The organism is Pleomorphomonas sp. NRK KF1 (assembly GCF_023721755.1).
Taxonomy (GTDB): Bacteria; Pseudomonadota; Alphaproteobacteria; order Rhizobiales; family Pleomorphomonadaceae; genus Pleomorphomonas.
Map to the genome: position 1 here is coordinate 399,468 of NZ_JAMDLH010000002.1, position 461,373 is coordinate 860,840.

Consider the following 461,373-nt stretch of genomic DNA (forward strand, 5'->3'; position numbering starts at 1 on the left):
GTCAGCGTGATTGACGTGCCGAAGCCCTTGGGAATGAAGAAGGCGCCGAAGGCGGCAATGGCCGAGGTGAAGCCGGTGATGGCCGCGGCCTCCTTCTCGGCCTGACGGCGGCGTGTTTCGGGGTCGGCATCCGGCATCAGCCTCGCCATCTCACGCGCCGAGATGGCCGGAATCATCTGGAAGGTCGAGGCGTTGCCGACGCCGGTCGCAAAGAACAATACCAGGAACGAGACGAAGAAGCCCCAGAACGCCCCCGGCTGATCCTTGATGCCAATGAACCAGAGGACGCCGGCCGTTCCTGCCATCATCAGCGCGAACACCCAGACCGTGACGCGGGCGCCCCCCTGCCGGTCGGCCAGCCAGCCGGTTCCAGAACGAGCGAGCGCGCCGACGAGCGGGCCGAGGAAGGCGTAGGCCAGCGCGTTGACGTCGGGGAACAGCATCTTGGAGAGCAGCGGAAAGCCGGCGGAATAGCCGATGAACGAGCCGAAGGTGCCGGTGTAGAGCCAGCACATGATCCAGTTGTGCCGGCGCTCGAAGATCACCGCCTGTTCGGAGAAGGATGCCTTGGCCGAGGCGATGTCGTTCATCCCGAACCAGGACGCGAAGGCCGAGAGGACAATGAAGGGCACGAAGAAGAAGCCGGCGTTCTGCAACCAGAGCGGGGCCTGGCCGGACGGGGCAGTCACCATGATCGGCTCGCCGCCAAGCTTGCCGAACACCCCCATGGTGATGACCAGCGGAACGACGAACTGGACGACGGAAACGCCTAGGTTGCCGAGGCCGGCGTTGAGCGCCAGCGCGTTGCCCTTCTCCGCCTTCGGGAAGAAGAAGGAGATATTGGCCATGGATGACGCGAAGTTGCCGCCGCCGAAGCCGCAGCACAGCGCGAGGAGCAGCATCACCGCATAGGGCGTGTCCGGATTCTGTACCGCATAGCCGATACCCACCGCCGGGATGACCAGCGACCAGGTGGTCAGCGTCGTCCAGAGACGACCGCCGAAGATCGGCACCATGAACGAATAGAAGATGCGCAGGGTCGCGCCTGACAGGCCGGGCAGCGCCGCCAGCCAGAACAGTTGGTCGGTGGTGAGGTTGAAGCCGACGAGCGGCAGCTTGCTGACCACCACCGACCAAACCTGCCAGATGGCGAAGCTGAGCAACAGCGACGGAATCGACAGCCAGAGATTTCGCTGGGCGATGCGGCGACCGGTCGCGCTCCAGAAGGTCTTGTCCTCCGGTCGCCAATCGGTGAGCACGGCCTTGCCGGGCGCTACAGCCGCGACGGGCTTGGGCATGTCCAGCATTTCGGGGAATGGCGGCAGCGCGGCGAGCGCCGGACCGGCGGCGGCTCGCTCCATCTGGCGGATCGCGAAGTGCATCCAGGTGAGCGACACCGCGACGATGACGAACAGCGCCATGAAGCAGGATGTCCAGAGGCCGGTGAGATCGAGCAGAACGCCGAACAGGATCGGCAATACGAAGCCTCCGAGGCCGCCGATCATGCCGACGAGGCCGCCGACCGCACCGACGTGATCGGGATAGTAGACGGGGATGTGCTTGTAGACCGCCGCCTTGCCGAGGGCCATGAAGAAGCCCAGGACGAACACGGTCACCGTGAAGCCGACGAGGCCCATGCCCAGGTGAAACCGGATGTCGCCATGGGCGCCTTGGACCACATAATCGGCGGCTGGATAGGACAGGATGAAGGTGGCGACGATCGAAACCAGAAAGGTCCAATAGAGGACGCGGCGGGCACCATAGGTGTCGGACAGATGGCCGCCGTAGGCTCGGAACAGGCTGGCTGGTATCGAGAAGCAGGCGGCGATCACGCCGGCCGTCTCGATATCGAGGCCGTAGACGCGCACCAGATATTGCGGCAGCCATAGTGACAGGGCGACGAAGGCGCCGAAGACGAAGAAGTAGTAGAGCGAGAAACGCCAGACCTGCACGTTACGCAGCGGCGCAAGCTCAAGAAACGCGCTCTTCGGCCGCTCGCCGGTCAGCCGACGCTGCCGAATAACGGGGTCGTCCTTGGTCGTTACCCAGAACAGAACGGCCATCACGGCCAGTGCCGCCGCCCATACCTCGGCCACGGCCTGCCAGCCGAAGGCGACGAGCACGAGAGGTGCCAGGAGCTTGGTGACTGCGGCGCCGACGTTGCCAGCTCCGAATATGCCAAGGGCGATGCCCTGCCGCTCGGGCGGGAAGAAGCGGGAAACGTAGGCCACGCCGACCGAAAAGGAACCACCGGCGATGCCGACGCCAAGGGCGGCGAGGAGAAGCGTCGGATAGGTTGTCGCGTAGGTGAGCAGGTAGGTGGCCGCCGCGGCCGCCAGCATGTTGAGCGTGAACACCAGACGACCGCCGTAGAGGTCGGTCCAAATGCCCAGCACGATGCGGATCAGCGATCCCGTGAGGATCGGGGTGCCCACCAGAAGCCCGAACTGGGCCTCGGACAGCTGCAACTCCTCTCGGAGCCGTATGCCGATGATGGCGAAGATTGTCCAAACGGCGAAGCACACCGTGAACGCGACGGTGCTCATGCCAAGCGCGCGCGCAGCACCTTCCTGCCCTGCGACCTTCATCATAGTCCTCCGACGACCTAGGCGCTAATAAGGTAACGGGCGGGTTGTCCTGCCCGTCGTCACCCTGGCCGAAATGGTCGCCCTGAACATTGATGTAGAACAACCATGGACGTGATATACATCACATACAGTCGCGATGGCCGTCAACCTTTAGGACTAGAGGACCGGAATGGATAGTTCGTCGCCTGCCGTCATGACACCCGAGGAACTGCCCATCCTGCGGGGCCTGACCGACAGCCATCGCAGCCAGATCATGGAAAACACCATGCTCCATACGGTACCGGCCGGCACCATGCTGTTCGAGCAGGGCGACATGCCGAATTTTCAGATCGTGGTGATGTCGGGTTCGGCGCAGCTTTTCGGACGCTCGACCAGCGGGCGCGAGGTGCTGGTCGAGGTCGTCTCACCACCCGATCTGATCATTCCGGCCGCCGTGGTCACCGGTGCGCCCTACTTGATGCGCGCCCGGGTGCCAGAGCCTTCGACCTTCCTGCTCATTCAGGCGCGCACCTTCCGCGATCTGGTCGCGTCCGATTTGGCACTGGCAAACTCGGTGATCGGCAGCTTGTCCACCCAGTTTCGCCGCATGGTAAGGCAGATCAAGAACCTCAAGCTGCGCTCGGCCGTCCAGCGTATCGGCTGCTACCTGCTGACATTGTCGAAACGGCAGGGAACGCCGGAAAAGGCCATCCTCCCCTATGAGAAGAACCTCATCGCCTCGGAGCTCGGCATCACCCGCGAGTCCTTCTCGCGCGGTCTTGCGAGCCTCGAGATGCATGGTGTCCGCATCGACGGCCAGACTATCTGGATCGACGATGCGGAGCGATTAGCGAAAGAGTGTGTCCCCGACCCGCTGATCGATGATCGCGAACTCGGATTTGGACAGAGGGAGTAAGCGGCCCTCGCATAGGAAGGACTTTGATAGAAACTGGGGTTTGCGGCCATGAACAAACGCCAGCGGCACCGACTATCGTAGATTCAAAGCGGCGATGATTGCGGGGACTCATAGTTCGTTTTTGGTTGTTCGGGTGTGCGCTGCTCGCAACTTGCGACACACCGATCTGTTGCTTGCGGTGAGGGATCTGGATTGTCTTTCTCTTTGTTTGGATGACGAGCAGAACATCGAACCTGCATTTCACCAAGGAGAGCTGCGAGACAATTTCGGCAACGCTCATCCTTGCCCGCAGCGGGCCAGCGACACAGCCGCGCCGTCGAGGATCAGGTCGAGCTTGCGGTGCCACCAGGTCCTCGGCGAGCCGGTCAGGGCACCGGCCATCAGGCTGCCGAACTCGGCCCAATCGGCGTGGGCGGCGAACTCCGATTCCAGCGCATGCCGCATCCTGTCGGCCACCACGGGGCCATCAGGCGTCGGTGCCGTCAGGCGGCGCCAGCCGACGGCGGAATCGACGGTCATATCCATGACGCTGTCAACCGCCAGCACGGCGTCGGAAGCGGAAAAGCCGGCCGTGCGCAGCTCGCCGCAGATGGCTACGAAGGCGCGGATGACCGACGGTGGCATGGCATCCAGCGTGCGGATCGTCTCGGCTACGCCCGGATTGGCCTCGTAGACATCCCAGACCGCCTCGGCGACGCGGGTAAGGTAGGCTCGCCAGTCCTCCCCCTCGTTGCAACGCCAGGAAATGCCGGCGAGCGCCTCGTCGACGGCCGCCGTCATCAGATCGTCGCGGCTGCGGACGTGTCGATAGAGCGAGGAGTGATCGACACCGAGCTCCCGGCCGATCAGCACCAGCGTCGCCTTGTCGAGGCCGATGCGCAGCGCGGCCTCGGCGATGGTCGCCCGGCTGACGCGGGGCGGGCGTCCGGCGCCGCGCCGGCCGGAGGGGCTGTTGTCCGACATGGGCTCCCCGAGCGGATGATGAACGACAGCACCGTTCGGCCACCGGGCGCGCTTCGTCAAGCGATCACTTGATGCGCCAGCCCGCCGCACGGCTGCGCGTCTGCCAGAGCCGGTGGTAGAGCCCCTCGCCTTCGAGCAGTTGATCATGGCTGCCTCGCTCGACGATGCGACCGCCGTCGAGCACCAGGATCTGGTCGGCGGCGCGGATGGTCGAAAGCTTGTGGGCGACGACCACCAACGTCTTCTCGGCGACGAGGCGGGCCAGCGCCTTCTGGATGGCCAGTTCGTTCGTCGGGTCGATCGCCGCCGTCGCCTCGTCGAGCAACACGATCGGCGCGTCCTTCAGGATGGCCCGGGCAATGGAGATCCGCTGGCGTTCGCCGCCGGACAGCGTCGCGCCACCCTCGCCGACGCGCGTCTCGTAGCCGTCCGGCAGGGCGGCGATGAACTCGTGCGCCTGGGCGGCGCGGGCAGCGGCCTCGACCTCGGCGCGCGATGCGCCGGAGCGGCCGAAAGCGATGTTGTCGAAGATGGTGCCGGCAAACAGGTAGACATCCTGGAACACCACGGTGATCAGCGAGGCCAGCCTCTCTTCCGATATGGTCCGGATGTCGGCGCCGCCGATGGAGATCGACCCGCCCGACACGTCCCAGAAGCGGGCGACCAGGTTGAGGATGGTGCTCTTGCCCGAACCGGAGGGGCCGACGATCGCCGTCATCGATCGTTCGGGAACCTCGAAGCCGACGGACGACAGCACCGGCCGGTCCGCCCGATAGGAGAAGTCGACGGCGTCGAACCTGAGGGCGAAGCCCTGCGGTTCCGCCGGCCGGGCCGCCACCGGCAACGGCCTGGCGGTCAGGATGCGGTCCATGCGCGTCAGCGAGGCGTCGGCCATGCGGACCAGCTCCATCACCTGGCTGAGCCCCAGCAGCGGCGAGTAGACGGCGAACACCAGCACCAGCGCGGCGATCAGCGTCGCCATGTCGATGGCGCCCGCGCCATGCCGGAGGCCGGAGACCACCAGCACGATGGGAACGCCGGCCATGACGGTGGCGCCGAACAGCGCCATCGGCACGGACAGGCGCGCCACCATGCGGATGGAGAGATCGCGGAACGCCTCCAGCGCGGCGCGGAAACTCTCCTCGCCCTTGGCGAGGCGGTTGAAGGCGCGGATGGTGGCGATGCCCTGCACGAACTCGATCATGCGGGCGCCGGCCGCCGCTTGCAGATCCTGCCGAACGACGCCGAGGCGGGCGAGCCGGCGGCTCGACCACATGAACACCGGCAGCGCCGCCGCCATCGACGCCAGCATGGCCAGCCCGACCGCCCAGTCGCGGCTGAGGAACCAGAGGACGGCGACGATCGGCAGAGCGAAGGCCTGGGCGATGCGCCCGAGCGCGTCGGACAGGAAGGTCTCCAGCATCTGCATGTCGGAGGTGAGCGCCGTCACCGTGTCGCCGCGATGGCGCGACAGGTGGAAACCCATCGGCAGCCGGCGCAGGTGGTCGAGGATGGAGAGGCGGAGATCGCCGGCCAGCTCGAAGCTGGCAAGCCAGCTGTCGCGCGCGGCGAGATAGCCGAACAGCAGTTGCCCGCAGAGCGAGGCCGCCATCAGGGCGGTCAGTTGCCAAGCCCAGCCGACATCCATCGTCCGACCCTCGGCAAGGCCGGTCACCGTCCAGACGACGCCGCCGAAGGCGAGGCCGAGACAGATCGATTGCAGGAAGCGGAAGGCGACGCCGCGCGCCACCTTGCCGCGCAACGGGCCGGCCAGCCGCCAGACGCGCAGGAGGCTGGCAAGGTCGGAATGAACGTCGGCATCGGCGGCCTCGCCGACCGGAACGAGAGGATCGATGGCGGTCATGACGGGCGCTCCTCGCTGGCGATCTGACCGGAGACGCCGGCCGGTTTGAGAACGACGTCGCGCGCTTCGGTGTAGTCGCGCCACAGCCGGGCATAGAGGCTGCCCTTCGCCACGAGGTCGTCGTGGCGGCCGGCTTCGGCGATGCGTCCGCCGTCGACGACCAGGATCTGGTCGGCGGACATGATGGTGTGGAGGCGATGGGCGACGACCAGCAGCGTCCGTCCCGCCGTAAGTTCGCCGATGGCCTCCTGGATGGCGGCCTCGTTGTCCGGGTCGGCGAAGGCGGTCGCCTCGTCCAGCACGATGACCGGGGCGTCCTTCAGGATGGCCCGGGCAATGGCGATGCGCTGGCGCTCGCCGCCGGAGAGCAGTTGCCCCCGGTCGCCGAGGCGGGTGGCGTAGCCGTCGGGAAAGGCCATGATGAAGTCGTGCGCCCTGGCGGCGCGGGCCGCCGCCTCCACCTCGGCGTCGCTGGCCTTGGGATTGCCGAAGCGGATGTTGGCGGCGATGGTGTCGGAAAACAGGAAGCTGTCCTGGAAGACGAAGGCCACCATGTCCATTAGCTGCGACAGGCCGATTTCCCGCAGATCGACGCCGCCGAGCGTGACGCGACCCGAGCGCGGATCCCAGAAGCGGGCAACGAGGCTCGCCACCGTGCTCTTGCCGGCGCCGGACGGGCCGACCAGCGCGGTGACCGAACCGGCCGGTGCAGTGAAGCTGACTCGGTGCAGCACCTCTTCCTTGCCGTAGCCGAAGGACACCTCGTCGAAGACGACATCGTGCGAGGCCAGCGCCACCGTGCGGCCGCTGTCGGCCTGCGGCTCGGCGGCCAGCGCCTCGGCGATGCGCGTCGAGCCCATGGAAATGTGGGCCAGCGTGTGGAACTGGTTGAACAGCTTCATCAGCGGCTGGCTGTAGTTGGCGCCCAGGATGACGAACAGGACGAGCGTCGCGAGGTCGAGCGAGCCCGCGGCCATCAGGAAGGCGCCGACAGGCAGGATAACCACCACGTTGGTGAGCACCAGCGCGTAGAAGGTGCCGCCGAGCGGCAGGTAGTCTTCGGCCCAGGCCGTTTCCACCTCCGCGTAGGCCCGCACGGCGCGGGCAGTCTCGGCGAAGCTCTCGCCGGTCCGGTTGAAGATCTTGACCACGGCCATGCCGGCCAGGAACTCGACGACCGAGGCGTTCATGCGGGCACCGGCGCGCTGGTAGTCGGCCGCCCGGCGGGCGCCGCGCGCCATGCCGGTGGAGATCAGCACGAAGGCCACCGGCGTCACCGCCACCGTGGCCAGCGCCATGCGCCAGTCGACGAGGAACAGCCAGACCGACACCGCGACCCATGTGGCGAGCGCGCTGACCCCTTCGGGGATGCCATGGGCGAAGATGAGCTCCATGCTCTCGGGTTCGTCGATGATCAGCTTCTTGGCGTCGCCGCTCTTGCGGTCGGCGAACCAACCGATCGGCAACCGCGCCAGATGGCGGGCCAAGGCGAGGCGCAGGCGGCAGAGCACGTCGAAGGCGACGACATGCGACAGGCCAACCGCCAGCCCCATCAGCCCGTAGCCGACGACCACCGCGAGAAGGGCGAGACCGGCCGCACCCGCGAGATAGGCCGGGCCGAGCGTGCCGGACAGCGCCGCCGTGACCACCTTGTAGACCACGACGACCGGCGCCAGCTCGCAGGCGACGGCGGCGGTGGCGAGAAGAATCGCGCCGCCCATGGCGAGCCTCGACCCCGGCAGGAAGCGGCCGAGCAGCTTCAGGCTGGCAAGATAGTCGGGGCCGCCGGTCTCTGTCCTTTTGCCCTCGCCCGCGCCGTCCAGCTCCGTCCCCTCGACGGATATGTCCGCCATGTCGACATCCTCCAGCATCGACCGCCAGACAGGCGGTCACGGGGCGACGCTATTCGGTGTGACAATCATTAGCAACACTATGTTGCTAATTGCGTATTCATACGGTCGGCCCGCCCCGCCCCAACCTCGGTCGACTGGAAAGAGTGGGTCATGGGTCGTGAGGGCATGTTCCGTCACGCCCCTTGGACCTGGCTTCCGTGGTGACCCGCGATCAGCGCGCCAGTCCCTGCCGCCGCCGGTGCGTCATCAGCCCGATGAAGAACAGGCCACCAACAACACCTGTGACGATGCCGATCGGCATGTCCTCGGGGGCGGCGACGATGCGGGCGAAGGCGTCGGCCAGCACTAGGAAGATGGCGCCGATCATCGCCGCCACCGGCACCAGGCGACGGACGCTGCCGCCCACCAGCATGCGCCCCACGTGCGGCACCATAAGCCCGACGAAACCTATGCAGCCGGAGAAGGCCACCATGGTGCCGGTGATCAGGGCCGACACAACGAAGATCTCGACGCGAAAGCGCTCGACGGCGATGCCGAGCGAGGCGGCGGTTTCGTCGCCGACGGTGAGCGCCGTCAGTTCCGCTCCACGGCCAAGCAACCAGACGCCACCGGCGGCAAGAACCCCGAGCGGGTAGACGAGATGGCGCCACTCGGCGAGGCCCAGCCCGCCGAGCATCCAGAAGATGACCGTGTGGCTCGCCCTGGGGTCGCCAAGGAAGATCAGGAGGTTGGCGGCTGCCATCACCACGAAGGATACCGACACGCCCGACAGCACCATCCGGTCGGCCCCGCCCGCGCCGGCAACCCGCGTCACCACGATCACCAGGGCCGTCGCCGCCATGGCGCCGACGAAGGCGAACAGCGGCAGCGTCAAGAGGCCGAAGATCAGCCCGACATGCAGCAGCGCCAGAATGGCACCGAAACTGGCCCCCGAGGAGACGCCGAGAAGATGCGGATCGGCGAGCGGATTGCGCGTCACGGCCTGCAGCGCCGTACCGACGAGGGCGAGTCCGGCGCCGACCATGGCGGCCAGCATCACGCGGGGAAAGCGGATGTCCCAGACGATCGAGGCCCGGCCAGGACTCCAGTCGGCCGCGACCGCACCCGGCCAGAGGTGATCGAGGGCGACGCCGGCCACCACGTTGAGCGGAATCGGCGTCGAGCCGACGCTGACCGCCCAGCAGACGGCCAGCGCCAACAGCGGCAGGCCGATGCCGAGGCTGGCCGGCATGGCCAGCCGGCCGAGCCAGCCGGCCCGCACCGGCGCTGTCGCGATGGGAGGATCGAGCGTCGTCATGATAAACCTTTCTGCCACACGGCGGCGGTCACTGGGACCTTCCGCCGAACGGCAGTCACTTGGCGGCCGGGTGGAAGGCGGCGGCCAGCTTGGCCACGGCCTCGATGTTGCGCGGCCCGGGGGTCGCCTCGACATATTCCAGCACGACGAAGCGGTCGTTCTTCACGGCGGACATGTTGCGGAACGCCGCGTTGTCGAGCATGAACCGCCGCTTCTGCTCGGCGGTAACGTCGCCGTAGTTGACGATGACGATCACCTCGGGGTCGCGGTCGACAACGGCCTCCCAGCCGACGGTGGTCCAGCTCGAGGAAACGTCGTCCATGACGTTCTTGCCGCCGGCCGCCTCGATCAGTGCCGTCGGCATGGCATAGCCGCCGGCCGTAAACAGCTTGCCGGTACCACTGTCGTAGACGAAAACGCGCGGCTTCTCCGCCTTCGGATCGATACCCGCCTCGATCTCTGCAAGACGCGCCTCGTAGCCGGCGATCAGTTTGTCGGCGCGGTCGGACACGCCGAAGATCTTGCCGAGGTTTTCGATGTCGTTGAAGAAGTCGGCGAAGGAGGACTTGTCCTTCTTCATGATGTGGATGCAGCTCTCTGTCAGCTCGTAGACCTTGATGCCGAGCGGCGCCAGCGTCTCCGGCGTCACCTCGCCGCCCACCTTCATGCCGTAGTTCCAGCCGGCGAAGTAGAAGTCGGCGTCGGCGCCGACCAGCACCTCCTTGGAGGGATACTTGGTGGAGAGCTCCGGCAGCTCGCCGATGCCCTCGCGTAGCGTGGCGTCGAGCGTCTTCCAGCCGGAGACGCCGGTATAGCCGACCATGCGGTCCTGCAGCTTGAGGGCCAGCATCATCTCGGTGAGATTGACGTCGTTGGAGACCGCCCGCTGCGGCGGCGCATCGAAGGTGACGTCGCGATCGCAGCTCCTGACGGCGACACCGGCCATCGCCGGCAGCGAGGCGAGAGCGAACAGGGCGAAAAGGGAAGCGGTCTTCAGCATGGGGGCTCTCCAGACAGGGAATGGATGGCCTTGGCGGGCAAGGCGAAGGAAAAGCGGGGAACGTCGCCGACGGCCGAAATCTCCGCCTCGACATCGAAGGCGGCGCGGATCAGTTCGGGGGTCAGGGCATCGGGGCGGAGGTGGGCGGCAAGACGGCCGGCCGACAGAACCAGCATTTCGTCGCCGAAGGCGGCGGCGAGATCGAGATCGTGCATGGTGGCGATGATGGTGATCGGCAGGGCACGCAGCAGCTCGACCAGTTCCAGGCGATGGCGGATATCCAGGTGATTGGTCGGCTCGTCGAGGATCAGGAGGTCGGGCTCCTGAACCAGCGCCCGGGCCAGCATCACCCGCTGCTTCTCGCCACCCGACAGCGTGGCAAAGGCGCGGTGTGCGAGATGGTCGACATCGAGGCGCGCCATGGTCCCGCCGACGATTTCGCCATCGGCAGCCTCCGAGGCGAACGCGGATCTGCGATGCGGCAGGCGGCCCAGTTCGACGATCTCGCGGGCCGTGAGGCCGAAGTCGACCGGCATCTCCTGCAGGACCGTCGCCACCTTGCAGGCAAAGGCGCGGCCGGACATCTGCCAGATGTCTGCGCCGTCGAGAAGGACGCGGCCGGCAGTCGGCCGATTGACGCGGTAGAGGCAGCGCAGAAGGCTCGACTTGCCGGCGCCGTTGCGCCCGACGATGACGAGGCGGCCGCCGCGCGACAGGCTAAAGCCGATGCCGTCGAGGATGGAGACGCCTCTCGCCGCCCAGGCAAGGTCGTGCACGGCCAAAATTGGCGTGGAATGGGTCATGGACATGGAGATCCGGCGCGCGCAGAGCGTCGCGTGAGGGAGAGATCTGGTGAGATCAGGCAGAGGGCCGGCCGGTCCGAAGATCGAGCGGCAAAGAGAGCGAGAAACCGGAGCGGCTCCGCAAAACGGGCGTGATCATCAACCAACCTCCACCGGCCCGCCGCCGGCTGGTGTTTCAGGGATGGACGGCAGGTCTCCTGGCTCGCGGTTCATCGCCCGCGCCGCCTTCCCGGTCGTTGAGACCAGTGGCCGATGGCGCAAGCTCGCCGCTCACAGTTGCGGGGGCAGCCGCGGCCTCGGCTCGTCGAGCCGTTCCGCGTTCCCTTTTCACCTTCGTCTCCGAAGGACCGTCACGGGATCAGGTTTGGCACCCGCCTTGAGTCGGGTCAATGGCCGGACGGCGCATTCGCCGTCCGACCCAGAGCATTTCCGATGTAGCCCGGACTCACTTACTGATGCCGGCCACAACCTGGTCGACGTTGTATTTGAACAGCTTGAGGTAATCCGAAGCCGGGCCGTCCTTGGCCGACAGAGCCTCGACGTAGAGTTCGCCCCCCGGCTCCGCACCGGTGGCTTCGGCGATCTGACGAACGAGGCGCGGATCGTTCGAGCTCTCGAAGAAGTAGACCTTGATACCCTCCTTCTTGATCTGGTCGATCAGCTTGGCGACGTCGCCGGCCGACGCCTCGGCCTCGGTCGAAATGCCGACGGGAGACAGGAAGGTGAGGCCGTAGTCGCGGCCGAAGTAGCCGAAGGCGTCGTGACTGATCAGCACCTTCCGCTTTTCCGCCGGGACGGCGTCGATCGCCTTGTGCGCGTAGGCGTCGAGGTCGGCCACCGCCTTGCCATAGCGCTCGGCATTGGCCTCAATCGCACTGGCGTCCTCCGGATCCGCCTTCACCAGCGCCTTCTCGATATTCTGGACCCACACGCCGACATTGGCGGCGGAGTTCCAGACGTGCGGATCGCTAGCGGTCTCCTCGTCGGCGTGATCATGATCGGCGTCGGCATGCTCATGCTGATCGGCGCTGCCGCCGTCATGATCGTGACCATCCTCGTCATGGTCATGATGGTGGTGATGATGGCCGCCGACGATCTCGCGCGGCTTTATGCCGTCGGAGACGACGACAAGGTCGCCCTTGTAGCCGGAGGCCGAAACGAGACGGTCGAGCCATCCTTCAAAGCCGAAGCCGCTGACGAACACCACGTCGGCGGAGGCCAGCTTCTTGGCATCGGCCGGCGACGGCTCGAACTCGTGTGGATCGCCGCCAGTGGGGACGAGGCTCGTCACTTCGACGTTGTCGCCACCGACATTCTTCACGACATCAGCGAGAATGTCGAAGCTGGCAACGACCTTGAGCGTCTTGGCCTCGGCAAGGCTTACCATGCCGAACAGGGTCGTGGCCGCAAGAAGGCCACAGGCAAGAGTCTTGATCATTCTAGATCGTCCTTTCGGGTTCAGCCCGCCAGATGCGGGCGCTTGACAAACCGCTTCAGGGCGCCGGACGGACCGACGATCAGCGAGGCGGCATAGATGAGGGTCGCCACCAGCACGATGGTCGGACCCGAGGCAAAGCCGAGGTGATAGGAAGCAAGAAGGCCGACGACGCTGGAGGCAGCCGCGGTCAGCACCGACAGAGTCATCATCGCCGGCAGCGTCCGCGTCCACAGTTGCGCCACGGCCGCCGGCAGCATCATCATGCCGACAGCCATCAGCGTGCCAAGCGCCTGGAAGGCGGCGACGAGGTTGACGACAATGAGGAGCAGGAACAGGATGTGATAGAGGCCACCGCGCCCGCCGACCGAACGCAGGAAGCCCGGATCGAAACACTCGGCCACCAGCGGTCGATAGATCAGCGCCAGCGTCACCAGGCTGAAGCTGGCGATGGCGGCGATCAGAAGGAGAGCCGGCGGATCGATGGCGAGAATACTGCCGAACAGCACGTGCAGCAGATCGCGGTTCGACCCGGCCAGCGACACGATCAGCACGCCGAGAGCCAGCGAAGCCAGGTAGAAAGTGGCAAAACTCGCATCCTCGCGCAGAACCGTCGTACGGGTGACGAGGCCCGACAGCAGCGATACCATCAGGCCGGCAACGAGCCCGCCGAGTCCCATGGCAAGAAGCGAGTAACCGCCGGCCGCCAGAAATCCGATCGCCGCACCCGGCAGGACCGCGTGGCTCATGGCATCGCCGACCAGACTCATCCGACGGAGCATCAGGAGCACGCCCACCGGTCCCGATCCGACACCCAACAACAGGCAGGCGACCAGGGCGCGACGCATGAAGCCATAGTCGGCGAACGGGGTGATCAGCAGGTCCTGGAGGGTCATGCCGCGTCCTCCGCCCGGAGATCGCAAACCGGCGCGTCTTCATGCCAACGCTCGGCAAGAGCATTGGCCGCCGAAAGGTTGGCCGGCGACAGCGCCTCGACGCTCGCTCCCCAACTCACGCAGGAACGGGCTAGAAGCAACGTGCGGGGGAAGTGACGGCGGATCTGCTCATGGTCGTGCAACACGGCGATCACGGTGTGTCCCTCGCCGTGCCAGCGGCCGACGAGCGCAAGAAGATCCGCAGTGGTGCGGGCGTCCACGGCGGTGAAGGGCTCGTCGAGCAGGATGACCGCGGCGTCCTGCAGAAGCAGGCGGGCGAACAGCACGCGCTGGAACTGGCCGCTCGACAGCTGTCCGACAGGTCGAGCGGCAAAGCCATCGAGGCGCACGGCAGAAAGCGCCTCCTCCCCTGCCCGCCTCAAGGCGCGCGACACGCAGCCGAAGGCGCCGGTGCGCCGCCAGGCACCGAGCAGCACGGTGTCGAGCACGCTGATCGGGAAGCGCCGCTCGATCTCGGCGGCTTGCGGCAGATAGCCGATCTCGCGCCGGTCGAGATGCTCGAAGAGGATCGAACCGCCGGCCGGCTTGAGGTCGCCAACGATTGCCTTGACCAACGTCGACTTGCCGGCGCCGTTGGCGCCCGCGATGGCGGTCAAGCTTCCCGGTTCGAAGCTGCCCGTCAGATGATGAACGGCGGGGTGGCCATCATAGGCAACGGTAAGGTCCTTGAGGTGAATGGTCGGGCCGGTCATGGCAGGATCACCGCCCAGGCCACCAGCAGCCAGAGCAGCGCGAGCAGGGCGGACACGCCCAGCACGCGATGGCCGGCGCCGGCCGACAGCCAGCTCAATGGCGATGACGGAGCAGCCGGCGCGACACTGGCCACCTCAATCGGTGTAGGCGAGGATTTCACGCTTCAACTCTCCATCTGGGAACCGGATCGGCCGCCGGCGACGGCGGCGCGGATGTCGTCGGCGGAGACATCCGCCGCCGGCTTGGCAAACCGCAGGACGCGCAGATCGCCGGCCGTGACGTCGATCAGCACAAGCGTTTCGGCGCCTTCACAATCGGAGTGTCGGCAAGCCACCTCGGAGACGGCGATGGAAACGTCGTCATCGAAGCCGACGGTGTCCCGCACCAGGACCTTGAGCTGCCCGCTCGCGCTGGCGGCGGCGCGCGGCCGCCGGGGGGCGAAAGGGTTGAGGAAACTCAATGGACACCGAGCCTGACGACGGTGCGCTCGAAGCCGGCTCGCAACACGTCCATCGGCAGGTCGCGGCCGATGAAGACGAGGCGCGATCGCCGTGGCTCGCCGGGCTTCCACCTGCGGCCGTGGTCGCCCTCGATCAGCATGTGAACGCTCTGGATGGTGTAGCGATCGGGGTCGTCGGCGAAGGCGATGATGCCTTTCATGCGGAGGATGTCGCCGCCGAGCTTCTGGGCCGTGTCGCCAATCCAGGGAAGGAAAAGGGCCGGATCGATCGGGTCGTCGGAGACCAGCGACAGGCTCGACACCGCCGTGTCGTGATCATGCTCGTGATCGCCATCCAGGAACTCCGGCTCGATTTCAAGAATGCGATCGAGATTGAAGGCGTCGCGGCCGAGAACCCGATCGAGTGGGATGTCGCAGCGAGCCGTCTCCTCGATCGTCGCCGTCGGATTGAGGCCGCGCAGTTGCCGGCGCAGGGCGGCGAGCTCGTCGCTCGACACAAGATCCGTTTTGTTGATCAGGAGTATGTCGGCGAAGGCGGCCTGCTCCGCCGCTTCGGGCGTATCGCGGCTGGCACCGGGAAAATGGCGCGCATCGACGACGGTGACGATGGCGTCGAGACGGGTGTCTCGTCGCACGTCCGGATCCATGAAGAAAGTCTGCGCTACAGGCGCCGGATCGGCGAGACCGGTGGTTTCGATCAGGATGCCGTCGAACTGCCCCTTGCGCTTCATCAGGCCGTCGATGATGCGGATGAGATCGCCGCGCACGGTGCAGCAGATGCAGCCGTTGTTCATCTCGAACACTTCCTCGTCACTGTCGACGACGAGGTCGTTGTCGATTCCGACTTCGCCGAACTCGTTGACGATGACGGCATAGCGCTTGCCGTGCGGCTCGCTGAGGATACGGTTGAGCAGCGTCGTCTTGCCGGCGCCGAGAAAGCCGGCGAGCACCGTTACGGGAATCGCAGTCATATGGTCATCTCTTCCGTTGTTGGCGAAGGTCGGGCTTCGGCGGTTCGGCGGCTGGCCGGCAGTCCTCACAAAACCCGTGCAACTCAAGGGAAAGCGATCGAACGTCGAAGTCGTTGACCTCGTGCGCCATCGCCCGGGTCAGGCCGGTATCCCAAAATGGTTCAACCGCACCACAGCGATCGCAGATGGCAACCCCCAGGGTCTTCTCCGCCCGCTCGGCGACGCCGGGGACGAAGGGAACGGCGATGAAGGCGTTGAGACTTTCGACGCGATGCACCATGCCGACCGCCTGCAGACGGTCGAGGGCACGATAGACCGTCATGGCGGCATTGACCCCGTGTGGGCGCAGGGTGGCGAGCATCTCGTAAGCCTTGAGCGGCCGACCGGCCCTCTGGAGGCAGTCCAGCACCAAACCTGCGATCCGTTCACCACTCTGCCGCGCCATTTCTCATCTCGCCCCACGACCGATACCGCCGGACAAAGTTAGGTAACGTTATAACATAACATTTGCAAGCCATTTTGAGTGTGCGAGTGCGTAGTGTCGCCAATCCCACCGGTGCAGGGGTGGCAGCACGCGACTGCAGTTGGTGAAAAAACCTCCCCTCGGGTTGCCATCGCTCGGCTGTCCATATATGCAACGTTATAACATAACACTTGTCATCCGAGATCCCGGCAGTCGCAAACGCCGTGCTCTTGGAATTCAGGCTGTTGACCATCAGGCGATTGCGACGCGGCCATCGAGCTATGCGCGTCAAACACGGGAGCCCAGTCATGCACACGTCGAAAACGCTCCTGGCCACGCTGATCTTCTCGACGCTCCTTCCGGGCATGACGCCTTCCTCGGCAACGGGGACGCTGGAGGTCGTTGCGAGCTTTTCCATCATCGGCGATTTCGCACGCGAGGTCGGTGGCGACAGGATCAACCTGCGAACCGTGGTCGGGCCGAATGGCGACGCGCATGTTCACAACCCGAAACCATCCGATGCGATCGCCATGGCCGGCGCGGATGTCATCCTGGTCAACGGGCTTCAGTTCGAAGGGTTTCTCACGCGCCTGATCGAGGCCAGCGGGACGTCGGCTCCAGTCATGGAGCTCACGCAAGGCGCGGAGATCATCCGGGACCCGGCGGGTGGACACTACCACTACTATAACGGCAAAGCCGTCTTTCACGAGGCGGCTTTCGATCCACACGCCTGGCAATCGGTCGCGAACGCGAAAATCTACGTGACGAACATCGCAGCGGCTTTCTGCGATGCCGACAGCGCCGGTTGCGACGCGTACCGATCCAACGCCGCCGATTACCTCGATCGGCTCTCGAAGCTCGACGACGAGATCAGAGCGCGGATCGCTGCCATCCCGCGACATCGCCGCACGGTCGTCGTGGCTCACAACGCCTTTCGATACTTCGAGCGCGAATATGGCCTGACCTTCCTGTCACCGGTGGGCGTTTCAACCGAATCCGAAGCCTCCGCCGCCGATGTCGCCGGCATCGTGCAGGAAATGCGGGACAGGCGCGCGGCGGCGGTCTTTGCCGAGAACATCGCCGATGCGCGCCTCGTGGAACAGATCGCCGCCGAAGCCGGCCTTGAGCTTGGCGGCGTCCTCTACTCCGACGCGCTCTCCGACAGCGCCGGGCCGGCCCCGACCTATGTCGAAATGATGCGGCACAACGCCAGGACCATCAGCCAGACGGTTGTCGGTCCCTGATCGGCGCCGCGCTGCGAATGACCTCATCTTTAGCAACCTGAAAAGGATATCACCATGAGATTACATTTGTTTTCGGCCTCCGTGGCAGCGGTTGCGCTGGGATTGGCAGGCAGCGCCCTTGCCGATGACGACGTGACGGCGTGGCGACTTTTCGTCTCGGATCACGAAAAGCCCATGGTCACCGTCATCGATGCGCTTGATGGCGACACACTCGACACGTTCACGCTCAAGGGGCCGGCCACGCTCTATCGGAGCGAGACTGGCGAGACGGTTTTTGCCGTTCAGGGGAGCGCTGGCGAAGTCTCGGCCATCTTCACGGGCATTGCCTTCCACGATCACGGAGATCATGGCGATATCGACATTGATGATCCGAAGCTGCTCGACTTTTCCCTTTCGGGCGGGAAACCGGGACATTTCGTCGAACGTCAGGGCAAAGTGGCCCAATGGTTCGATGGTGAAGACACGGTCCGGCTGTTCGACGAAAAGGCGGTTCTCGGCGGACAGTCGAGCTTTCGCGCCGTCAACGTGACAGCCCCTCACCACGGCGTCGCCGTCCCCTATGACGACCATGCCGTCGTGACGATCCCTAATCCGGAAGATGCATCCAAGCGGCCCATCGGCGCGCGCATCGTCGAAGGCGACGGCCAGCAGGTCGGCGAGGATATCCCCTGCCCTGGCCTTCACGGCTCGGCCGGCTCCGGCAACATCCATGCGTTGGCCTGCGACACGGGCCTGCTCCTGATCACGCAGGCCGGCAATACCCCGGAGATCAGGCACCTGCCCTACTCGCCATCGCTGCCGGAGGGCAGCGCGTCCACGCTCATCGGGGGCAAGGGACTGCAATACTTCGTCGGCAACTACGGTGCCGATCGCATCATTCTCGTCGATCCCTCGGCAACGGAAGCCTTCCGTCTGGTGCAGCTCCCGACGCGTCGAGTCCACTTCGCCGTCGATCCGATCCGTGCGCGGTTTGCTTATGTCTTCACCGAGGACGGTCAGCTGCACCAGGTTGATATTCTGAAGGGCGAGATTACCAAATCCATGCGGATTACCGATCCCTATTCGATGGACGGCCACTGGAGCGATCCTCGACCGCGCATCACGGTTGCCGACGACAAGATCGTCGTCACCGACCCGTTGAGCAGCACGCTTCATCTGATCGATGCCGTGCAGTTCACCCAGGCGGGCGAAATCCCTCTCGAAGGCAAGCCGTTCAACATCGTCGCCGTTGGCGGTTCCGGCAAGATGCACGGCCATGGCGATGATCACGGTCACCATCATGCCCACGATCACGGGGACTCCCAAATTTCCAAGGGTTATTTCGAGGACAGCCAGGTCCAGGCGCGGGCGTTATCGGACTGGGCCGGAGACTGGCAATCGGTCTATCCCTATCTGCAGGACGGGACGCTCGATCAGGTCATGGCCCACAAGGCCGAAAGCGGCGACAAGAGCGCCGAGGACTACAAGGCCTATTATGAGATCGGCTACAAGACCGATGTCGAGCGCATCACGATTGAGGGGGACACGGTTACGTTCTTCCGCAGCGGCAAGCCGATAGAAGCCCGCTATGCTGACGACGGCCTCGAAATCCTGACTTACGCCAAGGGTAATCGCGGCGTGCGCTTCATCTTCAAGAAAATCGAAGGCGACGCCGACGCTCCGCAGTTCATCCAGTTCAGCGATCACAGGATCGCGCCCGCTTCAGCCGACCACTATCACCTCTATTGGGGCAACGATCGCGCAGCGCTGCTGAAGGAAGTGACGAACTGGCCGACCTACTATCCATCCTCGCTGGATTCGAAGGAGATCGCGGAGGAGATGATGGCACACTAACAGTCACTATCCGACCGGAGTGAAGCGAAGACTGGCAGGATGATCCATCGGAAACAATCACATAGGTGACGATCTCATTCAAAGAGATCGGATAGCGCCCAAACCTCGGTCTTCCTCCGCTTCATAATAATAGCTGACTGAACGCGTGTCCGTCGGCTTTCGGTCAATGCAGCGAGCTTTCGGACAAGAGGCGCCCGATCAGACGACAGGTGCTTTCACGCCGCATGATGGTTGCGGGCTACTAGCCCCCCCCCCGCTTTGAACAAGCGACACTAACTACTTGTTTTCTTAGGGCAGGATAAACCTGCAAAAACAAAGACCTCAGCAAATCATTGATTTTGCTGAGGTCTTTGGTTCGTTTTGGTTGCGGGGGCAGGATTTGAACCTGCGGCCTTCAGGTTATGAGCCTGACGAGCTACCGGGCTGCTCCACCCCGCGTCAAGCGCCGTGTTTGCGGCGACGGCCGGTATATAGCGACTTGCCGACGAAAGGGAAACCCCCGTCAGGCATTTTTTCGACTAAATAGACAAGCTCGGTCAAAAAAGCCAAATCAACCGCCAAAAAATCGCGGAATTCCGGGAATCTTTCAACGTTCCCATTCGCTTCCGCGACCAGTGGAAAGCGGGCTGAAGCCCACTTTTCCTGCCGTTGCGTCGGTAGGGGCCACCCAGCATGGGATGAAGGGGCTGTCAGTCCGTGGCAAGCACGCCAGTATCGCCCGCCTCGTTGCCGGGTATCGGGCTGGGGACGGGACGGCCTGTGGCAAGAACGCTGCGCAGGGCAACGGCAATCTCGTCTGCGAACGAGCCCGGACCGGCAATCCGACCGGCCTCGCCATGCATCCAGACAGCGAGTGCCGCCGATTCGAAGGCCGGGCGGCCGGCCGCAAGCAGGCCTCCGATGATGCCGGCCAGTACGTCGCCCGACCCGGCCGTGGCGAGCGCAGCCGTGCCGTTCTCGTTGATGACGGCGCGGCCGTCGGGATGGGCAACCACAGTATCCGGCCCCTTGAGCAGAACGACCGCGCCGGAGCGCGCCGCCGCCGCACGAGCACGGTCGAGCTTCGAGCCGCCAATATCCGGAAATAGACGCCCGAACTCCCCTTCGTGCGGCGTGAGCACTACCCCGCCTTCACGCGCCTTGATAAGCGCGAAGGTTTCGTCCGGACGGCGCGAAGCCTGAGTGATGGCGTCGGCGTCGAGCACCAGCGCCATGTTGCCCTCAAGCGCCCCGCGGACGGCCTGCCAGACGTCGTCCCCGAGGCCCAGCCCCGGTCCCAGTACAGCGGCCCGAAGCCGCGGCTCGCCGAGGAGCGTCGCTAGCGCCGCCATGTCGGCGGCCGGCTTGACGACGAAGGCCGCACGCCACGCGGCAACGGTGGCCACGGCATCCGGAGGTGTTGCCACCGTGACGATGCCCGCGCCGGACCTGAGCGCCGCCTCGGCGGCGAGACGGGCCGCGCCGCAGGACGGGAGCGGCCCCGACGCCACCAGCGCCGCGCCTCGGCTGTACTTGTGGCTGTCGATGGCCGCCTCCGGCCAGCAATCGGACCAGAGCGAGGGGCCGTTCGCGGCAGTCTGCGGCGCAATCTCGGCCAGCACCTCCGAGCCGATGCCGATCTGGGCCAGGCGAACGCGGCCGCAGTGCGTGCGCCCGGGGAGAAGCAGGTGCCCGGGCTTACGGCGGAAGAAGGTGACCGTCTCGTCGGCCAGGACCGCTGTTCCCCGGACCTCACCTGTGCTGCCGTCGATGCCGCTCGGGAGATCGACGGCATAAACCCGCGCGCCCTCGGCGTGGGCGACGTTGACGGCGGCGATCAGTTCGGCGTCGCGTCCGGATATGTCACGGCTGAGGCCGGCCCCATAGAGCGCGTCGACAATGACCGTTGCACCATCGAAAAGCTCAGGTGTTGCCGGCAAGGTCTCGCCGCGCCAGGCTCTCTCGGCGCCGGCGGCGTCGCCCTTGAGGTCGCGAGCGGTCATCCCCTCGGATAGGGCAAGAGCCACGCGCACGACGAGGCCGCGCTGTTTGAGAACACGGGCAACGACGAAGCCGTCGCCACCGTTGTTACCCATGCCACAAAGCACGATGGCCCGGGCGCCCTGACTGAAGCGGGCACAGATGACATCGGCAACGGCATAGCCGGCATTTTCCATCAAACGCTCGCCGGGAATGCCCGCCGCGATGGTCAGCGCGTCGGCGCGGCTCATCTCCGCTGGAGTCAGCAACAACTCGCCCTGCATTCGGTTCACTCCCTCGGTTTAGTGCGCGCGCCATCCACCCAACACGCGGGCGCTCCTCTTCTACGCCCTTGGAGTGAAAGCAACAAATGTCGCAAACACGCAGCTCGACGTGTTGCATCCGGACATGTTTGCACTGGCAAACAATCCACTAACGAAGCCGAAGTCTGCTCAATAGAGTCCCATATGCACAACAATTAGGCCGTCTCATTGGGCAAAGTTCGATATACGTCCCCACTCGTGACTGCCAGCCGCCTCATTTTTCGCCAGGAACCGGCTTGCCCCCGAACTGGCACGTCGAATGCTTGAGAGGGTGCGTCTCGGTCGGCGCAGGGCGAAAAATCGTCTCGCGCGGGCGCCTGGAGCAACGGAGACAAGGGGTCGATGAAAAAAATCGAGGCTATCATTAAGCCCTTCAAGCTGGACGAGGTGAAGGAAGCGCTGCAGGAAGTGGGGCTTCAGGGCATCACCGTCACCGAGGCCAAGGGCTTCGGCCGGCAGAAGGGCCATACGGAGCTTTATCGGGGCGCCGAATATGTCGTCGACTTCCTGCCGAAGGTGAAGATCGAAGTCGTCATGACGGACGACATGGTCGCCAAGGCCGTCGATGCGATCCGCAATGCGGCGCAGACGGGCCGCATCGGCGACGGCAAGATCTTCGTGTCGCCCGTGGAGGACGCCATTCGCATCCGTACCGGCGAGTCCGGCAACGACGCAATCTGACCTCACGCCTGACGGCCCGCAAATGCGCGGCCGGGCGGCACATGAGGACAACCCAGGGAAATTGGAGCATTCCGGTCGGCCAGGCATTTGGCCGGGAAGCGCTCCAGCAAGACCAGAAACCCGAAAGGAAGGGCAAATGACCACTGGTGCTGACGTTTTGAAAATGATCAAGGACAACGACGTCAAGTTCGTCGACCTGCGCTTCACCGACCCGAAAGGCAAGTGGCAGCACGTGACCTTCGATATCGGCCTCGTCGACGAGGACATGTTCGAGAACGGCACCGCCTTCGACGGCTCGTCAATCGCCGGTTGGAAGGCTATCAACGAATCCGACATGACGCTGATCCTCGATCCGGAATCGGCCTTCATCGATCCGTTCTTCGCCCAGACCACGCTGGTCATCGTCTGCGATATCGTCGATCCCTCGTCGGGCCAGTCCTACAGCCGCGACCCGCGCTCGATCGCCAAGAAGGCCGAAGCCTACGTTGCCACGCTCGGCATCGGCGACAGCGTCTTCTTCGGTCCGGAAGCCGAGTTCTTCGTGTTCGACGACGTCCGCTTCTCGGCGACGCCCTACAACACGGGCTTCAAGCTCGACATGGTCGAGCTGCCGACCAACGGCGACACCGAGTACGAGTCGGGCAACCTCGGCCACCGCGTCCGCACCAAGGGCGGCTATTTCCCGGTGCCGCCGATCGACAGCCTGCAAGACATGCGCTCGGAGATGCTGTCGGCCATGGCCGAGATGGGCGTCGTCGTCGAGAAGCACCACCACGAGGTGGCCTCTGCCCAGCATGAGCTCGGCATGAAGTTCTCGAGCCTGACCCGCATGGCCGACCACCTGCAGATCTACAAGTATGCGATCCATCAGGTTGCCCACGCCTACGGCAAGACGGCCACGTTCATGCCGAAGCCGGTGTTCGGCGACAACGGTTCGGGCATGCACGTCCACCAGTCGATCTGGAAGGACGGCAAGCCGGTGTTCGCTGGCAACCAGTACAACGACCTCAGCGAGACCTGCCTCTACTACATCGGCGGCATCCTGAAGCACGCCAAGGCCATCAACGCCTTCTCCAACCCGTCGACCAACAGCTACAAGCGTCTGGTTCCGGGCTACGAGGCGCCGGTGCTGCTGGCCTATTCGGCCCGCAACCGTTCGGCTTCCTGCCGCATCCCCTATACGACCAACCCCAAGGCCAAGCGCGTCGAGACCCGCTTCCCGGATCCGGCCGCCAACCCGTACCTCTGCTTCACGGCCCTGCTGATGGCCGGCCTCGATGGCATCAAGAACAAGATCCATCCGGGCGACGCCATGGACAAGAACCTCTACGACCTGCCGCCGGAAGAGCTGAAGTCCATCCCGACGGTTGCCGGCTCGCTGCGTGAGGCCCTGGCCTCGCTCGACGCGGACCGCGACTTCCTCAAGGCCGGCGGCGTCATGGACGACGACTTCATCGACAGCTGGATCGAGCTGAAGATGGAAGAGAACATGCGCTACGAGATGACCCCGCATCCGGTCGAGTTCGACATGTACTACTCGGTCTGAGGCAGACCTTCAGAACCATGCCGGACGCCACCGAGGCGTCCGGTTCCGACGAGCCGCCCGCCGCAAGGTCGGGCGGCTTTTCGTTGCACGGGGGATAGCCGGCCGGCCGCGGCTTCCCGTCGGGCCGACGCGCGCCTATGCTCGTCGGAGTTTGCAACGGAGATCGAAACATGCCCGACAAGCCCGCCATCGGTCCGTCGACACAACTGTGCATGTCGCTGGCCGGCCGACCGGGGAAGTTCGGCTCGCGCTTTCACAACCGGCTCTACGAGCTCACCGGCCTCGACTACGTCTACAAAGCCTTCACCACCCGGGACCTCCCGGCCGCCATCGGCGGCATCCGGGCGCTCGGCATTCGCGGGTGCGCCATTTCCATGCCGTTCAAGGAAGCCGTCATCCCGCTGCTCGACCACATCGAGGGATCGGCGGCGGCCATCGACAGCGTCAATACCATCGTCAACGACGACGGTTGGCTCACCGGCTACAACACCGACTATAGCGCGGTGCTCGATCTGCTCGACCATGCGGAAATCGCGCCCTCGACGCCCTTCCTTCTCGCCGGCTCAGGCGGCATGGCGAAGGCGGTGGCAGCGGCCTTGCGCAATCGGGGCCATCGCTCCGGCGCGATCGTCGCCCGCAACGGGACGACCGGCCGGGCGCTGGCCGATCTCTACGGGTTCGACTGGGCGGAAACTACCGAAGGACTGACGGCGCCGCTGATCATCAATGCCACGCCCGTCGGCATGGCAGGCGGCGTCGAGGCTGGCGCACTTGCCTTTCCCCCTGAAGCGATCGAAGCGGCGGAGACGGTGTTCGACGTGGTTGCCCTCCCCGTCGAGACGCCCCTCATGCAGGCGGCGGCGAAGGCCGGCCGCAAGCGGATATCCGGCGCCGACGTGGCGGTTCTCCAGGCCCTTGAGCAGTTCGCGCTCTATACCGGCGTCCACCCCACCGAAGAGCAGGTGAAGGACGCCGCCATCTTCGCGAGAGGCGCCTGACGATCAGGTCGCAAAGGTCTCGGGCGGCTCCATCTCGATCAGGTCGAACGTCGCGGCGGAGAAATCAGTCATGGCAGGCGCGCTCCACCCGTCCGATCGCTCTTGACGATCCCTTCAGGGAGAAGGTCGCAGCCGGCAGAATGCCGGTCGCGTCGGTCACCGTCATCGGCCCCGACGCCTTCAGAACGCTGACAAGCTCGCTGTCGCGACGCGGTGTCGCCGTCATCGCTCCGTCCATCGCCTCATATCGGAGGGTAACCTTGGCGCTCAGGGTTTCGCTGGCAAAGACGAACTTGGACTCGTGGTTCATATCGCCGCCGGGTGGATATTCGTCGCCCGTCATCGGCAGAAAACGCAGACCCAACTTGTTCTCGCCGCCGCAAGTGATCAGCAGAAGGTCGTCCGGTCGGTCGGCGGCACAGATCGACGCGGTCATCGCCGGCCCGCCCTCGTCCTGCTCGATGCCGGCCTTCCAGGCGTCGCAATCGTCGGCCAGCGCCGGCGTTGCCAGAACGATTGCGATCATTGCGGTGCAGCCGGTTCTCATGGGCGCCCCCCTAGCCATGAAGCCGACGCATCTGATGCCGAACCCACGGCCTCTTCAAGCTGGGCTTTCGGTGTCAGCCATAGCGTCTCGCCGCCTCGACGGCGAGCCCGGTGCCCACCGAACCGAACACGTTGCCGGTGACGACACGCGCCTCCGGCATCACAGCGAGAATTGCCGAGCGCACGTGTTCGAGCCGCGTGGAACCGCCGGTCAGGAATATGGCGTCGATGTCCGAGGCGGCCACGCCAGCCGTTGCAAGGCAGGCATCGACGCGAGCACCGATGCGGCTGGCAAGCTCACCGGTGTTGTGGACGAGGTCCGCGTGATCGATATGGGCGGAAAGGCCATGCTCCAGCCAATCGAAGGGCACGGTGACAGAGCCGTTCTCCGCGACGGCGATCTTGGCCGCCTCCACGTCGATGGCCAGGGTATGGCCACGTTCGTCGTCGACCACCCGCATCAGGCGATGGATGAGCTCCGGTTTGGCAGAGCGCTTTTCGAGATCCACGAGTTCGCGATGAACGCGCGGCTCGTAGAGGCGGTTGATCGCCGACCAAGTGGCGAGGTCATGGTAATAGACAGAGGGCACGTCGAGCTCGCCACGGGCGAGCTTGGACCGAAAACCGAGAAGCGGCATCACCGTGCCGAGACTGAGATGACGATCGAAGTCGGTGCCGCCGATGCGGACGCCGTCGTTCGCCAGCACGTCGGAGGCCCGCTCGGCCTTCTTTGCCCGCTCCGGCCCGAGGCGGACGATGGAGAAGTCGGAGGTGCCACCGCCGATGTCGGCGATCAGCGCCAGCTCTTCTCCTGAAAGCTGCTGCTCGTAATCGAGGCTGGCCGCTATGGGCTCGTACTGGAAGGACACTTCCTCAAAGCCGAGATCGCGGGCAATGGAAAGCAGCGTCGCCTCCGCCAGACGATCGGCCTCGGGATTGCCGTCGACGAAATGCACCGGCCGACCGTGAACAAGATGAGTGAGCGGCGCATCCGCCGCCGCCTCGCCGCGCCTCTTCACTTCCGCGAGGTAACGCTTCAGCACGTCGCGGAATTTGACGCGACTCTTGCCGACCAGCGTCGTCTCGTCCATCAGCGCCGAGCCGAGGACGGACTTCAACGCACGCATCAGGCGACCGTGCTCGCCACCGACATAGGCGGCAATGGCGGCGCGGCCAACCGAGATGGATCCGTCCTGATGGTAGAAGGTGGCGCTTGGCAGCGTCTCCTCGTCACCCTCGAGGCGCACCATATCCGCCCGACCGCCCGTGACGACTCCAAGGGTAGTGTTGGACGTGCCGAAATCGAGGCCTGCCGCCGCCATGACCGCTCTCCGAATAAATGGGGGGCGGTTTCCCTAGCGCCTCAGAGCGACGATTGCCAGCTCAAATCAGGCGAGCAGAAGGATAAGCGCCGTCAGCGAGAGCAGCACCAGCACGGCCGGCAGCGCGAAGACGCCGCTCGTGAACGGTGGTTCTGCCGCCACCTCCTGAAGATGGCGCCGCATGCCGCCGAGGCGATGGCCGGCGACGAAGGCGCGGGTGTGGACGGCTCCGAGTTCCCGGAGCACGGCATCTTGATACTGGTTTCGACGCATGACAAACCACCAATGAACGTTCCGGAGTTTGGCGCCGTCACAGTTAAGAACGCCTCAACGGCGTTGACGGTACCCGGATCGTCGGTGTACGAGCCGGAACACATATAGAACGAGATTGGCGCCTCCTCCGTTGGCGTGGCAAACTCTGGGGCGCGCGAATCAGCGTTGCCCGGCGACAGGCGGAATGGCTGGCACAGCCGGCTCATGGACGAAGACGGAACGCATGGAAAAGGACGACCTGTTCGGAACACTCCCCCCGCCGGCAAGCACGGCGGCTCAGGCGGCGGCGGTGTCCGTTCGCGCGCCCAAATCAACGCGTTCGCGCGTCGAGCCCCCCGCACCGGCAGAAGCCGTTTACGACGCGTCGGCCATCGAGGTTCTGGAGGGGCTGGAGCCGGTGCGCCGGCGGCCGGGCATGTATATCGGCGGTACCGACGACAAGGCCATGCATCACCTCTTCGCCGAGGTGATCGACAACTCGATGGACGAGGCGGTCGCCGGCCATGCCTCGTGGATCGAGGTGCGGATTGATGCCGACGGGTTCCTGACCGTCAACGACAACGGCCGCGGTATCCCTGTCGATCCGCATCCCAAGTTTCCCGGCAAGTCGGCGCTGGAAGTGATCCTGTGCACCCTGCATGCCGGCGGCAAGTTCGACAGCAAGGTTTACGAGACGTCCGGTGGTCTGCACGGCGTCGGCGTCTCGGTGGTCAACGCCCTGTCCGAATGGCTCGACGTCGAGGTGGCGCGCGGTCGCCAGCTCTACAAGCAAAGCTTCTCGCGCGGCGTGCCTCAGGGCGGCCTGCAGCGGCTCGGCGAAACCATGAACCGGCGCGGCACCAAGACGCGCTTCAAGCCGGACCCTCAGATCTTCGGAGAAGACGCGCGGTTCGAACCGGCGCGCATCTTCAAGATGGCCCGATCCAAGGCCTATCTGTTTGGTGGCATCGAAATCCGCTGGTCCTGCGATCCATCGCTGGTCGAAGGTTCGAAGACGCCGGCCGAGGCGGTGTTCAAGTTTCCCGGCGGCCTCAAGGACTTCCTGGTCGAAGCGCTCGACGGCGAGAAGCGCGTCACTGACGACCTGTTTGCCGGCCGTGTCGGCACCGGCGGCCATGGTACCGTCGAATGGGCCGTTTCTTGGTTTGCCGGCGATGGCTTCGTCAACTCCTACTGCAACACCATCCCGACCCCGGATGGCGGCACCCACGAACAGGGCCTTCGCCTCGCCCTCACCCGCTCGCTCAAGGCCTATGGCGAGATGGCCGGCAACAAGCGCGTCGCTCAGGTGATGCCTGAGGACGTGATGACCTCGGCTGGCGCCATGCTGTCAGTCTTCGTGCGCGAGCCCGAGTTCGTCGGCCAGACCAAGGACAAGCTGTCCACCGCCGAAGCCGCCCGCATCGTCGAGACGGCGGTGAAGGATGCCTTCGACCATTGGCTGACCGCTTCGCCGCAGCAGTCCGGTCGCCTCCTCGACTGGATCGTCGAGCGCGCCGACGAGCGCCTGCGCCGCCGCCAGGAAAAGGACGTTCTTCGAAAGAGCGCCGTGCGCAAGCTGCGTCTGCCGGGCAAGCTCGCCGACTGCACGCAGAACGCGGCGCAGGGGTCCGAACTGTTCATCGTCGAGGGCGACTCGGCCGGTGGTTCGGCCAAGCAGGCGCGCGACCGCGCCAGCCAGGCGGTGATGCCGCTTCGCGGCAAGATCCTCAACGTGGCGAGCGCCGGCCGCGACAAGGTGACGGCCAATCAGCTGCTGTCCGACCTGTTGCAAGCCCTCGGCTGCGGCACCCGCTCGCACTATCGGGAAGACGATCTCCGCTATGACAAGGTGATCGTGATGACCGACGCCGACGTTGACGGCGCCCACATCGCCTCATTGCTGATCACGTTCTTCTATCGCGAGATGCCCCAGCTCATCCGTGGCGGCCACCTCTATCTCGCGGTGCCGCCGCTCTACCGCCTGACCCACGGCGGCAAGACCATCTACGCCCGCGACGACGCCCATCGCGAAGAGCTGCTGCGCACGACCTTCAAGAACAAGAAGCCGGAGATCGGTCGCTTCAAAGGCCTGGGCGAGATGATGCCGTCGCAGCTCAAGGAAACCACCATGGACAAGAAGACGCGCACGCTCCTGCGCGTCGTGCTGGTGGAGGACGAAGCGGAACAGACGGCGGACTCGGTCGAGCGCCTGATGGGCAACAAGCCGGAAGGCCGTTTCCAGTTCATCCAGGAGAATGCCGAGTTCGCCGAGGATTTGGATATCTAGAGCCGGTGCGGCGGGCTCTGACTCGCCGGCAGGCCGTTCATTTCACGCAACCGCCAGGATCATTCTTCTCACCACTTGGAAGTTGCGAACCCAGCGTGGGCGGCGCACTATGTCGGCAATAGGCTTTCCGAGAGAACCTTCGGCAATGACATATTTTCGCTTAGCCGTGTTGGGCGTCATAGCCTTGATCTTCTTGGCCATTCTGAACAGTGGCTGGTTCACGATTCAAGAGACCGAGCGCGGCGTTCTTTTGAGAAACGGCGCCTTTGTGGCGACCGTCGAACCCGGACTGCATTTCAAGCTTCCGGTCTTCGAGAGCGTCGTGAGGATCGACGTGACCCAACGCGCCTTGCGGTGGGCGAACGACACCAGTCTTGAGGCCTATAGCCAGGACCAACAGCCGGCCAGCCTGTCCGTTTCGGTGGTCTACCACGTGCCACCGGCCGATGTGGACAAGGTCTACCGGCAATTCTCCGGCGTCGAGGGTCTCGAGTCCCGCTTGATTGCCCGCAAACTGCCGCAGGACCTCAAGACGGTGTTCGGACGCTACACCGCCGCATCGGTCATCCAAAACCGGGGCAAGTTCGCCGCCGATGTCGAAAGCGCCGTTCGGGCGGGCATTGTCGGTCCCCTGGTGATAGATCAGGTCAATATCGAAGACATCATCTTCTCCGACGCCTATGAGAACTCCGTCGAGCAGCGCATGCTTGCCGAAATCGAAGTGATGAAGCTGCGCCAGAACGCCGAACGCGAGAAGGTCCAGGCGGAGATTACCGTGACGCAAGCCAAGGCCAGCGCCGACAGCCAGCTCGCCACGGCCACGGCCGCCGCGCAAGCCACCGAGATCCAGGCCAGAGCCGACGCCGAACGCATCCGCTTGCGCGGTGAAGCCGACGCCGCGGCAATCCGTGCCCGGGCGGAGGCGCTCGGCGTCAACGGCGATGTGATCATCCGTCTGAACAATTCCGAGAAATGGAATGGACAGTTGCCGACAACCATGCTGCCGGGAACGACCCTTCCGTTCGTTGAAGTCAAGTGAGCCGGCGCGGGAGGCTTCGCCGACCAAACTGAAAACTGGTTGTCCAGCCAAGGCTCCAGGTCATCTGCGGGAGCAGCCGCTTTTCGATCGGGTTGGTTCAGCCTGATCAGCGGGTGCTCAGGCCGCATGAGGACAGGATGCGTAGATTTGCGTTGGCTTCAAGAAGATCGACCGATGAAATACGGGTACCGGTGGGATCCCCGCGTTCATCTCAATGGCAGCATCATGCAAACCATGCCTCAAAAGGCTCCGAAATCGCTTCCATGACCTCGGAAGTAACAATAAACGCTCAATTCGGCAGGAATTGATTGACATGCGGGCGATTCCACCTATGGTCTCCCACCATATCCGGATCGTTCCAAGTTGATCTGGAAGCGCGTGGATTCGCCTGCCCACAGTGTTCGAATCCCCCTATCCAAGAGACCGCACACCACATGAATTTTTCTGATCTCGGACTGAGCGCCAGCGTAATGGCGGCCGTTGAAGCGGCCGGCTATACGACTCCGACGCCGATCCAGGCCGAAGCCATTCCGCATGCCGTTGCCGGCCGAGACGTGATCGGCATTGCCCAGACGGGCACAGGCAAGACCGCTGCTTTCGTGCTGCCGATGCTGACGCTCCTAGAGAACGGCCGCGCACGTGCACGGATGCCGCGAACCCTGATCCTCGAACCGACGCGCGAGCTCGCAGCGCAGGTCGAGGAGAACTTCGTCAAGTACTCGATCAACAACAACCTCAACATCGCGCTGCTGATCGGCGGCGTGTCGTTCGACGACCAGAACCGCAAGCTCGATCGCGGCGCCGACGTGCTGATCGCCACGCCCGGCCGGCTGCTCGACCATTTCGAGCGCGGCCGTCTGCTGTTGACCGGCGTCGAGATCCTCGTCATCGACGAGGCCGATCGAATGCTCGACATGGGGTTCATCCCCGACATCGAACGCATCTGCAAGCTGGTCACCAAGAATCACCAGACGCTGTTCTTCTCGGCAACCATGCCGCCGGAGATTCAGGCGCTGACCGAGAACTTCCTCAACAACCCCGTGCAGGTCGAGGTTTCGAAGCCGGCGAGCGCCGCGACGACGGTTGCTCAGCGCCTCGTTGTTTCCGGCACCGAGGATTACGAGAAGCGCGAGACGCTGCGCGCCCAGATCGCCGCCGCCGAAGACCTCAAGAACGCCATCGTGTTCTGCAACCGCAAGCGCGATGTGGCCGTGGTGTTCCGCAGCCTCGTCCGTCACGGTTTCAATGTCGGCGCCCTGCATGGCGACATGGACCAGCGCGCCCGCATGGCAACGCTCGACGCCTTCAAGAAGGGCACTCTGACCCTGCTCGTCGCATCCGACGTTGCCGCCCGTGGTCTCGACATTCCCGATGTCAGCCACGTCTTCAATTATGACGTGCCGATCCACGCGGAGGACTACGTTCACCGCATCGGTCGCACCGGCCGAGCCGGCCGCTCGGGCACGGCGGTGATGATCATCACTCAGGACGACGAGAAGCATCTGTCGGCGATCGAGAAGCTGATCACCACCGACATCGAGTGGATCGGCGATCCGATCGTGTTCGATCCGGAGGCGCGCAAACGGTCTCGCGGTCGCAAGAGCGCCGAGGGCAAGGAACCGCGCCGGTCGCGCCCCAAGTCGTCGGATGGTGACGAAGCCCGCGCGCCGTCGCGTTCGCGCCGCACCCGGCAGGACGCTACGTCGTCGGAAACGTCCGAGGCTACCGCCGAGAGTTATCCACGTCCGAGCCGGAGCCGCGGAGCCCGCCCCGAACGCGAGGCGAACCCAGAACGCGAAGCCAGGCAAGACCGCGAGCCGAAGACCGAGCGGTCAGCGTCTCGGCAACCGGTTCGCGCCGGAGAGCGTCCGCGTCCCCTGCCCCGCCGCGACACCGATGACGGTCCGGCCGTGGTCGGACTTGGCGACCATGTGCCGGCTTTCCTGCTGAGGCCGGTGCGCATCGCCAAGTCGGCGAACTGACCCGCGCACAGCGTTTCAATCTTCTTGCGGCGGCCTTGCAGGCCGCCGCTTTCATTTCGCGGTGTGGCATTTCGCATTTGTCGGTCGGAAAAAATCGCCGCGGGGTGACGGGTCCCAGGCGGAAAGCTCAAGCTTTAGCGATTGCGTCCACCTTTGCTTAACGCTCAATTCATGCCTGCCGTTTATCAAAATGACAGGGCACGCGAAGAGCGATGGGCGGAGACCATGACGCACCGGGAAGAATTCCTGCGGACGATTGGCTATGGTGAGGCCGCCGTGGCACAACTGCGGCGCAACGAGAATGCCGCATACCCGAGGAACTATGAGCTCTGGTACAATTACTGCGCGGGGTTCAATCATGCCCTGAATCGGGCGGTGAATGACATTCTTCGCAGCAAAGGCCGCGTCGACACGGCGGAGCTGCATGCCATCTACAACCAGTTCATCTCGCCCTCGCGACTGTCCGATCGCATCGAGGATGTCGGCGGCCGCATTTCCGGCGAGATCGATGGCGTCATGGCCGCGATGAACAAGACGATCGCGGCCAACACCAACTACGCCGGAACCTTATCCGAAGCGTCGACGGAGCTCAGCGCCGGGCCCGACCTTTCGCGCCTTCGCGGCATTGTCGGTGACCTTCTGGTTGCCACGCAAGAGACGGAGAAGGTCAACCGCGAACTCGAAGGACAACTCGCCGACAGTCAACGGCAGATCTCCGAACTCAAGGAAAGCCTGGAGTCCCTTCGCTTCGAGACGTTGACGGACGAGTTGACGACGCTTGCCAACCGCAAGCATTTCGACCAGTCCCTCGAGCGGGCGGTCGCCAATGCCGCCGAGACGGACGGCATTCTCTCCCTGCTCATTACCGACATCGACAACTTCAAGTCGTTCAACGACAGCTTCGGCCACCAAACCGGCGACCAGGTGCTGCGTCTGGTGGCCCTGTCGGTCAAGCAGGCGATCAAGGGGCACCACCTGGCATGTCGGTACGGTGGCGAGGAGTTCGCCATCATCCTTCCGAAAGCCAGCCTTTCGCGGGCCGAAGCGCTGGCCGAGCGCATCCGGGAAAGCGTCAAGGAGAAAGAGCTGAAGAAGCGATCGACCGGCGAAACGCTTGGCTTCGTCACCGTTTCCGTGGGAGTGGCGACCTACCGCACCGGCGATACGGCCATTTCGTTGATCGAACGCGCCGACACGGCGCTCTATCTTGCCAAACGGGCCGGTCGCAACCGCGTCTGCACCGAAGCGATGCTCGCCACCGCGGCGGACGAGGAGACATAGCGTCAGCGTGCCGGTGCAAGCCATGGCCGGTACGGGCTGCCGAGCACGCGACCGGTCTCCTCGATACGCAGACCGCCGTCGCCGTCCATCCGGATGTCGTAGGTCACTGTTCCGGTCGAAGCGAGCCGACGCCCGTCGATGAGCAGGCCGGACGGGCGACACCACCGCGGCGCCTCCAGGCCGGACACCACGAAGGCGGCGGTCGCGCAATCGTCACCGAAAGCGACCGGTCGACTGACGACAGACACTGCCGGGCGTCCCTCCCCGGCGCTCAGGAAACATGCCTCGGCGTCGCAGGCCGTGTCGCCGTCCAGCGAGGGCAGCCGTGCCGGATCGATACCCAAGGCCGCCATCCACACATCGAGCGTGAAACCACCCTTCTGGCCAATCTTGTGCCAGGCACCGCTTTCTTCCCTGACAAGGGCCAGTGATCCGTCTCCTGCGACGATCAGATCGGGCGGCGCACTGACGGCAACGAAGGCGAAGCCGACGAGGATCGTTGCGAGACCCAGCCAACGTTTTCGGCCGCGCCAGAGACAGATCCAGAGCCCGCCCGCCGCGACGGCCAGCATGGTCCACCCCATGGGGCGGCCATACAGACCGCCGCCGGGGGTCCAGTCGGCGACGGTGCGCGCGACGGCGATCATGCCTTCGATCCCGGACCCCATGATGGCAAGCGGCACCCCCTCGAGACCGAGCGGCATCACCAGCGCGGCAACGAGCGCCGCCGGCATGATCAAGAACGACACCAGCGGCTCGGTCACCAGGTTGGCGATCATGCTCAGCGGCGCCAGGCGGCCGAAATGATAAAGCGCCATCGGCAGCGTCGCGAAGCCAGCCAGTACCGTCGCAGCCAAGGCGGCCATACCCCAGAGCGCGAGTCGTCTCACCGTGCGGACGAGCAAACTGATATCGCCGGAGTCTCCCGGTTCGCCTCGTCTGGAGCGCCAGGCCTCAAGCCCGGCCATCAGCGCCACGACGGCGGCAAACGACATTTGAGCGCCCGGCTCCATCACCGCCTCCGGCGAGAAGGCCAGGGTGATCAGGGCGGCAACGGCTACCACCCTCAGTGACAGGGCGCGGCGGTCGATCAGGACGGCAATCAGCGACACCGCCACAACGATCATCGAGCGCTCCGCCGGCACGTCCATACCCGAGATGACAAAATAGGCGCCGGTGCCCAGCATAGACAGGGCGGCCGCGATCTTCTTGATCGGCAGATTGAGCGCCAGTGGCGGAATCAACGCCAGGACGAGGCGGATCCCGCCGAACAGGAAGGCCGCGACCAAGCTCATGTGCATGCCGGAGATCGACAGCACGTGCGATATGCCGGCGATGCGCATGGCCTCATTGGTCGGGGCGGATATGCCGGCACGGTCACCGACGATCAGGGCGGCCGCGATGGCTCCGGCATCGCCGGGGAGAGCTTGCCGAATGCGCTTCGCCGCGGACGTGCGCAAGGTCTCGATGCCGCTGAGGATGGCGAACTTCAAGCCGGGTGGAGGGGCCTCCGGCCACGATTTGACGCTCCCATAAGAGAAACCGCTGGCTCCGATGCCCGCGAACCATGCGACGCGCGCGAAATCGTAGCCACCGGGAAGAGGCGGCGGCATCGGTGGTGCGAGGCGCGCGAGCATCGTCACGGCCTCGCCAGGCATCGGTGCCGCGCCGCGCGTCGTCACGCGAACGAGCGGCGGCATGCCTCCCCGAGGCGCGGGCTCGATCTCCGCTGGCACGACGACGAGGCGCGCCGCGCCTTTTCCCCTGTCCTCGACGGCCACGACATGCCCGCGGAGCGTCACCGTCCGCTCGAAGGGAAACACGGGATGGGCGGCAAGCCGGGTCATCAGGGCCGCGTGCAGGAACCCGGCGCAGGCGAGGCAGACGAGGATCGGCAGCAGTGGCACGGACGGCGACAGGCGGACGATCACCACGAGCATAGCCGTCAGGCCAAGTCCGGCGAACGCGAACTCGACGGTGGAAGGCTCGCTTATCGGGGCGAAGTACATGGCCGCGCCGACGGCGGCGGCGACTGGCCACCAGAGAAAACCGCGCCCATCGTCGAGATCGCGAGCAAAGGATTTCCGAAGGGCCGAGGCCGCGCGACGCCATTGCGCGCCGATGGGCAACCAACCATGGGCGGGGCGCTCGATACTCGTCTCCGTCCGGACCGTCACAGTCGCCGCCTATTTCGTTGTTCACGCAGCCGAAGCCGCGATCTTATTTTGCGAAACGCGCGGCTTTCCTGTAAGACGCCGTCCACGCCATGTCCGGCCGACGACGATCCGCCGTCCTTTCCGGGCCAACCCTGGTATTTTCGGAACTATTGTCGATGTCCACGCCCGTCGTCACGCGTTTTGCGCCGTCCCCCACCGGTTTTCTGCACATTGGAGGCGCGCGGACGGCGCTCTTCAACTGGCTCTACGCCAAGCGGCACGGTGGCAAGATGCTGCTTCGCATCGAGGATACCGATCGCGAACGGTCGACGCAGGCTGCGGTCGACGCCATCATCGACGGGCTGACCTGGCTGGGTCTCACCTGGGAGGGCGAGCCGATCTCCCAGTTCAAGCGTGCCGATCGTCACGCCGAGGTGGCGCGCGAACTGGTCGCGGCCGGCAAGGCCTATTATTGCTATTGCACGCCCGACGAGCTCAACGAGATGCGCGAGACCGCCAAGGCGAACGGTCTTCCGCCACGCTACGACGGGCGCTGGCGGGATCGCGATGCTTCCGAGGCTCCTGAGGGCGTCAAGCCGTCGGTGCGCATCAAGGCGCCGCTGGATGGCGAGACGGTGATCGAGGATGCGGTTCAGGGCACCGTTACCTTCCCCAACAAGGATCTCGACGATTTCATCATTCTGCGTTCCGACGGCACGCCCACCTACATGCATGCGGTGGTCGTCGACGATCATGACATGGGCGTCACCCAGATCATTCGTGGCGACGACCACCTGACCAACACGGCGCGCCAGAAGATCATTTACGATGCCCTCGGCTGGGACATGCCGAAGGTGGCGCACATTCCGCTGATCCACGGACCGGACGGTGCCAAGCTCTCCAAGCGTCACGGCGCGTTGGGCGTCGAGGCTTATCGCGCCATGGGCTACCTGCCTGTCGCGCTTCGCAATTATCTCGTTCGGCTGGGCTGGGCGCATGGCGATGCCGAGATTCTCTCCCCCGACGAAATGGTCGCCCTGTTCGACCTCGAGGGGATCGGCCGTTCGCCGTCACGCTTCGACTTCGGCAAGCTTGAGAACCTCAACGGCCACTATATCCGCCAGACGCCGGATGACGAGCTGGTGCGCCATATCGTCGCCCTGCTTGACCACATTCCCGGCGGCGCGGAGCTGAAGGCGAAGCTCGACGACGGCAAGAAGGCGCAGCTGACCGCCGCCATGCCCGGTCTCAAGGAGCGCGCCAAGACGCTCCTCGAACTGATCGACAACGCCGGCTACCTGTTCGCCAGCCGGCCGTTGGTCCCCGACGAGAAGGCCGCCGCACTGCTTGACGCTTCCGGAAAGGCCGCGCTCGGCGATCTGCTGCCGCGCCTCAAGGCGCTGCCGGACTGGACCGCCGCCGCCACCGAGGAGGTCGTCCGCGCCTACGCGACGGAAACCGGCCTCAAGCTCGGCAAAGTGGCCCAGCCACTTCGGGCCGCTGCCACGGGGCGCACGACTTCGCCGCCGATCTTCGACGTGCTCGCGGTGCTTGGTCGAGACGAGGCGCTCGGCCGCATCGGCGATGTGCTGGCCGATTGATCGATCCGGAAGCCTGCAAATCATCAGCCCCGCCCGGCTCGGCCGCGGCGGGGCTTTCACTTCCTTGCGAGGTGAAACGACAGAAGGTGGAAAGCTTCCTGCTCCACTCAGCAAGGCGACAAGCATCACGGAGTGAAAAAGCTCACCGAAACAATAACTCCCCCGGCAACGGCCCGGTTCCGCACCTCAGCCGAAATGGCAAGTCTGACCACCAATTCGACGGCTTGCCGGAGTAGGGATTTTCCGCTACGTGAAGATCGACATGCGACTGGGAGGTTGGTCGGCAGTTTACGTAAGCGTAAGCGCTTTATCCTTCCCCTCATTGGCCTGGTCCACCCGATCACCTCTGCTGGAGATCCGACCGAATGACCACGAAGAACGCGACCGTCACCATCGATGACAAGACCTATGAGTTCCCGCTCAAGGACGCGAGCATCGGCCCGAGCGTGATGGACATCTCCACCTTCTATGGCAAAACCGGCCACTTCACTTACGATCCGGGCTATACGTCGACCGGCGCCTGCGAATCCAAGATCACCTATATCGACGGCGACAAGGGCGTGCTGCTCTATCGCGGCTACCCGATCGAACAGTTGACGCTCAAGGGCGACTATCTCGAAACCTGCTACCTCCTGCTCTACGGCGAACTGCCGACCCATGCGCAGAAGGAGCAATTCGATCGCCACATCACCCGCCACACCATGATCCACGAGCAGATGACCCGCTTCTTCCAGGGTTATCGTCGTGACGCCCACCCGATGGCGGTGATGGTCGGTACGGTCGGTGCGTTGTCGGCCTTCTATCACGACTCGATCGACATTTCCGATCCGCACCAGCGGATGATCGCCTCGCATCGAATGATCGCCAAGATGCCGACGATCGCCGCCATGGCTTACAAGTATTCGATCGGCCAGCCGTTCATTCACCCGAAGAACGACCTCGATTACGCGGCGAACTTCCTGCACATGTGCTTCGCCGTTCCGGCCGAAGAGTACAAGGTCAACCCCATTCTCGCCCAGGCCATGGATCGCATCTTCACGCTCCATGCCGATCACGAGCAGAATGCCTCGACCTCGACGGTGCGTCTTGCCGGTTCGTCGGGCGCCAACCCGTTCGCCTGCATCGCCGCCGGCATCGCCTGTCTTTGGGGACCGGCCCATGGCGGGGCCAACGAGGCGGCGCTCAACATGCTGGCCGAGATCGGGTCGGTTGATCGAATCCCCGAGTATATCGCTCGCGCCAAGGACAAGAACGACCCGTTCCGCCTGATGGGCTTCGGTCATCGCGTCTACAAGAACTACGATCCGCGCGCCAAGATCATGCAGCAGACCTGCCATGAGGTGCTTGAGACGCTCGGCATCAAGGATGACCCGCTGCTCGACGTGGCCGTCGAGCTGGAGCGGATCGCGCTCAGCGACGAGTATTTCATCGAGAAGAAGCTCTACCCGAACATCGACTTCTATTCGGGCATCACCCTGAAGGCGATGGGCTTCCCGACCTCGATGTTCACCGTGCTGTTCGCCGTCGCCCGTACCGTCGGCTGGATCGCCCAGTGGAAGGAAATGGTCGAGGATCCGAGCCAGAAGATCGGCCGTCCGCGCCAGCTCTACATCGGCGCGCCGCAGCGCGACTATGTGGAGTACGACAAGCGCGACTGAGGCTCAGCGCTGTTCGCGCAAGACAATCAATCGCCCCCGGCAGCAATGCCGGGGGTTTTTGCTTGGAGCGTAAAGCGTCTTCAGCGCGTGGCGAGCCGAAGCACCACGTCCGCCGCCGTGTCGGCCGCCGGTCTTCCATCCGGCAAGGCCATCATGTCGCGCAGGCGCGCAAAGGCGGCAAGCTGCTCGGCACGGGCTGTCGTCTCGGACAGAAGCGGCGCCAGCGCATCGGCAAGCCGCTCGGGCGCAAGATCGGGGTCGAGAAACTCCGGGCTCGCCTTCTCCCCGAGAATGATGTTGGCGAGACCGAACATGCTGATGTTGACCAGCCCCGGAATGCGACGGGCAACTTCGGACACCAGACGGAAGAGCGGATCGCGCGCATAGGCGATCACGCTCGGCACACCGGCGAGCGCCAGTTCCAGCGTCACCGTGCCGGAGGTCGCAAGCGCCGCGTGAGCCGATCGGAAGGCAGCCCACTTGGTTGCCTCGCCGGTGACGACCTGCGGGCGCACTGCCCATCCGGACGTTTCTTCCTCGATGCGCGCCCTGAGGCGTTCAACGGCCGGCAGCACGGGACGAAAGACGACACCGCGAGCCGACAACACATCCAGAACCCGTCCGTATAGCGCCAGCATCCGGTCGATCTCGCCGGAGCGGCTGCCCGGAAGCACCAGCAGCGTCGGCGGCGCACCGTCTGCCAGCGGAGGGCGTTCCCCAGGAGCGGCGGTGAGCAGTTCCGGCCTATCGATCAACGGGTGACCGACGTAGGTCGCCTCAGGACCCTTCAGACGTTCCAGGGCGGCCGGTTCGAACGGAAGGAGCGCCAGCACATGATCGACGTAAGACGCCATCCTGCGGGCTCTGTTCGGCCGCCAAGCCCATACGGAAGGGCATACATAGTCGACGATGGGCAAGTTCGGCAGTGCGGCCCGAACATCGTGCGCCACGCGGTGGGTGAAATCCGGGCTGTCGATGATCACCAACACGTCCGGCCGGCCTGCAATGACGGCGCCGGCCGTCTCGGCGGTACGAAGCTGAATGAGCGGCAGCCTTTTGACGACCGGGCCAAAGCCCATGACCGCAATGTCGTGCAGGGAGAACAGGCTCGGCATACCATCGGCGGCCATCCGGTCGCCGCCGACACCGAAGAACTCGACCGGGCGCATCGACAGCCGCTTCAACGCCGCCATCAACCGCGCGCCGAGCTGATCGCCGGACTCCTCGCCGACGACGATGGCGACGCGGAGCGGCGAACCTTCAGTCATGACGCACCGTCCGGAAAAGATCGAACCTGCAGGAACAAGCGGGCCGCATCCGCCGCGGCGACTGTGGCAGGCCGATCGACGATCATGACCCGGCCGGACTCCACGACGATGCCCGCCAGCCCCGCGGCCACCGCCATCTCGACCGTCCTGGGACCGATGGTCGGCAGGTCGACGCGCAGATCCTGCTGCGGTTTGGCCGCTTTCACCAACACGCCGGAACGGTGTGCCGCCTTGAGGCGGCCGCGCTTCCTGAGGTCGGCCACGCGCTGCAGGAGTTCGTCCGTGCCCTCGATGCCTTCGACCGCGATGACCCGGCCCGAAATCGCCACGACGGCCTGCCCGATATCCAGACGACCGAGCGATAACGACGCCTCGATGCCCTTGACGATATCCGCCTCGGCATCGTCGCTGGGCTTGATGCGCCCCAGATTGCCGCTACCGCCAACCAGTTCGTGTGCGACCTGATGGGCGCCGACAACGCGGTAGCCGCGATCCTCAAGAAAGCGAACGACGTTCTTCAGCACGGTGTCGTCGCCGCCGACCATCAGCGACAGAATCTTCGGCAGGCTCAGGACGGCGCCGAGATCAACTCTAATCGCCGAGAAATCCGGCCGGTTGACGGCGCCACAGATCACGACTTCGCCGACGCGCTCACGCGCCATGAGATCGAAGAGACGGCCGATTTCGCCCCAGCGCAGCCAATGGTGATGAAAGGCTTCGATGTCGAGGTCGGCCTCGCCGACGATACCGAACAAGACGACTGGTCTTCCAGCCGCCTCGGCCGCCCGCGCCACGACGACGGGAACGCCGCCGCCGCCAGCTATGATGCCCAGGGTCGGGCGGTCGGAAGCGGTCGCCCGGCTCATTCGCCCTCGCCGTCCCGGCTTCTCGGCGTACAGATGGCGCGATCGCCACCCGCCCGAATGAACTCGACCATGCGATCGACCAACTGGCTGCCGCCATGGGTCTCCACGACACGGTCGAGGCGCACGGACAGTGGGTCATCACCTTCGAACAGCAGCTTGTAGGCGTTGCGCAACGCATGGATGTCGTCGCGGGGGTAATTGGCGCGCCTTAGACCGACGAGGTTCAGGCCGCCAAGACGGGCACGGTTGCCGGTGACGATGCCGAAGGGAATGATGTCGTTCTCGACGCCGGTCATTCCGCCGACCATCACGCCCTCGCCTATGCGAACCCACTGGTGCACGGCGCTGAGACCACCCAGAATGGCGTTGTCGCCGATGTGGACATGGCCGCCGAGCGTGGCACAGTTGACCAGAATGACGTTGTTGCCAACCACGCAATCGTGGGCGACATGGGCGTTGGCCATAAGAAGGCAGCCGGAGCCGACGCGCGTCAGCATGCCGCCCCCCTCGGTCCCGAGATGCAGCGTCACGCACTCGCGAATGACTGTCCGCTCGCCGACCTCAAGACGGCTCGGCTCGCCCCGGTACTTGAGGTCCTGCGGCACCATGCCCACCGTAGCGTGCGGGAACACGGTGACGCCGTCGCCCAGCGTCGTGCGGCCATCCACCACCGTGTGCGCGTGCAACACGACGCCTTCGCCCAGCCGCACGTTGGGCCCGACCACGCTGAAAGGGCCGATGCTGACGTCGTTTCCGATCTCGGCGGCCGGATCGACCACAGCGGTGGGATGGATGGTGGGCATGCAGGTGATCCTCGGTGGCAAAGCGACAGCAAGCCGCTCGCTTCCCTATAGCTTCCGTTGCCTGGGGAAAGGCTGCAATTAATGTTTCAGCGTATTACGACGCGGCAACGTGGCGGCAGTCTGTCAGGCGTTCACCAGCATGGCGCTGAGTTCGGCCTCGGCGACTTTGGTGCCACCGACGATGGCGGTCGCCTCGAACCACCACATGTTGGCGCGCTTTTTCATCTTGCGAACGTGATATTCCACCACGTCGCCAGGGCCGACCGGCTTCCTGAACTTCACCTTGTCGATGGTCATGAAGTAGACCAGCTTCGGCGCCATTCCCTCGGTGGCGTTGACGCAGATGGCACCGGCGGTCTGGGCCATGCCCTCGATCATCAGCACGCCGGGCATGACCGGCGCGTCGGGGAAATGTCCCTGGAACTGCGGTTCGTTGATGGTGACGTTCTTGATGCCGATGGCCGAGTTGTCGCCGTCGATCTCGATGATCCGGTCGATCATCATGAAGGGATAGCGGTGCGGCAAAGCCTTCAGGAGCGCCTGGATGTCCATGACTCCCAGGGTGCCCTTGGTTGGCGTTCCGGCTTCGGCCGGTGCCGTTGCGGTGTCGGTTTCGCTCACGTTTCGTCCCTTCCCGTCGCCTGCTTCACGGCCCTCTTCAGGGCCATCTGTTCCTTGGTCCACTCCCGAATCGGCTTCGCCGGGTTGCCGACGTAGCGCGTCCCCGCGGGAATGCTGTCCTTCACCATGGCGCCGCCCGAAATCTGGGCGCCCATTCCAATGCGAATGTGACCGGCAAGCCCCGTATGACCGCCGATCGCCACGAAATCCTCGAGCTGCGTCGAGCCGGAGATGCCAACCTGAGCCACCAGCACGCAATGCCGGCCGACCTCGACGTTGTGTCCGATCTGAACGCCGTTATCGATCTTGGTGCCCTCGCCGATCACCGTGTCCCGATTGGAGCCGCGATCGATGGTCACGTTGGCGCCGATCTCGACGTCGTCCTGAATCACGACCCGGCCGATCTGGGGCACCTTGAGGTGACCGCGCGGCCCCATCGCAAAACCAAAGCCGTCCTGGCCGATGCGCGAGCCGGGGTGAATGATGACCCGATTGCCGACAAGTGCGTATTGAAGCGTCACACCGGCCCCGATGTATCCATCGCGACCGAAACGGACGCCCCGACCGACAACGGCATTGGCCGACACCACGCTCCCTGCGCCGATCTCCGCGCCCGCGCCGATCACGGCGCCCGGCTCGATGGTGACCCCCTCTTCGAGACGCGCCGTGGGATGCACGTTCGCTGCCGACGAGATCCCCGCTTCGCCGAACGGCCCTTTCAGACGGAAGGCGTCGGGGAACAGCGCCTGCATGATCATCGCCATCGCCCGATAGGGCTGCTGAGCCACAACGACGGCCGCGCCCTCAGGGGCATCGGCGACGTGGGCGGCCGAGCAGATGACGACGGAGGCCTTCGTCTCGCGGAAGGACGCGACGTAATGGGGGTTGTCGAGGAAGGAAAGATCGCCTGGGCCAGCCTGATCGAGCGGCGCCACGCGGCCGATGGCGATCTCGACGTCGCCCCGCGCAACTTCTCCACCCGCAATGCGCGCCACCTCGGCCAGTTTGAGCGGGCCGGACGGCACGAAGAACACTGGATCGGTCATGACAACACTCGCTCGTCCCTGCCGGTCACGAACCGCGCTGGACGCACGCCTTCCTTCTTCGTTTCGGCTGACACACCACTGGCTCTGCGGCCGCCCGGCTCGCCGTTGCGGCCGGCTGCGATGTCACCGGAACGGAAGGCATTAGCCATTGCTTCGAGGCGGTGTCAACCGATGGGACGCCCAGAATCCTCAATGAAAGCCGGGTGTGTGAAGATCAGACTGCATCCTTGCCCGTCATTCGAGGCGCCACAATCGCCCGGAAGCCGATGCAGAGCTAACGCAGGCCCTGGCCAAAACGAAACCGCCGCGCTTGTGGCGCGGCGGCTGACGATTTGCGATGAAACGAGGTCAGAACTTGGTGCCGCCCGAGAAGCGGAACACCTGGGTCCTGTCCGTATCTTCCTTCATGACCGGATAGGCGAAGTCGGCACGCAGCAAGCCGAACGGCGACTGCCAAACCAGACCAGCACCGACCGAAGCGCGCAAGGCAAGGTCGTTGTCGGCACTGGCCGTCGTCTTGTCGGACGACCAGAGCGTTCCGGCGTCGGCGAACAGCGACCCCCAGAAGCCATATTCCTGCGGAACGAACGGAACCGGGAAGATGGTCTCGGCACTCGCCGCAAAGAAATACCGACCGCCGAGCGCGTAACCAGAGGTGTCGCGGGGTCCGATACCATTGGCCTCAAAGCCGCGGATGATGGAACCGCCCACCTGGAATTGGTCGATGTAATCGAGATCCCCGTCCATACCGAACATGGCACCGCCCTTGGCACCGAGATGTCCGATGAGATCCCAGTCTTCCACCAGCTCCTTGTAGTACTCGGCGCGGCCGGTTGTCCGCAGGAAGGTCGCGTCGCCACCAACGCCGGCGAACTCCTGCTTGATCTGAGCATAGATGCCGTTGCGCGGGAAGGCATAGTCGTCGACCGTGTTGTAGGTCAGGCTCGCGCCGACGATCGAGATGAAGCGATCACCAGGCGTGACGAACGAGCTGTAGGCCGACTGAACGTCGCTGATCTCCTGCTGGTATCCCTCGTAGAAGAGACCCAAGGACGTGTCGTCGTTGAGCGGCACACCAAAGCGAATCTTGCCGCCGGTGTTCGTCTCGTCATAGGGATGCACGCCATCGTCACCGTCGCTGTAGTTGCGGCGGTAGACGTCGAAGCCACCCTCGAGACGACGATCGAACAGATAGGGCTCGGTGAACGACAGCTCGTAGGACGAGTCGCCGCTCTTGCCGTCGGTCGTGATGCCCTTCGACACCGAAGCGCGCACATACTGACCGCGACCAAGGAAGTTCTTCTCGGTCAACGACAGCTCGGCGAGGATGCCGTTCGACGTGGAGTAACCGGCGCCGATGCTCACCTCACCGGTCGGCTTGTCGTCGACCTGAACGTTGACGATCACCTTGTCAACCGAGGACCCCTGCTCCGACCAGATGCGAACATTCTGGAAGTAACCCAGATTCTTCAGCCGGCGCTCGGCCTTCTCGATCAGAACCTGATTATAGGCGTCACCCTCGCCGATATCGAACTCACGGCGGATCACGTAATCACGGGTGCGGTCGTTGCCGATGATATTGATGCGCTCGATGTAGGCGCGAGCACCTTCATCGACGAAATAGGTCACGGCAATGGTGCGATTGGCGTAGTCACGATCGCCGCGTGGCCGCACCTGCACAAAGGCATAGCCCTTGGCTGCGACGGCCGTGGTGATTGCCTCGAGAGACTTGTCAACCTCGGCGGCAGAGTAGGTGTCTCCCGAACGCGTCAGGGTCAGTGCCCTGAGATCGTCCGCGTTGAGATCCGGCAACGTCGTCTCGACCTTGACGTCGCCGTACTTGTAGCGCTCTCCCTCATCGACCGTGAAGGTCAGGAAAAACGAGTTCTGCTGACGATCGAAATCGGCGGTGGCCGAGACCACGCGGAAGTCCGCATAACCATGATTGTAGTAGAAGCGACGCAACGCTTCCTGATCGGCGCTCAGCTTCTCGGGCGTATAGGTGTCGGACGTCTTGATCCAGCCGAAAAGGCCGGATTCCTTGGTGGAGATGATGCTCGACAGACGGTAGTCGGAGTAGGCCTTGTTGCCGACAAACGTGATCTGGCTGACCTCGGTACGCGGCCCCTCGTTGATCTGGAAAATGAGATCCACGCGCCCCTTGCCGAGATCGACCTGCTTGGGCTCGACCGTCGCATCGTAGCGGCCGGTGCGACGATAGAGTTCAAGAATGCGCTGGGTATCGGACTCGACCTTGCCCTGCGTCAGCACCGAACGTGGCTGCAGTTCGATGGCGCCCTTCAGCATTTCGTCGGACTGGACGTCGTTACCCTCAAAGGCAACGCGGGCGATCACCGGGTTCTCGACGACCTTTACGGTGACCCGACCGCCGGACTGGCTGATCTGCACATCGGAGAACATGCCGGTCGCAAACAACGCCTTGATCGATTCGTCGACCTGAGCCGGGCTCAGCGGGCGTCCGGGCGTCCCCTTGATGTAAGCCGCGATCGTCTCAGGTTCGACGCGCGTGTTGCCGACGACGGTCACCCGCCCCGCAGTTGCAGCCTCAGCTACTGAAATTGCGCCCAACTCCGGCACAAATCCGCCCCACAAAGGTGCCGCGACGAGCAAGGCAGCGGAGGCGGCGACGACTTTCGTCCATTCTTTGAATGAGCGCATTTAATCACGTACCCGAGTTTCTGCGGCCAGAGCCGATTGGGAACCCTTGTTACAGATTCCGATCAAGAGGTTTTTACAGTCTTTGCCACGATGCGCAAGCGACCTTGCCATGAGTGGTGCCGTTTTCCATGTCGTGCGTGACCCGAAGGTCACGAGCGAGGCCTAACCCGATGCGATCTTGGCTATATCGTTGAGTACGCCAAAGGCCATCAGCCCCAAGACGATAGCGAAGCCGATGCCGAAGCCGATCTCTTGGGCTCGCTCCGGCAGCGGACGTCCGCGCAGCGCTTCGATCGCGTAGAACGCCAGATGTCCACCGTCCAGCATGGGAATTGGGAAGAGGTTAATGAGACCGATCGAAATCGACAGAATAGCAGCAAGGTTAATGAGTGGTATCAGACCCAGCGCCGCCACCTGACCGCTGACGCGGGCGATGCCGATCGGACCGCTGATCTGTGTCGTGGAGGTTCGTCCCGAGAACATGCCCGCGACGGACGACAAGGTACTGTCAACGATCGACCACGTTTCGCGAGCGGCTTCGCGAACCGCACCGACCGGTCCGAAGCTTCGCAACTCTACAGTGGGATTGGTCTGCCTCAAGCCGAGCACCGGCACGATCTGCTTCTCGCCAAAGCCGTCGACAATCTCTCGCGAGCGCGGCGTGGCGTGCAATGTCAGGCGAGTGCCGGAGCGATCGATGTCGATGGCCAACTCGACCCCGTTTTGCAGCATGACCACGCGCTGGATGTCGGCGAAGCTCTCGACGGGACCACCGTCGATGGCGAGGATGCGGTCCCCCGGCAGAAAACCGGCCTCCGCCGCTGGGCTGCCCGGTTCGACGGCGCCGGCGATCGGAGCGATCATCGGCTTGCCGAAAGCGTAGAAAAGGACGGCAAGCACGGCGATCGCGAACAGAAAGTTGGCGGCCGGCCCGGCGGCCACCACGGCGGCGCGGGCGGCTAGCCCCTTCGACTGGAATGCCCCCGGGTCGGACGACTTTTCGCCCGGCTGGCTGGCGACGTTGGCGTCATCGATGAAGCGCACATAGCCACCGAGCGGAATCGCCGAGAGCTTCCAGCGCGTCCCCTTGCGATCGGTTCGCCCCAGAAGCTCAGGACCGAAACCGATCGAGAAAACGCTAACGGCGACGCCAGCCCGACGCGCCACCCAGAAATGCCCAAGCTCGTGAACGAAGACCACCACGGTCAGCACGACCAGGAAGGGAATCACCGTTCCGATCAGGGTGCCACCGGTTGCCGCGAGAAAACTCAATGCTTCATCCTCTCGTGATCCTGCCCGCCTCGGTCGACGACGGCCTAAAGCAGCCCCTCATCCGCCCCCACTATAGGCAGGCCAGGGCGATCTTGCGAGCCCAACCGTCGAGCTCGGTCGCTGCAAGCAAGGACGAGGGCTCGGACAGTCCGCCCTTCGCGTCAATCCCGGCAAGAGCCGCCTCGACGACGCGCGCGATATCCAGGAAACCGATTCGGCCGGCGAGGAAAGCCTCGACGGCAACCTCATTGGCGGCATTGAGCACGCAAGGAGCGCCGTCCCCGCGCCGCATCGCCGCCTCGGCCAGAGGCAAACAGGGAAACCGATCGCGATCGGGCGCTTCGAAGGTCAGCGTCCCCACCGTCGCGAGGTCGAGCGGCTTGACCGTCGTCGGCCGGCGCTCCGGCCAGGCAAGGCAGTAACCGATCGGCGTACGCATGTCGGGAACACCGAGTTCGGCAAGCAGCGAGCCGTCCTTGTAGCGAACGAGGCCATGCACGACCGACTGAGGATGCACCAGCACCGAGAGCTGATCAACCGAAACGGGGTAGAGCCGGTAAGCCTCGATCAGCTCCAGCCCCTTGTTCATCAGGGTCGCTGAATCGATCGTGATCTTCGGCCCCATGCTCCACTTGGGGTGCTTGAGCGCCATGTCGCGCGTAACAGCGGCAAGCTCCGGTTTCGGCGTCCGCAGAAAGGGTCCACCGGACGCGGTGATGATCACCTCGGACACGTTCGGGGCATTGTCGGTCTCGAAGACCTGGAAGATGGCGTTGTGTTCGCTGTCCACCGGCAGAATGCGTGTGCCGGCACGCTCTGCCGTCGCCAGGAACAGCGGGCCGGCGGAGACCAGCGTCTCTTTGTTGGCCAGCGCGAGCGTCCGCGTGGCGCCGAGCGCGGCAAGGCTGGGCGCGAGACCGGCAAAGCCGACGATCGCCGATACGAGGATGTCGGTCGGTCGGGCAGCTGCGGAAGCGATGGCCTCTGCGCCAGCTGCCGCTTCGATGCCGGTGCCGGCGAGGCGGTCGCGAAGCTCCGCATAGGAGGAGGGATCGGCAACCACGGCAATCCGAGCGGAAAAACGAATGGCAAGCTCGGCAAGTTCACGCGCGTTTCGACCGGCGGTCAGCGCCTCGATCTCGAAGCGGCCGGGCTCGGTGGCTACCAGGTCCAGAACGTTGAGACCGATCGATCCGGTGGTGCCGAGAATGGACAACCGACGCGGTGCCTGCCCCCACGCAGCTTCGCCTCTGCCCCCCGCCTCCATAGTCGATGTCATTGCCATCACCAGATGAGAAGGCCGGCGGCGATGCCACCGCCCGAAAGCCAATCTCGCCCAAGGCCGATCGCAGCCGCGACGGCGAGCGCGGCAACGAGGCCGTCGACGCGATCCATGATGCCGCCGTGCCCGGGAATCAGGACGCCCGAATCCTTTACGCCGAAGTGTCGCTTCATGGCGGACTCGGCAAGGTCTCCCACCTGCCCCACGGCCGACAGGAGCAGCGCGATCAGTACCAGCACGACGCTCACGCTCACACCGGCCGCCACAACCACCAGACACCCGACGACAACTCCGGCAAACGCCCCACCGAGAGCGCCCGACCAGGTTTTCTTCGGCGAGAAGCGCGGCGCCAGCTTGGGGCCGCCGATCAGCCGGCCGGCAAAGTACGCGGCCGTATCGGTGGACCAGACGACGGCAAAGACGAAAATCACCGCGACCGCTCCGGTCGAGGCGAAGGTGAACATGTCCTCCCCCCGCAGCGCGACGGCAGCCACCGCCGGCGCGCCGGCATAGAGGATTCCAAGCGACAACCAAGCCACGCGCGGCTCAGTGACGCGCGCCAGAAGCAACGCGGCCGCCACGAGCGCGGTGAAGCCGAGAGACTGCAACGGTTCGTCGCGCCCCGTCATCACGGTGACGGCGACGAAAGCCATCAAGGCCCAAGGCGCCGCCCGGAAGGAGAACGGCCCGCTCATGGCCATCCATTCACGTAGGATCAGCACGGCGGCGACAGCGGCGAGCGCGGCGAAAACCCAACCACCGGCCCAGAGCGCGGCGATGGTCGCCACCGCGAGCACGACGGCCGACAGCAGACGCAGGGCGAGCTCGGAGTTGGTTTTGCCGTGCTCGGGGGTCGGCGCGTTCATCGGGCCTCGTCTTTCTGGGACAATCCGCCGAAGCGGCGTTCGCGGCCGAGATACTCGGTGATCGCCCGGTCGAACGCGGCGCCATCGAAATCCGGCCAATAGTCGGGAACGAAAACGAACTCGGCGTACGCGGCCTGCCACAGCAGGAAGTTGGAAAGCCGCTGTTCGCCACTTGTGCGGATAATGAGATCCGGGTCGGGCATGCCGGCAGTGTCGAGTTTCGCCGCAACGAGATCGGCGGTGATCTCATCGGCGTCGAGGCGACCTGAAGCCACCTCGCGGGCAAGAGCCTTCGTCGCCCGTGCGATCTCGTCACGACTGCCATAGTTGAAGGCAATGACGAGATTGAGACCGGTGTTGCCCGCCGTCTTCTGCTCTGCCTCGATCAGCAGGGCGGCTATGTCGCCGGACAGATTGTCGCGGCCGCCGATCACGCGCACACGGACGTTGCCGCGCGTCAACTCGGCGAGATCGCGGCGGATGAACAGTTTCAGGAGCCCCATCAGCTCGCTGACCTCTTCAGCCGGCCGAGACCAGTTTTCCGAGGAGAAGCCGAAGACGGTCAGCCACTCGAGACCGATCGACCTGGCGTGTCCAACGACGTCGCGGATCGACTGCACGCCGCGCCTGTGCCCTTCGGCACGCGGCAGTCCGCGCTGGCGGGCCCACCGTCCGTTGCCGTCCATGATGATGGCGACATGGCGCGGCAGGCCCGCCTTCGCAGCGTTTTCCGCCGGCGCCGTTCCGAGCCCCATCATGTCCGACCTGCCCCTCCCCGAGACCACAACGCCATCAGCCCGTCCTTGCGGATCAGACCTGCATGATCTCCTGCTCCTTGGCGGCCAGCATCCTGTCCGCCTCGGCGATCGACTCGTCCGTGATCTTCTGCACGCGATCCGAATAGACGCGAAGCGAGTCCTCGGAGATGAGGCCTTCCTTCTCGAGATCCTTCAGCTCATCAAGGCCATCGCGGCGCACGTGGCGAATGGCCACCTTGGTCGCCTCGACATACTTGTGTGCGATCTTCACCAGTTCCTTGCGGCGCTCGGTATTGAGCTCGGGAATCGGCAGACGCAGGAGCGTTCCCTCGATGATCGGATTGAGGCCGAGGTTCGATTCGCGGATCGCCTTGTCGACGGCGTGCACCATGCCCTTGTCCCATACCTGGACCGAGAGCATGCGCGGCTCGGGAACGGACACGGTGGCCACCTGATTGAGCGGCATGGTGCTGCCGTAAGCCGCCACGACGATGGGATCGAGAAGGCTCGCGCTGGCGCGACCGGTACGGAGGCCGGCGAGGTCGTTCTTGAACACGCTGAGCGCGCCCTGCATGCGGCGCTTCAGGTCGTTGATGTCGTAGTCTTCATCGGCCATCTTGCCAACCTTCCAGAACTGATCGGCGCCGTGCCAACCTTTCGCCACTCACGGGCAGCGGCGGGCCGCCGGCGCTCGCTGTTGTTACCCGTCGATGACGGTGCAAAGACCCTTGCCCTTCAGAACATTGACGAATGCGCCATGCTCATGGACCGAGAACACCACTACCGGAATCTTGTTGTCGCGGGCAAGCGCAATCGCCGCAGCGTCCATGACCTGCAGATTTCTAGAAAGCACTTCCTGGTGCGTCAGGCGCTCGTAACGGCGCGCGGTCGGATCCTTCTTGGGATCGGCGGTGTAGACTCCATCGACCTGCGTTCCCTTGAGAAGAGCGTCGCAATCCATCTCGGCGGCGCGCAAGGCGGCACCCGAGTCGGTGGTGAAGAAGGGATTGCCGGTACCGGCAGCGAAGACGATCACCTTGTTGGCGGCGAAATGGCGCAAAGCCTCGCGCTGGGTGAAGGTCTCGCAAAGGGCGGGGATAGCAATGGCCGACAGCACCACGGCCGGCGCCCCGAGTCGTTCGATGGCCGAGCGCATGGCGAGCGCGTTCATCACCGTACCGAGCATACCCAGGTAGTCGCCGGTCGTCCGATCGCCGCCATCGGCAGCCACGGACACGCCACGGAAGATATTGCCACCGCCGACAACCACGCCGACCTGGATGCCCAGCCGATGCGCCTCGACGATTTCACCGGCCAGACGGTCGACCACCTTGGGATCGATGCCGAAGCCGCGATCGCCCATCAGGGCTTCGCCCGACAGCTTGAGCAGGACACGGCGATACTTGAGCTCGGTCATGGGCAAAACTCCAAATTTTTCGAGAAAAGGCGATTCCGAGAAAGGGAAGGTTCTAAAGCGTTCCAACTACCCCGCATCGACGGCGATGGAAACCCCCACGAGCAATATACTCAAGACAGCTGCCATGCGAAGGAGGCAGACATGACAAGGGCGCCGAACCAGTCGGCGCCCTCATCGTGGTCAGTTGGAATACCGCTCAGCCCTGACCGGCGGCGGCGGCCACTTCGGCGGCGAAGTCGCTCTCGCCCTTGTCGATGCCTTCACCGAGGGCGAAGCGCACGAAGCCGGTGACCTTGATCGGCGCACCGACCGTCGCCTCGGCAGCCTTGACGGCGGCTTCGACGGTAAGGTCGGGATTGATCACGAAGGCCTGCTTCAGAAGCGTCGACTCTTCGAAGAACTTGCGAATGCGGCCTTCGACCATCTTCTCGATAACGGCGGCCGGCTTGCCGGACTCCTTGGCCTGCTCGATGAAGATGGCGCGCTCGCGCTCGACGACCTCGGCCGAGATATCCTCGGCGGACAGCGCCAGCGGCGAGGTGGCGGCAACGTGCATGGCGATCTGCCGACCGAGCTTGACGAGCTCGTCGACGTTGCCGGTCGACTCGAGGGCGACGAGCACACCGATCTTGCCGAGACCGTCGGCGATCGCCGAATGGATGTAGGTAGCAACGGCACCGGCCGACACCTTGAGGGAGGCGGCACGGCGGAAGCCCATGTTCTCGCCGATGGTGGCGATCAGTTCCTTGACCTCGGCCTCGACCGAATGCGCCTTGCCCGGATAGGTCGCGGCGGCAATGGCGGCGGCGTCGCCACCCTTGTCCACGGCAACGGTCGCCACGGCACGCACCAGCCCCTGGAAGGCCTCGTTGCGGGCGACGAAATCGGTCTCGGAATTCACTTCGACGACGGCGGCGGTCTTGTCGCCGGTGGCGACGCCGACCAGACCCTCGGCGGCAACGCGCCCGGCCTTCTTGGCGGCCTTGGAAAGCCCCTTGGCGCGCAGCCAGTCGATGGCGGCTTCGATGTCGCCATTGTTCTCGGCCAAGGCGTGCTTGCAGTCCATCATGCCGGCGCCGGTCTTCTCGCGGAGATCCTTCACCTGTGCAGCGGAAATGTTCATGTGACCCTCGTCTTTTCTCGTGAAACCTCAAAACGCCCGCAGCCGGATTGGTAACGGCCCGTCCTGACGGGCCGATGAACGGATGCCGAACACCCTCTCGGGCAGCTCGACGCCGGCAGGCATCTCCGGTTCAAGCGCCCACCGGCCGGTGGGCTTCCTAACAGCTCGGGCGGACCCTCGGAGGACCCGCCCGAAAAGCGTTGCCAAGATCACGCCGAAGCGTGGATCAGGCGTTGGCCTCGGCGGCGGCCGCGTCGTCGGCGAGCGCCGGCTCTTCCATCGGCTGCTCAGCGGCTCCGATGTCTTCACCCATGGCGCCCATGGCGCGCGACAGGCCGTCGATGGCTGCGCGCGAGATCAGGTCGCAATAGAGCGAAATGGCGCGGCCGGCGTCGTCGTTGCCCGGAACCGGGAAGGTGATGCCATCCGGGTCGCTGTTGGAGTCGAGGATGGCGGCAACCGGAATGCCGAGGCGACGGGCTTCGTCGATGGCATTCTTTTCCTTGTTGGTGTCGATGACGACGATCAGGTCGGGCGTGCCGCCCATGTCCTTGATACCGCCCAGAGCACGCTCAAGCTTGTCGCGCTCGCGGGTCATCACCAGACGTTCCTTCTTGGTGAGGCGGGCGGACAGCTCGGAGTTGAGCGTCTCGTCGAGCTTGCGCAGGCGCTGGATCGAGCCGGAGATGGTCTTCCAGTTGGTCAGCATGCCACCCAGCCAGCGGCTGTTGACGTAGTACTGAGCCGAACGATGAGCCGCCTCGGCGATCTCTTCCTGGGCCTGACGCTTGGTGCCGACCAGCAGAACACGACCACCGCGGGCGACGGTGTCGGACACGGCCTTGAGGGCCTGGTGCATCAGGGGAACGGTCTGCGCGAGGTCGAGAATGTGGACGTTGGCGCGCGAGCCGAAGATGTAGGACTTCATCTTCGGGTTCCAGCGGTGCGTCTGGTGGCCGAAGTGAACGCCAGCCTCGAGAAGCTGGCGCATGGTGAACTCGGGAAGAGCCATGGATGTAGTACCTTTTTCCGGTTTGGCCTCCGCGGGAGGAATCAGCCAGGGCAACCTGCCCGAACCGACCGGAGGGAACGCCAAGGCGCACCCGCGGCTCCCGCGTGTGGAATGGCGCGGGATATAGGGGAAACGGCCGCTGATGGCAAGTGCCAACGGTTACCGGTTACCGCCGAAATAGCCATTGAGTGCTCGCCCCGCCCCCTTGCGCTCACCACTATTTTACCTAGCTCACCATGTTAGCTATTATCATAAGCATGCTTATTATCTATAGGTTATGCATGAGCAACTGGACACCCACCATCGGCAGCTTGGTCCATGAGATCGACCGCCTCGTAAAGAAGCGATTCGACCGGTTTGCCGAGACGACCGGCATGTCGCGCGCCCAGTGGCAGGTCCTTGCCCGCGTTGCCAAGCGGCAAGGCGTGAACCAGGCAACTCTGGCCGATCTCGTTGGCGTCGAGCCGATCAGCATTTGCCGCATGGTCGACCGTCTTGAGGCGATGAACCTCGTGGAACGACGACCAGACCCGGGCGACCGCCGTGCCCGTCTGATTCATATAACCGAGAACGCCCGCCCGGGACTCGAACGCATGCGGGCGACGGCCCAAGCTCTGTTCAAGGAAGCCCTTATGGGCATTACCCCCGAGGAAGAGGAAGTTCTCACCAACTTGCTCGGCCGTGTCCACGCCAATCTTGTCGCCATGACCGGCGAGGATTTGCCCTCCCCCATTCCGGCCAACACCGCCAATTCCCTCCGGCCCCAGCCGGACCAGAAAGACTGACGAGAAATGTCCGATACCCAAGACTCAACGCCTGCCTCGACCACCCCCGCAAAGCAGGCACAGGCCGCCCCTTCCCGAAAGTCACGCCGGAGCGGGCTCCGCTACCTGCTGATTGCGGCGTTTCCCCTGGCGCTTGTCGCGGCCGGCGGCTGGTATTGGGTGATCGGTGGCCGGTGGGCCTCGACCGACAACGCTTATGTGCAGCAGAACAAGGTGTTGGTCGCTCCCGAAGTGGAAGGACGCATTGCCGAAGTACTGGTCGGGCAAAACCAGACGGTGAAACCCGGCGACGTTTTGTTCCGGATCGACGACGCCGCGTATCGAATCGCCCTTGAGAAGGCCGACGGGGCCGTAGCGCTCGCCCGCCTGCAGGTGAAAGAGCTTCGTACCCGCCTGAAGGATGCCGAACTGAAGGCCGAAACGGCGCGCAATACCCTCGCCTTCCAGGAGGTGCAGTTCAGCCGCCAGGAGAAGCTCCGGCAGACCGGCAACGCAACCGAAGCGCAATATGACAGCGCCCGCCACGAGCTCGACCTTGCCAGGCAAGCCGTGGCGGAGGCAGAGCAAGGCGTGACCGATACGCTGGTCGCACTCGGCGGGGATGCCGACATAGCGACCGACAAACACCCATCGGTGCTCGGTGCCCTCGCGGCGCAGGACAGCGCCCGGCTCGACCTGAAACGTTCCGTCGTGCGTGCGCCGACCACCGGCACCGTCAGCCAGGTGGGCAATCTGCAAGTCGGCCAATACATCGGCAGCGGCAGCCCGGTCATGGCGATCATCGATACCACCAGCACCTGGGTGGAGGCCAACTTCAAGGAGACCGATCTCGGCCACATGCGCCCCGGACAACCGGCCGAGTTGACGTTCGACGCCTATCCCGACGTCACGATCAGGGGACACATCGACAGCTTCGGCGGCGGCACCGGTGCCATCTTCTCGCTGCTGCCGGCGCAGAACGCCACCGGCAACTGGGTGAAGGTCGTGCAGCGCGTACCCGTTCGGATCGCACTCGACGAGCCAACATCGTTGCCGTTGAAGGCCGGCCTCAGCGTCGGGGTCTATGTCGACACCGGCTTCGTCCGGCCGCTGCCCGCCTTCCTGCGGACCGCGCTCGACACGCTGGGATTCGCACCGGAAGCACAGAAGCTCGCCGCCAGATGACAGCCCCCGCCGACCTGACGAAGGTGCCGCACCGCGGCCTGCTGTCGCTCGCCACCATGCTGGCGGTGATCATGCAGGTGCTCGACACGACGATCGCCAACGTCGCCCTTCCCTCGATGCAAGGCAGCCTCGGGGCGGCTCAGGATACGATCAACTGGGTGCTGACCTCCTACATCGTCGCGTCGGCAATCGTAATGCCGCTGACGGGCTGGATCGCAGACGCCATCGGCCGCAATCGCCTGTTCCTCATCTCGGTGGCAGGCTTCACATTGGCTTCCTGCCTCTGCGGCATGGCCGGCAGCCTGACCGAGATGGTGCTGTTCCGCGTGCTTCAGGGCGTGTTCGGCGCATCGCTCGCACCACTGTCACAGGCCGTGCTGCTCGACATCAATCCGCGCGAACGACACGGACAGGCCATGGCCCTTTGGGGCGCCGGCATCATGGTGGCGCCGGTTCTCGGACCGACACTGGGAGGATGGCTGACCGACAGCTTCGATTGGCGCTGGGTCTTCTACATCAACGTTCCGGTCGGCCTCCTCGCCTTCCTCGGCATCGCCTTCACCATGCCAGCTTCGCCACGCCACAGCCGCTCGTTCGACTTCGTCGGCTTTGCCTTCCTTGGCCTGTTCGTCGGCGCGCTTCAACTGATGCTCGACCGCGGAGAGCAGCTCGACTGGTTTTCCTCGCCGGAAATCGTCATCGAAGCCGCGCTCGCCGCCGCCGCGCTCTGGTGCTTCGTCGTTCATTCGGCAACAGCCGAGCACCCCTTCATTCACCCGCAAATCTTCCGTGATCGCAACTATGTGGCCGCCAGCATCTTCAGCTTTGCCATCTCTGTGGTGCTGCTCGCCACCACCGCGCTGCTGCCGCCTCTCCTGCAACGCATCATGGGGTTTCCCACGGTAACCACTGGGCTCGTGCTGGCGCCGCGCGGCATCGGCACCATGGTGGCCATGCTGTTGGTCGGCCGTCTGCTGCGCTTCATCGATCCGAGACTCATCATCGTCGTCGGTCTCGGATTTACGGTCTGTGGTCTCTGGGGAATGACCGGCTTTACGGCCGACATGGACTCATGGCCGGTTATTTACACCGGTGTCTCCATGGGGTTCGGGCTGGGTCTCGTTTTTGTGCCGATGTCGACTGTGGGATTTGCCACACTGCCGACCGAACTCCGAACCGAAAGCGCCGCGTTGTTCAGCCTGGTGCGCAACATCGGCTCGTCGATCGGTATTTCCATGGTTTCGGTCGTCTTGACCCGCAATATCCAGGTCAACCACGCCGAACTCGCCGAACGGGTGACAGCGTTCTCGCCAAGCGTCGACGCGGCCGCACGCGCCGTCGGCATGAATGCCGATTCCAGCCCGTTCGCAGCGGTGCTCGATCAGATCACCACACTCCAAGCCACGATGCTCGCCTACATCGATGACTTCAAGCTGATGATGTATGTGTCGATCGCGGCGCTGCCGCTCGTGCTCCTGCTGCGCCGACCAAAGTCCCAGCCGCAGGGACCTATCATGCCCGATGCCGAGTGATGGGGAGCATCAGGCACCGGCTTCGGTCCGGTCGCCGGCCGCCAGTGCCGTGGCCTGGGCGACCCAGTCCTCGCGCTCGATCCGCCCGGGGAAAGCCAGGTAGGCACCGACCCAGCGCACTTCCACCGGTTTCCAGGCGGCAATCTGATCGAAATGATAGATGCCGAGCGCGTTGAGGCGCGTCGCGTTCTGCGGACCGATTCCCTTGATGCGCCGGAGATCGTCGGCACCGCCCGCGCGTGGTCCCGGCAGTGCCGGCGGCCGCTCGCCGACGCGATCGGCGGCGGCAATGCGATCGAGCCCGGCCGAGACCTCGGCCGCAGGGCCGGTCAATACGTCCGGAGCGATCGGCTCCACGGGCTCTGCCGACACGATCTCGGCTGGAACGGCCGGTTCAGCCTGCGGCCTTGTTGGAGTGGGAGTTGGGGGCGCTTCGGTCTCGACAGCGGCCGCATCCGCCTCGGCCGCTTCGGCGGCGGCCATAACCTCGGTCAATCGCTCGCTTCCGACCGTGCGACGGCCAAACCATTGCTTGACGAGGATGCCGACCAGCACACCGGCACCAACTGCGATCGCCGTCAGGAAGAAGGCTTCGATGATCAGGATGGCCATGATGAACTCCGGTGGGAGAAAGGCGGCCGAATGGCAGAGGTCATGCTTCGATGCGGTCTGAACCAAACCAACCGATGACAAGGCCGGCAGCGAATGCGATGAGGAGATAGGGCCAGAGCATGATTGCAAGGTAGAGCATCATCGTCTCCCGATCAGGGCGCCGCCAAGGTGATGGAAAGCCCGTCGACACCTCCGGCCACTCCGCTGGTCGCGAGCCGGCTGGGATCTACCCCAATCTCGGCGAAGGCGCCTGCGACACTCCGCGCGCGCGCCTCACCGAGCGATTGGGCCTGTTCGGCATCGAGCCCCGACACGGTGGCAATCAACGCGAAGCGCGCGGTCGGGCATCGGAGCGCCAGCCCACCGAGCCGATCGACCACTCCCCAACTGTTGGCGGCAATGGCGGCCGAACCCTCGTCAAACCGTATGGGATTGCGGTCGAGTACCTTCCCGATTGCCTCGCCGCAGGCGGCCGCCTCAAGTGGCGGTTCGGCCGGCAGTGCCGTAACGGCGACCTCAAGCGCGTATCCGGACGGCACCGCAGCCGAAAGCTCGGAGGGAAGGCGCGCGGAACCGGCAGCCGTGAAGGCGCTGCCCGTAACCCTGATCGCGGAACCTTCAACGCTGACGTTGCCCTTGGCAAGAAGCGACGCGGCGCGGATCGCGAACAATGCCGCCTCGCGAGCGTTCACCGGTACCGTTTCGGACAGGACGGAAGAATCGAGGATGTCGGCTCGACCAAAGGCCCTGTCGGCAGCGGTCCGGACTGCCTGGCGCATGGCCTCGTCGGCAAGATCGCCGTCGAGAGTCACCGTGTCGAAACCGCGTTCGACAAAGAACCGAAAGGCGACAGGAGCCGACACGTCGACGCTGCCCTTGACAACACCGGCCGGCAGGTCATCGAACTCCTCGGCAACAGACGCCTTGCCGTCGCCTGTTGATGCCTTGCCGGTCACCGACAGCGCATTGGCAACAAAGCGCACCTCTCCGGTGTCGAGCTGTTCCAGAATGGCGGCTGCCTTGCGCGCCACCGAAACGAGATCGATGGCTGGATCAAGTCCGGCGCCAAGGCCGGACCTGTCGATGAGGCCAAGGTCTTTGGACGTGCCGTCGACAACGGCGCGTATGGCGGAACGCATCGCCTCCGACGGGGCGGAGCCGCCAATTGTGAGCTGCTCGGCATCCTTGGTCAGCGACCAGACATAGGGCGCGACCACCGGTGGCGTGACGCCGTTGCTGACATCATAGCCTTGGGGAGGATTGGCAATTGCAGCCTCCAGTTCGACAAGGTCACCGGATGTCGAAGCGGCGCCGGAAAGCGTCAGATGCGTGCCCGACAGCAGCGCCGTTCCCTCGTCGAGCTTGGCAAGAAGGCCGACCGCGAACTCGGCGGCGGCATCGAAATCGTCCGGAGCGCCATCGGCCAGCGTCGTTTCGACCACCGGCTCGCTCTCCCCGGCAATGGCTTTCGCCGCGGCCGCCAAACTGCCTCGTACGCCGTCCGTCGGCACGAAGCCGGAGACCGTCACACGGCCGCGACTTTTCGAAACCGTCAGCGTAAACGGTTCGACGATCGGTAGCGCGATGGACTTCTGGAGAAGGAAACCGGGCGGATTCCAGGTCTCCAGATAGGCATTGAGCGTACGATAGGCCTCGGGGCTGGCGGCACGTCCGGATATGGTCAGCATCCTGTCGCTGAGCGAGATATGTGCCGACGCCAGGAGATCGATATAGTCCGTCGCCGCCTCGGCGACATCGGCGAATCCAGCCGGTGCTCCCGACGCATAGTCGAGGTTGTCGAACACGTTGCGCGGACCGACCGCCTGTCGCACCACATCGAGCAGGCTGGTGCGCGTCGCCGGGTCAGGAACGACACCCGACACCGTGACGCCACTGTCGTCTCGATCGACGGACCAGACGAAGGGCGAGGCCAACGGCCGCGCCACGTTCACCGTTTCCAGGTTGTAACCTTCCGGCAACGTCGGCGCAAAAGAGGTCAGGCGATCATAGGCCGCGTTGCTGACGGCCTCGCCGTCGACGGTCACCGTCCGGTCGGCCAGGGTCACCTGTCCTCGCGACAGCAAGGCCGGCAAACCATAAAGCATTCTGAGAACGTCGAAATAGCGATCATCGGCCTTGCCACGCGCCAACAGACTGTGATCGACCACGGCGAGCCCCGGAGCCGCCGCCGCCATGCCGCCCAGGATGCGCGCCCTGTCCGGCAGCGAAGGCACGGCGCCGGATAGCGACACCGTGTCGCCACTTCGCTCGAACCTGGTGACGTAGGGATGGACTTCGGGCAGCAGCCCGGCCGCCGAGGCGTCAACCGCGCGAATGCCATAGAGGCGGCTCAACCGCTCGACCGCCAACTGACGATACTCTTCGGACGGTGCGTCACCTCGAAGGAACACATCGCGACCGCGAACATCGACCGACGCCCAGCTGGTCGCTTCGCCGGCCAACACCTGCCCGGCACGTGTTCCGAGATCGACGGCAATGTCAGCCGTGCGGCTGATGAGCGCAGCCGCGGTCACGGCAACCGCCGCCGTCACGCCAAGTATCGCCGAGATCTGCCAGCGAACCATCTCCCGCCTCCGCACACCCGGACATCATCCACCTGATTGCTAGGCTGAGAATACGAAACGGCATTTGCGAAAAGCAATTACCCAGGGAGCACACTCGTCAAACAAATGATGGGCAAGGCAAAAATGTCGTCACCTGCGAGCTTTGTCACGGGCGCCAAAAAGAAAAGGCCCGGACGAACCGGGCCTTTCCCTCAAACCCCAGAGGGATCTATATTACCAGTTGCGGGTCAGCTTGAGCATGGCCGCCCAGGTATCGTCCGTCACAGAAGGAGCCGTGCCGTCGGTGAAGACGTTGTCGCTGGTATAGTTCACTTCGGCGGTCAGGATGAGGTCCGGGGTGAACGCGTAATCAGCACCGACCTGAGCGATGACCTGATCCTCGGCCTTATCCCAGAACTTCGAACCGATACCGGCGTAAACAGCCAGAGCGTCCGTCGCCTGGTACTTCAGAGCGCCAGCGGCGCCGAAGTAGTTGTCGGCGTCGTAATCGACATAGGTGCCGACGAGACGAGCGCTCAGCTTGTCGACCAGCTTGAGGTCGGCAGTGGCCTTGAGGCCCCACATGTCGTTGTTGCCGAGGTCATGGGCCTCGTAAATGGCCGACAAGTCAACAGCACCCCAAGACTGGCCGGTGATACCGACGCGACCGGTGTACATGATGTCGGCGCTGCGGCCGGTCGTCCAGATGGTCGGCTGCCACTTGCTGCTGTTGTCCAGACCCTGGAAACCAGCACCGACGTAGAAGCCACCGCCGAGGTTGTCGACCATGATCTGGGCGCCAACGCCACTCTTGTCGAACTCGCCATAGATGGCGCCGGTGTCGCCGTAGAACACATCGCCGTAGGCGTTGCCGAACTTACCAACGGTCAGGTAACCAACCTGAATGAAGGCATCGTCAGCCGTGATCGTGCCAGCAGCGCTGTCGAGCTGCAGGACGAAGAACGAGCGAACGGTGCCGAGATCCGAAGCCGTACGAGCGTCGAACTTGACCTGAGCGTCAGCCTTAAAGTTCACCTTATCGCCAACAACCAAGGAGTTCGACGCAGAGTCGATATCCGTGTTGTTGGTGTAAACGACACGAGCGCGGACGCGGCCGGAGATGTCCAGGCAGGTCTCGGTGCCGGGGATGTAGAAGAAGCCGGCGCCGTAGGCGTCGCAAACCTTCACGTAGTCAACAGCAACCGGAGCGGCTTCGCCCGGCAGGTCGGCGGCGTAAGCACCGGTGGCGACCATCAGGCCGGCGGCGGTGCCGAGCAGCGTCTTCATGTTCATTTCCTGACCTCCAAAGTCATCTAGAGAAGGAACCCTTCCCTGCCTGACAACAAACGGCCTGACCGTTATCATCGATGGCTTGGAACCGGTTCCGGTTCTTTGCCGCCTTGCTCCGCCGCCTAACCACCCCAGGCAGATCGACTTCACTTGGCGGTGAGTTCCGTCTCCCGAAATCTCACGGTGATAGTGATGGCCGATCCTGAGCCGGTCTTCAACGGGAAAGACGCCGGCAATCCGCCCGGTGCGGCTAATCGAAAATCCATGTTGCAGTTTTGTCACGCACCCTCCCACCCCCCTCGGCAGGAGAATTAACGAGAGGTTAAGGCCCTGCTTCAAAAGGAAATTGTCGATTTCCAACCCATTAGCATCCGTGGCTTTTCCACAGACCTCAGGGAACATACTCATAACCAAACGGCTAGCGTTGGCGTCCTCTTTCAACAGGCCAAGCCGCAGGTGGCCAATCCAACGACGGCGAATCTCTCCGGGGAGAGTCGGAGCGCCCAGGTGGGAGGGGAGTACGTGCCGGCGTCGGATGCCCGTCAAGGAACTCGGCCGTCAAACGATCTCTCGGCGAACCGGTTCACTCTCGAGTGGGCTTGATGCTCCGCTGCCTTTCGGATTGGATGACGTCGCCTCTTCCTCTCTCACCGGAACTGACAGATGTCCTCCCGCCCCTCTCCGCAGGCCGTCGCCGCGGGCCTCATCGCCGCCTTCGTCGGATTCGGCGGCGCCTTCACTGTCGTCGTGCGCGGCCTTTCCGCGGCCGGCGCGTCTCCGGCCGAGGTGGCCTCGGGCCTGATGGCTGTCACTATAGTTATGGGGCTCTCGGGCATATTGCTCAGCCTTCGGTTCCGGATGCCGATTTCGGTGGCGTGGTCAACGCCGGGCGCGGCGCTGCTCGCCTCCTCAGGCGCGGTGGCCGGCGGATACTCCTATGCCGTCGGCGCCTTCCTTATAACGGGCGCGCTGTTGATGCTGTCAGGCGTCATCAAGCCGCTCGGCCGCGCGGTCGCCGCCATACCGACGCCGATCGCCTCGGCGATGCTGGCCGGCGTGCTCCTGACGCTCTGCCTCGCGCCGGTCAAGGCGGTGGCGATTTCACCACTTGCCGGCCTCGCGGTCGTGGTGACATGGCTCGGTGTCGGTCTCTGGCGAAAGGTGCTCGCCGTGCCGGCTGCGGTGATCGTCGCCGCGATCATCATCGCCATGACGACGCCGATCCCCCCGGCGGTCACCCAAGGGCTCGTGCCGGCACCGCTCCTCATCATGCCGCATTTCAGTTTTGCCGCGTTGATCGGTACGGCGCTTCCTCTTTACGTGGTGACCATGGCGGCGCAGAACATTCCCGGCATGGCCGTCCTGAACGCCAATGACTACCGCCCGGAGTTCGGCCCCATCCTCAGGAACACCGGCGCCTTCACCCTTCTCGCAGCACCGTTCGGTGGCCATGCGGTCAACCTCGCGGCGATCACCGCCGCCCTTTGCGCCGGCCCCGATGCCGATCCCGACAAGGACAACCGGTATTGGGCGGCCGTCGTCTGCGGCGTCGCCTACGTGATCGTCGGCCTGATCTCGGGTGCCGCGACGGCCTTCATCGCAGCCGCTCCGCCCGTTCTCATCGAGGCGGTGGCCGGCCTCGCGCTGCTCGGGGCGTTCGGCGCCTCCACCTCGACCGCCCTGTCGTCGCCCGATACGCGGGAAGCGGCCGTCGTCACCTTCCTCGTCACGGCGTCCGGCGTCGGCTTCTTCGGCATCCCTGGCGCCTTCTGGGGCCTGATCGCCGGCATCGCCGTCCATCTCATCAACCGCTTCAGGATGACCGCCTGACGATCCAACGGACTCACCACATGCTTTACCTCGTAAGACACGGACAAACGCTCTGGAACACCGAGGCGCGCTTCCAGGGGCAGTTCGATTCGCCGCTCACCAATCTCGGCCGCGATCAGGCAAGCCGTGTCGGCCGGGCTCTCGCCGCGGAAATCGGCGTGCGCTCTGAACCGATCCGCGCCTATGTCAGCCCACTCGGGCGCACCCGTGCGACGGCTGGATTGATCGGTCAGTCGCTGCCGATGCGCATCATCGAAGAGACACGGTTGATGGAGGTCCATTTCGGCGAGTGGGAAGGGTTGACTCGCGACGACATCCTGTCCCGTTTCGGCAAGGATCAATCCATCCGGCCGCTCGACTGGCAGTTCCAGGCACCGGGCGGCGAGACGCTCGATGTCGTGCTGGCCCGCGTCGCCGCATGGTATGAAGACGCGGAAACGCCGGCCGTCGTCATCACCCACGGGGTCATCAGCAGGCTGGTGCGCGGCCTCCATGCGGGGCTCTCGCACGAGGAGATGCTGACGCTCCCGGTGTCGCAGGACGGCTATTTCCGGCTTGATGGCGGACGCATCGAGTTCGTGCCGGCACCATGAGGAGCTTGACCAGGTCTCGTTGACCGAACCGGTCAAATCCTGGTGTGAATGGCGTGATCGGCTGCCTCCGGGCTCGCCAGGGTAGCGATTTTGCCTTATGGTCCATAATCATGACCTTCTGGCAGCAATTCTCCGCCGTCATCTCCCGCATTCCCGATGCGGTCACCTGCGTCTTTCAGTGCGTGGTCGACGTGCTGCGAGATACCTTGTCGCCGGAAGCGCGGCGCGAGGTCGCCTTTACCTCCGCCATGATTGCGCTTTCCGCCAAGATGGCCAAGGCCGACGGCGTCGTCACGGCCGACGAGATCGCCGTGGTGGAGCGCCTTTTTCAGGTGCCGCCGGAAGAAAAGCGCCACGTCGCCCGCCTCTTCAATCTCGCCAAGCAGGATACTGCCGGCTACGAGTATTATGCGGAGCGCATCCATGCGCTCTATGAGACGGACATGGAAACGCTCGAGGATATCCTCGACGGCCTGTTCGTCATCGCCACTGCCGATGGCAGCCTGCACGACGACGAGCTTGCCTTCCTGGAAACGGTGGCGACCATCTTCCGCGTCCCGCAGGCCGCTTTCCATCGGCTTTTCGCCCGTCATGTCGGTGAAGACGCCCGTTGCCCCTATGCGGTGCTCGGCCTTCCGCCGGGAGCCGACGACGCGGCGGTGAAGCAGGCGTGGCGGCGTCTCGTCGCCGAGCATCACCCGGACCGTCTGCAGGCGCGAGGCCTGCCGGCCGATTTCATTCGGGTGGCAACCGAGAGGATGGCCACCATCAACGCTGCCTACAGCGCGATCACCCGGCAGGCCGCCTGAGACCTGTCGCCGGCGCCGCGGTTCACCTGCGATTTGGCGTTCAGGTCTCTTCCGGCACTCTCCGGCTTCCGCTAAGACAGAAGCCATGACCGACGCAACCTTCCTCCCCGACGGCTATCATGCCCTCGCACCCGGCAAACTCGCAAACGTCGTCACCTTCGTGGAGATGACAGAGGCGCCCGACCGTCCTCGTCAGCCTGCACCAGCCGGCTACACGCTCGAGCCCATCGAACGGTGGGACACGGACGCCTTTCTCGACCTCTACAGGGAAATCGGTTGGGAATGGCTGTGGAGCTCGCGCCTGTTGATGCCGCGCGAGAAGCTCGAAGCCAAGCTCGCCGCGCCACACATGCGCTCCTGGTGCCCGGTGAAGGACGGCCGGCGGATGGGAATCGTCGAGATGGACCTCTCCAAGCCGGGCGAGACCGAGATCTCCTTCTTCGGTCTTGTGCCCGATGCGGTCGGCGGCGGCATCGGCGGCTGGATGATGCGGGAGGCCATCGCCCTTGCCTTCGGGAGACCGGGCGTGAAACGCCTCTGGCTGCATACCTGCCATTTCGACAGCCCGCAGGCCCTACCCTTCTACATGCACATGGGCTTCGTGCCCTATGCCCGCGCGGTGGAAGTGCACGATGACGTCCGCCTCCTTGGAGAACTCGGAGAAAGCGCCGGCTCGCATATCCCGATGATCCGGAATGGTCGCGCGCCGGATCTCGAGCAGGCTTGAGGCGCCGGCGGAGGTCCGGCGAACAAACGGGACTGGCTTCGCCGTCATCTTGTGGTATTGACCTTGCGGTACCAGCCCGAGGGTGAGCAACCCACAGGGCACGTACCGCAAGAGACCGACATGATCGCATCCGAGCGCCCGGCTCCCGTTTTCGTTGACAGCCCTCCCCGCCTGCCCATGACGAGTTTCCGCGACGCGGAAGCTGCCGTCGACCGTCTGGTCGAGATCTACGCCCGCAACACCGCCTTTCTTCGCTCGTCCTTCGAGGCGGTCGTGCAGGGGGCCGTTCCCGAAGGTCGCATCCGCGCCTATTACCCGCTGATCCGGGTGTCCACGGACACGCACGGCCGCGCCGACTCGCGCCTGTCCTACGGTCAGTTCAGCGGCCCCGGCGTCTACGAGACCACCGTCTCCCGGCCCGAACTGTTCCGCACCTATCTGGTCGATCAGTTGTCGGTAATCATCCGCAACTACGACACGCCGGTGGAGATCGGCGAAAGCTCGCTGCCGATCCCCCTGCACTTCGCCTTTTACGAAGGGGCCTATGTCGAAGGCGCCCTGATGGACACCTTGCCTCGCCCCTTGCGCGACATGTTCGACGTGCCCGACCTCGCCGTCACCGACGATGCCATCGTCAATGGCACGCTCGACCCGAAGATGGGCGATCCTCTGCCACTGGCGCCGTTCACCGCCCCGCGAGTCGACTATTCGCTGCACCGCCTCCAGCACTACACGGCGACCTCGCCGCGGTACTTCCAGAACTTCGTTCTGTTCACCAACTACCAGTTCTACGTCGACGAGTTCGCCGCCCGCGCTCGTGAGATGATGGCATCCGGCCAGAGCGACTACACGGCCTTCATCGAACCCGGAAACCAGATCACGCCGCTCGGCGAGGCGGCGCCGGTCGAGGGTGAAGAGCTCCAACGCCTGCCACAGATGCCGGCCTATCACCTCGTTCGCGACGACCATTCCGGGATCACCCTGGTCAACATCGGCGTCGGTCCCTCGAACGCCAAGACGATCACTGACCACGTCGCCGTTCTTCGCCCGCATGCCTGGGTGATGCTCGGCCACTGTGCCGGCCTCAGAAGCAGCCAGGCGCTTGGTGACTACGTTCTGGCCCACGGCTATGTGCGCGACGATCACGTACTCGACGCCGACCTGCCGCTGTGGATTCCCATTCCGCCGCTGGCGGAAATCCAGGTGGCGCTGGAAGGTTCGGTGGCAGAGGTCACAGGCCTCAAGGATCTCGAGCTCAAGCGCATCATGCGCACCGGCACCGTTGCCACCATCGACAACCGCAACTGGGAACTGCGCGACCAGCGCGAGCCGGTGCAGCGGTTCTCTCAATCCCGCGCCATCGGCCTCGACATGGAATCGGCGACGATCGCCGCCAACGGCTTCCGTTTCCGCGTGCCTTACGGAACGCTGCTCTGCGTCTCCGACAAGCCGCTGCACGGCGAACTCAAACTGCCGGGAATGGCCAGCGCCTTCTACCGGCGCCAAGTCAGCCAGCACCTGACCATCGGCATGCGCGCCATGGAAAAGCTGCGCGAAATGGCACCGGAACGGCTGCATTCGCGCAAGCTTCGCTCCTTCATGGAAACGGCCTTCCAGTAGGCGCGCCGCTTCCACCCTGACCCATCGAAACCGGATTGTCTCATGCTCACCATTTTCGACTGTGACGGCGTACTCATCGATTCCGAGATCATTTCCTCGACGGTTACCGCGGAAGTGCTCAACGAGGAGGGCTTCGCCATCACCGCCGACGAAGTGACGTCCCGGTTTGCGGGCCTCGCCAGCGGCGAAATGGAGGCCATTCTCTCCGAGGAGACCGGGCTACCGGTCAGCGGTCGCATCAAGGATCGCATCCAGGCGGAGTTCGACCGTCGTATCGTGCACGTGAAGGCGGTGCCCGGCATCGCCGAACTGCTGGATGCGCTCGACGGCCCGCGCTGCGTCGGCTCCAATGCCCACTCGGCCTATCTCAAGAAGGCGCTGACCAGCGCCGGACTCTACGATCGCTTCAAACCCTACGTGTTCTCGGCCGGCGAGGTCGGAACCTGCCAGGGCAAGCCCGACCCCAACGTCTTCCTCCACGCAGCCCGCGAGTTCGGCGTCGATCCAGCCGAGGCGATCGTCGTCGAGGACTCATTTGCCGGCGTCACCGCCGCCGTTCGGGCCGGCATGCGGGCGATCGGTTTCACCGGTGGCGCCCATTCGTGGCCGGGACACGCCGAAGCGCTGATGGAAGCCGGTGCGGAAACGGTGGTCCGTCGTCACGCGGACATTCTTGCGGTGGTCGAGGCCTTCCGGAGCTGGGACGGCCGGGGCGTGTGACAATCCGCCGTGTTCGGCAAGCGATGATGCCCGACGGCGGTCACGCCTTTTTCGCTGCCCGCAACACGGCGGCGATCACCGACGCCACCGCCTTGTAGAGGTCGACGGGAATCGTCTCGTCGAGCTTCAGCGTCGACAGCGCATCGGCAAGCGCCGGATTCTCCTCGATAGGCACGCCGGCGTCCCGCGCCTTGTCGATGATCGCCTCGGCTACGGCTCCCTTGCCCGTCGCAACCACTTTCGGCGCGTCCGGCGCGGCGTATTGCAGGGCGACCGCCTTGCGAATGTCCTTGTCGCTCATAGCTGAAGATCCAGGCGATGGCTGGCTGCGACCGTCATGTCCTCGCGCCCCTCGGGCGGGTGGCCGCGGTGCAAATCGAGGCCGGCCACCACCATGCCCTCCTGTTCGAGACCAAGCACGATGTTCTCCCGCTCCGCTTCCATGCGGACGAAGCCGTCGTCGCTTTCGCACCAGACGCCGACCGCCACCCTGCGCCCGTCCATCAGGCCGATACGCACAGCAACCGGCCCCAGGGGCACGATGTCGAAGGCGATATCGACCTGGAACACCTTGCGCGGCTTTGCCCCTGGCTCAGGTGGGGGGTGATCGTCGCGCTCGATACGAAGCTGGGCGATCGAGGTCCCGTTCGGCCCGGCGATGGGGATCTCGAACATCAGGGCCTGCGTCGGCTGCGCGCCTTTGGCATCCCGGCTCTCGGATGTCGCCGCCTGATGCAGGAAGACACGCGACAACGAACGCTCCGCTTCGCCGAGCGCGCGACCGGCTAGCGCCTCCGTCGTTCCCGCCTCGGCCTGATCGCCGTCGACAACCCGCATAGCCGGCTGGCCACGCACCGGTCCACCCTTGCGGGGCGGCGGCGGTCGGTTGATGCTTGTGACACCGTCGTCGCCAGCCATGCTCGCCATCACGTCGGCATTGCGGCCAAGCCATGCCACCAGTTCGCGCCGCAGTATCCCCAACGCTCCCTTGAGATCGACACCCACCATTGTCGGAGCTGCTGCTGCGTTCGGCGATGCTATGGACGCGGAGGAAGCAAACCGTCTCTCGGAATTCACAACAGGTTCCGCGGCGAGCGCGGATACCGGGCGGATCGCTTGCGGAGGTTGCTGTGACGAGCCGATGCTTCCAGGCCCGGTCGAGATGCCGGCTTCCGAGCCTGACGGAGACGACGCGGCCGCCGCCGTTTGGCCGGCGCTCAGTTGAGCTGGCGTACCGGGCGCGGTGGGGGGAGCGGCAGTCGGCCCAGCCGTTACACGCGGCAACGCCGCAGGCGCAGCGTTCGGCAGACTATCCACCGTGGATGGGACAAAGAGAGCCTTATCGCCGACCTGGCGGCGAGGAGTGGCCTCTGCGCCTTGAGGCAGAGCGGAAGGGGGAGACACTGGGTGATCTGCGGCTGGTGTCAACCCAGCCGATACCACCGTGGCAGCCGCTGCGGGCAGTGGGTTCAATGGACGCCCCGGTGTCCATGGCGCAAAGGCGCGCGTCGACGTCGCAGCGGTGCTGGGGGCGCTCTGCGATGCCACTGACGGAGACGATGGCCCGCTCGTGTCGGGCTCGGGCACCGGCGCCTGGGTCGGTGACGACTGGACGATGGTGCCTGATGTCGGTTGCGTAGCGGCAGGTTGGCCGGATGTTGCTCCAGCGGGTGCAGTCAGGGTGGGTGAGATCGATGATGGCGGAGTGCTTGTTCCACCGGTGGACTGAGGTGCCGGAACACCTCCATCAGCGTCGACCGAGGATATCTGCGGTGTTGGCAGTGGTGGCGAACCATCGCGAGCAATCGGAGCGGCTGGCACCGATGGAGCCCCAGGGGGTGGCGTTGGTGTGGCATTCACGACGCTCGTCGCAGCGGAACCCGCCGACGGCATTTCTACCCTTGTCGCCGCTTGGGGAGACGCCAAGGCGCTGCCCGGCGGCGCAGACGCACCGGTCGCAGAGGAAGCTGGACCGGCAGTTGGAGCACTGGTGCTGGAACCGGTCGACACCCCAGGAGAGACTCCGGCCTGACCGGACGCGCCAGCGGTTGAAGACGGCGACACGCCGACCGGAGACGCGGCCGCCGTGGTGACCGGCGAAGAGCCGCCTTGGGCCTGAGGCGCTCCCGTGTTCGGAGACGGCCCTCCCGCAGCCGCCGGCGGCGGGCCTGAGGTCGCAACCGGCCGCGCGACAGCGGAAGGGTTGGCGAGCGAAGAAACCGACATCGCGGGGCGCGGGACGGCCTGACGTTTTTCTTCCGGCAAACCGCCGAGTGCCTGGCGAACCGCAGGCGGCAGAACAGCCGCCATCCGACCGGCCGCCACCGCCTCGTGAAAAAGGCCCGACGATCGGATCGCCTCGGCGACCCGCTCTGCCGTCACGTTGCCGTCGCCAAGACGAAATGCCAGCACCTGGTTGATCGCCGCCTTCACCGCATCGGGCAGATCGGGAGCGTCGGCAAGTTCGGCTAGCGTGGCGTAGAGCGGCGCCAATCCACCCTGGCGGCCAAGAGCCTCTGCGACCGCTTTCTCGATCAGAGTGGTCTCGGGAACAATGGCAACGGTCGGCTCGGCCGCCGCCGCCTGAACGTCGAGCAGCGAGCCGGCTGGTATCTGTTGCGCAAGCGTCTTGCCCGGTTGACCGGAGTTCGCCTGAATTTCGTTGGTCACCGGCGGCAGCGAGCCGATCGCCATGGGCGTGCTCCCGGAGAAGGGGGTCTCCGGAAGGGTGCTTCGAAACGGCCCGTCTGGCAAGCGATCACATTGGATCGGCGTTACCGAGAGCAAAACGGCGGCCGATGCCGCCGCCCTGTCGCTTACCCTTGATGGACCAGTTTCGGCTGGCGGGCCGCAAGCGTCTCGTCGACGCGGCGTCGTGGCGCCAGGCGTGGTGCAGCCTTGAACGCGTCCACGTCGCCCGACCTCGCCTTGTCCGCGAGATGGCGCAATGTGTCGACGAACTGGTCGAGGCTGGCCTTGGATTCGGACTCCGTCGGCTCGATCAGCATGGCACCGTGAACGACCAGCGGGAAATACATGGTCATCGGATGGTAGCCCTCGTCGATCATCGCCTTGGCGAAATCGAGCGTGGTGACGCCGGTGCCTTCAAGGAAGCGGTCGTCGAACAGCACCTCGTGCATGGCAGGACGTTCGGGGAAGGCGACGGTCATCAAGTCCTGGAGGCGTGCCTTGACGTAGTTGGCGGCGAGAACAGCGTCTTCCGATGCCTGCCGGAGGCCATCGGCGCCGTGGCTCATCATGTAGGCGAGCGCGCGGACGAACATGCCCATCTGGCCATGGAAGGCGGTGATGCGGCCGAAGGGCTTCAGCCCCCGCTCGCCGGCCGCCTTGCGCGTCTCGACGAACTCGGCGGCGCCCTCCCCGTCAAAACGAACGAAGGGAACCGGCGCATAGGGCGCCAGACGGTCGGACAGCACCACCGGACCGGCACCCGGACCGCCGCCACCATGCGGCGTCGAGAAGGTCTTGTGCAGGTTGATGTGCATGGCATCGACGCCAAGATCGCCGGGTCGGACCTTGCCGACAATGGCGTTGAAGTTGGCGCCATCGGCATAGAAGTAGGCGCCCGCCGCGTGCACGGCCTCGGCGATCTCGACGATGTCGCGCTCGAAGAGACCGCAGGTGTTGGGGTTGGTCAGCATGATCGCCGCGACCTCCGGGCCGAGACGCTTTCTGACCTCCTCCGGATCGACCGTGCCATCGGCACGCGCCGGAACGGACACCACGCGGAACCCGAGCTGGGCGGCGGTGGCCGGGTTGGTGCCGTGCGCCGACTCCGGCACGAGCACCACGTCGCGCGTCTCGCCACGATCGACGATTGCCGCCTTGATCGCCGCCATTCCGCACATCTCGCCGTGCGCGCCGGCCTTCGGGCTCATGGCAACCGATGCCATGCCCGTCAGTTCCAGGAGCCAGCGGCCGAGTTCGGCCACCAGTTCGACGGCGCCGGACACCGTCGACAACGGTTGCAGCGGATGAACGTCGCCAAAGCCCGGCAGCCGCGCCATCGCCTCGTTGAGACGCGGGTTGTGCTTCATGGTGCAGGAGCCGAGCGGATAGAGGCCGAGATCGATGGCATAGTTCTGCCGGCTGAGGCGAACGTAGTGACGCATCGTCTCCGGCTCGGTCAGGCCGGGGAGATCGATAGGCGCCGTGCGGGCAAGTCCGCCAAGACGCGGCTCGAACGCATCGACATCCTCAATGTCGACGCCGGTAACATCAAGACGACCGACCTCGAACAGCAGGGGTTCCTCGATGGCGAGCCCCTGATTGCCGGTGAATGTGGATGCGGCAACGACGGCATCTGTGGCGACGGGCGCGGTCGGGCGGCCCACGTTATTCATGATCATCGATCACCTCCGAAGGTGAACAGCGTCGAAAGCAGGAAGCTGCGATAGCGGCTCGGCGTCCTCACCGGGCTGTCGCTGAAAAAGCGGCGCTGGGAAGCGGAGGACTTTTCTTGTCCCCAGGATTCGGCGCCATCCGACGAGCGGTTGTCGGTCATGCCAGCGCCTCCCGCAGGGCGCTCGCGAAGGCAGCCCTGTCCTCGTCGGTGTTGACCTCGGTGGCGGCCACCACCAGCACGTTCGAAAGTTCGGGCCGGTTCGGCTCGAGCCGGCTGGCCGGGACGCCCGCCAGAACACCCTTCTCGGCCAGCGTCTCGATGACGGCAGCGGCGCCTTTCGGCAAGCGGAGGGTGAACTCGTTGAAGAAGGCCCGGTTGAGCAACTCGACGCCGGAGATACCGGCCAGCTCATCGGCTAGCCGAACCGCATTGGCGTGATTGGCCCGAGCGAGCTTCGTCAGCCCCGCGCCGCCCAGCAGCGTCAGGTGGATCGAGAACGCCAGGGCGCAAAGGCCGGCGTTGGTGCAGATGTTGGAGGTGGCCTTCTCGCGGCGGATATGCTGCTCGCGGGTTGAGAGCGTCAGCACGAAGGAACGCTTGCCGTCGGCATCGACCGTTTCGCCGCAGAGGCGGCCGGGCATCTGGCGGACGTATTTCTGGCGCGTGGCGAAGAGGCCGACATAAGGACCGCCGAAGCTCAGCGGGTTCCCGAGAGACTGTCCCTCGCCCACCACAATGTCGGCACCCTGACTGCCTGGAGGCTCGATCGCCCCAAGGGAGACGACTTCGGTGAAGACGGCGATCAGCAGGGCGCCCATGGCGTGCGCCTTCTCGGCGATCGGCTTCAGGTCGTAGAGATGGCCGTAGAAGGACGGCGACTGCACCACGACGCAGGAGGTCGTGTCATCGATGGCCGCGAGGATATCCTCGGTGCCCAAGAGATCCGGTGGCAGGCTCTCTACCACGTGTCCGGGAAAGCGCGTCACGGTCTCGACCACGCCACGATAATGGGGATGGACGCCCCCCGACAGCACCGCCCGGTCGCGCTTCGTGATCCTGTGGGCCATCAGAACGGCTTCGGCCAGGGCGGTCGAGCCGTCGTACATCGAGGCATTGGCCACATCCATGCCGGTGAGGCGAGCGACCTGCGTCTGGAACTCGAACAGAACCTGCAGGGTGCCCTGGGCGATTTCCGGCTGATAGGGGGTGTAGCTGGTGAGAAATTCGGAACGCTGGATCAGGTGATCGACGGTGGCCGGGACGTGATGCCGATAGGCACCGGCGCCAACGAAGAAGGGCACCGAGCCAGCCGCCGTGTTCTTCGCCGCCATGGTGCCAAGCCGGCGGGCGACTGCTTGTTCGCCGGCATGCGGCGGCAGCTTCGGTAGCGCCGCGAGACGCTTTGCCTTGGGAAGATCGGCGAAAAGATCATCGACAGAGGCAACGCCAATGGCGGCCAGCATGTTGCTCCGATCGACATCGGACAGTGGAAGATAGCGCATGGGATAGGCTCCAGGGAGGCCTTGGAAGATGGAACGGCCTTTCTTGGCAGGTCGGGTCCACCCCTCTCTCCAACTCTCCCCCACAAGGGGGGAGAGGGTGCCGCTAGGATCCGGCCAGAACTTCACGGTCGAATAGTTCGTGCCATTCAGCTCAACGAACCCTCTCCCCCTTGTGGGGGAGAGTTGGAGAGAGGGGTAGAAGCACTCCAAAACTCGTTGAGGCCTTTACAGCCCCTCGACGAAGGCCTTGTAGGCGGCCTCGTCCATCAGGACTTCCAGTTCGGCGGGATCGGACATTTCGATCCGGCAGAACCAACCGGCGCCTTCTGGATCCTCGTTGACGGTGATCGGACTGTTGGCCAGCGGATCGTTGGCTGCGACAACCGTGCCGGTAACCGGCGAATAGACCTCGCTGGCCGCCTTGACGCTTTCAACGACGGCGGTTTCCTCGCCCTTCTTCACCTTGCGGCCGACGGTTGGCACTTCGACGAACACGACGTCGCCGAGCTGGGCCTGGGCATAGTCGGTAATGCCGAGGGTCGCGACCTTGCCCTCGACGGCGATCCACTCGTGCTCTTCGGTGTAGTACTTGGTCATGGTTTTGTTCCGTTGTCTCTGGAGGTCTTATTTGGGCGCGCGATGAAAGCGCGCCGGAACGAAAGGAAGGGAAACGATTTCAGCCGGCAGCGCCTTGCCGCGCACTACCAGACCGACCCGCGTACCGGGGCGAGCGTGAACGGCGGCGACGTAGCCCATCGCCACAGGGCCGCCAACTGTCGGACCGAAGCCACCGGATGTGACGGTGCCGATGGCGACGCCGTTCTCGTCGACGATCTCGGTACCATCGCGGGCCGGCGCTCGGCCGTCCGGCTTGATGCCCACGCGCTTGCGGGCAACGCCCTCGGCGATCTGGGAACGAACGATATCGGCGCCGGGAAAACCGCCTTCCTCGCGGCGGCGCTTCTGGATCGACCAGAGCAAGCCAGCCTCGACGGGTGTCGTCGTCTCGTCGATGTCGTGGCCATAAAGACAGAGCCCACCTTCAAGGCGAAGCGAATCGCGGGCGCCAAGCCCGATCGGCTTGACGCGGGGATCGCGAAGGAGAACCTGCCAAAGGCCCACGACGGTATCGGCGTGAACCGAGATCTCGAAGCCGTCCTCGCCGGTGTAACCGGACCGGGACAGGAAAACCGGAATGCCGGCAAGGCTCGCCGGGCCGACCTGCATGAAGTCCCAACCGGCAACATCTGCGCCGAGTGAAACCAGGACGTTCACCGCCTCAGGTCCCTGCAGGGCAAGCAACGCCCGCTCCTCGTGGATTTCGAGCAGTACGTCGCCCGGAAGGCGGGCCGCGATATGGGCGTAGTCCGCCACCTTGCAGGCGGCGTTGACCACGAGCCCGAGAGTACCGTCTGCACCCGGTGCGCGATGCACCATCAGGTCGTCGAGGATCCCACCACGTTCGTTGAGAAGCTGGGAATAGCGCTGTCGGCCGGGCTCGAGACCGAGGACGTCGGCCGGCACCAGTTTTTCGAGAGCACCGGCGACCGTCGCATGGTCGGCTCCGCGCAGGGTCGCCTGTCCCATGTGCGACACGTCGAACAACCCAGCCGCTGCGCGGCAGTGGGCATGTTCGGCGAGAATGCCCTCGTATTGCACCGGCATGTAGTAGCCGGCGAACGGCACCATGCGGGCGCCGAGCGCCACGTGGGCGTCGTAAAGCGGCGTCTTGAGCGGCGCTGCGGAATGATGCGGGTCATGGTCGCCATGGACGGGTGTCGTCATGCGTCAGCTCCGGATAGAGGTGGGCGAACGACGGGATCCGTCTGTCCGCGCCCCCTCTGTCACGTAACCTGAGAGATTTCCCTGGGGCACCTTGCCCAGGTTACTCCTTCGGTGAGTCGAGGCTCACGCCTCGCCTGCTTTCCAGAGCGTCGCCCGCTGCGAGCGGTCCTTTTGCCTGAGAGTTTCCGGGGCGGTTGCTCCTTCGGCGCCGACGGTAACCACCGTCGGTCTCTCCCGCGCAGCGTCTCGGAGCCTTGCAGCCCCGTGTCCGGGCACGACCTTCCCGAACGGCCGACAGCATGACCTGTCGGCGGCACATTTTCAAGCGGCCTACTTCTTCCCGCTCTCGTCGAAGCCGACATAAATGATGAAGTTGCCCTGGCTCTTGTCGCCCGTCACGACCAGATCCGGCGCCACGAAGTCCCAATCGGCGGCGGCCGTCCCTGGTGCGATGGTGACATTCACCGGATAGAGCTTGGAGTAGAGCACCTCGTCGCCGTTTCGGACCATCACGACCCGCACCGGCAAGGTCGAGGCGCCGGTCGCGCCCTTTGGCCCGGCCAGAAGGCGACCGGCCACGCCGACCTTGATGGTCGTCGTCCCCGACGCGTCCGTGCGGCACTCGCGGGCAAACTTGCGGATGGTGCCCTGGAAGCGGATGGCGCCATAGTCGCCCTCCTTGCCCTTCTCGAACACGGCCAGCATCTGCGTACCGTCGCGCACCTGCACCTCGGGGCAAACCGCCACCACGGCGAATCGCTCCAGCGCTTCCTGCTCGGCCTTGGGGTCCGGACCACCGGAGACCAGCGACCGCGGGGAGAGGCCACTATCCGAAGAACAGGCCGAAAGCGTCACAGCGAGCGCCAACGCCGACAAAATCTTACCGCTGAAACCGACAGACATCATGAGAGCGTCACCTCCGCTTCGCCGCTTCCATAGCATGCACTCCCAGCCTTGGCGACTCGTTCGATGCGGCTCATCAACGATGCCAGTCCCCGGCATGTCGGGAGGTAACCAACACGAAGAAAGGACTTCTGCCGACATCCGAACCCCACGGGATGACGGCCTTCCCTTGACAGTGCGGAGGCAAACACTTCTATTCCGCTTCTCCAGCAAGAGGTGCCACGGTTGACGCTGCCGAAGCTCAAGATCCTGCTCTGCGCGCCGCGCGGCTTCTGCGCCGGCGTCGACCGGGCGATCCAGATCGTCGATCTGGCGCTCGCCCGCTATGGCGCGCCGGTCTACGTGCGGCATGAGATCGTTCACAACAAATACGTGGTCGAGGAGCTGCGGGCCAAGGGTGCCGTGTTCGTCGAGGAACTCGACGAGATTCCCGATACCGAACAACCTGTAATCTTCTCGGCGCACGGCGTTCCGCGCTCGGTTCCGGCGGCGGCGGCGGCCCGCAACCTCTTCCAGCTCGACGCGACCTGTCCGCTGGTCACCAAGGTGCATCGCGAGGCGGAGATCCACCACAAGAAGGGTCGTCACGTCATCCTGATCGGGCACGCCGGCCATCCGGAAGTGATCGGCACCATGGGCCAGCTGCCCGAGGGTTCGGTGACGCTGATCGAAACCGTGGACGACGTCGAGAAGCTCGATTTTCCGACTGGCACGGTGCTTTCCTACACGTCGCAGACCACGCTGTCCGTCGATGACACGCGGATGATCGTCGAGGCGCTTTCGCGCCGCTATCCGGACATCGTGCCCCCCCACAAGAGCGACATCTGCTATGCCACGACCAACCGGCAGGCGGCGGTGCGCGAAGTGGCCCCGAAGGTCGACGCCATGCTGGTCGTCGGCGCTCCCAACTCCTCGAACTCTCAACGCCTGCGCGAGGTCGCGGCCCGCGAGGGCTGCGAGCGGGCCTTTCTGATCCAGCGCGCCTCCGATCTCGACTGGAACGCACTCGACGGCATCGGCACGCTCGGCATCACGGCCGGCGCGTCGGCGCCGGAAGTGCTCGTCGAAGAGATCATCGACGCGTTCGCCGCTCGTTACGATGTGGCGGTGGAGACGGTGCGGACCGCCGAGGAGACCATAGCCTTTACCCTTCCGCGTCCTTTGCGCGACATCACCGACCACGCGGCCGACAAGGGCGGCTCGGAGCTCTGATATGGCCGTCTACACGGATGTTTCCGACGAGGAACTTTCCGACTTCCTGACCCGTTACGACATCGGCGCGCTGGTCTCCTGCAAGGGGATCGCCGAAGGCGTCGAGAATTCCAACTATCTGCTCGGCACCGAGACGGGACGCTTCATCCTGACGCTCTACGAGAAACGGGTGAACGAGGCCGACCTGCCGTTCTTCCTCGGGCTGATGGATCACCTTGCCGGCCGGGGCATCAACTGTCCGCAGCCGGTGCGTGACCGCGAAGGCCAGGCTCTGGGTCGCCTTGCCGGGCGGCCAGCCACGATCGTCAGCTTTCTCGACGGTATGTGGGTGAAGCGGCCGGAGGTGAGCCACTGCGGCCAGGTAGGCGAGGCGCTGGCCCGCCTGCACAAGGCCGGCGAAGGGTTCTCCATCCGCCGCCGCAACGGTCTCGGGCCGGACGGCTGGCCGCCGCTTTACGCAGGCAGTGCTGACCGCGCCGACGAAGTTCTCCCCGGCCTCGGCAGCGAGATCGAGGCCGAACTGGCCTTCATCGCGGCAAACTGGCCGAGGGATCTGCCGGAAGGCGTCATCCACGCCGACCTTTTCCCGGACAATGTCTTCTTCCTGAAGGGGCAGTTGTCCGGCCTCATCGATTTCTATTTCGCCTGCAACGACTTTCTCGCCTACGACCTCGCGGTCTGCCTCAATGCCTGGTGCTTCGAGCCGGACGGCTCGTTCAATATCACGAAGGGCCGGGCTATGCTCGCCGGCTACACCGGTGGGCGGCCGCTGACGGATGCGGAGATCGGCTCGCTGCCAGTACTCTGCCGGGGCGCGGCGCTGCGCTTCCTGCTGACGCGTCTCTACGACTGGCTGATGACGCCGCCCGGTGCGCTCGTTCGCAAGAAGGACCCGCTCGAGTACTACAAGAAGCTGCGCTTCCACCGCACGGCATCGACGGCGAACGCCTATGGCCTCGAACTTGCCGGGACCGGCGCATGAGCGAGGGAAAGCGCGTCACCGTCTATACCGACGGCGCCTGCTCGGGAAATCCCGGCCCTGGCGGCTGGGGGGCGATCCTCGTCTATGGCGACAAGAGCAAGGAGCTCTGTGGCGGCGAGCAACTGACCACCAATAACCGCATGGAGCTGACAGCCGCTTGCGCGGCGCTCGAAGCGCTGACGCGGTCATGCGCGGTCGATCTCTATACCGACAGCCAGTATGTGAAGGGCGGCATCACCGGCTGGATCTTTGGCTGGAAGAAGAACGGTTGGAAGACAGCAGACAAGAAGCCGGTGAAGAATGCCGACCTCTGGCAGCGGCTCGAAGCGGCCCGCGAGCGCCACAGCGTCGACTGGCACTGGGTGAAGGGCCATGCCGGCCACGACATGAACGAGCGGGCCGACGAGCTTGCCCGCCAGGGCATGGCGCCGTTCAAACCCGGCTACATGCCGCCTGACGGAGGGGGAGAAAATGCCGCATGAAGCAGCTCCGATCCTCGTCGTGGCCAACCCGGTGGCCGGAAACTTCAACTACCGTCACCTGATGCGACTGGCCGAGCGCCTGGATCGGCTCGGTCTCAAGTCCGATATATGGCTGACCCGCTACTCCGGCGAACTTTCGGATATTGCCGCCGAGCTGTCGTCCTCGGTGCGTACGCTGGTGGTCGGCGGCGGCGATGGTTCGATCAACGAGGCGATCACCGGCATCGTCCGTCGCGGCGGCGATGGCCCTGCCCTGTCGATCCTGCCATTCGGCACCGCCAACGTGCTGGCGCACGAACTCGGGCTACCCTCCTCACCGGAGAAGATCGCCGAGCGCATTGCGGCGGGACGCAAGACCCCGCTTCACCTCGGCATGGTGGGCGAGCGCCCTTTTGCGCTGATGGTGTCGGCCGGCTTCGACGCCGATATCGTCCACGCCGTCGACGCTCCCTTCAAGCGGCGCTGGGGAAAGCTCGCCTATGGCTGGCGTGGCCTGACTTTAGCGCTTGCCCAAAAAGGGCGAGACGTGACGGTCATCGCCGACGGCGAGACGATCAAGTGCCGGATCGCCGTGGTGACGACGGCGCGCTTTTATGGCGGTCCGCTGACGATCACGCGCCACACCAAGGCGACCGAGCCGGGCCTGCGCCTGGTGACGCTCGCCGACGACCGGCCGGCAACGCTGCTTCGCGCCGCCACCGCTCTGGCGCTCGGCCGCTTGGAGACGTTGGCTTCGGTTCAGGACCGGCCAGTCACGGAGATCCACTTCTCCGGCGAAGGCATCCGCATGCAGATCGACGGCGACCGGATGGACACGACAGACGCCCTGGTGCGATCCGGCCGCGTCATCGACGTGGTGGCCTGAACTCGTCTCAGAGTTTTTCGAGAATGCTTGGCGCCGCCGAACAGGTGGCCTCGCTGGATTTCTCTTCCACCTGCAATTCCTTCACGACGCCGTCTTCGACGATCGCCGCGTAGCGCTTGGAGCGAATGCCCATGCTGGGCGAAGGATCGAGATCGAGCCCAACGCTCTTGGCAAAGGCCGCAGCCCCGTCGGCAAGGAAGACAATCTTGCCGCCGGCGCCGAGCGCATCGCGCCACGCGCCCAACACATAGGCGTCATTGACCGCGGTCACTGCGATGGTGTCGACGCCCTTGGCCCTGATCTCTTCGAACTTCCGAATGAAGCCGGGAACGTGATTCTTGGAACAAGTCGGCGTGAAGGCGCCGGGCACAGCCACCAGAACCACTTTCTTGCCGGCAAACACGTCGTCGGTCGTGATCTCCGTCCGGCCGCCATCGGCGGTCGGCGTCAAGAAAGTGAACACTGGCAGCTTGTCTCCAACCTTGATCATGACCTCTCCCTTCTCAAAGGCTAGACCCAAGGGAATATACCTATTCGGTCACAGCGTCGAGGCGACGGACGATCTCGTAGGCCCGGTCTTTCTCGGCCAGCACGAAACTCAGTTCGAGACCTTCCACGCCAGTCGCTTTCGACGGCCCTTCCAGCGCAACGGTGAAATGGCGGCGGCCATCCTCCGCACCAAGGGGTTCGGGGGGCGCGGCATACCATTTGGCCGGAGCGGTAACGAACAGGTCGACGAGGCGGCCGTCATCGGCCACAGACACCTCGACGCTCCCGCGGGCCGTCTTGGTATCGAAGGCGAGGCGATCGACCACAAGTCGACCGTCGTCGGATCTGATGGGAATGCGCGCTTCGGAAGCTGCTATGGCAGCCGAGGCCTTAGGATCGGCGGCGCCATCGGGATCGAGGCGGATGGTCGCATCGGCTTCCGCCGGCACGCAGATCTCCGCACAAAGACCGTAGAGCACGTGGACGGCGAGCGTTACCGGCTTGTTCGGCCGTTCCGGCATTGCCCGGATCGGCAGCAGAAGTCGACCTTCATAGATCATCGATGTCCCGGTAGCGTCGGTATGGCGGACCGGTACCGGATAGCCGACACTGAAATCCCTGAGATTGGTGCTCTTGGCGACATCGAAGATCGGCGGAATGCCGGCATCGCCCGGATTGCGCCAATAGGTATGCCAGCCCTTGGGCAGGTCGAGTTCCAGCGCGGTCCGGTAGGCGCCGTCCTCCAGTCCACCAGCCGCGACCAGGCGAGCCTCCACGGTCGGCACGTCAAAGGCCGAAGCCGGGGTGGCGAGGAAACTGGACAGGGGCAACAGACAAGCAATTCGCAGCAGGACCGATATTTTCAACGCAGTCTTCTCGGAGTTGGGAAACGTTCGCGACTAAATAGCATCGCATGGGGCCTTCGGCCCCACGAAAAAGCGACGGGCCCATGGGTCGCACATCACTATATCGTATCCATACGCATTTTCACGACCATAAGTAACATCGTCATAATCGGCAATGTTTTCTGTTTCTTAAGGCGCAAAGGGCTTGATGCCTACACCTTTCGTATGAGCTCTGAGGATAGTATGCGCCTGTCGATACAGAAATCGATAATCCTGCTCGTCTCGACGTTGAGCCTGGCCCTTCTAGCCCTGACCGGCAACGGCGTCTGGACCGCCTATCGAGCGTGGTCGACGGCGGAAACGTTGCGAGGCCTTGCAGAGGTCGAACGCAGCCTGTTCGACGCAATGTCTGCATTTCGCATCGAACGAGGCGATACGCCGTCCGCGCTGGCGATGCCGAAAGAGCAGAGCGGCGACGCCGTCAAGGCGATCGTCGAGCGCCGGGCAGCAACCTCGACCGGGCTCGATGCCACGATCGCAGGTCTCGAGTTGATCGGTGGCGACACTCTGAAGTCGGCAACCGACGATCTCAAAGTCCGTCGGGACACGTTGCAGACGTTGCGGGCTGCCGCCGACGCCGAACTCGCCAAACCGCTTGCGGAGCGGAACAAGAAGATCGGCAAGACCTACCTTGCCGACGGGGGAGACATCCTCGCCGCGATGGACACGGCAACCGGCGCCATCGAGGCCCACATCCAGTCCATGGCGCCCGAACTCGCCGCGCTGGTGAACGTCCGGGCGCTGGCCTGGAACGCCCGCAGCTATGCCGGCACCGCCGTAATCGGAATGCTGCCCGCGATTACCGAAAAGAGGCCTTTCCGCGATGGCGAGGCCGCGCCGATCAACGCCGCGCTCAAGCAGGCTCAGTCGCTGTGGGAGCTGGTACATGACATGGTCGCCTCACCCGGCATCCCCGAGACGATCAGGCAGGCCTTCAGCGAGGGAGACGATGCCTTCTTTACTGGCGAATTCCGCAAGCTTTACGAGGGGCAGATCAAGAAAATGACCTCCTGGCAACCGCCAAGCGTCAAGCTTGACGACTGGAGGCAGGCCGGAGCCAAGGCGACCTCGACGGTCGGCAACGTCGCCGGAACGGCGATCGAAGCTCTCAGAGCCAAGGCGGACGACTACTCGGCCGAAGCTACGCGACAACTTGCCATCAACGCCATCATGCTCGCCGCCACCGTACTGCTGTCGATCGCCGCCGCCGTCATCACCCGCGTCCGCCTCGGTCGTCCCATGGCCTTGATGACCGCTGCCATGAGCCGGCTCGCCGCCAACGACACGACGGTGGAAATTCCGGGACTTGGCCGCAAGGATGAGATCGGCGCGATGGCCGCCGCCGTCGAAGTGTTCAGAAACAACGCCATTCGCGTTGGCGAAATGGCTCGCGAAGCCGCCGAGCGCGACGCAAGCGACGTCGCCGAACGCCAGCGGCTGCGCGACGAGACCGCCGCCGCCTTCGAGACCACCGTCGGTGGCGTCCTGCAGCGGGTCATCGCCGCCATCGACCTGCTGCACAGCTCCGCCGAGACCTTGACCGGAAACGCCGAGGAGACGGCAATGCAGGCCGCCTCGGCCGCCGCCGCCGCCAATCAGGCGACAGCCAACGTTCAGACCGTCGCCGGGGCCACTGAGGAACTGTCGTCCTCGATCAACGAGATCGGCACCCGCGTCGCCGCAGCCGGCTCAGTCACAACGGAAGCGCGGGAGACGGCCGCCACCACACGAGAGAACATCGCCAGCCTACAGACCGCAGCCGACCAGATCGGCACCATCGTCGAGCTGATCGACAGCATCGCCGGGCAGACCAACCTCCTCGCTCTGAACGCCACCATCGAGGCAGCGCGGGCCGGTGAAGCGGGCAAGGGCTTTGCGGTCGTCGCCGCCGAGGTGAAGCAGCTCGCCGACCAGACGTCGAAGGCTACGTCCCAGATCGGCCGCCAGATCGGCGGCATCCAGTCGTCGACCGGCACATCGGCGACCTCGATCGGCGCGATCGCCGAGATCATCAACCGCCTCAACGATATCTCCGGGGCAATTGCCACGGCCGTGGAGCAGCAGTCCGGCGCGGCGAGCGAAATAGCCCATAATGTCAGCGAAGCGGCACGTGGTACCGCTGCCGTGTCGGAGAATGTCGAGGGCATACGAAAGGCTTCGGAGCACACGAGCGTCGTGTCGACCACCGTGCTGTCGGCGGCGGACGACCTCGCGGCGCAGGCTGGCGAACTACGGCGAGCGATGGATGATTTTCTGGTGACGCTGCGGGCGGCGTGATACCCGGCAATCCGGCGCTTTTTGCGAAGGGAGGTTGCAGACGCCACCTCCCTTCGCCGCTTTCATGCCTTGAATAATCGTCATGGCGGTTCATATTGGTCACTCGGAGCCCCACGAACCCCCGGATGCGCCATGGCCGACAAGGCAGCCTATCTCGACGGTAAGTTCCTGATCGCGATGCCGGCGCTCGACGACGGTGAGTTCGCGCGCTCCGTGATCTACATGTGCGCCCACTCGGCCGAGGGGGCGATGGGGCTTGTGATCAACAAGCCGCTCGATCATCTGTCTTTCCCCGACCTCCTGGTCCAGCTGGAAATCATTCCCGACGAGAAACGCATCCGCCTGCCCTCCGAGGCACGCTCGATGCGAGTGCACCAGGGCGGCCCGGTCGACACCGGCCGAGGCTTCGTGCTGCACACGTCGGATTTTCATCTCGATGCGTCGACGCTGCCGATCTCCGAAGAGCTGTCGTTGACGGCGACGGTGGAGATCCTGAAAGCGATCGCCGAAGGGCGCGGGCCCGAGCATTCGCTGTTGACGCTCGGTTATGCGGGCTGGGCGCCGGGCCAGCTCGAGAGCGAGATTCAGGCCAACGGCTGGCTCATCACCGACTCCGATCCCGACATCATCTTTTCGGCCGCAGACGGCGAACGCTATCGCCGTGCGCTCGCCACGCTGGGCGTCGACCTCGCCGCGTTGTCACCGGTCAGCGGCCGGGCGTGATCAGCCGCCGGTCTTTTCCCGCGCCACGGCGCGCCAGCCGATGTCGCGGCGGCAGAAGCCATCCGGCCAGCGGACGCGATCAACGGCATCGTAGGCCTTGGCCTGGGCCTCGGAAACGCTGTCGCCAAGCGCCGTAATGGCAAGAACGCGACCGCCGTTGGAGACGATCGCGCCATCCCTTGCAGCGGTACCGGCGTGAAACACCGACACGTCCGGCAGCGCGGCGGCCTCGTCTAGGCCTTCGATGCGGCTGCCCTTGCGATAGCTGCCGGGATATCCCTCGGCAGCCATGACCACGGTCAGCGCCGTGCGCTCATCGAAGTTGGCGATATTGCCGGACAGGCGTCCCTCGGCGGAGGCCAGCATCAGCTCCAGTAGATCGGATCGGAGGCGCGGCAGCAGAACCTCCGTCTCCGGATCGCCGAAGCGGACGTTGTATTCGATCAGCTTGGGACCATCCGCTTCGATCATCAGGCCGGCGAACAGCACGCCGACGAAGGGCGTACCGCGCTTGGCGAGGCAGCGCACCGTCGGGACGATGATCTCGTCCATGATGCGCATTTCCATCGCCTCGTCCACCACCGGCGTCGGCGAGTAGGCGCCCATGCCGCCGGTGTTGGGGCCGGTGTCGCCATCCCCAACCCGCTTGTGATCCTGGGCAGCGGCGAGCGGCAGCACGTCGATGCCGTCGGTTATGGCAAAGAAGCTCGCCTCCTCACCGACAAGACAATCCTCGATCACAACCTCGGCGCCGGCCGCGCCGAACGCGCCGGAAAAGCAGGCGTCGACGGCGGCAACCGCTTCCTCGACAGACGAGGCCACGACGACGCCTTTGCCGGCAGCCAGGCCATCGGCCTTGACGACGATCGGAGCGCCACGATCGAGAACATAGGCACGAGCGGCATCGGCATCGGAGAAGCGGCCGTAGGCGGCGGTCGGGATGCCCGCTTCGGTGCAGAGCTCCTTGGTGAAGGCCTTGGACCCTTCGAGACGCGCCGGCTCCTTCCTGGGACCGAAGGCCTTGATGCCGGCGTCGGAAAGATCGTCGACGAGGCCGGCCACCAGCGGCGCTTCAGGTCCGATCACCACGAAATCCACGCCCTCAGCCTTGCAAAAGGCTATGACGGCCGCGTGGTTGGCAGGGTCAATAGCTATGAGGTCGGCGATCTCGGCGATTCCCGCGTTACCAGGCGCGCAGCTCAGACGGGTCAGCTTCGTGGAAGAGCGAAGGGCCGCGGCAATGGCGTGTTCACGCCCGCCAGAACCGATAAGGAGTACGTGCATCTGGGGCCTCCAACGTCGCCGAGCCGATGCCGCGCGCCTTACCATGGCGGGCCGTGGAACAAAAGGCCGGAAGGCGACACGGCCGGCGTTTTCCTTGAGTAAGCTGTCGCGCGCCACCAGGATGGAAGCTAGACTTGCCCCATGAACGCACCTGATTCCGACGATATCGTCATCCCCGACGCCAAGCGCGGCAACTGGGTCGATCGCCTGCTACCGGCCGCCGCCAAGCCCTATGCGCAACTTGCTCGACTGGACCGGCCGATCGGCTGGTGGCTGCTGCTGTTGCCCTGCTGGTGGTCGCTGGCGTTGGCGAGCGGAACGGCCGGGCAAAGCTTTCCGTCGCCCTGGCACGCGCTGCTGTTCTTCATCGGCGCCGTTGCAATGCGCGGTGCGGGTTGCACCTATAACGATATCGTCGATCGCGACATCGACGCCGCCGTGGCGCGGACGCGGACGCGGCCGATCCCGTCGGGCCGCGTCAGCCGCAAAGCCGCCACCGTCTTCCTGGGGCTGCAGGCGCTGCTCGGCCTTGCCGTTTTGCTGCAGTTCGACCGCTTCTCGATCATCGTCGGCCTGTGTTCGCTGGTGCCGGTAGCGATCTATCCGTTCATGAAGCGGATCACCCACTTCCCTCAGATCGTGCTCGGGCTCTCCTTCTCCTGGGGCGCGCTGATGGGCTGGAGCGTGGTGTTCGGGCGGCTCGATCCGCCGGCCTTCCTGATCTATGTCGCGGCCATCCTTTGGACCTTCGCCTACGACACCATCTATGCGCATCAGGATCGCGAAGACGATGCGCTGATCGATCTCGGCTCGACGGCCCGCTATTTCGAGCACTCGACGCCAAAGTTGCTCACCGTCTGCTACGGCGCCGCCGTATTGCTTCTGGGAACGGCCTTCTACCTCGCCGACGCCAAGATCGTCGCCTTCGTTGGCCTCGCGGGTTTCGCCCGCCAACTCGCCTGGCAGGTGGAGAAGTTCGATGCCGACGACGGAGATCTCTGTCTCAGGCTGTTCAAATCCAACCGCGATGCCGGACTGATTCTGACCGCCGGACTGATCGTCGATGGCCTTCTCAAAGGCATGTAGCCGGCCTCCGCTTGGCGAAGGTCGGCTACAGGACAAGTTCCAAGGTGCGATTACTCGTAGCTGATGATCTCGCGCCAGTCACGCAGCACCGGCATTTCGCCCGCCGTGCCCATCTTGCGACGGACCAGGAAACGGGGCCGACGATCGCTCATGGAAGCGTGGCGTCGGCGCGGCGCCGCGTCGCCCACCGGTACCGAGGCCTTCGGGCCGACGCGCTCGACGGTGCCCGATGCCGAAACCAGTAGCATCGGCAGTCCGAGACGGTCGGACCAGCCCTGCCAATCGGCGGCGGCGGCTTCCATGTCACGCGTCACCGTCAGCGGGATGGACAGGGCCGGATCACGGTGGTGCAGCTCGACGTTGGCGACGAGATCGCCGGCCGCATTCGGCTCGATCCTGACCGATACCCCCTCGAAGGCGGCGAACGGCAGGCTCAGCGTCAACGGCAGCCCGGATAACTGACGGCGAACGACAACGCCGTCGTCGTCCATGTAGATGGCGGCCTCCTGGACGGGTCGGCCGACCGGTCCGACGTTGACGCACCACTTGGCCGGCAGATGCCCCGGATCGAGCCTAAGCGCCGTCTTCAGGCCCAGGGGAGTGGCTCCCGTCATGCTCTTCGCCTCACTCGTATTCTTTTGACTATCCCTGTCGGGCCGAACGTCTTTTTTTCGCGCTCAGTCCCGAAACCATGGCGAGCATAGGTCGAACGTCATCCCCGGCGGCTTAAGGGATTGGGTAAACTTTTTCTCGATTTTTGAGAGGGTTAGCGGAATCTGAAGCGCCAAATCGCGGCATAGCGTCAACCCTCGGTCAATCTTCGTTGACAGCGGCGCTCCCTCCCACCCTTCGATGATGGCGGGACTTCCACCCAGAAATCGCTTGCACTTCAAAAGGTTGATCACCAACTTCACCCGACTGATGGCAAGACGTCACGGTGAAGGCCGGCAAGGAGTTGCCGCAATTCTGTACGAGGAAGGCAGCCTCAAGGCTTGTCGACCGACACACCCAGCCCTAAACACGGAACTCCCGGAACCGATCGGATACCCGCATGAGCGATCTCGTCGACCTCGACCAACTGACCCAACAGGCGGCTCGCCTCGTCGAAGCGGCGCGCGCAGCTGGCGCCGACGCCGCCGATGCCGTCGCCGTCCGCTCCGTCAACCAGGTGGCGAGCGTCCTCAAGGGCAAGGTCGAGAAGATCGAGCATGCCGAGAACGACGATTTCGGCCTGAGGGTCTTCGTCGGCGATCGCAACGCGACCATATCCGCGACGCTGGGCTCGGACGTCGAGGCGCTGGCCGCCCGTGCCGTCGCCATGGCCCGCGCGGCGCCCCCGGACCGCTATGCCGGTCTAGCCGACAGCGCGTTGCTGACCACCACTTCGCCCGACATCGACCTCCTCGACGAGACCCCGGTCTCCGCCGCCGACCTCGCCGAGCGCGGTAAGGCCGTCGAGGCGGCCGCCATGTCCGTCGATGGCGTGACCAACACCACGGGCGCCAGTGCCTACTGGGCGCGCGGGGGCATGGCCCTGGTCACCTCCAGCGGGTTCTCCGGCGCCTATGAGTCCTCCGGCCACGGCCATTCCGTCGCAGCCATCGCCGGCAGCGGCACAGGGATGGAGCGCGATTGGGATTCCTCATCGAAAACCCATCTGGCCGATCTTGAGAGCGCCGAAACCGTCGGCGCCCGGGCCGGCGGCCGCGCCGTGCGCCGTCTCAATCCGCGTCAGGTGACGACCCAGACGGCCACGGTGGTCTATGACCCACGCGTCGCCACCAGCCTGATCGGCGCGCTCATCGGCGCCATTTCCGGCGCGTCGATCGCCCGCCGATCGTCTTTCCTGAAGGATCGGCTCGGCCAGCAACTGTTCGGGCCGAAGATCCGGATCACCGATGATCCGCTGCGTCGGCGTGGCCCGGGGTCGCGCCCCTTCGACGGCGAAGGCGTTGGCGCGACGCCGCTCGATCTCGTCAAGGACGGCGTTCTCACGACATGGCTGCTCGATAGCGCGACGGCACGCGAGCTTGGTCTTCAGACGAACGGTCGCGCTGGTCGAGGCACCGGCTCTCCCAGCCCTTCGTCGACAAACGTGCTGCTGCACCCGGGCGAGCAGTCCCCCGCCGAACTGATCGCGGCGGTCGGCACGGGCCTTTACGTCACCGACTTCATCGGGCATGGCGCCAACCTCATCACCGGGGACTACTCGCGAGGGGCCGCCGGCTTCTGGATCGAAAATGGCGAGATCGCCTATCCGGTCGCCGAGATCACGGTGGCCGGCAACCTCATCGACATGTTCCGCGAACTGGTACCGGCGGACGACATCGAGTTCCGCTCGGCCTTCACCGCGCCGACGGTGGCCATCGGGGGACTGACGATTGCCGGCCGCTGACAGCGCACGCATCGACGAGGACACCGCGCTTCTCTCCGACGCGGCACTCGCCGCCGCGAGCATCGGTCTCTCCTTCTTTCGTCGCGACCCGCGCGTCTGGAAAAAGGCCAACGACTCGCCGGTCAGCGAAGCCGACCTCGCCATCGACCGCTTCCTGAAGGAGCGCTTGCTGGCCGCACGCCCCGACTATGGCTGGCTGTCGGAAGAAACCGAGGACGATCCCGCCCGGCTCGGCTGCAAGCGCGTCTTCGTGGTCGACCCGATCGACGGAACGCGCGGCTTCATCGCCGGCTCCGACCAGTGGACCATTTCGCTCGCCGTGGTCGAAGACGGGCGCCCGGTCGCGGCGGCACTGCTCCAGCCGTCGGTTAGCCATCTCTATACGGCCGGTCACCGGCGTGGCGCTTTTCTCGACGGCAATCGCCTGCGCCTGCAGCCGCGTCCGAGTCTCGCCGGCGTGCGCGTGGCCGGTCCGGCCGTTCTGATCTCTCGCCTGTCGCGACCGGTGCCGACGCTGAGGAGCCGGGGGTACGTCGCCTCGCTGGCGCTCAGGATCGCCATGGTCGCCGACGGCACGCTCGACCTTGCCTTCGCGCGCGGCGGCGCTCACGACTGGGACCTTGCCGCCGCCGACCTGATCGTCGCCGAGTCCGGTGGGACACTCGAGACGATCGACGGCGGGCCTATCGTCTACAACCGGCCCGACGCCGATCATGACAGTCTGATCGCCGGCTCGCCCCCCCTGACGCGGGCGGCGGCGGCAGCCATAGGGCCCTATTGAGGAGCGCCCTTGCAAATCGGGCCGGGCTTGACGAAAAGAAGGTGGCAGCCCGAAGGGGGCGCCCACTTGCGGAAGGCGGAAACTGCATGACGACCGAAATCACATCGAAGCAGCTGCTTCATCTGGTCATCGGCGGCGAGATGAAGGCGCTCGACTCGACGGAGTTTGCCGATCTCAACGCCATCGATATCGTTGGCGCCTTCCCCAATTATGCCGCCGCCTATGCCGCCTGGAAGCAGAAGGCGCAGGCAACCGTGGACCAGGCGCAGACACGTTACTTCATCGTCCATCTGCATCGGCTGCTGGATCCATCGACCTGATGCCCGGCAGAACCGGACGCAACGCCGGTTCGTTCTGCTTGCATCGCCTCTTGTCCTCGGAGACACCGTTTGGGACTTGACCGGAAACTCCTCGGCAGCGCGGCGGTCAGCAGCGCGCTGTCGCACTTTCTCGCCTGGTATGTGCTGGGGGTGTTTCGCACCGCCCGGCTGAACATCGTGCCGTCCGACGCCTTCGATGTGGCGCGAGCCGAAGCCCCGGCAATCTTCACCTTCTGGCACGGTCTCGCCATGATGACGCCGCGCGCCGTGCCGCTCGATCTGCCGATCGTGCCGATGATCGCCCGCAACGCCGCGGCCGGTGTCGTGGCCGGTGCCGTTGGAACGCAGGGCATCCGGACCATCCGGGCATCGGGCTCGCAGCGGGCTCGTACCCTGCACAAGAAAGGCGGAGCTGCCGGCTTCCGGCAAGCCTTGCGAGAACTCGAAGCCGGCAACTCCGTATTGATGACTGCCGACGTCCCCAAGATCTCCCAGGTATCCGGCAAGGGTGTCATTCATCTGGCCCGGCTGTCCGGTCGGCCGATCATTCCCATCGCCTACGTGTCGCGCTACGGTCTTCGGTTCAACAACTGGGATCGCATGGTGGTGGACCTTCCCTTCTCGCCGGTCACCCTCCGGCATGGAGCGCCGGTCCGCGTTCCGGCCGATGCCGACAACGATGCCGTCGAAAGGTTGAGGCGCTTCCTTACCGAGGAGCTTGATCGGATCACGCAAGACGCCTACGAACGCACGGGAATCGCTGAAAAGTTCACCCCCGGTCCTCAAAACCAAGACCTTGCCGCCGATGGCTGATCTCGGAGACGCGCTTCTTTCGACGTGGATCGCCCTGACCCGGCTCGCCAGCCCAGTCGGTGGGGCCATCGTCGGCATGCGTCGACGCCACGGCAAGGAAGACCCTGCCCGGTCGTCCGAACGGCTGGGCCATCCTTCGGCACCCCGTCCAGAGGGGACGCTCGTCTGGGTACACGCCGTCAGTGTCGGCGAGGCGATGGCGGCCATGCCGGTGGTCGACCGGTTGATCGCAGAAGGCAAGGGGGTTCTGGTCACAACGGTCACCACGACGTCTGCTGCGCTCGTCGGTCACCGCCTGCGACCGGGCCTGATTCATCAGTTCGCGCCTCTCGATCTTGCCGGTCCGGTCGATCGCTTTCTTGCCCATTGGCGCCCCGATCTGGCGGTATTCGTCGAAAGCGAAATCTGGCCGGTCGCCATAGGTCGCCTCGCCGATCTCGGCATCCCATTGGTCGTCGCCAACGCCAGGCTATCGCCGCGCTCCTTTGCAGGGTGGCGACGGGCGGCACCGGCAGCTCGCGCCGTGTTCCGCCGCATGTCTCTGGTGCTCGCGCAGACCGATGACGACGGAGCCCGCTTTTCCGAGCTCGGAGCCTGCGAAGTCGCCACCTTCGGCAACATCAAGTTCGACGCCGGCCTGCCGGACGTCGGCTCGGCCGATCTAGACGCGCTGAGACAAGGTGTTGGTGACCGACCGGTGGTACTCGCCGCCTCCACGCACCCAGGCGAAGACGAAGTGGTCCTCACGGCGCTCCTGAAGATCAAGGAGAGTCGGCCGGAAGTGATGCTCGTGATCGTGCCGCGCCATCCGGTGCGAGGAAGCGACATAGCGCTGCTCTGCCAATCTGCCGGCCTTGCGACGCGCAGGCGTGGCGCCGGGGAGCTTCCGGATGCCGAGACCGAGGTCTATGTCGCCGACACGCTCGGCGAGCTGGCGACCTTTTTCCGGTTCGCCGACCTGGTCTTGATGGGCGGCACCTTCATCGAGGGTATCGGCGGCCACAATCTCATCGAGCCGGCCCGGCTCGGCGCCGCCGTGGTGAGCGGACCGCATTTTTCCAACTGGCTCGACATCTACCATGCCTTCATAGAGGCCGGCGGCCTCAGGGTTGTTCAGGGGGCTGATGAACTCGCCGAAGCAGTGCTGAGCCTGATCGACGATCCGGACCTCAGACACAGGCAGGCGGCGGCTGGAGAGCGGGTGGTCGCAGGCTCGGCCGGCGCTGTCGGCCGCACCATGGAGGCTATCGCCCCACTGATCGGCCGACCTTCAGGTGGCAGCCCATGCTGACGCCGGCCTTCTGGTGGAAGCGCAAGGGTGTCGCCGCCTTGTTGCTGGCCCCGATCGGCCTTGTCTATGGCGCCATCACGGCGCGCCGCATGCACCGCCCGGGAGGGGCCGAGCCGCCGCTGCCGCTGGTTTGCGTCGGCAACTTCGTGGCCGGTGGCGCCGGCAAGACGCCAACCGCCATCGCGCTCGCCCACTCGGCGCGCTCGGTTGGCCTCGATCCCTGCTTTTTGACCCGCGGACACGGCGGACGCCTCAAGGGACCGATCCTCGTCAACATCGACAAGCATACGGCGAGCGACGTCGGCGACGAAGCCTTGCTGCTCGCTCGCGTGGCGCCGACGGTGGTGGCGCGGCGGCGCACCGATGCATTTCCGCTATTGCGGGCCACCGGCACCGATCTCTGCTTCATGGACGACGGCTTCCAGAACCCATCGGTGAAGAAGACCTTCAGTTTCGTGGTGGTCGACGGCGTGGTCGGCGTCGGCAACGGCCTCCCCCTGCCCGCCGGCCCGCTGCGGGCACCGCTTCGGCGACAAATGCTCCTGGCCGACGCGATCATCATCTACGGCGAGAGCAAGCTGGGCCAGCGCGTCATCCGGACGGCCGCCCGCGCCGGCAAGCCGGTGTTTCGCGCAGCCCTCGTGGCGAATGCGCCGCCGGCCGCCCCGCACAGGCGGCTCTATGCTTTCGCCGGAATCGGACGCCCCGAGAAGTTTTTTCGTTCGCTGGAGGCAGAGGGCTATCGCCTGGCCGTGCGACGGGCCTTTCCGGACCACTACCCATATCGCTTCACAGATCTCACCAGCCTTCTCGACGAGGCCGACATGCTCGATGCCGTGCCGGTCACCACAGAGAAGGATGCCGTGCGACTGCCGCGCGGCATCGTCGGAAGCAACTGGTCGCGCAATCGGGTCGCCGTATTCGGCGTTCACGCCCGCTTTGCGGAGGAACATGCCGTGGGATCGCTGCTTCTCGATATCCGCAGGCGCTGGATGGCGAAGCATTTCAGCTGATACGCCCCGCACCCTGACGGGCTTTACGATACCCGAGAGCTGGACTCAGCGAGCGCCGGTATGGCGACGGTAGGCAGTGAGCGCCGCCTCGGCATCGATATAGGGCTCCTGATGCTCGACGGACCAGTATTTCAGGTCCTGCAGCAGAATCGGGCGACCGGTGATCGCGCAACGGACGTAGTTGCCGTTGCGGAGAATCTGGTAATCGCCGTCGAGGTAGCGAATCTGCGCCTCGCCGCCGCCGAAGGGAGTGTCCATGCTGTTCAACATGAAAGGTGAATAACCTTCACTCGGCCCTCATGCAAGAGGCTCATGCGCTGACGGCAAGGCGGTCGATCGACCGGCCGGCCAGCCACAGGGCCGGCAGACCGAACAGCGCGGCGCCGATGCTCCACCAGAGGATCACCGCGTCGGCACTGCCGTACCAGACTCCAAGCCAGCAGAAAGGCAAAGTGCCGAGTGTCGCCCGCCCCCAGTTGAACAGCGTCGAGTAGGAGGCGAAGCCGAGATTGTTGAAGGCTGCATTGGCCACGAACAACGCGCCAGTGAAAATGAAGGTCGGCGCCGCCCACAGACAGTAGAAGGCAATCATTTCCGCCACCCGGCCGGTAGCCTGAAACGCCCAGTTGATGGCATCGGTCCCAAGGAACAGCACCAACCAGATCGCCGCCACGTAGATCGCCGTGAACAGCGTGCTGTCGGCCAGCGTCTTGCGGACCCGGTCGAAGCGGCGGGCGCCGACATTCTGGCCGAAGATGGCGCCGACCGAACCGGTCAGCGCAAAAATACCGGCAAAGCAAAGGGGATAGATGCGGCCGATGATCGACCAGCCCGCCACGGCCTCGGTTCCGAAGCGGGCGACATAGGCGGTGACCATCATATTGCTGACCGGCGTGGCGAGGTTGGTGAGGATGGCCGGAAAGGCGATGACCAGGAGCGGAGCGACGTCTCGACGGACGTTGCTCACCGTCGGCCGCGCCAACGCATTGAGGCGCGGCACCAGCCCGTACCAGCCGACGGCAAGCGCCACGAAGCGGATCAGCACCGTGACGATGGCCGCGCCGGTGACACCAAGGTCCAGCGCAAAGATGAAGATCGGGTCCAGGATTGCGGTGGCGACGGCGCCGGCCAGGTTGATCCATAGCGTCATGCGTGGCGCACCGAACGCCATCAGCACGCCGCCCATGGCCATGCTGAGGGCCAGCGGCGGCATGCCCAGCATGGTGATCCACAGGAAGTGTTGGGTGACCTCGAACTCGCGGCCGGCGGCGCCGAGCAAAGAAAGGCATGGATCAAGCACGGCGGCGATCGCCAGCGTCACGGCGCTGGTGGCGGCAAAGGAAATGATCAGCCCGGACGTGGCGACGCGACGGGCGCCGCTGCGATCGCCGGCGCCGACCCGCTGGGCGGTCAGCGCCGTCACACCGATCGAAAAACCGATACCGACCGACACCAGCAGAAACAGCACGGCGCCTGCATAACCCATGGCCGCCGTCAGTACTTCGTCGCCCAGAAGCGAGATGTAGAGGAGATTGACGAGATCGACGGTAAAGATCGCCATCAACCCCAACGAACCAAGGGCCGTCAGTGCCACGACGTGGCGGAACACCGATCCTTCCACATAGGCGGCGTCGGCGGGCGCGCCGGCGGCGTGCGGCATCGTGAAACCTCTCAAGAAATCAGAAACAGGCAAACCGACCAAGGTCAAACGGCCTCAGTTCAGAATGTCGCCTGTAGCATCCTGGAGATCCTGAATCTGGCAGCTTTGTTCGCCGGTGATCCCGGTACAGACCTCGACCGAGCCACGGTGGATCATGTCTACGGAGACATAGAGAATGACCAGGAGGCCGATCCAGGCGATCCAGCGGAAGCGGTGCAGCAAACGCGCAATCAGCGTCGCCGCGGCCCCCATCAGGCCAACCGACAGCAAAAGGCCGATCACCAGAATGCCGACGTGATCGCGCGCCGCGCCCGCCACGGCCAACACGTTGTCCAGCGACATGGAAACGTCGGCGAGGATGATCTGGATCAGAGCCTGACGGAACGTCTTGCCGCTCGAAGCCGGCGTTGCGTCGCAAGCAGCGGAATCGAGAGCCTGTTCGGCCGCCTCGACACCCCGCGCCTCCTCGTGACGGCTCGACCAGATCTCCCGGAACATCTTCCAGCAAACCCAGAGCAGCAACACGCCACCGGCCAGCGTTAAGCCGACAATGGCAAGGAGATGCGTCGTGATGATCGCGAACAGGATCCGCAGGGCAACGGCGCCACCGATGCCCCAGAAAATCACCTTGCGCCGAATGGACCGATCGACACCCGCCGCCGCCATTCCGACGACGATCGCGTTGTCACCAGCCAACACGACGTCGATGAAGACGACCTGAGCCAGTGCGGCGAGCTCAACCGACAAGAAATCCATCGAAAACACGGCGTCCGTCCCAACCTTGTTCGGCGAGACGCCGATATCTTCCAGGCAAATTCCCGACCGCCGGTCAGGTAGGATGCACGGGAGGAAATTTCAATGGCCGAAGTGAAATTAGACCCTCGTCATTTATACTGACGAGGGCGAGTCAGAGAAGGCCGAGGGAAACGAGTTCGGCCTCCAGCGCCACCGGTGTGGTGAAGACCGCGCCGAAAAGTCCGGCGGCGCGGGCACCTTCCACGTTTACCGGCATGTCATCGGTAAAGAAGCTTTCCTCCGGCCGGAAGCCCAACCGCCCCAAAGCCCGATGAAAAACCTCCGGATCGGGCTTCAGCGTCGAGAACGAGGAAGACACCAGGAAGCGATCGCCGGCAAGGCGGGCGAGGTCCGGTGCGAGTGTTTCCCGATAGGCGTAGACCAGGGGACCGTTGTTAGTCAGCACCCCGACCGTCGTGCCCGCTGCGAGCAGCCGTTCGATGAGAGCGAGCGTACCCGGAATGGGCCGCATGCCGAGCCGACGCGCCTCGACCCAATCCTTGATCTCCAGCGGATAGCCGAGGCGGTCGCGCCAGGAGGCGATATAGAGTTCCGGCGTCGGAAAGGCCCCACCGTCGGCCGCGGCTTCGAGCCCCTCGCCCCAGATACGCTCGCTGATGAAGACGGGGTCGAGTCCGGTAACGCTGGCAATGTGGGCGATGCGATCGGCGCGCGTGTAGGTGTAGACGACATCGTCCATGTCGAACAAGGCGAGGCGGATGGGACGCATACTGCTTTCTCGTTACGGCTCGGATGGCCACCGGGAACCGGTGCCGGCTGTTCGGCGCCTGAGAGTTCAGGTCGCCGTACCGCCCACGGTGACCTGATCGATCCGGAGCGACGGCTGGCCGACGCCGACCGGCACGCTCTGCCCGGCCTTGCCGCACATGCCGATGCCCCTGTCGATTTCCAGGTCGTTGCCGATCATCGAGACCCGCTTCATTGCCTCGGGTCCATTGCCGATCAGCATGGCGCCCTTGATCGGCTCACCCACCTTGCCGTTCCGCACGCGATAGGCCTCCGTGCAATCGAATACGAACTTGCCGGAGGTGATGTCGACCTGCCCTCCGGAGAAGGAGACGGCGTAGATGCCGTCCTTCACCGAGGCGATGATCTCCTCGCGGCTCTTGTCGCCCGAGAGCATGTAGGTATTGGTCATGCGCGGCATCGGCACATGCGCATAGGATTGCCGACGGCCGTTGCCGGTGGACTCGGCGCCCATCAGGCGGGCGTTCTGACGGTCCTGCATGTAGCCGACGAGACGCCCGTCCTCGATCAGCACCGTCTTCCGGCTCGGCGTGCCCTCGTCGTCGATGGTCAGCGACCCGCGCGCGTCCGGCAAGGTGCCGTCATCGACGATGGTCACGCCCTTCGCCGCCACGTGCTCGCCCATCAGCCCGGCGAAGGCGGAGGTCTTCTTGCGATTGAAATCGCCCTCGAGGCCATGCCCGACCGCTTCGTGCAATAGAACGCCCGTCCATCCGGGCCCTAGAACGACATCGAAGGTTCCAGCCGGCGCCGGTTTCGCTTCGAGATTGACCAGGGCCTGACGGAGCGCCTCGTCGACGGCGTGTTGCCAACGATCGGGCGTGATGAAGCCGTCGAGCGCCAGACGGCCGCCCTCGCCATAAGAGCCGCTCTCCTGGCGGTCGCCGCTGCCGGCGATCAGCGATACGTTGACGCGGACCAGCGGGCGCACGTCCCTGAGATGGACGCCGTCGGCGCGAATGATCTCGACGATCTTGTGGCTGGTGGTGATCGAGGCCGTCACCTGCCGCACGCGCGGGTCGCGGGCTCGCGCCCAGGCGTCAATCTCGGAAAGGAGCGCAACCTTGTCGGAGAACGCCGGCGAGAGCAGCGGATTGACGTCGCCGTAGAGCTTGCGGTTGGTCGGGCGCGGCGGCTCGGCAACCGTGCCGGCATAGCCCATCGAGACGGCCTTCACCGCGTCCGCGGCCCGACGCAGAGCCTTTTCCGAGAGATCGTCGGCGTGAGCATAGCCCACCGCCTCACCAGCGACCGCCCGCAGGCCGAACCCCTGGTTGACGTCGTAGGTGGCGGTCTTGAGGCGCCCATTGTCGAAAGCCAGCGCCTCGCCTTCCGAACGTTCCAGGTAGAGTTCGCCGTCGTCGGCTCCGGCGAGCGCATCGCGAACGAGGCGTTGCGTCGCGTCGGGATCGAGACCGGCGAGGGCGAGAAGATCATGGCGTTCGGTCATCGGCGGCGGCGCCCCATGTTAAGGAGGATCGCTTCCTCCATAAATGCAAACGTCCGGCGGCTCCAGCCTCCGGACGCGCAACATGTCGTGTTTCGGGCAGGCCCACGCAAGTGCGGCACTCACGGCAGGGCGTCGAAACCTTCCTTGAAGCCCTTCAACGAGATCGGAATGCCGATGCCGTCTTCCGGGGAATCGTAGATGATGAACAGCGCCTTGCCGCCCTTCTCGAGCTGGCCGACGAGATCGTCCTGCAAGACCACCTCAGCATAGCAGCCGCGCGCCCGACAGCGGACAAAGCCGACGCGACCGATGTCCTTGTCGTCGATGCGAAGGCCAAGACCGGCCATCAGGTAGACGCCGAGCGGGGCCAGAACGCGCATGATCCTGGCCTTCTTGTCGACCGTCTTCACGATCAGCACGGACAGACCGATATTGTCGCGGTCCTCGGCGGTGACGTTTTGCACCATGGCGCACTGCTTGTCGCGAGCGCCAACAGGCTGGTCGCACCGGATCTGCCAGTCGCCATGCACGGACTCCACCTTGCCATCGACGAACTCCTGCGCCGCCGCCGAGGAGAGCGCCGCCGGCAGCGAGCCCATGGCGAGCAGAACGGAAAGGCAGGCGGAAAGAACGGTCCTCATGACGGTCATGATCCTCTCGTCAACGTCCCAGACCCTAGAGATTGGCGGCGAATCGCCGCCCGGTCCTTATTCCCACACTTGCGGCGGCACGAAAAGAGAGCGTCAGGCGGCCGGCGGGCCGCTGGCCGCTTCGCCAACCGCCACGGTCGAGGCGCCCGGCACTCGCTCCAGCACGCGCAACGGCGCGTCGGGAACGGCGACCGGCGCCACCTTGGCGACCGCCTTCTTCGCCTTCTCCATCAGCTTGCGCACCTCGTCGGCGCTCATCGGCGACCCGAAAAGGTAACCTTCGAGGTAATCGGCGCCAAGGTTGGCGACATCGTCGAGGTCGACGGCGCGGTCGACACCTTCCACCACCAGTTCCAGTTCGAGATCGTGGGCGAGCGAAGCGATGGTCCTCAAAAGAGCCTGCCGATGACGGCCGGAACTCCTCAGCACGTTCTGGTCGACCTTGAGCGTGCCCGGCGGCAACCGCTGCAGATAGCTCAACGAGGAAAAGCCCATGCCGAACTCGTCGACGGCAAAGCCTGCCCCGAGCTCCTTGATCTTCATCAGCATCTGCAGCGAGAACTCCGGACTTTCCATCAGCAAGCCTTCGGAGAACTCGAGGTGCAGCACGTCGCGCGGCAAACCGGTCCGTGACAGGATGGCCTTCACGTCATTGAGCAGTTCGTGGCGAAGCAGTTGCCGGTTCGACAGGTTGACCGACATGGTCAGCGTATCGCCGAAGGGCAGATGGTCACGCCAGTCGGCCAGTTGCCGCGCTGCCCTGTCGAGCAGGAACATGCCGAGCTGCACAACGAGGCCGGAGCGCACGGCGATCGGCATGAACTCGGCCGGCGGAATCGAACCCTTGCGTGGATGGTTCCAGCGCAACAGCGCCTCGAAGCCAGCCACGGAACGGTCGCCGGCCCGGATGACCGGCTGGTAGAGTACCGTCAGCTCGCCCTTGTCGATGGCGCCGCGCAGATCCTGTTCGAGCGACGTGAGATCGGCCGACATGATGCGTAGCGCCGGGCGGAAGGTCTCGATGCGATCGCCACCAAGCTTCTTGGCAAAGGCAAGCGCGATCTCGGCATCCTGCATCAGGGTTCGGGCTTCCTTGTCGTCGGCATCGGGCACGGCGATGCCGATGGAAGCGGTCAGGAACACTTCCTTCTCGCCAACGACGATCGGCGCGCGAACCGCCCGCTTGACGGTATCGGCAAAGGCGGCGAGCCGGTCGGAAGCCTGCTCGGACACCAGCACGATGCCGAAGCGGTCGCCTTCGAGGCGTGACAGGGTGTCGAGCGGCTTGACGAGACGGCCAAGGCGGCGCGCCAACGTCAGCAGGATTGTGTCACCCACCGACAGGCCCAGCGTTTCGTTGACCTGCCGGAAGCGATCGAGGTCGACGAGGAAGACGGCAGGCCGACGCTGGTTGTCCACCTTGGCGCGAACAAGGTCGGAGGACAGCCGATCGATGTAGAGCTCGCGGTTCGGCAACGAGGTGAGGTTGTCGTGGATGGCGTCGGACAGCAGGCGCTCCTGCGCCAGCTTCATGTCGGTGATGTCGAGCAGCGTACCGACGCAGCGGATTACCTCGCCGTCCGAACCGAGGATCGGGCGAGCGCGCAGACGGAACCACTGGTAATGGCCATCCTGGGCCCGCATGCGGAAGGTCTGGCTGAGGCGGCCCTTGCGCGTCTCGACAACGGCGTCGAGCGTCGCCTTGAAGCGCTCCCGGTCCTGCGGGTGCAGATAGTCGAGCCAATCGCGCGCCGGTCCCTCGAGGCGACCGCGCTTGAGCCCGAGACTCTCCTCGGCTTCGGCCGACGTGACGATCTGGTCGGCGAGCACGTCCCAGTCCCAGATCATGTCGCCGGAACCGGTGAGCGCCAGCGCCTTGCGCTCGCTGTCGTCCACCTGCCCCTGCGTGATGGCGCCGCCCGCGAAGGCATGCTGCATGACGGTGAAGCCGAGCAGCAGGACGACCAGCACGAGGCCACCGGCCAGCGCCGGCTGGGCCAGGTCGCTGACAAGGCGCCCAGACACGGCAAGACCGGTTCCGGCCAGCCAGGCGAGGAACACGAGCCAGGTCGGCACCAGCATGATCGCCCGATCGTAGCCTCGCAGAGCCAGCGCCACGATCAGCACGAAACCGACGCCGCCGAGCGCTGCCAGCACCATGCGGGCGATGCCGGCGGTGATCGAGGGATCGTAAAGGGCAAGCGCGAACAGGCCGGTCAACGCCAGAAGCGTGATCAGCATCACGTGGCTATAGCGCACGTGCCACCGATTGAGATTGAGATAGGCGTAGAGGAAGATCACCATGGTGACGGCGATCATCACCTCCGACCCGGCGCGGTAGAGCTGATCGGTTCCCGAGCCGACGGCGAACACCTTGTTCCAGAAACCGAAGTCGATGCAGAGGTAGGCGAGCACCGCCCAAGCCAACGCTGCCGTGGCCGGGAACATCATCGATCCCTTGACCACGAACAGGATGGTCAGGAACAGGGCAAGAAGGCCGGAGATGCCAAGCACGATGCCACGGTAGAGCGTGTAGGCGTTGACGCTATCCTTGTAGGCGTTGGGCTCCCAGAGGCCGATCTGCGGCAGGTCGCGTGTTCTGAGCTCGACAACGAAGGTGACCACGGTGCCGGGGTCGAGCGTCACCAGGAAGACGTCGGAGTCCTGACTGCTCTGCCGCTCCGGGGCGAAGCCGGAACTCGGCGTGATGGCCGCGATGCGCGAAGCGCCGAGGTCGGGCCACATGACGCGCGAGCCGACCAGATGGAAATGCGGGGCGACGATCAACCGGTCGAGCTGCAGATCCGACTGGTTGGAGAGCGAGAACACCACCCAGGACGGGTTGGAATCGATGCCCTTGGCGCGAACCTCGATGCGGCGGACAACCCCATCGGGCCCGGGGGCCGTGGAAACCTGGATGGAGTTGCCGGCATCGCGCCGGTACTCCACGGCATGGGTGAGATCGAGCGCCTTGACGTCGGGTTCGACGAGAATGGGCTCGGCAGCCAGCGCGAGATGAGGGGCCAGGCCGGCGGCAAACACCAGCAGAAACAATGCGACAGCGGCGCGGACGAAGGCCAAGGACACTCTCCAGCTCGACTGGCGAACAGTTCGGTTTCATGGACCGCGCCGGACACGCGGCGGCTCGTATCAGAAGGCGCGGAAGCCGCGACAGCGCCCGCTCCAAATCCTTCGCGCAACAACCTTCGAAAGCGCGTTCGGAGAGATATAGCCGAGGACGGCGGCCATGCAAACCGCCCGTTCGGCGCCCTCGATCAGGCTGTGTCGTCCTCGGTCGCCATGTGCGAGAGCAGCACGTGGTCCTGCCAGCGACCATCGATCATGAGATAGCGTTTCGCATAGCCTTCGCGAACGAATCCGGCTTTTTCGAGAAGACCGAGGGAGCGGTCGTTGCCGGGGATGCAGGCCGCTTCGACGCGATGCAGCCTCAGCTCGTCAAAACAGAACTTAAGGACAAGATCCACAGCCCGCCGCATGTAGCCGCGACCGGCATGACGCGCGCTCATCCAGTAGCCGAGGCAGCAGCTCTGGGAGACGCCACGGCGGATGTTGGATAGCGTGATACCTCCAAGGAGCGCGTCGTCGTCGCGACGGAAGATCAGGAAGGCGAATCCTGTCTGCTCGGCCGCCTCGCGCTGGACCCGGCGAACGCGGCGCTTGAAGGAGGCCCGCGTCAAATCCTCAGCCGACCACGTCGGCTCCCAAGGTTTCAGGAAGGCATGACTCTCGGAGCGCTCGTTGACCCAGGCCGAATAATCGGACACCGCCGGCAACCGAAGGGAAACGACGTCGTCCGTCAGCGTCGGAAGGGTTCCCGAAGCCACGACGCCGAAAAAAGTCATGCTGCGCTCGCCTTGGTCGACACCGCGCTGGCCGCGATCGAGCCAGCCGACGGCACCTTGGCAATCGGACCGATGGCCGCCAGCGTCGGATTGGGCGCGACATTGATCTTCTCGAGGAACTCGCAGATCTTCTGCGGCGTCACGGCATTGATACGCGTCACCAGTTCGTCGAGCGGCAGGATACGCCCGTGGAACATGATGTGACGGGCAATCTGGCCGGCCCGTGCCACAGGGCTTTCCAGAGCCATCAGAAGGCCAGCGCGAAGCTGCGATTGCGCGCGCTTGACCTCGACCTCAGTGACCGCCCTCGACGCGCGGGCGATCTCGTTCATGGTTTCCTCGACCACAGCGCCGGCGTCGCGCTCGCCCGTCGCCGCCGATATGCCGAAAATGCCCGCGTCCTCGAACCCCCAGTGGAAGGCGTAAATGGAGTAACAGAGGCCGCGCTTCTCTCGGATCTCCTGGAAAAGTCGCGACGACATGCCGCCTCCCAGGATGGACGAGGCGATCTGGGCGGTGATGTAGTCCTCATCGCCATAGGCGATGCCGGGGAAACCAAGCACGACCTGCGCTTCCATAAGGTCGCGTTCCTCGCGCGCCTCGCCGCCGACATAGACCGCACGCTCGGGAGCGATCGATTCCGCTTCGCCAAAATGCTGGAACTTGCGGCGGGCCATTCGCACCAGATCGCGGTGCCCGAGCTTGCCGGCAGCGGCGATGACGGTCCTGCCGCCTGTGTAGTGACGCCCGAGATAGCCGCGCAGGGCATCGTCGGAGAAGCCCTTCACCGTCTCGATCGAGCCGAGGATCGGGCGACCGATCGCCTGACCGGGGAAAGCGGCTTGCTGGAACATGTCGAAGACGAAGTCTTCCGGCGCATCGAGCGCGGCGCCGATTTCCTGGCCGATGACATGCTTCTCGCGATCAAGCTCCTCCGGCTCGAACTTCGAGTTCTGAAGGATGTCGGAGAGAATATCCAGGGCGAGCGGCACGTCTCCGGCCAGCACTCGCGCATAGTAGCTGGTGCTTTCGATGGAGGTGGCGGCATTCACTTCGCCGCCGACATTCTCGATCTCCTCGGCAATGTCCTTGGCCGAACGCTTCTTGGTTCCCTTGAAGGCCATATGCTCGAGAAGGTGGGAGATGCCGTTCTCGTCAGCCGCCTCCGATCGCGATCCGGCCGCCACCCAGACGCCCAGCGCCGCCGAAGCCAGATGCGGCATGGAATGGGTGACGACGGTGATGCCGTTATCCAACTTGGTTACTTCGACGGCCATCCGACCATTTCCTCCCTCGTGGTTCGGCCCGACACTTGCACTCGCTCGATACAGGTCTCCCGGCAAATGTCGCCCCCAGGAGAACCCCGAGCAGACCCTTGTTCCGGTGGGGCTTTTGAACTCGGCATTTGTGCCCGTCATGATGTCAGGCAGGATTCAAATGTCAAATTCACTCCACACCAAGGTCAGCTTTTGTTGCGAACTCTGCATGGAACGACGCGCCACTCAACACAAAGTTTCACGTGTCTCTTCACTTTTGACGGCGTAGCCCCTCCCTCCGGCCACGCCGTTCAGGCCAGAACCCGCGCCCGCTGGCGAATGAAGCCCTCGACGGTGGCGAGATCGTTGGAGAGCACCGTCATGCGCTCCGACCTCTGCATCAGATCGCCGAGGAACGCCGGCAAGGCCGGTCGTTCGCCGGTGGCGGCACCCACCGCATCGGGGAACTTGGCCGGATGGGCGGTCGCAAGCGTCACCATCGGCACCACGCCACCGGTGAAGGCCTCGGCCACGACAACGCCGTTGCCGCCGTGGGTATCGATCAGATAGCCGGCCTCGCTTCGCAGTCGCCGGATAAGCTCCGCCGTCGCTTCGACCGATGCCCGCCCGGCGCCGAACTCCTTGCGGATACCGGCATAAGCCGCCTCGGGCAACGTGAAGGCGCCCGACTGGGACAGGGTGTGCATCAGGCGGGTGACGACGCCCGCATCACGACCACAGGCCTCGAAGACGAGACGTTCGAAGTTTGAGGAGACCTCGATGTCCATCGACGGCGAGGTCGACGGCAAGACGCCGGTCGCCTCGTAGCGCCCGGTCTCGAGCGTGCGGGCGAGGATGTCGTTGACATTGGTGGCGATCACCAGCTTCTCGATGGGCAGCCCCATCTTCTTGGCGACATAGCCGGCGAAAATATCGCCGAAGTTGCCCGTCGGCACGGTGAAGGACACCTTGCGGGCCGGTGCGCCGAGCGCCACGGCCGCGACGAAATAGTAGACGACCTGCGCTGCGATACGCCCCCAGTTGATCGAGTTGACGCCCGAGAGGCAGAGTTCGTCGCGGAAGGCAAAGTGATTGAACATGCCCTTCACGAGCCCCTGGGCATCGTCGAACGTGCCTTCCAGGGCGATGCAATGGACATTGCCGTCGGCCACCGTCGTCATCTGTCGCCGCTGTACGTCCGAGACGCGACCATTGGGGAAAAGGATGAAGATGTCGGTGTTGTCGCGCCCGCGGAAGGCCTCGATCGCCGCGCCGCCGGTGTCGCCGGAAGTGGCGCCGACGATGGTGGCTCGCATGCCGCGTTGGCCGAGCACATGATCCATCAGGCGGGCGAGCAGTTGCATCGCCACGTCCTTGAAGGCGAGCGTCGGCCCATGGAACAGCTCAAGCAGGAAATGGTCGGGGGCGATCTGAACCAGCGGCGTCACTGCCGGATGACGGAACGTACCGGTATAGGCGGCGTCGATCATCCGCCGAAGATCGGCATCGGCGATGTCGCCATCCACGAAGCGCGAAATCACCTCGAAGGCGATATCGGCGTAGGGACGGCCGGCGAAGGACGCGATGGTCGCCGCATCGAGCGTCGGCCATGTCTGCGGTACGTAGAGACCGCCGTCGCGGGCGAGACCGGCGAGAACGACGTCGGAAAATCCGAGAACGGGGGCGTTGCCACGGGTGCTGACGTATTTCATGGAACTCTTCCCTGTTCTTACGCGACGGCGGTTCGCCTTCTTCCTGGGAATGCTCTAGCGGCGGCGCAACTCGGCCGCAAGCGCGCCGGCGGCAGTGAAAGATCGTTTTTTGACCGCCGGTCTCGCCAAGGCGTCGTGAAGACGCCATATCGATCCGGCATGCCCATCCGATGACGGAGATAGCAATCATGACCGATGCCGCCCCCCAGCAAACCGTTCCTTCCCTTGGGCTGGCGCTTGGCGGTGGCGGTGCGCGTGGTCTCGCCCACGTGCATGTACTCGCAGCTCTCGACGATCTCGGCATTCGTCCGTCGGCCATCGTCGGCTGTTCGATCGGGGCGCTGATCGGCGCCCCCGCAGCAGCTGGGCTATCGGGCGCAGAGATCGAGGACGAGGTACTCGCCGCGCTTGGCCGACCAGCGGACCTCTGGGGCAAGATATGGAAGCTTCGCCCGCGCAGCCTCGCCGAAGTCGTCGGAGGCTTGCCGCTATTCGACCCGGAAGCGGCAATCCGCGAGTTCCTGCCCGAGCGAGTTCCCGACGACTTTGACGATCTTCCCATCCCCTTCTCGGCCGTCGCCGCCGACTATTACGGGGCCGCCGAAGTGGAGATCGGCGCGGGCTCGTTGCGGCGCGCCGTCGCTGCCTCGATCGCCCTGCCCGCCCTGTTCCGGCCGGTGGAGATCGGCGGCCTGACCTTGATCGACGGTGGCGTGGTCAATCCGCTGCCTTTCGACAAGCTGCCGGAGGACGTCGGGATGATCGTCGCGGTCGACGTGGTGGGCATGCCCGTGCGGTCCGACAAGGGGCGTCCGCCCGGCGCCCGCGAAGCGCTGTTCGGCTCAAGCCAGATCCTGATGCAGTCCCTCATCTCCGAGAAGCTCAAGTCGCGCCAGCCGGATGTGCTGATCCGTCCGCCGATCGACGGTATCGGCGTGCTAGACTTCACCAAGGCCAAGGACATTCTCGCCGCCACCGCCTGCGTCCGCGAGGAGGTCAAGGCGGCCATCGGGCGCCGTCTAGACGCCGCGGCGTGATTATCGCTTGCCCGCGAAGAAGTCCTTGAGGAGCCGTCCGGCCTCGCTTTCACCGATGCCCGAATAGACCTCCGGCGCATGATGACAGCCGGGCGAAGCGAAGAAGCGAACGTTGTGTTCCACCGCGCCGCCCTTCTCGTCGGCCGCCGCGTAGTAGAGACGCCGCAGGCGTGCAAAGGATATGGCTCCGGCGCACATGGCGCAGGGCTCGAGGCTGACATAGAGATCGCAGCCGATCAGCCGCTCCGAACCGATCCTGGCGGCGGCGGCGCGGATCGCCAGAATTTCAGCGTGAGCGGTGGGGTCGGCAAGCTCAAGAGTCCGGTTGCCGGCGGCGGCCAGAACGGCACCGTCGCGCACGATCACCGCGCCGACGGGTACCTCACCTCGGGCAGCCGCCAAGCGCGCCTCTTCGATCGCCATGTCCATGAAGCCGGGCATGCTTTTCCTCTATACTGGCGACACGCGGTATAACCCGGCGATCGCCAGACGAACATAGGCTCGGCGCGAGCACGCCCACCGATCAACAGACCGGCTGCACGTCGCCTGCTTTTCCTGCTAAGAGCGTCGGCATGATCAAGACTCCCTCCCCCGCCCCCAAGGCGAAGAAATCTCCGGCCAAGGCCGACGACGGCGCCGACCGCATCGCCAAGGTGATCGCGCGCGCCGGTCTATGCTCGCGGCGCGAGGCCGAAACGTGGATCGCCGACGGTCGCGTCAAGCTCAACGGCCGCGTGCTCGACACGCCGGCAATCACTGTCAAGCCCGACGACAAGGTCGAGGTCGACGGCCAGCCGCTGCCCGAGCGGGAGAGAACCCGCCTCTGGCTGTTTCACAAGCCGCGCGGCACCGTTACGACCACCTACGACCCCGAAGGACGGCCAACGGTATTCTCGATCCTGCCCGAGGACCTGCCGCGCGTCATGACCATCGGTCGCCTCGACATCAACACCGAGGGGCTGCTGTTGCTGACCAACGACGGCGGTCTCGCCCGCGTGCTGGAGCTTCCGGCCACCGGCTGGCTTCGCCGCTATCGCGTGCGTGCCCATGGCGACATCGATCAGGCCCGGCTCGATGCGCTGAAGGACGGCATCGCCATCGACGGCATTCTCTACGGCTCGGTGGAGGCAACAATCGACCGTCGCCAGGGCGACAACGTCTGGCTGACGGTAGGACTGCGCGAGGGCAAGAACCGCGAGGTGAAAACCATTCTCGCCCATCTCGGCCTCGACGTGAACCGACTGATCCGCGTCTCCTTCGGTCCGTTCCAGTTGGGCGAATTGGCCGACGGCGCCGTCGAGGAGGTACCGCGCCGCGTTCTGCGTGCCCAGCTCGGCGACCGGCTGGCCGGCGAGGCGGGGGCCGATTTCGATCCGCGCGAGGAAGATCGAGCACCGATCCAGTCGGTGCTGGCCAAGGCAGGCAAGACGACGCCCGCTTCGAAAGACAAGCAGCCTGTTGCCAGGGATCGAGCACAGTCTCGACCGAAAGGCGTGTCGGCGGCGGCAAACCGCAAACGCCACGAAGCCGATCTCGATGCCGCGCAAGGCCGGCAGTCGACCGGGCGGAACAGCAGCAAGACAGGCACAGGCAAGCCGCCGGTTCGTGTCGCCAAGGCGGAAAGGCCGCAGCGCGCCACCCTGACGCTCAAGAGCGAGGCGAAAGACGGGCGCCGCGACGGCCGGCTGAGCCGCCGCGCCGAGGCCGAGGACGCACCGCGCGCCTACAAGTCGGGCAAGAGCTTCGAGGTCGATCGCAAACCGCGCGCCCACGGCGACGAGCCGGCGCGCGTTCGCGGCGACCGACCGCAGCGCGGCATCACGCCGAAGGGCAGCCGCATTCAGGACGGAAGTCCGATGAGCGCGCCGGGTGGCAAGGGATCAAAGGGCGGCCGCGGCGGGCCGGGCAAGCCGAGGGGACGCGATGCGGATCGTCGCCGGTAAGCATCGCGGCGCGGCGCTGGCCACCCCGGCGTCCGGCAGCCTCGCCATCCGCCCCACGTCAGACCGCTTGCGCGAGAGCGTCTTCAACATTCTCGAGCATGCCTATGACGGCGTTCTCGAGGATGCTCGCGTCATGGACGTTTTCGCCGGCACCGGCGCCCTCGGATTCGAGGCTATGAGCCGTGGGGCGAAGACCTGCCTTTTCGTCGAAGAGGCGGCGGAGGCGCGTGGCCTGATCCGTCGCAATCAGGAAGCCCTCGGCCTGATGGGGACGACGCGCATCTTTCGCCGCGACGCGACCGCCATGGGCTCGATCGGCCCGGCCGAGCCCTACGGCCTCGTTTTCCTCGATCCGCCATACGGCAAGGAACTCGCCGAAAAGGCGATTGCCTCGCTGCTCGCAGGCGGTTGGCTCGCGGAGGACGCCCTCGTTATCATCGAGGAGGCGGCCAAGGCCGAGGTGACGCTGCCCGACGGCCTTGAGCGGCTCGACCAGCGCACCTATGGCGAAACGCAGGTGGTCTTCGCCCGCCGGAGCTGAGCAAACACTCATACGCGTTCCGCTTGATCCGGACTCATCCGGCTCAAGCGGGTTTCGGCCTGACCGGCCGGCGCCCAGTCGGGCGCTTCCGCTTCTGTCAGGTTCCGCCCGAAAGGTCGAAACCCGACGGAAACGGTATCAGTCAGGGCCGAGTAGAAGGTCCCTCACCTCTCCCGGATGCTCGGCGCGGCGCGAAAAGTGTAGCCGTGTCACGCCGCCGTCCAGGAGATCCGCGCCATCGGGGTCAACCGCCACCAACCGAGCTCCAGCGCTGCTGAAGTTCTTCAAAAGCGCGGCTTCGGCCTCAGCGAACGCCTCAGCCAGAGCCGGCGGCACCAGAAAATCGCTAGCGCCGAGTCGAGCGATCCGACCGAAGCCGGCAACCAGATGAATGCCCTCCATCGCCATGCGATAAATGGAGAAGTCGGTGAATTCGGCGTAGCCCTCAGCCTCCGGATGGCGGTCGACGAAGCGCCAGAAGAGACGATCATGGTCGTCCTGATCGCGCGCAATGCACGTCAGGCGACCGACGATGGTAACACGGGCGCCTGCCAACGGGTCCTCGTCGCCATCGGCCGGCACCTGCATCAGCAACGAAGCCCGGTTGTCGCGTTCGAGGTGGCGTGCGTGGGCGGCGAGGCTCGAGAGAAGAAGAAGCGGTGACCCGTCGAAATCGGTTGCCACCGTCACGAAGGTGACGAATGGCCCGCCGTCGGGTGTGAGCGTACCGAGCGAGGCCGTCGCCGCCGAACGCACGATCCGACGTGTCATATCCCTCGCATCGAAGCGGCTGTCATCCATCTGAGATCTCCCTTCAGCTCCCCGGCAGACGTCCTGTTTGCAACCGAAGCGGAGCGAACTTTTCGGAAAGATAGCCGGCGCTTCATCGCTTTCGATCGGAAATCACTCTCGCCCCGCCGATTGGCGGTGAAAAAGCGAATGAATTCTTGATCTTTCTACAATGTTGCCCAGATTCCGCTCAACTCTGCTACAAAGGTCCGGCTACCGAAACCGACCGAACATGACATGAAGAGCTGAAGCTCGGAACTGACGGGGACCTGGGGCATGCCGACCATCGCGCTCGTGGACGATGACAGAAACATCCTGACCTCCGTCTCGATCGCCCTCGAATCGGAGGGCTATCGGGTGGAGACCTACACCGACGGAGCCTCCGCCCTCGACGGCCTCACCAAGGCTCAGCCCGATCTCGCCATTCTCGACATCAAGATGCCGCGCATGGACGGCATGGAGCTGCTGCGTCGTCTCCGCCAGAAGACCGACATGCCCGTCATCTTCCTGACTTCCAAGGACGACGAGATCGACGAGCTGTTCGGTCTGAAAATGGGCGCCGACGACTTCATCCACAAGCCGTTCTCGCAGCGCCTTCTGGTCGAGCGCGTCAAGGCGGTGTTGCGCCGCGTCGCTCCACGCGACACCTCCGCCGCCCCGAAGCCGACCGATGCCAACCGCAACATCGAACGCGGCAACCTCGTCATGGACCAGGAGCGGCATACCTGCACCTGGAAGGGCCAGAACGTGGTGCTGACGGTCACGGAGTTCCTGATCCTGTTCGCGCTCGCCCAGCGCCCCGGCGTGGTCAAGAGCCGCAACGCGCTGATGGACGCGGCCTACGACGATCAGGTCTATGTCGACGATCGCACTATCGACAGCCACATCAAGCGGCTGCGCAAGAAGTTCAAGGCCATCGACGACGACTTCGAGATGATCGAGACCCTCTACGGCGTCGGTTACCGCTTCAAGGAGATGTGAGGCGGGCTCTCGCGGAGCGATTTGACATTTGCACTCGCGGCCAGCATCTGGCGGAGGCAAATGTCTGAGTCGAACCACTAGCGGGATACAAGGTCGATGAGGGGAAGCCAGGACGCTGATCGGGCCGATGGCGGACGCATCCAGACGATGCGTCGGTTGGCTCCGGTCATTACTCGCCGCGTCAAGCGCTTCGCGGCGACGTCGATTGGAACCTCCCTGAGCCGTCGCATCCTTGTCCTCAATCTCGCCGCGCTGGTGGCGCTCGTCTCGGGCATCCTCTACCTCAACCAGTTTCGCGCCGGACTGATCGACGCACGCGTCGAGAGCCTGCTGACGCAGGGCGAGATCATGGCCGGCGCCATCGCCGCGTCGGCTTCGGCCATATCGAATACCATCACCATCGACCCGGAGCGGTTGCTGCAGATGCAGGCAGGCGGCGAGGTAACCACGCCGTCCGATCCGGAGAGCCTCGACTTCCCGATCAACCCCGAGCGGGTGGCGCCACTCTTGCGCCGGTTGATAACGCCGACGAAGACACGCGCGCGCATTTATGATCGCGACGGCATCCTGATCCTCGATTCTCGATTTCTCTACTCGCGTGGTCAGGTGTTGCGCTTCAACCTGCCGCCGTCGAAGCCACCGCAACCGTCTCTCTTCGAACAGGCGATCAACGCCATCAATTTCCGGCTGAGGCGGATCGATCTTCCAGTCTACCGAGAGCTCGGTGGCGGTAACGGGCGCGGCTATCCCGAGGTGGAGCGGGCTCTCAACGGGTCCCCCGGCACGGTGGTCCGCGTCACCGAGGCGGGCGAGATGATCGTCTCCGTTGCAGTACCGGTGCAGCGCGTTGGCGTGGTCGTCGGTTCCTTGCTGCTGTCCACCGAGGGCGGCGACATCGATGCCATCGTCGCTGCCGAACGTTGGGGCATTTTCCGCGTCTTTCTGGTGGCGGCGGCGGTTACCACAACGCTGTCCTTCCTGCTGGCCGGAACCATTGCCCGTCCGCTGCGCCGCCTTGCCGCCGCAGCCGATCGCATCCGGCGGGGCGTCAAGCAGCGCGAGGAGATCCCCTCCTTCGACCGCGAAGACGAGATCGGCGATCTCGCCCGCGCCTTTCGCGATATGACCAACGCGCTCTACAGCCGCATGGACGCCACCGAGAGCTTCGCCGCCGATGTCGCCCACGAACTCAAGAATCCGCTGACCTCGCTGCGCTCCGCAGTAGAGACCCTGCCGCTTGCCAGGAGCGATACCAGCCGGGAGCGCCTGCTCGAGATCATCCAGCACGACGTCCGCCGCCTCGACCGGCTGATCACCGACATCTCCGACGCCTCGCGCCTCGATGCCGAACTCGCCCGCGAGGACGTGGCGCCACTCGACGTCGGCCGGCTCGTCGAGGGCGTCGTCTCGCTGGCGCGCGAGACGGGGCGCCATCAAGAGGTCGGCATCGATCTCCGGATCGACCGTGGCGAAGGCAACAAGCCCCTGACGGTCCTCGGCCACGACAGCCGGCTCGGGCAGGTGTTCAACAACCTGATCGACAACGCCCGTTCGTTTTCTCCCGAGGGCGGGCAAGTGGAGGTAGTGGTCCGCCGCGACGACGGCATGATCGAGGTCGTCGTCGACGATCATGGGCCGGGCATCCGCGCCGAAAAGCTCGAGCGGGTCTTCGAGCGCTTCTACACCGATCGCCCCGAGGGCGAAGGCTTCGGAAACAACTCCGGCCTCGGCCTGTCGATCTCCAAGCAGATCGTCGAGGCCCATCGCGGCACCATCATGGCGATCAACCGCAAGGACGACCCCGCCACGCCCGATCGTGTCACAGGCGCGCGTTTCGTCGTGTCGTTGCCGGCCGATCTCGCCACATGACCCCGCCCACCGTTCACGCCACCGCCGTCGTCATCGGCGAAGCCGGACTGCTGATCCGCGGGGCCTCGGGAGCAGGCAAGACCTCGCTGGCCTTCGCGCTCGTCGAAGAGGCCCGACGGAAGGGCGTCTATGCCGCCTTTGTCGCCGATGACCGCGTGGCGCTGTCCTGCGTCAATGGCCGGATCGTCGCCCGCTGCCCGGAGACCATTTCCGGCCTTGCCGAGAGACGCGGTCGCGGGGTGGAACGGGTGGACCATGTTCCGGCGGCGGTGATCCGCCTCGTCGCCGACCTTGTAGACCCGGAGGCCGTCGCCCGCCTGCCGGAAATCGCAGAGGAAGAAGCCGAAATCGACGGGGTGAAGCTGCCCCGCCAAGCGATTCCGACCCGGCAAACGGCTGTTTCACTGCCGCTTCTGGACGCGGCGCTCGCGGAAATGAACAAGATTTAACGATCGCCGCCACAATTCCGACAGAAGATAGCCATTTCCCCTAAACTCCCTCCAAGGCCGGGTTTTTCGGGCTGTCGCCCCGTGTCTTTTGTTGAGTTGGCACCCCTTGTCGCGCCTTTCCGGAGCGGAGCGAACCGGTTTCCAGTCCGATTTCCTCTTGAAAGAAATCCCGCTCTGGTGAAGATGTGGCCCGTTCCAGCTTGGAGCGAACCAACATGGCGTGCCGCATGATCTTCGTAATCTATAGGGATCGGACCCCAGCATGATCGGGTTGGTTCTGGTGACGCATGGCCGCCTGGCAGATGAATTCCGGTCGGCACTCGAGCATGTGGTCGGTCCCCAGGCCGATTTCGAGACCATCTGCATCGGCCCTGAAGACGACATGGAACAACGTCGGAGCGACATCATCGCGTCGGTTGGCCGCGTCAATTCCGGCAAGGGCGTCATCCTGCTCACCGACATGTTCGGCGGCACGCCGTCGAATCTCGCCATTTCCGTCATGGACATTGGCGACGTAGAGGTCATTGCCGGCGTCAACCTGCCGATGCTGGTCAAGCTCGCGACGGTGCGCAAGGAGCGGCCGCTCGCCGAGACCGTTACCGAGGCCCGCGACGCCGGTCGCAAGTACATTTCCGTTGCCAGCCAGGTACTCGCCGGATCATGACAGACGACAGAGCCGACGGCGCCATCGTCCGCGAGCTGAAGATACTGAACAAGAAGGGCTTGCACGCCCGTGCCTCGGCGAAGTTCGTCCAGTGCGTCGACCGCTTCGAGGCGGAGGTTCTCGTCCTGAAGGACGGACAGAGCGTGTCGGGAACGTCGATCATGGGGCTGATGATGCTGGCCGCCGGCATCGGCTCATCCATCGAGGTCCAGGCCGCCGGCTCCGATGCGGAGGCCGCCATCGAGGCGATCGCGGCTCTGGTCAACGACCGGTTCGGCGAGGGCGAGTAGTCCCGTGCCCGGGCAGCTTCGCATTGCTCCGGCCACGATCGAGCGCCTTGCTTCGTTGCCGTCCTGGTTTTCCACACCCGAAGCGCTGGCCCAGTGGGGCGGCAGCGGCCTCAGCTTTCCGCTCGATACCGATCAGATCGAGGCGATGCTCGCCGAGACGCGGACTTCCCCGCCGCTTCGCCTTGCGTTCGTCGGTCTCATCGAAGGTGAGACAGTGGCGCATGCCCAGGTGGCGCTCGACTGGACGGACGGCGTTGCCCGCCTCGCTCGCTTCGTCGTCTCCCCGGCTCATCGAGGCCAGGGGCTGGCGCGTCCGTTTCTCGCGGACGTCTTCGCCCGTCTCGACGCGGTCGGCGACTTTCCCCGGCTGGAACTCAACGTCTACACGTTCAACACTTCGGCGATCGCGCTTTATGAGTCCCTTGGCTTCGTACGCGAGGGCATTCGCCGCTCATCGGTGAAAGTAGGCAACGCCCGCTGGGACACCGCCATCTACGCGATCATTCGCGAGCGCTGACGGTCACCGCCGGCCGAACAGCCGCTCGATGTCGCTGAGCTTGAGCTCGACGAAGGTGGGACGGCCGTGATTGCACTGGCCGGAGTTGGGCGTCTCTTCCATCTCGCGCAGCAGCGCGTCCATCTCTTCCACCCGCAAGCGGCGTCCTGCCCTGACCGAGCCATGACAGGCCATGGTCGCAGCAATGGAGTCGAGCTTTTCCTTGAGACGCGTGGCCTGATCCCACTCGGCAAGGTCATCGGCAATATCGCGCAGCAGCGCCGCCGTGTCGGTGCGGCCGAGCAGCGCCGGGATCTCGCGGATGGCAATGGCGCCCGGCCCGAAGGCCTCGACGACGAGACCGAGCTCGGCCAGCTCTTCGGCACGTTCGATGAGGCGATTGACGTCCTCTTCCGGCATGTCGACGATCTCCGGGATCAGCAGCATCTGCGTCTCGACGCCCTTGGCGATCTCCCTCTTCAGCCGTTCGTAGACGAGGCGCTCGTGGGCGGCGTGCTGATCGACGATGACGAGACCCGTCTCGGTCTGGGCAACGATGTAGGTCTCGTGGATCTGGGCGCGCGGCGCGCCGAGCGGTCGCGACAGGCTTTCCACGGGAACCTCGGCAAGACCGGCGCGCGCATCGGCCGACACCGCACCGTCGACCACGGAGAACCGCGCCTGCGGCGGGCCGGCATCGAAGGCCACGTCGTCCTCGGCAAAGGTGCGAAACGCGGGCGCGTCGGCGGGCAACGGTCGGTCGGGCACCGTCCGCCAGTCGAAGGAAACCGGCCGGCTCTGGAAGTCCGATCGCCAAGTCGGCGACGACGTCGGCATCGGCCGCGAGGCGGCGGCGCCAAGCACGTCGAGCGTCGCAGCGCCATGGGTCGAGGCGGCGCGATGTCCGGCGTCGGCGTGCGCCCGGCGAAGCGCGCCGACCAGAAGGCCGCGCACCAGCCCCGGATCGCGGAAGCGGACGTCGGCCTTGGTCGGATGAACGTTCACGTCCACCTCGTGCGGGTCGAGATCGACGAACAGCACGGCGGCCGGGAAACGGTCGCGGGCCATGACGTCGGCATAGCCCGCTCGGATGGCGCCGATCAGCAGCTTGTCGCGCACCGGCCGACCGTTGACGAACAGATACTGGCTCTGGGCGTTGGCCTTCTGCAAGGTGCCGAGACCGGCGAGACCGGTCAGCCGCACACCTTCGCGCAAGGCGTCGATCTCGATCGAGTTCTCGGCGAAATCGGCACCCATCACCTGCAGCGCCCGCCCCCTGAAGTCGCCCTCCGAGAGCACCGGATAGTCGAGCGGCGAGCGATCGGAGCCCGACAGCGAGAAGCGGATCTCGGGATGGGCCAGCGCCAGCCGCTTGACGACGTCGGTGATGGCGCCGGCCTCGGCACGCTCGCTCTTGAGGAACTTGAGGCGGGCCGGGGTCGAAAAGAACAGGTTCCGTACCTCGATACGCGTCCCTTGGCTCAACCCCACGGGCATGATGTCCGACCGGCTGCCACCCGCAACCGTGATTGCCCAACCATTGTCTTCGAACGCGTGACGCGTCTCGATCCGGAGATCGGCCACCGAGCCGATCGACGGCAGCGCCTCGCCGCGAAAGCCCAGCGTGCGGATGTCGAGAAGGTCGTCCTCGATGAGCTTGGAGGTGCAGTGCCGCTCCACGGCCAGAGACAAATCGTCCGCCGTCATGCCGACGCCGTTGTCGGTCACGCGGATGAGCGTCTTGCCTCCACCCGAAGTCACCACCTCGATGCGGTCGGCACCGGCATCGATGGCGTTCTCGACCAGTTCCTTGACCACACTCGCCGGCCGCTCCACCACCTCGCCGGCGGCGATGCGGTTGATGGTAACGGGAGAGAGCTGGATGATGACGGGCATGAGGTGTCGGGGATTCGCTTGCGCCGGGAGGGATCGGAATGACAAGCTTACCCGAAGCGACTTTGCGAGGCGAGATCGCCTCCGGCCACAAAATCGTCAACACCAGTGCTCATCCACGTGTCTATATAGTCGCCGGCATGGATGAAGGGCGATCATGAGAGACATCGAGATTTCGGCGGCGACGTCGATCGTCGTGCTGACGGGAGCCGGCATTTCCCAGGAGTCGGGGCTCGACACCTTTCGCGACGCTGGCGGAATCTGGGCCCGTTACGACATCGACGATGTGGCCACCCCAGAAGGCTTTCGCCGCAACCCGCCGCTGGTGCACGACTTCTACAACGAACAACGTCGGGAAGCGGCCATCGCGCGTCCCAATCCTGCGCATGTCGCGCTGGCGGAACTCGAGAAGGCCTGGCCAGGGCGGTTTCTCCTGGTGACGCAGAACATCGACGGCCTGCACGAGAAGGCCGGCTCCAAAGCCCTGTTCCACATGCACGGCACGCTGGACGGTTTTCTCTGCGAAGCTTGCGGAAAGCGTGGCCCTTGGAAAGGCGACATGTCGAGCGCCTCGATCTGCCCGCTTTGCGGAACGAAGGGCGCGCTCCGGCCGGATATCGTCTGGTTCGGCGAAATGCCCTACCACATGCCGGAGATCTACCGGGCGCTCGGCGAAGCCGACTTGTTTTTGTCCATAGGCACGTCGGGCACGGTGTACCCGGCGGCCGATTTCGTGCGGGAGGCAAGGCAGGCCGGCGCATTGACGGTCGAGCTGAATCTCGAAGCTTCCCGCCGGGGGCATGGTCTCTTCGACATCGAGATCGAGGGCAAGGCGAGCGAATGCGTGCCGGCCTTCGTCCATGATCTGCTCAAGGGGCGGCGTCCCTGATCAGCGGGACCAGGGGCCATCCAACCCCCATTCCTTGCAACGTTCCCTAATGGCAGCAGGTGAGGATAGCCGGATCCTGGGCAGCGATACCCCCTCGTAGGTGTCGGTGTTGCGCTGGCGATTGCGGCGTGTCGTCACGACGATGTGGCGGATCATGTCCCACTTGACGCTGTCGGCGCCCCCCTCAAGTCCACCGATCCGGTTGGACTGCAAAAGAGTCCGCCGGAGGTAGCGGCAAAGGCTGAGCGTCGTCGACGCATCCAGGTAGATGACGCCGGTGGCCCGGCGAAAGCGCTGCGACATGCAAGCCGAGTAGTTGCCATCCATGACCCAACGATCACCGGCGATGGCCTCGTCATGCAGCGCCGTGAAGCCCTCTCTGGGTCGCGGTACCCAGTCGGTTCCTGGCAAATGATAGAGTCGATCGAGATGGACGACGGGAAGGCCGAGCTTCTGGCCGATCGCCAGTGCCAGCGTCGACTTTCCGCTGTTCGAAGGCCCGAGAATGCAGATACGCTCGCCAAGCTCCGATAGCTGCATGTTATCCCTTCCCATCCTGTCCGTCGGCACTGCCTTGACCTTGTCATGTCCGCCCCTTATCGGGATGGCATGCAAGAGATAGACATGATCGCGGGGCTTTCGACCCTCGCCGAGGCCTATGACGGCGTCATCTGCGACGTCTGGGGCGTCCTTCACAACGGCATCTCGCCCTACCCGGCCGCCGCCGAGGCGCTCACCCGCTTTCGCGCGCTCGGCAAGGCCGTCGTGCTGCTCACCAACGCGCCGCGTCCGGCCAAGGCTGTTGAAGACCTTCTCAGCCGACAATACGCCATCGGCCCCGAAAGCTACGACGAGATCGTCACGTCCGGTTCGGTCGCCCGCAAGGTGTTCGAAAACGAACCGCGCCGGCGGCTGTTCCACCTCGGACCGCAGCATAACCTCGGGCTCTTCGAAGGGCTCGACGTCGAGCTGGTCGGCGAGGAGGAGGCCGAGTACGTGGCCCTTACAGGCCTGTTCGACGACGAGACGGAGACTGCCGAGACCTACCGGCCGATGTTCTCCCGCTTCGCCGAGCGCGGTCTCAAGATGTATTGCGCCAATCCCGATGTGGTGGTCGAGCGCGGCGACCGCCTCGTCTATTGCGCCGGGGCCCTTGCCCAGCTCTACATCGAGCTCGGCGGTGACACCACCATCATCGGCAAGCCCTACAAGCCGGTCTATGACGCGGCGCTCGCCGCCATCGACAGGGCTGAGGGCCGTCCGGTGGACAAGCGTCGCGTGCTTGCAATCGGCGACGGTCTGCCGACCGATATCAAGGGCGCCTGGGGCCAGGGGATCGACGTGCTGATGGTGACGGCCGGCATCCACGGCCCCGACTTCGGCGACCTTCTCAGTCCCGATCCCGTACGGCTGGCCAAACGGCTTGAGGCCGAAGGGTTCGGCATCCGGGCCGCCATTCCGCGGCTTGCCTGGTAGGCGGATACGCGAAGAGGCCCGACCGGGCCTCTTTGTCATTGCGATTGCCTGAAAGACGATCAGAAGAAAGCGTCGATATCGTCCTGGCTGACGCCCTCGCCCTTGAACTGCGGGCCGTTCAGCATCAGCTCGCGGGCGCGTTTTTCTGCTTCAGTCTCGTTGCCCGCCGCGTCGGTGATGCGCAGGATCTTCAGCTTCTCGACCAGTGTGGTGATGCGCTTGTCCAGAGCGTTCAGTGTGGAAACGACCTTCGATATGCGCTGTCCGGTGATGTCCTGGAACGAGCAGGCCTGGAAGATGTCGATCACCTTCTCGCCAACAAGCGCCTGATAGGCATCGGTGTCGGCGGCGTCGGCCGCCATGATTTCCTCGGCCGCCGACATGATGGTGTTGGTGGCTTCCTCGGTCGCCTCGACGATGGCGTCGAGCTCGCGCCCGGCGGTGGGAATATGCTCGTCACGCATGTCGCTCAGGCGAAGCAGAGCGAGCTCTTCCTTCATGTTGGCGATCTCGCGCGCCATTTCGCCGAGCTCGGTATAGATGGCGAGGTCCATCGTCTTAAAGAAAGACTGGAAGCTTTCGGCCATCAACTCGGCAAGACGCATGACGTCTTCAAGCGACACGTCCTCCGCCTTGCGACCATTGCGAAGGAAGTCGATGATCTTGGCCACGTGCTCTGAAGACATGTCAGACATCGATAGCTCTCTCTCTGAGGTGCGCGACGGCGTCCGCCCGAACGATACGGCGGTACGGACGTCTTGATCCTGCGTTGAATGCATCGGCAGTGCCGCGCCTCCCCGGGTTCGCGGTTGGCGGTGTCAGCACCGCTCCGCGTATTCCCGGCCCGTTCACGGCGTCAATCGCCGAACACGGCTTCGATCTTGCTCTTCAGCGTCGGCGCATTGAAGGGCTTGACGATGTAGTTGTTCACGCCGGCCTTCTTGGCGGCGATCACGTTCTCGGTCTTGGATTCGGCCGTCACCATGATGAACGGCGTCTTCGAAAGCGAGGAGTCCGAGCGGACCTGCTTCAGAAGTTCGTAGCCGGTCATGGGCTCCATGTTCCAGTCGGAGATCACGAGGCCGTAGCGACGTTCCTTCATCTTGCCGAGGGCTTCGGTGCCGTCCGCAGCCTCATCCACGTCCTCGAAACCGAGCTGCTTCAGGAGGTTCCTGATGATTCGGATCATGGTCTTGTAATCGTCGACCACCAGAACCGGAATCGATGTGTCAAGTGCCATCGTTTACTCCACACTGCCGCGGCGCCACCCGCGCCTCGATGACGAGCTCACATGCACGGGCGGGTGAACGTCCCTGACGGGGCCCGTGCTTGAAGGAAACCATACGACGGGGACCTGAAAAGTCGGTTAATTCTCGCAGCCCCGGCCATTTGGGTCATGGTTGATCAGTGAGACGCTTGATTTACTTTTCATTTTTCAATTGAATCGTTTTTGTGGCGCTGTTCGGCGGTTTTTTGTTCGAGTTATCGTAAATCTCGGCGCGATCGGTTTACGCTTTGCCAACCATGCCGAAGATTCCCCTCGCCATCCGACGTCTCAAAGGCGCCGCCATGACGAGGCCATCGTGGCATTTAGCTGCTTGACCTTGTCTGGAGCAGAAGGCACGGTCACGCCGCGTCGTCGAGCCGATGTTCGGACAGGACGACGTCCCGGCGACAGCAGATTCCAGAGACCCATGCCCCCCTTCCAGTTCGTCGATCGTCATTCCCTCTCCGCGTCCCTCCGAGGGGGCGCAGTCGCCATCGGCAACTTCGATGGCGTGCACCGCGGGCATCAGGCCGTTCTGGAGGCCGCCCGGGCGGTGGCCCGGCAACGGGGCATCCCGGCCGTCGGCGTGACCTTCGAACCGCACCCGCGCGATGTCTTCCGGCCGGAGCATCCGGTGTTTCGTCTGACGCCAGGGCCGATCAAGGCGCGCCTCGTCGAAGCCATCGGGCTCGACGGACTCGTCTCCATCCCCTTCTCGTCCGCCTTCGCCGCGCAGAGCCCGGAGGAGTTCGTCAAGAAGGTCCTGGTTGAAGAGCTCGACATTCGTCATGTCGTGGTCGGCTGGAACTTCCACTTCGGGCAAGGACGGCACGGCACGCCACAGAAGCTGCGCGAACTCGGAGAGCGACATGGCTTCTCCGTGGAGATCATAGAGTCCTTCGAGACAGAAGACGGCTACACCGTTTCTTCCAGCTCGGTGCGCGACCGCCTCGCCGAGGGCGTTCCGGCCGAAGCGGCCGGCCTGCTGGGCTGGCACTGGTTCTTTGAAGGGAAAGTCATCGACGGCGACAAGCGTGGGCGGACCATCGGCTTTCCGACCGCCAATATCCGGCTGCCCGGCCATGTCCGGCTATCGGAGGGCGTCTATGCCGTCTTCGCCGAGATCGATGGCGTTCGTCATGCAGGCGTGGCCAGTTGGGGGCGCCGGCCGACGTTCGACAATGGCGCCCCGGTATTCGAGACCTTCGTGTTCGACTTCTCCGGCGACCTTTATGGCAAGACCATCACGATCATGCCGCTCTCCTACCTTCGGCCCGAGCTGAAGTTCGATGGCGTCGCTCCCTTGATCGAGCAAATGAACAGGGATGCCGAGGAAGGCCGAGCGCTTCTGGCCGCATTCGACGGCTTCACCGCCCTCGACCGTGTGCTCTGGCGCAATTGGACTCCCTGAGCCTGCCCTCGCAGTCTATCACTTGATTCATGCGGACAATTTCTCTCTTTTAACGACGGAAACGCGCGTTTTCTTAAGAAGTTAGCGGCAACATGCTTGTACCTTCCAGGAAGAGCTACGAGCATGCTTGGTAAAATCCGCATCGGACATCAGATTCTGCTTAGTGTTATGATCGCCGGCCTTGGCTTTGTGGTGATCGCGGCAAACCTGTTCTACATGGGCCAAAAGGTAGACACCGCCACAAGTCTAGCCCGCATCGGTCGCGAAGTTGGCATGGACGCGACCCACTTTCAGGAAGTGATGCTGCAAATCCGACGGACTGAGAAGGATTTTCTGCTTCGGTCGGACAAGGCTTATGCCGAGCGAGCGCTGGCGCAGGTTGAAGAAGCGGAGAGAGCGCTCGCCGGGCTGCGCGGCAAAGCGGAACCCCTCGGCAATCCGCACATCGTTGCGGCAATCGCGGATATCGAACAACCGCTCGCCGCCTACAAGGCCGCTTTCGCCAAGATGGCTGAGACACGCAGCGCGATGGGCCTCAAACCCGATGAGGGACTCGAGGGCGATCTGCGTCAGAAGGTGCACAGCCTGGAAAAGGCTTTCGCCGAACTGAATGACAAGGACCAGACGATCCGCATGCTCATGCTGCGTCGCCATGAGAAGGACTTCATGCTGCGGCGGGATAACGGCTCTCTTGAGAAGCATGCGCGCATGATGGCCGAGTTCTCGGGTGCGATAACCGCCTCGTCCCTTGACGATACGCGGAAGGCGCAGCTCGCCGAACTCGCCAATGGCTACAATGCCTCCTTCAAGGCATGGTCGGATTCCGCGCAAAAGGTGCAAGCCGACCAAGCCATTGTTTCCAACGCCTACGCGGCTCTCGAACCGCTGGTGGCCGCCATCGACAAGGAAACAGCCGAACTCAGCAGCGAGCTTGACGCCACGGCCGAGGCGGCGCGCAACACCTCCAATCATCTGGCCTACCTGACGATTGTCCTGGCGATGCTCACCGCCGTGTGTTTCGCCTTGGTCGTCTGGCGCTACGTTTCGAAGTCTCTTGGGCGGATCGAGGGCTGGATGGGGCGCCTCTCCGGGGGCGACTACGACGCTCGCTCGCCCGACATCGAGGCCCGCAACGAGATCGGTTCCATGGCCCGCGCACTCGCGGACTTCGCCGGCAAGCTCGCCGATGCCGAGCGGCTCCGGCGCGAAGCGGCCGAAGCGGAAATCCGCCAGCGACACGAGCGCGCAGAGGAAATGCGGGCCCTGATGGCCGCCTTCGATGCCAACGTTGGCGAGATCGTCGCCACGGTGTCCTCTGCAGCGCACGAGTTGCAGGCGGCGGCAGGCACCCTGACGGAGACCGCAACCAGCACCTCGACCAAATCCACCGGCGTCGCCAAGGCGACGGAGGTGATCGCCGAGCAGGTCCAGGCGGTGGCTGCCGCGTCGGAAGAGCTTTCGGCGTCCATCGGCGAAATCGGCCGTGGCATCAGCCAATCGCATCAGATATCGGCGCAGGCGGTTGGAGAAGCGCGCGAGGCGGCTGCCACCGTCGGCGACCTTGCCACGACCGCCGAGAAGATCGGCGAGGTGATCCAGCTCATCGATAGCATCGCCTCGCAGACCAACCTGCTCGCTCTCAACGCGACTATCGAGGCGGCGCGCGCCGGCGAAGCGGGACGCGGCTTCGCCATCGTTGCCGCCGAGGTGAAGAACCTCGCCGGACAGACCTCCGAGGCCACGTCGCAGATCAGCGATCAGGTCAACCGCATTCAAGCTGCGACCGGCAACACGGTCGAGGCCATCCGACGGGTGTCGGAGATCATCGACAGGGTCAACGAGATCGGCGCCGCCATCGCCTCCGCCATAGAAGAGCAAGCGGCGACAACCCGCGAGATATCGAACCGCATCAACGACGTCGCGACGGAGACGGGACGCACCTCGGCCAGCATCGGAGACGTGCTGATGGCGGCGGAGGAAACCTCCGGCGCGGCGACGCAGGTGCTCGCCTCATCCGGCGACCTGTCGCAGCAAGCGGAGAACCTCTCCCAGCGGGTACGGCATTTCATCTCCAACATTGCCGCCGCCTGACGATCGGCTTCGGCGGCAATCGACTGAAGGAATGGGTCGCCGGCCAGAGAAATCTGCCGGCGAACTCTTTATTTCGTCGCGCTTTGTCGCTAGAGCTTCTCGATGAAATCAAAGGGCTTGGGCCGGCCGCTCCGGTCGGCTTCGACCCCGGTAGGCCATGGCAACATGAGCTGCGCCGTCTTTCAGCATTTTCTGTCGGAACAGCCCATGTGGATCCGAGCCTTCGGCACCTCAGTGTGCCGGATCAGAGAGCGAATTATCGGCCCGGCCCCGATGACACGCCGCTGAGGCGGTGAAATCGAGGGACCGGGAGCCGAACCCTGGCCGATCGCCGTCGTTTGCGGGCCGGCCAGCCCTTAATCCAGCTGCACCGACGAGACACCCCATGACCGACACGCCCGCCCCGACGTCCGAAGCGACGCCGACCCGCGACTATTCGTCAACGCTCAATCTGCCCGCAACGGACTTTCCGATGCGCGCCGGGCTGCCTGAAAAGGAGCCGAAGCTGATCGCGCGCTGGGACGAGATGAAGCTTTACGAGAAGCTGCGCGAGACAGCCAAGGGTCGCGAGCAGTTCGTCCTTCACGACGGACCTCCCTATGCGAACGGCCATCTGCACATCGGCCACGCGCTCAACAAGATCCTGAAGGACATCATCACCCGTTCGCGGCAGATGATGGGCTACGATTCCAACTACGTCCCCGGCTGGGACTGCCACGGCCTGCCGATCGAGTGGAAGGTCGAGGAAGAGTATCGCGCCAAGGGCAAGAACAAGGACGAGGTGCCGATCAACGACTTCCGCGCCGAGTGCCGGGCCTATGCCGAGAACTGGGTCAAGATCCAGAGCGAGGAGTTCCGCCGGCTGGGGGTCGAGGGCGATTTTGCCCACCCCTACACGACGATGGCGCTGGCTTCCGAAGCGGTGATCGCCACCGAGCTGCTTAAGTTCGCAACGAGCGGCCAGCTCTATCGCGGCTCCAAGCCGGTGATGTGGTCGGTGGTCGAGAAGACGGCGTTGGCCGAGGCTGAGGTCGAGTATCAGGACTACCAGTCCGACACCATCTGGGTGAAGTTCCCGGTGGTCGCAGGTGCCCCCGAGCTCGACGGCGCCGCCGTCGTCATCTGGACCACGACGCCCTGGACCATCCCCGGCAACCGCGCCATCAGCTACTCGCCGAAGATCGCCTACGGCCTCTATGAGGTGGCGGAAGCGCCGGAGGGCAACTGGGCCAAGACCGGCGAGAAGTATGTGCTCGCCGACGCTCTGGCCGAAGCCGTGTTCAAGCAGGCCAAGGTGACGGCCTACACGAAGCTCGCGTCGGTGTCCGCCGCCGTGCTCGGCAAGCTCACCTGCGCCCATCCGCTGCGCGGACTGTCCGGCGGCTACACCTTCGACGTGCCCCTGCTCGCCGGCGACCATGTCACCGACGATACGGGCACCGGCTTCGTCCACACCGCCCCCGGCCACGGCCGCGAGGACTTTGAGGTGTGGATGGACTATGGTCGCGAGCTCACCGAGCGCGGCATCTCCACGGCGATCCCCTTCACCGTCGACGACGATGGCTTCCTGACCGACGCAGCGCCCGGCCTCACCGGCCGTCGCGTCATCACCGACAAGGGCGAGAAGGGCGACGCCAACGGCGCCGTCATAGAAGCGCTGGCAGCCGCCGGCATGATGGTGGCGCGGGGACGGCTGAAGCACACCTATCCGCACAGCTGGCGCTCCAAGAAGCCGGTGATCTTCCGCAACACGCCGCAGTGGTTCGTCTACATGGACCGACCCATCGGCGGCGGGGCCTCGGGAAGCAACGCCACGACGCTGCGCGCCCGGGCGCTCGCGGCGATCGACGACACCGCCTTCTACCCGCCGGCCGGCCAGACGCGTCTGCGCTCCATGATCGAGAACCGGCCGGACTGGGTGCTGTCGCGCCAGCGTGCGTGGGGCGTGCCGATCGCCGTGTTCCGCAACGTGGACACCGGCGTGGTGATCCCGGGACCGGAGTTCGCCCACAACGAAGCCTATGCGGCCCGTATCCGCGCGGCGTTCGAGGTCGAGGGCGCCGACGCATGGTTTGCCGAAGGCGCCAAGGAGCGCTTCCTGAAGGGGTTCGTCGACGACTTGGAGCCCTGGGAGCAGGTCACCGACATTCTCGACGTGTGGTTCGATTCCGGCTCGACGCATGAGTTCGTGCTGAAGAGCCGCCCGGACCTCAAGTGGCCGGCCGACGTCTATCTCGAGGGGTCGGACCAGCATCGCGGCTGGTTCCACTCCTCGCTGCTGGAGTCCTGTGGCGTCAACGGCGTCGCCCCCTACAAGACGGTGGTGACGCACGGCTTCACCATGGCCGAGGACGGCCGCAAGATGTCGAAGTCGCTCGGCAACCAGGTGCTGCCGCAGGACGTCATCAAGCAGTCCGGCGCCGATATCCTGCGTCTCTGGGTCGCCTCGACCGACTACTGGGAAGATCAGCGCATCGGCAAGAAGATCCTGGACGCCAACTCCGACGCCTATCGCAAGATCCGCAATACCTTGCGCTGGATGCTGGGAACGCTGGCTCACTACGACGGCGTCGCCGTGGCTTATGCCGATCTGCCGGAGCTCGAAAGGGTGATGCTGCACAAGCTGGCCGAGGTGGGCGCGGAGGTTGAGGAAGGCTATCGGGAATACGACTTCAAGGCCGTGTTCTCGTCGGTGCTCAACTTCATGAACATCGAGCTCAGCGCCTTCTACTTCGACGTCCGCAAGGACGCGCTCTACTGCGACCCCAAGTCGAGCCTCAAGCGCCGCACAGCGCTTCACGTGGTGGCCCTGCTCTACGACCATCTCGTCAAGTGGCTGGCGCCGCTGATCCCGTTCACCGCCGAGGAAGCCTGGCTCGAGCGGCATCCGGGCGACACGTCGTCCGTCCACCTCGAACTGTTCCCGACGGTGCCGGGAGAGTGGACCGACGCGGCGCTCGACGAGAAGTGGGAGAAGGTGAAGAGAGTGCGGCGCGTCGTCACCGGCGCGCTTGAGATCGAGCGGCGGGAGAAACGCATCGGCTCGTCCCTCGAAGCGGCGCCGATGGTCCACGTGGAAGACAAGGATCTCCTCACGGCGCTGGACGAGCTCGACTTTGCCGAGATCTGCATCACCTCGCAGATCGCCGTCACCGACACTCCGGCGCCGGAAGGCGCCTTCCGCCTCGAAGACGGCACGCCGGTCGCCGTCGTTCCGAAACTCGCCGAGGGCCGCAAGTGCGCTCGCTCGTGGAAGATCCTTCCCGAAGTGGGCAGCGATCCCGACTATCCCGACGTGACGCTCCGCGACGCCCAAGCTCTCCGCGAGCTGGCGGCCGAGGCATGACGACGGGGTCGAACGCCCTTCAGATCAGGCGAACGCGGCTTGCCGCGTTCGTCGTCATCCTGCTGACGCTCGCCGCCGATCAGGCGAGCAAGTACTGGGTGCTCAATCACACCAGCCTTCCTGAAGGCGATCGCATTTCGGTGCTGCCGGTGTTCGACTTCGTCCTGACCTGGAACATGGGCATTTCCTATGGCCTGTTCCAACAGCACGAAGCCCTCGGACGCTGGCTGCTGATAAGCCTTACGGCGCTGGCGACGGCGCTGCTTGCCGTTTGGCTGTGGCGCTCGCGCGACCGCCTGATCGCCTGTCTGGCGCTGGCGCTGATTATTGGCGGAGCGCTTGGCAATCTCGTCGACCGCATCGTGTTCGGCGGCGTCGTCGACTTTCTCTATCTGCACTATGGCTCGTTTTCCTGGTATGTTTTCAATCTGGCCGATTGCGCGATCGTTGCAGGGGTGGGCGCACTCCTGTATGAGTCTCTGCGCTTGAGGCCACAGTGATGCCTCAAAAGTCGGCTAGTTGCTGGCCCGAACGAGGGTCGGGCCGTGACTGATCCGACACGAGAGCGAGAGTGACGATATCGATGACCAACCTGCTGACCGGCAAGCGTTACGCTCTTCTCGCTGTCGCCGCCCTTAGCTTGTCCGCCTGCTCCGCCCTTGGCACGTCCGTTGCCGAGGACGATCCGGAAACGGAAGTTCCCAATGTATCGATGGGTCGTGCCGTCATGGAAGGCCTCGGCGCCGTGCCGTCGCGCACCACCGCGATCAACTATACGCCGCGCGCTCCGCTTGTCGTGCCGCCCGACAAGTTGGCTCTGGTCGCGCCCGAGGACCCCAAGCGGCTTGAGGCGAGCGGAACCTGGCCGGAAGACAATGACGTGAAAGCACGCCAGTTGCTGGCGGAAGCCTCGGCGCGCGAAGCTGCACGCGACGAAGATGACCATCAGCTTTCGCCTTCTGAGCTGAGGTCCGTCCGGTTGCCGCAGAATCCCAGCCGCGCCATGACGTCGCCCAACAGCATCGAAGAGGCCTCCAAGCCGCTGCTCCCGAGCCAGCTCGGCGACATGCCGCGCCAGAGCGCCAGCCGGCTCTACGACGCCAGCGGCAAGCCGGTGCGCAAGGCACTGGTCGAGCCGCCGGTCGCTTACCTGGAGCCGGCGCCCGGTGTCCCGGTGACGACCGACGACGGCACGCCGCCCACCTCCAAGAAGTCCTGGTGGAAGTTCTGGTGATCGCGCAAGGCGCTTCGCCGTCGACCAATTAGGCAAAGAAAAAGCCGCGGACGTCGCGGCTTTTTTGTTGTCCGCGCAACGGACGGTGTTCAGCGGCGCGACATTCCTGCCCGTTCGCCGCCAGCCGCCGCCGAACGGGGCGTCGCCGTTGCCTGTGCGGCCCCGAGCACTTCCGGCCTGACCTGGCGGGGGCTGGAGAACAGGTTGCCCTGGCCGAAGGCGAGGCCATAGTCGAGAAGATCGATGACTTGCGCCTCTTGCTCGACCCGATCGACGATCAGGGTCAAGCCCTGACGCTGCAAATGGCCAGCCATGTCTTCGACATGAATGTCGCCGGTCACGAGAGGCGCCCGGCCAAGCAGCCGATCGGCGGCCACCTTGATCGAACGGAAGCCGAGATCGGACCAGCGGCGGAAATCGACGCGCAGGTCGGTGACGTTGTCGATCGAGAAGTGGAAACCGAGATCCGATACCGCCCGGAGGCTTTCGATCTCGAGCGGCCCCATTTCGACAAGCGCTTCCTGGCGAAACTCGAACTGCACGAGATCGGCCATCGCCCTGTTCTGGCTGAGGAAGCCCTGAAATTCACGGAAGAAGGTGGACGAGGCCAGGCTTTCGACCGACAGGTTGATGTAGAGACCGACGTCGCTGTTGCGCTGGGTGAGCCGCTTCAGGATCTGGAATGAGCGGATCACCTGATAGGTATCGAGCTTGGCTATCAGCCGGCTCTTTTCGGCGATGGGAATGAACTCGGCGGCGGGAATCAGGCCGGACGCCCCTTTCAACCGTGTCAGCACCTCGTAGGAGCGGACGAGCCGCTGCGGCAGCGTCACCACCGGCTGCAAGTGCAGCTCTATCTGTTCCTCGCGAATGAGGCGCTCCACCTCGCGGTCGAAGGCCGGATCGGTGTCAGGAACGAACAGCGAGTTCTTCATGCTGGCGGAGACGTCATCGCGCGCGCCACTCTGCCGTCCGTGACGATCTTCGTCGAGATAATCGTCCGATCGGCTTCTGCGCGATCGCCGCCCGGCGTCTTCGGCTTCGCGCATGTGCCGCTCAAGAGCGCCAAAACGCGCGTTGACGCCATCCAGTCGGCCGTCCACCGTCGACTCCAGTTCGGCCAGGGTTTCGGTCACCTGTCGGAGCAGTTCGCCCACCACCTCGACCTCAGCGGCGAGCTCGCCGGTCTGCTCGCGCACCCGTCCGGGCAAAGCCTGCTCAAGGCGATTGAGGCGCGCGGCGATTTTCTCGATCTCGGCTTCGCCATCACCGGCAACGGCAGCGATTTCGGCAAGACGGTTCTCGATCCAGATCCGCTCCCTTCGCCGCTCCATCGGCTGCTGCAGGGTGACCATCACGAGCATCAGGCCAATGCCGACCAGAAGTGCCGAACCCGCCGACAGGCCAAGCTGAAAGAACAGCACCACCGCGGCCGAAGCGGCGATCACGCCCATGGCGATCAAGATCATCGTCGATGACGACCGGTTCATTCGCCTGCCCACTCCAACACGATATCACGCAACGAATCACAAAGCATTGTTGCCGTTTTCCCGCGCGGAAGCGAAGACGGACAATGGTTTTCCAAGGTTTTTCAGTCCATTTTGCCCGCCTTGGGGTGCTTTGGACGCCGATCTGCCCGCCTATCGCCGCCTTGACCGTCGCCGGTCGCCGTCCCATGTTCGACATCGCCTATCGGTAAACGATCGTCAGGCACAGAAACCGGAGACGAAGCATGGTCGAACTCAACGTGAAAGGCATGATGTGTGGCGGTTGCGCCAGCTCGGTCGAGAAGGCAATCAAGCGAGTCGACGCCGATGCCGCGGTGACGGTCGATCTGGCCTCCGGCAAGGTCAGCGTCGAGACCAAGGCTGACGCCAAGGCCCTCAGCGATGCAATCGAGGCTGCCGGTTACGAAGTGGCCGCCTGAGACCGATTCTCGGGAATTCCCTATCCCGTGCCTTCCGACGCGGGTTGGGATCGTCCCTGTCTGCATGGGTCTTCTTGGCGGGAAAGCGGGCTAGGAAGCGGTCCTTGACCTCCTGTTAAGGGTTATCAACCGTTTGTTTACCATGATCGGGGCAGAGTTCCGCCGGTACGCAATGCAATTTGCAACTGTCTGGCAAGGAACGCTTTCCGATGTCGGTTGGCCCGCGCAGCACATCGACGGTACGTCTTCTGATCGTCGATGCCGACGTCTCGTCACGCAGAGCCGTGCGCAAGGCTCTTGAAGCGCGCATCGCCCGCCCGATGCTGATCCTCGAGACCGCCGAACGTGACGCCGCACGCGTGATGGCCGGCAAACAGACGTTCGACATCATCGCCATCGACCTCGAAACCATCGGCGGATCGGCGGCATTCAAGGCCTTCACCGAACAGCTCACGCCCACCACGATCTATGCCATGGGCGACCCTACCGACGTGCAGGCAGCCGTCGCTTGCGTGCGAGCCGGAGCCGCCGACTTCATCGAGAAGCCAGTCGATGGCAACGCCTTTGCCCGCCGCGTCGAGCGTCAGTTCGTCGAAAGCATCGCCAATACGGTCGAAGAGGCAGACGGCCTGATCGGCTCCGCCCCGACGACGCGGGCGCTCACCGAGCAGATCCTGCGCGTGGCGCCGTCGCTTGGCCCGGTGTTCATTTCCGGTGAGGCCGGCAGCGGCAAATCGCTGGTGGCCCGTTCCGTTCACGCGCGCTCGCGCCGCCGCACCGGTCCGTTCGTCACACTGGACTGCGCGCGCACCCCGGTCGATCGTCTGGTAGCCGATCTGTCGGAAGCCGATGGCGCCCTCGCCGCTGCCGACGGCGGCACTCTTTTCCTCGACGAGGTCGGACATCTCCCCGACCCCGCTCAGCTGGCGCTAATGCGCTTTCTCGATACAGGTGAGATCGCGGGCTTCGACGGTGGTCACCGCCTGTCGGTCCGCATCATTGCCTCGTCGCGTCGGCCGCTTGACGACCTCCGGGGACCGGCCGGCTTGCGACAGGATCTTTACTTCCGCCTCAACGTCCTGACCCTGGCCGTACCGCCGTTGAGAGAGCGGAGTGAGGACATCCCGCTCCTTGTCGATACCATGGTGCGGCAGATCAACCGCGACAACGGCTCGCGCTACACGCGGTTCACCGCCGCCGCCGTGCAATGCCTTGCCGGCCGCGCCTGGCCGGGCAACGTCGCCGAACTCAGGTCGGCGCTTGAGAACCTGATGTCACTCTACCCCGGCGATCTTGTTACCGCCGACATGGTGGTGCCGGTCATCGTCGCACCGGCGGCCATTTCGGCCGCCCCCAGGAAGAAACTGCCCGCCGAGGTCAAGCCGCTCTGGGTGGAAGAGGCGAGAGTGATCGAGGAGGCGATAGCGGCTTTCGACGGCAACATTGCCCGGGCCGCGGCGGCACTTGAGATCAGCCCCTCGACCATCTATCGAAAGCGTCGCGACATCGAAGAAGCGATGGCCGCTCGCAGCGCCTGAGTAGTTCTGCGAAGAAGCGGCCGTGACCTTGGAAAACGGCAGCGGATCAGTAAGATAAAGAAGGACCACAAGCGCCTGGGCCGCAAGGCCAGGCAGCCTCGCCAGAGACCAACGGTTTGATGCCTGGGGCGTTTCGTGGAAGGGCAAGAGTATTCGCTTGAGCCGCCGTTTTTCGATCTGGCCAGATTGGTCTGATTGGCGGGTGCTCTGGGGGAAGGACAAGCGGTCATGCACGGGTTGCGTTTTCTTGCTGCTTTTTCCGCCTGCGTGATGGCGGCGTCGACGGCATGGGCAGGGCCGATTCTCGATGAGGCCAAGGCCGCCGAAGCACTGCTTGCGGAAGGCAAGCCCGTCGAGGCGCTGGCCTCGCTCGAAGCGGCCTTCAACGCGGCCTGGGACGCCGCGCCGCTCGGATTCTCGGAGGCGACCTTCGTCACCGGCAAGCCCGCCGGCTTCGGCATTTATTCCACGCGCCCCAACTCCGTCTTCCAACCCGACGAGCAGATGCTCGTCTACGCCGAACCGTTCGGATACGCCTTCGGCAAGGAAGGCGACCTGTTCAGGATCGATTTTTCCGCCGATTTCGAACTGCGCACCCCGCGCGGGCAAATCCTGCACGCTCAAGAAGGATTCGCCTCGCTCGACATGGTGTCTCGGCGGCGAAACAAGGAGTTCCAGGTCTATATCGTCTATAACTTCAAGGGTCTGAAGCCCGGCGATTATGTGTTGGTAACCAAGCTCAGCGACCGCAACTCCGACAAGAAGGGCGAGTTCGAATTGCCGTTCACCATCGCCGAGACGCCGGTCAACTGATTGGCGATGACGAAGGAGCCTTTCATCCGAAACGCCGCCGACGCCGATGGCGACAGTATTGCACGCTTGATCGCCAGCGTTTTCGGCGAATACGAAGGCTGCCCGTTCATCTTCGACGATTTTCCGGAGCTCGCGGCACCGGCCACTCACTATGAAAAGCGAGGTGGCCGGCTTTTCGTCGCCGAGCATGACGGCATCATCGTCGGCTCCTTCGCCGTGTCTTCGCCGGATGGTGACGGCGTCTTCGAGATCAACAAGGTGTATCTCGATCGGGATCAGCGCGGCTCCGGTCTTGCTCAGAGGCTTTACGCAACTGCCCTTGACGAAGTCGCCCGGCGTAGCGGACGGACGTTGAAGCTCTGGAGCGACACCCGCTTTCTTTCCGGCCATCGGTTCTACGAGAAGCTCGGCTTCGCCCGCCAGCCCGTCGTCCGCTTCGTTCCCGACGCCACCGACTGCTGGGAGTTTGCCTATCGGCTGGAACTCGATCGCTGAGCTATCGCCGCGACACACTCGCGGCCATCCGCGTGAGAGTTCCTTTGCCAAGCCGAACAGCCGGCGGCCTTATGCTCGGATTTCTAGCACGAAAGGTCTTTTCGCTGGCGTTCCGGCCTTGCCGCCGACACGGCCGAAGCGTAGAAGCCGCCGTCCGTCGCTCCGGAGACATCATGCAGTCGTCGATGCGCCTATACGCGGCCGGCGCCGCCCTTCTTGCCGTCTTCCTGTTCTCGGGACTTGACGCCCTCGTCAAGGCAACCACCTACGGCACGCCGCTCGCCATGGTCGTTTTCCTGCGCTATGCCGCCGGCCTGATCTTCTCCTCGACATCGGCGGCCTTGCAGGGGCAGCTTCGGCCGAGCTGGGCCACCATCCGGCGCGCCCTCGGGCGTTCGCTGGCAGGCCTTTCTTGCGCCGCCCTGTTTTTCGGCGCCCTCAAGCTGCTGCCACTTGCGCAGACGGTCGCCCTCACCTTTACCTCACCCTTCTTCATGGTGCTGATCTCGGCAGCCATGATCGGCGACCCGGTCACCCGCCGTTCGCTCCTCGCGGCGGCCTTCGGCTTCCTGGGCGTCGTCGTCATGCTGGCAGAGAAGTTCAGCGCGGAGGCGGGAAGCCCGCTCGGCTTCGCCATGGCTCTCGCCTCGGCCGTCGCCTACGCCCTGTCCATGATCATGTCGCGCCGGGACACCGCTCACGACAGCGTCCCACAGATGATCCTGGTCCAGAACTCCATCAGCGCGGTCGTGGCTCTTCCCTTCGCCCTTTACTCGTACCAACCGCTCCCCGGCGAAACGCTGCTGATGTTCCTGGCCATCGGCGCACTCGGCACGGGCGGCAATTACGCCATCACCTGGGCCTACAAGCATGCCCCCGCGACGCTGCTCGGCCCCTTCGAGTTCACGGCGCTGCTCTGGGCCGTCACTTTCGGCGCGGTGTTCTTTGGCGAAATTCCCAGCGCTCACACCCTGATCGGTGCCGGAATCATCATCGGAGCCTGCCTCGTGGTCGTCCAGCCTGCCCCCACACCGGCTCGCCGCGCTTCGGACGATGCTCGTCCGTAAAACACCAGACCGGCTCTTGACAGACAGGCGGCTTGCGCCTATTTCCGGCCCGCTTAGCACTCAACATGAGTGAGTGCTAACAGCAGATATTTTTCGCCGTGGTCTGCGAGGCAAAAGCGCGCACGCCACGGGCATTTCAGAAACGAGGAGCCGAACATGAAGTTCCGTCCCCTGCACGACCGCGTTGTCGTTCGCCGGCTGGAGTCTGAAGAGCGCACCGCTGGTGGCATCATCATCCCGGACACCGCCAAGGAAAAGCCCCAGCAGGGCGAAGTCGTGGCCGTGGGACCGGGTGCCCGCAACGAGAAGGGCGAGCTCGTCGCTCTCGACGTCAAGGCCGGCGACAAGGTGCTGTTCGGCAAGTGGTCCGGCACCGAGGTCAAGATCGACGGTCAGGACCTCCTGATCATGAAGGAATCCGACGTGATGGGCATCATCGGCTGATCCACATCAGCCGCCCAGTCCTCCGTTAACCTCTCATTTCAAGGAAGAATCCCATGGCTGCCAAGGAAGTCAAATTCGGTTCCGACGCCCGCGAGAAGATGCTGCGCGGCGTGGACATCCTCGCCGACGCCGTCAAGGTCACGCTGGGCCCCAAGGGCCGCAACGTCGTGATCGAGAAGTCCTTCGGTGCTCCGCGCATCACCAAGGACGGCGTGTCGGTCGCCAAGGAAATCGAGCTTGCCGACAAGTTCGAGAACATGGGCGCCCAGATGGTCCGCGAAGTCGCTTCGAAGACCAACGACAAGGCTGGCGACGGCACCACCACCGCCACCGTTCTGGCCCAGGCCATCGTCCGTGAGGGTGCCAAGGCGGTTGCCGCCGGCATGAACCCGATGGATCTGAAGCGCGGCATCGACCTTGCCGTCGCCGAGGCCGTCAAGGACCTGAACGCCCGCTCGAAGAAGATCTCCACCTCGGCCGAAGTCGCCCAGGTCGGCACGATCTCCGCCAACGGCGAGACCGAGATCGGCCAGATGATCGCTGACGCGATGCAGAAGGTCGGCAACGAGGGCGTCATCACCGTCGAGGAAGCCAAGACCGCCGAGACCGAACTCGAAGTTGTCGAAGGCATGCAGTTCGACCGCGGCTACCTCAGCCCCTACTTCGTGACCAACGCCGAGAAGATGGTCGCCGAGCTCGACGACCCCTACATCCTCATCCACGAGAAGAAGCTGTCCAACCTGCAGGCCCTCCTGCCGGTGCTCGAGGCTGTCGTCCAGTCGTCGCGCCCGCTGCTGATCGTTGCCGAGGACGTCGAGGGCGAAGCCCTTGCCACGCTCGTCGTCAACAAGCTGCGTGGTGGCCTGAAGATCGCCGCCGTCAAGGCGCCGGGCTTCGGTGACCGTCGCAAGGCCATGCTCGAGGACATCGCCATCCTGACCGGTGGCCAGGTGATCTCGGAAGACCTCGGCATCAAGCTTGAGAACGTCACGCTCGCCATGCTCGGCCATGCCAAGCGCGTGTCGATCTCCAAGGAGAACACCACGATCGTCGACGGCGCTGGCGCCAAGGCCGACATCGAGGCTCGCGTTGCCCAGATCAAGGCGCAGATCGAGGAGACCACCTCGGACTACGACCGCGAGAAGCTGCAGGAGCGTCTGGCCAAGCTCGCCGGTGGCGTTGCCGTCATCCGCGTCGGCGGTTCGACCGAAGTCGAAGTCAAGGAGAAGAAGGATCGCGTCGACGACGCGCTCAACGCCACCCGCGCTGCCGTCGAAGCCGGCATCGTCCCGGGCGGTGGTACCGCTCTCCTGCGCGCCAAGGCAGCCGTTGCCAAGCTCTCGTCCGACAACCTGGACATCGAGCGCGGCATCAAGATCGTTCTCGCCGCCCTTGAGGCCCCGATCCGCCAGATCGCCGTCAACGCCGGCGTCGAAGGTTCGGTCGTCGTGTCGAAGGTGCTCGAGAAGGGCGAAACCTTCGGCTTCGACGCCCAGAACGAGACCTATGTTGACATGATCCAGGCCGGCATCATCGACCCGACCAAGGTCGTGCGCACTGCCCTGCAGGACGCCGCTTCGGTCGCCGGTCTGCTGGTCACCACCGAGGCCATGGTCGCCGAGCTTCCGAAGAAGGACGCCGCGCCTGCCATGCCCGGCGGCGGCATGGGCGGCATGGACTTCTGATCCAAGGGATCTGAACGTCCATAAAAGCCGCCCACCACTAAAGGTGGTTCAAGTCGGCAACAGCCGACTTGAACAGGCGGCATGGACTTCTGATCCAAGGGATCTGAACGTCCATAAAGGACAAAGCAAATTGGGCGTCGCGAAAGCGGCGCCCTTTCTTTTTGGAGTTATCGCTCGCCTTACGAAAGCTTCATCCGCACCGCCGCAATGTTGCCGCGATCGGGCCGTGCTGTCACATCCGAAAAATCTGCCGAACTCACTGCCGTGGCATCGAATTTGATTGTCACCGCGTTGAGATTCTGCGTCAGTTCGTCGACTATCCGCCGTTCCGGGGACACCACATGAAAGCACTCTTTGCGACGCTCGCGCTGGCTTGGCGCCTCGCCGTGCCCTATTTCAAGGAGAAGCGACAGGGCGAGCTGGTCTTCCGCTGGTTCAAGATTCGGATGCAGGAGCGCTGGATCGGCCTCGGCTTTCTGGGATTGATCCTCGCCCTCAACGTCGCGCAGGTCTATCTCAACGTTCAGTTCAACAGTTGGTACAATCGCTTCTACACGGCGATGCAGGATCGCAACGGCGGCGCCTTCTCGGCCGAGCTCATCATGTGGTGCGTGATCGTCGCGCCGCTCATCGCCTCGCTTGTCGTCGAGATCTACCTGACCAACTGGCTGCGCATCCGCTGGCGGGACTGGATGACGGATCACTTCGTCAATCGTTGGATGAGTAACGCCAACTATTACCGTCTGTCACAAGTCGCCACCGGCACCGACAACCCGGACCAACGTATCGCCGAGGATATCCGCGATTTCATCAGCTACACGCTGACCATCTTCGTCCAGCTCTTCAACACGGTGCTGACGCTCTACGCCTTTACCATGGTGTTATGGGCCATTTCGGCGCAGTTTCCCTATTCGATCGGCGGCTTCGATCTTGCCCTCATTCCTGGCTATCTCGTCTGGGCAGCGGTGATTTACTCGGTCATCGGCACCTATTTCACCCACATGACGGGTCGCAAGCTCATCACACTGCGCTTCCGCCAGCAGCACGTCGAAGCCGACTTCCGCTTTGCCATGATGCGTCTGCGCGAGAATGCCGAAGAGGTCGCTCTTCTGAAGGGTGAAGAGCCTGAAAAGCGCGTCTTTAAGGGGGCTTTCGAGCGATTGAAGGCGAACTTCTATGAAATCATGGACGTGACGCGCAATCTCAACATCGTCACCGGGTTCTACGGCAATCTCTCCGTCATCTTTCCGCTGCTGCTGCTGGCGCCTGCTTATTTCGCCGCCGGTTCGGTCATGCAGCTCGGCGTGCTGATGCAGACCTCGCAGGCCTTCGACAAGGTGCAGGGTAACTTCTCCGTCTTCGTCTCCTTGTACGACACCATCGCCAACTGGAAGGCGGTTCTCGACCGTCTCACCACCTTCGAGCGGGCGATGTCGATCGTCGAAGCCGATTCCGCCAAGCCGGGGCTGGCATTGAAGCCAAAATCGGGCGGCGCGATCAGCGCCGATGGCGCTGTCGTTTCCCTGCCCGGTGGCCGGCCATTGGTTCGCCTGGACAACGCCACTTTCGAAAGAGGCAAGGCCGTGCTGATCTCCGGTCCCTCCGGTGCCGGCAAGACATCGGTGTTCCGGGCCCTCGCCGGTATCTGGCCGTTCGGCGATGGGGAGCTTGGTATCCCCGAGAATGCGCACGTCATGGTGCTCCCGCAGACCGCCTACTTGCCGCTCGGTACGTTGCGCGAGGCGCTGGCCTACCCGAATCCGGTGGAGTCTCACGACGACGCCAAGGTGCGCGACGTGCTCGCCGCCGTCGGACTCGGCGCTTTCGCCGACCGGCTGGACGATCTTTCGGAGGGACCGAACCTTGCCTCCCGCCTTTCCGGCGGCGAACAGCAACGGGTGGCCATCGCACGGGCGATCCTCGCCGAGCCCGACTTCCTGTTGCTCGACGAAGCCACAGCGTCGCTGGATGAGGCATCCGAGGCGGCCCTCTATCGCCTGCTTCGGGAGCGCCTGCCGAAAGCGTCGATCGTCTCCATCGGTCATCGTTCCTCGTTGAAGACGCTGCACGACGAACTCATCGAGTTGCGGAAGCCCGAGACAGGCGGCCCGTTCGTGCTCGGCGCGGCGAACCCCATTCCCGCCGCCTGACGACAACCTGAACGCTCCCCGCGCGCAGCGCCGTCGTATGCGACGTATTGTTTCCTTGACGGGAACAATGCGTCGCTTTTTTCATGGCTATGCCTGAAGCGTATGCGTAGCTATACGGACGACAACGGCGTCTGGCGATGCCGCTCTCTCTCGAACGCGGAGTTTCCGACATGGACAGCATCAAGGCCCCGGCTCTGCTCGCCGGACGTATTCTTCTTTCAATCATCTTCATCACCTCCGGCTGGGGCAAGATCACCGGCTATGCAGGAACCGCCGGCTACATGGAAGCCATGGGCGTGCCGTCCCTCCTGCTGCCGCTGGTCATCCTGACCGAGCTCGGCGGCGGTCTTGCCGTTCTCGTCGGCTTCCAGACGCGGATCGCCGCCTTCCTGCTGGCCGGCTTCTGTGTCGTCTCCGGCTATCTCTTCCACTACAAGGCGATTTCCGGCGCCGCAGGTCAGGAAATGATGGACATGATGAACTGGCTGGCCTTCATGAAGAACGTCACCATCGCCGGTGGCTTCCTCACGCTGCTGGGCGCCGGCGCCGGTGCGCTCTCGGTCGACGCCAAGCTCGGCAAGGCCTGACCTACAACACAGCCCGAAGGGCGGGCGACGGAGGCCGAACGGCCGGTTCGCCTTGCCCTTTCGCCGCTTATCGATTACTTGGAAACCCGCGCGCCCCGCTCGCGGGTTTTCGCTCGTTTTGGCCTGTTACGGCCGCTATTTCAGGGCACAGGACTGATGTCGGATTATCTCAAGGCGCGCCTGCCGCGCGGTCTCGTCGATCGTACCCCCGCCGAACTCAAGGCGACCGAGGCCATGATCGAGACCATCCGACATACCTACGAAATCTACGGCTTCGAGCCGGTGGAGACGCCGCTCATCGAATATACCGACGCGCTCGGCAAGTTCCTGCCCGATCAGGACCGACCGAACGAGGGCGTGTTCTCCTTCCAGGACGACGACGAGCAGTGGCTATCGCTGCGCTACGACCTCACCGCGCCGCTCGCCCGCTTCTATGCCGAAAACCACGAGAAGTTGCCGAAGCCCTATCGCAGCTATCGCAACGGCTGGGTGTTCCGCAACGAGAAGCCCGGCCCGGGCCGCTTCCGCCAGTTCATGCAGTTCGACGCCGATACGGTCGGCGCGCCATCGGTCGCCGCCGACGCCGAGATCTGCATGATGATGGCCGACACGATGGAGGCCCTTGGCCTCAAGGGAAAGTTCGTCGTCCGCGTCAACAACCGCAAGGTGCTTGATGGCGTGATGGAGGTCATCGGTCTTGCCGGCGACGACAAGGCGGGTACGCGTCTCACCGTGCTCCGCGCCATCGACAAGCTCGACAAGATCGGCCCGTCCGGCGTGCGCGACCTTCTGGGCGCCGGCCGATGGGAGAACCCCGAGGAGAAGTCCGGCGACTTCACCAAGGGGGCCGGCCTTCCGCCCGAAGCCGCCGATGTCGTTCTGGCCTTTGTGGCCAGCGGCGCCGACAGTGCGTCGGATACCGTCGCCAATCTCGGCAGACTTGTTGCCGGCAGCACGCGCGGCAGCGAGGGCGTCGAGGAGCTGAAGCTGATCGCCAGCCTCGTCGACGCCGCCGGCTATGCAGAGAAAGTCAAGATCGACCCGTCGGTGGTACGCGGCCTAGAGTATTACACCGGTCCGGTGTTCGAGGCGGAGCTGACCTTCGAGGTGACGGGCGACGACGGTCGACCCGTGCGCTTCGGCTCCGTTGGCGGCGGCGGCCGCTACGACGGGTTGGTCGGACGCTTCCTGAAGGAACCGGTACCGGCCACCGGCTTCTCGATCGGCGTCTCGCGCCTGATGGCGGCGCTCCGGACGCTCGGCAAGATGGGTGTCGACAAAGTGAGCGGTCCGGTGTGCGTTCTCGTCATGGACAAGACCACCGAGGCGCTCGCCGGCTACCAGAAGATGGTGGCGGAGTTGCGCGCCGCCGGCGTCGCCGCCGAGATGTATCTCGGCGCGTCCGGCATGAAGGCGCAGATGAAGTACGCGGATCGGCGCAACGCCCCCTGCGTGATCATCGAAGGGTCCAACGAGCGCGAGGCCGGCATCGTCCAGATCAAGGACCTCGCCCTTGGCAAGGAATTGTCGGCCGGCATCACCGACAATGCCGAGTGGCGTGCGGCTCGTCCTGCCCAGAAGGAGGTCGCTCGCACCGATCTCGTGGCCGAAGTGAAGGCGATCGTCGAGGCGTCGGGGGGCGCGGCATGACCGACGCCATTCAGATCGCACTCGACAGCTTCAAGGCAGCCGGCTTCACCGCCGTCGACGTGCCGGTCCTCCTGCCGATGGAGGACTTCGTTCGCATCTCCGGCGAGGAGTTCCGTCGCCGCATCTTCGTGACGTCGTCGAACAACGGTCACGACTGGTGCCTGCGCCCCGAGTTCACCATTCCCGTGGTACGCACCATGTTGGCCGCCGAACCGACCGGCGGTCGCTTCTGCTACTCCGGCCGCGTCTTTCGGAACGGCCGCCCCGGTGAGGCCGACGAGGTGTGGCAGGTGGGCGGCGAGATCCTGGGCGATCACGACCCGGTCGCCACCGACGCCGCCGCCCTCGCCCATGCCGTCGCGATTACCGCGGCTTGCGGCGCCCCCCGCCAGCGCATCATTGTCGGCGACGTGGCGCTGTTCTCGGCGCTGCTCGCCGCGCTCGACATTCCGCCGGCCTGGCGGGCTCGCCTGACCACCCTGTTCGGCGAGCCGGACAAGATTGCCGACACGCTTGCGCGTCTTGAGCAGCGCCGCTTCGGCTTCCCGAGCTTTGCCGCCCATGCCGAAATCATCGAGGCCCTGTCCGCATTCCCGGCCGAGAAGGTCGGCCAGCTCTTTGCCGACATCCTGTCGATTGCCGGCGTGAAGACGGTTGGTGGGCGCACCACCGGCGAGATCGCCGAGCGCGTCCTCGAGCAGGCGATGCTGGCAGCTTCCGATGGCGTGCCGGCCGAGACCATCGCCGCGATCGCCGACTTCATGTCGATGCAGGATGAGAACGGCGGCGATCTCACCATTGCCGACGGCGTGCTCCGCCTGGAAGAGCTGTCGAGCCGCATCGGCGACCGCGCGCCGTTCAGGGCCGCCGTCGATCGCTTCAAGGCGCGCGTCGCGGCCATCGCCGCCCTCGGGGTCGATCTCACGACGCTGCACTACGCCGCCGGTTTCGGTCGACGCCTCGGCTATTACGATGGTTTCGTGTTCGACATTCACGATGCGACCCAAGTCGAGGTGGGACAGGTCAGCGGCGGTGGCCGCTACGATGGCCTTGTCCGTCACTTCAAGGCCGCCGAGCCGGTCAAGGCGGTCGGCTTCGCCGTCTGGCCCGAGCGCTTCCGGAGGGCGTCATGACCGAACCGTTGATCGTCGCCGTGCCGTCCAAGGGGCGGCTGCAGGAGCAGACGCTTGCCTTCTTCGAGCGCGCCGGACTACCTATCCGACAGGCGCGCGGCGCCCGTGACTATTTCGGCACCATCAATGGGCTGAAGGGCGTCGAGGTGCAGTTCCGCTCGGCCTCCGAGATCGCCCGCGAGATCGGCGCCGGCAACGTGCACTTGGCCGTGACCGGCATCGATCTGTTGCACGAAACGCTCGGCGGTGACGACGGCGCCCGCGTGGTAGCCGAGGAAGCGCCCTTTCCCGCCCACATCGTCACGCGCCTCGGCTTCGGCCGCGCCGATGTCGTCGTGGCCGTCCCGCAAGCCTGGCTCGACGTGCAGACCATGGCCGACCTTGCCGACGTCGCCGCCCGGTTCCGCCTCAAGCACTATCGGCCCATGCGCGTCGCCACCAAATACGTCGCCTTGACGCGCCGCTTTCTGACCGCCCACGGCGTGCACGATTACCTGATCGTCGAGAGCCCGGGCGCCACTGAGGGAGCGCCGGCGGCCGGTACGGCCGAACTGATCGTCGACATCACCTCGACCGGCCAGACGCTGGTCGAGAACGGCCTCAAGATCGTCGACGATGGCGTCATCATGCGTTCCGAGGCCGCGCTTGCGGCTTCGCTTTCCGCCCGCTGGACGGATGCGGCCCGCGCCGCCTGCAGGGGGATGCTCACCCGCATCGCCGCCGACGACCGGGCGCGGTCCGTACGGCGCATCGACGCCGTCATACAGCCCTCTTCGATGCTGCCCGAGGAACTCAGGGCGCGAACCGACCTGACGCTGCTGTCGATGCACGACGAAGGACTCAGCCTTCTGGCGCCGAAGGCTCACGCCCAGGCGGAGGCCGAGGCGCTGATCGCCCGTGGCGCCACGACGGCGGTCGTTTCGTCGGTGGAGTATGTCTTCGAAGCGAAGAACGCGCTCTACGACAAGCTGGAAGCGCGATTGGACTGATCGGCGTCCGGTGCGAGGCCTTGTCTCGCACCTCCGGTCTCCTACTTGGGCCGGACAAAGGCGGCCCGCTCTTTCTCGACGACATCGCGGACGTCACAGCCGTCAAGGTGGTCATTGACCAGCCCCATGGCCTGCATGAAGGCGTACACGGTGGTCGGTCCGACGAAGCTCCAGCCGCGCTTGCGAAGTTCCTTCGAAAGGGCCGTCGACTCCGCCGTCTTCGGCTGGATGTCCTGCATGGTAAAGACGGCTGGCCGGCTCGACGGATCCGGCTCGAAGCGCCAGATGAAGGCGGCCAGCGAACCCGCCTCGGCCTGCAGGTCGAGAGCGCGCCTGGCGTTGTTGATCGTCGAGACGATCTTGCCGTGGTGACGCACGATGCCGGCATCGCCGACCAGTCTTTCAACATCGGCATCGGTGAAGGCGGCGACCGTCGGAATGTCGAAGCCGGCAAAGGCCGCGCGGAAGTTCTCGCGCTTGCGAAGGATGGTTATCCAGGCAAGGCCGGACTGAAAGCCCTCAAGGCAAAGCTTTTCGAAAAGACGAGTGTCGTCGGCAACCGGCCTGCCCCATTCCTCGTCGTGGTAGCGCCGATATAGCGGGTCGGTTCCCGCCCAGAAGCAGCGACTGATACCGTCTTCGCCCGTGATGATGCCGTCCATGCCCGCCGCCCCTCGTTCGGTGTTGGTCGGCCGAAACCTAGCGGCGACGATTGCCACCAACTGGCAGCAGCAAAACGGCGGCCGTTGCCGGTCGCCGCGAAATGGTCGTCTTGAAGCGTGTGGTCAGGCAAACAGCGCGTCGATGTCGTCCTGTGTCGCGCGCTCGGCGGTCGGCAGGGCCGGACCGTTGAGCAGAGCGGCATCGCCGACGCGGCGCAGAGACTCGTCGGCTTCGATCGAGTTGAAGGCCTCCATGCCGCCCCAGATCTCCATCATGCGATTGACGCGGTCTTCGATGAAGCGAAGGACGTTGACCACCTTGGTGATGCGCTGCCCGGTCAGGTCCTGGAAGTTGCAAGCCTCGTAAATGGCCAGCACGCGTTCCTGGATATCGGCCGCCATCGCCTGCTTGTCGCCCTTGAGGTGCGCAACCAGGTTGTTGGCATCGTCGTCGATCTTTTCCACCGCCGCCAGAATGCTCTCGGTGGCGTGCTCAGTGCCCTTCACCACGGCGTCGAGCTCGTCGGTGACGCGGCTCATATCCTCGCCCTTGAAGCCGGAAACGTGAAGGCTGGCGATTTCCTGCTTGGTGCGGGAAATGGCTTCCTGGATCGTCTCCATTTCGCTTTTCAGCTTGTAGGCCTCGGTGAACTGCTTCTGGTAATCGGCGATGATATCCTTGCTGATCTCCTGATGCGGCTTGACCAGTTTCTTGATCTCGTTGAGCTCATGAAGGATCGTGTCAGCACGAAAGTCGTTTGTCGGCTCGGACGCCGCGCCGCCGCCAAGCATAGCTTCAATACGATAAGCCTTGCGAGCCAACGCCATATTCCACTCCTCGCATCGCAATCAGAAAGGCCGCCAATCGGGCGCCATCGCCGAGTGATCGAATTTTAGGGTCAGGCGGTTAACAACGTGTATTCCGGAAACATCGCCCGATAAAATTTCCGGCGGAGTTTCAGATAGTTGGGAACGGCGTCGATACATTTCCTTAACCATGACGACAAATCGATCGACTTGAATGGAAATGGGTTGCATCTCATTCACCATTCCTAGAGCGCGCGCCCCTAGCCTCATCCCCAGCGCATGGCCAGCAGAACCGTCGGCTGCGCCGGATATCCATCAATCGAGGGTTCCACCGATGAGAGCTGCCGCCTTGTTCCTTGCCGGGGTTGCCGCCGTCGTGGTCGCGACGGGTACCGCCGCCGCCCAGGCAGGTCGCTATCTCGCGCCACCGCCGGTCGTCCTGTCCCCCAATCTTACCGACCCCTGGGTGATGCAACTCCAGCCGGGCAATGTGCCGATCTACGCCGCACCTCAGGCGCGCAGCCCGCGCACTTGGTCGACGCCAACGGGCGCGGAGACGAAGACGGCGCGCAAGATGGATCCGCGCAGCTTGCCGCTTGCGCCCGAACTGCTGCCGCAAGAGGTGACTTATGACGGGCCCGGCGTCCCCGGATCCATCGTCATCGACACCGTCAATCGTTTTCTGTACCTCGTCGAAGACGGCGGCACGGCGCGCCGCTATGGCGTCGGGGTCGGCCGGCCGGGATTCACCTGGGCGGGCGAGCACCGGATTACGCGCAAGGCCGAATGGCCCGACTGGCACCCACCGGTCGAGATGCGCCGGCGGCAGCCCGGGCTGCCCGTGATGATGCCGGGCGGGCCGAAGAATCCCCTCGGCGCCCGCGCCATGTATCTCGGCTCGACTCTCTACCGCATCCATGGCACGGCCGAACCGTGGACCATCGGCCAAGCCGTTTCCTCGGGCTGCATCCGAATGCGCAACGAAGACGTCACCGATCTCTACGAGCGGGTGAAGGTTGGAACCCGTGTGATCGTGTTGTAGTCGCCTCACCTCCGGCCTTTTTCGCCCAAGGCCAGGTCACGCGTACCCTTTTGGATGGCGGCGGTCTCGACAACCGAGATCGCCGCCATCTAGTTTCCAGAAACGTCGTGATTCGCGTTTGTTGCGCCGCCAGGCATCCCTTCCTTCAGGTTTTTCAATGATGAAACTGTCCGCCGTTCCGGCGCGTCCACTGATGTTGGCGCTTGCAGCCGGGCTTGTCCTTTCCGCTTGCGTTTCCTCCAAGCCGGTAGAGCCGCCAAAGCCGCCCGTCATCGAGGCCCCCGTCAAGCCGCTGTCGTATCTGCCCGACGACACGGCCGAAGACGCGCGCGACCTCGATCTCGTCGGCGATCAGTTGCCTCCCGAGCCGTTCCGCCGGGCGGAGATCGACTTTCCAACAGAAGAACCGCCGGGAACGGTGATCATCGACACCTCGGAAAAGCATCTCTACCTCGTGGAAGAGGGGGGCAAGGCGCTTCGCTACGGCGTCGGCGTGGGGCGTCAGGGCTTTTCCTGGAAGGGCACCGTGGAGATCGGCAGCCGGCAGAAGTGGCCCCGCTGGTTCCCGCCCAAGGAGATGATTGCCCGCGAGGCAGCTCGCGGCCATAACATTCCCGACATGATGGAAGGCCAGCTCGGCAACCCACTCGGCGCGCGCGCCCTTTATCTCTACGACGGCCCCAAGGATACGCTGTTCCGCATCCACGGGACGTTCGAGCCGAAGAGCATCGGCACCAACGCCTCCTCGGGCTGCATCCGCATGGCCAACGCCGACGTGATGGATCTCTACGAGCGCGTCAAGGTCGGAACGCGCGTGGTGGTCCGCTGAGGCAATCCCTCAGAACTGGGCGATCCGCTTGGTGTAGGCTTCGAGCACGCAACCTCGCGGGTCGCCGGTACGGGCGCATTTGAGCATTTGGGCCCGCCATGCGCGCTGAGAGGCCCGAAGCTCGGGGACCTGGTCGGCGCTGGCGCGGGAAAGCACGCGCGCAAAGTCTCGGGCAAGGCGCAGGTCGAGATCCGCGAGCGCATCGTCGCCGCAGATCATCTTTTCGACTTCCGACCTGGCGCCGTCGCAATCGAAGCTGGGTTGCGCCGCCTTGGCCGGCAGTGCCAGCATCGCCATCAGGACGATGGCAATGATGCCCGAACCTGTCGCCAACCCGCTCATGCCTTCTCCTTTCCGTGCACAACTTCGTCGGATGGAACCAGCAAGCCACCCTGAAAGCACCACGTCTGTTGCGCAAGACTAGCGCATGATCGCGCCGTCCGTCCATGACCGCCTTATGGGGAAGGCGAGCGGATACTGACGCGGAGAGAACCGCCAAAAGGTGACGTTTGTTGGGGTGAAAGCGGGCTTTTGCTGGCCATTTTCGGTTTTCGTCCGGTCAATCGAAGAGGGTGGGCGACAATCGCCGCTCCCCGATTGCGAAGTTCGATCGTTGCGCGTATCACCTTGGCCGCGAAATAAATGAAACGGGAACATCATGACGACGCCGAAACCGCGGGTCGCGCTCTTCGTGACCTGCCTCGTGGACTTCTTCCGCCCGACAGTCGGCTTTTCGGCCGTCAAGCTGCTCGAGGACGCCGGTTGCGACGTATCCGTGCCGGCCGGTCAGACCTGTTGCGGCCAGCCCGCCTACAACTCGGGCGACCGAGCCGGCGCGCGGGCTCTCGCCGAACAGGTGATCGCGCTGTTCGAAGGCTTCGATCATGTGGTGATTCCTTCCGGGTCCTGTGCCGGCATGGTCAAGACGCACTATCCCGACCTGTTCTCCGGCGAGCCCAACTGGCGGCTCCGCGCCGAGGCGCTTGCCGACAAGACCCACGAGCTCACTTCGTTCCTGGTCGACGTGCTCGGCGTCGCTCCATTGCCCGCCACCTGGGAAGGGACGGCGACCTACCACGATTCCTGCTCGGGCCTCAGAGAACTCGGCGTCAAGGATCAGCCGCGTCGGCTGCTGTCGGCCGTGGACGGGCTCGCGATCAAGGAGATGCGCGATCCGGAGGCCTGTTGCGGCTTCGGCGGCGCCTTCTGCGTCAAGTATGACGAGATCTCGAACGCGATCGTCGAACGCAAGGTCGCCGACGTCAGATCCACCGGCGCCGAGCTGTTGCTGGCGGGCGATCTCGGCTGCCTTCTCAACATCGCCGGCAAACTGAGGCGCGAGGGCTCCAGCGTCGAGGTCCGACACGTTGCCGAAGTCTTGGCCGGCATGGCCAACGGACCGGCCATTGGAGAGACGAGAAAATGAGCGGTGGTCTCACTTCCCTGTCCTTTCCAAAGAATGCCCACGCGGCGCTCGCCAATCCACCCCTTCTCAAGGCCATCGCCCATATCGAGGAAACTCTGGTTAGCGGCCGTCGGCGCGCCACCGAGGCATTGCCCGAGTTCGAGGCATTGCGCGATGCCGGACGCGACATCAAGGCGCATACGCTCGCTCATCTCGACCTCTATCTTGAGGCTTTCGAGCGCAAGGTGATGGAGGCCGGCGGTTTCGTTCACTGGGCGGCCGACGCCGCCGACGCCAACCGCATCATTCTCGACATCTGCCAGAAAGCCGGTGCCCGTCGTGTCACCAAGGGCAAGTCGATGATCACCGAAGAGGTCGGCCTCAACGCCTACCTTCAGGCGAACGGCATCGCACCCGTGGAGACCGACCTCGGCGAGTACATCATCCAGCTTCGTGGCGAGACGCCGAGCCACATCATTGCCCCGGCTGTGCACGTCAACAAGGAGCAGGTGGCGGCGGACTTTCGCCGGGTCCACACCGATCTCGACCCCAAGCGCAACCTCGAAGAACCAACCTCTTTGCTCGCCGAGGCAAGGGGTGTGCTGCGCGAGAGCTTCCTGTCGGCGGACGTCGGCATCACCGGGGCCAACTTCCTGGTTGCCGAGACCGGCTCGACGGTGATCGTCACCAACGAGGGCAACGGCGACCTGACGCAGATCCTGCCGAAGACTCACATCGTGCTCGCCTCCATCGAGAAGGTGGTTCCGACGCTCGAAGACGTCGCCACCATCATGCGGCTCCTGGCCCGTTCGGCCACCGGGCAGGAGATGAGCGTCTATACCACCTTCTCCACCGGCCCTCGTCGCCCCGGCGATCCGGACGGCCCCGAGGCCTTCCATGTGGTCCTGCTCGACAACGGTCGTTCGGCCATGCTGGGCAGCGAGTTCGAGGACATGCTGCGCTGCATCCGCTGCGGCGCCTGCATCAACCACTGCCCCGTTTACCGGTCGATCGGCGGTCACGCCTACGGGTCCGTTTATCCCGGCCCGATGGGATCGGTGCTCACGCCATCGCTGCAGGGCCTCGAGAAATCGGCCCATCTCGCCAACGCGTCGACACTGTGCGGCCGCTGCGAAAGCGTCTGTCCGATGCGAATCCCCTTACCGAAGATGTTGCGACACTGGCGGGAAAAGGAGTTCGAGCGGCATTTGACGCCCAAGAAAGCTCGCTTCGGCCTGGCTGCGTGGCGGTTCCTCGCCACTCGGCCGCGCCTCTATGGCCTCGCGACTCGTTTCGGCGCCTGGGGGCTGGCTCGACTTGCCGGTCGGGATGGCGCACTCCGCCAGGTCCCGCTCGCCGGGGGCTGGACGCGGTGGCGCGACCTGCCGGCGCCCGAGGGCGGCACCTTCCGCACCGAATGGGCCAAGCGGGGGAGGAAATGATGTCGAGCCGTGACGCCATTCTGGGGCGCATCCGCCGGTCGCTCGGTGTATCGGATTCCGACGCCACCCGTCCTGCCGCCGTCCGCCACCGGCTTGCAGAGACGCCGGTCAACGTCGTGCCGGCGCGCGGCCAACTGCCCGACGCCGAGCGGATCGACCTGTTCGTCCGCAAGGTCGGAGAAGTGTTCGCCACCGTCGTCCGTCTTGAAGGACGCGACGACATTCCCGCCGCCGTCGCCGCTTACTTGCGCGACCGCAACTTGCCGCAAGCGATCCGGCGCGGCGACGATCCGCGCCTTGCGGACTTGCCATGGGAACGAGAGGCACAGCTCGCGGTGGCGACTGGCCCAAGCGAGGGCCGCGATCTTGTCGGTCTCAGCCACGCCGATGCCGGCGTCGCAGAAACGGGCACGGTTGTCCTGACCTCCGGCCCGGACAACCCGACAACGCTCAACTTCCTGCCCGATCACCACATCGTGGTGGTCGATGCATCGACAGTGGCCGGCGACTATGAAACCGTCTGGGCAGATCTTCGTCGACGCTTCGGCGCCGGGTTGATGCCGCGCACCGTCAACCTCGTGACCGGTCCGTCGCGCTCGGCCGACATAGAGGAAACGCTGCTGCTTGGTGCCCATGGCCCGCGCAGCCTTCACATTCTGGTGGTGGGGTAACCGATGCCGATCCTGACGCTCGTCTTTTACACCGGCGCCCTTGCCGTCGCGGCGGCATCGCCAGGACCTGGCATGACGGCCGTCGTGGCGCGTGCGCTCGGCGGCGGCTTCAGGGCCGGCATGACCTTCATCCTCGGCATCGTCTTCGGCGATTTGTTCTATCTGACGCTCGCCATCTTCGGCCTCGCCTCTCTGGCACAGGAGTTCAACCTGGCCTTCCTGGTCATCCGCTACCTCGGCGCCGCGTACCTGCTCTATCTTGCCTACAAGCTCTGGACCTCGCGCGCCGATCCCGCCGAGGTGGCGGCGAGAGTGCGCTCCGAAAGCGCATGGCGCACGGTGCTGGGCGGCTTCACGCTGACGCTGGGCAACCCGAAGACCATCGTATTCTACATGGCGCTCCTGCCGTCGCTCATGCCGATCGAGAGCATCACCTTGACCGGATACTTCGAACTGATCGGCATCTCGATCATGACGCTGACGGCCGTCGGCGTGGTCTACGCGGCGGCGGCGGCCGGCGCGCGCGAGTTCTTCCGCAGCCCGAAAGCGATGCGTCACCTCAACCGCGCCGCCGGCACCATGATGGCCGGCGCCGCGGCGGCCGTCGTGGCAAGGTAGGCCGACGACATCGGCGGATTACTCCGCCGCGAGATTCAGCACCTGGTCGGCGGCGCCAAGGTTGCCGAGCGAGGTGACGATGTGCTTGGCAAGCGCCTCGTGAATGGGGCTCTTGGCGTGCTCGGCGCGCAAAAGGCCGATCTCCGCCGGCTCAAGCTCCGGGAACCCTTCGCGCAGGCCGAGGATTCGCATGTTGGCCTTGAGGGCGCTTTCCGGCAACACCGACACCGCAAGGCCGGCCAGCACGGCGCCCGAAAGAGCCAACGCCGCGCTTGAAATGTAGGCGACGCGGAAGCGCCGCCCCTCGCGGTCGAGAGCGCGGACGACATTGGCGCGCCAGCAGCAATCGTCTGGGCCAAGGGCCAGCGGCACGGGGTCGAGCTCGTGAACGCTGTGGTCGCGCGAGCCGACCCAGAACAACGGCTCTCGCCGGATCACCTCGCCCCGCATCGAACCATAGTAGCCGTGATTGATGATGCCGAGGTCGAGACGACCTTCCCGGATCATGTCGGAGACGGTCACCGAGCGCTGACACTCCACGGTGATTTCGATCAGCGGATTGATGCGCGAGAAACCGGCCAGCACCGGCGGCAGCAAACGATCGGCGTAATCGTCGGGAATTCCTAGGCGGACCGAACCGGTCAGACCAGGATCCTCGAAGGCGGCCAGCGTCTCGTCATTGAGGCGGATAAGCCGACGCGCGTATTCGAGAAGTCGCCGACCGTCCTCGGTCAGGCGGCTCTGACGGCCATCGCGTGCGAAGATCGGCTTGCCGACTCGATCTTCAAGACGGCGCATCTGCATGGAAACGGCCGACTGCGTCTTGTGAACGACATCAGCGGCTGCCGTGAACGAACCCACCTCAGCGATGGCGACAAAGGTCCTGAGTTGATCAAGATCGAGAACATTCATCTTCAACATTCCTGATGGATGGCCGGTCGGCAGCTTATCCCGGGACCGTCGTCGGTTTTCGGGTGGCTTCCCATCGCCCCGCGTGATCTCATGCAGTCAGACAGTTGATATCAAATTCCGTCATGGAAAGCATCAAAAACATGCGTTGGACTGATTGATAGCCACATGAGATAAATCCACTATCGAAACACCGTAGCGGTCTCCCCACATCAAACACGCAAGGCCGCATTGTTCTGCTCGCAGGGCAGTACAAATCCGCAGGAGCCAAGAGATGACCCTGATCCTCGATCATGCATCCTCGCGCCGCGCTTCCGCCTCTCGCCCCGTGCACGAGGCCCTTCGTCTCGCGGGCGCACTTTTTAGCCGTCTTGGCGCGCTGATTGCCGCGGAAATCGATCGTCGGCAAACCATGCAGCTCCTGGAGTTCGACGCGCGCGCGCTGAAGGACATGGGCATTTCCCATGCCGATGTCGAAGGCGCGCTGCTGACGCCGATCGACCGCAAGCCGAGCTACACGCTGGCTGCCCGCCGTGCGGAAGCTCGCCGGGCCGAACGGGAACAAGCTCTGGAAGCCGCCGCTGCGCTTCGTGATTAACACGTACGTGTTTCATAAGAGATCGACATAAGTTCGACACAAAACATTCATCGAGCTTATGAAATGGTAAACGAAATCTCAACGGGGCTTCCAGGTGAAGCCCCGTTGGCGCCTCAACCCAAACCCCAACCCCTGAACCAACGCAACGCCCAAACCATCCAAGCCCCTTGATGGAGCCGATCATGTCCACGACCCTCGCGTCCCGTACCCACGCCACCGCTTTCGTCACGACGTTCACCACGCTGGTGCGCGCCGCTGCCGAGCGTACCGCGTCCGTCGCGAAGATCATGGTCAATCGCTGGATGGCCAAACAACTCTGCGACTTCACCGATCACGAGCTGGCCGATATTGGCCTCAGCCGATCCGATTTGCGCGTAGCCCTCGACAGTCCGCTTCATACCGACCCGTCGCTCAGGCTCGCGGCCATCGCACGCGGCAATTCGGCGAACATGAGCAGCGTTGTCCTGCGTCGCGCGGAGAGCGTGGATTTCACGCCCTTGGTCAGGGGGAGGGAAGAATGATCGCACCCAGACTGGAAGACTGCGTCAACGATCTCTGCCCCATCACCCGCCGCCCCGTCAGCCCCAACGCCCTGACCTATTACAAGGGCAAGGTGGTCGGTTTTGCTGACCGTCAGGCGCGCGACACCTTCCTCGCCGCGATGCTGGCCTTCGAAACGGCCATTCAGCCGCCGCCGGAGGTTCGGTACTCGATGCCGCTCAAGAAGCAGCTCCAGAAGGAGATGGAAGCGGCCTGAGAAACTCTCCGTGCGCCCCCCACCCCGGTGCGCCCGTCGGGGTCCGGACCCGCCTCCCTTCCGGACCCTTTCCCATCCCGGCCCCCTGCCGGAACAACTGGCGGTGTCGCAAGGCGCCGCCTCTTTTTTTGTTCCTTCGGGACGTGTTATTGGCGTGTCCATGGCCCATTCCGATTTCCGTACGCCGCGCGTCTTTGTGTCAACGCCGCTTGACGGCGCGCCGGTGTCCTTCGACCGCGACCAGAGCAACTATCTTCTCAACGTGCTTCGGCTGAGAGAAGGCAACGACGTGCTGGTCTTCGACGGCGTGAACGGCGAATGGCGAGGGCGGGTCGGCCTTGCCGGCAGGAGATCGGCCGAACTGGTTGATCTCAGGCCGAGTCGCCCCCAGCCCCCCGCTCCGGATCTTCTCTATCTCTTCGCGCCGCTGAAACATGCCCGGCTCGATTACATGGTCCAGAAGGCGGTCGAAATGGGCGTCGGCCGGATCCGTCCCGTGCTGACGCAGCACACCCAGGCAAGCCGGGTGAACATCGATCGAATGCGGGCCAACGCGATCGAGGCGGCGGAACAATGCGGCGTGCTTCACGTGCCCGCCGTCGAGGACGAGGAGAAGCTTGATCGGGTTCTCGGCCACTTCGAACGCGACGAACCACTCCGCCGACTGATCTTCTGCGACGAAGGAGAGGAAACGACCAATCCGCTCGCCGCACTGGCGTCTCTGCCTCGTGGTCCACTCGCCGTGCTGATCGGGCCGGAGGGCGGTTTTTCGGAAGACGAGCGACGGACCCTCAGGGCACTGCCCTTCGTCACCACCATTCCCTTGGGCCCGCGCGTTCTGCGGGCCGACACGGCGGCCGTGGCAGCGCTCACGGTCATCCAGGCGACGCTTGGCGATTGGTAGGTCCAGCCCCTGACACGATCGTGACGGGGCAAGGCGTAAAACGTTTCTCACCGACCGCCGGCGACAATTGAACAAACCTCGCCGGGCGGCTAGGTTGCCGCCCAATCCGAGGGGACCTCTACATGGCGCGCGACACGTCCGACACTACGCCGATCACTTCGGTCGCCGATCTCGTCGAGAGGATCGCCGGCGGCTGCAAGCCCAGGGAACGCTGGCGGATTGGCACCGAGCACGAGAAAGTCGGCTTCCGCAAGTTCAGCCACGCGCCCGTGCCCTATGAGGGGGCCGGCGGCATCCGGCAGTTGCTTGAGGGCATGGAGGGGTTGCTCGGCTGGGAGCCGATATCCGACCGGGGCCGCCCGATCGGCCTGCTCGACCCTACCCATGGCGGCGCCATCAGCCTCGAACCGGGTGGCCAGTTCGAGCTCAGCGGCGCGCCCCTTTCCAACCTGCATCAGACGGCGACCGAACTGCAGGCGCACATGATGCAGGTGCTGGAAATCGCGACGCCCCTCAAAATCGGCTTCCTTGCCCTCGGCGCCAGCCCGGTATGGACGCTGCCCGAGACGCCGGTGATGCCGAAGTCGCGCTACGCCATCATGTCCGACTACATGCCGACGGTCGGCACGCGCGGCCTCGACATGATGTTCCGCACCGCCACCGTGCAAGTGAACCTCGACTTTGCCTCCGAGGCCGACATGCGCCGGAAGATGCAGATGTCGATCGCCCTGCAGCCGATTGCCACCGCGTTGTTCGCCAACTCGCCCTATCTCGACGGACGGGCCACCGGCCGCCTGTCGGAGCGCTCGGAGATCTGGCGCGACACCGACAACGCGCGAGCCGGCATGATTCCCTTCGTGTTCGAGGAAGGCTTCGGCTTCGAGCGCTACGTCGAGTGGGCGCTCGACGTGCCGATGTATTTCATCAAGCGTGGCGATACCTACCACCGCGCCACCGACATCACCTTCCGGCAATTCATGGCCGGCGGCTTCCGCAATCGACTGCCCGGCGTCGAACCGACCATCGGCGACTGGGACAATCACTTGGGCACGCTGTTCCCGGAAGTGCGCATGAAGCGCTATCTCGAAATGCGCGGCGCCGATTCGGGCTCCACCGACCACATCCTGGCGCTGCCGGCCTTCTGGGTCGGTCTTCTTTACGACCAAACCTCGCTCGATGCCGCCTGGGACCTCGTCAAGACCTGGAGCACCGAGGAACGTCAGCGCCTGCGCGACGATGTGCCGACGCTGGCGCTCAGGGCGGAAATCGGTGGACGGACGGTGCGCGACATAGGCCGCGAGGTGGTGGCGCTGTCGCGGGCCGGCCTTGCCCGACGCGCCCACCTCAACCGCTGCGGCCAGGACGAGACGCAGTATCTGAGGCCGCTCGACATCATCCTCGATCGGGGCAAGACGGAAGCCGAAGTGCTGCTCGAGAAGTTCGGCGACAATCTCGACGGCATCTTCTGCGCGCTCGACATGCAGCCGATGGGCGATCTCGGCTGTCTTTGACGACCTCCGGCGGTCGGCGCGTTTGACGCCTCTGCAGCCGACCATCATCATCGCCGGACGCCATCCCGAATCGCCGCATGCGACTCTGATCAAACTGACTGGACAACGATCGGTGACCGATCCCACTTCCAACGCCGCAGAATATACCGTTTCGGAGATCTCCTTTGCGCTCAAGCGGAGCATCGAGGACCAGTTCGGCTTCGTGCGCGTGCGCGGCGAGATTTCCGGCTATCGCGGACCACATTCCTCCGGGCACGCCTACTTCGCGCTGAAGGACGAAGGCGCGCGCATGGAGGCGGTGGTCTGGCGCGGCGTGATGGGCAAGCTGCGCTTCAAGCCGGAAGAAGGCATGGAGGTGATCGCCACCGGGCGCCTCACCACCTACCCCAACTCGTCCAAATACCAGATCGTCATCGACGCACTCGAACCGGCCGGCGCCGGGGCACTGATGGCGCTTCTGGAAGAGCGCAAGCGGAAGCTGGGCGCCGAGGGACTTTTCGACCCGGAACGCAAGCAGCTTCTGCCTTACCTGCCGCGCGTCATAGGCGTCGTCACCTCGCCGACCGGTGCCGTCATCCGCGACATCCTGCATCGCCTCGCCGACCGCTTTCCGGTGCATGTGCTGGTCTGGCCGGTAAAGGTGCAAGGCGAGAGCTGCGGCCCCGAGGTGGCAGCCGGCATCACCGGCTTCAACGCGCTGCCGGACGGCGGCGCCATTCCCCGACCGGATGTCATCATCGTGGCGCGCGGCGGCGGCAGTCTCGAAGACCTCTGGGGTTTCAACGACGAAGTCGTGGTCCGCGCTGCCGCGGCCAGCGATATTCCGCTGGTCTCCGCCGTCGGTCACGAGACCGACTGGACCCTGATCGACCTCGTCGCCGACGTTCGCGCTCCGACCCCAACCGGCGCGGCCGAAATGGTGGTGCCGGTGCGACGCGAGCTTCTGGACCGCGTCGACGATCTCGGCCGCCGCCTTACCGGCGCCAGTTTGCGAGCGATCGACCTCAGACGGACACGGCTCATCGCCGCCGCGCGCGCCCTGCCGCGCGCCTCCGACATCCTCGCCCTGCCCCGCCAGCGCTTCGACACCGCTGCCAATGCCCTGCCCAAGGCGCTTACGGCCAACACCACCCTGCACGCCCGGCGGTTCGAGCGCGTCACAGCACGCCTCACGCCGGCAAGCCTTCTCCGAACCCAGGCGCAACTTGCCGAACGCCTGTCCGTTCTGTCGGCGCGTGGCGGTCGTGCCATCGGCGAACTGATCGCCCGACGACGGGGGCGCCTCGACCAGGTGACCTCGGTGTTCGACGCGGTCAATCACATGGCAACGCTGAGGCGTGGCTATGCGCTGGTGCGCGACGACGAAGGAAAGCCTGTGTTCCGCGCCAGCGGCCTCTTGTCCGGCACCCCGATCGAGATCGAGTTCTCAGACGGTCGGGTACGCGGTCGCATAGGCGACGAACCGCCGCCTCCCGTTACGGAAGCGAAGCCGACGCAGCGTCGGCAGAAGGCGAAACCCGGCCCGGAAGATCAGGGCAACCTTTTCTGACGGGCACGCTCAAACGGATCGCAGCCGCCCCTCAGTCGTGTCGCCGGGCAACCGGGCAACGACGACGCGGTTGCGGCCCGCGCGCTTGGCGGCATAGACGGCCTTGTCGGCCTGCTGCAACATCTGTTCGAAGGACGCAGCGGTGTCGGGATAGGCCGAGATTCCAGCCGAGAAGGATATCTCGGCCACTCCCAGGCTGGTTTTCACCGGTTGAGAGCGGATCACAGCCCGCCATGCCTCGGCGCGGGCGCGCGCTTCCTCGATGTCGGCGTGGGGCATCAGGACCAGGAACTCCTCGCCCCCCATGCGCACGGCCACTTCCCCCGGACGAAGCGAGCGGGTGAGGACTCCCGCCATCGCCACCAGGGCGTCATCGCCCGCCTTGTGACCAAAGGTGTCGTTGAGCCGTTTGAAATGGTCGAGATCGAGAGAAACGGCGACAAGCGACCGCCCGACGGCGTCGGCGTTGTCGATCAGCCGATCGGAGATGCTTTCGAGGATGCGCCGGTTGTTGAGACCGGTGAGGCTGTCGCGATGCGCCATTTCGTGCAGCTGTTCCTGAAGACGCAGGTTGGCTTCGAGCCGCTCTTCCATCAGCCGCGTCGAGACATGAAGGCTCTCCTGGGCGCGGAGATAGGCCGTGACGTCGCGTAGCACGTAGGCGACGCTTTCGGAGTGGCGAACCCCTCCGACGACGACGGTCCGCACCTCGTAGATACGATCGCCCCGCTGCCAGCGCCGAACCAGTTCACCGCCGTCGAACAGGCTGGCCCGATCCGCCGGACCGAAGTTGGTACCGAGACTTGAGAAGGGTTGGCCTATGGACAGGTTGCCATCGAAAATCGAGCGCATCGCGGCGTTGGCTTCGGCGATCAGACCATTTCCCGACACCACCAGGATACCGTCGGGATGGGCAGCCACCACGGCGCTGAGTGCGACGGGCGCCAGCGACAGGAACTGATTGCGGCTGACCAAGAAGCTGTAGATCACCGGAACCACGACATAGGCGAGCGGTGTCGGGTCGAAGCCAAGCACCCTTATCCCGGCGAGGTTGTACGCTGCGTTGGCCGCCCAGGGCACCATGGCCGATATGAGGAGACCGGCGAACTGGGCGCGATGCACCGGTGGCGCATGGATGGCAGCCCAAAGGGTTCGGACTGTCGTCAGCGCCATGAAGAAGTAGATGGCGATCATCGCCGCGAAGAAGACCGAGCCATGTTCGTAATGCAGCTGGTGCGGATAGGCGGGCGTGGGATCGGGCGTCACGGCCACGTAGATGAGGTGATGCAGCTCATTGGTCGTGGCGATGGCCAGCATCGCGAGACCGGCAGCGATCGAGAGCCCGGTATAGAACGAGGCATTGGGCAGATCGCCCCCTCGAACATAGGCGCTCATGAACAGCATCCACGAGATCGGCGTGGTGACGATGCCGTACCAGGCGAGCTCGGAATAGAACAGCTTGAGTTCCGGCGCATCGGAGCTGACGTCGAGAATCGCGCAGATCGCCCACCAGCAACCCGACGCCATCAGCATGAGATAGTCGGTGCGTCCCGGAAAACTGCCTATGCGCAGCGTATGCCAGGTGGTCGCAGCCGTGCCGACTACGACAAGTGCCAAAATGACGGCGGCGGGCTGCACGTGAATGGCTCCGCAGAAATCGATTACAAAAAATGATTCGGGGGCATATATCCTGCAGGGCCTTTCGATTTGGTTTCAATTTTATGCGTTTGCCACCCGCGACCTTGGGCAACACCAAGTTCGGGACTGGACAGAGCCGAGCGCAGCGGCTTTTGTGAGGCACCATATCATGAGGGGTTTTCCGGAGCCCACAGGAAATCAGGATGCCGACATGACCGCCTATCGCACGCTGAACGGCTACAAGATCGCAACGGAGCTTGCCGACTTCATCGAGGGGGAGGCGCTGCCCGGCACTGGCCTCGAAGCCGATCGCTTCTGGGCCTCTCTCGCCGAGATCATCGACCGATTCGGCCCCGAGAATCGTCGCCTCCTCGACCGGCGGGATAGGTTGCAACACCAGATCGACGATTGGCACGAGGCCCATCCCGGCACCGTGGATCCCGTTGCCTACTCTGCCTTCCTCGCCGAGATCGGCTACATCGTTCCCGAGCCGGCGCCCTTCTCCATCGAGACAAGCGACGTCGATCCCGAGATCGCCGAGGTTGCCGGACCGCAGCTCGTCGTTCCGGTAATGAACGCCCGCTATGCCCTCAACGCCGCCAACGCCCGCTGGGGCAGCCTCTATGACGCTCTCTACGGAACCGATGCCCTCGGCACGCCGCCGCCGAAGGGAGGCTTCGACGCCGAGCGGGCAAAGGCGGTGGTGGCGCGGGCCAAGGCGGTGCTCGACGGAGCGGCGCCCCTCGCCTCGCGCAGCCATGCCGATGTCGTCGCCTATGTCATCAGCGACGGCCAGATCAAGGTGCGCTTCGCCGATGGCAACGAAGAAGAGTTCGTCGATCCCGAGGCTTTCGTCGGCTATCGCGGCGATCCAGAGGAGCCGGCCGGCATCATCCTGAAGCGAAACGGCCTTCATATCGACATTCATTTCGATCGCGGGCAACCGACCGGCGCGAGCGATCCGGCCGGAATCGCCGACATACTCGTCGAGAGCGCGCTCACGACCATCATGGACTGCGAGGATTCCGTCGCCGCGGTCGATGCCGAAGACAAGGTTGCCGTTTACCGCAACTGGCTCGGGCTGATGCGGGGCGATCTCGAGGCGAGCTTCGACAAGGGTGGCGTCGTCACGACCCGCCGGCTCGCTGCCGATCGAAGCTACATCCGGCGCGACGAGTCCGACGGCGCCCTCAAAGGGCAAAGCCTGATGCTGGTGCGCAACGTCGGCTCGCTGCTGACGACCGACGCGGTGCTGGACGCCGATGGCAACGAAACGGCCGAATGCCTTCTCGACGCGCTGGTCACGTCCGCCATCGCCCTTCATGACGTCGGCCCGAACGGCCGGCATGCCAACAGCCGCACCGGCGCCGTCTACATCGTCAAGCCGAAGATGCATGGCCCCGAGGAAGTCGCCTTCGCCGATCGCCTGTTCGCAGCGGTCGAGAGCGCGCTGGGGCTCAAGCCGCTGACGCTCAAGATGGGCATCATGGACGAGGAACGCCGCACCTCGGTCAATCTCCGCGCCTCGATCGCCGCGGCGAAGTCGCGCGTGTTCTTCATCAACACGGGCTTTCTCGACCGAACCGGCGACGAGATCCACACCTCCATGCTGGCCGGCCCGATGGTGCGCAAGGGCGACATGAAGTCGGCGGACTGGATCGCCGCCTACGAAGCCGGCAACGTCGACGCCGGTCTTGCCCTCGGATTTGCCGGTCGCGCCCAGATCGGCAAGGGCATGTGGGCGGCACCGGATCGGATGGCCGCCATGCTCGCCGAGAAGGTCGGCCATCCGCGTGCCGGCGCTTCAACGGCCTGGGTGCCGTCGCCGACGGCGGCCACCTTGCATGCCCTGCACTATCTCGACGTCGATGTCGCCGCCCGTCAGGCCGAGCTGGCAAAGCGCGAGCGGGCCTCCCGTGACGCGCTTCTGACGCTGCCGATCGCGCCGGATCGTCCCTGGAGCGCCGCCGAGATCAACGAGGAGCTCGACAACAACGCCCAAGGCCTTCTCGGCTACGTTGTTCGCTGGATCGACCAGGGCGTCGGCTGCTCCAAGGTGCCTGATATCCACGACGTCGGCCTGATGGAAGATCGGGCGACGCTCCGCATTTCCAGTCAGCACATTGCCAACTGGCTGAAGCACGGCGTCGTCAGTCGCGAACAAGTGATGGAAACGCTCGAACGGATGGCGGCGGTCGTCGACCGGCAGAATGCCGGAGATCCAGCCTATCGGCCTATCGGCAACGATTTCGCCGGGTCGCTGGCTTTCCAGGCCGCGGTTGAACTCATCATGACTGGCGACCGTCAGCCGAACGGCTACACGGAACCCGTGCTCACCGCATTCCGGCGTAGGCGAAAGGTGGAGATCGCCATGAGGTGAATTGATCGGCGCCCAGACCTATCTAAGGATTATGGTGCCAGACGGATTTTTGGTCTCGTACAAGGCCTTGCCGCCTGCACCGGGTCAACGGGACCCTGTCTTGAAGTCGCTGAGGAGGCGCTGCCATGACCGTCAGGGACATCTTCACCATCATCGACATCTACAATGAAAAGATGAACGCCTCCACGGCGGCGCTTGAACTCGCTTCGCGACGAAAGGCCCATGTCACGGGTCTGGCCTTGGCGCTCGAGCCGATCGCGCCCGGCTTCCTTGCCTCGCCGGTTCCGGCGGAATATCTCGTCGAAGCGATCACCAATGCGGAGAACTCGGCCAAGGAGGCCGCAGCCGCCTTTGCCGCCGAGGCGACGAAGTATGGCGTCGACGCCGAAGCGCGGACCGCCACGGTCTATTCGGGCGGAACGCCGGCAATCGTACGACAGGCGCAGCTATCCGACCTGATCATCATCGGCCAGGACGATCCTGAGCATGGCGAGCCGATGCGCGCGGCCATCATCGAGACCCTCCTGTTCGAGTCCGGCGTACCCGTTCTGATCGTCCCGTCGAACTGGAACAAGCCGATTACCTCGGAGAAGGTGATGATCGCCTGGGATGGCTCGTCGACGGCGGCCCGCGCCGTCCACGCCGCCCTGCCGGCACTGAGGGTGGCCACGTCGATCGAGGTGGTGATGGTGGCCGGCTCCAAGAACTGGTCCGGCGAGCCGGGCGCCGACGTCGCCGCCTATCTGGCCCGACACGACCACAAGGTCACGGTCACGACGCTGCCGCGCTCGGCATCGGAAGTGTCGGCGGTGCTCAATAACCATGCTGCCGAGAGCGGGGCAACCATGCTGGTCATGGGCGGCTACGGGCATAACCGCTTCCGCCAGTTCGTGCTCGGCGGCGTTACCCGCGACATGCTCGAGAAAATGACCATTCCTACGCTTATGACCCACTGATCGCCCATATCGGAGCGCGTCCGGCGGCCGCGCTCCGAGCCCTCTCGCCGAGCCTTCGCCCGACATGAGCCTTCAGAGCCTCGACCCATTCTTCCGGCCGAAGCGCGTCGTGCTGATCGGCGCGACCGCCCGCCCGAACTCGGTGGGCTCGGTGCTTGCGCGCAATCTCGCAGCCTTCGGTCACGACCGGGTCGCCTTCGTCAATCCCTTCGTCACCGAGATCGACGGCGTGGCGGTTCTCCCCTCCGTCGCCGACGTCGCCACGCCGGCCGATCTCGCGGTCATCGCCGTGCCGCCGGAGGCAATCGTCGGCGTGATGGATGAGGTCGGCGCGGCCGGCATTCGCCATGCGGTCGTCATCACCACCGGTCTCGGCCACGGGGCGGGCAGTCTTCTGGAGGCGATGAAGGCAGCAGCGCGACGACATGACATCCGCGTTCTCGGTCCCAACAGCGCCGGCCTGCAGATTCCGTCCATCGGCCTCAACGCCAGTTTCGCGCAGCGAGCCGCCGTGCCCGGCGATCTCGCGTTCATTTCGCAATCGGGAACGCTCACTCACGCCGCCCTCGATTGGGCGGCACGGCATGGGATCGGCTTTTCTGGCATCGCCGTGCTCGGGGATGCCGTCGATGTCGACTTCGACAAAATGCTCGACCATTTCGCCCTCGACCACCGTACCCGTGCCATTCTGCTCTATCTTGAGAGCATCCGCGACGCCCGCGCCTTCCTGTCGGCGGCGCGTGCGGCCGCCCGCTCCAAACCGGTGGTGGTGATCAAGGCCGGCCGGCATGCCGCCGGCGCCCGCGCCGCCCGATCGCACACCGGTGCGCTTGCGGGCGTCGACGCCGTCTACGACTGCGCCTTCCGCCGGGCCGGCCTGCTCAGGGTCGCCGACCTCGACGAGATGTTCGCCGCCGCCGAGACGCTCAGTCTCGTGCCGCGCATCCAGGGCAAACGCATCGCCATCATTACCAACGGCGGGGGCGCCGGCGTATTGGCGGCCGACCGCGTCGTCGACCTTGGCGGCGAGCTCGCCACACTGTCCGACGACACCATAGCATCGCTCGATCAAGTGTTGCCGGCAGGATGGTCGAGAAGCAACCCGGTGGACCTCATCGGCAACGCCGCCGCCGACCGCTACGGCGCGGCGACGCGCGCCATTCTTGCCGACGGAGGCGTCGACGCCGTGGTGGCGATCAATTGCCCCACCCCCCTCGCCCCCTCCAGGCTCGCGGCCGACGCGGTGGTCGAAGCCGTCGCCGACTATCGCCGGGGCCGCTACGACGGCAAGCCATTGATCGCAGCCTGGCTCGGAGAGGACGACGGCTGGAGCAACACCTTCGCACGAGCGCGCATACCGGCACTCGAAACGCCGCATGGCGCCGTCGAAGGGTTGATGCAACTCGTCCGCCATGCCGAAGCTCAGGCGGCCTTGACGGCGACACCGGCTGACGTTCTGGCCGGCTTCTCTCCGGATCGGGCTCGTGCGGCGGCCGTGATCTCCGCGGCGTTGGCCGACAACCGTCTCTGGCTCAAGGCGAGCGAAGTGGTCGAACTCCTGACCACATACGGCATTCCCATCGTGCCGGCCCTGGCAGCCGCCGACAGCGATGAGGCCAAACGCCTTGCCGCAACGCTTCTTGCCGAGCATCGTTCGCTGGTCGTGAAGATCGCTTCGCCCGACATCGTCCATAAATCCGACGTGGGCGGGGTCGAACTTGAACTGTCGAGCCCGGAAGCGGTCGGCGCCGCGACGGAGGCGGTGATCGCCCGCGCGAAAGCGGCCCGGCCAGGCGCCCGCATCGACGGCGTGACGCTCCATCCGATGATCGTCGCGCCCAAGGCGGTGGAACTGATCGCCGGCGTCACCGATGATCCGGTCTTCGGGCCGGTGATGGTCTTCGGTCGCGGCGGCACCGCTGTCGAGGTGATCAACGATCGCGCGTTGGCTCTTCCACCACTCGACGCAAACCTCGCCCGAGACCTGATCGCCCGGACGCGTGTCGTTCGTCAGCTTCAGGGCTATCGCGATCGCCGCCCCGTCGATGTCGATCGTCTCGCCATCGTCCTGCAGCGGCTTGCCCAACTCGTTGCCGAGCACCCGGCCATCGCCGACATCGATCTCAACCCGCTGATCGCCGAGGCGGATCGCCTGACGGTGGTCGACGCACGCGTCACTCTTGTCGCCGACCCGCCGGCATCCGGCGGCGCCGTGCATCATCCGCGCCTGTCCATCCGCCCCTATCCGACCGAGTGGGAAGAGCACATCGCACTCCCCAACGGCCAGTCGGTTTTCGTTCGGCCGGTCCGACCGGAGGACGAGGGGCGCTACCTGGACTTCTTCTCGAAGATGACCGCCGAGGACATGCGCCTTCGTTTCTTCCAGCGCGTCCACGACCTCGGCCACGCCTTCGTCGCCCGCCTGACGCAGATCGACTACTCGCGCGCCATGGCCTTCGTCGCGCTCGACCCGGAAAGCGGCGAGATGCTTGGCGGCGTCAGGCTGCATGGCGATCCCGGCGGCGGCGATGGGGAGTATGCCGTGTCGGTGCGTTCCGACCTGAAGGGCCACGGTCTCGGGAGGGCGCTGATGATGCAGATCATCCGTTACGCTCGCCGCGAGCGCTACGGGCGCATCCATGGCGAAGTGCTCGTCGAGAATCGGCAGATGCTCCGGATGTGCGAACGTCTGGGCTTTGCGCTGACGCCGGACCCTGACAGTCCGGAAATCATCAAGGTTGCCCTGGACCTCCGTTCAACTGCGGACTGAACTAAAGTCTAGACCGTACACGCAGCGGATGTATTCTCCATTTCATATCCATGAAAGTCCGTGGACTGCTTGCTTTTTTCGCCGTTTTCAACCGTCGATGGAGCAATCCTGATCACACCGATGACGGCCGAGATTCGCATTCGCGGCAAACGATTGCGAAGCCGACAATTTTTCGCGTAATTCGCGTATTCCATCCACATTTTCTTTACCGGACCGCAGCACATTTCACGGATACGCACGTGAAGCATGCGCGCCGTCTCGTGGCGGGCGCCAATCCGGGGGGAGAAGATGTCGCTCACGGCCTTCCTGTCGAACCGTTCGATTTCGATGAAAATCGGCGGCGGTCTGGTCTCTCTCGCGGTACTGGCCGCCATCGTCGGAGGAGCCGGATTCCTGGGGCTCAACCGCTTGGGCCTTGCCGTGGACATGACGTCGAAGTCGGCTTCGGTGCTGGCGACGGTCAACGATGCCGGCAATGCGGTAACGACCTTCATCCAGAACAGAGACAACGGTGCCGCGGCTGAGGCCAGCCATCTGCTTGAGCAGGTCAACGCCAGCCTCGACGAGCTCGGTGGCAAGTCGGATCCCGCGCTCGCCCCGGCCTATGCGGCTGTCGACCAGTTCCGCGCCTCCATCGGCGTGCTGTCGGCATCCTCGGATGCGGTCGCGGCCAGCGCGGCCTCAACCATGGAACTGCTCTCCAACATGCAGAGCCGGGCCAGCCAGATCGAGGCCGACGCTGCCACCAAGGCCAAGGATTTCCAGACCAAGGCCAGCGAATCCGCGCTTGCCACCAACTCCGCCGCAAATCTCGCGGTCACCGCCTACAAGATCGAGATCTCGGCCCTGAAGGCCAACGAACTGTTGGCCAAGTTCGCCGCGACCGGCGACAGCGCAAACGTCGACGCGGCGCTGAAGGCGGTGATGTCGGTACGGGCGATCGTCAATCAGATCAGGGCCTTGGGGGCCGATGACGAAATCAAGGCCCAAGCCGGCACGATCGAGCAGGTAGCCAAGGATCTCGTCCCGCTGCTGGACGAGATGCGAAACAGCTCCAATCCGTTCGCGGTCGAACAAAAGCGCATCTTCGCCCTCGACGGCCTCGGCAAGCTCAGCAACGGCACGGAAGAGATCATCCGTCTCGCAGGCCAGCAGCGCGATCTCGCCAGCTACAACATGCAGTCTCTGCTCGACGATGCCACCAAGGCGCGCCAGCTCTCCGACCTCGCGACCGTTTTCGGCAGCGAGATCGACCAGTTGGCGCAGCAGACGACGACTTACCGCTACGATCCCGACGCCGTCAGCACCAAGGCGACTCTGAAGGCCGCCGACGCTGCCAAGGAAACCGGCCAGAAGATCGTGGCCGCCGGAGGCGTCGACCCGTCCAAGGATATCGACCGCTTCAAGGAAGCGTTCGCCAAGATGGTCGATGCGTCCAAGGCCTTCAAGGGCGCGCGGGAAGAGTCGCGCAGCCAGTCGGTCGCAGCCATTTCCTCCATAAAGGCGGTGGTCGACGATCGCGCCGCCGCAGCCAGCCGCAATCGTGCATCGAGCACCTTCACCATGTCCGGCACGCTCGGCGCGGCACTGGTGTTCGCGCTGATCATCGGAGTCGTGCTGTCCAGGCTGATCACTCGTCCGATCACCAACCTGACCGCCGCCATGCGACGCCTGGCCACCGGCGACACCGACATGGCGCTTGACCTCGCCGGCCGTAAGGACGAGATCGGCGGCATGTTCGGAGCCGTGCGCGTCTTCCGCGACAACGCCATCGAACGTCGCCGTCTTGCCGACCAGACCGAGGCGGAGCAGCGGGCACGGGCGCTGCGTCAGGAAACCATCGAGGGCGTCATCAACGACTTCCGGCTGGAGATCGAACAGCTTGTCGGAACCGTCGCGGGCAATGCCGACCAGATGGAGGCGACCGCCCGGGCACTGGCCGCCATCGCCGAGGAAGCGCGCGAGCGTGCCGGCACCGCGGCTTCGGCGTCCGAACTCGCGTCGGACGGCGTTCAGACGGTTGCCGCAGCGGCGGAGGAACTGTCGGCGTCCATCGGCGAAATCTCGCGCCAGACGGATACGGCAACCGCCGTCGCCCAGCGCGCCACGGGCGAAGCCAAGAAGACCGACGCCACCATCTCCGGTCTTTCCGACGCGGCGACGCGCATCGGCAACGTCATCACGCTGATCAAGGCAATCGCCGAACAGACCAACCTTCTCGCCCTCAATGCCACCATCGAGGCGGCGCGCGCCGGCGAAGCGGGCAAGGGCTTTGCCGTGGTCGCTTCCGAGGTGAAGAACCTCGCCGGACAGACGGCCAAGGCCACCGAGGAGATCGCCTCGCAAATCGCCCAGATTCAGGCCTCGACCGATGAAGCCGTTTCGGCCATCCGCGCCATTTCCGACATCATGGGCGAGGTCGATCGCACGACCAACGTCATCGCCACGGCCGTCGGCGAGCAGGGCCACGCCACCGCCGAGATCTCGCTGAACGCCCAGAAGGCGGCCGGCGGCACCAAGTCGGTCGCCGACGAGACGCTGGCACTGACCCGCGTCGTCGGCGAGACGTCGCAATCGGCAAGCCAGGTGCTCGCGGTGTCCAACGACATGAACGATCAGGCGACCCGCCTTCGCGCTGTCGTCGAGAGCTTCATCAACCGAGTGATGGCGGCCTGACAGGTTTTCGGGGGGGGGGAGAGGGAAGCGGGCGGGCTCCAAAAGGGCCCGCCCGTTCCATTTGTAGATTCAAAATGCAATTAATTTCTTTTTATGCGTTTCTTGCATTTTGATGGTCGAAGGACCATAGTTTGTGAGGACGGAGAGCGGCTGTGACATCAGCGAATGCGCGGCCGGATATGGAGTTGAGGACATGGCTTCCAAGCTGGATCAATTGCGCGAGATGACCGTGGTGGTCGCCGACACGGGCGACATCGACGCCATCAAGAAGTTCAAGCCGGTCGACTGCACGACCAACCCGACGCTGGTGCTGAAGGCCATCGGCCTGCCGGCCTACGAGCCGATCCTCGCCGACGCCGTTGCCTGGGGCAAGAAGCAGGCCGGCACGCAGGAAGCGGCAGTGAAGGCCATCGGCGACCGCCTCGCCGTCGCCGTCGGCACCGAGCTCACCAAACTGGTCGAGGGCCGCGTATCCACCGAGGTCGATGCCGACCTTTCCTTCGACACCGCCGCCACCGTCGAGAAGGCACGCGCCATCATCGCGGCCTACAAGGCCAATGGTGTCGAGCGCGAGCGCATCCTGATCAAGGTTGCCGGCACCTGGGAAGGCATCCGCGCCTCGGAGATCCTTCAGAAGGAAGGCATCGACACCAACATGACGCTGATCTTCGACATCGCCCAGGCCATCGCCTGCGCCGATGCGAAGGCCTTCCTGATCTCGCCGTTCGTCGGCCGCATCCTTGACTGGTATGTCAAGGCCGAGGGTCGGACCTTCACGCCGGACGAGGATCCGGGCGTCGTCTCCGTGCGCGGCATCTACGACTACTACAAGGCCCATGGCATCCCGACCGTGGTGATGGGCGCCTCCTTCCGCTCGCAGGGCGAAGTCGAAGCCCTGGCCGGTTGCGACCGCCTGACCATCTCCCCGGCCCTTCTCGATTCCCTGGCGGCCGACAACGGCACGCTTCAGCGCGCCCTGTCGCCGAACAAGCCCGGCCCGAAGCCCGCCGTGGTCAACCTCGACGAGAAGGCCTTCCGTTGGGCCATGAACCAGAACCCGATGGCCACCGAAAAGCTGGCCGAGGGCATCCGCCTGTTCGCCAAGGACCTCGGCGAGCTGCGCAATATCGTCGCCAAGCGCTTCGTCGCCTGACGACGCGAGGTCGGGGCATTTTCAAGCCGATGCCCCGACCCTCTCCCCGGGCCGGCACGTCGACGACGGACGACGTGCCGGACGCCGGTGACTGGCGATCCCATTCCCATCCAAGGCGCGTATCATGCCCCGGCCCCGTCGCAGCGAAGACATGATCGTCGAGATCGCCCGCCTCCGCTACGAGCAGCGCCTGCCGCAGACCGAGATCGCCCGTCTCCTCGAAATTTCCGAGGCGACCGTCAGCCGGGCTCTGAAATCGGCGCTGGACCTCGGCTACATCGAGTTTCAGGTCACTCCCAAGGCCTTTCGCGACAGCGCCGCCGAACAACGCCTCAAGGCCCACCTCGGTCTACGCCTCGCGGTCGTCGTCGAAAGCAAGGCCGGCGCCCATGCCGACACGCTGGGCAAGGCGGTCGCCCGCGTCATCGAGGACACGCTGAAGAGCGGCGACGTGCTGGGCGTCTCCGACGGGGCCACGGCGGCAGCCATCGCAGCGGCGACGCGTCGCTCGCCAGCGCGAGACCTCAATGTCGTCGCCCTGGTCGGCGGTGTGGGAGCGCCGGAACACTATACCCACTCCTCCGAAGTCTGCCGGCGGTTCGCCGCCGGTCTCGGCGCCCAAGCCTGGCAACTTCCGGTGCCGGCCATTGTCGACGATGCCGACGCGGCCCGCCTGCTGCGGGAGACCGGTACCGTGCGCGGCGTCTTTTCCATGATGGACCATCTTGCCGTTGCAGTAGTGGGAGTCGGCGCCATTTCGGCCACGGCCATGGTGTTCCGTGAGGGCTTCATTGCCCCCGGAAAGCTGGAGGAAATCCGAGCGCATGGCGCCGTCGGCACCATCTGCGGCCGCTTCTTCGGCGAGGACGGCCGTCCCGTCGGCACCGAGTTCGACGACCGTACCCTCTCCATCTCGCTCGAGCGCCTCGCGCGCGTGCCGCTCTGCATCGCCGCCGCGTTGTCGCCGCTGAAAGCCGAGGCGATCCGCGCCGCCGTCGCCGGTGGCCTCGTCAACGCCGTCGCCACCGATATCGAGACCGCCGAGGCGCTGATGGCGCTTCCCGCCTCCCGCTACTGACATTCGCGGACACTGTCTCGACCTAATCTGCCCCGGAGAGTTTGGGGGAGATTGCCATGACCATCGCCGACGACATTATCGCACTGGAGAAAGCAGCGCTCGACCGCTGGTGCACCGGCGATCCCGATGCCTTTCTCGACCTGTCGGCCGAGGACGTCACCTATTTCGATCCGTTCCGCGAGACACGGGTCGACGGCAAGGCCGCGCTCGCGGTCCTTTATGCCGACCTGCGAGGCAGGATCTCAGCGCCGCGCCATGAAATGCTCGAACCGAAGGTTCAGGTGGTGGGCGATGCCGCCGTGCTGACCTTCCGCTTCGTGTCCTGGAACGGCAGCGAGGGCAACCGCGTCGCCTGGAACTGCACGGAAGTCTACCGGCGCGATCCAGGGGGATGGCGCATCATACAGACGCACTGGTCGTTCACCGGCGTTGGCCCCGCCACCTGACTAGCAAGTGCACAAGGGCATGGCGCCCCTTCCGCCGGCCCACTCGGCTTCTTGCGTTTGCCGGAGGAAGGCATCGCCCGGCACACCACCGCCCGTTTTGCTTGAGGAAGCCTGATTTGCTCGAAAATGTCCTATTGGGTTTTCCGCTTAGGGATTGCTATGCTCGGTGGCAGTTGCAACAGCAAGCGGATGAAATCATGGCGGATGTCAGGGCGATCTGCGCGATCGGTCAGCGAGGCCAGATAGGGCTCAATGGGGAGCTGCCTTGGGAGGGCAATCCCGACAGAGAGTTCGTCGCCGACGTCGAACGCTTTTACGAGGTGACGCGCGGTCACGTCATGCTGGCTGGTCCGCACACCATTTCCACCCTGCCCGGCTTCATGAAGTTCGACCGCACGCTTTGCCCCGTCCGTTCGAGCGACCGCCCCGAGGATGTGCTCGCCCGCTTCCCGGACCGGGTCGTCTACGTTGCCGGAGGGCCGGCGGTGTGGGAGGCTTACGCGCGCTTCATTCGTCACTGGGACATCAACCGCCTTCCGTATGACGGTCCGGCCGACCGCTGGTTCAAGCCTGAGTGGTTGGTGGCGGCCCGCTGACGAGCGAACGACACGAAAAAAGGCGCCCGAGCAATGCCCCGGCGCCTTTCTTGTTTCCATAGTCCGGAAAAGCGTTTCTGAAACCTCTTTGCAGGACCGTTTGTTTCTGTCTCAAAGGCTATTCAGCCATTCCATACGCTTGCCGAGGTCGGGCGTATCGAACACCAACTTGCCGGCCACGATCGCCTGGGCACCCGCCTTGCGCAGGACCGGCACGGTATCCTCGCGGATGGCGCCGTCGGCCACCAACACGATGCGGTGACCACTGGGAACACCAGCGATATACTTACGCGCCTCTTCGAGGCGTTGCGTGGCCGACTGGCTGATGCCCTCGCGCTCGCCAATGCCTGCGCCGAACAGGGTCACAAGCTGCACGCGCGGCAGGTGGCGGATAAGCTTGGCGACCGGGGTGTCCACCTTCAACACAACACCGGCGACGAGACCGAGCTCGTTGATCCGGGCGATGCCGCTGTCGGTGAGCAGCGTGTTCTCGGCATGGATGGAAATGGCGTCGGCACCGGCAGCCGCGAACTGGTTGATCTGGTTGATCAGCGCCGGTTCGCCAACCATCAGGTGAACGTGGATGGGCTTGTCGGTGATCGAACGGATGCGGGCAACGATCTCGGGAAACATCAGCAGCGTGTCCGCGAAGACGCCATCGGAAGCGTCGATATGGATCACGTTGGCATAGGGGTCGATGCGAGCCACTTCGTCGGCGATGCGCAGGAGGTCCGACGACCACATCGAAAACTCGGTGATCAGGTGGTCGGTCGGGAGGCGGTCGATCCATCCGGCGGCGGGGCGGTTCATCAGGCGGTTCTCCGGGGGTCAGAACATGAAAGGCGCCCCACCGGACGACGGCCCTCGCCGGCCCGCTGGCGCGCCATGTTCAAGATTGCGCACAAGCATTTGGATATCACTAGTGCTTTCGTAGCGAAGAGTGCTTTTTTCGCGCGGCCGTCATGCACGGCACATCCTTCCCCCGGAAACGCAGAACGGCGGAGCCCTGCCCCGCCGCCCAGTGTGCGCAATCGATGGTTGCTCAAGCGACCAGATCGAACAGATAGCTGGTGCTGCTCGACGAGGTCGAGGAGCCGTCGGAGCCATAGGCGGTCTGATTGCTCTCGGCGAGCGCCGCCTGCAACTCCTCCAGAATGTCGGCGATGGTCGTGCCGGATGAAGAGGAGCTGCCATCGGCGCTCTCGGTCGTCTCCTCACCTCCGGGCGGCGGCCCCGGCGGTGGTCCGCCGGCTCCACCCGGCCCGCCGGCGCCTTGCGGGCCCTGCGAGAAGGTTTCGTCGAAGACCTTGGCAAGCTCGTCGGCCTGATCGGAGGTCAGCGTGCCGGCGTCGACCTGCTGCTGGATCAGATCGGCGATCTTCTCCTTCATCTCGTCGGGCGACGGCGGCTTGCTGCCGGAGGTCTGGCTCGACCGGTTGCTCGATAGGGTCTCGTCGATGCTTTCGAGTGCGGTTTCAAGAGCGGATTGGCTGGTCGACTGGATGCTGCCGGCGCTGATATCGGACTGGAGCGTCGACTGCAGCCGAGCAAGCGGCGACTGATAGGCGTTTGTTGAGGAAATCGAGGTCATTTCTACCCTCGGGCTAGAGTCTTACGCATTACATTCGGAAAACCAAGCGCCGCGTCCGTTAACGAGCGGTAACCAGTTGGCTGGCGCGGTAACAAGGCGTTTCGGCAGTCACGAAAGGAAACATCTAGATACAAAATAACTGTCGTGGCCTAACGCCTGAATGCTAAAGCTCGGCCGTTGAATGGAGATGGCCTTTCTTCATGCAGAACCACATCCTGCTCGTAGAAGACGATAACGACATCAATACGCTGGTCTCGCGTTACCTCAAGGCGAACGACTGCCGCGTATCTGTAGCCCGCGACGGCCGCGAGATGGACCGCATCCTGACGACCTCGCGCGTCGATATTGTCCTGCTCGACATCATGCTGCCCGGTGAGGATGGACTGAGCATCTGTCGTCGCCTGCGCAACAGTTCCACCATGCCGATTATCATCCTGTCCGCACGCGGCGAAGAGATCGACCGCGTTGTAGGGCTGGAGATCGGGGCGGACGACTATATCGCCAAGCCCTTCAGCGCGCGCGAGCTTCTGGCGCGCATCCGCGCCATTCTGAGACGAAGCAGTCTGCCTGCCGCCAAGACGACGCGATCGGAGGCCCGGCGCCTCAGCTTTGCCGGTTGGGTGATCGACACGCGAGAGCGCAGCCTGACGACGCCATCCGGCGCCAAGGCAACGCTGACCGGGGCCGAGTTCGATCTTCTGGTCGCCTTCGCCGAACGCGCCGGCATCACGCTCAGCCGCGACCAACTTCTGGAACTGACCCAAGGCCGCCTTGCAGCGCCGTTCGAGCGATCCATCGATATCCTGGTCAGTCGCCTCAGGCGCAAGCTTTCGCCCGATGACGACAAGTCGGAGTTCATTCGCACCATCCGGTCGGAAGGCTATCTGTTTACGCCCGAAGTCACGGCCTCATGATCGGCCGGTTCCTGCGTCTGGTATTCGATTCCGTAGCCGGCCAGGTCATCGTCCTGCTGGTGTTGTCGATCGCCGCGATGCACGGGGGCCTGACCGCCTATTTTTTCCTGTCCAATCCCCGCACGGTCTTCAGCGCCTCGCCGGGCGAGAAGGCTGGCGAGATCGGCGCCGCCGCGCATATGCTCGCAAGCGCCAGCCCGACGGAGCGTCCCCGGCTCGTCGAGCTGATGCAGGCGACGCTGCCATCCCTCGCGACCTGTTCCGACCCGATCCCAGCAGAAGCATCCGAAATCCGGTTCGGTCCGCTCGCATCCCGTCTCGGAGGAGCGGCGACCGCCCGAAAAGTCTTCGATGGCCGACCGACTCCCGGGGACGAACTGGTCGGACCGCTTTTCATCGAGCTGTCCGACGGCGCCTGCTATCGTCTGGAACTGCCGGAAGCGGATGCGCCGCATTTCTTCGGTCCGGGCACGACTCTGCTCGGCTTCCTCCTCATCACCACGATCGTGCTCGTGAGTTGGGCCATGGTGGTGATCATCGGCCCTCTCAGGCGCTTCGAGGCCGCTGTCGAGCGGTTGCGCGACATGCGTTCGGACGGTTCGGTGCCGGAGATCGGGCCGCGCGAGCTGCGATCGGCCATCTCCGCCTTCAATCGCATGCGCGCCCGCATCGGCAAGCTCATGGCAGAGAAGACGACCATGCTCGCGGCCGTGAGCCACGACCTCCGGACGCCGATCACCCGCCTGAGACTGCGCGCCGAGTTCATCGATGACGAGACGATCCGCGAGCCGATGCTGGCCGACCTCGACCACATGGCCGCACTGGCGCACGTGGCTCTCGTCCACCTCTCCGGCACCGACAGTCCCGAACCCTTCGACCAGACCGACCTGCCCAGTCTCTTGCAAACCATTGCCGACCAGTTCGCCGATCTCGGCCATACGATATCCTACGAGGGGCCGAGCCGTCTCAGTGCTTGCGTAAGGCGTCGCGATATCATGCGGGCGGTCACCAATCTCGCCGACAATGCCGTGCGCTATGGCGACAAGGTGGTGATATCCCTGCGGACGCTGCAAGAGCATCGCCTGGCGATTTCGGTTGCCGACAACGGTCCCGGCATAGCTCCCGGCGAACGAGAGCATCTGCTCGCGCCTTTCGTGCGCGGCGACAGCGCCCGCGGCTCCATGCCGAACTCCGGTTTCGGGCTGGGGCTCACCATCGCCCGAGACGTTGCGGAAGCGCATGGCGGGCGCATCGCCCTTGGCGACAACGCGCCGCACGGCTTGTTGGCCACCCTGGAAATCGAAGGATAACGCGAGAAGAAGCAAGACGGCCGGCGAGTTTCCTAGCCGGCCGCAGGTTTCATTCCATCTCAGCCGTGGCTTGGGTCAGCCGTCCTTGGCAAGGCTTGCCACCGTCCAGCTGAACATCTCGGTATGGATGGTGTTGACCTTGAACTCGTAACCGGCGGCCTTCTCGTTGATGGCCTTGGCGGCGTCGGCCGCCTTGGGGTCGATCGCCTCGGCGACGATGCGGATCCAGCCCTTGCCGGCCTCATCCGTCGCAGGGACGGCCGTAGCCGTGACCGCCAGCCCGTCGGTCGTCTCGTAGCGAAGACGCATGGTATTGGCGATCGAAGCAGGCGTTTCCTTCCGGACGTCGGTAAAGTCGAAGCCCTGGAGGAAGGCCGTGACGCGATTGGCCTTGCCTTCGTCCGGGGCCTTGCCGTCGGGCAGCGTCGCCGGCAGCAGCTTGTCGCCGGTCCGCAGGAAATCGACGGTGGCGCCGCCGGCGTCGGTCAGCGTCACCTTCGACAAGGTCGCCGGCTTGATGTCGGTCAGGCGGGCGTCGAACCAGTCGGCGCGGGCGGTCGGCACGTCGAGGGAGCCGCGCACCAGATAGGACTGCGGGTTTCCGTCGAGGCGCACATACTGGCCACCCCGGCTGCCCCCAACAGTGTAGTCCTTGCTGCCGGCGTAGACGGCGGCAAGCGGCTTGCCCTCTTTGTCGAGCAGCGCCACCTTGGTGGCCGCCCCTTCGGCCGATGCGGGATCGGCAAGGCCGAGATCGACATAGCGATCGGGCTTGTCGGTCTTGTCTTCGTCGATAGTCAGCGTCGCCAGGGACGAGACGAGCTTGCGCACCGTGTCGATCTTGGCCGGATAGCCGGACGCATCGACGAAGCGGTCTCCCTCGCGCGTCAGCGTGGTGGTGTCCTTGCCGACGGTTACGGCGAGGCTTTCCACCGAAGCCGAGGTCTTCACGAGGTCCGGCAGAAGCGCCCGGCCACGATCGGCGACGGCGCTGTCGGCGGCAGTCCCGCCAGCGACCACCACGGCCGCGACGACGGCGGCGGCGGTGACGACGGCAAGACCGATGAGCGATTTCGGCGTCATATCAGGTAACTCCTCGCTGGACTCAGGCTTTGCGGACCGGTACCGGCCGACGGGGCCGGCGCAGGGCGAAGACGAGGGCGACAAGCGCCACCGCCGCCGGCACGACACCGATGATCAGCACCATGATCCAGTTCTTGAGGCTCGCGACGTCGGCGCGCAGTTGGTACTGCACCTCCCGCAGTTCGGCGCGGGCCGACAGGAGATCGGACTTGAAGGTTTCGATCGTCTTGGCCTGCTCGGCGGACACCAGTTCGCCATCCTTGGCCTCGCCGGTGGTCGAGGCGTCCTTCAGCTTCTTCTCGGTATCGGCGATGCGCTGTGTCAGTTCCTGCTGCTTGGCGAGGAAGCGTTCCTCGGCGGCGCGCTCCAGCGCGTCGATGCGCGTGAACGGACGCCAGGAGACCGTACGGCTGCGCAGATCGGCCAACGCCACGCCGCCGGCCATCTGCTCGACGGCGTTGAGCAGGAAGTCGCCGTTGTTGGCGAAGGCCTGCGCCACCTGCCGGCCGAGCACGTTCTGCTTCTGCAGCCAGTTGCGGTCGGAAAGCATGTCGGCGTCACCGACAAGGATGACGTTGGGAGCCGAGGCACTTTCCTTGATCGGTGTACCCTCGGCGGCCGAATCCTTCGGCTTGCCATCCGGGAAGGCGGTGTGAAGCTTGCCTTCGAGACGGGCGGCCACCACCGGACGACCACCGCTCTTCTCGATCTTGGCGAGAAGAGCGCGCGGATCGCCGTAGGGGTCGGCTGCTTCGCCAGCCGGCAGCAAACCCGCGTCGGCCGAGGCATACATCAGCGGCTTCAGCGTCGTGTCCTTGCCGGTAGCAGTGAAGCTGCCGGCCGTCGTCATCACCACGGCATTGAGTTTGGAGGTGACGGCGTCGCCCCGGTCGAAGCCATCGTCATGGATGGCGAACCAGGGATAGTTGGCAACCTCCGCCTGACGACCACCGATGTTGCGCACGGTGCGGATCGCCCAGTCGGGATCGCCGATCGCCTTCTTGGCGTCGAAGCCGACGCCCCAGGCGTCGAACATCTTCTGGAAGTCGGTGGCGTTGTTCTCCACCGGCATGCCGGGCTGAGGTCCGACCTGGGTCTCGGCGAAGGGATCGGCGAACACCAATGTGGCGCCGCCCGAAAGTACCCACTGATCGAGGGTGTAGAGCGTACGATCGCTGAGCTTCTGCGGCTGCACCACCAACACGACACGGGTGTTGTCGGGCAGCTTGTCGATGTCTCCGCCGATGGTCTCGACGCTGTAGGTCTCCTTCAGCATCGTGAGGATCTGGGTCGGCTCCTGCCCGGCCATCGGATTGCCGGCCATGCCGAGCCCATCGAGAAGCGCAACGACCGGCTTCTTCGGCTGCCCCAGCTCGGCGACGAGGCGCGTCAGGTCATATTCCAGGAAGGCCTCGCGATCCGGCGTGAACACCGGGATGTTGGCCGAACCGTTGGTGGAGTTGGTGGCGGCAAGGCCGAAATAGATCGGATCGGAACTGCCATCGAGGCTGATGCGGTTGATGCCAAGTCCGACGGCGCGGTCCTCTTCCTCCGAGTAGGGCTCGGGATCGATCACCTCGAGAGTGATCTTGCCGTGCGACAGGCTCTCGTAGGTGTCGAGCATGGCGCGGACGCGCGAAGCGTAGGCGGACAGCGCCGGCGCCGCCTGGTGCAGGCCGGCCGACATGAACAGGCGCATGTGAATCGGCTCGTCGAGCTTGTCCAGCATGGCCACGGTGCCGTGGGAGAGCGAGTAAAGGCCGCCGTCCGTGAGGTCGATACGGCTTGAGCGGAACAGCGTCGACGACAGCGAGTTCACGGCGAGGTAGAGGATGATCGCCAGGACGGCGCCGACGGCGACGAGACGGGACTTGGGAATCCGATTGAGTTTCGACATCGTGGAACCTCAGGCCGCTTTCTTGGCGTCGACGACCTGGACGTTGATCCAGAGCGCGAGCACGATGGTCGACAGGAACAAGATGACGGCCGGCGCCTCGAGGACACCGCGCGTCAACCGGTCGAAGTTGGTGATGAAGGAGAGCGACTGCACCAGATCGACCACGAAGGCCGGCGCCCAGCCGCGAAGAGCCGCGAGCACAAGATTGGTGCCGGACATCACCAAGAGGAAGGACACGATGGCGGCGAGGATGAAGGCGATGACCTGGTTCTTGGTCATTGCCGAGATGCAGGCGGAAATCGCCAGGAAGGCACCAGCCATCAGGAAGGACCCGATATAGCTCGCAACGACGATGCCGTTGTCGGGAGACCCAAGGTAGAGCGTTACCAGCCAGAAGCTCATGGTGAGCACCAGCGCCACCGCCGTGAAGGCCCAGCCAGCCAGGAACTTGCCGATCACCACCTCATGGGCGCGGACGGGCAACGTCATCAAAAGCTCGATGACGCCGGATCGGCGCTCGTCGGCCCAGAGCCGCATGCCGATGGCTGGCATCAGGATGAGGAAAAGCCAGGGGTGCCAAGCGAAGAACGGGCCAAGGTCGGCCTGCCCTCGCTCGAAGAAGCCGCCGGCGAAGAAGGCCAGGCCGGCTGAGAGAGCGAGGAACACCAGGAGGAAGACGGCGGCCAGCGGCGTCGCGAAATAGGCGCGGAACTCGCGGCCGAACACCAGTGCGATGGTGCGGAAAGAGGTTTTCATCTCGGATTGTCTCCGGAAGATAAGCGGCGTCAGGCGGCCTTGCTGCCGGTGATGGAGCGGAAGACGGTTTCGAGCGTCGGTCGCTGGCCATCGACGGCGGCGGCGTCGAGAAGCGCGGCCGGCGTCGCATCGGCGACCACCTTGCCCTCGGCAATGATGACGACTCGGCTGCAGATCGCCTCGACCTCCTCAAGGATATGGGTCGAGATGACGATCGCCTTGCCCGGCGCGATGGCCGAGATCAGCTCGCGCATGTCGTGCTTCTGGTTGGGATCGAGGCCATCGGTCGGCTCGTCGAGGATCAGAACCTCGGGGTCGTGGATCAGTGCCTGGGCAATGCCGACACGGCGCTTGAACCCCTTGGACAGCGCGTCGATCGGTCGGTTCCAGACAGCGGCGAGATTGACCCGTTCGACCATTTCGGCAAGGCGTTCGCCGAGCACGGCATTTGACAGACCGCGCATGCGGCCGACGAAGGCCAGGAAATCGGCAACCGTCATGTCGCCATAAGCCGGCGCGCCTTCGGGAAGATAACCGAGGTGACGGCGGGCGGCGATGGGGTCGGCGAAGACGTCATGACCGGCGATCGAGGCGGTGCCGGCGTCGGGTTCGAGAAAGCCGGTCAGCATCTTCATGGTCGTCGACTTGCCGGCGCCGTTGGGGCCAAGGAAGCCCACAACCTCGCCACGGCTCACCTCAAGGCTGACGCCATCCACGGCGCGCAGTCTCGAAAAGGTCTTCACCAGGCCGCTGGCCTGAACGAGTTGCATGCCTTTTCCTCCAGCGTTCGAAATCGTCCATCTGGGCGCCCATCGGCACCGAGCCGGTCCGGCCGGAGCTACCACGGGCGGGCAAGCAGGGATATCGGATTCTTGGCGAAATCGTGTTCAAAAACAGACCTTACCGATTGTTCATCAAAGTCGCCCCGATGCGTCAGTATCGTCCCCCATGTGACTTCGGCCGAGGCGAGGCCTGCTCAACAAAACGTCTTGGCCAATCCTTGGGCGATGATAGACTGACGGGCATGTCCAGCTACGCCATCCTGCTCGGCCGCCAGCGCCACGTCTTCGACGATCTCAAGACCCTCATGGCCGCCGCTTCGCCGGAAAAATCCGGCGACCGGCTGGCCGGCATCGCCGCCGACACCAACGAGCGCCGCGTCGCCGCGCGCTATCTGCTGGCCGACATTCCGCTCCGTACGTTTCTCGAAGAGCCGTTGATCCCCTACGAGATCGACGAAGTCACCCGGCTGATCCTGGATGGCCACGACGCCGCCGCCTTTTCACCGGTCGCCCACATGACGGTCGGCCAATTTCGCGACTGGCTGCTGTCCTACGAGTGCACAACCGACGCGCTTTCCGCGCTCGCCCCCGGCCTGACACCCGAGATGGTCGCCGCCGTCTCCAAGATCATGCGCAACCATGACCTGATCGTCGCCGCCGCCAAGACCAGCGTCGTCACCGGTTTCCGGACGACCATTGGCCTCAAGGGGCGCCTGTCCAGCCGCCTGCAACCCAATCATCCGACCGACGATCCCGAAGGCGTTGCCGGTTCGACGCTCGACGGCCTCACCTTTGGCATCGGCGACGCGGTAATCGGCATCAACCCGGCCGGCGACAACCTCGAAGCCTGCGTGCGGCTGATGGAACTGTTCGACCGGCTCCGCCAACGCTTCGACATTCCCATGCAGTCCTGCGTGCTGACCCACGTGACGACGTCGATCAAGGCCGTCGAGGCCGGTGCGCCGCTCGACCTGGTGTTCCAGTCGATCGCCGGCACGGAAGCCGCCAACCGCGGCTTCGGCGTCGATCTCAACGTCCTTCGCGAGGGGCGCGAGGCCGCGCTCAGCCTGAAGCGCGGCACCGTCGGCGACAATGTGATGTATCTGGAAACCGGCCAGGGGTCGGCGCTGAGCGCCGACGCCCATCACGGTGTCGACGAACAGACCATCGAGGCGCGCGCCTATGCCGTCGCCCGCCACCTGAAGCCGCTGATCGTCAACACCGTCGTCGGGTTCATCGGTCCCGAATATCTCTATGACGCCAAGCAGATCATCCGAGCCGGTCTTGAGGACCATTTCTGCGGCAAGCTGCTGGGCGTGCCGATGGGCGTCGACGTCTGCTACACCAACCACGCCGAAGCCGACCAGGACGACATGGACAACCTGATGTTCCTGCTCGCCTCGGCCGGCGTCAACTTCCTGATCGCCGTGCCCGGCGCCGACGACGTGATGCTGAACTACCAGTCGCTCAGCTACCACGACATCGTCAGCCTCCGGCATTCCTTCGGGCGGCCGCCGGCGCCCGAGTTCGAGGCCTGGCTCCAGCGAATGGGGCTCTTCGACCGCGAGGGGCGTTTGGCGCCGCTGGCCAGTTCCGACGCCCGCCGGCTCATCGACTATAGGGCGTCGGCATGAGCAATCCCATCGACCTCGACCCGTTCGCCCGCTTCAGGGCCGTCACCCGCGCCCGCATCGGCCTCGGACGGGCCGGCGACTCGTTGCCGATCCGCGCCGTGCTCGATTTCCAGCTGGCGCACGCCCGCGCACGCGACGCCGTGCATGGCCACGTCGATTTCGCCGCAATGGCGGAGCGGATCGGCGCTACACAGCCGGTGATCCGCCTCAAGTCGCGCGCCGCTGACCGGCCGACCTATCTCGCCCGCCCCGACCTCGGCAGGCGCGTCGACCCTACCGCTGTGGCCGGCGTTGAAAGGGGCGACTGGGACGTTGCCTTCGTCATCGCCGACGGCCTGTCGGCCGCTGCCGTGGAAGCGCATGCGGAAATCGTGTTGTCCGCTTGCCTGCGCCGGCTTGGTGACCTGAAGGTCGCGCCGATCGTGCTGGGCGAACAAGCCCGCGTCGCCTTTGGCGACGAGGTCGGTGACGCGCTTGGCGCCCGCATCGTCGTCGTGCTGATCGGCGAGCGGCCCGGCCTGTCGGTCCCCGACAGTCTCGGCGCCTATCTGACCTTTGCCCCCAAGGTCGGCCGGCGCGACAGCGAACGCAACTGCCTCTCCAACATTCACGCCGATGGGCTGATGCATGAGCTCGCGGCCGACAAGATTGCCTGGCTGATCCGGCAGGCCTTGCGGCTTGGGCTCACCGGTGTCGACCTCAAGGAGGACATGGCGGGCACGGCAGCGCTGCCTGTCGCACCTTGATCCGAAATTTTCTCAACAACCCGCGTCTTGCGCGACCCTTCGCCAATACCGTCACGCCCATTGCCGCACTAGCATTCCTGATGGAGTGGAGTGAGTCGGAGGGGTAAGGGCGATGCGCTTCTGCGCGATTGTTGGGGTTGCGATGCTGATCGGCACGACGGCTGCCGCGATATCGGCCGAGGTGCTGACGATCGCCGCCGTCGACAATGCCGACATGATCCGCATGCAGGAGCTCACCGACGACTTCGTTGCGAGCAATCCGGGCATCCACATCAACTGGGTGATCCTGGAAGAAAGCGTCCTGCGGCAGAAGATCGCCACCGACATCGAGACGCACGGTGGCCAGTTCGACATCGTCACAATCGGTAACTACGAAGTCCCTATCTGGGCGCGACAAGGCTGGCTTCAGCCGCTCGACGATCTGGGTGAGAGTTATGAAGCGGACGACCTCCTGCCGGCGATCCGCAAGGCGGTTTCCTACCGTGGCAAGCTCTACGCCTCGCCGTTCTACGGCGAAAGCGCCATGCTGATGTACCGCACCGACCTGTTCCGGCAGGCGGGCTTGGAGATGCCGCCTTCGCCGACCTGGGCTTTCGTCCGCGACGCAGCCGTCGAGCTGACCAACAAGGCACGCGGGCGCTACGGCATTTGCCTGCGCGGAAAGGCCGGGTGGGGCGAGAACGTTGCCCTGCTCACCGCCACCGCCAACTCCTTCGGCGCCCGATGGTTCGGCTTCGATTGGCGTCCGGAGTTCGTCTCGCCCGAGTGGGAGCGAACACTCAACTTCTACGTCGACCTGCTTCAGACGGCTGGGCCGCCAGGAGCGGCCTTTCTCGGCTACGATGAAAATCTCGACATGTTCCGCACCGGCAAATGCGCCATGTGGGTCGATTCCACCGTCGCAGCTTCCACGCTGAACGACCCGAAGACCTCGGATATCGTCGGCCGCGTCGGCTACACGCCATTTCCGAGCCATGGGACCCTCGGCAATCATGGCAACTGGCTTTGGACGTGGAATCTCGCCATCCCCTCGAGCTCCTCCAAGGCAGCTCCGGCCCAGCGCTTCATTGCCTGGGCGACCGGCCGCGATTACGCCGAGCTCGTCGCCGCTCATGAGGGCTGGCCCTATGCACCGCCCGGCACGCGCATGTCGCTCTACAACAATCCAGGCTATCGGTCTGCAGCGCCTTTCTCCGGCTATACGCTGACCGCCATCGACACAGCCAATCCCGACCAGCCAACCGTCAAGCCGGCGCCTTACACCGGCAGCCAGTTCGTGGCCATTCCCGAGTTCCAGCGGATTGGCGACGCTGTCGGGCAGATCTTCGCCGCCGCCGTCGTCGGTCAGATGAGCGTGAAGCAGGCGCTTGCCTCGGCGAACGAACTGGCACTGAGGGAAATGACGCGAGCGGGTTACATCGACTCGCCGTGAAATCGCCTGCAAATTTGTGCCCGCGCAACGTCTCCGGTCGAGCGTCCTTCTAGGTTGCCCTCCATTCCGCCGGCCACGCCGGCAAGAAGGGCCGAAGGCCCCCGAGGATGGAGACGGACAGATGTTTTGCTACCAGTGTGAACAGACCGCCCGGGGAACCGGATGCGTGACGCGCGGCGTCTGCGGCAAGTCGCCTGAGGCTTCGGACCTGCAGGACGTGCTCGTTCACGCCGCCAAGCGCCTTGCGACCCGCTACGCCAACGTGCCCGCCACCGAGCGGCCGGCGAGCCTCGCCCCGATGCTCGAAGACGCCCTGTTCGTCACCGTAACCAACGTCAACTTCGACACCGCCTCGATCCTCGACAAGATCCGTGAAGTGGTCGCCGCCGCCGGCGCCCCCGCCGCCGGCGTTGCCGTCGAGGCTCCGGAAGACACGCTGCTCGCCTGGGCGCGCGAGTCGATGATCGCCCCCCGCAAGGAGAGCCTCGGCGACGACATCACCGGCCTGCAGGAGCTGTTGCTCTACGGGCTCAAGGGCATGGCCGCCTACGCCCACCACGCCCGCCAGATGAACCGTGCCGATCCGGTGGTCGACGCCTTCATGGTGGAGGCCCTCGCCAAGCTCGATGCCGGCGTCGCCACGGTCGACGAACTGCTCGCCCTCAACCTCAAGTGCGGCGAGGTGACCATCAATGTGCTGGCGCTGCTCGACGCCGCCCATTGCGACACCTATGGCAAGCCGACGCCGACCCCGGTGCTGATGGGCCATGTGCCCGGCAAGGCGATCCTTGTTTCCGGCCATGACATGGTCGACCTCAAGGCGCTGCTCGAGCAGACCGAGGGCAAGGGCATCAACATCTACACCCACGGTGAAATGCTGCCGGCCCACGGCTATCCCGAGCTCAAGAAGTTCAAGCACCTCGTCGGCCATTTCGGCGGCGCCTGGATGCTGCAGCAGCGGGAGTTCCCGAACTTCCCCGGCGCCATCCTGATGACCACCAACTGCCTGATGCAGCCTTTCGAGGATTACGAAGGCCGCCTGTTCACCCGCAATCTCGTTGCCTGGCCGGGCATCGCCCACATCGAGGATCGCGACTTCTCGGCGGTGATCGAAGCGGCACTGGCCGCCCCCGGCTTCACCGACAGCGTGAAAACTGGCGAGCATATGGTCGGCTTCGGCCATGACGCGGTGCTGGGCGCGGCCGACAAGATCATCGGCGCCGTCAAGGCCGGTGAAATCAAGCACTTCGCGGTCATCGGCGGTTGCGATGGCTCGGAGGGCGAGCGCTCGTACTATACCGACCTTGGCACGACCATCCCGAACGACTGGGTGATCCTGACGCTCGGCTGCGGCAAGTATCGCCTGCTCGGCCACGACTACGGCACCGTTGCCGGCCTGCCGCGTCTCCTCGACATGGGTCAGTGCAACGACAGCTTCTCCGCCGTCAAGGTGGCGCTGGCGCTGGCCGACGCCTTCGGCTGCACGGTCAACGACCTGCCGCTCTCCATCGTTCTGTCGTGGTTCGAACAGAAGGCGGTTTGCGTGCTGCTCGCCCTGCTGCACCTCAACGTCAAGAACATCCGCATCGGGCCGCGTCTGCCAGCCTTCCTGACGCCCGCCGTCCTCAAGGTTCTGGTCGACACGTTCGGTCTGAAGCCGGTCGGCGAGGTCGAGACCGACCTCAAGGCCATGGCCAATGCCGCCTGATCATCCCCCGCGAGGAGGGAGAAACGGACCGGCCGGGCATCGCTGCCCGGCCGGCGATTTCCACCAAGGATGCTTAGCGCGTATCAAATGCCGACGGCGATGGCCTGAAGGCCGAACAACACCGTCAGAAATGCCGCTGCAACGGCGAGCCTCAGACAGAAACCAGCGGACGGACACGTCAGCGCCCGCCCAACTCCCTTGACCATGGTGACAATCACGGCCGCCTCCCTGTTGCGTTCGCAGGTCAACCATGAACCATGAAGTCCGGCAAGTTCCTCCCAAGCCGTACTGCACGTGTATAGTAACTAAAATCGAATCTGCTCAAGAGTCATCCAAAACGTTTCGCCTAAGTATTCGGAGGGATGGGTGGCGCCTGTTACCAACAGGCTGTTCGGGCTATAACTTTCACAACAAATATAAGTTTTCGGACAATCAATGAGCTCAGCCCCTGCCCGCATGGAAGAGGTCCCCGTCGGGGACGCTTTCGACCGCTCGACCGTCAAGGCGCTGTTCGGTCTGCCGCGCGAGGCTCTGTTCGCCCGCGCCGACGCCGTGCGCAAGGCCAACATGGGCGATGAGGTGTTCCTGCGCGGCATCGTCGAGTTTTCCAACGTTTGCGCCAATGACTGCCTCTATTGCGGCATCCGCAAGTCCAACCACGACGTGCGCCGCTACCGCATTGAGGAGGAGGAAATCCTCGAAGTGGCGCGCCGGATGGAAGGCTGGCAGCAGACCACCATTGTGCTGCAGTCGGGCGAAGTGGCCGCCGACAAGGAAGACGAGCGCATCGAACGCATCATCCGGCGGATCAAAACGGAGACGAGGCTCGCCGTAACGATGAGCGCCGGCAACCGGCCGCGCGACACCTATGCCCGCTGGCGTGCCGCCGGCATGGACCGCTACCTTCTGCGCTTCGAGACCTCCAGCCCCGAGCTCTTCGCCTACCTGCACCCGGACTGCGACCTCGACGAGCGCATCCGCTGCCTCAAGGATCTGCGCAGCCTGGGTGTCCAGGTCGGCTCCGGCTTCATGATCGGCGTGCCGGGCGAAACGCTCGACATCCTGGCCGACAACATCCTGCTCTGTCGCGACCTCGACTTGGACATGATCGGCATCGGGCCTTTCATCGCCCATCCGGATACTCCGCTCGCCGGCCAGCCGAACGCCTACGCCGACGACCACGACATGTTCTTCGCCGCCGTATCGGCGCTCCGCATCGTCAATCCGAAGGCGCACATCCCGGCGACCACAGCCTTCGACGCCATCTTCCCGCATGCCGGCCGCGACCTTGTCCTGCAGCGCGGCGCCAACGTGTTCATGCCCAACGCCACGCCTGGCCGCTTCCGCAAGAACTACATGCTCTATCCGGACAAGCCCTGCGTGGATGAAGACGACCATCAATGTTCGGGCTGCGCCGCCGCCCGGGTCTGGTCGATCGGCCGAGTGATCGGCCAAGGACCAGGGCATTCGATCAAGGCCAGGTGATTCCGAGAAGGTTCGCTGACGAGCCGTAGTGGAATGCGCAGCTGTTTTCGGTCGGACTGCTTCGGCCCGATCGCGGACGCTCGTCCATTGGGGAACCTTTCCTGTCGGTCGGCTGTTGTTGGCCTATCAACCAACAGGAGTCCGAGATGAAAAAGCTCCTTTCAGCTTCGCTTATCGCCGGCGTGCTCACCATCGTTCCGAGCGCCTTTGCGCAGGAGGGCACAGTATCCGGTGCGGCCGGTGGTGCCGCCACCGGTGCTGTCGTGGGTGGCCCGGTAGGAGCCGTCGTCGGCGGCGTTGCCGGCGCCGCGATTGGCACCATTCTGGATCCGCCACCGCCGGAGGTCCGCACCGTCGTCATCGAACAGACGACGCCGTCGATCGTGTACGAACAGCCGATCGTCGTGGGGCAGGCACTACCGACGAGTGTCGTGCTCCATCCGGTACCCGGCTACGAGACCTACTATTACACCGTCGTCAACAATGAGCGCGTCATCGTCGATCCGCAGACTCGCGTGGTGTTGCAGGTCGTCGACTGACGACGATGATGTTGAATGGCGGGGCTTCGGCCCCGCTGTTTCATTGGGCGGCGCTCGCCCGTTCGAAGGCGATGCGCGCCGAGGGAAACGGGCCGAGCGAACGATGAAGAACGCCCTGCACGCGGCTGATGGCAACACCATAATTGGTGATCGGCACGCCCTGTCGCTCCGCCTGCCGGATGCGCAGCAGCACCTGCTTGCGGTTGACGGTACAGGCGCCGCACTGGACAACGAGCGCGTAGGGGCTGAGGTCCTCTGGGAAGGCCCGGCCGGCCATCGTTTCGAACTCGATATCGCCACCGGCATACTGCCGGAACCAACGAGGTATCTTAACCCGGCCGATGTCGTCGGCCATGGAATGGTGGGTGCAGGCCTCGGCGATCAACACCCGATCCCCCGGCTTTAGCTGGTCGATACGAGCCGCCCCCTCCGCAAGCCGGACCAAGTCGCCCTTGAAACGCGCCATCAGGATCGAAAAGGTGGTGAGCGGCACGTCGTCTGGCGTATCGGCGGCCGCCTTCAGCACGATCTGGCTGTCGCAGACGACGAGATCGGGCTTCTTGCCGAGCATCTTCAACGTCGATGCCAGCTCGCGCTCCTTGACCACCGTACAGCTCGCGTCGGCGTCCAGAATATCGCGGATAGCCATCACCTGCGGCAGGATCAACCGCCCCTTGGGCGCCGACAGATCGATGGGCACCACAAGAACGACATGGCCACCAGCCGGCACCAGATCCGCCAGGAGATGCGGCACCTCGAAGGAGCTTTCCGGAGCCGCCTGCAGGATCACCTCGCGCACGCGCACGGCATCGGCCTTCGAGGCGGTCGAGATGATCGCGAACGGGACATCCCGCGACCTGATTGCCGCCAGTGCCTCGGCCGGTGGCGCACCGAGATCGGCCTTGGTGAAGACGATGCAATAGGGAGTCTCGCGCTCGGCCAGCGCGTCCATCAGCTTGACTTCGTCGTCGCCTATGGGACCGTCGGTGACGATGATGCCGAGATCGGTGTGATCGAGCGCCTTGAGGGTCTTCTCGATGCGCATTTCACCGAGATCGCCGACATCGTCGATGCCGGCGGTATCGACGAACAGCACAGGGCCGATCGGCAGCAGTTCCATCGCCTTTTCGACCGGGTCGGTGGTGGTGCCGGCCACGTCGGAAACGATCGATACTTCCTGTCCGATCAGGAGGTTGACCAGCGACGACTTGCCGACATTGCGCCGGCCATAAACGCCGATGTGCAGGCGAAGACCCTTGGGCGTGGCGAGCATGATCTGGTCCTTGTTTACTTGGTGCCGAGGGCGGTCATGGCGTTGGCGGACAGCAGGCGTTCGAGATCGGCGGGTTCGATGAGCTTGCGTTCGAGGACGATCTCGATCACCGAGCGTCCGGCCTCGCGCGCTGCGATCGCCACCTCGGTTGCCACTTCGTAGCCAAGTCGGGGAAGAAGCGCGGTGACGACGGCCCTGCTCTCGGCAACTTGGCGGCGGCAAGCCGCCTCGTCGACCGAGAGACCCTCGACGCAGCGGGTCCGGAAAATGGTGGCGGCAGCCTCCAACAGGCTGATACTGTCGAGCAACGCGTCGGCCAGGAGCGGCAGGAAAGCGTTGAGTTCGAGCTGACCGTTCTGGGCGGCGAGCGTCACCATCTGGTCGTTGCCCATCACCCGCATGGCCGCCTGCCCCACCGCTTCCGGGATCACCGGATTGACCTTGCCGGGCATGATCGACGAACCCGCCTGCACCGCCGGCAGGAGAATCTCGCCGAAGCCCGCCTGCGGGCCTGAGGACAGCAATCTCAGATCGGACGAGATCTTGAACAGGTTGACGGCATTGGCCTTCAGGATGCCGGACACCTCGACGAAGGCGTCGGCGTTCTGGGTGGCGTCGACGAGGTTTTCGGCCCGGGCAAGTCCGAGGCCGGTCACCTCGCGCAACACCTCGGTGACCATGAAGACGTAATCGCGCGGCGCGGCGATGGCGGTACCGACTGCGGTGCCGCCGAGGTTGACGACGCGTAGCCGCTCCTCGCACTTGAAGACGCGCCAGCGATCGCGCGACAGCGCCTCGGCCCAGGCCGAGAAGACTGCGCCGTAAGCGATGGGACAGGCATCCTGCAGCTCGGTGCGGGCGATCTTGACGACGCCGGACCACGTCCGCTCCTTCTCCTGGAAGGCGACCTGAAGATCGGCAATGGCCTTCTCCAATCGGTGCAGCAGACGGATGGCGGCGATCTTCAGCGCCGTGGGAAAGGTGTCGTTGGTCGACTGGTTGAGGTTGACGTGATCGTTGGGGTGGACGCGGGCATGCTGCCCGCGCCGGCCACCGAGCAGTTCCTCGGCCCGGTTGGCGATCACCTCGTTGACGTTCATGTTGAGCGAGGTGCCGGCACCGCCCTGCAGGGCATCGACGACGATCTCGGGGAGCAGAGTGCCGTCTTCGATCTCGCGGGCGGCGCGCACGGTCGCATCCACCACATCATCGCCGAGGAAGCCGAGGCGATGGTTGGTCTTGGCCGCCGCGATCTTCACGGCGGCGTAGGCCTTGATCAGTTCGGGATGGCACGGCCGGCCGGTGAGCGGAAAGTTCTCGCGCGCCCGCGCCGTGTGGATGCCTGTGAAGGCATCCTCCGCAATGTCACGCTCGCCGATCAGATCGGCCTCGCGCCGCGTCGCCATCGCCTGCCTCCAGGCCACGCTACCTCAGCGGTAGACGTCGCGCTTGCCCTCGCGCACCTTGCGCATCATCGTCTGGGAATAGCGGGCGATCTTGGGCTCCATGGTGTCTACCTCGGCCGCCACGGCCTTCTCGCCGGCGGCGCAGGTTTCCTCAGAGCCATAGTCGAGCATGTATTCCATGAAGGACGACAGGGCGTTCGGCCCGCACATTTCGCGAATGAGGCCGGGTTTGGCAAGGTCCATGAAGTCGGCGCCGGTACGACCCATGCGATAGCAGGCGGTGCAGAACGACGGTACGCAGCCGCTGGCCGCGATGTCGCGCACCACTTCGTCGAGCGGCCGGTGATCGCCACGAGTGAACTGCGCGGCCTGTTCCTCGACCGGCGTCGCGTAACCGCCGGGGTTGGTGCGGCTGCCGCCGGAGATCTGCGATACGCCGAGACGGAAGGCCTCGCGGCGCATCTCCGGGTTCTCGCGCGTCGACAGGATGATGCCGGTGTAAGGCACGGCGAGGCGCAGGATGGCGATGATCTTCTTGAAATCGTCGTCGGAGACCATGTGCGGCGGCGCCATGGACACGTCCGACCCGACGGCCGGCTCCATGCGCGGAACCGAGATGGTGTGCGGCCCGACGCCAAAAGCATCCTCCAGATGGGCGATGTGCTGCATGGTCGCCAGCACCTCGAAGCGCCAGTCGTGCAGACCGAACAGCGGGCCGATGCCGACGTCGTCGATACCGGCGGCCATGGCGCGATCCATCACCGACACGCGCCAGTCGAAATCGGCCTTGGCGCCCGAAGGGTGCATCGCCTCGTAGACCTTGCGGTTGTAGGTTTCCTGGAACAGCTGGTAGGTCCCGATGCCGGTTTCCTTCAGGCGGCGGAACTCGTCGGTCTCGAGCGGCGCGACATTCACGTTGATGCGGCGGATCTCGCCACGGCCGCGCTTCACCGAATAGATGCGCTCGATGGCATCGATGAGATACTGGAAGCCGGTCTTCGGGAAAGCCTCGCCGCCGATCAGCAGCAGACGCTTGTGGCCCTGATCGATCAGCGCCGCCGTCTCGGCCTCGATTTCCTCCATGGTCAGGATCTTGCGATCGAGCTCCTTGTTGGACCGACGGAAGGCGCAGTAGACGCATTCGTTGAGGCAGATGTTGGAGAAGTAGAGCGGCGCGAACAGCACGATGCGCGGACCGTAGATCTCCGTCTTCACCTTCTCGGCCGTGTGGAACAGTTCGGCCGTCAGATCGGGATCGGTGACGGTGCAGAGAACGGCGACATCATCCTCGGAAAGGCCGCCAAGCGTTGCCGCCTTTTCCAGGATCTCTCGGACACGCTGTTTGTCGGCACCGGCGGAGGTCGCGGCGATCTCCGTCTCGATACGGGTTTCATCGAGCCAGGTGATCCGTTCGGTCTTTGTCATCTTCGCAGCCTTTCACCGGCCCGTCCGCCGGAGCTTTCCGAAAGCGACACTGCCCGATATCGACCGAGGGTGAATTGCGCGAGATCAATCCTAACTCGGTTAAACTGGAATAGTGGGGTGATAAAAGCCGGAAAGCCCGGTTAGGCGCGTTTACCTTGCTCATTGGCGCTGTTTGGGTGTTGGCGTTCCCTGTCAGCACAAAAGCGGATAGGGTCGGAGCAAACCAGCGAGGATTGTCGAATGAGGGAAAAGGACAACGAGGCCTTGTCCAGCGGTCCGGCCAGTCAGGAGTCCGGCCCCCGCAACCGTGCTCGCCTCAGGAACGTTTCCCGCTCGCTGCCGGTCGCCCTTCTCAGGACGCGAGAAGCGGTGATGCGGCAGTTTCGCCCGGTGCTGAGGTCGGTCGACCTCACCGAGCAGCAATGGCGCGTGCTGCGAGCGCTCGACTCGGTGCCGGAGATCGACGCAACCGGCCTTGCCATGGCGACATTCCTGCTTCCTCCCTCATTGTCGCGTATCCTGCGCGACCTGGAGAAGAGGCACCTCATCAGCCGACGCCCCGACCCCGCCGATCTCAGGGCCTGGCTAATCTCGTTGACGCCGGAGGGCAAGCGCGTGATCGACACGGCCGGAACCCAAGCCGAAACGATCTACGCGGCGATAACGGACCGGATCGGTCAGGAACGGCTCGACACGCTGATGCAGCTCCTCAGGGACATCGAGCAGGATCTCAACGCGCCGCTGACCGATGACGACGCGGCCGCCGAGCGTGGGGAATGAGTGGAGGAATCATGCTGAAGACAGGGTTCGGCGGCGGTGCTTGGGTCAACGAGCCCTCCCGCTGGAGCATCGATGGTGATCGCCTGACGCTGGTCACCGAGAACGAAACGGACTTCTGGCGCGAGACCTATTACGGCTTCGTGCATGACAACGGTCATGCCTATCTGCTGCCGGCCGACGACGGCTTCACCGCCCTCTTGCGCATTCGCGCCGATTACACCGCCAACTTCGACCAAGCCGGCCTGATGCTGTACCTCGACGACAGGCATTGGCTGAAATGCGGCGTCGAGCTGACGGATGACGATCGCTTCCTGTCCGTGGTGGTCACCAACGGCCGCTCGGACTGGTCGGTGTGCCAGCCATTCCGCGAGTTCGATGACTTCCGCCTGCGCATGACGGTCAAGGCCGGTTCGGTACTGGTTCACGCCTCTCGCGACGGCCAGGCCTGGTCTATGCTGCGGGTGGCGTCCTTCGCGCCGGCGCCGCGCTATCAGGTCGGTCCCATGGCCTGCTCGCCATCGCGGGCCGGACTGGAAGTCACCTTCTCCGACTTTTCCATCGGCCCGGCCTCCACCGAGCCTCTGCACGCCGAGATGTGAGGCGAAGGAGCTTCCGCATGACCGAGATACCCGCGATCCGGCTGGCCGGTGTCGACAAGCTGTTCTCGACGGAAGCCGGCGGGACGGTAACGGCCCTCGATGATGTCGACCTCGATGTGGCGGCGGGAGAGTTCGTCGCGCTGATCGGCCCGTCCGGTTGCGGCAAGAGCACCATCTTGCGGCTGGTCGCCGGCCTCGACCGGCCAAGCAGTGGAGCCGTGACCGTTCATGGCGGCGAACCGGGTGCACTCAGCCGTGCCCACAAGCTGGGCTTCGCCTTTCAGGACGCGGCGCTGCTGCCGTGGCTCGACGTTCGCGACAACATCGCCATGCCCTTCCGCCTCGCCGGCGCCGAAACGAACATGGACCGCGTCGCTATGCTCGTCGATCTCGTGGGGCTCGCCGGTTTTGAGCGGGCCAGACCGGACGAGCTGTCCGGCGGCATGCGCCAGCGCGTCGCCATTGCCAGGGCGCTGGTGCTCGAACCCGAGGTGCTTCTGCTGGACGAGCCGTTCGGCGCGCTGGACGCGGTGACGCGGCGTCAAATGAACCTCGAACTGCAGCGCATCTGGAGCGCCACGCAGACGACGACCCTTCTGGTGACCCATGCCGTCGACGAGGCCCTGTTCCTCGCCGACCGCGTGCTGGTGATGAGCCCACGCCCCGGTCGTGTCGTCGAGACTGTGCCGGTGCCCTTCGGCCGGCCGCGTGCGTCGGCGCTCCTGCGCGATCCCGCCTTCCATGCCCTGGAGGATCGGCTGACCGAGGCTCTTATCCCGAATGTCTACGGCGAAACGGGACGCATCCAGCCTATTGCGTAGCCGCTTCCGAAACGCTAGGTAATCCCTCACGTTTCGGTCGCGGGGCATAGCGCAGTCTGGTAGCGCACCTGCTTTGGGAGCAGGGGGTCGCAAGTTCGAATCTTGCTGCCCCGACCAAACGGCGGCCCTCGATCGCGGTCCCGCGGCCGGCGGGCCGGGACGGCGACAGAGGAGAAGGGCCAAGATGACGGCGCGAATCTACAAGCCTGCCAAGACCGCCATGCAGTCCGGACGGGGCCGCACGGAGCGTTGGTTGCTGGAGTTCGAGCCCGAGAAGCCCAAGAGCATCGAGCCGCTGATGGGCTATACCTCGTCGCGCGACATGAAGCAGCAGGTGCGCCTTTCCTTCGACACGCGCGAGGATGCGATCGCCTACGCCGTCCGCGAGGGCCTTGCCTACCAGGTGATGGAGCCCAAGGAGCGGACGCCGAAGAAGCTCTCCTATTCCGACAATTTCAAGTATTCCAAGGCCGAGACCTGGACGCATTGAAGCGTTCGGCCCCCGGCACGCCCGTTGGCAGTCGGCATAACGGCTCCATAGCTCAGCTGGATAGAGCAGCCGCCTTCTAAGCGGCAGGTCGCAGGTTCGAGCCCTGCTGGAGTCGCCAAATATTTCCAATAGGTTACACCACGGCAACTACCCGTTTCGGATCTGGAAAATCAGCGATAGGTACGGCATAGGTGCGCCGAAGCCAGCGTTGTGCATCGGAGTCGAAGAGATGACGAGAGATCGCCGGACCGTGTGCGTTGAATCGATCAATGCCTGTCTCTGCCACAAACCGTACGTGAACTTGCAAGGGGCAACGCGTGAAGCGAAAGCTCTTAAGCATCTAGCCCCAACACCTGATCAGAAGGCGGCTTTGGATCATCTGGTCGACGTTCTCACTCGCATCGTCGACGACAAGGGCGACGAGTTGACGCGAGACAATTTGTCAGACTACTGGCGCGATATCTGGTCGGCAAAAGAGGCTGTAGTAGATCTGTACATTGGCGAGACGGGCAGCCTTCTTCCGTGGATAAAATGATGGAAGCCGCCCACATGGGGAGCGGCGAAGGTCGATAAGATTGCTTGAGAGTCCGCTATTTTGCAGGACTGGCCGGCACACTACCGAGGCACTGATATTTGATCGTGGCTAGCCACTGACTGCAGCCGTAGTTGGTTGCGACTTGGCACATTCGGGACTCGCCGCCAAACGGCGCTGCATCCTTATAACCCCAAGCTTGACAGCGCTCGCGAGCCGTGGCGATACCCTTGGCCGGATCGATCTTGACGTTCTCGATACTGGCTTGCTCATAGCTCAGATCAACAGTTCCGTCTGCCCGGCTTCCCCCTGTAGCAACGAGTTCCTTGTTCACGTTCACGCATCCAGCCGCAGCGATGCATAGCGCCACAACAGCGAACTTTCTCATGATGTCCCCCCTGGACTGAGAAGGGCAATCAAGCACCGCGCGGAATGGTTGTCGAGTAAGCGTTTAGGCGACGTTCTTCGCCACCTCGGCAGTGGGATTCCCATATGGCCGGGGTGAGGTTGAGACCCTTTAGCACTCCAGCGCCGCCTGACCAACCATTGCTGAAGCAACAGATCCGTCAATGCGAGCCACAGCCAACAGTTTTGCCGCCGCCGGAGCCGATCGGTCTTCGGCGCGCTTTTTGCCGGCCATCATGCCTGTTGCCTTGTCGACGCCTTCTTTACCGGCGACACGGCAAAATGCGTAGACGCATAAGGATGGCAGGAGCGAAGAAATGAGACTGGAACACATCGGACGCAAGTTGTTCCAGATGGCGGGCATTCTCTCACTTGCCGTGATCGCGGTGCTGTCCGTTTTGCCCGGTGCCGACCGTCCTCACGTCTTCGGCTCGGGCAACGTCGAGCATCTGCTTGCCTATGCTGGCGCTGCCTTCTTTGCCTCGACACTGCCAGCCTTGCGAGGGTGGCGAATCGTGCTGTTGCTCTCGGCCACCTCTCTGCTGTTCGAGGGCATCCAGGCATTCATACCCGGCCGAGGCCCCGGTCTCGACAACTGGATCGCCTCGACGCTTGGCGCCATCGTCGGGCTGGCCCTTGGCCGCGCCTTCGTCACCGTGGCGCGCACGGCTCTGGCAATCGCGTCTCGCTGAATCTCAGTTCGCCGCCACAAGCTCCACGCCCGACTGCCGAAGCGCCGCGGTCAGCTTTTCCGGCGGAGCCGCATCGGTGACGAGCGCATCGACATCTCGCCAGGGGGCGTAGCGCGAGGGAAAGATGGCGTCGAACTTGGAATGGTCGGCGACCACCACACATTTGGCGGACCGCGCCACCATCGCCGTATAGACCGCGCCGCACTCGAGCAGCGCCTCCGACGGACCATCGGCCGCGAGGCCCGACGCACCGGTGATGGCATAATCGGCGTAGAAGTTGCCGAGGAACGAAACGGTGTGCACGCCGACGGTGGCGCCCTCGCTGGCGTGATAGTCGCCGGGCAGCATCAGCACCTTGATGGTCGGGTTGAAGGCCAGCACCGTCGCCACGCCGAAGGAATGGGTGATGACGGTGATGTTCTTCATCTCCACGGCGATGCGGCGGGCAACATGGACCGTGGTGGCGCCCGAGCCGATCATCAGGACATTGCCATCACCGATGACCTTCAGAGCGGCGCGCGCGATGCGCTGGCGCTCGTCGACGAACAGGCGGTGACGCTCGGTAACCGACGGTTCGCTGGAAAGCGGCCGCACGGCGCCGCCATAAGTCCGGTTGAGCAATCCCTGCGTCGTCAGTTCGTCGAGGTCGCGACGGATGGTCTCGGTGGAAACATCGAGCCGGCGGGCGAGCTCGGCGACGCGAAGCGACGGACTTGAATCGAGCTCCGCCAGAATCTGCGTCTGCCGCGATGATTTGGTCCGCTTCATGCTGCGCGCCATGACTCTATCCGACCGACCGGCTCGACGCCGATTCGGCCATCCTCTTGGTTTATGAGGTTTTCAGGTCGGGGGGACCATGGTCAAGGTATGTTGTTGCCCACCTTGGTCGCCGGTGCCTCGGTTTACGCTCGGTGCGGCAATGCCGAAATACGGAACCGAGCCTATCGATCACCGTTCCCTTGCCCTCAGTTCGGCCCGCCGGCGGAGAAGGAAGCGGACGAGGCCGCCGCCCAGGAGAAGCGCCGCCGCCGTCAGCGTGCTCATGGTCCCGAGCGCAGGCACCATGGGCGTGTAGCCCGCCACCATCTTGGAGTAGAGCCATTTCGGGATCGTCGAGTCGGCGCCGGCCGTATAGAGCGACAGTGGGAAGTTGCCCCAGGACAACAAAAAAGCGAACAGCGCGCCTGACCAGATGCCCGGCCAGAGGATGGGCAGCGTCACCGTGCGAAGGGTGAAGAGGCGCGAGGCGCCGAGGTCGCTCGCCGCTTCCTCCAGCACGGGATCGAAGCTGAACACCTGTATGGCGATGACCAGTGTCACCACCGGCACGATCCAGACCAGATGGGCGACGACCGCCGTCTTCCAGGTCGGGCTGATGCCGAGCGCGTTGAACCAGAGCAGCAAGGCAAGGCCGAGAACCGGCTGCGGAAAGAAGATCGGCAGCAACAGGAGGCGCTGGAAAGCGCGGCGACCTTTCCACGGGTATCGAGCGAAGGCCAACGCCCCGAAGAAGGCAAAGAGAACGCTGAGCACGGTGACGATCAGCGCGATCAGAACCGAGTTCTGCACGAGAACATGGATTTCGAAGGAGTCCCAGGTCTTGCCCCACCACTCGGTGGAGAAGATCCGGATGGGGAAGGCGAAGTAGCGCCCCTTGGAAAGACCGGCCAGCGCGCCGCAGGCGATCGGCAGGTAGATCGCCAGAACGACGAAGGTGGTCCAGGCACGGATCAGAAAATGGGTCCGGGTACGTCCGACGGTCTGCATGGCTCAGCGCTTTCCGAGGATCTTGTCGAGGTCGAGCCGCGCCATGGCGGAAAGCGCGAGACCGGAGACAATGAGAACGAGGATGAGAGCAAGCGCCGATCCCATCGGCCAGTTCTGGGCGTAGGTGAAAGCCACCTCGATATCCTGAGTGATGGTGATCACCGACTGTCCGCCGAGGATCTTGGCCTCGGCCACCGCACCGGCGGCCAGCACAAAGGTGAGCAGCGCGCCGATCAGGATGCCGGGCATGGCCAGCGGCAGCTCGACCTCACGCCAGATCATGAATCGTCCTGCCCCCAAATCGCTAGCGGCGTCCACGAGATCGCGCGGGATCATGGCGATGCCGAGCGTCATCGGAAACAGCATGAACGGCAGGTAGACGTAGACCATGCCGAACAGCGTGATGCCCGGCGTGTAAAGAAGGTCGGGGCCGCCGGGAAAGCCGAGCCATTTCAGCGCTCCATCGAGCACGCCATTCTTGATGAAGAACAACACCCAGCCATAGAGACGGACGTTTTCCGAGACAAACAGCGGGAAGACGAACAGCACCGACACGAGGCCGGACCACTTGCCGAACACCTTGTTGAGCCCAAAGGCGATGGGGTAGCAAACGACGAGAAGGATGGCCACGCAGGCGAAGGCCAGCGCCAGAGCCCAGACGAACGACGTCCAGACCGTGTTGTTGGTATCGAAAATCGCCGCGAAGTTCTGAAGCGTGAAGGAGCGGAAGACATCAAAGCTCTTTGGCGTCGCAAAAGCGTAGGCGGCGACGGTGACCAGCGGCGCGAGAAAACCGGCGACGAGCAGGACCAGCACCGGCAAGGAGGCGCGGAGACCGGGCGAGAGTTTCGGTGCCGGCGCGGACAGGGAGTTGTCGGCCATGTCAGCCTCCCACCACAATGGCGTTGCCGGCATCCCAGCCGATCGTCACCTCTCCATCGCCCTTCCAGGCCGCGGCGCGCGGCACCTCGATCAGGAAGGTGCGTCCGGTGCGGCTCCTCACCTGATACTGCAGGCGCGAGCCGAGCGAATACTCGTTGAAGATGGTGCCGGTAAGGGTGTTGTCGGCGCCGGCCTCTTCGGTCACGAAGCGCATGTATTCGGGGCGAATCACGACGCTGGCCTCGTCACCGACTATGTCCAGGTCGGGCGCCACCGCCACCGGCTTGCCGTCGCGGCGCAGCCAGCCGCCATCGGCGCGACGGATCGGGACGATGTTCACCTCGCCGAAGAACTCGGCGACGAAGCGGTCGGCCGGCGTCGAGTAGATCTGCTCGGGCGTGCCGATCTGCACCACCTTGCCGGCGCGCATGACGCCGATGCGGTCGGACATCACCATCGCCTCTTCGAGCGAGTGGGTGATGTAGACGAAGGTTTTGCCGCTTTCGCGATGCAGGTCCTTGAGCTCCTTTTCCAGGAGCTTCTTGAGCTTGTAGTCCAGCGCGGACAGCGGTTCGTCGAAGAACAGAACGTCGGGGTCGTAGGCGAAGGCGCGCGCCAGCGCCACGCGCTGCTTCTCGCCGCCCGAACAGAGCATGACATTCTTGGAGTAATAGTCCTCGGGCAGGCGCACCTTGGCCATCAGTTCGAGAGCCCGCTTGCGCCGCTCTTCGGGCGCCATCTTGCGGACGCGAAGCGGGAACTCGATGTTGTCGCCGACCGTCATGTGAGGAAAGAGCGCCAGGGACTGGAAGACCAGGCAGGTCGGCCGCCGATTGGACGGCACGTCGTTGATCAGCTCGCCGCGTAGCGTGATGTATCCCTCGCTTGGGCTTTCGAGGCCGGCCAGCATCCTGAGCAGCGTCGTCTTGCCGGAGCCCGACGGCCCCACGATGGTGACGAACTCACCCTCCTCGATATCGAGGCTGATGCCGTCGACAGCGGCAAAGCCGTCGAACACCTTGCGGACATCGACGAGTTGCAGCACCGGCCGCGGCGTTCTCGAGGCGGCAGGGGAATCGGACTGGGCGGAAGCGGCAACTGACGACATGTGCAAGCGATCCTGAAATCAAACCGGGGGAGCCGTCCGCCCACCGGGCGGACGGTTTTACGCAGAGGCGATCAGCCGCGCTGGCGCTTGGCGCCGAGCATGATCTCCAACGCCTTGTCGTAGTCGGGCACGATGTCGTACTCGGCCGAACGCGCCATTTCCTCTTCGACGCTGTCCCACTGGATAGCGTCGAGTTCGTCCTTGGTGAACAGATCGAAGCAGGCCTTGTTGCCCATCTGCGCCACCGGGTTGAAGGTGCCCTCGGCGAAGGCCACGGTGTGCGCCACTTCCGGATCCTGAACGTATTCGAGGAACTGGGTGGCAAGCGGCGACAGCTGCGGATTGTTGACCGTCGAGGTGATCTCGATCCAGGCCACGCCGCCCTTGCCGTCGATCGGTCCCTTTAGCGGCGTGATGGCGCGAAGGTTCGGGTAGCCGTCGGCGCGGGCCGGCGACACGGAATAGGTGCCGCCGGTGAAATGCAGGTCGATCTCGCCGGAGATCAGCGCCTGGTTCATGGTGGCGATGTCGCCGATCATCTTGGCGCCCTTGAAGATGCGGACGGCAGTCTCCTCGAACGCCTTGAAGTCGGCATCCGTGTGCTTGACGAAGGGGTTGATGCCGGCGGTCAGGAAGATGTCGAAGACGTTCCAGTCGTCGGATTCGAGAATGCCGTACTTGCCGGCCAGCGACGGGTCGTTGAAGAGGTTCCAGCCCTGCTCCTCGGCCGTGGCCCGGCTGATCTTGTCGGTGTTGACGACGAAGGAGTAAGGCCCGAAGCGCTGGGCCATGCCCAGGAGATCCTTGCCGTCGTCACTCATCGCCCAGCGGTAGGGCGCCTTGAACTCGGGCAGCATCTTGTCGAAGTAGGGCTCGAAGGTTTCGCGCGGAAGTGGCTTGATCAGGCCGGCTGGCGCCATGACCTTGCGCGCCCAGGGATTGTTGACGTTGATCAGATCCCAGACGGCGGTCTCACCAGCCCGGAGGCGGTTGATCATCGTCGGATCGTTGGTGAGGCTCTCGGCCTTCACCGTGGCGCTCTTGGCGGCCCGGAACGGGTCGAGCACCTGCGCCGAGTTGTAGCCCTCCCAGCAGAGAATGTTGAGTTCACCTTCGCGAGCGGCGAAGGCCCGGCTCGCGGAGAGCAGCGGGCCGGCGAAGGCCGCCGCCCCCATCATCTGCAGCATGTTGCGCCTGGACATCGGACCCATCGGAAAATCCTTTCCTGCTGACGGTTGGTCTGTTCCCATTCGTTATGTTGGAAGTCTGTCGCAAAAATGTGTTGTTTACAACATCAATTTCGTTGGGCATGTTGACCTCATCGAAGAGCAGCCGTGCGGTTAGCGGATGGCTCGCGCGGTTGCAGGAGCAGAATGATTACCCGTCAGAATCCTTTGTTTTTCGGGTAAAACGCCATGTCCACCGCATGGCGCATCTTTTTTGACCTCCAACTGCCGCAGCCATGATCGATATGCCGGATTTTTGTTCAAACAACGAGAGAAGGTGGAACTAAATGTTGCAGTCGCTACAAGGAAGGACAGTGATCGTCACCGGCGGGAGCCGGGGCATCGGCAAGGGAATTGCCCTTCGCTTTGGCGAAGCCGGGCTCAATGTGCTGGTGGTATCCCGCAGCGAATCCGACGCCTCGGCGGTCGCCAAGACGATTGGGTCGAACGCCAGCGGTCTTGGCGCCGACGTATCGACGCCGGAAGGGTGCCAGGCGATGGCAAAGGCCGCCATCGATCGCTACGGCGCCATCGACGTCTTGTGTGCCAACGCGGGCATCTTTCCCGCGGCCAAGCTATCGGAGATGACGCCAGCCGACTTCGACCACGTCATCTCTACCAACCTCCGCTCCACCTTCCTCAGCGTTTCGGCGGTACTCCCGGCCATGACGGCCGCGGGACGCGGCCGCATCGTGCTCACCTCTTCGATCACCGGCCCGGTGACCGGCTATCCGGGCTGGTCGCACTACGGCGCCAGCAAGGCCGGCCAGCTCGGCTTCATGCGCACGGCGGCGATCGAACTGGCGCCGAAGGGCATCACTGTCAACGCCGTGCTGCCCGGCAACATTTTCACGGAGGGGCTTGAGGGGATGGGACCGGACTACATTGCCAAGATGGAAGCTTCGATCCCGCTGAAGCGGCTGGGCACTGTCGCCGACATCGCCAACGCCGCCCTGTTCTTTGCCTCCGAGGAAGCCGCCTACATCACCGGTCAGACCATCACCGTCGATGGCGGCCAGATCCTGCCGGAAAGCCTAGGGGCGCTTGAAGCGATCGACGGCTGACCAGCCTTGGCCTGCCAAACATCGAAAGGGCGACGCATACGCCGCCCTTTTCTTCTGGTTCTCGTGAAGATCGGTTTGGAGCGAACTTACCGCTCCGCCAGGATGCTCTTCAGGGTATCGACAAAGAAGTCGGCGTTTTCCTTCGCAAAGCAGAGCGGTGGCCTGATCTTCAGCGTGCTGCCCCAGAGGCCGGCAGCGCCAATCAGGATGCCATGCTCTTTCATGGCGTTGATAACGAAGGTGGCAAGTCCCTGATCGGGCCGACCTTCAGCATCCACGAAATCCAGCCCGATGAAGAGCCCGGCTCCACGCACCGCACCGATATCGCGGCGGTTGCCCATGACAGTCGAAAGGCCGGCTTTGAAATAGGCGCCCACATCGCGGGCGTTGTCGATCAACCCCTCACTGTCGATGACGTCGAGCACCGCCGAACCGGCGGCGGCGGCCACCGGGTTGCCGCCGAACGTGTTGAAATAGCCGGTCTCCTCGCAGAACAGCGACAGAAGGTCAGGTCGGGTGACGACGCCGGCCATCGGAAAGCCGTTGCCCATCGGTTTGCCCATGGTAACGACATCAGGAACGATGCCGTGCCGGGAGAAACCCCAGAGACCGCCGCCGGTACGGCCGAAACCGGGCTGCACTTCGTCGGCGATAAAGAGACCGCCCGTCTTGTGCGCCACATCGACCGCCGCCCGCAGGAAGCCCGGCGGATCGGCAAAGATGCCATCGGATGAGAAGATGGTGTCGACGATGACGGCGGCGAAGCCGACACCCGCAGCCTCAAGGTCGTCGATCGCGGCTCGAAGATTGCCGGCAAAGAAGGCGGCGACATCCCCTCCGGGAGCAAGCGCGGGATCCGGCTCGGGAATGACGCGCACGAAGTCGGGGACCGGCTTCGACTTCATCGACGACGGCGAGATGGCGGTCACGTGCTGGGTATTGCCGTGGTAGGCGGCGCGCGTGACGACGAACCCGCGCTTGCCTGTCGCCGCCTCGGCGATCCGCATCGCGAGGTCGTTACTCTCCGAGCCGGTACAGGTCATGGTGAGATTGGAGAGCGGCGCCGGAAACTTCGACAACAGCTTCTCGGCATAAGCCTCGACCGGCCGGGTCAGGTAGCGAGTGTGGATGTTGAGAACGGCGATCTGCTTGGCCACCGCCTCGGCAACAGCCGGATGGGAATGACCGATCGATGGCACGTTGTTGTAGACGTCGAGATAGCGTCGCCCCTCCGCGTCGTACATAAAGACGCCCTCCGCCCGCACCATCTCGATCGGCTCCTTGTAGAAGAGCACCGATGACGCCCCGAAGGTGGCCTGTCGCTTGGCGACCCGCTCTGCCAGTTCCGGCGCCAGCGCCGTTCCCTCCGAAGCCTCGAAGCGGTTGAGGGCGAGGATCTGCTTGGTCGGGCTCATGCCACACCCTTCAGAAAGTCGGCTGCGAGATAGCGGTCGGCGAGATCGATGGTGCCGGCGGTGTAAGCCGTCCCCATCGCCTGCGCTGTCGGCGTTTCGGAGTGCGAGGCAATCCAGGCGGTCAGCTGCATGCGGCGCAGCATCACAAGCATGGGCAGCGCCGCCGCCTGCTCGGGATCGAGCGGTGCGAGGCGCGCATAGCCGTCGAGCCAGGCCGCCATCAGATCGGGGATGAAGGGTTCGGTTTCCATGAAGGAGATCGAAGCGGCAAAGTCATAGGCAAACCAGGAGAAGCCGCAATCGTCGAAATCGATGACGCCGAGCCGATCGTCGTCGACCAGGAGATTGGCGGCGCGCATGTCGGCATGGATCAGACCGAAACGGTCCGGCGAGGTGCCGTAGCCTGCCGTCTCCCTGTGAAGCCGAGCCGCCACCTTTTCGAGGACTGCCCGCCCGGCGGCGTCAAGACCAAGCGCGGCGCGCCAGTCGCCCCAGTAGGCGTTCGGACCAATGATGGTGTCGAACGTCCAGGTCTTGCGGGCGAAACCCGGCGGAGGGGACCACGCCCGGCTGTGCGCGTGGAGACGAGCGGAGATCTCACCGAGATGGCGGTACCATCGCGTGAGATCGCCGGCCTCGCCTGGAGCCTTGCCGCTCATGAACTCGAACGCCACGACGTTGCGATGCGTTTCGCCGTCAAAGAAGGTAGCGAGCAGCCGTCCATCCTTGGCGTGAATCGGCGCCGGTGTGGCGATGATGCCCTCCGTTCGCAGTGCCTCAATCCACTGGAGTTCGGAGGCAACCTCCTGATCGCTGTGGTAGGCCGGACGATGGACACGCAGGATCAGCCGACGACCACCTCGCGCATCGTCCACCAGGAAAGTGGCGTTTTCGGAAATGGTGAGCAGGGACAGCTTCGCCATTTCGTCGATATTCCAAGTCGGTAGCGCCGAACGCAGACCGTCTTCGAGGCGGGCGAGAAAGGCGTCGTCGTAAAGCATGCTGGCCGGATCCGTGAAGAATTATGTTTGCAGATGCAACAACATTAATGTTGGAATTGCAACACCAAAAACCGTTCACTCCCAAGCAGGAGCCTGTGCGGCCCTGTTTCGCAGAAAACTTCAACCCGGAGTGTTCGACAATCAAGCCGGTTCAACCTGATCGCCACACCCTGGCGGATTCTCATGACATGCCAATCGTAGTAGGCTTGCGCGAGGTCGCAGATGCCCCCGACGCCTCATGCCTCGACTGGAGAACGATCATGACGAAGCGTCTTTATGCCGACCTTTCGGAGTGGTGGCCGCTGATGTCCCCGCCGGCCGACTACGCCAAAGAAGCGGACGAGATTGATCATCTGATCAGCGAGGCTGTTCCCGACGCCCGCCGCATTCTGGAACTCGGTTCCGGAGGTGGGCATCTGGCAGCCAATCTCAAGGCTCGTTTCGACATGACGCTGGTCGACCTGTCGCCCGCCATGCTCGCCGTCAGCAAGCGCCTCAACCCGGACTGCCGACACCTGACGGGCGACATGCGGACCTTCAGGCTCGATGAGAGCTTCGACATCGTCCTGATCCATGATGCCATCATGCACATGACGTCGGCCGACGATCTCGCGGCTGCGCTAGCCACGGCGCGCGCCCATTTGAAACCAGGCGGCATCGGCCTGTTTTGCCCCGATTGCACGCTGGAAAGCTACGAACCAGGGACGTCGTCGGGCGGGAGCGATGGACAGGGACGTGGGATGCGCTTTCTGGAATGGGATCAACCGATCCGTCCAGGCGACAACCGATATCGAGTCGATCTCGTCTATCTTCTGAAGGATGGCGACGCGCCTGTGAGGATCGAGCAGGACGGGGATGACTTTGCCGTCTATGCCCAGTCGCAATGGCTGTCGATGCTGGGCAAAGCGGGCTTCAGCGGCGTGGAACTCCATCTTGTTTCTGGGCGCGAGGTGTTTCTGGCCGGAGCCGCGTGACCCCCCGGCCTTGCCCCAAGCAAAAATCCCCGGGAAGTCTCCTCCCCGGGGATGGGTTTCAGGAAGCAACTTGCTGCCTGCGATCAGCGAGCCGCCGTCCAGCCCTTGTACTCGTTGACGTTCTCGCGCGTCACGAGCTTGGAGGGAAGCAGGGTCACCTGCTGCTCGGGCTTCTTGCCGTTGAGCAGGTCGATGCCGATCTGCGTGGCAAGCTGGGCCATGGCGTAGGGGTCCTGGCTCGACGAAGCGACGACGAGCGACGACGTATCCTTCAGCTCGGCTTCGATGTCCGGCGCACCGTCGACGGCGGTGATGAACAGGTTCGTGCGGTTGGCCTGCTTGGCGGCCAGGCTGGCGCCGATGCCCGTCGGGTCGTTGATGGCGAACACGGCGTCGATCTTCTCGAAGCGGGTCAGCATCGACTGCATGACGTTCAGGCCGCCATCGCGCGAGCCCTTGGCGTCCTGGTCGTCGGACAGCACGTTGATGCCGGAGTTGGCGCCGAACACCTTCTTGCAGCCGACGACGCGGTCGATGACGGCCGATACCTGCGGACCGTTGATGATGACGACGTCACCCTTTCCTTCAAGCTTGTCGACGATGTACTGGCAGGCGATCTCGCCGGCCTGGACGTTGTCGGTGGTCACGGTGGCGTCAGCGCCCTCGGCGGCGGTGTCGACGGCGACGACCGGAATGCCGGCGGCCTGGGCGCGGGCGATGGCGGGCGCCACGGCCTTCGGATCGGCCGGGTTGAGGAGGATCAGGTCGACGCCGGCGGCGATGAAGTTGTCGATCTGAGTGAACTGCTTGTTCATGTCGTAGTCGTAGCCGAGGGCGGTGACTTCGACGTTGGGATTGATCTCCTTGGCCTTGTCCGTCGCGCCGGTGGCGAGGGCCACGAAGAACGGGTTGCCCATCGAACCGAGCGAGATTCCGATCTTGTTGAGGTCCTTGGCCGAGGCGGCGCCGGTGAAAGCGACGGCGGCGGCGGCGGCGAGCAGAATGCTGCGAGACTTCATGACTACGTTCCTCCTTGGGATGCCGGCTGGGCCAGACGGATCTCCTCCCGTCCGACGCGCCTGCTATGTCCGGCCGGCCGCGAGGCGGTCCCGCCGGTGGATTGCAGGGGTGTTGTGGCAGCCGGTTCCTACCGGCGGATACGCCACCCCAGATGCGGAGGCGGGGTCAGCCCGCCGCCGAATTCGGTATTCTCAGGTACGCGCGCCGCCCTGCGAACGGACGCGGTCGAGCGCCACGGCGATGATGATGACGAGGCCCTTGATGATGTACTGCCAGATGTCGGAGACGCCGATCAGCACGAGGCCGTTGGACAGCACGGCGATGATCAGCGCGCCGATCAGCGTTCCCCAGATGGAGCCGACGCCGCCGGTGAACGACGTGCCGCCGAGGATGACCGCCGCGATGGCGTCGAGTTCGTAGGACTGGCCGAGCTGGGTTCCGTTGGCGGCGAACAGACGGGCCGCGCTCATCACGCCGCCGAGGCCGGCCATCAGGCCCGAGAAGCCGTAGACGAACAGGAACACCGCCCAGACCTTGATGCCCGAAAGGCGGGCGGCGCTTTCGTTGCCGCCGGTGGCGTAGATGTGCACGCCGAGCACCGTCCGCCGCAGGATGACCCAGGTGACGATCACCGACAGGAAGGCGATGATTACCAGCCAGGGGATGCCGAACAGATAGCCGTTGCCGATGAAGGCGAAGGGCAGCTGCGAGTTGAAGACGGTGGTGTCGTTGCCGAGCAGGCGGGCGACACCGCGCACGGCGGTGAGCGAGCCGAGCGTCGAGATGAACGGCGGCAGGCCGATGAAGGCGACCAGCGAACCATTGATCAGGCCGAACACCAGGCCGGCGAACAGCGCCAGCGGAATGCCGATCATGCCCATATCGGGCACCAGCGAGCCGATCACCGCCACCATGGCCGAGGCGGCGAGAATGGAGCCGACCGAGAGGTCGATGCCGCCGGTCAGGATCACCGCCGTCATGCCGCAGGCGAGCACGGTGTTGATCGACGCCTGCTGGGTCACGATCGACAGGTTTTGCGGCGAGATGAAGCGGCCGGACATCAGCTGGAAGGCGATGCCGAGCAGGATCAGGATCGGCAGCATGCCGACCGTGCGGATGATCTGCTGGATGAGGACCTGGCGATTGGCGGCGGCCTTCTCACGGGTGAGTTCGGTGGCCGAGGTTTCCTGGGACATGGCGGTTCCCTTGCTTGCGTTTCTTGTGGCGTCAGGCGGCCGGCGCGCTCGGGTGAGCGAGGCCGGCGGCCAGGGCAATGATGTTTTCCTGGGTGATCTCGACACCGGCGGTGCCCCCGACTTCGCCCACGATGTGGCCTTCGCGCATTACCAGCACGCGATCGGCGATGCCGACCACCTCCGGCATCTCCGAGGAGATGACCAGCACGCCGACGCCCGCCTGCACGAGGTCGTCGATGATGCGGTAGATCTCGGACTTGGCGCCGATGTCGACGCCGCGCGTCGGCTCGTCGAGGATCAGCACGCGTGGTCGCGTTTCCAGAAGGCGGGAGAGCAGCACCTTCTGCTGATTGCCGCCCGACAGCGATCCCACCTCGACGATCGGGCCGGCGACACGGATCGACAGCGCCTTGATGGCATCGAGCGCCCGAACTCTCGCCTTCTTGAGATCGAGAAGGCCGCCTTTGGCAGCGTCGCGACCGATCACTTGCAGGTTGATGTTCTCCTGCACCGTCATGTCGAGGAACAGACCCTGCCCTTTGCGGTCCTCGGTGAGGTAGACGATGCCGGCGTCCACCGCCTGGATCGGCCTCGCGATGTCGATCGGCTTGCCATCGAGCGCCACCGTTCCGCTCTTGCGGCTGTCGGCGCCGTAAATCAGACGGGCAAGCTCGGTGCGGCCCGAACCGACAAGGCCGGCAAGGCAGAGAACCTCCCCCTGATGCAAGTCGAACGAACAACCGCGCACGCGGTGGCCGTCGCTCATGTCGCTGACCGACAGGATGATCTCGCCCCGGCTGCCCTTGGCGTCGTGGTCCTTCTTGTAGAACTTGGAGAGGTCGCGGCCGACCATCATCTTGACCAGCTTCTCGGCCGACAGCTCGTCCCGCGTCAGCGTGCCGACGTAGCTGCCGTCCCGCAGCACCGAGCAGCGGTCGGCCAGCTCGTAGACCTCGGCCATGCGGTGCGAAATGTAGATGATGGCGAGGCCATCGGCGCGCAGTGTGCGGATGAGGTCGAACAGCTTGTCGGTTTCACGCGAGGACAGGGCCGTGGTCGGCTCGTCCATGACGAGGATGCGGGCGTTGGCGTGGATGGCGCGGGCGATCTCCACCATCTGCCGCTCGGCGATCGACAGCGTCGAGACGATGGTGGCCGGCCCGAAGGTGGCGCCCAGGCGGTCGAGAACGCCCTGGCAGTCGGCGCGCATGCGGGTCCGGTCGACCTGGCCGCCCGACGACAGCTCGCGGCCGAGATAGATGTTCTCGGCCACCGTCAGGTTGGGCGACAGGCTGAGCTCTTGGTAAATGACGGCGATGCCCTTGGTCTTGGCGCTGAGCGGACCGTCGATATGGATCACCTCGCCATTGATGCGCAGTTCGCCGCCGGGATCGGCCCGGTAGGCGCCGGACAGGATCTTCATCAGCGTCGACTTGCCGGCGCCGTTCTCGCCCATCAGCGCATGCACCTCGCCGGGGTAGACGGTCAGCTCGACGTTGGCGAGCGCCTTCACGCCCGGGAAGGTCTTGGAGATGCCGCGCATCTCGAGGATGGGGGTCGTCTCAGGCGCGGACGGCATAGTCTCTGAACTCCCTGAACATGGGCGCCGTACCGGTCAGGATCGACGAGCGCGGCGAAAAGTTGAAAAAGAGCGGCAGCGTGGCGGCGCCGAGCGCGCCAGCGCGGGCCCGGAACGAGCCGTCGAGCACCTTGGCTACGGGCACGCTTTCCGGCGTGGCCGCATCGAGCGCCTTGGCGAGGCGCTCGACGATGATCTCGACGAGGCCGCAGTCGAGGTCGCCCTCAAGAATGACCTGATCGACGTCGAGCGTCGCCGTGGTGGACAAGATGGCCGGCACGAAGGCGGCGACGGCGTCGTCGATCCACTCGTCAAACGCTGCCGGTCGAGGCTCGCGGCGGAAGAGGTCGCCGATTTCGGCCAGCGTATCCACGACGTGGCCGCGCCAGCGCAAATGGCGGCGGAGCCCGGCCAATGACGTCCGGGTGAGCAGCACGTCGAAGGAACGCTCGGGCCGAGGCGCCGACGGTAGCGTGGACGCCGGCACCGGCATCATGGCGAAGTCACCGGCATTGCCGCGACTGCCGCGCAGGCAATCGCCACCCAGCACGATGCCGCCGCCAACGGCGCCCCCGATGAAAAGGTAGATGAAGTCCGATCGCGTCCGTCCGTGTCCATAGAACAACTCGGCAATGGCAGCGGCATTGCCGTCATTCTCAAGGAAAACGGGGATGCCGGTCGCCGTCTCGAGCGCGGCGCCAAAATCGAACTCGTCCCACAAGCGGAAGGAGTTGGCCGGCAGCTCAAGCTCGCGCAACCAGCTTCCGAGATGATAGGGCTGAGCAAGGCCGATGCCTGCCAGCCGCTCCCAGCGCTCCGACCCGATCTCCTCTTCGATCGACTTGATGTCGCCGGCCACGATCGCCAGCATGTCCTTCGGCGGCGGCAGCAGCGTATCGTGCGACCGGCTGGCAAGAATGCGCCCGCCGAAATCGACGCATATCGTCTCACAGCCGACGCGATCGATGCGAACGCCGATGGAATAGGCGCCCTCGGGCGCCAGCGCCAGCATGGTGGCCGGCTGGCCGCGCTGCCCCTCGCGCTTCTTGCCAAGCTCGACCACGAGGCCGGCGGCGGCGAGATAAGCGGTGATGGCGCCGATGGCATTGTTGGTAAGACCGGCCGCCCGAGCAAGGTCGGTTTTGGACGCCTCGCCGAAACGGCGCAGCGCCTGCAACACGATCCGCTCATTGTAGAGACGAACCTGAGCAGAGTTCGACCCCTGCCCGGTCCGCATCGTGCGGGCCGACATTCTCACTCCCCCGGAGCAGAGCAAAGCAAACGACTTGTCGACTGTTGAAGGTGGCGACGACGGCCTCCCAACCGTCGTCGCCCAGCCGAGGCAAGTTCTCCCGTGCTTCCCTCGATTAATTAATTCACGATGAAGAACCTAGGTCCGATGTGTGAGACCGTCAATTCAGCCAAAAGAATGAAACACATCCGGTTGACGCAACGGACGAATTGCCGCATCGCGCGCAAGCACGGTAGGTAACAATTATGAATTGTTTCAAGCGATAGGACGGTCAGACGAGCCGCGCGAACGTAACGTTTCGGGCCAACCAGCAACCGAGAGTGAGCCCCTCGACGGCACCGCTCGCCGCGCGGCGAACCTGCACCGTCCAGTCACCGGGAGCCGGCGCATCCATGCCGCGTGGCGTCGCCAGCTTCCAGACATCGCCGGCGAACGGTCGTATCTGGTGCATCGGCCCCCGGCCGAGAAAGCCGTCGAACCGGCCCGCAAAGGCCGGACCAACGGCTTCGATCTCCAGCACGGACTCTGTCTCCGCCGACCAGTAGCGACCGGCGATATCCGCCGAGGGAGCGCCGGCAAGCCGCGCTGCCATGCCGCGCAGATTGTCGCCCGGGCGCTCCAGTCGCAGACCGCCGCCCTCGCGGGAAAGGCTCATCCCTACCGAGCGCGCCACGCCGTCCTCCCCGAGAGACAGTACTTCCGGGCCACCGCCCATATTGGCGAGAACGGCATTTCCGTGAGTGGTCACTTCGACCGAGAGACCCGACTCCGGTTCGAGATAGGCGCCCGCCCAGCCCTCGCCGACCGGTGCGCCGCTACGCGGCGACGACGGCCGACCGAGCGCCGCGCGCATCACAAAAAGCGCCGCGGCGTGAGCATCGGCCTCGTGGTTGAACATCACGACAACCGACAGCCGCTCGGCCGCCGCGTAGAGGCGACGGATGCGGAAGCCCCGCAACGCCCCGCCATGACCGGTGATGGCGACGTCGTCGATTCGATCTTGAGCAAGGCCCATGCCGTAGCGGGCTGGACGCCCGTCGGCAAAGGCCGTCGGCGCCGACAGTCGCCCATAGAGACCATTCGCATCGTTGCGGGTGCGATCGATGAAACCTTCCCACGCGAGCATGTCGTCGAGCGTCGCCGCGACGCCGGCGTCACCCGTCCAGAAGATGCGATTCGTCGCCGGGAACCAGCCGAGCGCCGGGCTCCCCTCGTAACCGACAGTCCCGTTGAGCGGCGACGCCGTATCCGAGGCAAGACGGGCATCGTGCATGCCGGCAGGCCCGAAAATGTGGCGGCGATAAAGCTCAGCCAAAGAACGGCCGGAGTGATCTTCCAGGAGATCCGACAGGATTCGGTAGTTGCCGTTGGAGTATGAATACTGACTGCCCGGCTCGAAGTGGGTCGTCTTCATGCGGGCGAACAAAGGCCTCGCGTCCTCGCGACGGAAGGCGCCCTCGTGGTGAGCACCGTGGAGCACGGTGAGCGCCCAGTAATCGCGCAGGCCCGAGCGGTTGTCGCAGAGTTCGCGCACGGTTGGCCGCCGGCCCTGCAGATTTGGCAAGAAGTCGCCGAGTCGGTCATCAAGAGCCGCCGGGTCGCCAACGAGATCGAGCAAGACGCCACAGGTCATCTGCTTGCTGATGGAACAGATCGGCAGAAGGCGGCGCGGTGTCATCGCCAGGCCAGCATCCTGATCGGCGTAGCCCCACGCCTCCCGAACGATGACCTCGCCATCCTTCATCACGCCGACCGTGCCACCCGGCCCCTTGAAGCGCTCCGGCAGCGAAGCCACGGCGGCGGCAAGGGCGGCACGATCTATCGATGACATCTTCACTCTTCCTTCGGATTGACCAAGCGCAGCTAAGGCAGCAAACCCTTGCCGCGCAAGGCCGTTCCAGCCGAAGTTCGTTCCCTCAGTGCGACATTGAGGACCGGTGCGCCCATCCGGTCATGCGCTTTTCCACCCAGGCCATGATCGAGTACATGACGATACCCTCGACGGCGAGCGCCAACAGACCGGCGAATACCAGGGGAACGTTGAACTGGCTCTGTGCTGAACTCATCAGGTTGCCGAGCCCATAGTTCGACGCCACCGTCTCCGAGACCACCGAGCCGACGAAGGCAAGCGTGATCGCGACCTTCAGCGAGCCGAAAAAGTAAGGCATAGAGCGAGGGATGCCGACCTTCAGCATGATGTCGAGCTTCTTGGCGCCAAGTGCCCTCAGCACGTCCTCGGTTTCCGGCTCGATGGTGGCGAGACCGGTGGCGACGTTGACGACGATGGGAAAGAAGGAAATCAGGAAGGCCGTCAGCATGGCCGGCACGGCGCCGATGCCGAACCAGATGACGAGGATGGGCACCACCGCCACCTTGGGCACGGCGTTGAAGCCGATCATCAGCGGATAGAGGCCGGCATAGATCACCTTCGACCAGCCGATGAAAAGACCAAGGGCGAGACCGCCGACCACCGCCATCAGGAAGCCCAGCGTGGTGGTGTAGAGCGTCTGCAGCGAGTTTTTCCAGAGCGGCGACCAATACTGATAGAAGGCGGCGAAGATGCGTGAGGGGGCCGGCAGAATGGTATAGGGCAGATCGAAAACTCGGACCGCCGCCTCCCAGATGGCGAACAGGGCGATGGTATAGAGCCAGGGAGAGGCCCTCACCCAGTCGATGCGGGCGACCAGAGGCTTTGTCCGCTCGGGCTTCTGAATGTCCTCGACAACGGCGCTCATGCGGCCCTCCTCGCGTTGGCGATCTCGCCATGCAGTTCGTGAACGACGTCGTTGAAGGCCTTGTCGTAGGTGATCTCGAGGTCGCGCGGCCGCGCGAAGGGTACGCGGTGCTCGCGCAATACCCGACCGGGACGGGCGCTCATCACCAGGATCTTGTCGGCGAGGAACACCGCTTCGCGCAGGTCGTGCGTGACGAGAATGATCGTGACGTCCTGCTCGGCATGCAGGTCGCGAATGACGCACCAGAGCTCTTCGCGCGTGAAGGCATCGAGAGCGCCGAACGGCTCGTCCAGCATCAGAAGCTGCGGCTCGTGAATCAGGGCCCGGCAGAGGTTGGCGCGCTGCTGCATGCCGCCGGAGAGCTGCCAGGGATACTTCGAACCGAAGCCCTTGAGGCCGACCACTTCGAGCAAATGCTCGGCCTTCTCGACATACTCGGCCTTGTGGGCGCGAAGCCGCTTGCGGTGCTTCTCGACGATCTCGAGCGGTAGCAGGATGTTGTCGAGCGTGGTGCGCCAAGGCAGCATACTGGGGTTCTGGAAGGCCATGCCGACGATGCTCACCGGTTCGGTGACGTGCTGGCCGGCCACGATGACGTTGCCCGCCTGCGGAATGTGCAGCCCGGTGACAAGGCGCATCAGCGTCGACTTGCCGCAACCGGAGGGACCGACGACGGCGGCGAACTCGCCCTTGTCGACCTTGAAGGTGAGATCGGCCACGGCCAGCGTTCCGCTTGCCCCGCCATAGCGCATGTCGACGTTTTCGATGGAGACGAGATGGGTCATGTGTCTCGCGTTTCGGGCTCGCGGTTCAGGGAAAACGCAAGACCGGCCGAGAGAGCTCGGCCGGTCGACGACATCTTGATCAGGGCAGCTTGCGCTCGCCTTCCGGCGGCAGGAAGCTGGCGTCGAAAACCTTGTCGGCGGTCACCGCGCCCTTGAGGCCCATCGAGGTCTTCAACGTCTCGATGGAGGCGGCGAGCCGCTCCGGATCGACGCCCCCCATGCCATGCTCGACGACATAAGGCGTCTTGATGTTCTGGGCGTTGGCCATGGTGAGGCGCTCAAGCTCGATGTCGGGGTTCAGCGTCTCGTTGCGCTTCAGCACGGCGTCGACACCCTCCTGCGGGTTGGCGACGGCGTCGGCAAAGCCCTTGGCGAGCGCCTTGAGCACGCCTTTCACCACTTCGGGGTTGGCGGCGGCAAAGTCGGTGTTCACCGTAACGGTGTTGCCGTAGAGGTTGAGGCCATGCTCGGCCATCAGGATGGGCGTGATATCGTCGGCCGGCACGCCCTGGGCCTTGAGATTCAGGATCACCGAGAACGAGAAGCCGAAGACGGCGTCGACGTCGCCCTTGGCGAGCATCGGTTCGCGCACCGGGAAGCCGACCGACTCGAGCGTGATGTTGCTGTCGTCGATACCGGCGACGGCCTTGAAGGCCTTCCACTGGGCGAAGGCGCCATCCGGCGGCGGCGCGCCGAGCTTCTTGCCTTCGAGCGACTTCGGATCGTCGGTGATGCCAAGCGACTTGCGACCGACGATGGCGAAGGTCGGGCGGTCGTAGACCATGAAAACGCCCTTGATCTTCTGCGACGGATCTTCGTCGAGCAGCTTGATCAGCGAGTTGATGTCGCCGAAACCCATGTCGTAGGTGCCAGTAGCGACGCGCGAGATGGCCTCCACAGAGCCATTGCCGCTGTCGATGGTGACATCCAGCCCTTCGGCCTTGAAGTAACCCTTGTCGAGCGCCAGCAGGAAGCCGGCCGCCGGTCCCTCGAACTTCCAATCGAGCGTGAACTTGACCGGCGTATCGGCGAAGGCGGCCGGTGCGGCCATAAGCGAGGCGACCCCCGCGAGACCGACAAACGCGGCTCTCGCGGCAAGGCTGCGGGCGGATTTCAGCATGACGTTCCCCTTATAGGCTTGTAATGACGCCATTTTGCCGGGGAAGTGGTCAGAAATGCAAGCCAAATTGCTCAATGTCTAAGCAAAATGCAATTTGCCTACACATTAGGCTTTGTTTCGAGCCTCTCTGCCTGCCGCACGTGCACTCGGCTGTGGATAGCGCGGGCAGAGGTTCGCGCCCCTAGCTGGTTCGCCCAAATTTCGCCTCCAACCAGGCGTGCGGCAGGGCCGGCATGAAGTTGTCATCCCGGCCGGTCATGTCGGCGCTCGCGACGAGTGCGTTGAGGATCGCCTCCTCGACGGCCTGGACCGTGGCGTCGAAAAAGGGATCGATATCGGCATCGGGGATCGAGACCAGTGAAGCGAGGCGACCAGAACGACCGGCGGCGGCCTCGGCATTGGCGGTCGAGAAGGCCAGGAAGATGTCGCCCGACGAATTGTAGCCGAGCCCGCCTGTCCAGGCGATGCCGAGGGGCACCCGCCGGGCAATCCGCTTCAGTTGATGCGGCAGAAGCGGCGCGTCGGTGGCGACGATGGCGATGATCGAACTTTTCTCCGCGCGGGGCGTGCGCTCGATCGGACGAGGTTCGGCAAGTTCCGCTCCGGCGCGATAGCCCCGGATCATGAGATTGCTGCGCTTGCCGAAGTTGCTCTGAACGAACACGCCAAGCGTGAAGGTCTCTTCCGCCCAATGGACGAGGCGGGATGCCGTGCCGGAGCCGGCCTTGAACTCGAAGGTGCACATGCCGGTTCCACCGCCGACCGACCCTTCGTCGATCGGCCCGGAGATGGCGCCGTCAAGGGCGGCGAAGACATGCCCCTCCGTCAGATGATGGCCGTTGATGTCGTTGAGAAAGCCATCGTAGGTCTCGCCGGCCACCGGCAAGCCCCAGGCCGAAGCAAGAGCCTCCGGCCTGTTGGCCGCCACCCACTTCAGCGTCGCGTCACGGGCAACACCAAGGGAGTGCGTGTTGGTGATGGTGATCGGCAGGCTGAAGGCGCCAACCTCTTCAACGAGATGGATGCCGGTCAGTTCGCCGTTGCCATTACCCGAGAAGAAGCCGGCATGGCAGGGACAGGCGATATCGGCGTGTGGGCGAGGCAAGATGGCCGTCACACCTGTCCGCACCGGACCATGGCCGACGTTCAGCGGCCCATCCCCCGAAATCAGGGTCGTGTAGCCGACGCTGACGCCCGGCACATCGGTAATGGCGTTGAACCGCCCCGGTTCGCCATCGAAGGGAATGGCGAAGGCCCGAGCCCGCGGCCGGCTTGTTGGCGTCGAGAGATGAAAATCGGTCACGATGGATACGTCTCCGGAGCGGCACGCAAAATCGGAAACGCAGGATAGGCACCGGCCGAACCGGAAAGGCAAGAGTGGTCGATCGATGCCGGGTCAACGAGGAGGCCACTCTCGCCGGCATCGATCGACCGACCCGACAAGACCAGGAGATGCGGCGGACCTGGCTTCACCGGGTTTTAGTTGGAAAGCAATTGTACTCTTTCCAAAATCTCTAGACTATCAACAATATTGTTCTAGCGTTTTAACGAGTTGTTTACAACAACATACGGACACGACACCGCCGTCCAGTAAGTTAATCATAAAAAAGTAACCTTAATTCATGCCTCGACGGCTTTCCGGCGAGAGGCGCTCCGGTCGCCCCAACCGAGCACAGAGCGATATCAAGCCGCTCACGCCGTTGTTTCTCAAAAGGGGTTCGGGCCGAGAAGTCAGCGCCTCCTCGGCTGATACCGTTTCCGTCGGGTTTCGACCTTTCGGGCGGAACCTGACGGAAGCGGAAGCGCCCGACCGGGCGCCGGCCGGTCAGGCCGAAACCCGCTTGAGCCGGATAAGTCCGGATCAAGCGGAACGCGTATGAGGCCTCTAGCTGGCCTGACAAACGATCCGGACGAACTTGCGATCAGGCGGCAGCGAGAACGACGCGGTTCCGCCCTTCCGCCTTGGCGCGATAGAGGGCGTTGTCGGCGCGCTTCAGCAGCGACTCCGGTGTATCGCCGTCATGCAGAATGTAGGCGGCGCCAACGGAAATGGTCACGTCGACGAACTCCGCCCCGCCGTGGATGGCAAAGGGATCGCGGGCGATCTTGGTACGCAGACGTTCGGCGACGATGGACGCGATGCCGTAGTCGGTTTCCGGCATGACGATCACAAACTCCTCGCCGCCGAAGCGGCAGGGCAGATCGAGAGCGCGCAGATTGCGGCGAATGCGGGTGGCGAACTCCCTGAGGATCTCGTCGCCGGCATCATGACCGTGAGTGTCATTGACCTTCTTGAAGTAGTCGATGTCGATGATCAGCAGCGACAGATCGCCCTTCTTCTCGCCGGCGCGCTCGACGAGCGCGGCGAGATGCGAGTCAAGGTAACGACGATTGTAGAGGCCCGTCAGCGCATCGGTGATGGCAAGCTCCATCGTCTGCAGCACGCTGGCGCGCAAGCGATCGGTATAGCGCTTGCGGCGGATCTGGGTCCGGCAACGGGCGATGAGCTCCTGAGCGTCAACCGGCCGGATCAGATAGTCATTGATGCCGAGCTCGAGGCCGCGCGTCAGCCGGCTACCTTCATCCGGGTCGGCGATCAGCAGGATCGGCAGCAAGCGTGTCCTGTCGAGCGATCGCAACTGCGAGCAAAGGCGGAGCGCATCGTAGTCGTCGAGCCCCATGGAGATCATGGCGAGGTCATAATCGCCCTCGGCAGCGCGGAACAACGCCTCCTGCGGGTTGGTCTCGATGTCAACGGCCATCTCGCTGGACAGCGCCTGAGCGATCCGCACGTAAGCCGAGCGGCGGTCCTCGACGAGCAGCACGCGGCCGGGCGCGCGCGCGGTGAGATCGGCGTAGGTCATCGCCCGGTCGAAGGCGACCGAACCCTGGCTGGCCCTGAGATCGAGCTCGTCGGTAAGCTGCTTGAGGCGAACGAGGCTCTTCACGCGGGTAATGAGCTGGGTGTCGGAGACAGGCTTGGTGAGGAAATCGTCGGCGCCTGCCTCAAGGCCGTGGACGCGATCGGCGGGCTGGTCGAGCGCGGTGACCATGATCACCGGCAGTTGGGTCGTTTTCGGATTGGCGCGAATGCGGCGGCAGACTTCGAAACCATCCATCCCCGGCATCATCACATCGAGAAGGACGATGTCGTAGGCGGCGTTGTCGAGCATCGCCAGCGCCTCGGCGCCCGACGTCGCGGTATGAACATCGAAGTATTCGGCGGTGAGGCGAGCCTCCATGAGGCGCACGTTGACCAATATGTCGTCGACAACAAGAATACGCGCTGTCATCACACACTTCCGTTCCGACCGGCGCTTACTGGTCGCCGATATACGTCCGCACCGTCTCGATGAACTTTGAAACCGAAATCGGCTTGGAAATATAAGCCTCGCAGCCGCCCTGGCGAATGCGCTCCTCGTCGCCCTTCATGGCAAAGGCGGTGACCGCGACCACGGGGATGGAGCGCAGCTCGTCATCTTCCTTCAGCCACTTGGTGACCTCCAGCCCCGACACTTCGGGCAGCTGGATGTCCATGAGAATGAGGTCCGGCCGGTGGGTGCGCACCAGATCCAGAGCTTCTATCCCATTGCGTGTTTGAATCGTGCGATAACCATGCGCTTCCAGGAGATCGTGGAAGAGCTTCATGTTGAGCTCGTTGTCCTCGACGATGAGAACTGTCTTGGCCATTCGACTCTCTTTCCGCCTTGCGCACCGGTTTTGCCGGGTGCTTGGCGGTTTTCATTCCGGCACGCTCGGCTCGTACGCAGGAACGACTTCCGGTGGGGATAGGTTGCCGCACTGATTCCAGTATAACAAATATAGTACGGATTCCTTTAGCAATCCCAAACGGTGGATCGAATATGCCCATTGGTAAAAGACTTACCATCGACGCGGCGGAGGAGTTGGCCATTTCCGCCCTCGCCTACCTTGCTGGAAATCCGGATGCGCTTGGTCGCTTCCTGTCACTTTCCGGCATTGGGCCAGCCGATCTTCGGGCGGCGGCGCGCGAACCCGGCTTTCTCGCCGGGGTGCTGGAATTCTTCCTGGCCGACGAGTCGCTGCTGCTCTCCTTCGTCGAGGCGGCCGAGGTGAGGCCGACCATGATCGCAGCGGCACGCCACGCGCTGGCCGGCGACAGCGAGTTCTGATCGACCGGCTGGGAGACGGCGAGCCGCCGGGAGGCGAACATGTCCCAAGCATCGGACGGCTTTTGCAGGGATTGCCTGGCCCCGGTTCCGGGCGAGGGGCGCCGGTGCCCAGCCTGCGGCGGCCCGCGCCTCATCCGCCATCCCGACCTTCATCGCCTGGTCATCGCGCATGTCGATTGCGACGCCTTCTACGCCTCGGTTGAAAAACGGGACGACCCGTCGCTTGCCACCAAGCCGTTGATCATCGGCGGCGGCAAGCGTGGCGTCGTGTCGACGGCCTGCTATATCGCCCGCATCAGCGGCGTGCGCTCGGCAATGCCCATGTTCAAGGCCCTGCAGCTTTGTCCCGAGGCGGTTGTGATCCGGCCCAACATGGAGAAATACGCGCGCGTCGGCCGGGAGATTCGGCGGCGGATGCTCGAACTGACCCCGCTCGTCGAGCCGCTGTCCATCGACGAAGCCTTTCTCGACTTGTCGGGCACCGAGAAGCTGCATCGCGCCAGCCCCGCGCTTGTGCTGGCCCGCTTCGCCCGGGACGTGGAGCGCGAGGTCGGCATCACCGTTTCCGTGGGGCTCGCCGCGAACAAGTTTCTTGCCAAGATCGCCTCCGATCTCGACAAGCCCAGGGGCTTTTCGGTGATCGGACAGTCGGAAGCGGCAGCTTTCCTGGCACCCCGTCCCGTGACCACGATCTGGGGCGTCGGCCGCGCCTTCTCCGAGCGCCTTGCTGCGGACGGCTTCCGGACGGTTGGCGACCTGCAGGCCGCCGACCCCGCCCGGCTCACCAGCCGCTACGGCGCGCTCGGTCTCAGGATCGTGAAGCTGTCGCGCGGCGAGGACAGCCGGCACGTCGTTCCCAACTCGAAACGCAAGAGCGTCGGCTCGGAGGTGACATTCTTCGAAGATCTGGCCGACCTCCGCGATCTCCGGCCGATCCTGCGCGAACAGGCGGAGCGCGTTTCCTTCGGCCTCAAGCATGAGGACATCGCCGGCTCCACGGTGACGCTGAAGCTCAAGACGGCCGATTTCAAGCTGAGAACCCGGGCGCGGCGCCTTGCCGACCCCACTCAGCTCGCCGACCGCATCTTCACGGCGGCCGACGCTCTCCTCGCCGAAGAGGCGCACGGCCAGAAATACCGGCTCCTCGGCGTCTCGGTCTCGGATCTCTGCGAAAGCCGCTTCGCCGATCCGGCCGATCTCGTCGATCAGAAGGCAACGCGCAAGGCAGCCGCCGAGCGCGCCATGGACGAAGTCAGGCAGAAATTCGGCAAGCATGCACTCGAAACCGGCCTGGTTTTCGGCAACCACCGCCGCCACAAGGAGTGATGGCGTGGCTCACCCGTTGTTCAGGCGGGCGCGCGTCGTCCGTGGCGTCGTCAAGAGCAGGCTGGTGTCGGAGCCGGTAATGCCGGGCAAAAGACGGATGCGACGCAATACCGTATCGAAGTCGGTCAGCGTCGCCGCGCCCAGTTCGACGACGAGATCCCAGCGGCCATTGGTCGTGTGAATGGCCGCGACTTCCGGGAAACCACCGAGTTGCCGGATCACCTTGTCCAACACGTGTCCCTCGATCTCGATCATCATGACCGCCCGGACAGGCACTTCGACGGCATCGTTACGCAGGATCACCGTATAGCCGAGAATGTCTCCATCACGTTCCAGCCGTTCCATGCGAGCCCGCACGGTGGCGCGCGAAACGCCAAGCTCAATCGCGAGATCGGATACCGAACGACGGCCGTCGTGACGCAGGAGAGTGACCAATTGCTGATCGAGCCGATCCATATAAATGCCATTTCGCTCAATGAAACTGCCATTTTGATAAGCCAAACCGTGTAATTTGCCAATCCCGCCTGTTCACTTCGCCGGCCGCTCATGGCCAGATGCCCGCGATCCGACAGCGAGGGACAAAGGTATGAAGGTGAGGCTTCTGGGCATTCCGGTTGAGGACGGCGCCGGCCGCATGGGCTGCGAGATGGGACCGAGCGCCTATCGCACCGCCGGCATCGTCGAGGCGATTGCCGAGCTCGGCCACGACGTCGAGGACCTCGGCAACGTCTCCCGTGGCCCGCTATCGGCCGTCACGCCGCCCCATCCCCACCTGCGACGCCTGCCGGAGATCGCCGCCTGGGTCGGCGCCGTGACGGAGGCTGCCTACCGCGCCTCGGACGGCGCCGTGCCGGTGTTTCTCGGCGGCGACCATTCGTTGGCCGCCGGCAGCGTGCCGGGCGTCGCCCGCCGCGCGGCGGAAGACGGCCGCCCCCTGTTCGTTCTGTGGCTCGATGCCCACACCGACTTCCACACGCTCGACACCACCCAGAGCGGCAATCTCCACGGCACGCCGGTGGCCTACTTCACCGGCGCGAACGGCTTTCACGACTGCTATCCGCCACTCTCCCACCCGGTGCCGCCGGGCAATGTGACCATGGTCGGCATCCGTTCGGTGGACCCGGCCGAGCGGCGGGCGCTGGCGGGCTCCGGCGTCACGGTTCACGACATGCGCGCTCTCGACGAGCACGGCGTCGGCGCGCTGGTGTGGCGTTTTCTCGAACGGGTCGCGGCGGCCAATGGTCGCCTGCACGTCAGCCTCGACGTCGACTTCCTCGATCCGGCGATCGCGCCGGGCGTCGGGACCACGGCGCCCGGCGGCGCCACCTTCCGCGAAGCGCACCTCATCATGGAGATGTTGCACGACAGCGGCCTCGTTTCCTCCATCGACCTTGTCGAGCTCAATCCCTTTCTGGACGAGCGCGGCCGCACCGCCACGCTGATGGTCGACCTTCTCGCCAGCCTGATGGGACGCACCGTCATGGATCGCCCGACCCGGAGCTTTGCCGCATGAACACCATATCCCCGCTCGCCATCGTCCCCTTCGTGTCGGTCGACAACATGATGCGGCTGGTGCTCAGTGTTGGCGTCGAGCGCTTCCTGACCGAACTTGCCGACTACATCGAAGAAGACTTCCGTCGCTGGCCGACGTTCGACAAGACGCCGCGCGTCGCCTCCCATTCGGTCGACGGCGTCATCGAGCTGATGCCCACCTCGGACGGGACGCTTTACGGCTTCAAGTACGTCAACGGTCACCCGAAGAACATGCGTGAGGGCAAGCAGACGGTGACGGCCTTCGGCGTGCTGGCCGACGTCGGCTCGGGTTATCCGATGCTGCTCTCGGAGATGACTCTGCTGACGGCGCTCAGGACCGGCGCCACCTCGGCAATGGCGGCGCGACGCCTGGCCCCGCAGGGCGCCAGCACCATGGCCATCATCGGCAACGGAGCGCAATCGGAGTTCCAGGCGCTGGCGTTTGGAGCCATTCTCGGAATCCGCAACCTTCGCCTTTACGACATCGATCCGGCCGCTACCGAGAAGTGCCGGCGCAACCTCGCCCCGCTCGGCTTTTCAATCACCCCCTGTCGCACCGGCCAGGAAGCCGTCGAGGGCGCCGACGTGATCACCACGGTGACCGCCGACAAGCAATACGCCACCATACTGACCGACAACATGGTCGGCTCGGGCGTGCACATCAACGCGGTCGGCGGCGATTGCCCCGGCAAGACGGAACTTCATCGCGACATCCTGAAACGATCGTCGATCTTCGTGGAGTATGCGCCGCAAACGCGCGTTGAAGGCGAAATCCAGCAGCTTCCTGCCGATCATCCCGTCACCGAGTTCTGGGAAGTGCTCGACGGTGCCGTGCCTGGCCGCACGTCGCCGGGCGAAGTGACGCTTTTCGATTCGGTGGGGTTTGCCATCGAAGACTTCTCGGCGCTGCGCTACGTGCGGGACAAGCTCGCCGGTACGTCCTTCTATCAGGAACTCGACCTGCTCGCCGATCCGGACGAGCCGCGTGACCTGTTCGGGATGCTGGTGCGCGCCGAGCCGGCCGCTACTTGAGGTGCTCCTGCAAGGCCTGGAAGCGAACGGCCAGCTCGTTCCTGCCACTGGACTTGCCACCGGACTTGGCGGGTAGCGAATAGCCCGGAACCTCGATGCCCTGCTCCAGCATCTCCTTGACCGTTATGGTCCCGGCATCGACGATCTCGCCGGTGCTGGCATTGGTTATGTAATGCCGGTAAGTGTTGCTGCCGACCTTCCAGTAGGAGTGGGTTTTCTTGGCCTCGAGATCGGCGATGCTTGGCGGAGGGCGAGGACCGGGCTCGGAGGAGGCAACCGGAAACGGTTTGACGTAAACCCAGATCGCCACAAGGATCGAGGCGACCACCAGCGCCAGAAAGCCGGCAATGAGAAACGACCGCGCGTCCTGATGGCCGCCATTGCGGCGGCGTCGAGACGGCGTGCCGCCGGTCTTCCCGCCCTTCTTTCTGGCGGGGCTGCCGATGGACATGTTCTGCGAGGCGACTACCCGTGACTGCATGATCCGCCTCCCTCGGTACGCGGCGCTCTTCCTCCATCCATCGAGCCGGCCTTGCCGCTCGCGGCAGTTCTGCGAGGCTCGATCAACCGACCTCGCCCGCCATGATGAAGCAGATAAGCGCGGAAAACGTTTATTTCCCTTTTTCGACGAGTTCTTGGGTCAAGAAAGAAAAAACAGCGTTAACGTACAGTTAATTCTACTCAACCACCCGCTCTCATCAAACAAGGCTTGGCCGATCCATGACGATGAAAGCCGACCTTCCACCTCCATGTGTCCGAGAAACCTTTCGCGAAACTTGCGGGGCGATCGGATGATCCAAACCACGGTCACCGTTCGGTCTTGCCGAAACAGAACGAAAGCGTCGTAGGTGCCTCCGGGTTGTACGCGATTTCCAGCAAGCGCGCGTTCGTCCATATGGTTATCAGAGATCTCGATCTGGCTTGTTTTCGCAGAAACCACCGATCGAAGAGATCATTCCTACAACTCTCTAAAAAATAGCGAAGCACTGCCGCTTTAAGTCTCGATTCATCATTGCCGGCGCAAACCTGACAATATTCGATTTTACAGAAGATGCGGAAAATGTTTCTTAGTCGACTCAAGTTGTGGAAGGTGATCGGCACAGCCGTTGCGATTTTCATTACCCTGACGGTCTGCCTGCTTCTCTCCGTCGTCTACACCACGCTTTCGGCCGATGCGGCCCGACAAGCGTTGGAAAAGCAGACGATCGCCATCCGCACGGGCGCTCTCCTGATGCAGAAAGACATCGCCGACACGACAATCAGCTGGTCGGGGGATGCCGTCGACCATATCGAGATGCCGGCCATTCCGCCCTTTCCGACCCACGACCTCATCGACAACCTCACGCGTACGGCAAGCGCAGCGGCCACCATCTTTGGCTATGACGCCGCCAAGGACGATTTCACGCGCTTGACGACCTCCATCAAGAAGGCCGACGGGAGCCGCGCGATCGGTACCGACCTTGGCAAGGGCTCACCTGCCTATGCGGCCGTCAAGGCGGGCCGGACCTTCACCGGCGAGGCCGCCATTCTCGGCGTGCCCTACCTCACCATCTACACGCCAATCAAGAACGCGACCGGTCAGGTGATCGGCATATTGTTCGCAGGCATTCCGGAAAGCACGGTCGCCGCCACCAAGGATGGACTGGTGCTGAAGGTCTCGCTTCTTGGATTGCTGCTGGCGGCGCTGATGTCCGTCGGCGCGTCCTGGCTGGTGGCGCGCCTCATCCGCCCGGTGACCCAGCTCTCCGGACTGATGGAGCGCATTTCCCGCGACGATCTCGCCGAGGACATTCCCTACGCCAGCTATGGCAACGAGGTAGGAACCATCGCTCGTGCCGTCGTCATTCTCAAGGATAGCGCCCTCACACGCATCTCGCTGGAGAAGGACAAGACAGCCGAGGCATCCGATCGCGTGGCACGACAGGAACGCATCGAGAAACTGATCGACGACTTCCGCGCCTCCACCCGGACCGCACTCGGCGCAGTGAACAAGACCGTCGAGGATCTTCTTGCCGCGGCCGGCTCTCTGGGCGCCGGTGCCCTGCGTACCGTGCAGGATGCGGGCGCGGCCTCGAATGCTTCGTGCGACGCGACCCAGAACGTGCAAGCCGTCGCATCCGCGACCGAGGAACTTGCAGCGTCGATCGGCGAGATTTCCGCTCAGATCCAGCGCACCGGCGCCATCGTCGCCGAGGCAGCACGCGGAACCCGCGATGCCGACACCAAGATCAATCGTCTCGCCGCCGGCGCGACCAAGATCGGAGAGGTCGTGACGCTGATCAAGGCGATCGCCGAGCAGACCAACCTCCTGGCCCTCAATGCGACCATTGAAGCCGCAAGAGCCGGCGAGGCAGGCAAAGGTTTTGCGGTCGTTGCCGCCGAGGTAAAGAACCTTGCCGGTCAGACCGCCAAGGCAACCGAGGAAATCGCGGCGCAGGTGGACAACATCCAGGAAGCCACCGCCGACGCCGTCGAGGCGATACAGGCCATCAGCACGACCATGCAGGAGGTCGACCGCTACACCGGCGCCATCGCCGCCGCCGTCGAGGAGCAGGGAGCCGCCACCGACGACATCAGTCGTTCGGTCAATGCAGCGGCGACCGGTTCGCAGAAGGTGGCGACCAATGTCGACGCCGTGCTGACCACCGCTCGCGAAACCGAGACCGCCGCACAGAAGCTCGACCGCGACTCGCGCGAAGTGGCCGATGAAGCGGACCAGTTGCGATCGACCATCGACACCTTCCTCGGGGCCGTCGTCGCCGCCTGAGGCGCAACACCCCGCTTTCGCCGGCTCTCTTCCGGCGAAAGCCCTCCGGGCCATAAAAAAGTGGTTGGCGGGGGCTTGCATTGCCGGAACGATCCAACTAGGTTCCGCGCCGTCATGTGCAGCTGTAGCTCAGTTGGCTAGAGCGTCGGATTGTGGCTCCGAAGGTCGCTGGTTCAAGCCCAGCCAGCTGTACCATTTTCTCCCCCTCGAAATGCTCGTCCCGGCCTTTGCGCGGCGATGATGGATGCGCCCTTCTGGGCTGTCGAGCCGCTTGATCGGTGCGGCCGGAATGATCCGGCAATCAACGCCTCGATCGATCGCCTCTTGGCGCGAAGCGTACGCCGTCGGAGTGCCGACCACCGAAGACATCGCACAGAGTGACTCGGAACCCTTTCCTGCCTCCTGATCGTGTGGACGATCGTCTCATCCAGGCCGTCAAACTAGCCCTTGGTCAGCGCCAAGGGGAACCATCCCACACGAAGAACGTATCGACTTCACTGGCCGTGTGGTGAGCGTACCGCGCTCGGGTGAAAAGCCGCCGTTTTGCGAGCAACCGACTGTCCGGCGCCAAACTCAGCACTTCATTTCAAGACCTATCACACGAACGTGAGTGCGGATCGCGCTGATTTGCCCGACGACACACACCAACACACGGCTTCGTGAAAACACTTCACGAAACCAGTCCTGACCTATTGACTTCAGGTACCCTTTTTCCGTGATGAGGCGAGTTCTATATCATACTCATCGAAGCGAGACGAATGACTGGTCTGAAAAAGAAGACCAAAAAACCTCCCGACGCTATCGAATACATGGAGTATGGAAATGAAAACCTTCGCTATCGCCGCCGTTGCTGTCGCCGCCATCGCCCTTCCGAGCCTCGCCTCGGCCGCCGAGGGAACCTATTACGAGCCCGCCGATGACACCTTCGTGAGCGGCACGATGAACGCCCCCGTGGCCGCCGCCACCGAAGATGGCGCCCGCTACACTCAGACGATCACGGTTTACGAGCCGGCCGACGACACCTTCGTGACGACCAAGGTTTCCGGCGCCCCGATCATCGCCACGCACGACGCCGCCAAGGCGACCTCGGTCATTCGGTATTACGAGCCTGCCGATGACACCTTCGTCACGGTGCCGGTTGGCAAGTAATCACAAATCACCATTGTGATTGAGAACGGCGCCGGCATTGTCCGGCGCCGTTTTCGCATCCGGCAATCGCTGACCGCGCCCCCCTTCCCGTGATGGCGGATGGCTTGACCTGCCGCCACGATTTTTCCTTTGCCTTGTCTGCGAACTCGGCTATAGGAACCCTGTTTCGCGTGTCCGCGACGTGGCCATGCACCCGTAGCTCAGCTGGATAGAGTGCTGCCCTCCGAAGGCAGAGGTCACAGGTTCGAATCCTGTCGGGTGCGCCAATTTCCCTGACTGTCTCTAGTTCTTTGCGCAGCAGCGAAGCCTAAACTCCCATGGCCGATTTGGTCGCAAAAGCGACGATGATCAGCGCTATGAGGATGAGGCCTAGCGCGACCGGCAATGGAAACGTCGGCTTGGCCGAACTTGCCCTGTTCACCGCGCCACGCAGTGCCACGGAGGTTACGGTCAAGGCTACACCCAGCGCCGTACCGATCCATTCCAGCGTCGCCAGAAGCATGGACATGGGTTCCGGCGGCACGGGGAAGATCCGGCCGAGATCGAGCAGATAGACGGCGACGTAGGCGAGACCGGCAAGCCCGGCCCAACCATGCCCCTTGCCGCTTCTTGTGACGAAGTAGGCGAGCACGAGGCTTCCGAGACCGAGCACGGTCAGAAACACATTGAAAGCGCCCAGAACCACGGCGGGGTAGGCGCTGAAATCACGCGTTTCGACGAAGCCTCCGGGGACCATGAGCGCCAGGTTCAAAGCGGACGCGACCAGTAGTCCGGCCATGGTAAGGCGTGAGGCTGGCATTCGGCTGGTCCTCAAGATGGTGTTGCAGGCGGTACGGACCCGCAGCTCTCCGTGCCTGGCGCAAGCATCGCGGCAAACACAGTGAAGACTCGATGGTTGAGCGCGAGCACAGTCTGCTGGTCGCGGTCTATAGCGTTCAGAGCAAACCATTGGTCGGCTTCACGCAACGCCGCGAAAGCCATGTTCGTCAGCAAGTCCTGGGGAAGGTCCGCGCGGACGGCACCGAGCCGCTGTCCCGTTTCGATCAGTCGCGCAAGATAGGCGTGGAGCCGCTCAAGCAGATCGACAATGGCGGTCTGCGCCCTTGCTTCCCGATAGACGCCACGCCCGATTTCGGCCAGGCGATCGTTTCGCTGGAGGATGGTCGTCACATTGCCAAAAAGGGCAGCGATCTGTTGCCAGTAGGCGGCGGTGTTCTCGGGTTCGGTCGGGGCGACTTCGAGCAAGCCGACAAACTCGTCGAAAGCACGCTCGATCACGGCACGATAGAGGTCGCCCTTGTCGGCGAAGTAGTAGTAAGCCTGACCCTTGCTGATGGCCGCGCGCGTGAGAATGCGGTTCAGCGACGCGGCCTCGAAGCCGAACGCCATGAACTCTTCTTCCGCGATGTCGAGCCAAGCGGTTCGCTGCGCGTCCGGCAGCTTCCGAAGTCTCTCACGGGCCCGAAGTCGATGGTTCATGTGATGATCCACAAATCTCCCCGTCTGGAGACAGTATAGACCACTGGTCTAAATCTGTCCAGACGGCGTCGATGATCCGAAAAGACTCCAGTCTTGCAGCGGTTCTGAACAGCTTGCGAAGCCGAGAGGAGGAGTCAACGCAGAGAGGAGGATGAAATCTCAAGCGGCGGCCGCGGCGGATCGAATGTCGGCTGCCAGCTCATCCACCCGTTCCGGGTCAGCGTCCCAGGCGAACATGAAGCGGGCGCCGCCGCCGATGAAGGTGTAGAAGCGCCAGCCTCGCTCGCGCAGCCGGTCAAGAACGTTCTCGGGCGCGCTCAGGAACACCGAGTTCGCCTCCACGGGAAAGAGAAAATCGATACCGGGCGCTCCGGCAATCGCCGCCGCCAGGCGCGCCGCGCAGGCATTGCCGTGCCGGGCGTTGCGAAGCCATGCGCCGCTTTCCAGCATGCCGACCCATGGAGCCGACAGGAACCGCATTTTCGACGCGAGCTGCCCGGCCTGCTTGCAGCGATAGTCGAAGTCCTCGGCCAGAGCCTTGTCGAAGAAGATGACGGCTTCGCCGACCGCCATGCCGTTCTTGGTGCCGCCGAAGCAGAGCACGTCGACACCGGCCTTCCAGGAGAGATCGGCCGGCGAACAGCCGAGTGCCGCGCAGGCATGGGCGAAGCGAGCGCCATCCACATGCAGCTTGAGCCCCAGCTCCCGGCAAGTCGCCGCAATGGCCCGCACCTCCTCGATGCCGTAGACGAGGCCGGTCTCGGTCGGTTGGGTGATGGTTACCACCCTGGGCTTGGGGAAGTGGATGTCGGAGCGGCCGGTGGCCATGGCCCTGATGATGGCCGGCGTCAGCCTGTTCGCCGTCGAGGGCGCCACCAGCAGCTTCGATCCGTTGGAGAAGAATTCGGGAGCGCCGCATTCGTCGGTCTCGACATGCGCCGACGCGGCGCAGATGACGCTGTGGTACGACTGGCAGAGGGCCGACAGCGCCAGCGAGTTGGCGGCCGTGCCGTTGAACACGAAGAAGACCTCGCAGTCCTTCTCGAACAGGAGCCTGAAGGCGTCGGCGGCGCGCTGGGTCCACGCGTCGTCACCATAGGCAATGGCCGAACCGGCATTGGCGCGCTCCATTTCGGCCCAGGCCTCGGGGCAAATGCCGGCGTAATTGTCGCTTGCGAACTGCTGGGCGGAAATTGTCACGTCAACGTCCTCTCTTCCCAATGAAGCGGAGCGACGCGTGGCTGGTGTCCCGTTGGTTGCCGGTCGGCCACATCCCCCTCTTGCGAAGGGCACCACCTTGCTCGGGAGCAGGTTGGTGTCGGGCGTCGCCCCGACTCTTGATGCATGTATGGCAAATAGCACCAAGCCCCCGGTACGGCAACCGCCGGCCTTGCTTTGAGCCTCACCATCCCTCCTCCTGACGACACGGCCCGTACGGGAGACAGCGTACGCCGTTGCGTCAGCAAGGGTTCCAGCCTATTCCATTTTGCTTCGCGACGGCAGCTTTCCAGGCTTCAGTGCTTTCTTGGCGCGACAGGACTTGCGGCATGTCATGTCGCCGCTTGCGGAACCGCGTCATTGTGGACCGTGAAAGACATGGTTTACTGCGAACGCCGCACCACCATGGAGCGGATGTGGTTGCACGGAAGCCGGTCGAGGTGATGGACCATCGATCGCCGCACGGACGGAACACGTGGCTCGGCACTGGCGAGAACGCTCGGGCAGCCACCAAGAACGAGCAAGGGGATACAGAACATGGCGCGGTTGGGTTTGGAGCGGAATGTCGTCGATACACAGGTTCTCGACCGGACCATCGCCCGTCTCGGACAGGCGGGCGTTCTGTTGCCCACGCTGGCACAGCTCGCGGACCCCACGACGATTCCCGACGTCGTGCGAAAGCGCCTCGACAGTGTCGACCCGGACGTGGCCGATCCTCTCAATCTCTTCCGCGTACACTGGTTCAACGATGCCACTCGCAACGGGCTGACCGACGTTCCCGACTATGTCGAGCTCCCGAGTGAGCTTACCGGCGTCAAGGCGCGCATCGTGCTGGCGCTCGGCAACCGCTTCCCCATGATCCAGGCCCACAAGGTGCTGGCCGCCTACGGCTGCCTCGTGCCGCGTCTCGTCACCGGACAGTTCGATCCCGGCCACCACAAGGCGGTCTGGCCGTCCACCGGCAACTACTGCCGCGGCGGCGTCGCCATCTCGCGCATCCTCGGCTGCCATGGCGTGGCCGTTCTGCCCGAAAACATGAGCCGCGAGCGCTTCGACTGGCTCGACAAGTGGGTGGTGGACAGCTCCGACGTCATCAAGACCCCTGGCTCGGAGAGCAACGTCAAGGAAATCTACGACGAGTGCGCTCGCCTCGACAGCGACGCCGACAACATCATCTTCAACCAGTTCTGCGAGTTCGGAAACTACCTCGTCCACCGCACCTGCACCGGCGCGGCGCTGGAGACGATATTCGAGGCGATCACCAGGGATCGTCCGGGCTCGAAGCTTGCCGCGTTCGTGTCGGCATCCGGTTCGAGCGGCACGCTGGCGGCCGGCGACCATCTCAAGGAGCGTCACGGCACCAAGATCATCGTGGCAGAAGCCACCGAATGCCCGACGCTGCTGGAGAACGGCTTCGGCGAGCACAACATCCAGGGCATCGGCGACAAGCACGTGCCCTACATCCACAACGTCATGAACACCGACATGGTGGCCGGCGTCAGCGACAGCGACACCGATCGTCTGATCGTTCTGTTCAACACCGAAGTCGGCCGCAACTATCTGATCGAGCGACGTGGCATCGACCCGAAGCTGGTCGCCGACCTCGCCAACCTCGGCCTGTCGTCGCTGTGCAACATGCTGGCTGCGATCAAGACGGCCAAGTATTACGACATGGGACCGGACGACGTCATCGTCACGTTGGCCACCGATGGCGCCGCCATGTACGGCAGCGAGATCGACAAGGTGATCAAGCGCGATTTCGGCAACCGCTTCGATGCCGTGGCGGCGGGCGAAACCTGGGGCCGCTCGCTGGCGGCGGCGTCGACCAGCGATCTCCTCGAAATGACCTATGTCGACCGCAAGCGCGTGTTCAACCTCGGCTACTTCACCTGGGTGGAGCAGCAGGGCGTCTCCATCGAGGAGTTCAAGGCCCGCGCCAAGCAGTCCTATTGGGACGACCTGCTCGACCTCGTGCCCGCCTGGGACGAGATGATCGCCGACGTCAATGCCAAGAGCGGCATCGCCAAGAAGCTGGGCCTCTAGAGCATGGTCGGGTTTCGCTGCCACGGCTGCGGCGCCCAGGTCGACGCAGGCCTTGCTCTGGCGTTCCGCTGCCCGAACGCCGACGGCAATGATGTCGACCATGTGCTCGTGGTCGACAACGAGGCGCCCTCGCCTTCTATCGGCAGCGAGACCGACCCGTTTCTGCGCTACCGCGCATGGCTGTCTCCCTATCGACTGGCGCGGGAGGCGGGGCTGCCCGACACGGCGTGGGCCGATCTCGTCGGCCAGCTCGACAACGCGCTGACAACCGTCGACGGACACGGCTTCCGCGTCACGCCGATGGCCGATCGACCTGCTCTCGCCGAGGCCTTTGGTCTATCGGGAGCGCTCTTCGTCAAGGACGAGACCGGCAACGTGTCGGGCTCCCACAAGGCGCGCCACCTGATGGGCGTGATGCTCTATCTGCGCGTCCTGGAGACGGCGCGGCTGCCGGCAGGTGACAACATCAGGTCTCGGCGTCTCGCGATCGCTTCCTGCGGCAACGCCGCGCTCGCGGCGGCCGTTGTGGCGCGAGCCGCGAACTGGCCGCTCGACGTGTTCATACCGCCCGATGCCGACATGTCGGTAAAGGCAAGGCTCAGGGAGCTCGGCGCACAGATCACCATCTGCGATCGTCGCCCGGGAGAGACCGGCGATCCATGCTACCTGCGCTTCCGCGAAGCGGTCGCTGCCGGCGCCATTCCCTTTGGCGTGCAAGGCACCGACAACGGGCTGGCGATCGAGGGTGGCCGCACGCTGGCCTTCGAGATGGCGGAAGAATTCCATCGCATCGGCACCATACCGGACGCGCTTTTCGTTCAGGTTGGCGGCGGCGCACTGGCCAGTGCGCTGGCGCAAGGGCTGGCGCTCGCCCGTGCGAACGGATTGCTGCCCAAGCTTCCCAAGCTGATCACCGTTCAAACCGCGGGTTGCGCGCCTCTGGCCCGTGCCTGGGAGCGGCTCGACGGCATCGACCTCGCGACAGCGGCGAAGACGCGTTCGAAGTTCATGTGGCCGTGGGAAACGACGCCATCGAGCCTCGCGCACGGCATCCTCGACGACGAGACCTACGACTGGTGGGCAATCGCCGAGGGCATGCGGGCAAGCGGCGGCTCGACCGTCGTGGTAGACGAAGCGCAGGTCGCAGCAGCTCACAGGGCCGGCCGCACACACACCGATATCGTCGCCTCGGCCACCGGCACCGCCGGCCTCGCTGGCGCGATCGCCAAGCCGGAGGCCGGCAAGCAGATCGCCGTTATCTTCTCAGGCGTGGAAAGATAGTCGCACCGCCGCTGGCAAGCCTACCACAATCGATCGCCCGTCTCTGGGAATGTGGCCTCCCATTGCCACGTCGTTCGACAGGCATTCCACGCTTCACAACATAACACCCAGAGCTCGATTATCGTGTTTGTTTGATATATTAGGTTGATATTTTTGTGATTTTGCGTTAGGGACTGTCTCAATCAGGAGAGCAGTCATGCCAGCCTTCAGCCTGGAAAACGGGAAAAATGGCGCGTGTATCCCGATGTCCATCGACCAGAGGATGCGCTCCGGTTGCACGCATGACGCTTCGAGCTTCTCGTTCGATACCACGACGGCGTCGTCCGACTAACTTCTCCAGCGACGGATCCGTCCTGTGCATCACAATGACGACTTCCAGCAAGCGAAAGCATCGGCCGGACCAACCGGACGGCGCAAGGCGCTTCTCGACTATCTGCTGCCGGCAGGTTCCGCCCAGGTCGAAGAACTCGCCGACCATTTCGGTGTCAGCCGGATGACCGTCCATCGGGACCTGCGCCTTCTGGAGGAACAAGGGATCGTCCGTCGCGTCCACGGCGGCGTGACGGTCCGATCCTCCAGCCTTGCCGACAGCACCATTCTGTATCGCGCGCGCCTCGCCGACGCCGAAAAAGACGCTCTCGCCCAGGCCGCGGCGGAACTCGTCGAGCCGGGACAGGCGATCATCCTCGACGATTCGACGACCGTTGGCCATCTGGCCGCCCATCTCGTCGACTGCAAGCCGCTAACGGTGATTACCGGCAGCCTGACGATCATCGATACGCTGAAGGATGCCCCCGGCATCGAAACCATCTGCCTCGGCGGGCACTACAATGCCCGGTTCAACGCATTCTTCGGCTATCTGTGCGAGCAGGCGGTCGGCTCCCTGCGCGCCAACACCCTGTTCATGTCGACATCGACCGTGCTCGGTCTGATCGCCTTCCATCAGCAGGAAGAGGTGGTGAAGTCGAAACGCGCGTTGATGGAGGCCGCAGACCGCAAGATCCTGTTGATCGACAGCAGCAAGTTCGGCAAGACCTCACTGATCAAGCTGGCAACGCTGACCGAGTTCGATCAAGTGATCACCGATGGCGCTCTCTCGCAGGCGGATGCCGACAGCCTTCTCAAGGAGGGCGTCAAGCTCACCATCGTCGAGACTTGATGGCGTTGTCGTGGGGAAAAGTTAGCGACAGGCAATGGCCCCTGGGGACGAACGGCATCGACCATTCCGGGCAAATCCGGGGGCTTCAGGCGCGCGGTTCTATCCGACCGCGACGGCGGAACCGGAGGCGATCCGCGCCATACGCTCTCGGGCCGCCATGGCCTTGGAAATCAATGAGGCGAAGCCAGTCGGCGACCAAGCCGCACGGCCTATGAACAGACCGTCGATCGCCGGTTCGGTGGCGAGCACGGCCGCGTTGTCGGGGTTGACGCTGCCGCCATAAAGCACCGGTACCAACGGGCCACCCAGTTCCCTGAGGGTGGCATGAAGGGCGACATGAACCTCCCGCGCTTCCTCGGCGGTCGCCGGAACGCCATCCTCGCCGATCGCCCATATTGGCTCATAGGCCACGAGACAACGGCCGACCTCACTTCCGGAAAGGCCGGAGAAGGCAAGCCTCACCTGCCGCGTTACAGCCTCCGCCGACGCACCGGCCGCCCGCTCTTCGGCACTGTCGCCGACACAGAGCAGAGGCTTCAGGCCGTGCCGCAAGGCAGCCTTCACCTTCAGGTTGATCGTTTCGTCGGTCTCGCCGAAATACTGACGCCGTTCGGAATGACCGAGTTCGACCAGATCGATATCGAACTCATCGAGCATCGAGGCCGATATCTCGCCAGTATAGGCGCCGGCGTCGGCCCAGTGCATGTTCTGGGCGCCGAGCAGAAGAGGCGTCGTGCCGATCGCCTCCCGCGCGGCGGCCAGAGCGGTGAACGGAGGAATGACGAACAATGCGCAGCCCCCCCCGGTGATGGCTGGCAAACGTGTCTTTAGGTCGGCAATGTAGCGCCGGGTTTCGGCAACCGTCTTGTTCATCTTCCAGCCGGTGCCGATCCAGAATGTGCTCACCTCAGCCTCCGCTTCACGGCGGCGAAGGTCATGAGCCCTCGTGCACCGCTCTTCATGCCGGACCACCGTCGGCCCCTCGCCAACCATCATTACCGTCGTGGCCGCTCACGCGGCAATATAGTCGCGCATTGCTTCAAGGATCAGCGACATCGAGACGGCCCCGGGATCGGGATGCCCCAGCGACCGCTCACCAAGGGTCCTTGCCTTGCCGGTGGTGGCGATCATGTCCTTGGTCGCCTCGACGCCTCCCTTGGCAGCTTTCGTCGCCTCTGTGACGACGTCCACCAGACCGCGCGCGATCGCAGCTTCCGAAGCGGCAGCGGCCGGCGCCAAGGCATCGATCATGGTCTTCTGACCGGGCTGGGCGGCGCCTCGCTTTTCGACGCCTTCAAGCCCCTTCACGAGGAAGCCGGCGAAGCCTTCGGCATCGAGAACCGTGCGCTCGTCAAAAGCCGTACTGCCGGAGCGAAACATGGTTCCGAAAATGGCGCCGGCGGCGCCACCCGTCTTGGCCATGATCGCCGTGCCGGCCGCCTTGAACACGGTCGCCACGGAAACGGGTTCGGTTGCGGCCATGGCCTCTTCGACAGCGGAGAAGCCGCGCCGCATGCCAATGCCATGATCGCCGTCGCCGATCGCCTGATCGACCTGGGTCAGCATGTCCACATTGGCGACGATGTGCCTGGCAACGGCCGATAGCATGTCGCGCGCCTCAGCCGGTGTAAGTGTATCGTGCATGGTCAAGACCTCGAGTAGGCGAAGGAATGAGCCGGCATGTCCAGATAGCGCTTCAGCTCATCGTCGAGCTTCATCAGGGTGATCGACAGACCGGCCATCTCCTGGCAGGTCAGGAATGAGCCAACGTCCGTCCGGTGAACGGAAATTCCACGCTGAGCGAGAACCTGATGCACCTTGCGGGTGACGATCAGCATCTCCATGCAGGTCGTCGCACCGAGGTTGTTCACGAGAACGGCAACCTCATCGCCCGACGAAAATGGCAGGTCGGCGAGAATGCGATCGGTCATTTCCTCGGCGATGGCGTCCGCGTCGGTGATCTTGCGGCGAGCAATACCCGGTTCGCCGTGCGCGCCCATGCCGATCTCGATCTCGTCCTCGGGCAGCTCGAAGGTCCGTTCCCCGGTCTCGGGAATAGAACCGGCCGCAAGGGCAACGCCCATCGAGCGCGTATTGTCGCGCGCTTTCACGGCGACGCGGTACACATCATCTAGGTCTTTCAGCTCGGCTGCAGCGCCACCGGCCACCTTGATGACGAAGAAGTCGCCGGCGATACCACGCCGGTCGGTGATGCGGTCGAGGGGCGCGGCGGCGACATCGTCCCATACGCGCACGGTGCGGGTGACGATGCCCGCTTCTTCGGCAAGTTCGGCGGCAATGTCGAAGTTCATGTTGTCGCCGGCATAGTTGCCATAAACCATCAGCACGCCCCGACCACGGTCCACGGCGGCCAACGTGTCGAGCACGAGATCGGGCGTCGGCGCGGCAAACACTTCGCCACAGGGCGCGCCGTCGGCGAGATTGGGGCCAACGAAGCCCGGGAACATCGGTTCGTGCCCGCTGCCGCCACCGATCAGCAGCGCCACCTTGTCCTCGGCGAGTTTCGTGCGCACAACGGCGTTGCGATCATCAAGGCGGCGCAGATCGCCACCAGAGGCAGCAACCAGCCCATCGATGAGCTCGGTGACGACGTTCACCGGATTATTGAGCAGTTTCTTCGGCTTGCCCATGCCGGACCTCCCATTTTCATTATGCGGCCGGAAAAGCCCGAAGGGCGCCGGTCGGGTTGGGGCAATAGGGCCATTCGAATGGGCATATGTCAATGACAATTTCACGATTCTGTTATTTTGCTACCTGATATGTGTTTATTTTTGCGCTCAATATCATGCAACTCATCACCTAGATCAGCAGGCAATCACCCCCTCACGATGCCAAGCCCCTTTTGAAGAGCTGCGTACTCCCGTTGTTTTTAAAGTATTTTATCGGACTTAACCGGCAAATTTTGCACGGTTCGCCCTGAAACAAGCGGCAGTCAATCGTCGCAGCTGACGGCTTGCTCGTCGCGATCATAAATGTTATCAAATGATCACAGATCATGATGCCTCGTAACGAGCCCTGGAGAGCAAGGCGACCTGGCGGGCACGGATCGGGCCGCACGGCGCGTAGCGCCGCGTATACAAAGGTGGAGGAGAGGAAACATGAAAGCGCTTGTTCTCGAGGAGATCGGCAAGATCCGGCTACGGGACATCGATATGCCGACCACGCCCGGACCGGACGACGTCAAGATCGCCATGAAGAACGTCGGCATCTGTGGCAGCGACGTCCATTTCTACGAGTACGGCAACATCGGTCCGTTCGTTGTCAAGGAGCCGATGGTTCTCGGTCATGAGGGCGCGGGCGTCGTTGTGGCAGTAGGAGCCAACGTCACGTCGTTCAAGGTCGGCGACAAGGTCTGCATGGAGCCGGGCATTCCCGACTGGACATCCAGGGCCTCGCGCATGGGGCTCTACAATCTCGACCCGGCCGTGCGCTTCTGGGCAACGCCGCCGGTTCACGGCTGCCTGGCACCGGAGGTCGTTCATCCGGCCAACCTTACCTTCAAGCTGCCGGACAACGTGAGCCTGGCCGAGGGCGCCATGGTCGAGCCACTGGCCGTGGGCATGCAAGCGGCCACCAAGGCGCGCATCCAGCCGGGCGCGACGGCGGCGGTCATCGGGTCGGGAACGATCGGCATCATGACCGCGCTGTCAGCCGTCGCTGCCGGCTGCTCCGACGTTTTCGTCATCGATATCCAGCAGGAGAAGCTCGACGTCGCCGCCAAGTATCCGGCACTGACGCCGGTCAACCTCTCCAAGGAAGACGCCGTCGCTCGGGTTCGGAACGCTACCGGCGGCTGGGGCGTGGATGCCGTCTTCGAGGCGAGCGGCAGCATGAAGGCCTATGACACGCTGTTCGACTACGCGTGCCCTGGTGGCTGCGCGGTGCTGGTGGGCATGCCGGCGAAGCCGGTGGCTTACGACGTCGTCGCCGGACAGGCCAAGGAACTGCGCGTCGAGCACGTGTTCCGCTACGCCAACATCTACGACCGCGCGATCAACCTGCTCGCCTCGGGCAAGATCGACGTCAAGCCTCTGATCTCGAAGTATTACTCGTTCGAGCAGGCGGTCGAGGCGTTCGAGTTCGCGGCCAAGGCCCCCGCCAACGTCATCAAGACGCAGATCGTCTTCGGTTGAAGCAACGCCGCCGGATCCCTTAAGACCCGGCGGCTCCTCACTGTGGCTGTTGCCCCGTTGCTAGCCGCTGCGCCCGCTGCCGGCGCTTGCTGGTCGCATCGTCAAGGGCAAGGACAGTGTGTGCGTTGGCCGAGCTTGTCGCCAAGGTATTGACGACGCCGGTCCTGAGCGCACCGAGAATTCCCGCCGCCTTGGTATTCTCGCTGGCAATGGCGACGACATTGGGAATTCGCCCGAGCTCGCCGACCGTCAGGCCAATGATGCGTCCCTGCATCGGCGTACGCGACTGATTGCCCTCGATGTCGATGAAATCGTAGCCCATCAGATCGCCGATGGTTCCCGACAAGCGAGCCTCGACGATTTCCTGCGGCGAGAACCATCCCATGCGAACCATGTTGCTGTCCTCGCTGAGATCGCCGACGCCGATCAACGCGATGTCGGCGCGCCGCGCCCGGTCGAGTGTCTGCTTGATGGTGTCGTTCTTGAGCAGGGCTGCACGAATATCCGGGTTGGCGACCAGGGCCGGCGCGTAGAGGGTTTCGCTTTCGCCACCGAAGCGGGAGGCGAGGCGCCGACAGATGTGGTCGGGGTTCATGAACTCCCCGGCCCTCAGAGAACCACCGATCGCCGACACGAAGGTGACTGCCTTCTGTGTCGGGGCGAAGATGTTGTCGGCCACTGCGCCGACATTGCGCCCCATGCCAACAGCCACGATCATGCCGTCGAGCAGCATCTTGTCGAGATAGTTGGCCACCAGATTGGCAAGCGCCGATCTCTGGGCGTCCGGGTCGCGGTTGTCGGCGGCGATCAAGACCCGGTCGACGCCGAAACGCTTCACGAACTCCTGTTCAAGCCTCAGGCTGAGCGATGGATGAGTTCGCACAGCGATCTCGACGATGCCTTCCTCGCGCGCTTGGCGCAGCAGGCGGCCAATCTTGGCGCGCGACATGTGATACTTGCGAGAAAGCGCCTCCTGGGTCTCCTCCTCCAGGTAGTAGGCTGCGGCGATTTCGGTCAGGATGGTCAGATCCGTGTCGTTCATGATCTCCCGCTCGCCCCGTTGCGCCAACGACGGAACCTGCATGCTCCTCTGGCGTCAAGACAACCGAACGGCCGATCGACCATAGGCCGATCGGCTCGCTCGAACAGTGGTTTAGCATATGGGCGAGGTGCGATCAGCCCCGTCGACCGGCGTAGATCGACGACGTCACGCCGCCCGTATCTCCTCGACGAAGCTGCACACTTCCTCCCCGAGCTGGGCAGACTGCCGCTTCAGCTCTTCGGAAACCGTAAGCACATGCCGCGCTGCCGTGTCGGTGAGTTGTGACGATACGCCGACCTTCTCCATGATCGTCGTCACTTGCGAGGCGGCTTCGGCGGCGAGCTGGGTACTGCGGGCAATCTCGGCAGTGGCCGAGCCCTGTTCCTCGACGGCGGACGCAATCGACTGGGACGACAGCTCGATGCTGGCCAGCGTCTCGACGATGCCTGCCATTGCCCGCTCCGCCGTATCGGTCGCCGCCTTGATCTCACCGATCTTGCCGCCGATCTTCTCGGTTGCGCCGGTCGTCTGGTTGGCCAGCTCCTTGACCTCGGCGGCGACGATCGCAAAACCCCGCCCGGCCTCTCCGGCCCTGGCCGCTTCGATGGCGGCGTTGAGGGCCAAGAGGTTGGTCTGCGAGGCGATATCGCTGATCATGCTGACGACCTCGCCGATCTCGTGCACCGCCGTCGACAGTACCCTGACACTGGAGGCGCTACCGCGCGCCTCTTCCGCCGCCCGGCTTGCCGTTACCGATGAACGCTCGACCAGGGACGCGATCTCCTGGATGGAAGCGGCCAGTTCCTCGGCGCTGGCGGCCACGGCATGCACGTTCTGCGAAGCGTGATCGGCGGACGACGAGCCCTCCTGTCCCTGCCGCGCCGTGTCGCCGGCCGTCTCCGTGAGGTTGTTGGCCGAATCCGCCAATGTCATCGACGAAGCACCAAAACCGGACACCATCTCCTGCGTCCGTTCGACGAAGCGCTCGGCAAGCCTTGCGCGCTCGGCAATGACCGCCTGGTGACGCGCGTCGGTTTCCTTTTGGGCAGCGCGCTCGGCCACGCCGGCGGCCAGAGCCCGGCGCAGAGCCTCGAGACTGTCGGCAAGCGCACCCACCTCGTCCTTGCGCCCATCGAGCGGGATGGAAACATCGTAGTTGCCCCCCTCGATTTCGGCCATCATCCCGAGTAGCCGGCGCAGCGGCTTCGATACCGTCTGGCTCATGAAGCCGATCCCGACAGCCATTACGATAATGACCGCGAGAAGCGTCCCTCCGGCGGAAAACCCGATCGAGAGCCAGGAGTAGGCATTGCTAGCCTTTGACTCGGCCCGCACGTCCTTGAGCAAAAGATCGTTGAAACGGACAGCCGTGGCTTGGGTCTTCTCGATGGCCGGCGTGCAAGACTTCAGCATGTCGTCGACCGCCGCGTCGATCTGCTTGCGATCGGACGACATCAGCCTCTCCATGACACTGCCACAAGTCTCCAGGAAAACCTTGTCGAGGTTCGACCGGATGGCCTTCAGCTCCACTGCCTTGGCCGGCAGGGCCTTGGCAGCGGAGTCGATATACTTGTTGAAGTTGGAGCGGCTGGTTGTGCGCAACATCGCAGCTTGCTGGATCTGCTCCGGCGTCGATGCGGCCGCATTCTGATACATGGATGTTACGATGTCGGAGATCGCCCGATTGGCGCGACCGACATAGTCGGCGGCTGCCACCGAGCCGTTGAGCAGGTCCGAATAGCGCTGGTCGACCATCAGCATGTTGACCGACGAGTAACCGCTGCCGAGCAGCGCCATCACGCCCAGCATCCCGACCAACAAGTTGGTCTTGAGCATTAGCGAGGCATTGACGATTCTCATGACTTTCCCCTTCCAGAACCGGTTTTCCCTTCCCGAGATCGGCTCTCCGCCGCCGCCCGCAGTACGGAGCCGCGAGCCGTCGCTCTGCCCTCCTTCCACCAGAACCGGCCCGACGACTTGGCTCTATCCCCTGATGGAACGCGGGAAGCGACACCAGGCAGCATCGGACGTTCCATACCCTCTCGGGCAGAGCGCCTCTCAAACGTCACTTCATTTTCGATAATATGACCACGAGTCTTGATATACTTCTAACGTCAATGCCACATATGCCTATTTCATATCGTCAAATCACCCCCGCGAAGCTCAGCACCGACCCGAACGAAAAAAGGCCCGCATCGCGCTGGCGATGCGGGCAAGACCCTGCTTTCGGCCATGTTGCAAACCGCACACCTCGGCGGCGCGGCCGTTGCCGACTTGACTGCCTGCGGCTTCACCGTCGTCCATTCGGGGGAGCAAATGCCAACGGGGCCGGACGGCCGAAAAGCGGGGCGTCTCGTCCTCGAAGCCTCCGGTCGTGTGGCGATTTTTCGCTCGCACTCGACCGGAGAGCAACGTTGCCGAGTTACTCGGACAGCACGAAGGGCGAGGTCATCTTGTCGACGTTGTCCTTGGTGATCAGGAAGCAGTCGTAGAGCTGCTTCTCGGTGTCGACGCCGGTCTTGCCGGTCTTGATGAAGTTGTCGGCCTGTTCGACTGCCTTCTGGGAGAAGGTCGCCACCGGCTGAAGGACGGTGTACTGCAGCTCGCCCGCCTTGATGGCGGCAACCGCGTCGGGCGATCCGTCGAAACCACCCACCTTCACCTGGTCGAGCTTGCCGGCTTCCTTGAGGGCAGCCACCGCGCCGAGCGCCATCTCGTCGTTGCCAGAGATCACGCCGATGATATCGGGATGAGCCTGCAGCAGCGACTGCATCTTCTTGTAGCCCTGGGCGCGGTCCCAGTTGGCCACTTCGCGGCCGACCTTGATGAGATCGGGATACTGGGTCAGCACGGTCTCGTAGCCGTTCGAGCGCGTGGCGGCGTTGTTGTCGGCCGGGTTGCCGAACAGTTCGACGTAGTTGCCCGACTCGCCGACCATCTGCACCCACTGCTGGGCCCCGACGGCCGCGCCCTGAGCGTTGTTGGAGACCAACTGCGCCTTGGCGAGACCTTCCTGGTTGATCTCGGCGTTCACCAGGAACACGGGAATGTTGGCGGCGACCGCCTTCTTGACGGCCCCCACCGAACCGTCAGCATTGGCCGGATCGAGGATGATGGCCACCGACTTGTTGGTGATCGCGGTATCGATCAGCGTGCTTTCGGTATTGGTGTCACCCTTGTGAGCGGCGACGTTGGCGGTGTAGCCGAGCTTCTCGGCCGTTGCCTTGGCAACCTCACCCTCGGTGAACCAATAAGGATTGGCGGGATCGGTCACGATGATGGAGATAAGGCCGTCGGCATAGGCATAGCCGGCCATCATCGGAGTCACGGCAGCTGCGGCCAGGAGCACGCGGCGGAAGGCGTTAGGCATGTTTCTCTCCCTAGGTTGTTTCTCGCGCCAGACAGGCGACGAAGCTTTCCGCCCAGGCATTTTCCTCCGGCCTGGAGCAGAGAAGAGCGGAAGGACGACGGCTAGAAGCGCTTGCCGCCGTACTGAAGGCTGTTGAGCAACACGGCGAGCACGATGACCGCGCCGGTAAAAACGGTCTGCCAGTAGGCGGAGACGCCGATGATCACCAAGCCGTCGGACAGGAAGCCAATGACGAAGGCGCCCAGCATGGTGCCCCGCACGTTGCCGCGCCCGCCATTAAGCGACGCGCCACCGATCACCACCGCGGCGATGGCGATCATCTCGTAGGTGAAGCCGGCGGTCGGACCGGCCGACGTCAGTTGCGAGGACAGCACCAGCCCGGCGACCGAGGCCAGCATTCCGGAGAGCGCGTAGACGCAGATATGTACGAAGGGGACCGGCACACCCGACAGCTCGGCGGCGCGCTGGTTGCCGCCGGTGGCGTAGATCCAGCGGCCAAAGGCGCTGCGGGCCAGGATGATGCCGAAGACGGCGGCCAGCAAGGCAAGGATGATCACGCTCACCGGGATGCCGAACAGGCGATTGAAGCCCAGCCAGTCGAAACCGGTATTGCCGTAGGTCTCGTTGCCACCGAGGTTGTTGTAGGTGAGGCCGTTGGTAATCAGCAGCGCAATGCCACGAGCGACGTAGAGAATGCCCAGCGTGGCGACGAAGGACGGAACGCGCAGGTAGGCCACGAGGACGCCGGTGATCGAACCGAGGAAGGCACCGAAGGCCAACGTCATCACCGTCACCGCCCATACCGGCGGATAAAGGATGACGCCAAAAGCGTTGATGGTGATGCCCTGCATCAGGAAGCCGGCGATGATGCCGGCAAGACCGAGCACCGAACCGACCGACAGGTCGATGCCGCCGGTCAGGATGACCAGGAGCATGCCGATCGCCAGAATGCCGTAGATCGCAACATGCGACGACATGATGAGAAGGTTGCTGATGGTCAGGTAGTTCGGTGACATCAGCGAGAAGAATATGATGATAACCAGAAGTGCGCCGAAAGCACGTCCTTCGATAAGAAGTCCGGCAATGTTGATCTTCGGTTTGGCTGCGGTCGGGTTCATTTTTGAAACATCTGTGCTAGACATCGACGTTGTCCTGCTCACTGGACTTTGGAGCGCTATTCGATCTGATTGATTCAGATCGGCGCTCTAGGCCTTTGTTTGTGAAGCATCATCTTTTCGATCCTCGCTTCACTCCGGTCGGATGATGCTCTAGTGGACAACGGCTTCACCCGAAGCCGCCATAATTCGTGCCTTGGTCACATCTGAGCCGAACTCGGCAGAGATCTTTCCCTTGTGCATGACGATGATGCGATGAGCGACGCTCAGGCACTCGCCGACTTCAGAGGTCGTGTAGAGAACGGCCAGGCCCTCGCGGGCGCCCTCGGCGAGCAGACGGAAGACCTCCGCCTTGGCGCCGATGTCGATGCCGCGGCTCGGCTCGTCGAGAAGGATCGCCTTGGGATTGGTCGACCACATCTTGCCGATGACGACCTTCTGCTGATTGCCGCCGGACAGCGAGCCGATCAGATGATCGGGCGACCCCGCCTTGACGGTGGTCCGTCGGATGGCGTTGTCGACATGTTCGCGCTCAAGCCGCCTGGACGTGAACAAGCCACGGACGAGGCGAAGCAGGCTCGCCAGCGACAGGTTCTGACCAATGGTCATGGTCTGCACCAAGCCGTCTCGCTGCCTGTCTTCCGGAACCAGAACCAGCCCCTCGGCGATCCGCTCGGCAATGCTGGCGCGCGTAATGTCGCGACCGTTGAGATGCACCTGTCCGTGACGGGCGACGAGCCGGCCGGCCAGACATTCCAGAAGTTCGGTACGCCCGGCCCCCATCAGGCCGTAGATGCAGACGATCTCCCCGGCGCGAACGTCGAGCGACAGCTCGTCGACCAGCTTCTGGTTTCCGGTGGCATCGACCACGGTGACCTCGCCCACCTTGAGCACGATGTCGCCGAACTCGTAGCCGGTGGGCGGTGCCCCGAGATTGAAGTGTTCGCCGACCATGTGGCGGACGATCCATTCGAGATCGATGTCACCGCGCGGAGCGTACGCCGTCATGTTGCCATCCCGGAGGACGACGGCGTGATCTGTGATCTGCAGCGCTTCCTCGAGATGATGGGAAATGTAGACGATCGACACACCTCGACTCTTCAGGTCGCGGATCACCTTGAACAGCACCTCGACCTCTGATGCCGACAGCGCCGACGTCGGCTCGTCCATGATGAGGATCCGGCTGTTGACCGACAGGGCGCGGGCGATCTCGACGATCTGCTGCTGACCTAGGCGCAAGTCCTCCACCTTGGTCTTCGGGTCGATGTTCTCCTCGAGTTCGGCGAGCAACAGACGGCACTGCCGTTCTTCCTCGGCGAAGTCCACGCCTTTCATGGTCCGGATTTCCCGACCCATGAAGATGTTGTCGCGCACCGTCATGTTCGGCGCGAGGCTGAGTTCCTGGTGAATGATGGAAATGCCGTGGTTGCGCGCATCGGTCGACGAGTCGAACTCGATCGGTTCGCCATCGAGGATGATCGTGCCGGATGTCGGCTTGTAGACACCGGACAGGATCTTCATCAGCGTGGACTTGCCAGCGCCGTTCTCTCCGAACAGCGCGGTCACCTGGCCGCGGCGGACGTCGAAGTTCACCCCCTTGAGGGCCTGAATGCTGCCGAATGTCTTGGCGACATTCCGCGCGCTCAGCACGATTTCCGACGTTTCCGGCTCCGAGACGGGGAGGATGGATGTGTCCACTTCACTGGACCTCCAGCCGAACCGGCGTCACCAGCCAGCTTTTCGGATTGATCAGCCGAAAGGCGCCAACCACGGACACCGTCTTGCCAGCCAGGGCGCCGGTGTCGACGGATGCGAGAACCGTCTTCTTCATCTCGTTGTTCAGCGCCGAGCCGGCGTTCTGATACTCGATCTGGTTGGTAAACTGACCGAAGGAAATGGTGCCGGTGGCGTCCCGCAACTCGGTACCGTTGATGGCCGGTCCGGTCTGGATACGGACTTTCACATCCGGCAGATCGGCGACCTTAACCTCGCAGAGCCCCGAAGCCAGCCGTTCGCCTGCGACTCCGACGAACTTCACGGAGAAGACCGGTCCGGAACCACCGGCGACGCCATACTTGGAGATGGCCTCGTCCTTGTTGGCGAGGATGGCCTGCTGCAAGGTGGTCGCCTCGACGGCTCGGGTTTCGATCGCCGCCTTGATCTCGGGAAACGTCTTGGCACCGTAGGCGGCGGCCGAGAACGCGGCTTGTCGCAAATCGTCGGTCGAGCCGATCCGAACCACTTTGGTATCGAGCGCTATCGCCAGAACGACAACCAGCACGCCACCCAGCAATGCAAGACGCCGCTTCCGTCGCCCGGACGACGTGGGCCTCTCCGTCCTCGTCTCAACGATTGCCGCATTCGCCTTGTTGATCATCGCTTGAGAACCCCGACCATTGACGACCACACTGAGGCTGGTTGGGCACGGCACACCTGTTGTCGGCATGTCGCCGACAGCCGAGACACGATTGCCCGGCCACGATGCCCACCGGGCATCGAAAGTGATGTGTCCGTGTATCCTCCCAGTCGACGCGCCTCGGGTTTCTCCTCACCCACCGAGCGTGTGATCTGTTGTTATTTTGATCAAACCATACGGCAACCGTAACACGGATGTCAATGACTTGTGTTTTTTTTATACCACAAACATGTTCTTTTACCTCGTCCAAAGGTCGGAAAACCAGACCGGATTGGCCGGCCCTCCTGCCTTCCCTGAATCCGACCCTGAGATTTTCGCTAGTTTAAACATATAGTTGACTAACATATGACTCCCTCTCCTCCCCCCAGAGGGCGGTGAGTATGCCGGTCCGAGACGACACATCACCAAACGTAACACCGCAACTCTCCCGATCGGAAGTGTCGACCGCACCTCTGGAAGCGAGCGACAATCCTCGCGAGGCACATCTTTTCGAGTGTGGCGCGTCGAGCAGAGGAAAGGCCCCCAAGACGGTCAAGGCGTCGGAGCGCGATCGTCGAAGGCGTCGCAGCCGAGCATTACGGCAGAAAGATCAATGACCCGGCGGCACGCGAGGGCGCCGGCCGGGCCGTTGGTATCGATCCATCCGCGCCTCGGGCGCGCTCGGCAGATGCTGATCGTCAGGGGCATCGCCCGATAGACGGGTGACCAGATCAGACGATGGTGTAACCACCGTCGATCAGCAGATCGGCGCCGGTGATCATGTCGGCGCCGTTCGATGCGAGAAAGACGGCGGCGGCGGCCACCTCTTCCGGAAGCGCAAAGCGGCCGGCCGGAATGCGGGCCTTGAGCGCCTCACCCTTGGGATTGTCCCATGCCTTCCTGCCGAGGTCGGTCAGTACGACGGTGGGGGAGATGGTGTTGACGTTGATGCCATACTTGCCCCATTCGGCGGCCAGAACCTTGCTGAGGCCGATGACGCCGAACTTCGAGGCGCAATAGGAAACGTGCTGATCGATGGCGACGGTGCCGGCTTGCGATGCCATGTTGATGATCTTGCCGCCCCGGCCCGCCCTGATCATCGCCTTGCCCGCCGCCTGCGACATGTAGAAGGTTCCGGACAGATTGACGGCGATCGTGGACTGCCAAAAGTCGCGCGGCAGTTCTTCGGCCGGCGCAAGCTGAACGATACCGGCGCTGTTGACCATGATGTCGATGCGACCGAACGCCTTCTCGGCGGCGGCGATCACGGCCTCGGCTGAATCCGGATTGGAGACGTCGCAGACGAAGGATGTTGCGCCACCGCCGAGCTTCTCGGCCTTGGCCTTGGCGATCGCCTCGTTGATGTCGATCACGCCGACGGTTGCCCCCTTGGCGGCCAGGGCGGAAGCGATGGCGCTGCCGATACCGGAGCCGCCGCCGGTGACGAGCGCGACCTTGCCGGTCAGAGAGAAGCTGAGATCAATGTTGCTGGACTCGGTCATGACTGTCCTCGATTTCCATGGAAGGGGCGGCGATCCGCCCCTCCCTCCATCGGCAAAACCCAAGCTTTGTCGGAAGATTTACTGGCGCGTGGCCAGAAGTGCGTCGACGTTCTCGGCAGTTACCGGCGTCCACGGCACATTGTATTCCTTGTCCTTGCCGTCATTCCACGGCATGTCCTTGCCGTATTTCACCCAGATGTCGGACTCGGGCTTGTAGTCGCCCTTCTTGGCGTAGAAGATCGCAAGGTCCATGGCGCCTTGGGCCTGGGCGGTGGCGTCCTGAAGGATCGATGTCATCTCGCCGGCCTTGGCGGCGCGCAGGCCGTCGGTGATGCCGTCGATGCCGGCGATGGCGAAGGACTTGACGTCATGCCCGCCGGCCTTGATCGCCTCGATGGCGCCGAGGGCCATCTCGTCGTTCTGGCCAATGACGCCCTGGATCTGACCCGGATGGGCGGTCAGCCAGTTCTCCATCAGCTTCTGGGCTTCCGCGCGCGACCAGTTGGCCGTCTGATCCTCGAGAACCTTGACGTCGGGGCACTCGGCGAGCGCCTTCTTGTTGCCTTCGAGACGCTGGATCTGGGCCGACTGGCCGATCGGTCCCTCGATGATCACGACGTTGCCCTTGCAGCCGATCTTGTCGAGAACGATCTTCGCTTCCATGTAGCCGGAAACCGTGTCGTCCGAGCCGACATAGGCCGAGAGAAGATCGGAGTTGACGCGCGTGTTGGACCCGATGACCGGGATGCCGGCATCATGGGCCGTCTGCACGCCCGTCGCGCCGGCATCGATGTCGATCGGCACGAAGATGATGGCGTCGAACTTCTGGGTGACCATCGTCTTGAACTGGTCGTTCTGGACCAGGGCGTCATAGCGGCCGTCGAAGACCGTCAGCTCGACGTCGCCATTCTTGACCGCCGGGTGCTGCTGCAGCGCCGCCGACCAGATCTGCATGAACTCGGCGTTGAGGCCATAGGGCGCCGCGCCGATCTTGAGTTTCTCCTGGGCCGTTGCGGGCACGGCCAGAAGGGCAGTTGCGGCGACGAGAGCAAGCGTTAGTTTTCTCATGACGTTTCCTCCACTTTTATGTTTTGACGCCAGTCGACACACCACTCGACGCACGGCCCAACCCGCCGCCGTCGTCCTCCCGAAAGAGCTAGGCGCCGTAGCTTCTCTTCTGGTCCAACATCACGGCGCCGACGATCAGGGCTCCCTTCAGCACCTGCTGGTAGTAGGATTGGATCCCCATCAGATCGAGGCCGTTGTTCATGACGCCGATGATCAGGGCGCCGATGAGTGTTCCGGTGATGCGGCCGACGCCGCCCGACAGGCTGGTGCCGCCGATGACGACGGCCGCGATGGCATCGAGTTCATAGGCGATACCGGCCTGGGGCAACGCCGACCCTGTGCGGGCGCTGAGCAGCATGCCGGCAAGGCCGGCCAACCCGGCCGAGATGACGTAGACGGCGAAGCGGATGCGGATGACGTCTATGCCCGAGGTCTTGGCTGCGTGGGCGTTGCCGCCGACGGCGTAGATGTAGCGTCCGAAGCGAGTTCGCGCGAGAATCCACCAGGCCAATCCGAAGACCGCCGCCAGAATGACCACAGGCGCCGGAATGCCAAGCACATGGCCGGTCCCGATCCAGCGGAACTCGGGCGTCAGCGCCGGAACGGGGCGACCGCCGCCGTAGATCAGCGTCAGGCCGCGCGCCGCCGACAACATGCCGAGCGTCGTGACGAAGGCCGGGACGGAGAAATAGGACACGATGAGGCCCGACAGGGCGCCGCAGGCGACACCCACCGCGACGCCGACAGCGAGCGGAATGGCCACAGGATATGGTGCGCCGTAAATGGCGGCGGTCGACGAGGTCGTCGCAAAACTGGCGCTGACGATGCCGGCGAGCGCCACCACCGAGCCGACGGAGAGGTCGATACCGCCGGTCAGGATCACGAATGTCATGCCGATGGCCAGGACGCCGTTGATCGACGTCTGGAGCAGCACGTTCGAGATGTTTCCCGGTGTCAGGAAGAACTCGTTGGATACCGACAGGATGGCGGCAAGGATCAGGAAGGCCAGGAAGATTCCGTAGTCCTGGATGAGGGCCCGCCTCCGCTCCGCGGTAAACCAACCGGATCGAGTCTCGTTCTCGCTCATTGACACCACTCTCTCCTCTCCCAGCTTCGGTCCGCACAGACGCTCAGGTCGACAGATTGACGAGCGACTGGGCGCTGGCCTCTCCCCGATCGAAGGTGCCGACGCTTCTGCCGTTCTTCATCACCATGATCCGGTCGGCCATGCCGAGAACCTCGTCGATCTCCGACGACACCATCACCACCGTGCCGCCGGAGTTGGCGAAGTCGCACATGATGCGGTAGATCTCGCGCTTGGCGCCGACGTCGACGCCGCGCGTCGGCTCATCCAGGAGCAAGACCCGGGGATTGCGCAGGAACCACTTGCCGAGCACGACCTTCTGCTGATTGCCGCCCGACAGGCCCGAGACCGGCATGGTGTCGCGGGCTGCCTTGATCTGAAAATCGGCCCGCATGCGTCGGCTGGCGTCGGCCTCGCCGGCACGGTCCATGACGAACAGCGGGCTGAGCTGCGGCAGGCTGGCCATGCAGATGTTGCCGCGAACGGAATCGAGCAGGTTGAGGCCGGTTGATTTGCGATCCTCGGTCACCAGCGCCACACCGAGGGCCATGGCATCGGCCGGCTTGCGGATGGTCACAGGCTCTCCGTCAATGCGGATGGCGCCGACGGATGCCTTCCCAAGGCCGAACAGGCACTCGAAGATCTCGGTGCGCCCCGAGCCCATCAACCCATAGATGCCGAAGATCTCGCCCTTGTGTGCCGAGAAGGAAATCGCATCGAACGCGTCCGGCCGACAGAGACCGTCGACCTCGATCCCGACCACGCCGCTCGGCTGGTTGGTCTTGACATACTCGTCCGACAACTCTCGACCGACGATCATGCGGATCAAATCGTGGCGATTGACCTCGGCAAGCGAACCGCTGCCGACGTAGGCGCCGTCGCGAAAGGCCGTGTAGGTGTCGGCGATCTCGAAAATCTCCGACAGACGATGCGAGACGTAAACGACACCCCGACCGAGCGCCTGCAATCGGCGAATGGCGGAAAACAGACGTTGGGCCTCTCGCTCGCCAATGGCCGAGGTGGGCTCGTCCATAAAGATCACTTCGGCATCGTGGCTGAGCGCCTTGGCGATCTCGACCAGTTGCATCTCGGCGACAGTCAGCTCGTTCATCCGCTGCGTGGGACGGATGTTGAATTCGAGCTCGTCCAAAAGAGCCTTTGCCGCGCGGTTCATCGACGCAAAATCGATACCTCCGAACCGCCGCGACGGTTCGCGCCCCAGATAGATGTTCTCAGCCACGGTCATGTGAGGAATGGGGCTGAGTTCCTGCTCGATGATCGCTATTCCAGCGGCCAGTGCCTCGGCAGGACTGGCGTAGTCGACTTCCACGCCCCTGCGCCGGATGACGCCGCCGTCACGCTTGTAGATGCCCATCAGGATCTTGAGAAAGGTCGACTTGCCGGCGCCGTTGCCGCCGCAAAGGGCATGAACCGATCCGGCGCGCAGCAGGAGCCGTCCATCAGACAAAGCGACAACCCCGCCGAAGGACTTCTTCAGTCCCTCGACCTCAAGAAGAGTATCCACGTGCCTTCCTCCCGACCGCCTCCACTCTTTCCGGCGGAGTACCCGACAATCCGGTTCGCTCGGCTGTGAGACGACCGTCTGTCGGAATGCAACGTTTCGAGATATTGCCCAAGCAACCAAAGAGACGACGCTCGCCGGCCACCGTCGCTCCCGACGCGGCTGCAAACGCTTTTCGACAGTTTCCTTGCGGTCCACACGCCCGGCGCTCTCTCCTTATCGCCGAGCATGTGATCTCTTGTTATTTTCGTCGGCCATTAGAGCAGACGTAACACAGAAGTCAATACTATTGTTTTTATTCTATCAAGTCTATGTGAGGCGACATGCACCCCGCTCGGCCGATCCGGCATAAGGCGGGCCTCTGATCCCTTCACAGAACCCACATTTCAGTCAGATCATGCCCCGCTTCCGAGGAAAGCCGGGAGATCGCCACGCACGGAAAGGAATGGTCATCCGCTCAGGCGATTGACCATTCCAAGCCAAATGTAACAGTGCAAGAGAACACGTCCGTCACGTCCGGGTCTCTTGCCGCTTGGGCGCGACGCCCCAATCAGGCCGGCAACTTGGCGCGCAACAGGTCGCAAAGCGTTTCGGTATCCTTGGCGAACTGCCGGATACCTTCGGCCAACTTCTCGGTGGCCATCGCGTCCTCGTTGAGCTGCCAGCGGAAACTCGTCTCGTCGAGATCGAGGGGACAAATGTCACGTGATGGCGGGCTGGCGCCCAACTGGCGTTCCACCTCCCCCTCGGCCGCACGGAGTTCCTCCAGGAGGTTGGGGCTGATCGTCAGGCGATCACAACCGGCGAGACCGAGAACCTGGTCGGTGTTGCGGAAGGAAGCGCCCATCACCACCGTCTTGTATCCGAAGGCACGGAAGTAGTCGTAGATCTCGCGAACCGAACGAACGCCGGGATCGTCCGAGGCGGAGGTCACGACCGCGCCATGGGCCTTGTACCAATCGGTAATTCGCCCGACGAACGGGGAAATCAGAAACACGCCGGCGGCGCCGCACAGTGCCGCCTGCGCCTTGGCGAAGATCAGCGTCAGATTGCAGGCGACGCCCTTTTCCTTGAGTTCGGCCGCCGCCTTCACGCCTTCCCAGGTTGCGGCGATCTTGATCAGGATGCGCGAGGGATCGACGCCAGCCTCCTTGTAGATGGCGATCAGCCGCTCGGCGCGTTTCACCGTGCGGGCCGAGTCGAACGACAGGCGGGCATCGACTTCGGTCGACACGTAGCCCGGCACGATACGGGCCAGTTCCGATCCGAAGTTGACCGCCAGCTTGTCGAGCGCCAACTCGAGACGAGCACCGGCATCGCGCTCGCGCGCAACCGCATAGGCGATGGCTTCGTCCATCAGAGCGGCATACTCGGGCTTGCTCGCCGCCTTTAGGATGAGGCTCGGGTTGGTGGTGCAGTCCTGAGCCCTTACGGCCTTGATCTGAGCGATGTCACCGCTGTCGGCGACGATCACCGTGTGCCGGGCAAGCCCGGCGAGTTTGTCGGTCATGACGATTGCCTTCCTTCCGGTCCATGGGCGAGCCCGTCGCCCGGCACAGACTCATTCGTTGGAAATGGAATGATCGGAACGTAGCAGGTCGCGGGCTCAAGTCAAGAAAATATAACATATTTTGTGTTTTATGTATCATCTACGTAGTTATTTTCGCTTTCACGGCATCATCTTCGCTGATGACGGCGACCTTCGCCGGAGAACCGTCGCCCAGGGTATGTGACAGGCTAGGTTATTGGACGGAGGCGAAGCGCACCCTGCCAGCGCCCGCCGCGCCTCTCCGGCAATGGGGAGCCGCCTCCCCCGTTCTTCGCCGAAAGCAGTGCGTGATGTGACGACAAGGTGCTACAATTTTCGTCAAATTGTGCTAACACCGGGACAGATTCCCTAGGAGGAACGTTACGACCGTGGATATCGAACATGACCGACGCCGGGGCGTGAAGCCGTCTTCAGGACCGGAGGGACGACGCAAGGCACTTCTCGAGTACCTTCTGCCTGTCGGCTCCGCCCAGGTCGATGAGTTGGCGACGCATTTCGGCGTCAGCCGGATGACCGTTCATCGCGACCTCAAGATCCTTGAGGAACAGGGCATCGTTCGCCGCGTTCACGGTGGCGTCACCGTGCATTCCTCAAGCCTGGTCGAAAGCACCATCCTCTATCGGTCTCGCCTCGCCGATGCGGAGAAGGAAGCCATTGCCCGCGCCGCCATCGAGATGGTCGAGCCCGGACAGGCGATCATTCTCGACGACTCGACCACCGTGTCCCGCATGGCGCCGCTGATCGTCGGCTGCAAGCCATTGACCGTCATCACCAACAGCCTGACCGTGATCGACATGCTGAAGGAGGCGCACGGCATCGAGACCATTTGCCTCGGCGGTCATTACAACTCCCGGTTCAACGCCTTCTTCGGCTATCTCTGCGAGAAGACCGTATCGACGCTCAGGGCCAATACGCTGTTCATGTCGACCTCGACCATTCTCGGCTCGGTGGCCTACCACCAGCAGGAGGACGTCGTGCGCACCAAGCGGGCGCTGATGGAGGCGGTCGACCGCCGCGTGCTGCTGGTGGACAGCTCGAAGTTCGGCATCACGGCCCTCATCCGCCTCGCCGGCCTCACCGAGTTCGACACCGTGATCACGGATTCCGGCATTCCACCGGCCGAAGCCGAGCTGCTGCGAAAGAGCAACGTACAGCTGCGCATCGTGGACGCCGTTCCGTCAGAGTGATCGGCGGGCCGATCGGTCTGACGGCGGGTGGCGCCGACGTTCGAACGAGGACGCCACCATGCAAGCGACGATGGGGCGGCGATGGCCGCCCCAAAATGTCCCCTCTCAGGGGACCAGCATGATCTTGAGAGACTTGTCGCCCTTCTTCATCATCTTGAAGCCGTCGTCGTAATCCTTGAGCGACAGCTTGTGCGTGACCACGCCCTCGGTCGGCAAGCGGCCATCGGCGATGGCATCGATGACGAAGGGATAGACGTAGGGGCTGAGATGGGCGCCGAGGACGTCAAGCTCCTTGCGGTCGGATATGATCGACCAGTCGCAGGTGACGTCATGGCTGAAGACGCTGAACTCGACGAAGCGGCCGAGCTTGCGGATCATCTTGAGGCCCTGAAGCACGCTGGACGGATGACCGGTGGCCTCGATGTAGACATCGCAGCCATATCCGTCGGTCAGATCCTTGACGATCTTGTCGACATCTTCCTTGAACGGATTGAGGACCATGTCGGCACCGAACTTCTTGGCGAGCTCGAGCCGGTCCTCCTTGCCGTCGAGGACGATCAGCTTCTTGGGATTCTTAAGCCGCAGGGCGCCGACCATGCCCAAGCCGAGCGTACCGGCGCCCGACAGTACCACCACGTCGTCGAACTGAACGTTGCCGCGATTGACCGCGTGCGCCGAGCAGGCATAGGGCTCGACCAGGATAGCCTTCTCAAGAGGCAGGTCGTTGGGAACCTTGTGGGTGCGCGATTCCTTGGGGAAGCGCATGTAGGCCGCCATGGCGCCGTTGACGTTGGTCTGGAAGCCATAGACGTCGTGCTTCTCGCACATCCAGTACTCGCCGCGTTGGCAGAACCGGCAATGGCCGCACGGCACAATCTGCTCGGAGATCAGCCGGTCGCCGAGCTTGTACTTGCCCTCGGCGGCGACGTTCTCGCCCAGCTCCACGGCAATGCCGACGAACTCATGACCTGGGATCATCGGCGCCTTGATGTAGGCAGGCTGATCCTTGTCGCCCCAGAAGGACGGCGCGCCATCATAGCTCTTGATGTCGCCGGCACAGATGCCGCAACCCTCGACCTTGATGATGATCTCGTCCGGACCGGCGCGCGGCACATCGACCTGAGTAAAGCGGAAGTCGCCGGGCGCGTAGGCGACGACGGCATCCATCTTCGCCGGCAGTTCGCCAAGCGAGATCGAACGGGGATGCTTTACGAAATTCATGTCTTCCTCCCTGAGGGTTCGGCGGCGTAGCGGCTGGCCGACAGAACGCCGCCAACTTGGTGCAAGCGGCAGCCGGCATGCCCTTTCCCTGACCGTGGCGCCCGGCCACGGCCGATCCTCTGAAAGGGCACCGCCGCCGCTTCGTTCAGTCGAGTTTCGTGGCAACGCTCGCCGCGAGGGTTTCGAGAATGATGCAACACGATGCCGAGCCGGCATCCATCACACCGCGCGAGCGCTCGCCGAGCCGACTGGCTCGGCCGACCTTGGCGATCATCGCAACGGTCGAGTCTCGTCCCTTTCGCGCAGCGTCGACCATGTCGTCGAGCGCCGCCCGATAGGGCTTGCCGGCCGACAAGGCCGCTTCGAAGGCCTCCACCGCCGGCACCAGGGTGTCGAGCAACGTCTTGTCGCCGGGTTTGGCGCCGCCGATGTCGAGCACGCCGTCGAGACCGGCGCGGATCATTCGGCCGAAAGCGGGGGCGTCGAGTTCGGCGACCCCGTCGAGGGACTCGGCCATCTCGTTGAAGAAGGTGCCGTAGAGCGGGCCCATCGAGCCCCCGATTCCGGCCATCAGCGTGTTGCCGAGGATGCCGAGGCTTTCCTTCAGGCCCGGCGTCGGCGTACCGAGCGCCTGGGCACACAGGTTGAAGCCCTTGGCCATGTTGACGCCGTGATCGCCGTCACCAATGGCGCCGTCGATCTCACTCAGATGATCGCGCTCGGCAACGATCGCCTTGACGAGGTCGGTTACCAGAAAGCCGGCCTGACTGACGGGAAGGTTCATGATCCGTCCTTCCTTACTTCACGAGACCAATCGAACGCGCCGGACGGGCAAGCAACCGATCCAGTTCGTCGTCGAGGCGCATGACGGTGAGCGTTGCGCCCATCATTTCGAGAGACGTGAAGTAGTTGCCGACGAAGTTGTGCTTGATCTCGATCTTCTTCTGTCCAAGCATCTCGGCAATGCGATCATAGAGAATGTAGAGTTCCATGATCGGCGTCGCACCGAGGCCCGACAGCAGGACCGCGACCTTGTCGCCTGCTGCGAAGGGCAGGTCAGGCAGCACATAGTCCAGCATCATGTCGGCCATTTCGGCCGCCGGCTTGGTCTTCATCACCGAGACGCCCGGCTCGCCGTGATGACCGATGCCGACCTCCATCTCGCCATCCTTGATCTGGAAGTTGGGATGCCCGACAGCGACGATCGTGCAGGGACTGAGGCCGATACCGATCGAGCGGGTGTTGTCGATCGCCTTCTGGGCGGCGGCGATCACCTCGTCGAGGCTGCCGCCTTCGGCAGCACGCGCCGCGCCGACCTTCCACATCAGGATCTCGCCGGCGACGCCGCGACGCTTGGCAAGCTCATCCTTCGGCGCGGACGCGACGTCGTCGTTGGCGACCACGGTCTTGACGGTGATGCCCTCCTTGGCAGCCATCTTGATGGCCATCTTCACGTTCATGTTGTCGCCGGCATAGTTGCCGTAGAGGCAGGCGACGCCGGCGCCACCGTTGCTGGCCTTGAACGCATCAAGAAAGGCCTGGGCCGTGGGCGAGGAGAAGATCTCTCCGATGGCGACCGCATCGACCATGTCCTCGCCGACGTAGCCGAGGAAGGCCGGTTCATGACCGGAGCCGCCACCAGTCACCACGCCGACCTTGCCGGCCTTCGGCGCGGACTTGACCTTGATCACGCGCGGATTTGTTGTCTCCGATACCAGATCCTGATGCGCCTTGAGATAGCCGCGAACGGCATCCTCGACCATGAGATCGGGATCGTTGAATATTCTATTCATCGGTCGTCTCCACCCTAACCCAGTTATTATTGTCTGTCCGGCCATTCACATGCCGGACATACCTTGCCCGTTACCGCAAACGTCATGAACGAAAGCGGTCACTGTACTTCAAACTTGGCAAGCCGCTCGCCGGCACGTCTAGATGCGTGGACCTGGCGACCAAATTCCTTCCCTAACGCAGTGGTCTTGCTGCGCTTGTTGTTTGATTGGACGCTACGCTCGGCTCGACCGGATGTCAACAGAGATGAGCGTTTGTTCGCGTTCTTACGGGCCAAATTGACATTGAAATTGATACAAACATATCAGATTTGCCGTAAGTGACGCCGATTTGTCCGGCTTCTTGATCACTTCACTCTCGCATCATGACATTCTGCACAGAATCGGCCGGTGAGACCGACTGGAACTTCTGAGCATCCGCTCACCACGCGCCCATTTGTGCAAAACAGTTCCGCCAGGATTTTCGCTGAATGTCCTTCAGTAGCAGAACAAAACCACCATACGCATAGTCTATATCCCCACCCGCCTCCTCACTCCACGTCTACCTCATCATCATATTGGTCCACCACGAAGAGTAGAAGTTCCCGCTCGAGAATTGACAACGGATATACGACCGAATAGCTTCACTAGGTGACCGTATTCATGCGAAAGGCAAAGATTTTCTTGGGAAAGTCGAAGCGGCTGTAAGCGGTGAACGATCACAGATCGGGCGGTCGTCACGCCGCGTTGGATCGCGTGCGCCGCGGTCCAGTTCCGAGGCGCGGCGACAGCCAGCTTTCGTGGGGGATGGGCCGGAGAGCCGACTGGCCAGCGATCAGGTCGCGACCTCAACGGGGAGAAAAGGGAGCCGTGAAGCCCGCCGTACACCCGCGGAGCCCGGCGGCGGAAGAAACGTCTTGAGATACGCCCCGCGGAGCCTCGGTTCGGCGGGCCCGCCCATCTCTCGCGGGACAGGGAGGACCGACGCGGAGACAAGTCGCACGATTGGAGTCGGGAGGCCGCGCAGGCAACGCCCGCTCGGCCTCCCGACCTCAACGCGACATCAGCGCTTGTATTCCGGCAGCACCTGATAGCCGGTATGCAGAAGATCATGGGCCTTGTGGCCGCCGATCTCACCCAGGAACTCGGAATAAAGCTCCTTGATGTAGGGGTTGTGGTGCGAACAACGCCACAGCCCAGCCTGATCTTCCTGATACAGCCCGGCGGCCCGTTTGGTGCGCAACTCGTTGGTGGCGCCATAGGGCTGTCCACCGCCGCCAACGCAGCCGCCGGCACAGGCCATCACCTCGATGAAGTGATAGGGCAGTTCCTCGCCGGCTTCGCGGGCGGCCCTCACCTTTTCCAGCACCTGCTCGACATTGGCGAGGCCGTGCGCCACCGCGACGCGGATCTCCTTGCCGGCAACGTTGAGTTTGCCCTCCTTGACGCCTTCCAGACCGCGCGTCATTTCGAAATCGACACGCGGCGCATCATGACCGGTGACGTAGTAATGGGCCGTGCGAAGCGCCGCCTCCATGACGCCGCCGGTTGCGCCGAAGATGGTGCCGGCACCGGTGTAGGCACCGAGCATGTGATCGGGCTGCTCATCGGGAATGGTCACGAAATCGATGCCCGACTGCTTGATCATGCGCGCGAACTCACGCGTGGTCAGCGACACGTCGACGTCCTGATAGCCCGACGAGCTCATCTCCTTGGAGCGGATGATCTCCGACTTCTTGGCCGTGCAGGGCATGATCGACACGACGAAGATCTTTGCCGGATCGATCCCCATCTTCTCGGCGTAGTAGGTCTTCGAGAGAGCGCCGACCATTTCGTGCGGCGACTTGCAGCTCGAGAAGTGGTCGATCATGTCGCCATGGAACTTCTCCATGAAATCGACCCAGCCGGGGCAGCAACTGGTGATCAACGGCAGAACACCCGTTCCCTCGAGCAGGCGGCTCTTGAACTCGGAAGCCTCCTCCATGATCGTGAGGTCGGCACCGAAGTTGGTGTCGAACACCGCCTTGAACCCCATCCGACGCAGCGAGGCGTAGATCTTGCCGGTGAGGTTGGCGCCGATCGGGAAACCGAAGGCCTCGCCGACCGCGACACGAACGGCGGGCGCAATCTGCACCACGCAGTAGGCTTCCGGATCCTGCAGCTTGTTCCAGACGGCAACGGTCTCGTCATACTCGACGATGGCGCCGGTCGGGCAATGGGCCGAGCACTGGCCGCAGCGCACGCAGGGCGAGTCGGCCAGCGGGATGTCGCCGGCAGCCGCGATCCGAGTCTTGAAGCCACGATTGAGGAAACTCAGCGCCCAGACGTTCTGATGCTGCTGGCAGACGGTGATGCAGCGGCCGCACAAGATGCACTTGCGCGGATCGAGCACGATGCTTTTCGTGGACGTATCGAGCGGCAGATCGGGGACGATGTTCGGCAGATCCGATGTGGTCATGCCGAAATCGGCCGCGAGGGCCTGAAGCTCGCAGTTCTGGTTGCGGAGGCAAGTGAGGCACTCGTTGGGGTGACGCGACAGCGTCAACTCCAGCACGCCGCGCCTCACTTCGACGATCTCCGGCGTCTCCGTCAGAATGTCCATCCCCTCGTCGAGGGGGGTGCAGCAGGAGCGAAGCATCTTGCCGGTGTTCTGCACCTTGACGATGCAAATACCGCAGGCGCCGGTCGCCTCGAGGTCCGGATGCTTGCAGAGCGTCGGAATCTTCACGTGAACCTTGCGCGCCGCATCCAGGATGGTGGTTCCCGGAGCGACCTCCACAGGCACGCCGTTAATCGTTGCGTTGATCATATCTGTCATTTCGACCACTTCTCGATCTCGGGAAATCAGGCTTCCGCGGCCGCGGGCTGCTTGAGGCGCTCGGTGAACTCCGACGGGAAATGCTTGAGCGCCGACAGCACCGGGTTCGGTGCGGTCTGCCCGAGCGCGCAGAGGGAGCCCTTCTGCATGGCTTGGGCGATCATCCTGATGTTCGCGATATCCTCCTCGGTGCCATCGCCGGCGACGATCTTGTCCAGGAGATGCAGCATTTGCGTTCCGCCGATGCGGCAAGGTGCGCACTTGCCGCAGGACTCGTCGACGCAGAAGTCGAGATAGAAGCGGGCGAGTTCGACGACACTGTCATGGTCGTCGATGACGATGAGACCGCCCGATCCCATCATGGAGCCGAGCTGCTGCAGGTGCTCGTAGGAGATCGGCGTATCGAACTGGCTTTCCGGGATCATGCCGCCCGATGGACCGCCGGTTTGCACGCCCTTCACCTTGCGGTCGGTACCGGTGCCGCCACCGATCGTCTCGACGATCTCGCGGATTGTGATGCCCATCGGCACTTCGACGAGACCGTTATGGGCGATCTTGCCGGTCAGCGCGAAGACCTTGGTGCCCTTCGATTTCTCCGTCCCCTTGGCGGCGAACCACTCGGCGCCGTTGAGCAGGATGCGTGGCACGTTGGCGAGCGTTTCGACGTTGTTGACGCAGCTCGGCTTGTCCCAGAGCCCCTTGACGGAGGGGAACGGCGGGCGGGGGCGCGGCGTTCCGCGCTTGCCTTCCACCGAGGCGATGAGAGCCGTCTCCTCGCCGCAAACGAAGGCGCCGGCGCCCAGACGGACGTCGAAATCGAAACTCCAACCGGAGTTCAGGATGTTGCGACCGACGAGGCCGGCCTGGCGCGCCTGTCGAATGGCCTTCTCGATGCGATCGACGGCGAGCGGGTATTCGGCGCGGATGTAGAATACGCCGTTGGTGGCATTCATGGCGCGGGCCGCGATCATCATGCCTTCGAGGACGGCGTGTGGATCCCCCTCAAGCACGGAACGATCCATGAAGGCGCCCGGATCGCCCTCGTCACCGTTGCAGATCACATACTTGACGTCCGACTGCATGCGACGGGCGAAATCCCACTTGAGACCGGTCGGATAGCCGGCGCCGCCGCGGCCGCGCAGACCGGAGGCCAGCACCTCCTGGCAGATCTCCTCGGCCGACATGGTGAGAGCCTTTCGAAGGCCCTGGTAGCCGCCATGCACGAGATAGTCGGCAAGCTTCTCAGGGTCGGCATGCCCGTTGTTGGAGAGCACAACGCGCTCCTGCATGGCGAAAAAGGCGGCGTGCAGATCGACGACATGGGCGCCAAGCGGGCCGACGGGATCATGGATCTCTTCGCCATTGGCAACAGGAGCAACGACCTCATCGACGAGGCGCGTCGCGAGATCTGGCGTCATCTCGCTGAACAGCACATCCTCGTGCCCCTTGCAGGTCATGCGAACCAACGGCCCCTTGCTGCACAGGCCCATGCAGCCCGTGCCGCCAACCTGAACTTTGCCCGCCAGGCCTCTTTCGGTGATATCGGCCTTGATACGCGCGACGATGTCCGCCGCGCCGGATGACTGGCAGCCCGTGCTCGAGCAGCAGACCAGGCGCACGTCCATTGCTTGCTGTTTGGCAAGCTCGGCGGCAGCTTTCACTTCAAGCTCTTCCGGCTTCATAACGGTCCCACTTGTATCTGGAATTGGTAGAACTCGGCGGCTTACTCGGCGTCGTCGGACTCGGCGGCAACGTGCATCGGCTCATCCCGCTTGACGTTCTCGAGCAGTCCATGCGCGTCGGTGACGTCCTGCTTGCCGTAGACCTTGCCATTGACCGAGGCGAGCGGCGCAAGGCCACAGCACCCGAGACAGCGCACACCCTGAAGGTGATACTCGCCATCCGGCGTGCTTTCGCCTTCCTTGATGCCCAGCTCGTTCTCGATGCCGTGCAGGAGTTTCGGCGACCCCTTGATGTGGCAGGCCGTGCCGGTACAAACGGAGATGATGTACTTGCCGGGGCTCTCCAGCTTGAAATAATTGTAGAAGGTCAACACCTCGTAGATGTTGGCAAGCGGAATGCCCATTTCACGGCCAAGCTTCATGGCGGATTCGCGCGGTACATAACCGAGCCGCCCTTGAAGCTCGTGAAGCGCCATGATGAGGCTGCCTCGCTTCTTCTTCCACTTTTGAGCCAGGACGACGATTTCGTCTTCCGGAGCCTCTTCGACTTCAACATCATCCAACGCGGTATCTTCGCTCATTGTCTTTGTCCGTGCAGCCTTTTGTTGTTATCTCAATCGATTTAGAAGGCGTCCGTATCAAATTGGATATTCTGTCTTCCAGCTTTACGAGATTACTCCAATCGACTCGCCTTCCGGTCGCGCCCGAATATTTAGATTTTTGCTTTCATATTTTCGGAGCCACCAAGCATTCGATCCATGTCGTCCGCTTCAACACTCGACGAGGCTTTCACATCATCAGCGCTTCATCAAGAAGTAGAGTTCCCTATACGGCGGCACAAACATTCGATCCGAAACGTTTTCAGGAGAATGCATTCCGTTCATGCTGCGACAAAGCAGATGCGAAGGCGGCTTTTCAGCCACCTCCGCCCCGCCAGATGAAAGGGAATCTCACGTCAGTCGCGCACCAGCCACCCTCAGACAGGGGTACCACCGGCAGGTGCCGCGTACTTCTTGTCGACATCTTCGATAGCTTTTACATTCCCTCCTGATGGCCCATCTGGATCAAACTTTCCGGTCAGACTCAGGAAGGTGTCGGCGATCAGCTTGGCATGTTCGACCCCCACGACACGGGCGCCCATGGTAATGATCTGAGCGTCGTTGGAGAGCGCCGCCCTTTGGGCGGAGTAGACATCGTGGGTCAGCGCGGCGCGAATGCCGCGAACCTTGTTGGCGCTGATGCATACGCCGATGCCCGTTCCGCAAATAAGGATGGCTCGGTCGTAGGTTCCGCCCAAAACGCCCGTTGCGACCCGGTCGGCAAGGTTGGCATAGAAGGGATCGGCGACATTACCGGTACGCGACACTTCGAACACCTCGAAGTGAGACTTGAGATGTTCGGCCAGCACGTGAGCCAGCCCTTCTCCGGCACTGTCACCGGCCACCGCCACCTTGATCATGCTTTCCTCTCCGCATATTGGCGCCCGAGTTCGCTTGCCGGGCCTTATGGCCTCCGCCGCGTGGATGTGAATTCCGCCACCTCGCTTTCCGACGAGGCGATCAAATTCTCATCCCTCTGTGCGTCTCGGGGCTTTCTGAGGCGAAGATAACACCGTAACAGGCGAAATCAACCTAATTGTGTTGGTTTGATAACTTATGTTGATATTTTTGTGATTTTAAGCTAGGAGCTGTCGCAAACGGGAGGATCAGCATGTCGACCACAGCCGAATGGATCAGGGAAAAGGCGACAAACGCGCCGGTAGACTTCCAACTCGCCAACTGCATCCGGGCGCTCGCCATAGATGCGGTCGAGGCCGCCAACTCGGGTCATCCCGGAGCCCCCCTCGGCATGGCGGATGCCGCGACGGTACTGTTCGCCCGTCACCTGAAGTTCGACGCGGCCCACCCCGACTGGCCCGACCGGGACCGCTTCGTGCTTTCGAACGGCCATGCGTCGGCGCTGCTCTACGCGCTGCTTTATCTCACCGGTTATCAGGACATGACGATTGATGAGATCAAGGCCTTCCGCCAGTGGGGATCGAAAGCAGCCGGCCATCCCGAGTATGGCCACGCCAAGGGCATCGAGACGACGACCGGACCACTGGGGCAAGGCATCGCCGGCGCGGTGGGCATGGCGATGGCGGAGCGGCGGCTCGCCGACGAGTTCGGCGCCGATGTCGTGGATCACCACACATATGTCCTCTGTGGTGACGGCTGCCTTGAGGAAGGCATCAGCCAGGAGGCGGCCTCGCTGGCCGGCCATCTCGGCCTCGGCAAGTTGGTCGTTCTCTACGACGACAACGGGATCACCATCGACGGATCCACGACGATCAGCTTCTCCGAAGACATTCCGGCGCGGTTCCGGGCCTGTGGCTGGCACGTCCAGACATGTGACGGCCACAACATCGGCGCTCTCGATCAGGCGATCGCCGCCGCCAAGGCTGCGACAACCCGCCCGTCTCTGATCGCCATGCGCACGGTGATCGGCTTCGGATCTCCCAACAAGGCCGGCAAGGAATCTTCTCATGGTGCGCCGCTTGGCGCCCAGGAAGCCGCTGCAACCAAGGCGGCGCTCGGTTGGACCGCGCCAGCCTTCGAGATTCCCGACGAGCTTCTCACTCGCTGGCGCCAGATCGGAAGTCGCGGCGCGGTGGCGCGTCAGGCCTGGCAGGACCGCCTTGCAGCTCAGCCGGTCGCGCTTCGGGATGAGTTCGCAAGGCGCATCAGCGGCGCCCTCCCCTCTGAATACCCGAACGCCGTCGAGGCGCTGAAGCGCGAGCTGTTCGCCAAGCCTCAGAAGGTGGCCACACGCCGCGCCAGCCAGATTGCCCTCGAAGCGATCACCGCCGCTGCGCCCGAGATGATCGGCGGCTCGGCCGACCTCACCGGCTCCAACCTGACCCGTGTCAAGGCGGTCGACAGCCAGTTCACCCGCTCCCGGTCGGGTCGCTATGTAGGCTATGGCGTGCGCGAGTTCGCCATGGGGGCCATGATGAACGGCATGGTCACCCATGGGGGGCTCATCCCCTACGGCGGCACATTCCTGGTTTTCTCCGACTACGCCCGTGGCGCCATACGCCTGTCGGCGTTGATGGGCATCGGCACCATCTATGTGATGACCCACGATTCGATCGGGCTCGGCGAGGACGGCCCCACGCACCAGCCGGTGGAGCATCTGGCGTCACTTCGCGCCTTGCCACGCCTGCTGGTCTTCCGCCCTGCCGACGTGGTGGAAACGCTCGAATGCTGGGACGTCGCGGTCCGGAGCCGCAATCGCCCCTCGCTGCTGGCGCTGTCGCGGCAGGCGGTGCCGCAGCTACGCGGCAATGACGGAGAAGATCCCACGGAGAATCGCGTCGCTTCGGGCGCCTACGTCATTCGCAGCTTTGGCGGCGACAAGCGTGACGTGACGCTGCTCGCCACCGGCACCGAGGTATCGTTGGCCATAGAGGCAGCGGAAGTGCTTGCACAAGACGGGCTTTCCGTCGCCGTGGTGTCGATGCCGTGCTGGGAGCTTTTCGAGGCGCAACCCAAGACCTATCGCCAGTCCGTCCTCGGCTCGGCGCCACGCATTGCCGTCGAGGCGGCGGGAAAGTTCGGCTGGACGCGCTATGTCGAAAGCGAAGAGGACGTCATCGGCCTCGACGACTTCGGCGCGTCGGCTCCAGCCGAACGGCTCTATGCCGAGTTCGGGATCACCCGTGACGCCATCGTCGCCAAGGCAAAGGCCTTGGCGGGGCGCGCCTGAGCAGGGGTTCCGAACCGCTTGAGTGCTGGCGAAGGGATAGGGCGGCCTCCTCCCGCCCGATCGGAGCCGTGCCGGAATCTCTCCCGTTCAGGTACGGCTCCCAACACTAAACGGCTTCAAGAGGACAGATCCTCGCCTGCCAGAAATAGCGGCCCGCAGAAATGCCGCAAACGCCGCGTATCGACCTTGCTGGAAACCACAAGGTCAAACGATGAACCAGCACGCCCGCGACATCGAGCCGGATCTCGGCCCGCTTCTCGACATGACCGATGATCTTCCGGATCGGGATACGTTCGGAAGCAGCAAGACCGAGCCCCACCTTGATGGCGACACCAAGAGGAAGCCCGGCCTGACGCTTGGGCCGATGGACCGGATCGGCCCGATGAGCGCCCCGCTCTCGGAGCGGTCACCCAAGCGCATATCCAAAGCGGCGACGTCCCCTGCCCCCGGTGTTTGGGGCGGATTCTGGCGGGCCGTCGTCATCGGCATCGTTTCCGGAACCGTCGGCGGCCTCGTCGGCGCCTTCACCCTCGTCTGGCTGACCGGCGAGGGATGGAACGTGTTCGCCAAGCTGCTCGTCGACGCGATCGGACACCTCTGAGTCCTTCGAGCTGATCTCAGGCCTGCAGCCAGCCATCAACGTCGGCCGCCTTCGGAAGGCCACCGGCGTGCACGACCTTGCCATCGACCACAACGCCGGGAGTGGCTGCGATGCCGTAGCCGGCGATGGCCGCGTAATCGGTAACCTTCTCGATCGCGACGGGCACGCCGAGCTTGTCGGCCTCGGTTTTCAAGAGATCGGCGGTGAGCTGGCAGGTTTTGCAGCCGGAGCCAAGGACTTTGATATCTTTCATGATTCCATCCTTCTCATGCGAACAGTAGATTGAACAGATAGCCGACGGCCAGGATGCCGAGCCCGACGACACCAGCAAAGACGGCAATCAGCCGGACGGTCAGAACCTTTCGCAGGATGATCATCTCCGGCAGCGACAAGGCGATCACCGCCATCATGAAGGCCAGCACGGTGCCGAGCGCGGCGCCCTTGCCGATCAGCGCCTCGACGATGGGAATGATTCCGGCGGCGTTGGAGTACATGGGAACGCCAACGACGACGGCGGCCGGAACCGACCACCAGGCATCCTTGCCCATGATCGAGGCGAGAAGATCGGCCGGAGCATAGCCGTGGATCAGCGCGCCGACCGCGATGCCGGCGATCACCCACATCCACACCTTGCCGACGATATCGGCGACCGCATCGAGTCCGGCTTGCAGGCGATCGACGACCGTGAGCTTGCGATCCGGCAGATCGACATTGCCCATGCGCACCTCGCGCACCCAGGGCTGCAGCCAACCGTCGAGATGAAAGCGGCCGATCACAAAGCCGGCGACAATGGCAACACCGAGGCCGAAGCCGAGATAGGTGAGCGCGACCTGCCAGCCGACGAGACCGAACAACAGGCCCAGCGCGACCTCGTTGACCATGGGCGCGGCGATCAGAAAGGAGAAGGTGACGCCAAGCGGCACGCCGGCCGATACGAAGCCGATGAACAGCGGCACTGCGGAGCAGGAGCAGAAGGGCGTGACGATGCCGAGCGATGCGGCGGCGACATTGCCGACGCCCTCGCGCTTGCCGGACAGAAGCCGGCGGGTGTTTTCGGCCGAAAAGAAGCTGCGGACAACGCCCATGGCAAACACCACCAGCGTCAGCAGCATCAGAACCTTGGGCGTGTCGTAGAGGAAGAAGGCAAGAGCGTCGGCGAGGTGACTGGCAGGCGCCACGGGCAGTTGCGCCACCGCCCAGAGGGAGACCGGCTGCAGCAGCTGATAGACGACGAACCAGAGGATGATCGCGGCGATGGTGGCGCTGATCCACAAGGAGGCGCGAGCTTCCCCCTCCGGCTTGGGCAGCGTGGGGAGCGGGCAACAGCTCGTCATGCCGCGATCTCCTCGGCTTTCTCGGTGACCGGCAGGGCCAGCGCCGCGTCGACCACGGCGGCAACGGCCGGGCTGAGAGCTGGATTGCGACGATAGCGAACCCATTGGGCGTCGCGCCGGTCGATGACCAGGCCAGCCACCTTCAGCGTCGCCATGTGGCGAGACATACGCGACTGCGAGGCGCCGAGCTTGCGCATCAACTCGCAGACGCAATGCTCCTCGCCGTCCCACAGCAAGCGAATGGCGCCGAGGCGGGTGGGGTCGGCGAGGGCCGAGAGAATGTCGACGGGGTCTTTCATGTGGCTATCCGCTTATGCGTTTATCCGCAATTACCGCTCGACGCCCCCTTCGACAATCCGGATCTTGCCATATATCGACAGTTCGTCTAGCGTCGATATATGGACAAGCTACAAGCTCTCGATTCCCTCTCCGCCTTGGCGCAACAGACGCGCCTCGATGTTTTTCAGCTGCTGATCCGCTACGAGCCGGAAGGCTTGGCTGCCGGCGACATCGCCGAGCGGCTGGGCGTGCCGCAGAACACACTGTCTAGCCACTTAGCCATCCTGACCCGCGCCGGTCTTGCGACATCGGAACGTCGCAGCCGGCAGATTATCTATCGTGCCGTGGTGCCCGCGGTGCGCAGCCTCGTGCGTTATCTGGTCGACGACTGCTGCGCCGGCCACCCGGAACTCGGACGCCATTTCGACTGCCGTAGCGGGGAAACCTGCGCCACGCCCCTCCCCAAGGAGAACGCTGCCATGCCAGACCGCATCTACAACGTTCTGTTTCTGTGTACCGGCAACTCCGCCCGGTCGATCATTGCCGAGACCATTCTCAACAAGGATGGCGCCGGTCGCTTCCGCGCCTTCTCAGCCGGCAGCCATCCGTCCGGTCAGGTCAATCCGCTGGCCATCGAGGTCCTGACGGAAGAGGGATTCCCGACCGAGGGGCTTCGCTCCAAGAGTTGGGACGAGTTCGCGGTGCCCGGAGCGCCCGAGATGGATTTCGTGTTCACGGTTTGCGACAACGCCGCCGGTGAAGTCTGTCCGGTGTGGCCCGGACAGCCGATGACCGCCCATTGGGGCATTGAGGACCCGGCCCGCGTCGTCGGCACCCACTTTCAGCAGAAGGCGGCCTTCATCACCGCCGCCCGCTACCTCAAGAACCGTATAACCGCCTTCCTGTCGCTGCCGCTGGCGAGCGTCGACCGCATGGCCCTGACCAGCCATTTGCGCGATATCGGCCGGCTCGACGGCGCCACGGCAAAGGCAGGAGAGGCCAAATGACGTCCGTTGCCAGCCGGCTCAGCTTCCTCGATCGCTACCTCACCCTCTGGATCTTCGCCGCCATGGCGCTCGGCATCGCGCTTGGCTACGCCTTTCCGTCGATCGAGGCGCTGATCAACTCGGGAACGGTGGGCACCACCAATATTCCCATCGCCGCCGGCCTGATCCTGATGATGTACCCGCCGTTTGCCAAGGTCCGCTACGAGGACCTGCCGAAGGTGTTCGCCGACCTCAAGGTGCTTGGGCTCTCCCTCGTGCAGAACTGGCTGATCGGGCCGGTGCTGATGTTCGCACTGGCGATCATCTTTCTCCCCGACAAACCCGAATACATGGTGGGCCTGATCCTGATCGGCTTGGCACGCTGCATCGCCATGGTGATCGTCTGGAACGAACTCGCCAAGGGCTCGACGGAATACGCAGCCGGCCTCGTCGCCTTCAACTCGATCTTCCAGGTGCTGTTCTACTCGGTTTTCGCGTGGTTCTTCATCACCGTGCTGCCGCCGGTCTTCGGGTTGACGGGCTCGGAGGTGGACATCTCCATCGGCGAGATCGCCAAGAGCGTCTTCATCTATCTCGGCATACCCGCCATCGCCGGCGTGCTGACGCGGGTGGTGATGCTGCGCTTCGTCTCGAAAGACTGGTATCACGGCCATTTCGTGCCGAAGATCGGACCGATCACCCTCGTCGCGCTACTCTTCACCATCGTCGTCATGTTCTCGCTGAAGGGCGAGCTGATCCTCACCATCCCCGGCGACGTGGTGCGGATCGCGATCCCCTTGCTGATCTATTTCGTGGTGATGTTCGCGCTGAGCTTCATCCTGTCGCTGAAGGCCGGCACCGATTATCCGCGCTGCACGACGCTGTGCTTCACGGCGGCCAGCAACAACTTCGAACTGGCAATCGCCGTAGCGGTGGCCGTCTATGGCATCAACTCCGGCGCCGCCTTCGCCGCCGTCATCGGCCCTCTGGTCGAGGTGCCGGTGATGATCGGCCTCGTCAATGTGGCACTATGGACGCGTCGCTTCTTCCCGGCCGAGAAGGCAGCCTGACATGGATGTCGTGATCTACCACAACCCCGGCTGCGGCACCTCGCGCAACACGCTGGCCCTGATCCGCCATGCCGGCATCGAGCCGCACGTGATCGACTATCAGAAGTGTACGCCAAGCCGGGAATTGTTGCGCCAGCTGATCGGACGCATGGGCATGGCGGTGCGCGACGTGCTGCGAGTGAAGGGCACGCCCTACGAGGAGCTGGGACTGGGCAGTCCGGCGCTCACCGACGAAGAGTTGCTCGACGCCATGATGGCCCACCCGATCCTGATCAACCGGCCGATCGTGGTGAGCCCTCGCGGGGTAAAGCTCTGCCGCCCCTCCGATACGGTTCTGGATCTTTTGCCGGAGGGACCGCTAGCCGATTTCGTCAAGGACGATGGCGAGCTCTGCCTGCGCGATGACGAGACGGCTGACCGGGACGCAGGGCTCGTGGCGGCACTCACGGCGGAAAACCTGCCGACCAGCGACCTCACCGAGCCCGGCCGGCGGTTTTTCATCTATCGCACACTCTCCAGTGAGATCGTCGGATATGCCGGCTACGAGATCTATGGGACGGACGCCTTCCTTCGCTCGCTTGTGGTGCTACCGGCCTGGCGCGGCAAGGGCACCGGCAAGGCCATCGTGTCGCGGCTTGCGCGCCGCGCATTCGACGAGGGTGGACGGGTGGCGTGGCTGATGACCACTTCGGCGGCCGACTACTTCGAGGCAATGGGGTTCAGGCGCGTCGAACGGACAGCCGTACCCGAGGCCATTCTCGGCACGCGGCAGGCCAAGGATCTGTGTCCGTCGTCGGCGGTCATACTGTCGAGGGCAATCAGGCTATAGGCGGCCCGAGGCCGCCCATCACGCGGCGAGCCGGCGCGCAACCAACTGATCGACCTCGTCGTCAGACAGCATGCGTTCGACCAGCTGGACGCCCATGACCTGATCGTTGCACCAGACAACCTTGACGTCCAGCGGGCCAAGTGCCGGATGGATGACCCGACCTTCGGTGCCGGCCTTCATGCCGTCGATTTTCGCCAAGCGCATGCCGGAGCGCGAGGCATCGTGCAGACGAAGCGAGCGCTGAGCGCCATTGGCGAAGTCCACCGTCACCATGACGTCGGCCTGTTTGCGCGGGTGCCGGCGCTGGTCCATCAGATCATGGACCAGCGCGTCGACCTCGTGCTCCAGGCTCTGCACCTGACCGACAAGCGTGCCGCTCATGTCGGCCAGCTTCGCCGCCGCCTGTTCGGTCTGGGAGGCAAGCGTCGGCAGGCAGTTGAGGCTTGCGACCACGTCGTGATTGGCTGCCGTGGACCGGTCCAGGCTCTCGTTGATCTCCGAAGTTGCCGCGCTTTGCTGTTCCACCGCCCCGGCAATGGTCGTGCTCAGCGACGACATGGCTTCGATCGATCCCGTGATCTCGTCGAGTGAAGACGCGACCTCCTGGGCGGCGGCCCGAATATCCTCGACCTGCCGCGTGATCTCGTCGGTGGCGCCCGCCGTCTGATTGGCCAGTTGCTTGACCTCGGAGGCCACCACGGCAAATCCCTTGCCCGCCTCACCGGCGCGCGCCGCCTCGATGGTGGCGTTGAGGGCGAGAAGATTGGTCTGCTGGGCGATGGCCGAGATCAGCGTCGTGACCTGCCCGATCTTCTCCGATGCCTGGGTGAGCTTGCTGCCGAGCGCCCTGGCCGCCTCCGAGTAGGACCTTGCCGTTGCCGCATCCTTGGCCGAGACGGCGGTCTGCTGGGATATCTCGGAGAGGGAAGCCGCGAGTTCGGTGACGGCGGAAACGACGCCGTTCATGTCCTTGTTGGTAAGGTCGAGGCGGCTCAGCGACGCGTCCAACTCACTGCGCGTCGTCGACGCGTTGGTGGCGACGGCATCGATGACCAGGCTAACGTTCTGGGCGAGGCCGTTGATGGCCGTCACAACCGAGTGAACCGAGACGCGAAGACGATCGGCGACGCCGGCCAGCGCGGCCCGTTTGTTCTGCAGGATCTCGCGCTGCCTCTCCTCGGAGTTGGCTTCGTTGAGTTTCTCGATGGTCCGGTCGCGAAAATAGGCGACGGCGCGCGCCAATTGACCGACTTCGTCGGTACGACCGGCCTCCACCAGCTCGGTTGATATGTCGGAGTCGCCAAGTTCCCGAATATGCCCGTCCAGACTGGATATGCTGCGGACGATCGAACGGGACAGGAGTACGGCTGCGGCGATAGCCAGGATGGCGATGCCGAGCGCGAGACCAAGCATGGTGGACATGCGCGCCCAGAAGCCTCCGACGCGCACTTCAAGCAGCTCGTCGAGTTGATCGGCCGATTGCCGCCAGTAGCCATCCGCCGCAACGACAAGCGCCTTGTTGGCCTCGGAAAGCCCTGAGACCTCGGCCTTGGCTCGCGCGGTGTCATTCCGCAGCTCGGCGGCAACCTTGTTGGCAGTTTGCGAGAAGGCTTCGACGTTGCCGACAAAAGCCTTTGTCGGCCCGTCGAGCGCGGCGGCCACGGAACCGGACGCATTGCTCTTCTTGGCAACCTCCACCGACGCCTTGATCGTGCTCATGTCGGTTTCGATCTGCCCGAGAAGCACGATGAAAGCGGCACGGGCCGCATCATCGAGCTCATCCAGCGTCGACTGGTGGCGAGCCAGCATGTCCAGCTCGGCGGCGCGCGTGATCAGGTCGGGCAGACGCACCACCACCGTGTCCATGACGTAGAAGCTGTCGAGGTCGGGGTCGAGAATCAGGTTGCTGTCGTTGCCCGCAGCCGTCGCCAGATCCCGGAACAACGATCCAACCTCGGCCGTGCTCCTGCCGGACAGCGAAAGCCGGCCGGCTGCATCACGGACGGATTCCGGATACTGCGGCGCGGTAAGCGACCTGGCTGCTTCAAGTATTGTCTCACTGTCGCCATCGGGCTTCGACGCCCAGGAAATGACCGATGGCCACATCTGGCGAAGCCAATCGGTTCCAGCCAGTTCGGCATCGGCGAAAGCAATGTCTTTCTTGCTTTGCAGCACGAACAAGCCGGACATCAGTCCGAGAGGCAGAAGCAGCATGACAACGACGATGGCCAGTTTCCCACGAATGGACATTCGACCGCTCCGTCCCGCGTATTCGCCTCCTCATCTTCGTGCTAACAGCCCAATATTTAGGCAACCACGCCTAAAATTGACCAACACAGCCGAAAACCGCCGAATACGACTCAAATTAACCAAGGTATATTTTGGTTCAAAGTCGTTAATGCCGTATTTATTTCTCCTTTTCTGGCCACACCTCAATATATTGAATTCTGCATATCAAAAATCTCGACGCTTGCTTTGAGCGAAGAACGACAACCGGGGGACTCAGGATACGACGAGCTTCGAGCGCCTCCACACCCCTCAACCGAGCAGCGCCAAGCCTACCCCGCCCAAGCCGGACAAGACGACGACCACCCACGGCGGCGCTTTCCACACAACGAGGGCAACAAAGCCGGCGGAGGCCAAGGCGAAGTCTCGCAGGTCGGAGATAGCGCCCGTGAAAACGGGCGCGTACAGGGCCGCGCCAAGGATGCCGACGACGGCGGCATTGGCGCCTCGCATCAGCGATCGAGCGACAGATTTGCTGCGAAACTGATCCCAGAACGGCAGAACGCCGACGAGCACCAGAAAGCCCGGAAGAAAAAGCGCCAGCAGGGCCAAAACCGCGCCCAGAATACCGTGAGGCTCAGGGCCCAAGACCGCGCCGAGATAGGCGGCGAACGTGAAAAGTGGCCCTGGAACGGCTTGCGCGGCGCCGTAACCGGCAAGAAAGGCGTCCGGCGTCACCCAACCGCTTTGCACGACCTCGGCGTCGAGAAGCGGCAATACGACGTGGCCACCGCCGAAGACCAGCGCGCCTGCCCGATAGAAACCGTCAAGAACGGCGAAGGTCTGCGCTTGGCCGGCCAACAACGGCAAGACGACCAACAAAGCGACGAAGATCACCATGGCGCCGCCGGCCGTCCATCTCGACACCGGTACGGCGAGGTGGCCGGCGACAGGCCCGGCCTGTCCGCCGCCGCCCGGAACCAAACCGGCCACTGCCCCCAGGCCGATCGCCGCCAACATGCCGACACTGCCCGGCGCGAACGCCATCAAGACCACCGCAGCGATGGCGATCGTCGCGCGTTCACGGTCAGGGCAGAGGTTTCTTGCCATGCCCCAGACGGCCTGGGCCACGATGGCGACGGCGACGATCTTGAGGCCATGCAGGGCGCCATCGCCCGAGACGCCACCGATCGCAGGCGCTACCAGCGCGAAAGCCGTCAGGATCAGCGCCGACGGCAAGGTAAAGGCAAGAAAGGCGGCGAGCGCTCCGAGCCAGCCTGCCCGCATCATGCCGAGGGCGAAACCCACCTGACTTGAGGCAGGACCGGGCAGAAACTGGCACAGCGCCACGAGATCGGCATAGGCATGATCGTCAAGCCAGCGCCGACGAACCACCAGCTCTTCCCGGAAATAACCCAGATGGGCGATGGGGCCGCCGAAGGAGGTGAGGCCCAGCTTGAGAAAGGCGAAGAAGACTTCCGAGGGCGTCCCGCGCTGCGCGCCTCCACTAGAACCGGCAACTTGCTCCGTCATCGCCCCGCGCCCCCTCATTTCGGCATAGTGTCATGGTGACGGGAGATGACAAGCTCATGACGAGCTCTTCGCATGCGTTCCGTTCGTTGATGAGCGCGCCCCCAAAAAGTGACACATGAGAATACGGCGATCAGCGCCGGTTTGCGCTGATCGCCGCGAGACAGCCATATGAAGGCTACCCCTTGTTCCCTGCCGGGCAGCCGGAAGACTGAAGGTCTCCGCAGCTAGCCGGATCCCGGATCAGGACCTCGTGTTCTTGTCGGCCTCGGGCTTTACCGCCCTCTCGACCGAAGCCTCTAGGGAAGCGGCGAGCAAAGCCTGCGTGGGATCCGCGCCCTTGAAGCCGGCTTGAGCCAGGATTTCGTCCAGGATCGGCTTTTGCGCCGTGAAGCTCAACAACTGACCGGCCAGGTCGTTCATCGAGTTTCCACCCTGTTCGCCCGACCTGCCGCCGAGAGAACCGGGAAGCCCGCCGGTACTGAAGATCCGGATATCGGAGATCTTCTCGATCGGCTTCATGGCCTCGGCGAGTGCCTGCGGCACGATCTCCACGCGCGCCTTCGCCAGCTCGAAATCGATGATGCTGGCGGCGAGCGCGTTGCGCGCCTCGTTCCTGGCCCGTTCGGCCCGCGCCTCGGCCTCACCGAGCTCGATGACACCGGCGGCGCGCACCTTGGCGGCTTCCGCCTCGGCATTCGCCTGAATCTTCAGAGCGGCGGCGAGGTTCTCGGCAGCCTCTCGTTCGGCCTCGGCCTTGACCGTTATGGCCGTCGCGGCCTGCTCGGCTTCTTGACGTGCGGCGATCACGGCGATGCGCTTGGCGCGCTCGGCGATCTCGACCTCGCGGGCCGTTGCCACCTGCTCCTCGGCCGTGATGGCCGCCGCCTTGGCCTCGTCGGCCCTGGCGCGCGCGGCCTGTTCTTCCTCCGTCTTCTGGGCAACGGCGATGGCGGCCTCGATGCGCGCCGTTTCCGTCACCTTGCGGGCCTCGGCCTCACGCTCGGCGATGCCCCGCTCGGCCACGATGCGAGCGGACTCGCGGGCTTGGCGGGCCTCGGCGTCGCGCTCGGCAATGCCCCGCTCGGAATCCAGGCGGGCCGTCTCTTCGGCAAGTCGCGCCAGTTGCTCGGCCTTGGCGGCTTCGGCCCGCGTCTCGGCGGTCTTGTTGGCGATATCGCGCTCCTGCATCAGCTCGGCATCGCGCTGCTCGCGTTCGATCGTCAACCGCCTCAGCGCCGCCTCTCGATCCTTGGTCGCGATCTCGACTTCATTGTCGCGGACGATCTGGTTGCGCTCGCGCTTGCGCTCCTCGGTGATCTTGGTGAGAGCGGTGAGGCCCTCGGCATCGAAGCTGTTGTTCGGGTTGAAGTGCTTGATATCGGTCTGGTCGAGCCGCGTCAGCGACACCGATTCCAGCTCGAGGCCGTTCGACTGAAGGTCATGGGCAACGGCCGCCTGCACCGACTTCACGAACTCGGCGCGCTGCTCTTGCAGGTCGCGCAAGGTCATCGTCGCCGCCACGGAACGCAGGCCGTCGACAAACTTGGCCTCGACCAGTGCCTTCAGAGCGTCGGCATCATTGGTACGATCGCCCAGGGTCTGTGCGGCAAGCGCGATGTTCTCGAAATCCGGCTTCACGCGGACATAGAACTCGGCGGTTATGTCGGCGCGCATACGGTCCTTGGTGATCATCGACTCATTTTCGGCGCGCTTCACCTCAAGACGCAGCGTGCTGAGCGAAACCCAGGAATAGGAGTGGAAGACCGGAAGAATGATGGAACCGCCATCAAGCACGACCTTCTTGCCGCCAAAGCCGGTACGGACATAAGCCTTGTCCCGCGTCGCCCGGATGTAGAGCGACGATATGATGATGCCGATGACGGCAACCGCCATGACGATGATGCTGGCGATGATGCCGAGAGAAATGAACCCCATAGTCAGCCCCTGTTGATATCCACGTCGCTAAGTTCCTTTGGCGCCGGGATGGCCAGAAAGAGCCCGTCCGAACCGTCCACGATAATGACGAGCTCTCCGGTCTCGATGACGTATCCCGGCGCGGCCTGCGCCCGCAGGGTGTGTATGTTGTCGTACGCGTCTTTCACGCGGACGACGCCGGGCTGTCCCTGATCGAGTGGCCCGATGCTGACCGTGCCGATCAAACCGACAAGCCCGGTCTGGCTGACGGCGGATGTTTCGTCGCGGGGCATGATCTTCGCCAAGCCGCGACTGAGCCATCGCGTGGTAGGAAGCGCCAGGACCAGAGCCACAGGACCGGCCGCCAAAGTGGGCAAAGGGGCAACAACGCTGCCGGCGATCGCTTGAAGGGCGAAGCCGAAAATGGCAAAGGCCGAGATCAGGAGGACGGCCAGAACCAGGATCGGCACCCCGCCGGCGTTGAGCCAGGACATCCAGGCGCCAAGCAGCCCGGCGTCATGATCGCCGAGACCATGATAGCCAAGCCCGTCATCCAGCAGCCCGGAAGCCGAGACGCCCAGAAGCAGCGACACGAGCTCAACAAGCCCCAGACCGGCCACAACCAGAAGCGCCACCCAGAAGAGCTCCGTGCCGGGCTGGATGAACGTGTCCATCAACGCTGACCTTCGCGGAAGATCTTGAGACGCGCCTCGATGGCGTCCTCACGCTGCATCTTGCCCAGCTCCTCGACCTCCGCCGCGCCATGGACGGGCTTCGCGGGGACGCCGGTCACCCTCTCCACCGCCGCAAGCGCCGCTGCCAAGCGCTGATCGTTTCGCTGCGAGGGCGTCGCGGCAGGCGCCGTCTTCCTCTCGGCCCGCTCGGCGTCCTCAAGACGCTTCTTGGCGTCGGCGCGGGCTGAGGCAATGCTGCGCAAAGTGGCCTCGGCTTCGGCAATCTCGCTCGCGTTTTCGGCGATCGCTTTTTCGATGGCGTTGCGTTGCGCCTCCAGGTCGATCTGCACGCCCGTCGCCACACGCGCGAGATCCTCCCGCCCCTTGGCGAGGCCGGTCTTGATCTTTTCGTCAAGGTCGCGGATCTCGGCATCCAGATCCTCGGCCTTGGCTTTCAGACGATGACCGGAGGCCATCGCAACGCCCAGAACGGCGCGCGCTTCGTCCGTGATCTTGTCGATCTCCCGCAGGGCCTGCTGGGCGACGGCGATCGGGTTGGAGTTCTCCGCCACGTCGACCGCGTTGTTGACCACCCCGGCGATGACACGCCCGAGGCGGGCCAGAATACCTTCATTGGACATCGTGACCTCTTTCTGGAATTGAGAGCCGGTCTGCACGCCGACGCGAATGGTGATCAGAGACCCGTCGAAACAGAGACGGGCCTCGGCGAAGTCGCTCCAACCATTGCGATAGCCGTTCACCGAATAGGAAACAGTGACCCGTCCGCAGATGGTGGCAACGCTCAAGCTGTCTGGACCTTTCAGCGAGAACAGCTTGCCGTCGAGGGGAATGTCGTCGACGGGCACCTCGGGCGAGCGCCTGCTCCGGTCGCGCAAAGCCAGGGTGACCATGCGTGCCGGCAAGCCGGTCTTGGCCCGGATTTCCTCATAGGCCTCCTCATGAAGCGCAACGAGGTTCGCACCCTTGGTTCCGTCGAGAATCTCCATGGCCCGCCGATAGGCATCGAGCGTTTCGTGAAGCGCCTCACGGCTTTCCAGAGACGGCGACAGCGTGAGAACCATCGCAAATTGCGGCTTGTCGACCATGCAAGATACTATAAGGCACTTCTTTGGTGCTTTCAAGGTTGTGCCGACAAAATTGATTCTGCAAAAGTTGAAATGGTTAGCAGGTTTGGAAAAAGGGTGGAGCGCATCCGTCGCTCCGCCGGCGCAGGAAACACGCCTGCCTCAACGGGATTGGAAGACCCGCATGGCCTCAAGCGTGGCATCGCACAGGACCTGCGCACCGGCGATCACCTGATGCGGCTCGACGAACTCCGTCTCATTGTGGCTGAGACCATCGCGGCAGGGAACGAAGATCATAGCCGCCGGCCCAAGGCGCGCCATGAACAGCGCGTCGTGAAAGGCGCCCGAGAACATGCGTCGGCTGGGGAAGGCGCGCTTTTCCGCCGCGCCTTGGACTATGTCGATCAGCCGATCGTCAAAGCGGGCCGGCGCCACATCCATGCTGCGGCGGATCGACACCCGGCAGCCGCCGCTCGAGGCGATCTCAGTCGCCAGAGCGGCGACTTCGGTCTCCAGCCGGTCGATTTGGTCGCCGTTCGGATGACGGAGATCAATGGAGAACGTCACCTCGCCGGGAATGACGTTGACGGCGCCGGGGGCAAGGGTCAGACGGCCGACAGTGAGGCGCGCGTCGGCATCCGCCGGCATGACGGTTGCCTGCAATCGAGCGATGATGGCGGCCGCCACCGCCATGGCGTCGCGGCGAGCGGCGAGCGGCGTCGTGCCGGCGTGCGCCACCTGCCCCGCGATCGTGACTTCCAGCCAGCGCGTGCCCTGGATGCCCTCGACGACGCCGATCAGTGCACCCTGGCGCTCAAGCAAAGGCCCCTGCTCGATGTGCAGCTCGATATAGCCGGTAACAGGGCGCCCAAGCGGCCTCTCGATTGCTTCGGGTAAAGCGGCCAGCGTCGCGGCCAGCTCATCGGCAAGGCGGATGCCATTGCCGTCCAACGTGTCTTGCCAGCCGCTCGGGAAAGCGCCGGTCGCATGAACCTGCGATCCGAAGGCGCCGGGTGAAAAGCGGCTGCCCTCCTCGTTGGTCCAGGCCACCAGTTCGATCGGGCCGGCGGTGACGATGCCGTTGTCCTCCAGTGTTTCCAAGACTTCCAGCGCGGCGAGCGTTCCGAGCGCGCCATCGAAACGTCCGCCGGTCGGCTGGCTGTCGAGGTGGCTGCCGATCAGGAAAGGCGGGCGGTCGTTGTCGGCGCCGGCCCGTCTCAGGAACAGGTTGGCGGCCGCGTCCTGGAAGACCGAAAAGCCGCGCGCCGCGCCGAGTCCGGCCAATAGCGCCCGCGCCGCCCTGTCTTCGACACTGAGTGCCGGCCTGTTGACGCCGCCGGCCGGCGTGCCACCGATCGCCGCGAACGCATCGAGCCGGGCGAGCAGGCGACCGCCATCGATCACGGGAAAGGTCATGGGCGCAGTCCGGCCATGAAGGCCTTGACGCGATCGGGATCGACCATGTTCCACCAGACCCCGTCATGCTTGAGAGCGGAGGCGACGATGACGCCATCGACGATGCCGAGAATGTCGCGCGCGTTGTCGGGCGTGACGCCACTCCCCACCAGCGTCGGCAGATGCGAAGCCTCCTTGATCAGGCGGATATAACCGAGGTCGGCAGCATGGCCGGTGCGCTGACCTGTGGCGATCACGGCATCGGCGTCGAAGAAGGCGAGATCGCGAACCAGTTCCTCGACCGGCCGGTCGGCGACGATAGCGTGTGCGCCATGCTTGACGTGCGCGTCGGCGAAGATGCGGACGCCCTTCGCCCTGAGGCGGGCACGATAGCGCATGGCGCGCGCCGCCTCGCCCTCGACGAAGCCTTCGTTGGCGACATAGGCGTTGGTCCACTGGTTGACGCGGATGAAACCGGCGCCGGATGCGCTCGCCACGGCCAGCGCCGGCAGGGCGGCGTTGGCCAGCACGTTGATGCCGATGGGACGGCCGAGCTCGCGACGGATGCGATCGGCGACCACGGCCATGTGGGCGGCCGTCTCGGGACCGATATCGTCGGGTTTGGAAAATGGCACGTCGCCGTGGTTCTCGACGATGACGCCATCGCAACCGCCGGCAAGATAGGCGCGGGCGTCAGTGAGGCCGCGCTGATAGATGTCCTCGACGGGTTCACCGTCGTGGCGCGGCGCGCCGGGCAAGGGCGCCAGATGGACGACGCCGATCACGACCTTGGTGCGGCCGAACAGATGCTGCAGGGCGTCGCCGGTCGTCTGGCCAACCGGTTTTGCGGCTTCGGTCATGAAAGATCCCTCGATATCCCTGCAAGCAGAGCATTGATTTCCGAACGGCTCGGGCAGGCGGCGAGCGTTCCGCGCCGGGTCACGGCGATGGATGCCGCCCGAACGCCGACGGTCGTGGCGAAAACGAGCGGCATTCCGCCTGTGAGGCAGCCACTCAGCACGCCGGCGAACACATCGCCCGCCCCGCTGCTGTCGACGGCCGCGACCGCCGGAGCGGCGATGCGATCGACGTCCGTCGCGCCCTGGTCGAGGCAAATAGCCCCACCGGCACCGAGCGTGACGACCACGGACGCAGTGCCGCCCCGCGACAGGCGGCGGGTGGCCTCGACCGGATCGGAGCAACCGGCCAGCGTTTCGGCCTCGCCGGCGTTGATGACAATGACGTCGGCATCCGGCAACGGCCCCTCGCCCAGCGGACTGGGGTTGAGGATGGTAGTGGCACCGCCGTCTTTCGCCCTCTCAAGGCAAGCCCTGGTGACATCGGCCCGAAGGTTGCCCTGCATCAGCAGGTGGTCACCCCGTCCGGGCCACGAAGGCTGCCCAGTCGGATCGAAAGCCATGGCCGAGGCGGCGGCCGTCACGACCACGTTCTCGCCCGTCCGGTCGACCAGAATGGTCGATCTGTCGGTCGGCGTGTCGAGCACGACCAGCCCGTCGAGCGGCAGTTCGGTGCCAAGCGCCGCCCGCAGGAAAGTGGCATCGGCATCATCCCCGAGCGCGGCGCGGAAGACCACCTCGGCGCCGGCGCGTAACGCCGCCACCGCCTGGTTGGCTCCCTTGCCGCCGACGCCACGGGCCGTCGCGACGGCATTCACCGTCTCGCCGGGCCGCGGCAACCGTTCGACATAGAAGGTGTCGTCGACGCAGATGTTGCCGACCACGTGGAGCGCCATCGCTCAGTCCCGTCCGGTCGCCCAGGCCAGCATCTGCTCGAACAGCGTCTTGTAGCCCTTCCAGGCGACGAAATCGGGCGACAGCCAGTGCGGCCCGACGTCGGACGTCCAGGCGACCGTGCGCCCCTTGCCGTAGGCGCCGGTGACGAGCAGCGGCAGGGAGCCGTATTCGGACGATACGGTCGCGAGCACCTCGGCGCCCGGCTTGACCTCGACCTCGTTGAACCCGAGGAGCACCGGCCAATCCTTGCCGATACCCTTGAGGATCGGATGATCGGGCTTGCCGGTGATCTCGGCGGTAAAGCCTTCCGGCACCTCGACGCGGTCGTCATAGGGAAGACAGGCGACCGGCAGCACCTCCTCGACGGCGGTCTTGCGGTAGCGGGCGCCGCCGTTGATGCCCTGGAAGGAATAGTACCCGCCGAACATCAAGAGGCCACCGCCGCTCTGAACGTAATCGCGGATCAGCTTCAGCCGGTTGGGCGTCGTCTGCGACTTGATCCAGGTATCGGGATGCAGCAACAGCGTGTTGGCGCCGATGTCGGAGAGCACCACCGCGTCATAGGCCGATAGCGCGTCCATGGTCTGCGGAAAGTCGCGCTGCGCCTCGTGCGAGGGCATGAAGGTGACATCGAACGGTCCACCTTTCAGCGCCTTCAGGAGCTCGTCGGCGCCGGTGTGATAGGTGACGGTGGCGAACTGGTCGAAGCCCTTGATGTGGGTCGCCGTGGAAACCCAGGATTCGCCGGCCAGCAGGATCTTCTTGGTCATTTTGCTTTCCTTGCCCGTGTGGCTTGAGACCGCCGGTCAGGCGGAGAACACCGATTTGGGATTGTCCGTGAGCATGCGCCGGATCACCGCCTCGTCGAGGCCGTGACGCTTGAGGCGTGGCACGAAATGGCGCAGCACGTGGGCGTAGCCGAAGCCGCCGTAGCGGGTCAGCATCATCTTGAGGAAGACGTCCTGCGACATCAGAACACGGTCGGCATATCCCTTCTCGACCAGCGTCAGGATGCCGCGCGCGTTGTCCTCGTCGGAGGGCGACTGGGCGTCCTGATCGGCGTAGTAGTAGTCCATGCCGATCATGTCATACTCGATGAAGGCGCCACGGGCCGCGAGCGAGGTCTGGTAGGCGGTGTCATTCCAGCTCGGATTCATGTGGCAGAGCACGGTGTGGCCGAGATCGGCGCCCTCCGACTCCACCATGTCGAGAACCTCGTGGGCCAGTCGTTCCCAGCCGGGCAGATGAATGGTCAGCGGCACGCCGGTGCGCGCCGAAGCTCGCGCGGCGCCCCTCAGCGAGCGCCGCTCGGCCTCGGTGAAATCCTTCGAGACCCCAATCTCGCCGATGATACCGGCCATCACCGGCGGCTGCGTTTCGCCGCCGCCGACGTCGTCGATGATGAACTGGGCGATGGCTTCGACATCCATCGCCTTCATCCAGTCGGGATGGCTGAATTCGAGATAGAAGCCGGTCCCCATGACGATCTTGAGGCCGGAAAGCCGGGCGATACGGGCAAGCGCTTCAGGGTTGCGACCGATGCCGATAGTCGTGGCGTCGACGACCGTGTTGCCGCCGAAACGGCGGTAGCGCTCCAGCTCGCGCAGGGCGACATCGGCATCGTCCAGCGAGACGTTGTCGCGGTTGAGATAGGGGTTCATTCTGAGCTCGCCGATGATCTCGATGTTCACCGGCTGCTCGGACACGCGGCGCCCTTCGTCATCGATATCGCACGGGCAGCGCCAAGCCTTTCCGCCGTCGAGCAGGATGTGCTCATGCATCAGCGTGACGCCCATCTCATCGACCGGGATGGGACCGGTGACCGTCATCACCATGCCCGATCGGACGCCGATCGGCGAACGTTCGCCCTTTTTGTCTGCGAACAGGTGGTCCATGGTCAGCGCCCCCTCGATCCGCCCTTGAACAGGCGGAAGTTCAGCCAGATGGCGACGAGGATGATCGAGCCGGTCACGATCGGCGTCAGGAACGGCGACAGGTGGGCGAGGATCAGGCCGTTGGCGATCACCGCCACGGTCAGGGCGCCCAGAATGGTGCCAACCACCGAGCCGCGACCGCCAAACAGCGACGTACCGCCCAGCACGACGGCTGCGATGACGTCGAGTTCGAAGCCCTGGCCGGAGTTGGACGAGCCGGAGCCAAGCCGCGATGCGAGGATGATGCCGGCCAGCGCCGCCGCCGAGCCGGTCAACACATAGACCATGAGCGTGACGAGGCGCGTGTTGACGCCCGCCCGCCGTACCGCCTCGGCGTTGGCGCCGACGCCCGTGACATAGCGGCCGAACCTCGTCTCGTTAAAGACGACATAGGCCAGGGCCAGCATGACGATGGCGATCAGCGCCGGCACCGGCATTCCCATGAACCAGGCGCGGCCGATCATGTTGAAGCCGCTCGCCGGATCGACCGGGATGGAATAGCCGCCGGTAATCAACAGCGCGATACCGCGGATCACCGACAAACCGGCCAGCGTGACGATGAAAGCGGGTATGCCCTCGAAGGCGATGAAAAAGCCCTGCAACGCGCCGACGGCGGCGCCCAGGCACAGGAGTGCCAGCACGACCACCGGCCAGGGAACGCCCCATTGCAGCAGAACGGCGGAAAGCGTCGCGGTCAGAGCCAGGATCGATCCGACCGACAGGTCGATACCGCCCGTGGTGATGACGAAGGTCATCGCCGAAGCCACGATCAGCAGCGGTGCGGACTGGCGCACGATGTTGAGAAGGTTGGGTGCCGTCAGGAAAGCATCGGTCGCGACCGAAAAGATGATGCAGACGGCCACAAAGAACAGGGCGATAGACACGACGCCACCCCGGGCGATCGCCTTCTCGCGCCAGTTCGCCTTGACGAGGCGAGAGGGAGCATCCGTCTTGATTGCGCTGTCGCTCATGCCGGAACTCCCGCGTTGCCGGCCGCCCCGGCCGAACGGGCGGCGAACTTGCGCCCGACGATCAGGTTGACCACTTCCTCGATGCTGGTTTCGGACACGTGACGTTCGGCGACGTTGCGCCCCTCGTACATGACCTGGATGCGGTCGCAGACCAGGAACAAGTCCTGCAGGCGATGGGTGATCAGGATCACCGATACGCCACGGGCGCTGACGGCGCGGATCAGGTCGAGCACGGCCTCCACTTCGGCGACGGCCAATGCCGCCGTCGGCTCGTCCATGATCAGAACGCGCGGATCGAAGGAGGCGGCACGACCGATGGCGATCGACTGCCGCTGTCCACCCGACAGGTTCTCGACCTTGAGGCGGGTGTCGGCAATGACGATGCCGAGACGGTCGAGCATGGCGCGTGCTTCGGCATGCATGCGCGCCTTGTCAAGGAACGACAACCCGGCGATGCGGCGGCGCGGCTCGCGGCCGAGAAACAGATTGCCGGCGACATCCACCGTGTCGCACAGGGAGAGGTCCTGATAGACCATCTCGACGCGGGCGGCGCGCGCATCGGCGGGCGAGGCGAAGGTGACCGGCTCGCCATCAATCTCGATGACACCGGAATCGGGGATGATCGCGCCCGACAGGACCTTGCTGAGCGTCGACTTGCCGGCGCCGTTGTCGCCGACCAGACCAAGCACCTCGCCCGGCTTCAACGTCAGCGACACGTCGTCGAGCACCTGAATGGGATGGTAGCGCTTGGAGATGCCGGTCATCCGCACGCGATAGGGTAAGCTGTCCGTCATGCTGAAATCCAATCGGGAGCGGCCGAGGCACACCCCATGGGCATGGCGTCCCGCCGGCGGGTCGACAAGACGGCCGACGGTACGCAGCGACGCACGGCGACGCCGAGGATCGCCTCGGCGTCCCGACCGTTCACAGAGATCGGCTCACTCGAACATCGACTTGAAGCCGGCCACGTTGTCCTTGGTGACGATGGTCACGGGGACGTTGATGATCGGGTCGATGGTGCCGCCCTTCTTGAGCGTCATCAGCGCCTCGACGGCGGCCTTGCCCTCACCTGCCGGATCCTGCTGGACGACGGCGACGACCCAGCCTTCCTCGATGCCCTGCGCGGCCTGCTTGGTCAGGTCCCAGCCGAACACCTTGACGCTGTCGGTATGGCCCTGGGCGGTAACGGCCGAAACCGCGCCGATCAGTGCCGGCTCGCCGGTGGCATAGAGCGTGCCCATGCCCGGATTGGCGGTCATCAGGTTCTCGGCAGCCGACAGAGCCACATCCTGAACGTTCTGGCCGTCGACCGTGTCGAGGAAGGTCACGTCGGCGCCGCTGGCCGTGACGGCCTTCTTGAAGCCGTCGAGGCGCTGGTTCTGAATGAACGAGTTGAGCGCGCCGACGACGCCAACCGTCGCCTTGCCGCCCATGCTCGCCTTGACGTAGTCGGCGTAGAACTTGCCGATGTCCTCGCCGGCCTTGGTGTTGTCGACGCCGACGAAGGCGACGTTGTCGCCATCCGGAATCTGGGCGTCGATGGCGATGACAGGGATGCCGGCGGCCTTGGCAGCGGTGATGGCCGGCTTCACGCCGTTGACGTCGATGGCCACCAAAATGATGCCGTCGACCTTTTGCGTGATATAGTTCTCGATGGCGTCGTTCTGCGCGGCAGGCACGTTGTTGGCGTTGAAGATGACGAGGTCGACGCCCGCCGCCTTGGCGGCCGCCGTGGCGCCGTCGTTGATCTGGTTGAAGAACAGCGCCTGCTGATTGATGTTGACGAGCGCGAAGGTTTCGGCGGAGGCCGGCGACAAACCGGCAGCTAGAGCGGACGCGAGAAAGCTGCCCGCGAGAATCCTGGAAAGACGCATTCGGAATCCCCTTTGGTTTATGTGCCCCTTTGGGGCTTGTTGGCGTCGGATGACACGGCGCGATGATTCAAGAGTATTGATTTTCTGTCAAGTAACTTGAATGACGATTTCAGCGGCAATTCGGCCATTTCGCAGGCGCCCGCGCGCCAGCCATGTCGGCAGGTACCGACAGCCACCCATTGTTCGGATCGAGTTGACCGGCGAGCGGTCTAGAAAGTCGCGGGCGTGTTGACCCAGAAAATGCTGGCCCGACGATCGCCGGCATTGCGGTAGTGGTGCGGCAGATCGGAGTTGAAGGCGAAAGCGTCGCCCTCGACCAGGTGGAAACTCCGCTCGCCGACGATCAGTTCGACCTCGCCGGCAATGACGTAGCCGACTTCCTCGCCGACATGCTGGATGGGACCGGCGCTCTCACCGCCCACCTCGACGTGGTGGATGTTGCACTGCAGGAGATGGCCGGGCGAGTAGGGAATGATCCGCTCGAGCGCGATGCCCTTGCCACGTCGCAAGGGGTCGAGCGTCAGGACCGGCCGCGTTCCGGCCCGGAAGATCATGCCCTCCTCGCCGTGCGACTCCTCGAAGAACCAGCCGATGTTCTTGTCGAGCACCTTGATGATCCGGTGGAGCATGGGCAGCGAGGGCGAGGCCTTGCCGTTCTCGATCTTCGACAGCAGGCTTTCCGAGCAGTTGGCCGCATCCGCCAGCGCCTTCAGCGTCATGCCGCGCGTCTGACGCGCCAGCTTGAGGCGTGTGCCGAGGCCGGCCGGCATGCCATGACGGATGTCTTCGGGCTGTGCGCCGGCGGCATCAACAACGACCGTGTCGTCCGTCTTCATAAAACACTTTCCTGGACAGGCAGCTCATTCCGCGGAAGCCCGCATGGAGCGAACTCGGGCACGAAGAGCCGGCCCGCGCCTTCAGGCCGCATCCCTCAGGCTAAGACCGTTCAGATTGAGACTCAACTCGTGGCATTCGTCAATCTGGCGGCCTGCCACCATCGAGAGAGACCACCACGGCAACCCATTGGCTCAAGCGTCCTCCGGACGCAAGCGGCTTGACAGGCTTCGACCCCGCCCTCTTAATGTCAGATGTCAGACCAATTTGCTGGATGGGGCTCCGGCAACCAGAACGGCGGGCAGATGGCGGGCGACACTTCCTCCCTTGAGCGTATTCCTCGCGTCGATCGCGTTCGCAGCGTCATGAACGCGCTCGCCGACCACATAGAGCGCGCCGGCATGAAGCCCGGCGACAAGCTGCCGACCGAACGCGAACTGTCGCTGGCGCTTGGTGTCGGCCGGTCGACCGTGCGCGAGGTGATCCGGCAGTTGCAGGCGCTCGGCGTCGCCGAACCGCGCGTTGGCTCCGGCACCTTTCTCATGCGGACGATCACGCCGGGCACGGTCCACATGTCGCTGTCGCTCGATATGTCGCATCTGAGAGATGCGCTGTTGCAGACGCTGGAAGTGCGGCGCGGCATCGAGGTGGAAGCATCGGCGGTCGCCGCCCTCAAGCACACCCTTGAGGACGTTCCGCTGATGGAAGCGACGCTGGTCGAGATGGAACGTGTCCACCTCGACAAGGGTACCGCCGGCCGGGAAGACCTTGCCTTTCACCTGTCGCTCTACGACGCCACCCACAACCCGCTGTTTCCGCGTCTGCTCGAGCAGATGCGCGAGACCTTCGAGAGCTTTTTCGACCAGCCTTTCGACCGGCCGGATTTCGCCCGGCGGTCCTTTCCGTTCCACCGCGAACTGTTCGAGGCGATCGTCGCCCGCAACGTCGCCATGGCGCGCGAGAAGACTTACGCGATCCTCGAAATCGTCGAGGAAGACATCAAGGACATGTCCAGATGAGTGAGGAAGCCGACCCGATCAGGCGCGCCAGCCTGATCGTCGCCCATGATGGGGCGAACGCCTACGACGCCGTTGTTCCGCCGATCGCCCAGACGTCGCTGTTTACCTTCTCGTCCTATGACGAGATGAATGAGACCTACATGGGCAAGAAGGCGCGGCCCACCTACAGCCGCGGCCTCAACCCGACCGTGCGTCATTTCGAGGACATGATCGCGCGGCTCGAAGGCGGCGAGGACGCCATCGGCTTTGCTTCCGGCATGGCGGCGATTTCCTCGACGGTGATGACCTTCGTCCGCCCCGGCGACAAGCTGCTCTGCGTGCGCCACGTCTATCCCGACGCCTATCGCCTGTTCGAAATCCTCTTGAAGCAGTATGGCGTTCATACCGTCTATGTCGACGGGCGCGACGAGGCGGCGGTGGCCCGCGAGTTGCCCGGTGCCGCGCTGTTCTATCTTGAAAGCCCCACCAGTTGGTCGATGGACGCGCTCGATGTCGCGTCCCTCGCCGCTCTCGCTCGCAAGCACGGCGTCGTCACGGCGATCGACAACAGCTGGGCGTCGCCCGTCTTCCAGCAGCCGCTGTCGCTCGGCGTCGATCTCGTGCTTCACTCGGCCTCCAAGTATATCGGCGGCCATTCCGACGTGGTCGCCGGCGTGGTGACCGGATCGAAGGCGCTGATCGGCAAGATCCGCGCGACGACCTATCCCTATCTCGGCGGCAAGCTGTCTCCCTTCGAGGCCTGGCTCTTGATCCGCGGCCTCCGGACACTACCGGCCCGGATGAAGGCGCATGAGGCGGCGGCGCTCTACGTCGCCCGCAAGCTCGCCGCCCATCCGCTGGTCGAGAACGTCCTGCACCCCGGCCTCGGCAACAGCCTGCCGCCTGGGCTCTTCGGCACGTCGGGCCTGTTCTCCTTCACCTTCGCAGAAGACGTCGACATTCCGAAATTCGCCGATGAGCTGAAGCTCTTCAAGCTCGGCGTCAGTTGGGGCGGCCACGAAAGCCTGATCGTTCCGGCGACGGTCGTTCACAACCAGGCCGCCGGGCCGAACTCGGCGGTGGATTTCGGCATCAGCCCTCGCGTCGTGCGCCTGCATGTCGGCCTCGAAGGCGCCGAAGCGCTATGGGGCGACCTTGGCGGGGCCATCGACGCGGCGCGCATTTAGGGAGTAGGCGCCTCAACCATTTCTCCGGCTTGGAGGGGCCGGAAAGGGCTTCGGTGCAAAACAAAAATCAGGGGCACCGACGCCCGATCGGCCGGGAACCGGCCGGACAACAGAGAGACCGCACGGCGGGGCCTCCAGCACCCCGCCCTCATGTGGCAACCAAGGAAAGGGGAACTTTCATGAACAGGATTTTGGCTATTGCGTCGCTGTCGACGCTTCTCATGGCCGGCACCGCGCTCGCCGACACGACGCTGAAGCTCGTCGAGGTGATCACCAGCCCCGAGCGCACCGAAACGCTGAAGGGCATCGTCAAGACCTTCGAGGACGCCAACCCCGGCACCAAGGTGGAGATCATCTCCCTGCCCTGGAACCAGGCCTTCGAGAAGTTCGCCACCATGGTTTCGGCTGGCGAGACGCCCGACGTGGTCGAAATGCCCGACACTTGGCTGGCGCTCTACGCCAACAATGGCGCGCTCGAAAGTCTGGAGCCCTATCTCGAAAAGTGGGAGTACACCTCCGGCCTGACGTCGCGCGCCCTGGAAATGGGCCGGTCCGTGAAGGACACGGCCTACATGCTGCCCTACGGTTTCTACCTCAGGGCCATGTTCTACAACAAGAAACTACTGTCCGAGGCCGGCGTCGCCGAGCCGCCGAAGACGCTGGACGAGTTCCGGGCCGCAGCCGAGAAGGTGTCGAAGCTGCCCGGCAAATCGGGCTACTGCCTGCGTGGCGGTCCGGGCGGCCTCAACGGCTGGGTGATGTTCGGCGCCACCATGGCCGGCGACAACACCTTCTTCAAGGAGGACGGCACCTCGACCTTCGCCGATGAAGGATGGGTCAAGGGCGTCAGCTACGTCATCGATCTCTACAAGTCCGGCCTCGCGCCGAAGGACAGCGTCAACTGGGGCTTCAACGAGATCGTCGGCGGCTTCTATTCTGGCACCTGCGCCTTCCTCGACCAGGATCCGGACGCCCTGATCTCCATCGCCGAGCGCATGAAGCCGGAAGATTACGGCGTCGCCCCCTTCCCGAAGGGGCCAGCTGGCAAGGCATTCCCGACCATCGGCTACGGCGGCTGGTCGATGTTCGCCAACAGCGAGCACAAGGACCTCGCCTGGAACCTGATCGCCACGCTCGAGGCGCCGGAGGGCAACATTGCCTGGAACAAGCGCATCGGAGCGCTGCCCATCCACACGGCAGCCGAGAAGGATCCGTTCTACGCCGGCGAGCAGTTCAAGGGATGGTTCGAGGAGCTGGCCGATCCCAACGTCGTGCCGACGGTGATGCCGACGCATCTCGAGGAGTTCGCGTTCTTCAAGGACTCGCTGGTGATCAACACCAGCCAGAAGGCGCTGCTCGGCGAGATCACGCCCGAGGACCTCGCCAAGCAGTGGGCCGACTATCTGACGGCGGCACAGCAGAAGTTCCTCGCGGCCAAGTAACGAACGGCCTTCGCATCGGCGTTCGGCGGCTTCAGGCGCCGCCGAACGTTGGCTCGCCCGCCAACGCTTCGGATGCGTCGGCGATCGAGCCATCGTGCTCGGTCCATACCATATCTGCGAGTTTCCGTTCGATGACCTCATATCCAGCGGCGGCGCCCCCCGACGGCGACCGCCGGACACCGATGCAGAAGATTGCCACGCGCCTGGAGCCCTGGCTCTACTCGGCTCCCGTGCTGATCCTGATCGTCGCCATCATGCTGGTGCCGCTGGCGCTCGGCGTTTCCTATGCTTTTCGCGACATCCGCCTGCTCAACCCGTTCAGCGGCGCCTTCGTCGGCTTCAAGCATTTCCGCGAACTGGCCGGAGACGGCGCCTTTCGTGGCGCGCTGGTCAACACGCTGTGGTGGACGTTCAGCTCGGTCATCCTGCAGTTCCTCTTCGGTCTGATCCTGGCCTTGCTGCTCAACCGGCCTTTCAAGGGCCGCGCTTTGGCGCAGGCGCTGTGCTTCCTGCCCTGGGCCGTGCCGAGCTTCCTCTCCGGTCTCGACTGGGCGTGGATGTTCAACCCGGTCGTCGGCCCCATTCCGCACTGGCTTTACGCGCTGGGCATCCTGTCGGAGCCAAGCAACATCCTGTCAGATCCGGAAACCGCCATGTGGGGCCCGATCGTCGCCAACGTCTGGTGGGGCATACCCTTCTTCGCCATCACCATGCTGGCGGCGCTTCAGGCCATCCCGAAGGATCTCTACGAGGCGGCGGAGATCGACGGCGCCGGACCGATCGAGCGCTTCCGGTCGATCACCGTGCCTTTCCTGGCGCCGACGATGGCCATCTCCATCCTGCTGCGCACGGTGTGGATCGCCAACTTCGCCGATCTCATCATCGTCATGACCAACGGCGGCCCGGCCGACCGGACCCAGATCGTGGCGAGCTACATCTTCACCCAGGCCTTCCGCCGGCTCGACTTCGGCTACGCCTCGGCGATCGCGCTGGTGCTTCTGGTGCTGCTGCTCGCCTATTCGATGCTGATCGTGGTCCTGCGCCAAACCATGCTGACGAGGCACTGACATGACCAGAAAGCGCATCGTCCTCACCGTGCTGCATCGGCTGGCCGTGCTCGCCTACGTGGCCTTCGCCCTGTTCCCGCTGTTCTGGCTGCTCAAGGTGTCGGTGACGCCGACCAGCCTGCTCTATACCGAGGGCATCCGGCTCTGGCCGTCGCAAGCGAGCCTTGAGCACTACCGGTTCGTCCTGACGCACTCGAGCTTCCCGACCTTCTTCCTCAACTCGACCATCGTCTCTGGCGCGACGGCGGTGATCGTCACCATCGTCGCCTCGCTGGCTGGCTACGCTATGTCGCGCTTCGTCTTCCGCGGCAAATACTGGATCGTCGGCCTGTTGCTGCTGACCCAGATGTTCCCGCTGGTGATGCTGATCGCGCCGATGTTCAAGATGCTTTCGCCGCTCGGCCTCACCAACAGCCTCACCGGCCTCGTCATCGTCTATGTCGCCTTCAACGTGCCGTTCGCCACCTTCCTGATGCAGTCGTTCTTCGACGGCATCCCGAAGGATCTCGAGGACGCGGCGATGATCGACGGCGCCACGCGATTCACAGCGTTCCGACAGATCGTCCTGCCGCTGACGCTGCCCGGCATCGCCGCGACGCTCGGCTTCGTCTTCACGGCGGCATGGAGCGAACTGCTGTTCGCGCTGATGCTGATTTCCGGCAACCAGGCCACCACCTTCCCGGTCGGCCTCCTGTCATTCGTCTCCAAGTTCTCCGTCGACTTCGGGCAGATGATGGCCGCCGGCGTGCTGGCGCTGATCCCGGCCTGCCTGTTCTTCCTTCTGATCCAGCGCTATCTCGTGCAGGGCCTGACGGCCGGCGCGGTGAAGGGCTGAGGAGCGTTCCATGGCTTCCATCACCATTCAGTCGATCACCAAGACATTCGGCACCGTGCCGGTGCTGAACGACATCGACCTCTCCATCGCCGACGGCGAGTTCGTCGTGCTGGTCGGTCCGTCCGGCTGCGGCAAGTCGACGCTGCTCCGGATGATCGCCGGGCTCGAGGACATCACCGCCGGCGAGATCCGCATCGACGACCGCCGCATCAACGAGGTCGCGCCCAAGGATCGCGACATCGCCATGGTGTTCCAGTCCTATGCGCTCTATCCGCACATGACGGTGGCCGACAACATGAGCTACAGCCTGAAGCTCAGAAAGACCGCGCGGGAGAAAATCACTGATGCGATCGGGGCCGCTGCCGGCAAGCTGGGCCTCGATCCGCTCTTGGAGCGGCGGCCGAAGGCACTCTCCGGCGGCCAGCGCCAGCGCGTCGCCATGGGGCGGGCGATCGTTCGCCATCCCAAGGCCTTCCTGTTCGACGAACCGCTGAGCAACCTCGACGCCCGCCTGCGCGAGCAGATGCGCGCCGAGATCAAGCGGCTGCACAAGTCGATCGGCGCCACCTCGGTCTACGTCACCCACGACCAGATCGAGGCGATGACGCTCGCCGACCGCATCGTCGCCATGCACGGCGGCATCATCCAGCAGGTCGGCAATCCGCTCGATCTCTACGACCGCCCGGCCAACCTGTTCGTTGCCGGATTCATCGGCTCGCCAGCCATGAACTTCGTGGAGGGACATTGCCGCGCCGGCGCCATTGAAACCGATGACGGCAGCAAGATCGCCGTTCCCGACGGGGTTCATCTCAAGGATGGACAGGCGGTCACCGTCGGCGTCCGGCCCGAACACGTCCGCATCGTCGCCGGCCCGGAGGCGGGTAGCTACGCGGCGCGCGTCGATCTGGTGGAGCCGACCGGTTTCGGCACCATCGTGCACGTTCGCCTGCTCGGCCAGGACCTCAAGATCTACACGCTGGAACGCGGTGCCGCCGAAGTCGGCCAACCGCTGCATATCGCGCTGGATGGCGCGCGTTTGCACATCTTCGATCGCGAAACGACCAACCGCATCGGTTAAGGGGTGCGAACAGTCGGAACGAAGCTTCGCCCGGGCCGACCGTGAGCGGAGGTGCGCCGTTTACGGCTGCGCAGGTGCGCCTCTGGTCAGCTTCACTTACTATCCGGTGGGACAAGGTCATATATTTAAGTCTATTCAATAACTTAGTGAATTTTGACTCTTTCAGAAAGCACTGCCGACGCGGCAAACCTTCGGCAATACGCTTAACCGGAGTTCGCTTCTCACAAGAGATGCTGTCGTCTCCGGACTCTGCCTGTCGCCCCCCGAACAAGCCCAGGAAGTCGTCGACGAAGCTCCGACGCACGGACACTGAAATCGGCACCATGGATTTGTCGATCCAAAAACGATCATAAAATTATGCTTCTTTTGATTGACATTGATCGATTTGTGAATATTAATGCGGCATACGATCACAAAGGATCACAGCATGAAGGACGACCGCCTGTCGGCGATCCGGCACTACCTCTTTGAAAAGACGTCCGCCTCGATCCACGAGATCGCGGATGCTGTCGGCGCCTCGCTTCCCACCGTTCGGCGCGACCTGCTGACACTCGAAACCGAAGGGGCGATCCACCGCACGCATGGCGGTGCCCGCATTGCGGACTCCGCCGGCATCGAGGCGGCCTTCGAGGTCCGCGAGCAGTCCTGCATCGCCGCCAAACGAGCGATCGGGCTTGCCGCTTATGCCGACCTCAGGCCCGACATGTCGGTGTTTCTCGATGCCGGCACCACCGTGCTGCAGGTCGCTCGCCGCATCCGGATGAATCCGTTGCCGATTTCGGTGTTCACCAACTGCCTGGCGGTGGCGCAGGTGCTGACTGACATCAACGATGTTCAGGTGACGCTGCTCGGCGGACGACTTCGCTCGCGCAACGCCTCGGTGCTCGGCGCGCTGGCCGAAAGCATGCTGGACCGGCTGTGGTTCGACCAGTTGTTCCTCGGTGCCAGCACGGTGGGCGACGACGGCTGCACCTACACGATGGACGAGGACGAGGCGCGGCTCAACGAGAAGATGATTGCTCGGTCGGCGCGCACCACCGTGCTCGCCGATGCCAGCAAGTTCGGACAGCGCGCGACCTATCAGGTGACGCGGCTCGACGAGCGGCTAGATCTCATAACCGACGACAGCCTCACCGCCCAATGGCTCGACAAGCTGGCGCAGGCTGGCTGCCGGACACGCACAGTGAGCCTCGATGCCTATGAGAGCGCCGAACTGGATGGAGACGCAGCATGAACGTGCTCGGCGTTGACAGCGGCGGCACCAAGACCGTTGCCGCCCTGGTGACGCCGGACGCCAGCATCGCATCGCTGTGGCGCCTCCCCAGCCTCGACCCGACCGCTGACGGCGACTGGATCTCCGATATCGCCGTGCTTGCGGACACGGTCGGCGACGCCAACCTCCAGGCCTCGGCATTTGGTCTGCCATTTCACGGCGAGGTGGACGCATTTACCGAGGCGCAGATCGCCGCCGTCGGACTGCACTTTCCTCAGAACCCCATCGTCGAGAACGACGTTCGCATCGCCTTTGACGGGGCCTTCGCCTGCGGCGCCGGCGCCCTCATTCTTGCCGGCACCGGCTCGATGGCCTGGGCAAGCCTCGGCGAGGCCGACAGCCCGCATATCAGGATCGGCGGATGGGGCGACATTTTCGGCGACGAGGGCAGCGCCTATTGGCTTGGCCGCGAAGCGTTGACGCTGTTGTCGCGCCATGTCGACGGCCGCGAAGCGGTGCCGGCCTTCGCCGAGGGGATGTTCACCGCCATGGGCATCCGGCAGGACCAGTTGATGGCTTGGTGCTACGGGCTCGCAAGTCGTCGCTCGGGCATCGCTGGTCTGGCCCGCCACGTGACGTCTTTGGCCTCAGGGGGCGACGAAGTCGCCAGCCGACTCCTCGCACGGGCCGCAGCCGAGCTTTCCGAACAGCTCGCCGTTGCCTGGCGCCGCTGCGGCGGCTCCCCGCCGATCCATTGGAGCTATGCCGGCGGCGTGTTCAACGCCACGACCATTTTGGACCAGATGACGCTGCGCCTCGGCACATCGCCATCATCGCCGCGCCTGCCGCCCGTCGGTGGTGCGGCGCTCAGGGCCGCCCGGCTTGCCGGCTGGGCAGTCGATGACGCCTGGGTCGACCGGTTGGGCACAGCCCTCCAGACGGCCCTGGCCTGAAAGGCAATCTGACCAAGAAGGGGAACGATAATGAAAAGACGTAATTTTCTTGCTTCAGCGCTGACCTTGCCACTCCTCGCCTCGTTCGCCGGCAGCGTACTCGCAGCCGACACGCTTACGGTACTGTTGCCACCCTGGGGCACGTTGCCCAAGGAGATGACCGACCGCTTCGCCAAGGACGCCGGCGTAACCCTGGACGCCCAGACACTCGGTTGGGACGACATCCGCACCAAGATCATCACGTCCATGGTGGCCGGCACGGCTCCCGCCGACGCCACCGAAGTGGACTGGTCGTGGGTCGGTCAGTTTGGTTCTGCCGGCTGGTATGAGCCGCTCGATGGCAAGATCGACAAGGCCGTCATCAGCGACATCCCTACCGCCTCGATCTTCCGCTATGACGGCAAGCTCCTGGCCGTGCCCTACAGCAACGATTTCCGTGTTCTCATCTACAACAAGGCCCATCTCGACAAGGCCGGAGTCATGGCCGCCCCAAAGACTCCCGATGAACTGCTTGCAGCCGCCAAGGCGGTGAAGAGCGCCGGCATCGCCGACTATCCGATCGGCTTGCCGCTGTCGGCGACCGAAGGCACCTCCACCGCCTGGTATCTCCTGACCAAGGCTTTCGGCGGCGACCTGTTCGACAAGGATTTCAAGCCCCTGTTCACCGACAAGGACTCCGGCGGCTACAAGGCACTGGCCTTTGAGATCGGCGCGTTGAAAGACGGATTGATCGATCCGGCCGCGACGGGCCTCAAGGACGTCGAGGTCCAGGAAGTCTTCAAGGCCGGCAAGCTCACCTTCGACGTCGCCGGCTGGGCCGGCAACCTCTCCGTCTACAGCGACCCCGCCAAGTCGCAGGTAGCGAACGACGTTGCAGCAGCGCTGATGCCCTCGACAACCGGCAAGTCCCGCACCTTCGGCCTGCCCGAGGCGGTGGGCATTCCGACCGGCGCTGTCAACGCCAAAGCTGCAGAGGCCTTCATCACCTGGATGGCCATGCCGCAGAACCAGATCGCCGCCTACGAGGCGCTCGGCAATCTGCCGCCGCGCATGTCGGTACTAAGGGCGCTCAACGAGCAGGGCAAACTGAAGCAGGGCGATGTGCTGCTCGAGCAGGCGGCGGTCGTCGAGCCACTGATCGCTCAGGGCACACCGGGCTGGTATCCTCAGTTCTCAACGGCGGTGGCAAGCGCCATCAATCAGGCTGCCAAGGGACAGCTCAGCGTCGATGACGCCATCGCGGCGATCGCCAAGGCGGCCGAAGAGGCACAGGCCAACTGACCGCAGGCTCCGACGGGGGCCGTCCGGGGAGACCGGGCGGCGCCCAAGTCCGACTTTCCTCTGCCATGGCCCCCTTGCCGCCCGGGACGCTGGTCTCGTGCGCCTGACGGCTGCCTGGAGAATGCAGAGTTCCTATGCCCTCCTCCCATCCCAGACGAAACCGAGCGCCGGGTGAGCTCGCCTTGGCCGCCGCCCTCGTCATCCCCATTGTTGTCGTGATGGGGAGCCTAGTGTTCTGGCCGCTCGCCACCTCGGTGATCGACAGCTTCTATCGGATCGACCCGATGAAGCCGGGCACACCCTTCGTGGGTCTTGCCAATTACGGCTCCCTCCTCGCTGACAGCAACGTGCAGACGGCCTGGCTCAACACCTTCGCCTATGTGGCAATCGCGGTTGTGCTCGAAACGATCGGCGGCCTGGGCGCTGCTTTGCTGCTCAACCGGGTGAAGCACGGCCGGCAATGGCTGCTCGCCATCACCGTGCTGCCCTGGTGCCTGCCGCCGGTGGTCAACGCCATCGTCTGGATGTGGATCTTCAACCCGAGTTACGGATTGCTCAACCATGCCCTTTTGTGGCTCGGCGTCATTGACGCCCGCAAGGTGTGGTTCAACGATCAGGCAACGGCTCTATTCCTGATCTCGTTGGTGCACGTCTGGCGCATGATGCCGCTGACGGCGGTGATCCTGCTGGCAGCCCTGCAGAGCATTCCGCGTGATCTCTACGAGGCGGCAAGGCTCGATGGCGCCGGTCCGATCAAGAGCTTCCGTCTGGTAACGCTACCGCTGATCGCAAGCGGCCTTGCCATCGCGCTCAGCCAGTCGACGGTGTTCGCCTTCAACCTATTCGACGAAGCCTGGATCCTGTCCGGCTCCAGCCTCGATACTCGCTCGGTGATCATCCAGGTCTACCTCACCGCCTTCCAGAACCTGCGATTCTCGAGCGGCATGGCGCTGTCGATCCTGGCGATGCTCGCCTCACTCCTGGTGTCGCTGATCTATGTGCTCCGCGTCTATCGCGAAACGAGGTATGACTGAGATGCGCGCCCGTCTTTCAACGCTGCCGGGGCGGATCGGTACCGCCGTTGCCGTGATCTTGCTGGTCGCCTGGTCGCTCGGGCCGATCTACTGGTCGCTCGTCACTTCGCTGACGCCGCCGCTCCATCTGTTGGGCACGCCGTCTCTATGGCCGCAGCAGATCAGCTTCGAGCACTATGCCAAGCTGTTCGGCGCCACCAGCATGTCGCAGGGCAACACCGTGCAATCGGTGTGGCCTCAGTTCTCGGCGGCCCTCACCAACAGCCTGATCACCTCGGGGCTGGCGACGGTAGTGACGGTGGCGATCGCTGCCTTCGGCGCCTACGCCTTCGTGCGGCTGGAGTTTCCCGGCCGTGACCTGTTGTTCGTCGCTGTGGTGGCGACGCTCGCCATTCCCGCCTACACGGTGATGATCCCGCTCTACCGGCTGATGATCTCACTGAAGCTAATCGACACCTATACCGGCATCACGCTGATCTATGTGTCGGCCTTCCTGCCGTTGGCGCTGTGGCTGATGCGTTCGGTCTATCAGGCGATGCCGATCTCGCTCGAAGAAGCGGCCTGGCTCGACGGCGCCGGGCGCGTCTACACGCTCGTTTATATCGTATTGCCGCTGTCGGCGCCTGGACTGATCGCCAGCGCCATTCTCACCTTCCTGAACGCCTGGGGCCAATTCATGGTGCCCCTGGTGTTCTCGCCGACGCTCGCCACCAAGCCGCTGACGGTGCTGATCCCAGAGTTCGTGACCCGGAACTACATCGACTTCGGCCTGATGAATGCCGCCGGCATCCTCGCCATCATCCCCCCCGTTCTGCTCGTGCTGTTCCTCAACCGCTACCTCGTCAGCGGGTTGATGGCCGGCGCGACCAAGTAACCTCCCAGAGACCAGTCAAGGACGACTTCCCATGAACACCACCGAACGCGTCATCGTCGAACAGTTCTCCTTCTGGGAAAAAGCGATCGACATCCTGCTGCCGACCGTCGAGGCGGACACCTATGTCTTTGTCGGCTGCGGCACCTCCTACTATGTCGCGATGAGCCTCGCCGTTGCCTTCAACGAGAACGGCAAGCGCGCCATCGCCGTGGCCGGCTCGGAATGGGCGCTGCGTCACCGCTCCTATCTGCCCGACCTGTCGGGCGCCGTGGTTGTGGGCATCTCGCGCAGCGGTGAATCGACGGAAGTGGTGCAGGCGGTTCGCGAGAGCCACAAGCTCGGCATCCGTACCGTGGCCATCACCTGCGAGAAGGATAGCTCGATGGCCAAGGCGGCGGACATCGTCGCCTTCGCGCCCACCCACCCCGATGAGGGCATCGTCATGTCGTCGTCGGCCAGCCTGATGCTGCTGATGGGTCTGCGCATGGCCGGCGTTAAGGTGGAGCAGGCCGTGGTGGCCGGCGCACGCGCCGCCGTGGCGACCATGGGAGAAAAGGCGCCGGCAGTGGCGACGGGGCGGCACAAGTTCGTGGTGCTCGGCGGCGGCGTCTACTTCGGCATCGCTTCCGAAGGCGCTTTGAAGCTGCAGGAAATGAGCATCTCGGTGTCGCAGCCGTTCCACACCATGGAGTACCGGCACGGCCCGATGAGCCTCGCCGACGAGGACATGGTGGTCGTCATGCTCTACAGCGAGGATCAGCCGAACGAAGAGGCCAAGCTCGTTGCGGAGCTCCGGACGAAGGGCGCCAAGGTCATCGGCCTCGGCGGGCCGGGCGACCTCAGCCTGCCGATCGCCACCAAAGGCTTGCAGCGTTCGCTGGAGATGCTGGCGGCGATGCAGATCCTCGGCGAGCGGATTGCCAACTCCAAGAACATCGACAGCACCCAGCCGCGCCACCTCTCCAAAGTGGTGATGCTCGGTTGAGCCGCGTCCGGGCCGCCGGCGACCGGCGGCCTGCCCCATCCGTTGCAGGAGTTTCTCATGGCTACCGTCGACATTTATCGCCTCGTCAAGCGTTACGGCGCAGAGGAGGTGATCCACGGCATAGACCTCGCGATCCGCGATGGGGAGTTCATCTCGCTGATCGGCGCGTCCGGCTGCGGCAAGTCGACCCTGCTCAGGATGATTGCCGGGCTTGAGGACATCTCCGGCGGCACCATTTCCATCGATGGCCGCGAGGTCAACGACGTGGCGCCGAAGAACCGTGACATCGCCATGGTCTTCCAGAACTACGCGCTTTATCCGCATCTGTCGGTCGCCGATAACATGGGGTTCAGCCTGAAGCTCCGTGACGTGCCGAAGCCGGAGATCTCACGGGCCGTGAAGGAGGCAGCCGATCTCCTCGGCCTCACACCCTATCTCGATCGCATGCCGAAGGCTCTGTCGGGTGGTCAGCGTCAGCGCGTCGCCATGGGACGGGCGATCGTACGCAAGCCGCGCGTCTTCCTGTTCGACGAGCCGCTTTCCAACCTCGATGCCAAGCTCCGCGTGCAGATGCGCGCGGAGATCAAGGCATTGCAGCGACGGCTCGGCACCACGTCGATCTACGTCACGCACGATCAGATCGAGGCGATGACCATGTCCGACCGCATCGTCATCCTGAATGGCGGCCGCGTCGAGCAGGTGGGCGCGCCGCTGGACCTCTATGATCGTCCGGCCAACCTGTTTGTCGCCACCTTCATCGGCTCGCCCGCCATGAACCTGATCGACGCGACCACACGGCGTGACGGTGAGCAACTGTTCGCCGAAACCGACGAAGGCGTTCGGATGCCGCTCGAAAACCACGCCGTGGCCGAGGGAACGGCCGTAACAATCGGTGTTCGCCCCGAGCACCTTGCGCTCGCCGACGTGGCGACGCCCGGTGCGCTTCGGATTGCCATCGATCTGATCGAACCGACGGGACACGAGTCGCACGTCTTCGGCCGCCTTGGCCGACATCCCCTCATCGTCACCCACTCGGGACGAGTCGCCGAGACGACGAGCGCTGGCGTCATTGTTGCGCCCGGCGGCGTTCACGTCTTCGATCGGTCGAGCGGGCGACGCATCGATGCTCCTGCGGCATCTGAAGGAAGCGAAAAGCGATGATGCAGTGCCGAATGCACGAACATTTCATACGGCGCCCGAAATTATTACGCGCGTAAAATTTCTATGTTGACATGCGACAACATTCCATGATGTGTTCGCTTGGCCAAGACGGAGGAGAACCTTCGTCGGGGCGCGTTCGTCAAAGGGCCTGTCACGGCCTTAAAGGGCGGAGTTTCGCCATGCGGAGCTTACTCGCCCAACAGCTCAACACCGGCCGACATGTCTCCTGATCCCGAGGATGGGTCGGAGCGGCGGCCTTGTGGGAGGAACAAGATGACCATTCGTTCGCTTGCTCGCCTGGCTCTCGCCGGCTCCGCCTTCGCCTTCCTCGCCACGTCGGCCATGGCCGACGGCATCGGCGCCTCGCTTCTCACCCAGCAGCATCCGTTCTACATCGAGCTCGCCGACGCCATGAAGGCCGAGGCGACCGCCAAGGACGTCAAGCTCGAAGTGGCGATCGCCAACCAGGACCTCAACAAGCAGCTCGCCGACGTCGAGGACTTCATCGTCAAGGGCGTCGACGTCATCGTGCTGTCGCCGGTCGACAGCAAGGGCGTCAAGGCCGTGATCGAGAAGGCCCAGAAGGCCGGCATCAAGGTGATCACCGTCGACGTGCCGGCCAGCGGCGTCGATGTCACGTCCTACATCGGCACCGACAACTACACCGGCGGCGTCAAGGCCGGCGAGCTGATGGCCAAGGAGCTCGGCGACAAGGGCAAGGTTGCGATCATCGACTATCCGACCGTGCAGTCGGTGGTGAACCGCATCGACGGCTTCAAGAAGGCCATCGGCGAGCACAAGGACATCGAGATCGTCGCTCAGCAGACCGGCATCACCCGCGCCGAGGCGCTGGCCGCCGCACAGAACATGCTGCAGGCCAATCCAGACATCCAGGGCATCTTCGGCTTCGGTGACGACGCCGCGCTGGCCGCCGCCGTGGCGGTGAAGTCGGCCGGTCTTGAGAACCAGGTCAAGGTGATCGGCTTCGACGGCATGGAAGAAGCCCGCAACGCGGTGGACACCAACCCCGTCATGGTCGGCGTCATCCAGCAGTTCCCGGGTGAGATGGGCAAGCAGGCCGTCGACACGGCGATCGACGTCATCGCCGGCAAGGATGTGCCGGCCGAGCAGCCGATCGAGCCGGGCGTCTACACCGGCAAGTGATATAAGCTGAAGGAGCGCGGGGCAGTCTTTGGGCGGTCCCGCGCCTTTTCTCAACGGCCAGTCCGGCGTCAGTCGCGCCGAGGGCACTCGCGTCGGAAAGGAGGCGGGCATGTCGGCCGCGACCAGCGACGTCATTCTCAAGATCAACAACGTATCCAAGCTGTTCGGCCCGGTCGCCGCGCTCAAGAACATGCACCTTGAGGTGCGCGCCGGCCGCGTTCATACGCTGCTCGGCGAGAACGGAGCCGGCAAGTCGACGCTGATGAAGATCCTGGCCGGCGTCTACCACGCCACGACCGGCGAAGTGGATTTCTGTGGCAGCCCCTACAAGCCGGAAAATCCGCAAGAGGCGGCGGCCCGTGGCCTCACCATCGTGTTCCAGGAGCTCAGCCTCTGCAACAACATGACGGTGTCCGAGAACATCCTCGCAACCCGCGAGCCCTCGGTCTACGGGTTCATCAACGATCAGGCCCTTGAACGCCGCGCCGCCGAGATCGTCCGCGACCTCGGCCTGCCGATCGACGTTACCGAGAAGGTCGGCAATCTCTCCATGGCCCAGCGCCAGCTCGTCGAGATCGCCAAGGGGTTGTCGATCCCCAACCCACGCCTCGTCATTCTCGACGAACCGACCTCTTCGCTCACCGATGCCGAGACGGAGATCCTGTTCTCGATCATCGACCGGCTGAAGGCCAAGGGCGTCGCCGTCATCTACATCTCGCACCGCATGGAAGAGATCATGCGGCTCTCGGACGACATCACCGTCATCCGCGACGGCGAGTTCATCGCCACCCGGCAGCGGGAAGACGTCACCATCGACGAACTGATCGCCATGATGGTCGGACGGCAGATGAACGAGATCTACCCGCTGCGCCTCGCCGCCGCGCCGGCGACAAGCGAGGCGCCGATCCTCTCCGTCGAGGGGTTCAGCCGGTCCGGCGAGTTCGAGAATGTTTCCTTCGACGTGCGCAAGGGCGAAATCCTCGGCTTCTTCGGCCTGATCGGCTCCGGTCGCTCGGAGATGATGAACGCGCTGTTCGGCATGAAGTCGGCCACCGGCAGCATTCGCATCGACGGTGAGACGGCAACCATCTCGTCGCCGGTCGACGCCATCGGGCGCCGGATCGCCTTCGTCACCGAGAACCGCAAGGAAGAGGGCCTCGTCCTCGCCCATAGCGTCGAGTGGAACATCTCGATGGCGGCGCTCGGCCGCTTCGCGGCGGCGCTCGGCTTCATGCGCAAGCGCCAGGAGCGCAAGGCGGCAACGGACGAAGTGGGCCGCCTGACCATCAAGACGGCATCCGTCGACACGCCGGTCGGCTCGCTCTCGGGCGGCAACCAGCAGAAGGCGGTCCTCGCCAAGTGGCTGTTGACCCAGCCGCGCATCCTGATCCTCGACGAACCGACGCGCGGCGTCGACGTCGGCGCCAAGTTCGAAATCTACAAGATCATCCGCCAGCTGGCGGCCGAGGGTACGGCGATCCTGCTGGTGTCCTCCGAGCTGCCGGAAGTCCTCGGGATGAGCGATCGGCTCGTCGTCATGCACGAAGGTCGGCTCTGCGCCACGCTGCCCGGCGGCGCGACGCCCGAAACGGTCATGGCCCACGCGACAGGTATCACGTCATGAGCGATGAGAAACACGCAAGCTTCGCCCAGAATCCCTATGCCAAGATGCTCCGTCAGTATGGCGGCATCCTGGCCTCCCTTGTGGTGCTCTGCATCATCTTTTCGGTGATGAACCCGCGCTTCATGACGGTCGCCAACTTCATGAACGTGCTGCAGCAGATCGCCGTGATCGCCATCGCCGCCTTCGGCATGACCTGGGTCATCCTGCTCGGAGAGATCGACCTCTCCATCGGCTCGATCATCGCCGTCGCCGGCATGGCCGCCGCGCAGGCCTTTCTGGCCGGCTTCGGCTTCGTACCGACGCTCGTGCTGACGCTGCTCGCCGGCGCGGCGATGGGGCTCGTCAACGGCGTGCTCACCGCCAAGCTCGGGCTGCCGTCGTTCATCGTGACGGTGGCGACGATGGGTATCTTCCGAGGTCTCGTCAGCCTGCCGACCAACGGCGCGCCGGCCATGATCGAAGATCCCACCTGGATCGCCATCGGCGCCGAAAGCTTCGTCGGCCTGCCGATCATCATCTGGATCGTCGTGGTGCTGTTCGTCTTCAACCACGTGCTCCTGTCGAAGACGACCTTTGGTCGCCGGGCCTATCTCACCGGCGGCAACCGCGAAGCGGCGGTCTATTCGGGCATCAAGGTCGACCGGGTGAAGATCACCATCTTCATGATTTCGGGCATCATGGCGGCGATCTCCGGTATCCTGCTCTCCTCGCGCCTTTACTCGGCGCAGACCAACGCCGGCACCAGCTATGAGCTCGACGCCATCGCGGCGGCCGTCCTCGGCGGCACCAGTCTCGCCGGCGGCGTGGGCACCATGATCGGCACCCTCATCGGCGCGCTGATCATCGGCATCATGAACAACGGCATGAACATGCTGTCCGTTCCTTACTTCTATCAATTGATCGTCAAGGGCCTGGTCATCCTGCTGGCCGTCTGGCTTGACGTTCGCTCCAAGCGGGCCAAGCAATAATGGGTCAGAGCAAGGTTCTCACCATCGGCGAAGTGCTGGTGGAAATCGTCGCGACCGAACGCGGCAACGGCTTTCGCGAACCGGTCAAGCTGATCGGTCCCTTCCCCTCCGGCGCGCCGGCCATCTTCATCGACCAGGTCGGCAAGCTCGGGCAGGCGGCCGCGATCATCTCGCGGGTTGGAGACGACGACTTCGGCCACGTCAACCTTGACCGCCTGAAGCAGGACGGCGTCGACGTCTCGGGCATCGAGGTCGACCCACTCGGAACGACCGGTAGCGCCTTCGTGCGTTACCGCGAGGATGGCGGCCGCAACTTCGTCTTCAATATCCGCCACAGCGCCTGCGGCAGCATCGAGCTGAAGGGCCCAGCCGCCGACCTCGTCGAGACCTGCACCCACATGCATGTCATGGGTTCGTCGCTCTATGCGCCGAGCGTGGTCGAGGCGGTGCTCCAGGCGACACGAAAGATCAAGGCCAAAGGCGGCACCGTGTCGTTCGACCCCAACCTTCGCGCCGAGATCCTGAACAGCCCCGGCATGCGCGAGGCGTTGGCCGTCGTGCTGGCCGAAACCGACCTGTTCCTGCCGAGCGGCGAAGAACTGTTCCTGTTCTCGCCGGCCGACAGCGAGAAGGAAGCCATCGCCAACCTGCTGAGGGGCGGCGTCAAGGCGGTGGTTCTGAAGCGAGGCGCGGCTGGCGCCAGCTATTTCGACGCGACCGGCGAGGTCAGCCTGCCGGGCCTCCGGGTCACGGAAGTCGATCCCACTGGGGCCGGCGACTGCTTCGGCGCCACCTTCGTCACCTTCTGGCTTGCCGGCGCCGATCCCGAGACGGCGCTTCGCTATGCCAACGCCGCCGGCGCCCGCGCGGTTACCCGCTCAGGCCCGATGGAAGGTGCGTCGACGCGCGCCGAACTCGATGCATTGATTGCCGAACAAAGGAGCTGAAGACATGGCTACCAACCCGCTCAGCGACATTTCCACGTGGCGCTTCCGTAGCTCCGGTCTGCGCGGCATTCCGTCGATCTGCTCGGCCCACCCGGTGGTGATCGAGGCGGCCATGCGCCATGCCGCGCGCCTCGGCCTGCCGGTGCTGATCGAGGCGACTTGCAATCAGGTCAACCAGGATGGCGGCTATACCGGCATGACGCCGCGGGATTTCCGCGATTTCGTCGAAGCGATCGCCAAGCGCGTCGGCTTCCCGTTCGACCGCGTCATCCTCGGCGGCGACCATCTCGGACCCAATCCGTGGAAGAAGCTGCCGGCCACTGAGGCCATGGACAAGGCCAAGGTGATGATCGACGCCTTCGCCAGGGCCGGTTTCACCAAGCTCCATCTCGACACCTCGATGGGCTGCGCCGGCGAGCCGGTGGCGCTGGCCGATGCGCTGACCGCCGAACGGGCGGCGGCGCTTGCCACCGTCGCCGAAGCGGCGACCAAGGATGCCGCCGTCAAGCCGGTCTACATCGTCGGCACCGAGGTGCCGATCCCCGGCGGCGCCATGGAAGAGATCGAGGAACTGGAAGTCACCAAACCCGATGCGGCCCGCGAGACGATCCGCGTCCACCGCGAGGCCTTCGCCAAGGCTGGCATCGCCAACGCCTTCGAGCGTGCCGTCGGCGCGGTGGTGCAGCCCGGCGTCGAGTTCGGCAACCACAACGTCGTCGCCTTTGACGTCGACAAGGCGGCCTCGCTCTCGGCCACGCTGTCGGAACTGAAGGGGTTCGTCTTCGAGGCGCATTCCACCGACTATCAGACGCCGGAGGCGCTGAAGGCGCTCGTCGACAACGGGTTCTCCATCCTCAAGGTCGGTCCAGCCCTGACCTTCGCGCTGCGCGAGGCGCTCTACGGCCTCGACCACATCGCCGAGGTTCTCTACGCCGGCCGCCGCAAGGAAACGCTCTCCGCCACCTTCGAGCGGGTGATGCTCGCCCATCCGGACAATTGGGCGAAGTATTACTTCGGCACGCCCGACGAGCAGCGCCTGCAGCGGCACTTCAGCTACTCGGACCGCATCCGCTACTACTGGCCGGAGCCGGAAATAGCCAGGGCGGCCGAGGACCTGCTCGCTCTCTTCGGCAACACGCCGATTCCCGAGACGCTGATCAGCCAGTATCTGCGCGGCGTCTACGAGGGTGTCCGGCGCGGCCGGGTCGAACCCACCGCCCATGGCCTCTCGCTCGCCATGGTCGACCTCGTGCTCGACGACTATTTCAAGGCCTGCCTCTGAGGCGGGCAAACAGGACGCAAGACAAAATGGATGACATCATCTTCACGCTGACCGATACGGCCGGCGGGCTCGAGGTTGCCGACTGGTCGGTCTCCTCCGGCGAGCTCGGACTCAAGGGCGACACGCCTTTCGAGATCGTGAAAAGAACGCTGCACGGCGGCCGGCAGGAGGGCAGCACGCTCGTCACCATTCGGGCCGGACGTCTGGCGGTGACCGTCATCCCGACGCGCGGCATGGGCATCCTGAAGGCGAGCCTCGACGGAGTCGACTTCGGCTGGGCCTCGCCGGTCGACGAGGTCGTGCATCCCTCGTTCATCCGCCTCGGCGAGCGCAACGGGCTCGGCTGGCTGGAAGGCTTCAACGAGCTGATGGTGCGCTGCGGCTACGAGTGGACCGGCCATCCCATGGTCGATGGCGACAAGGTCTATACGCTGCACGGCCGGGCCGGCAACACGCCGGCCTCCAAGGTCGAGGTGCGCATTTCGCGCGAGGCGCCGCATCGCATCACGCTGTGCGGCCTGATCAAGGAGAAGGCGTTCAAGAACGTCGAGTTCGAGACCTGCACGGAGCTGACCGTCGTGCCCGGCGACACGGGATTCTCGATTGACGACCGGCTGGTCAACCGGGCCGACTATGCCCACTCCTATGAGGTGATCTACCACACCAACGTCGGCCGCCCGGTGCTGGAGGAAGGCGCTCGCGTCATCGGGCCATTCGCCCACGTCACCCCGTTCAACGACGCGGCCAAGCCCGACCTCTCGAGCTGGGACCATTACCGTGGCCCGACGCGCGACTTCGATGAAATGCTCTATGCCTGCGAGCTTGCGGCCAGCGCCGACGGCCGTACCGAGGTGGCACTGATCAATGCCAAGGAAACGCTGGGCTTCTCGGTCACCTACCATGTCGAGGAAATGCCGGCCTTCACGCTCTGGAAGAACACCGACACCGACAGGCAGGGATATGTGACCGGACTTGAGCCGGGCTCCAACTACCCGTATCCGCTGCCGGTCGAGCGGGCGGCTGGCCGGCTCAAGACGCTGGAGCCGGGCGCCGAGGCCCGCTTCCGCCTGCGCTTTGATCTTCTCACCGGCTCGTCCGCCGTCGCAGCCTGCGCCGCCCGCATCGACAAACTCAAGGCCGACGTTGGCGTGACCGTGCACAACGAACCAATCCTGCGCAGCCAGACAAAAGCCTGACAAACAAGACCGCTAGCCGCGCACCCTCCCTATGCTCCAGGGCATGGGGAGGGTTCTTTTTGTGCGTAGAAGGAAACCGGTCAGGCCGACGTGCGCAGCATGATTTCGGCGTTGAGCAGCACGCGCTCGTTCGGCCGAGGCTCGACATCCTCGTCGAAGCGAGCGTTGATCTTGTGCAGCAGCAGTTCCACGGCGATGCGGCCGATTTCATTGTAGTTCTGCGCCACCGTGGTCAGCGGCGGGCAGGTGTAGCGCGACAGCGGATGATCGTCGTGCCCGGCGATGCGGAGGTCGCAATCGTCGCCCCGTCCGACCTTGAGGCCGGCCTGATAGGCGGCGGCCAGAACGCCGAAGGCGATGCGGTCGTTGGCGCAGAGTACCGTTCGCGTGGGGAAACCGCCCTCCCCCAGGATACGGGAGGCCTCGGTGAATCCGAACCGCTCGAAATCCCAGGACGTATCCGGCAGTGTTGCCACGTAGCGCGGCTCCAGCTTCAAGGCCTCCATGGCCAGGCGGTAGGCTTCCCGGCGCTCGCCGGCATTGCGGTTGACCGAGGGCATGCCGAAATAGCAGGGCGCATCACCCGAGCGCGACAAATAGTCGACGATGAGACGGAAGCTCTGACGGTTATCGGTGCCGACGAATGCCGAGGCGGCGTCAAGCTGCGAGTCGACGTAGATCAGCGGAATGCTGGCGCCCAGCCTGGACAACTTGTCGAGGTGAGACTGCACGCCGAGCGGTGCAATGACGGCGCCGGCGACGTTCATCGCCTTGAAGGTCTCGATCGCACGTTCTTCGAGCTTCGGCTTGCCATCCGACGAGAGAACGAAGGCGAGATAGCCGGCCTCTTCGGCCAGAACCTCGATGCGCCTCGTCAACGCCATGTAGAAGACGTCGGTCGAGTTGGGGACGATGATGCCGAGAATGTTGGTGCGACGGCGGTTGAGGTTCACCGCGAACAGGTTGGGCCGGAAGCCGGACTCCTTGATCGCCTTTTCGATGGCTTCGCGCGTCTGACGCCGGACGGAGTTGGGATCGTTGAAATAGCGGGAAACGGTTGGGCGAGACAGACCGACATAGTCGGAGAACTCTTCCATCGTTCGGATCGTCGTCGTCACGCTGCCATCCCCGTTCCACCCACAACCGGAGCACCACAGTCATTGTAGATGCTTCCATGGCGGGACGCCAACCATGAGATTGCCGCCCAGAGACCGGCAAGGCCAAGTGCGCCTCCTGTTTTCAAGATTTCGCAGTCTACATATCTTGCGTCAAGTTCAAAATTTCCGCATGTAAAATTCCTGAACACCCTGGACTGGATGGAGTCTCCGTCGCCCCTTGCTTGACAGTCCTCGGAATCGTCCCTACAAAAAGTGAAACCGCTTTCACAGCAATAATGGCGGGGGAACACGGGTGCGTTTCTGGCGGGTCATCGAGCCGCATATCGGCTTTTTGTTACAGGGCTTTGCCCTGACGATCGCCGCTTGCCTGCTCGCCATCGTCGGCGCGGTGCTGCTCGGCGCCCTCACCGCTTCGATGCGATCGTCCGGCAACAGGTGGGTGCGAGGCGCCGCCAACGCCTATGGTGACGTCTTCCGCAACGTTCCCTTCCTCGTCCAGCTGTTCTTCTTCTTCTACGGCCTGCCCGAGCTCGGCATCTACATCGGCGCCTTCGAGACCGGCGTCATCGCCATGTCGATCGCCGGCGGCGCCTTCGTCTCCGACGTCATCCTGTCGGGCATCATGACTGTCGACACCGGCGTGATCGATGCCGCCAAGGTGTCGGGCCTCAACCGGGTCAAGATCTTCACCCGCATCGTGCTGCCGATTGCCCTGCGCGTTTCGGTGCGGCCGATGGGTTCGGTGCTGATCAACCTCGTGCTGACCTCGTCGATCCTGTCGACCATCACCGTCAATGAGCTGACAGGCGCCGCCAAGATCGTCGCCGCCACCACCTTCAAGCCGTTCGAAGTCTATGCGGTGCTCCTGGTGCTCTATGCCTCGCTGACGACGCTGCTGTCCTTTGCCATCTCGGCGACCCACCGTCGTCTCAACCGCTTCATGATGGGGGGCTGATGCGCTACGCCGATTTCACGCCCTACGACATCGTGCTCCTCTTGCAGGGCCTTGGCGTCACGCTGGCCCTGTTCATCGGCACGACGCTGATCGGCCTTGCGATCGGCCTCTTGCTGGCCGTCGTCCACCATTACCGGATACCCGGCTGCCGCCCGGTGATCGTGCTGGTCACCGAAGCGCTTAAGAACTCGCCGGTGCTGGTGCAGCTGTTCCTGGTGTTCTTCGGCATTCCGGCCTTCCTGCATATCCGCATGACGCCGGTCGAAGCGGCGACGCTGACCATCAGCCTCAACACCGCCGCCTTCGCCTTCGTCGTCTTCCGGTCCGGCATCGAATCCATCGACCGCGACCAAATCGAGGCGGCCAAGGTGTTCGGTCTTGATCGATCCCAGATTCTGCGCTTCGTCATCGCGCCGCAGGCCGCCGCCTTCTCGGTTGGTCCGCTCGTCGGCATCCTGGTCAACCAGTTGCAGGTGACTTCGCTGATCTCGGTGATCGGCGTGTTCGATCTCACCAAGATCGGCAACATCCTGAATCTCAGGACGCTGCAACCCTTCATCGTCTGGGCGGTGATCGGGCTCATCTACTATCTCGCGGCGAAGACGCTCGCCCTTGCCGGCAGCCGCGTCGAAGCGGCACTGCGCAAGTCCGTGAAATGGGGAGGCATCTGATGATCGTCGCCGAGAACGTCGAAAAGCGCTTCGGGGACGCCCTCGTGCTGAAGCACGTCAATCTCCGGGTCGAGCCGGGCGAGGTGGTCACCATTCTCGGCGCCTCGGGCTCCGGCAAATCGACGCTGATCCGTTGCATCAACGGCCTTGAGGCACTGTCGGGCGGCAAGATCACCGTCGACGGTCATGACGTCTCGACGAAAGCCGGCCTCGTCGCCGCCCGGCGGGCGTCGGCCACCGTCTTCCAGCTGTTCAACCTCTATCCGCACATGACGGCACTGAGGAATATCACCCTCGCGCCGATCGAGGTCCTGAAACTGCCGAAGGCGGAAGCCGAGGCGCGCGCCCGCGCACTGCTCGAAAAGGTGGGGCTCGGAGCTCATGCCGACGCCTACCCGCAGCAACTGTCAGGTGGCCAGCGCCAGCGCGTCGGAATCTGCCGGGCGCTCGCCATGCAGCCCCGCTATCTGCTGCTAGACGAAGTGACCTCCGCCCTCGATCCGGAGATGACCGGCGACGTGCTGCGCATCCTCGCCGAACTCGCCGCCGACGGCACCACCATGGTGTTCGTCACCCACGAAATCGAGTTCGCCCGCCACATATCGAGCCGCATCGTCTTCCTGGAACAGGGCGAGCTGATCGTCGACCTGCCGACGGCGCAGTTCTTCGCCGAGGACGGCGGTCTCGCCGTTCCGCGCATCCGTCAGTTTCTGTCCAAGATGAAAAAGGACTGAGCCTTGATCCTGCTTGCCAACACCGAGGCCGAGCCCGGTTTTTCCCATGCCGTCGACACCCTTCTCGCCGGGGGCGGCGCCCTTGACGCGCTGGTCGAGGGCATCGGTTACGTCGAGGCGACGCCAAGCGTTCGTTCCGTCGGCTACGGCGGCTGGCCCAACATGGTCGGCGAAATGGAGTGCGACGGTGCCGTCATGGACGGGACGACGCTGTGCGTCGGGTCCGTCGGCGCCGTGCCGCGCACGCTGCACGTGGCGGCGCTGGCGCGCGAGGTGATGCGCCGCCTGCCGCATGTGATGCTGACCGGCGAGGGCGCTCGCCGCTTCGCAAGTGAAATCGGTTTCAGCGAAGACGATATTCTCTTCCCTGACAGCAAGCGGGTTTGGCGCAAGAAGCTCGACGACCTGCTTGACGAGACGGCACGCGCCGCCTTCCCGGATGTGCCGCTGATCCCGCTCTCCAACGCCATCACCGATCCCGAGCGGGTTCGCGACACCACCGTCTTCCTCGGCATCGATTCCGGCGGCAACGCCGCCGTCGTCACCTCTACGTCGGGCTGGGCCTGGAAGTATCCCGGTCGGCTCGGCGACAGCCCGATCCCTGGCGCCGGCTTCTACGCCGACAGCCGCTACGGCGCCGCGGCCTGCACCCACACCGGCGAAATGACCATGCGCTGTGCCACGTCGCACGCCGTGGTGCAGGGATTGAAGTTCGGCCTTTCACTCGATGCGGCGGTAGAGCGCGCCGCCGAGGACCTCCTCGCCCTCAAGGGTGGCTTCATCGGCGAGGTGGTCATTCATGCGCTCGACAATAAAAACAAGCATCGCGTCGTTACGCTCAGGGGCAACAAGCCGGTCTCCTACTGGTTCTGGGAACCCGGCATGCCCGCACCCGAGCGGCGGCAATCGGAACAGCTTTGATCACAGGAGAGACATCATGCATCGGCTTCTGAAGACAACCCTTGCCGCCGCGGCCATGTGCCTTGCGCTGGCGAGCACGGCGAGCGCCGGCTCCAAGCTCCAGGAAATCCTCGACGCCGGCGTCATCCGCATCGGCGTGTCGCTGGGCGGCGAGCCGATCGGCTTCCGCGACGACCAGAACAACCCGGTCGGTTACGACGTCGATGTCGCCACCATGCTGGCGGAAAAGCTCGGCGTGAAGCCCGAGTTCACCGACGTTTCGGGCGACGCCCGCGTGTCCATGTTGGTTGCCAATCAGCTTGACCTCGTGGTTGCCAACACCTCGGCGACGCTCGCCCGCGCCAAGGCGGTCAGCTTCTCGATCCCCTATAACCGCGCTGGCCTTCGCATCATCGCGCAGGCCGATGCCGGCATCACCTCGCTTGAAGGCCTTGCCGGCAAGAAGGTGGTGGTCGGTCGCGGCACCACCGGCGAGACCTTCCTGAAGCGCGCCGTGCCGACGGCCGAGTTGGTCTACACCGACAACTTCTCGCCGGACGGCGTGCTGCTGCTCAAGCAGAAGCGCGTCGACGCCGGCATCGAGGATTCGTCGATGCTCGACTATCTGGCCACCAAGGACGCCTCGCTCGTCACCCTGCCCGGGCTCTACTCCAACGACCCGATCGGCATCGCCATCGCCCAGGGGGACGCCGACTTCCAGCGTTGGGTCGACATGTTCGTGTCGGACTACATCCAGTCGGGCGCCTATGAGGCCAACTACAAGAAGTGGTGGGGCGAGAAGGCCAATCCGCCGACACTGACCCCGCTCTGGTAAGAAGGCGGCGAAAGTTCGCCAGCCAAGGACCGCAGACGCTGCTCGGCGCCGGTGAAAACCGGTGCCGAGTTTTTGTATCAGGCCGACTTTCTCAGCCGGTGCCGCGTGACATGAACCGGGTTGGAATGTCGAGGCCCGATGCCGGAAACTCTTTCGGCTCCTTGAGAAAGGAAAGGATGCCGGCCACCAGCGCCGAATGGTCGAAGCCGACGCTGGAAATGTCGTAGGCGGCAAAGTTGCCTTTCTCGACCGCGTCAAAGCCATAGAGCAGATAATCGGCAGGCGGCTGCCAGCCATTCCTGCGCAAGCCGTCCATTACGCCCATCGCCATCGAGTCTGAGGTGCAGAACACGGCGTCCGGCTTCGCACCAGCGATCGCTTCGGCCGCCTTTATGCCCGCGCCATAGGAATAATCACCGCCCACTTCGGAGAGAAGACGGATGCCGGCGGCGGCGCAAGCCGACCGATAGGCGAGAATGCGGGCCTCCTCGACGAGCGAACTGGCGCGCCCCGTGACCAGAATGGCGCTCTCGACACCCTTCGTGCGGGCGTGGCGCACCAACTCGCCGATGCCGCTCCCCTCGTCGATCTGAATGCGAGCGCTCTCGGCGTCGAAGCGCCCGTTCAGCATCAGCACGTTGTCGCTATGGAAGAGGGCGCGCACCTCGCCTGCATCGGCAAAATCCGAGAACACCAAAGCGGCATGCACGTGGTAGGTCAGCGAGTTGCGCAGGAAGTCGTCGATGCGCTTGGTACGGCCGACGCGGATCAGGATGGCCTGCTTGCCGAGCGACTGGATACCCTCGAGCAATGGGTCGAACAGGTCGAGATCGGAAAGGTCGCTGAGATAGTTGATGATGACGGCAACCAGATCGATCGACTTGGTCGCAAGGCCGCGTGCCAACGGATTCTGATGATAGCCGAGCTCGGCCGCCGCCTTCAGGACCCGCTCCTTCTTTTCGAGCGAAACCGGCCGGCGGCTCGGCGACAGGGCTCGCGAGACGATGGCCGGGGCCACGCCGGCCACGCGCGCCACGTCGGCAATCGTCGGGCGCTTGCCCTCGCGAGGCGGCTTTTCGGTCATGGTCTGCGGGGTCCGTTCCGGAAAGAATGCAGGGGCTTATCGCACGATTGCCGATGGAGTGGAAAGCACCGTTGCATCCCGATCGGCGATCTCGAAACCCCATGCGAACAAACGACTGATGGTGGTGAACCGATATTTCACTCTTTTCTGGAACCATTGGCTCAGGACAGGAGTGGCAGAGTGATTTCAGAAGGCACGTCCCGCCAGCCCGATCTCCGCGCAGTCTCCGATCAGCTCGAGGCCGCCCGTTCGCAGATCGAGGAACGTTTCGTCGAAGGCGGCAAGGCCCTGATGGCCGCCTATGACATCGTCGCCCGCCTTCTCGCGGCAATCGACGGCATAACCGGAGCTCTCGACGACCATGCGTGCGACGAGGCCGCCGCCCGACTTACTGCCACGCTGAAAGGCCTTTCAGACCTCGTGGAGACCGAAACCGCCGCTGGGCAGCGTCTTGCCTCGGTCCTTGAGGATAGCGAGGCGATCACCCCGCGCATCCGCGACATGCAGCGCTCGCTGCGCTATCTCAATACATGCGCCATGGAGACCCGGATCGCCGGGGCCGGCGTTTCCGAGTTCGCCCAGTTCGCCGACGACGTCGACAAATACGTTGGTTCGGCGATCGAGCAGATCGAGATCTTCGCCGACAAGGTGGGGCAACTGAGCGCACAGGTCGCCGCCGCCTGTGTCGGTGGCAAGGGGACCGGCATTGCGAACCAGGTCACAACCGTCTCCTCGACGCTGACCGAAGCGCTTGAGGCGGTTCGGAACCGTCGTGCCGGCCTGAGACGGCTCGCCAACGGTACGGCCGATGTGGCGAAATCCGTCCAGGAGAAGGTCGGCAAGGTGCTGTCCGCATTGCAAGCGGGCGACGTGGCGCGGCAACGCATCGAGCATGTGCAGGCCGGCATTGCCATGCTTCTCGACGAACTGGCCAAGTGTACCTCCGAGCAGCAGGCCGAGGCCCTGTCGCAGGCCGGCATCCGGCTTCTGGCCGCCCAGACGTCGGCGCTGATCAAGGATTTCACCGAACAGACGCGCGTGGTCGTGGCAACGATCGAAGGGTTGGCAGGAGAAGCCTCCCGCGTGTTGACGCTGACCGGCAAGGCCGGCTGCGCCGGTGGCGGGGAAATGCAGACGATCGAGGACGGCGTCGGCCTGACGCGAGGCGTCGTAGGCGACATCGAGCGCTCGGGCGCACTGGCGGCGGCGGCCTATGCCAGCACCAAGCAGGTCGCCACCGAACTGCTCAGCAACATGGGCAACATCGGCAACATACGAAGCGTTCGCGACGACATCCGCTGTCTCGCGATCAACGCCTATCTGCGCAGCAACCGACTGGGACCGAAGGGACGCGCCGTCGGTGTCGTGGCCGCGGAAATGAACACCTATGCGGCAAGGCTGGGCGTCGCCGCCGAAGACATATTGCAACGCCTGTCGACCATGCGCGAGACCTCTGCCGGCATCGATGCCGAGCGCGAAAGTCGTCGCGTCGACATCGTCGGCGAAATCGACGGCGCTGTCGCGACCCTGCGCGAGGCCAACGTTCGCACCAGCCTCCACCTCAAGGAAGCGGAAGAGAGCGGTAACGCCGTCGCCGATCGCATCGCCCACATCGCCCGCCACATCGACTTCAGCAAGGATCTCGGCGAACACCTTCACGCCTGCCACCGCATGTTCGGCAGCAACGACAACCTCGCTCCGGTGGAGAACCCGGGGGATCACGAGGCCTTCTCGAAGCGCCTCTTCGCGGTCTATACGATGGCCGCCGAGCGCGACATCCACCAGACGATCCTTGGCGGAAGCATGCGCGCTCCCCCCGCCGCCCCGGCGACGGAGAGCGAGGATCTGTTCGACGACGTGCTGTTCTGATCTCCCGACGCCTTGAACCATCAGCCATTGGCCGAAGCGCGAACTGACGGGCGTCGCTCGTCCTTCTATACTCCCTCCGAGGAAGTGGCGCCGCAGGCGGATCGCCACTGATGATCGGAGAGGAAAATGAAAAAGCGCCCGCTCGGGAAGACCGGCTTCGATATCGCGCCGCTGGTGTTCGGTGGTAACGTCTTCGGCTGGACCATAGACGAGAAGGCCAGCTTCGACGTGCTGGACGCCTTCGTCGATCATGGCTTTGACGCCATCGACACCGCCGATGTCTATTCCCGCTGGAAGCCCGGCAACCAGGGCGGCGAGTCCGAGACCATCATCGGTCGGTGGCTGAAGGCCCGCCCGGGGCTCCGAGACAAGCTCAAGATCTTCACCAAGGTCGGTTCCGATCTCGGCCAGCCCGGCGAGAAAGGGCTCGGGGAGAAATGGATCCTCCAAGCGGTCGATCGTTCGCTCTCGCGGCTCGGCATCGACCGGATCGATCTCTACTTCTCGCACTGGCCAGACAAGACACCCTACGAGGAGACGCTGGGCGCTTATGACAAGCTGATCCGGGCCGGCAAGGTGCGAGCGATCGGCGCCTCCAACGTCAACGCCGAGCAACTCGGCGAAGCCCTCTCGGTCTCACGGCAGCGGAACCTGCCAGCCTATCAGGTCCTTCAGCCCAACTACAGTCTCGCCGAGCGTTCGCAGTTCGACGGCGCGCTCCGTGACCTGTGCATGCATGAGGACATCGGCGTGGTTTCATACTACAGCCTCGCCTCGGGCTTCCTCACCGGCAAATACAGATCCGCCGGTGATATCAAGGACAGCAGCCGGGCGGGCAGCGTCGAGAAATATATGAACGACCGCGGCTTAGGCATTCTTGCGGCCATCGATCAGGTGGCGGAGGCTCGCCATGCCAAGCCGGCCGAGGTCGCGCTCGCCTGGCTGATGGCGCGGCCGGGTGTGACCGCGCCGATCGCCAGCGCCACCAGGGTGGCGCACGTCGAAAGCTTCGCTCACGCGGCGACGCTTCACCTGAGCCCGTCCGAGGTCGAACTGTTGGACAAGGCGAGCGCCTGACTTGAACTGCCGCGCCGTGACCTTCCTCGGACGGCCACGGCGCATTTCTCGGCTGAAACTCCCTGACTGGCGCTCGTTGCGCTAGCCCTGATCGGAGGGGCTAGAAGTGCGCCTCCCGCATCAGGGCGACGCCACGGCTGGTGCCGATGCGGTTTGCTCCCGCCTCGATCATCGCCATGGCTTCGGCGAAGGACCGGATGCCACCGGATGCCTTCACGCCCATTTCCAGCCCGACGGTGCGACGCATCAATGCCACCGCCTCCACGGTCGCACCTTTCTGGGTGAACGCCGTGGATGTCTTGACGAAGTCGGCGCCCGCTCTCTTCGCGGCAAGCGAGGCGGCCACGATCTCCTCGTCGGTGAGAAGCGAGGTTTCCAAGATCACCTTGAGCGGCGCCGGGCCGCAAATGGTCTTGAGCGCGGCAACCTCGTCGCCGATCGGGCCGGCGCCGACGCCTTTCAAGGTGCCGATGGAGATCACCATGTCGACCTCGTTGGCGCCTCCGGCCAGCACCCATTCCAACTCGCGGCGTTTGAGTTCGGTGGGCATCGCCCCCAGCGGAAAGCCCGCCACCGAGCAGGTTCTGACCACCGAGCCGCGCAAAGCCGCGGCAACGCGCGGGACATGGATCGGATTGACGCAGACGGAGGCGAAGCTCCACTGCAATGCCTCGGCGCAGAATTGTTCAATGTCCGCCTCGGTGGCATCCGGACGCAGGATGGTGTGATCGATGACGGCGGCGAGCGCCGCTGACGAGGTGACGGACATGAGGCCTCCCATCGCACGTTCACTCTTGGCCGCCGCGGTGGAGAGCCGAACCGGCCCACTTCGCCCCATCGCGCGGTCATCCCGCAGTTTGGTAGCATGCTTTCATCCGCCGTCCCAGACGGAGCCGGACAGGTTCAGGCGGCGACGCCGGCATTGGCGAGGATGTAGTCGAGGCAGGGACCGCTTTCGAGCGGTCTTGAGAACAGATAGCCCTGGAAGCGGGCGCAACCGAGATCGATGAACCGGGGAAGCTGCTCGGGCTGCTCGATGCCTTCCACCACGGCGCGGAGACCGAGCGTACGGCTGAGCGTGACGATCGACCGGATGACATGTTCGTTGAGGTCGCCCTGGCTCGTGAAGGTGAGCGAGCGGTCGATCTTCAGCGTATCCAGTGGCAGTTCGCGCAGGTAGTGCAACGAGGTGTGCCCCATGCCGAAGTCGTCGAGTGCAATGCGGACACCGGCCTTCCGCAGGCGGAGCAACGCACCGATCGCTTGAGCGGCGGGCGCAAGCGAGGTCGACTCGGTGATTTCCAGCTCGACGAGATGCGGATCGAGCTTCTCCTCGGCCAGAACGCGCAGGACCCTCCGGTCGAAGGAGGCATCCTGCAACTGGAGGGGTGAGACGTTGACGGAGACAATGAGGTCGCCGGGCACCGACGAGGCCCAGGCGGCGCGCTGCCGACAGGCAAGACGAAGCACATGCTCGCCCAACTGATCGGCGAAATGCATGTCCTCCGCCAGTGCGACGGTCACCGAGGGGGGAATGAGGCCGTAAATCTCATGGTTCCACCTCAGCAGCGCCTCGACACCGAACACCCGGCGCTCTTCGATGCATACCTGTGGCTGATACTGGAGAAAGAGGCGGTCGGACGATCCGAGCGCGTCCACCAGATCCCGGGCAAGAACGCTGGCAAGATGCCCGGCGGTGCCATGCAGGTCGATCAGCCTATGTCCGTGCACCACCTCGGTCGACTCCGAGGCTTCTATCAGCGTTCGCATCGCCTCGGCGTTGGCAGCGACCCTCAGTCGCCGCGCAATCCGGACGAACGGCAGGTAAAGCACCATTCCGACGGCGAGCGACACGAGCTGCAAGACGACGCCAGCCGACGAACCGGTGGCCAGGTAGCCGCTGAAAAGCGTCGGCATCGTCCAGGAAACCGTTTGGTCGGCCACGGGAACGAAGCCGCCAATCGTCGCCGCATAGGCGATCAGCGATTGCACGACCGGGGTCAGGATGAAGGGAACGACGTAGAGCGGATTCAGGATCAACGGCAAACCGAACAGCAGGGGTTCGTTGACGTTGATGAAAGCCGGCAACAGCGACAACCAGGCAAGGCGACGGATGGCCGGCTCCTTGTCGGAATAGAGAAGTGCGAGGATCAGACAGAGTGTGGACCCGGAACCGCCGTAGGCGGAGTAGATGGGAAAGAAGTTCCAGGTGATGGCCGTGGCCGAGCCGGCGGCTCTGGCCCCATCGGCCGCCGTCATCATCTGCTCCAGCACGGGCGCCAACATGTTGCCCCCGTGCCCGCCGAGGAACCAAATGGACTGGCGGACCAGGACGTAGGCTGCCGAAACCAACGCCGACGGCTCTGCCCCGGCGAAAGGCGCCGATATGGCGGTCGACAAGGTCGTGGTCAGATCCGGTCCGCCAAAGCTCACCTGTATCTGGCGGATCGCGGCGAAGACGAACAGCGTGATCATGCCGGCCGGCAGGATGGAAAAAAGATCGCCGACCAACGGATCGCCGCCGAAGCCGCGCAAGCGAAGACGGAACCGCGGACGACGCGCAAGGAAAAGGAACAAGTAGCTGGCGCTGACGGCTACGACCAACGCCGCCGGCAGTCCACGCGATGACGACAGCGCATCCTTCCAGCGCTCGAGCGTTTCCGGCGCAACGACAATGAAGAAGCATGCCAACGCAACCACGGAGGCACTGGCCGGATTCACCGGGTAGCGATCGGCGCGCGTGCTGACAAGAACGGCCAGCGAATGGGAGAAGCCGGCGACGACGACCAGAGCGACAAGGCCGAAGGTGCCTCCCGCGAGGGTGGAACAGAGCGCGCGCAGGGCCGCGATGACTTCGGAAGGAAGCGCCGAGACAAAGGAAAAGGAAAGAAGCGCGTTGACGAAATGGGCGAACGCGCCGACCAGCACCAGCGGCAAGGAGAGCAGCAGGGCGCGTCTGAGGGCTACCAACAGAGGCCAGGCGGCAAAGCGCCCCATTGCCTCCACGAACTTGGACGACAGGCGGCGGACGAAAGAACCTTCACCACGCAAGGCAGCGGGTGCCGGCGGCACGAATCGTGCCGAGTTCTGATCTGCGATCGGCTCATTTGTCATGGCTGTCGCCCGTCCCGTTACATCGTTGTCGCCGCTCTTCACCGGCAGCTGTACGGACAGCATCCTTGACCAAAATCCTTGCTGAAATACTGAATGGGTGGTCGGAGGCCTTTATTGTTCAACGAAAGCGAGTGTTTCGGCACCCGATGTCGGTTCGCGCCCGAGACTTGGACGTCCGTTTCCGCAAGCTCGTCGTTTTCCGGAGAATTCAGCCATTTGAACCGCCACGTCGAACAAAGGAGCGATACCGAGCTCCCATCTTGTTGACGCAAAACGCTGTTCCACCGGCGGGCGCAAGGCATCCGGAAACAATCGGCATTGTGGCAGATTCAGTCAGATCTTGAAGTTAAGGTTATTGAAAAGTTGCCGGCATAGCCTGTCAATCGACTGTGGCGCTCGCATCGACGCCATATTATTAACGTATGGTTGACTGAAGAAGCTGTACGGGCCGCATCTTGTTGTTAGGTCCGGCCCAATCGACCGGGAACAGCGGAACTTGTTTGTCGGTGCCACCGGTCGAGACGACCCTGTATCGGGAAAGTTGGAGACGCGGCATGTCCGGCGGAGCAGATCTGTTCAGAGTCCTGAGCCAAACGGAAAATCTCGGCGCGCTCGTGGCCGATACTCGTCCATCCCTCGTGGTTGACCGAACCGGTACTCGTTTGCTTTGGGCCAACGCGGCCGGCGCCGCCTTTTTCGGCGTGACGACTCTTGAGAACCTAACGGCTCTGCGGTTTGCTTCCGCCTCTCCTTTCGCGCGCCGCATCGCCACGCTGGACGACATACTGGTCAGCAGCCAGGACCGGATCGAGCGATTGCCCCTGCAACGCGGCCTGTTGCCCCGGCCGACGGTCTGCAAGGCCAGCCGCGTGCAGACGAACGATATCAAGGCGATCCTGCTGACCATTGTCGATGGGACGGGCTCTTTCGCCGGCGATCCGATCGCGGCCTTCGCCACCCTCACCGCGTCTGCCCAGCCCGGCCTTCCTGCGCCCATAGCAACGGTTGGCGAGGATGCCGAAGCAGAACCGGCCGAGGAAGCCGCCGCCGAAGCAATCCAGCCGGATGCAACCGAGCAGGCGGAGGCCAATGACGAAGTTGCCGCCACCGAGACTATCCCCGACGAGATTGTACCGGATCTTGTGGCCGACAACACCGAAGCGATCGTAGACGCCCCCCTGCCGGAGCCCCTCCAGCTGGAGCCCATCGTTGTCGGCGACGTCACGACCGAGGCGCCCGTTTCCGACGACGGCGAGGAAGAAGCGCCGCGTGAGCCGGATGCGCCCACAAACGTCGAGGTCAACGCCGAGGAAGCCGACGCCGAGCCCATCGATGCCGCCATGACGGAAGCCGAGCTAGTGGCCTCCACGGACCTTGAGGATGTTGCCGGCGAAGCTTTGCCGGAACCGATCGAATACGCCCAGCCCGTCTCAGAAGAGGCCGTTTCCGAAGTCGCCGAACCCTCGGCCGAAGACGCTTCGGTCGAGCCCGAAGAAGCGTCGCCGGAGACGCTCCCCGCGCCGACCTTCGTGTTTCCGACCCATGGGAGGGCGGTGCGCTTCGTTTTCGAGCTGGACCCCCTGCTGGCCTTCACCTTCGTGTCGGCCGATCTCGCCGCAACGGTCGGTCCCGACATGGCAGACATTCTCAGCCGCACATGGTCCGAAGTCGCCGGCCGTCTGGAGTTCGATCCGGCGGGACGGGTCGCCGAGGCGCTCGGCCATCGCGACACGTTCACCGGCCTCACCGTCGACTGGCCGGTGGAAGGCGAGCATTTGCGCGTTCCGGCCGACCTGGCGGGCATGCCGGTGTTCGGGCGAGAGCGGGCTTTCCGCGGCTATCGGGGCTTCGGCGTGCTGAAGACCGGCGCTGCCTTCGAGGCCCCGATCCCCGCCGAACCGATCGCCGCCTCCGAACCCGATGAGACGGCCCCGCTGCCGCAGACGGACAGCGCTGCCTCGACCGATGTCGCCGGCGAAATGACCGCAGGCGCGACGACTGTCATTGCTGATGACACCACTGGACAGCTTGTTGCCGACGAGATCGAAATCGCCAGCGACTTCCGGGCGGACGAAACATCCGAAGATGTCGCGCCGCCGCAGGACGTGACGACAGAGAACGACACCGACGCCTTGAGCGACGTGGCCCGCGCATTGGAGGCCCTCGACGCGGACATCACGAACGAACCGGTAACCGACGCGACGGAAGAGCCTGCCGAGACTGATCCAGCGTCGGAGGATGCTGACGAGACAGTTACCGAGACCGCAGACGAGCCGATCGAGATCGTTGCCGTCGAGCCGGAGGAGTTGCCCCCCATCGAGACCACGCTTGAGCCGGGTGGCGACGACATCGACGCCGAGATGGACGACGAGCTCGCCGTTGACACGACGGCACCCGAGCCTGAGGACTTGCCGGACGAGCCCGTAGCCGCCGGGGAAGGCGTGGACGAACTGAAGGAACCGCTACCGCTGGTGCCTCCGCCGACGGAAGAAGACGTGTTGGACGCCGTCGACCCAGAGCCTGTCGCGCCGACGGTCTCGGACGTGACGACCTCGCCGACAACCTCCCATCGCACGACCTTCGCCAGCCTGACCGGCGATAAGGCCCGGGCTCTCTCCAAGCCGGAACGCGATGCCTTCGACAAGATCGCCGAGGCCCTGGCCGATGCCTTCGGTCCGCGCATCATGGCCGAGCCGGCGGATCGTCCTCCGGTCCACCCGGTGCCGGTGGTCGCTCCCAAGGTCGAAGCACCGACCGAGTTGGGACCGTCCATCGACGTTGCTCTCCTCGACAAACTACCGGTGGCGTTGGCGATCCTGAGGGGCGGCGACATCATCCACGCCAATCGAGCCTTCCTCGACCTTTGCGGCTACCCGGACGTTGCCTCGATCGATGCCGACGGCGGTTTCGCCCAGGTGTTCGAAGGCGCCGCTCTCAGCCGCGACGCCGCCATTCCCGCCGTTCGCCGACGCGATGGCATCGAGATCCCCGTATCGGCCCGCCTGCATTCGATGCCCATGGAAGGCGGCATCGCCTCGCTTCTGGTGGTGCAGGAAACGGCCGCCGCCACCAGCCGCGACCGCCTCGCCATCGCCGAGCAGCGGGCAGAAGACATGGAAGCAATTCTCGACACCGCCACCGACGGCGTGCTGGTGCTCGACCACAAGGGGCTGGTCATCGGCGCCAACAAGTCGGCCGAAGCGCTGTTCGGCAATGAGCGGTCGCACATGATCGGGATGGCCTTCGTCGACCTTCTGGCGCCGGAAAGCCACCGCTCCGCCCTGGACTATCTCGACGGCCTCGGGCGCAACGCACTCTCCAGCGTGCTCAACGACGGGCGCGAGGTGATCGGTCGCGTGGCGGGCGGCGGCCTTGTGCCGCTGTTCATGACCGTCGGCCGGGTTTCGACGACCAAGTTCTGCGCCGTGCTCCGCGACATCACCCAGTGGAAGCGGGCCGAGGAAGAGCTGACCTCCGCCAAGAAGGCCGCCGAAAACGCCTCGTCCCAGAAATCCGACTTCCTGGCCAAAATGAGCCACGAGATCCGGACGCCGCTCAATGCCATCATCGGCTTCTCGGAAGTGATGATGGAAGAGCGCTTCGGGCCGGTGGGCAACGACCGCTACAAGGAATACCTGCGCGACATCCACGTGTCGGGCACCCACATCATGAGCCTTGTCAACGACCTGCTCGACCTCTCGAAGATCGAGGCAGGAAAGCTCGAACTGACCTTCGAGGCGGTGGGACTCAACGACGTTGTTCGGGAATGCGCGGCGCTGATGCAGCCACAAGCCAACCGCGAGCGGATCATCATCCGCACTTCTCTTTCCTCGAGCCTGCCGCCGGTGGTGGCCGACAACCGCAGCCTCCGGCAGATCATCCTGAACCTCCTGTCCAACGCCGTGAAGTTCAACTCGGCTGGAGGACAGGTCATCATCTCGACCCTCTATGAGGAGTCCGGCGAGGTGGTTCTGAGGGTGCGCGACACCGGTCAGGGTATGAGCGAGGGCGACATCGTCAAGGCCATGGAGCCCTTCCGCCAGCTCTCGACGTCGCGAACCGGTGGCGGCACCGGGCTCGGTCTGCCGCTGACCAAGGCATTGGTCGAAGCCAACCGCGCCTCCTTCCAGATCGACTCGACGCCCGGTCAGGGAACGATGATCCAGATCACCTTTCCCTCGACGCGAGTTCTGGCCGAGTAGCGGCGAACCTGCAAGCTTTAAACATGACACCCGGCGGTCCGTTCCGCCGGGTGTTTTCGTTCGAGCCGTCGGAACAGGAAAGTTGTCGGCAGGCTCGTTTCAGCCCTGCACGCTCCGCCCGGCAGATCTGCACCGCCGAGCGCGGGTTTACACGTGCTTGAAAATGAAGTTGAGAATGATTATCAACAAAGATGCGAAGGCGAAGGGTTCGATACCTAGAGCACCCGCCGATCAGGTTGAATCAACCTGATCGAAAAGCGGCTGCTTCAGCGAATGCTCTAGTACCCGAGCAAGCCACGGAAAGGGCGCTAGGCACGCCCCCGGAGTTCATCGATGATCGTCTGTCATTGCAACGTCCTGACCGTCGAAGACATTCAGGGCGCCGTTGACGAACTGCTGACCGAGATGCCGCTGCGGGTCATCACGCCCGGTCTCGTCTATCGCCGACTGGGAACGCGCGGCCGCTGCTGCGGCTGTTTCCCGCTGGCGATCGACGTCATCAACGCTCATATCGAAAAGCGACTTGCCGCCGACGATCTGGCCGAACGCCGGCAGCAGATCGTCGAACAGCAGCGCGCCTATCGCGAGAACATGCCGACACGTCGCCGGGTCACGACGCCGGCCTGACGTGTCGGATGGTCCGAGCGTCGGGGTCAGTCGACCTTGTCGGTGCTGTCGGCGTTGAGCTGGATGTAGGCGGCTTCGCCGATCTTGTCATAAAGGGCGATCTGCGACTCCAGGAAGTCGATGTGCCCTTCCTCGTCCTTCAGAAGATCGGTGAACAGCTCCATAGATACGTAATCGCCTTCCTCGGCGCACAGCAGGCGCGAGGCGCGATAGGAGTTGCGGGCGTCGATCTCGCCTGCGAGGTCGGCTTCCAGGATTTCCCGAACAGTCTGGCCGATACGAAGCGGCGGAATGGTCTGAAGGTTGGGGTGGCCCTCAAGGAAAATGATGCGGGAGATCAGCCTGTCGGCGTGGTGCATCTCCTCGATCGACTCCTCGCGCTCCTTCTTGGCGAACTTGGTGACGCCCATATCCTCAAGGAGACGATAGTGGAGCCAATACTGGTTGACGGCGCCGAGTTCGAGGAACAACGCCTCGTTCAAACGCTCGATGACCTTCTCATTCCCACGCATGAAAACCTCCTTGGTTAGAATTCTTCTAACTTACGACAAGTCGGAAGAAATGCAAGCTGTCTTCGCGTGGGCGCACCCCCGTCCGGCTCACCCGGAAATCACTGTAGAAGCAAAAGTCTGGCCCGGGCAATTGACCCGAGGTCGGATTTATCCGGCGACGCTCCCAAACGAGGGCATCCAGATCTCGCGGATTTAGGCCGCCCCCGTTCGGGCTCAGCCCGCGAGGAACACGGCACGCTCGGCCTTTTCCTTTTCCACCTGCGAGCGGTGCGACAGCACCGAAGCTGCTATGACGCCGACGGCGATCACCGAGATCAGGATGGTGGAGATAGCGTTGATTTCCGGCGTCACGCCGAGGCGGACCATGGAGTAGATCTTGATTGGCAGCGTAGTGGCGCCGGGGCCCGTATTGAACGAGGCGATGACGAGGTCGTCGAGCGACAGCGTGAAGGCCAGCATCCAGCCGGCAACGACGCCCGGCAGGATCAGCGGCAGGGTGATCAGGAAGAAGGTCTTCACCGGCGGGCAGCCGAGATCGAGGGCCGCTTCCTCCAGGCTGCGATCGAGCGTGACGAGGCGCGATTGCACCACGACGGCGACGAAGCACATGGTGAGCGTCGTATGGGCGATTACCACCGCCCAGAAGCCGCGGTCGAAACCGATGGCGACGAACAGCAGCAGAAGCGACAGGCCGGTGATCACCTCCGGCATGACAAGCGGTGCGTAAACCATGCCCGAGAACAGGGCGCGACCGTGGAACTTCCTGTAACGGTCGAGCACCAGAGCGGCCATCGTTCCGAGCACGGTGGCGAAGGAGGCCGAGATGATGCCGACGCGAATGGTCACCCAGGCGGCGTCGATGATCGCCTGATCATGGACCAGCTCGACATACCACTGCGTCGAAAAGCCGCCCCACACCGTCACCAGCTTGGACGCGTTGAAGGAATAGACCACCAGGATCAGGATGGGCACGTAAAGGAAGGCGAAGCCGAACACCAGCGAAGTGATGTTGAACCAGCTCGTGGACTTGTTCATGGCGCGCTCCTCAAGCCTTCTTCTGCTGATTCTGGAAGATGACGATCGGCACCACCAGGATGATCAGGAGCACCACGGCCACGGCCGACGATACCGGCCAGTCGCGGTTGTTGAAGAACTCGGCCCACAGCGTCTTGCCGATCATCAGCGTCTCGGAGCCGCCAAGCAGATCGGGGATGACGAACTCGCCGACAATCGGAATGAAGCACAGGAAGCAGCCGGCGATGACGCCGGGCAGCGACAGTGGGAAGGTGATCACCCAGAAGGACTTCGTCGGCGGGCAGCCGAGGTCGGCGGCGGCCTCAAGCAGCGTCGCATCCAGCTTTTCGAGGGCCGCGTAGAGCGGCAGCACCATGAAGGGCAGGTAGGAGTAGACGATGCCGATGAACACCGCGATCTCGGTGTTGTAGACGTGAATCTGCTCGTCTGGCCCCAGGATGCCCAGGCTTTGCAGGGCGATGGTGATCAGCCCTTCCGGCTTGAGGATGCCGATCCAGGCGTAGACGCGGATCAGGAAGCTCGTCCAGAACGGCAGGATCACCGCCATGACCAGTGCATTGCGCAGGCTCTTGGGCGCGCGCGCCATGCCATAGGCGATCGGATATCCGACGATGAGCAACAAAATCGTCGACACCAGCGCGATCCGCAGGCTGGACAGGTAAGCCGAGTAATAGAGCGGGTCCTCCGTCAGGAAGACGTAGTTGTCGAAGGTGAAGTCGGAGAGCTTCGCCAAGAAATCGCCGAGACCACCGATCACCGGCACGTAGGGCGGCATGGCGATCGCCGTCTGCGACAGCGAAATCTTGAAGATGATCAGGAACGGCGCAAGGAAGAACAGCAGGCTCCAGAGATAGGGAACCGCCACCAGCGCCCACTTGGCGAGGAAGGGCTTCACGTCTTGCGTCCAGCGCTCCGCCATGGCCCGGTCCTTCACTTCAGCAGGATGACGCCGGCATCGGCCGGCCAGGTCAGGTACACCTTGTCTTCCCAGGTGATCGGCCGTTCGACGATGCGCGTCAGATTAGCGACGGTGGCCTTGACGATGGACCCGCCGGCAAGACGAACGCGATAGACCGAAATGTCGCCGAGATAGCCGATGTCCCACACCTCGCCGGACAGCACATTGGGCGTGCCGACCGGCGGCGCTTCCAGCGAAATCTGCACCTTCTCCGGGCGAATGGCGAAGCCGGCCTCGGCCCCGACGGTGACCTCGCCCGGCCCCGCCTCGGCGACGATCGTGGCGTCGACCCCGGCGCAGTGAAGCGTGACGTTGCCGTCGTCGACGGCGGTGACCGTGCCGTCGATCAGGTTGATGTCACCGACGAAGTCAGCGACGTAACGCGATGCCGGCTGCTCGTAGATCTCGGAGGCAGTGCCGATCTGGGCGATGACGCCATGGTTCATGACGGCGATGCGGTCCGAGACCGTCATCGCCTCTTCCTGGTCGTGTGTGACGATCAGGAAGGTCATGCCGAGCTCCATCTGGATGTCCATGAGCTCGAACTGGGTCTCTTCGCGCAGTTTCTTGTCGAGGGCGCCCAGCGGCTCGTCGAGCAGCAGCACCTTCGGACGTTTGGCGAGCGAACGGGCGAGCGCCACGCGCTGGCGCTGACCGCCGGACAGCTGATGCGGCTTGCGCTTGGCGAACTTCTCGAGCTTGACCAGCTCGAGCATTTCGGCAACGCGCGTGCTGATGTTGGAGGTGTCCATGCCCTCCTGCTTGAGGCCGAAGGCGATGTTGCCCTCCACCGTCATGTGCGGGAACAGCGCGTAGGACTGGAACATCATGTTGACAGGGCGCTTGTAGGGCGGAATGCCCGACAGATCCTTGCCGTCGAGCAGGATGCGCCCCTCGGTCGGCTGTTCGAAGCCGGCAAGCATGCGCATCAGCGTCGTCTTGCCGCAGCCCGACGGCCCCAGAAGGGCAAAGAACTCGCGCTCGTAGATGTCGAGCGTCAGATTGTCGACGGCGGTAAAATCGCCGAAGCGCTTGGTGACGTTCTCAAAGCGGATGAACGGCTTGAGCGTCGGATCGTCCCAGGGAGCAAACTTGCGTTTGATCGGCCCAACCGCCTCGATCATCATCGGAACCCTCGTTTCCACCAGCCTGACGTGCCACCGCCACCCGTCACATGCAAGCACCCGGCCAGATGGCCGGGCGCTTTTCGACAGTTCCTTGAGGCCTGCGTTACATGCCCGTCTTGACCGAGGTCCAGACGCGGGTCAACACACGCTGCGCCTTGGCATCATAGGGTGTGGTCGAGAACAGGTTGGCCAGCGTCTCCTTGTCGGGGTAGATCGCCGTATCCGCCAGGATGGCCGGGTCGACGAACTTCTGGGAGGCAAGGTTGCCGTTGGCGTAGGCGACGTAGTTGGTCGACTTGGCGATGACTTCCGGCCTCATCATGAAGTTCATGAAGGCGTGGGCGGCATCCGGGTTCGGCGCATCCTTGGGGATCGCCATGATGTCGAACCACATGTTGGCGCCTTCCTTGGGGATGACGTAGTTGATGGTGACGCCGTTGTTGGCCTCGGCGGCGCGGTTACGCGCCTGCAGGATGTCGCCCGAGTATCCGACGGCAAGACAGATATCGCCGTTGGCGAGCGCGTTGATATACTCCGACGAGTGGAACTTCTGAACGTAAGGCTTGACCGAGGCGAGCAGCTTGCCGGCCTCTTCCATGTCGGCGGCATCCTTGGAGTCGGGGTTCTTGCCGAGGTACTTGAGAGCGGCCGGAATCAGCTCTTCGGATGCGTCGAGGAACTGCACGCCGCAGTCCTTGAACTTGGAGACGATCTCCGGCTTGAACACCATGTCCCAGCTGTTGACCGGCGCGTCGGGCATGATCGCCTTGATCTTCTCGACGTTGTAGCCGATGCCGGTGGTGCCCCACATGTAGTCGACGCCGTACTCGTTGCCCGGATCATACTCGGCGACGCGGTTGGTCACTTCCGGCCACATGTTGGAGAGATTGGGCAGCTTGGACTTATCGAGCGGCTGATAGACGCCGGCACCGATCTGGCGAGCCAGGAACGGACCGGTAATCACCACCACGTCGTAGCCCGAGCCACCGGCCAGCATCTTGGTCTCGACGATGTCCTGATTGTCGAACACGTCGTAGACCACCTTGATGCCGGTCTCCTTGGTGAACTCCTCCAGCACGGATTCGTCGATATAGTCCGACCAGTTGTAGACGTTGACGACCTTTTCCTGGGCCGCGGCCCCCGTCGCGAGCGCGACCGTCAGCGCGGCGGCACCCAGAAGACGCTGTCTCACCATTTTCGTCATGCTCCCTGTTCCCCTGTCGCGGCCGCCCTTCGTCCCCACGATCGCGAAGACGCCGGGGTTCTCCGGCACTTTCAATCGTAGAACGACGAGAGAATCCGGCGTTCTACGCACATGGCGGTGGGCGCATTTATGCACAGCGACGGGGGCACGACAACTGGTTGCTGCCTATTTTCTGGCGCGTGGCATTTTGTCACCACGTCCGGCTCGGCTCGCGTCGAAATTGCGATTGCGCGAGCCGGAAAATGTCATCACAAATAAGCGGTCTGCATTTTCCGAAACACAAAGGCGTGCGTTCGGACGGGCGGGATGGACGAGGCTCCCGCCTTCGCGCGCCAGCAACGAAAGAAAGCAATCATGAGTTTGACTTCGACCGAACCCAAGGACGCGCCGAGGGTCGGCGAACGCAATCCGGAGCGTGGCGTCGAGACGCTCGCCGAGGCCAAGGTCTGGCTCAAGGAGCGAGGCATCGAAGATATCGAGTGTATCACGCCGGATCTCGCAGGCGTCGCTCGCGGCAAGCTGATGCCGGCCGACAAGTTCTTCTCCTCCACCGTCATGTCGATGCCGTCGTCGGTCTTCACGACGACCGTGACCGGCGAGTATCCCGAGGAAGACGACACCTTCCAGCACGACCCGTCCGACGGCGACGTGTTCCTGAAGCCCGACTTCTCGACGCTGACCGCCGTGCCATGGGCATCGGAGCCGACCGCGCAGATCATCCACGACGCCTTTCATCGCGACGGGCGCCCGTTCGATCTCGGTCCGCGCCAGATCCTGAGAAGAATCATCGGCCTTTACGAGCGCGACGGCCTCAGGGCAGTGGTCGCACCGGAAATCGAGTTCTATCTCGTCAAGCAGAACCTCGACCCGGACTACCCGCTGGAGCCGCCGATCGGCCGTTCCGGTCGCGCCGAGGCGAGCCGCCAATCCTATTCGATCCAGCACGTCAACGAGTTCGACGACCTGTTCGACGACATCTATGAGTTCTCCGAAAAGCAGGGCCTGGAGATCGATACTCTGATCCACGAGGAAGGCGCCGCGCAGATGGAGATCAACCTGCGCCATGGCGAACCGCTCGCCCTCGGCGACCAGGTGTTCAGCTTCAAACGGACGATCCGCGAGGCGGCGCTCCGACACAACATGTACGCCACCTTCATGGCCAAGCCGATGAGCCGCGAGCCGGGATCGGCCATGCACATCCATCAGTCGGTCGTCGACGCGGAGACCGGCCGCAACATCTTCTCCGATGACGAGGGCAACCCCACCGCCGCCTTCTTCTCTTTCATCGCCGGCCTGCAGCGGTATTTGCCGGCGGTGATGTGCATCCTGGCCCCCTACGTCAACTCCTTCCGGAGATTGACGCGCGGCACCGCGGCGCCGATCAACGTTCATTGGGGCTACGACAACCGAACCGTCGGCATCCGCGTTCCCAACTCCGGCCCGGGGTCGCGCCGCGTCGAGAACCGGGTACCCTCCTCCGACGCCAATCCCTATCTCGCCATCGCCGCCTCGCTCGCCTGCGGCCATCTCGGCATGCAGCAACGCCTCGCCCCCGAGGAGCCGATCGCCGGGTCGGCTCGCGAACTGCCCTTCGGCCTGCCGCGCGGGCTGCTGGAGGCGCTGGCATTGTTCGAGGACAACAGCGATCTGCCGGAGGTCTTCGGCCCTCGCTTCATGGCGACCTACCGGGCGATCAAGCAGCAGGAATACGAGACGTTCATGAACGTCATCTCCAGCTGGGAGCGCCAGCACCTACTGCTGGCGGTGTGACCGTTGCCGACGTGTGTAGACAGGACTATATCTCTGTCTACACACGAGGAGGGAGCGATGGGATTGAACATTCGCAGCGAGGAGGTCAACCGCCTCGCCACCGAACTCGCCGAGAAGCGCAAGGTAACCAAGACCGAAGCGGTGCGGCTGGCACTCGTCAACGAGCTGGAACGCAAGGGAGAAGAGAAGTCTCTCTGGGAAAGGCTCGCTCCGATCCGGGCGTCGATCGCAGCGGCACCCGAGACAGGGTTGCCTGCCGACAAGGCTTTTTTCGACGAAATCAACGGTGACTATTAAATGTTCGTCGACGCATCGGCGATGATTGCCATGATGGCTGGGGAGCCCGACGGCGAAGCGCTGGCCGAGCAGCTTCAGTCGGTTTCTCCGGCTGAGCGGATCACATCGGTTATTGCCGTGTGGGAAGCTGTCGCCGGTCTCCACCGCCTCAGCAAACTGCCACTTTCCACCGTAGAGCTCAAAATCCGAGACTTTCTAGCGACCGCATCGGTCGAGGTGATCCCGCTGACGCTCGATCACCTCTCGCTCGCCCTCGATGCCTTCGACCGCTACGGCCGTCACCGCCTACCCGAGAGCGAACGAAACAAGGCGCTCAATCTTGGTGACTGTTTTCACTATGCGGCCGCCCGACGTGCAGGAACCGGCATCCTGCACAAGGATGTCGGTCTTGCCCTTACCGATCTCCCGTCCGCTTAGGCGGCTGCCTTTATTCAGAGGCTTCCATGCTCACTCATAACAAATATCCCACCGAACATTACCGCGCCCTCGACGCGGCGCATCACCTTCACCCCTTCTCGGACACCCGCTCGCTGAATGCCGGCGGCGTGCGTGTCATCGTCAAGGGTGAAGGCATCTGGTTGACCGACAGTGAGGGAAACCGCATCCTCGACGGCATGTCCGGTCTGTGGTGCGTCAACATCGGTCACGGCCGGCCAGAGATCGCCGAAGCCGTCCAGAAGCAGATGGGCGAGATCTCCTACTACAACACCTTCTTCAAGACGACGCATCCGCCGGCCGTCGAGCTCGCCGCGCTGATCGCCGAGGTGACGCCCGAAGGGTTCAACCGCGTGTTCTTCTGCGGCTCGGGGTCGGAAGCCAACGACACCGTGCTCAGGATGGTGCGCACCTATTGGGCGACGCTCGGCAAACCGAGCAAGCAGGTGATCGTCGCCCGGCGCAACGCCTATCACGGCTCGACGGTGGCCGGCGCCTCGCTCGGCGGCATGACGCCGATGCACGCGCAGGGCGGGCTGCCCATTCCCGGCGTCCACCACATCGGCCAACCCTACTGGTTCGACCATGGCGGCGACCTGACGCCGGCCGAGTTCGGCCTCAAGGCGGCGCGTGAACTCGAAGCGGCAATCGACGAGATCGGCGAGGACAAGATGGCCGCCTTCATCGCCGAGCCGATCCAGGGCGCCGGCGGCGTCATCATTCCGCCCGATACCTACTGGCCGGAGGTCGCCCGCATCTGCCGCGAACGCGACATTTTGTTCGTCTCCGACGAGGTGATCTGCGGCTTCGGCAGGTTGGGTAGCTGGTTCGGCGCCGAGCATTTCGGCATGAAGCCCGACCTGATGCCGGTCGCCAAGGGCCTGTCGTCCGGCTACCTGCCGATTGGCGGCGTGCTGGTCTCCGACAAGGTGGCCGGCGTGATCGAGGACACCGGCGAGTTCAACCACGGCTTCACCTATTCAGCCCACCCCGTTTGCGCGGCGGCGGCCATCGCCAACCTGAAGATCCTGCGCGAGGAGAAGCTGGTCGAACGCGTCCGCGACGACATCGGCCCCTATCTTCGCGAGCGCTGGCTGAAGCTCGGCGACCACCCTCTGGTCGGCGAAGCGCGGATGACCGGTCTCATGGGCGCCCTGGAACTCGTGCCCTCCAAACCGTCGCGCAAGCGCTTTGCCGGCGACGGCGCCATCGGTCTCCGCTGTCGCGAGCATTCCTTCCGAAACGGCTTGGTCATGCGGCACGTCCACGACACTATGGTGATCGCGCCACCCTTCGTCCTCAGCCACGAGGAAGCCGACGAGTTGATCCGTCTTGCCACGCTGACGCTCGACATGACGCATGCCGACCTGAAGCGGGACGGCCTGATGGGCTGAAACTGCACATGGCTTGGGCGGCAAACGCCGCCCCTGCCCAACTTTCGGATTCCGTATCGACGTGCGTTTCGGCTAGGGTGCGGCCGACATAACGCGGACGACGCTGATGCGACCGGGAGGACGGCCCCGTGGCGCAGTTTTGGCCGGCCTTCCATCCATGACGAAAGCGCAAAGCTTCCGGCAGACATGACCTTTGAGACGATCCGCATGCTTTCCGCGCCAACCTTCATGCCCGCCGAGGGGCGAGCCCCGCACGTCGCCTCGTGGTATGCCGCCACCGCCGGGGACATTCCGACCTATCCGTCCCTGAAAGGTCACTGCCGGGCCGACATCGCCATCATCGGCGGTGGCTACACGGGCCTTTCGGCGGCTCTCTCGCTGGCGAAGGCCGGCTACAAGGTCGTCCTGTTCGAAGCCAACAAGATCGGCTGGGGCGCTTCGGGTCGCAACGGCGGCCAGATCCACACGGGCCAGCGGCAGGATCCCGACTGGCTGGCGGCACGGATCGGCGAGGAAGCGACGCGCGATCTGCTGCGACTCGCCGACGAAGCGCGCGCCCATCTCGACCGGCTGATCGCCGAGCACGCCATCGATTGCGATTTCCGGCCTGGCCTCATCCACACCGTTCACAAGCCGCGCTGGGTCGAGGCGGAGAAGCGCCACGTCGATCATCTCCGAAAGAAATGGGGCGTTGAACGAGAATTTCTCGATCGCGAGGAGACGGCGCGGCGGATCGGCACGGACATCTACCACGCCGGCAGCTTCGATCCGCAGGGCGGCAAGCTGCATCCTCTGAAGTTCGCTCTCGGCCTCGCCAAGGCGGCGGTCGCCGCCGGTGCCACGCTTTTCGAGGATAGCCGCGTCAAGAAAATCCTGCATGGCACCAAGCCAATCGTCGTCACTGCCGACGGCGAAGCAATGGTCGACACGGTGATCGTGGCCGGCAACGGCTATCTCGGTGGCCTCGACGCCGAAACCGACGCCAGCGTACTGCCGATCAACAACTTCGTCGTTGCCACCGAGCCGCTTGATGACGTGCTGATCCCCGGAGAAGAGGCGGTGAGCGACAGTCGGTTCGTCGTTTACTACTGGCACCAGACGCCCGATCGTCGCCTGGTGTTCGGCGGCGGCGAGACCTACAGTCATGCCTTCCCCGAAGACATCGCCGCCTTCGTCCGCCCCCATCTCGCCCGCGTCTATCCGAAGCTTGCCAATGTGCCGATCAGCCACGCCTGGGGCGGCACGCTCGGCATCACCTTCAACCGCATGCCGTTCATCCGGCGACCAAAGCCCAACGTGTTCATCGCCGCCGGTTACTCCGGTCAGGGCGTCATGCTGGCGCCCTTCGTCGGCCATGTCATCGCCGAGGCGGTGGGTGGCAGCATGGGCCGGTTCGATGCGTTCGCCAAGGTGCCGGTTATGCCCTTCCCCGGCGGCACGCTTCTTCGCTGGCCGACCCTCGTCGCCGCCATGACCTGGTTCAAGCTGCTCGACAGCATCTGACCGGATCCGGCCCGCTTGCCCGAGTGAAATGCGCTGCTTTTTCGTGGCCTTTCAACAAAGCGCCGGCGGCGGGATGTTTTTTCCGCTGCCGCCGCGCTTTTTGAAATGATGACGCAGGCCCTCGGCCGGCCGATCGACTATGTGTCAGTCAGGACTGCTAGCCTCGCGGACACCGGAACGCCAATGCCCGAGATTCTGACCGCCAACCGACTTTACGACGGCGACGTCGTCTATCGCACCGCCATGGGCGATTGGGTCGCCGACGTGGACGCTGCCGAGCTGATCGACGACGCCGAGCGGCTTGCGGAAGCGGAAGCCGCGGCGCAGGCCGACGTCAAGGCTTCCAAAGTCGTCGACGTCGCCAAGATTCCCGTCCTGGTGGCGGATGGCCGTGTCGTGCCGAAGCGCCTTCGCGAGCGCATTCGCGCTTTCGGCCCCACGGTCAAGTCCGACCACCGGCCCGGTGCCGTCTGAGGGAGGAAGTCGCCATGTATCGGTACGACGAGTTCGACGCCACCTTCGTTCGTCAACGTGTCTCTCAGTTCGCCGACCAGGTGGACCGTCGTCTCAAGGGCGAGATCACCGAGGACGAGTTCAAGCCGCTGCGGCTGATGAACGGCGTCTACCTCCAGCTCCACGCCTACATGCTGCGCATCGCCGTACCCTATGGGACGCTCTCGTCCAGGCAGATGCGCCGCCTCGCCCACATCGCCCGCACCTATGACAAGGGCTACGGCCACTTCACCACCCGGCAAAACATCCAGTTCAACTGGCCGGCGCTCAAGGACGTGCCGGCCATTCTGTCCGAGTTGGCCGAAGTGGAGATGCACGCCATCCAGACCTCGGGCAACTGCATCCGCAACGTGACCGCCGACCATTTCGCCGGCGCCGCGTTCGACGAGGCCGACGATCCCCGCCCTTACGCTGAAATCCTGCGCCAGTGGTCGTCGCTGCATCCGGAGTTCTCGTTCCTGCCGCGCAAGTTCAAGATCGCCGTGACCGGCGCCGCTCACGACCGCGCGGCCATTCGCCTGCACGACATCGGCCTGGAAGTGAAACGCGACGCCAACGGCGGCATAGGCTTTGCCGTCTACGTGGGTGGCGGCCAGGGCCGCACGCCGATGCTGGCGCGCGAGATCAACCCCTTCGTGCCGGAGGCCGACCTTCTCGCCTATGTCGACGCGATCCTGCGTGTCTACAACCTGTTCGGCCGGCGCGACAACAAGTTCAAGGCGCGCATCAAGATTCTCGTCCACGAGACCGGCATCGACGAGATCCGGCAGATGGTGGAGGAAGAGTTCCAGCAAATCCGTGGCGGCGTTCTCGGCCTGCCGGCGGAGGAGGTCGAGCGTATCCGCGCCTATTTCGCGCCGCCCGCCTTCGAGGAGCGGCCCGCCATTTCGGCCAGACTGAACGCGGCCCGCACCGCCAATCCGGCGCTCGACCGCTTCGCACGGCAGAACCTCCATCGCCACAAGGCGCCCGGCTACACCTCGCTCACCATCTCCCTGAAGCCGATCGGCGGCATTCCCGGCGACGCATCGGCCGACCAGATGGACGCCGTTGCCGACATTGCCGAGAAGTGGGCCTTCTCGGAAATCCGCGTCAGTCACGAGCAGAATCTCATCCTGCCGCATGTGGCGCTCGACGACGTGCCGGAGGTCTACGACGCACTCGCTGCGACGGGCCTGGGAACGGCCAATGCCGGCGCCATCACCGACATCATCGCCTGCCCCGGCCTCGATTATTGCGCGCTCGCCAACGCCCGCTCCATTCCAATCGCCTCGGAACTGTCCGAGCGCTTCGGCGCGCCGGAACGACAGGACGAGATCGGGCCGCTGTCGATCAAGATTTCCGGCTGCATCAACGCCTGCGGCCATCACCACGTCGGCCACATCGGCATCCTCGGCGTCGACCGCAAGGGCGAGGAATTCTACCAGATCAGCCTCGGCGGCAACCCCGACGAGAGCGCGTCGATCGGCGAGATCATCGGCCCGGGCTTTTCCGCCGAGGGCATCGTCGACGCCGTCGAAACCGTCGTCGATGCTTATCTCAAGCTGCGCACTTCGCCGGAGGAAACCTTCCTCGCGGCCTATCGACGGCTCGGTGAAGCGCCGTTCAAGGAGGCCCTCTATGGTGCTTGACGTGCTCGGCCTGGCCGTCGATCCGGACCAGGGTTTCGCCTCGGAAGCGCGCCTGCTCTCCGCCCGCCATGAAGGCGAGGACGCGGAGGCGATCGTCGCTGCCGCGCTCGATCTTTATGCCGGCAGGATCGCCCTGGTGTCGAGCTTCGGCGCCGACAGCGCCGTGCTGCTCGCCATGGTCGCCGATATCGACCGTTCCCTGCCCGTCGTCTTTCTCGACACGGGCAAGCTCTTCCCGGCGACCATCGCCTATCGCGACAGACTGGTGGAGGCGCTCGGCCTCACCGGGCTCGTCATCCGCCAGCCCGATGCCACCGATCTCGCCGCCGCCGACCCGACCGGCGCGCTGTGGATGGCCGACACCGACGCCTGCTGCGACATCCGCAAGGTAAAACCTCTTGAGGCCGCCCTTGCGCCTTATGACGCCTGGATTTCCGGCCGCAAGCGCTATCAGGCCGAAACGCGGGCGAACCTGCCGCTGTTCGAAGCCGCCAACGGCCGGATCAAGGTCAATCCGCTGCTCGGCTGGGATCGGGCGCGCATCGAAGCCTACCGCGAGGCGCGCCGCCTGCCGCCGCATCCGCTGGTCGCCGAGGGCTATCCGTCGATCGGCTGCCTGCCCTGCACCGACAAGGTGCGGCCGGGCGAAGACGAGCGGGCCGGCCGCTGGCGCGGCAAGTCCAAGACCGAATGCGGCATTCATCTCGGCCAGCCATCGGGCGCCGTCATTCCGGGGATTTGAGTCATGGTCGCCACCGCCATCGTGCCGCAGGGCGCCGCCACCAGCAGTTCGACGCCGGACGTCTTTCGCGCCGGCCATTTCGAGCCCAACGACTTTGCCATCGCAGCGGAAGACACGGGCGGAGATGCGCTGATCCTGCCGCTAGCGATCCTCCGGGCGACGCTCGATGGGAACAGCGCCGGCAATCGCCGGCTAGGACTGCTCTTCTCGCCGGCCGATCGCTTCGAGGAGGTTGCGCCGCTTCTCGGGCGGATCGCCGTCGTTGCCGTGGACTTTCCCAAGTTTGCCGACGGTCGCGGCTTCAGCCATGCTGCCCGTCTGGTCCGAGCTGGCTTCACCGGAGAGATACGGGCGGTCGGCGACGTGTTGATCGACGAGATCCCCCTCATGCGCCGCGTCGGCATCTCGGCGTTCGAAGTCAGGAACCCGACCGCCCGCCGCTATCTTTCCAAGGGGCGAGACCCTTCGCCCAGTCTTCACTACCAGCCGGGCGCCCTTCCCGAGCCCCCAGCCGGCACACGCCCCTGGCTTCGCCGCCGCGAGAGCTGATACCGCCGTTTTTCCTCGCATATCGACGCGGTAGAGCCCATCTGGCCCAGCGTGTTACACTTGCGTACACTTTCGCCGCTTTCGTATCTCAAGTTCTCCGGATTATCCCTTGGGCTACATAGCCGAAACGGAGCCGGACATGGCCTTCTGGAAACAATTGGTACTTGCCCTGCTTCTGGGACTGGCGGGGATCATCGGCTGGGGCGCCCTCGACCCGTCTGCGCGCGCCCGATTGATGGCGGCCGGCGTTCCGGAGGCGCTTCTGCCGGGATGGGTCTTTCTCGCCTCATCCGATGGAGCGGACGCCAAGGTGCGGAAGTCCGAGGGGCCACAACGCAATGGAGCCGGAAGCGCTGGCGCCGGTCGGGCTATCTTGGTCGTCACCGCTCCCGTCCTCATGATCGAGACTGCCGACCGCGTCGGCGCCATCGGCACGGCTGAGGCGGCGCGCACGGTCGCCATATTCCCTCGGGTCACCGGCATGGTGACGGAGGTATCCTTCACGTCCGGAGAGCGGGTCGAGGCCGGCGACACACTGGTTCGTCTCGACGACGACAGCGAAAGGATCGCCCTGGAGCAAGCAAAGGTCGCCCTGGACGATGCCGAGGCCAAGGCGGCTCGCAACGAGAAACTTGCTGAAACGCGGGCCATTTCCGCCGCCGAGCGCGATACCGCCCGTTTCGAGCTCTCCAAGGCCCGACTGGCCCTGCAGGAGGCCGAGCTCAATCTTAGCCGTCGTACCATCGCCGCACCGTTTTCCGGCATCGTCGGCCTGACCTCGGTGGAGGTGGGCGACATGGTGTCGACCTCGACCGAGATCGCGACGCTGGATGACCGATCGGAAATCAAGGTCGAGTTCCGCATCCCCGAGGCCTTCGCCGCCCGTGTCGCCCGTGGGCAGCCGATCGAGGTTGCGACGCCGTCGCAACCGGGCGTCAGCTTCTCCGGCAAGGTCACCGCCGTCGGTAGCCGGATCGAAGCCGACAGCCGCACGCTGGTGACCCAGGCCACGGTGGACAATCCCGACGACGTCCTTCGCCCCGGCATGTCCTTCGCCGTGACGCTCCACTTCCCCGGCATCCAGAAGACAGCCGTGCCGGCGCCATCCGTGCAATGGGACCGGGATGGTTCCTATGTCTGGACCATCGCCGATGGCAAGGCGAAGCGAACTGGCGTCGCCATCATCGAACGAAACGCCGACACGGTGCTGGTCAACGGCGACCTCAAGCCCGGCGACCCGGTGGTGATCGAAGGCATTCAGTCGATGCGGACCGGTTCGCCCGTCCGGATCGCTGACGAACCCGAGCAACTCGCCGGCAAGGCCCAGGAGGCCATGCCATGAGCCGAAGCCACGCCCTCACCGCGCTGTTCGTCCGCCGGCCCGTGCTGGCGCTGGTGGTCAACGCGCTGGTGATCGTCGCCGGCCTCGCCGCCTATCGTGACGTGGAAGTGCGCGAGTTGCCCGACGTCGACCGGCCCGTCGTCACCGTGACCGTCGGCTATGCCGGCGCGGCGCCGGAGACAATCGACACCGACGTCACTGCCCGCATCGAATCCGCCGTATCGCGAGTTGCCGGCGTGACGTCGATATCGGGGCGGTCGAGTTTCGGCCGGTCGCGCGTTACCATCGAGTTCTCGGAGAACACAGACCTCAACGTCGCCGCCAACGACACTCGCGATGTGGTGAGCCGTATCCGCAACCAGTTGCCAGAAGACGTCGACGAGCCGCAGATCGTCAAGGCCGATGCCGACGGCGACGCCATCATCCGCCTCGCCGTCACCTCCGACAGCGTGTCGCTCGAGGAGCTGACCAGCCTCGTCAACGACCGTATCGCCGACGCGCTCGCCGCCGTCGACGGCGTCGCCGACGTGCAGGTGTTCGGAGACCAGGAGCCGGTGTTCCGCGTCGACATCGACCAGACGGCGATGGCAGCGCGCGGCCTCACCGTCGCCGATCTCACCCAGACGCTTTCCACCGTATCGATGGACAGCCCCGCCGGCGCGCTCGCCAACCGCGACCTCAGCCTCGTGGTCCGCGCCGACGCGCGCGTCACCGATGCCGCCGGCATGTCCCGCCTGCTGATCGACGGCACCACGCGCCTCGGCGACGTTGCCACCGTGTCGCTCGCCCCCGACACCGGCACATCGCAGCTCAAGATCAACGGCCGAGCCGGCATCGGCATGGGCATCGTTCGCGCCGCTCGATCCAACTCGATCCAGATCTCCAACGATGTCGCCCGCGTGGTCGCGAACCTCAAGACGACGCTGCCCGATGGGGTCGAGCTCACCGTTACCTCCGACGAGGCACGCTTCATCAACGGCGCCCTGCACGAGGTGATCCTGGCCCTCGGGCTCGGCGTCGCGATCGTCATCGCCGTCATCTATCTTTTTCTTGCCAGCTGGCGGGCGACGCTGATTCCAGCCGTCACCATTCCGGTGTCGCTCATCGGAACGCTGGCGGCGATGTGGCTGACCGGATTCTCAATCAACATCGTCACGCTCCTGGCCCTGGTGCTCGCCACGGGCCTCGTAGTCGACGATGCCATCGTCGTGCTGGAGAACATCGTCCGCCGCCGGCACATGGGCATGAAGCCACGCGCCGCGGCGGTGCTTGGCACCGAGGAGGTCTTCTTCGCCGTCCTTGCCACCACGGCCACCCTCGCTGCCGTGTTCGTGCCGATTTCCTTCCTGCCGGGCACCGCCGGCAGCCTGTTCCGCGAGTTCGGATTCGTGCTGGCGATCGCGGTCACCATCTCAGGCTTTACGGCGCTAACCTTCGCACCGATGCTCGCCGCCACGGTCCTGCCGGCGGAAGACAAGCAGAAGCGCGCCGTCATGCCGCGCCTGCTCGGCTCGATCGGCCGACCGCTCGCTGCCCTCTACGGCCGACTGCTCCACGCCGCCCTGGCCGCCCCTCTCGTGGTGGCCGCTCTGTCGGTCGCTTTCGCCGCCGTCGCCTGGGGCGTCTTCCAGAGTCTGCCGAGCGAACTGACGCCGCGTGAGGATCGTGGTTCGGTGATGCTGCGGGTAACCGCGCCTCCCGGCATCTCCATCGACAACATGGGACGGCAGATGGACAAGGTGGCCGCCGTCGTCCAACCCTATCTCGACAGCGGCGAGGCGACCGCGAGCTTCGCCATCGCCGGGCGTGGCGACACCAACTCCGGTTTCATGATGGTAACGCTCGCCCCCTGGGAAGAGCGGACGCGCAGTCAGGAAGTGATCGCCGCCGAGATCAACGGAAAACTCGCCGCCATTCCGTCCATCCAGGCGCGAGCCTTCAGTTCCAACTCGCTCGGCATACGCGGCGGGGGGCAAGGTTTGCGCCTTTCCCTGGTCGGTCCCGACTTCGACGGACTTGCCAAGGTCGGCGATGCCTTCATCAAGGCACTGGAGACGCGGCCGGAAGTGCGGAGCGCCACCCTCGACTATCAGCCGACGCAGCCGCAGTTGTCCATTCGCATCGATCGCGATCGGGCGCAGGATCTCGGCATTCCCGTTGCCGGGCTGGCCCAGGCGCTGCAAGCGGTTCTCGATGGCCGCGAGGTGGCCGACGTTTCGGTTGGCGACAGGATCATTCCGGTCAAGCTGGTGTCGTCCGCCACGCCGATCGACGACCCGACCGATCTCGGCAATGTCTTCCTGCGAACCGGCGATGGACGGATGGTGCCGATGAGCGCCATTGCAACTCTGGTCGAAGGATCGACGGCACCCGGCCTGTCGCGCGACGGCCAGCAGAGGGCGGTGCCCATCTCCATCGATCCGGCCCCCGGCGTGGCGCTGCGGCAGGCGATGGAGGTGGCCGACGAGGTCGCCGGGTCGGTCCTGCCGGCCGGCTACGACATCAAGCAGACCGGCGAGGCGGCGGCGCTGGCCCAGACGTCGGCGGGTCTTGCCACCACGTTCGGCTTCGCGCTGGTCGTCGTGCTGCTGGTCCTCGCCGCGCAGTTCGAGAGTTTCGTCGCGGCGTTGATCATCATCGCCACCGTGCCCTTCGGCCTTGCCGCCGCGGTATTCGCCATCCGCTTCACCGGCGGAACGCTCAACATCTACAGCCAGATCGGCCTCGTCATGGTGGTCGGCATCATGGCCAAGAACGGCATCCTCATCGTCGAGTTCGCCAACCAGCTGCGCGACGAAGGGCGCAGTGTGCGAGAAGCGATCGAAATGGCGGCGCGGATCCGCCTGAGACCGGTGGTGATGACGATGATCGCCACCATCGTCGGCGCGGTACCGCTGGTTCTGGCCTTCGGGGCCGGCGCCGAGGCGCGCGTCGCGCTCGGTTGGGTGCTGGTGGGCGGTCTCGGCTTTGCGACCGTTTTCACGCTGTTCCTGACGCCGGTCGCCTATCTGGTGCTGGCCGGCTTCGCCAAGCCGCGCGGGCATGTCGAACGCCTGCTGTCCGGTGAGCTCACCGCCGCCGAAGCGCTTGGTCTCACCGAGGGCGAACCGACTGCGCCGACCAAGCCGAAGCTCGCGGCGGAATAGATCAGGGTTATCCGACTCGGAACCGCCGGGCCTCGGCAGGATTGGCGAAGACCTCACGGTCGAGACGCGTCAGCATGTAGGAGATGAGACCGGTCATGATCATGTCGGTCTGCCACGGCAGCGTCTCGATCACCGTCGACCGCCGCAGATCCTCCACCAGCGCCGCCTCGATCGCCGCCTTCAGCCCGCTCTCGAACAGCGGATAGGCGCGAACCGAACCGCCGGTCAGCACGATGCGGCTCGGATTGATCAGCGCCATCAGTCGGGCGAGCCCGTAGCCCAGCGTTTCGCCCGCCCGATGGTAGATCGCCCGCATGGCCTCATCGCCGGCATAGGCGGCTGCCTCGTGGGCAATCAGCTCCCCCTGCGTGGGACGGACACTGAGCGACGGGGCGTCCTCCGGCAGACCGAGTGCCTGGCGATGAATGGCGTAGTCGGCAATGTATGCCTCAAGGCAGCCACGCCGGCCGCACTGGCAAAGGGCGCCATTGGGGATGTGATTCATGTGGCCGAACTCGGCCGCCGAGCCGGCGGCGCCATGATGCAGTCGGTCGCCGACGAACAGACCGGCGCCGACGCCCTGATCGACGAAGATCACCGCGAACGTGCCGCTGTAGATATCGGGATTGGCCTCGTGCAAGGCCTGCGCGATCATGTTGGCGTCGTTGGAGAGAATGCAGTTGCGGCCGGTCAACGCCCGGAGCGGTTCCACGAGGCGCATGTCGCGGACGCTGAAGGCCGGCGACCACATCACCGAGCCCGTGTTGGTGTCGACGAAGCCCTGCGCGCCGATGGCGATCTCGGCCACCTGGCGGAAATCGACGCCGTTGTCGGCGACGATGCGGCCGAGCAGGTCGGCCAGCTTGACGGGAAAGCTTTCGCGCGTCTCCTCATAGGTGGGCACGATGGCGTCCTGGCGATCTATGATGTGTCCGTCGAAGTCGGCCAGTTGCAGCACGACGCTGTCGCGCGAAATCTTGGCCGCCAGCACGTAGCCCGCCGTCGGATCGAGGCGCAACATGACGCGGGGCCGGCCGCGCCGTACCGGTTCGGCCTGAACCTCGCCACTCTCCACCTCGTCGTCACTGGCCTCGACCAAACCCTCGGCAATCAGATCGGCGGTAATGGCGGTAATGGTGGCCGGCGAAAGGTTGGTTTCTGCCCCGAGATCGACACGGGCGATCGGTTCGCGTCGGCGCAACGCCGACAATACCAGGGACCGGTTCTGTCGCCGGACATGATCGCTGTCGGCTTTGCCGACGGAAACGCGCCGCGAGCCATCTCCACGCACGGTCATAATAACGCTCGTCCTCCGCCACCGGCTGGATCATCCCTGTGCCGGCGCCCCATTTCTTGTTTCTACCTAGGCCTTCCCCGACCTGATCGTTCGGGCCAAGATACCCTTGGGCCGAAGCCGTTCTGGATTCCTCCGCCCCTGCCGCGCATCCCAAAGGCAAAACGGCCTCGGGGACCGTCCCGCTTCCCCCAAAGCAGTCGGCCCAGATCGGCACCGGATATTGACATTGCCCTTGGCCCCGGTCCACGCTTTTTTTGGGCTTCAAAGATAATCCTTGGATCGAGCGGGCCGAGCGGCCAGCTTCACAACGGCAGCCATGGAGCGTACTGTCCGCTCGCTTGTGGAACGACATTGGGGGGACGTCGTCAGCATGTGGAAGGTGCTTCCGGTCATCGCCCTCGGGCTGTTCTGCCACGCAGCGGCGGCCGGACCGGTGATCGGCGTGAGCTGGCCGGGCGACACCGCCCATCAATGGAAGCTGGACTCCGAAGCGCTCCGCGATGCGGTATCCGCCGGGTCCGGAGCGGTGATCGAAACCGATGCGCGCCTGTCGGCCGCCAAGCAGATTCTCGACGTCGCAAGTCTGATCGACGCCAAGGTCGACGTGCTGATCGTCGCCGCGGTCGACTCGCGTGCGCTGGAGCCATCGATCCGGGCAGCCATCGCTGCCGGCATGCCGGTGATCGGCTACGACCAGCCGATCGGTCTCGACGGCGTGCTCTCAATCGGCTTCAATCAGTCCGATGTCGGAAGGCTCCAGTCGCTGGCGCTCTACGCGGCGCGACCACGTGGCGACTGGGTGCTGCTGAAAGGCGACTTCGACGATCCGCAGACCGCGCGTCTCTATGCCGGCCAGATCGGCGTTCTCAAGGATTCGATCAGTGCCGGGCTGATCCGCATTGCCGGGGAGGCCTACACGCCGGGGGGGCTGTCGCTGAATGCCCGCCGGGCCTTCGGCAACATCCTCGACGCCACCCGCAACGCCGTTGACGCCGTGCTGACGCCGGACGATGCCAGTGCCGGAGAGGCCATTTCAGTGCTGGAAGAGCGGGGGCTCGTCGACAAGGTTGCCGTCGTCGGCCAGGGCGGAGATCCGGAGACGCTCAATCGCATCGCGCGGGGGCAGCAGACCGCCACCATCTGGGAAGACCATGAGGCGCTGGCCCGAAAGGCGGCCGAAACGGCGCTGCAACTGGCCGATGGCCGCTCGCCGCGGGAGCTCGGGGTGGCAAGACGGCTCGACGACGGACAGGGGACGACCTACGAGCTGCATCTGCAACCCTTCACCATCACCGTCGACGCGCTTGGCCTTGCGCTGTCGGCCGGCTGGATCGACGCCGAGCGCCTTTGCCATCAGGTGCCGGCCGACCGAATCGTCGATTGCCCCTGAGAGGGTCGTGAAAACTCAGGCGAAAAGTTCCGGCCGGCGCCGTCGCAGTGTCTCGACCAAGAGACGCGTCTTGAGATCGAGCACCTCGCCATTGTCGGCGAGATCGGCCAGCACAGGCAGTGGCAGCTCGACAACCTCGATCTCCTCGCTCTCCTCGGCAAGGCCGCCGCCCTTGCCACGCTGCGCCGACGAGTCGATCTCACCGAGATAGAGCCAAACCCGCTCGGTCAGCGAGCCCGGAGAGGCGTAAGGACGGCCCAGGTATTCCAGCTTGCCGACGACGCATCCCGCCTCCTCCCAGGCTTCGCGGCGCACCGCCGTCTCGCCGTCCTCACCGTCGTCGACAATGCCGGCGATCGCCTCGAGCGTCACGCCGCTGCCGTCGGTCAAGAGCGCGGCGGCGCGTACCTGCCGGACCAGGATCGCTGTCCGTTGAACCGAATCGTAAACGAGGACCGCGGCGCCATCTCCATGGTCGTGCACCTCACGCCGCACAAGCCGAGGTTCGCCATGCACCGTGGTTTCGAGGACCGCCACTTCCAGCGTCAACCAGCCATCATAGACGGTTCGACGCTCCTTGACGGACACGGGAGGCAAGCGGTTCTCGGTCAATCGGTCCGCCATGCTGGTGTCTCCCTGTCGTCGACGATCCGGCTCTTGATAACTGCCTGCCACGCCCGCCGCCAGCACCCGAGACTGGCGGGCTGCGCCGAAGCGCCGCGACAGTTCGACGCTGTCGCACGCGGGCAACAGTGACCTCCCGGGCACCGCTTCGTCAGAGCGGCATGGTCTGGCGCTTGACCGACACCCCCCGCCTCGGCCAAATGCTGCAACTGTCGTTTGGGAGCCCACCATGATCGATCCGTCCTGCCTTGCCGTCATCCTTGCGGCCGGAGAAGGCACGCGCATGAAGTCCGACCTGCCCAAAGTGCTGCACGCGGTCGGTGGCCGACCACTCATCGACGCCGTACTGGAAAGCGCCCGGGCCGGCGGGGCGAGCCGTTTCGCCGTGGTGATCGGAGCCGGTGCCGACAAGGTGCGCGCCCATCTCGGCAAGACGGCTCAGAATGCTGAAGTCTTCGAGCAGAGGGAGCGCCTCGGCACGGCCCACGCGACGCTGGCTGCCCGCGAGGCCCTCGTCGACCATGAAGGCCCGGTGCTCGTACTGTTCGGCGATACGCCCCTCGTCCGCCCGGCCACCATTTCCGCCCTGACCGACCGACTCGCCGTCGGGGCCGATATCGCCCTCCTCGGTTTTCAAACCGAGTCCCCGACCGGATATGGCCGGCTGATCATCAAGGACGGGCGGCTCGTCGCCATCGTGGAGGAAAAGGACGCCGACGCGGCGACGAAGGCCATCCGGTTCTGCAACTCCGGTATCATGGCCTTCAGACAAGGCCTGTTGCCCGAGCTGCTCGAAGCGATCGGCAACGCCAACGCCAAGGGCGAGTACTACCTGACCGACGCCATAGCTGTGGCTGCGGCGCGCGGCCTCAGGGCCGAGGCGGTCATTGGCGAAGACGAGAGCGAGTTCGTCGGCATCAACGACCGTGCGCAACTCGCGGCGGCCGAGGCAATCTTCCAACGGCGGATGCGCGCCGAGGCCATGGTCGGCGGCGTGACGCTCGTGGCGCCGGAGACGGTCTTCTTCTCCTTCGACACCAAGCTCGGCCGCGACGTCGTGGTGGAACCCAACGTGGTGTTCGCCCCCGGCGTGGACGTGACGTCGGGCGCGACAATCCGCGCCTTCAGCCATCTTGAAGGCGCCAAAGTGGCCGGCGGAGCCATCGTTGGTCCCTACGCGCGGCTGCGCCCCGGCGCCGATCTTGCGGAAAACGTCCACGTCGGCAACTTCGTCGAGATCAAGAACGCCCGCGTCGACCGGGGTGCCAAGGTCAACCATCTCACCTATATTGGAGATGCCTTGATCGGCGCCCGGACCAATGTCGGCGCCGGTACCATCACCTGCAACTATGACGGCTTCTTCAAGCACAAGACGATTATCGGAGCCGACGTCTTCGTCGGGTCCAACACCGTCATGGTGGCGCCGGTCACGGTGGGCGACAATGCGCTGACGGCAGCCGGTTCAGTGATTACGGCCGACGTACCCGGTGATGCCATGGCCTTCGGGCGCGCACGCCAGGAGGTGAAGGAGGGCATGGGGGCGGCGAAGAAAGCCATGCTTGCCGCCAAGAAGGCTTCTGCCAAGCCAGCCGGTTGAGCGGCGTACCCCTTGCGATGCCCGATGGTGACCATTCTTCGCCATCGGGCGCTGCCCGATGCGAGGGACTCATTCCCTTTTGTCCCAATTTCGATGTCGGAACGAGCGGCCGCATACACGTTACGCGCGCCGCTCTTCTGATTGGGAAGACAATTTTCAGTAGACCAATCCGACAAAATACCACCTCCCCACCGAGGTGAACGGAAGGCCGTGAGACCTCCCAACCGCGATCAACCGGCTCAGATCTCGGCCTCGCCACCCCTTCTCCGACCATCCGCCAACGTTTTCGACACGCCAGCCTGACCGAAACGTTCATCAAAACATGGACGATCCTGTCTAACCCGGTCTCGTAAACGCAACTCACCGAGCCAACCTTCCGTGAGAAAATGACGAGCGCGCTACGACGTTTGAAAGCGGCTTGCTAACAGTTCGACATCCTTAGGTTTTGCCGAATCGACACATTTCCTCTAATGATTGCTTTTTTGTACTTTACCTATAAAAATTTTGTTCGATAATCGAATTTATAATTGAAAGTTCTTTGAAAACCGCTCAGAAATCTCCGAAAGTCGAATTTTCTCTTTTAAATACGGCATCTTGGGTGAGCACCGTATTCCCCATCCGCTAAAATGCAAGGGATTGCACGGATAAAAGCAGGGCTTGCGGAGCCAGGACCGCTTGGCTAAACTATTACATAAAGTCGATCCGGCGCCTGGGAAGAGGACCGGAGATCTCGGCTGATTTGGGGGAAAAATCAGGCATGACAGGAAGTTGCGAGCGCAATGCCTGCGACGGTGCACGGCTTAAGCCCGGTGCTGTCGGATCATTAGCGGCGCACCCTTCCAAAAGACGGCAACTACACGGGTCGCAGCAAGGCATTTCGTCCACGGACAAAGATGTCATGAACAGAGGTACAACGGTGAGGAAGACGGGAGGATTTTCCTCTTCGCTCCCAGCCGAGGGGTCCAATGCCATCGTCCGGGTCGAGATCGCCCGCCTTCCGGCATGCGGCGTCGCGTTAGTCGATGGTCGGTGCCGGCGAGGTCTGGACAGCGGCGCGGTTTCGGTGAAACTGCCGCTGGGAGCGCGGAAGCGCGCCGCCCGCAGGGCAGATTTGGCTGTGCATTTCCGGACCTGTTCCGGATTACACGAATCGTCGCCCCAGCGGGGCGGCGTCGCGGGGATGGTCAACTGACCGTCCTGCGCACAAGGAGGTCCCTCCCCTCATCCGGCGCCCGCCGGTGCGGAGGGAGGCGCGGATCCGGTGGCAACCCGTCACCGGGCCCCAAAAGGGAATAAGGCGGGAACATCCCGCTTTATGAGGACGTCAGGGGCGACAAGCGCCTGACGAAACTGGTCACCAACTCACACGGAGTTCCCGAAGAGGCATGGCAGATCGCCGACTCTCGCGGGATTGAAGGGGGAGAGAATGAAGCTTACCAAGATTCTGGCTGCCACGCTCGTGATCGGCGTTTCCGCCATGGCCACCGCGTCCTATGCCGCCGAGAAGGGCAAGGTCGGCATCGCCATGCCGACGCAGTCCTCGTCGCGCTGGATTTCCGACGGCCATAGCATGGTCGAGCAGTTCCAGGCTGCCGGCTTCGAGACCGACCTTCAGTACGCTGAAGACGACATCCCGAACCAGCTGAACCAGATCGAGAACATGGTGACCAAGGGCGTCAACGTCCTCGTTGTCGCCTCGATCGACGGCACGACCCTGACGGACATTCTGGCCAAGGCCCACGAGGCCGGCGTCAAGGTGTTCGCCTACGATCGCCTGATCCGCAACTCGCCGAACGTCGACTACTACTCGACCTTCGACAACTTCCAGGTCGGCGTTCTCCAGGCCTCGTCGCTCGAGACCCCGCTCGGCCTCAAGGACGGCAAGGGCCCGTTCAACATCGAGCTGTTCGCCGGTTCGCCCGACGACAACAACGCCACCTTCTTCTTCAATGGCGCCATGAGCGTCCTGAAGCCCTACATCGACAGCGGCAAGCTGGTCGTTCAGTCGGGCCAGACGGACTTCGCCCAGGTCGCCACGATGCGTTGGGATGGCGCCACCGCCCAGGCCCGCATGGATAACATCCTGTCGGCCAACTACACCGACAAGCATGTCGACGCTGTGCTGTCGCCCTATGACGGCATCTCGATCGGCATCATCTCGTCGCTGAAGGGCGTCGGCTACGGCACCGAAGGCACGCCGATGCCGTACGTGTCCGGCCAGGACGCCGAGCTGCCGTCCGTCAAGGCGATCATCGCCGGCGAGCAGTATTCGACGATCTTCAAGGACACCCGCGAGCTCGCCAAGCAGACCGTGAAGATGGTCTCGCAGGCCCTCGAGGGCAAGGAAGTGGAAGTCAACGACACCACGACCTACGACAACGGCGTGAAGGTCGTTCCGTCCTTCCTGCTGAAGCCGGTCCTGGTCACCAAGGACAACTACAAGGAGATCGTCATCGACTCCGGCTACTACAAGGAATCGGACCTCTGATCAGGTCTTGACTTCCCGACTATCCGCGCGGGGTTTTCCCCGCGCGGTCTTCGAAATCTGCCCGCTGCGCGGATCGGTGCGCCCCCCTGGGTGCCCTTGCGGCAATACACCAACAACAAGAACGTCCTGCCTGTCGCCCATCGGAGATCGGCGGACAAAGGAGCCTCGCGTGAGCACGAACGTGATCCTCGAGATGCGCAACATCACCAAGACGTTTCCGGGCGTCAAGGCGTTGAGCGACGTCAGCTTTTCGGTAGAGGAAGGCGAAATCCACGCGCTCTGCGGCGAGAACGGCGCCGGCAAGTCGACGCTGATGAAGGTGCTGAGCGGCGTCTATCCCTACGGCACCTACGACGGCGAGATCTACTACAACGGCCAACTCAAGAAGTTCGGCTCGATCAAGGATACCGAGGAAGAAGGTATCATCATCATTCACCAGGAACTCGCGCTGATCCCGATGCTGTCGATCGCCGAGAACATCTTCCTGGGCAACGAGGTCGCCAAGGGTGGCGTCATCAACTGGGCCGAGGCGACGCGCCGCACCACCGAGCTTCTGGCCAAGGTCGGCCTCAGGGAGAATCCCTCGACGCTGATTACCAACATCGGCGTCGGCAAGCAGCAGCTGGTTGAGATCGCCAAGGCGCTGTCCAAGAAGGTGAAGCTGCTCATCCTCGACGAGCCCACCGCCTCGCTCAACGAGAGTGACTCCAACGCGCTGCTCGACCTGCTGCTCGAGTTCAAGAAGCAGGGCCTCACCTCGATCATCATCTCGCACAAGCTCAACGAGATCTCCCGCGTCGCCGACAAGATCACCGTGTTGCGCGACGGCGCCACGGTCGAGACGCTCGACTGCCACGCCGAGAAGATTTCCGAGGCACGCATCATTCAGGGCATGGTCGGCCGCGAGCTCTCCGACCGCTTTCCCAAGCGTACATCGAAGGTCGGCGAGACCATCTTCGAGGTCCGCAACTGGACAGCCTATCATCCGATCCATTCCGATCGGAAGATCTCCAACGGCATCAATCTCAACGTCAAGCGCGGCGAAGTCGTAGGCATCGCCGGCCTGATGGGCGCCGGCCGCACCGAATTCGCCATGAGCGTGTTCGGCCGCTCCTATGGACAGAAGATCTCCGGCGAAGTGCTGATCAACGGCAAGCCCGCCGATGTCTCCACCGTCGAGCGGGCGATTAAGTCGGGCCTTGCCTATGTCACCGAGGACCGCAAGCAGCTCGGTCTGGTGCTGATCAACAACGTGATGCACAACAACACGCTGGCCAACCACAGGGGCATCTCGAAGAACTTTGTCATCGACGAGTATGCCGAGCGCAAGGCGGCCAACGAATACAGGCAGAAGCTGCGCATCCGTACGCCGAGCATCTACCAGGACGTCGTCAACCTCTCCGGCGGCAACCAGCAGAAGGTCGTCCTGGCCAAGTGGCTGTTCGCCAATCCGGACGTGCTCATTCTCGACGAGCCGACGCGCGGCATCGACGTCGGCGCCAAATACGAGATCTACACCATCGTCAACGACCTCGTCGCCGCCGGCAAGGCGGTCATCTTCATCTCCTCGGAAATGCCGGAGCTGCTCGGCACCTGCGACCGCATCTACGTCATGAACGAAGGCGCGATCGTGGCCGAAATGCCCGTTGCCGAGGCCAGCCAGGAAAACATCATGGGCGCCATCATGCGCTCGGGGGAGAAGGTTTGATGAATACGCCCAACGAAGCCACCCAGACGGCCGCTCCGTCGCTTGCCGTCTTCCTCCGGCAGAACATGCGCGAGTACGGCATTCTGATCGCGCTCGTCGTGATCATGGTCTTCTTCCAGATCATCACCGGCGGCGTTCTGTTCCGCCCGGTCAACCTGACCAACCTCGTGCTGCAGAACTCGTTCGTCGTCATCATGGCGTTGGGCATGCTGCTGGTCATCGTCGCCGGCCACATCGACCTCTCCGTCGGCTCGATCGTCGCCATCATCGGCGCCGTGGCCGCGGTCATGATGGTGAACTACAAGATCGACCCATGGACGACATCGCTCGTCTGCCTCATCCTCGGCGGTGTCATCGGCGCGGCGCAGGGCTACTGGATCGCCTATCACCATATCCCGGCGTTCATCGTGACGCTGGCCGGCATGCTGGTGTTCCGCGGCATGACGCTGTGGCTCCTCGGGGGCATGAACATCGGTCCGTTCCCGGCCGAGTTCCAGAAGCTTTCCACCGGCTTCCTGCCCGATCTGGTTTCCCTGCCCGAGCTGCCGCTGCTGGGCGCCTTGCACTCGACCTCGATCATCCTGACCCTCGCCATTCCGGCTCTCCTGGTCTACCTGTCCTGGCGCAGCCGCAAGCTCAACGAGTCGCATGGCATCGAGGTCGAGCCCTTCGCCTTCTTCGTAACGCAGAACGCCGTGCTCGTCGCCGTCATGGTGTTCCTCGGCTACCAGCTCTCGACCTACAAGGGCTTCCCGAACATCCTGGTGATCATGGGCGTGCTGATCGCCTTCTACACCTTCGTGACGACGCGCACGACCATCGGTCGTCGCATCTACGCGCTCGGCGGCAACGAGAAGGCGACAAGACTCTCGGGCATCAACACCGATCGCCTCAGCTTCTATACCTTCATCAACATGGGCGTTCTCGCCGGTTTCGCCGGCCTGATCGTCGCCGCCCGCCTGAATTCCTCGACCCCGAAGGCCGGTAACGGTTTCGAGCTCGACGTCATCGCGGCCTGCTTCATCGGCGGCGCCTCGACGACCGGCGGCGTCGGCAAGATCACCGGCGCGGTGGTCGGCGCCTTCATCATGGGCGTGCTCAACAACGGCATGTCGATCATGGGTCTCGGCATCGACTTCCAGCAGATGGTCAAGGGCCTGGTGCTGCTCGCCGCCGTGGTGTTCGACCTCTACAACAAGCAGAAGAGCTGAGGCTCCCCCTCCTTCCAACCTCACAACCGGGGCCGAAAGGCCCCGGTTTCTTTTTGTGCGCGCATGAAAAAGGCCGCGTCATACCGGCGCGGCCCGTTTCGTCCTGAGGCGCCCCGGCTGGTGTCGCGGGGCACCTCCATTTCCCGTCGGCTCAGAAGCCGGAGAAGCGCCACTCGATGCGATGGCGATAGGTTTCGCCCGGACGCAGCACGGAGCTCGGATAGCTCGGCTCGTTCGGCGCGTTGGGGAAGGTCTGCGGCTCAAGCGCGAAGCCGGCATTCTTGAGTTGCTCAGAGAAGGGCGCTTTGATTGCCGGCGTGAAGTGTTCGCCGGTGTAGAGCTGGATAGCCGGCTCGGTCGTCCAGACCTCGAGCGTGCGGCCGGTGACCGGCTCGATCGCACGCGCGCCGAGATGCAACTCGCCACGGCCGGCATCAAGCACGAAGTTCTGGTCATAAGGACCGGCAATCGGGCGCTTCTCGCGGAAATCGAAGCGCGTCCCGACCACATCGGCCAACGGCCCCAAGGGAATGAGATCGGCGTCGACCGGCGTGTAGCGGCTCGCCGGGATCTGCATCAAATGGCCGAGGATGTCACCCTTGCCGAGCAGGTTCCAGTAGACGTGATTGGTGAGATTGACCACCGTCGGCTTGGTCGTGGTGGCTGTCATCTCCAGGTAAAGCGTCTGTCCCTTGAGGCCGTAGGCCGCCTTGACGGCCAGCGCGCCCGGAAAACCCATGTCTCCATCGGGCGAATCCAGCCGGAACACCACTTCACCGCTGGCTCTCTCAACCTCCCAGTTCAGGTGACCGAAGCCGTTGGCGCCACCGTGCAACTGCTTGGAACCCTCGTTGGCCGGCAAGCGATAAGTGGTGCCGTCGAGCGTGAAGCTCGCGCCGGCGATGCGGTTGGCAAAACGACCGCAGATGGTGCCGGCCCAGCCGTCGCCATCGGGGGCGTTGAGACGACCGGGCGAACCGATCACCGTCTGGACCGGCCCGCCCGAGCTCGTCGGAACGTAAAACGCCACGAGCTGCGCGCCGGCCGGACTGAAAACGGCCTTGAGGCCGTTGTCGCCGTCAAGCGTGATGAAGTCTTCAACCGGATGTGTCATGTCTGTCTCCCCGCGCTCTTTTGGAGCGGTCCTCAGATATCCGTCAATGTCGCTCAAGTTCGCGAAAAACAAAAGGTTTTTTCGACCTTGGCCTTTCGGCTTGCTCCCAAGTCCCTAAGGTTGTGGCATAGTCGCACCAGCTTCCCGCTCTCGGCCGTAGCGGCGTGATTCGGGGAGCGCGCCGGGCGGTTTGTGGGGAGATTCATGACACGACGGACGGTTCAAAAGCGCTCGCGGCAGGATGAGATCGTGCGCGAACTGGCCCACGAGATTGTCAGCGGTCGCCGGCCGGAAGGCAGCCTGTTGCCGTCCGACGCCGAGTTGATGGCGCGCTTCGGCGTGTCGCGGACGGTTTTGCGGGAATCGCTGAAAACCATGGCCGCCAAAGGCCTGATCCAGCCCAAGACGCGGGTTGGCACGCGCGTCGTCGAGCGGACGAATTGGAACCTGTTCGACCCTGACATGCTGCGCTGGCACCTCGACTGCGGCATCGGCCTCGAACTGCTCGCCCATCTTTCCGAGGTTCGACTGGCCCTCGAGCCGGTGGCCGCCTCGCTCGCGGCCCAAAGGCGGAGCGAAACGGACGTCGCCGTGCTCAACGCCATCGTCGACCGCATGGAAGCGCCCGATGCCTCGCCAGAGTTTTTCGCGGCCGCCGACCTCGATTTTCACCTCACCATCGCCCGCATCAGCGGCAATCCGTTTTTCCGCACGGCCTCGGCCCTGATCGAAGTGGCGCTTGCCGCGACCTTCGCCATCACCACGCCGGTGAACGACCCGGCAGCGAAGGTCGCCTCCTGCGCGGCGCACCGGCGTGTCGTGACGGCGATCGGCGACGGCGACAACGAGGCCGCGGCGACGGCCATCGTCGAGACGATCCGCTCCGGCGCGGCTCGCGTGGCGGCAGCCGCCAAGCGCTGACGGCCAACCAGAACTCAGTGGCTGTCGCGCGGATCCGTTTCGGCGACCCTCTGGTACTTCACCGCCATTTCCATGACGGCACCGTCGGCGAGCTGGCCGACCGTCGATCGGTAGAGCTCCTGCCAGGGCGTCTGGCTGGCCGGATAGACGGGTTGGAACGAAGCGCGCCTCTGCTCCCACTCCTCGGCATCGACCAGCGCGTCGGCGGTTCCGCGGTTGAGGTCGATACGGACGCGGTCACCGGTCCTGAGCAGGCCGAGCCCACCGCCAACGGCGGCCTCTGGCGACGCATTGAGGATCGAGGGCGAGCCGGACGTTCCCGATTGCCGTCCATCGCCCATGCAAGGCAAGGCGCCGATGCCACGCTCGATCAGGGCGGCGGGAGGCTGCATGTTGACCACCTCGGCCGAGCCGGGCCAGCCGACCGGGCCGGCATAGCGGATGACCAGAATAGTCTCCTCGGTAATGCCGAGCGCCAGATCCTCAATGCGGTGATGGTAGTCCTCGGAGCCATCGAAGACCACGACCGGCCCCTCGAAGACGTTTTCCGCTCCCGGGCGTGACAGGTAGCGAGCGCGAAACTCGTCGGAGATCACCGACGTCTTCATGATGGCAGCGTCGAACAGGTTGCCCTTCAGCACGATGAAGCCGGCTTTGTCCTTCATCGGGGCGTCGTAGGGCTTGATGACCTCGCCGTCGGGCGCCGGGAACGGCGCGAGATTCTCCGCGACCGAGCGACCGGATACGGTGAGCGCATCGCCGTGAAGACGACCGTTGTCGAGGAGCGCCTTCATCACCACCGGCAGGCCGCCGGCCCTGTGGAACCCCTCCGAAAGGTAGCTGCCGGCCGGCTGCATGTTGACCATCAAGGGCACGTCGTAGCCAACCGTCTGCCAGTCCATCGGCTCGATCGGAACGCCGGCGTGGCGGGCGACGGCCACGATATGCGGCTGTGCATTGGTGGAGCCACCGATGGCCGAGTTGACGACGATGGCATTCTCGATCGCCTGCCGGGTCAGGATCTTCGAGGGGCGCAGGTCCTCCTCGACCATGGCGACGATGCGTTCGCCGGTACGGTAGGCCATCTGCCCGCGCTCGCGGTAAGGCGCGGGAATGCTGGCATTGCCAGGCAGACACATGCCGAGCGCCTCGGCCAGGCAGTTCATGGTGGAGGCGGTACCCATGGTGTTGCAGTAGCCGTCCGATGGAGCCGAGGCTGCCGCCGCCTCGATGAACTGTTCGTAGTCGATCTCGCCCGTGGCGAGTTGCAGCCGCTTCTCCCAGATGATCGTGCCGGAACCTGCCAGCTTGCCCTCGTACCAGCCGTCGAGCATCGGGCCGCCACTCAGCACGATGGCCGGCAGATCGACGGTGGCCGCCGCCATGATCAGGGCCGGAGTCGTCTTGTCGCAGCCTGTGGTCAGAACCACGCCGTCGAGCGGGTAACCGTGCAGGATCTCGACGAGGCCGAGATAGGCGAGATTGCGATCGAGCGCCGCCGTCGGCCGCCGGCCGGTTTCCTGGATCGGGTGCACCGGAAACTCGAAGGCGATGCCGCCAGCGGCCCGGATGCCTTCACGCACTCTTTCCGCCAGGCGCAAATGGACGCGGTTGCAGGGCGACAGGTCGGAGCCGGTCTGGGCGATGCCGACGATCGGCCGATCGGACCTCAGCTCCTCGATGGTCAGGCCATAATTGAGGTAGCGCTCAAGATAGAGCGCCGTCATCGAGGGATTTTCGGGATTGTCGAACCAGAGCTTGTGGCGGCGGGGGCGCGACATCGGTCGGTCTCCTCTATCCAGATGCGACGATCAGCCGACGAGAACGGCCGGTGGGGGCACCCCACGGAACGGACCGTCGACAACATAGGTCAAGCCGGCCTCCGGCTCGGCGGCGCGCTTCTCCGCGTCGTAACCTTCAAACGCTGACGTAACGAGCAAACGGTCGAGCTTGGGGCCGACGAAGGCCGGGCAGCTCACCTGCCGGGCAGGCAGAGCGATGCTATCGACGAGACGACCATCGGGATCATAAGCATCGACGGCGTAGCCGCCCCAACGGGCGTTCCACAGCACGCCCTCGGCGTCCACCGTGGCGCCGTCGGGTCCACCGCCGCTGACGCGGCTGAAGATCTGCCGATCACCGGAAGGCAGGCCCGTCACCGGGTCGGTCGAAATCCGGTAGATGACGTGCTCGGTCGTATCGGAGAAATAGGCAGTGCGACCGTCCGGGGAAAAGGCGATCGAGTTCGGGATGGTCAACCCGTCGACGATCAGCCTGAGCTCGCCAGCGCGATACCACCAGATCCGTCCGAAGCCCGGCTCGAAGCGCCAGCTCATGGTGGAGATCCAGAGCGCGCCAGCCGGATGCACGGCGCCATCGTTGCTCCGTGTGCCAGGGCGCTCGTCCCAGAAAGATCGGAGCTCGTTCAACTCGCCGCCATCGATCGACCGGAGGTGCAGGCCGGCATCGCTGGCGATCAGATGCCGATCATCGTCGACGCGAGCGGCGACGGTCGCATGGAACGGGAGAGCGTGGATCTGGGGCGCCGCGTCGTCGAGCCCCATCTCCAGCAGCTTGCGATCGAGGATATCGAACCAGAACGCCTTGGCTCGTCCCGGGTGCCAGCTCGGCCCTTCGCCAAGGTGGCATGCGTGGCTGGACAGGACAGAAACTGACGGCATCACCCCTCCTCGTCGGTGGGCGCCTCCGCCTCTCACCGAATACGACAGTAGCTTTCCCACTCAGACTTTGCCAGCCGGAGCGGGTATAAGTCATACTAATTGATCGCTTCCCGCATCTACTCGTGCGGCCACGCCCGGAAGAGCTCAGTCTTTTCGGCGGCGGCCGTCAGCGCGGCCAGACGGGGATAGTCGGCCAGCGACACCACATCCGGAACCAGGGCGGCAATGAAGGTTCCCGCCACGACCAGCGTGATGCCGGCCTCGCTCGGTGGGGGACCCAAGAGCCAGCCGGCTCCGCCGATTTCCGCCTCAATGGCCGAGAGGGCTGCCCTGAGCTGACCGGCAACGCGATCCAACCATGGCTGGTGTCGTTTCTCGACTGGACGGAGCTGGCGCTCGTAGACGATCTGCACCGCCTTTTCACAGGCAGCGAGGCCAAGCCCGGTCAACCGGACGTCAAGAACGGCGAACCCTGGGTCGACCGGCCCGAGCGCCTTGCCCCCGGCTAGCGCCTTCAGGGCGTAGTCGATGATCAGGGTGGAATCGAGCAACACGACGCCGTCGTCGGTGACCGCCGTGGGCGCCTTGACCACCGGGTTGATGGCGGCAAAGGCATCGTAGTGACGAAAGACGGAAAGCGGCTCGTGGACGAAGGGAATGTCGAGAGCGGCAAGCGTCAGCGCGGTGCGGCGGACGTAGGGCGAATCGAGCATGCCAATGAGGCGCACGGCAAACCTCCGATGGAAGCGGAATCGCGTTCAGCGCGAGAAAGCGCCGTTACCGTAAGCCAAAAGCAAGGTGGAGCGAAATGGCTTGCTTCCGATCCGTCCGACAAATGTCCGGCAAGATCGCCGGATTCCGTCAACTCAGCCGCCGATGGCGCGTCGCTCCCTCGCCAGCGATGCCGGCGAGGCGACCACGTCCGGAAGGGCAGCGGGCCGGCCGAAGTAGTACCCCTGGAAGCGTTGGCATCCGGCCGCCTTCATCAGGAGGTACTGCTCCTCGGTCTCGACGCCCTCGGCGAGAACGCGCGTTCCAAGCGCGCGCGCAAGTTCGGTGATCGTCGTGACAAAGGTCATGTCGACGTCGCTCGACCCGGCGGCGTGAACATAGCTTTTGTCGATCTTCAGGCAGTCGAAGTGGAACTTCCTCAGATACTGCAGGGAGGCGAAGCCGGAGCCGAAATCGTCAAGGACGATCATCACGCCGGCCTCCCTCAGGCCGTCGAGGTTCGCCCTCTCGACCGAGCCGAAATCGAGGAACACGGTTTCGGTGATCTCCAGGACGAGACGGCTGGCCGGCAACCCGGCCGCTGCGAGTTCGCCGGCAACGAAGGCGGCAAAGCCGGGCTGCTTCAGCTGGACGGCGGAAACGTTGATCCCGAACTGGTACTCGCCGTAGCGAACCGCGTCGCGGATGACGCGACGGATCACCCATTCGCCGACCTCTTCGATCAGCGTCGACTGCTCGGCAACGGAAATGAACTCCGCCGGAGGAATGGTGCCACGAAGCGGATGATGCCAACGGATCAGGGCTTCGAAGGCCGTCTGTTCCTCACCATCCGCCGCCACGATCGGCTGATAGTGCATGTCCAGCTGGTTGAGATAGATGGCGGCGCGCAGTTCGCGGGTCAACAGCCGAGTGTAGCGGTCGTCGACCAGCATGCGAGCATTGTAGGAAAGAACCGTGCCCCGTGCCTGCTTGGCCTTGTAGAGCGCCAGGTCGGCGAGATTGACGAGCTCGAGCGCGATATGCGTGTCGTCGGGCGCCATGGCGATGCCGGCCGTCGCCGACAGGCGCATGGTGCGGCCGTTGATCTGCACCGGCTGCCGCAGTCGGTCGAGCAGGGCCTTCACGGCCTGCACCACCTCGCCGCGCGACGAGCAATCGGTGAGAAGCAATGCGAACTCGTCGCCACCAAGCCGCCCGATGACGGCCCCGGGCAGCTCCTCGCGGCAGATACGGACCAGTTGGGCCAGCGCTTCGTCGCCAGCGGGATGACCGAAGGTGTCATTGAGGGCCTTGAGGTGGTCGAGATCGACCATCACGTAGGCATGCCGGCGATCGCCGGAGGTCTGCACGCGACGCCTGAGTTCATCGAGGAAGTCGCCGCGCGTCAATGCCAGGGTGACGGGGTCGACCCGGGCGGTGCTTTCGGCCGTTTCTTCGCCCTGCATCAAGGCGAGACTCTTGCGCATCAGCAAGAAGCCGATGGCAACGATCAGCAGAAGAAGAAGCGTCTCCGAAACGAGGCCCGCCAGCAGCCCTGGCTGCCAGGACGCCGGCAGCGTGCCAAGGCGGACGAACATCAAAGCCAGAGCAATGGCAAGGCACGACGCCGCGAGCGCCCCAACGAGCAACGACACGCGCCGACTGACGCTCAGCGCAGTTTGAAGTTGTTTTCCGAGCGCCATCCTTCACCCTTATGTCTAGGCAAATTTACGGCGCTCTTATGAATTTTTCGCAAATACCAAACCGAGATTTTGAACAGTCCCACCAAAAGTTGAACAAGTGCCGTGACTTGTACGACAGTGACAAAAAGCAGGGAAGTTTCATTGCCGGCTAAGTCAAGGGACGCTGGTTTTTCTTGAATCGCGCCGGCCCGCCTCTCGCGCGCCCGCCGATCACATTATGTCAACGTGATCGAAGCGGCTGCTCCGGCAAAGATTCTGGAGCCTTCGCTAGACGACGAAGTTGAACCACTTGGTCGGCGAAGGCTCTCGTCATCAACGTACTGGCCACAAGCGTCCAACGGCCCCTCCGGAGAGGGACCGTCCGCACCGGGCGCCGCCCGAGGAAGAAAGATGCGTCGATTCCAGTTCAGGACGTTCGCCCTCAGGCGGCCTTGAGGGCGGCCTGGTTGGCCGAGCCTTCTGCGATCTTCGTCAAGCCGGCATCGGTCGTCTCTTCCTCGGCCAGCGTCTCCTTCAGAAGTTTGGCGGCCTGCTTCTGACCGATCAGTTCAGCCCAACGGCACAGGGTCCCATAGCGCGCAATTTCGTAATGCTCGACCGCCTGCGCGGTGGCGATCAGGCCGGCATCGATGGCGTCGGAGCCAGCGAAGGACTCGAGGACTTCTTCGCCCTCCTCGATTATACCCTCGATGGCGGGACAGGTCTTGCCGCGCGCGGGCTTGCCGATGAGTTCAAACACCTGCTGGAGACGCTCGACCTGAAGCTCGGTTTCGTCGCGATGCTTCTCGAAGGCAGCCTGCAGCTCCGACGACCGGGCGCCACGTGCCATTTTCGGCAGCGCCTTCAGGATCTTGCGCTCGGCGTAGTAAACGTCCTTGAGCATGTCCAGGAAAAGATCGTCCAGCGACTTGGTCTTCATGGTTTCACCTCTAGGCTGAAAGTTAGTTGCCCCTCTCAAACCGCCGGCAGGACGGATTGTTCCCTCGCGCCCCGAATGTCGGAGCTGCAGCCGCGTCGCCTCCTCGCCGGGAACAATCGGTGACTTCGACGATTTCACGACCTCCAGCCACCGGAGGTCAAAAATGCCTTTTCCGTCTTTCCCTTCGCTCCCGACTGCCGACGCGTTCTGCATTCTGCTCGCGGGGGGACAGGGAACGCGGCTTCACGAACTGACATTGAGCGAATGCAAACCCGCCATGCCCTTTGCCGGGGGAAAGCTGGTGGACTTCACGATCGCCAATGCGATGCGGTCGGGGCTGCCGCAGTTGCTGGTCGCGACGCAGTATCAGCCGGCCGGTCTGACCCGGCATCTTCAGATCGAGTGGCTGCACCAGTTTCCGAACGGGATAGAAACACGCGACGGATACGGGCTGCGCCCCGAAGGCTATAGAGGCACGGCGGATGCCGTTCGCGCCAACCTCGCCGAAATCGCGGCGAGCTGCGCCGAAGAAATACTCGTTCTCTCGGCCGATCACGTCTGCCAGATGGACTACCGCGCCATGCTCGAAAGCCACCGCGCTTCCGGCGCAACCATACCGGACGGCCTCGTCATCGGCGCAGATCCGGATGAAGACCAGCGCTGGTTCCGCGTCACGCGGGACGGCACGGTCCTTGTGACCGCCGCCATGCTGGACCGATATCGCGAGGAGAGGCCGCGGCTCCATTTGGTGCCGCCACTTCCCTTCCTGTCGACGCACAGCTCCTAACCTTGCGTCGCCCCTCGGCCGGCCGTCTCGGGCCGGCCAGACCAACACGGAGATATCCCATGAACAGCGAAAACACGTCTGGCGCGCCCCGCTATCCGGACTACCCGAAGCCGCCCTTTCCCAAGCAGACCCAGCAGCTTCCGGGCAGCTTCAGGCTTCTTGAGCCGGCGCCCGACCATGGCGAGGAGAGCTGGCGCGGCTCCGGCCGGCTTGAGGGAATGGTCGCCCTGATCACCGGCGGCGACAGCGGCATCGGCCGGGCCGTCGCCATCGCCTTCGCCCGTGAGGGCGCCGACGTGGCACTGTCGTTTCTGGAGGAGCGCGAGGATGCAACGGACACGGCACGCCTCGTGACCGACAGCGGGCGCCGTTGCCTGCAACTGCCCGGCGACATCTCCGATCCCGCCCATTGCCGCGACATGGTCAAGCGGGTGGTGGATGAGTTCGGCCGGATCGACGTCCTCGTCAACAATGCCGCCCATCAGGACAGTTTCGAAAGCCTGGACGAGATTTCGGATGAGGAATGGCAGCGAACCTTCGCGGTGAACATCCACTCCATGTTCTACCTGGCCAAGGCGGCGGTGCCGCACATGCAGCCGGGCGCCTCGATCATCAACACCGCTTCGGTCAACGCCGACAGCCCGAGCCCCAGCCTTCTCGCCTATGCCACGACCAAGGGGGCAATCCAGAACTACACCGGCGGCCTCGCCCAGTTGCTCGCGGAAAAAGGCATTCGCGTCAACTGCGTCGCCCCGGGGCCGGTGTGGACACCCCTCATTCCGGCCAGCATGTCGGCAGAGAAGACGTCGCAGTTCGGCAGCAACTACCCCATGAAGAGGCCGGCGCAGCCGGTGGAGCTCGCGTCGGCCTATGTGATGCTGGCCGAGCCGATGTCGAGCTACGTCTCCGGCGCCACCATCGCGGTTACCGGTGGCAAGCCGATCATCTAGTGGATCCACTCCGGGCTTTGCGTCCGCCGGAGATATCGGTCCGGTAGAGAATGTCACCGAGGGCGTCCCCGAGGGTTCCGGCCTGCGCCGGGACCCGGGGCGTTACCCGAGACGGTCCGGAGGTTGGACCGTCGTGGCAGATCGGAACAATCCGTTGATCTGCATGTTGTCGATCGAGACCGGCGAGTTCGTTGTCACGGACCGCCGATCGCTACCCCTTCCGTCCATGTCCCCTCAGCCGCCCCCCCAGTGGGGAAAGCACGAGAGAGCAGAACTGGGAGATTTCTAGGGAGATTACGGTTTCGGCGCGCTTTGCCAGGTAATATGATTTTCAGAAGGTGCGCCCATGCTGTAGCGATCATGTCATCAAACAACTCTTCTTCAGATAATCCGTGCGACGAGCAACTGACCGAGGGCGATCTCTCCCGGTTGCGGGAGACCGCGCGACGGCTGCTCGACGCCATCGCCGCCGAACCGGTGCCCGAGCGGCTGCGCCAACTGGCCACCGAGCTTGGAGAGCTGGTCGATCGTCGGCGGGAGAAGGGGACGGACGATACTTCTCAAGCGGACTGACCGTGGCAAGCCGCCGCGATAAACGCGACGGCCTGCGAGCAAGCGACGAGGATCGGACCGAGCAGCGTCACCGGCGAGCCGGAATGCCGGCTTCGTCGCGCGCCAGGAAAATGCGCGTCGTCTGGTCCATATGATCGAACAGCCAATCGGCCATATCCTGCTCTTCGGCGAGATTCTCTTCGAGAATGGGGATCGCCGTGGTGTCTTCGAGGACGGCGGCCGTCGAGATCAGAACCTTGTAGGCGGCGATTTCCATCTGCTCGAAGGTATAGCTCGCCATGACGCCCTTGATCACCTCGTCGTCGGCGAACATGCCGCCGAGGGCCTGCCCTAGGGCCGAGGCCTTGCCGAGCGTATCCTTCACGACGGAGGCGCCGCTGTCGCGCCCTTCAAGCAGCTTGCGCAGGGACTCGGCCTGGCGCTCCGTCTCGCCTATGTGCTTTTCCATCCGTGCGCAAAGAACCGGGTAGTTCTCGAGGCGCGACAGCATGCCGCGCATCATCGTAAGGGCCTGCTCCTCCATGGCATGGGCGTCACGAAGCCATGCCATATAGTGTTCACGGATATCGTCCATGGGATTCACTCTCCTGGATGTGGCGACAAGTCTGCTCGTCGCTCGCCCCGGAGAACGCCTGATTGGCTTCTCCGACTGTGGCGACCGACCGAACCGTTACGGCTCGCCGCTTTCTCGCGGCAGCTTCGGCGCATCCTCGCGGCACGCGCTTAATCCAACCGGCAACCCTTGCAGAAGTTCCATTCCCTCGGGGACGCCTTCGAGGTCGTGCCGAGACGGCTAGATCTCTTCGCCCATGGCCGTGCGCAGCATCCGGCGCCCGCGATTGATGCGGCTTTTGATAGTGCCGATATCGCATTGGAGGATTTCGGCGGCGCGGGCGTAGCTTTCTTCGAGAACCACCACGAGAACAATCGCCTCGCGATAATGGACGGGCAGCTCCTCAAGGGCCGTTTCGAGCTCCTTGATGCGCACTTGCCATTCCTGATGGGCGGAAACGGTCGGCTGCTGCGACGCACAGTCCTCGTCGCCGGTTCGCTCCCTCGTCCGCTTGATGCAGTTGGAGTAGAAGCGGTTTCGCATGATCGTGAACAGCCAGGCCCGCATGTTGGTGCCTGGCGTATAGCTTGAGATATTCTCGATCGCTCTCAGCAGGGTTTCCTGGACCAGATCGTCGGCGTCGGTGGCGTTGCCGCACAAGGAACGCGCAAAGGCGCGCATGGCCGGTAGGTAGGAGAGAATATCATCGGACATCATGATGCGCTTTTGAGTTTCGAGCCGACGTGAACCAAGGAGGACGGCTCGCGAGTTCGGCCGCCCGCTGAATTGGACGAAACAACTCCAAGTGAATTCCCCAGACACGAAACGGTTCCGTCACGTATCTCCGTCAGCCGAGTTTCGCTGACCGACGCCGACAACCGTCGGTTTACGTCGGCCATGCTTGTGCCGGAGCGAAATAGCGCGATGCGGACGGTGGAACTATTGCCGTTGCGACGCGTTGGATAAGGCGTTGCGGGACGTCGCCAACATCGTCTCCGCCATTCTCCAAAGTTACAGGCAGGGTGCCGTCTCCCGGCTCCGCTTGATCGATAGAGCTCCCAACGCCCGAGGAGATTCCGATGAAACTCGCCTCACTCTGCGTGGCCGCAGTTATCGCCTTCAGTACCGGCGCGCTTGCCCAGACGTCGACGGAACCGGCCGCTACTCCGGCTCCGAATCCCGCCGCGCCGACGGCGCCCGCCACGCCTCCGGCGCAGACGGTTCCGGCCGACGAGAAACTGGAGCCGGGCGCCAACAGCTTCACCGAGGCACAGGCCAGATCCTGGCTCGAAGAGGCCGGTTACACCAACGTCAGCGGTCTCGCTCAATCCGAAGACGGCATCTGGCGCGGTCATGCTCTCCGCAACGGCACCACCGTCAACGTGGCGGTCGATTACAAGGGTACGATCAGCGTGGACTGAGGCACCCCCTGCGCGTGGCCATAGAGCCCCCGCTCGACCAGACCGAACTCAGAACGGCACTCTAGTGCATTGTTTAATAAGCATCATCCACTCGAGCTTCGCCTCACTCCGGTCGGATGATGCTTTCAGGCCAACAGCCATTCCGACCACTGGGAAGGATAGCAACATGAGCACGCACACCCGACTTTACGACACCTGGTCCGACGCCATGACGGTCGTGGATCGCCTTCGCGCGGCCCGAATCCCAAATGACGACATCTCGGTCATCTCCCCCGAAAGCGACGAGAATCGCGTGAGCGACGGAGCCGAAGCGACGGCTGCCGGGTCCGGCATCGGCGCCGTGCTGGGTGGCGGCGCCGGCGCGCTCGCCGGTGTCGGCATGCTGGCCATCCCCGGCTTGGGTCCGATCGTGGCAACGGGCTGGTTCGTCTCGACGCTCGCCGGCCTTGCCGCCGGCGCGGTGGCCGGTGGCGTGGCCGGCGGTATCGTCGACGCCCTGACAAGCTCCGGCCTGACCCCGGAAGAAGCGCAGGTCTATGCCGAGGCCATCCGGCGCGGTGGCACCATGGTGACGGTGCGTGTCGACGACAGTGAGGATCCCATGGTGGCCCGTCTTCTCGACGAAACGCCGCCGGTCAACCTCACCGAGCGCGAGCAGCTCTACCGCGAGAGCGGCTGGACGGGTTTCGACCCGGCGCTGGATCCGCGCGCCAGCGATCTGACGCGCCGGCCGCCGCCGGGCTGATATCCTAATCCTTGCAGGATGGCCGCCCGCTCCGCCCCTTCCGAGGCAGGCGGGCGGCCTTGCGTGTCGAGCCAGGCGAACGCGTCCCTGGGAGGAGCCCGCCCGTTCGGCTTATTCGGCGATGCCGCGCTGGCGCAGCCACGCCCGCATTTCCGCGATCTCTCGCGTCTGCGTATCGATGATCTCACGGGCGAAATGCTGGTTCTCAGGGTCCTTGCCGAACTTGAGCACAATTTCCGCCATGTCGATCGCCCCCTGATGATGCGGGATCATGCCACGGACGAAGGCGGCATCCGGATCGGGGTCGGCCATACCGCTCATCATCGGGCCGTGCATGCGGTCCATGGCCGCCTGATACGCCGCCTCGGCGGTCGCGGCGTCGGATACCTCATCGTTCATGCCGGTGACGCCATGGGGATGCTCGGCATTCGGCGTGTGCGTGAGATGCTCGGTCGGCGCCGCGCCGACGTTGCCCTCGGCGCCGTAGATGGCGACGTGCAGCCCCCAGTAACCGGTGGCGAAGATGACGAGAGCCGCCGCAAGGCCGGCCGGCACGCCGGCCAGGGCCCGCTTCACCGCCGGCAGGAAATGCACCTCGCGGGTGCGATCGGCGGCGATGGCGACGATGATCGCCATGATCAGGGCGTGACCGATCAGGTCGACGCGGCCGAAGGGATAGACGGCGGCATTGAAGATGACGAAGAGGGCGATGGCCGACAGGCGGCGCACCAACGGCGTCCAGATCAGGCCGAAGCCCATGGTGAACTCGGCGACGCCGGCCATGGGGATGAACACGTCGCGCGGCATGCCGAATGTCAGGAAGGGCTTCTCCACCACCAGCGGATAGAACCAGTCGGGGTAGGCGAACTTCTCGAGGCTCGACCACATCAGCGCGATGGCGACGCCCCAGCGCAGCACCTCGAAGCGACGCGCCCGCAAGTCCGGGTTCGGCAACGCCTCCAGTACGAGATAGGCGGCGACACCGACGCCCAACGCCAGATAATCCAGAAGGTGGAAGATGTCGTAGTCTCGCAGGGCCAGAAGCCAGAGGCCGATGATGCCGGCGGCGGCAAGCGGCTGCGTGCGGCGCGAGAAGATCAGCGCGGCGATCAGGAGCTGCATCCATGACACCCACTCCGCCGGCGTCTTGAGGTCGGGCGTCAGGTAGACGCCGCCGATGGCGAAGATGGCGACGAAGAAGGCGCCGATGACGACGCGGACGAAATCGTCCAGCCGCAGCCAGAGCGGATCGGTGGCGCGGTCGAGGCCTTGCAGGATGGCCTCCCCGGCCGACGACCGCTCGACGAGGCGAGTGGCGAGGAAGAACGCGAGGACGAGGACAATGCCCGTCCAGAACCAGACGTTGCCGAGCGTCGCCGCGATCGGCTGCGGCGGCGCGCCGACAATGTAGGGCGCGAACCATTTGACGTGGGCGGCGGCGGGCGAGGCGGCAACGAGGGGCAGCAAGGTTGCGCCGCCAAGGGAAAGAAGGAGTTTCGGGGGGAATGGCCTTCGCATCGCAGCTCTCCATCGCTGGGTTTCGCGCGTCCGGCGCAGCAACCTGTCCGGTACCATCTCGGCCGCCCCTTGCGTCGTCAGCCGAGGTCCGGCCAACGATGCGATGGCCGGACCGACATCGCGCGTTCATTGGTGGCGACCTAACGATAATATGAGAATCATTCTCAAGTTAGCAGTAACCCGAACTTGTTTGGAATCATTCCTAACAGAAGGAGAAGGGTCTAGTCCGCTTTCACGAGAAGGCCGGAGGCGAGGGCCAGGAAGGCCTCGGTGGTTTTCGGAAGAACCTCCTGCGGCTTGTCGCTGGCTGCGATCCAAAGCGCGGCGTTGAGCGCCCCCCCGCTCAGGAGCCTTGCTACCGCCTCCGCGTCGAGAGGTTTCACGACCCCTTGCTCAATGAGGCGCTCCACCGCCTGCTTGGTGACCTGCAGGCAGCGCCCCTGGCTCGGCCATTGCGAGGGATCCCCCAGCACAGCGGGGCCGTCGAGAAGCACGATGCGCTGAACCTCGGGATCGAGCGCCATCTCGATATAGGCCACGCCCTCAGCAAGCATGCCTTGCCAGCCGCCCCCCTGCCGGGCGCCGATCTCCTGGGCACGCGAAGCCATTTCCGTGTCGATCTGGTCGACGACCGCCGCCATGAGGCCGCGCTTGTCGCCGAAGTTATGGTAAAGCGCGCCGCGCGTCAGCCCGACGCTGGCCGTCAGCTCGTCCATGGAGGCGGCGGAATAGCCCTTCTCCGCGAAAGCCTTTCGCGCCGCCGCGATCAGCTTGCCGCGGTTCTCCTCCATCGTCTCCTGACGCCGTCGTGCCATCGGTCCCACTCCAATTCACATACACATCGTATATGAACTTGACATACGGATCGTATGCGAGTTGGCTCACATACGCATCGTATATCAAACGATGAAGTGCGGGAAGCCAAGGCCGCGCCCGCATCCCTATCCAACAGCAAAGCGAGATCGACATGGCTCAACGCGACGCCGTCTTCCCGGCCAACAGACACGCCCTTTACGAAGCGCACGGATACTCCGCCGCCATCCGCTCCGGCGATCTGCTGTTCGTGTCCGGACAGGTCGGCAGCCGACCGGACGGATCGCCCGAGCCGGACTTCGGCCGTCAGGTTCAGCTCGCCTTCGACAACCTCAAGGCCGTTCTGGAAGCGGCCGGCTGCACCTTCGACGACATAGTCGACGTCACGACCTTCCACACCGACCCGGAAAATCAGTTCGGAGCGATCATGGCCGTGAAGGAGAAGGTGTTCAGCGAGCGCCCCGACCCCAACTGGACGGCCGTCGGCGTAACCTGGCTCGCCGGCTTCGACTTCGAGATCAAGGTGATCGCGCGGATTCCCGGCTGACGCGGGTTCACGAATTCGGTGCAAGGCCGGTCCAGGCGGAGATCGGGGCGGCAGAAAGGTCATCAACGCTTGTTCACGGTGATTCCCGGCGAAACCTGTCGGCAAAGGAGCGCTGTCTGAAGGTGGCCAAGACCGGCCTTCCGTCAGATCGCTCCACGCAACGGGTCGGTTGTGGATGGAAAGAGCATCTCGCGCGGCGCTTGCCTCCAGAAACACCGACCTCGCAGTCCAATTTCCCTACAAACAATTGACATTAAAACACTTATGCGCGAGGATTTGACGCTATTTGGGCGCTGTGCGACCTGCCGATCTGATGGCGGATCAGAGAGGGCGCCTTCAGAGGAGACTGCAATGTCGGATTCCGAGAAAGTCGTCCTTTCCCCGGCGGAGATCGACGCGAAGGCCCAGCGACTGATCAAGAACACGGCGTGGGGTTCGGCTGGCCTCGGGCTTGTGCCGGTACCGATCGTCGACCTTGTCGCGATCGGTGGCCTTCAGGTGTGGCTGGTGCGCGAGCTTGCCAAGCTGCATGGAGTGCCGATGGCCGGCAACCGCATCAAGACACTGGTTTCCGCCCTCGTCGGAGGCGGCGCACCGTCGCTGATCACCACCGGTACTGTCTCGCTGTTCAAGGCGATCCCGCTCGTCGGCCCGGTTCTCGGTCTGGCGCTGGCGCCCAGCCTGTCAGGCGTCTCGACCCTGGCCCTCGGCCGGGTGTTCCACGCGCATTTCAAGACCGGCGGCACGCTGCTTGATTTCGATGCCGACAAGATGCGCGCCTTCTATGAGGCCGAGCTTGCCAAGGCCAACGAGGAAACCGAGGAAGCCCAGAAGGCCGAACCGGCCGCTGCCTGAGGCATACTGCCCTCGACCCGAGCTATTTGATCGCGCCGGAGCGTATACCGACCGGCGCGATTTTCTTGTTGGCTGCCAGACAGCCGATCAGAGCATTCACCGGCCAGATCGAAGCCTCGGCTTGCGAAACGGATGCTCCGGTTTCGTTTGTTGGAAAGGCCGCGTCTCGATGAGGTTGGGTAAACCTGATCGGCGACGGTTCAAGGCCCGGCGCCAGGGTGAAGTCGCACAACCTCCACCTTTGTCCGGCGAGCTCCGGCGTTTCGGGCACGCTACCGAGACCCACCTCGACGTTGCGTGGGTCGAGGGTCAGGCCGCAGCCCACGGCCTTCAACACGGCCTCCTTGCGGGTCCATACGCGCAGGAAGGCCGCTTCCTGCACATCGGCCGGCAGCACCGCGAAGGCTTTCGTCTCGCCGTCCGTCAGCACGAGCCTGGCAATCCTCTGGGTATCGATCGCCCGGATCTCGATGTCTATGCCGACCTCAACTTCGACAGAGGTCGCCAGCACGGCATGATCGCCGGAGTGTGACAGGTTGAAGCGCACGCTCCCATCGGCGAGGGCAGGCTTGCCATACTCGCCGGCGACAAAGACCAGCCTGTCCGGCCGGCAACCGGCTTCCTGGGCCAGGATTCGCCGCATCGCCGCATGCGCCCGCACGTAGCGGCGACGATCGCCCTCGCGCAGGAAGCGCTCGGCGCGTCGTCGCTCGGCGACATCGAGCAGGGCATGGTCGTCAACCGTCGGTCCTTCGCTCAGCGGGATGTGCCAGATGGTGACGGCCGCCTCCATCAGAACTCCATCAGGTCGGCAATGTCGCGCAGGGTCATGCCACGCATCCTGGGTGCCACGTCCGTCGTCTGGCGCGATGCCCAGTCGATCGCCTGCCGCACCGCTGCCTGAGCGGCCGACGGGTCCTCGCGCAGACAGAAATGCCCCCCCGCCAGTCGAATCAGCAGAAAGGGGCCTGTGGTTGCCGTCTGCCAGGCTGCCACGTTTTCCACCTCGACCAGAGCGTCGGCTGTCGCGGCGACGGCCACCACCGAACAGGCAAGCGATGGCGGTTCGGATATCGGCGCCGTTTCGACCAGGGCAAAGTCCGCTCTCAGCATCGGACCGGCCAGATCGCGCAATCCGGGATCGTTCAGCGCTTCGCCCGGCGTTCCGCCGAGATCGGCAAGGCCACGCCAGAATTCCTCGCCGGGAAGGTCGTGGATGCGTGGCCTGCCATAGGGCAGGTGCGGCGCCGAGTTGGCGGCGGCGATCAAAAGGTGGGGCGGCCGGCCTGTCGCCTCGCAGCGGCGGGCCACGGCATGGGCGATCCGCGCGCCCATGGACCATCCGAACAGAACGAAGGGTCGATCGCAAAGTGGCAGGAGAGCTTCGGAGACCTCATCGGCGAGCCGATCGAGCAAGGCAATTGCCGGCTCGCGAAGCCTTCCTTCCCGCCCTGGAAGTTGAACCGGCAGCACGTCGATGTCGGCGTCGAAGGCACGACCCCATTGCCGGAAAAGGCTGCCGCCGCCGCCGGCGTAGGGAAACAGGAAGACGCGCATCCGCGCGTCGGCGCGCGGGGTGGCGTGGGCGAACCAGCCCTCAGTCATGACCGGCCGCAGCCACGGCGTCGGCGAGGATGTCGAGACCGGCATCAAGCTCCGCGTCGGAAATGATCAGGGGCGGCAAGCACTTCAGCACCTCGCCATGCGGTCCGGCCGTCTCGATGACGAGGCCCTTCTCGAAGGCGATCGCCGACGCGCGGCCGGCGAGATCGCCCGAGGCCATGGCGATTCCCTGTAACAGCCCGCGGCCGCGCACGCTCTGGCCGGCAGTTGCCGGATGCGTCTCGACAACGCAGGCCAGTCGCTCGTGAAGCCGTCGCGCCTTGCGGGCAACCTCGCGTTCGAGCTTGTCATCGCGCCAGAAGCGAAGCGCCTCGGTGGCGGTGACGAAGGCTAGATTGTTGCCGCGGAACGTTCCGTTGTGCTCGCCCGGCGACAGGCAGTCGCAGTTCTGCCGAACCAGGACCAGCGACAGGGGCAACCCCATGCCGGACAGCGACTTGGAAAGGCACACCACGTCCGGTTCGATACCTGCGGGTTCGAAGCTGAAGAAGGAGCCGGTCCGTCCGCAACCGGTCTGAATGTCGTCGACGATCAGCAGCATGCCGTGGCGGCGGCAGATGTCGGAAAGGCGCTTCAGCCATGGAAGGGAGGCCGTGACGACGCCGCCTTCCGCCTGGATGGTTTCGACGATGCAGGCGGCGGGCAACTGCGCGCTGTCCGAGGCATCGGACAGCAGCGACTCAAGCCAGCCGAGACCGTCGCAGCCAGGGGTTCCGTCATAGGGCAGGAACACGGTGTCACCGGCGGGAACGATCGCCTGGCGGAACGGCCCGCGAGATACGGCCATCGATCCGGCGGTCATCCCGTGGAAGGCGTGAACGAAGCTGACGATCTTCGAGCGCCCCGTTGCCTTGCGTGCGATTTTCAGCGCCACCTCGATCGCGTTGGTTCCGGTGGGCGCCGGAAACAGCATGCGATAGGCAAGGCCACGCGGCTTCAGGATGGTGTCCTGGAAGCCTAGAATGAAGGTCTCCTTCGCCTCGGTGGCAAAGTCGAGGGAATGGGTGATGCCATTCCGCTCGATATAGGCGACCAGCCGCGCCTTCATGCCGGCATCGTTATGACCGTAGTTGAGCGTGCCGGCTCCGGAGAAGAAGTCGATATAGTGCTTGCCGCTCCTCCCGGAGAGGCGACACCCTTCCGCGCTCACGAAGACGTCCGGAAATTTCCGGCAGTAATAGCGGACACCGGACTCGTGATCAGCAAAGGCCTGCATCGGACCCTCCGGCCGATCGTGCCGGCCATGGGCTTGTTTTCGCCGGCGACTATACACCCAGACCCTTAAGGAGCAATTGCTTAGGGCGGAATGACCCGTTGTCGGGCGTGGACATGCCGCGCCGTGTCGCTATAGTGCCAGCGGGCTTTTGTCGCGGATACACCGGCGTTCATGAACCACCTCATTCGGCTCCTGGCCTCGCAGCCCTCGTTTCCGCGCGCGCGCATCGTCGGCGCGGCCCTGCTGTCGGGCGTTTCCGGCGTCCTGGTGCTGATGATCGTCAACGTCGCTGCCCGCGAACTGTCGGACTCGGGTCAGGCGCGCGTCGACTGGCTGCTGGCCGCGCTGTTCGCGGCCGGCATCGCCGTCTACGCCGGCAGCGAAGTCTTCGTCACCTCGCGGGTCTGCTCGGCCCTCGAGGACGCCATCCACCAGTTGCGTTCGCGCCTGCTGGCCGGCCTCGCACAGGCCGATTTCGAGAAGGTCGAGGCAATCGGCCGATCGGACCTCAGGGAGGGCATAACCCAGGCGACGCAGACGATCTCGCAGAACTCGCAGTTCCTGGCGTTGAGCCTGCGCTCCGCAGTCATGGTCGTGACGGTGCTGGGATATATTGCCTGGATATCCTTCTCCGCCTTCCTTCTGGTCGGCATCGCGACGGCCATCGGCGGCTTCGTCTACCACCGGGCTGGGCAGCGGTTGGCTGCCGGCTTCGTCAGGATGATGGATGCCGACAAGCGGCTCATGGAAAGCCTCGGCGACCTGCTTGACGGCTTTCAGGAGGTCCGCCTATCGAGTGCACGTCGCCGCGACCTGGCCGAAGCTTTCGAGGCGGTGTCGGCCGACGCCACCGACCTTCGTGCCGATGTACAGATCCGCGCCATGCAGCAGTTCGTTCTCGGACAGGTGGCGGTCTACTTCATGCTGGCGGTGGTGGTCTTCGTCATTCCCATATACTCGCCCGACTTTCGCGGTCAGGTGGTCCAGGTCACCACGTCGGTTCTGTTCATGACCAGCGCCATCGGCGCGCTGATACAGACCGTGCCGTTGCTCGGCGCATCGGAACAGGCGGCCATTCGCATCCTGATGCTTCAGGAAACGCTGGCCGCCATGGCCGACGCCCCCGCGACGACGACCGACGATACGACCGATTTCCAGACCATCGGTCTCAGGACCGTCTCCTATGCCTATCCTGCCCCCGAGGGCGAGGCTCCCTTCTGCCTCGGACCGGTCGACCTGACCGTCCGGCGCGGCGAGATCGTCTTCGTGACCGGAGGCAACGGGTCCGGCAAGTCGACGCTGATCCGTCTCATCACCGGCCTTTATCATCCCCAGGGCGGGGTCACGACCATCGACGGTCTCGGCGTCGGCGCCGAGCGGCTGCGCGCGCTGGTGGCTCCGGTGTTCGCCGACTGTCACGTCTTTCCACGTCTCTATGGCGCGGCACCCTTCGATGTGCGGGAAGGCGCTCGCCTCCTCGCCCTGATGGAAATGGACCAGATCACCCGCATCGTCGGCGACCGGTTCGAGCGCATCGCCCTGTCGACCGGCCAGCGCAAGCGTCTCGCCCTCATCGCCACCCTCCTGGACGACCGACCGCTTCTGGTGCTGGACGAGTGGGCGGCCGATCAATCGCCTCACTTCCGGCGCAAGTTCTACCGCGAGATCCTGCCGGAGCTCCGGGCACGCGGCAAGACGATCATCGCCGTGACCCATGACGACGCCTATTTCGACGCCGCCGATCGGCGGCTGCACCTCGAGGAAGGGCGCCTCACCGAAGTCACCGCCCCGGAGGCGGCCTGACATGCGGCTCTTTGCCCTCCTTCGCAGCGAAACCCGGATCAATCCGCGAGCCCTCGCGTCCCAGACGGCAATCGGTGCGGCTTCGACCGTCGGCGTCCTGGGGCTCGTCAGCTTCAGCGCCGTCATGGCCGACCACAGCGATCCCGGCCTTCGCATGCTCGCCATGCTTGCGGTGGCCGTGTTGCTGAATGCCGTCTCGCAGAATGCCGTCATGTCGGCCTCGGCCAGGGAAGCGGAGAGGATCATCCGCCGGCTGCGGGCCCGGCTTTTCGACCGCATCCAGTACGCCGACTATATGACGGTATCCTCCACGGGCCGGGCAGTGCTGTTCACTGCCATGGCGCAGGAAACGCAGACCCTGTCACGCACCGTGCCCATCCTGACGCTGGCCGCCCAGCAGGTGGTGACGCTGGTGATGGTGGCCGCCTTCCTCGCCTATCTGTCTCTGCCCGCCTTTCTGGCCGCCGCCGTGTTCGGCTCGCTCGCGGTGCTCGTCCATGTCCGGCGCAGCGGCACCATGGCCACGGCGATGGGCGAGACGATCGCCGAGGAGCAACGCCTGTTTCAGGCATTCGAGCATTTCGTCGACGGCTACAAGGAAGTGCGGATCAACCAGCGTCTGTCGGACGCACTTTCCGCCGAAATCGTCGCCCATTCCGATCGGGTCCGAGCGGCCCGCAGCACCACCAAGCGCCGCTGGGCCATCGACTTCGTGATCATTCAGTCACTGTTCTACGCCCTCGTCGGGCTGATGACCTTTGCCGTGCCTATGTTCGACGACGGCTTTTCCGACGTGGTGTTGCAGGTGACGACGGTCGCCCTGTTCATGATCGGGCCGATCTCCACCATCGCCCAGGCCATCCCGGCCGTTGCCGAGACCGACGCCTCACTCGGGCGTATCCTGGCGGTCGAGGAAGCCCTGTCGAGCGCGGCCTCGACCGGCGCCGCCGAGGAAGTCCGGCCTCTCGACGAGCCTACGAGGAAGATCGCGCTCTCAGGCGCCACATTTACCTACCGGACGACCGACGGCGCGCCCGGCTTTGCCCTCGGGCCGGTCGATCTCGACATACGGGCTGGAGAGATCACCTTCATCACCGGCGGCAACGGTGCCGGCAAGACCACGTTGTTGCGTCTTCTGGCCGGCTTGCTGGTGCCTGATCGCGGCGCCCTGCTTGTCAACGGCGAGCCCCTCCAGCCCGACCAGCGGCAAGCCTACCGCGACGGCATCTCGGCGGTCCTGTCCGACTACCATCTGTTCCGTCGTCTCTATGGCGTCGAGGAGCCCGCCGCCGAACGGCTCGCGTCGTTGCTAGACTGGCTGGAAATAGCCGACAAGGTGGCGGTGCGCGACCGGTCCTTTTCGACCATCGACCTCTCCAGCGGACAACGCAAACGTCTGGCACTGCTTGTCGCCGAGCTGGAAGACAAGCCCGTGCTGATGCTCGACGAATGGGCGGCCGATCAGGACCCGTCGTTTCGGCGGAAGTTTTACGAAGAAATCCTGCCGGGCCTGAAGCGACCCGACCGCATCGTCCTTTGCGTCACCCACGACGACCGCTACTTCCACGTGGCGGACCGCGTCATCCAGATGGATGAAGGTCACCTCAGCCGCGCCTCGACAGGCTGAGTTCCGGGGGCGGTCCTTCGGTATTGATCGCCAGTATCCGGCTCGACCGATCAAGCCCGAGCAATCGCCGGCATGCGTCGTCCGACGCCGCGGCGACGAGCCCGGCCAGACCGGCGATGCCTGTATCCCAGGTGGAGAGCGGCGCGTCGCCCCATGCTCCGGCAACCAGGGCCGCCTGGACCGTTTCGGCGACACTCTCGTCAAGCGCCAACCCGGCGAAGGCCGTATGCGACAGGATCCGCCACGCCGGAGCCGACATGCGGCCGCAGGCAAGGCCCGCCATTCGGGTTCTGAGATCACCACCGACTGGCGTGGATGCGCAGTCCCGGAGGCTGGCGAGAACGCAGGCGGCGGAAGCGGGCTCCACCGTGATCATCCGGGGTACCAATGGAGACATGCGGCGCCATAGCGACGCAGCCACGCCACCGGCCACGCCGCCGACGCCGCACTGCACGAAGACATGACTTGGCGGCGCCTCGGAGATACCCTGCTGCCAAGCCTCTTCGGCAAGCAGACCGTAACCGGCCATGATCGCCGCGCAGACGGCGCTGTCGCCGTCGTAGTCGGTATCGGTGACGAGCAATGCGCCATCGCGGCGGGCCTCGGCCTCGGCGGCCAGGACCGCCTCGTCATAGGTGCCGTCCACCACGACCACCTGAGCTCCCTCGGCCCTGATCCGTCCGAGCCGGACCTCGTCGACGTCGCGCCCGACGTAGATGCGTGCGAGGCCGCCCTGCCGCCGGGCCGCCCAGGCGAGCGCCAGTCCATGATTGCCATCCGTGGCGGCGACCGCCACGAAGGGTCCGCCACTCCCGCGCTGGCGCAGGAGAACCCGGAGCCCGTGCGGCGCGCCAAGAGCCTTGACGCCGCCGGATCCGAACCGGCGCGACTCGTCCTTGCAGACGACGGCTCCAAGACCAAGCCGGTCGGCCAACCCCGGCAACGCGAGAAGCGGCGTCGGCCGGTAGTCCGGCTCGGCGCGGATGGCGGCGAAGGTCTCATCCATGCGGTCGAACAACGGAGCAGGAAAGGCGAGATGGGCACGGAACGCATCATTGACGGCAACATCGGCGATGCCAGCCTCGGAACCGGTCAAGATCATTCTTCCCTCTCGTCGAGCTTTCGGAGCCTACCACTATGGCCCTCAGTCGGTTAAACTATCGCGCCTGCCGAGGAAAAAACCCTTGAAGCCCATACATGTCATTGCGGTGATCACTGCCATCTGCGTCCTGGCCGGCCCCGCCGTCGCACTCGCGGACGATCCGGCCGAGTTCAGCCCCGACGCCATCCCGACCGCGCAGACGATCCCGGACGACCCCGGCTTCAGCTCGGCAATGCCGCAGACCGAACGCTTCATCGCCATTTACGGGGGCAGCACCAAGGGCACTTACTACCAGGTAGCCAGCGCCATTTGCGCCGCTGTCGAAGCATCCTTCTCCAAGCATCACATCCGGTGCGTTTCGCTGCGTTCGCAAGGCGATCTCAGCAATGTCAGCCTGATGGCCGAGGGACGCGCCCAGTTCATCATCGTGCAGTCGAACACCAGCAACGACATCGCCGAGAAGCGCCTCGACCTTCCGACGGCCCGCTCGGTCATGTCACTGCACAACGAGCTCGGCCTCATGGTCACCGCAGCCGGACAGCAGATCGACGGGGTCGGCGACCTCAGAGGCAAGCGGGTCAACCTCGGTCCGGAAGGCTCCTCGTCGCGCCGGCTCTGGAAACAGCTGTTGTCGGCCGAGGGGGTTGGGCTTTCCGATCTGGCAACCGTCTATGACGCCGCGCAGGATCTCAACCAGCGCGGCCTGTGCGACGGCGATATCGACGCCTTCGGCCTGTGGATCGGCCATCCCGCGTCGGCGATCGCCACGTCCATATCCATCTGCAATGCCAGAATCATCGGCATGCGCTCGCCCGCCACGGACCGGCTGGTGGCCGAACACCCGGATTTCTTCAACGGCGAAATCCCGGCCGGCACCTATCCGAACCAGGACAAGCCGATCCCCTCCTATGGCTTCAAGGCCACCCTCGTCGCCGACGACCGGGTGGATCAGGATCTCGTCTACTGGCTGACGCGCAGCGTCGTGGAAAACATCGATCTTTTCCGCTCGCGTCATGCGGCGCTTGCCGGCGTCGATCCCCGCGCAATGTTCGAAAAGGGCAACTTCCTGCCCTTTCATGAGGGCGCGGCCCGCTACTGGCGCGAGGTCGGCTGGCTGGCGAAATAGGCCCGGATGGCCGAGGCGTCGAAGGTGAGCGCCGTGCCGCCGGTTTCGAAATGCAGCACGAACGCGCGCCCGATGGTCCGCGTCATGGCCGCGGCGGCGACCGAGGACGTCATTATTCCCAGGATGTTGGCTCCAGGCACCAGCTTGGCGAAAGCGGCGGTGGTCACCACCCCGGCACCTGCCTGCCCGAACCCGCCGGCAAGACTGGCGACCAGAGTTCTCACCCGATCCTTGCCGATATCCTGGCCGTGGAGTTTGGCAAGGGCCTCGATCATCAGGGCGACCACCGCCATGACGCCCAGAGTGTCGACGAAGGGCAGCGGCAACAGGCCGCCGACGGCGGCATAGGCCGCGTGGCGTTCCACGATCTCGCCCGCCCTCGCACGCCGCAACGCCGTGGCGTCACCGATGGTCGCGACGGTCAGGGGCGGCTTGGTATCGGCCGCGTCGGATGGCGCAGGGCTCGGCGCTTCCGGCGGAGCCTGGTCATCTTGAGGGGGCGGTGGCGTGACGGGCGCGGCACGAGTGGTCCGCGGCCGACGACGGATGTCATCAAGGGTTTCGGCCGTCGCCTTCGGAAGCTTACGACTCATGGGGCACCCTCGCCTCGCTCAATGCCTGTTCGACTTCTTGAGCCAACGCGGCAATCTCCCGCGCCGCAGCGCCTCGCGGCTCGGTCATCGATGGCGTAGCGCCGAACAGGGCCGCTTCGCCATAGGCAATCCGGTTGACGAGTTCGGATTCGAACAGCGGAAAACCGGCCCCGGCGAGTTCGGATCGTATATGGCGGGCGATGACGCTGTCACGGGTGGTCTGGGTCAGAACGCAGCGGAACTTGAGGCGCCGCCCTTCCTGACCTGAAAACAGAGCGTCGGCGGTATCCAGCATCACGTCGACATCCAGCGGCGACGGCTTGACCGGCACGATCACCAGATCGGCGACCGTCATGGCGGCCAGAGTAGCCGCCGTGCGAAAGCCCGCGGTATCGACGATCACCGGGCTATGCCTGAAAGCCTCTTCCCGCGCCGTCGCCACGACGGTCCCTCGAGAGTTCTCGATCACCGGCACGCCGGCGAGCGCCTGTTCGCGCCGAGCCAGACGAACCAGCGAGCGTTGTGGATCGGCATCGATCAACGCCGGTTGGCCGCCGGCGAGGCGCCAGTGAGCCGCAAGGCAACTGGCCAGCGTGCTCTTGCCGCTGCCGCCCTTCAGCGTCGCGACTGCGATGATCGCTCCCCCGGCCATGGTTTCCCCTCGCCGCCCGAACCGACAGCCAGATATCAGGTTCCCGATGCGTCCCTGTCGCAGGCGTACCAGATTCGCGGCCCATCCGTCGCCTCCGACAAGCTCCACCCTTGGTAGCCCGATATCAACGCCCTGGCGGCCTCGGCGGTATCCGCCAAGGCGATCCAGCGTCCTTCCGTATCCGGCTTCGACAGCCGGTCGAGATCGCGGCGCACCAAGAAGCGGAGCCCTCCGAACGCGGGACGCAGCGCCCGAATGGTCAGTCCTTCCGCGAGAAGGTTGCGGAGGCTCGGCAGGTTGCCCGGCGCCACCGTCGACACGGCGATCCGCCGGCCGGCCATTCGGGCGGCCTCGATGCGCGCCGCCACCAACCGACGCTGCAGTCCATTGCCGCGCCAGCGCGGCAAGACGCCTGCGCCATCGATGGTGGCGACGTCAGCTCTTTGCTCCGCCGTCAGGCCGAACTGATCGGCGAAGCTTTCCTGGTCGGGCGCGGGCAGGCCGAGAACGCCGTAGCCGATAAGCTCCCCGTCCGCGAACAAACCCAGGATGCGGCCGCAGGCACGACAATGCTCGTGAAAGAAGGCGTTGGTCTCGCGGCAGAGCAGCTCCGGCGCCACCGCCTCCCGCACGGCGTGATGGAGGGCGATGACGCCACCAACCTCGTGGGGTTCGAGCCAGCGCCCGACATAGGGAATAGCCGCCGAGGCCCGGCCGTCGCAGCGGTGAAGATGGCCGGACAGGACCGTCTCGGTCATCGGATCATCTCCGCGTAATCGATGAGCTGCAGCGACGGATAGCGGTGAAGTCGCAAGGCTACCGGTAGTCGGACGAGATAGGAAAACCGCTGCAGCGTCTCGATGGGAACCGAAGACGGCGGTTTTCCCTCCACCAGAACCTGCCTGGCCTTGTCGGCGGCGAACTGGCCGACCGTCGCATAGCGGCTGACAAGGCCGATCATCGCCTGGCTTTCGCGAATCTCGAGCTCGGTGGCGGTGAAGGCCGGAATGCCCGCCTCGATGCCGGCGCCCGTCAACGCATCGCGGTTGGCGCCGACGAAGTTGTCCGGCCCGATGTAGAGAATATCGGCGCCGCGACGCCCGAGATCGGCAACGAGCCCGGGAATGGTCGCCGCATCCGGCTGGCCGTCGGCTCCCGCCGGCACGGGGGCTTCGAGAAGCTGGAAGCCGGCAGCGGGCGCCAACGCCCTGAGTTCGGAAAGGTTGGCGAGCGAGTTGGTTTCGGCCGGGTTATAGACGACGCCGAGTCGTTGCATCGGCAGGAAGGCCTTGATGGCGTTGATCTGGGCCGGCAGCGGCGCGATGTGCGATACGCCGGTGACATTGGGCCGGGGCGGTTGACCGTCGGGGGGCTCGATACCCGCCCCGCGCGGCGACGACACCATGGTGAACAGGACGGGCACGTCCGTGAGGTGGACGGCCGGATCGACCGCGTCCCAGCGGCCGATGAGGCCAAGGGTCACGCCCGTGCCCCAGGCATAGACAAGGTCCGGTTTCGAACGGCGAAGTTCAGCGATTACGGCGGGCAGTTGGTCGAGATTGCGGGCAATGTCGTGCACATCGATGTCAGCCTCGATCCCAAGCGCCGACAGCTCCCGCCGAAAGCCTACCTCCGCGTCAGTCTCGCCTCGCCAGAGCACCATCGCGATCCTGAAGCGACGCCGATCCATGACCGGGTCGGCCGCCTGGGCCGACCGCAGGAGCAACAGGCCAGTGGCGCCAGCGAACAGACCAGCGAGCAGGTCGCGCCGCCTCATGGCGCCGTCTCCTTCGGTCGGGAGCGCCAGCGCGCCGTGAGGCCCGCATAGGCCAGCGCGCTCAGGCAGGCATACAGGCCGAAGACGGCGACCGCGCCGACGCTACCGAAATGAGCGCTGAGTGGCGCGGCGATCATCGGGCCGAGTCCGCCACCGAACCGTTCGACAAAGCGCATGACGGTCAGTTCGGGGGCATGACCGTGACGAACATCGGCCTCCGAGGCCATCTCCACCACCATGGAGGTCTGGGCGCTGATCGACATGGCCTGCCCCGAGCCGAGAGCTGCCACCATCAGGATGGCGGCGGGTAGGGCGAGCGCCTGAGGCACGATCGGCGCGGCAAGAAGCGGCAGCGCCGACAGGAAGAGCCCCAGGGTTACCACCGCCGCGTGGTTTTGCCGGCGATCGGTGAGGCGACCGAGCCACGGCCCACCGAGCAGCACCACCACGCCATAGACCATCAGTATGCGGCCGACATCCGCCTCGCGCCAGCCGTCACCGATCAGCGTCACCGGCAGGAGATAGTAGAGAAAGCCGGTGAGCAGCAGCTTGGCCGGAATGGCAGCGAAGATCATCTGCACTGCGAGGCGTCGGTTGGCGAGAGCGACGGCGAAGTCGCCGAGCGTGACGCTGCGCGGCCGTTCGTCGGGCGACCGCCGAGACCCAGCCATCAACCAGGCCGCGACGACCGCCGACAGGGCGGCGACCAGCGCGGCAAAGACGAAGGTTTCGTTCTGACCGAAGCGCTCGGCCAGTACCCCGCCAAAGGCCGGCCCGCAGATGTCGGCCAGCGTGATGCCGCCGACCATCATCGCCGAACCGCTGGCCCGGTTGGTCGAGTTGGTCTTCTCGATCACGAAGCCCTGGCAAGCGATATAGGTCGTGCCATATCCGATCGCCGAAACAGCGCGCCAGGCGAGCAGTTCCCAGTAGCTGCCGGCGAGCCCCGTGCCACCCAGACCGATCGTCGCGATCACCGCGCCGGCCGTGTAGAGGCGGGCCTTGCCGAGGCGGGTGTAGAACAAGGTGGCGAAGGGCATTGCCAGCGCGACGACGCTCATGTGAAGACCGACGACGACGCCGGTCGCGAAGTTGGCGTCGAGCCCCGATGAGGATGCCGCGATCTCGCCGGCATAGATCGGCATGAACGATCGGCCAAGTTCCTCGGCGAAGACGAACAGGAAGGCGAGCAGTCGGATCGATACCAGGGGGGCCGTGCGTGGCGATGCGTCGGCGCCGGTCGAGGGCGCCCCCAGAAGACCTGAAAGGCGGCTCGCCAGGGATCGTATCCATCCGCTTGCACGGGGAACGGCGAGGGTCGCAGCCTCTCCGCCGGCCACCAGCCGCAACGCGCGGGCAACGGCCCGTGCCGGCTCGACCACGTTGAGAACCACCACCAGAAGCATCACCTCGAAGGCCAGAAGACAGGACACCAGGACGATCACGCCGGCGTCCACCAGATTGTCGAAAAGCGGCTTGAACAGCGCGTCGCTATGGTGGCCGAGGTAGATGGACCCGCGGCGCAGCGGAAGCTCGGTCACGAGATGCCCGCCCTTCAGCGATTGCGAGGACGACAGTCCGTCGGCCACCGGCTCGGTTGGGCTGGAGAGGAGACGTTCCAGCGCGTCGCCGGTGGTGCCCTCGCTGAACAACACCCTCTCACCGTCGGTCACCGCGAGGAAGGCGATGTCCGGCTCTCTCTCCTTCAGCGTGTCGAACAGCCAGTCGACACCGACCAGACGATCGATGGGAACGCCGAGTTCGATCGCGGCGTCGATCTTTGCCCGCCCCTGGTCTGCCTCGGCCAGCGCCGTTCTTGCCAGCTCGGGAAGCAGAAGCTGGGTGCTGCTGGCCATCGTCAACCAGGAAACACAGGCCAGCGCGGCGGCGAGGGCGAGCGTGGCAATGGCCAGCCCCTGGAACATGGGATCGAACAGGCGTCTCGGCATTCAGTCGCTCCCCGCCCGCCGAGCGGCGACAAGCGCGGGACGGGCCGCGCGGTAGGCCTCGATAAGGTCGGCTTCCCACGCGTTGCCGGGAACGACGTTTGCGACCCCGACGGGCTCCTCCGACGCGTCGTCGCGCCCAAGGACTTCGAGGTCGGCATCGAGAGCCCGCAGGGAGGGCGGAGGGCGTGAGAAGACCAGCGCCGCGACGATCATCGCCAGGCTCGTCAGACCGGCGACCCATGCCCCAAGCGTCAGGTAGCGCCGGGTCAGCGACGCCATCGCCTGCCGAAAGGGAGCCGCCGCCCGGGACACCACCAGCTCGGCGGCGCAACCGCCCGTGGCATCAGTCACCCGCATGCTGATGTCGAACTGCTCGTCATGTCGCCGCGTCCAGGGCGAACTCGCCACCAGACCCGTGTTCGTTGCGTCACCGGCCTGAAACAGGACCCGCCCGCCACAATCCCGCACCCTGATGGAGGCAAGGTCCGGATGGGCCGCCAGGCGCTGACGGAGCAGGCCGGGAATATTCTCCTGCGCATCCACGGGAAGGCCGAGGTCCAACCCGACCGACAGGACGCGCGCCACTTCGCCAGCGGTCAGCTTCATGCGCTGGTCGACCAGCGCCCTATAGGTCTCCTCGAAGCGAAACAGGCTGAGCGTCGAGGTCAGCGCGATGACGGACAACGCGACCACCACCATCGCCGCCCCCGTCCTGACGGCGAGGACGACCGATTCGCGTTGTTTCATCACGACACCCGCGTGTTGACGACGGGCCATGGTCTTCCGCGCCCCCCTGCCCCGTCAATAGAAATCGAATTGACGGCTCCGTCCGGCATTCGTATCGTAACCAGCGATAAAACGACGGGAATTTCTTTACTCGTCGCCTGGGCGGGGCTCCGTGATGATCATCATCGGTATCTTGTACCTTATGGGATGCGCCGTCACCGGTTTCATGGGGCGTCACACGGTCTTTGGCTTCGTCGGTCACTTCCTGCTGTCGATCGTCGTTACCCCGCTTATCGACTTCCTTATCCTTGCGATCAGCCGCCCGCGTCGCAATGCCGAGCACGGATGACGGTCGGCGGGGCGATGCGAGGCAGACGATGACAGCGGGCAAACGGGCGAAACACGATGGCTGACACGACCTTGACGCAGGGCGAGGCGGCTGTCGGCTCCGCCGGGCGCGGCAAGGTGGGGCGCGCAAGGCGCTTCTGGAACCGGCTTTACGAACGACTCCATCGGCATTCGATCAGCGTCTATGCCCTGGTCCTCAGCTTCATTCTGTTTCTTCTGGTCCTGGCACCACAGATCTTCGTCAACGTGCCGGCCGGCAATGTGGGCGTGCTGTGGCTTCGCTTCTTCGGCGGCACGGTCACGACGTCCTATCTCGACGAGGGCCTGCACGTCATCTTTCCTTGGGATGAGGTCTACCTCTACGACGCGCGTCTTCAGAACCGCGCCCGCGTCTACGACACGATTTCCTCCAACGGCCTCAGCATGCAGGTGGAGATCGCCATCCGCTACAGGATCAACCGCGACACGGTTGGTCTTCTGCATCAACAGATCGGCCCGAGCTACGATGAAGTGCTCGTCTATCCGGAAATCGGTTCACACGCCCGCGAGCTCATCTCTCGCTACACGCCCGAGCAGCTCTATTCGGAAACCCGCGCCTTCATCCAGGCCCAGTTGCTGGAGCGCATGGTCACCCAGCTCGGAGCTTCCCTCGGCAACCAGAGCTTCCGCGGCCGCCTCGTCGACGTCGAGGACGTCCTGATTCGCAGCGTCAACCTTCCAGAGCGCGTACAGGACGCCATCGAGCGCAAGGCCGAACAATATCAAGCCATGCTGGAATACGACTTCCGCCTCGCCCGCGAAAAGAAGGAAGCCGAACGCAAGAAGATCGAGGCCGACGGCATTCGCGATTTCCAGGACACGGTGGCCCGCACCATCACGCCGGAATACCTGCGCCTGCGCGGTATCGAGGCAACGATGACCCTTGCCGCGTCTCCGAACAGCAAGATCATCGTCGTCGGCGGCAAGGACGGTTTGCCGCTCATTCTGAACACAGGCGACGAGCCGACCACGCGAACGGAAATGCCGGCGGGATCGGGAGAACCGCCTGCCGGTACAGACGCCCTTCAGCCGGCGCCGTCCAACGCGAAGCTGGACGACGTAGCCCCCACCAACGCCGCAGTCCCCTTGCACCTTCCGGCGTCTTCGCCAACCGGGGTACAAGCCGACCCTCAGGGGCGCAGGGACACCGTATCGTCGAGCACGGAAAGCGGCGCCAAACCGGCCGCCGGTGAGCCAAAGCCCGCCGATCCGTCGAACCCCGATCAGAAAGCTCCCGCGTCTCCCTGACGGCTTCCGCGTCGCGAGACGAACCGTTCGCGACTCTCGCTCGCGAGATATTCGGCAGCAAGCGTCGCGCAATGGTGGAACCAGATCGCGTGTCTAAAAACGATAAAGGATTCAGGCTTCAAGGCACGGTACGGGGATCGGCAGTTGTGAACATTGAGCATGTTCCCTCTTGCCGAAATCGGGAAGGAGCAGGTAGGCTCCTTGCGGGGCGGAGATTATTGAGTTGGCTGGCGATTTTCCCTTAACGGCACCACAAGCCGCCATTTGGCTCGATAGTCGATCCCGGCCAGACAAGGCAACCTACAATCTCGCCGAAGTCATCCGGTTCGACGGACCGTTGCGCCCGAAACTCCTTCGGCGAGCGGCGCTCATGGCGGATGCCGAAGCGGATGCCTGCGCGCTCCGCATCCTCGACAGTGACGGTATCCCCAGCCTCAGGCTCGAGACCGTGGCCGGCGAGTTCCTGCATGTCGACGTGTCCGATGCCGAGGACTACGGCAGCACACCGGAGAACGCCGCGCTCGCCGAATGCCGCGCCGTCGTGGCCCGCCCGTTCGATCTTTCCGGCGAGACGCTCGTTCGCCATCGCCTGATCCGGCTCGGCCCCGAGCGACACTGGTGGCTGCGCATCAACCATCACCTCATCAACGACGGCTTCGGCAGCGCCGCGCAGGTGCGTCGGGTCGCCGATATCTATAACGCCTTGCTGCGAGAGGCGCCGCCCCCGCCCTCCTCTATGGGGCGCTATATCGATCTCATCGCCGCCGATGCGGCTTATGCCGGTTCCAGGCAATTTGAGCGGGACGCAGCCTATTGGCGCACGCGCCTCCTTCCGGATGCGCCAGCCAGCCGTTTCCATCCGGGAGCGTCCGTCGTAGCCACAGACACGGCGCCTTATCTTGCGAGCGAACTCCCCTTCGGCTTCGTCGACGAGGTGAAAGCGTTCGCCCATGCGCTTGGAACAACACCCTCGACCGTGCTGCTGGCGGGATATCTGGCGCTGCTAGGACGCACAGCCGATACGTCCTGCCCGGTCGCCGCTATACCGCTTCTCAACCGCCAGGGACGCGTCGAGCGGAATACCGTCGGCCTCTGTACGTCTGTCGTGCCGATCCATGCCCGGCTCGACGAAGCCAAGTCTTTCGCCGACCTCGTGAAGCAACTTTCCATCCGTCTGCGCGGTGATTTCCGGCACATGCGAATGGGCGCTCCCCACATGCGCGAGGCCTCCATCGCGCCCTGGAGCGACGGCGATTCCCGGGCAGCCATCTTCAATCCGGTCGATTTCCCTCGGGCCGCTTCATTCGAAGGCCTGATCTCGATCCGTACGACGCTGGCCAGCGGTCCCGTGGACGACATCGGTCTTCAGTTCGACTCCACGCACAGCGACATCGACGGGCGTCCGGCGCCTCTTGTCTGGCGCCGAAATCCCGACGTCCATAGCGAGGCAGCCGTCAGTCGGCTGTCGGATCGGTTCGTCACGCTGGTGTCGGCAGCCGTGGCGGCCCCGGATGCTCCGATCGGCGATCTGCCCGGCACCGGCGGGCGCGAACTCGCCGACATCATTCGTTGGGAGGAGGGCCCGGAGGCAGCGCTCGAAGACCGACCGATCCACGAGCTCTTTCTCGAACAGGCCGTGCGCCGGGGAGACGCCATCGCCGTTGTCGATACGAATGGCGACACAAGCTACGGCGAACTCTCGGCGTTGGCTTGCGCCATCGCCCGGCAGCTTGCCAGCCAGGGCATCCGCCCCGAGGAGCCAGTCGGGTTGTGTCTGACCCCAACCTCGCGGCAAATCGCCGGTTTTCTCGGTGCTCTGATGTCTGGTGGCGCGGCGCTGCCGCTCGATCCTATCCAGCCACCGGCGCGCCTCGCCGGCATGATGGATGGCATCGGCTGTCGGCTGGTCCTGGCCGACCGAGCTTCCGTTGCCGCACTCCCGACTGACAGCGGTCGCCGCGTCATCATTGTCGATGATCTGGCACCGGGCGAGACGGACGTGGCCCCGACCGGTGGCACGCGCTGGTCGCCCGACAGGCTAGCCACCATCTATCACACATCGGGCTCGACGGGACGCCCCAAGCCGGTGGGCATCACGCATCGGGCGCTCGCAACGAAAATGCGGTCCCTGTCGAATCTTTTGGGCATGACCGAGGACGAGACGACAGCCGTCACCTTCTCCATCGGTTTCGATCCGTGGCAGGAGCAGGTGTTGTGTGCGCTTCTTGTCGGCGCGCGGCTGTGGATTCCCTCGCGTCTGCAAGTCATCGATGCGCGAGCCATGTGGCAGGAAACGGTGGCGCGGCGGGTCACCCATCTCAATCTCGTACCGTCGATGCTGGCGAGCCTGTTGCCGACCGCGCCGCATGGGGGCGTGCCGGGCTTGAAGCGCCTTGTCCTGGGAGGCGAGCGACTGACGGCGGATCTGGCTCGCGAGGCTGCGGCGATGCTGAAGCCCACGGCAATCTGGAACTTCTACGGGCCGACGGAAGCGACCATTGAGGCAACCGGAACTCTGGTCGATCCCACGGCGGGCGAACCTCCCATCGGGCGGCCGATGCCGGGTTATCGCCTCCGCATCCTCGACGCCGATGGCCGCCGCGTTCCGATTGGCGTGGCCGGCGAGATCGCGATCGGCGGCTACGGCCTGGCGCGCGGCTACCTGGGGCAGCCGGAGCGAACGGCCGAAGCCTTTATCGACGATCCGTTTCTGCCGGGAGAGCGCCTCTACCGCACCGGCGACCGCGGCTTCTGGAAGGAAGACGGAGGGATCCTTTACCGGGGGCGCCTTGATGAGCAGGTAAAGATCCGTGGCCAGCGACTGGAGCTTGGCGAGATCGAGGCGATTTTGTCCGGTCTGCCCGGGGTCGACCAAGCCGCCGTCCTTGTCGACCGCACCGGTGCCGACGCTCGTCTTGTCGCCCATTTCGCCGGCACGGCCTCGCCATCCGAACTCAAGTCGCGACTCGCTTCCCTGTTGCCAGCGGCGGCCATTCCGGGAGAGTGGGTGCGTCACAAGCGTCTGCCCCTTCAGCCGTCAGGCAAGATCGACCGCGCATCGCTTAAAGCGGACGAGATGCCTGAAGACGAACCCGACGGTCGCGGGCCAAGAGGCACGCTCGCCGATCACGGTCGCCTCACCAGCATGCGGCGGCTGATCGGCTCGGTCTGGACCGAGCTTTTCGAACGTGAAGACATCGATCTCGACGCCAGCTTCTTCGAGCTCGGCGGCCATTCGCTCATGGTGCCCAGGGTTCAGGCCCGTCTGTCGGCCGCGACCGGTCGCGATCTGGCAGCCGTCGACATCTTTCGCTATCCCACGATCAACGCGCTGGCCGCCTATCTCGCCGATTTCGTCGTGTCACGCCCCGTGGAGGCTTATGCTGAACCGGCGCAAGCGATCGACAAGGCCATTGCAATCGTCGGCATGGCGTTCAGCCTGCCCGGGGCAGACGACCCATCATCGCTCTGGCGATTGCTTGTCGACGGCCGTGCTCCCTTTACGGACGCGAATGCCGACGGACTGCGAATGGCCGGCCTCGATCCAAAGCTTCTCGGCAGTGCCGCATATGTCGGCACCCACGCCCGGCTTGATGACATCGCCGGCTTCGATGCCGGTGCCTTCGGCTACACGCCCGGCGAAGCGGCAACCATCGACCCGCAACAGCGCCTGCTTCTGGAGGTCGGGCACCACGCTCTGGAGAACGCGGGTTGCGACCCCAGCCGAGAGGGGCCGGTCGGGGTCTTCGCCGGCACGGGTTTCAACAGTTACGTCTTCGACAACCTGTTCGACCGCATCCACGGCCGGTTCGATGCCGAGCGCTACGCGACGGTCATCGGATCCGACAAGGATTACGCATCGCTTCGTTTGGCCCACAAGTTCGGCCTTACCGGTCCGGCGATTTCGGTGGCGACCGCCTGCTCCACGGGCCTTACCGCCCTGACGCTGGCCGTTCAGGCCTTGCGAAGCGGCCAGTGCAGGACCGCGCTGGTCGCAGCCGCCTCGCTGGGGTTGACCGCAGCTGGGGGCTACCATGCGGTCGAAGGCGGCATAGGCTCGCCCAGCGGGCGCTGCCGCCCCTTCGATGCCGAAGCCGATGGCACGGTCGGCGGCAGCGGAGCCGTGGCGGTTCTCCTGAAGCGCCTGCCCGACGCCGAGGCCGACGACGACCGCATTCACGCAGTGATCAGGGGCATTGGCGTCGCAAACGACGGCGCCGACAAGGCGGGCTTCACGGCGCCCTCCGTTTCCGGACAGACGGCCGCCATCTCCGCGGCGCTCGCCGATGCGCAAGTCGATCCCGCCTCGATCGGTTTCGTCGAGGGTCACGGAACGGGAACCGCCCTTGGCGACCCCATCGAGGTGGCGAGCCTCAATGAAGCCTACGCCGGCCTTCCTGCCGGCTCGATACTGCTCGGCTCGGTCAAGGGCAACCTCGGCCATCTCGATACGGCGTCCGGTCTGGCCGGGCTCATGAAGACGATCCTCGCCATACGCGAGGGCATCGTTCCGCCAACGGTCGGATTCAAGACCCCCAACGCCCGCATTCCGTTCGCGGCCGGTCCGTTCCGCGTCAATGCCTCGCCGGAACCCTGGCCGAGCCGGCCCGACGGCACACCACGGCGCGCTGGCGTAAGTTCTTTCGGCGTTGGCGGGACAAATGTCCATGTGATCGTCGAGGCGCCGCCCGCCGGCCGGCTGTCCGCATCGGCTGCGCCGGTGGAAAGCCCGGAGATCCTCATCCTGTCGGCAGCGGACGACGAAAGTCTCGACCGCTTGGCCGACAGCCTTGCCGACAGCCTCGAAGGCACCCAAAATGCCCCCCGGCTTTCCGACGCCGCCTTCACCCTCCAGGTGGGCCGGAGACGGATGGCCCATCGCTTGGCCGTGGTCGCGCGATCAGCCGAGGACGCGTCGGCTCGTCTCAAGGGCAAACCCGACCTCCGTGGCGAGTGCCGCAAGGGAGCGCCGGGGGTCGCCTTCGCCTTCCCAGGACAAGGCACCCAGGCGCCGGGCATGGGCGCAGACCTCTATCGGACCGAGCCGGCCTACCGGGTCATTCTGGATGAGGCGGCCGGCGTTCTGGCCGGCACCGGGGCGTCATCGGTTCGTGATCTGTTGCTGGCGGCGCCCGACGACGCGGAGGCCGCTCGACAGCTCGCCGAGACGGCGCTGACCCAGCCTGCCCTGTTCGTGACCGAATATGCCTTGGCGCAGCTGTTGATCGGCTGGGGCGTGGTGCCGGTTGCGCTGACCGGCCATTCCATCGGCGAGCTGGTCGCCGCCTGCGTCGCCGGGGTCATGTCCTTCGAGGATGCGCTCCGTCTTGTCGCCGTGCGAGGCCGTTTGATGGGGTCGACGCCACGCGGCGCGATGCTGGCCCTGTCGCTCGGTGAACAGGAGGCACTATCCCGGATCGCCGATCTTGGCGCGGGAACAGCCGACGGGCTGTCGCTCGCGGCGGTCAATGGACCGCGCCAGTGCGTGGTGGCGGGACCGGAAGAGGCGGTGGCACGCGCAGAAGCCCTGCTTGGCGGACGGCGGCTGAACACTTCGCACGCCTTTCACTCCTGCCTGATGGACAGGATTCTCGATGCGTTCGGCGACGCGGTATCGAGGGTCCGGCTCAGCCCGCCGGATATCCCCTTCATCTCGAACCTGACCGGCCGGTGGATCACGGCTGGCGAAGCAACCGATCCATCCTATTGGGTTCGTCATCTGCGCGGCACCGTCCGCTTTGCCGACGGCGTCAAGAAACTCTCAGCCGACGCCGGACTGTTCGTCGAGGTCGGTCCGGGCTCAGTCCTGACACGCCTGGCGAGAGCCTCGGGCATCCCGGAAGCCGATGTCGTCACCGCGACGCCGCGCGTCGGCGACGAGACCACCGGCATCCGGGAGGCGGTGGCAAGGCTCTGGGTCCGCGGCATCGAACCCAACTGGGCAGCCATCTCGCCCGGGGCGCATCGCAAAGTTGCACTGCCCTCCTATCCCTTCCACCGTCGGCGTCTGTGGGTGGATCCAACTGGGAGCAGGGTCACCGCGCCGGTGGCATCCATGGGCAAGACGGCCCCTCGCCCCTCGGCCCTGATCGCCATTCTGTCAGTCTGGCGTGACGTGCTCGGCATACCGGATGTCGCCGAAGACATCGACTTCTTCGCTTGCGGCGGCGACTCCATGACCGCCATGCGCGTCGCCGCGCGCCTCAGCGAAGAACTTGGCATGCCGGTCTCCACCGCGCAGGTTCTGACCGAGACCACGCCTCGCCGGTTGGCCATTCTACTTGAGGGGGCGCCCCTCGACCTGGAACGCGGAACGATCTGATGCGCAGCAACCCAGCCGGTTCCAGCAGTATCGAGGCCCTCCTTCTGGATCTGTCCACGCGTGGCATCCGCTTGTGGGCAGACGGCGACAACCTCGGGTTCGAGGCCCCGGCTGGCGCCTTCACGCCCGATCTCAAACAGCGCGTTCGCGAGGCCAAGGCGGATCTGCTGGCTCATTTCTCCGCCGAGGCGACAGCCCCCCTGCTTCAGGAACTGTCCCCCGCACAGGAAGCTATCTGGCTCGCCCGCCTCGACCGGCCGGATGACGTGGCCTACACGATCATCTTTCCCATTGCCCTGCCGCCTGTTGGCGAAGAAGTGGTGAAGGAGGCCGTTCAGTACATCATCGACCGGCACGAGGCGCTCAGAACGGTCTTCACAGAAAAGGACGGGAGGACGTTTCAGCGGGTTCTGCCGACCGGAGCGCCTGTTCTTCTGGTGCACGATATCGTCGATGCCGAGAATCCGAAGGCGACGGCGGAGCAAATCTTCATTCGGGAAGCCGCCCGTCCATTTGATCTGCGAAATGGACCGCTCGTCCGTTTCCATCTGGCTCACCTCGGAGCGGATGGTGACCATCTCGTTCTGGCCGTCGATCATCTGATTCTCGACGGCATGTCCTGCGCCGTCCTGTCTTCGGAGGTAAGAGCGGCCGTCAGTGCTCTCCACAATGGGCGCCGGCCCGATTTGCCTGCGATCGCGGTTTCACCAGGCCAGTTGGCTCACAGGCGTCTCGCCGCGCTCGACGAGAGGCGGAACGCCATCCTCGACGATTTCTGGGGACCGCGTATCGCGCGCTTGTCCACGTGTGAGGAACTCCCTCGCGACGGCATGGCCGATGGCGCCGTCGATGGCCGTCGGCTCGTCGTCGAGCTTTCGGCGGAAACACAGGCAGCCCTGCGCAAGCTCGGCGCGCGATCGACCGTCAACACGCTGTGCTGTTCCTTTGTCGCGGCATTGCTCGGGCGCTACAAGAACAGCGGGCTCGTTTCGCTGGGAGTACCTTTCTCGGGCCGCATCGAGGCGGACTCCTCATCGGTTGTCGGCTGCTTCGCCTCGGTCATGCCGGTGATCGTCGATGCGCTGTCGGCACCGACCTTCGGCCGTCTCGCAGAGGCGGTCTCCGAGGAAGTGTCGGCGGTGATGGACCATCAGGACGTCCCCAACGCTCGCCTGCATCGAATGGCGATGGCGGCGGCGGCGCCGGCCCTCATCGACGCGGCCGTGGTCGTCGAAGAAGCCGCCTCGGTAGCATTCACATATGAGACGTCCAGTGTCGGTGCCGGCAAATTTCCGCTGCTGTTCACGTTCGAGCGAAGCGCCGGGACCGTCGGCAAGCTCTGCATCGAGTATGATGCCGGCCAGTTCGGCCGTCGGCGCATCGAGCGCATGGCCGGCCACCTCGAGCGTCTGATTCAGGCCGCTGTCGAACAGGCAGAAACGTCGATCGCCAAACTGCCCATCCTCACCGAGGACGAGGAAGCCGAGCTTAGGAGGTTCAACGACACCGCCCGTCCCTATCCGGAAGACCGGTCGATCGCCGACCTTTTTCGAGAGGTTGCCCACCGCCAGGCCGATCGACCGGCGCTGGTGACCGACGAAGCCGTCGTCACCTACAACGAGCTCGACCGACGGTCCGACATGGCGGCGCAACGCCTGATCGCCGAGGGTATCGCGACGGGCGAGGTGGTGGGACTGGCGACCGGCCGGGGGCCGGAGGCGGTCATCGCCGAACTGGCCATACTGAAGGCCGGGGCCGTCTACATGCCCATCGATGGCAGCATGCCTGCCGATGCCGTCCGCCGGCTGATGGCAACCGCCGGAGCGACCCGCATCATCGCCGACGCAACGGCCAGACGGCGGCTTGACGGACTTCAGGCCGCGTTTGTCGACATCGGGGGAGACGATCCCGTGCCTCCGCCGCGTCTCGACGGCATCGCCCGGGGCGGGGACGATCCGGCCTACGTGATGTTCACGTCCGGAACGACCGGGGAACCCAAGGGCGTTCTCGTGCCGCATCGCGCCATTGCCCGGTTGGTCATCAATACCGACTATGTCGCGCTGACGCCCCACGATACGGTGGCGCAGGCTGCGCCTCTCGGTTTCGATGCCGCGACTTTCGAGGTATGGGCTCCGCTGCTTGCCGGCGCCCGGCTCGCCTTTATTGACGACGAGACGCTGTTCGACCCGGCCGCGTTGCGGGATGCGCTCTTGCGCCATTCCGTCAACGTGATGTGGTTGACGGCGACCCTATTCAATCGCGTAGCCGACGAACAACCGGCAGCATTCCGCTCACTGCGTCAGCTGATCTCCGGTGGCGAGGCACTCAGCCCCACGCATGTCGCGCGCGTCATGACGGCCTGTCCCGACCTTCGTCTCGTCAACGGCTACGGCCCGACCGAGAACACGACCTTCACGACCACGCATCCGATCGGTCGCGGCGATCTCGGCGCATCCTCGATCCCCATCGGACGGCCCATCGCCAACAGCCGCGCCCTTGTGCTCGGTCGCGGCGGCATGCCCCAGCCGATCGGGGTCTGGGGCGAGCTTCATGCGGGCGGCGATGGCCTTGCACTTGGCTATGTCGGCCGTCCCGACCTGACTGAACGGGCCTTTCCCGAGATCGACGGCGAGCGCTTCTACCGCACGGGCGACGTGGTGCGCTGGACCGAAGGCGGCGTGCTCGAATTCGGTGGCAGGCGCGATGACCAGGTGAAGATCCGGGGACATCGCATCGAGATCGGCGCCATCGAAGCCGTATTGTCGGCGCTGCCGGGCGTGCGTGACGCGGCGGTGCTGGCGGTCGGCGAAGGTGACCGACGCAACCTCGTCGCCTTCGTGGCGAGCGGCGAAACCGACATCGAGCGCTGGCGTGCGGCCGTGCGCGACCGCCTGCCCGACTACATGCTACCCGGCCGTTTCGTCACGGTCGAGGTCTTGCCGGCTTCCGCCAACGGCAAGAAGGATCGCAAGGCCCTGCTGGCGCTGGTGGCCGAACAGGAAACACCCTCCGATGGGCGGGCCGCCGCGACGGACTCCGAGCGGTTGGTGGCGCGCCTCTTCGGCGAACTGTTCCCCGACACGGTCATCGACGCCGAGGCCGACTTTTTCCGGCTTGGCGGCCATAGCCTGCTCGCCATGCGTCTCGCCGCCCGCGTGGAGCAGGAGACCGGCGTCCGGCCGAAGATCCAGGACCTCGTCGCCGCGCGCACGGTCGAGCGGATTGCCGAACTTGTCGAGGCATCGACGGCGGGTTCGCTGCCGTTGCCTCGGGCGGAGGGACCGGATTTCCCGCTGTCGAGCGGCCAGGCCCGGCTTTGGGTCTTGCAGCGGCTCTATCCCGACGCCGCCGTCTACAACGTCTGCGGCGCGCTCGATCTTGAAGGTCAGCTCGACGTCCCGGCACTTGAGCGCGCCTTGACGGCGCTCGAAGACCGCCACCATGCCCTGCGCCTGCGCATCGTGCGACGGCCCGACGATCCCGTGGGCGCTTGCCAGCGGCTGGTTCCCGCCGGTGACCTCCGCCTGCTCCAGACCGATCTCGGCGGAGAACCAGATCCCGTCACCGCAGCCGACACGCTGGCCGCCGCCGACGCGTCGATCGCCTTTTGCCTTGAGGACGAACCGCCGGTTCGAGCCCGGCTGATCACGTTGGGGCCGAGCCGCTGGCGCCTGGTGGTGTCGATCCACCATTCCGCCTGCGACGGGTGGTCGATGCCGATCCTGCTGCGCGATCTCGGCAGTCTCTATGCCCGCGAGCTGGGCCGTCCGGCGCTGCGCCTGCCCGCGCTCTCGCGCCACTATGAGGACTTCGCCGCCTGGCAACGCGGGTTCGTCGAATCCGACGAGGGCCGCGCCCTGATCGCCCGCCGCGCCGCCGAACTCACTCCGCCGCCCGAACCGCTCGCCCTGCCGACAGACGGCCGGCGGCCGGCGACACAGCGCTTCCACGGACGATTTGCCACCTATACCCTACCGGCCCAAACGACGCAGCGGCTGGACGAGTTCGCCGCATGCGAGAACGCAACTCCGTTCATGGTGGCACTCGCGCTTCTGCAGGCGCTTTTCCAACGTTACACAGGCCAGACCGACTTCGCTCTCGGAACCCTGGTGGCGGGGCGTGGGCGATCGGAAACCGTCGATCTGGTCGGGTTCTTCGTCAACACGCTGGTGCTGCGCGCGCGCCTCGATCCCGGCCTCGGATTCCGCGATCTACTGGCGACAACTCGGCGAGACTGCCTGGCTGCCATGGCCGACCAGGACTGTCCGTTCGAGGCCCTGGTCGACGCGGTCGCTCCGGTCCGCGATCGCGGCCGCAACCCGCTTTTCGACGTGATGGCCACCTGGCAGGACGGTGCACCCGGAGTGCCCGAGCTGCCGGGAGTCTCGGTCGGGCTGGTCGACGTCTCCTTCCCCTTCGCCAAGTTCGACCTCGCCTTCCATTTCCAGCGAAGCGAAGACGCCATCCGTCTTCAGGTCGAGCATGATGCCGACCTGTTCCTGCCGGAAACCATCGACGATCTGTACCGACGACTGCTCGTCGTGGCCGACGCGGTTCTCTGCGATGCGGCCCGCCCATTGGGCGACTTACGGCTTCTCGACGACGAGGAGCGACGTCGCGTCATCGAAGGCTTCAACGACACCGACCATCCCCTGCCGGTGCGCCGGACGATTCCCGAGCCATTCCTGGACATGGTCGCGGCAGCGCCCGGCGCCTCGGCTGTTCTGTTCGATCAGGGCAGCTTCGACTATGCCGGCTTTGCCGGTCGGGCTGCCGCCACCGCCAAACGACTGCGCGAAGAGGGCGTCCGTCCCGGTGATGTCGTGGCCATCTGCGCGAAGCGATCGCCGGACCTCCTCGTCGGCATCCATGGCATCCTGATGGCAGGCGCCGCCTATGCGCCGCTCGATCCCGATCATCCCCGGCAGCGACGCGACGACATGCTCGCCGACCTCGGCGCTCCGCTGGTGCTTGGATCGGCCGAGCTTGCTCCCCTGTTTGCCGGAGGTCGCTTCGTCGCCCTCGGCTGCGATCAAGCCTCCGCCCCCGTGGACGCCACCGCCTCACCCGACGACGTCGCCTATGTGATCTTCACCTCAGGCTCGACCGGACGTCCCAAGGGAGCCGCGATCGAGCATCACGCCGTGCTCAACCGCATCCTCTGGATGCAGTCGGCGTTCCCCATCGGACCGGGTGACGTCATCCTTCAGAAAACGCCGGTCACTTTCGACGTTTCGGTGTGGGAGCTGTTCTGGTGGTCGTGGACCGGCGCCGCCGTGGCGCTGCCGCCACCGGGTGTCGAGAAGAACCCAGAGGAGCTCGTCGCGACGGTGGAGCGCTTTGGCGTCACCGTCATGCACTTCGTACCGTCGATGCTGGCGGCCTTCCTCGGCTGGCTCGACGGTCATCCGGAAGAGGTCGGTCGTCTCCGCCGGCTGAGATACGTCTTCGCCAGTGGCGAGGCACTGGACGTAGCCCAGGTCGAGCGCTTCAATCGGCTGCTTCACGCCACCCATGGCACCGAGCTTCACAACCTCTATGGCCCGACCGAAGCGACGGTCGACGTCACCTGGCAGCCCTGCTCGCCCTGGACCGACGGCGAGGTGGTGCCCATCGGCCGCCCCATCGCCAACACCCGCATCTACGTGCTCGACCCTGAAGGGGATCCGGCGCCGGTCGGCCTGGCTGGCGAGATCTGCATCGGTGGCGCTCAGGTGGCGCGCGGGTACGTCAACCGGCCCGAGCTGACCGCTGAGCGGTTCCTGCCCGATCCATTCCGGGCGGGCGGGCGAATCTATCGCACCGGCGACCTCGGCCGCTGGCGGCACGACGGAAGCATCGAGTATCTCGGCCGGCTCGACCAGCAGGTAAAGGTACGCGGGTTCCGCATCGAATGCGGCGAGATTGAGCATGCGCTCGAGTGCCATTCGGCGGTCGAACGGGCGGTCGTCGTTCCGGAACGAGTGGGCGGCCTCACCGAGCTGCACGCCTATGTCGTCGCAACTCGGCGACCCGATGTCGCCGATCTCGGCGCCCATCTCTCCCGCTCGCTGCCGGACTACATGATCCCGGCCCGCTTCTTTCAGCTTGAGAAGCTGCCGCTGACCACCAGCGGCAAGGTCGATCGCAAGGCGCTGTCCGGCAAGCCGCTCGACGAGCCGGCGGAAGCGGTTGTCACCTCTCCTGTCGAGGAGGCCGTTGCCGCCATTTGGCGCGGCCTCCTGCCGGACCGCGGTTTCGGTCCCGCCGACGGCTTCTTCAACGTCGGCGGCAACTCGCTCTTGGTCATCCGGCTGCACGAGCAACTGGATCAGCGCTGGCCGGGCGTGTTCAGCATTGCCGACCTATTCGGCGAGGCGACGATCGCCGCCCAGGCACGCCGTATCGCTGCGTCGAAGGAAGCCGTGACCGTTCGCCAGACCGGCGCTACGGCCGGGCCGATCGCCATCATCGGCATGGCGACCCGCCTTGCAGACCATGAAGATCTGGACAGCTTCTGGCGCGATGTCGCCGGAGCAGCCGATCGCGTCGCCCGCCTGTCACCGGAACGGGCCGAGGACGCGCGGCGTCTGTTCGAGCTGATGGGCCGCGAGGCGCCATCCGAGTTCCGGGAGGCCGGCTACCTCAACGATATCTTCGCCTTCGAACCGGGCCGGTTCCGCATGTCGCCGATGGACGCCGCGTTGCTCGATCCGGAGCAGCGCCTGTTCCTCGACACCGCAAGCCGAGCCCTCGATGACGCCGGCTATGGCGGGGCAGCGCTTCACGGACGACGTGTCGGGGTGTTCGTGGGCGGGGCACCGTCCACCGTCTATCGCGACGCCATGTTGGGGCTGCTCCCGGAGCGGAGCGAGCAGATCTTCATTCTCAACGTGCCGTCCAACATCGCCACCCGGCTCGCCTTCCTCAACGACTGGCGGGGACCGGCGATGGTCGTCGACACGGCCTGTTCGTCGGGTCTGACGGCGGTTCATCTGGCCTGCCGCGCCCTCGCCGAAGGCGAATGCGAAGCGGCGCTGGTCGGCGCGGCCAAGCTGCTGCCGGTGCCTCCGGAGGCCGGCAGCAGGATGGCGATCGATTCCTCCACCGCCCGGACGCGCGCCTTTGCCAGCGACGCCGACGGAACCGGTATGGGGGAAGGCGCGGTCACTCTGCTCCTGAAGCCGCTGACGCGTGCGCTGGAAGATGGCGACGCCATACATGCGGTGATCCTCGGCAGCGCCGTCAATCAGGACGGCGCGTCGAGCGGCCTGTCGGCGCCCAACCCGGCCGCCCAGGCCGAGGCCATCCGGACCGCCGCCGAGGCGGCCGACATCTCCCTCGCTACCCTTTCCTATGTGGAAGCGCACGGAACGGGCACCGTGCTGGGCGATCCGATCGAGATCGCCGGCCTGACGAGCGCCTTCGCGGACCACACGGCCGAAGTCGGTTTCGCCGCCATCGGGTCGGTCAAGGGTAACTACGGGCATCTCGACGCCGCCGCGGGTATTCTCGGCCTCGCCAAGGCGGTGCTTTGCCTGCGGCATGACACGGCGCCGCCGCAGCCGTTCTTCGACGCGCCCAACCCGAAGATCGATTTCGCCCACGCGCCGGTCGTCGTCCCCAAGACGATCATGCCGCTTGCCGATCGCGGAACGCCACGGCGGGCAGGCGTCAGCTCGTTCGGCCTGAGCGGCATCAACGCCCATGTCATCCTCGAAGTCCCTCCGTCAAAGTCGCCATCGCTCATCGGAGGTCACTTCGCCATCGCTCTGTCTTGCAGCGATGCCGGCCGTCTTCGGCCAGCCGCCGAGACCCTGGCCTCGTGTCTTCGTCGGGACAGGCCGGCCATCGCCGACGTCGCACGCACCCTTGCCGAAGGTCGGGCCCATCTCAGGCACCGCTTCGCCTTTGTCGCCACCACGCTCGACGAGGCGATCGCCGCGTTGACCGACTTCGCGATCACCGGTCGCGGCGCTCTCGCCGATATCGCTCCGACGCTCGGCCGTCGCCCCGGTCTGGAGAAGGCGGTCGCAGGGACGCGTGTCGAGGCGCAACGCGCGGTTGCGGCCTATCTTGCCGGGACCGATCTCGTCTGGCCGTCCGACATGCCCGCCGGTCGCGTCCATCTGCCGCCGACGCCGTTCCACCGTGTTCCCTGCCGCCCGGATTTCGGCGCCGTCCGGCCCCGTACACTTGGTGCCAAGGGACCGCTCGGCCGTCCGGTGGCAACCCGCGACGGGTGGCTCATTCCCGTCGATTTCGGCAACCCCGGTTACTGGCCGGTCGCCGATCACCTGCTGAACGGCCGGCCGACGCTGGTCGGCATGGCGCTTCCCGGTCTGGCCCTCGACGCCGCGCGAGCGCTGGGCCTTGGCGGAGAGCTTGAAGTCCGCGCCCTGCGCTGGAGACGACCGGTCCGCCCCGACGAGATCGTTCCGGACGGCTGCGGCCTGGATATCCGCGCCGACGGCGACGGCTGGATGCTGTCGCTCGGCGCCCGCGTCTCGCCGGGGGGCGATTGGGCGCTTCTCGCCGAAGCTCGTCTCTCGCCACGCCAGACCATGGTCGGGCGGATTGATCTTGCGGAGTTGCGCGCCGCCTGTCCCGTTTCCGTTCCGGTAGCGCCCTTTTCGCCCGAGCAAGGCGCGATCAGGATCAGCGACCGCTGGAACCGCCGCATGGCCTGTTGGCAGAGCGCAGACGGAGACGAGCTGCTGGCCGAACTGAAAGGTGGCAGCGAATGGGATCCGGCGTTGCTCGACGTCGCGGCCGGGGTCGCCCTTGATGGCCTGGCGCGCGTGCCGGTCGGTGCGGGCGCCATTCGCTTTTTCGCTCCGCCGTCGCCGCGCCTCCTGGTGCATGCCCGCCGCCGGATCGGCCGCGACAACACATTGTCCGCGGGCATCGTTCTGATCGACCCCGATGATGGCCGCGTTCTGGCGGAGCTTGGCGACCTCGAATTCGCGGCTCTCAACAATCGGTTGCGGGATCCGGTTTCCATCCCCGCCTGGGTCTCGCACCCTCTTGCCGATCCTCCTCAGGCGACACCGATCCTGTTGCTGGGCGACGGTCCTCTCGCCGACCGCCTCGCCGACGGGCTTGCCAAATCGGGCCGGCTCGCCGGCAGAAACGACGCGGCGGTGGACGCCGGCCTCGTTCTCCTGGCTCCGGATCTTTCCGACGATCCCTTCCGGCGGTCGATTGCGGCTCTGAGGGCGCTTTCCGCCAATCTACGCGGCCCGTTGCGCGTGATCGCCGTCGGCGAAGGCGCTCATGCACGGGCGGGCGAAACCACTCGTCCCGACGCAGCCCTTCTCGCCGGTGCTTGCCTCGCCTTCGCCCACGAAGAGCCCCTCATCTCCCTTCGCTATGTCGACCTCGACGAGCGGGTGAGCGCGCTTGCCGTTGCGGCCGAGTTCGAAGTCTTCGCTCCAAGAGACGTCATTCCGCTCGTGGTGACGCTCAGAGGCGATGAGCGCTTCGTGCGTCGCCTGGCTCCCTTGCCGGACGGCACCGACAAGCCCAGGTGGCCGGAGAGCGGCGTCTGCGTCGTCAGCGGCGGGCTCGGCGGACTGGCGCTGTCGCTGGCCGAGGAAATGTCGGCCGGCGGCCAGGTGGCGCTGGCGCTGCTCAGCCGAAGCGGCGACATCGACGGCGAAAGCGAAGAGGCGGCCCGTCGACGCGCCCTTCTCGCCGGCCTTGCCGAACGAGGCATCCGCCATCGCATCTATGCATGCGACGTTGCGAACCGGGCCGCGTTGTCCACCTGTCTCGCGTCGATCCGCGCCGAACTCGGGTCGATTACCGCCGTGGTGCATGCTGCCGGGATCGCCGATGGCGGCTTCCTCGCCACACGCCCCGACGCCGACATGGCGGCCGTGCTGGCGCCGAAGCTCGATGGCGCTCGCCATCTCGAAGACCTGACGCGTCGGGACCCGGTCGAGGCTTTCGTCCTGTTCGGCTCGATTACCGGTCTCGTGGGCGCGCCGGGGCAGGTTGCCTATGCGGCCGCCAATGCCTGGACCGATGCCTTCGCCGCCCAGTGCCGGGCGGGGGGGCGCCCGGCACTGGCCATCGACTGGTGCCGGCTTGCCGAGGTTGGCATGGGCGCGCGCTCCAAGCTCTCGGCATCGGCCGAGACCACCATCACGCCGGCCACGGCAGTGGCGGTGTGGCGCCGGGCGCTGACATCCGATGCGCCGCAGGTCGTTGTCGTCGACCCGTCCTTCGACACACAAGCCGCTGCCCAGCCGCAGCGGAAGGCCGAAGCGCCTGCCCAAACGAAGCCTGCCGGTGATGCGCTCGAAACCGCGCTCGCTTCGATCTGGGCCGACGTGCTCGGTTATCCGTCGCTGACGCCGACCGACGACTTCTACGCCCTCGGAGGCGACTCCATTTCGGGCATGCAGATCGTCGAGCGCATCGTCCGCGAGCTCGGGCTTGCCGCGACATTGCCGGACATTCTCGGCGCAGCGACAGTGGGCAATCTCGCCAAGGCGCTACGTGGCAGCAAGTCCGAAGCTCCGACCGACGCAGCCGAGGCTTCCGACTACCCGGTCGGCTTCGAGCAGATCGGCGTGCTCAACGCCGAGGCCGCCGCCGACATGGGTACGGCCTACAACCTGCCCAATCTCGTTCGCCTCCCCGACGACCTCGATGTTCCCACCATCGAGACGGCGGTCACCGCCCTGATCGCCCGCCACGACATCTTGCGCAGCCGCTTCCTTCGGTCAGGCGACGACTGGCGGATGGAGGTCCTGCCGGCGGGCCCGGTCCAGTTGCCGCGGATCGATCTCACCGACGAGGTCGATCCTTTCGACGCCTGCCGCCGGCGGGTGACGCGGTTCGATCTCATGAACACACCGCCGGTCCGCCTCGAACTGGTGCGGGCTCGCGGCTGGCAGGCCTTGTTCATCGACATCCATCATGCGCTGGCCGACGGATTGTCCATCGAGCTCCTGGCCGGCGACCTGTTGCGCCTTCTGAGAGGCGACGACCTCCCTCCCCTGGCGCGCCAGCTCAAGGACTTCACCCGTTGGAGCAGGGACGGCGCGGGCAGCCGGAAGCGGGAAGACGCGCGACGCTACTGGCTGGATCGCTTCCAGGCGCCGCTCCCCCTGATCGACCTGCCCGCCGATCGGCGTCGGCCGCCGGTCCAGACCTTCCGTGGTTCGATATCCAGTTTCGAGCTGTCGCCCGTCACTGCCGCCGCGCTGCGCGCCTTCGCATCGCAGCAGCGTGTGACGCCCTTCACGGTGACGCTGACCGCCTGGATGATCCTTATCCACCGGATGGCCAATACCGCCGATGTCGTCATTTCCGTGCCTGCCGACCGGCGCGACGACGGCGGCTTTTACGGCACACCGGGCATGATGGCGACCTTGCTGCCGCTGCGCGAAACGCTCGCGCGCGACATGCCGGTTGGCGCCTTGCTCGAACGCGTCCATGCCGACCACGCCGACGCCTTGCGCCACCGGGCCTACGGGCTGGGTCAGTTGCTCGCCGACCTTGCGCCGCCGGCGACGCCCGACCGGACGCTGCTTTCCGAAGTGACGCTGTCCTACATGAACTTTGCCCAGGGCTCGGGCGACGGCGCGCCGACCATCTGGGGCCTGGCGCGAGACGCCTGCAAGAACGACCTCGCCATCTTTGTCCGCGATCTGCCGACGGCGATATCCCTGACCATCGAGTATTATGCCGATCTCTTCGATGCCGAGCGCATGGGCCGGCTCGGTCGCAGCTTCACGGTGCTGGTTGAGGCGCTCGTCTCCTTGCCACCCGATACGCCCATTGGCCGTTTGCCGTTGCTTCCCGCCGAGGAGTTGGAGCGGATCCTGTCGTTCGAAGAGGGCGCCGTGCCGGAACTGCCGAGCGGCGTTGGCCTCTACGATCTGTTCAGGCGGCAGGTGGACCTGCGGCCGGACGCCGGCGCAGTGGCGGACGCGGAGGGGGAACTCAGTTACGCCACCCTGTTCCGGCGAGCCAACGGGCTGGCGAGGGCGCTGGTCTCGGCCGGCGTCGTCCCCGGAGACAGGGTGGCGATCCAGGCTGGACGTGACGCCAATCTCGTGGTGGCGGTGCTGGGCGTGATCGCCTGCGGCGCCATCTATGTGCCACTAGACCCGGAACATCCGCCCGCCCGCCTCGCCCTGATCACCACCGACGCCGGCTGTCGACTGGCCGTGGTCGACGCGACCTCCGGTCCGGTTCTACACGAACTCGGCATCGGCGTGCTGGACGTCGAGGAAACGCGCCATCTCGACGCCGACGAGCCGCCGGACATTGCCCGACCGGCCGATGCCGGATCGCAGCCGGTCTATCTGATGTACACTTCCGGCTCGACCGGCTTGCCGAAGGGCGTGCTGGTGCCGGCGCGCGCCGTCATCCGTCTTGCGATCGGCGACGACTATGCCGAACTCCGCCCGGGGGACAACGTCCTGCAGGCCGGCAGCCTTGCCTTCGACGCCTCGACCTTCGAAATCTGGGGCGCCCTGCTCAACGGTGGCCGCGTCTGCGTCGCATCGCGAGACGACCAGCTCGACCCGGCGCGGATGGCCGAGGCTATCCGTCGCTTCGATATCGACGCCCTTTTCCTGACGGCCAGTCTGTTCAACCGGCTGGTCGAACACGATCCGTCGGCCACGAGCGGCGTCAGGGCGTTTCTGTCGGGCGGCGAGGCCATGAGCATGCCGCACATCCGCCTCGCATTCGAAGCGGCGAGCGAGGTCCAGTTCTACAACGCCTATGGGCCGACCGAGAACACCACCTTCACCAGCGTACATCGCGTTCGCCGCGAAGATCTCGACGCATCGTCGATGCCCATTGGTCGCCCGCTGCCCAACAGCTCGGTGCGGATCCTCGATGTATCCGGCAACCGGGTACCGATCGGCGTCTGGGGCGAGCTTCATGCCGGTGGCGACGGTCTGGCGATCGGCTACTGGAACCGACCCGAGCTCACGGCCAAGGCGTTCGTGGAGCCAGCGGAAGAACCGGGCACCGTGCTCTATCGCACGGGCGACCTCGCCCGCTGGCGCGCCGACGGCGTCATAGAGTTCGGCGGTCGCGCCGACGCTCAGGTCAAGATCCGCGGCTTCCGCATCGAGCTCGACGAGATCGAACAGGTTCTTCAGGCCTGCCCCGGTGTCATGCCGGCCGCCGTCGCCTTCCGCCAGGATGGAGCGAGTGAAGGCCATCTCATCGCCTGTCTCACCGAGCGGCGCGATCGCCTGCCCCTCGCCGACATCAGGGCATGGCTTGCCGGGCGGCTGCCCAGCTACATGATCCCTGCCTTTTGGTACGAGCTTTCCGATCTGCCGCTCAACAGCAACGGCAAGACGGACCGCCAGAAGCTGCTGGCCTTGATCGGCGACCTTTCGCCGCTGTCGGCAAGGGGTGGCGGCGACATCGAGCCGCCGAAGGGGGGCGCCGAGGCGCTCGTCGCCGATATCCTCTCGGAGGTGTTGGGACAGCCGGTCAACGATCGGAGAACCAGCTTCCTGGACCTTGGCGGCCACAGCCTGCAGGCGATCCGCATCGTCAACCGGCTGGCCGAGCAGACGGGCGTCCGGCCGAAGATGGCCGATTTCTTCGCCGACCCTACCGTCGCCGGGCTTGCCCGATTGGTAGAAGGCGGCCGAAGTGAGGATGTCATCCCGGCAGCACCGGTTCTCGACGTCTATCCGGCCAGCCACGCCCAGCAGCGGCTTTTTCTACTCGACGGCATGGACCGGGGCTCGGCCGCCTACAACATCGCCTTCGTGTTCCGATGCCGAGGAGACCTGGACGTCACCGCGTTCAAACGAGCGCTCGGCGCGCTGGTAAACCGGCACGAGCCGCTGCGCACCGGGTTCGACACGATCGGCGGCGAGATCGTCCAGCGCATTGCTGTGGTGGTGGAACCATACGTCGCCGTGGACGACCTGCGGCAGGCAGCCGATCCGGTCTCGGAAGCGGTCACCCGCGCACGGCGCGACATCGCCACCCGCTTCGATCTCCATGAGCCTCCGCTTCTGAGGGCGCGGCTTGTCCGGCTGACCGACGACGACGTGGTGGTGCTGCTCCTGCTCCACCACATCGTCGGCGACGGCTGGTCGTCGCGCCTTCTGGCACGCGAGCTGTCGGCCTTCTACGCCGCGGCGCGAACCGGACGAAACGAAGCACTTCCTCCCCTGCCGATCACCTACAAGGACTTCGCGGTATGGCAGCGAGGCCGCGACTGGAGCGCGGCGGCCAGTTTCTGGCGGAGCCGCCTCGACGATGCGCCCGATCGCATCGCGCTGCCTAGCGAACGGCCGCTTTCGGACACTCAATCCTACCGGGGCGGAACTAGCCGGCTGACCGTGCCGGAGGCGACGCTCGCCGCTCTCCATCGGTTTGCCCTCGATCGCCGCGTCACCATGGCAGCCGTAGGACTGGGGCTTTTCGCCGCTCTCCTCTACCGCCTGACACGCCAGAACGATCTGGTCATCGGCATGGGCGTCGCAGGCCGTGACCGTCGCGAGCTGGAGGGGCTGATCGGCTTTTTCGTCAACGTGCTGCCGCTGCGCCTGCATCTGGACGAGGACACCGAGGTGACGGAACTGGTTGACGCGGCACACGGGGCCATCCTCGAAGCGATGGAGCATCGCGACTATCCGTTCGACCTTCTGGTGCGCGATGTGGCGCCGCAACGACGCTCGAACCGCCAGCCGCTGGTCAATGTCGTCTTCGAATATCAGCGCTTCGATGCTCTGGCCGACAAGGTTGCGGACGGCCTGCCGCTCCGACCGGCGGAGGCCACACCGGATCGCCTCGACGAGGAACTCGCCCCGCTGATCGATGCGGCCTCGGCCAAGCACGATCTCATCCTCTACTGGCAGGAAAGCGGCGCTCGGGGTGAGCTGGTCATGGAATACGATACCGACATCATCGACGCCGGCACGGCGGATCGCTGGCTCGGCTATCTGCTTCGCTTCTCGGAAGCCGTTGCTGCCGAGTAGAATCCTTTGGGAGAATGGTTCGTGAAGATCGGCGACCTCGACTTTGAGACGACCAAACCGGAACCCAGCCAGGCTTTGCCAAGCACCGGGGTCGAGACGATCGGTTCGGCCTTCGAGGCAGCGGCGGCGCGCCATCCGTCACGCATCGCGGTGGCCGATGAAGAGGGTAGCGAGACCTATGCCGAGCTCGCGGCCGAAGCCAGGCGCATCGCCGGCTTCGTTGCCCGGCTCGGCCTGCCGCCAGAGACGCCCGTCGGCGTCATGTTCGGCCGCAACCGCCGTTTCGTCACTGCGGCGCTCGGCGTGCTCTTGGCCGGCGCCGCCTATGTGCCGATAGACCCGCTGCTGCCCTTCGAGAGACGGCGGCGCATCCTCGACCTCAGCGCCGCGCCGCTCCTGATCTCCGAGGCGGCGTTCTGCCGCGACGCGCATCGCCTGCAGTGGCAATGCCCGGCCCTACGCGACCTCTTGATGGTCGATGCCGAGAGGGTGGATGACGTCATCGAAAAGGCCGGCGTGATGATGACCGGCGAGCTCTGGGATCACCTGGCCGGCGACGCCGCCGACGACATCGCCGCTGGCGGCTGGAAGAGCGCCTTTACCGGCGAGCCGCTGCCCGACGCCGCCATGACCGCCTTCGGTGACAACGCCCGACGCAAGACGGCGCCGCTCCTGGCTTCGGACGGCAGCGTTCTGGAGATCGGCTGCGCTTCGGGGTTCACCATGCGCCACGTGGCGCCGCAGGCCGGGCTCTATGTCGCCACCGACATTTCCCGTCGCAATGTGGAACGGGTCGACACCTGGGCGCACGCCCACGGCCTCGGACAGGTGACGACCCGCCAGCTGGCGGCCCACGACATCGACGTCTTCCCACCGGCGAGCTTCGACCTGATTGTCCTCAACAGCGTCATCGAGAACTTTCCCGGCTTTTCCTATCTGCGACAGGTTCTGGACAAGGCGCTGACCCTGCTCAAGCCCGGCGGCGCCATCTTCGCCGGCAGCATCTGGGACCTTGATCGCCGCGACGCCTATGTCGGCGATCTCCATGCCTTCGCCCGCGAGCATGCCGGCGAGGGGCTGAAGACCCTCTTGGACTTCTCCGAAGACCTGTTCGTGCCGCGCGCCTTCTTCGAAGACTGGGCCGCCGAGCGGGGCGGCAAGCCGAAGCTTGCCTTCAGCGCGGTCGAGGCGGACGGTTTCGAGCCGGCCGCCTATGCCTATGACGTCGTAATCCGGCAGGAGAATGGACCGGAGGCTCCCCCCGCCAGGAAGTTCCGCCATGGCTCGGCGGCGCTGGGCGCCCCCGCCGCCACGCTGCCCCGTCTGACTCCGGATCGGCTGGCCTACGTGCTGTTCACGAGCGGCACCACCGGTGACCCGAAGGGGGTGATGATCGAGCATCACTCGGTGGTCAACCTCGCCCGGCACGTCGCCGACAGCCTGTTCGCCCTCTTGCCGACAGACCACGGCCTCAACGTTTCCTGCGTGTCCTCCTTCGCATTCGACAGCTCGGTCAAGCAGATCTTCGCCACGCTCATCAACGGACACACGCTACATATCGCCGACGACGAGACCAAGCGGGACCCGACCAGGCTGAGAGCCTTCATCGAGACGCGAAAACTCGATCTCTGCGACATGACGCCCAGCCTGTTCGCCATGCTGGTCGACCATCTCGTCGACGCGGGCGCCGCGAGTTCGGCGCGCCTGTTCCTGCTCGGTGGCGAGGCGGTCCCGCCCGACCTGCTGCGGCGCTTCTATGCCATCGCCGGCCATGGCGATTGCCGGGTTGTCAACGCCTACGGCCCGACCGAGACCTGCGTTGCCGCCTGCCAGCACGTGATGACGTCGGTAAGCTGGAGCCAAACCCTGCCGCCGCCCATTGGCCAGCCGATCCATGGCGCGGTAATCGATATCTGCGACAAGACCGGGCGGCCAGTGCCCGATGGGGTCCCCGGCGAGCTCCGCATCGGCGGTGCTGGTGTCGGACGAGGCTACCTCAACGCACCGGAGCAGACAGGAGAGCGATTCGTCGGTTCCGGCGCCGATCGTCGCTATGTGAGCGGCGACATGGGGCGCCGGCTTCAGAACGGCCAGATCGCCTTTCTGGGACGCGTAGACCGACAGGTGAAGATTCGCGGCAACCGCATTGAGCTCGGGGAGGTCGAAGCGGCCATCACCGCCTACCCGCTGGTGCGCCGGGTGGCGGTGACGACGTACGACCCGCATGGCGGCGGCAATCCTTCGCTCGTCGGCTACGTGGTGCCCCGCCCCGGCTTCGATGTGGCCGACTGCAAGGCCGAGCTCGATGCCCGCCTGCCGCCGTTCATGGTGCCGTCATGGCTGATCCCTGTGGACGACATTCCGCTCAACCGCAGCGGCAAGCTCGACGAGACCCGTCTGCCTGCGCCTGCCATGGCCGTTTCCGCCCGGCCGGCGCGCGCGCCGACCAGCGAAACCGAACGCCGACTCGCCGCCATCTGGTCCGACGTTCTCGGTGCCGACGTCATCGACGCCGAAGCCGATTTCTTCACTCTGGGCGGGCACAGCGTTCTCGCCGTGCGGATCGTCGCGGATATCCAGCGCGCTTTCGGCCTGCGGCTGCCGCTTGCCGACTTCTTTGCCTTCCCGACGCTGGCGCAGCTCGCGGCCCGCATCGAGGCCCGCCGCCGCCATGAGGAGTGGCAGCCGGTCGTCGCCCTGAATGCCAGGGGGGCGCGGCCACCGATCGTCTGTTTCCATCCGGTCGGTGGCAACATCCTCTGCTACCAGCCGCTTTCGGAGCTGCTCGGCCCGGATCAGCCGCTTTACATGGTGCAGTCCTATGGGCTGGAGGAAGGCCAGCCGTTGCTTGCCTCGGTCGAGGAAATGGCGTCGTCCTATCTCGTCGCGCTTCGGGAGCGCCTGCCCAAGGGGCCTCTGGTCATGGCCGGCTGGAGCTTCGGCGGGCTTCTCGCCTACGAGGCAGCCCAACAAATGCTGCGTGTCGGCGGCGACGTGCGGGCGATCCTGCTTTTCGACACGGTGGCCGTGCCCGACCCGGTACGCGACCTCCTGCGCAAGGACGAAGCCGAGTATCTCGCTGCCCTGTTCTCCGAGCTCGGCATTGTCGATGCCGACACACTCCGCCCGCTGACGCCCGATGCGCGGCTTGATCTTCTCGTCGAGAGAGGAAAGGGCTCGCACCTGCTGCCCGATAGCGCCGACCGCTCGGGCATGCGCCGGTTGCTGGGCGTGTTCCAGAACAACGCGCTCGCTGCCGTGCGCTACAGGCCGTCCAGATGCGTGACGCGGAACGTCCTGCTCGTTCGCCCGAAGATTCTGACGGCGGCCGCGCCCGGCATCGCCGGGGACGACAACAACGGCTGGAACGACGTCGTGGCGGATGGCGTCGACCTGCGCTGGATTGACGGCACCCACGGACAGATGCTTCAGGCGCCGCACGTCACCGAACTCTGTGCCCATGTGGCGGACTACATGGAGCGGCTTCCCGCTACGGCAGAGGCGTGAGGCCGGAGCAGTTCCTGCAAAGTGGGCACCAGTTTTGGGTGGGGAACCGCGTCTTGCAGGGTGAGCCTCTGAGCACTGGGCGCATCTTGGCTGTGATGTGCTCTGTTTTCGGCCGCCGTCCCGTCTGATTTTGAGGGGAATGTTTATGTCGATGGGGGAGCAAAAGAGTGACACAAGTCACAGAGACTTGAGTTATCGACGTTCCGTTGAGAGAGATGGTGCCTGAGGGCGGAATTGAACCACCGACACTACGATTTTCAGTCGCATGCTCTACCAACTGAGCTACTCAGGCACTTGCCGCGATCCACTGGATGTTTGGTGTCGTCCAACGGCGAAGCACGGGCCTTATAGATAGTCCGCGCGGACCTGTCCAGAGGGTTTGACGGGAAAAATCAACTACGCCGGCAAGGAATGGAAAGGCGAGCCATTTCAAGGATGAAGAGCAACCCACCTCGTCGCGTTCCGGCGAGGCATCAGCTCAGGCGCGGCCGTCGCTCTCGTCGTCGGGCATGGGAAGATCGTCGTACTCGACGACGGGGATCGAATAGGAGCCCTTCAGCCACCTGTTGAGGTCGACGTCCTTGCAGCGCTTGCTGCAGAACGGCTTGAAGGCCGGATCGGTCGGTTCGCCGCAGTTGGGGCAGCGGGGGCCCTTCGGCGCGACCATCAGGCGATCGCTCCGTCGGCCCAGCGCGCACGCACCGGATAGCGGGCGGATTCGAGCAGGTTGGCCGTCTCGTGCAGCGGCAGGCCGACGACCGAGGAGTAGGAACCCGACACGGACGCGACGAAGGCGCCGGCAAAACCCTGGACGGCATAGCCGCCGGCCTTGCCCTGCCACTCGCCGGAGGCGAGGTAGTCGGCCATCTCCTGCGACGACAGGCGCTTGAAGCGGATGCGCGTCTCGACCAGCTTTTCGCGCAGGCCGGACGGGGTGGCGAGCGCCAGCCCCGTGAAGACGCGATGGGTGCGGCCCGACAGAAGCGCGATGCAGCCCTCGGCATCGGCAAAGGTTTCGGCTTTCGGCAGGATGCGACGGCCGACGGCGACGACGGTGTCGGCGGCGAGCACCAGCACCTCGCGGCCCGGATAGTCCTGCAGCGGCACGCGATGGGCGGCGACCTCCGCCTTGGCGCGGGCGAGACGGCGGGCGAGACGGCGCGGCAGCTCGGCCCGGCCGGGCGTCTCGTCGACGTCGGCCGGCAGCAGCAGGTCGGGCGCGATGCCGAGCTGGTTGAGCAGAGCCACGCGGCGCGGGCTTGCGGACGCCAGAACCAGAACGGGACGATTGGTCATCGGGCTCACCTTCGCTGGCTTGGAGACAGCCTTCCACACCCCGGATCGAGCCGGGGCGGCTCGCCGCCTCCTTGCGTCGCTTACTTGAAGCGGTAGGTGATGCGGCCCTTGGTGAGGTCGTAGGGCGTCATCTCGACCAGAACCTTGTCGCCAGCCAGGACGCGGATGCGGTTCTTGCGCATGCGACCGGCGGTATGAGCGATGATTTCATGGTCGTTCTCGAGACGAACGCGGAAAGTCGCGTTGGGCAAAAGTTCCGAAACGACGCCTGGAAACTCCAGGACTTCTTCCTTGGTCATGCGGGCATTGATCCGTTTTCGGGAATTGGTGGCGGATAACTATCCGAAATGCGCTGCAAAATAAACTCCCCAGGCGGAAAAACGCCCAGAAAAGCGAGCGGATGGGCGGACATAACGGTCGGCGGCGCTTCGATCAGCCGTTCTCCGCCTTCGCCCCCTCCTCGCGCACGCCCTCACGGCGCGGCTCGAAGGACGGCGTCCAGCCCAACCGCGCCTTGATGCGGGCCATGAGTTGGTCGCGGACCGCCCGATACTCGTCGAGGATGCGCTCGCGCGCGCCGGTGGCGAGCGTCGGGTCGGCGGTGGGCCAGTATTCGGCCTCGACCGAGTTGTAGCGCGTGTATTCGAGGGCGCGGTGATAGGCGTCGGGGGCGAGCGATATGATGAGGTCGAAGTTGCTGTCTTCGAGATCTTCAAAGGTCTGCGGCCTATGATGGGAGATGTCGAGGCCGATCTCATCCATCACCGTCACGGCGAAGGGATCGAGTTCGCCGCGGCGGGCGCCAGCCGAGTCGACAAAGATCTTGCCGGGAAACAGATGACGCGCGATGGCCGCCGCCATGGGCGAGCGCACCGCGTTGAACGAGCAGGCAAACAGCACCGCGCCGGGCTGCTTCACCTCCGCCTCTGTTTCCTCGTCGTCCGTCATGAGCCTCCAACCAGATAGCCGGAACCCTGCTCCGGCTCAGCCCTTCCAGCGCAGAACGGCGATCAGCGTGAACAGACGCCGGGCCGTCAGCTTGTCGATGACGATCTTGTCCGCCAGCTTGTCGATGAGAATCTGCGCGCCTTCGTCATGCAGCGCCCGCCGTCCCATGTCGATCGCTTCGATCTGGGGCGGCGTCGACACCTTGATCGCCTCATAGTAGCTGTCGCAAACGAGATAGTAGTCGCGAATGATGCGGCGAAAGGGCGTCAGCGACAGAATGTGCGTGGTCACCGGCTCACCGTCGGCACGGAAGATCTGCAGCACCAGCCGATTGGAGACCAGCGACAGCCGGAGGACGAACTCGCCGCCCGACACGCCGACAGGCTCGAAGGAGTTCTGCTCCAGGAGATCGAAGATCGCCACTTGCCGTTCGTGATCGACCTCGCGCGAGATCTGGCCGATCGAGGCGGCATCAAGGGTCACCGATACGAGGCGCCCGGTGATACTGTCGGTGTCGGTCACGACTGTCCTCCGCGAAAACGTCGCCGAGGCATAGCACGGCGGACCTGTCCCACGAAGCCGGCAAAGGTCGACCCGGACAGGAGATTTACGCATGCCTCGACCGCCCGGCCAACGGTGGCTGCGATCTGACCCGACGCCGCTTGACTCCTGGCCTTCCTGGCAACACATAGCGGACGCGCGCCGGTTTCCCGGCCCCCATCATTCATATGAGCGAGACCATGACGCAAACGGAACGTCACAGCTTCGAGGCCGAAGTTTCCCGCCTGCTGCACCTCATGGTGCATTCGGTCTATTCCAACAAAGACATCTTCCTGCGCGAGCTGATTTCCAACGCCGCCGATGCCTGCGAGAAGCTTCGCTATCTCTCCATCGCCGAGCCGCAGCTTGCCGGCGAAGGCGGATTTGCCATCACGCTGTCGGCCGACAAGGACAAGAAGACGCTCACCGTCGCCGACAACGGCATCGGCATGAGCCACGACGAGCTCAAGGACAATCTTGGCACCATCGCCCGTTCAGGCACCCGCGCCTTCCTCGACGGTCTTGCCGACAAGGCCGAGGGACAGGCGCTGATCGGCCAGTTCGGCGTTGGCTTCTACTCCGCCTTCATGGTGGCGAACCGCGTCCGTGTGGTGTCGCGCAAGGCCGGCAGCGATGAGGCCTGGGCCTGGGAATCGGATGGCGCCGGCGCCTTCGAGCTGACGCCGGTGGACGTCGCCGACGCGCCGGGCCGGGGAACCGTGGTCGAGCTGTTCCTCAACGACGACTCCCTCTCCTACGCCGAGGAGCACACGCTGGAGCGCATCGTCCACGAGTACTCGGCGCATGTGCCGGTGCCGATCCGCTTCAACGGCGGCGAGGAGCCCCGCGAGCTGGCCGACGGCTCGGCCCTCTGGGTGAAGCCCAAGTCCGCCGTGACGGCCGACGAGTACAAGGAGTTCTATCACCACGTCGCCACCGCCTGGGACGAGCCGGCGCTGACGCTGCACTACCGCGCCGAAGGGCGGCAGGAATACAACGTGCTGCTGTTCGTGCCGCGCGAAAAGCCGTTCGACCTGTTCGACCCCAGCCGCAAGGGCCGGGTGAAGCTCTACGTGCGGCGCGTGTTCATCACCGACGAGGCGGAGATCCTGCCGGCGTGGCTGCGCTTCGTGCGCGGCGTGATCGACAGCGAAGACCTGCCGCTCAACATGTCACGCGAGATGCTGCAGAAGAACCCGGTGCTCGAAGCCATCGCCAAGGGCGTCACCGGCCGCGTGCTCTCCGAACTGTCGAAGCTGGCGGAGACCGACGCCGAGCTGTTCAACAAGGTGTGGGCATCGTTCGGCGCGGTGATCAAGGAAGGCCTCTACGAGGCGCCCGAGCGTCGCGACGAGCTGTTCAAGGTCGTCCGCTTCAAGACCACCACCTCGGGCGACAGCTGGCGGTCACTGGCCGACGTCGTCAAAGACTTCAAGGAAAACCAGACGGCGATCTACTATGCCCTCGGCGAAGACGAGAAGCAGGTTCAGGCCTCGCCGCACCTTGAGGGATACGCGGCGCGCGGCCTGGAAGTGCTGATCCTGACCGACCCGGTCGACGCCTTCTGGGTGCGCACGGCACTCGGCTTCGAAGGCAAGCCGTTCAAGTCGGTGACGCAGGGCGAAGCCGATCTCGACAACGTCAAGCCACTCGAAGCGGACAAGGACGAGAAGCCGGGGGCCGAGATGGCCGGTCTCCTCACGACGCTGAAGGAAAGCCTGAAGGACGACGTGGCCGACGTGCGCCTGTCGGCGCGCCTTGCCACCAGCCCCGTCTGCCTCGTGGCCTCCGACTTCGGCCTCGACCGGATGACCGAGAAGCTGGTCGCCCGCCAGGAAGGCAAAGCGGCCCTCGGCAAGCCGGTGCTGGAGCTCAACGCCGGCCACAGCCTGATCAAGGCGCTGGCGGCCAAAGCGGCGGCCGGCGACACGGCGGCAGTGACGGCGGCGGCACCGCTGCTCGTCGGACAGGCGCGCATTCTCGACGGTGAAGCGCCGAGCGATCCGGCCACCTTCGCCGCATCGGTCGCCTCGCTTCTTGAAAAGAGTCTCGCCTGACACAAGCCGGGGCGGAGAGGAGTGCCTTTCCGCCCCTCGGCAGTTGGGCTGATGCCGGCTTTTGAGCGGGTTTGTATTTTCATTCTTTTGCATATTTCCTCTTAAAACGACGGAAAGCTGACCAGTCACCCCAAGGAAACACGTAGTATTCGTATCCCGTGCCAATTCGGCATACTTCATTAACAAAGCAAGCATGTAATACCCGTCCGATGCACTTCGCCTCGGGGATATTCATGACTATTTCCCTCAAGACTTCACTGATGGCGACTATTGTCGCGCTGCTGCTGATGACTTGTGGCCTGGGATGGGTCGCCGTCTCGCAGTTGTCGGCCGCCAACGAGCGGATCAGCGAGTTCGCGGACCACAAGCTGCCGCTGGTCAGAAGCCTCGGAGAGATCCGCTACTCGATGACGCGCCTGCGCGTGCGCTCGGCGCGGCTCGCCCAGATCACCGACACCGGCGAGCGCCAGAAAGCCAAGGATCTGGCCGATCAGTCGGTGAAAGACGTCGACAAGGCGGTGACCGAGTATGCCAGCCTGATCGCCGATCTGCCGAAGCAGCAGGAGGTGCTGGCGACCTTCAAGGCGAACTGGCCGACCTATGTCGCGATGCACAACGACATCTACCAGAAAATGGTCGACGGCAAGGCCGACGAGGCTTCGACCATTCTCAACAGGACGTCGCAGCCGCCGTTCAATGCCGTCATCGCGGCGCTGCAGTCGGGCATCGATCAGATCAACGCCGACACGGCCGTCGCCCAGGCCGAAGCCGTCGCCGACTATCGGAGCGCCTTCGCCCTCACGGCCGGCACCATCGCAGCGGGCATCGTCCTGGCGCTTGGCGCTTTGGCTTTCGTCTTCTACGGCGTAGTTCGTCCGCTGCACCGGATTACCGGGGCGATGGGCGAGGTCGCTGGCGGCAACCTCTCCGCCTCCATCCCTCATGCGGATTCCAAGAACGAAATCGGCAAGATGGCCGCCACGCTGAAGGTGTTCCGCGACGGGCTCATGGAGACGGAGCGGCTGCGGCTCGAGAGCGCGGAAGCCGAGGCCCGCAACCGCGAGCGGCTCATCGCCGAGCGCGCCGCCATCGCCGACCGCTTCGAGGCGGCCATGGGCGCGCTGGCCGAGGGTTTCGTTCACTCGTCGGGCGAGGTTGCCGACGCCGCCCGCAACCTCGCCTCCACCGCCGAGGAGACCAGCCGGCAGGCCCAGGCCGTCGCGGGCGCCGCCGAAACTGCGTCGGAGAACGTCCAGACGGTGGCGGCCGGCACCGAGGAGCTGTCGGCTTCGGTGCGCGAGATCACCACGCAGGTGACGCGCTCGGCCGATATCGCCCGCTCCGCCGCCGGCGAAGCCCAACGCTCGAGCGAGAACGTCAAGGCGCTGTCCGCGTCGGCCCAGGGTATCGGCGAGGTGGTCGAGCTGATCCGGGCGATCGCCGAGCAGACCAACCTCCTGGCCCTCAACGCCACCATCGAGGCGGCTCGGGCCGGCGAGATGGGCAAGGGCTTTGCCGTCGTCGCCTCGGAGGTGAAGAACCTCGCCGGCCAGACCGCCAAGGCCACCGAGGAGATCGCCGGCAAGATCCAGGAGATGCAGACGGCGACGGCCGTCACCGTCGACAGCATCTCGCTGATCGTCTCGACCATCGACACCATTCAGGGTGTCACCGAGTCGATTGCCGGTGCCGTCGAGGAGCAAGGCGCGGCAACGACGGAGATCGCAGGCAACACCCACAAGGCCGCCAATGGCGCCAGCGGCGTGACCGAGAACATCGCCGGTGTCGGCACGGCCGCCGAGATGACCGGTTCGGCCGCGACGCAACTGATGTCGCTGTCCGACGCGTTGCAAACACAGGCCTCCAGCCTGAAGGGCGAGGTTGCCAGCTTCGTGGAGAACCTCAGGACGGCCTGAGCGACAATAAGGGGTTCAAGAAATGCGCGGTACCAGCCGCGCATTTTTCGTTGAGTTCTCGCACTTTGGCGCGTTGCCGGTCGCGACGGCGAGGTCTACGCTTTCGCCGCGGATGGAAAATCCGAGGCAAAAAAAGGAGCGTGCCATGATCAAGAACGTTGGTTCGACCGACCGCCTCATCCGGCTGATCGCCGGGCTCATCCTTCTCATCATCGCGGTGCCGTCGCTCGCCGGCATGGCCTTCATGGGACTCGGCGGATGGGCTTGGCTCGTCGGCCTCGTCGGCCTTGTCCTTGTGGCGACGGCTCTCATGAACTTCTGCCCGGCCTACACCCTCATCGGCGTCAACACCTGCAAGACCGACAAGTAGCCGATCACTCCAGCCGGATCGATACGCTCCGCGCATGTCCGCCGAGGCCTTCCACCTCGGCGAGCGTGATGGCGGCCGGCCCGATTTGCTTCAGCGCGGCGGGCGGAACCTTCAGGAGCGAGGTGCGCTTCATGAAGTCGAGCACGCCGAGACCCGACGAGAAGCGGGCCGAACGGGCCGTGGGAAGCACGTGGTTGGAGCCGCCGACATAGTCGCCGACGGCTTCCGGCGTGTGATGCCCGACGAAGACGGCGCCGGCATTGCGGATACGGGCCAGCATGGCCTCGGGATCGGCGACCGCGAGTTCGAGATGCTCGGGCGCGACGCGATCGCTGAGCGGCACGGCCCGGTCGAGGCTTTCGACCAGGATGACGGCACCGTAGTCGCGCCAGGACTCGGCGGCGATACCACCGCGCGGCAACGCCGCGAGTTGGCGTTCGACCGCCTTTTCCACCGCATCGGCGAGGGCTGAGTCGTTGGTAATCAGGATGGACTGCGCGGCCTTGTCGTGCTCGGCCTGGGCGAGCAGATCGGCGGCCAGCCAGTCAGGATCGTTGTCGCGGTCGGCGATGATCAGCACTTCCGACGGTCCGGCGATCATGTCGATGCCGACGGTGCCGAACACGCGGCGCTTGGCGGCTGCGACATAGGCGTTGCCGGGGCCGACGATCTTGGCCACCGGACGAATGGTCTCGGTGCCGTAGGCGAGCGCCGCCACCGCCTGCGCGCCGCCAATGCGATAAACCTCATCTACGCCGGCGAGCCGGGCGGCCGCCAGCACCAGCGGATTGACCTCGCCACCGGGCGTCGGCACCACCATGACCAGCCGATCGACGCCGGCCACCTTGGCCGGAACGGCGTTCATCAGCACGCTCGACGGATAGCTCGCCGTGCCGCCCGGTACGTAGAGACCGACGGCCTCGATGGCCGTCCAGATCGAGCCCAGCTCGACGCCGATGGCGTCGGTGTAGCGGTCATCCCTGGGCTTCTGGCGCGCGTGGTGGCTTTCGATGCGATCGCGGGCGAGCTTCAGCGCCTCCATCACCTCGGGCTTGACCGCTGCCACGGCCGCGTCGATCTCCGCCTCGGAAACGCGAAGGCCACGGGCGCGGCTGTCGAAGCGATCGAGCTTTTCCGTCCAGTCGTGCAGCGCTGCATCACCGCGCGTCCGTACATCGGCGATGATATCGGCGACGGCAGCATCGACGTCGGCCGAAACCTCGCGCTTGGTGGTCAGGAAGGCGGAAAAGCGGGCCTCGAAGTCGGGCGCGCTGTCGTCGAGGCGGATGGCCACGGGTCACTCCAGCGGAAAACGAAAGGATCGGCGGTCAGTTGAGATCGTGGCTCGGCTGATGCTCGGTGGCCCAGGCGGCGCCGAGATCGGTCAGGCTCGCCTCGATACACTCGACGTCGAGCCGCATCGAGCCGCCACCGGCGAACTCGAGGAAGACCTGTCCCGAAGGGTCTTCGTCCTTGCCCTCGAAGCGGATGGTCAGCAGGCTGACGATGGCGTCGGGAAAGTCGCGCCGGATATGGGCCGATTTGACCGCCTCGACGCGGGCGAAGTGCAGAAGGGTGCGCCGGCGCTCCTTGCTGCGGCCGCCGGCCTTCTCCCAGGCGAAGCGGTTGAGTTCCAAGGTGAGGCGGTGCTCGGCCGGCCGCCAGACGATGTCGCCGACCTTGCCGACGGCATCCTGCGCGTGAGCCGCGATCACCTTGAGGTCTTCGGCGTCGAGAGCCGCGAGTTTCAGCATGTCCATGGAGGGTTGTCCGCTCCTGTCAGGACGGCGGAGTGCAAGAGGAACCTCGCCCCGCCGAGGTTGCCTTGAGATAGGGCGGATGAGACGGCGAAGCAAGACTTCCCCGCCCTGAACACCAGTGGAAACGGGCCGGCTCGCTTCGTTGGCGACATTCGCCGTCAAACTTGGCCGGTCATGGTCTCCACAAGCTGGTCGAGAGCGGCGGACCAGCCGTCGTGAAAGCCCAGGCCTTCATGCCGTCTGCGCGCCTTGGCCGTGGCGTGCATGACGTGTGCCCGGTAAAGCGTACCGCCGGCTTCATCGGCGAGAGTCAGATCGGCGGTGAAGACGAAGTCGGCGTCGCTGGTCGGCTGGGCATGCGGCCGGAAGCCGGGCGTGAGCGCCGACGTCCACACCAACCGCCTTTCCGGTTCGACGAGGAGGTAGCAGTTGGCACCTGCGACCTCGACGCCTTCGGGCGACCGCATCACCGTGGCAAAGCGCCCACCGGGCCGGAGATCCATCTCGCAGCCCACCGCTTCCCAGGGGCGAGGACAGAACCATTTGACCAGCGTTTCCGGCTCGGTCCAGGCCCTCCAGACGAGACGCCTCGGCGTCGGCACGACGCGCTCGAAGAGAAGGTCGAGTTCGGGATCGAAGGCAGCGATCATGGTATCCGGTCCTCCCAGACCATATGGCGCGCAGCAAAGCCGCCATTATGCCGGAGCCATCAGCCATATCAATGTCCGGACAGCGCGCCGTTCTCGGCCGGTCAGGATCAGGGCGTCAGCTTGTAGACGACCATGCCGCTCGCCTCCGCGAAGCCGTCGTAGAGACGACGGGCGGGGTTGTCCTCGCGGGTATGCCAGTAGAGCCGGTCCCAACCCCTCGCCTTGGCAAGCGTTCGGATGTCCTCGATCAGCGCCCGGCCGGCCCCACGACCGCGGCTTTCGGGGATGACGAAGAGATCCTCAAGGTAGCAATGCGGCGCCAGCGCCCAGCTCCCCTCATGCAGAAGGCAGACGGCAAACCCGACGACGGCGCCATCGACCACCGCGAGACGACAGAACACCGGGCTCGCCGGATCGAGAATGCGCGCCCAGGTATGGGCGGTGACCTCGTCCGGCACCGTGGCGTCGAGATGGGCGAGATAGCCTGCCCAGAGGCGGCGCCAGGCGCCCTCGTCACTCGCTTCGGCCTCGCGGATCACCATGCTCATCTCGGTCAGCCGCTGATCCGCTCGATGACGGCGCCGCAGCGGCCGATCTTGTCTTCCAGCCGCTCGAAACCACGGTCGAGGTGGTAGACGCGGTTGATCACCGTCTCACCTTCGGCGGCAAGGCCGGCGATCACCAGCGACACGGAGGCGCGCAGGTCGGTGGCCATCACGGGCGCGCCCCTGAGCCGCTCGACGCCCTCGACGGTGGCGACCTGCCCTTCGAGGCTGATGCGCGCGCCGAAGCGGGCCAGCTCGGCGACGTGCATGAAGCGGTTCTCGAAAATGGTCTCGGTGATGCGGGCCGTGCCGCGCGCCCGGGTCATCAGCGCCATGAACTGCGCCTGCAGATCGGTGGGAAACCCGGGGAAAGGATCGGTGACCACGTCGGCGGCGACGATACCGGCGCCATTGCGCCGGACACGCAGACCGCTGTTGGTCTCTTCGATCTCGGTGCCGACCCGGCGCAGAACCTCGATCGGCGCTTCCAGCAGCGAGGCTTCGGCGCCCTCCAGCAGCACGTCGCCGCCGGTCATCGCCACGGCCATGGCATAGGTGCCGGTCTCGATGCGATCGGCAACGACGCGGTGGCGGGCGCCGCGCAGGCGGTCGACGCCCTCGACGACGATGGTGGACGTGCCGGCGCCGGAGATGCGGGCGCCCATGGCGGAGAGGCAGCGGGCAAGGTCGACGACCTCGGGCTCACGGGCGGCGTTCTCGATCACCGTCTCGCCCTTGGCAAGCGTCGCCGCCATCAGGATGACATGCGTGGCGCCGACCGACACCTTTGGAAAGACGACGCGATTGCCGACAAGGCCGCCCGAGGCCTTCGCCACCACGTAGCCGCCTTCGACATCGATCCTGGCGCCCAGCTTTTCCAGCCCCATCAGGAACAGGTCGACCGGTCGCGTGCCGATGGCGCAGCCGCCGGGCAGCGACACGCGCGCCTCGTGCATGCGTGCGAGAAGCGGGCCGATCACCCAGAAGCTGGCCCGCATGGTGGAGACCAGCTCGTAAGGAGCGGTGGTGTCGGTGATCGAGCGGGCGGTGAGCGAAACGGTCTGGCCGGTCAGCAGCCCCTCACCCTGGCGCTTGCCATTGACGCCGTAATCGACGCCGTGGTTGACGAGAATGTTGGTGAGCTGCCGCACGTCGGCGAGCCGGGGCACGTTCTCAAGCGTCAGCGTTTCATCGGTCAGCAAACTGGCGATCATCAACGGCAACGCCGCGTTCTTGGCGCCGGAAATCGGAATGATGCCGTTGAGCGGATTGCCGCCGACGATCCTGATCTTGTCCATCTTCACCTCGGGCCGGCGACGCCGGCAATCTCGTGTTCTGTCGCGACGGGCGCGTCACTCTTTGCCGGACTCGTCCGGCTTGTTGTCGTCAGGCCGAGCCGCGGCAAGCCCGGCACGCTGATCCGCCTCGCCGGCGCGGCGGCCACGGGCCTGCGCCTTGCGCTTCAGGAGGTTCTCGCGCAGCGCCTCGGCCAGACGCCGATCTCGTTCCGCCTTGGCGTCGCGTCCAGCGCCGCCTTTTGCCTTATCATCATCACCCGCCATGATGCCGCGCCGTCCTTTTGCGGCCTTCCTTGCGATCCTTTTCGCCACCTTTCAAGGGATTTCATCGGCAAAGCCGGCTTTTCCCCGCGAGTGGGCATACCAAGGGCCGGACGAAAGCCTTTTCCCGGCGGCTTTCTCTTCCATGAGTTGCACGGTGGGCGGAACTATGGCGAAAGACCTGCCGAGCGATCAGGGATGGGCCGCCGGAATGGATCCGCGAGAAACCGCCGACATCGGGACCAGATGCTCCCCGGCGGCCAGCGGCCCGTTAAGCAGCAGCTCAACGGCGAGCTGACCCATTTTCTGATGCGGCAAAGCGATGGTCGTCAGGCCCGGGCGCAGATAGGACGCCAGTTCGTCGTTGTCGAAGGAGACCAGCGCCACGTCGCCGGGAATGGACAGGCGCGCCTCGCCCAGGGCCTGATAGGCGCCGAAGGCCAGACGGTCGTTGAGACAGAGAAGCCCCCTGGGACGATCCTTCCTGAGAAGCCGGCGGACGAGATCGTAGCCGTTGGACACTTCCCAATCCCACGAACTCAGCTCGGCGGCGAAAGCCATCCCTCTGGCGGACATCTCGGAACGAATGCCGGCAAGGCGCCGCGAGATGGTTTCGGAGCGGAACTGACCGCGCTCCTCGTCGGGATTGTGTCCGACCAGAACGAGGCGATCGGTAATGCCCGCCTCGGCAAGGAGCCGGACGGCGCTCCGCCCGCCCTCGAACTCGTCCGGCAGCACAGAGGTCGGAAAGCGCGCATTGGTGCCGTTCAGCATGACCGTCGGCACCGAGATGGCGATATCCGGAAGGAACACCTCGCGGGCCCGCATGGCGGCCAGAATCACCCCGTCGACCTGACGGTCCAGCGCCGCCTCGATGGCGCGCAGCGTCCGGGCCGGCTCGCCGCCGGTTTCCAGCACCAGCAAGACGTTCCTGGCCGCATCGGCAGCCGCGAGGGCGCCGCGAATGAGGCCGCTCGCAAAACGCGTCGTCGCGACATAGTCCGAAATGAAGGCGATCGACCGCGACTGGTCGGTCCGGAGGGCACGGGCCGCCACGTTCGGGCGGTAACCGAGTTCCGCCGCCGCGGCATGGACCTTGGCGTGCGCTTCGGCGGAAAGACGGGTGTCCGGCCGCCCCGTGAGAATCATCGACGCAGCCGTCGGCGACAGCCCGGCAAGGCGAGCCACGTCGGCCAGGGTGACCCGCTTCTTCTGCAATCGCTCTCACCTCTCCCGCTGCCGCTTTTTCAGCTCGCTTCCATCCAAGCTGAGATAGCCGGACCTATGACCACTTGACAACTTTCGCCTGACATTGCATTTGCTAAATGGTTTTAGCAAGGAACTATGGGGCTCGCCATGGTTTTCTGCCCACCACAAAGCTGGGTTTGGGATTTCTGGATCGCCGATGACGGGGCGGCCTATCATCTCTATTTCCTGAATGCCCCGCGATCGCTCGGCCATCCTGACGCTCGCCATCGGAACGCCCAGATCGGGCACGCCATTTCCTGCGACCTCCGGAGATGGACCGATCTCGGTCCGGTGCTGGAGCATGGCGAAGAGGACGCGTTCGACGCCACGGCCGTGTGGACAGGATGCGTGGTTCGGGACGATGCCGGTCTCTGGCGCATGTTCTACACCGGCTCGCGGTTTCTGTCCGACAAGGGACCGGCCAATGTAGAGACGGTCGGGCTAGCGGTTTCCGCCGACCTCGACGTCTGGCAGAAGCGCGCCGGCTCGCTGCTATCGGCCGACTGCCGCTGGTACGAGACGCTCGGCTCGTCGGCATGGCCGGAAGAGGCCTGGCGCGATCCATGGGTGTTCCGAGGCGAGGACGGCAATTGGCACATGCTGGTGACCGCACGGGCCGGGGACGGCGATCCCCTTGACCGCGGTATCGTCGGCCACGCCGTATCGAGGGACCTCGACCATTGGGTGGCGGCACCGCCGCTATCGCTGCCGGGCAGCGGTTTTGCCCATGTCGAGGTCATCCAGATCGTCGACATCGCGGACCGCAAGCACATGATCTTCAGCTGCGACAGCAGCAAACTGGCCGGACACCGGGCCGGCGGCATGGGCGGCATCTGGACATTGCCACTGGAATCGCTCGATCATCTCTGCCTCTCGGAAGCGCGGCTTCTGCTGCCCGAGAACCACTACTCCGGCCGCGTCGCGTTCGACAGGCAGAAGCGGCCGGTCCTCCTTGCCTGCATCCAACAGGACGGCGACATCGAGGGTCTTTCCGACCCGATGCCTCTCACCACCGATGCGGACGGCTACCTCCTCGTGGAGAACGACCAATGATGCCCGTCGTTTCCGGCAGCGTGAAACCCGGCTTCGAACCGCTGGCAGACGCTTTTGCCAGTGGTTTTGCAGGTCGGCCGACCATGGGCGCGGCCCTTTCGGTCCGGATCGGTGGCGAGACGGTCGTCGATCTCTGGGGCGGCATCGCCGACGAACGCGACGGGCGCGCCTGGACCGGCGATACGCCATCGGTCGTGTTTTCCTGCACGAAGGGACTGCTGTCGATCCTGTCGGCGCGCCTCGTGCAGGAGGGACGCCTTGCCTACGACGCACCGGTGAGCCGCTACTGGCCCGAGTTCGCCGCGGCCGGCAAGGCGGTCGTCACCGTCGGCGAGGCCCTGTCCCACCGGGCCGGCCTGTCGGCGACGCGGGCCGATCTCACCGAGGCCGACATCGTCGACTGGGCGCGCATGGCGGAGGCGCTGGCCGCCCAGGAGCCATTATGGCGCCCCGGAACCGGTTACGCCTATCACGCTATCACCCACGGCTGGCTCAACGGCGAGGTCATCCGGCGGGTGACCGGCCAAAGCGTCGGCCGCACTTTTCACGACGTGATTGCCGGCCCGCTCGGCATCGATGCCTGGATCGGCCTGCCCGATGGCGATGCGGATCGTCCGGCTCACCTGCAAGTCAGCCCGGCGCTGACCGAGTTGTGGGCTACGGAAGCGCTGAAGCCATCGCCCAACTGGCCCTACCGGGCGATGACGCTGGGCTTGGCGCTACCCGCCGATCTCGTCACCCCTGATGGCGGTTTCAACGCCCGCCGCATCCGGGCGGCGGAAATACCGGGCGCCGGCGGCATCGCTTCGGCACGGGCCCTCGCCGCAATCTGGTCGGCGACGGTTGTCTCAACCGGCGGTGTCCGCCTCCTCGACGACGCGACGGTCGCCATCGCGACCGAGGAGCGTTCCGGCGGTGAGCCGGTGTTTGCCGCCATACCTCCCTACGCGCGCTGGGGAGCCGGCTTCCAGCTCGATTCGGACGCCCGCCGCTACACCGGCCCGAAATGCTTCGGGCACGATGGCGCCGGCGGTCAGGTCGGTTTTGCCGATCCGGAACGGAGGATCGGTTTTGGCTACGTCACCAACTGGATGATGGGGCCGGAGGATCAACGGGCGACGGCGATCATCGACGCGCTGCGTCCCTTGGTGTGAGGAGGCGGCCGGCGCCGGTGGCTGAGGAGCCGGACGCCCGGATGGAACTTGCAGAAGCAGCGGCCTGCCGCCGCTTGCCCCGCGTGTAAGGAGGAGATGATCATGAGAGCCAGGCTTTCCATAAGGCTGTTGTTCGGCGTCGCCCTTCCGGTGACGCTGCTGTCCGGCGGCGCCGTTGCCGCTCCGAGTTGCGGCACCGATCCCGTGGTGCTCAACGCCTATTTCGAGACGGGCTTCCCGCTGCCGACCAAACTGGCGGAAGAATTCACCCGGCAGTTTCCGAACGTCACCTTCGACATCAAGGAGGACCAGTTCGCCAACCTCCTGGAGAACAGCCCGCGCACGCTGTCGGAGGACGACGCGCCGGATCTCATCCGGTTGCCGACAATGAGCGATCTCGTCGCCAATGATCTCCTCGCCAACCTCGACCCCTATTTCACGGCCTTCGGCTGGGACAAGTTCCCGCCGTCGCAGCTCGTTCAGTTGCGGGTCGAGCAGGGCGGACGGCCGCGCGGCAGCGGCTCGCTTTACGCCATGGGCATCAACTATTCGATGACCGGCGTGTTCTATAACAAGGAGCTTGCCGCCAAGGTCGGCATGACCGAACCGCCGAAGTCCCTGGCCGAACTTGACGCCGCTCTCGCCAAGGCCAAGGAAGCCGGCGTCCAGCCGATCATGCAATGGAACAAGGCGACCGGCGGTCTCGCCTTCCCGCTGCAGAACCTGATGGGCGCCTATGGCGCGCCGGAACCGATCAACGACTGGATCTTCCAGAAGGAAGGCGCCAGCATCGACACGCCCGACAACCTCAAGGCGGCCCAGCATCTCGAAGGCTGGATCAAGGCTGGCTATTTCCCCAAGGACGCCAACGCCATCGAGTATTTCCAGATGATGAGCCGCTTCATCGGCGGCGAGGGTCTTTTCATGTTCAACGGCGACTGGGAATCGGGCAACCTCGACAAGCAGGCGGCGGGCAAGTTCGGCTTCTTTCTGATGCCGTCCGTCGAGGCCGGCGGCCGCCATGCCGCCATGTCGGCCCCGCTCACCTTCGGCATCGCCGCCAAGGCGGCCCATGCCGATTGCGCCGCCTTCTTCCTCGACTGGGTGGCGACCAACCCCGACGCGCGCAAGATCAACGTTGAAGTCGGCGGCTCCAACCCCGGCGGTCCGGCCGGCCTGCCGATCCCCGCGGTGACGCCCGGCTCGGTGACCGAGGCGACGCTGGCGGCCGGTCAGGTGCTGGCCAAGGACAACGGCGCCATGGACTTCATCGCCAACGCGACCGGCGCCATCTTCGCCGCCGCCTGGACGCCCGAACTTCAGAAGATGATCGGCGGACAGCAGACGGCTGACGGCCTGCTGAAGGCGGTCCAGAAGGAGTATGAGACCGAACTCTCCCGCTGACGCGGCGGGACAGGAGAGAGACGAGCGGAGCCCGAGATGAACGACGGAACACCCTCCGGAGACACCCGGCTGCGGATGTCGCGGCTCTTCCCTGGCGGGAAGAACCAGAAGGCCCGCGCCACGGCCATATTGTTCGTGTTGCCGGCCTTCACGGCCTATGCCGTGTTCGTTCTGGCGCCGCTCGTCATGTCCCTCTACTACTCGACGCTGCGTTGGGACGGCATCGGCAAGGCCCGGTTCACCGGGCTTGCCAACTATGCGACGGTGCTGACCGATCCCGACCTTCTTTCCATCATCGGCAACGCCTTCGAGCTGGTGCTCTATTTCACGGTGATCCCGGTGCTGCTCGGCCTTGCCGTGGCCTCCGCCATCCGCGGCCACATGGCCGGCACCTTCGGCACGCTGACCCGCACCGTGCTGTTCCTGCCGCAGGTCATTCCGCTGGTCGCCGCCGGCATCGCCTGGAGCTGGATGTTCGCCTCATCGGGTCTCGTCAACCAGGCGCTGACCGCCGTCGGCCTTGCCGACTGGACGCGCGGCTGGCTCGGAGATTTCGATTTCGCCCTGCCCGCCGTCGGCATCATCGGCGCCTGGGTGTTGCTCGGCCTCTGCACCATGTTGCTGGTGACCGGAATCACCAAGATCGATCCCAGCCTCTACGAAGCGGCGCGGCTCGACGGCGCCAGGCCATGGCACGAGTTCCGCTACGTCACGCTGCCCGGCCTCCGGCAGGAAATCGGCGTCTGCATCACCGTCACCGTCATCTCGGCGCTGGCCAGTTTCGACATCGTCTACATCGCGACCGGCGGCGGCCCCGGCATCACCACGATGGTGCCCGGTCTCGAAATCTACCGGCTCGCCTTCGCCCACCGTCAGGTCGGCCTCGCCTCGGCGCTTGCCATCGTTCTGATGGTGCTGGTGCTGATCGCCATCACCCCTGTCCAGTGGTACGCGCGAGAGAAGAAATGACGGCTGCCCAACCCAAGGCCTGGCTGGCGCGCCTGCTGCTCGCCCTGCTGATAACGGTGACGCTGCTGCCGTTCCTCAGCATGTTCACGGCGGCGCTCGCGCCCTCCGGCAGTTATCCGAATGGCCTGAGCTGGCCGGACGAGCCGCAGTGGAGCAACTTCGCCAAGGCCTTCGAGGCCGCCAACATGGGCCAGCTTCTGATATCGAGCACGCTGATCGTGCTCGGCGTCGTGCCTATATCGGTCCTCGCCGCCACCATGGCCGGCTATGGCCTCGCCAAGCTCACCGGCGGCCGCAACAAATGGATCTACCTGGTGTTCGTCGCCGGCCTGACGCTGCCGTTCGAGGCGGTGATCACCCCGCTCTACTACGAGGTTCGGGCGTTCGGCCTGCTCAACACCCGATTTGCGATCATCCTGCCGTTGATCGGCCTCTACATGCCGTTCTCGGTCTACTGGATGCGCGCCCACTTCCTCAACGTGCCCAACGACCTGACCGAGGCGGCGCAGCTCGATGGCGCCACACGCTGGAAGGAATTCTGGCTCGTCCAGGTGCCGCTCGCCCGGCCGGCCATCATGTCGCTGACGATCCTGCTGTTCCTGTGGACCTGGAACCAGTTCCTGCTGCCGGTGGTGTTGGTACGGGATCCGAGCCTGCGCACCATGGCCGGCGCCCTCGGTGCCTTCCAGGGACAGTGGGGCACCGACGTGCCGCTGCTGTGCGCCGGCTCACTGCTCATTTTGACCCCGACGGTCCTCCTGTTCCTGGCCTTCCAGCGCCATTTCGTCGCGGCGCTCCTGCAGGGCTCGGTCAAGGGATGAGGGCGCGCTTCACACAAGGCGGGCAATAGAATCCCCGCATCGGAGATACATCCATGGCTGGGCTGAAACTCCAGGACGTGCGCAAGAACTTCGGTGCCGTTGAAGTGATCATGGGCGTGGATCTTGAGGTCGAGCACGGCGAGTTCGTGGTCTTCGTCGGCCCATCCGGCTGCGGCAAGTCCACGTTGCTCAGGATGGTCGCCGGACTGGAGGAGACGACATCCGGTCGGATCGAGATCGGCGGCCGGCTCGTCAACGACGTCGAGCCGCGCGACCGTGGCGTCGCCATGGTGTTCCAGTCCTACGCGCTCTACCCGCACATGAGCGTCTACGACAACGTCGGCTTCGGACTGAAGCTCGCCGGCACCCCCAGGGACGAACGCGACGCCAAGATCCGGGCAGCGGCGCGGGTGCTGCAGATGGAGCATCTGCTCGACCGCAAGCCCGCCCAGCTCTCGGGCGGCCAGCGGCAGCGCGTCGCCATCGGCCGGGCCATCGTGCGCGAGCCCGACGTGTTCCTGTTCGACGAACCGCTCAGTAACCTCGACGCGGCCCTGCGCGTCGATATGCGGATGGAGCTCTCGCGCCTGCACACCGACCTCGGCGCCACCATGATCTACGTGACGCACGACCAGGTGGAGGCCATGACGCTGGCCGACAAGATCGTCGTGCTGCAGGGTGGCATCGTGCAGCAGGTCGGCTCGCCGCTGGAGCTCTACAACCGGCCGGCCAACCTGTTCGTCGCCGGCTTCATCGGCTCGCCCAAGATGAACTTCATCGAGGTAACCGTCGACGGCACTACCAACGATGGCGTCCGGGTCGCAAACTCGTTGCTCGCCTCTCCCGCCCTCGTCGGCCAACGACAAGGCATGGCACCGGGCGACACGCTGACCCTCGGTGTCCGGCCCCATGCGCTTCAGATCGACGACACCGGCCCGATCGGCGGCGTCGCGACGCTGATCGAGCGCCTCGGCAACGAGACGATCGTCCGCGTTCGTCTCGACGCTGCAACGGAGATCACGGCCGCGCTGACCGGCCAGAGGGAAATCGCACTGGGCGAGCCCATCCGCCTCGGCTTCGACCCGGTCGACGCGCATCTCTTTGCCGCCGACGGACGGCGACTGTAGCGGGCTGGCACGGCTCGATTCACGTCGGGATTGCCTGGGAGGGAGGTGGTCCTCAACCCGGAGGAAAGTCACGACATGACGACATCAGGCCTGGCATGGCTGGCGAGTGCCAGCGCATTTGTCCTTTTGAGCGGGCTTCCGGCGGCCAGCGCTGCCGACTGCGAGGGGTTGGGACCCCGGCTTAATCTGCCGGGCGTCCATGTCCTCTCGATCGAGCACCAGACCGCAACCAATGGCCTGCCCGGTCACTGCATCCTCAAGGCGGAGGCCAACCGTCGCGTCGGCATCGACGGCAAGTCCTACTCCATCGGCTTCGAGATGCGCCTTCCAGACGACTGGAGCGGCCGTTTCCTGCTGCAGGAGAACGGCGGCTCGGAAGGCGAGGTCGTGGCGGCCATCGGCGACGCCAGCCAGCCCAACGCTTATGGCGGGCAGCCGGCGCTGGCCCGTGGCTTTGTCGTGCTGTCCTCGAACGGAGGTCACGACGGCGCCGATCCCGCCAACGCCGAGGCCGGTCTGGTGGCCGGCGTCCTGTTCGGCCTCGATCCGCAGGCGCGTCTCGACTACGGCTACAACGCCGATGCCGTGCTGACGCCGATCGCCAAGTCGATCATTGCCACTTACTACGGCCGCAAACCGGACAGGTCTTATCTCGCCGGCTGTTCCAACGGCGGTCGCCATGCCATGGTGTCGGCCGTAAGGCTTGCCTCAGAGTTCGACGGCATCCTGGCCGGCGCGCCCGGCTTCAACCTGCCCAAGGCCGCCATCCAGCACGCCTGGGACATCCAGAGCCTGCGCCTTGCCGATCCCGACAGCCGAAAGTCGTTCGCGCCCGAGGATCTGGCCCTGGTGGCCGGCCGCGTGCTGGACGCCTGCGATGGCCTCGACGGCGCCAGGGACGGCATGGTCGGCAACCTTCGCGCCTGCCAGAAGGCATTCGACATCCGTGAGCTCCTCTGCACCGGCGAGAAGACGGCATCCTGCCTGACCTCGGGTCAGGTGGAAGCGCTGTCCCGCATGTTCGCCGGTCCGAGCGACGGTTCGGGCAAGGCGCTCTACTCCGACTGGTCCTTCGATCCAGGCATTGCCGGCGCCGACTGGCGGTTCTGGAAGATCCAAAGCCCGATTCCGCCTTGGGACAACTATCCCCTGATCGCCACCATGGGCGCGGGCGCCCTCTCCTACGTGTTCACGACGCCCCCGACCAAGACGGCCGGCACGCCGGCGGCGCTCGTCGACTATCTCGTCAACTTCGACTTCGACCGCGACGCTCCGAAAATCTGGACCGAAGACAATGGCGCATCGGCTATGAGCGTCATGACGCCCCCGGACGCGGCGGATCCCGAACTCGTCGAGCTCCAGGCGCACGGCGGCAAGCTGATCGTCTACCACGGCCAAGCCGACGGCGTATTCTCGGTCAACGACACCATCCGCTGGTACGAGAAGCTGGCGGAAAACAGCGGCGGCGACGCCAGCGCCTTTGCCCGCCTCTTCACGGTGCCGGGTATGAACCACTGTTCGTCCGGCCCGGCGGCGGACCAGTTCGACATGCTGACGGCGCTGACCGAATGGGTGGAGAAGGACAAGGCGCCCGACCGCATCCTCGCGCAGGTGAAGGCGGACAACAAGGAACTGCCCGCCGACTGGTCGAAGCAGCGAACGCGACTGCTCTGCATCTGGCCGAAGATCGCGCGCTACAAGGGAGGCGACCTGGAGCGCGCCGACAGTTTCGCCTGTGAGGCGCCTTAGGCTCACGTGCCGCCTAGCCCGGCTGCCACAAATGTCGACGCCGCCGCCAAAGTCTGGCGGCGGCGCCTTTCGGCTTTCTTGTCTTTCCGGCTGGACGGTGGCGGGCCTCGACAGCCATCCTTGCGAGGGATCGCATGGTCCCTCGTCCTTTGTCTTCAAAAGATTATGTCGGCAAAGCCCGTTTTCCCGGCTTCGACTTGGGCCGCTTTGCCACACGGGCTTTTTTGCCGTTCAATTTCGTACCGATGGGGTTGCACGGCTGAACGAACTGTGGCAGGAGAACGCCCGTCCCCGACGATCGGTCGCGAGGCCAATCGGCGGACAAAGATGCTGCGGTAGCTCAGTGGTAGAGCACTCCCTTGGTAAGGGAGAGGTCGAGAGTTCAATCCTCTCTCGCAGCACCATTTCCCCCTTGAAATCATTGACGTTTTTTCCGCCATTTTGAAGTTTTTCGAAATGGGAAGGGCTAGCACGCTGCTAGCACGCAGATTCTCGGGTCATGAAATTCAAGGGGTTAGGGGTAGCCGTGAGCGTGCTATTAGCACGCACCTAGCACGCCGAGGCACCACAGTAATTTGCTGGTGGCGACCTGCGATACGCGCTGCGCCGTATTTTTGCGGACCAGGCAAAGGGGGCTTTCGGGTTCGGCTCGCCGACTCGAAAACCACAACGGACTTCATGTAAAGCGCTCACAGTGAAACCGAAGCCCCGCAACTGACTCTCGCTGTCAGTTGTTCGCTTTTCGTTCTCATGTCATTCTCCGAGCATGAAGCCCTTGTCGACCATAGCCGAAGCGCGAGAGTTCGGTTGCACCCATGTTGAGCTGATCTGCTCGGCATGTAACCGGTCGCTCGCCTATTCGCTGGATTTGTTAGAACGCCGATCCAGTCAGACCTTGGAGCAAGCAAGGCAGTCCTTTAGGTGCAAGCGCTGTGGCGACAGGCCGGATCGGGCCTACTTTCTGAACCCCTACCCAGATCGCACCGACTTTGAATACGGCGTCTTCATCTGGAATGAGGCCCGCACCAGTGTTGAGCAGGTAGCATTCGCGGCCCAGTCCCTGATTGAAGCGGAGCCCGCATTCAAGTCCGTCTCGAAGCGCTACCCGCATCGCTGGGTAACGCTTGTGAGCAGAGACGCCCTTATCCGCGATTCCTATAAGCCAGAGTTTGTGTTCGATGGCTGATGCTCCCGACATCAACGCGCCTGTCTCGACGATCGATGATGCTGAACTTGCCGGCTGGCAGTCCCTTGGAACATCGTGCGGATGCCAGACGGTCTATCATCCTTGGCGGCTGCTCCGACGCGAGACCAGATATCGGCGTCTTGAGGAGATCGCGGTCCGCTTCCGCTGCTCCAAATGCGGCCGGCGCCCGACCCGCGTTTGGCTCTATTGGCAAGGCCGGCAGGACATCAAGGAGGAACGTGTGCGGGTTATTCTGGACACTGCATCGACAAAGGCCCTGTGCTCCAAGTCAAGCTCGCGATGACTTTGATGCGAAGATCCGTCCGGCGGTTGCTGTGAGGGCGGATTGAATTTAACCCCTGAGAGATCGTGATTTTCAATAACACCGCACAGCAGGATTATCGTGCGGTCGTAGAAAGCCAGCGATCCGACACAGCCCATCGGCCGCCGCTTCATAAATAGCCCAGTACAAAACTTTCCCAAGAGGCCCAGGTAGTCATCCAGGAGCACTACAAGCGTAAGCGATTGATTCAGCTATCTGCAAACCTTGGCTTCTATGTTGGGACATACAGATTGCCACCACGGACTGTAACCGTGGGGTGGAGGTTTTATGTCGCGTAACGATTCATATCACGGCGGATCAACGATCATTGGGCCGAGGACCCCCGATTGGTTCTCAAAGCCAAAGAAAAAACCAAAACCGTCTCCGAAGGCTGATGCCGAACAGCCAGTGAAAAAGCGGAAGACCAAAGCCGAAAAGGCCCAGGCAAAGGCAGAGAGGGCAAAGGCCAAGCAGCTGAAACTTGCCAAACGCGCCAAGCTGCTAAAAGCACGCGAAAAGGCTCGCGAGAAAGAGCGCGAACAACTCGAAAAGAAGAAAGCGCCCGCCGTCAGAAGGAATCCGGACGACGTGGCGCGAAGGTTGAATAAGGCGATTAGCAAGGTGACCGTTTTGCGTAAGGACAAGCGAGGCGTGCCCCGACTGATCAAGGAAGCTTCTGATGCCGACCAACTGACGCCCTGAGCGGCCGCCCGCTTCATCGCGGACACGAAGCCTGAACGGCTCGCACTTGAACCGGCTCGGTGTTGCGCGGGAGGACTCCAAAAAGAAAAAATAGGGGTTTTATTTTGCGGGATTCAATCCGCCCTTACAGCACACATAACCGCTTGCGATAGAACGCTTTTCTGCGTCATGCCGCCATCCACAGGGGCAAGCAAACGGTTGTCCAACCCTTGGGATTTCAATACGTTAACGGCAAGCTGGCGCGGCACTTTCAACGCGCCAACCCTGCTTTAGCCCTGGATCTGTCGGCCCGAATCCCATGAACGATCAGCCCAAACTGCCCTACGTCATATTTTCGCGGGAAGACAGTCCGAGCCTCTGGATCAGGTTTTCTGTACCGGGCGTTGGGCAGAAGCGCATTTGCCTCAAGACATCCGATGAAGACGAGGCAAAACGGCGCGCCGAGATCGAATACCAACGCGCCATATATGACGCGGAACGAGGCACACTTCCCGGGAAAACTTCCTTCGATAGAATCGCCCGGCAATATCTGGAACATGCCGTTCTGGAAGCCGGGAGCAATCCGTCCAAGCTATCCAAGGTCGCAGCCGACCGAGGCGTGCTCGACCGCTATATGGTCCCCTTCTTCGGTAGAAGCCCTGTGACAGCCATCAACGTTCCGAAGCTTCACAGCTACATGGCGTGGCGCCGAAGCTACTGGACGAGCGGGCCAGGGGCAAAAGAGACGCATATCGAATACGAGCGAAAGGGCCGTCGGGTGATCCGTCCCGCCCAGCACATTGAAGCGACCCTCAGCACGCTACGCCGAGAAGCCGTCACCATGAGGTCGGTGTTCAAACACGCTGTTCGGCTGGGCTACCTCAAGGCCTCGGATATTCCCAAGATCGACCTAGTTGCCGAAGAGCGGAACAAACGGCCGTCCTTCACTGACGCCGAGGTTGCCAAGCTCATGCAGGTCGCAGAGCAACGGATGATCGACGTTCTCGCTCCTCAGCGCCGAGGCAAGCCGTTGCTGAACTCCTGGAAGGACATGAACGGCAAAGAGATCACGCCTTCTGTCAGCCGCGTCGCCTATGAGCGAACGGTGCTCTACTGGTTCATCAACATCGCGCTCGAAACAGGCATGCGACCGACCGAGCTATTCAACCTCGATTGGGGGCATATCGTTGGCTTCAAGGAAGAGCGCAACAAGCCAATCGTCGAGCAGCGCATTCGCATTCTGGCCTATGGCAAAGGCAAGAAACCGCAGCAGCTCGTGCCGAACATCGGTGCTGCCACGAGTTTCGCCGCTCTTTGGGACGCTTTCCAAAAGGTACACGGACGGGCGCCGAGAGACGACGAGCCGGTATTCGTCAACGCTTCAGGTGAACGCGCGCAATCCTACAAGAAGAGCCTCAACGCTCTCCTGGAAGCCGCCAAACTCAAGACCGACGTGTTCGGGCAGGTTCGTTCCGCCTACAGCTTCCGGCACACCTATGCGACACGGCAACTCAGGAAGGGCACAGACGTCTACACGCTGGCGATCAATATGCGGACGTCGGTTCGGATGATCGAAATGTACTACTCGGATGTCGTGCCTGAGGATTTAGCGAAGCAGCTTGAGGGAAGCTACGATTGAAGGAGGTGGGCGGGTTTAGTCAGACGCTTTCCGCTCTCCGGTCAGATCACTGTTTGTAGGTAGGTTTCGTTGTATCGGCCACCAAATCGACGACCTCTTTGCGCCTTAATTGCGGTCGTTCAAGACGAGTCCTGCAAACGCCAAAAGCGGACACATAGATTGTCGCGCCGGCACCTACGCTAACGCCCACACTTGGAAACTAGTCTGGTCAGGAATTACGCCTTCAGCTGATGAAGCCATTCGAGCAGGGCGGAGCACTCACGTTCAAGGGGGCCATTGCACCACAGCTAGTTACTCGCGCCTCGACGAGAACGGCCGCTATAACAACGAGGTCGGAGACCTTCGGATCTAGGCTCGGAGATTGACGCTCGGCACACATATCCAACAGAGTGGATATTGGAACTCTCAGGAGACAACTTCACTTGAGACAAAACCCCATCTGCCTCAGTATTCTCCTTAAAGTTGATTCGGAACAAGAATCGCCTGCACAATGGGCGGGGTATCTTGAATATTTTCTCTTACAATCCAGGACATGACGGAGCCATCGTTTTTATCAAAGATGGACGTCTGATTTTCTCGATAGAGTCCGAGAAGGACTCTCACTATCGATACTCGGCGCTGTCCATTTCCCATGTCCTAGATGCCATCGGAGACATTGAGGAGTTACCCGACGTTGTCTGTACTGGCGGATGGTGGCCATATGACCACCATGAGTTCCTGTTCGGCTCACTGCGAAATTCCGGCTACAGAGGCGTAGAAACGGAACGGACGATCATCCAACCCGGTCGCTTCTTTAAGGGCAAGGTCGACTACTTCTCGTCTACGCATGAGAGATCACACATTCTTTGCGCCTTCGGTATGTCTCCACTGCCGATGGGCACGCCGTTTTATGCCCTGGTCTGGGAAGGAGACATCGGCGCCTTCTACGAGGTCGATTCCGCCTTCAACATCTCTCTGCTGGGCGACGTATTGAACCAGCCCGGAAACAGGTACGGGATGCTTTATGGGCTTGCGGATCCCACCTTTCCGAAAGACGGGCCCTATGCTCGGCAGAGTGATGCCGGCAAGTTGATGGCACTCGCCTCGTTCTCAACGCGACTCCAACCGACCACCGAAGAAACGAGGTTGCTACGGTTCCTGCTGGATGGCCCCTACAGAAAACTCAGCGATTATGAAGAAATCGACTCTGCGCCTCATCTAAACGTCGGATTGGACGACCCAGAATTCCGTAACTTTGCTGGAATATACAGCGACGCCATCTTCGATGTTTTTCATCAGTTCGCGCGTGCCAACATGCGAAAAGGCTTCCCTTTGCTGATAGCGGGTGGATGTGGCCTGAACTGCGACTGGAACTCCAAGTGGCAAGAGGCGGGGCTGTTTTCGGAGGTGTTCGTTCCGCCGGTCGCCAATGACTCAGGTTCGGCTATCGGCACCGCGATTGATGCCCAGCTCCACTTCACTGGAAACGCCAAGATAGACTGGGATGTATACTCCGGCCTGCCCTTCCGAAAAGGCGGCACGATAGACCTCGGCAAATATGACATCTACGATCCAGATCCATCGCAAACAGCGAGTTTCCTGGCGGCCGGTGCGATCCTGGCCTGGGTAAACGGCAAATACGAGATCGGCCCCCGTGCGTTGGGAAACAGGTCTATCCTTGCGGCTCCTTTTCGGGACTCGACAAGAGTCCGGCTCAACGAAATCAAGCAGAGAGAACAGTTCCGGCCGATCGCCCCAGTTTGTCTGAAAGAGGATGCCATGGAACTGTTCGGCTGCGATCGGGACAGCCCGCATATGCTGTACACGTTCCACGTCAAGACCGACGCGCTGGCTGCAGTCACTCATGTCAACCGGACTGCTCGTATTCAAACCGTAACGGCCGAAAGCAATAAGGCCGTCCATGATCTGCTCGCTGCATTCAAGCAGAGTTCCGGATATGGCGTCCTTTGTAACACTTCGCTGAATTTCAGCGGCAAAGGTTTTATCAACAACATCGTGGATCTGGATGTCTACGTCACGCAACACGGCCTTGATGGGTTTGTTGTCGAGGGGCGGACGCACCTGTTGAAGTCTTCGAAGATGTATCCTGAGCTCCTGCGACTGGCCAGCAGCCCCTTCAATGCCGCGTCACTACAGCCAACCTCGGTCTAGTTTTCCCTCGACGGGGACAACGATATGGATACCCGTTCGCCGGATTTTGAGAATGACGACGCACTGCGTTCCGCGTTCGTGCGCGAACTCACCTTGGGTCAGATCAGGGATGGGGATGAGCCCAACGGCAACTACTCACGTGCATCTTCCATCCCTAAAACGCTAATTCGCTATTGGCACAACCTCGACGAACTTCCGGAGGACGTTGAGGAGTGCTTTAAAAGCTGGGATCAACTTAGTCACGAAGGCTTCCAGATCAAGACTTTCGATGATCAGTCTGCAAGGGCTTATATTGCTGCCAACTACGGACTCCTTGAGACGGCAGCTTTCGCACGCTGCCGACATCCGGCCATGCGTAGCGACTATCTCCGGATGTGTTTCATTCTTGCCGAAGGTGGAATGTACGTGGATGCGGATGACGTTCTGCTCTCCGATGGCTGGAGACATTTATTCCGAGATGAGAGGCTGAAGTTACAGCCGCTATGTTACGACATCTCTTTCGGTAGGATGGTTCCAACCTCCCATTTATGGCTTGAAGATCTCCCTGCAGAGGGCCGCGTCTTCTACGTCAACAACGATCCGCTGGCCGCGCCTGCCGGTCACCCCTTATTGGCAAGAGCACTTAGAAGCTCGACCGTAAAGCTCCTAGGGGACGAGGAGCTCCCTATCATCCAAGCGACAACGGGCCCTGGGAACATGACCATAGCTCTCGCATATCACGCTCATTACCTTATGTCCTCTGGCTCTCCTCCGGACTTCGAACTACTGCGCAACTGGGACGAAATCGCGGAGACCCGATGGGATCTTTCCTATCGGGGGGACGAACGCAACTGGCGCAATGTGGAAGGTTCGGGTTTCTAACACGACAGGTCAGAGGATGAATCTCGGAAGGGCCACCGGCTTATTGCGCAAGCTCGCTTTCCGCGTCACACACACTGTGGGCAGCATCTTGCCCGGAGGAAAGATCGATGCCTTCGGACCTGGTCCTGACAGGATTGAGGCGATCACGGTCATCAATCTCGACCGCCAACCACATCGCTGGCGCCGAGTAGTGAGGGAGTTGCGCCACTTCAGGACTGTTCACGGTGCGCCACTGACTTCGATCGTTAGGCGTTTCGCTGCAATCGACGCAAGAGATGGCCGTGCCGTGGCTGCAACGGCAGACGTAGACCCCAACTACCGTATTGGAGACCAGCTCTACGTACAGCCGGATTCCCGTTTGAGTGCATGCTTCAATGATGATGAGCCGGTGAAGATGACTCGGCAGGAGATCGCGGTTGCACGATCCCACATCGAGGTTTGGAAAACCATTGCGGCCGGGTCGCATAAGTATGTCTTGGTGCTTGAGGACGATGTTTGGTTCAGGCGACGAGCGGCAGCATTGATCAATCGTGGGTGGCGGGCTGCCTTGCAGCGTTATCCGGATGAAGGACCCCAGTTGTTATACCTCTCGTACGTTGACGCTGGCGGGGCGGCAGAGCGTGCCGAAGCCTGCGACTGCCTATTTCGGCCGGTACGAGGGCTGTGGTTTCTTTCCGGATACGTACTATCGAAACATGGGGCTGCTGCGCTGCTGCGCTCGATGCCGGTTATCGGGCCAGTCGACATGTGGATCAATTTCCGCTTCCACGAACTAAGAACACTTGCGCTCTCCTCCCCGGTTATTATGCAAAGGCCCGACGGTACTTCAGACAACGTTTATTCGATCCTCCCATTCCTTGCCCGCGCAGGCGTTGTTGATGCCAATCAGTACGCAATGTCGCCGCATAAGGCACGGATCGGGCAATTGGTAGCCTGGAGTTCCGGACGGGAAAGAGAGAGTCTTCCTATGGCGCTCTCAATGTTGGGGCTGCGAGTCCGTGTTTTCGACAAAGACGACGAAGAGATCGGATACTCTCTCTTGCGACCGCTTTTCGAAGTCTTCGACGCCTTGATCGACCCTCCGCTTTCAGACGATGCTTTGACCGAAATTTTGACGAGTGAAGGGATCAAGTTTGTCGTTGAGGCCGACGCTTCCGAGAACTGCGGTTTTGACCTCGCACTTTTGCCGTCATCCCGAACATTAATCCTTACGGGAAGCGGCCCAGCCGATAGGTGGTGGGGGGCAATCTGCGCGTTCCTAAATATCGCGGAACCAGTTTATGCTTTTCCCGTCGGTGCGCCTCGTGGGTCTCGATTGTTCAGGGACGACCGGCCAGGTTCGCGTCAAAGCCTCGAACCTGCCGTCCAAAGAAGTGCGGTTCACCTGGACGAGTCACCATGGGTCTTGCCGCCCGAGGCGTGGCATCCGACCTTGCCGGTGGACCGACCTTTATGCCATTCGGGGCCGAGTATTGTACATGAATCCATGACTTCGGCGTCCTCAGAAATTCGAAGTGTGTCCGAGACTTTTCCCGGAAACCTAGCGGTCTTCGCGCACGACTCGGTAACCTATGATCACCGTGGCGCCACTGTCTCGATCGACCAGAAAGCGTCCAGCGAAAAGCCCTACCGGTCAGGCGCTTTGGCATCGAAACGGCTTTTCACGTACGGGCGCTTTTCAGCGGAAATACGGGCGGCACCGGGAGCGGGACTCGTCACCGGCTTCTTTCTTCACCGGCATGCGCCGCGACAGGAAATCGACATTGAACTGCCAGGCAACAATCCTTGGCGGATGCTGATCAACGTTTACTTCAATCCCGGCGATGACGGCACTGCCCTCGACTTCGGTTACCGCGGAACCCCGGTCTATATTGATCTCGGATTCGACAGCACGGCAGCTTCTCATCTGTATGAGATCGACTGGCTTCCGGAGGGCATTGTATGGTCTGTTGACGGGAACATCGTGCATGAACGGGTGGGGTGGGATCCAACGCCGATCCCACACCTTCCAATGCGCCTCCACGCTAACTTGTGGGCGCCTCGATCCGAACAACTCTCGGGGCGAATAGATAGGGCGAAGCTGCCCTCAACTGCGAAGTTCAGAAATATTTCCGTGTCTGGGCGCCCTCAGTGATACCTGCCAGCGTGTTCTGCCGAGCTTGGCCGCGTTGCGCCCCATGTCGAACGTTGCGGGTGCTGTAAGAAACATCCAAAGCCGTCGCTCGCAATACGGCCAGATGCGCAACTTTTGGGTGGAAGGGGGACAGTCGACTTTGATGCGACGGGCGCAAGAGCGGCGTTAGAATTAGGCAGCAGTCGCGCCGGGCGCCAACGTGTCGGACAAGCTCTGGGGCCTCCAATGACTGTGGCAATACCGCCTAGAATCATGAAAGGATAAGGCTGGGATTGGGAGGAGAATTTGCCTGACAACATCATCAAGGTTGCAATCCATCACTTGGATCGCAACCCGCAGAACATTTACGAAGTTCACCAGGGCAATGGGCAGCTCGCGGTCAGCGCGACGGCCAAACGCCTTATCGACGAGTTGCATAAGCTTTACGCCCGCCGCCCGTCCAAGGCCTACGGCAAGTTTTCCGAAAATACGGTCGACTACCCGACGTCGGTCCGGCTGACCGAATACCTGATGCAGGCCGCGTCTTTCGAAGACACGACGATTGCGCTGATGAACACCCTGGCGAAGGAAGCCCAGGGGCGCGGCGCCTCCGAAGGGGGGCATGTGTTCTTCGCACATTTCCAGCGCGATGACAGGCAATACATCCTGGTCGCCATCGTCAACGACAAGATCAGCGCTGCATTGACCGATGCGGCCGACCTCCAGGACGTCAAGCACCTCGATGTCGATGGCTACCGGTTCGCCGGCCGGGTGAGCCTAGAGGGTTGGGCAAACAACGAGGAGCGGTACGTCAGTTTCTTGAAGGGCAAAGGTAACGTTTCGGAATACTTCATGGCCTTTCTGGGCTGTGACATGACCGCAGCCAGCCGGGTCGATACCTCCAACATGGTCAAGGCCATCAAGCATTTTGCCGACAGTCGCCCCTTCGCGCCGGCCGAACGTGCCGAGTTTATGACTCGTGCAAACGATATATGCGCCAGAGACTCCAAGGCCGACAAGCCAATCAGCTTTGCGACCTTGGCGAACGAGTTGTATCCCGATGACCCGGAAGCCCTCATCGAGGTTCTGGCCGACCCCGATCGCGGCCTGAGTGACGGGTTTGTTGCTGATCGCAGGGCATTGCGTGGCTTGGTGTCGTTCAAGCGGAAGACCCCGAACTGGTCGGTCGAGTTCGAACGCGAGGCGCTGAATTCTGACAAGGTCCGGTATGACGTAGAGACGAACAGCATTATCCTTTTCGATGTGCCCGATGACCTCCGTAACGACCTGCTGGCGGAGAGAGCCGATGGCGAATGACGCCATCACCTGGGCGGACCTTCTGGAGATATACCGGAACTCCGTCTGGGTTGACGACCATACTGCAAGTCTGACCATCGTCAGCGATGGCATCGCAAGGACGCTAAAGCTCGTCGAAAAGTCCGATCGCGCATATCATGAGGCCGACATCGCCTTGCAGGACGATAAGGCGCAGCTCGCGGTCGGATCCGTCGTCGAGGTGCGTATCGGTTCTCCACATCGCAGCCTTGGCCTTTTGAGCAAGGATTGGGACGCGTTGCTCGCCTCCTCATTTTCCAGAATGCGGGAGCCGTCGGCCTTCTTCATCCGTTCCGACAAAACCCACAATGAGACCCTGCCTCCCACCGAGACGCTTCTCAAGTATCGGTCGACTCTGAAGCTAGTAAAGATGCTTTCGGAATCGGCGCTGTTCGCCGATCAGCAGCAGGCCAAGCTCGTTTACTTTGCCGACGCTCGCGTCGAAGTGCAGGTAAAGTTTGCAGCGAAGGACCTGCGCTCCATCGATCCCGCTCAGGTAGACCTGCTTGAGAAGGTTCTCGAAGGCGAAGTCCATGCGGAACAGCGCCTTGGTATCCTGGCGGATGCAGTGGTGGAGCTCGTCTCCGGTCAGAGCGCTGCCGGCCGCTTTCACTATCTAATGCAGAATGTCGACGAACTCGTGCGCCGGGTTCACGACGGGTACCGCCTGTTCGCGTCGAGCTTCTCTTACTCGAAAATTCGCAGCGAACTAGAAAAGACCCAATCCGAGTACGTAGCTAGGATCCACAAAACATTCAGCGACATCCAGGGCCAGCTTCTTGGTCTGCCCGTTGCATCCGTTGTTGTCGCCACGCAATTAAAAGCGCCGACCATGTGCGGGCCCGAGCTCTTGTCCAACATCGCCGTAGTGTGCGGTGCCTGTCTCTTCGCCGCCTTGCTGATCGCGTCCTGCATTAACCAATGGATGACGCTCGACGCTATATCAAACGAGCTAAAAGGCCAGCGGACAAGGCTCAACGCCGAGTTCAGTGAGATCAAAGACCTTTTTACCGGAAGCTTCGATGCTCTCGACGGCCGAATCCTGTGGCAAAGGTGGATAATGGGCTTGATCGTGGGCCTGTCCGTGATCGGCGCCGGGTTCACTGTAAGAGCCTATCTCGTGCTCACGAACGTCGACGCTTGGTCTTGCCTTGTCAGGCATGGGCCCACATCGTAGTGCACGGCCACAGCCAACAAGGCTAACGGTGGCTTTTAGCGCTGACCATTTGAATCAGGCGCCCCGGGACAACGGGCGGCTTCAAAATACTCTTCGCATCATGCGAATAACTGGGATTAGGTCGAAAGCGGTCGTGATTGCCGTTCGCGCCAAATGAATCCTATTACATCACCGCACGTCAAAAGCTGCCAGTCCGCTTCCGGCCCGATAACAGCCATGCCGAGGCAATAATTGGAATCGCCGGAGAACCTGCAGACAGCGACAATAGGCTGCACCCGCCTCTGTTTTTCGATCCTCATGACACGCTAAGTGGCCGCGCGAGATCTGGCCTTACACGCGTGAAGAAAACCGCTCATATGCAGTTATCCTGGTCGCGAAGATCTCGGCCTCGTGCTGATAGATCTCGGCTCGTAGGAACTCTATTTCGGCCTCTCGTAGCGCCTCGTCGACATCAATGTGCCAGGCTTTTGGAAATCCGTTAGAGCCATCATTCCAGCGGTATTTTCTCGCCTTCAGGGCGTCTTTCAGTTCATAGGGAGCGTACGTCGCCCAAATCCGGAAGGACGGCTTTCGTGCCGCTTCCAGCATATGATCTAGCGCGGTTCGGCCGCTCTTGGGCATATTGGATGCAAGAAGCTCTATTGCCGCGAGGCAGTCGCTGACAGCTCGATGCTTGTCGTAGAAGAACCCGAACTGAGTGGAGAGATACCCAAGCTTCGTGCCCTCGAATCCCTGCTCTTGCCACGGGACCTGCGACATTGAGCACGCCCAGCATTTGTGTTCGAAAGCGTCTGGAGCAAAACGCTCAAGCATCTTTCGGTCATAAGCAGCATTGTGCGCGACGATGAGATCAGCATCTCTCGTGAAAGCTATTACCTCGTCTGGATCTATCTCACAGCCAGCGACCATCTCATTGGTGATACCGGTGATTTCTGTGACCTCGGCCGGGATAGGAATCGAGGGTTCGCGAAGCTTGTTGAAAGCTGGCAGCACACGAACGACTGTACCGTCGGGCGTGAACCGGAATGGCACCATGGCAAGTTCGATAATCTCATCTCTGCTCGTGTCGAGACCGGTCGCCTCCGTATCCACGTAGAGTCCTAGCTTGGTTTCCTCGTCAGGAATGCCGAGCACCGGTAAACGTGGAGCAAGCTTTCTCAGGACGCGGTAATCTGGCGACGCTTCAAGAGCCTTCGCGATCACTTCCAGATCGAGGTCGATGATTTCGTCGAACGCCATTTGGCTCCCAAAAACTGCCCCCAGGGTCGCCAGTCCGAAAGGCACTTAAGCGCGTCCGGCGAGCGTTCTCAAGCCATAGAGAGCGTTTTCAAACAAAGTTGGCGCGGCTTCGGCTCAAAGGCGAAGCCGTGATTGCGTACGTTGTCTAGATGTAGTTGGACGAGTTCAACGACAAAAATGCAGTCTTATCGGTACTTCTGATTGGTAGCCGCCACCTATGGCAACTTTGCCCGACAAATGCCCGACTGACAGACGAGCACGATCACATACAACGCAACACGTAAACACCTAGAAGTAATAGCATGAATGAAGCGACACTGACCATAAAGGATAGCGGCATCTTATCGCGCCAGAACTTGAAATGCTTTTCCTCATCAATCCACTCGATCTGATGCTGCCAGAAGAACTTATAGTGAGCGTACCAGTCACTGAAGAGGATCTGCTTGGACAGATTGGAGCTAACCAACTCCGTCTCGAGCGCTTCTAGCTGCTGCCGATAGACGTCAAGGTTATCGCTCTCATCAGCTCCCTGCACATCCCGGTAAAGGTCACGCAACCGATAAAACAGGGCTGTCAGACGTTCCCCCTCTTCGCTGTAACTAACTTTGTTGTGGTCGTAGTGAGTGACATACAGGCCGGCAACACCAAGAACCACGAGGGCCGCCGCAATCCACTTGCTGTTAAGCGGTTCGTAGATGAGCGCAAACACTCCCACCGCCAAGGAGATGAAACCGATGAGACCCGGAGCCTTTTGAACAATGTCGTGCGTCGCGAAGTTCTTCTTCGCTCCAAAGCCGACGTTATAGCCAGTCTCAGCAATACTCTGAAGCAGGCCCTTTCTATTCATTGTAGTCCTCTTGGTTCGCGCTTATCGGCACGTGTATCCGGTCGGTCGCCACGACAATGCCATCTACGACCGCATAGCATTCCACCACGTGATCACCCCTAAAATTTGTATGCTCCACTATTGTCTTATGCCCACCATCAGCGACGATCTGGCCACGGATGCAGTCGCGTTTGATGGCTTCCTCCCCCCGATTAAGAACCTTCCAGAACAGCCCATAACTGCCAGGTATGTCTGTATCAACAACGGTGAACGTTAACTTCTTGCGTGGCATCAACAGCTTGCGGTCGCGTAACATCTCCCTCAGGGAGGCCGGACGAAATCCCACTTGCTCGACTTGGCAGTCGATCTGAATGTTATTTCGAACGTCGATAGTAAGCACGTCCTCGATGAACTCTTCTGTCATGCGAACTGCACGCCCGGCATACCCTGTGTGCTCCGCTTTCTGAGCCTTCTCAGCTGCGGGGAATCGCCTTCCATACACTGAGCGCCACTTATCGTTCTGATTATCCTTGCCCTCGGCTTCAATAGCCTTCAAGCAAAGCTCGTGGGCCCTCTTCGCTTTACGTTGGAAGCTCTTCTTCACCTTCACTCGCTGCCCACTGCCAAGCGCCATAAAGTACTCCTGGCTCGGCAGGTCCTTGAGATAGGCGAAGAAATCGCGACTCATGTAGTCGTAATAAAGGTAGCTCTTGTCATCGTAGTCACTGGTCGATTTAAGGAAATCGTAGGCCAGTGTATCAATCAGGAGTCCGCCGATTCCTACGCCGTGTTTGTTTTTCCACGCACGCGCCATCCTGCAGAGCCGACGAAGATTCTTGTTTTTCTGAGTGTCGAACTCAGACATTGCCTCAATCTCGTCGCGTGGTTTCGTGATTTTCCAAGCGCCGCCATTGTATGTATCTGGGTACTTGAAGCTTCCGTCGTCTTGTTCAAATACAGGCTGCGCCTCCACCCGAAAATTTGAGTAAATCGCCTGCACTACCAACCGATCCACTTTGATGGTCGTGTTAGGGTATCTAGCCCGGATGGCGGCGGCGGCCTCGGACAGCAGCTTCGACTGGCCGCCATCCTTATAGTTCTCCCACTCACCTTTGGGCATAATATAGAGCATATCTAGGTCCGAAATACCCTTGATTGCCGTATATCGCCCGTACGAGCCGACCTGCAGCGTGTTTGCGGTCCTAGACTCTGTATCGCGGAATTTCTTGTTGAGTGCGTATGTCAGCTCCCCATAACGATCTGAGATCGTTTGCGCGTTATCGACCGCAAGATTTCCGAGAAACTGTTTAAACGTGTCTGCGATACTCAAGGTCTGCTCCTCACCGCCCCTAATTTGGCCTGTATCGGTCAAATTCCGAACGTCGCTGCTTTTCAGGGCCGATGGAATAGCGAGTGCATTGGATCATGGTCCTGGCAGTTAGTCAGCCCCGAGTTCCAATCCCGTAACTGGCGGTTGCTCTGGTCCCTCGCACATAGCCTTAGCTCAATCCCCTAGCTCTTATATCGCAATCAGAGGCTGAAGTCTAAAATCGGAAGCAGTATTGGTACGCCTGCTAGAAGACGCATACTGCTTGGCGAAGGGATGGGGTATCGGAGAGGCTATGACTCGGAATTTCGCATTGAGCGTTATAGTCCACTGGCGGGAATACTTGGTTTAGGAGAACATGCGGACATAAGACAATTTCGTCCAGACGAATGAGCGGACGGCACCGATCTGCCGACGGAGCCATTAAATGCAAATTCCGACTTACGAGAAGTTCATCAACTCGATGACCCGTACCGATAACATCGGTCAGATTGTAGCGTACGATTGGTATATATTGCCCAACCCCCTACATGGCGCTTGGATGACTTATTCGGTCATGCTGGATGACTTTGCTCGAGAGCTGGCCAATGCTGTCAACGCCTTTACAATGAATGTACGCAGGTTGAGTGCGTGGGCAACCCTTCTACCAACTTTGGAACAGAGGCTAGCGAACGAGGCAATGCACGAGTTCGTGGAGCCATTGGCAACACTTGCGTTGCTGTCCCCCTATATGGTCCGCTCCCGTTTCGTATACGCCACCGCCCATCTATGCCACCAAATCAATCTAGTTCGCGATGAAAACTGGACCGAAGCATCGCTCCCCAGTGATAGTGAAATCTATATTGATGCGGCTGACCGGCAAGGCAGCCCTTGGCGCGAGTACAGGCGCTTGAAACTGAAAATCGAGAAGATTGGCGGCAGGAGATTACGCGAGGCCACAAGCGACTTCCGTAATGCCTTTACGCATCGCTTCTCGACTCGCATCGGACTAGGCATCACGAACCATGCGACGAGGCGCTTGGACAAGAGTACGGGTCGAGTCACTTATGTTTTCGGCGGCACGCACCCTCTTGACCCAGCCGAGATAGCGGCGCTCCTAACGACCGAGTTGGGTTGCTGTTATGCTGCTTTCGAATACTTTCAAAAGCTTGTAGCAGCCCATAGTGCGTTCATCGTCCCGAACAACAAATTTCTACTTGACCAGCTTGATGGCGCTCGATCAATAAACGCGACTACATCGTGAGCCTAACCGCAGACAAACGTCATAAAGCAGTGCTTTTGTGACATTTTCGGATTTCCCCGCCCTAACCTATTGGCGCAACGCTGAAATTTTAGCCCGGCAGTTTTCGGTAGCGATGCCGATCATATGGAAACATCATGAAATGTGAGCAATTACAGCATTTTGTGAGGTTTCTATGCGCCAAGCTCGGGTGTTGACCGAACCGGAATTCAAACGGCTACTGGCCGTCGTGGCACAGACCAAGCATGCCGAACGCAATCGGCTAGCTTTCATGCTGTCCCATCTAGCCGGACTACGCGTTGGCGAAATCGCCGGTTTGCTGGTCGGCGATATGCTGGAGGTCGAGGGCGCCATTCGGAAGCGCATGATCGTCCGTGCCTCGATTGCCAAGGGAGGGCACGAGCGGGTTGTGTTCCTGAACGATCGGCTGCGGCATGAAATCGAGCGGTATCAGCTTTCAGACAAGCGAAAGCGCAAGCTAGGCGATCCGCTGCTGGTGACGCAGAAGCGCACGGCGTTCTCGCCCAATACGCTATGTCAGTTGATGAACCGGCTCTACGGAGCTGCAGGATTGGATGGCGCTACATCGCACAGCGGTCGTCGTTGGTTTATCACCAAGCTGGCGAATGCCGGGGTTGGTACCAAGGTCATCATGACATTGGCCGGTCATAAGCATATGACCACGACGCAGCGCTATATTGATGTGCGTGAGGATATGTTGCGCGCCGCTGTAGAGTTCCTTTGACAATGGTATCTCGCCTTCTCGGAAGACGCGGACGATCGGCTTGGAGCCTACTCGAAAGTAGAGGCAGAGGGATACGATCTCTAAAGGCCGAATAGCAAAGCGGCGGCTGACCAATCTCAACCGCCGCTTCGTCTTCTGAGAAGGTCAACGCTCCTCGTCATCGACCACTGGCCCGTAGTGAGCCAAGTATTTTTTGTACCGCGACAAGTGCGCGCCGGGCGTTGCGCCTCCCCAGATAAGTTCAAATCCCTCCCATGCCCTGCCGATATGCCATGGTATCTTGCCGAGGCGAGTGTCGGCTTCGACTTCGGCCAAGCGGTTCACCTCGGCTAGAACCATAGCCTCTTTGTAGACCTCGTGATTTGACAGCATCGTCAATCCGACTGTGTCCCATCCTGTCCGGCTGCCTAAATTGCCTGGGTTAAAATCGCCATATGTACAGAGATCGCCAATTGGACTTTTAAACGGGAACGGCTTGCTGCGATCCAGGGCAGACCTGTCGTTCGGGAATTGATACTCGCCGAATACGATGTCCCGATCGCTCATCTGCCAATTTAGTGTGACACGATGGTGAGCTTTTACATTCCGAAAGGCGAGCGCGCTATCGAAGCTGATCCGGATATCTGGGTGGAGATGCTTGCGGAGAGCCTTTTGAAGGCCTGTGAGCATCAGACCGAAGCCTGGGCGCGCCGTTCCCAGCACGTGGATCCAGCGCAGACGATCAAGCTGCTTGGCATCACGCATTTGGAGCAGACGCTTTGTCCAGGCCCAGAGATCAAGCCGCGTATGGCCGGCAAGCGCGATACCTTCAAGTTCGGGCTGATAGGGCGCCATGGTTTTGCACCAGACGTCGGCCTGCTTATGGTCGAGCCCCTGCATTACGTTGCAGAGGATCAGGTCGGCTCGCTGCCGGCGACTGATCGCGTACTTGGCGTTGTTCTCGGTCTGGTCTAGGCAATCCTGAAATCGGGTGTAGCCACTTTCCGGCACCAGCAAGCTTCGGGTCGGGACATCGAGCAGTATTCCGACGTCACATTGAGCCTCCTGCCAGTCAAGCACCTGCTGACGAAAGGTTACGAGGGGTGTCTTAACATTGCCACCAATCACCGAGTAGCCGCCGCTGTCGCCGACCAGGATCGTCTTGGTTCGGTCGCGAGTGGAGACCATCGTGGGCACGCCGGACAGCATCTGCTTCACGCCGTAGATGGCACTGTAGAGCCCCGCGTTGTAAGTGAAGAGCGCGCTGTTCGCGGCGAAATAGTTGAGATCCGCCATAGTCAGCCCTGCCGGCAATTGCCGAGAGGCGGAACCCATAACTATGGAGGCGTAGTTGTCGTCGAGAGCAGGCAAAAAAAGAGCGCTCTCGGGCTTTGCCGAGATGTCATTCATTAGAATTTTCCTTGGAAATGCGATGGGAGGAAGGGCGGACCCTTAAGTCCGCCCTTTCGCTCAATTGGCCTTAATGACCGCAAAGTAGCGGTTGGACGGCTGGTTGCTGTCCTTCGTCAAGGCAGGCGCGTAAGCATCGTACTCGGCCAGCTCGGTCGAGAAGCTAAAGCGCACAGCGCCTGAGGGATCGACCGCGATACACACATCCCCGGAGAGCGGAAGCTCAGCGACAGTGTGAAAGATGGCAAGCACATGCTCCCCGAGCAGTCGCACTGAACCGCTCTTGGACAAGTCTTGAGCGTCGAAGGGGATGTTCTTTAGTCCCAGTTCGAGCGCCCCCTTGTTCTGGCCGACTGTGAGCTTCGCGACGGCGGCGGACTTGGACTTTCCGCTCTTCGCTTTTGCCGCAGTCTTCGCTCGTGAAGGCAGCGCCCGAGCTATCGAGTAAAACGTCGCCGTTGTCAGGACGAACGTAATCTCTTCTTTGAACGGCACTGATGTCACATCGACAGGCAGGTTGCCCTCTGCTGAACGAAGCGGCTGAACGAGGATTCCGACATCCTCCGAGCGCGCCTTTTCGTCATAAGCCGCCGCAGTCGTTATCACGAGGCGGTCAACGCCCTGCGTTCCTTCGAAACTTCCGTGGTCCAATTTGAAGAACTTGCGACGCTTTGGATCAGCAATGTTGGCCTCGGCCTTACGGCGCATCCTGGTTTCAAGCTCCCACAGTTGGTCACCCTCGGGGAAGATATCTAGATGCTTCGGCTTGGCGACGACGGCCGTTACTGCCAAACCTTCTGCAAGGATCGGAGAAATCAGCACCGTCTTATCCGATCGCAACACAAAGTGTCGGGTGGCCAGTCGCATGGTTGTCCCGGAATCCTTCGGATCATCGAGCCTATTGGCAGGAATTCCGGTCGGCCGCTCCTCTACCAACTTGCCGACTTGAAGCAACTCACCAAGCGCATCCACCTTAGGATCAGCAGCAACCGCCGCCTCAAAGACCTTGTCTTTGAAGGACTCGATCACCTTGGGCTCGAGGTTCACCGGTATCTGCCTGCCGCCGATCTCGACAGAAACGACGACCTTGATTTCATCTTCCGCCTCGTTGCTAACTCCCGCCTGGGCGCAAATGGCTGCCTTTCCCCCACGGATGAGAAGTTGGCGCGCCTCTTCAGGATCAATCTCAATTTTATCGCCACGCTCAGCGGCTGGGGTCTTGTTGAGATCGCGTTGGACCAGCGCGACAGCGTTCATTCCGCCGCTATCTTTGATGATTTGCACGAGTGACCTAATGCCATCTCGGTCAAATGTGATCGCCTGTCGCTCGATAGCGGGCATGGCGAGAATCTTGTCCCTAAGCCATTCTACCGGCAGGGCGAAACGATCGATGTCATTAGTCGCTTTCTTGCGAACTTCGCTGTCCTCGGCTCCCTGATTACAGCCGAAGGCAGCAGCTACCGCTATGGCAGTAGGATGCTTGCTCGTGATATCCGCAGGGTTGATATCCCGTGCTCGCAGAGCCGCATTCCAATCTTTTTTCGGGAACAGCGCCATATCCAACGCGAGCATGGCGACCGCCTCTAAACTCTGCGTATGGATAAAGTCCTCAGCGTTCGCGCAGGCCTTGGCTCGATTGCCAGACTGGACAACCAGCCAGTCGCTGACCGCATCTTTGGCGTCGTCGTCGAGCGCTTCCATGTCGGCAACGCTCTTTGCGTATGGAGCGGGAGCCGACAAGAAGTCAAAAGCCTCGCAGTCCGAATACGGCGCCACCACAGGAATAGACGAAGTAACGGAACTGCTCTCCGTTCCGCATCCGTCCGCTGGCTCGCGCAGAACCGACTGAGAGACCGCCGCCGCATCCGCTGCGTGCGAGGAATCCGGGGAAAAACTAACAGCGTCCATAACGAATTTCCTTTCAAAAAATGGACGAAAAATCGACCTGACCGAGCGATCAGGCCTGGGACACCGGCAATGTCCGCTGAATATCGGGCTTAACGCCCGCCGCCGGCTGCCAACTCGGCGACCAAGTGAACCCTCGTAACTCAAAATCTACTTGGCGTTACTTGAACGAGGCGCATACTCGACCCGTTTCTAAAATTGTCAAGAAAAACGAAGCTGAAAAATACGGTATTTCTTGAAATCGCGCTCTTATGATTGGCAGTTTATAAATTGAGTTCAGAGAATTGGATTATTTTTCTGTGAAAACGAAACACACCATGTTGTGTTTCGACGAAATACGTGTTTTCTATTGGATTTACTTCTGGTCTTGATTTTTCTTTTTGCACACAATAACATACAAAATAACTTTTCATCGCGACTAGCAATGACTTGTTGTATTTCTCTATAGATATCCAAAGTCACAATGATCCCATTGTGGGACACGGCCATTCAGGCCGCTATCATGACAAATATTCCCGCCTAGGCGTAACCAGCCGCGAGTTTCGCAAGCTGAACTGCCTAAACAGGGCCAGCCTCACTGGCTAACGAAGTCCTTGAACATAACGACCTGCTTTAGATCGTCATGCTTCCAGTCCTCAAATTCCTTTGTGGCATAGCGTGCTGGACTCGTTACCCCTTGGCGTTGCACCTTCACTTCGCCTCCGGGACAGACACTGCGCCAAATATCGCGACAGATATCTTCCAACTCGGCATCAGGTTTACGGACGGCAAATCTCACCATGGCGTGGCCGTGAATATGAGTTGTGATCTGCTCCAGAAACATGATGCCCTGTGTGCGATCTTGCCACGGCTTCTTGTAGAAACTGCGGCCCAATAGGCGCCTATCAAGACGTTTGTGGAACTCGCTCACCAGTTTATGGAATTCTGAGACGGGCAGGCAAGCGCTGCTCGCCAAAGTCAAGAAGTGATCACCATATCTGTCCGCGTATGCAGCGTATACCGGCCGCATCGTCCGGTTATAGAACTTCGCTTCCTGCATCTCTTTATATTCGTGCCGATCCATATAAGCCACCAAGCCATAAATACTCGTGCAGCAGCGGCCAACCCGTTACTGCTAAAGCTATTTATCTTTTGGAGGTTTGGAAAATGGGAAAGGAAATCCAACTGCTACAAAATATCTACGAGCGCCTTCGTGCTGCTGAGCTTGTTAGGACGAAGGCTGACTTTTCGAAGAGGTTCTTGGGCAAATCGGAAAGCTACCTCACCTCAATGGCCGCCCGGCAGCGAAACGTCGGAGGCGATGTGATGGTAAATTTGAGCGAGGCGATTATCGCCGAAATCAGAGCAAGGAAGGATGATCATTACGTAGCCGATCGCATCACCTTGCGCCAAGCCATGGTCGTTGTGAACGGGTATCTGGCTGAACAGACGATACCAGCTTGTTTGAGGAAAGACGCAACATTGTCAGCCACAGCCCAACGGGCACCAATTCCCAGAAACCGCTGGGTGAACTCTCTCGCGAGCATTTGGCAACGTGAGGCCTAGACCAGAGGCAAGTCGTTCGAACTGCGGATCGACGGGACCGGATAGGGCCCATTCATAGGATAATGGCGCTCCTCATCTTCTGAGAAGACGGGAACAAGATCAGATGAGCAGAGTGCAGACGAAAGCAGGCGAGAATTGCCCAATGGTAACGCACTACCCTGCATTGCCGCACGACATACTAACGGGCCATTCAGTTGCGTCTTCTGAAAAGATGAAGCACCTCGGAGGCCGCTATCCTTTTGGCCGGCGCCCCGCTTTCAAGGGCTGCGGCTCGTCTCCATCGGTTGGCTCAATCAATAGTTCTGACACGTGCGCGCCAAGCGCCGCAGCAATCTTATCAAGAATGCCGATCGATGGATTCTCCATCTTGCGCTCAAGCCGACTGACATAAGTGCGATCAACGCCAGCCTCGTTGGCTAGGCGTTCTTGAGAGATATCTTTTGCCACCCTCAGGCGACGCATGTTCCAGGCAACGAGCTCACGACCATTCATAGGCCCATAAGCATCATAGGTCAGTGCTTTTATCCACGGACTGTAGGCCTATAATTCTGAGGTCTCCAACTTCAAATAGGTCAATCAACCTAACACCCAAAACGCGCACTAAACGGTCTAGCAGCTGGATGTCCGGATCGTGCTGCTCTGCCTCGATTGCTGACAAAACGGTGGATGGAAAGCCAGATCGCTGAGCCAACTGCTCGATCGTCAGCCCCCTTCGTTCTCGCCATAGAGCAATCCCCCTCGCTACCTCAGCTACGCCAGTAAGCTTCTTAAGTTGCCGCTGCTCCCTATCGCTATTCATGGGCCTATACACACACTTAAAAGCTCGTTAATATGATGACTATACGCCTCGAATTGATTCCCGTGAAGAGGCGACCGGCAGCTTAGGGAAGGGATCACATGTCCAGCATCTCGCTTTCGAAAGCACTGCGCACCAAAGCAGCAGCGCCACGAAGGGCAGTGGATGACCAAAACAACCGTCGTGTTCGAACGGTAACGGTGGGAGATCAGGATTGTCCAGAAATAGAAAATGATGCGATCGGCCCTGACCTGTTCTGGAAAATTGTCACCATCCTGGCGATCGTGTTGGCTGTTCACACTACCATTGGAATCGCTTTATATGGCTCCTATTGGCTGACCGCCTATTGGCTCGTTTGGAATAGCTGTTGGACGCAAGGATATTATTGCTAGAGTCTGTTACCCGCAGAATCGAAGGCGCTTGGCTTATCGGGTCAAGATCCACCAACCCACGTTTCGCCCTCGCCGAGCGTTATGAACCTATCTTGTGAAAGCCCAGCGTCGTCCAAGGCGCTCTTTAGCTTTTCTTGCGGCTCGTCGAACGCTTCCGCTGAAAGCTGGAAGGTTCCGAAGTGCATTCCAATACTGAGCTTCGCGCCCAAATCCTTGTGCGCGGCAACCGCTTCCGCTGGATCCATATGGATCGGCCTCATGAACCAGCTGGGTGCGTATGATCCGATTCCAAGAAGGGCAACGTCTGGAGAGCCGAGACGGTGCCTTATTTCGGTGTAGTGAGTGGAATAGCCGGAGTCGCCACCGAAATAGATGCTTCGTCCGTTCCGTTCGATGAAGTAGCTCCCCCAAAGGCTCTTGTCTCTGTCAAAGAGGCCGCGAGCCGACGAGTGCTGGGCGGGAGTGAAAACTATTTGTGTTTTGCCTCCAATGACAACGCGTTCCCACCAATCCATTTCATCAATACGTCGTATCCCGATAGTCTCCATCAGTTCCCGGTCACCAACAGGAACGATGAATTGTGGCGACCACCGCTGATTCAGCTTTTTCAGGGTCTCGACGTCCAGATGATCGTAGTGATTGTGGCTGATGACGACCACGTCGATACGCGGAAGCTCAGTTAACTTAATGCCAGGCTCTCTGACCCGCTTTGGGCCGAGTAATCCTAGAGGCCCTGCTCGTGTCGACCAGACCGGATCGGTGAGAATGTTTACGCCCGGTAACTGGATTAGGAACGTGGCGTGATTGACGAAGGTGATTGCCATCCCGTTTGGCGCAAGCTTCTCACCGAGTTGGGGCGTTCCGGTCGTTTCGACAAATTCAGGCCATTTGGCACGCCCTTCCTTTACCATACCAAGAACGTCACCGAGCCCAGGCGATAGCTGCTCTTCCAGTGTCGGATTGTAGAACTTTCTGCCGTCAAAATGATCAGACACCCCCCGCTCCGGCGCTGATGCGCACCCGAGCAAGGAAGGGAAAACAGTTGCAAGGAGCACCATATGCTTCTGCGCTTTCATTTGTGGCCTCTGGGTTGATCGGCGGCGAACGTGCGTTCCGCAGACACCGAGACCTCGTGCTGGTCTCGGCGCGCGACGCGATAGACGGACGCCGGGGGAATGTTAAATAAGGTACCGCCGATCCGGTCGGCCTCCAGCCCAAGTCGGTCCAACACCGTTCGGCTGATGGGGCAGCGGAGCCCATATGTGAACTGATAGAGCGCGCCATTCGGTCGTAATCGGTCGAACGTGCTTTCAAGTATCGCAAGAACGCTGCCGCAGGGCATTGAAAGAAGAGGCAGGCCGCTCAAGGCAGCGCCAGCTCCAATAGTCGAGTTCAGCCGGCTGCATCCTAGTTGGGTGGCATCAATGGATAGAACTTGCGCACGCGGAAACCGTCGTGCAAGCAGTTGCGAAAAATCACTGTTGGACTCGATCAGGATTAGCGCGCTCTCTGGGATACCGCGCTTGATCAGCTCTCGTGTAAAGGCACCTGTGCCTGCGCCGAGCTCAATTACCGGAGAGGAAGAAGCGTCGATCTCCTTGGTCATAAGGGAGGCGAGTGACCGACCCGATGGTACCACTGCAGCGATGCGCAACGGAGCCGCAATCCAAGCACGGATGAATCGGAAATAGTCACCCGGCTCATCTTTTTCAGATTCACGTCGGGGGCTGCACTGGTGAGTTGCACGGCGTCTTTCATTCAGCCGCCATACAACGACAACTAATCCCTCAACGACAACCAACGCGACAAGTGTCTTGAGTGCGACGACAGATGCGTTGATCCCATCCGCATTGACAGCTGCCGTGTATCCCGCGCCAATAAATATAACGTTCCACAGGGAAGCCCCAACCGCCGTCACGCCAAGGAACCGCCAGACGCTTACCCTTAGCAAACCCGATATGCAGGGCGCGATAAGTCGCACTGTTGGCACTAGTTGCGCCCCAAAGGCGATCGAGTCTTCATTCGCCTTAAAGCGTCCCATCCACCAATGAACGCCGGCTGGAGACAAGCCGGCGGCGCGAGCGGAGCGCTCAAGAAGCCGGACAGCTCTAGTCTCGCCCAGCGCGGCTCCGATTGCGTAAGCCGGAATGCATCCGATGACGCTTCCGATCGTGCATAGTGCCAGGGCGGTTGGCACGGAAACATGCCCTTCCGCTGCTGCGATTCCGATGATTACCAGCACTCCAAAAGACGGTAGAAATGGAAAAAAGCGCTCAAGAAGCGTTGCCCCAATAAGGGTGACGGCTTCACAACCGGCGATCCACGGGACGATAGCACCAATAGGATCCACAGCTCGCTACCCTTCGAGGTCGAGAGGTTGAAGAAGGTCGGTGCCGACCTGGCTAGATTGAGAAACAGGCTTTGAAGAGCGAGCACTGCATAGTGCTTCGCGTAAGGTCGCGAGCCCAGGAAATAGCGTGGAATCCACCGCAGTTGCATTCCGCGATGTCTCTCCACAGAACAGGCCTTAACGTGTAATCTTCATGTCCGGATTGTCGCCGTCCCAGCCCTGGAACCCACCAGAGGTCTCGCGGAAGCGAAGGCACTTTGACATCATCGATGTCGAGATACACATCGCGTCTCCCTTAATCGCCCATTTGGCAGACAGAGAGAACAGCAGGGGACCTCGCAGATTTCCCGTTCCGTCCTTGTTCAAGGTGAGTTTGAAGCTTCTGCCGTTCGGAGTGCTAGCCGACCAGGGAGCACCATCTGTGAGAACGGCTGCAACCCTCTCTGGCGGCAAATAAGGTTTTCCTTCGGCCGCTAGGACGGGGGCAAGAGCGAGAAATGCTGCAGTTGTTGCCGCGATCGAAAGCCGTATCGTCATGTCGGTTCCTCTCTGTTTCAGTGTTGAGGGTGTCAGCAACGGTGGCTGCCCCAAAAGCGACACAGGCTATTGAGGGGAACTGTCCCCGCCCCCGTCGGTCCAGCTTGGCGGAAGTCCAAGCTGGCGCGCGACTGCTCCAGGGATCCCCGGAGCCCGTCCGAATGTCTTGCAGGCTTCATATTTCGGCGTACCGCCTAGTGACGCGGTTATCCGTTGCATGGACGGGATGGAGGGTAGGCCTTTGAATGGATCGCGGCCGGTGACCAGCATGCGACTGAAATCGCCCGCAAAGGCGGAGGAAAGGGAGTAGGCGTCCCCAACCGTTGAAACACGGGCTCTCGTTGTGATGACATCAGCACGGCGCGACCAGAGCATGGCCGCCATCTGACGTCCGCCCCGGCCGATGGCCTCTGCCTCGACAGAAAGCCCACCGAGACCGATCGGAAGCCTCGGCACCGGCACGGGGAGCGCAACGGCAGCGCCGAGTGTTGCCACGGTGGAAGCAGCCGCAGCGGTTCGACCCGTGGCTGCCACACCTGTGATACTAGCATGCACTACCAAGTCAGCTGGGCGCCCCGGCCCGACGATTTCGAAGCGGTCGCTAAGCCCAACGCACAGCGCTCGATCAATGGCATTGGTGATTAGCGCACCGTCTTCGATGGTGACAGCATTGCCATCGCTTAGGCTCATTGACGTCGGAATGAGGCGGACGGTTCTTGCATCAAGGATCAGCGCCGACTCCAGGCGTAATTTTGCCTTCGTCAGCGTACCATTCGACGTTTCCATCCCTTCATATGAAAGCAGCGAATTGCCCTTCTGAAGAGGCATGCCAGCGCAAGCCTGCAGTGCCAGGCCAAGAACCGCAGGGGCTAACCGTACGGCGAATCCAACTCTTTCCAGGCCTGCCATCACTACCGATCTTCTGAACAAGGGGGCTCAGATTGAGGCTTAGCGATGCCAGGGTTAACGGCGGTAATGGCAGCGTAAAGTTGGGTAAATCTTGCCAGAATTTGAGCTTCCGGCCTAAGTCGATGGGCGACGGGGCAGTTCCAGTGTTATCGCCAATCCTCCTTCCTTCGGCAGGGATGCGTAGATGCGCCCCCCATGTCGCTCGACCGCTTGCCTCGCAATCGCAAGGCCGAGTCCGTATCCGCCTCTTGCTTCTACGCCATTGCCGCGAGAGAAGGGTTGGAAAATCCGCTCAAGCTCGTCTTGAGACACGCCCGGGCCACGATCTTCTATGCATAGCGTCAGCCGGTCCTGGCCGGTCTCGCAATGGACTGAGACCATCGAGCCGTCTGCGGTATACTTGATCGCGTTTCGGATGACGTTCTCAAGCGCCCTGTAGATCAGTTCCCCTTCGACTTCAGCCGGGAATGTGGAGTCGATGCTGGTCGCAATAGAGATACCCCGTGCTTGGGCTTCGAAAGCCGCATCACCAAGAATCTCGTTGAGGAGATCGATCACATCGACGGTCTGCGTCTTCAGTGGGAGGTTGGATTTGACTGTTGACCTCGCCAAAGTAAGAACCTCTCCGACGAGCATATCGAGGCGCTCGATCTCCCGGTCCATACGGTCCAGCATCGTACCAAGCTTAGCTGGACTTTGACGCAAGACGCCGACTACGGCCTGGAGCCGTGACAGCGGCGATCGAAGCTCATGAGATACGTCGTGGAAGAGCCGCTGCTGTGCGTCCTGCAACTCTTGAAGCCTCGCAGCGGTGGAATCAAAATCGTGAGCCAAGGTAGTGATTTCGTCCTTGCGGGCGCGGGGCTTGCCACCAATGCGCACGTCGAACCGTCCGTGGGCAAGAGCGCTCAAGCCATCGCGTAGCTGAACGACGGGGCGGATCAAGTACCTGGCCAGTATCGCAGCGGACAGCATGCTCGATATCAGCATGGCTAGCCAAAGGATAATCGGAGCCAAGCCATCAGGGATGATGCCCCGATATTTCGCCACCGAGATCTGGTAGCAGTCCTTCCCGCTTTTGACACGACGCATCTCCTGTGTGTCGTCGGCCGAGCAGGAGTCTGCCCCATTGATAGAAGAAAGTGTCAGGCCGAGCGGAAGGGTGCTTTCGCTCACGCTCATGAAACGCCGGGCAGCGTCCTCGCCGTCTGCGACGAGAATACTCTCCGTCAGGTCCAGAACGACTTCTCTCTTCTGGCGCTCCAGCTTCGAAACAAACGGGGGCGCCTGAATTTGGTTAACTACGTGTATAAAAGTCGTGATCGAAACGGCCAAGGTCAGCCAAATGACGACGGTAAATTTGACGAATAGCCGGGGCATCTCAATCCACGAGTAGTTGGTAGCCTTGCCCACGAACGGACTTTATCCACGACTGGCCGTCCGCCCTGAGACCGAGCTTCTGGCGAACGCTGCTCAGATGGACGTCGATACGCCGGTCGAACGGGGTCAGCGGTTTTCCGAAGGCTCGTTTCGAGATGTCCTGCTTGGGAACCAATTGCCCCGGATTGCGCGCGAGCACTTCCAGCAGGCTGAACTCAGTACCCGTGAGTTCCAAAGGCCTGCCATTCCACTCGGCAGTTCTATTCCCGGGCTGGATCGTCAGCCGCCCCGCGCGTATCGCTTCATCCGAATTTCCCCCTGTTGGCTGTCTCGCCCGGCGAAGGATGGCACGCACCCTCGCTGCCAGCTCACCGGGCGAGCAGGGCTTCGTGACATAATCGTCGGCTCCCAGGTTGAGGCCTGATATGCGATCGATGTCATCGCCGCGGGCGGTCAACATCAAGACAGGAACTTGGCTCACTGTCCTAATCCGCTGCAACACTTCGATACCGTTCATTCTCGGCATCATGACATCCAGCACGATCAGGTCGACGGAGTTGCACGATGCGGCGGCGATGGCAGCGCGACCATCGGCACCCGTCGCTACATCATAGCCTTCCTCGGCCAGGTATTCCTGCAGGAGTGTCGTGAGTTCGACATCATCGTCGATCAGGAGAACCTTGTTCATTCGGTTGGTCCATTGTCCATGCGTTGGTCCAATAACGCAGGCAAGCGACAGCGTTGCACAAATTTACGCAGCTTAACACTGGCTTGACCGCGCTTGACGTTCATCCTGCCACTCATGGACGGACAACATCGGTCGCAGGCTCCGTCGAACTGACTTCGCCTTGATGCAATGGCTGATGGTATCGGCGCACCGAGGTATTAATGCTGGAGACCATTACTCGTCCGAATCATGAAGATCCGGGCAAGCCCGTTTCAATCGAACGTCAACGTACTTGGGGCGTCGAACTGAGTCGTCCCGATGGTCTGGGTTATCGACACAGGGTGTCCGCCGCCTCGGTTGCCTTCGTCATAACGTTCGCGACGGCACTTGTCGCATGCGAGAGCGTGATGGCCCAGCAACCAGAAACGCCTGCACTGACCGTATCGCTTACATCACCGCAGGAGCGAGAGTGGGCAGAGACAGTACCCGCAAGTGGCTGGCTCCGGCCCTGGCAGGAAGCGGTCATAGCCTCTGAAATCAGCGGTCTTCGAATAACAGAGGTTCTTGTCGACGTTGGGTCTGTGGTCACGAAAGGACAGACACTTGCTCGACTCTCGCAAGAAACCACGTTGGTCGATCTTCGCAAACAGGAAGCTGCGGTCGATACGGCGAAGGCGAACTTTTCCAAGGCGAAGGCGGATGCGGATCGAGCAAGGCAACTTCGCCCTTCCGGCGCCATATCCGATCAAAGCATCACGGAACGGCTGACCAACGAACGAACGGCAGAAGCAAGCCTGAAAGCCGAAGAGGCCGCCCTCGAAAGCCAACGGATCAAGTTGTCGCAGACAGTTATCACGGCTGTCGATGACGGTGTCGTCACATCAAGATCGGCCAATCTTGGTGCGGTTGTTGCATCAGGAACCGAATTGTTCCGCATGATCCGCCAGCAGCGGATCGAATGGCAGGCTGAAGTCTCAGCCCGTTACCTTCCCAGGATTTCAGAGGGGCTATCGGTCGAGATTGACGCCCCGAACGATCACCCCATTCGTGGCAAGGTCAGGCTTGTCGCTCCGACCGTCAATGCCGGTACAGGGCGAGCGATTGCTTATGTCAGCATTCCTAAGGAAAGCCAGCCGCGAGCGGGGCTTTACTTGACGGGCCGCATTGAACTGCAAACCACGCCTGCACTCACTATTCCGGAAACGGCACTCGTGTTCCGCGACGGCCTCAACTACGTCTTCACGGTCGGAGCGGATCTTCGGGCACGGCGCATCCGTGTGGAGACGGGGCGTCGCAATAACGGGGAGGTCGAGGTAATCGTGGGCCTCGACGAGTCGGCAAAAATCGTGAGAGCGGGCGGAGCATTTCTGACGGATGGTGTGCTCGTGAACGTGGCGGAGCAGAGCCAATGAACTTCTCCGCTTGGTCGATTCACAACCCGGTTCCGGCAATTCTGCTGTTTGTATTGCTCACTCTCGGAGGAGCTCTGGCGTTCCAGCGACTCTCGATCCAGGACTTTCCAGACATGGATCTTCCGACGATCAGCGTCACCGCCAGACTGGAGGGAGCAGCTCCTACGCAGCTCGAGACCGAAGTCGCTCGCATCATTGAGGACAAGCTCGCCTCGCTCACCCATCTCGAGCACATAACAACAAGGA

General features: G+C 64.0%; 396 protein-coding genes, 7 tRNA genes, 4 pseudogenes and 3 riboswitches (2 of these 410 running past the window's edge). Of the genes and pseudogenes, 206 read left to right on the top strand and 201 right to left on the bottom strand.

Annotated features, from left to right (window positions below; genetic code table 11):
- On the bottom strand, nt 1-2,591 hold the 5' portion of the coding sequence (locus M4J39_RS07205) for an MFS transporter (RefSeq protein WP_305884121.1). The gene continues 148 nt to the left of window position 1, outside the view; 2,591 of the gene's 2,739 nt are visible here — the first part of the coding sequence; its start codon is at nt 2,589-2,591; its stop codon lies beyond the left edge, outside the window.
- Nucleotides 2,592-2,757: 166 nt separating this feature from the next.
- Here M4J39_RS07205 and M4J39_RS07210 point away from each other — a divergent pair, with 166 nt between their 5' ends.
- On the top strand, nt 2,758-3,483 hold the full coding sequence (locus M4J39_RS07210) for a cyclic nucleotide-binding domain-containing protein (protein WP_251727145.1): 726 nt from the start codon (nt 2,758-2,760) through the stop codon (nt 3,481-3,483).
- A 276-nt stretch (nt 3,484-3,759) separates the two neighbouring features.
- On the opposite strand, the gene M4J39_RS07215 is transcribed toward M4J39_RS07210, so the two are convergent.
- The 13 genes from M4J39_RS07215 to M4J39_RS07275 all read right to left on the bottom strand — a co-directional run bounded on the left by M4J39_RS07215 (nt 3,760) and on the right by M4J39_RS07275 (nt 16,223).
- A complete protein-coding gene (locus M4J39_RS07215) occupies nt 3,760-4,446 on the bottom strand; it encodes a TetR/AcrR family transcriptional regulator (protein ID WP_251727146.1) in 687 nt (228 codons plus the stop codon).
- Nucleotides 4,447-4,510: 64 nt separating this feature from the next.
- Complete coding sequence (locus tag M4J39_RS07220; RefSeq protein WP_251727147.1) at nt 4,511-6,310, bottom strand: ABC transporter ATP-binding protein; 1,800 nt, start codon at nt 6,308-6,310, stop codon at nt 4,511-4,513.
- Entirely contained in the window at nt 6,307-8,163 is a 1,857-nt protein-coding gene (locus M4J39_RS07225) for an ABC transporter ATP-binding protein (RefSeq protein ID WP_251727148.1), read from the bottom strand. The genes M4J39_RS07220 and M4J39_RS07225 overlap by 4 nt, the downstream gene beginning before the upstream one ends.
- A 211-nt stretch (nt 8,164-8,374) precedes the next feature.
- On the bottom strand, nt 8,375-9,394 hold the full coding sequence (locus M4J39_RS07230) for an iron ABC transporter permease (RefSeq protein WP_251727576.1): 1,020 nt from the start codon (nt 9,392-9,394) through the stop codon (nt 8,375-8,377).
- A 121-nt stretch (nt 9,395-9,515) separates the two neighbouring features.
- The gene (locus M4J39_RS07235) at nt 9,516-10,460 is read right to left on the bottom strand and encodes an ABC transporter substrate-binding protein (protein ID WP_251727149.1); all 945 of its coding nucleotides are present in this window, start codon (nt 10,458-10,460) and stop codon (nt 9,516-9,518) included.
- On the bottom strand, nt 10,454-11,263 hold the full coding sequence (locus M4J39_RS07240; RefSeq protein ID WP_251727150.1) for an ABC transporter ATP-binding protein: 810 nt from the start codon (nt 11,261-11,263) through the stop codon (nt 10,454-10,456). The genes M4J39_RS07235 and M4J39_RS07240 overlap by 7 nt, the downstream gene beginning before the upstream one ends.
- Nucleotides 11,264-11,432: 169 nt before the next feature.
- A riboswitch (cobalamin riboswitch) is annotated at nt 11,433-11,630 on the bottom strand.
- Nucleotides 11,631-11,708: 78 nt separating this feature from the next.
- Nucleotides 11,709-12,650, bottom strand: coding sequence for a metal ABC transporter solute-binding protein, Zn/Mn family (locus M4J39_RS07245; protein WP_371875434.1), 942 nt, complete (start codon nt 12,648-12,650; stop codon nt 11,709-11,711).
- A 71-nt stretch (nt 12,651-12,721) separates the two neighbouring features.
- Nucleotides 12,722-13,594: a metal ABC transporter permease gene (locus tag M4J39_RS07250; protein ID WP_251727152.1), complete on the bottom strand. Its 873-nt coding sequence runs from the start codon at nt 13,592-13,594 to the stop codon at nt 12,722-12,724.
- Nucleotides 13,591-14,346, bottom strand: coding sequence for a metal ABC transporter ATP-binding protein (locus M4J39_RS07255; protein ID WP_251727153.1), 756 nt, complete (start codon nt 14,344-14,346; stop codon nt 13,591-13,593). Before M4J39_RS07255 ends, M4J39_RS07250 begins: the two co-directional genes overlap by 4 nt.
- Nucleotides 14,343-14,507 carry a hypothetical protein gene (locus tag M4J39_RS07260; protein WP_251727154.1) on the bottom strand — a complete coding sequence of 55 codons (165 nt, stop codon included), beginning with the start codon at nt 14,505-14,507 and terminating at the stop codon, nt 14,343-14,345. Before M4J39_RS07260 ends, M4J39_RS07255 begins: the two co-directional genes overlap by 4 nt.
- Before the next feature lie 3 nt (nt 14,508-14,510).
- The gene (locus tag M4J39_RS07265) at nt 14,511-14,807 is read right to left on the bottom strand and encodes a nitrate reductase (protein ID WP_251727155.1); all 297 of its coding nucleotides are present in this window, start codon (nt 14,805-14,807) and stop codon (nt 14,511-14,513) included.
- Nucleotides 14,804-15,778, bottom strand: coding sequence for a GTP-binding protein (locus tag M4J39_RS07270; RefSeq protein ID WP_251727156.1), 975 nt, complete (start codon nt 15,776-15,778; stop codon nt 14,804-14,806). Before M4J39_RS07270 ends, M4J39_RS07265 begins: the two co-directional genes overlap by 4 nt.
- Before the next feature lie 4 nt (nt 15,779-15,782).
- Nucleotides 15,783-16,223, bottom strand: a complete 441-nt coding sequence (locus tag M4J39_RS07275) for a Fur family transcriptional regulator (protein ID WP_251727157.1) — start codon at nt 16,221-16,223, stop codon at nt 15,783-15,785.
- Nucleotides 16,224-16,549: 326 nt separating this feature from the next.
- On the opposite strand from M4J39_RS07275, the gene aztC reads away from it, so the two are divergent.
- From aztC to M4J39_RS23040, 3 genes and pseudogenes are all read left to right on the top strand, one after another.
- The gene (aztC, locus tag M4J39_RS07280; protein WP_251727158.1) at nt 16,550-17,485 is read left to right on the top strand and encodes a zinc ABC transporter substrate-binding protein AztC; all 936 of its coding nucleotides are present in this window, start codon (nt 16,550-16,552) and stop codon (nt 17,483-17,485) included.
- A 54-nt stretch (nt 17,486-17,539) separates the two neighbouring features.
- Nucleotides 17,540-18,709 (top strand): annotated as a pseudogene (gene aztD / locus M4J39_RS07285) (zinc metallochaperone AztD); the annotation flags it as partial.
- Nucleotides 18,710-18,718: 9 nt separating this feature from the next.
- Nucleotides 18,719-19,318 (top strand): annotated as a pseudogene (locus tag M4J39_RS23040) (metal-binding protein ZinT); the annotation flags it as partial.
- A 361-nt stretch (nt 19,319-19,679) separates the two neighbouring features.
- Here the strand turns inward: M4J39_RS23040 and M4J39_RS07290 are convergent.
- Nucleotides 19,680-19,756 (bottom strand) — tRNA-Met (locus M4J39_RS07290).
- 251 nt (nt 19,757-20,007) lie between these two features.
- Entirely contained in the window at nt 20,008-21,561 is a 1,554-nt protein-coding gene (locus M4J39_RS07295; protein ID WP_251727160.1) for an NAD(P)H-hydrate dehydratase, read from the bottom strand.
- 381 nt (nt 21,562-21,942) lie between these two features.
- Between M4J39_RS07295 and M4J39_RS07300 the strand changes: the two genes are divergently transcribed.
- The 3 genes from M4J39_RS07300 to M4J39_RS07310 all read left to right on the top strand — a co-directional run bounded on the left by M4J39_RS07300 (nt 21,943) and on the right by M4J39_RS07310 (nt 24,825).
- Entirely contained in the window at nt 21,943-22,281 is a 339-nt protein-coding gene (locus M4J39_RS07300) for a P-II family nitrogen regulator (protein WP_026790983.1), read from the top strand.
- A 136-nt stretch (nt 22,282-22,417) separates the two neighbouring features.
- Nucleotides 22,418-23,827, top strand: coding sequence for a type I glutamate--ammonia ligase (gene glnA / locus M4J39_RS07305; RefSeq protein ID WP_251727161.1), 1,410 nt, complete (start codon nt 22,418-22,420; stop codon nt 23,825-23,827).
- A gap of 170 nt (nt 23,828-23,997) precedes the next feature.
- Nucleotides 23,998-24,825, top strand: coding sequence for a shikimate 5-dehydrogenase (locus M4J39_RS07310; protein ID WP_251727162.1), 828 nt, complete (start codon nt 23,998-24,000; stop codon nt 24,823-24,825).
- 64 nt (nt 24,826-24,889) lie between these two features.
- Here M4J39_RS07310 and M4J39_RS07315 read toward each other — a convergent pair whose 3' ends face one another.
- The 3 genes from M4J39_RS07315 to M4J39_RS07325 all read right to left on the bottom strand — a co-directional run bounded on the left by M4J39_RS07315 (nt 24,890) and on the right by M4J39_RS07325 (nt 26,966).
- The gene (locus M4J39_RS07315) at nt 24,890-25,372 is read right to left on the bottom strand and encodes a hypothetical protein (protein WP_251727163.1); all 483 of its coding nucleotides are present in this window, start codon (nt 25,370-25,372) and stop codon (nt 24,890-24,892) included.
- Between the two features lie 73 nt (nt 25,373-25,445).
- On the bottom strand, nt 25,446-26,693 hold the full coding sequence (locus M4J39_RS07320) for an Hsp70 family protein (RefSeq protein ID WP_251727164.1): 1,248 nt from the start codon (nt 26,691-26,693) through the stop codon (nt 25,446-25,448).
- A gap of 66 nt (nt 26,694-26,759) precedes the next feature.
- Entirely contained in the window at nt 26,760-26,966 is a 207-nt protein-coding gene (locus M4J39_RS07325; RefSeq protein ID WP_251727165.1) for a hypothetical protein, read from the bottom strand.
- 223 nt (nt 26,967-27,189) lie between these two features.
- Between M4J39_RS07325 and parE the strand changes: the two genes are divergently transcribed.
- From parE to M4J39_RS07345, 4 genes are all read left to right on the top strand, one after another.
- On the top strand, nt 27,190-29,235 hold the full coding sequence (gene parE / locus M4J39_RS07330) for a DNA topoisomerase IV subunit B (RefSeq protein WP_371875413.1): 2,046 nt from the start codon (nt 27,190-27,192) through the stop codon (nt 29,233-29,235).
- Nucleotides 29,204-30,274, top strand: coding sequence for a prohibitin family protein (locus M4J39_RS07335; RefSeq protein WP_251727166.1), 1,071 nt, complete (start codon nt 29,204-29,206; stop codon nt 30,272-30,274). The genes parE and M4J39_RS07335 overlap by 32 nt, the downstream gene beginning before the upstream one ends.
- A 434-nt stretch (nt 30,275-30,708) precedes the next feature.
- Complete coding sequence (locus M4J39_RS07340; protein WP_251727167.1) at nt 30,709-32,256, top strand: DEAD/DEAH box helicase; 1,548 nt, start codon at nt 30,709-30,711, stop codon at nt 32,254-32,256.
- Between the two features lie 375 nt (nt 32,257-32,631).
- Nucleotides 32,632-33,537: a diguanylate cyclase gene (locus tag M4J39_RS07345; RefSeq protein WP_251727168.1), complete on the top strand. Its 906-nt coding sequence runs from the start codon at nt 32,632-32,634 to the stop codon at nt 33,535-33,537.
- A 2-nt stretch (nt 33,538-33,539) separates the two neighbouring features.
- Here the strand turns inward: M4J39_RS07345 and M4J39_RS07350 are convergent, their stop codons facing one another.
- The gene (locus tag M4J39_RS07350; protein WP_251727169.1) at nt 33,540-35,714 is read right to left on the bottom strand and encodes a ComEC/Rec2 family competence protein; all 2,175 of its coding nucleotides are present in this window, start codon (nt 35,712-35,714) and stop codon (nt 33,540-33,542) included.
- Nucleotides 35,715-35,869: 155 nt separating this feature from the next.
- Between M4J39_RS07350 and gltX the strand changes: the two genes are divergently transcribed.
- Both gltX and gltA read left to right on the top strand, forming a co-directional pair.
- Nucleotides 35,870-37,294, top strand: a complete 1,425-nt coding sequence (gene gltX, locus M4J39_RS07355) for a glutamate--tRNA ligase (RefSeq protein ID WP_251727170.1) — start codon at nt 35,870-35,872, stop codon at nt 37,292-37,294.
- 365 nt (nt 37,295-37,659) lie between these two features.
- Entirely contained in the window at nt 37,660-38,952 is a 1,293-nt protein-coding gene (gene gltA, locus M4J39_RS07360) for a citrate synthase (protein WP_251727171.1), read from the top strand.
- A gap of 80 nt (nt 38,953-39,032) precedes the next feature.
- Here gltA and lpxB read toward each other — a convergent pair whose 3' ends face one another.
- From lpxB to rpsB, 14 genes are all read right to left on the bottom strand, one after another.
- Nucleotides 39,033-40,220, bottom strand: a complete 1,188-nt coding sequence (gene lpxB, locus M4J39_RS07365; RefSeq protein ID WP_251727172.1) for a lipid-A-disaccharide synthase — start codon at nt 40,218-40,220, stop codon at nt 39,033-39,035.
- Nucleotides 40,217-41,086: an LpxI family protein gene (locus tag M4J39_RS07370; protein ID WP_251727173.1), complete on the bottom strand. Its 870-nt coding sequence runs from the start codon at nt 41,084-41,086 to the stop codon at nt 40,217-40,219. The genes lpxB and M4J39_RS07370 overlap by 4 nt, the downstream gene beginning before the upstream one ends.
- Complete coding sequence (gene lpxA / locus M4J39_RS07375; RefSeq protein WP_251727174.1) at nt 41,083-41,889, bottom strand: acyl-ACP--UDP-N-acetylglucosamine O-acyltransferase; 807 nt, start codon at nt 41,887-41,889, stop codon at nt 41,083-41,085. The genes M4J39_RS07370 and lpxA overlap by 4 nt, the downstream gene beginning before the upstream one ends.
- A gap of 123 nt (nt 41,890-42,012) precedes the next feature.
- A complete protein-coding gene (gene fabZ / locus M4J39_RS07380; protein ID WP_251727577.1) occupies nt 42,013-42,441 on the bottom strand; it encodes a 3-hydroxyacyl-ACP dehydratase FabZ in 429 nt (142 codons plus the stop codon).
- A 65-nt stretch (nt 42,442-42,506) separates the two neighbouring features.
- Nucleotides 42,507-43,556: a UDP-3-O-(3-hydroxymyristoyl)glucosamine N-acyltransferase gene (gene lpxD, locus M4J39_RS07385; RefSeq protein ID WP_251727175.1), complete on the bottom strand. Its 1,050-nt coding sequence runs from the start codon at nt 43,554-43,556 to the stop codon at nt 42,507-42,509.
- A gap of 348 nt (nt 43,557-43,904) precedes the next feature.
- The gene (gene bamA / locus M4J39_RS07390) at nt 43,905-46,235 is read right to left on the bottom strand and encodes an outer membrane protein assembly factor BamA (RefSeq protein ID WP_251727176.1); all 2,331 of its coding nucleotides are present in this window, start codon (nt 46,233-46,235) and stop codon (nt 43,905-43,907) included.
- A gap of 162 nt (nt 46,236-46,397) precedes the next feature.
- Nucleotides 46,398-47,507, bottom strand: a complete 1,110-nt coding sequence (gene rseP, locus M4J39_RS07395; protein WP_251727177.1) for an RIP metalloprotease RseP — start codon at nt 47,505-47,507, stop codon at nt 46,398-46,400.
- A gap of 70 nt (nt 47,508-47,577) precedes the next feature.
- Nucleotides 47,578-48,786: a 1-deoxy-D-xylulose-5-phosphate reductoisomerase gene (gene dxr / locus M4J39_RS07400; RefSeq protein WP_251727178.1), complete on the bottom strand. Its 1,209-nt coding sequence runs from the start codon at nt 48,784-48,786 to the stop codon at nt 47,578-47,580.
- Nucleotides 48,787-48,791: 5 nt separating this feature from the next.
- Nucleotides 48,792-49,655, bottom strand: a complete 864-nt coding sequence (locus M4J39_RS07405; RefSeq protein WP_251727179.1) for a phosphatidate cytidylyltransferase — start codon at nt 49,653-49,655, stop codon at nt 48,792-48,794.
- On the bottom strand, nt 49,652-50,410 hold the full coding sequence (locus tag M4J39_RS07410) for an isoprenyl transferase (RefSeq protein WP_251727578.1): 759 nt from the start codon (nt 50,408-50,410) through the stop codon (nt 49,652-49,654). Before M4J39_RS07410 ends, M4J39_RS07405 begins: the two co-directional genes overlap by 4 nt.
- Before the next feature lie 55 nt (nt 50,411-50,465).
- The gene (gene frr / locus M4J39_RS07415) at nt 50,466-51,029 is read right to left on the bottom strand and encodes a ribosome recycling factor (RefSeq protein ID WP_251727180.1); all 564 of its coding nucleotides are present in this window, start codon (nt 51,027-51,029) and stop codon (nt 50,466-50,468) included.
- Nucleotides 51,030-51,113: 84 nt separating this feature from the next.
- The gene (gene pyrH, locus M4J39_RS07420) at nt 51,114-51,830 is read right to left on the bottom strand and encodes a UMP kinase (RefSeq protein ID WP_101290762.1); all 717 of its coding nucleotides are present in this window, start codon (nt 51,828-51,830) and stop codon (nt 51,114-51,116) included.
- A gap of 196 nt (nt 51,831-52,026) precedes the next feature.
- On the bottom strand, nt 52,027-52,953 hold the full coding sequence (tsf, locus tag M4J39_RS07425; RefSeq protein WP_251727181.1) for a translation elongation factor Ts: 927 nt from the start codon (nt 52,951-52,953) through the stop codon (nt 52,027-52,029).
- Nucleotides 52,954-53,179: 226 nt separating this feature from the next.
- Nucleotides 53,180-53,965, bottom strand: a complete 786-nt coding sequence (gene rpsB, locus M4J39_RS07430; RefSeq protein ID WP_251727182.1) for a 30S ribosomal protein S2 — start codon at nt 53,963-53,965, stop codon at nt 53,180-53,182.
- 281 nt (nt 53,966-54,246) lie between these two features.
- Between rpsB and M4J39_RS07435 the strand changes: the two genes are divergently transcribed.
- The 3 genes from M4J39_RS07435 to M4J39_RS07445 are packed head-to-tail and all read left to right on the top strand — an operon-like array spanning nt 54,247 to nt 57,446.
- Entirely contained in the window at nt 54,247-54,750 is a 504-nt protein-coding gene (locus tag M4J39_RS07435) for a MarR family winged helix-turn-helix transcriptional regulator (protein WP_251727183.1), read from the top strand.
- Between the two features lie 6 nt (nt 54,751-54,756).
- Complete coding sequence (locus M4J39_RS07440; protein ID WP_251727184.1) at nt 54,757-55,914, top strand: HlyD family secretion protein; 1,158 nt, start codon at nt 54,757-54,759, stop codon at nt 55,912-55,914.
- The gene (locus tag M4J39_RS07445; RefSeq protein WP_251727185.1) at nt 55,911-57,446 is read left to right on the top strand and encodes a DHA2 family efflux MFS transporter permease subunit; all 1,536 of its coding nucleotides are present in this window, start codon (nt 55,911-55,913) and stop codon (nt 57,444-57,446) included. Before M4J39_RS07440 ends, M4J39_RS07445 begins: the two co-directional genes overlap by 4 nt.
- Before the next feature lie 9 nt (nt 57,447-57,455).
- Here the strand turns inward: M4J39_RS07445 and M4J39_RS07450 are convergent, their stop codons facing one another.
- From M4J39_RS07450 to M4J39_RS07460, 3 genes are all read right to left on the bottom strand, one after another.
- On the bottom strand, nt 57,456-58,058 hold the full coding sequence (locus M4J39_RS07450; protein WP_251727186.1) for a hypothetical protein: 603 nt from the start codon (nt 58,056-58,058) through the stop codon (nt 57,456-57,458).
- 152 nt (nt 58,059-58,210) lie between these two features.
- Nucleotides 58,211-60,643, bottom strand: a complete 2,433-nt coding sequence (locus M4J39_RS07455; protein WP_251727187.1) for an OmpA family protein — start codon at nt 60,641-60,643, stop codon at nt 58,211-58,213.
- 213 nt (nt 60,644-60,856) lie between these two features.
- A complete protein-coding gene (locus M4J39_RS07460) occupies nt 60,857-61,909 on the bottom strand; it encodes a porin (protein WP_251727188.1) in 1,053 nt (350 codons plus the stop codon).
- 666 nt (nt 61,910-62,575) lie between these two features.
- On the opposite strand from M4J39_RS07460, the gene M4J39_RS07465 reads away from it, so the two are divergent.
- The 6 genes from M4J39_RS07465 to M4J39_RS07490 all read left to right on the top strand — a co-directional run bounded on the left by M4J39_RS07465 (nt 62,576) and on the right by M4J39_RS07490 (nt 68,211).
- Nucleotides 62,576-63,742 carry a benzoate/H(+) symporter BenE family transporter gene (locus M4J39_RS07465; RefSeq protein WP_251727189.1) on the top strand — a complete coding sequence of 389 codons (1,167 nt, stop codon included), beginning with the start codon at nt 62,576-62,578 and terminating at the stop codon, nt 63,740-63,742.
- Between the two features lie 20 nt (nt 63,743-63,762).
- Complete coding sequence (locus tag M4J39_RS07470) at nt 63,763-64,335, top strand: histidine phosphatase family protein (RefSeq protein ID WP_251727190.1); 573 nt, start codon at nt 63,763-63,765, stop codon at nt 64,333-64,335.
- A gap of 110 nt (nt 64,336-64,445) precedes the next feature.
- Nucleotides 64,446-65,144: a TerB family tellurite resistance protein gene (locus M4J39_RS07475; protein ID WP_251727191.1), complete on the top strand. Its 699-nt coding sequence runs from the start codon at nt 64,446-64,448 to the stop codon at nt 65,142-65,144.
- An 85-nt stretch (nt 65,145-65,229) separates the two neighbouring features.
- Nucleotides 65,230-65,871: a GNAT family N-acetyltransferase gene (locus M4J39_RS07480; protein ID WP_251727192.1), complete on the top strand. Its 642-nt coding sequence runs from the start codon at nt 65,230-65,232 to the stop codon at nt 65,869-65,871.
- Between the two features lie 177 nt (nt 65,872-66,048).
- Nucleotides 66,049-67,491 (top strand): AMP nucleosidase, encoded by a 1,443-nt coding sequence (locus tag M4J39_RS07485; RefSeq protein ID WP_251727579.1) that lies wholly within the window; start codon nt 66,049-66,051, stop codon nt 67,489-67,491.
- 42 nt (nt 67,492-67,533) lie between these two features.
- Nucleotides 67,534-68,211, top strand: a complete 678-nt coding sequence (locus M4J39_RS07490; RefSeq protein WP_251727193.1) for an HAD family phosphatase — start codon at nt 67,534-67,536, stop codon at nt 68,209-68,211.
- Nucleotides 68,212-68,251: 40 nt separating this feature from the next.
- Here the strand turns inward: M4J39_RS07490 and M4J39_RS07495 are convergent, their stop codons facing one another.
- On the bottom strand, nt 68,252-68,512 hold the full coding sequence (locus M4J39_RS07495) for an EscU/YscU/HrcU family type III secretion system export apparatus switch protein (RefSeq protein WP_251727194.1): 261 nt from the start codon (nt 68,510-68,512) through the stop codon (nt 68,252-68,254).
- Nucleotides 68,509-69,219 (bottom strand): hypothetical protein, encoded by a 711-nt coding sequence (locus tag M4J39_RS07500; RefSeq protein WP_251727195.1) that lies wholly within the window; start codon nt 69,217-69,219, stop codon nt 68,509-68,511. Before M4J39_RS07500 ends, M4J39_RS07495 begins: the two co-directional genes overlap by 4 nt.
- A gap of 841 nt (nt 69,220-70,060) precedes the next feature.
- Here M4J39_RS07500 and M4J39_RS07505 point away from each other — a divergent pair.
- Nucleotides 70,061-70,243, top strand: a complete 183-nt coding sequence (locus M4J39_RS07505) for a hypothetical protein (protein WP_251727196.1) — start codon at nt 70,061-70,063, stop codon at nt 70,241-70,243.
- Between the two features lie 784 nt (nt 70,244-71,027).
- Here the strand turns inward: M4J39_RS07505 and gcvPB are convergent.
- From gcvPB to M4J39_RS07535, 6 genes are all read right to left on the bottom strand, one after another.
- Nucleotides 71,028-72,575, bottom strand: coding sequence for an aminomethyl-transferring glycine dehydrogenase subunit GcvPB (gene gcvPB / locus M4J39_RS07510; RefSeq protein ID WP_251727580.1), 1,548 nt, complete (start codon nt 72,573-72,575; stop codon nt 71,028-71,030).
- Between the two features lie 2 nt (nt 72,576-72,577).
- On the bottom strand, nt 72,578-72,736 hold the full coding sequence (locus M4J39_RS07515) for a hypothetical protein (protein WP_251727197.1): 159 nt from the start codon (nt 72,734-72,736) through the stop codon (nt 72,578-72,580).
- Nucleotides 72,733-74,079: an aminomethyl-transferring glycine dehydrogenase subunit GcvPA gene (gcvPA, locus tag M4J39_RS07520; RefSeq protein WP_251727198.1), complete on the bottom strand. Its 1,347-nt coding sequence runs from the start codon at nt 74,077-74,079 to the stop codon at nt 72,733-72,735. Before gcvPA ends, M4J39_RS07515 begins: the two co-directional genes overlap by 4 nt.
- A gap of 225 nt (nt 74,080-74,304) precedes the next feature.
- Nucleotides 74,305-74,676 carry a glycine cleavage system protein GcvH gene (gcvH, locus tag M4J39_RS07525; protein ID WP_251727199.1) on the bottom strand — a complete coding sequence of 124 codons (372 nt, stop codon included), beginning with the start codon at nt 74,674-74,676 and terminating at the stop codon, nt 74,305-74,307.
- A gap of 27 nt (nt 74,677-74,703) precedes the next feature.
- Nucleotides 74,704-75,864 (bottom strand): glycine cleavage system aminomethyltransferase GcvT, encoded by a 1,161-nt coding sequence (gcvT, locus tag M4J39_RS07530; protein ID WP_251727200.1) that lies wholly within the window; start codon nt 75,862-75,864, stop codon nt 74,704-74,706.
- Between the two features lie 153 nt (nt 75,865-76,017).
- Nucleotides 76,018-76,111, bottom strand: a riboswitch (glycine riboswitch).
- A gap of 83 nt (nt 76,112-76,194) precedes the next feature.
- Nucleotides 76,195-76,770 (bottom strand): hypothetical protein, encoded by a 576-nt coding sequence (locus tag M4J39_RS07535; protein ID WP_251727201.1) that lies wholly within the window; start codon nt 76,768-76,770, stop codon nt 76,195-76,197.
- Between the two features lie 222 nt (nt 76,771-76,992).
- On the opposite strand from M4J39_RS07535, the gene ispH reads away from it, so the two are divergent.
- Genes ispH through M4J39_RS07555 form a run of 4 tightly spaced genes read left to right on the top strand, consistent with a single transcriptional unit; the run spans nt 76,993 to nt 80,308 of the window.
- A complete protein-coding gene (gene ispH / locus M4J39_RS07540; RefSeq protein WP_251727202.1) occupies nt 76,993-77,979 on the top strand; it encodes a 4-hydroxy-3-methylbut-2-enyl diphosphate reductase in 987 nt (328 codons plus the stop codon).
- 1 nt (nt 77,980) lies between these two features.
- Nucleotides 77,981-78,961 carry a homoserine kinase gene (locus M4J39_RS07545; RefSeq protein WP_251727203.1) on the top strand — a complete coding sequence of 327 codons (981 nt, stop codon included), beginning with the start codon at nt 77,981-77,983 and terminating at the stop codon, nt 78,959-78,961.
- Entirely contained in the window at nt 78,958-79,443 is a 486-nt protein-coding gene (gene rnhA, locus M4J39_RS07550; protein WP_251727204.1) for a ribonuclease HI, read from the top strand. The genes M4J39_RS07545 and rnhA overlap by 4 nt, the downstream gene beginning before the upstream one ends.
- On the top strand, nt 79,433-80,308 hold the full coding sequence (locus M4J39_RS07555) for a diacylglycerol kinase family protein (RefSeq protein ID WP_251727205.1): 876 nt from the start codon (nt 79,433-79,435) through the stop codon (nt 80,306-80,308). The genes rnhA and M4J39_RS07555 overlap by 11 nt, the downstream gene beginning before the upstream one ends.
- 7 nt (nt 80,309-80,315) lie before the next feature.
- On the opposite strand, the gene M4J39_RS07560 is transcribed toward M4J39_RS07555, so the two are convergent.
- Entirely contained in the window at nt 80,316-80,798 is a 483-nt protein-coding gene (locus M4J39_RS07560; RefSeq protein ID WP_251727206.1) for a peroxiredoxin, read from the bottom strand.
- A gap of 40 nt (nt 80,799-80,838) precedes the next feature.
- The gene (locus tag M4J39_RS07565) at nt 80,839-81,663 is read right to left on the bottom strand and encodes a protein-disulfide reductase DsbD domain-containing protein (RefSeq protein WP_251727207.1); all 825 of its coding nucleotides are present in this window, start codon (nt 81,661-81,663) and stop codon (nt 80,839-80,841) included.
- A gap of 222 nt (nt 81,664-81,885) precedes the next feature.
- Here M4J39_RS07565 and M4J39_RS07570 point away from each other — a divergent pair, with 222 nt between their 5' ends.
- Together M4J39_RS07570 and M4J39_RS07575 are read left to right on the top strand one after the other, a co-directional pair.
- Entirely contained in the window at nt 81,886-83,979 is a 2,094-nt protein-coding gene (locus M4J39_RS07570; protein WP_251727208.1) for a methyl-accepting chemotaxis protein, read from the top strand.
- Nucleotides 83,980-84,111: 132 nt separating this feature from the next.
- Nucleotides 84,112-84,702, top strand: a complete 591-nt coding sequence (locus tag M4J39_RS07575; protein WP_251727209.1) for a YqgE/AlgH family protein — start codon at nt 84,112-84,114, stop codon at nt 84,700-84,702.
- On the opposite strand, the gene purD is transcribed toward M4J39_RS07575, so the two are convergent.
- Nucleotides 84,703-85,986, bottom strand: a complete 1,284-nt coding sequence (gene purD, locus M4J39_RS07580) for a phosphoribosylamine--glycine ligase (RefSeq protein WP_251727210.1) — start codon at nt 85,984-85,986, stop codon at nt 84,703-84,705.
- A gap of 141 nt (nt 85,987-86,127) precedes the next feature.
- Here purD and ubiA point away from each other — a divergent pair, with 141 nt between their 5' ends.
- Nucleotides 86,128-87,072, top strand: a complete 945-nt coding sequence (gene ubiA, locus M4J39_RS07585; protein ID WP_251727211.1) for a 4-hydroxybenzoate octaprenyltransferase — start codon at nt 86,128-86,130, stop codon at nt 87,070-87,072.
- A gap of 50 nt (nt 87,073-87,122) precedes the next feature.
- On the opposite strand, the gene M4J39_RS07590 is transcribed toward ubiA, so the two are convergent.
- Nucleotides 87,123-87,686 carry a DUF6101 family protein gene (locus M4J39_RS07590; RefSeq protein WP_251727212.1) on the bottom strand — a complete coding sequence of 188 codons (564 nt, stop codon included), beginning with the start codon at nt 87,684-87,686 and terminating at the stop codon, nt 87,123-87,125.
- Nucleotides 87,687-88,123: 437 nt separating this feature from the next.
- Between M4J39_RS07590 and M4J39_RS07595 the strand changes: the two genes are divergently transcribed.
- The 6 genes from M4J39_RS07595 to lpxK all read left to right on the top strand — a co-directional run bounded on the left by M4J39_RS07595 (nt 88,124) and on the right by lpxK (nt 93,685).
- Nucleotides 88,124-89,467 carry a TldD/PmbA family protein gene (locus M4J39_RS07595; protein WP_251727213.1) on the top strand — a complete coding sequence of 448 codons (1,344 nt, stop codon included), beginning with the start codon at nt 88,124-88,126 and terminating at the stop codon, nt 89,465-89,467.
- Nucleotides 89,454-90,248: a 3'(2'),5'-bisphosphate nucleotidase CysQ gene (locus M4J39_RS07600; RefSeq protein WP_251727214.1), complete on the top strand. Its 795-nt coding sequence runs from the start codon at nt 89,454-89,456 to the stop codon at nt 90,246-90,248. Before M4J39_RS07595 ends, M4J39_RS07600 begins: the two co-directional genes overlap by 14 nt.
- Before the next feature lie 86 nt (nt 90,249-90,334).
- On the top strand, nt 90,335-90,568 hold the full coding sequence (locus tag M4J39_RS07605; protein WP_251727215.1) for a DUF4170 domain-containing protein: 234 nt from the start codon (nt 90,335-90,337) through the stop codon (nt 90,566-90,568).
- Between the two features lie 69 nt (nt 90,569-90,637).
- Nucleotides 90,638-91,381: a lysophospholipid acyltransferase family protein gene (locus M4J39_RS07610; RefSeq protein ID WP_251727216.1), complete on the top strand. Its 744-nt coding sequence runs from the start codon at nt 90,638-90,640 to the stop codon at nt 91,379-91,381.
- Nucleotides 91,374-92,672 (top strand): 3-deoxy-D-manno-octulosonic acid transferase, encoded by a 1,299-nt coding sequence (locus M4J39_RS07615; protein ID WP_251727217.1) that lies wholly within the window; start codon nt 91,374-91,376, stop codon nt 92,670-92,672. Before M4J39_RS07610 ends, M4J39_RS07615 begins: the two co-directional genes overlap by 8 nt.
- Complete coding sequence (lpxK, locus tag M4J39_RS07620) at nt 92,666-93,685, top strand: tetraacyldisaccharide 4'-kinase (protein ID WP_251727218.1); 1,020 nt, start codon at nt 92,666-92,668, stop codon at nt 93,683-93,685. The genes M4J39_RS07615 and lpxK overlap by 7 nt, the downstream gene beginning before the upstream one ends.
- Nucleotides 93,686-93,730: 45 nt before the next feature.
- Here lpxK and M4J39_RS07625 read toward each other — a convergent pair whose 3' ends face one another.
- The 10 genes from M4J39_RS07625 to thrC form a co-directional block, all read right to left on the bottom strand.
- Nucleotides 93,731-93,955: a DUF2093 domain-containing protein gene (locus tag M4J39_RS07625; protein WP_251727219.1), complete on the bottom strand. Its 225-nt coding sequence runs from the start codon at nt 93,953-93,955 to the stop codon at nt 93,731-93,733.
- A 40-nt stretch (nt 93,956-93,995) separates the two neighbouring features.
- Nucleotides 93,996-95,345: an MATE family efflux transporter gene (locus M4J39_RS07630; protein WP_251727220.1), complete on the bottom strand. Its 1,350-nt coding sequence runs from the start codon at nt 95,343-95,345 to the stop codon at nt 93,996-93,998.
- Between the two features lie 54 nt (nt 95,346-95,399).
- On the bottom strand, nt 95,400-96,101 hold the full coding sequence (locus tag M4J39_RS07635) for a TerC family protein (RefSeq protein ID WP_251727221.1): 702 nt from the start codon (nt 96,099-96,101) through the stop codon (nt 95,400-95,402).
- Nucleotides 96,102-96,252: 151 nt separating this feature from the next.
- Nucleotides 96,253-96,870: an HAD family phosphatase gene (locus M4J39_RS07640; RefSeq protein ID WP_251727222.1), complete on the bottom strand. Its 618-nt coding sequence runs from the start codon at nt 96,868-96,870 to the stop codon at nt 96,253-96,255.
- 66 nt (nt 96,871-96,936) lie between these two features.
- The gene (tldD, locus tag M4J39_RS07645; protein WP_251727223.1) at nt 96,937-98,358 is read right to left on the bottom strand and encodes a metalloprotease TldD; all 1,422 of its coding nucleotides are present in this window, start codon (nt 98,356-98,358) and stop codon (nt 96,937-96,939) included.
- A 119-nt stretch (nt 98,359-98,477) separates the two neighbouring features.
- Entirely contained in the window at nt 98,478-99,008 is a 531-nt protein-coding gene (locus tag M4J39_RS07650; RefSeq protein ID WP_371875415.1) for an invasion associated locus B family protein, read from the bottom strand.
- A 93-nt stretch (nt 99,009-99,101) separates the two neighbouring features.
- Nucleotides 99,102-102,095, bottom strand: coding sequence for an EAL domain-containing protein (locus M4J39_RS07655; protein WP_251727224.1), 2,994 nt, complete (start codon nt 102,093-102,095; stop codon nt 99,102-99,104).
- Between the two features lie 188 nt (nt 102,096-102,283).
- Nucleotides 102,284-102,871, bottom strand: a complete 588-nt coding sequence (locus tag M4J39_RS07660) for a GNAT family N-acetyltransferase (RefSeq protein ID WP_251727225.1) — start codon at nt 102,869-102,871, stop codon at nt 102,284-102,286.
- A complete protein-coding gene (locus M4J39_RS07665; RefSeq protein ID WP_251727226.1) occupies nt 102,868-104,148 on the bottom strand; it encodes a pitrilysin family protein in 1,281 nt (426 codons plus the stop codon). The genes M4J39_RS07660 and M4J39_RS07665 overlap by 4 nt, the downstream gene beginning before the upstream one ends.
- Before the next feature lie 290 nt (nt 104,149-104,438).
- A complete protein-coding gene (thrC, locus tag M4J39_RS07670; RefSeq protein ID WP_251727227.1) occupies nt 104,439-105,839 on the bottom strand; it encodes a threonine synthase in 1,401 nt (466 codons plus the stop codon).
- Between the two features lie 188 nt (nt 105,840-106,027).
- Between thrC and M4J39_RS07675 the strand changes: the two genes are divergently transcribed.
- Nucleotides 106,028-106,876 carry a patatin-like phospholipase family protein gene (locus tag M4J39_RS07675; protein WP_251727228.1) on the top strand — a complete coding sequence of 283 codons (849 nt, stop codon included), beginning with the start codon at nt 106,028-106,030 and terminating at the stop codon, nt 106,874-106,876.
- Here the strand turns inward: M4J39_RS07675 and M4J39_RS07680 are convergent, their stop codons facing one another.
- The gene (locus M4J39_RS07680) at nt 106,877-107,317 is read right to left on the bottom strand and encodes a nucleoside deaminase (protein ID WP_251727229.1); all 441 of its coding nucleotides are present in this window, start codon (nt 107,315-107,317) and stop codon (nt 106,877-106,879) included.
- A gap of 131 nt (nt 107,318-107,448) precedes the next feature.
- On the opposite strand from M4J39_RS07680, the gene M4J39_RS07685 reads away from it, so the two are divergent.
- Both M4J39_RS07685 and rsmD read left to right on the top strand, forming a co-directional pair.
- A complete protein-coding gene (locus tag M4J39_RS07685; RefSeq protein ID WP_251727230.1) occupies nt 107,449-108,819 on the top strand; it encodes a pseudouridine synthase in 1,371 nt (456 codons plus the stop codon).
- Nucleotides 108,800-109,360 (top strand): 16S rRNA (guanine(966)-N(2))-methyltransferase RsmD, encoded by a 561-nt coding sequence (gene rsmD / locus M4J39_RS07690; protein WP_251727231.1) that lies wholly within the window; start codon nt 108,800-108,802, stop codon nt 109,358-109,360. Before M4J39_RS07685 ends, rsmD begins: the two co-directional genes overlap by 20 nt.
- A 138-nt stretch (nt 109,361-109,498) precedes the next feature.
- Here rsmD and M4J39_RS07695 read toward each other — a convergent pair whose 3' ends face one another.
- The gene (locus tag M4J39_RS07695) at nt 109,499-110,161 is read right to left on the bottom strand and encodes a HugZ family protein (protein WP_251727232.1); all 663 of its coding nucleotides are present in this window, start codon (nt 110,159-110,161) and stop codon (nt 109,499-109,501) included.
- A 264-nt stretch (nt 110,162-110,425) separates the two neighbouring features.
- Here M4J39_RS07695 and M4J39_RS07700 point away from each other — a divergent pair, with 264 nt between their 5' ends.
- The 6 genes from M4J39_RS07700 (at nt 110,426) to M4J39_RS07725 (ending at nt 114,919) form a co-directional block, all read left to right on the top strand.
- Nucleotides 110,426-111,130 (top strand): response regulator transcription factor, encoded by a 705-nt coding sequence (locus M4J39_RS07700; protein WP_251727233.1) that lies wholly within the window; start codon nt 110,426-110,428, stop codon nt 111,128-111,130.
- A gap of 96 nt (nt 111,131-111,226) precedes the next feature.
- Nucleotides 111,227-112,999 carry a stimulus-sensing domain-containing protein gene (locus M4J39_RS07705; protein ID WP_371875416.1) on the top strand — a complete coding sequence of 591 codons (1,773 nt, stop codon included), beginning with the start codon at nt 111,227-111,229 and terminating at the stop codon, nt 112,997-112,999.
- Nucleotides 112,996-113,448: an HPr kinase/phosphorylase gene (locus M4J39_RS07710; RefSeq protein ID WP_251727234.1), complete on the top strand. Its 453-nt coding sequence runs from the start codon at nt 112,996-112,998 to the stop codon at nt 113,446-113,448. The genes M4J39_RS07705 and M4J39_RS07710 overlap by 4 nt, the downstream gene beginning before the upstream one ends.
- A 262-nt stretch (nt 113,449-113,710) precedes the next feature.
- A complete protein-coding gene (locus tag M4J39_RS07715) occupies nt 113,711-114,112 on the top strand; it encodes a PTS sugar transporter subunit IIA (RefSeq protein WP_026790909.1) in 402 nt (133 codons plus the stop codon).
- The gene (locus tag M4J39_RS07720; protein ID WP_251727235.1) at nt 114,109-114,402 is read left to right on the top strand and encodes an HPr family phosphocarrier protein; all 294 of its coding nucleotides are present in this window, start codon (nt 114,109-114,111) and stop codon (nt 114,400-114,402) included. The genes M4J39_RS07715 and M4J39_RS07720 overlap by 4 nt, the downstream gene beginning before the upstream one ends.
- A 4-nt stretch (nt 114,403-114,406) precedes the next feature.
- Nucleotides 114,407-114,919 (top strand): GNAT family N-acetyltransferase, encoded by a 513-nt coding sequence (locus M4J39_RS07725; protein ID WP_251727236.1) that lies wholly within the window; start codon nt 114,407-114,409, stop codon nt 114,917-114,919.
- A 3-nt stretch (nt 114,920-114,922) separates the two neighbouring features.
- Here M4J39_RS07725 and mutL read toward each other — a convergent pair whose 3' ends face one another.
- Entirely contained in the window at nt 114,923-116,794 is a 1,872-nt protein-coding gene (mutL, locus tag M4J39_RS07730; protein ID WP_251727237.1) for a DNA mismatch repair endonuclease MutL, read from the bottom strand.
- A gap of 154 nt (nt 116,795-116,948) precedes the next feature.
- Between mutL and M4J39_RS07735 the strand changes: the two genes are divergently transcribed.
- On the top strand, nt 116,949-117,680 hold the full coding sequence (locus tag M4J39_RS07735) for an NAD-dependent deacylase (RefSeq protein WP_251727238.1): 732 nt from the start codon (nt 116,949-116,951) through the stop codon (nt 117,678-117,680).
- Here the strand turns inward: M4J39_RS07735 and M4J39_RS07740 are convergent, their stop codons facing one another.
- Nucleotides 117,681-118,220 (bottom strand): AAA family ATPase, encoded by a 540-nt coding sequence (locus M4J39_RS07740; RefSeq protein WP_251727239.1) that lies wholly within the window; start codon nt 118,218-118,220, stop codon nt 117,681-117,683.
- Nucleotides 118,221-118,304: 84 nt separating this feature from the next.
- Here M4J39_RS07740 and M4J39_RS07745 point away from each other — a divergent pair, with 84 nt between their 5' ends.
- Entirely contained in the window at nt 118,305-119,156 is an 852-nt protein-coding gene (locus M4J39_RS07745; protein WP_251727240.1) for a TIGR01459 family HAD-type hydrolase, read from the top strand.
- 59 nt (nt 119,157-119,215) lie between these two features.
- On the opposite strand, the gene M4J39_RS07750 is transcribed toward M4J39_RS07745, so the two are convergent.
- Both M4J39_RS07750 and M4J39_RS07755 read right to left on the bottom strand, forming a co-directional pair.
- The gene (locus M4J39_RS07750; RefSeq protein WP_251727241.1) at nt 119,216-119,851 is read right to left on the bottom strand and encodes a protein phosphatase CheZ; all 636 of its coding nucleotides are present in this window, start codon (nt 119,849-119,851) and stop codon (nt 119,216-119,218) included.
- Between the two features lie 161 nt (nt 119,852-120,012).
- On the bottom strand, nt 120,013-120,396 hold the full coding sequence (locus M4J39_RS07755; protein ID WP_026782148.1) for a response regulator: 384 nt from the start codon (nt 120,394-120,396) through the stop codon (nt 120,013-120,015).
- A gap of 160 nt (nt 120,397-120,556) precedes the next feature.
- On the opposite strand from M4J39_RS07755, the gene M4J39_RS07760 reads away from it, so the two are divergent.
- The 5 genes from M4J39_RS07760 to M4J39_RS07780 all read left to right on the top strand — a co-directional run bounded on the left by M4J39_RS07760 (nt 120,557) and on the right by M4J39_RS07780 (nt 128,505).
- Nucleotides 120,557-121,834, top strand: a complete 1,278-nt coding sequence (locus M4J39_RS07760) for a bifunctional riboflavin kinase/FAD synthetase (RefSeq protein WP_371875418.1) — start codon at nt 120,557-120,559, stop codon at nt 121,832-121,834.
- Between the two features lie 123 nt (nt 121,835-121,957).
- Entirely contained in the window at nt 121,958-123,925 is a 1,968-nt protein-coding gene (locus tag M4J39_RS07765) for a methyl-accepting chemotaxis protein (protein ID WP_251727242.1), read from the top strand.
- A gap of 385 nt (nt 123,926-124,310) precedes the next feature.
- Nucleotides 124,311-127,271, top strand: a complete 2,961-nt coding sequence (ileS, locus tag M4J39_RS07770) for an isoleucine--tRNA ligase (RefSeq protein WP_251727243.1) — start codon at nt 124,311-124,313, stop codon at nt 127,269-127,271.
- A complete protein-coding gene (gene lspA, locus M4J39_RS07775) occupies nt 127,268-127,771 on the top strand; it encodes a signal peptidase II (protein WP_251727244.1) in 504 nt (167 codons plus the stop codon). Before ileS ends, lspA begins: the two co-directional genes overlap by 4 nt.
- Before the next feature lie 71 nt (nt 127,772-127,842).
- Nucleotides 127,843-128,505 (top strand): hypothetical protein, encoded by a 663-nt coding sequence (locus M4J39_RS07780; protein ID WP_251727245.1) that lies wholly within the window; start codon nt 127,843-127,845, stop codon nt 128,503-128,505.
- An 89-nt stretch (nt 128,506-128,594) separates the two neighbouring features.
- Here M4J39_RS07780 and M4J39_RS07785 read toward each other — a convergent pair whose 3' ends face one another.
- Entirely contained in the window at nt 128,595-129,995 is a 1,401-nt protein-coding gene (locus tag M4J39_RS07785) for an EAL domain-containing protein (RefSeq protein WP_251727246.1), read from the bottom strand.
- Nucleotides 129,996-130,237: 242 nt separating this feature from the next.
- On the opposite strand from M4J39_RS07785, the gene M4J39_RS07790 reads away from it, so the two are divergent.
- The 12 genes from M4J39_RS07790 (at nt 130,238) to hisG (ending at nt 142,983) form a co-directional block, all read left to right on the top strand.
- Entirely contained in the window at nt 130,238-130,432 is a 195-nt protein-coding gene (locus M4J39_RS07790) for a heavy-metal-associated domain-containing protein (RefSeq protein ID WP_251727247.1), read from the top strand.
- 209 nt (nt 130,433-130,641) lie between these two features.
- Nucleotides 130,642-131,970: a sigma-54 dependent transcriptional regulator gene (locus M4J39_RS07795; RefSeq protein ID WP_251727248.1), complete on the top strand. Its 1,329-nt coding sequence runs from the start codon at nt 130,642-130,644 to the stop codon at nt 131,968-131,970.
- 228 nt (nt 131,971-132,198) lie between these two features.
- Nucleotides 132,199-132,783 carry a hypothetical protein gene (locus tag M4J39_RS07800; protein WP_251727249.1) on the top strand — a complete coding sequence of 195 codons (585 nt, stop codon included), beginning with the start codon at nt 132,199-132,201 and terminating at the stop codon, nt 132,781-132,783.
- A 6-nt stretch (nt 132,784-132,789) separates the two neighbouring features.
- Entirely contained in the window at nt 132,790-133,278 is a 489-nt protein-coding gene (locus M4J39_RS07805) for a GNAT family N-acetyltransferase (RefSeq protein WP_251727250.1), read from the top strand.
- A gap of 173 nt (nt 133,279-133,451) precedes the next feature.
- Entirely contained in the window at nt 133,452-134,345 is an 894-nt protein-coding gene (locus tag M4J39_RS07810; RefSeq protein ID WP_251727251.1) for a DMT family transporter, read from the top strand.
- 156 nt (nt 134,346-134,501) lie between these two features.
- A complete protein-coding gene (gene groES, locus M4J39_RS07815; RefSeq protein WP_026782155.1) occupies nt 134,502-134,789 on the top strand; it encodes a co-chaperone GroES in 288 nt (95 codons plus the stop codon).
- 53 nt (nt 134,790-134,842) lie between these two features.
- Nucleotides 134,843-136,474 (top strand): chaperonin GroEL, encoded by a 1,632-nt coding sequence (gene groL, locus M4J39_RS07820; protein ID WP_251727252.1) that lies wholly within the window; start codon nt 134,843-134,845, stop codon nt 136,472-136,474.
- A 341-nt stretch (nt 136,475-136,815) separates the two neighbouring features.
- Entirely contained in the window at nt 136,816-138,624 is a 1,809-nt protein-coding gene (locus M4J39_RS07825) for an ABC transporter ATP-binding protein/permease (RefSeq protein ID WP_251727253.1), read from the top strand.
- A gap of 170 nt (nt 138,625-138,794) precedes the next feature.
- Complete coding sequence (locus tag M4J39_RS07830) at nt 138,795-139,211, top strand: DoxX family protein (RefSeq protein ID WP_251727254.1); 417 nt, start codon at nt 138,795-138,797, stop codon at nt 139,209-139,211.
- Nucleotides 139,212-139,367: 156 nt separating this feature from the next.
- Nucleotides 139,368-140,861: a histidine--tRNA ligase gene (gene hisS, locus M4J39_RS07835; RefSeq protein ID WP_251727255.1), complete on the top strand. Its 1,494-nt coding sequence runs from the start codon at nt 139,368-139,370 to the stop codon at nt 140,859-140,861.
- Nucleotides 140,858-141,994 carry an ATP phosphoribosyltransferase regulatory subunit gene (locus tag M4J39_RS07840; RefSeq protein WP_251727256.1) on the top strand — a complete coding sequence of 379 codons (1,137 nt, stop codon included), beginning with the start codon at nt 140,858-140,860 and terminating at the stop codon, nt 141,992-141,994. Before hisS ends, M4J39_RS07840 begins: the two co-directional genes overlap by 4 nt.
- Nucleotides 141,991-142,983, top strand: a complete 993-nt coding sequence (hisG, locus tag M4J39_RS07845; protein ID WP_251727257.1) for an ATP phosphoribosyltransferase — start codon at nt 141,991-141,993, stop codon at nt 142,981-142,983. The genes M4J39_RS07840 and hisG overlap by 4 nt, the downstream gene beginning before the upstream one ends.
- Nucleotides 142,984-143,024: 41 nt before the next feature.
- On the opposite strand, the gene M4J39_RS07850 is transcribed toward hisG, so the two are convergent.
- Together M4J39_RS07850 and M4J39_RS07855 are read right to left on the bottom strand one after the other, a co-directional pair.
- Complete coding sequence (locus M4J39_RS07850; RefSeq protein ID WP_251727258.1) at nt 143,025-143,645, bottom strand: DNA-3-methyladenine glycosylase I; 621 nt, start codon at nt 143,643-143,645, stop codon at nt 143,025-143,027.
- 123 nt (nt 143,646-143,768) lie between these two features.
- A complete protein-coding gene (locus M4J39_RS07855) occupies nt 143,769-144,473 on the bottom strand; it encodes a protein phosphatase CheZ (RefSeq protein WP_251727259.1) in 705 nt (234 codons plus the stop codon).
- 313 nt (nt 144,474-144,786) lie between these two features.
- On the opposite strand from M4J39_RS07855, the gene M4J39_RS07860 reads away from it, so the two are divergent.
- Together M4J39_RS07860 and M4J39_RS07865 are read left to right on the top strand one after the other, a co-directional pair.
- Complete coding sequence (locus M4J39_RS07860; protein ID WP_251727260.1) at nt 144,787-145,494, top strand: L,D-transpeptidase; 708 nt, start codon at nt 144,787-144,789, stop codon at nt 145,492-145,494.
- Nucleotides 145,495-145,651: 157 nt separating this feature from the next.
- Entirely contained in the window at nt 145,652-146,323 is a 672-nt protein-coding gene (locus M4J39_RS07865; protein WP_251727261.1) for a L,D-transpeptidase, read from the top strand.
- A gap of 9 nt (nt 146,324-146,332) precedes the next feature.
- Here the strand turns inward: M4J39_RS07865 and M4J39_RS07870 are convergent, their stop codons facing one another.
- Complete coding sequence (locus tag M4J39_RS07870) at nt 146,333-146,665, bottom strand: lysozyme inhibitor LprI family protein (protein ID WP_251727262.1); 333 nt, start codon at nt 146,663-146,665, stop codon at nt 146,333-146,335.
- Nucleotides 146,666-146,981: 316 nt separating this feature from the next.
- Here M4J39_RS07870 and M4J39_RS07875 point away from each other — a divergent pair, with 316 nt between their 5' ends.
- Genes M4J39_RS07875 through M4J39_RS07890 form a run of 4 tightly spaced genes read left to right on the top strand, consistent with a single transcriptional unit; the run spans nt 146,982 to nt 150,459 of the window.
- Nucleotides 146,982-147,749: a (Fe-S)-binding protein gene (locus tag M4J39_RS07875; RefSeq protein ID WP_251727263.1), complete on the top strand. Its 768-nt coding sequence runs from the start codon at nt 146,982-146,984 to the stop codon at nt 147,747-147,749.
- Complete coding sequence (locus M4J39_RS07880; protein WP_251727264.1) at nt 147,746-149,170, top strand: LutB/LldF family L-lactate oxidation iron-sulfur protein; 1,425 nt, start codon at nt 147,746-147,748, stop codon at nt 149,168-149,170. The genes M4J39_RS07875 and M4J39_RS07880 overlap by 4 nt, the downstream gene beginning before the upstream one ends.
- Nucleotides 149,167-149,841 carry a lactate utilization protein C gene (locus M4J39_RS07885; RefSeq protein WP_371875419.1) on the top strand — a complete coding sequence of 225 codons (675 nt, stop codon included), beginning with the start codon at nt 149,167-149,169 and terminating at the stop codon, nt 149,839-149,841. Before M4J39_RS07880 ends, M4J39_RS07885 begins: the two co-directional genes overlap by 4 nt.
- Before the next feature lie 3 nt (nt 149,842-149,844).
- Nucleotides 149,845-150,459 carry a LysE family translocator gene (locus M4J39_RS07890; protein WP_251727265.1) on the top strand — a complete coding sequence of 205 codons (615 nt, stop codon included), beginning with the start codon at nt 149,845-149,847 and terminating at the stop codon, nt 150,457-150,459.
- An 18-nt stretch (nt 150,460-150,477) separates the two neighbouring features.
- On the opposite strand, the gene M4J39_RS07895 is transcribed toward M4J39_RS07890, so the two are convergent.
- On the bottom strand, nt 150,478-151,371 hold the full coding sequence (locus M4J39_RS07895) for a LysR substrate-binding domain-containing protein (protein ID WP_251727266.1): 894 nt from the start codon (nt 151,369-151,371) through the stop codon (nt 150,478-150,480).
- 271 nt (nt 151,372-151,642) lie between these two features.
- Here M4J39_RS07895 and M4J39_RS07900 point away from each other — a divergent pair, with 271 nt between their 5' ends.
- The 6 genes from M4J39_RS07900 (at nt 151,643) to xseA (ending at nt 156,687) form a co-directional block, all read left to right on the top strand.
- Nucleotides 151,643-151,966: a DUF1127 domain-containing protein gene (locus tag M4J39_RS07900; RefSeq protein WP_251727267.1), complete on the top strand. Its 324-nt coding sequence runs from the start codon at nt 151,643-151,645 to the stop codon at nt 151,964-151,966.
- Nucleotides 151,967-152,148: 182 nt separating this feature from the next.
- On the top strand, nt 152,149-152,487 hold the full coding sequence (locus M4J39_RS07905; protein ID WP_251727268.1) for a DUF1127 domain-containing protein: 339 nt from the start codon (nt 152,149-152,151) through the stop codon (nt 152,485-152,487).
- A complete protein-coding gene (locus M4J39_RS07910) occupies nt 152,484-152,723 on the top strand; it encodes a glutathione S-transferase (RefSeq protein WP_251727269.1) in 240 nt (79 codons plus the stop codon). Before M4J39_RS07905 ends, M4J39_RS07910 begins: the two co-directional genes overlap by 4 nt.
- 160 nt (nt 152,724-152,883) lie before the next feature.
- A complete protein-coding gene (locus tag M4J39_RS07915) occupies nt 152,884-153,627 on the top strand; it encodes a 16S rRNA (uracil(1498)-N(3))-methyltransferase (protein WP_251727270.1) in 744 nt (247 codons plus the stop codon).
- A gap of 122 nt (nt 153,628-153,749) precedes the next feature.
- The gene (locus tag M4J39_RS07920) at nt 153,750-155,138 is read left to right on the top strand and encodes a glutamate--cysteine ligase (RefSeq protein ID WP_251727271.1); all 1,389 of its coding nucleotides are present in this window, start codon (nt 153,750-153,752) and stop codon (nt 155,136-155,138) included.
- Between the two features lie 112 nt (nt 155,139-155,250).
- Entirely contained in the window at nt 155,251-156,687 is a 1,437-nt protein-coding gene (xseA, locus tag M4J39_RS07925; protein ID WP_251727272.1) for an exodeoxyribonuclease VII large subunit, read from the top strand.
- 9 nt (nt 156,688-156,696) lie between these two features.
- On the opposite strand, the gene M4J39_RS07930 is transcribed toward xseA, so the two are convergent.
- Nucleotides 156,697-158,325: a diguanylate cyclase gene (locus M4J39_RS07930; RefSeq protein WP_251727273.1), complete on the bottom strand. Its 1,629-nt coding sequence runs from the start codon at nt 158,323-158,325 to the stop codon at nt 156,697-156,699.
- Between the two features lie 211 nt (nt 158,326-158,536).
- On the opposite strand from M4J39_RS07930, the gene M4J39_RS07935 reads away from it, so the two are divergent.
- The 3 genes from M4J39_RS07935 to M4J39_RS07945 all read left to right on the top strand — a co-directional run bounded on the left by M4J39_RS07935 (nt 158,537) and on the right by M4J39_RS07945 (nt 164,431).
- Complete coding sequence (locus M4J39_RS07935) at nt 158,537-160,705, top strand: malate synthase G (protein WP_251727274.1); 2,169 nt, start codon at nt 158,537-158,539, stop codon at nt 160,703-160,705.
- 125 nt (nt 160,706-160,830) lie between these two features.
- Nucleotides 160,831-161,661, top strand: a complete 831-nt coding sequence (locus tag M4J39_RS07940) for a universal stress protein (RefSeq protein WP_251727275.1) — start codon at nt 160,831-160,833, stop codon at nt 161,659-161,661.
- A gap of 64 nt (nt 161,662-161,725) precedes the next feature.
- Nucleotides 161,726-164,431, top strand: a complete 2,706-nt coding sequence (locus M4J39_RS07945) for a bifunctional acetate--CoA ligase family protein/GNAT family N-acetyltransferase (RefSeq protein ID WP_251727276.1) — start codon at nt 161,726-161,728, stop codon at nt 164,429-164,431.
- 8 nt (nt 164,432-164,439) lie between these two features.
- Here the strand turns inward: M4J39_RS07945 and M4J39_RS07950 are convergent, their stop codons facing one another.
- Nucleotides 164,440-164,730 carry a hypothetical protein gene (locus M4J39_RS07950; RefSeq protein WP_251727277.1) on the bottom strand — a complete coding sequence of 97 codons (291 nt, stop codon included), beginning with the start codon at nt 164,728-164,730 and terminating at the stop codon, nt 164,440-164,442.
- On the opposite strand from M4J39_RS07950, the gene M4J39_RS07955 reads away from it, so the two are divergent.
- The 5 genes from M4J39_RS07955 to M4J39_RS07975 all read left to right on the top strand — a co-directional run bounded on the left by M4J39_RS07955 (nt 164,720) and on the right by M4J39_RS07975 (nt 170,380).
- Nucleotides 164,720-167,107 (top strand): methyl-accepting chemotaxis protein, encoded by a 2,388-nt coding sequence (locus M4J39_RS07955; protein ID WP_251727278.1) that lies wholly within the window; start codon nt 164,720-164,722, stop codon nt 167,105-167,107. The two genes, M4J39_RS07950 and M4J39_RS07955, sit on opposite strands and share 11 nt — an antisense overlap.
- A gap of 193 nt (nt 167,108-167,300) precedes the next feature.
- Nucleotides 167,301-168,260 carry a transaldolase gene (gene tal, locus M4J39_RS07960; protein WP_251727279.1) on the top strand — a complete coding sequence of 320 codons (960 nt, stop codon included), beginning with the start codon at nt 167,301-167,303 and terminating at the stop codon, nt 168,258-168,260.
- Between the two features lie 124 nt (nt 168,261-168,384).
- Nucleotides 168,385-169,338 (top strand): sugar-binding transcriptional regulator, encoded by a 954-nt coding sequence (locus M4J39_RS07965; protein WP_251727280.1) that lies wholly within the window; start codon nt 168,385-168,387, stop codon nt 169,336-169,338.
- A 56-nt stretch (nt 169,339-169,394) separates the two neighbouring features.
- Nucleotides 169,395-169,784 carry a DUF4440 domain-containing protein gene (locus M4J39_RS07970; RefSeq protein WP_251727281.1) on the top strand — a complete coding sequence of 130 codons (390 nt, stop codon included), beginning with the start codon at nt 169,395-169,397 and terminating at the stop codon, nt 169,782-169,784.
- 197 nt (nt 169,785-169,981) lie between these two features.
- A complete protein-coding gene (locus tag M4J39_RS07975) occupies nt 169,982-170,380 on the top strand; it encodes a diacylglycerol kinase (protein WP_251727282.1) in 399 nt (132 codons plus the stop codon).
- A gap of 111 nt (nt 170,381-170,491) precedes the next feature.
- Here M4J39_RS07975 and M4J39_RS07980 read toward each other — a convergent pair whose 3' ends face one another.
- Together M4J39_RS07980 and M4J39_RS07985 are read right to left on the bottom strand one after the other, a co-directional pair.
- Nucleotides 170,492-171,190, bottom strand: a complete 699-nt coding sequence (locus M4J39_RS07980) for a D-allulose-6-phosphate 3-epimerase (RefSeq protein ID WP_251727283.1) — start codon at nt 171,188-171,190, stop codon at nt 170,492-170,494.
- Nucleotides 171,191-171,422: 232 nt separating this feature from the next.
- Nucleotides 171,423-171,971, bottom strand: a complete 549-nt coding sequence (locus tag M4J39_RS07985) for a hypothetical protein (RefSeq protein ID WP_251727284.1) — start codon at nt 171,969-171,971, stop codon at nt 171,423-171,425.
- Nucleotides 171,972-172,171: 200 nt separating this feature from the next.
- Here M4J39_RS07985 and M4J39_RS07990 point away from each other — a divergent pair, with 200 nt between their 5' ends.
- Nucleotides 172,172-172,885, top strand: coding sequence for a response regulator (locus M4J39_RS07990; protein ID WP_251727285.1), 714 nt, complete (start codon nt 172,172-172,174; stop codon nt 172,883-172,885).
- Nucleotides 172,882-174,195: an ATP-binding protein gene (locus tag M4J39_RS07995; protein WP_251727286.1), complete on the top strand. Its 1,314-nt coding sequence runs from the start codon at nt 172,882-172,884 to the stop codon at nt 174,193-174,195. Before M4J39_RS07990 ends, M4J39_RS07995 begins: the two co-directional genes overlap by 4 nt.
- A 75-nt stretch (nt 174,196-174,270) precedes the next feature.
- On the opposite strand, the gene M4J39_RS08000 is transcribed toward M4J39_RS07995, so the two are convergent.
- From M4J39_RS08000 to M4J39_RS08015, 4 genes are read right to left on the bottom strand one after another with little or no spacing between them, the layout of a single operon-like run.
- Nucleotides 174,271-175,278 (bottom strand): DUF4340 domain-containing protein, encoded by a 1,008-nt coding sequence (locus M4J39_RS08000; protein WP_251727287.1) that lies wholly within the window; start codon nt 175,276-175,278, stop codon nt 174,271-174,273.
- 22 nt (nt 175,279-175,300) lie between these two features.
- Nucleotides 175,301-177,175, bottom strand: coding sequence for a Gldg family protein (locus tag M4J39_RS08005; RefSeq protein WP_251727288.1), 1,875 nt, complete (start codon nt 177,173-177,175; stop codon nt 175,301-175,303).
- Nucleotides 177,176-177,184: 9 nt separating this feature from the next.
- Complete coding sequence (locus M4J39_RS08010) at nt 177,185-177,931, bottom strand: ABC transporter permease subunit (protein WP_251727289.1); 747 nt, start codon at nt 177,929-177,931, stop codon at nt 177,185-177,187.
- A 29-nt stretch (nt 177,932-177,960) separates the two neighbouring features.
- Nucleotides 177,961-178,701: an ABC transporter ATP-binding protein gene (locus M4J39_RS08015; protein ID WP_251727290.1), complete on the bottom strand. Its 741-nt coding sequence runs from the start codon at nt 178,699-178,701 to the stop codon at nt 177,961-177,963.
- 254 nt (nt 178,702-178,955) lie between these two features.
- Between M4J39_RS08015 and M4J39_RS08020 the strand changes: the two genes are divergently transcribed.
- From M4J39_RS08020 to hcp, 4 genes are all read left to right on the top strand, one after another.
- A complete protein-coding gene (locus M4J39_RS08020) occupies nt 178,956-180,347 on the top strand; it encodes an ethanolamine ammonia-lyase subunit EutB (RefSeq protein WP_251727291.1) in 1,392 nt (463 codons plus the stop codon).
- A complete protein-coding gene (gene eutC, locus M4J39_RS08025; RefSeq protein WP_251727292.1) occupies nt 180,344-181,093 on the top strand; it encodes an ethanolamine ammonia-lyase subunit EutC in 750 nt (249 codons plus the stop codon). The genes M4J39_RS08020 and eutC overlap by 4 nt, the downstream gene beginning before the upstream one ends.
- Nucleotides 181,094-181,205: 112 nt before the next feature.
- A complete protein-coding gene (locus M4J39_RS08030) occupies nt 181,206-182,525 on the top strand; it encodes a sugar ABC transporter substrate-binding protein (RefSeq protein WP_251727293.1) in 1,320 nt (439 codons plus the stop codon).
- A gap of 121 nt (nt 182,526-182,646) precedes the next feature.
- Nucleotides 182,647-184,233 carry a hydroxylamine reductase gene (gene hcp, locus M4J39_RS08035; RefSeq protein ID WP_251727294.1) on the top strand — a complete coding sequence of 529 codons (1,587 nt, stop codon included), beginning with the start codon at nt 182,647-182,649 and terminating at the stop codon, nt 184,231-184,233.
- Nucleotides 184,234-184,316: 83 nt separating this feature from the next.
- Here hcp and M4J39_RS22895 read toward each other — a convergent pair whose 3' ends face one another.
- Nucleotides 184,317-184,451: a hypothetical protein gene (locus tag M4J39_RS22895; protein ID WP_256469710.1), complete on the bottom strand. Its 135-nt coding sequence runs from the start codon at nt 184,449-184,451 to the stop codon at nt 184,317-184,319.
- A 217-nt stretch (nt 184,452-184,668) separates the two neighbouring features.
- Here M4J39_RS22895 and hydE point away from each other — a divergent pair, with 217 nt between their 5' ends.
- Both hydE and M4J39_RS08045 read left to right on the top strand, forming a co-directional pair.
- Entirely contained in the window at nt 184,669-185,718 is a 1,050-nt protein-coding gene (hydE, locus tag M4J39_RS08040; protein WP_251727295.1) for a [FeFe] hydrogenase H-cluster radical SAM maturase HydE, read from the top strand.
- 146 nt (nt 185,719-185,864) lie between these two features.
- Nucleotides 185,865-186,257: a DUF1236 domain-containing protein gene (locus M4J39_RS08045; protein ID WP_251727296.1), complete on the top strand. Its 393-nt coding sequence runs from the start codon at nt 185,865-185,867 to the stop codon at nt 186,255-186,257.
- Between the two features lie 40 nt (nt 186,258-186,297).
- Here the strand turns inward: M4J39_RS08045 and hydF are convergent, their stop codons facing one another.
- From hydF to hydG, 3 genes are read right to left on the bottom strand one after another with little or no spacing between them, the layout of a single operon-like run.
- Entirely contained in the window at nt 186,298-187,530 is a 1,233-nt protein-coding gene (gene hydF / locus M4J39_RS08050; RefSeq protein ID WP_251727297.1) for a [FeFe] hydrogenase H-cluster maturation GTPase HydF, read from the bottom strand.
- A 14-nt stretch (nt 187,531-187,544) separates the two neighbouring features.
- Nucleotides 187,545-188,936, bottom strand: coding sequence for an aspartate ammonia-lyase (locus tag M4J39_RS08055; protein ID WP_251727298.1), 1,392 nt, complete (start codon nt 188,934-188,936; stop codon nt 187,545-187,547).
- Between the two features lie 24 nt (nt 188,937-188,960).
- Nucleotides 188,961-190,361, bottom strand: a complete 1,401-nt coding sequence (hydG, locus tag M4J39_RS08060) for a [FeFe] hydrogenase H-cluster radical SAM maturase HydG (protein WP_251727299.1) — start codon at nt 190,359-190,361, stop codon at nt 188,961-188,963.
- A 240-nt stretch (nt 190,362-190,601) separates the two neighbouring features.
- On the opposite strand from hydG, the gene hpaR reads away from it, so the two are divergent.
- The 7 genes from hpaR (at nt 190,602) to M4J39_RS08095 (ending at nt 193,586) form a co-directional block, all read left to right on the top strand.
- Nucleotides 190,602-191,141, top strand: a complete 540-nt coding sequence (gene hpaR, locus M4J39_RS08065) for a homoprotocatechuate degradation operon regulator HpaR (RefSeq protein ID WP_251727300.1) — start codon at nt 190,602-190,604, stop codon at nt 191,139-191,141.
- A gap of 14 nt (nt 191,142-191,155) precedes the next feature.
- Nucleotides 191,156-191,740: a DUF1349 domain-containing protein gene (locus M4J39_RS08070; RefSeq protein ID WP_371875435.1), complete on the top strand. Its 585-nt coding sequence runs from the start codon at nt 191,156-191,158 to the stop codon at nt 191,738-191,740.
- Between the two features lie 17 nt (nt 191,741-191,757).
- Nucleotides 191,758-192,561 (top strand): ABC transporter ATP-binding protein, encoded by an 804-nt coding sequence (locus M4J39_RS08075; RefSeq protein ID WP_251727302.1) that lies wholly within the window; start codon nt 191,758-191,760, stop codon nt 192,559-192,561.
- A gap of 40 nt (nt 192,562-192,601) precedes the next feature.
- Nucleotides 192,602-192,678 (top strand) — tRNA-Pro (locus M4J39_RS08080).
- Nucleotides 192,679-192,745: 67 nt separating this feature from the next.
- Nucleotides 192,746-193,051, top strand: a complete 306-nt coding sequence (locus M4J39_RS08085; RefSeq protein WP_251727303.1) for an ETC complex I subunit — start codon at nt 192,746-192,748, stop codon at nt 193,049-193,051.
- A 41-nt stretch (nt 193,052-193,092) separates the two neighbouring features.
- Nucleotides 193,093-193,169 (top strand) — tRNA-Arg (locus M4J39_RS08090).
- Nucleotides 193,170-193,280: 111 nt separating this feature from the next.
- Nucleotides 193,281-193,586, top strand: coding sequence for a hypothetical protein (locus M4J39_RS08095; protein WP_251727304.1), 306 nt, complete (start codon nt 193,281-193,283; stop codon nt 193,584-193,586).
- A gap of 55 nt (nt 193,587-193,641) precedes the next feature.
- Here the strand turns inward: M4J39_RS08095 and yecR are convergent, their stop codons facing one another.
- Complete coding sequence (gene yecR, locus M4J39_RS08100) at nt 193,642-193,971, bottom strand: YecR family lipoprotein (protein ID WP_251727305.1); 330 nt, start codon at nt 193,969-193,971, stop codon at nt 193,642-193,644.
- Nucleotides 193,972-194,305: 334 nt separating this feature from the next.
- Here yecR and M4J39_RS08105 point away from each other — a divergent pair, with 334 nt between their 5' ends.
- Nucleotides 194,306-194,680 (top strand): VanZ family protein, encoded by a 375-nt coding sequence (locus M4J39_RS08105; RefSeq protein ID WP_251727306.1) that lies wholly within the window; start codon nt 194,306-194,308, stop codon nt 194,678-194,680.
- A gap of 3 nt (nt 194,681-194,683) precedes the next feature.
- Here M4J39_RS08105 and M4J39_RS08110 read toward each other — a convergent pair whose 3' ends face one another.
- From M4J39_RS08110 to M4J39_RS08130, 5 genes are all read right to left on the bottom strand, one after another.
- On the bottom strand, nt 194,684-195,460 hold the full coding sequence (locus M4J39_RS08110) for a DeoR/GlpR family DNA-binding transcription regulator (protein WP_251727307.1): 777 nt from the start codon (nt 195,458-195,460) through the stop codon (nt 194,684-194,686).
- 168 nt (nt 195,461-195,628) lie between these two features.
- The gene (locus tag M4J39_RS08115) at nt 195,629-196,447 is read right to left on the bottom strand and encodes an ABC transporter permease (protein WP_251727308.1); all 819 of its coding nucleotides are present in this window, start codon (nt 196,445-196,447) and stop codon (nt 195,629-195,631) included.
- Between the two features lie 3 nt (nt 196,448-196,450).
- Nucleotides 196,451-197,329, bottom strand: coding sequence for an ABC transporter permease (locus M4J39_RS08120; RefSeq protein WP_251727309.1), 879 nt, complete (start codon nt 197,327-197,329; stop codon nt 196,451-196,453).
- Between the two features lies 1 nt (nt 197,330).
- Nucleotides 197,331-198,437 carry an ABC transporter ATP-binding protein gene (locus tag M4J39_RS08125; protein WP_251727310.1) on the bottom strand — a complete coding sequence of 369 codons (1,107 nt, stop codon included), beginning with the start codon at nt 198,435-198,437 and terminating at the stop codon, nt 197,331-197,333.
- Nucleotides 198,438-198,508: 71 nt separating this feature from the next.
- On the bottom strand, nt 198,509-199,648 hold the full coding sequence (locus tag M4J39_RS08130; protein ID WP_251727311.1) for a PotD/PotF family extracellular solute-binding protein: 1,140 nt from the start codon (nt 199,646-199,648) through the stop codon (nt 198,509-198,511).
- Between the two features lie 302 nt (nt 199,649-199,950).
- On the opposite strand from M4J39_RS08130, the gene fabG reads away from it, so the two are divergent.
- Nucleotides 199,951-200,727, top strand: coding sequence for a 3-oxoacyl-ACP reductase FabG (fabG, locus tag M4J39_RS08135; RefSeq protein WP_251727312.1), 777 nt, complete (start codon nt 199,951-199,953; stop codon nt 200,725-200,727).
- Nucleotides 200,728-200,813: 86 nt separating this feature from the next.
- On the opposite strand, the gene M4J39_RS08140 is transcribed toward fabG, so the two are convergent.
- Together M4J39_RS08140 and M4J39_RS08145 are read right to left on the bottom strand one after the other, a co-directional pair.
- Complete coding sequence (locus tag M4J39_RS08140; RefSeq protein WP_251727313.1) at nt 200,814-202,142, bottom strand: aspartate aminotransferase family protein; 1,329 nt, start codon at nt 202,140-202,142, stop codon at nt 200,814-200,816.
- Nucleotides 202,139-203,143, bottom strand: a complete 1,005-nt coding sequence (locus M4J39_RS08145) for a phosphotransferase enzyme family protein (RefSeq protein ID WP_251727314.1) — start codon at nt 203,141-203,143, stop codon at nt 202,139-202,141. The genes M4J39_RS08140 and M4J39_RS08145 overlap by 4 nt, the downstream gene beginning before the upstream one ends.
- 23 nt (nt 203,144-203,166) lie before the next feature.
- Between M4J39_RS08145 and M4J39_RS08150 the strand changes: the two genes are divergently transcribed.
- On the top strand, nt 203,167-204,117 hold the full coding sequence (locus tag M4J39_RS08150; RefSeq protein WP_251727315.1) for a class I SAM-dependent methyltransferase: 951 nt from the start codon (nt 203,167-203,169) through the stop codon (nt 204,115-204,117).
- 83 nt (nt 204,118-204,200) lie between these two features.
- Here the strand turns inward: M4J39_RS08150 and M4J39_RS08155 are convergent, their stop codons facing one another.
- The 11 genes from M4J39_RS08155 to M4J39_RS08205 form a co-directional block, all read right to left on the bottom strand.
- Entirely contained in the window at nt 204,201-205,136 is a 936-nt protein-coding gene (locus M4J39_RS08155; RefSeq protein WP_251727316.1) for an ABC transporter substrate-binding protein, read from the bottom strand.
- Nucleotides 205,137-205,328: 192 nt separating this feature from the next.
- Nucleotides 205,329-206,333, bottom strand: a complete 1,005-nt coding sequence (locus tag M4J39_RS08160) for a ribose ABC transporter permease (RefSeq protein WP_251727317.1) — start codon at nt 206,331-206,333, stop codon at nt 205,329-205,331.
- 31 nt (nt 206,334-206,364) lie between these two features.
- Nucleotides 206,365-207,912 carry a sugar ABC transporter ATP-binding protein gene (locus M4J39_RS08165; protein ID WP_251727318.1) on the bottom strand — a complete coding sequence of 516 codons (1,548 nt, stop codon included), beginning with the start codon at nt 207,910-207,912 and terminating at the stop codon, nt 206,365-206,367.
- The gene (locus M4J39_RS08170) at nt 207,896-209,164 is read right to left on the bottom strand and encodes an ROK family protein (RefSeq protein WP_251727319.1); all 1,269 of its coding nucleotides are present in this window, start codon (nt 209,162-209,164) and stop codon (nt 207,896-207,898) included. Before M4J39_RS08170 ends, M4J39_RS08165 begins: the two co-directional genes overlap by 17 nt.
- Nucleotides 209,165-209,435: 271 nt before the next feature.
- Complete coding sequence (locus tag M4J39_RS08175; RefSeq protein ID WP_251727320.1) at nt 209,436-210,995, bottom strand: D-aminopeptidase; 1,560 nt, start codon at nt 210,993-210,995, stop codon at nt 209,436-209,438.
- A gap of 85 nt (nt 210,996-211,080) precedes the next feature.
- Nucleotides 211,081-211,899, bottom strand: a complete 819-nt coding sequence (locus M4J39_RS08180) for an ABC transporter permease (RefSeq protein WP_251727321.1) — start codon at nt 211,897-211,899, stop codon at nt 211,081-211,083.
- Complete coding sequence (locus M4J39_RS08185; protein ID WP_251727322.1) at nt 211,896-212,684, bottom strand: ABC transporter ATP-binding protein; 789 nt, start codon at nt 212,682-212,684, stop codon at nt 211,896-211,898. The genes M4J39_RS08180 and M4J39_RS08185 overlap by 4 nt, the downstream gene beginning before the upstream one ends.
- 79 nt (nt 212,685-212,763) lie before the next feature.
- Entirely contained in the window at nt 212,764-213,735 is a 972-nt protein-coding gene (locus M4J39_RS08190; RefSeq protein WP_251727585.1) for an ABC transporter substrate-binding protein, read from the bottom strand.
- A gap of 250 nt (nt 213,736-213,985) precedes the next feature.
- Nucleotides 213,986-215,107, bottom strand: coding sequence for a P1 family peptidase (locus M4J39_RS08195; RefSeq protein WP_251727323.1), 1,122 nt, complete (start codon nt 215,105-215,107; stop codon nt 213,986-213,988).
- A gap of 619 nt (nt 215,108-215,726) precedes the next feature.
- A complete protein-coding gene (locus tag M4J39_RS08200) occupies nt 215,727-217,097 on the bottom strand; it encodes a PleD family two-component system response regulator (protein ID WP_251727324.1) in 1,371 nt (456 codons plus the stop codon).
- A gap of 25 nt (nt 217,098-217,122) precedes the next feature.
- The gene (locus M4J39_RS08205) at nt 217,123-217,494 is read right to left on the bottom strand and encodes a response regulator (protein ID WP_101290899.1); all 372 of its coding nucleotides are present in this window, start codon (nt 217,492-217,494) and stop codon (nt 217,123-217,125) included.
- A 173-nt stretch (nt 217,495-217,667) separates the two neighbouring features.
- Between M4J39_RS08205 and M4J39_RS08210 the strand changes: the two genes are divergently transcribed.
- Both M4J39_RS08210 and M4J39_RS08215 read left to right on the top strand, forming a co-directional pair.
- The gene (locus tag M4J39_RS08210) at nt 217,668-217,955 is read left to right on the top strand and encodes a DUF3572 domain-containing protein (RefSeq protein WP_251727325.1); all 288 of its coding nucleotides are present in this window, start codon (nt 217,668-217,670) and stop codon (nt 217,953-217,955) included.
- Nucleotides 217,956-217,994: 39 nt separating this feature from the next.
- Nucleotides 217,995-219,281 (top strand): DNA polymerase IV, encoded by a 1,287-nt coding sequence (locus tag M4J39_RS08215; RefSeq protein WP_251727326.1) that lies wholly within the window; start codon nt 217,995-217,997, stop codon nt 219,279-219,281.
- A gap of 9 nt (nt 219,282-219,290) precedes the next feature.
- Here the strand turns inward: M4J39_RS08215 and M4J39_RS08220 are convergent, their stop codons facing one another.
- On the bottom strand, nt 219,291-219,737 hold the full coding sequence (locus M4J39_RS08220) for an Lrp/AsnC family transcriptional regulator (protein WP_251727327.1): 447 nt from the start codon (nt 219,735-219,737) through the stop codon (nt 219,291-219,293).
- A gap of 130 nt (nt 219,738-219,867) precedes the next feature.
- Between M4J39_RS08220 and rocF the strand changes: the two genes are divergently transcribed.
- Together rocF and M4J39_RS08230 are read left to right on the top strand one after the other, a co-directional pair.
- Nucleotides 219,868-220,794 carry an arginase gene (rocF, locus tag M4J39_RS08225; RefSeq protein ID WP_251727328.1) on the top strand — a complete coding sequence of 309 codons (927 nt, stop codon included), beginning with the start codon at nt 219,868-219,870 and terminating at the stop codon, nt 220,792-220,794.
- Nucleotides 220,791-221,846: an ornithine cyclodeaminase gene (locus M4J39_RS08230; RefSeq protein ID WP_251727329.1), complete on the top strand. Its 1,056-nt coding sequence runs from the start codon at nt 220,791-220,793 to the stop codon at nt 221,844-221,846. The genes rocF and M4J39_RS08230 overlap by 4 nt, the downstream gene beginning before the upstream one ends.
- Here the strand turns inward: M4J39_RS08230 and M4J39_RS08235 are convergent.
- Nucleotides 221,839-222,327, bottom strand: a complete 489-nt coding sequence (locus M4J39_RS08235; RefSeq protein ID WP_251727330.1) for a hypothetical protein — start codon at nt 222,325-222,327, stop codon at nt 221,839-221,841. The genes M4J39_RS08230 and M4J39_RS08235 overlap by 8 nt on opposite strands.
- 579 nt (nt 222,328-222,906) lie before the next feature.
- On the opposite strand from M4J39_RS08235, the gene M4J39_RS08240 reads away from it, so the two are divergent.
- The 4 genes from M4J39_RS08240 (at nt 222,907) to M4J39_RS08255 (ending at nt 226,028) form a co-directional block, all read left to right on the top strand.
- Complete coding sequence (locus M4J39_RS08240) at nt 222,907-224,613, top strand: methyl-accepting chemotaxis protein (protein WP_251727331.1); 1,707 nt, start codon at nt 222,907-222,909, stop codon at nt 224,611-224,613.
- A gap of 118 nt (nt 224,614-224,731) precedes the next feature.
- Nucleotides 224,732-224,808: transfer RNA gene (locus M4J39_RS08245), tRNA-His, on the top strand.
- Between the two features lie 627 nt (nt 224,809-225,435).
- Nucleotides 225,436-225,762: a hypothetical protein gene (locus M4J39_RS08250; RefSeq protein WP_251727332.1), complete on the top strand. Its 327-nt coding sequence runs from the start codon at nt 225,436-225,438 to the stop codon at nt 225,760-225,762.
- A gap of 189 nt (nt 225,763-225,951) precedes the next feature.
- Nucleotides 225,952-226,028: transfer RNA gene (locus tag M4J39_RS08255), tRNA-Arg, on the top strand.
- Between the two features lie 41 nt (nt 226,029-226,069).
- Here M4J39_RS08255 and M4J39_RS08260 read toward each other — a convergent pair.
- The 3 genes from M4J39_RS08260 to M4J39_RS08270 form a co-directional block, all read right to left on the bottom strand.
- Nucleotides 226,070-226,561: a hypothetical protein gene (locus tag M4J39_RS08260; protein WP_251727333.1), complete on the bottom strand. Its 492-nt coding sequence runs from the start codon at nt 226,559-226,561 to the stop codon at nt 226,070-226,072.
- 11 nt (nt 226,562-226,572) lie between these two features.
- Entirely contained in the window at nt 226,573-227,241 is a 669-nt protein-coding gene (locus M4J39_RS08265) for a TetR/AcrR family transcriptional regulator (RefSeq protein ID WP_251727334.1), read from the bottom strand.
- Between the two features lie 159 nt (nt 227,242-227,400).
- Entirely contained in the window at nt 227,401-228,435 is a 1,035-nt protein-coding gene (locus tag M4J39_RS08270) for a beta-eliminating lyase-related protein (protein WP_251727586.1), read from the bottom strand.
- 48 nt (nt 228,436-228,483) lie between these two features.
- Nucleotides 228,484-228,590: riboswitch (SAM-I-IV-variant riboswitch) on the bottom strand.
- A gap of 406 nt (nt 228,591-228,996) precedes the next feature.
- Here M4J39_RS08270 and M4J39_RS08275 point away from each other — a divergent pair.
- From M4J39_RS08275 to M4J39_RS08285, 3 genes are all read left to right on the top strand, one after another.
- Entirely contained in the window at nt 228,997-230,502 is a 1,506-nt protein-coding gene (locus M4J39_RS08275) for a pyridoxal-phosphate dependent enzyme (RefSeq protein ID WP_251727335.1), read from the top strand.
- 3 nt (nt 230,503-230,505) lie between these two features.
- Entirely contained in the window at nt 230,506-231,783 is a 1,278-nt protein-coding gene (locus M4J39_RS08280; protein WP_251727336.1) for a PLP-dependent lyase/thiolase, read from the top strand.
- A 355-nt stretch (nt 231,784-232,138) separates the two neighbouring features.
- The gene (locus M4J39_RS08285; RefSeq protein ID WP_251727337.1) at nt 232,139-232,942 is read left to right on the top strand and encodes a DeoR family transcriptional regulator; all 804 of its coding nucleotides are present in this window, start codon (nt 232,139-232,141) and stop codon (nt 232,940-232,942) included.
- A gap of 99 nt (nt 232,943-233,041) precedes the next feature.
- Here the strand turns inward: M4J39_RS08285 and M4J39_RS08290 are convergent, their stop codons facing one another.
- The 3 genes from M4J39_RS08290 to M4J39_RS08300 all read right to left on the bottom strand — a co-directional run bounded on the left by M4J39_RS08290 (nt 233,042) and on the right by M4J39_RS08300 (nt 235,593).
- Nucleotides 233,042-233,848 carry a triose-phosphate isomerase gene (locus M4J39_RS08290; RefSeq protein ID WP_371875420.1) on the bottom strand — a complete coding sequence of 269 codons (807 nt, stop codon included), beginning with the start codon at nt 233,846-233,848 and terminating at the stop codon, nt 233,042-233,044.
- Between the two features lie 105 nt (nt 233,849-233,953).
- The gene (dhaL, locus tag M4J39_RS08295; RefSeq protein WP_251727338.1) at nt 233,954-234,586 is read right to left on the bottom strand and encodes a dihydroxyacetone kinase subunit DhaL; all 633 of its coding nucleotides are present in this window, start codon (nt 234,584-234,586) and stop codon (nt 233,954-233,956) included.
- Between the two features lie 2 nt (nt 234,587-234,588).
- Complete coding sequence (locus M4J39_RS08300; RefSeq protein ID WP_251727339.1) at nt 234,589-235,593, bottom strand: dihydroxyacetone kinase subunit DhaK; 1,005 nt, start codon at nt 235,591-235,593, stop codon at nt 234,589-234,591.
- A 468-nt stretch (nt 235,594-236,061) separates the two neighbouring features.
- Here M4J39_RS08300 and M4J39_RS08305 point away from each other — a divergent pair, with 468 nt between their 5' ends.
- On the top strand, nt 236,062-237,096 hold the full coding sequence (locus M4J39_RS08305) for an NAD(P)-dependent alcohol dehydrogenase (RefSeq protein ID WP_251727340.1): 1,035 nt from the start codon (nt 236,062-236,064) through the stop codon (nt 237,094-237,096).
- A 37-nt stretch (nt 237,097-237,133) separates the two neighbouring features.
- On the opposite strand, the gene M4J39_RS08310 is transcribed toward M4J39_RS08305, so the two are convergent.
- From M4J39_RS08310 to tal (M4J39_RS08360), 11 genes are all read right to left on the bottom strand, one after another.
- Nucleotides 237,134-238,138, bottom strand: coding sequence for a sugar-binding transcriptional regulator (locus M4J39_RS08310; RefSeq protein ID WP_251727341.1), 1,005 nt, complete (start codon nt 238,136-238,138; stop codon nt 237,134-237,136).
- A 165-nt stretch (nt 238,139-238,303) separates the two neighbouring features.
- Nucleotides 238,304-239,998 (bottom strand): methyl-accepting chemotaxis protein, encoded by a 1,695-nt coding sequence (locus M4J39_RS08315; RefSeq protein WP_251727342.1) that lies wholly within the window; start codon nt 239,996-239,998, stop codon nt 238,304-238,306.
- Between the two features lie 562 nt (nt 239,999-240,560).
- The gene (locus M4J39_RS08320) at nt 240,561-241,508 is read right to left on the bottom strand and encodes a D-ribose ABC transporter substrate-binding protein (RefSeq protein WP_251727343.1); all 948 of its coding nucleotides are present in this window, start codon (nt 241,506-241,508) and stop codon (nt 240,561-240,563) included.
- Nucleotides 241,509-241,609: 101 nt separating this feature from the next.
- Nucleotides 241,610-242,650, bottom strand: a complete 1,041-nt coding sequence (locus M4J39_RS08325) for an ABC transporter permease (RefSeq protein WP_251727344.1) — start codon at nt 242,648-242,650, stop codon at nt 241,610-241,612.
- A 126-nt stretch (nt 242,651-242,776) separates the two neighbouring features.
- Complete coding sequence (locus M4J39_RS08330; RefSeq protein WP_251727588.1) at nt 242,777-244,309, bottom strand: ATP-binding cassette domain-containing protein; 1,533 nt, start codon at nt 244,307-244,309, stop codon at nt 242,777-242,779.
- Nucleotides 244,310-244,322: 13 nt separating this feature from the next.
- Nucleotides 244,323-245,000 carry a DUF2291 family protein gene (locus M4J39_RS08335; RefSeq protein ID WP_251727345.1) on the bottom strand — a complete coding sequence of 226 codons (678 nt, stop codon included), beginning with the start codon at nt 244,998-245,000 and terminating at the stop codon, nt 244,323-244,325.
- A 749-nt stretch (nt 245,001-245,749) separates the two neighbouring features.
- Nucleotides 245,750-246,520, bottom strand: coding sequence for a GolD/DthD family dehydrogenase (locus M4J39_RS08340; RefSeq protein ID WP_251727346.1), 771 nt, complete (start codon nt 246,518-246,520; stop codon nt 245,750-245,752).
- A 78-nt stretch (nt 246,521-246,598) separates the two neighbouring features.
- Nucleotides 246,599-247,588, bottom strand: a complete 990-nt coding sequence (locus tag M4J39_RS08345) for a substrate-binding domain-containing protein (protein ID WP_251727347.1) — start codon at nt 247,586-247,588, stop codon at nt 246,599-246,601.
- An 88-nt stretch (nt 247,589-247,676) separates the two neighbouring features.
- The gene (locus tag M4J39_RS08350) at nt 247,677-248,675 is read right to left on the bottom strand and encodes an ABC transporter permease (protein WP_254004814.1); all 999 of its coding nucleotides are present in this window, start codon (nt 248,673-248,675) and stop codon (nt 247,677-247,679) included.
- Nucleotides 248,676-248,718: 43 nt separating this feature from the next.
- The gene (locus M4J39_RS08355) at nt 248,719-250,197 is read right to left on the bottom strand and encodes an ATP-binding cassette domain-containing protein (protein WP_251727349.1); all 1,479 of its coding nucleotides are present in this window, start codon (nt 250,195-250,197) and stop codon (nt 248,719-248,721) included.
- Between the two features lie 547 nt (nt 250,198-250,744).
- A complete protein-coding gene (gene tal / locus M4J39_RS08360; protein WP_251727350.1) occupies nt 250,745-251,704 on the bottom strand; it encodes a transaldolase in 960 nt (319 codons plus the stop codon).
- A 407-nt stretch (nt 251,705-252,111) separates the two neighbouring features.
- On the opposite strand from tal (M4J39_RS08360), the gene M4J39_RS08365 reads away from it, so the two are divergent.
- Nucleotides 252,112-252,930 carry a DeoR family transcriptional regulator gene (locus tag M4J39_RS08365; RefSeq protein WP_251727351.1) on the top strand — a complete coding sequence of 273 codons (819 nt, stop codon included), beginning with the start codon at nt 252,112-252,114 and terminating at the stop codon, nt 252,928-252,930.
- A gap of 105 nt (nt 252,931-253,035) precedes the next feature.
- Here M4J39_RS08365 and M4J39_RS08370 read toward each other — a convergent pair whose 3' ends face one another.
- The 7 genes from M4J39_RS08370 to M4J39_RS08400 form a co-directional block, all read right to left on the bottom strand.
- Nucleotides 253,036-254,151, bottom strand: coding sequence for an alcohol dehydrogenase catalytic domain-containing protein (locus M4J39_RS08370; protein WP_251727352.1), 1,116 nt, complete (start codon nt 254,149-254,151; stop codon nt 253,036-253,038).
- Between the two features lie 145 nt (nt 254,152-254,296).
- Complete coding sequence (gene dhaL / locus M4J39_RS08375; protein ID WP_371875436.1) at nt 254,297-254,938, bottom strand: dihydroxyacetone kinase subunit DhaL; 642 nt, start codon at nt 254,936-254,938, stop codon at nt 254,297-254,299.
- 10 nt (nt 254,939-254,948) lie between these two features.
- Nucleotides 254,949-255,944 (bottom strand): dihydroxyacetone kinase subunit DhaK, encoded by a 996-nt coding sequence (locus M4J39_RS08380; protein WP_251727354.1) that lies wholly within the window; start codon nt 255,942-255,944, stop codon nt 254,949-254,951.
- 1,039 nt (nt 255,945-256,983) lie between these two features.
- A complete protein-coding gene (locus tag M4J39_RS08385; RefSeq protein ID WP_251727355.1) occupies nt 256,984-258,738 on the bottom strand; it encodes an NADH-dependent [FeFe] hydrogenase, group A6 in 1,755 nt (584 codons plus the stop codon).
- Between the two features lie 26 nt (nt 258,739-258,764).
- The gene (locus tag M4J39_RS08390) at nt 258,765-260,399 is read right to left on the bottom strand and encodes an NADH-ubiquinone oxidoreductase-F iron-sulfur binding region domain-containing protein (RefSeq protein ID WP_251727356.1); all 1,635 of its coding nucleotides are present in this window, start codon (nt 260,397-260,399) and stop codon (nt 258,765-258,767) included.
- 62 nt (nt 260,400-260,461) lie between these two features.
- Nucleotides 260,462-261,001: an NAD(P)H-dependent oxidoreductase subunit E gene (locus M4J39_RS08395; RefSeq protein ID WP_251727357.1), complete on the bottom strand. Its 540-nt coding sequence runs from the start codon at nt 260,999-261,001 to the stop codon at nt 260,462-260,464.
- A gap of 395 nt (nt 261,002-261,396) precedes the next feature.
- Nucleotides 261,397-261,876: an RpiB/LacA/LacB family sugar-phosphate isomerase gene (locus tag M4J39_RS08400; protein WP_251727589.1), complete on the bottom strand. Its 480-nt coding sequence runs from the start codon at nt 261,874-261,876 to the stop codon at nt 261,397-261,399.
- 254 nt (nt 261,877-262,130) lie between these two features.
- On the opposite strand from M4J39_RS08400, the gene tkt reads away from it, so the two are divergent.
- Together tkt and M4J39_RS08410 are read left to right on the top strand one after the other, a co-directional pair.
- On the top strand, nt 262,131-264,167 hold the full coding sequence (gene tkt, locus M4J39_RS08405; RefSeq protein WP_251727358.1) for a transketolase: 2,037 nt from the start codon (nt 262,131-262,133) through the stop codon (nt 264,165-264,167).
- Nucleotides 264,168-264,378: 211 nt separating this feature from the next.
- Nucleotides 264,379-264,768 (top strand): hypothetical protein, encoded by a 390-nt coding sequence (locus tag M4J39_RS08410; RefSeq protein ID WP_251727359.1) that lies wholly within the window; start codon nt 264,379-264,381, stop codon nt 264,766-264,768.
- A gap of 16 nt (nt 264,769-264,784) precedes the next feature.
- On the opposite strand, the gene M4J39_RS08415 is transcribed toward M4J39_RS08410, so the two are convergent.
- From M4J39_RS08415 to M4J39_RS08425, 3 genes are read right to left on the bottom strand one after another with little or no spacing between them, the layout of a single operon-like run.
- Entirely contained in the window at nt 264,785-265,021 is a 237-nt protein-coding gene (locus M4J39_RS08415) for a thioredoxin family protein (RefSeq protein WP_251727360.1), read from the bottom strand.
- 13 nt (nt 265,022-265,034) lie between these two features.
- The gene (locus M4J39_RS08420) at nt 265,035-266,102 is read right to left on the bottom strand and encodes a permease (protein WP_251727361.1); all 1,068 of its coding nucleotides are present in this window, start codon (nt 266,100-266,102) and stop codon (nt 265,035-265,037) included.
- Nucleotides 266,099-266,401 (bottom strand): helix-turn-helix transcriptional regulator, encoded by a 303-nt coding sequence (locus M4J39_RS08425; protein ID WP_251727362.1) that lies wholly within the window; start codon nt 266,399-266,401, stop codon nt 266,099-266,101. Before M4J39_RS08425 ends, M4J39_RS08420 begins: the two co-directional genes overlap by 4 nt.
- Nucleotides 266,402-266,500: 99 nt before the next feature.
- Between M4J39_RS08425 and M4J39_RS08430 the strand changes: the two genes are divergently transcribed.
- From M4J39_RS08430 to arsN2, 4 genes and pseudogenes are all read left to right on the top strand, one after another.
- Nucleotides 266,501-267,388, top strand: a complete 888-nt coding sequence (locus M4J39_RS08430; protein WP_251727363.1) for a metalloregulator ArsR/SmtB family transcription factor — start codon at nt 266,501-266,503, stop codon at nt 267,386-267,388.
- Entirely contained in the window at nt 267,385-268,437 is a 1,053-nt protein-coding gene (arsB, locus tag M4J39_RS08435; protein WP_251727364.1) for an ACR3 family arsenite efflux transporter, read from the top strand. The genes M4J39_RS08430 and arsB overlap by 4 nt, the downstream gene beginning before the upstream one ends.
- Nucleotide 268,438: 1 nt before the next feature.
- Nucleotides 268,439-268,825 (top strand): annotated as a pseudogene (arsC, locus tag M4J39_RS22975) (arsenate reductase (glutaredoxin)); the annotation flags it as partial.
- 48 nt (nt 268,826-268,873) lie between these two features.
- Nucleotides 268,874-269,266 (top strand): annotated as a pseudogene (arsN2, locus tag M4J39_RS22980) (arsenic resistance N-acetyltransferase ArsN2); the annotation flags it as partial.
- Nucleotides 269,267-269,284: 18 nt separating this feature from the next.
- Here arsN2 and M4J39_RS08445 read toward each other — a convergent pair.
- The 14 genes from M4J39_RS08445 to M4J39_RS08510 all read right to left on the bottom strand — a co-directional run bounded on the left by M4J39_RS08445 (nt 269,285) and on the right by M4J39_RS08510 (nt 285,396).
- Nucleotides 269,285-271,516 (bottom strand): methyl-accepting chemotaxis protein, encoded by a 2,232-nt coding sequence (locus M4J39_RS08445; RefSeq protein ID WP_251727366.1) that lies wholly within the window; start codon nt 271,514-271,516, stop codon nt 269,285-269,287.
- Between the two features lie 288 nt (nt 271,517-271,804).
- The gene (gene chrA, locus M4J39_RS08450; protein WP_251727367.1) at nt 271,805-273,025 is read right to left on the bottom strand and encodes a chromate efflux transporter; all 1,221 of its coding nucleotides are present in this window, start codon (nt 273,023-273,025) and stop codon (nt 271,805-271,807) included.
- 240 nt (nt 273,026-273,265) lie between these two features.
- Nucleotides 273,266-274,960 carry a flotillin family protein gene (locus M4J39_RS08455; RefSeq protein WP_254004817.1) on the bottom strand — a complete coding sequence of 565 codons (1,695 nt, stop codon included), beginning with the start codon at nt 274,958-274,960 and terminating at the stop codon, nt 273,266-273,268.
- 2 nt (nt 274,961-274,962) lie between these two features.
- Complete coding sequence (locus tag M4J39_RS08460) at nt 274,963-275,613, bottom strand: OB-fold-containig protein (protein ID WP_251727368.1); 651 nt, start codon at nt 275,611-275,613, stop codon at nt 274,963-274,965.
- Nucleotides 275,613-276,719, bottom strand: a complete 1,107-nt coding sequence (locus M4J39_RS08465; RefSeq protein WP_251727369.1) for a PspA/IM30 family protein — start codon at nt 276,717-276,719, stop codon at nt 275,613-275,615. Before M4J39_RS08465 ends, M4J39_RS08460 begins: the two co-directional genes overlap by 1 nt.
- Nucleotides 276,720-276,860: 141 nt before the next feature.
- Nucleotides 276,861-278,114, bottom strand: a complete 1,254-nt coding sequence (locus M4J39_RS08470; RefSeq protein WP_251727370.1) for a Zn-dependent hydrolase — start codon at nt 278,112-278,114, stop codon at nt 276,861-276,863.
- A complete protein-coding gene (locus M4J39_RS08475; protein ID WP_251727371.1) occupies nt 278,111-278,953 on the bottom strand; it encodes a BtpA/SgcQ family protein in 843 nt (280 codons plus the stop codon). Before M4J39_RS08475 ends, M4J39_RS08470 begins: the two co-directional genes overlap by 4 nt.
- The gene (locus M4J39_RS08480; protein WP_251727372.1) at nt 278,950-279,846 is read right to left on the bottom strand and encodes a ribokinase; all 897 of its coding nucleotides are present in this window, start codon (nt 279,844-279,846) and stop codon (nt 278,950-278,952) included. Before M4J39_RS08480 ends, M4J39_RS08475 begins: the two co-directional genes overlap by 4 nt.
- 3 nt (nt 279,847-279,849) lie before the next feature.
- Nucleotides 279,850-280,617 (bottom strand): glutamine amidotransferase, encoded by a 768-nt coding sequence (locus tag M4J39_RS08485; protein WP_251727373.1) that lies wholly within the window; start codon nt 280,615-280,617, stop codon nt 279,850-279,852.
- A gap of 36 nt (nt 280,618-280,653) precedes the next feature.
- Nucleotides 280,654-281,742 (bottom strand): phosphotriesterase, encoded by a 1,089-nt coding sequence (locus tag M4J39_RS08490; protein ID WP_251727374.1) that lies wholly within the window; start codon nt 281,740-281,742, stop codon nt 280,654-280,656.
- 2 nt (nt 281,743-281,744) lie between these two features.
- Entirely contained in the window at nt 281,745-282,752 is a 1,008-nt protein-coding gene (locus M4J39_RS08495) for an ABC transporter permease (protein ID WP_251727375.1), read from the bottom strand.
- The gene (locus M4J39_RS08500) at nt 282,749-283,546 is read right to left on the bottom strand and encodes an ATP-binding cassette domain-containing protein (protein ID WP_251727376.1); all 798 of its coding nucleotides are present in this window, start codon (nt 283,544-283,546) and stop codon (nt 282,749-282,751) included. The genes M4J39_RS08495 and M4J39_RS08500 overlap by 4 nt, the downstream gene beginning before the upstream one ends.
- A gap of 144 nt (nt 283,547-283,690) precedes the next feature.
- The gene (locus M4J39_RS08505) at nt 283,691-284,626 is read right to left on the bottom strand and encodes a substrate-binding domain-containing protein (protein ID WP_251727377.1); all 936 of its coding nucleotides are present in this window, start codon (nt 284,624-284,626) and stop codon (nt 283,691-283,693) included.
- Nucleotides 284,627-284,835: 209 nt separating this feature from the next.
- Nucleotides 284,836-285,396, bottom strand: a complete 561-nt coding sequence (locus tag M4J39_RS08510) for a cupin domain-containing protein (RefSeq protein ID WP_251727591.1) — start codon at nt 285,394-285,396, stop codon at nt 284,836-284,838.
- Nucleotides 285,397-285,765: 369 nt separating this feature from the next.
- On the opposite strand from M4J39_RS08510, the gene M4J39_RS08515 reads away from it, so the two are divergent.
- From M4J39_RS08515 to M4J39_RS08605, 19 genes are all read left to right on the top strand, one after another.
- Nucleotides 285,766-286,479 (top strand): FadR/GntR family transcriptional regulator, encoded by a 714-nt coding sequence (locus M4J39_RS08515; RefSeq protein WP_251727378.1) that lies wholly within the window; start codon nt 285,766-285,768, stop codon nt 286,477-286,479.
- A complete protein-coding gene (locus tag M4J39_RS08520; protein WP_251727379.1) occupies nt 286,476-287,645 on the top strand; it encodes a PLP-dependent transferase in 1,170 nt (389 codons plus the stop codon). The genes M4J39_RS08515 and M4J39_RS08520 overlap by 4 nt, the downstream gene beginning before the upstream one ends.
- A 179-nt stretch (nt 287,646-287,824) precedes the next feature.
- Nucleotides 287,825-289,087 carry a sugar ABC transporter substrate-binding protein gene (locus M4J39_RS08525; RefSeq protein WP_251727380.1) on the top strand — a complete coding sequence of 421 codons (1,263 nt, stop codon included), beginning with the start codon at nt 287,825-287,827 and terminating at the stop codon, nt 289,085-289,087.
- Between the two features lie 182 nt (nt 289,088-289,269).
- Nucleotides 289,270-290,154, top strand: coding sequence for a carbohydrate ABC transporter permease (locus M4J39_RS08530; protein WP_371875437.1), 885 nt, complete (start codon nt 289,270-289,272; stop codon nt 290,152-290,154).
- 1 nt (nt 290,155) lies between these two features.
- Complete coding sequence (locus tag M4J39_RS08535; RefSeq protein WP_251727382.1) at nt 290,156-290,989, top strand: carbohydrate ABC transporter permease; 834 nt, start codon at nt 290,156-290,158, stop codon at nt 290,987-290,989.
- Nucleotides 290,990-290,999: 10 nt separating this feature from the next.
- A complete protein-coding gene (locus M4J39_RS08540) occupies nt 291,000-292,067 on the top strand; it encodes an ABC transporter ATP-binding protein (RefSeq protein WP_251727383.1) in 1,068 nt (355 codons plus the stop codon).
- Between the two features lie 409 nt (nt 292,068-292,476).
- Nucleotides 292,477-293,301 carry a DeoR family transcriptional regulator gene (locus M4J39_RS08545; protein WP_251727592.1) on the top strand — a complete coding sequence of 275 codons (825 nt, stop codon included), beginning with the start codon at nt 292,477-292,479 and terminating at the stop codon, nt 293,299-293,301.
- Nucleotides 293,298-294,233, top strand: a complete 936-nt coding sequence (locus M4J39_RS08550) for an N-acetylglucosamine kinase (protein ID WP_251727384.1) — start codon at nt 293,298-293,300, stop codon at nt 294,231-294,233. Before M4J39_RS08545 ends, M4J39_RS08550 begins: the two co-directional genes overlap by 4 nt.
- Before the next feature lie 30 nt (nt 294,234-294,263).
- Nucleotides 294,264-295,514, top strand: coding sequence for an extracellular solute-binding protein (locus M4J39_RS08555; protein WP_251727385.1), 1,251 nt, complete (start codon nt 294,264-294,266; stop codon nt 295,512-295,514).
- 182 nt (nt 295,515-295,696) lie between these two features.
- Entirely contained in the window at nt 295,697-296,548 is an 852-nt protein-coding gene (locus M4J39_RS08560; protein WP_251727386.1) for a carbohydrate ABC transporter permease, read from the top strand.
- Nucleotides 296,541-297,422 carry a carbohydrate ABC transporter permease gene (locus M4J39_RS08565; RefSeq protein WP_251727387.1) on the top strand — a complete coding sequence of 294 codons (882 nt, stop codon included), beginning with the start codon at nt 296,541-296,543 and terminating at the stop codon, nt 297,420-297,422. Before M4J39_RS08560 ends, M4J39_RS08565 begins: the two co-directional genes overlap by 8 nt.
- Before the next feature lie 31 nt (nt 297,423-297,453).
- On the top strand, nt 297,454-298,407 hold the full coding sequence (locus M4J39_RS08570) for an SIS domain-containing protein (protein ID WP_251727388.1): 954 nt from the start codon (nt 297,454-297,456) through the stop codon (nt 298,405-298,407).
- Nucleotides 298,408-298,464: 57 nt separating this feature from the next.
- Complete coding sequence (locus M4J39_RS08575; RefSeq protein WP_251727389.1) at nt 298,465-299,568, top strand: ABC transporter ATP-binding protein; 1,104 nt, start codon at nt 298,465-298,467, stop codon at nt 299,566-299,568.
- A 273-nt stretch (nt 299,569-299,841) separates the two neighbouring features.
- Nucleotides 299,842-300,732, top strand: coding sequence for a substrate-binding domain-containing protein (locus M4J39_RS08580; protein WP_251727390.1), 891 nt, complete (start codon nt 299,842-299,844; stop codon nt 300,730-300,732).
- A gap of 109 nt (nt 300,733-300,841) precedes the next feature.
- The gene (locus M4J39_RS08585; protein ID WP_251727391.1) at nt 300,842-302,356 is read left to right on the top strand and encodes a sugar ABC transporter ATP-binding protein; all 1,515 of its coding nucleotides are present in this window, start codon (nt 300,842-300,844) and stop codon (nt 302,354-302,356) included.
- Entirely contained in the window at nt 302,353-303,324 is a 972-nt protein-coding gene (locus M4J39_RS08590; protein ID WP_251727392.1) for an ABC transporter permease, read from the top strand. Before M4J39_RS08585 ends, M4J39_RS08590 begins: the two co-directional genes overlap by 4 nt.
- Nucleotides 303,324-304,271, top strand: coding sequence for a sugar kinase (locus M4J39_RS08595; RefSeq protein WP_251727393.1), 948 nt, complete (start codon nt 303,324-303,326; stop codon nt 304,269-304,271). The genes M4J39_RS08590 and M4J39_RS08595 overlap by 1 nt, the downstream gene beginning before the upstream one ends.
- A 4-nt stretch (nt 304,272-304,275) precedes the next feature.
- Entirely contained in the window at nt 304,276-305,553 is a 1,278-nt protein-coding gene (locus M4J39_RS08600; RefSeq protein ID WP_251727394.1) for a D-tagatose-bisphosphate aldolase, class II, non-catalytic subunit, read from the top strand.
- Nucleotides 305,554-305,579: 26 nt separating this feature from the next.
- Nucleotides 305,580-306,749, top strand: a complete 1,170-nt coding sequence (locus tag M4J39_RS08605; protein ID WP_251727395.1) for an aldose 1-epimerase family protein — start codon at nt 305,580-305,582, stop codon at nt 306,747-306,749.
- An 80-nt stretch (nt 306,750-306,829) separates the two neighbouring features.
- Here the strand turns inward: M4J39_RS08605 and M4J39_RS08610 are convergent, their stop codons facing one another.
- A complete protein-coding gene (locus M4J39_RS08610; RefSeq protein ID WP_251727593.1) occupies nt 306,830-307,846 on the bottom strand; it encodes a LacI family DNA-binding transcriptional regulator in 1,017 nt (338 codons plus the stop codon).
- Between the two features lie 313 nt (nt 307,847-308,159).
- Here M4J39_RS08610 and M4J39_RS08615 point away from each other — a divergent pair, with 313 nt between their 5' ends.
- From M4J39_RS08615 to M4J39_RS08635, 5 genes are read left to right on the top strand one after another with little or no spacing between them, the layout of a single operon-like run.
- Nucleotides 308,160-308,822 carry an ABC transporter permease subunit gene (locus tag M4J39_RS08615; RefSeq protein ID WP_251727396.1) on the top strand — a complete coding sequence of 221 codons (663 nt, stop codon included), beginning with the start codon at nt 308,160-308,162 and terminating at the stop codon, nt 308,820-308,822.
- Complete coding sequence (locus tag M4J39_RS08620) at nt 308,822-309,493, top strand: amino acid ABC transporter permease (protein WP_251727397.1); 672 nt, start codon at nt 308,822-308,824, stop codon at nt 309,491-309,493. Before M4J39_RS08615 ends, M4J39_RS08620 begins: the two co-directional genes overlap by 1 nt.
- Entirely contained in the window at nt 309,493-310,227 is a 735-nt protein-coding gene (locus M4J39_RS08625) for an amino acid ABC transporter ATP-binding protein (RefSeq protein ID WP_251727398.1), read from the top strand. Before M4J39_RS08620 ends, M4J39_RS08625 begins: the two co-directional genes overlap by 1 nt.
- A 3-nt stretch (nt 310,228-310,230) precedes the next feature.
- On the top strand, nt 310,231-311,148 hold the full coding sequence (locus tag M4J39_RS08630) for an isoaspartyl peptidase/L-asparaginase (protein ID WP_251727399.1): 918 nt from the start codon (nt 310,231-310,233) through the stop codon (nt 311,146-311,148).
- 16 nt (nt 311,149-311,164) lie between these two features.
- A complete protein-coding gene (locus tag M4J39_RS08635; RefSeq protein ID WP_251727400.1) occupies nt 311,165-311,962 on the top strand; it encodes a transporter substrate-binding domain-containing protein in 798 nt (265 codons plus the stop codon).
- A 91-nt stretch (nt 311,963-312,053) separates the two neighbouring features.
- Here the strand turns inward: M4J39_RS08635 and M4J39_RS08640 are convergent, their stop codons facing one another.
- Nucleotides 312,054-313,046, bottom strand: coding sequence for a LacI family DNA-binding transcriptional regulator (locus M4J39_RS08640; RefSeq protein ID WP_251727401.1), 993 nt, complete (start codon nt 313,044-313,046; stop codon nt 312,054-312,056).
- A gap of 180 nt (nt 313,047-313,226) precedes the next feature.
- On the opposite strand from M4J39_RS08640, the gene M4J39_RS08645 reads away from it, so the two are divergent.
- Together M4J39_RS08645 and M4J39_RS08650 are read left to right on the top strand one after the other, a co-directional pair.
- Nucleotides 313,227-314,915, top strand: coding sequence for a hypothetical protein (locus M4J39_RS08645; RefSeq protein WP_251727402.1), 1,689 nt, complete (start codon nt 313,227-313,229; stop codon nt 314,913-314,915).
- A gap of 126 nt (nt 314,916-315,041) precedes the next feature.
- Nucleotides 315,042-315,992, top strand: coding sequence for an aldo/keto reductase (locus M4J39_RS08650; protein ID WP_251727403.1), 951 nt, complete (start codon nt 315,042-315,044; stop codon nt 315,990-315,992).
- 100 nt (nt 315,993-316,092) lie between these two features.
- Here the strand turns inward: M4J39_RS08650 and deoC are convergent, their stop codons facing one another.
- Both deoC and M4J39_RS08660 read right to left on the bottom strand, forming a co-directional pair.
- The gene (gene deoC, locus M4J39_RS08655) at nt 316,093-316,761 is read right to left on the bottom strand and encodes a deoxyribose-phosphate aldolase (RefSeq protein ID WP_251727404.1); all 669 of its coding nucleotides are present in this window, start codon (nt 316,759-316,761) and stop codon (nt 316,093-316,095) included.
- 134 nt (nt 316,762-316,895) lie between these two features.
- The gene (locus tag M4J39_RS08660) at nt 316,896-319,169 is read right to left on the bottom strand and encodes an EAL domain-containing protein (protein ID WP_251727405.1); all 2,274 of its coding nucleotides are present in this window, start codon (nt 319,167-319,169) and stop codon (nt 316,896-316,898) included.
- Between the two features lie 491 nt (nt 319,170-319,660).
- On the opposite strand from M4J39_RS08660, the gene M4J39_RS08665 reads away from it, so the two are divergent.
- Complete coding sequence (locus tag M4J39_RS08665; RefSeq protein WP_251727406.1) at nt 319,661-323,308, top strand: ATP-binding protein; 3,648 nt, start codon at nt 319,661-319,663, stop codon at nt 323,306-323,308.
- Nucleotides 323,309-323,641: 333 nt separating this feature from the next.
- Nucleotides 323,642-323,935 carry a bacterioferritin-associated ferredoxin gene (locus M4J39_RS08670; RefSeq protein WP_251727407.1) on the top strand — a complete coding sequence of 98 codons (294 nt, stop codon included), beginning with the start codon at nt 323,642-323,644 and terminating at the stop codon, nt 323,933-323,935.
- Between the two features lie 26 nt (nt 323,936-323,961).
- Here M4J39_RS08670 and bfr read toward each other — a convergent pair whose 3' ends face one another.
- The 5 genes from bfr to M4J39_RS08695 form a co-directional block, all read right to left on the bottom strand.
- Nucleotides 323,962-324,447, bottom strand: coding sequence for a bacterioferritin (gene bfr, locus M4J39_RS08675; protein WP_251727408.1), 486 nt, complete (start codon nt 324,445-324,447; stop codon nt 323,962-323,964).
- A gap of 213 nt (nt 324,448-324,660) precedes the next feature.
- On the bottom strand, nt 324,661-325,482 hold the full coding sequence (locus tag M4J39_RS08680) for an ABC transporter permease (RefSeq protein ID WP_251727409.1): 822 nt from the start codon (nt 325,480-325,482) through the stop codon (nt 324,661-324,663).
- Nucleotides 325,483-325,492: 10 nt separating this feature from the next.
- Entirely contained in the window at nt 325,493-326,401 is a 909-nt protein-coding gene (locus tag M4J39_RS08685; RefSeq protein ID WP_251727410.1) for an ABC transporter permease subunit, read from the bottom strand.
- A gap of 11 nt (nt 326,402-326,412) precedes the next feature.
- On the bottom strand, nt 326,413-327,564 hold the full coding sequence (locus M4J39_RS08690) for an ABC transporter ATP-binding protein (protein ID WP_251727594.1): 1,152 nt from the start codon (nt 327,562-327,564) through the stop codon (nt 326,413-326,415).
- 106 nt (nt 327,565-327,670) lie between these two features.
- A complete protein-coding gene (locus M4J39_RS08695) occupies nt 327,671-328,771 on the bottom strand; it encodes a polyamine ABC transporter substrate-binding protein (RefSeq protein WP_371875421.1) in 1,101 nt (366 codons plus the stop codon).
- A gap of 354 nt (nt 328,772-329,125) precedes the next feature.
- On the opposite strand from M4J39_RS08695, the gene M4J39_RS08700 reads away from it, so the two are divergent.
- From M4J39_RS08700 to M4J39_RS08750, 11 genes are all read left to right on the top strand, one after another.
- Nucleotides 329,126-330,541, top strand: coding sequence for a glutamine synthetase family protein (locus tag M4J39_RS08700; RefSeq protein ID WP_251727412.1), 1,416 nt, complete (start codon nt 329,126-329,128; stop codon nt 330,539-330,541).
- 57 nt (nt 330,542-330,598) lie between these two features.
- Nucleotides 330,599-330,838 carry a type II toxin-antitoxin system VapB family antitoxin gene (locus M4J39_RS08705; RefSeq protein WP_251727413.1) on the top strand — a complete coding sequence of 80 codons (240 nt, stop codon included), beginning with the start codon at nt 330,599-330,601 and terminating at the stop codon, nt 330,836-330,838.
- Complete coding sequence (locus tag M4J39_RS08710; RefSeq protein ID WP_251727414.1) at nt 330,839-331,255, top strand: type II toxin-antitoxin system VapC family toxin; 417 nt, start codon at nt 330,839-330,841, stop codon at nt 331,253-331,255.
- Between the two features lie 26 nt (nt 331,256-331,281).
- On the top strand, nt 331,282-332,667 hold the full coding sequence (locus M4J39_RS08715) for an aspartate aminotransferase family protein (protein WP_251727415.1): 1,386 nt from the start codon (nt 331,282-331,284) through the stop codon (nt 332,665-332,667).
- 186 nt (nt 332,668-332,853) lie between these two features.
- Nucleotides 332,854-334,170: an FAD-binding oxidoreductase gene (locus M4J39_RS08720; protein ID WP_251727416.1), complete on the top strand. Its 1,317-nt coding sequence runs from the start codon at nt 332,854-332,856 to the stop codon at nt 334,168-334,170.
- Between the two features lie 183 nt (nt 334,171-334,353).
- Nucleotides 334,354-334,644 carry a DUF2849 domain-containing protein gene (locus M4J39_RS08725; RefSeq protein ID WP_251727417.1) on the top strand — a complete coding sequence of 97 codons (291 nt, stop codon included), beginning with the start codon at nt 334,354-334,356 and terminating at the stop codon, nt 334,642-334,644.
- Nucleotides 334,645-334,658: 14 nt separating this feature from the next.
- Nucleotides 334,659-336,314, top strand: coding sequence for a nitrite/sulfite reductase (locus tag M4J39_RS08730; protein ID WP_251727418.1), 1,656 nt, complete (start codon nt 334,659-334,661; stop codon nt 336,312-336,314).
- Nucleotides 336,304-337,056: a phosphoadenylyl-sulfate reductase gene (locus M4J39_RS08735; RefSeq protein WP_251727419.1), complete on the top strand. Its 753-nt coding sequence runs from the start codon at nt 336,304-336,306 to the stop codon at nt 337,054-337,056. Before M4J39_RS08730 ends, M4J39_RS08735 begins: the two co-directional genes overlap by 11 nt.
- Before the next feature lie 3 nt (nt 337,057-337,059).
- Nucleotides 337,060-337,605 (top strand): DUF934 domain-containing protein, encoded by a 546-nt coding sequence (locus M4J39_RS08740; RefSeq protein ID WP_251727420.1) that lies wholly within the window; start codon nt 337,060-337,062, stop codon nt 337,603-337,605.
- A gap of 139 nt (nt 337,606-337,744) precedes the next feature.
- Entirely contained in the window at nt 337,745-338,947 is a 1,203-nt protein-coding gene (locus M4J39_RS08745; RefSeq protein WP_251727421.1) for an efflux RND transporter periplasmic adaptor subunit, read from the top strand.
- The gene (locus M4J39_RS08750) at nt 338,944-342,093 is read left to right on the top strand and encodes an efflux RND transporter permease subunit (RefSeq protein WP_251727422.1); all 3,150 of its coding nucleotides are present in this window, start codon (nt 338,944-338,946) and stop codon (nt 342,091-342,093) included. The genes M4J39_RS08745 and M4J39_RS08750 overlap by 4 nt, the downstream gene beginning before the upstream one ends.
- Before the next feature lie 7 nt (nt 342,094-342,100).
- Here M4J39_RS08750 and M4J39_RS08755 read toward each other — a convergent pair whose 3' ends face one another.
- Complete coding sequence (locus M4J39_RS08755) at nt 342,101-343,390, bottom strand: ROK family transcriptional regulator (protein WP_251727423.1); 1,290 nt, start codon at nt 343,388-343,390, stop codon at nt 342,101-342,103.
- Between the two features lie 370 nt (nt 343,391-343,760).
- Between M4J39_RS08755 and M4J39_RS08760 the strand changes: the two genes are divergently transcribed.
- Complete coding sequence (locus M4J39_RS08760) at nt 343,761-344,780, top strand: substrate-binding domain-containing protein (RefSeq protein ID WP_251727424.1); 1,020 nt, start codon at nt 343,761-343,763, stop codon at nt 344,778-344,780.
- Nucleotides 344,781-344,795: 15 nt separating this feature from the next.
- Here the strand turns inward: M4J39_RS08760 and M4J39_RS08765 are convergent, their stop codons facing one another.
- Entirely contained in the window at nt 344,796-345,404 is a 609-nt protein-coding gene (locus M4J39_RS08765) for an NUDIX domain-containing protein (RefSeq protein ID WP_251727425.1), read from the bottom strand.
- A 229-nt stretch (nt 345,405-345,633) separates the two neighbouring features.
- On the opposite strand from M4J39_RS08765, the gene glmU reads away from it, so the two are divergent.
- The 4 genes from glmU (at nt 345,634) to mmsB (ending at nt 352,408) form a co-directional block, all read left to right on the top strand.
- Nucleotides 345,634-347,001, top strand: a complete 1,368-nt coding sequence (glmU, locus tag M4J39_RS08770) for a bifunctional UDP-N-acetylglucosamine diphosphorylase/glucosamine-1-phosphate N-acetyltransferase GlmU (protein ID WP_251727426.1) — start codon at nt 345,634-345,636, stop codon at nt 346,999-347,001.
- Nucleotides 347,002-348,427: 1,426 nt separating this feature from the next.
- Complete coding sequence (gene chvE / locus M4J39_RS08775; protein ID WP_371875422.1) at nt 348,428-349,489, top strand: multiple monosaccharide ABC transporter substrate-binding protein; 1,062 nt, start codon at nt 348,428-348,430, stop codon at nt 349,487-349,489.
- Nucleotides 349,490-349,682: 193 nt separating this feature from the next.
- Nucleotides 349,683-351,197, top strand: a complete 1,515-nt coding sequence (gene mmsA / locus M4J39_RS08780) for a multiple monosaccharide ABC transporter ATP-binding protein (protein ID WP_251727596.1) — start codon at nt 349,683-349,685, stop codon at nt 351,195-351,197.
- The gene (gene mmsB / locus M4J39_RS08785) at nt 351,197-352,408 is read left to right on the top strand and encodes a multiple monosaccharide ABC transporter permease (RefSeq protein ID WP_251727427.1); all 1,212 of its coding nucleotides are present in this window, start codon (nt 351,197-351,199) and stop codon (nt 352,406-352,408) included. The genes mmsA and mmsB overlap by 1 nt, the downstream gene beginning before the upstream one ends.
- A 151-nt stretch (nt 352,409-352,559) precedes the next feature.
- On the opposite strand, the gene M4J39_RS08790 is transcribed toward mmsB, so the two are convergent.
- On the bottom strand, nt 352,560-353,522 hold the full coding sequence (locus M4J39_RS08790) for an aldose epimerase family protein (RefSeq protein WP_251727428.1): 963 nt from the start codon (nt 353,520-353,522) through the stop codon (nt 352,560-352,562).
- A gap of 204 nt (nt 353,523-353,726) precedes the next feature.
- On the opposite strand from M4J39_RS08790, the gene M4J39_RS08795 reads away from it, so the two are divergent.
- On the top strand, nt 353,727-354,443 hold the full coding sequence (locus M4J39_RS08795) for a FadR/GntR family transcriptional regulator (protein WP_251727429.1): 717 nt from the start codon (nt 353,727-353,729) through the stop codon (nt 354,441-354,443).
- A 14-nt stretch (nt 354,444-354,457) separates the two neighbouring features.
- Here M4J39_RS08795 and M4J39_RS08800 read toward each other — a convergent pair whose 3' ends face one another.
- From M4J39_RS08800 to M4J39_RS08820, 5 genes are all read right to left on the bottom strand, one after another.
- Nucleotides 354,458-356,224, bottom strand: coding sequence for an IlvD/Edd family dehydratase (locus M4J39_RS08800; protein ID WP_251727430.1), 1,767 nt, complete (start codon nt 356,222-356,224; stop codon nt 354,458-354,460).
- 30 nt (nt 356,225-356,254) lie between these two features.
- The gene (locus M4J39_RS08805) at nt 356,255-357,124 is read right to left on the bottom strand and encodes an SMP-30/gluconolactonase/LRE family protein (RefSeq protein ID WP_251727431.1); all 870 of its coding nucleotides are present in this window, start codon (nt 357,122-357,124) and stop codon (nt 356,255-356,257) included.
- Nucleotides 357,125-357,240: 116 nt separating this feature from the next.
- Nucleotides 357,241-357,852 carry a glutathione S-transferase N-terminal domain-containing protein gene (locus tag M4J39_RS08810; RefSeq protein ID WP_251727432.1) on the bottom strand — a complete coding sequence of 204 codons (612 nt, stop codon included), beginning with the start codon at nt 357,850-357,852 and terminating at the stop codon, nt 357,241-357,243.
- A 138-nt stretch (nt 357,853-357,990) separates the two neighbouring features.
- Entirely contained in the window at nt 357,991-359,490 is a 1,500-nt protein-coding gene (locus M4J39_RS08815; RefSeq protein ID WP_251727433.1) for an EAL domain-containing protein, read from the bottom strand.
- 469 nt (nt 359,491-359,959) lie between these two features.
- A complete protein-coding gene (locus M4J39_RS08820; RefSeq protein ID WP_251727597.1) occupies nt 359,960-360,457 on the bottom strand; it encodes a ferritin-like domain-containing protein in 498 nt (165 codons plus the stop codon).
- Nucleotides 360,458-360,620: 163 nt separating this feature from the next.
- On the opposite strand from M4J39_RS08820, the gene M4J39_RS08825 reads away from it, so the two are divergent.
- From M4J39_RS08825 to M4J39_RS08835, 3 genes are all read left to right on the top strand, one after another.
- Nucleotides 360,621-361,244 carry a sugar phosphate nucleotidyltransferase gene (locus tag M4J39_RS08825; RefSeq protein WP_251727434.1) on the top strand — a complete coding sequence of 208 codons (624 nt, stop codon included), beginning with the start codon at nt 360,621-360,623 and terminating at the stop codon, nt 361,242-361,244.
- Nucleotides 361,245-361,303: 59 nt separating this feature from the next.
- Nucleotides 361,304-362,194 (top strand): SDR family oxidoreductase, encoded by an 891-nt coding sequence (locus tag M4J39_RS08830; RefSeq protein WP_251727435.1) that lies wholly within the window; start codon nt 361,304-361,306, stop codon nt 362,192-362,194.
- 360 nt (nt 362,195-362,554) lie between these two features.
- Nucleotides 362,555-362,767 (top strand): hypothetical protein, encoded by a 213-nt coding sequence (locus M4J39_RS08835; protein WP_251727436.1) that lies wholly within the window; start codon nt 362,555-362,557, stop codon nt 362,765-362,767.
- 67 nt (nt 362,768-362,834) lie between these two features.
- On the opposite strand, the gene M4J39_RS08840 is transcribed toward M4J39_RS08835, so the two are convergent.
- Nucleotides 362,835-363,341 carry a ferritin-like domain-containing protein gene (locus M4J39_RS08840; protein ID WP_251727437.1) on the bottom strand — a complete coding sequence of 169 codons (507 nt, stop codon included), beginning with the start codon at nt 363,339-363,341 and terminating at the stop codon, nt 362,835-362,837.
- 219 nt (nt 363,342-363,560) lie between these two features.
- A complete protein-coding gene (locus M4J39_RS08845) occupies nt 363,561-364,037 on the bottom strand; it encodes a sigma-70 family RNA polymerase sigma factor (RefSeq protein WP_251727438.1) in 477 nt (158 codons plus the stop codon).
- 362 nt (nt 364,038-364,399) lie between these two features.
- On the opposite strand from M4J39_RS08845, the gene M4J39_RS08850 reads away from it, so the two are divergent.
- The gene (locus tag M4J39_RS08850) at nt 364,400-364,741 is read left to right on the top strand and encodes a PepSY domain-containing protein (RefSeq protein WP_251727439.1); all 342 of its coding nucleotides are present in this window, start codon (nt 364,400-364,402) and stop codon (nt 364,739-364,741) included.
- Between the two features lie 166 nt (nt 364,742-364,907).
- A complete protein-coding gene (locus M4J39_RS08855; RefSeq protein ID WP_251727440.1) occupies nt 364,908-365,486 on the top strand; it encodes a hypothetical protein in 579 nt (192 codons plus the stop codon).
- Nucleotides 365,487-365,597: 111 nt separating this feature from the next.
- On the opposite strand, the gene M4J39_RS08860 is transcribed toward M4J39_RS08855, so the two are convergent.
- Together M4J39_RS08860 and M4J39_RS08865 are read right to left on the bottom strand one after the other, a co-directional pair.
- Nucleotides 365,598-366,953: a DUF305 domain-containing protein gene (locus tag M4J39_RS08860; RefSeq protein ID WP_251727441.1), complete on the bottom strand. Its 1,356-nt coding sequence runs from the start codon at nt 366,951-366,953 to the stop codon at nt 365,598-365,600.
- Nucleotides 366,954-367,225: 272 nt separating this feature from the next.
- Entirely contained in the window at nt 367,226-367,819 is a 594-nt protein-coding gene (locus M4J39_RS08865; RefSeq protein ID WP_251727442.1) for a TetR/AcrR family transcriptional regulator, read from the bottom strand.
- A gap of 152 nt (nt 367,820-367,971) precedes the next feature.
- On the opposite strand from M4J39_RS08865, the gene M4J39_RS08870 reads away from it, so the two are divergent.
- Complete coding sequence (locus tag M4J39_RS08870) at nt 367,972-368,364, top strand: RidA family protein (protein ID WP_251727443.1); 393 nt, start codon at nt 367,972-367,974, stop codon at nt 368,362-368,364.
- Nucleotides 368,365-368,715: 351 nt separating this feature from the next.
- Entirely contained in the window at nt 368,716-369,219 is a 504-nt protein-coding gene (locus tag M4J39_RS08875) for a YcjF family protein (protein WP_251727444.1), read from the top strand.
- Between the two features lie 22 nt (nt 369,220-369,241).
- Here the strand turns inward: M4J39_RS08875 and M4J39_RS08880 are convergent, their stop codons facing one another.
- The 3 genes from M4J39_RS08880 to ectB are packed head-to-tail and all read right to left on the bottom strand — an operon-like array spanning nt 369,242 to nt 372,058.
- On the bottom strand, nt 369,242-370,012 hold the full coding sequence (locus M4J39_RS08880) for a 4'-phosphopantetheinyl transferase superfamily protein (protein WP_251727445.1): 771 nt from the start codon (nt 370,010-370,012) through the stop codon (nt 369,242-369,244).
- Entirely contained in the window at nt 370,012-370,824 is an 813-nt protein-coding gene (locus M4J39_RS08885) for a thioesterase II family protein (protein ID WP_251727446.1), read from the bottom strand. Before M4J39_RS08885 ends, M4J39_RS08880 begins: the two co-directional genes overlap by 1 nt.
- Nucleotides 370,817-372,058 carry a diaminobutyrate--2-oxoglutarate transaminase gene (gene ectB, locus M4J39_RS08890; protein ID WP_251727447.1) on the bottom strand — a complete coding sequence of 414 codons (1,242 nt, stop codon included), beginning with the start codon at nt 372,056-372,058 and terminating at the stop codon, nt 370,817-370,819. The genes M4J39_RS08885 and ectB overlap by 8 nt, the downstream gene beginning before the upstream one ends.
- 171 nt (nt 372,059-372,229) lie before the next feature.
- Between ectB and M4J39_RS08895 the strand changes: the two genes are divergently transcribed.
- A complete protein-coding gene (locus tag M4J39_RS08895) occupies nt 372,230-373,861 on the top strand; it encodes a cyclic peptide export ABC transporter (RefSeq protein WP_251727448.1) in 1,632 nt (543 codons plus the stop codon).
- A 1-nt stretch (nt 373,862) separates the two neighbouring features.
- On the top strand, nt 373,863-375,488 hold the full coding sequence (locus tag M4J39_RS08900) for a cyclic peptide export ABC transporter (protein ID WP_251727449.1): 1,626 nt from the start codon (nt 373,863-373,865) through the stop codon (nt 375,486-375,488).
- Here the strand turns inward: M4J39_RS08900 and M4J39_RS08905 are convergent.
- A complete protein-coding gene (locus M4J39_RS08905; RefSeq protein WP_251727450.1) occupies nt 375,466-376,590 on the bottom strand; it encodes a pyridoxal-phosphate dependent enzyme in 1,125 nt (374 codons plus the stop codon). The genes M4J39_RS08900 and M4J39_RS08905 overlap by 23 nt on opposite strands.
- An 82-nt stretch (nt 376,591-376,672) precedes the next feature.
- Between M4J39_RS08905 and M4J39_RS08910 the strand changes: the two genes are divergently transcribed.
- Complete coding sequence (locus tag M4J39_RS08910; protein WP_251727451.1) at nt 376,673-377,716, top strand: TAXI family TRAP transporter solute-binding subunit; 1,044 nt, start codon at nt 376,673-376,675, stop codon at nt 377,714-377,716.
- On the opposite strand, the gene M4J39_RS08915 is transcribed toward M4J39_RS08910, so the two are convergent.
- The 6 genes from M4J39_RS08915 to M4J39_RS08940 are packed head-to-tail and all read right to left on the bottom strand — an operon-like array spanning nt 377,683 to nt 383,434.
- On the bottom strand, nt 377,683-378,309 hold the full coding sequence (locus M4J39_RS08915) for a DUF697 domain-containing protein (protein ID WP_251727452.1): 627 nt from the start codon (nt 378,307-378,309) through the stop codon (nt 377,683-377,685). The genes M4J39_RS08910 and M4J39_RS08915 overlap by 34 nt on opposite strands.
- Nucleotides 378,299-378,961, bottom strand: a complete 663-nt coding sequence (locus tag M4J39_RS08920; RefSeq protein ID WP_251727453.1) for a ParA family protein — start codon at nt 378,959-378,961, stop codon at nt 378,299-378,301. The genes M4J39_RS08915 and M4J39_RS08920 overlap by 11 nt, the downstream gene beginning before the upstream one ends.
- Before the next feature lie 35 nt (nt 378,962-378,996).
- Nucleotides 378,997-379,719: a GNAT family N-acetyltransferase gene (locus M4J39_RS08925; RefSeq protein WP_251727454.1), complete on the bottom strand. Its 723-nt coding sequence runs from the start codon at nt 379,717-379,719 to the stop codon at nt 378,997-378,999.
- Nucleotides 379,716-380,738 (bottom strand): ABC transporter substrate-binding protein, encoded by a 1,023-nt coding sequence (locus M4J39_RS08930; RefSeq protein ID WP_251727455.1) that lies wholly within the window; start codon nt 380,736-380,738, stop codon nt 379,716-379,718. Before M4J39_RS08930 ends, M4J39_RS08925 begins: the two co-directional genes overlap by 4 nt.
- Nucleotides 380,735-382,687, bottom strand: coding sequence for an MFS transporter (locus tag M4J39_RS08935; protein WP_251727456.1), 1,953 nt, complete (start codon nt 382,685-382,687; stop codon nt 380,735-380,737). The genes M4J39_RS08930 and M4J39_RS08935 overlap by 4 nt, the downstream gene beginning before the upstream one ends.
- Nucleotides 382,688-383,434: a hypothetical protein gene (locus M4J39_RS08940; protein ID WP_251727457.1), complete on the bottom strand. Its 747-nt coding sequence runs from the start codon at nt 383,432-383,434 to the stop codon at nt 382,688-382,690. It lies immediately after the preceding gene.
- A 154-nt stretch (nt 383,435-383,588) separates the two neighbouring features.
- On the opposite strand from M4J39_RS08940, the gene M4J39_RS08945 reads away from it, so the two are divergent.
- The 5 genes from M4J39_RS08945 (at nt 383,589) to M4J39_RS08965 (ending at nt 409,837) form a co-directional block, all read left to right on the top strand.
- Entirely contained in the window at nt 383,589-383,762 is a 174-nt protein-coding gene (locus M4J39_RS08945) for a hypothetical protein (RefSeq protein WP_251727458.1), read from the top strand.
- Nucleotides 383,763-383,818: 56 nt separating this feature from the next.
- A complete protein-coding gene (locus M4J39_RS08950; protein ID WP_251727459.1) occupies nt 383,819-385,048 on the top strand; it encodes an SPFH domain-containing protein in 1,230 nt (409 codons plus the stop codon).
- Between the two features lie 223 nt (nt 385,049-385,271).
- Entirely contained in the window at nt 385,272-391,370 is a 6,099-nt protein-coding gene (locus M4J39_RS08955; protein WP_251727460.1) for a non-ribosomal peptide synthetase/type I polyketide synthase, read from the top strand.
- Nucleotides 391,370-406,330, top strand: coding sequence for a non-ribosomal peptide synthetase (locus tag M4J39_RS08960; RefSeq protein WP_251727461.1), 14,961 nt, complete (start codon nt 391,370-391,372; stop codon nt 406,328-406,330). The genes M4J39_RS08955 and M4J39_RS08960 overlap by 1 nt, the downstream gene beginning before the upstream one ends.
- Before the next feature lie 21 nt (nt 406,331-406,351).
- Nucleotides 406,352-409,837 carry an AMP-binding protein gene (locus tag M4J39_RS08965; protein ID WP_251727462.1) on the top strand — a complete coding sequence of 1,162 codons (3,486 nt, stop codon included), beginning with the start codon at nt 406,352-406,354 and terminating at the stop codon, nt 409,835-409,837.
- A gap of 216 nt (nt 409,838-410,053) precedes the next feature.
- On the opposite strand, the gene M4J39_RS08970 is transcribed toward M4J39_RS08965, so the two are convergent.
- From M4J39_RS08970 to M4J39_RS08995, 6 genes are all read right to left on the bottom strand, one after another.
- Nucleotides 410,054-410,129, bottom strand: a tRNA-Phe gene (locus M4J39_RS08970).
- A gap of 186 nt (nt 410,130-410,315) precedes the next feature.
- Nucleotides 410,316-410,504: a DNA gyrase inhibitor YacG gene (locus M4J39_RS08975; protein WP_251727463.1), complete on the bottom strand. Its 189-nt coding sequence runs from the start codon at nt 410,502-410,504 to the stop codon at nt 410,316-410,318.
- Nucleotides 410,504-411,133, bottom strand: a complete 630-nt coding sequence (locus M4J39_RS08980; protein ID WP_251727464.1) for a Maf family nucleotide pyrophosphatase — start codon at nt 411,131-411,133, stop codon at nt 410,504-410,506. Before M4J39_RS08980 ends, M4J39_RS08975 begins: the two co-directional genes overlap by 1 nt.
- Before the next feature lie 80 nt (nt 411,134-411,213).
- The gene (infA, locus tag M4J39_RS08985; RefSeq protein ID WP_026784394.1) at nt 411,214-411,432 is read right to left on the bottom strand and encodes a translation initiation factor IF-1; all 219 of its coding nucleotides are present in this window, start codon (nt 411,430-411,432) and stop codon (nt 411,214-411,216) included.
- Between the two features lie 133 nt (nt 411,433-411,565).
- Nucleotides 411,566-412,081, bottom strand: a complete 516-nt coding sequence (locus tag M4J39_RS08990; protein WP_251727465.1) for an arsenate reductase ArsC — start codon at nt 412,079-412,081, stop codon at nt 411,566-411,568.
- A gap of 36 nt (nt 412,082-412,117) precedes the next feature.
- On the bottom strand, nt 412,118-412,603 hold the full coding sequence (locus tag M4J39_RS08995; RefSeq protein WP_251727466.1) for a UPF0262 family protein: 486 nt from the start codon (nt 412,601-412,603) through the stop codon (nt 412,118-412,120).
- A 206-nt stretch (nt 412,604-412,809) separates the two neighbouring features.
- Between M4J39_RS08995 and htpG the strand changes: the two genes are divergently transcribed.
- The 3 genes from htpG to M4J39_RS09010 all read left to right on the top strand — a co-directional run bounded on the left by htpG (nt 412,810) and on the right by M4J39_RS09010 (nt 416,964).
- A complete protein-coding gene (gene htpG / locus M4J39_RS09000; RefSeq protein WP_371875423.1) occupies nt 412,810-414,678 on the top strand; it encodes a molecular chaperone HtpG in 1,869 nt (622 codons plus the stop codon).
- Between the two features lie 233 nt (nt 414,679-414,911).
- A complete protein-coding gene (locus tag M4J39_RS09005; protein ID WP_251727468.1) occupies nt 414,912-416,594 on the top strand; it encodes a methyl-accepting chemotaxis protein in 1,683 nt (560 codons plus the stop codon).
- 145 nt (nt 416,595-416,739) lie between these two features.
- A complete protein-coding gene (locus M4J39_RS09010; protein WP_251727469.1) occupies nt 416,740-416,964 on the top strand; it encodes a DUF2892 domain-containing protein in 225 nt (74 codons plus the stop codon).
- 4 nt (nt 416,965-416,968) lie between these two features.
- On the opposite strand, the gene hisD is transcribed toward M4J39_RS09010, so the two are convergent.
- The 7 genes from hisD to M4J39_RS09045 all read right to left on the bottom strand — a co-directional run bounded on the left by hisD (nt 416,969) and on the right by M4J39_RS09045 (nt 422,696).
- On the bottom strand, nt 416,969-418,258 hold the full coding sequence (gene hisD / locus M4J39_RS09015) for a histidinol dehydrogenase (RefSeq protein WP_251727470.1): 1,290 nt from the start codon (nt 418,256-418,258) through the stop codon (nt 416,969-416,971).
- 34 nt (nt 418,259-418,292) lie between these two features.
- The gene (locus M4J39_RS09020) at nt 418,293-418,724 is read right to left on the bottom strand and encodes a DUF2948 family protein (protein WP_251727471.1); all 432 of its coding nucleotides are present in this window, start codon (nt 418,722-418,724) and stop codon (nt 418,293-418,295) included.
- Nucleotides 418,725-418,882: 158 nt separating this feature from the next.
- A complete protein-coding gene (locus M4J39_RS09025; protein WP_251727472.1) occupies nt 418,883-419,374 on the bottom strand; it encodes an SRPBCC family protein in 492 nt (163 codons plus the stop codon).
- 107 nt (nt 419,375-419,481) lie between these two features.
- A complete protein-coding gene (locus M4J39_RS09030) occupies nt 419,482-419,916 on the bottom strand; it encodes a GNAT family N-acetyltransferase (RefSeq protein WP_251727473.1) in 435 nt (144 codons plus the stop codon).
- Between the two features lie 11 nt (nt 419,917-419,927).
- The gene (gene murA, locus M4J39_RS09035) at nt 419,928-421,217 is read right to left on the bottom strand and encodes a UDP-N-acetylglucosamine 1-carboxyvinyltransferase (protein WP_251727474.1); all 1,290 of its coding nucleotides are present in this window, start codon (nt 421,215-421,217) and stop codon (nt 419,928-419,930) included.
- A gap of 54 nt (nt 421,218-421,271) precedes the next feature.
- Entirely contained in the window at nt 421,272-421,481 is a 210-nt protein-coding gene (locus tag M4J39_RS09040) for a hypothetical protein (RefSeq protein ID WP_251727475.1), read from the bottom strand.
- Between the two features lie 189 nt (nt 421,482-421,670).
- Nucleotides 421,671-422,696, bottom strand: coding sequence for a LacI family DNA-binding transcriptional regulator (locus M4J39_RS09045; RefSeq protein ID WP_251727476.1), 1,026 nt, complete (start codon nt 422,694-422,696; stop codon nt 421,671-421,673).
- Between the two features lie 138 nt (nt 422,697-422,834).
- On the opposite strand from M4J39_RS09045, the gene M4J39_RS09050 reads away from it, so the two are divergent.
- The 16 genes from M4J39_RS09050 to M4J39_RS09125 all read left to right on the top strand — a co-directional run bounded on the left by M4J39_RS09050 (nt 422,835) and on the right by M4J39_RS09125 (nt 442,468).
- On the top strand, nt 422,835-423,779 hold the full coding sequence (locus M4J39_RS09050; RefSeq protein ID WP_251727477.1) for a hypothetical protein: 945 nt from the start codon (nt 422,835-422,837) through the stop codon (nt 423,777-423,779).
- Entirely contained in the window at nt 423,776-424,933 is a 1,158-nt protein-coding gene (locus tag M4J39_RS09055; RefSeq protein WP_251727478.1) for a serine hydrolase domain-containing protein, read from the top strand. Before M4J39_RS09050 ends, M4J39_RS09055 begins: the two co-directional genes overlap by 4 nt.
- Before the next feature lie 102 nt (nt 424,934-425,035).
- Nucleotides 425,036-426,337 carry an ABC transporter substrate-binding protein gene (locus tag M4J39_RS09060; protein WP_251727479.1) on the top strand — a complete coding sequence of 434 codons (1,302 nt, stop codon included), beginning with the start codon at nt 425,036-425,038 and terminating at the stop codon, nt 426,335-426,337.
- A 36-nt stretch (nt 426,338-426,373) separates the two neighbouring features.
- The gene (locus tag M4J39_RS09065) at nt 426,374-427,306 is read left to right on the top strand and encodes a carbohydrate ABC transporter permease (RefSeq protein ID WP_251727480.1); all 933 of its coding nucleotides are present in this window, start codon (nt 426,374-426,376) and stop codon (nt 427,304-427,306) included.
- On the top strand, nt 427,303-428,127 hold the full coding sequence (locus tag M4J39_RS09070; RefSeq protein WP_251727481.1) for a carbohydrate ABC transporter permease: 825 nt from the start codon (nt 427,303-427,305) through the stop codon (nt 428,125-428,127). The genes M4J39_RS09065 and M4J39_RS09070 overlap by 4 nt, the downstream gene beginning before the upstream one ends.
- A gap of 53 nt (nt 428,128-428,180) precedes the next feature.
- The gene (locus M4J39_RS09075) at nt 428,181-429,254 is read left to right on the top strand and encodes an ABC transporter ATP-binding protein (RefSeq protein ID WP_251727482.1); all 1,074 of its coding nucleotides are present in this window, start codon (nt 428,181-428,183) and stop codon (nt 429,252-429,254) included.
- A gap of 75 nt (nt 429,255-429,329) precedes the next feature.
- Complete coding sequence (locus M4J39_RS09080) at nt 429,330-431,003, top strand: tannase/feruloyl esterase family alpha/beta hydrolase (RefSeq protein WP_251727483.1); 1,674 nt, start codon at nt 429,330-429,332, stop codon at nt 431,001-431,003.
- Between the two features lie 329 nt (nt 431,004-431,332).
- Nucleotides 431,333-431,407, top strand: a tRNA-Thr gene (locus tag M4J39_RS09085).
- Nucleotides 431,408-431,778: 371 nt separating this feature from the next.
- Nucleotides 431,779-432,189: a hypothetical protein gene (locus tag M4J39_RS09090; protein ID WP_251727484.1), complete on the top strand. Its 411-nt coding sequence runs from the start codon at nt 431,779-431,781 to the stop codon at nt 432,187-432,189.
- Between the two features lie 610 nt (nt 432,190-432,799).
- The gene (locus M4J39_RS09095; RefSeq protein WP_251727485.1) at nt 432,800-433,213 is read left to right on the top strand and encodes a hypothetical protein; all 414 of its coding nucleotides are present in this window, start codon (nt 432,800-432,802) and stop codon (nt 433,211-433,213) included.
- Nucleotides 433,214-433,511: 298 nt separating this feature from the next.
- On the top strand, nt 433,512-434,831 hold the full coding sequence (locus M4J39_RS09100) for a tyrosine-type recombinase/integrase (protein ID WP_251727486.1): 1,320 nt from the start codon (nt 433,512-433,514) through the stop codon (nt 434,829-434,831).
- 504 nt (nt 434,832-435,335) lie between these two features.
- On the top strand, nt 435,336-436,982 hold the full coding sequence (locus M4J39_RS09105) for a carbamoyltransferase C-terminal domain-containing protein (protein WP_251727487.1): 1,647 nt from the start codon (nt 435,336-435,338) through the stop codon (nt 436,980-436,982).
- A gap of 24 nt (nt 436,983-437,006) precedes the next feature.
- On the top strand, nt 437,007-437,843 hold the full coding sequence (locus M4J39_RS09110; protein WP_251727488.1) for a glycosyltransferase family 32 protein: 837 nt from the start codon (nt 437,007-437,009) through the stop codon (nt 437,841-437,843).
- Nucleotides 437,844-437,859: 16 nt separating this feature from the next.
- Nucleotides 437,860-439,977 carry a family 16 glycosylhydrolase gene (locus tag M4J39_RS09115; protein ID WP_251727489.1) on the top strand — a complete coding sequence of 706 codons (2,118 nt, stop codon included), beginning with the start codon at nt 437,860-437,862 and terminating at the stop codon, nt 439,975-439,977.
- Between the two features lie 285 nt (nt 439,978-440,262).
- Complete coding sequence (locus M4J39_RS09120) at nt 440,263-441,273, top strand: nucleoid-associated protein (RefSeq protein ID WP_251727490.1); 1,011 nt, start codon at nt 440,263-440,265, stop codon at nt 441,271-441,273.
- Entirely contained in the window at nt 441,263-442,468 is a 1,206-nt protein-coding gene (locus M4J39_RS09125; protein WP_251727491.1) for a hypothetical protein, read from the top strand. The genes M4J39_RS09120 and M4J39_RS09125 overlap by 11 nt, the downstream gene beginning before the upstream one ends.
- A gap of 330 nt (nt 442,469-442,798) precedes the next feature.
- Here M4J39_RS09125 and M4J39_RS09130 read toward each other — a convergent pair whose 3' ends face one another.
- The 3 genes from M4J39_RS09130 to M4J39_RS09140 all read right to left on the bottom strand — a co-directional run bounded on the left by M4J39_RS09130 (nt 442,799) and on the right by M4J39_RS09140 (nt 445,863).
- Nucleotides 442,799-443,707, bottom strand: coding sequence for a 3'-5' exonuclease (locus M4J39_RS09130; protein ID WP_251727492.1), 909 nt, complete (start codon nt 443,705-443,707; stop codon nt 442,799-442,801).
- Between the two features lie 262 nt (nt 443,708-443,969).
- A complete protein-coding gene (locus tag M4J39_RS09135; protein WP_251727493.1) occupies nt 443,970-444,554 on the bottom strand; it encodes an SLATT domain-containing protein in 585 nt (194 codons plus the stop codon).
- A complete protein-coding gene (locus M4J39_RS09140; RefSeq protein ID WP_251727494.1) occupies nt 444,547-445,863 on the bottom strand; it encodes a nucleotidyltransferase in 1,317 nt (438 codons plus the stop codon). Before M4J39_RS09140 ends, M4J39_RS09135 begins: the two co-directional genes overlap by 8 nt.
- A 424-nt stretch (nt 445,864-446,287) precedes the next feature.
- Here M4J39_RS09140 and M4J39_RS09145 point away from each other — a divergent pair, with 424 nt between their 5' ends.
- Nucleotides 446,288-447,103, top strand: a complete 816-nt coding sequence (locus M4J39_RS09145) for a hypothetical protein (RefSeq protein WP_251727495.1) — start codon at nt 446,288-446,290, stop codon at nt 447,101-447,103.
- A 187-nt stretch (nt 447,104-447,290) separates the two neighbouring features.
- Nucleotides 447,291-447,845: a tyrosine-type recombinase/integrase gene (locus M4J39_RS09150; protein ID WP_251727598.1), complete on the top strand. Its 555-nt coding sequence runs from the start codon at nt 447,291-447,293 to the stop codon at nt 447,843-447,845.
- A 144-nt stretch (nt 447,846-447,989) separates the two neighbouring features.
- Here the strand turns inward: M4J39_RS09150 and M4J39_RS09155 are convergent, their stop codons facing one another.
- The 3 genes from M4J39_RS09155 to M4J39_RS09165 form a co-directional block, all read right to left on the bottom strand.
- Nucleotides 447,990-449,234 (bottom strand): hypothetical protein, encoded by a 1,245-nt coding sequence (locus M4J39_RS09155; protein ID WP_251727496.1) that lies wholly within the window; start codon nt 449,232-449,234, stop codon nt 447,990-447,992.
- 60 nt (nt 449,235-449,294) lie between these two features.
- On the bottom strand, nt 449,295-451,142 hold the full coding sequence (locus M4J39_RS09160; RefSeq protein ID WP_251727497.1) for a hypothetical protein: 1,848 nt from the start codon (nt 451,140-451,142) through the stop codon (nt 449,295-449,297).
- A 571-nt stretch (nt 451,143-451,713) separates the two neighbouring features.
- A complete protein-coding gene (locus tag M4J39_RS09165) occupies nt 451,714-452,202 on the bottom strand; it encodes a hypothetical protein (RefSeq protein ID WP_251727498.1) in 489 nt (162 codons plus the stop codon).
- 83 nt (nt 452,203-452,285) lie between these two features.
- On the opposite strand from M4J39_RS09165, the gene M4J39_RS09170 reads away from it, so the two are divergent.
- Complete coding sequence (locus M4J39_RS09170) at nt 452,286-452,684, top strand: DUF6626 family protein (RefSeq protein ID WP_251727499.1); 399 nt, start codon at nt 452,286-452,288, stop codon at nt 452,682-452,684.
- Nucleotides 452,685-452,915: 231 nt separating this feature from the next.
- On the opposite strand, the gene M4J39_RS09175 is transcribed toward M4J39_RS09170, so the two are convergent.
- Both M4J39_RS09175 and M4J39_RS23045 read right to left on the bottom strand, forming a co-directional pair.
- Nucleotides 452,916-453,176 carry a helix-turn-helix domain-containing protein gene (locus M4J39_RS09175; RefSeq protein ID WP_371875424.1) on the bottom strand — a complete coding sequence of 87 codons (261 nt, stop codon included), beginning with the start codon at nt 453,174-453,176 and terminating at the stop codon, nt 452,916-452,918.
- Between the two features lie 13 nt (nt 453,177-453,189).
- Entirely contained in the window at nt 453,190-453,483 is a 294-nt protein-coding gene (locus M4J39_RS23045) for a helix-turn-helix transcriptional regulator (RefSeq protein WP_371875425.1), read from the bottom strand.
- A gap of 98 nt (nt 453,484-453,581) precedes the next feature.
- On the opposite strand from M4J39_RS23045, the gene M4J39_RS09180 reads away from it, so the two are divergent.
- Entirely contained in the window at nt 453,582-453,872 is a 291-nt protein-coding gene (locus M4J39_RS09180; RefSeq protein WP_251727500.1) for a hypothetical protein, read from the top strand.
- Between the two features lie 41 nt (nt 453,873-453,913).
- On the opposite strand, the gene M4J39_RS09185 is transcribed toward M4J39_RS09180, so the two are convergent.
- From M4J39_RS09185 to M4J39_RS09205, 5 genes are all read right to left on the bottom strand, one after another.
- Nucleotides 453,914-454,948, bottom strand: a complete 1,035-nt coding sequence (locus M4J39_RS09185) for an MBL fold metallo-hydrolase (RefSeq protein WP_251727501.1) — start codon at nt 454,946-454,948, stop codon at nt 453,914-453,916.
- The gene (locus M4J39_RS09190) at nt 454,945-456,222 is read right to left on the bottom strand and encodes a VTT domain-containing protein (RefSeq protein WP_251727502.1); all 1,278 of its coding nucleotides are present in this window, start codon (nt 456,220-456,222) and stop codon (nt 454,945-454,947) included. The genes M4J39_RS09185 and M4J39_RS09190 overlap by 4 nt, the downstream gene beginning before the upstream one ends.
- Nucleotides 456,223-456,825: 603 nt before the next feature.
- On the bottom strand, nt 456,826-457,668 hold the full coding sequence (locus M4J39_RS09195) for a DUF3313 domain-containing protein (protein ID WP_251727503.1): 843 nt from the start codon (nt 457,666-457,668) through the stop codon (nt 456,826-456,828).
- Nucleotides 457,669-457,782: 114 nt separating this feature from the next.
- Nucleotides 457,783-459,048, bottom strand: a complete 1,266-nt coding sequence (locus M4J39_RS09200; protein ID WP_251727600.1) for a HAMP domain-containing sensor histidine kinase — start codon at nt 459,046-459,048, stop codon at nt 457,783-457,785.
- A gap of 1 nt (nt 459,049) precedes the next feature.
- The gene (locus M4J39_RS09205) at nt 459,050-459,736 is read right to left on the bottom strand and encodes a response regulator (protein WP_251727504.1); all 687 of its coding nucleotides are present in this window, start codon (nt 459,734-459,736) and stop codon (nt 459,050-459,052) included.
- 386 nt (nt 459,737-460,122) lie between these two features.
- Here M4J39_RS09205 and M4J39_RS09210 point away from each other — a divergent pair, with 386 nt between their 5' ends.
- Both M4J39_RS09210 and M4J39_RS09215 read left to right on the top strand, forming a co-directional pair.
- Nucleotides 460,123-461,127 carry an efflux RND transporter periplasmic adaptor subunit gene (locus tag M4J39_RS09210; protein ID WP_251727601.1) on the top strand — a complete coding sequence of 335 codons (1,005 nt, stop codon included), beginning with the start codon at nt 460,123-460,125 and terminating at the stop codon, nt 461,125-461,127.
- Nucleotides 461,124-461,373 carry the beginning of an efflux RND transporter permease subunit gene (locus M4J39_RS09215; RefSeq protein ID WP_251727505.1) on the top strand. The gene runs 2,891 nt beyond the window's last position, so only the first 250 of its 3,141 coding nucleotides appear in the window; the start codon lies at nt 461,124-461,126; its stop codon lies off the right edge, out of view. Before M4J39_RS09210 ends, M4J39_RS09215 begins: the two co-directional genes overlap by 4 nt.

What these genes read in the sequence shown, in the direction of transcription:
- M4J39_RS07210 (WP_251727145.1), top strand. Translation starts at nt 2,758, where the DNA reads ATGGATAGTTCGTCGCCTGCCGTCATGACACCCGAGGAACTGCCCATC.
- M4J39_RS07215 (WP_251727146.1), bottom strand. Translation starts at nt 4,446, where the DNA reads ATGTCGGACAACAGCCCCTCCGGCCGGCGCGGCGCCGGACGCCCGCCC.
- M4J39_RS07220 (WP_251727147.1), bottom strand. Translation starts at nt 6,310, where the DNA reads ATGACCGCCATCGATCCTCTCGTTCCGGTCGGCGAGGCCGCCGATGCC.
- M4J39_RS07225 (WP_251727148.1), bottom strand. Translation starts at nt 8,163, where the DNA reads ATGGCGGACATATCCGTCGAGGGGACGGAGCTGGACGGCGCGGGCGAG.
- M4J39_RS07230 (WP_251727576.1), bottom strand. Translation starts at nt 9,394, where the DNA reads ATGCCGGCCAGCCTCGGCATCGGCCTGCCGCTGTTGGCGCTGGCCGTC.
- M4J39_RS07235 (WP_251727149.1), bottom strand. Translation starts at nt 10,460, where the DNA reads ATGCTGAAGACCGCTTCCCTTTTCGCCCTGTTCGCTCTCGCCTCGCTG.
- M4J39_RS07240 (WP_251727150.1), bottom strand. Translation starts at nt 11,263, where the DNA reads ATGACCCATTCCACGCCAATTTTGGCCGTGCACGACCTTGCCTGGGCG.
- M4J39_RS07245 (WP_371875434.1), bottom strand. Translation starts at nt 12,650, where the DNA reads ATGGTAAGCCTTGCCGAGGCCAAGACGCTCAAGGTCGTTGCCAGCTTC.
- M4J39_RS07250 (WP_251727152.1), bottom strand. Translation starts at nt 13,594, where the DNA reads ATGACCCTCCAGGACCTGCTGATCACCCCGTTCGCCGACTATGGCTTC.
- M4J39_RS07255 (WP_251727153.1), bottom strand. Translation starts at nt 14,346, where the DNA reads ATGACCGGCCCGACCATTCACCTCAAGGACCTTACCGTTGCCTATGAT.
- M4J39_RS07270 (WP_251727156.1), bottom strand. Translation starts at nt 15,778, where the DNA reads ATGACTGCGATTCCCGTAACGGTGCTCGCCGGCTTTCTCGGCGCCGGC.
- M4J39_RS07275 (WP_251727157.1), bottom strand. Translation starts at nt 16,223, where the DNA reads ATGGCGCGGCAGAGTGGTGAACGGATCGCAGGTTTGGTGCTGGACTGC.
- aztC (WP_251727158.1), top strand. Translation starts at nt 16,550, where the DNA reads ATGCACACGTCGAAAACGCTCCTGGCCACGCTGATCTTCTCGACGCTC.
- M4J39_RS07295 (WP_251727160.1), bottom strand. Translation starts at nt 21,561, where the DNA reads ATGCAGGGCGAGTTGTTGCTGACTCCAGCGGAGATGAGCCGCGCCGAC.
- M4J39_RS07300 (WP_026790983.1), top strand. Translation starts at nt 21,943, where the DNA reads ATGAAAAAAATCGAGGCTATCATTAAGCCCTTCAAGCTGGACGAGGTG.
- glnA (WP_251727161.1), top strand. Translation starts at nt 22,418, where the DNA reads ATGACCACTGGTGCTGACGTTTTGAAAATGATCAAGGACAACGACGTC.
- M4J39_RS07310 (WP_251727162.1), top strand. Translation starts at nt 23,998, where the DNA reads ATGCCCGACAAGCCCGCCATCGGTCCGTCGACACAACTGTGCATGTCG.
- M4J39_RS07315 (WP_251727163.1), bottom strand. Translation starts at nt 25,372, where the DNA reads ATGAGAACCGGCTGCACCGCAATGATCGCAATCGTTCTGGCAACGCCG.
- M4J39_RS07320 (WP_251727164.1), bottom strand. Translation starts at nt 26,693, where the DNA reads ATGGCGGCGGCAGGCCTCGATTTCGGCACGTCCAACACTACCCTTGGA.
- M4J39_RS07325 (WP_251727165.1), bottom strand. Translation starts at nt 26,966, where the DNA reads ATGCGTCGAAACCAGTATCAAGATGCCGTGCTCCGGGAACTCGGAGCC.
- parE (WP_371875413.1), top strand. Translation starts at nt 27,190, where the DNA reads ATGGAAAAGGACGACCTGTTCGGAACACTCCCCCCGCCGGCAAGCACG.
- M4J39_RS07335 (WP_251727166.1), top strand. Translation starts at nt 29,204, where the DNA reads ATGCCGAGTTCGCCGAGGATTTGGATATCTAGAGCCGGTGCGGCGGGC.
- M4J39_RS07340 (WP_251727167.1), top strand. Translation starts at nt 30,709, where the DNA reads ATGAATTTTTCTGATCTCGGACTGAGCGCCAGCGTAATGGCGGCCGTT.
- gltX (WP_251727170.1), top strand. Translation starts at nt 35,870, where the DNA reads ATGTCCACGCCCGTCGTCACGCGTTTTGCGCCGTCCCCCACCGGTTTT.
- gltA (WP_251727171.1), top strand. Translation starts at nt 37,660, where the DNA reads ATGACCACGAAGAACGCGACCGTCACCATCGATGACAAGACCTATGAG.
- lpxB (WP_251727172.1), bottom strand. Translation starts at nt 40,220, where the DNA reads ATGACTGAAGGTTCGCCGCTCCGCGTCGCCATCGTCGTCGGCGAGGAG.
- M4J39_RS07370 (WP_251727173.1), bottom strand. Translation starts at nt 41,086, where the DNA reads ATGAGCCGGGCGACCGCTTCCGACCGCCCGACCCTGGGCATCATAGCT.
- lpxA (WP_251727174.1), bottom strand. Translation starts at nt 41,889, where the DNA reads ATGCCCACCATCCATCCCACCGCTGTGGTCGATCCGGCCGCCGAGATC.
- fabZ (WP_251727577.1), bottom strand. Translation starts at nt 42,441, where the DNA reads ATGGACATCCAGGCGCTCCTGAAGGCTTTGCCGCACCGCTATCCCTTC.
- lpxD (WP_251727175.1), bottom strand. Translation starts at nt 43,556, where the DNA reads ATGACCGATCCAGTGTTCTTCGTGCCGTCCGGCCCGCTCAAACTGGCC.
- bamA (WP_251727176.1), bottom strand. Translation starts at nt 46,235, where the DNA reads ATGCGCTCATTCAAAGAATGGACGAAAGTCGTCGCCGCCTCCGCTGCC.
- dxr (WP_251727178.1), bottom strand. Translation starts at nt 48,786, where the DNA reads ATGACATCGACTATGGAGGCGGGGGGCAGAGGCGAAGCTGCGTGGGGG.
- M4J39_RS07405 (WP_251727179.1), bottom strand. Translation starts at nt 49,655, where the DNA reads ATGAACGCGCCGACCCCCGAGCACGGCAAAACCAACTCCGAGCTCGCC.
- M4J39_RS07410 (WP_251727578.1), bottom strand. Translation starts at nt 50,410, where the DNA reads ATGGGGCTCGGAACGGCGCCGGCGGAAAACGCTGCGAAGGCGGGCCTG.
- frr (WP_251727180.1), bottom strand. Translation starts at nt 51,029, where the DNA reads ATGGCCGATGAAGACTACGACATCAACGACCTGAAGCGCCGCATGCAG.
- pyrH (WP_101290762.1), bottom strand. Translation starts at nt 51,830, where the DNA reads ATGACCGAGCTCAAGTATCGCCGTGTCCTGCTCAAGCTGTCGGGCGAA.
- tsf (WP_251727181.1), bottom strand. Translation starts at nt 52,953, where the DNA reads ATGAACATTTCCGCTGCACAGGTGAAGGATCTCCGCGAGAAGACCGGC.
- rpsB (WP_251727182.1), bottom strand. Translation starts at nt 53,965, where the DNA reads ATGGCTCTTCCCGAGTTCACCATGCGCCAGCTTCTCGAGGCTGGCGTT.
- M4J39_RS07435 (WP_251727183.1), top strand. Translation starts at nt 54,247, where the DNA reads ATGAGCAACTGGACACCCACCATCGGCAGCTTGGTCCATGAGATCGAC.
- M4J39_RS07440 (WP_251727184.1), top strand. Translation starts at nt 54,757, where the DNA reads ATGTCCGATACCCAAGACTCAACGCCTGCCTCGACCACCCCCGCAAAG.
- M4J39_RS07445 (WP_251727185.1), top strand. Translation starts at nt 55,911, where the DNA reads ATGACAGCCCCCGCCGACCTGACGAAGGTGCCGCACCGCGGCCTGCTG.
- M4J39_RS07450 (WP_251727186.1), bottom strand. Translation starts at nt 58,058, where the DNA reads ATGGCCATCCTGATCATCGAAGCCTTCTTCCTGACGGCGATCGCAGTT.
- M4J39_RS07455 (WP_251727187.1), bottom strand. Translation starts at nt 60,643, where the DNA reads ATGGTTCGCTGGCAGATCTCGGCGATACTTGGCGTGACGGCGGCGGTT.
- M4J39_RS07460 (WP_251727188.1), bottom strand. Translation starts at nt 61,909, where the DNA reads ATGAAGACGCTGCTCGGCACCGCCGCCGGCCTGATGGTCGCCACCGGT.
- M4J39_RS07465 (WP_251727189.1), top strand. Translation starts at nt 62,576, where the DNA reads ATGTCCTCCCGCCCCTCTCCGCAGGCCGTCGCCGCGGGCCTCATCGCC.
- M4J39_RS07470 (WP_251727190.1), top strand. Translation starts at nt 63,763, where the DNA reads ATGCTTTACCTCGTAAGACACGGACAAACGCTCTGGAACACCGAGGCG.
- M4J39_RS07475 (WP_251727191.1), top strand. Translation starts at nt 64,446, where the DNA reads ATGACCTTCTGGCAGCAATTCTCCGCCGTCATCTCCCGCATTCCCGAT.
- M4J39_RS07480 (WP_251727192.1), top strand. Translation starts at nt 65,230, where the DNA reads ATGACCGACGCAACCTTCCTCCCCGACGGCTATCATGCCCTCGCACCC.
- M4J39_RS07485 (WP_251727579.1), top strand. Translation starts at nt 66,049, where the DNA reads ATGACGAGTTTCCGCGACGCGGAAGCTGCCGTCGACCGTCTGGTCGAG.
- M4J39_RS07490 (WP_251727193.1), top strand. Translation starts at nt 67,534, where the DNA reads ATGCTCACCATTTTCGACTGTGACGGCGTACTCATCGATTCCGAGATC.
- M4J39_RS07495 (WP_251727194.1), bottom strand. Translation starts at nt 68,512, where the DNA reads ATGAGCGACAAGGACATTCGCAAGGCGGTCGCCCTGCAATACGCCGCG.
- M4J39_RS07500 (WP_251727195.1), bottom strand. Translation starts at nt 69,219, where the DNA reads ATGGTGGGTGTCGATCTCAAGGGAGCGTTGGGGATACTGCGGCGCGAA.
- gcvPB (WP_251727580.1), bottom strand. Translation starts at nt 72,575, where the DNA reads ATGAATAACGTGGGCCGCCCGACCGCGCCCGTCGCCACAGATGCCGTC.
- M4J39_RS07515 (WP_251727197.1), bottom strand. Translation starts at nt 72,736, where the DNA reads ATGACCGACAACCGCTCGTCGGATGGCGCCGAATCCTGGGGACAAGAA.
- gcvPA (WP_251727198.1), bottom strand. Translation starts at nt 74,079, where the DNA reads ATGCGCTATCTTCCACTGTCCGATGTCGATCGGAGCAACATGCTGGCC.
- gcvH (WP_251727199.1), bottom strand. Translation starts at nt 74,676, where the DNA reads ATGACCAAGTACTACACCGAAGAGCACGAGTGGATCGCCGTCGAGGGC.
- gcvT (WP_251727200.1), bottom strand. Translation starts at nt 75,864, where the DNA reads ATGACGACACCCGTCCATGGCGACCATGACCCGCATCATTCCGCAGCG.
- M4J39_RS07535 (WP_251727201.1), bottom strand. Translation starts at nt 76,770, where the DNA reads ATGATGTCTGTCGGTTTCAGCGGTAAGATTTTGTCGGCGTTGGCGCTC.
- M4J39_RS07545 (WP_251727203.1), top strand. Translation starts at nt 77,981, where the DNA reads ATGGCCGTCTACACGGATGTTTCCGACGAGGAACTTTCCGACTTCCTG.
- rnhA (WP_251727204.1), top strand. Translation starts at nt 78,958, where the DNA reads ATGAGCGAGGGAAAGCGCGTCACCGTCTATACCGACGGCGCCTGCTCG.
- M4J39_RS07555 (WP_251727205.1), top strand. Translation starts at nt 79,433, where the DNA reads ATGCCGCATGAAGCAGCTCCGATCCTCGTCGTGGCCAACCCGGTGGCC.
- M4J39_RS07560 (WP_251727206.1), bottom strand. Translation starts at nt 80,798, where the DNA reads ATGATCAAGGTTGGAGACAAGCTGCCAGTGTTCACTTTCTTGACGCCG.
- M4J39_RS07570 (WP_251727208.1), top strand. Translation starts at nt 81,886, where the DNA reads ATGCGCCTGTCGATACAGAAATCGATAATCCTGCTCGTCTCGACGTTG.
- M4J39_RS07575 (WP_251727209.1), top strand. Translation starts at nt 84,112, where the DNA reads ATGGCCGACAAGGCAGCCTATCTCGACGGTAAGTTCCTGATCGCGATG.
- purD (WP_251727210.1), bottom strand. Translation starts at nt 85,986, where the DNA reads ATGCACGTACTCCTTATCGGTTCTGGCGGGCGTGAACACGCCATTGCC.
- ubiA (WP_251727211.1), top strand. Translation starts at nt 86,128, where the DNA reads ATGAACGCACCTGATTCCGACGATATCGTCATCCCCGACGCCAAGCGC.
- M4J39_RS07590 (WP_251727212.1), bottom strand. Translation starts at nt 87,686, where the DNA reads ATGACGGGAGCCACTCCCCTGGGCCTGAAGACGGCGCTTAGGCTCGAT.
- M4J39_RS07595 (WP_251727213.1), top strand. Translation starts at nt 88,124, where the DNA reads ATGAGCGATCTCGTCGACCTCGACCAACTGACCCAACAGGCGGCTCGC.
- M4J39_RS07605 (WP_251727215.1), top strand. Translation starts at nt 90,335, where the DNA reads ATGACGACCGAAATCACATCGAAGCAGCTGCTTCATCTGGTCATCGGC.
- M4J39_RS07615 (WP_251727217.1), top strand. Translation starts at nt 91,374, where the DNA reads ATGGCTGATCTCGGAGACGCGCTTCTTTCGACGTGGATCGCCCTGACC.
- lpxK (WP_251727218.1), top strand. Translation starts at nt 92,666, where the DNA reads ATGCTGACGCCGGCCTTCTGGTGGAAGCGCAAGGGTGTCGCCGCCTTG.
- M4J39_RS07625 (WP_251727219.1), bottom strand. Translation starts at nt 93,955, where the DNA reads ATGTTGAACAGCATGGACACTCCCTTCGGCGGCGGCGAGGCGCAGATT.
- M4J39_RS07630 (WP_251727220.1), bottom strand. Translation starts at nt 95,345, where the DNA reads ATGCCGCACGCCGCCGGCGCGCCCGCCGACGCCGCCTATGTGGAAGGA.
- M4J39_RS07635 (WP_251727221.1), bottom strand. Translation starts at nt 96,101, where the DNA reads ATGGATTTCTTGTCGGTTGAGCTCGCCGCACTGGCTCAGGTCGTCTTC.
- M4J39_RS07640 (WP_251727222.1), bottom strand. Translation starts at nt 96,870, where the DNA reads ATGCGTCCCATCCGCCTCGCCTTGTTCGACATGGACGATGTCGTCTAC.
- tldD (WP_251727223.1), bottom strand. Translation starts at nt 98,358, where the DNA reads ATGACCGAACGCCATGATCTTCTCGCCCTCGCCGGTCTCGATCCCGAC.
- M4J39_RS07650 (WP_371875415.1), bottom strand. Translation starts at nt 99,008, where the DNA reads ATGACCGTCATGAGGACCGTTCTTTCCGCCTGCCTTTCCGTTCTGCTC.
- M4J39_RS07660 (WP_251727225.1), bottom strand. Translation starts at nt 102,871, where the DNA reads ATGACTTTTTTCGGCGTCGTGGCTTCGGGAACCCTTCCGACGCTGACG.
- M4J39_RS07665 (WP_251727226.1), bottom strand. Translation starts at nt 104,148, where the DNA reads ATGGCCGTCGAAGTAACCAAGTTGGATAACGGCATCACCGTCGTCACC.
- thrC (WP_251727227.1), bottom strand. Translation starts at nt 105,839, where the DNA reads ATGAAATACGTCAGCACCCGTGGCAACGCCCCCGTTCTCGGATTTTCC.
- M4J39_RS07675 (WP_251727228.1), top strand. Translation starts at nt 106,028, where the DNA reads ATGACCGATGCCGCCCCCCAGCAAACCGTTCCTTCCCTTGGGCTGGCG.
- M4J39_RS07680 (WP_251727229.1), bottom strand. Translation starts at nt 107,317, where the DNA reads ATGCCCGGCTTCATGGACATGGCGATCGAAGAGGCGCGCTTGGCGGCT.
- M4J39_RS07685 (WP_251727230.1), top strand. Translation starts at nt 107,449, where the DNA reads ATGATCAAGACTCCCTCCCCCGCCCCCAAGGCGAAGAAATCTCCGGCC.
- rsmD (WP_251727231.1), top strand. Translation starts at nt 108,800, where the DNA reads ATGCGGATCGTCGCCGGTAAGCATCGCGGCGCGGCGCTGGCCACCCCG.
- M4J39_RS07695 (WP_251727232.1), bottom strand. Translation starts at nt 110,161, where the DNA reads ATGGATGACAGCCGCTTCGATGCGAGGGATATGACACGTCGGATCGTG.
- M4J39_RS07700 (WP_251727233.1), top strand. Translation starts at nt 110,426, where the DNA reads ATGCCGACCATCGCGCTCGTGGACGATGACAGAAACATCCTGACCTCC.
- M4J39_RS07705 (WP_371875416.1), top strand. Translation starts at nt 111,227, where the DNA reads ATGAGGGGAAGCCAGGACGCTGATCGGGCCGATGGCGGACGCATCCAG.
- M4J39_RS07710 (WP_251727234.1), top strand. Translation starts at nt 112,996, where the DNA reads ATGACCCCGCCCACCGTTCACGCCACCGCCGTCGTCATCGGCGAAGCC.
- M4J39_RS07715 (WP_026790909.1), top strand. Translation starts at nt 113,711, where the DNA reads ATGATCGGGTTGGTTCTGGTGACGCATGGCCGCCTGGCAGATGAATTC.
- M4J39_RS07720 (WP_251727235.1), top strand. Translation starts at nt 114,109, where the DNA reads ATGACAGACGACAGAGCCGACGGCGCCATCGTCCGCGAGCTGAAGATA.
- mutL (WP_251727237.1), bottom strand. Translation starts at nt 116,794, where the DNA reads ATGCCCGTCATCATCCAGCTCTCTCCCGTTACCATCAACCGCATCGCC.
- M4J39_RS07735 (WP_251727238.1), top strand. Translation starts at nt 116,949, where the DNA reads ATGAGAGACATCGAGATTTCGGCGGCGACGTCGATCGTCGTGCTGACG.
- M4J39_RS07740 (WP_251727239.1), bottom strand. Translation starts at nt 118,220, where the DNA reads ATGCAGCTATCGGAGCTTGGCGAGCGTATCTGCATTCTCGGGCCTTCG.
- M4J39_RS07745 (WP_251727240.1), top strand. Translation starts at nt 118,305, where the DNA reads ATGATCGCGGGGCTTTCGACCCTCGCCGAGGCCTATGACGGCGTCATC.
- M4J39_RS07750 (WP_251727241.1), bottom strand. Translation starts at nt 119,851, where the DNA reads ATGTCTGACATGTCTTCAGAGCACGTGGCCAAGATCATCGACTTCCTT.
- M4J39_RS07755 (WP_026782148.1), bottom strand. Translation starts at nt 120,396, where the DNA reads ATGGCACTTGACACATCGATTCCGGTTCTGGTGGTCGACGATTACAAG.
- M4J39_RS07765 (WP_251727242.1), top strand. Translation starts at nt 121,958, where the DNA reads ATGCTTGGTAAAATCCGCATCGGACATCAGATTCTGCTTAGTGTTATG.
- ileS (WP_251727243.1), top strand. Translation starts at nt 124,311, where the DNA reads ATGACCGACACGCCCGCCCCGACGTCCGAAGCGACGCCGACCCGCGAC.
- lspA (WP_251727244.1), top strand. Translation starts at nt 127,268, where the DNA reads ATGACGACGGGGTCGAACGCCCTTCAGATCAGGCGAACGCGGCTTGCC.
- M4J39_RS07785 (WP_251727246.1), bottom strand. Translation starts at nt 129,995, where the DNA reads ATGAACCGGTCGTCATCGACGATGATCTTGATCGCCATGGGCGTGATC.
- M4J39_RS07790 (WP_251727247.1), top strand. Translation starts at nt 130,238, where the DNA reads ATGGTCGAACTCAACGTGAAAGGCATGATGTGTGGCGGTTGCGCCAGC.
- M4J39_RS07795 (WP_251727248.1), top strand. Translation starts at nt 130,642, where the DNA reads ATGTCGGTTGGCCCGCGCAGCACATCGACGGTACGTCTTCTGATCGTC.
- M4J39_RS07800 (WP_251727249.1), top strand. Translation starts at nt 132,199, where the DNA reads ATGCACGGGTTGCGTTTTCTTGCTGCTTTTTCCGCCTGCGTGATGGCG.
- M4J39_RS07805 (WP_251727250.1), top strand. Translation starts at nt 132,790, where the DNA reads ATGACGAAGGAGCCTTTCATCCGAAACGCCGCCGACGCCGATGGCGAC.
- M4J39_RS07810 (WP_251727251.1), top strand. Translation starts at nt 133,452, where the DNA reads ATGCAGTCGTCGATGCGCCTATACGCGGCCGGCGCCGCCCTTCTTGCC.
- groES (WP_026782155.1), top strand. Translation starts at nt 134,502, where the DNA reads ATGAAGTTCCGTCCCCTGCACGACCGCGTTGTCGTTCGCCGGCTGGAG.
- groL (WP_251727252.1), top strand. Translation starts at nt 134,843, where the DNA reads ATGGCTGCCAAGGAAGTCAAATTCGGTTCCGACGCCCGCGAGAAGATG.
- M4J39_RS07825 (WP_251727253.1), top strand. Translation starts at nt 136,816, where the DNA reads ATGAAAGCACTCTTTGCGACGCTCGCGCTGGCTTGGCGCCTCGCCGTG.
- M4J39_RS07830 (WP_251727254.1), top strand. Translation starts at nt 138,795, where the DNA reads ATGGACAGCATCAAGGCCCCGGCTCTGCTCGCCGGACGTATTCTTCTT.
- hisS (WP_251727255.1), top strand. Translation starts at nt 139,368, where the DNA reads ATGTCGGATTATCTCAAGGCGCGCCTGCCGCGCGGTCTCGTCGATCGT.
- M4J39_RS07840 (WP_251727256.1), top strand. Translation starts at nt 140,858, where the DNA reads ATGACCGACGCCATTCAGATCGCACTCGACAGCTTCAAGGCAGCCGGC.
- hisG (WP_251727257.1), top strand. Translation starts at nt 141,991, where the DNA reads ATGACCGAACCGTTGATCGTCGCCGTGCCGTCCAAGGGGCGGCTGCAG.
- M4J39_RS07850 (WP_251727258.1), bottom strand. Translation starts at nt 143,645, where the DNA reads ATGGACGGCATCATCACGGGCGAAGACGGTATCAGTCGCTGCTTCTGG.
- M4J39_RS07855 (WP_251727259.1), bottom strand. Translation starts at nt 144,473, where the DNA reads ATGGCGTTGGCTCGCAAGGCTTATCGTATTGAAGCTATGCTTGGCGGC.
- M4J39_RS07860 (WP_251727260.1), top strand. Translation starts at nt 144,787, where the DNA reads ATGAGAGCTGCCGCCTTGTTCCTTGCCGGGGTTGCCGCCGTCGTGGTC.
- M4J39_RS07865 (WP_251727261.1), top strand. Translation starts at nt 145,652, where the DNA reads ATGATGAAACTGTCCGCCGTTCCGGCGCGTCCACTGATGTTGGCGCTT.
- M4J39_RS07870 (WP_251727262.1), bottom strand. Translation starts at nt 146,665, where the DNA reads ATGAGCGGGTTGGCGACAGGTTCGGGCATCATTGCCATCGTCCTGATG.
- M4J39_RS07875 (WP_251727263.1), top strand. Translation starts at nt 146,982, where the DNA reads ATGACGACGCCGAAACCGCGGGTCGCGCTCTTCGTGACCTGCCTCGTG.
- M4J39_RS07880 (WP_251727264.1), top strand. Translation starts at nt 147,746, where the DNA reads ATGAGCGGTGGTCTCACTTCCCTGTCCTTTCCAAAGAATGCCCACGCG.
- M4J39_RS07885 (WP_371875419.1), top strand. Translation starts at nt 149,167, where the DNA reads ATGATGTCGAGCCGTGACGCCATTCTGGGGCGCATCCGCCGGTCGCTC.
- M4J39_RS07890 (WP_251727265.1), top strand. Translation starts at nt 149,845, where the DNA reads ATGCCGATCCTGACGCTCGTCTTTTACACCGGCGCCCTTGCCGTCGCG.
- M4J39_RS07895 (WP_251727266.1), bottom strand. Translation starts at nt 151,371, where the DNA reads ATGAATGTTCTCGATCTTGATCAACTCAGGACCTTTGTCGCCATCGCT.
- M4J39_RS07900 (WP_251727267.1), top strand. Translation starts at nt 151,643, where the DNA reads ATGACCCTGATCCTCGATCATGCATCCTCGCGCCGCGCTTCCGCCTCT.
- M4J39_RS07905 (WP_251727268.1), top strand. Translation starts at nt 152,149, where the DNA reads ATGTCCACGACCCTCGCGTCCCGTACCCACGCCACCGCTTTCGTCACG.
- M4J39_RS07910 (WP_251727269.1), top strand. Translation starts at nt 152,484, where the DNA reads ATGATCGCACCCAGACTGGAAGACTGCGTCAACGATCTCTGCCCCATC.
- M4J39_RS07915 (WP_251727270.1), top strand. Translation starts at nt 152,884, where the DNA reads ATGGCCCATTCCGATTTCCGTACGCCGCGCGTCTTTGTGTCAACGCCG.
- M4J39_RS07920 (WP_251727271.1), top strand. Translation starts at nt 153,750, where the DNA reads ATGGCGCGCGACACGTCCGACACTACGCCGATCACTTCGGTCGCCGAT.
- M4J39_RS07935 (WP_251727274.1), top strand. Translation starts at nt 158,537, where the DNA reads ATGACCGCCTATCGCACGCTGAACGGCTACAAGATCGCAACGGAGCTT.
- M4J39_RS07940 (WP_251727275.1), top strand. Translation starts at nt 160,831, where the DNA reads ATGACCGTCAGGGACATCTTCACCATCATCGACATCTACAATGAAAAG.
- M4J39_RS07945 (WP_251727276.1), top strand. Translation starts at nt 161,726, where the DNA reads ATGAGCCTTCAGAGCCTCGACCCATTCTTCCGGCCGAAGCGCGTCGTG.
- M4J39_RS07955 (WP_251727278.1), top strand. Translation starts at nt 164,720, where the DNA reads ATGTCGCTCACGGCCTTCCTGTCGAACCGTTCGATTTCGATGAAAATC.
- tal (WP_251727279.1), top strand. Translation starts at nt 167,301, where the DNA reads ATGGCTTCCAAGCTGGATCAATTGCGCGAGATGACCGTGGTGGTCGCC.
- M4J39_RS07965 (WP_251727280.1), top strand. Translation starts at nt 168,385, where the DNA reads ATGCCCCGGCCCCGTCGCAGCGAAGACATGATCGTCGAGATCGCCCGC.
- M4J39_RS07970 (WP_251727281.1), top strand. Translation starts at nt 169,395, where the DNA reads ATGACCATCGCCGACGACATTATCGCACTGGAGAAAGCAGCGCTCGAC.
- M4J39_RS07975 (WP_251727282.1), top strand. Translation starts at nt 169,982, where the DNA reads ATGGCGGATGTCAGGGCGATCTGCGCGATCGGTCAGCGAGGCCAGATA.
- M4J39_RS07980 (WP_251727283.1), bottom strand. Translation starts at nt 171,190, where the DNA reads ATGAACCGCCCCGCCGCCGGATGGATCGACCGCCTCCCGACCGACCAC.
- M4J39_RS07985 (WP_251727284.1), bottom strand. Translation starts at nt 171,971, where the DNA reads ATGACCTCGATTTCCTCAACAAACGCCTATCAGTCGCCGCTTGCTCGG.
- M4J39_RS07990 (WP_251727285.1), top strand. Translation starts at nt 172,172, where the DNA reads ATGCAGAACCACATCCTGCTCGTAGAAGACGATAACGACATCAATACG.
- M4J39_RS07995 (WP_251727286.1), top strand. Translation starts at nt 172,882, where the DNA reads ATGATCGGCCGGTTCCTGCGTCTGGTATTCGATTCCGTAGCCGGCCAG.
- M4J39_RS08000 (WP_251727287.1), bottom strand. Translation starts at nt 175,278, where the DNA reads ATGACGCCGAAATCGCTCATCGGTCTTGCCGTCGTCACCGCCGCCGCC.
- M4J39_RS08005 (WP_251727288.1), bottom strand. Translation starts at nt 177,175, where the DNA reads ATGTCGAAACTCAATCGGATTCCCAAGTCCCGTCTCGTCGCCGTCGGC.
- M4J39_RS08010 (WP_251727289.1), bottom strand. Translation starts at nt 177,931, where the DNA reads ATGAAAACCTCTTTCCGCACCATCGCACTGGTGTTCGGCCGCGAGTTC.
- M4J39_RS08015 (WP_251727290.1), bottom strand. Translation starts at nt 178,701, where the DNA reads ATGCAACTCGTTCAGGCCAGCGGCCTGGTGAAGACCTTTTCGAGACTG.
- M4J39_RS08020 (WP_251727291.1), top strand. Translation starts at nt 178,956, where the DNA reads ATGTCCAGCTACGCCATCCTGCTCGGCCGCCAGCGCCACGTCTTCGAC.
- eutC (WP_251727292.1), top strand. Translation starts at nt 180,344, where the DNA reads ATGAGCAATCCCATCGACCTCGACCCGTTCGCCCGCTTCAGGGCCGTC.
- M4J39_RS08030 (WP_251727293.1), top strand. Translation starts at nt 181,206, where the DNA reads ATGCGCTTCTGCGCGATTGTTGGGGTTGCGATGCTGATCGGCACGACG.
- hcp (WP_251727294.1), top strand. Translation starts at nt 182,647, where the DNA reads ATGTTTTGCTACCAGTGTGAACAGACCGCCCGGGGAACCGGATGCGTG.
- hydE (WP_251727295.1), top strand. Translation starts at nt 184,669, where the DNA reads ATGAGCTCAGCCCCTGCCCGCATGGAAGAGGTCCCCGTCGGGGACGCT.
- M4J39_RS08045 (WP_251727296.1), top strand. Translation starts at nt 185,865, where the DNA reads ATGAAAAAGCTCCTTTCAGCTTCGCTTATCGCCGGCGTGCTCACCATC.
- hydF (WP_251727297.1), bottom strand. Translation starts at nt 187,530, where the DNA reads ATGCTCGCCACGCCCAAGGGTCTTCGCCTGCACATCGGCGTTTATGGC.
- M4J39_RS08055 (WP_251727298.1), bottom strand. Translation starts at nt 188,936, where the DNA reads ATGGCGACGCGGCGCGAGGCCGATCTGATCGGCGAGCGTGACATTGCG.
- hydG (WP_251727299.1), bottom strand. Translation starts at nt 190,361, where the DNA reads ATGACAAAGACCGAACGGATCACCTGGCTCGATGAAACCCGTATCGAG.
- hpaR (WP_251727300.1), top strand. Translation starts at nt 190,602, where the DNA reads ATGAGGGAAAAGGACAACGAGGCCTTGTCCAGCGGTCCGGCCAGTCAG.
- M4J39_RS08075 (WP_251727302.1), top strand. Translation starts at nt 191,758, where the DNA reads ATGACCGAGATACCCGCGATCCGGCTGGCCGGTGTCGACAAGCTGTTC.
- M4J39_RS08085 (WP_251727303.1), top strand. Translation starts at nt 192,746, where the DNA reads ATGACGGCGCGAATCTACAAGCCTGCCAAGACCGCCATGCAGTCCGGA.
- M4J39_RS08095 (WP_251727304.1), top strand. Translation starts at nt 193,281, where the DNA reads ATGACGAGAGATCGCCGGACCGTGTGCGTTGAATCGATCAATGCCTGT.
- yecR (WP_251727305.1), bottom strand. Translation starts at nt 193,971, where the DNA reads ATGAGAAAGTTCGCTGTTGTGGCGCTATGCATCGCTGCGGCTGGATGC.
- M4J39_RS08105 (WP_251727306.1), top strand. Translation starts at nt 194,306, where the DNA reads ATGAGACTGGAACACATCGGACGCAAGTTGTTCCAGATGGCGGGCATT.
- M4J39_RS08110 (WP_251727307.1), bottom strand. Translation starts at nt 195,460, where the DNA reads ATGGCGCGCAGCATGAAGCGGACCAAATCATCGCGGCAGACGCAGATT.
- M4J39_RS08115 (WP_251727308.1), bottom strand. Translation starts at nt 196,447, where the DNA reads ATGCAGACCGTCGGACGTACCCGGACCCATTTTCTGATCCGTGCCTGG.
- M4J39_RS08120 (WP_251727309.1), bottom strand. Translation starts at nt 197,329, where the DNA reads ATGGCCGACAACTCCCTGTCCGCGCCGGCACCGAAACTCTCGCCCGGT.
- M4J39_RS08125 (WP_251727310.1), bottom strand. Translation starts at nt 198,437, where the DNA reads ATGTCGTCAGTTGCCGCTTCCGCCCAGTCCGATTCCCCTGCCGCCTCG.
- M4J39_RS08130 (WP_251727311.1), bottom strand. Translation starts at nt 199,648, where the DNA reads ATGGGTCCGATGTCCAGGCGCAACATGCTGCAGATGATGGGGGCGGCG.
- fabG (WP_251727312.1), top strand. Translation starts at nt 199,951, where the DNA reads ATGTTGCAGTCGCTACAAGGAAGGACAGTGATCGTCACCGGCGGGAGC.
- M4J39_RS08140 (WP_251727313.1), bottom strand. Translation starts at nt 202,142, where the DNA reads ATGAGCCCGACCAAGCAGATCCTCGCCCTCAACCGCTTCGAGGCTTCG.
- M4J39_RS08145 (WP_251727314.1), bottom strand. Translation starts at nt 203,143, where the DNA reads ATGCTTTACGACGACGCCTTTCTCGCCCGCCTCGAAGACGGTCTGCGT.
- M4J39_RS08150 (WP_251727315.1), top strand. Translation starts at nt 203,167, where the DNA reads ATGTTTGCAGATGCAACAACATTAATGTTGGAATTGCAACACCAAAAA.
- M4J39_RS08155 (WP_251727316.1), bottom strand. Translation starts at nt 205,136, where the DNA reads ATGAAGTCTCGCAGCATTCTGCTCGCCGCCGCCGCCGCCGTCGCTTTC.
- M4J39_RS08160 (WP_251727317.1), bottom strand. Translation starts at nt 206,333, where the DNA reads ATGTCCCAGGAAACCTCGGCCACCGAACTCACCCGTGAGAAGGCCGCC.
- M4J39_RS08165 (WP_251727318.1), bottom strand. Translation starts at nt 207,912, where the DNA reads ATGCCGTCCGCGCCTGAGACGACCCCCATCCTCGAGATGCGCGGCATC.
- M4J39_RS08170 (WP_251727319.1), bottom strand. Translation starts at nt 209,164, where the DNA reads ATGTCGGCCCGCACGATGCGGACCGGGCAGGGGTCGAACTCTGCTCAG.
- M4J39_RS08175 (WP_251727320.1), bottom strand. Translation starts at nt 210,995, where the DNA reads ATGTCATCGATAGATCGTGCCGCCCTTGCCGCCGCCGTGGCTTCGCTG.
- M4J39_RS08180 (WP_251727321.1), bottom strand. Translation starts at nt 211,899, where the DNA reads ATGAGCGCCGTTGTCGAGGACATTCAGAAGCCCGAGCGGACAAAGCCT.
- M4J39_RS08185 (WP_251727322.1), bottom strand. Translation starts at nt 212,684, where the DNA reads ATGACCCATCTCGTCTCCATCGAAAACGTCGACATGCGCTATGGCGGG.
- M4J39_RS08190 (WP_251727585.1), bottom strand. Translation starts at nt 213,735, where the DNA reads ATGGCCGCACCGGCCGCCTTCGCCGATACGCCGGTCAAGTTCACGCTC.
- M4J39_RS08200 (WP_251727324.1), bottom strand. Translation starts at nt 217,097, where the DNA reads ATGACAGCGCGTATTCTTGTTGTCGACGACATATTGGTCAACGTGCGC.
- M4J39_RS08205 (WP_101290899.1), bottom strand. Translation starts at nt 217,494, where the DNA reads ATGGCCAAGACAGTTCTCATCGTCGAGGACAACGAGCTCAACATGAAG.
- M4J39_RS08210 (WP_251727325.1), top strand. Translation starts at nt 217,668, where the DNA reads ATGCCCATTGGTAAAAGACTTACCATCGACGCGGCGGAGGAGTTGGCC.
- M4J39_RS08215 (WP_251727326.1), top strand. Translation starts at nt 217,995, where the DNA reads ATGTCCCAAGCATCGGACGGCTTTTGCAGGGATTGCCTGGCCCCGGTT.
- M4J39_RS08220 (WP_251727327.1), bottom strand. Translation starts at nt 219,737, where the DNA reads ATGGATCGGCTCGATCAGCAATTGGTCACTCTCCTGCGTCACGACGGC.
- rocF (WP_251727328.1), top strand. Translation starts at nt 219,868, where the DNA reads ATGAAGGTGAGGCTTCTGGGCATTCCGGTTGAGGACGGCGCCGGCCGC.
- M4J39_RS08230 (WP_251727329.1), top strand. Translation starts at nt 220,791, where the DNA reads ATGAACACCATATCCCCGCTCGCCATCGTCCCCTTCGTGTCGGTCGAC.
- M4J39_RS08235 (WP_251727330.1), bottom strand. Translation starts at nt 222,327, where the DNA reads ATGCAGTCACGGGTAGTCGCCTCGCAGAACATGTCCATCGGCAGCCCC.
- M4J39_RS08240 (WP_251727331.1), top strand. Translation starts at nt 222,907, where the DNA reads ATGTTTCTTAGTCGACTCAAGTTGTGGAAGGTGATCGGCACAGCCGTT.
- M4J39_RS08250 (WP_251727332.1), top strand. Translation starts at nt 225,436, where the DNA reads ATGAAAACCTTCGCTATCGCCGCCGTTGCTGTCGCCGCCATCGCCCTT.
- M4J39_RS08260 (WP_251727333.1), bottom strand. Translation starts at nt 226,561, where the DNA reads ATGCCAGCCTCACGCCTTACCATGGCCGGACTACTGGTCGCGTCCGCT.
- M4J39_RS08265 (WP_251727334.1), bottom strand. Translation starts at nt 227,241, where the DNA reads ATGAACCATCGACTTCGGGCCCGTGAGAGACTTCGGAAGCTGCCGGAC.
- M4J39_RS08275 (WP_251727335.1), top strand. Translation starts at nt 228,997, where the DNA reads ATGGCGCGGTTGGGTTTGGAGCGGAATGTCGTCGATACACAGGTTCTC.
- M4J39_RS08280 (WP_251727336.1), top strand. Translation starts at nt 230,506, where the DNA reads ATGGTCGGGTTTCGCTGCCACGGCTGCGGCGCCCAGGTCGACGCAGGC.
- dhaL (WP_251727338.1), bottom strand. Translation starts at nt 234,586, where the DNA reads ATGCACGATACACTTACACCGGCTGAGGCGCGCGACATGCTATCGGCC.
- M4J39_RS08300 (WP_251727339.1), bottom strand. Translation starts at nt 235,593, where the DNA reads ATGGGCAAGCCGAAGAAACTGCTCAATAATCCGGTGAACGTCGTCACC.
- M4J39_RS08305 (WP_251727340.1), top strand. Translation starts at nt 236,062, where the DNA reads ATGAAAGCGCTTGTTCTCGAGGAGATCGGCAAGATCCGGCTACGGGAC.
- M4J39_RS08310 (WP_251727341.1), bottom strand. Translation starts at nt 238,138, where the DNA reads ATGAACGACACGGATCTGACCATCCTGACCGAAATCGCCGCAGCCTAC.
- M4J39_RS08315 (WP_251727342.1), bottom strand. Translation starts at nt 239,998, where the DNA reads ATGAGAATCGTCAATGCCTCGCTAATGCTCAAGACCAACTTGTTGGTC.
- M4J39_RS08320 (WP_251727343.1), bottom strand. Translation starts at nt 241,508, where the DNA reads ATGCCTAACGCCTTCCGCCGCGTGCTCCTGGCCGCAGCTGCCGTGACT.
- M4J39_RS08325 (WP_251727344.1), bottom strand. Translation starts at nt 242,650, where the DNA reads ATGTCTAGCACAGATGTTTCAAAAATGAACCCGACCGCAGCCAAACCG.
- M4J39_RS08335 (WP_251727345.1), bottom strand. Translation starts at nt 245,000, where the DNA reads ATGATCAACAAGGCGAATGCGGCAATCGTTGAGACGAGGACGGAGAGG.
- M4J39_RS08340 (WP_251727346.1), bottom strand. Translation starts at nt 246,520, where the DNA reads ATGACCGAGTCCAGCAACATTGATCTCAGCTTCTCTCTGACCGGCAAG.
- M4J39_RS08345 (WP_251727347.1), bottom strand. Translation starts at nt 247,588, where the DNA reads ATGAGAAAACTAACGCTTGCTCTCGTCGCCGCAACTGCCCTTCTGGCC.
- M4J39_RS08350 (WP_254004814.1), bottom strand. Translation starts at nt 248,675, where the DNA reads ATGAGCGAGAACGAGACTCGATCCGGTTGGTTTACCGCGGAGCGGAGG.
- tal (WP_251727350.1), bottom strand. Translation starts at nt 251,704, where the DNA reads ATGACCGACAAACTCGCCGGGCTTGCCCGGCACACGGTGATCGTCGCC.
- M4J39_RS08370 (WP_251727352.1), bottom strand. Translation starts at nt 254,151, where the DNA reads ATGAATTTCGTAAAGCATCCCCGTTCGATCTCGCTTGGCGAACTGCCG.
- M4J39_RS08380 (WP_251727354.1), bottom strand. Translation starts at nt 255,944, where the DNA reads ATGAATAGAATATTCAACGATCCCGATCTCATGGTCGAGGATGCCGTT.
- M4J39_RS08385 (WP_251727355.1), bottom strand. Translation starts at nt 258,738, where the DNA reads ATGACAGATATGATCAACGCAACGATTAACGGCGTGCCTGTGGAGGTC.
- M4J39_RS08395 (WP_251727357.1), bottom strand. Translation starts at nt 261,001, where the DNA reads ATGAGCGAAGATACCGCGTTGGATGATGTTGAAGTCGAAGAGGCTCCG.
- tkt (WP_251727358.1), top strand. Translation starts at nt 262,131, where the DNA reads ATGTCGACCACAGCCGAATGGATCAGGGAAAAGGCGACAAACGCGCCG.
- M4J39_RS08410 (WP_251727359.1), top strand. Translation starts at nt 264,379, where the DNA reads ATGAACCAGCACGCCCGCGACATCGAGCCGGATCTCGGCCCGCTTCTC.
- M4J39_RS08415 (WP_251727360.1), bottom strand. Translation starts at nt 265,021, where the DNA reads ATGAAAGATATCAAAGTCCTTGGCTCCGGCTGCAAAACCTGCCAGCTC.
- M4J39_RS08420 (WP_251727361.1), bottom strand. Translation starts at nt 266,102, where the DNA reads ATGACGAGCTGTTGCCCGCTCCCCACGCTGCCCAAGCCGGAGGGGGAA.
- M4J39_RS08425 (WP_251727362.1), bottom strand. Translation starts at nt 266,401, where the DNA reads ATGAAAGACCCCGTCGACATTCTCTCGGCCCTCGCCGACCCCACCCGC.
- M4J39_RS08430 (WP_251727363.1), top strand. Translation starts at nt 266,501, where the DNA reads ATGGACAAGCTACAAGCTCTCGATTCCCTCTCCGCCTTGGCGCAACAG.
- arsB (WP_251727364.1), top strand. Translation starts at nt 267,385, where the DNA reads ATGACGTCCGTTGCCAGCCGGCTCAGCTTCCTCGATCGCTACCTCACC.
- M4J39_RS08445 (WP_251727366.1), bottom strand. Translation starts at nt 271,516, where the DNA reads ATGTCCATTCGTGGGAAACTGGCCATCGTCGTTGTCATGCTGCTTCTG.
- chrA (WP_251727367.1), bottom strand. Translation starts at nt 273,025, where the DNA reads ATGACGGAGCAAGTTGCCGGTTCTAGTGGAGGCGCGCAGCGCGGGACG.
- M4J39_RS08455 (WP_254004817.1), bottom strand. Translation starts at nt 274,960, where the DNA reads ATGGGGTTCATTTCTCTCGGCATCATCGCCAGCATCATCGTCATGGCG.
- M4J39_RS08460 (WP_251727368.1), bottom strand. Translation starts at nt 275,613, where the DNA reads ATGGACACGTTCATCCAGCCCGGCACGGAGCTCTTCTGGGTGGCGCTT.
- M4J39_RS08465 (WP_251727369.1), bottom strand. Translation starts at nt 276,719, where the DNA reads ATGGTCGACAAGCCGCAATTTGCGATGGTTCTCACGCTGTCGCCGTCT.
- M4J39_RS08470 (WP_251727370.1), bottom strand. Translation starts at nt 278,114, where the DNA reads ATGACCTTTCCCGTGATCGATGGCGGTCGCCTGCTCGCCCGGCTCGAT.
- M4J39_RS08475 (WP_251727371.1), bottom strand. Translation starts at nt 278,953, where the DNA reads ATGACCGAAGCCGCAAAACCGGTTGGCCAGACGACCGGCGACGCCCTG.
- M4J39_RS08480 (WP_251727372.1), bottom strand. Translation starts at nt 279,846, where the DNA reads ATGGCGCTCCACGTGGTCGGCAACATCTGCGTCGACGACACCTTCTAT.
- M4J39_RS08485 (WP_251727373.1), bottom strand. Translation starts at nt 280,617, where the DNA reads ATGACCAAGAAGATCCTGCTGGCCGGCGAATCCTGGGTTTCCACGGCG.
- M4J39_RS08490 (WP_251727374.1), bottom strand. Translation starts at nt 281,742, where the DNA reads ATGGACCACCTGTTCGCAGACAAAAAGGGCGAACGTTCGCCGATCGGC.
- M4J39_RS08495 (WP_251727375.1), bottom strand. Translation starts at nt 282,752, where the DNA reads ATGAGCGACAGCGCAATCAAGACGGATGCTCCCTCTCGCCTCGTCAAG.
- M4J39_RS08500 (WP_251727376.1), bottom strand. Translation starts at nt 283,546, where the DNA reads ATGACGGACAGCTTACCCTATCGCGTGCGGATGACCGGCATCTCCAAG.
- M4J39_RS08505 (WP_251727377.1), bottom strand. Translation starts at nt 284,626, where the DNA reads ATGCGTCTTTCCAGGATTCTCGCGGGCAGCTTTCTCGCGTCCGCTCTA.
- M4J39_RS08510 (WP_251727591.1), bottom strand. Translation starts at nt 285,396, where the DNA reads ATGCCGGCCGGCCTCGGCACACGCCTCAAGCTGGCGCGTCAGACGCGC.
- M4J39_RS08515 (WP_251727378.1), top strand. Translation starts at nt 285,766, where the DNA reads ATGGCGGGCGACACTTCCTCCCTTGAGCGTATTCCTCGCGTCGATCGC.
- M4J39_RS08520 (WP_251727379.1), top strand. Translation starts at nt 286,476, where the DNA reads ATGAGTGAGGAAGCCGACCCGATCAGGCGCGCCAGCCTGATCGTCGCC.
- M4J39_RS08525 (WP_251727380.1), top strand. Translation starts at nt 287,825, where the DNA reads ATGAACAGGATTTTGGCTATTGCGTCGCTGTCGACGCTTCTCATGGCC.
- M4J39_RS08530 (WP_371875437.1), top strand. Translation starts at nt 289,270, where the DNA reads ATGCAGAAGATTGCCACGCGCCTGGAGCCCTGGCTCTACTCGGCTCCC.
- M4J39_RS08535 (WP_251727382.1), top strand. Translation starts at nt 290,156, where the DNA reads ATGACCAGAAAGCGCATCGTCCTCACCGTGCTGCATCGGCTGGCCGTG.
- M4J39_RS08540 (WP_251727383.1), top strand. Translation starts at nt 291,000, where the DNA reads ATGGCTTCCATCACCATTCAGTCGATCACCAAGACATTCGGCACCGTG.
- M4J39_RS08550 (WP_251727384.1), top strand. Translation starts at nt 293,298, where the DNA reads ATGAACGTGCTCGGCGTTGACAGCGGCGGCACCAAGACCGTTGCCGCC.
- M4J39_RS08555 (WP_251727385.1), top strand. Translation starts at nt 294,264, where the DNA reads ATGAAAAGACGTAATTTTCTTGCTTCAGCGCTGACCTTGCCACTCCTC.
- M4J39_RS08565 (WP_251727387.1), top strand. Translation starts at nt 296,541, where the DNA reads ATGACTGAGATGCGCGCCCGTCTTTCAACGCTGCCGGGGCGGATCGGT.
- M4J39_RS08570 (WP_251727388.1), top strand. Translation starts at nt 297,454, where the DNA reads ATGAACACCACCGAACGCGTCATCGTCGAACAGTTCTCCTTCTGGGAA.
- M4J39_RS08575 (WP_251727389.1), top strand. Translation starts at nt 298,465, where the DNA reads ATGGCTACCGTCGACATTTATCGCCTCGTCAAGCGTTACGGCGCAGAG.
- M4J39_RS08580 (WP_251727390.1), top strand. Translation starts at nt 299,842, where the DNA reads ATGACCATTCGTTCGCTTGCTCGCCTGGCTCTCGCCGGCTCCGCCTTC.
- M4J39_RS08585 (WP_251727391.1), top strand. Translation starts at nt 300,842, where the DNA reads ATGTCGGCCGCGACCAGCGACGTCATTCTCAAGATCAACAACGTATCC.
- M4J39_RS08590 (WP_251727392.1), top strand. Translation starts at nt 302,353, where the DNA reads ATGAGCGATGAGAAACACGCAAGCTTCGCCCAGAATCCCTATGCCAAG.
- M4J39_RS08595 (WP_251727393.1), top strand. Translation starts at nt 303,324, where the DNA reads ATGGGTCAGAGCAAGGTTCTCACCATCGGCGAAGTGCTGGTGGAAATC.
- M4J39_RS08600 (WP_251727394.1), top strand. Translation starts at nt 304,276, where the DNA reads ATGGCTACCAACCCGCTCAGCGACATTTCCACGTGGCGCTTCCGTAGC.
- M4J39_RS08605 (WP_251727395.1), top strand. Translation starts at nt 305,580, where the DNA reads ATGGATGACATCATCTTCACGCTGACCGATACGGCCGGCGGGCTCGAG.
- M4J39_RS08610 (WP_251727593.1), bottom strand. Translation starts at nt 307,846, where the DNA reads ATGGAAGAGTTCTCCGACTATGTCGGTCTGTCTCGCCCAACCGTTTCC.
- M4J39_RS08620 (WP_251727397.1), top strand. Translation starts at nt 308,822, where the DNA reads ATGCGCTACGCCGATTTCACGCCCTACGACATCGTGCTCCTCTTGCAG.
- M4J39_RS08625 (WP_251727398.1), top strand. Translation starts at nt 309,493, where the DNA reads ATGATCGTCGCCGAGAACGTCGAAAAGCGCTTCGGGGACGCCCTCGTG.
- M4J39_RS08635 (WP_251727400.1), top strand. Translation starts at nt 311,165, where the DNA reads ATGCATCGGCTTCTGAAGACAACCCTTGCCGCCGCGGCCATGTGCCTT.
- M4J39_RS08640 (WP_251727401.1), bottom strand. Translation starts at nt 313,046, where the DNA reads ATGACCGAAAAGCCGCCTCGCGAGGGCAAGCGCCCGACGATTGCCGAC.
- M4J39_RS08650 (WP_251727403.1), top strand. Translation starts at nt 315,042, where the DNA reads ATGAAAAAGCGCCCGCTCGGGAAGACCGGCTTCGATATCGCGCCGCTG.
- deoC (WP_251727404.1), bottom strand. Translation starts at nt 316,761, where the DNA reads ATGTCCGTCACCTCGTCAGCGGCGCTCGCCGCCGTCATCGATCACACC.
- M4J39_RS08660 (WP_251727405.1), bottom strand. Translation starts at nt 319,169, where the DNA reads ATGCTGTCCGTACAGCTGCCGGTGAAGAGCGGCGACAACGATGTAACG.
- M4J39_RS08665 (WP_251727406.1), top strand. Translation starts at nt 319,661, where the DNA reads ATGTCCGGCGGAGCAGATCTGTTCAGAGTCCTGAGCCAAACGGAAAAT.
- M4J39_RS08670 (WP_251727407.1), top strand. Translation starts at nt 323,642, where the DNA reads ATGATCGTCTGTCATTGCAACGTCCTGACCGTCGAAGACATTCAGGGC.
- bfr (WP_251727408.1), bottom strand. Translation starts at nt 324,447, where the DNA reads ATGCGTGGGAATGAGAAGGTCATCGAGCGTTTGAACGAGGCGTTGTTC.
- M4J39_RS08680 (WP_251727409.1), bottom strand. Translation starts at nt 325,482, where the DNA reads ATGAACAAGTCCACGAGCTGGTTCAACATCACTTCGCTGGTGTTCGGC.
- M4J39_RS08685 (WP_251727410.1), bottom strand. Translation starts at nt 326,401, where the DNA reads ATGGCGGAGCGCTGGACGCAAGACGTGAAGCCCTTCCTCGCCAAGTGG.
- M4J39_RS08690 (WP_251727594.1), bottom strand. Translation starts at nt 327,564, where the DNA reads ATGATCGAGGCGGTTGGGCCGATCAAACGCAAGTTTGCTCCCTGGGAC.
- M4J39_RS08695 (WP_371875421.1), bottom strand. Translation starts at nt 328,771, where the DNA reads ATGACGAAAATGGTGAGACAGCGTCTTCTGGGTGCCGCCGCGCTGACG.
- M4J39_RS08700 (WP_251727412.1), top strand. Translation starts at nt 329,126, where the DNA reads ATGAGTTTGACTTCGACCGAACCCAAGGACGCGCCGAGGGTCGGCGAA.
- M4J39_RS08705 (WP_251727413.1), top strand. Translation starts at nt 330,599, where the DNA reads ATGGGATTGAACATTCGCAGCGAGGAGGTCAACCGCCTCGCCACCGAA.
- M4J39_RS08710 (WP_251727414.1), top strand. Translation starts at nt 330,839, where the DNA reads ATGTTCGTCGACGCATCGGCGATGATTGCCATGATGGCTGGGGAGCCC.
- M4J39_RS08715 (WP_251727415.1), top strand. Translation starts at nt 331,282, where the DNA reads ATGCTCACTCATAACAAATATCCCACCGAACATTACCGCGCCCTCGAC.
- M4J39_RS08720 (WP_251727416.1), top strand. Translation starts at nt 332,854, where the DNA reads ATGACCTTTGAGACGATCCGCATGCTTTCCGCGCCAACCTTCATGCCC.
- M4J39_RS08725 (WP_251727417.1), top strand. Translation starts at nt 334,354, where the DNA reads ATGCCCGAGATTCTGACCGCCAACCGACTTTACGACGGCGACGTCGTC.
- M4J39_RS08730 (WP_251727418.1), top strand. Translation starts at nt 334,659, where the DNA reads ATGTATCGGTACGACGAGTTCGACGCCACCTTCGTTCGTCAACGTGTC.
- M4J39_RS08735 (WP_251727419.1), top strand. Translation starts at nt 336,304, where the DNA reads ATGGTGCTTGACGTGCTCGGCCTGGCCGTCGATCCGGACCAGGGTTTC.
- M4J39_RS08740 (WP_251727420.1), top strand. Translation starts at nt 337,060, where the DNA reads ATGGTCGCCACCGCCATCGTGCCGCAGGGCGCCGCCACCAGCAGTTCG.
- M4J39_RS08745 (WP_251727421.1), top strand. Translation starts at nt 337,745, where the DNA reads ATGGCCTTCTGGAAACAATTGGTACTTGCCCTGCTTCTGGGACTGGCG.
- M4J39_RS08750 (WP_251727422.1), top strand. Translation starts at nt 338,944, where the DNA reads ATGAGCCGAAGCCACGCCCTCACCGCGCTGTTCGTCCGCCGGCCCGTG.
- M4J39_RS08755 (WP_251727423.1), bottom strand. Translation starts at nt 343,390, where the DNA reads ATGACCGTGCGTGGAGATGGCTCGCGGCGCGTTTCCGTCGGCAAAGCC.
- M4J39_RS08760 (WP_251727424.1), top strand. Translation starts at nt 343,761, where the DNA reads ATGTGGAAGGTGCTTCCGGTCATCGCCCTCGGGCTGTTCTGCCACGCA.
- M4J39_RS08765 (WP_251727425.1), bottom strand. Translation starts at nt 345,404, where the DNA reads ATGGCGGACCGATTGACCGAGAACCGCTTGCCTCCCGTGTCCGTCAAG.
- glmU (WP_251727426.1), top strand. Translation starts at nt 345,634, where the DNA reads ATGATCGATCCGTCCTGCCTTGCCGTCATCCTTGCGGCCGGAGAAGGC.
- chvE (WP_371875422.1), top strand. Translation starts at nt 348,428, where the DNA reads ATGAAGCTTACCAAGATTCTGGCTGCCACGCTCGTGATCGGCGTTTCC.
- mmsA (WP_251727596.1), top strand. Translation starts at nt 349,683, where the DNA reads ATGCGCAACATCACCAAGACGTTTCCGGGCGTCAAGGCGTTGAGCGAC.
- mmsB (WP_251727427.1), top strand. Translation starts at nt 351,197, where the DNA reads ATGAATACGCCCAACGAAGCCACCCAGACGGCCGCTCCGTCGCTTGCC.
- M4J39_RS08790 (WP_251727428.1), bottom strand. Translation starts at nt 353,522, where the DNA reads ATGACACATCCGGTTGAAGACTTCATCACGCTTGACGGCGACAACGGC.
- M4J39_RS08795 (WP_251727429.1), top strand. Translation starts at nt 353,727, where the DNA reads ATGACACGACGGACGGTTCAAAAGCGCTCGCGGCAGGATGAGATCGTG.
- M4J39_RS08800 (WP_251727430.1), bottom strand. Translation starts at nt 356,224, where the DNA reads ATGTCGCGCCCCCGCCGCCACAAGCTCTGGTTCGACAATCCCGAAAAT.
- M4J39_RS08805 (WP_251727431.1), bottom strand. Translation starts at nt 357,124, where the DNA reads ATGCCGTCAGTTTCTGTCCTGTCCAGCCACGCATGCCACCTTGGCGAA.
- M4J39_RS08820 (WP_251727597.1), bottom strand. Translation starts at nt 360,457, where the DNA reads ATGAAGACCAAGTCGCTGGACGATCTTTTCCTGGACATGCTCAAGGAC.
- M4J39_RS08825 (WP_251727434.1), top strand. Translation starts at nt 360,621, where the DNA reads ATGCCTTTTCCGTCTTTCCCTTCGCTCCCGACTGCCGACGCGTTCTGC.
- M4J39_RS08830 (WP_251727435.1), top strand. Translation starts at nt 361,304, where the DNA reads ATGAACAGCGAAAACACGTCTGGCGCGCCCCGCTATCCGGACTACCCG.
- M4J39_RS08835 (WP_251727436.1), top strand. Translation starts at nt 362,555, where the DNA reads ATGTCATCAAACAACTCTTCTTCAGATAATCCGTGCGACGAGCAACTG.
- M4J39_RS08840 (WP_251727437.1), bottom strand. Translation starts at nt 363,341, where the DNA reads ATGGACGATATCCGTGAACACTATATGGCATGGCTTCGTGACGCCCAT.
- M4J39_RS08845 (WP_251727438.1), bottom strand. Translation starts at nt 364,037, where the DNA reads ATGATGTCCGATGATATTCTCTCCTACCTACCGGCCATGCGCGCCTTT.
- M4J39_RS08850 (WP_251727439.1), top strand. Translation starts at nt 364,400, where the DNA reads ATGAAACTCGCCTCACTCTGCGTGGCCGCAGTTATCGCCTTCAGTACC.
- M4J39_RS08855 (WP_251727440.1), top strand. Translation starts at nt 364,908, where the DNA reads ATGAGCACGCACACCCGACTTTACGACACCTGGTCCGACGCCATGACG.
- M4J39_RS08865 (WP_251727442.1), bottom strand. Translation starts at nt 367,819, where the DNA reads ATGGCACGACGGCGTCAGGAGACGATGGAGGAGAACCGCGGCAAGCTG.
- M4J39_RS08870 (WP_251727443.1), top strand. Translation starts at nt 367,972, where the DNA reads ATGGCTCAACGCGACGCCGTCTTCCCGGCCAACAGACACGCCCTTTAC.
- M4J39_RS08875 (WP_251727444.1), top strand. Translation starts at nt 368,716, where the DNA reads ATGTCGGATTCCGAGAAAGTCGTCCTTTCCCCGGCGGAGATCGACGCG.
- M4J39_RS08880 (WP_251727445.1), bottom strand. Translation starts at nt 370,012, where the DNA reads ATGGAGGCGGCCGTCACCATCTGGCACATCCCGCTGAGCGAAGGACCG.
- M4J39_RS08885 (WP_251727446.1), bottom strand. Translation starts at nt 370,824, where the DNA reads ATGACTGAGGGCTGGTTCGCCCACGCCACCCCGCGCGCCGACGCGCGG.
- ectB (WP_251727447.1), bottom strand. Translation starts at nt 372,058, where the DNA reads ATGCAGGCCTTTGCTGATCACGAGTCCGGTGTCCGCTATTACTGCCGG.
- M4J39_RS08895 (WP_251727448.1), top strand. Translation starts at nt 372,230, where the DNA reads ATGAACCACCTCATTCGGCTCCTGGCCTCGCAGCCCTCGTTTCCGCGC.
- M4J39_RS08900 (WP_251727449.1), top strand. Translation starts at nt 373,863, where the DNA reads ATGCGGCTCTTTGCCCTCCTTCGCAGCGAAACCCGGATCAATCCGCGA.
- M4J39_RS08905 (WP_251727450.1), bottom strand. Translation starts at nt 376,590, where the DNA reads ATGATCTTGACCGGTTCCGAGGCTGGCATCGCCGATGTTGCCGTCAAT.
- M4J39_RS08915 (WP_251727452.1), bottom strand. Translation starts at nt 378,309, where the DNA reads ATGAGTCGTAAGCTTCCGAAGGCGACGGCCGAAACCCTTGATGACATC.
- M4J39_RS08920 (WP_251727453.1), bottom strand. Translation starts at nt 378,961, where the DNA reads ATGGCCGGGGGAGCGATCATCGCAGTCGCGACGCTGAAGGGCGGCAGC.
- M4J39_RS08925 (WP_251727454.1), bottom strand. Translation starts at nt 379,719, where the DNA reads ATGACCGAGACGGTCCTGTCCGGCCATCTTCACCGCTGCGACGGCCGG.
- M4J39_RS08930 (WP_251727455.1), bottom strand. Translation starts at nt 380,738, where the DNA reads ATGAGGCGGCGCGACCTGCTCGCTGGTCTGTTCGCTGGCGCCACTGGC.
- M4J39_RS08935 (WP_251727456.1), bottom strand. Translation starts at nt 382,687, where the DNA reads ATGCCGAGACGCCTGTTCGATCCCATGTTCCAGGGGCTGGCCATTGCC.
- M4J39_RS08940 (WP_251727457.1), bottom strand. Translation starts at nt 383,434, where the DNA reads ATGAAACAACGCGAATCGGTCGTCCTCGCCGTCAGGACGGGGGCGGCG.
- M4J39_RS08945 (WP_251727458.1), top strand. Translation starts at nt 383,589, where the DNA reads ATGATCATCATCGGTATCTTGTACCTTATGGGATGCGCCGTCACCGGT.
- M4J39_RS08950 (WP_251727459.1), top strand. Translation starts at nt 383,819, where the DNA reads ATGGCTGACACGACCTTGACGCAGGGCGAGGCGGCTGTCGGCTCCGCC.
- M4J39_RS08960 (WP_251727461.1), top strand. Translation starts at nt 391,370, where the DNA reads ATGCGCAGCAACCCAGCCGGTTCCAGCAGTATCGAGGCCCTCCTTCTG.
- M4J39_RS08975 (WP_251727463.1), bottom strand. Translation starts at nt 410,504, where the DNA reads ATGGTCGCGCCGAAGGGCCCCCGCTGCCCCAACTGCGGCGAACCGACC.
- M4J39_RS08980 (WP_251727464.1), bottom strand. Translation starts at nt 411,133, where the DNA reads ATGACCAATCGTCCCGTTCTGGTTCTGGCGTCCGCAAGCCCGCGCCGC.
- infA (WP_026784394.1), bottom strand. Translation starts at nt 411,432, where the DNA reads ATGACCAAGGAAGAAGTCCTGGAGTTTCCAGGCGTCGTTTCGGAACTT.
- M4J39_RS08990 (WP_251727465.1), bottom strand. Translation starts at nt 412,081, where the DNA reads ATGACGGACGACGAGGAAACAGAGGCGGAGGTGAAGCAGCCCGGCGCG.
- htpG (WP_371875423.1), top strand. Translation starts at nt 412,810, where the DNA reads ATGAGCGAGACCATGACGCAAACGGAACGTCACAGCTTCGAGGCCGAA.
- M4J39_RS09005 (WP_251727468.1), top strand. Translation starts at nt 414,912, where the DNA reads ATGACTATTTCCCTCAAGACTTCACTGATGGCGACTATTGTCGCGCTG.
- M4J39_RS09010 (WP_251727469.1), top strand. Translation starts at nt 416,740, where the DNA reads ATGATCAAGAACGTTGGTTCGACCGACCGCCTCATCCGGCTGATCGCC.
- M4J39_RS09020 (WP_251727471.1), bottom strand. Translation starts at nt 418,724, where the DNA reads ATGGACATGCTGAAACTCGCGGCTCTCGACGCCGAAGACCTCAAGGTG.
- M4J39_RS09025 (WP_251727472.1), bottom strand. Translation starts at nt 419,374, where the DNA reads ATGATCGCTGCCTTCGATCCCGAACTCGACCTTCTCTTCGAGCGCGTC.
- M4J39_RS09030 (WP_251727473.1), bottom strand. Translation starts at nt 419,916, where the DNA reads ATGGTGATCCGCGAGGCCGAAGCGAGTGACGAGGGCGCCTGGCGCCGC.
- murA (WP_251727474.1), bottom strand. Translation starts at nt 421,217, where the DNA reads ATGGACAAGATCAGGATCGTCGGCGGCAATCCGCTCAACGGCATCATT.
- M4J39_RS09040 (WP_251727475.1), bottom strand. Translation starts at nt 421,481, where the DNA reads ATGGCGGGTGATGATGATAAGGCAAAAGGCGGCGCTGGACGCGACGCC.
- M4J39_RS09050 (WP_251727477.1), top strand. Translation starts at nt 422,835, where the DNA reads ATGGTTTTCTGCCCACCACAAAGCTGGGTTTGGGATTTCTGGATCGCC.
- M4J39_RS09055 (WP_251727478.1), top strand. Translation starts at nt 423,776, where the DNA reads ATGATGCCCGTCGTTTCCGGCAGCGTGAAACCCGGCTTCGAACCGCTG.
- M4J39_RS09060 (WP_251727479.1), top strand. Translation starts at nt 425,036, where the DNA reads ATGAGAGCCAGGCTTTCCATAAGGCTGTTGTTCGGCGTCGCCCTTCCG.
- M4J39_RS09065 (WP_251727480.1), top strand. Translation starts at nt 426,374, where the DNA reads ATGAACGACGGAACACCCTCCGGAGACACCCGGCTGCGGATGTCGCGG.
- M4J39_RS09070 (WP_251727481.1), top strand. Translation starts at nt 427,303, where the DNA reads ATGACGGCTGCCCAACCCAAGGCCTGGCTGGCGCGCCTGCTGCTCGCC.
- M4J39_RS09075 (WP_251727482.1), top strand. Translation starts at nt 428,181, where the DNA reads ATGGCTGGGCTGAAACTCCAGGACGTGCGCAAGAACTTCGGTGCCGTT.
- M4J39_RS09080 (WP_251727483.1), top strand. Translation starts at nt 429,330, where the DNA reads ATGACGACATCAGGCCTGGCATGGCTGGCGAGTGCCAGCGCATTTGTC.
- M4J39_RS09095 (WP_251727485.1), top strand. Translation starts at nt 432,800, where the DNA reads ATGTCGCGTAACGATTCATATCACGGCGGATCAACGATCATTGGGCCG.
- M4J39_RS09100 (WP_251727486.1), top strand. Translation starts at nt 433,512, where the DNA reads ATGAACGATCAGCCCAAACTGCCCTACGTCATATTTTCGCGGGAAGAC.
- M4J39_RS09110 (WP_251727488.1), top strand. Translation starts at nt 437,007, where the DNA reads ATGGATACCCGTTCGCCGGATTTTGAGAATGACGACGCACTGCGTTCC.
- M4J39_RS09115 (WP_251727489.1), top strand. Translation starts at nt 437,860, where the DNA reads ATGAATCTCGGAAGGGCCACCGGCTTATTGCGCAAGCTCGCTTTCCGC.
- M4J39_RS09125 (WP_251727491.1), top strand. Translation starts at nt 441,263, where the DNA reads ATGGCGAATGACGCCATCACCTGGGCGGACCTTCTGGAGATATACCGG.
- M4J39_RS09130 (WP_251727492.1), bottom strand. Translation starts at nt 443,707, where the DNA reads ATGGCGTTCGACGAAATCATCGACCTCGATCTGGAAGTGATCGCGAAG.
- M4J39_RS09135 (WP_251727493.1), bottom strand. Translation starts at nt 444,554, where the DNA reads ATGAATAGAAAGGGCCTGCTTCAGAGTATTGCTGAGACTGGCTATAAC.
- M4J39_RS09145 (WP_251727495.1), top strand. Translation starts at nt 446,288, where the DNA reads ATGCAAATTCCGACTTACGAGAAGTTCATCAACTCGATGACCCGTACC.
- M4J39_RS09155 (WP_251727496.1), bottom strand. Translation starts at nt 449,234, where the DNA reads ATGAATGACATCTCGGCAAAGCCCGAGAGCGCTCTTTTTTTGCCTGCT.
- M4J39_RS09160 (WP_251727497.1), bottom strand. Translation starts at nt 451,142, where the DNA reads ATGGACGCTGTTAGTTTTTCCCCGGATTCCTCGCACGCAGCGGATGCG.
- M4J39_RS09165 (WP_251727498.1), bottom strand. Translation starts at nt 452,202, where the DNA reads ATGGATCGGCACGAATATAAAGAGATGCAGGAAGCGAAGTTCTATAAC.
- M4J39_RS09170 (WP_251727499.1), top strand. Translation starts at nt 452,286, where the DNA reads ATGGGAAAGGAAATCCAACTGCTACAAAATATCTACGAGCGCCTTCGT.
- M4J39_RS09175 (WP_371875424.1), bottom strand. Translation starts at nt 453,176, where the DNA reads ATGAATGGTCGTGAGCTCGTTGCCTGGAACATGCGTCGCCTGAGGGTG.
- M4J39_RS23045 (WP_371875425.1), bottom strand. Translation starts at nt 453,483, where the DNA reads ATGAATAGCGATAGGGAGCAGCGGCAACTTAAGAAGCTTACTGGCGTA.
- M4J39_RS09180 (WP_251727500.1), top strand. Translation starts at nt 453,582, where the DNA reads ATGTCCAGCATCTCGCTTTCGAAAGCACTGCGCACCAAAGCAGCAGCG.
- M4J39_RS09185 (WP_251727501.1), bottom strand. Translation starts at nt 454,948, where the DNA reads ATGAAAGCGCAGAAGCATATGGTGCTCCTTGCAACTGTTTTCCCTTCC.
- M4J39_RS09195 (WP_251727503.1), bottom strand. Translation starts at nt 457,668, where the DNA reads ATGGCAGGCCTGGAAAGAGTTGGATTCGCCGTACGGTTAGCCCCTGCG.
- M4J39_RS09200 (WP_251727600.1), bottom strand. Translation starts at nt 459,048, where the DNA reads ATGCCCCGGCTATTCGTCAAATTTACCGTCGTCATTTGGCTGACCTTG.
- M4J39_RS09205 (WP_251727504.1), bottom strand. Translation starts at nt 459,736, where the DNA reads ATGAACAAGGTTCTCCTGATCGACGATGATGTCGAACTCACGACACTC.
- M4J39_RS09210 (WP_251727601.1), top strand. Translation starts at nt 460,123, where the DNA reads ATGGCCCAGCAACCAGAAACGCCTGCACTGACCGTATCGCTTACATCA.